The organism is Flagellimonas sp. ABD4_174 (assembly GCF_056160185.1).
This window is the reverse complement of the sequence record NZ_JBSWWP010000001.1, coordinates 1,539,044-2,000,416: the sequence shown is the minus strand read 5'-3', so window position 1 is coordinate 2,000,416 and position 461,373 is coordinate 1,539,044. Positions and strand designations below refer to the sequence as shown.

At 41.4% G+C, this 461,373-nt stretch carries 381 protein-coding genes, 1 tRNA gene, 1 other RNA gene and 2 pseudogenes (2 of these 385 only partly in view); 189 read left to right on the top strand and 196 right to left on the bottom strand.

Going from position 1 to position 461,373, the window contains the following annotated elements:
* Positions 1 to 196, top strand: partial view of a hypothetical protein gene (locus ACXAFK_RS08755; RefSeq protein WP_224836839.1) — the final stretch only. It extends 299 nt beyond the left edge of the window; the window shows 196 of its 495 coding nt (coding positions 300-495); its start codon lies off the left edge, out of view; its stop codon occupies positions 194 to 196.
* Positions 197 to 294: 98 nt separating this feature from the next.
* The gene (locus ACXAFK_RS08750) at positions 295 to 1,410 is read left to right on the top strand and encodes a TlpA disulfide reductase family protein (protein ID WP_224836838.1); all 1,116 of its coding nucleotides are present in this window, start codon (positions 295 to 297) and stop codon (positions 1,408 to 1,410) included.
* A gap of 63 nt (positions 1,411 to 1,473) precedes the next feature.
* Here the strand turns inward: ACXAFK_RS08750 and ACXAFK_RS08745 are convergent, their stop codons facing one another.
* Positions 1,474 to 2,124, bottom strand: coding sequence for a rhomboid family intramembrane serine protease (locus ACXAFK_RS08745; protein WP_224836837.1), 651 nt, complete (start codon positions 2,122 to 2,124; stop codon positions 1,474 to 1,476).
* 53 nt (positions 2,125 to 2,177) lie between these two features.
* Here ACXAFK_RS08745 and ACXAFK_RS08740 point away from each other — a divergent pair, with 53 nt between their 5' ends.
* Positions 2,178 to 3,068, top strand: a complete 891-nt coding sequence (locus ACXAFK_RS08740) for a lysophospholipid acyltransferase family protein (RefSeq protein WP_474957478.1) — start codon at positions 2,178 to 2,180, stop codon at positions 3,066 to 3,068.
* A gap of 23 nt (positions 3,069 to 3,091) precedes the next feature.
* Here ACXAFK_RS08740 and glmM read toward each other — a convergent pair whose 3' ends face one another.
* Positions 3,092 to 4,480 carry a phosphoglucosamine mutase gene (gene glmM / locus ACXAFK_RS08735; RefSeq protein WP_474957477.1) on the bottom strand — a complete coding sequence of 463 codons (1,389 nt, stop codon included), beginning with the start codon at positions 4,478 to 4,480 and terminating at the stop codon, positions 3,092 to 3,094.
* Positions 4,481 to 4,571: 91 nt separating this feature from the next.
* On the opposite strand from glmM, the gene ACXAFK_RS08730 reads away from it, so the two are divergent.
* The 3 genes from ACXAFK_RS08730 to ACXAFK_RS08720 are packed head-to-tail and all read left to right on the top strand — an operon-like array spanning position 4,572 to position 7,770.
* On the top strand, positions 4,572 to 5,165 hold the full coding sequence (locus ACXAFK_RS08730; protein ID WP_252079823.1) for an acyl carrier protein phosphodiesterase: 594 nt from the start codon (positions 4,572 to 4,574) through the stop codon (positions 5,163 to 5,165).
* On the top strand, positions 5,153 to 6,841 hold the full coding sequence (gene ggt / locus ACXAFK_RS08725) for a gamma-glutamyltransferase (protein WP_474957476.1): 1,689 nt from the start codon (positions 5,153 to 5,155) through the stop codon (positions 6,839 to 6,841). Before ACXAFK_RS08730 ends, ggt begins: the two co-directional genes overlap by 13 nt.
* A gap of 11 nt (positions 6,842 to 6,852) precedes the next feature.
* Positions 6,853 to 7,770 carry an ATP-grasp domain-containing protein gene (locus ACXAFK_RS08720; protein ID WP_474957475.1) on the top strand — a complete coding sequence of 306 codons (918 nt, stop codon included), beginning with the start codon at positions 6,853 to 6,855 and terminating at the stop codon, positions 7,768 to 7,770.
* Between the two features lie 2 nt (positions 7,771 to 7,772).
* On the opposite strand, the gene ACXAFK_RS08715 is transcribed toward ACXAFK_RS08720, so the two are convergent.
* Positions 7,773 to 8,525, bottom strand: a complete 753-nt coding sequence (locus ACXAFK_RS08715; protein WP_369884814.1) for an XRE family transcriptional regulator — start codon at positions 8,523 to 8,525, stop codon at positions 7,773 to 7,775.
* A 183-nt stretch (positions 8,526 to 8,708) separates the two neighbouring features.
* On the opposite strand from ACXAFK_RS08715, the gene ACXAFK_RS08710 reads away from it, so the two are divergent.
* Positions 8,709 to 9,971 carry a putative DNA modification/repair radical SAM protein gene (locus tag ACXAFK_RS08710; RefSeq protein ID WP_474957474.1) on the top strand — a complete coding sequence of 421 codons (1,263 nt, stop codon included), beginning with the start codon at positions 8,709 to 8,711 and terminating at the stop codon, positions 9,969 to 9,971.
* A gap of 112 nt (positions 9,972 to 10,083) precedes the next feature.
* A complete protein-coding gene (locus tag ACXAFK_RS08705; protein ID WP_474957473.1) occupies positions 10,084 to 10,860 on the top strand; it encodes a TIGR03915 family putative DNA repair protein in 777 nt (258 codons plus the stop codon).
* A gap of 1 nt (position 10,861) precedes the next feature.
* Here ACXAFK_RS08705 and ACXAFK_RS08700 read toward each other — a convergent pair whose 3' ends face one another.
* A complete protein-coding gene (locus tag ACXAFK_RS08700; RefSeq protein WP_474957472.1) occupies positions 10,862 to 11,389 on the bottom strand; it encodes a hypothetical protein in 528 nt (175 codons plus the stop codon).
* A 179-nt stretch (positions 11,390 to 11,568) separates the two neighbouring features.
* Here ACXAFK_RS08700 and uvrA point away from each other — a divergent pair, with 179 nt between their 5' ends.
* From uvrA to ACXAFK_RS08675, 5 genes are all read left to right on the top strand, one after another.
* On the top strand, positions 11,569 to 14,430 hold the full coding sequence (gene uvrA / locus ACXAFK_RS08695) for an excinuclease ABC subunit UvrA (RefSeq protein WP_474957471.1): 2,862 nt from the start codon (positions 11,569 to 11,571) through the stop codon (positions 14,428 to 14,430).
* 20 nt (positions 14,431 to 14,450) lie between these two features.
* Positions 14,451 to 15,137, top strand: a complete 687-nt coding sequence (locus ACXAFK_RS08690; protein WP_252079831.1) for an LOG family protein — start codon at positions 14,451 to 14,453, stop codon at positions 15,135 to 15,137.
* Between the two features lie 97 nt (positions 15,138 to 15,234).
* Entirely contained in the window at positions 15,235 to 17,982 is a 2,748-nt protein-coding gene (locus ACXAFK_RS08685; RefSeq protein WP_474957470.1) for a gluzincin family metallopeptidase, read from the top strand.
* Positions 17,983 to 18,139: 157 nt separating this feature from the next.
* Positions 18,140 to 20,551: an alpha-ketoacid dehydrogenase subunit alpha/beta gene (locus tag ACXAFK_RS08680; protein WP_474957469.1), complete on the top strand. Its 2,412-nt coding sequence runs from the start codon at positions 18,140 to 18,142 to the stop codon at positions 20,549 to 20,551.
* A gap of 98 nt (positions 20,552 to 20,649) precedes the next feature.
* Entirely contained in the window at positions 20,650 to 21,027 is a 378-nt protein-coding gene (locus ACXAFK_RS08675) for a DoxX family protein (protein ID WP_224836823.1), read from the top strand.
* 7 nt (positions 21,028 to 21,034) lie between these two features.
* Here the strand turns inward: ACXAFK_RS08675 and holA are convergent, their stop codons facing one another.
* Positions 21,035 to 22,036 carry a DNA polymerase III subunit delta gene (gene holA, locus ACXAFK_RS08670; protein WP_474957468.1) on the bottom strand — a complete coding sequence of 334 codons (1,002 nt, stop codon included), beginning with the start codon at positions 22,034 to 22,036 and terminating at the stop codon, positions 21,035 to 21,037.
* Positions 22,037 to 22,062: 26 nt separating this feature from the next.
* On the opposite strand from holA, the gene ACXAFK_RS08665 reads away from it, so the two are divergent.
* From ACXAFK_RS08665 to ACXAFK_RS08655, 3 genes are all read left to right on the top strand, one after another.
* Entirely contained in the window at positions 22,063 to 22,509 is a 447-nt protein-coding gene (locus ACXAFK_RS08665; protein ID WP_474957467.1) for a type I restriction enzyme HsdR N-terminal domain-containing protein, read from the top strand.
* A 12-nt stretch (positions 22,510 to 22,521) separates the two neighbouring features.
* Positions 22,522 to 23,523: a glycosyltransferase family 2 protein gene (locus tag ACXAFK_RS08660; protein ID WP_369884605.1), complete on the top strand. Its 1,002-nt coding sequence runs from the start codon at positions 22,522 to 22,524 to the stop codon at positions 23,521 to 23,523.
* 96 nt (positions 23,524 to 23,619) lie between these two features.
* On the top strand, positions 23,620 to 24,492 hold the full coding sequence (locus tag ACXAFK_RS08655; RefSeq protein WP_224836819.1) for an OmpA/MotB family protein: 873 nt from the start codon (positions 23,620 to 23,622) through the stop codon (positions 24,490 to 24,492).
* Positions 24,493 to 24,546: 54 nt separating this feature from the next.
* Here the strand turns inward: ACXAFK_RS08655 and ACXAFK_RS08650 are convergent, their stop codons facing one another.
* Positions 24,547 to 25,167, bottom strand: coding sequence for an L-threonylcarbamoyladenylate synthase (locus ACXAFK_RS08650; RefSeq protein WP_224836818.1), 621 nt, complete (start codon positions 25,165 to 25,167; stop codon positions 24,547 to 24,549).
* Between the two features lie 352 nt (positions 25,168 to 25,519).
* Here ACXAFK_RS08650 and ACXAFK_RS08645 point away from each other — a divergent pair, with 352 nt between their 5' ends.
* The gene (locus ACXAFK_RS08645) at positions 25,520 to 26,026 is read left to right on the top strand and encodes a hypothetical protein (RefSeq protein WP_474957466.1); all 507 of its coding nucleotides are present in this window, start codon (positions 25,520 to 25,522) and stop codon (positions 26,024 to 26,026) included.
* 8 nt (positions 26,027 to 26,034) lie between these two features.
* On the opposite strand, the gene ACXAFK_RS08640 is transcribed toward ACXAFK_RS08645, so the two are convergent.
* Entirely contained in the window at positions 26,035 to 28,257 is a 2,223-nt protein-coding gene (locus ACXAFK_RS08640; protein ID WP_474957465.1) for an alpha/beta hydrolase, read from the bottom strand.
* A 140-nt stretch (positions 28,258 to 28,397) separates the two neighbouring features.
* Complete coding sequence (locus ACXAFK_RS08635; RefSeq protein ID WP_474957464.1) at positions 28,398 to 30,767, bottom strand: ATP-dependent helicase; 2,370 nt, start codon at positions 30,765 to 30,767, stop codon at positions 28,398 to 28,400.
* A 101-nt stretch (positions 30,768 to 30,868) separates the two neighbouring features.
* On the opposite strand from ACXAFK_RS08635, the gene ACXAFK_RS08630 reads away from it, so the two are divergent.
* The 5 genes from ACXAFK_RS08630 to ACXAFK_RS08610 all read left to right on the top strand — a co-directional run bounded on the left by ACXAFK_RS08630 (position 30,869) and on the right by ACXAFK_RS08610 (position 35,789).
* A complete protein-coding gene (locus ACXAFK_RS08630) occupies positions 30,869 to 31,408 on the top strand; it encodes a DsrE family protein (protein ID WP_474957463.1) in 540 nt (179 codons plus the stop codon).
* Positions 31,409 to 31,419: 11 nt separating this feature from the next.
* Positions 31,420 to 32,709: an amidohydrolase gene (locus ACXAFK_RS08625; protein ID WP_474957462.1), complete on the top strand. Its 1,290-nt coding sequence runs from the start codon at positions 31,420 to 31,422 to the stop codon at positions 32,707 to 32,709.
* Positions 32,710 to 32,804: 95 nt separating this feature from the next.
* Positions 32,805 to 34,376: an FMN-binding glutamate synthase family protein gene (locus ACXAFK_RS08620; protein WP_474957461.1), complete on the top strand. Its 1,572-nt coding sequence runs from the start codon at positions 32,805 to 32,807 to the stop codon at positions 34,374 to 34,376.
* 43 nt (positions 34,377 to 34,419) lie between these two features.
* Positions 34,420 to 35,193 carry an OmpA family protein gene (locus tag ACXAFK_RS08615; RefSeq protein WP_474957460.1) on the top strand — a complete coding sequence of 258 codons (774 nt, stop codon included), beginning with the start codon at positions 34,420 to 34,422 and terminating at the stop codon, positions 35,191 to 35,193.
* A 74-nt stretch (positions 35,194 to 35,267) separates the two neighbouring features.
* On the top strand, positions 35,268 to 35,789 hold the full coding sequence (locus tag ACXAFK_RS08610; RefSeq protein ID WP_252079842.1) for a DUF7935 family protein: 522 nt from the start codon (positions 35,268 to 35,270) through the stop codon (positions 35,787 to 35,789).
* A gap of 1 nt (position 35,790) precedes the next feature.
* Here the strand turns inward: ACXAFK_RS08610 and ACXAFK_RS08605 are convergent, their stop codons facing one another.
* Entirely contained in the window at positions 35,791 to 36,705 is a 915-nt protein-coding gene (locus tag ACXAFK_RS08605) for a patatin-like phospholipase family protein (RefSeq protein WP_224836810.1), read from the bottom strand.
* Positions 36,702 to 38,792, bottom strand: coding sequence for a M1 family metallopeptidase (locus ACXAFK_RS08600; protein ID WP_474957459.1), 2,091 nt, complete (start codon positions 38,790 to 38,792; stop codon positions 36,702 to 36,704). The genes ACXAFK_RS08605 and ACXAFK_RS08600 overlap by 4 nt, the downstream gene beginning before the upstream one ends.
* A gap of 46 nt (positions 38,793 to 38,838) precedes the next feature.
* Here ACXAFK_RS08600 and recG point away from each other — a divergent pair, with 46 nt between their 5' ends.
* From recG to leuB (ACXAFK_RS08575), 5 genes are all read left to right on the top strand, one after another.
* Positions 38,839 to 40,944: an ATP-dependent DNA helicase RecG gene (gene recG, locus ACXAFK_RS08595; protein ID WP_474957458.1), complete on the top strand. Its 2,106-nt coding sequence runs from the start codon at positions 38,839 to 38,841 to the stop codon at positions 40,942 to 40,944.
* A gap of 202 nt (positions 40,945 to 41,146) precedes the next feature.
* The gene (gene leuC / locus ACXAFK_RS08590; RefSeq protein WP_474957457.1) at positions 41,147 to 42,559 is read left to right on the top strand and encodes a 3-isopropylmalate dehydratase large subunit; all 1,413 of its coding nucleotides are present in this window, start codon (positions 41,147 to 41,149) and stop codon (positions 42,557 to 42,559) included.
* Between the two features lie 66 nt (positions 42,560 to 42,625).
* Complete coding sequence (gene leuD / locus ACXAFK_RS08585; protein WP_474957456.1) at positions 42,626 to 43,222, top strand: 3-isopropylmalate dehydratase small subunit; 597 nt, start codon at positions 42,626 to 42,628, stop codon at positions 43,220 to 43,222.
* A gap of 30 nt (positions 43,223 to 43,252) precedes the next feature.
* Complete coding sequence (locus tag ACXAFK_RS08580) at positions 43,253 to 44,770, top strand: alpha-isopropylmalate synthase regulatory domain-containing protein (protein WP_474957455.1); 1,518 nt, start codon at positions 43,253 to 43,255, stop codon at positions 44,768 to 44,770.
* 52 nt (positions 44,771 to 44,822) lie between these two features.
* Positions 44,823 to 45,881 carry a 3-isopropylmalate dehydrogenase gene (gene leuB / locus ACXAFK_RS08575; protein ID WP_474957454.1) on the top strand — a complete coding sequence of 353 codons (1,059 nt, stop codon included), beginning with the start codon at positions 44,823 to 44,825 and terminating at the stop codon, positions 45,879 to 45,881.
* 214 nt (positions 45,882 to 46,095) lie between these two features.
* Here the strand turns inward: leuB (ACXAFK_RS08575) and ACXAFK_RS08570 are convergent, their stop codons facing one another.
* The 12 genes from ACXAFK_RS08570 to ACXAFK_RS08515 form a co-directional block, all read right to left on the bottom strand.
* Positions 46,096 to 47,682, bottom strand: coding sequence for an NADP-dependent glyceraldehyde-3-phosphate dehydrogenase (locus tag ACXAFK_RS08570; protein ID WP_474957453.1), 1,587 nt, complete (start codon positions 47,680 to 47,682; stop codon positions 46,096 to 46,098).
* Positions 47,683 to 47,843: 161 nt separating this feature from the next.
* Positions 47,844 to 49,109: a threonine ammonia-lyase gene (gene ilvA, locus ACXAFK_RS08565; RefSeq protein WP_474957452.1), complete on the bottom strand. Its 1,266-nt coding sequence runs from the start codon at positions 49,107 to 49,109 to the stop codon at positions 47,844 to 47,846.
* A gap of 14 nt (positions 49,110 to 49,123) precedes the next feature.
* On the bottom strand, positions 49,124 to 50,599 hold the full coding sequence (ilvC, locus tag ACXAFK_RS08560) for a ketol-acid reductoisomerase (RefSeq protein ID WP_474957451.1): 1,476 nt from the start codon (positions 50,597 to 50,599) through the stop codon (positions 49,124 to 49,126).
* Positions 50,600 to 50,622: 23 nt separating this feature from the next.
* The gene (ilvN, locus tag ACXAFK_RS08555) at positions 50,623 to 51,150 is read right to left on the bottom strand and encodes an acetolactate synthase small subunit (protein WP_224836800.1); all 528 of its coding nucleotides are present in this window, start codon (positions 51,148 to 51,150) and stop codon (positions 50,623 to 50,625) included.
* A gap of 64 nt (positions 51,151 to 51,214) precedes the next feature.
* Positions 51,215 to 52,948, bottom strand: a complete 1,734-nt coding sequence (gene ilvB / locus ACXAFK_RS08550) for a biosynthetic-type acetolactate synthase large subunit (RefSeq protein WP_474957450.1) — start codon at positions 52,946 to 52,948, stop codon at positions 51,215 to 51,217.
* 33 nt (positions 52,949 to 52,981) lie between these two features.
* Positions 52,982 to 54,658 carry a dihydroxy-acid dehydratase gene (ilvD, locus tag ACXAFK_RS08545; RefSeq protein ID WP_252079852.1) on the bottom strand — a complete coding sequence of 559 codons (1,677 nt, stop codon included), beginning with the start codon at positions 54,656 to 54,658 and terminating at the stop codon, positions 52,982 to 52,984.
* Between the two features lie 369 nt (positions 54,659 to 55,027).
* Positions 55,028 to 57,670: a carboxypeptidase-like regulatory domain-containing protein gene (locus tag ACXAFK_RS08540; RefSeq protein WP_474957449.1), complete on the bottom strand. Its 2,643-nt coding sequence runs from the start codon at positions 57,668 to 57,670 to the stop codon at positions 55,028 to 55,030.
* Between the two features lie 10 nt (positions 57,671 to 57,680).
* On the bottom strand, positions 57,681 to 58,472 hold the full coding sequence (locus tag ACXAFK_RS08535) for a GLPGLI family protein (protein WP_474957448.1): 792 nt from the start codon (positions 58,470 to 58,472) through the stop codon (positions 57,681 to 57,683).
* Between the two features lie 433 nt (positions 58,473 to 58,905).
* Entirely contained in the window at positions 58,906 to 59,745 is an 840-nt protein-coding gene (locus tag ACXAFK_RS08530; protein WP_474957447.1) for a 5-oxoprolinase subunit C family protein, read from the bottom strand.
* Complete coding sequence (gene pxpB, locus ACXAFK_RS08525; protein ID WP_474957446.1) at positions 59,738 to 60,472, bottom strand: 5-oxoprolinase subunit PxpB; 735 nt, start codon at positions 60,470 to 60,472, stop codon at positions 59,738 to 59,740. Before pxpB ends, ACXAFK_RS08530 begins: the two co-directional genes overlap by 8 nt.
* Positions 60,469 to 61,212 carry a 5-oxoprolinase subunit PxpA gene (gene pxpA, locus ACXAFK_RS08520; protein WP_474957445.1) on the bottom strand — a complete coding sequence of 248 codons (744 nt, stop codon included), beginning with the start codon at positions 61,210 to 61,212 and terminating at the stop codon, positions 60,469 to 60,471. Before pxpA ends, pxpB begins: the two co-directional genes overlap by 4 nt.
* A complete protein-coding gene (locus ACXAFK_RS08515) occupies positions 61,213 to 62,409 on the bottom strand; it encodes an Nramp family divalent metal transporter (protein WP_474957444.1) in 1,197 nt (398 codons plus the stop codon).
* Between the two features lie 180 nt (positions 62,410 to 62,589).
* Here ACXAFK_RS08515 and ACXAFK_RS08510 point away from each other — a divergent pair, with 180 nt between their 5' ends.
* Positions 62,590 to 63,033, top strand: a complete 444-nt coding sequence (locus ACXAFK_RS08510) for a hypothetical protein (protein WP_224836793.1) — start codon at positions 62,590 to 62,592, stop codon at positions 63,031 to 63,033.
* A 113-nt stretch (positions 63,034 to 63,146) separates the two neighbouring features.
* Here ACXAFK_RS08510 and ACXAFK_RS08505 read toward each other — a convergent pair whose 3' ends face one another.
* The 6 genes from ACXAFK_RS08505 to ACXAFK_RS08480 all read right to left on the bottom strand — a co-directional run bounded on the left by ACXAFK_RS08505 (position 63,147) and on the right by ACXAFK_RS08480 (position 72,382).
* Positions 63,147 to 64,682 (bottom strand): YifB family Mg chelatase-like AAA ATPase, encoded by a 1,536-nt coding sequence (locus tag ACXAFK_RS08505; protein ID WP_474957443.1) that lies wholly within the window; start codon positions 64,680 to 64,682, stop codon positions 63,147 to 63,149.
* Positions 64,683 to 64,786: 104 nt separating this feature from the next.
* Positions 64,787 to 67,174 (bottom strand): penicillin acylase family protein, encoded by a 2,388-nt coding sequence (locus ACXAFK_RS08500; protein ID WP_474957442.1) that lies wholly within the window; start codon positions 67,172 to 67,174, stop codon positions 64,787 to 64,789.
* 80 nt (positions 67,175 to 67,254) lie between these two features.
* Complete coding sequence (locus ACXAFK_RS08495) at positions 67,255 to 69,234, bottom strand: protein-disulfide reductase DsbD family protein (RefSeq protein WP_224836790.1); 1,980 nt, start codon at positions 69,232 to 69,234, stop codon at positions 67,255 to 67,257.
* Positions 69,231 to 70,538: a tRNA lysidine(34) synthetase TilS gene (gene tilS, locus ACXAFK_RS08490; RefSeq protein ID WP_474957441.1), complete on the bottom strand. Its 1,308-nt coding sequence runs from the start codon at positions 70,536 to 70,538 to the stop codon at positions 69,231 to 69,233. Before tilS ends, ACXAFK_RS08495 begins: the two co-directional genes overlap by 4 nt.
* A 22-nt stretch (positions 70,539 to 70,560) precedes the next feature.
* Entirely contained in the window at positions 70,561 to 71,796 is a 1,236-nt protein-coding gene (locus tag ACXAFK_RS08485; protein ID WP_474957440.1) for an anthranilate synthase component I family protein, read from the bottom strand.
* Between the two features lie 55 nt (positions 71,797 to 71,851).
* Positions 71,852 to 72,382, bottom strand: a complete 531-nt coding sequence (locus ACXAFK_RS08480; protein ID WP_474957439.1) for an NADPH-dependent FMN reductase — start codon at positions 72,380 to 72,382, stop codon at positions 71,852 to 71,854.
* A 130-nt stretch (positions 72,383 to 72,512) separates the two neighbouring features.
* On the opposite strand from ACXAFK_RS08480, the gene ACXAFK_RS08475 reads away from it, so the two are divergent.
* Complete coding sequence (locus ACXAFK_RS08475; protein WP_474957438.1) at positions 72,513 to 73,709, top strand: heparan-alpha-glucosaminide N-acetyltransferase domain-containing protein; 1,197 nt, start codon at positions 72,513 to 72,515, stop codon at positions 73,707 to 73,709.
* Between the two features lie 112 nt (positions 73,710 to 73,821).
* On the opposite strand, the gene lpdA is transcribed toward ACXAFK_RS08475, so the two are convergent.
* Both lpdA and ACXAFK_RS08465 read right to left on the bottom strand, forming a co-directional pair.
* Positions 73,822 to 75,225: a dihydrolipoyl dehydrogenase gene (gene lpdA / locus ACXAFK_RS08470; RefSeq protein ID WP_474957437.1), complete on the bottom strand. Its 1,404-nt coding sequence runs from the start codon at positions 75,223 to 75,225 to the stop codon at positions 73,822 to 73,824.
* A 391-nt stretch (positions 75,226 to 75,616) separates the two neighbouring features.
* A complete protein-coding gene (locus ACXAFK_RS08465; RefSeq protein WP_224836782.1) occupies positions 75,617 to 76,075 on the bottom strand; it encodes an Lrp/AsnC family transcriptional regulator in 459 nt (152 codons plus the stop codon).
* Between the two features lie 151 nt (positions 76,076 to 76,226).
* Between ACXAFK_RS08465 and ACXAFK_RS08460 the strand changes: the two genes are divergently transcribed.
* From ACXAFK_RS08460 to ribB, 11 genes are all read left to right on the top strand, one after another.
* Positions 76,227 to 77,447 carry an aminotransferase class I/II-fold pyridoxal phosphate-dependent enzyme gene (locus ACXAFK_RS08460; RefSeq protein ID WP_474957436.1) on the top strand — a complete coding sequence of 407 codons (1,221 nt, stop codon included), beginning with the start codon at positions 76,227 to 76,229 and terminating at the stop codon, positions 77,445 to 77,447.
* 71 nt (positions 77,448 to 77,518) lie between these two features.
* Entirely contained in the window at positions 77,519 to 79,009 is a 1,491-nt protein-coding gene (gene nhaC / locus ACXAFK_RS08455; protein ID WP_474957435.1) for a Na+/H+ antiporter NhaC, read from the top strand.
* Positions 79,010 to 79,216: 207 nt separating this feature from the next.
* A complete protein-coding gene (locus ACXAFK_RS08450) occupies positions 79,217 to 79,861 on the top strand; it encodes a peroxiredoxin (RefSeq protein WP_224836779.1) in 645 nt (214 codons plus the stop codon).
* 6 nt (positions 79,862 to 79,867) lie between these two features.
* Positions 79,868 to 80,182 (top strand): thioredoxin family protein, encoded by a 315-nt coding sequence (locus tag ACXAFK_RS08445; RefSeq protein ID WP_224836778.1) that lies wholly within the window; start codon positions 79,868 to 79,870, stop codon positions 80,180 to 80,182.
* Entirely contained in the window at positions 80,163 to 80,420 is a 258-nt protein-coding gene (locus tag ACXAFK_RS08440) for a DUF6952 family protein (RefSeq protein ID WP_224836777.1), read from the top strand. The genes ACXAFK_RS08445 and ACXAFK_RS08440 overlap by 20 nt, the downstream gene beginning before the upstream one ends.
* Before the next feature lie 95 nt (positions 80,421 to 80,515).
* Positions 80,516 to 81,022: a thiol peroxidase gene (gene tpx, locus ACXAFK_RS08435; protein ID WP_474957434.1), complete on the top strand. Its 507-nt coding sequence runs from the start codon at positions 80,516 to 80,518 to the stop codon at positions 81,020 to 81,022.
* Positions 81,015 to 81,380 carry a diacylglycerol kinase family protein gene (locus ACXAFK_RS08430; RefSeq protein WP_474957433.1) on the top strand — a complete coding sequence of 122 codons (366 nt, stop codon included), beginning with the start codon at positions 81,015 to 81,017 and terminating at the stop codon, positions 81,378 to 81,380. Before tpx ends, ACXAFK_RS08430 begins: the two co-directional genes overlap by 8 nt.
* Before the next feature lie 63 nt (positions 81,381 to 81,443).
* On the top strand, positions 81,444 to 83,828 hold the full coding sequence (locus tag ACXAFK_RS08425) for a DNA translocase FtsK (RefSeq protein ID WP_474957432.1): 2,385 nt from the start codon (positions 81,444 to 81,446) through the stop codon (positions 83,826 to 83,828).
* 7 nt (positions 83,829 to 83,835) lie between these two features.
* The gene (gene lolA1, locus ACXAFK_RS08420; protein ID WP_224837042.1) at positions 83,836 to 84,483 is read left to right on the top strand and encodes an outer membrane lipoprotein periplasmic chaperone LolA1; all 648 of its coding nucleotides are present in this window, start codon (positions 83,836 to 83,838) and stop codon (positions 84,481 to 84,483) included.
* Positions 84,484 to 84,486: 3 nt separating this feature from the next.
* Positions 84,487 to 85,989: an LptF/LptG family permease gene (locus ACXAFK_RS08415; RefSeq protein ID WP_474957431.1), complete on the top strand. Its 1,503-nt coding sequence runs from the start codon at positions 84,487 to 84,489 to the stop codon at positions 85,987 to 85,989.
* A 5-nt stretch (positions 85,990 to 85,994) separates the two neighbouring features.
* Entirely contained in the window at positions 85,995 to 87,125 is a 1,131-nt protein-coding gene (gene ribB / locus ACXAFK_RS08410) for a 3,4-dihydroxy-2-butanone-4-phosphate synthase (RefSeq protein WP_369884636.1), read from the top strand.
* A 48-nt stretch (positions 87,126 to 87,173) separates the two neighbouring features.
* Here ribB and ACXAFK_RS08405 read toward each other — a convergent pair whose 3' ends face one another.
* Together ACXAFK_RS08405 and ACXAFK_RS08400 are read right to left on the bottom strand one after the other, a co-directional pair.
* Positions 87,174 to 88,367 (bottom strand): DegT/DnrJ/EryC1/StrS family aminotransferase, encoded by a 1,194-nt coding sequence (locus ACXAFK_RS08405; protein ID WP_474957430.1) that lies wholly within the window; start codon positions 88,365 to 88,367, stop codon positions 87,174 to 87,176.
* Positions 88,368 to 88,379: 12 nt separating this feature from the next.
* Entirely contained in the window at positions 88,380 to 89,132 is a 753-nt protein-coding gene (locus ACXAFK_RS08400) for a sulfite exporter TauE/SafE family protein (protein ID WP_474957429.1), read from the bottom strand.
* Between the two features lie 157 nt (positions 89,133 to 89,289).
* Here ACXAFK_RS08400 and ACXAFK_RS08395 point away from each other — a divergent pair.
* Positions 89,290 to 89,374 (top strand) — tRNA-Ser (locus tag ACXAFK_RS08395).
* A 219-nt stretch (positions 89,375 to 89,593) separates the two neighbouring features.
* Here the strand turns inward: ACXAFK_RS08395 and ACXAFK_RS08390 are convergent.
* Positions 89,594 to 90,451, bottom strand: a complete 858-nt coding sequence (locus tag ACXAFK_RS08390; protein WP_474957428.1) for a PorP/SprF family type IX secretion system membrane protein — start codon at positions 90,449 to 90,451, stop codon at positions 89,594 to 89,596.
* Between the two features lie 55 nt (positions 90,452 to 90,506).
* Entirely contained in the window at positions 90,507 to 93,629 is a 3,123-nt protein-coding gene (locus ACXAFK_RS08385; protein ID WP_474957427.1) for a T9SS type B sorting domain-containing protein, read from the bottom strand.
* Positions 93,630 to 94,176: 547 nt separating this feature from the next.
* Here ACXAFK_RS08385 and ACXAFK_RS08380 point away from each other — a divergent pair.
* Positions 94,177 to 94,524, top strand: a complete 348-nt coding sequence (locus tag ACXAFK_RS08380; protein ID WP_252079875.1) for a winged helix-turn-helix domain-containing protein — start codon at positions 94,177 to 94,179, stop codon at positions 94,522 to 94,524.
* Here the strand turns inward: ACXAFK_RS08380 and ACXAFK_RS08375 are convergent.
* The 10 genes from ACXAFK_RS08375 to ACXAFK_RS08330 are packed head-to-tail and all read right to left on the bottom strand — an operon-like array spanning position 94,521 to position 102,911.
* Positions 94,521 to 95,276 carry a TSUP family transporter gene (locus tag ACXAFK_RS08375; protein ID WP_474957426.1) on the bottom strand — a complete coding sequence of 252 codons (756 nt, stop codon included), beginning with the start codon at positions 95,274 to 95,276 and terminating at the stop codon, positions 94,521 to 94,523. The two genes, ACXAFK_RS08380 and ACXAFK_RS08375, sit on opposite strands and share 4 nt — an antisense overlap.
* Positions 95,277 to 95,279: 3 nt before the next feature.
* Positions 95,280 to 96,446 carry a molybdopterin molybdotransferase MoeA gene (locus ACXAFK_RS08370; RefSeq protein ID WP_474957425.1) on the bottom strand — a complete coding sequence of 389 codons (1,167 nt, stop codon included), beginning with the start codon at positions 96,444 to 96,446 and terminating at the stop codon, positions 95,280 to 95,282.
* On the bottom strand, positions 96,446 to 97,438 hold the full coding sequence (gene moaA / locus ACXAFK_RS08365) for a GTP 3',8-cyclase MoaA (protein WP_474957424.1): 993 nt from the start codon (positions 97,436 to 97,438) through the stop codon (positions 96,446 to 96,448). Before moaA ends, ACXAFK_RS08370 begins: the two co-directional genes overlap by 1 nt.
* Positions 97,431 to 98,327, bottom strand: coding sequence for a bifunctional molybdenum cofactor biosynthesis protein MoaC/MoaB (gene moaCB / locus ACXAFK_RS08360; protein WP_474957423.1), 897 nt, complete (start codon positions 98,325 to 98,327; stop codon positions 97,431 to 97,433). Before moaCB ends, moaA begins: the two co-directional genes overlap by 8 nt.
* Entirely contained in the window at positions 98,328 to 98,771 is a 444-nt protein-coding gene (locus tag ACXAFK_RS08355; protein ID WP_224836762.1) for a molybdenum cofactor biosynthesis protein MoaE, read from the bottom strand.
* Positions 98,764 to 99,777 carry a ThiF family adenylyltransferase gene (locus tag ACXAFK_RS08350; protein ID WP_474957422.1) on the bottom strand — a complete coding sequence of 338 codons (1,014 nt, stop codon included), beginning with the start codon at positions 99,775 to 99,777 and terminating at the stop codon, positions 98,764 to 98,766. Before ACXAFK_RS08350 ends, ACXAFK_RS08355 begins: the two co-directional genes overlap by 8 nt.
* Complete coding sequence (locus tag ACXAFK_RS08345) at positions 99,774 to 100,010, bottom strand: MoaD/ThiS family protein (RefSeq protein WP_474957421.1); 237 nt, start codon at positions 100,008 to 100,010, stop codon at positions 99,774 to 99,776. The genes ACXAFK_RS08350 and ACXAFK_RS08345 overlap by 4 nt, the downstream gene beginning before the upstream one ends.
* The gene (locus ACXAFK_RS08340) at positions 100,007 to 100,609 is read right to left on the bottom strand and encodes a nucleotidyltransferase family protein (RefSeq protein WP_252079883.1); all 603 of its coding nucleotides are present in this window, start codon (positions 100,607 to 100,609) and stop codon (positions 100,007 to 100,009) included. Before ACXAFK_RS08340 ends, ACXAFK_RS08345 begins: the two co-directional genes overlap by 4 nt.
* Positions 100,606 to 101,760: an XdhC family protein gene (locus ACXAFK_RS08335; RefSeq protein WP_474957420.1), complete on the bottom strand. Its 1,155-nt coding sequence runs from the start codon at positions 101,758 to 101,760 to the stop codon at positions 100,606 to 100,608. The genes ACXAFK_RS08340 and ACXAFK_RS08335 overlap by 4 nt, the downstream gene beginning before the upstream one ends.
* A complete protein-coding gene (locus ACXAFK_RS08330) occupies positions 101,757 to 102,911 on the bottom strand; it encodes a cysteine desulfurase family protein (RefSeq protein WP_474957419.1) in 1,155 nt (384 codons plus the stop codon). The genes ACXAFK_RS08335 and ACXAFK_RS08330 overlap by 4 nt, the downstream gene beginning before the upstream one ends.
* Positions 102,912 to 103,062: 151 nt before the next feature.
* On the opposite strand from ACXAFK_RS08330, the gene ACXAFK_RS08325 reads away from it, so the two are divergent.
* The 6 genes from ACXAFK_RS08325 (at position 103,063) to ACXAFK_RS08300 (ending at position 107,107) form a co-directional block, all read left to right on the top strand.
* Positions 103,063 to 103,392, top strand: a complete 330-nt coding sequence (locus ACXAFK_RS08325; protein ID WP_224836756.1) for an ArsR/SmtB family transcription factor — start codon at positions 103,063 to 103,065, stop codon at positions 103,390 to 103,392.
* 46 nt (positions 103,393 to 103,438) lie between these two features.
* Positions 103,439 to 103,906 (top strand): DUF6428 family protein, encoded by a 468-nt coding sequence (locus tag ACXAFK_RS08320; RefSeq protein WP_474957418.1) that lies wholly within the window; start codon positions 103,439 to 103,441, stop codon positions 103,904 to 103,906.
* 10 nt (positions 103,907 to 103,916) lie between these two features.
* On the top strand, positions 103,917 to 104,534 hold the full coding sequence (locus tag ACXAFK_RS08315) for an arsenate-mycothiol transferase ArsC (RefSeq protein WP_474957417.1): 618 nt from the start codon (positions 103,917 to 103,919) through the stop codon (positions 104,532 to 104,534).
* A complete protein-coding gene (arsB, locus tag ACXAFK_RS08310) occupies positions 104,534 to 105,586 on the top strand; it encodes an ACR3 family arsenite efflux transporter (RefSeq protein WP_474957416.1) in 1,053 nt (350 codons plus the stop codon). The genes ACXAFK_RS08315 and arsB overlap by 1 nt, the downstream gene beginning before the upstream one ends.
* Before the next feature lie 72 nt (positions 105,587 to 105,658).
* Entirely contained in the window at positions 105,659 to 106,612 is a 954-nt protein-coding gene (locus ACXAFK_RS08305; protein WP_474957415.1) for a TolB family protein, read from the top strand.
* A 45-nt stretch (positions 106,613 to 106,657) separates the two neighbouring features.
* Positions 106,658 to 107,107, top strand: coding sequence for a hypothetical protein (locus ACXAFK_RS08300; protein WP_474957414.1), 450 nt, complete (start codon positions 106,658 to 106,660; stop codon positions 107,105 to 107,107).
* Positions 107,108 to 107,113: 6 nt separating this feature from the next.
* On the opposite strand, the gene ACXAFK_RS08295 is transcribed toward ACXAFK_RS08300, so the two are convergent.
* Entirely contained in the window at positions 107,114 to 108,388 is a 1,275-nt protein-coding gene (locus ACXAFK_RS08295; protein ID WP_474957413.1) for a TlpA family protein disulfide reductase, read from the bottom strand.
* A gap of 84 nt (positions 108,389 to 108,472) precedes the next feature.
* Between ACXAFK_RS08295 and ACXAFK_RS08290 the strand changes: the two genes are divergently transcribed.
* Positions 108,473 to 108,862 carry a DoxX family protein gene (locus ACXAFK_RS08290; RefSeq protein WP_474957412.1) on the top strand — a complete coding sequence of 130 codons (390 nt, stop codon included), beginning with the start codon at positions 108,473 to 108,475 and terminating at the stop codon, positions 108,860 to 108,862.
* Here ACXAFK_RS08290 and ACXAFK_RS08285 read toward each other — a convergent pair.
* On the bottom strand, positions 108,859 to 110,346 hold the full coding sequence (locus ACXAFK_RS08285; protein ID WP_474957411.1) for a potassium/proton antiporter: 1,488 nt from the start codon (positions 110,344 to 110,346) through the stop codon (positions 108,859 to 108,861). The genes ACXAFK_RS08290 and ACXAFK_RS08285 overlap by 4 nt on opposite strands.
* A 366-nt stretch (positions 110,347 to 110,712) precedes the next feature.
* Between ACXAFK_RS08285 and ACXAFK_RS08280 the strand changes: the two genes are divergently transcribed.
* Together ACXAFK_RS08280 and ACXAFK_RS08275 are read left to right on the top strand one after the other, a co-directional pair.
* Positions 110,713 to 111,561 (top strand): TolB-like translocation protein, encoded by an 849-nt coding sequence (locus ACXAFK_RS08280; RefSeq protein ID WP_474957410.1) that lies wholly within the window; start codon positions 110,713 to 110,715, stop codon positions 111,559 to 111,561.
* A 687-nt stretch (positions 111,562 to 112,248) separates the two neighbouring features.
* The gene (locus tag ACXAFK_RS08275; RefSeq protein WP_224836746.1) at positions 112,249 to 112,893 is read left to right on the top strand and encodes a response regulator transcription factor; all 645 of its coding nucleotides are present in this window, start codon (positions 112,249 to 112,251) and stop codon (positions 112,891 to 112,893) included.
* A gap of 75 nt (positions 112,894 to 112,968) precedes the next feature.
* Here the strand turns inward: ACXAFK_RS08275 and dnaK are convergent, their stop codons facing one another.
* Complete coding sequence (gene dnaK, locus ACXAFK_RS08270) at positions 112,969 to 114,888, bottom strand: molecular chaperone DnaK (RefSeq protein WP_224836745.1); 1,920 nt, start codon at positions 114,886 to 114,888, stop codon at positions 112,969 to 112,971.
* 229 nt (positions 114,889 to 115,117) lie between these two features.
* Here dnaK and ACXAFK_RS08265 point away from each other — a divergent pair, with 229 nt between their 5' ends.
* On the top strand, positions 115,118 to 116,542 hold the full coding sequence (locus ACXAFK_RS08265) for an L-serine ammonia-lyase (protein WP_474957409.1): 1,425 nt from the start codon (positions 115,118 to 115,120) through the stop codon (positions 116,540 to 116,542).
* Here the strand turns inward: ACXAFK_RS08265 and ACXAFK_RS08260 are convergent.
* A complete protein-coding gene (locus tag ACXAFK_RS08260) occupies positions 116,539 to 117,018 on the bottom strand; it encodes a nuclear transport factor 2 family protein (protein ID WP_474957408.1) in 480 nt (159 codons plus the stop codon). The two genes, ACXAFK_RS08265 and ACXAFK_RS08260, sit on opposite strands and share 4 nt — an antisense overlap.
* Positions 117,019 to 117,088: 70 nt before the next feature.
* Between ACXAFK_RS08260 and panB the strand changes: the two genes are divergently transcribed.
* Positions 117,089 to 117,907 (top strand): 3-methyl-2-oxobutanoate hydroxymethyltransferase, encoded by an 819-nt coding sequence (gene panB, locus ACXAFK_RS08255; protein ID WP_224836742.1) that lies wholly within the window; start codon positions 117,089 to 117,091, stop codon positions 117,905 to 117,907.
* 14 nt (positions 117,908 to 117,921) lie between these two features.
* Positions 117,922 to 118,632, top strand: coding sequence for an RluA family pseudouridine synthase (locus tag ACXAFK_RS08250; RefSeq protein ID WP_474957407.1), 711 nt, complete (start codon positions 117,922 to 117,924; stop codon positions 118,630 to 118,632).
* On the opposite strand, the gene ACXAFK_RS08245 is transcribed toward ACXAFK_RS08250, so the two are convergent.
* Positions 118,622 to 120,166: a hypothetical protein gene (locus ACXAFK_RS08245; protein ID WP_252079898.1), complete on the bottom strand. Its 1,545-nt coding sequence runs from the start codon at positions 120,164 to 120,166 to the stop codon at positions 118,622 to 118,624. The two genes, ACXAFK_RS08250 and ACXAFK_RS08245, sit on opposite strands and share 11 nt — an antisense overlap.
* Before the next feature lie 147 nt (positions 120,167 to 120,313).
* Between ACXAFK_RS08245 and ACXAFK_RS08240 the strand changes: the two genes are divergently transcribed.
* Both ACXAFK_RS08240 and leuB (ACXAFK_RS08235) read left to right on the top strand, forming a co-directional pair.
* A complete protein-coding gene (locus ACXAFK_RS08240) occupies positions 120,314 to 121,486 on the top strand; it encodes a 2-isopropylmalate synthase (protein ID WP_293295081.1) in 1,173 nt (390 codons plus the stop codon).
* Between the two features lie 12 nt (positions 121,487 to 121,498).
* Complete coding sequence (gene leuB, locus ACXAFK_RS08235) at positions 121,499 to 122,617, top strand: 3-isopropylmalate dehydrogenase (protein WP_224836738.1); 1,119 nt, start codon at positions 121,499 to 121,501, stop codon at positions 122,615 to 122,617.
* Position 122,618: 1 nt separating this feature from the next.
* Here leuB (ACXAFK_RS08235) and ACXAFK_RS08230 read toward each other — a convergent pair whose 3' ends face one another.
* The gene (locus ACXAFK_RS08230) at positions 122,619 to 123,866 is read right to left on the bottom strand and encodes a peroxiredoxin family protein (protein ID WP_474957406.1); all 1,248 of its coding nucleotides are present in this window, start codon (positions 123,864 to 123,866) and stop codon (positions 122,619 to 122,621) included.
* A gap of 129 nt (positions 123,867 to 123,995) precedes the next feature.
* Between ACXAFK_RS08230 and pheT the strand changes: the two genes are divergently transcribed.
* On the top strand, positions 123,996 to 126,407 hold the full coding sequence (gene pheT, locus ACXAFK_RS08225) for a phenylalanine--tRNA ligase subunit beta (RefSeq protein ID WP_474957405.1): 2,412 nt from the start codon (positions 123,996 to 123,998) through the stop codon (positions 126,405 to 126,407).
* On the opposite strand, the gene ACXAFK_RS08220 is transcribed toward pheT, so the two are convergent.
* A complete protein-coding gene (locus tag ACXAFK_RS08220; RefSeq protein ID WP_224836735.1) occupies positions 126,408 to 126,938 on the bottom strand; it encodes a fasciclin domain-containing protein in 531 nt (176 codons plus the stop codon). It lies immediately after the preceding gene.
* Between the two features lie 217 nt (positions 126,939 to 127,155).
* Here ACXAFK_RS08220 and ACXAFK_RS08215 point away from each other — a divergent pair, with 217 nt between their 5' ends.
* The gene (locus ACXAFK_RS08215; RefSeq protein WP_474957404.1) at positions 127,156 to 127,875 is read left to right on the top strand and encodes a hypothetical protein; all 720 of its coding nucleotides are present in this window, start codon (positions 127,156 to 127,158) and stop codon (positions 127,873 to 127,875) included.
* Here the strand turns inward: ACXAFK_RS08215 and ACXAFK_RS08210 are convergent.
* A complete protein-coding gene (locus tag ACXAFK_RS08210) occupies positions 127,872 to 129,500 on the bottom strand; it encodes an ABC-F family ATP-binding cassette domain-containing protein (protein ID WP_252079904.1) in 1,629 nt (542 codons plus the stop codon). The two genes, ACXAFK_RS08215 and ACXAFK_RS08210, sit on opposite strands and share 4 nt — an antisense overlap.
* A 169-nt stretch (positions 129,501 to 129,669) precedes the next feature.
* On the opposite strand from ACXAFK_RS08210, the gene ACXAFK_RS08205 reads away from it, so the two are divergent.
* Positions 129,670 to 131,061, top strand: a complete 1,392-nt coding sequence (locus ACXAFK_RS08205; protein ID WP_474957403.1) for a TlpA family protein disulfide reductase — start codon at positions 129,670 to 129,672, stop codon at positions 131,059 to 131,061.
* Positions 131,062 to 131,122: 61 nt separating this feature from the next.
* Here the strand turns inward: ACXAFK_RS08205 and fsa are convergent, their stop codons facing one another.
* From fsa to ffs, 3 genes are all read right to left on the bottom strand, one after another.
* Positions 131,123 to 131,779: a fructose-6-phosphate aldolase gene (gene fsa, locus ACXAFK_RS08200; RefSeq protein ID WP_224836732.1), complete on the bottom strand. Its 657-nt coding sequence runs from the start codon at positions 131,777 to 131,779 to the stop codon at positions 131,123 to 131,125.
* A gap of 37 nt (positions 131,780 to 131,816) precedes the next feature.
* A complete protein-coding gene (locus ACXAFK_RS08195; RefSeq protein ID WP_252079906.1) occupies positions 131,817 to 132,626 on the bottom strand; it encodes an SDR family oxidoreductase in 810 nt (269 codons plus the stop codon).
* A 24-nt stretch (positions 132,627 to 132,650) separates the two neighbouring features.
* An RNA gene (gene ffs / locus ACXAFK_RS08190) (signal recognition particle sRNA small type) lies at positions 132,651 to 132,749 on the bottom strand.
* A gap of 98 nt (positions 132,750 to 132,847) precedes the next feature.
* Between ffs and ACXAFK_RS08185 the strand changes: the two genes are divergently transcribed.
* The 7 genes from ACXAFK_RS08185 (at position 132,848) to ACXAFK_RS08155 (ending at position 139,738) form a co-directional block, all read left to right on the top strand.
* Complete coding sequence (locus ACXAFK_RS08185; RefSeq protein WP_474957402.1) at positions 132,848 to 133,891, top strand: glutaminyl-peptide cyclotransferase; 1,044 nt, start codon at positions 132,848 to 132,850, stop codon at positions 133,889 to 133,891.
* Positions 133,891 to 134,280, top strand: a complete 390-nt coding sequence (locus ACXAFK_RS08180) for an acyl-CoA thioesterase (RefSeq protein WP_474957401.1) — start codon at positions 133,891 to 133,893, stop codon at positions 134,278 to 134,280. The genes ACXAFK_RS08185 and ACXAFK_RS08180 overlap by 1 nt, the downstream gene beginning before the upstream one ends.
* 466 nt (positions 134,281 to 134,746) lie before the next feature.
* Positions 134,747 to 135,481, top strand: coding sequence for a LytR/AlgR family response regulator transcription factor (locus ACXAFK_RS08175; RefSeq protein WP_293295073.1), 735 nt, complete (start codon positions 134,747 to 134,749; stop codon positions 135,479 to 135,481).
* 139 nt (positions 135,482 to 135,620) lie between these two features.
* Positions 135,621 to 135,794 carry a hypothetical protein gene (locus ACXAFK_RS08170; protein WP_474957400.1) on the top strand — a complete coding sequence of 58 codons (174 nt, stop codon included), beginning with the start codon at positions 135,621 to 135,623 and terminating at the stop codon, positions 135,792 to 135,794.
* Positions 135,795 to 136,108: 314 nt separating this feature from the next.
* A complete protein-coding gene (locus tag ACXAFK_RS08165; protein ID WP_474957399.1) occupies positions 136,109 to 138,193 on the top strand; it encodes a tetratricopeptide repeat-containing sensor histidine kinase in 2,085 nt (694 codons plus the stop codon).
* A 27-nt stretch (positions 138,194 to 138,220) separates the two neighbouring features.
* Positions 138,221 to 138,889 carry a response regulator gene (locus tag ACXAFK_RS08160; protein WP_224836725.1) on the top strand — a complete coding sequence of 223 codons (669 nt, stop codon included), beginning with the start codon at positions 138,221 to 138,223 and terminating at the stop codon, positions 138,887 to 138,889.
* A gap of 180 nt (positions 138,890 to 139,069) precedes the next feature.
* Complete coding sequence (locus tag ACXAFK_RS08155; RefSeq protein ID WP_474957398.1) at positions 139,070 to 139,738, top strand: hypothetical protein; 669 nt, start codon at positions 139,070 to 139,072, stop codon at positions 139,736 to 139,738.
* A gap of 19 nt (positions 139,739 to 139,757) precedes the next feature.
* On the opposite strand, the gene glyA is transcribed toward ACXAFK_RS08155, so the two are convergent.
* On the bottom strand, positions 139,758 to 141,032 hold the full coding sequence (gene glyA, locus ACXAFK_RS08150) for a serine hydroxymethyltransferase (RefSeq protein WP_474957397.1): 1,275 nt from the start codon (positions 141,030 to 141,032) through the stop codon (positions 139,758 to 139,760).
* A 248-nt stretch (positions 141,033 to 141,280) separates the two neighbouring features.
* Here glyA and ACXAFK_RS08145 point away from each other — a divergent pair, with 248 nt between their 5' ends.
* Positions 141,281 to 142,465 (top strand): hypothetical protein, encoded by a 1,185-nt coding sequence (locus ACXAFK_RS08145; RefSeq protein WP_474957396.1) that lies wholly within the window; start codon positions 141,281 to 141,283, stop codon positions 142,463 to 142,465.
* A gap of 76 nt (positions 142,466 to 142,541) precedes the next feature.
* Here the strand turns inward: ACXAFK_RS08145 and ytxJ are convergent, their stop codons facing one another.
* Positions 142,542 to 142,931 carry a bacillithiol system redox-active protein YtxJ gene (gene ytxJ, locus ACXAFK_RS08140; RefSeq protein WP_338195496.1) on the bottom strand — a complete coding sequence of 130 codons (390 nt, stop codon included), beginning with the start codon at positions 142,929 to 142,931 and terminating at the stop codon, positions 142,542 to 142,544.
* Between the two features lie 143 nt (positions 142,932 to 143,074).
* Between ytxJ and clpB the strand changes: the two genes are divergently transcribed.
* Positions 143,075 to 145,675: an ATP-dependent chaperone ClpB gene (clpB, locus tag ACXAFK_RS08135; protein ID WP_252079916.1), complete on the top strand. Its 2,601-nt coding sequence runs from the start codon at positions 143,075 to 143,077 to the stop codon at positions 145,673 to 145,675.
* A 121-nt stretch (positions 145,676 to 145,796) separates the two neighbouring features.
* Entirely contained in the window at positions 145,797 to 146,393 is a 597-nt protein-coding gene (locus tag ACXAFK_RS08130; protein WP_474957395.1) for a TetR/AcrR family transcriptional regulator, read from the top strand.
* A gap of 126 nt (positions 146,394 to 146,519) precedes the next feature.
* Here the strand turns inward: ACXAFK_RS08130 and ACXAFK_RS08125 are convergent, their stop codons facing one another.
* Positions 146,520 to 147,938 carry a PorP/SprF family type IX secretion system membrane protein gene (locus ACXAFK_RS08125; RefSeq protein ID WP_474957394.1) on the bottom strand — a complete coding sequence of 473 codons (1,419 nt, stop codon included), beginning with the start codon at positions 147,936 to 147,938 and terminating at the stop codon, positions 146,520 to 146,522.
* Between the two features lie 69 nt (positions 147,939 to 148,007).
* Here ACXAFK_RS08125 and ACXAFK_RS08120 point away from each other — a divergent pair, with 69 nt between their 5' ends.
* Positions 148,008 to 148,532 (top strand): SixA phosphatase family protein, encoded by a 525-nt coding sequence (locus ACXAFK_RS08120; RefSeq protein WP_252079919.1) that lies wholly within the window; start codon positions 148,008 to 148,010, stop codon positions 148,530 to 148,532.
* 41 nt (positions 148,533 to 148,573) lie between these two features.
* Here ACXAFK_RS08120 and ACXAFK_RS08115 read toward each other — a convergent pair whose 3' ends face one another.
* Positions 148,574 to 149,323 (bottom strand): DUF6503 family protein, encoded by a 750-nt coding sequence (locus tag ACXAFK_RS08115; RefSeq protein WP_474957393.1) that lies wholly within the window; start codon positions 149,321 to 149,323, stop codon positions 148,574 to 148,576.
* Between the two features lie 80 nt (positions 149,324 to 149,403).
* Here ACXAFK_RS08115 and smpB point away from each other — a divergent pair, with 80 nt between their 5' ends.
* Positions 149,404 to 149,865, top strand: coding sequence for an SsrA-binding protein SmpB (gene smpB, locus ACXAFK_RS08110; RefSeq protein WP_224836716.1), 462 nt, complete (start codon positions 149,404 to 149,406; stop codon positions 149,863 to 149,865).
* Here the strand turns inward: smpB and ACXAFK_RS08105 are convergent.
* Positions 149,862 to 150,503, bottom strand: a complete 642-nt coding sequence (locus ACXAFK_RS08105) for a protein-L-isoaspartate(D-aspartate) O-methyltransferase (protein ID WP_224836715.1) — start codon at positions 150,501 to 150,503, stop codon at positions 149,862 to 149,864. The two genes, smpB and ACXAFK_RS08105, sit on opposite strands and share 4 nt — an antisense overlap.
* A gap of 115 nt (positions 150,504 to 150,618) precedes the next feature.
* Between ACXAFK_RS08105 and ACXAFK_RS08100 the strand changes: the two genes are divergently transcribed.
* The 9 genes from ACXAFK_RS08100 to ACXAFK_RS08060 all read left to right on the top strand — a co-directional run bounded on the left by ACXAFK_RS08100 (position 150,619) and on the right by ACXAFK_RS08060 (position 159,550).
* The gene (locus tag ACXAFK_RS08100) at positions 150,619 to 151,584 is read left to right on the top strand and encodes a Gfo/Idh/MocA family protein (protein ID WP_252081252.1); all 966 of its coding nucleotides are present in this window, start codon (positions 150,619 to 150,621) and stop codon (positions 151,582 to 151,584) included.
* Between the two features lie 50 nt (positions 151,585 to 151,634).
* Positions 151,635 to 152,522, top strand: coding sequence for a 3-hydroxyacyl-CoA dehydrogenase family protein (locus ACXAFK_RS08095; RefSeq protein ID WP_474957392.1), 888 nt, complete (start codon positions 151,635 to 151,637; stop codon positions 152,520 to 152,522).
* 181 nt (positions 152,523 to 152,703) lie between these two features.
* On the top strand, positions 152,704 to 153,939 hold the full coding sequence (locus ACXAFK_RS08090; RefSeq protein WP_474957391.1) for a DUF1015 domain-containing protein: 1,236 nt from the start codon (positions 152,704 to 152,706) through the stop codon (positions 153,937 to 153,939).
* 6 nt (positions 153,940 to 153,945) lie between these two features.
* A complete protein-coding gene (locus tag ACXAFK_RS08085; RefSeq protein WP_474957390.1) occupies positions 153,946 to 154,605 on the top strand; it encodes a YggS family pyridoxal phosphate-dependent enzyme in 660 nt (219 codons plus the stop codon).
* Between the two features lie 13 nt (positions 154,606 to 154,618).
* On the top strand, positions 154,619 to 155,950 hold the full coding sequence (locus ACXAFK_RS08080; protein ID WP_474957389.1) for an exonuclease domain-containing protein: 1,332 nt from the start codon (positions 154,619 to 154,621) through the stop codon (positions 155,948 to 155,950).
* Positions 155,951 to 155,957: 7 nt separating this feature from the next.
* Positions 155,958 to 156,806, top strand: coding sequence for an ion transporter (locus tag ACXAFK_RS08075; protein WP_224836710.1), 849 nt, complete (start codon positions 155,958 to 155,960; stop codon positions 156,804 to 156,806).
* Positions 156,803 to 157,729: a tRNA (adenosine(37)-N6)-dimethylallyltransferase MiaA gene (gene miaA, locus ACXAFK_RS08070; RefSeq protein ID WP_474957388.1), complete on the top strand. Its 927-nt coding sequence runs from the start codon at positions 156,803 to 156,805 to the stop codon at positions 157,727 to 157,729. The genes ACXAFK_RS08075 and miaA overlap by 4 nt, the downstream gene beginning before the upstream one ends.
* Entirely contained in the window at positions 157,719 to 158,213 is a 495-nt protein-coding gene (locus ACXAFK_RS08065; RefSeq protein WP_474957387.1) for a gluconokinase, read from the top strand. The genes miaA and ACXAFK_RS08065 overlap by 11 nt, the downstream gene beginning before the upstream one ends.
* Positions 158,214 to 158,215: 2 nt before the next feature.
* A complete protein-coding gene (locus ACXAFK_RS08060; protein WP_474957386.1) occupies positions 158,216 to 159,550 on the top strand; it encodes a GntP family permease in 1,335 nt (444 codons plus the stop codon).
* A gap of 46 nt (positions 159,551 to 159,596) precedes the next feature.
* On the opposite strand, the gene ACXAFK_RS08055 is transcribed toward ACXAFK_RS08060, so the two are convergent.
* The 13 genes from ACXAFK_RS08055 to ACXAFK_RS07995 form a co-directional block, all read right to left on the bottom strand.
* Entirely contained in the window at positions 159,597 to 160,313 is a 717-nt protein-coding gene (locus ACXAFK_RS08055; protein ID WP_224836706.1) for a response regulator transcription factor, read from the bottom strand.
* 10 nt (positions 160,314 to 160,323) lie between these two features.
* Positions 160,324 to 161,907 carry a sensor histidine kinase gene (locus ACXAFK_RS08050; RefSeq protein WP_224836705.1) on the bottom strand — a complete coding sequence of 528 codons (1,584 nt, stop codon included), beginning with the start codon at positions 161,905 to 161,907 and terminating at the stop codon, positions 160,324 to 160,326.
* Between the two features lie 64 nt (positions 161,908 to 161,971).
* A complete protein-coding gene (coaE, locus tag ACXAFK_RS08045; RefSeq protein WP_474957385.1) occupies positions 161,972 to 162,565 on the bottom strand; it encodes a dephospho-CoA kinase in 594 nt (197 codons plus the stop codon).
* Complete coding sequence (locus ACXAFK_RS08040; RefSeq protein WP_338195531.1) at positions 162,562 to 163,371, bottom strand: CdaR family protein; 810 nt, start codon at positions 163,369 to 163,371, stop codon at positions 162,562 to 162,564. Before ACXAFK_RS08040 ends, coaE begins: the two co-directional genes overlap by 4 nt.
* Before the next feature lie 149 nt (positions 163,372 to 163,520).
* Entirely contained in the window at positions 163,521 to 164,528 is a 1,008-nt protein-coding gene (locus ACXAFK_RS08035) for a glycosyltransferase family 2 protein (RefSeq protein WP_474957384.1), read from the bottom strand.
* Positions 164,529 to 164,645: 117 nt separating this feature from the next.
* Positions 164,646 to 165,458, bottom strand: coding sequence for an enoyl-ACP reductase FabI (locus ACXAFK_RS08030; protein ID WP_252079930.1), 813 nt, complete (start codon positions 165,456 to 165,458; stop codon positions 164,646 to 164,648).
* Positions 165,459 to 165,660: 202 nt separating this feature from the next.
* A complete protein-coding gene (gene recN, locus ACXAFK_RS08025; protein ID WP_474957383.1) occupies positions 165,661 to 167,313 on the bottom strand; it encodes a DNA repair protein RecN in 1,653 nt (550 codons plus the stop codon).
* A 46-nt stretch (positions 167,314 to 167,359) separates the two neighbouring features.
* Positions 167,360 to 168,250 carry a type IX secretion system protein PorD gene (porD, locus tag ACXAFK_RS08020; RefSeq protein WP_474957382.1) on the bottom strand — a complete coding sequence of 297 codons (891 nt, stop codon included), beginning with the start codon at positions 168,248 to 168,250 and terminating at the stop codon, positions 167,360 to 167,362.
* Positions 168,243 to 169,448, bottom strand: a complete 1,206-nt coding sequence (coaBC, locus tag ACXAFK_RS08015) for a bifunctional phosphopantothenoylcysteine decarboxylase/phosphopantothenate--cysteine ligase CoaBC (RefSeq protein WP_474957381.1) — start codon at positions 169,446 to 169,448, stop codon at positions 168,243 to 168,245. Before coaBC ends, porD begins: the two co-directional genes overlap by 8 nt.
* A gap of 3 nt (positions 169,449 to 169,451) precedes the next feature.
* Positions 169,452 to 169,778, bottom strand: a complete 327-nt coding sequence (locus ACXAFK_RS08010) for a DNA-directed RNA polymerase subunit omega (RefSeq protein WP_224836697.1) — start codon at positions 169,776 to 169,778, stop codon at positions 169,452 to 169,454.
* A 24-nt stretch (positions 169,779 to 169,802) separates the two neighbouring features.
* The gene (locus tag ACXAFK_RS08005) at positions 169,803 to 170,639 is read right to left on the bottom strand and encodes an outer membrane protein assembly factor BamD (RefSeq protein ID WP_420485535.1); all 837 of its coding nucleotides are present in this window, start codon (positions 170,637 to 170,639) and stop codon (positions 169,803 to 169,805) included.
* A gap of 107 nt (positions 170,640 to 170,746) precedes the next feature.
* Positions 170,747 to 171,637, bottom strand: coding sequence for a 4-hydroxy-tetrahydrodipicolinate synthase (gene dapA / locus ACXAFK_RS08000; protein ID WP_224836695.1), 891 nt, complete (start codon positions 171,635 to 171,637; stop codon positions 170,747 to 170,749).
* A gap of 4 nt (positions 171,638 to 171,641) precedes the next feature.
* Positions 171,642 to 172,175 carry a DUF6913 domain-containing protein gene (locus ACXAFK_RS07995; protein ID WP_252079935.1) on the bottom strand — a complete coding sequence of 178 codons (534 nt, stop codon included), beginning with the start codon at positions 172,173 to 172,175 and terminating at the stop codon, positions 171,642 to 171,644.
* 61 nt (positions 172,176 to 172,236) lie between these two features.
* Between ACXAFK_RS07995 and ACXAFK_RS07990 the strand changes: the two genes are divergently transcribed.
* Positions 172,237 to 173,004, top strand: a complete 768-nt coding sequence (locus ACXAFK_RS07990) for a 5'-nucleotidase C-terminal domain-containing protein (protein ID WP_474957380.1) — start codon at positions 172,237 to 172,239, stop codon at positions 173,002 to 173,004.
* Positions 173,005 to 173,916: a metallophosphatase gene (locus ACXAFK_RS07985; protein WP_474957379.1), complete on the top strand. Its 912-nt coding sequence runs from the start codon at positions 173,005 to 173,007 to the stop codon at positions 173,914 to 173,916.
* A gap of 252 nt (positions 173,917 to 174,168) precedes the next feature.
* Here ACXAFK_RS07985 and ACXAFK_RS07980 read toward each other — a convergent pair whose 3' ends face one another.
* The 6 genes from ACXAFK_RS07980 to ACXAFK_RS07955 all read right to left on the bottom strand — a co-directional run bounded on the left by ACXAFK_RS07980 (position 174,169) and on the right by ACXAFK_RS07955 (position 180,851).
* Complete coding sequence (locus tag ACXAFK_RS07980; RefSeq protein WP_474957378.1) at positions 174,169 to 175,590, bottom strand: BspA family leucine-rich repeat surface protein; 1,422 nt, start codon at positions 175,588 to 175,590, stop codon at positions 174,169 to 174,171.
* A 173-nt stretch (positions 175,591 to 175,763) separates the two neighbouring features.
* Positions 175,764 to 176,969: a BspA family leucine-rich repeat surface protein gene (locus tag ACXAFK_RS07975; protein ID WP_474957377.1), complete on the bottom strand. Its 1,206-nt coding sequence runs from the start codon at positions 176,967 to 176,969 to the stop codon at positions 175,764 to 175,766.
* 192 nt (positions 176,970 to 177,161) lie between these two features.
* On the bottom strand, positions 177,162 to 177,455 hold the full coding sequence (locus ACXAFK_RS07970) for a hypothetical protein (RefSeq protein WP_474957376.1): 294 nt from the start codon (positions 177,453 to 177,455) through the stop codon (positions 177,162 to 177,164).
* Positions 177,452 to 179,452 carry an NAD-dependent DNA ligase LigA gene (gene ligA, locus ACXAFK_RS07965; RefSeq protein ID WP_474957375.1) on the bottom strand — a complete coding sequence of 667 codons (2,001 nt, stop codon included), beginning with the start codon at positions 179,450 to 179,452 and terminating at the stop codon, positions 177,452 to 177,454. The genes ACXAFK_RS07970 and ligA overlap by 4 nt, the downstream gene beginning before the upstream one ends.
* Entirely contained in the window at positions 179,449 to 180,366 is a 918-nt protein-coding gene (prmC, locus tag ACXAFK_RS07960; protein ID WP_474957374.1) for a peptide chain release factor N(5)-glutamine methyltransferase, read from the bottom strand. The genes ligA and prmC overlap by 4 nt, the downstream gene beginning before the upstream one ends.
* Positions 180,366 to 180,851 carry a GNAT family N-acetyltransferase gene (locus ACXAFK_RS07955; RefSeq protein ID WP_224836688.1) on the bottom strand — a complete coding sequence of 162 codons (486 nt, stop codon included), beginning with the start codon at positions 180,849 to 180,851 and terminating at the stop codon, positions 180,366 to 180,368. The genes prmC and ACXAFK_RS07955 overlap by 1 nt, the downstream gene beginning before the upstream one ends.
* A 30-nt stretch (positions 180,852 to 180,881) precedes the next feature.
* Between ACXAFK_RS07955 and ribD the strand changes: the two genes are divergently transcribed.
* From ribD to ACXAFK_RS07935, 4 genes are read left to right on the top strand one after another with little or no spacing between them, the layout of a single operon-like run.
* Positions 180,882 to 181,934, top strand: a complete 1,053-nt coding sequence (gene ribD / locus ACXAFK_RS07950) for a bifunctional diaminohydroxyphosphoribosylaminopyrimidine deaminase/5-amino-6-(5-phosphoribosylamino)uracil reductase RibD (protein WP_474957373.1) — start codon at positions 180,882 to 180,884, stop codon at positions 181,932 to 181,934.
* The gene (locus ACXAFK_RS07945) at positions 181,927 to 182,529 is read left to right on the top strand and encodes an HAD family hydrolase (protein ID WP_474957372.1); all 603 of its coding nucleotides are present in this window, start codon (positions 181,927 to 181,929) and stop codon (positions 182,527 to 182,529) included. Before ribD ends, ACXAFK_RS07945 begins: the two co-directional genes overlap by 8 nt.
* On the top strand, positions 182,530 to 183,393 hold the full coding sequence (locus ACXAFK_RS07940) for a GRP family sugar transporter (protein WP_474957371.1): 864 nt from the start codon (positions 182,530 to 182,532) through the stop codon (positions 183,391 to 183,393).
* Positions 183,393 to 184,004, top strand: coding sequence for an IMPACT family protein (locus ACXAFK_RS07935; RefSeq protein ID WP_474957370.1), 612 nt, complete (start codon positions 183,393 to 183,395; stop codon positions 184,002 to 184,004). The genes ACXAFK_RS07940 and ACXAFK_RS07935 overlap by 1 nt, the downstream gene beginning before the upstream one ends.
* Before the next feature lie 57 nt (positions 184,005 to 184,061).
* On the opposite strand, the gene ACXAFK_RS07930 is transcribed toward ACXAFK_RS07935, so the two are convergent.
* On the bottom strand, positions 184,062 to 184,478 hold the full coding sequence (locus ACXAFK_RS07930) for an acyl-CoA thioesterase (RefSeq protein ID WP_474957369.1): 417 nt from the start codon (positions 184,476 to 184,478) through the stop codon (positions 184,062 to 184,064).
* Between the two features lie 200 nt (positions 184,479 to 184,678).
* On the opposite strand from ACXAFK_RS07930, the gene dnaA reads away from it, so the two are divergent.
* From dnaA to ACXAFK_RS07915, 3 genes are read left to right on the top strand one after another with little or no spacing between them, the layout of a single operon-like run.
* Positions 184,679 to 186,103: a chromosomal replication initiator protein DnaA gene (dnaA, locus tag ACXAFK_RS07925; protein WP_224836682.1), complete on the top strand. Its 1,425-nt coding sequence runs from the start codon at positions 184,679 to 184,681 to the stop codon at positions 186,101 to 186,103.
* Between the two features lie 21 nt (positions 186,104 to 186,124).
* A complete protein-coding gene (locus tag ACXAFK_RS07920) occupies positions 186,125 to 186,577 on the top strand; it encodes a low molecular weight protein-tyrosine-phosphatase (RefSeq protein ID WP_474957368.1) in 453 nt (150 codons plus the stop codon).
* Between the two features lie 4 nt (positions 186,578 to 186,581).
* Complete coding sequence (locus ACXAFK_RS07915) at positions 186,582 to 187,310, top strand: SAM-dependent methyltransferase (RefSeq protein WP_224836680.1); 729 nt, start codon at positions 186,582 to 186,584, stop codon at positions 187,308 to 187,310.
* Between the two features lie 52 nt (positions 187,311 to 187,362).
* Here the strand turns inward: ACXAFK_RS07915 and ACXAFK_RS07910 are convergent, their stop codons facing one another.
* From ACXAFK_RS07910 to dapF, 4 genes are all read right to left on the bottom strand, one after another.
* The gene (locus ACXAFK_RS07910) at positions 187,363 to 188,007 is read right to left on the bottom strand and encodes a hypothetical protein (RefSeq protein ID WP_252079947.1); all 645 of its coding nucleotides are present in this window, start codon (positions 188,005 to 188,007) and stop codon (positions 187,363 to 187,365) included.
* A 159-nt stretch (positions 188,008 to 188,166) separates the two neighbouring features.
* Positions 188,167 to 189,210, bottom strand: coding sequence for an endolytic transglycosylase MltG (mltG, locus tag ACXAFK_RS07905; protein WP_474957367.1), 1,044 nt, complete (start codon positions 189,208 to 189,210; stop codon positions 188,167 to 188,169).
* Positions 189,200 to 189,733, bottom strand: a complete 534-nt coding sequence (locus ACXAFK_RS07900; RefSeq protein ID WP_252079949.1) for a GNAT family N-acetyltransferase — start codon at positions 189,731 to 189,733, stop codon at positions 189,200 to 189,202. Before ACXAFK_RS07900 ends, mltG begins: the two co-directional genes overlap by 11 nt.
* Positions 189,721 to 190,503, bottom strand: a complete 783-nt coding sequence (gene dapF, locus ACXAFK_RS07895) for a diaminopimelate epimerase (protein ID WP_474957366.1) — start codon at positions 190,501 to 190,503, stop codon at positions 189,721 to 189,723. The genes ACXAFK_RS07900 and dapF overlap by 13 nt, the downstream gene beginning before the upstream one ends.
* A gap of 134 nt (positions 190,504 to 190,637) precedes the next feature.
* Between dapF and ACXAFK_RS07890 the strand changes: the two genes are divergently transcribed.
* The 9 genes from ACXAFK_RS07890 (at position 190,638) to ACXAFK_RS07850 (ending at position 202,189) form a co-directional block, all read left to right on the top strand.
* Complete coding sequence (locus tag ACXAFK_RS07890; protein WP_252079951.1) at positions 190,638 to 192,035, top strand: S1C family serine protease; 1,398 nt, start codon at positions 190,638 to 190,640, stop codon at positions 192,033 to 192,035.
* Between the two features lie 125 nt (positions 192,036 to 192,160).
* Complete coding sequence (locus tag ACXAFK_RS07885; RefSeq protein WP_224836674.1) at positions 192,161 to 193,609, top strand: glyceraldehyde-3-phosphate dehydrogenase; 1,449 nt, start codon at positions 192,161 to 192,163, stop codon at positions 193,607 to 193,609.
* Between the two features lie 108 nt (positions 193,610 to 193,717).
* Positions 193,718 to 194,326, top strand: coding sequence for a coiled-coil domain-containing protein (locus tag ACXAFK_RS07880; RefSeq protein ID WP_474957365.1), 609 nt, complete (start codon positions 193,718 to 193,720; stop codon positions 194,324 to 194,326).
* 96 nt (positions 194,327 to 194,422) lie between these two features.
* Positions 194,423 to 195,097: a tRNA (guanosine(37)-N1)-methyltransferase TrmD gene (trmD, locus tag ACXAFK_RS07875; protein WP_474957364.1), complete on the top strand. Its 675-nt coding sequence runs from the start codon at positions 194,423 to 194,425 to the stop codon at positions 195,095 to 195,097.
* Positions 195,098 to 195,103: 6 nt separating this feature from the next.
* Entirely contained in the window at positions 195,104 to 195,427 is a 324-nt protein-coding gene (locus ACXAFK_RS07870) for a hypothetical protein (RefSeq protein WP_474957363.1), read from the top strand.
* Between the two features lie 124 nt (positions 195,428 to 195,551).
* Positions 195,552 to 195,902 carry a 50S ribosomal protein L19 gene (rplS, locus tag ACXAFK_RS07865; protein ID WP_224836670.1) on the top strand — a complete coding sequence of 117 codons (351 nt, stop codon included), beginning with the start codon at positions 195,552 to 195,554 and terminating at the stop codon, positions 195,900 to 195,902.
* A 624-nt stretch (positions 195,903 to 196,526) separates the two neighbouring features.
* Positions 196,527 to 198,749 (top strand): NADP-dependent isocitrate dehydrogenase, encoded by a 2,223-nt coding sequence (locus ACXAFK_RS07860; RefSeq protein ID WP_474957362.1) that lies wholly within the window; start codon positions 196,527 to 196,529, stop codon positions 198,747 to 198,749.
* A 142-nt stretch (positions 198,750 to 198,891) separates the two neighbouring features.
* Entirely contained in the window at positions 198,892 to 201,291 is a 2,400-nt protein-coding gene (locus ACXAFK_RS07855; RefSeq protein WP_474957361.1) for a TonB-dependent receptor, read from the top strand.
* A gap of 4 nt (positions 201,292 to 201,295) precedes the next feature.
* Positions 201,296 to 202,189 (top strand): DUF4249 family protein, encoded by an 894-nt coding sequence (locus tag ACXAFK_RS07850; protein WP_252079957.1) that lies wholly within the window; start codon positions 201,296 to 201,298, stop codon positions 202,187 to 202,189.
* 4 nt (positions 202,190 to 202,193) lie between these two features.
* Here ACXAFK_RS07850 and ACXAFK_RS07845 read toward each other — a convergent pair whose 3' ends face one another.
* Positions 202,194 to 203,513, bottom strand: a complete 1,320-nt coding sequence (locus ACXAFK_RS07845) for a GntP family permease (RefSeq protein ID WP_474957360.1) — start codon at positions 203,511 to 203,513, stop codon at positions 202,194 to 202,196.
* A gap of 58 nt (positions 203,514 to 203,571) precedes the next feature.
* Here ACXAFK_RS07845 and ACXAFK_RS07840 point away from each other — a divergent pair, with 58 nt between their 5' ends.
* Complete coding sequence (locus ACXAFK_RS07840; protein WP_224836665.1) at positions 203,572 to 203,808, top strand: DUF6095 family protein; 237 nt, start codon at positions 203,572 to 203,574, stop codon at positions 203,806 to 203,808.
* On the opposite strand, the gene ACXAFK_RS07835 is transcribed toward ACXAFK_RS07840, so the two are convergent.
* Positions 203,805 to 204,494, bottom strand: a complete 690-nt coding sequence (locus ACXAFK_RS07835) for a DUF4294 domain-containing protein (protein WP_369884688.1) — start codon at positions 204,492 to 204,494, stop codon at positions 203,805 to 203,807. The two genes, ACXAFK_RS07840 and ACXAFK_RS07835, sit on opposite strands and share 4 nt — an antisense overlap.
* A gap of 132 nt (positions 204,495 to 204,626) precedes the next feature.
* On the opposite strand from ACXAFK_RS07835, the gene ACXAFK_RS07830 reads away from it, so the two are divergent.
* Positions 204,627 to 205,715 carry a M42 family metallopeptidase gene (locus ACXAFK_RS07830; RefSeq protein WP_224836663.1) on the top strand — a complete coding sequence of 363 codons (1,089 nt, stop codon included), beginning with the start codon at positions 204,627 to 204,629 and terminating at the stop codon, positions 205,713 to 205,715.
* Positions 205,716 to 205,799: 84 nt separating this feature from the next.
* Entirely contained in the window at positions 205,800 to 206,348 is a 549-nt protein-coding gene (locus tag ACXAFK_RS07825; RefSeq protein ID WP_474957359.1) for an NUDIX hydrolase, read from the top strand.
* Here the strand turns inward: ACXAFK_RS07825 and hisS are convergent.
* From hisS to rpsF, 6 genes are all read right to left on the bottom strand, one after another.
* Positions 206,345 to 207,727, bottom strand: a complete 1,383-nt coding sequence (hisS, locus tag ACXAFK_RS07820; RefSeq protein WP_474957358.1) for a histidine--tRNA ligase — start codon at positions 207,725 to 207,727, stop codon at positions 206,345 to 206,347. The two genes, ACXAFK_RS07825 and hisS, sit on opposite strands and share 4 nt — an antisense overlap.
* A gap of 140 nt (positions 207,728 to 207,867) precedes the next feature.
* Positions 207,868 to 208,341 (bottom strand): DUF6495 family protein, encoded by a 474-nt coding sequence (locus ACXAFK_RS07815; protein WP_224836660.1) that lies wholly within the window; start codon positions 208,339 to 208,341, stop codon positions 207,868 to 207,870.
* A 60-nt stretch (positions 208,342 to 208,401) separates the two neighbouring features.
* Positions 208,402 to 211,533, bottom strand: coding sequence for a TonB-dependent receptor (locus ACXAFK_RS07810; protein WP_474957357.1), 3,132 nt, complete (start codon positions 211,531 to 211,533; stop codon positions 208,402 to 208,404).
* 252 nt (positions 211,534 to 211,785) lie between these two features.
* Positions 211,786 to 212,238, bottom strand: coding sequence for a 50S ribosomal protein L9 (gene rplI / locus ACXAFK_RS07805; protein WP_252079964.1), 453 nt, complete (start codon positions 212,236 to 212,238; stop codon positions 211,786 to 211,788).
* A 13-nt stretch (positions 212,239 to 212,251) separates the two neighbouring features.
* A complete protein-coding gene (rpsR, locus tag ACXAFK_RS07800; RefSeq protein WP_014031368.1) occupies positions 212,252 to 212,548 on the bottom strand; it encodes a 30S ribosomal protein S18 in 297 nt (98 codons plus the stop codon).
* Positions 212,549 to 212,552: 4 nt separating this feature from the next.
* Positions 212,553 to 212,891 (bottom strand): 30S ribosomal protein S6, encoded by a 339-nt coding sequence (gene rpsF / locus ACXAFK_RS07795; protein WP_224836657.1) that lies wholly within the window; start codon positions 212,889 to 212,891, stop codon positions 212,553 to 212,555.
* A 235-nt stretch (positions 212,892 to 213,126) separates the two neighbouring features.
* Between rpsF and ACXAFK_RS07790 the strand changes: the two genes are divergently transcribed.
* Positions 213,127 to 213,819, top strand: a complete 693-nt coding sequence (locus tag ACXAFK_RS07790; protein WP_224836656.1) for a LytR/AlgR family response regulator transcription factor — start codon at positions 213,127 to 213,129, stop codon at positions 213,817 to 213,819.
* A gap of 2 nt (positions 213,820 to 213,821) precedes the next feature.
* Here ACXAFK_RS07790 and priA read toward each other — a convergent pair whose 3' ends face one another.
* The 4 genes from priA to nadC are packed head-to-tail and all read right to left on the bottom strand — an operon-like array spanning position 213,822 to position 218,544.
* Complete coding sequence (gene priA, locus ACXAFK_RS07785) at positions 213,822 to 216,278, bottom strand: replication restart helicase PriA (RefSeq protein ID WP_474957356.1); 2,457 nt, start codon at positions 216,276 to 216,278, stop codon at positions 213,822 to 213,824.
* 3 nt (positions 216,279 to 216,281) lie between these two features.
* On the bottom strand, positions 216,282 to 216,731 hold the full coding sequence (locus tag ACXAFK_RS07780; protein ID WP_252079966.1) for a DUF2147 domain-containing protein: 450 nt from the start codon (positions 216,729 to 216,731) through the stop codon (positions 216,282 to 216,284).
* Positions 216,706 to 217,686 carry a YihY/virulence factor BrkB family protein gene (locus tag ACXAFK_RS07775; protein ID WP_224836653.1) on the bottom strand — a complete coding sequence of 327 codons (981 nt, stop codon included), beginning with the start codon at positions 217,684 to 217,686 and terminating at the stop codon, positions 216,706 to 216,708. Before ACXAFK_RS07775 ends, ACXAFK_RS07780 begins: the two co-directional genes overlap by 26 nt.
* Entirely contained in the window at positions 217,687 to 218,544 is an 858-nt protein-coding gene (gene nadC, locus ACXAFK_RS07770; RefSeq protein ID WP_224836652.1) for a carboxylating nicotinate-nucleotide diphosphorylase, read from the bottom strand.
* Positions 218,545 to 218,637: 93 nt separating this feature from the next.
* Here nadC and rlmH point away from each other — a divergent pair, with 93 nt between their 5' ends.
* Positions 218,638 to 219,111 carry a 23S rRNA (pseudouridine(1915)-N(3))-methyltransferase RlmH gene (gene rlmH, locus ACXAFK_RS07765; RefSeq protein WP_474958158.1) on the top strand — a complete coding sequence of 158 codons (474 nt, stop codon included), beginning with the start codon at positions 218,638 to 218,640 and terminating at the stop codon, positions 219,109 to 219,111.
* Here rlmH and serA read toward each other — a convergent pair whose 3' ends face one another.
* Together serA and ACXAFK_RS07755 are read right to left on the bottom strand one after the other, a co-directional pair.
* Positions 219,112 to 221,004, bottom strand: coding sequence for a phosphoglycerate dehydrogenase (serA, locus tag ACXAFK_RS07760; protein ID WP_252079969.1), 1,893 nt, complete (start codon positions 221,002 to 221,004; stop codon positions 219,112 to 219,114). It lies immediately after the preceding gene.
* A gap of 210 nt (positions 221,005 to 221,214) precedes the next feature.
* Positions 221,215 to 221,667 carry a methyltransferase family protein gene (locus tag ACXAFK_RS07755; protein WP_474957355.1) on the bottom strand — a complete coding sequence of 151 codons (453 nt, stop codon included), beginning with the start codon at positions 221,665 to 221,667 and terminating at the stop codon, positions 221,215 to 221,217.
* 59 nt (positions 221,668 to 221,726) lie between these two features.
* Here ACXAFK_RS07755 and ACXAFK_RS07750 point away from each other — a divergent pair, with 59 nt between their 5' ends.
* The 4 genes from ACXAFK_RS07750 to ACXAFK_RS07735 all read left to right on the top strand — a co-directional run bounded on the left by ACXAFK_RS07750 (position 221,727) and on the right by ACXAFK_RS07735 (position 226,843).
* Positions 221,727 to 222,308, top strand: a complete 582-nt coding sequence (locus tag ACXAFK_RS07750) for a non-canonical purine NTP diphosphatase (RefSeq protein WP_474957354.1) — start codon at positions 221,727 to 221,729, stop codon at positions 222,306 to 222,308.
* Positions 222,309 to 222,452: 144 nt separating this feature from the next.
* On the top strand, positions 222,453 to 224,207 hold the full coding sequence (locus ACXAFK_RS07745; RefSeq protein ID WP_224836648.1) for a DEAD/DEAH box helicase: 1,755 nt from the start codon (positions 222,453 to 222,455) through the stop codon (positions 224,205 to 224,207).
* A gap of 75 nt (positions 224,208 to 224,282) precedes the next feature.
* Positions 224,283 to 225,062, top strand: coding sequence for a carboxypeptidase-like regulatory domain-containing protein (locus ACXAFK_RS07740; protein ID WP_474957353.1), 780 nt, complete (start codon positions 224,283 to 224,285; stop codon positions 225,060 to 225,062).
* Between the two features lie 98 nt (positions 225,063 to 225,160).
* Positions 225,161 to 226,843 carry an alpha-amylase family glycosyl hydrolase gene (locus ACXAFK_RS07735; protein WP_369884714.1) on the top strand — a complete coding sequence of 561 codons (1,683 nt, stop codon included), beginning with the start codon at positions 225,161 to 225,163 and terminating at the stop codon, positions 226,841 to 226,843.
* A gap of 3 nt (positions 226,844 to 226,846) precedes the next feature.
* Here the strand turns inward: ACXAFK_RS07735 and ACXAFK_RS07730 are convergent, their stop codons facing one another.
* The 3 genes from ACXAFK_RS07730 to ACXAFK_RS07720 are packed head-to-tail and all read right to left on the bottom strand — an operon-like array spanning position 226,847 to position 228,454.
* Complete coding sequence (locus ACXAFK_RS07730; RefSeq protein WP_474957352.1) at positions 226,847 to 227,227, bottom strand: VOC family protein; 381 nt, start codon at positions 227,225 to 227,227, stop codon at positions 226,847 to 226,849.
* Positions 227,228 to 227,230: 3 nt separating this feature from the next.
* Positions 227,231 to 227,758, bottom strand: coding sequence for an SRPBCC family protein (locus tag ACXAFK_RS07725; RefSeq protein WP_474957351.1), 528 nt, complete (start codon positions 227,756 to 227,758; stop codon positions 227,231 to 227,233).
* Between the two features lie 42 nt (positions 227,759 to 227,800).
* A complete protein-coding gene (locus tag ACXAFK_RS07720; RefSeq protein ID WP_474957350.1) occupies positions 227,801 to 228,454 on the bottom strand; it encodes a TrmH family RNA methyltransferase in 654 nt (217 codons plus the stop codon).
* A gap of 170 nt (positions 228,455 to 228,624) precedes the next feature.
* Between ACXAFK_RS07720 and ACXAFK_RS07715 the strand changes: the two genes are divergently transcribed.
* From ACXAFK_RS07715 to ACXAFK_RS07705, 3 genes are all read left to right on the top strand, one after another.
* Positions 228,625 to 229,209, top strand: a complete 585-nt coding sequence (locus tag ACXAFK_RS07715) for a hypothetical protein (RefSeq protein ID WP_474957349.1) — start codon at positions 228,625 to 228,627, stop codon at positions 229,207 to 229,209.
* A 117-nt stretch (positions 229,210 to 229,326) separates the two neighbouring features.
* Positions 229,327 to 230,094: a DUF7151 family protein gene (locus ACXAFK_RS07710; protein ID WP_293294948.1), complete on the top strand. Its 768-nt coding sequence runs from the start codon at positions 229,327 to 229,329 to the stop codon at positions 230,092 to 230,094.
* 45 nt (positions 230,095 to 230,139) lie between these two features.
* Positions 230,140 to 231,582: an autotransporter outer membrane beta-barrel domain-containing protein gene (locus ACXAFK_RS07705; protein ID WP_474957348.1), complete on the top strand. Its 1,443-nt coding sequence runs from the start codon at positions 230,140 to 230,142 to the stop codon at positions 231,580 to 231,582.
* 69 nt (positions 231,583 to 231,651) lie between these two features.
* Here the strand turns inward: ACXAFK_RS07705 and carB are convergent, their stop codons facing one another.
* A complete protein-coding gene (gene carB / locus ACXAFK_RS07700; protein WP_369884718.1) occupies positions 231,652 to 234,504 on the bottom strand; it encodes a carbamoyl-phosphate synthase large subunit in 2,853 nt (950 codons plus the stop codon).
* Positions 234,505 to 234,599: 95 nt separating this feature from the next.
* A complete protein-coding gene (gene rpmH / locus ACXAFK_RS07695) occupies positions 234,600 to 234,758 on the bottom strand; it encodes a 50S ribosomal protein L34 (protein ID WP_072882462.1) in 159 nt (52 codons plus the stop codon).
* 167 nt (positions 234,759 to 234,925) lie between these two features.
* Here rpmH and ACXAFK_RS07690 point away from each other — a divergent pair, with 167 nt between their 5' ends.
* The gene (locus ACXAFK_RS07690; protein WP_224836638.1) at positions 234,926 to 235,441 is read left to right on the top strand and encodes a DUF2892 domain-containing protein; all 516 of its coding nucleotides are present in this window, start codon (positions 234,926 to 234,928) and stop codon (positions 235,439 to 235,441) included.
* 280 nt (positions 235,442 to 235,721) lie between these two features.
* Positions 235,722 to 236,300 (top strand): sigma-70 family RNA polymerase sigma factor, encoded by a 579-nt coding sequence (locus ACXAFK_RS07685; protein WP_474957347.1) that lies wholly within the window; start codon positions 235,722 to 235,724, stop codon positions 236,298 to 236,300.
* Positions 236,301 to 236,417: 117 nt separating this feature from the next.
* On the opposite strand, the gene ACXAFK_RS07680 is transcribed toward ACXAFK_RS07685, so the two are convergent.
* Both ACXAFK_RS07680 and ACXAFK_RS07675 read right to left on the bottom strand, forming a co-directional pair.
* Positions 236,418 to 237,386: a lytic transglycosylase domain-containing protein gene (locus tag ACXAFK_RS07680; RefSeq protein ID WP_474957346.1), complete on the bottom strand. Its 969-nt coding sequence runs from the start codon at positions 237,384 to 237,386 to the stop codon at positions 236,418 to 236,420.
* A 49-nt stretch (positions 237,387 to 237,435) separates the two neighbouring features.
* Positions 237,436 to 238,098, bottom strand: coding sequence for an alpha/beta fold hydrolase (locus tag ACXAFK_RS07675; RefSeq protein ID WP_474957345.1), 663 nt, complete (start codon positions 238,096 to 238,098; stop codon positions 237,436 to 237,438).
* A gap of 162 nt (positions 238,099 to 238,260) precedes the next feature.
* Here ACXAFK_RS07675 and ACXAFK_RS07670 point away from each other — a divergent pair, with 162 nt between their 5' ends.
* Positions 238,261 to 238,554 carry a GNAT family N-acetyltransferase gene (locus tag ACXAFK_RS07670; RefSeq protein ID WP_224836634.1) on the top strand — a complete coding sequence of 98 codons (294 nt, stop codon included), beginning with the start codon at positions 238,261 to 238,263 and terminating at the stop codon, positions 238,552 to 238,554.
* A 49-nt stretch (positions 238,555 to 238,603) separates the two neighbouring features.
* Here the strand turns inward: ACXAFK_RS07670 and mtaB are convergent, their stop codons facing one another.
* The gene (gene mtaB, locus ACXAFK_RS07665) at positions 238,604 to 239,932 is read right to left on the bottom strand and encodes a tRNA (N(6)-L-threonylcarbamoyladenosine(37)-C(2))-methylthiotransferase MtaB (protein ID WP_252079982.1); all 1,329 of its coding nucleotides are present in this window, start codon (positions 239,930 to 239,932) and stop codon (positions 238,604 to 238,606) included.
* Between the two features lie 176 nt (positions 239,933 to 240,108).
* On the opposite strand from mtaB, the gene ACXAFK_RS07660 reads away from it, so the two are divergent.
* The 3 genes from ACXAFK_RS07660 (at position 240,109) to ACXAFK_RS07650 (ending at position 244,658) form a co-directional block, all read left to right on the top strand.
* Entirely contained in the window at positions 240,109 to 242,154 is a 2,046-nt protein-coding gene (locus ACXAFK_RS07660; protein WP_474957344.1) for an amidohydrolase family protein, read from the top strand.
* A 193-nt stretch (positions 242,155 to 242,347) separates the two neighbouring features.
* Complete coding sequence (locus tag ACXAFK_RS07655; RefSeq protein ID WP_474957343.1) at positions 242,348 to 243,223, top strand: amidohydrolase family protein; 876 nt, start codon at positions 242,348 to 242,350, stop codon at positions 243,221 to 243,223.
* A gap of 355 nt (positions 243,224 to 243,578) precedes the next feature.
* Positions 243,579 to 244,658, top strand: coding sequence for a 3-keto-alpha-glucoside-1,2-lyase-like domain-containing protein (locus ACXAFK_RS07650; RefSeq protein WP_474957342.1), 1,080 nt, complete (start codon positions 243,579 to 243,581; stop codon positions 244,656 to 244,658).
* A 3-nt stretch (positions 244,659 to 244,661) separates the two neighbouring features.
* On the opposite strand, the gene ACXAFK_RS07645 is transcribed toward ACXAFK_RS07650, so the two are convergent.
* The gene (locus ACXAFK_RS07645) at positions 244,662 to 245,837 is read right to left on the bottom strand and encodes a GlmU family protein (protein WP_474957341.1); all 1,176 of its coding nucleotides are present in this window, start codon (positions 245,835 to 245,837) and stop codon (positions 244,662 to 244,664) included.
* 83 nt (positions 245,838 to 245,920) lie between these two features.
* Positions 245,921 to 246,190 (bottom strand): type B 50S ribosomal protein L31, encoded by a 270-nt coding sequence (locus ACXAFK_RS07640; protein ID WP_224836628.1) that lies wholly within the window; start codon positions 246,188 to 246,190, stop codon positions 245,921 to 245,923.
* Between the two features lie 159 nt (positions 246,191 to 246,349).
* Between ACXAFK_RS07640 and ACXAFK_RS07635 the strand changes: the two genes are divergently transcribed.
* The 12 genes from ACXAFK_RS07635 (at position 246,350) to ACXAFK_RS07580 (ending at position 258,762) form a co-directional block, all read left to right on the top strand.
* Positions 246,350 to 246,871 carry a DUF4199 domain-containing protein gene (locus ACXAFK_RS07635; protein WP_474957340.1) on the top strand — a complete coding sequence of 174 codons (522 nt, stop codon included), beginning with the start codon at positions 246,350 to 246,352 and terminating at the stop codon, positions 246,869 to 246,871.
* Between the two features lie 42 nt (positions 246,872 to 246,913).
* Positions 246,914 to 247,861 carry a glycosyltransferase family 2 protein gene (locus ACXAFK_RS07630; RefSeq protein ID WP_474957339.1) on the top strand — a complete coding sequence of 316 codons (948 nt, stop codon included), beginning with the start codon at positions 246,914 to 246,916 and terminating at the stop codon, positions 247,859 to 247,861.
* Positions 247,862 to 247,919: 58 nt separating this feature from the next.
* Entirely contained in the window at positions 247,920 to 249,626 is a 1,707-nt protein-coding gene (locus tag ACXAFK_RS07625; protein ID WP_293294926.1) for a phospho-sugar mutase, read from the top strand.
* Between the two features lie 4 nt (positions 249,627 to 249,630).
* Entirely contained in the window at positions 249,631 to 251,454 is a 1,824-nt protein-coding gene (locus tag ACXAFK_RS07620; RefSeq protein ID WP_224836624.1) for an ABC transporter ATP-binding protein, read from the top strand.
* Between the two features lie 380 nt (positions 251,455 to 251,834).
* Positions 251,835 to 252,377, top strand: coding sequence for an RNA polymerase sigma factor (locus tag ACXAFK_RS07615; protein ID WP_252079988.1), 543 nt, complete (start codon positions 251,835 to 251,837; stop codon positions 252,375 to 252,377).
* 33 nt (positions 252,378 to 252,410) lie between these two features.
* Positions 252,411 to 252,944, top strand: coding sequence for a hypothetical protein (locus tag ACXAFK_RS07610; RefSeq protein WP_293294922.1), 534 nt, complete (start codon positions 252,411 to 252,413; stop codon positions 252,942 to 252,944).
* Positions 252,937 to 253,380, top strand: coding sequence for a hypothetical protein (locus tag ACXAFK_RS07605; RefSeq protein WP_252079989.1), 444 nt, complete (start codon positions 252,937 to 252,939; stop codon positions 253,378 to 253,380). The genes ACXAFK_RS07610 and ACXAFK_RS07605 overlap by 8 nt, the downstream gene beginning before the upstream one ends.
* A gap of 114 nt (positions 253,381 to 253,494) precedes the next feature.
* Complete coding sequence (locus ACXAFK_RS07600) at positions 253,495 to 253,845, top strand: DUF6515 family protein (RefSeq protein ID WP_474957338.1); 351 nt, start codon at positions 253,495 to 253,497, stop codon at positions 253,843 to 253,845.
* Between the two features lie 201 nt (positions 253,846 to 254,046).
* The gene (locus ACXAFK_RS07595; protein WP_474957337.1) at positions 254,047 to 255,126 is read left to right on the top strand and encodes a GNAT family N-acetyltransferase; all 1,080 of its coding nucleotides are present in this window, start codon (positions 254,047 to 254,049) and stop codon (positions 255,124 to 255,126) included.
* The gene (locus tag ACXAFK_RS07590; RefSeq protein WP_474957336.1) at positions 255,123 to 256,367 is read left to right on the top strand and encodes a GNAT family N-acetyltransferase; all 1,245 of its coding nucleotides are present in this window, start codon (positions 255,123 to 255,125) and stop codon (positions 256,365 to 256,367) included. Before ACXAFK_RS07595 ends, ACXAFK_RS07590 begins: the two co-directional genes overlap by 4 nt.
* Before the next feature lie 9 nt (positions 256,368 to 256,376).
* Positions 256,377 to 257,834, top strand: coding sequence for an MBOAT family O-acyltransferase (locus ACXAFK_RS07585; protein ID WP_474957335.1), 1,458 nt, complete (start codon positions 256,377 to 256,379; stop codon positions 257,832 to 257,834).
* Position 257,835: 1 nt separating this feature from the next.
* The gene (locus ACXAFK_RS07580) at positions 257,836 to 258,762 is read left to right on the top strand and encodes a hypothetical protein (protein ID WP_474957334.1); all 927 of its coding nucleotides are present in this window, start codon (positions 257,836 to 257,838) and stop codon (positions 258,760 to 258,762) included.
* Here the strand turns inward: ACXAFK_RS07580 and ACXAFK_RS07575 are convergent.
* Entirely contained in the window at positions 258,759 to 259,745 is a 987-nt protein-coding gene (locus tag ACXAFK_RS07575; protein ID WP_474957333.1) for a GNAT family N-acetyltransferase, read from the bottom strand. The genes ACXAFK_RS07580 and ACXAFK_RS07575 overlap by 4 nt on opposite strands.
* A gap of 162 nt (positions 259,746 to 259,907) precedes the next feature.
* Complete coding sequence (locus ACXAFK_RS07570; RefSeq protein ID WP_474957332.1) at positions 259,908 to 260,939, bottom strand: WD40/YVTN/BNR-like repeat-containing protein; 1,032 nt, start codon at positions 260,937 to 260,939, stop codon at positions 259,908 to 259,910.
* Positions 260,940 to 260,998: 59 nt separating this feature from the next.
* On the opposite strand from ACXAFK_RS07570, the gene ACXAFK_RS07565 reads away from it, so the two are divergent.
* The gene (locus ACXAFK_RS07565) at positions 260,999 to 262,213 is read left to right on the top strand and encodes an RsmB/NOP family class I SAM-dependent RNA methyltransferase (RefSeq protein ID WP_474957331.1); all 1,215 of its coding nucleotides are present in this window, start codon (positions 260,999 to 261,001) and stop codon (positions 262,211 to 262,213) included.
* A gap of 46 nt (positions 262,214 to 262,259) precedes the next feature.
* Here the strand turns inward: ACXAFK_RS07565 and ACXAFK_RS07560 are convergent, their stop codons facing one another.
* Both ACXAFK_RS07560 and ACXAFK_RS07555 read right to left on the bottom strand, forming a co-directional pair.
* Positions 262,260 to 263,849 carry a zinc-binding metallopeptidase family protein gene (locus ACXAFK_RS07560; protein ID WP_474957330.1) on the bottom strand — a complete coding sequence of 530 codons (1,590 nt, stop codon included), beginning with the start codon at positions 263,847 to 263,849 and terminating at the stop codon, positions 262,260 to 262,262.
* Between the two features lie 176 nt (positions 263,850 to 264,025).
* Positions 264,026 to 264,538, bottom strand: coding sequence for a hypothetical protein (locus ACXAFK_RS07555; protein WP_474957329.1), 513 nt, complete (start codon positions 264,536 to 264,538; stop codon positions 264,026 to 264,028).
* A gap of 247 nt (positions 264,539 to 264,785) precedes the next feature.
* Here ACXAFK_RS07555 and purL point away from each other — a divergent pair, with 247 nt between their 5' ends.
* From purL to ACXAFK_RS07520, 7 genes are all read left to right on the top strand, one after another.
* Positions 264,786 to 268,481 carry a phosphoribosylformylglycinamidine synthase gene (gene purL, locus ACXAFK_RS07550; RefSeq protein ID WP_474957328.1) on the top strand — a complete coding sequence of 1,232 codons (3,696 nt, stop codon included), beginning with the start codon at positions 264,786 to 264,788 and terminating at the stop codon, positions 268,479 to 268,481.
* A gap of 127 nt (positions 268,482 to 268,608) precedes the next feature.
* Positions 268,609 to 270,378 carry an AMP-dependent synthetase/ligase gene (locus tag ACXAFK_RS07545; protein ID WP_474957327.1) on the top strand — a complete coding sequence of 590 codons (1,770 nt, stop codon included), beginning with the start codon at positions 268,609 to 268,611 and terminating at the stop codon, positions 270,376 to 270,378.
* 415 nt (positions 270,379 to 270,793) lie between these two features.
* Complete coding sequence (locus ACXAFK_RS07540) at positions 270,794 to 271,243, top strand: MarR family winged helix-turn-helix transcriptional regulator (RefSeq protein ID WP_252079995.1); 450 nt, start codon at positions 270,794 to 270,796, stop codon at positions 271,241 to 271,243.
* Between the two features lie 15 nt (positions 271,244 to 271,258).
* Entirely contained in the window at positions 271,259 to 273,664 is a 2,406-nt protein-coding gene (locus tag ACXAFK_RS07535) for a 3-hydroxyacyl-CoA dehydrogenase/enoyl-CoA hydratase family protein (protein WP_474957326.1), read from the top strand.
* A 39-nt stretch (positions 273,665 to 273,703) separates the two neighbouring features.
* Positions 273,704 to 274,051, top strand: coding sequence for a four helix bundle protein (locus ACXAFK_RS07530; RefSeq protein ID WP_474957325.1), 348 nt, complete (start codon positions 273,704 to 273,706; stop codon positions 274,049 to 274,051).
* Between the two features lie 38 nt (positions 274,052 to 274,089).
* The gene (locus ACXAFK_RS07525; RefSeq protein WP_474957324.1) at positions 274,090 to 275,280 is read left to right on the top strand and encodes an acetyl-CoA C-acyltransferase; all 1,191 of its coding nucleotides are present in this window, start codon (positions 274,090 to 274,092) and stop codon (positions 275,278 to 275,280) included.
* 22 nt (positions 275,281 to 275,302) lie between these two features.
* Positions 275,303 to 277,111, top strand: a complete 1,809-nt coding sequence (locus tag ACXAFK_RS07520) for an acyl-CoA dehydrogenase family protein (protein ID WP_252079997.1) — start codon at positions 275,303 to 275,305, stop codon at positions 277,109 to 277,111.
* Between the two features lie 64 nt (positions 277,112 to 277,175).
* Here ACXAFK_RS07520 and ACXAFK_RS07515 read toward each other — a convergent pair whose 3' ends face one another.
* On the bottom strand, positions 277,176 to 278,975 hold the full coding sequence (locus ACXAFK_RS07515; protein ID WP_474957323.1) for a glycoside hydrolase family 15 protein: 1,800 nt from the start codon (positions 278,973 to 278,975) through the stop codon (positions 277,176 to 277,178).
* A gap of 103 nt (positions 278,976 to 279,078) precedes the next feature.
* Between ACXAFK_RS07515 and ACXAFK_RS07510 the strand changes: the two genes are divergently transcribed.
* The 6 genes from ACXAFK_RS07510 (at position 279,079) to ACXAFK_RS07485 (ending at position 287,017) form a co-directional block, all read left to right on the top strand.
* A complete protein-coding gene (locus ACXAFK_RS07510) occupies positions 279,079 to 281,289 on the top strand; it encodes a bifunctional alpha,alpha-trehalose-phosphate synthase (UDP-forming)/trehalose-phosphatase (RefSeq protein ID WP_338195690.1) in 2,211 nt (736 codons plus the stop codon).
* Positions 281,286 to 282,809 carry a nuclear transport factor 2 family protein gene (locus tag ACXAFK_RS07505; RefSeq protein WP_474957322.1) on the top strand — a complete coding sequence of 508 codons (1,524 nt, stop codon included), beginning with the start codon at positions 281,286 to 281,288 and terminating at the stop codon, positions 282,807 to 282,809. Before ACXAFK_RS07510 ends, ACXAFK_RS07505 begins: the two co-directional genes overlap by 4 nt.
* A 7-nt stretch (positions 282,810 to 282,816) precedes the next feature.
* A complete protein-coding gene (locus tag ACXAFK_RS07500; protein ID WP_474957321.1) occupies positions 282,817 to 283,434 on the top strand; it encodes a TMEM175 family protein in 618 nt (205 codons plus the stop codon).
* Position 283,435: 1 nt separating this feature from the next.
* Complete coding sequence (locus ACXAFK_RS07495; RefSeq protein WP_474957320.1) at positions 283,436 to 284,767, top strand: M28 family peptidase; 1,332 nt, start codon at positions 283,436 to 283,438, stop codon at positions 284,765 to 284,767.
* A gap of 68 nt (positions 284,768 to 284,835) precedes the next feature.
* Positions 284,836 to 286,446, top strand: a complete 1,611-nt coding sequence (locus tag ACXAFK_RS07490) for a M1 family metallopeptidase (RefSeq protein WP_474957319.1) — start codon at positions 284,836 to 284,838, stop codon at positions 286,444 to 286,446.
* Position 286,447: 1 nt separating this feature from the next.
* Complete coding sequence (locus tag ACXAFK_RS07485) at positions 286,448 to 287,017, top strand: YdeI/OmpD-associated family protein (protein WP_474957318.1); 570 nt, start codon at positions 286,448 to 286,450, stop codon at positions 287,015 to 287,017.
* A 5-nt stretch (positions 287,018 to 287,022) separates the two neighbouring features.
* On the opposite strand, the gene ACXAFK_RS07480 is transcribed toward ACXAFK_RS07485, so the two are convergent.
* A complete protein-coding gene (locus ACXAFK_RS07480; RefSeq protein ID WP_474957317.1) occupies positions 287,023 to 288,276 on the bottom strand; it encodes an MFS transporter in 1,254 nt (417 codons plus the stop codon).
* 224 nt (positions 288,277 to 288,500) lie between these two features.
* Between ACXAFK_RS07480 and ACXAFK_RS07475 the strand changes: the two genes are divergently transcribed.
* From ACXAFK_RS07475 to ACXAFK_RS07460, 4 genes are all read left to right on the top strand, one after another.
* Positions 288,501 to 291,710, top strand: a complete 3,210-nt coding sequence (locus ACXAFK_RS07475; protein ID WP_474957316.1) for a VPS10 domain-containing protein — start codon at positions 288,501 to 288,503, stop codon at positions 291,708 to 291,710.
* Positions 291,711 to 291,828: 118 nt separating this feature from the next.
* Positions 291,829 to 292,521 carry a DUF2490 domain-containing protein gene (locus ACXAFK_RS07470; protein ID WP_224836600.1) on the top strand — a complete coding sequence of 231 codons (693 nt, stop codon included), beginning with the start codon at positions 291,829 to 291,831 and terminating at the stop codon, positions 292,519 to 292,521.
* Between the two features lie 77 nt (positions 292,522 to 292,598).
* Positions 292,599 to 293,186, top strand: a complete 588-nt coding sequence (locus ACXAFK_RS07465; RefSeq protein ID WP_474957315.1) for a superoxide dismutase family protein — start codon at positions 292,599 to 292,601, stop codon at positions 293,184 to 293,186.
* A gap of 103 nt (positions 293,187 to 293,289) precedes the next feature.
* Positions 293,290 to 293,922 carry a hypothetical protein gene (locus ACXAFK_RS07460; protein WP_474957314.1) on the top strand — a complete coding sequence of 211 codons (633 nt, stop codon included), beginning with the start codon at positions 293,290 to 293,292 and terminating at the stop codon, positions 293,920 to 293,922.
* Positions 293,923 to 294,050: 128 nt separating this feature from the next.
* On the opposite strand, the gene ACXAFK_RS07455 is transcribed toward ACXAFK_RS07460, so the two are convergent.
* Positions 294,051 to 294,698 carry an OmpW/AlkL family protein gene (locus tag ACXAFK_RS07455; RefSeq protein WP_474957313.1) on the bottom strand — a complete coding sequence of 216 codons (648 nt, stop codon included), beginning with the start codon at positions 294,696 to 294,698 and terminating at the stop codon, positions 294,051 to 294,053.
* Positions 294,699 to 294,833: 135 nt separating this feature from the next.
* On the bottom strand, positions 294,834 to 295,814 hold the full coding sequence (locus ACXAFK_RS07450) for a CorA family divalent cation transporter (RefSeq protein WP_224836594.1): 981 nt from the start codon (positions 295,812 to 295,814) through the stop codon (positions 294,834 to 294,836).
* A gap of 70 nt (positions 295,815 to 295,884) precedes the next feature.
* On the opposite strand from ACXAFK_RS07450, the gene ACXAFK_RS07445 reads away from it, so the two are divergent.
* Together ACXAFK_RS07445 and ACXAFK_RS07440 are read left to right on the top strand one after the other, a co-directional pair.
* Positions 295,885 to 296,451 carry a mechanosensitive ion channel family protein gene (locus ACXAFK_RS07445; protein ID WP_474957312.1) on the top strand — a complete coding sequence of 189 codons (567 nt, stop codon included), beginning with the start codon at positions 295,885 to 295,887 and terminating at the stop codon, positions 296,449 to 296,451.
* Positions 296,452 to 296,558: 107 nt separating this feature from the next.
* Positions 296,559 to 297,749, top strand: coding sequence for an LETM1-related biofilm-associated protein (locus tag ACXAFK_RS07440; protein WP_252080013.1), 1,191 nt, complete (start codon positions 296,559 to 296,561; stop codon positions 297,747 to 297,749).
* A 90-nt stretch (positions 297,750 to 297,839) separates the two neighbouring features.
* On the opposite strand, the gene ACXAFK_RS07435 is transcribed toward ACXAFK_RS07440, so the two are convergent.
* The 7 genes from ACXAFK_RS07435 to ACXAFK_RS07405 form a co-directional block, all read right to left on the bottom strand.
* Entirely contained in the window at positions 297,840 to 298,595 is a 756-nt protein-coding gene (locus ACXAFK_RS07435; protein ID WP_224836588.1) for a LytR/AlgR family response regulator transcription factor, read from the bottom strand.
* A 57-nt stretch (positions 298,596 to 298,652) separates the two neighbouring features.
* A complete protein-coding gene (locus tag ACXAFK_RS07430) occupies positions 298,653 to 298,976 on the bottom strand; it encodes a 2TM domain-containing protein (protein ID WP_293299175.1) in 324 nt (107 codons plus the stop codon).
* Positions 298,977 to 298,981: 5 nt separating this feature from the next.
* Positions 298,982 to 299,299 (bottom strand): 2TM domain-containing protein, encoded by a 318-nt coding sequence (locus ACXAFK_RS07425; protein ID WP_224836586.1) that lies wholly within the window; start codon positions 299,297 to 299,299, stop codon positions 298,982 to 298,984.
* The gene (locus tag ACXAFK_RS07420) at positions 299,290 to 299,592 is read right to left on the bottom strand and encodes a 2TM domain-containing protein (RefSeq protein ID WP_224836585.1); all 303 of its coding nucleotides are present in this window, start codon (positions 299,590 to 299,592) and stop codon (positions 299,290 to 299,292) included. The genes ACXAFK_RS07425 and ACXAFK_RS07420 overlap by 10 nt, the downstream gene beginning before the upstream one ends.
* Positions 299,593 to 299,633: 41 nt before the next feature.
* Complete coding sequence (locus ACXAFK_RS07415; protein WP_224836584.1) at positions 299,634 to 299,912, bottom strand: 2TM domain-containing protein; 279 nt, start codon at positions 299,910 to 299,912, stop codon at positions 299,634 to 299,636.
* 172 nt (positions 299,913 to 300,084) lie between these two features.
* Positions 300,085 to 301,413: a 2TM domain-containing protein gene (locus ACXAFK_RS07410; protein ID WP_224836583.1), complete on the bottom strand. Its 1,329-nt coding sequence runs from the start codon at positions 301,411 to 301,413 to the stop codon at positions 300,085 to 300,087.
* A gap of 6 nt (positions 301,414 to 301,419) precedes the next feature.
* Positions 301,420 to 302,043 (bottom strand): tetratricopeptide repeat protein, encoded by a 624-nt coding sequence (locus tag ACXAFK_RS07405; protein WP_224836582.1) that lies wholly within the window; start codon positions 302,041 to 302,043, stop codon positions 301,420 to 301,422.
* A gap of 182 nt (positions 302,044 to 302,225) precedes the next feature.
* On the opposite strand from ACXAFK_RS07405, the gene ACXAFK_RS07400 reads away from it, so the two are divergent.
* Positions 302,226 to 302,831: an FMN-binding negative transcriptional regulator gene (locus ACXAFK_RS07400; protein ID WP_474957311.1), complete on the top strand. Its 606-nt coding sequence runs from the start codon at positions 302,226 to 302,228 to the stop codon at positions 302,829 to 302,831.
* A 13-nt stretch (positions 302,832 to 302,844) separates the two neighbouring features.
* On the opposite strand, the gene ACXAFK_RS07395 is transcribed toward ACXAFK_RS07400, so the two are convergent.
* On the bottom strand, positions 302,845 to 304,635 hold the full coding sequence (locus ACXAFK_RS07395) for a PorP/SprF family type IX secretion system membrane protein (protein ID WP_474957310.1): 1,791 nt from the start codon (positions 304,633 to 304,635) through the stop codon (positions 302,845 to 302,847).
* A gap of 269 nt (positions 304,636 to 304,904) precedes the next feature.
* Between ACXAFK_RS07395 and ACXAFK_RS07390 the strand changes: the two genes are divergently transcribed.
* Together ACXAFK_RS07390 and ACXAFK_RS07385 are read left to right on the top strand one after the other, a co-directional pair.
* On the top strand, positions 304,905 to 305,384 hold the full coding sequence (locus ACXAFK_RS07390) for a GNAT family N-acetyltransferase (protein ID WP_474957309.1): 480 nt from the start codon (positions 304,905 to 304,907) through the stop codon (positions 305,382 to 305,384).
* 112 nt (positions 305,385 to 305,496) lie between these two features.
* Positions 305,497 to 305,919, top strand: coding sequence for a DoxX family protein (locus ACXAFK_RS07385; protein ID WP_474957308.1), 423 nt, complete (start codon positions 305,497 to 305,499; stop codon positions 305,917 to 305,919).
* Between the two features lies 1 nt (position 305,920).
* On the opposite strand, the gene ACXAFK_RS07380 is transcribed toward ACXAFK_RS07385, so the two are convergent.
* The gene (locus ACXAFK_RS07380) at positions 305,921 to 308,083 is read right to left on the bottom strand and encodes a TonB-dependent receptor (RefSeq protein ID WP_474957307.1); all 2,163 of its coding nucleotides are present in this window, start codon (positions 308,081 to 308,083) and stop codon (positions 305,921 to 305,923) included.
* A 211-nt stretch (positions 308,084 to 308,294) separates the two neighbouring features.
* Between ACXAFK_RS07380 and ACXAFK_RS07375 the strand changes: the two genes are divergently transcribed.
* The gene (locus ACXAFK_RS07375) at positions 308,295 to 308,714 is read left to right on the top strand and encodes a DUF2141 domain-containing protein (RefSeq protein WP_224836576.1); all 420 of its coding nucleotides are present in this window, start codon (positions 308,295 to 308,297) and stop codon (positions 308,712 to 308,714) included.
* Positions 308,715 to 308,854: 140 nt separating this feature from the next.
* A complete protein-coding gene (locus ACXAFK_RS07370) occupies positions 308,855 to 309,796 on the top strand; it encodes a LysR substrate-binding domain-containing protein (RefSeq protein WP_474957306.1) in 942 nt (313 codons plus the stop codon).
* Between the two features lie 26 nt (positions 309,797 to 309,822).
* On the opposite strand, the gene ACXAFK_RS07365 is transcribed toward ACXAFK_RS07370, so the two are convergent.
* Positions 309,823 to 310,020: a hypothetical protein gene (locus ACXAFK_RS07365; RefSeq protein WP_224836574.1), complete on the bottom strand. Its 198-nt coding sequence runs from the start codon at positions 310,018 to 310,020 to the stop codon at positions 309,823 to 309,825.
* Positions 310,021 to 310,126: 106 nt separating this feature from the next.
* Between ACXAFK_RS07365 and ACXAFK_RS07360 the strand changes: the two genes are divergently transcribed.
* Complete coding sequence (locus ACXAFK_RS07360) at positions 310,127 to 311,407, top strand: D-alanyl-D-alanine carboxypeptidase (protein WP_474957305.1); 1,281 nt, start codon at positions 310,127 to 310,129, stop codon at positions 311,405 to 311,407.
* Here the strand turns inward: ACXAFK_RS07360 and ACXAFK_RS07355 are convergent.
* From ACXAFK_RS07355 to ACXAFK_RS07340, 4 genes are all read right to left on the bottom strand, one after another.
* Positions 311,401 to 311,988: an NUDIX domain-containing protein gene (locus ACXAFK_RS07355; protein WP_293294836.1), complete on the bottom strand. Its 588-nt coding sequence runs from the start codon at positions 311,986 to 311,988 to the stop codon at positions 311,401 to 311,403. The two genes, ACXAFK_RS07360 and ACXAFK_RS07355, sit on opposite strands and share 7 nt — an antisense overlap.
* An 8-nt stretch (positions 311,989 to 311,996) precedes the next feature.
* Positions 311,997 to 312,650 carry a DUF2461 domain-containing protein gene (locus ACXAFK_RS07350; RefSeq protein ID WP_474957304.1) on the bottom strand — a complete coding sequence of 218 codons (654 nt, stop codon included), beginning with the start codon at positions 312,648 to 312,650 and terminating at the stop codon, positions 311,997 to 311,999.
* A gap of 178 nt (positions 312,651 to 312,828) precedes the next feature.
* Positions 312,829 to 313,629: a TIGR00266 family protein gene (locus tag ACXAFK_RS07345; protein WP_474957303.1), complete on the bottom strand. Its 801-nt coding sequence runs from the start codon at positions 313,627 to 313,629 to the stop codon at positions 312,829 to 312,831.
* A 127-nt stretch (positions 313,630 to 313,756) separates the two neighbouring features.
* Positions 313,757 to 314,212, bottom strand: coding sequence for a DUF4442 domain-containing protein (locus ACXAFK_RS07340; protein ID WP_474957302.1), 456 nt, complete (start codon positions 314,210 to 314,212; stop codon positions 313,757 to 313,759).
* A 168-nt stretch (positions 314,213 to 314,380) separates the two neighbouring features.
* Between ACXAFK_RS07340 and ACXAFK_RS07335 the strand changes: the two genes are divergently transcribed.
* The 7 genes from ACXAFK_RS07335 (at position 314,381) to ACXAFK_RS07305 (ending at position 321,438) form a co-directional block, all read left to right on the top strand.
* Positions 314,381 to 314,863 carry a DUF4870 domain-containing protein gene (locus ACXAFK_RS07335; RefSeq protein WP_474957301.1) on the top strand — a complete coding sequence of 161 codons (483 nt, stop codon included), beginning with the start codon at positions 314,381 to 314,383 and terminating at the stop codon, positions 314,861 to 314,863.
* A 219-nt stretch (positions 314,864 to 315,082) separates the two neighbouring features.
* A complete protein-coding gene (locus ACXAFK_RS07330; RefSeq protein WP_014031488.1) occupies positions 315,083 to 315,412 on the top strand; it encodes a PadR family transcriptional regulator in 330 nt (109 codons plus the stop codon).
* A 9-nt stretch (positions 315,413 to 315,421) separates the two neighbouring features.
* Positions 315,422 to 317,149 carry a PspC domain-containing protein gene (locus ACXAFK_RS07325; RefSeq protein WP_375334337.1) on the top strand — a complete coding sequence of 576 codons (1,728 nt, stop codon included), beginning with the start codon at positions 315,422 to 315,424 and terminating at the stop codon, positions 317,147 to 317,149.
* 134 nt (positions 317,150 to 317,283) lie between these two features.
* Positions 317,284 to 318,006: a head GIN domain-containing protein gene (locus tag ACXAFK_RS07320; RefSeq protein WP_252080028.1), complete on the top strand. Its 723-nt coding sequence runs from the start codon at positions 317,284 to 317,286 to the stop codon at positions 318,004 to 318,006.
* 112 nt (positions 318,007 to 318,118) lie between these two features.
* Positions 318,119 to 319,129, top strand: a complete 1,011-nt coding sequence (locus ACXAFK_RS07315) for a dipeptide epimerase (protein WP_474957300.1) — start codon at positions 318,119 to 318,121, stop codon at positions 319,127 to 319,129.
* Positions 319,129 to 320,175: an aminotransferase class I/II-fold pyridoxal phosphate-dependent enzyme gene (locus ACXAFK_RS07310; protein ID WP_474957299.1), complete on the top strand. Its 1,047-nt coding sequence runs from the start codon at positions 319,129 to 319,131 to the stop codon at positions 320,173 to 320,175. Before ACXAFK_RS07315 ends, ACXAFK_RS07310 begins: the two co-directional genes overlap by 1 nt.
* Before the next feature lie 60 nt (positions 320,176 to 320,235).
* Positions 320,236 to 321,438, top strand: a complete 1,203-nt coding sequence (locus ACXAFK_RS07305; RefSeq protein ID WP_474957298.1) for an NlpC/P60 family protein — start codon at positions 320,236 to 320,238, stop codon at positions 321,436 to 321,438.
* Between the two features lie 75 nt (positions 321,439 to 321,513).
* Here ACXAFK_RS07305 and ACXAFK_RS07300 read toward each other — a convergent pair whose 3' ends face one another.
* Together ACXAFK_RS07300 and ACXAFK_RS07295 are read right to left on the bottom strand one after the other, a co-directional pair.
* Positions 321,514 to 322,995, bottom strand: a complete 1,482-nt coding sequence (locus ACXAFK_RS07300) for a SusD/RagB family nutrient-binding outer membrane lipoprotein (protein WP_252080032.1) — start codon at positions 322,993 to 322,995, stop codon at positions 321,514 to 321,516.
* Positions 322,996 to 323,005: 10 nt separating this feature from the next.
* A complete protein-coding gene (locus ACXAFK_RS07295; RefSeq protein WP_224836561.1) occupies positions 323,006 to 326,116 on the bottom strand; it encodes a SusC/RagA family TonB-linked outer membrane protein in 3,111 nt (1,036 codons plus the stop codon).
* A gap of 304 nt (positions 326,117 to 326,420) precedes the next feature.
* On the opposite strand from ACXAFK_RS07295, the gene ACXAFK_RS07290 reads away from it, so the two are divergent.
* The gene (locus ACXAFK_RS07290; RefSeq protein ID WP_293294816.1) at positions 326,421 to 326,864 is read left to right on the top strand and encodes a hypothetical protein; all 444 of its coding nucleotides are present in this window, start codon (positions 326,421 to 326,423) and stop codon (positions 326,862 to 326,864) included.
* Positions 326,865 to 326,930: 66 nt separating this feature from the next.
* Here the strand turns inward: ACXAFK_RS07290 and trxB are convergent, their stop codons facing one another.
* The 12 genes from trxB to ACXAFK_RS07230 all read right to left on the bottom strand — a co-directional run bounded on the left by trxB (position 326,931) and on the right by ACXAFK_RS07230 (position 340,169).
* Positions 326,931 to 327,899, bottom strand: a complete 969-nt coding sequence (gene trxB, locus ACXAFK_RS07285; protein WP_338195766.1) for a thioredoxin-disulfide reductase — start codon at positions 327,897 to 327,899, stop codon at positions 326,931 to 326,933.
* A gap of 542 nt (positions 327,900 to 328,441) precedes the next feature.
* Positions 328,442 to 329,812 (bottom strand): 30S ribosomal protein S6--L-glutamate ligase, encoded by a 1,371-nt coding sequence (gene rimK / locus ACXAFK_RS07280; RefSeq protein ID WP_224836558.1) that lies wholly within the window; start codon positions 329,810 to 329,812, stop codon positions 328,442 to 328,444.
* 13 nt (positions 329,813 to 329,825) lie between these two features.
* A complete protein-coding gene (locus ACXAFK_RS07275) occupies positions 329,826 to 330,614 on the bottom strand; it encodes an RMD1 family protein (protein WP_474957297.1) in 789 nt (262 codons plus the stop codon).
* 30 nt (positions 330,615 to 330,644) lie between these two features.
* Complete coding sequence (locus ACXAFK_RS07270; protein WP_338195767.1) at positions 330,645 to 330,953, bottom strand: hypothetical protein; 309 nt, start codon at positions 330,951 to 330,953, stop codon at positions 330,645 to 330,647.
* A 2-nt stretch (positions 330,954 to 330,955) separates the two neighbouring features.
* The gene (locus tag ACXAFK_RS07265) at positions 330,956 to 331,930 is read right to left on the bottom strand and encodes a deoxyhypusine synthase family protein (protein ID WP_474957296.1); all 975 of its coding nucleotides are present in this window, start codon (positions 331,928 to 331,930) and stop codon (positions 330,956 to 330,958) included.
* The gene (gene speB / locus ACXAFK_RS07260) at positions 331,923 to 332,858 is read right to left on the bottom strand and encodes an agmatinase (RefSeq protein WP_474957295.1); all 936 of its coding nucleotides are present in this window, start codon (positions 332,856 to 332,858) and stop codon (positions 331,923 to 331,925) included. The genes ACXAFK_RS07265 and speB overlap by 8 nt, the downstream gene beginning before the upstream one ends.
* Positions 332,859 to 332,877: 19 nt before the next feature.
* Positions 332,878 to 334,332 (bottom strand): arginine decarboxylase, encoded by a 1,455-nt coding sequence (locus tag ACXAFK_RS07255; RefSeq protein ID WP_338195771.1) that lies wholly within the window; start codon positions 334,330 to 334,332, stop codon positions 332,878 to 332,880.
* 467 nt (positions 334,333 to 334,799) lie between these two features.
* The gene (locus tag ACXAFK_RS07250) at positions 334,800 to 337,001 is read right to left on the bottom strand and encodes a xanthine dehydrogenase family protein molybdopterin-binding subunit (protein WP_474957294.1); all 2,202 of its coding nucleotides are present in this window, start codon (positions 336,999 to 337,001) and stop codon (positions 334,800 to 334,802) included.
* Positions 337,002 to 337,017: 16 nt separating this feature from the next.
* Positions 337,018 to 337,473: a (2Fe-2S)-binding protein gene (locus tag ACXAFK_RS07245; RefSeq protein ID WP_224836551.1), complete on the bottom strand. Its 456-nt coding sequence runs from the start codon at positions 337,471 to 337,473 to the stop codon at positions 337,018 to 337,020.
* Between the two features lie 178 nt (positions 337,474 to 337,651).
* Positions 337,652 to 338,488, bottom strand: a complete 837-nt coding sequence (locus ACXAFK_RS07240) for an endonuclease/exonuclease/phosphatase family protein (protein ID WP_474957293.1) — start codon at positions 338,486 to 338,488, stop codon at positions 337,652 to 337,654.
* A 95-nt stretch (positions 338,489 to 338,583) separates the two neighbouring features.
* A complete protein-coding gene (locus ACXAFK_RS07235) occupies positions 338,584 to 339,195 on the bottom strand; it encodes an alpha-ketoglutarate-dependent dioxygenase AlkB family protein (protein ID WP_474957292.1) in 612 nt (203 codons plus the stop codon).
* Between the two features lie 17 nt (positions 339,196 to 339,212).
* The gene (locus tag ACXAFK_RS07230; RefSeq protein WP_474958157.1) at positions 339,213 to 340,169 is read right to left on the bottom strand and encodes a helix-turn-helix transcriptional regulator; all 957 of its coding nucleotides are present in this window, start codon (positions 340,167 to 340,169) and stop codon (positions 339,213 to 339,215) included.
* Positions 340,170 to 340,407: 238 nt separating this feature from the next.
* Between ACXAFK_RS07230 and ACXAFK_RS07225 the strand changes: the two genes are divergently transcribed.
* Together ACXAFK_RS07225 and ACXAFK_RS07220 are read left to right on the top strand one after the other, a co-directional pair.
* Positions 340,408 to 340,905, top strand: coding sequence for a DinB family protein (locus ACXAFK_RS07225; RefSeq protein ID WP_474957291.1), 498 nt, complete (start codon positions 340,408 to 340,410; stop codon positions 340,903 to 340,905).
* Positions 340,906 to 340,911: 6 nt separating this feature from the next.
* The gene (locus ACXAFK_RS07220; RefSeq protein WP_262902845.1) at positions 340,912 to 341,127 is read left to right on the top strand and encodes a hypothetical protein; all 216 of its coding nucleotides are present in this window, start codon (positions 340,912 to 340,914) and stop codon (positions 341,125 to 341,127) included.
* Between the two features lie 45 nt (positions 341,128 to 341,172).
* Here the strand turns inward: ACXAFK_RS07220 and ACXAFK_RS07215 are convergent, their stop codons facing one another.
* Positions 341,173 to 344,184, bottom strand: a complete 3,012-nt coding sequence (locus ACXAFK_RS07215; RefSeq protein ID WP_474957290.1) for a WD40/YVTN/BNR-like repeat-containing protein — start codon at positions 344,182 to 344,184, stop codon at positions 341,173 to 341,175.
* Positions 344,185 to 344,461: 277 nt separating this feature from the next.
* Here ACXAFK_RS07215 and ACXAFK_RS07210 point away from each other — a divergent pair, with 277 nt between their 5' ends.
* Positions 344,462 to 345,232 carry an outer membrane lipoprotein-sorting protein gene (locus tag ACXAFK_RS07210; RefSeq protein WP_252080043.1) on the top strand — a complete coding sequence of 257 codons (771 nt, stop codon included), beginning with the start codon at positions 344,462 to 344,464 and terminating at the stop codon, positions 345,230 to 345,232.
* 57 nt (positions 345,233 to 345,289) lie between these two features.
* A complete protein-coding gene (locus tag ACXAFK_RS07205) occupies positions 345,290 to 348,322 on the top strand; it encodes a WD40/YVTN/BNR-like repeat-containing protein (RefSeq protein ID WP_474957289.1) in 3,033 nt (1,010 codons plus the stop codon).
* Positions 348,323 to 348,434: 112 nt separating this feature from the next.
* Here ACXAFK_RS07205 and ACXAFK_RS07200 read toward each other — a convergent pair whose 3' ends face one another.
* Complete coding sequence (locus ACXAFK_RS07200) at positions 348,435 to 349,568, bottom strand: response regulator (RefSeq protein WP_474957288.1); 1,134 nt, start codon at positions 349,566 to 349,568, stop codon at positions 348,435 to 348,437.
* Between the two features lie 186 nt (positions 349,569 to 349,754).
* Here ACXAFK_RS07200 and ACXAFK_RS07195 point away from each other — a divergent pair, with 186 nt between their 5' ends.
* From ACXAFK_RS07195 to ACXAFK_RS07185, 3 genes are read left to right on the top strand one after another with little or no spacing between them, the layout of a single operon-like run.
* Positions 349,755 to 352,844 carry a hypothetical protein gene (locus ACXAFK_RS07195; RefSeq protein ID WP_474957287.1) on the top strand — a complete coding sequence of 1,030 codons (3,090 nt, stop codon included), beginning with the start codon at positions 349,755 to 349,757 and terminating at the stop codon, positions 352,842 to 352,844.
* Positions 352,845 to 354,065, top strand: coding sequence for a hypothetical protein (locus ACXAFK_RS07190; RefSeq protein WP_474957286.1), 1,221 nt, complete (start codon positions 352,845 to 352,847; stop codon positions 354,063 to 354,065).
* On the top strand, positions 354,065 to 355,597 hold the full coding sequence (locus ACXAFK_RS07185) for a cellulase family glycosylhydrolase (protein WP_474957285.1): 1,533 nt from the start codon (positions 354,065 to 354,067) through the stop codon (positions 355,595 to 355,597). Before ACXAFK_RS07190 ends, ACXAFK_RS07185 begins: the two co-directional genes overlap by 1 nt.
* Before the next feature lie 32 nt (positions 355,598 to 355,629).
* Here the strand turns inward: ACXAFK_RS07185 and ACXAFK_RS07180 are convergent, their stop codons facing one another.
* The 3 genes from ACXAFK_RS07180 to ACXAFK_RS07170 form a co-directional block, all read right to left on the bottom strand.
* Positions 355,630 to 356,865 (bottom strand): glycosyltransferase, encoded by a 1,236-nt coding sequence (locus ACXAFK_RS07180; RefSeq protein ID WP_474957284.1) that lies wholly within the window; start codon positions 356,863 to 356,865, stop codon positions 355,630 to 355,632.
* 185 nt (positions 356,866 to 357,050) lie between these two features.
* Positions 357,051 to 358,280: an oligosaccharide flippase family protein gene (locus ACXAFK_RS07175; RefSeq protein WP_474957283.1), complete on the bottom strand. Its 1,230-nt coding sequence runs from the start codon at positions 358,278 to 358,280 to the stop codon at positions 357,051 to 357,053.
* 11 nt (positions 358,281 to 358,291) lie between these two features.
* Positions 358,292 to 358,570, bottom strand: a complete 279-nt coding sequence (locus tag ACXAFK_RS07170) for an STAS domain-containing protein (protein WP_224836536.1) — start codon at positions 358,568 to 358,570, stop codon at positions 358,292 to 358,294.
* Between the two features lie 187 nt (positions 358,571 to 358,757).
* Between ACXAFK_RS07170 and ACXAFK_RS07165 the strand changes: the two genes are divergently transcribed.
* Positions 358,758 to 360,821 carry a tetratricopeptide repeat protein gene (locus tag ACXAFK_RS07165; protein WP_474957282.1) on the top strand — a complete coding sequence of 688 codons (2,064 nt, stop codon included), beginning with the start codon at positions 358,758 to 358,760 and terminating at the stop codon, positions 360,819 to 360,821.
* A 61-nt stretch (positions 360,822 to 360,882) separates the two neighbouring features.
* Here the strand turns inward: ACXAFK_RS07165 and ACXAFK_RS07160 are convergent, their stop codons facing one another.
* The 9 genes from ACXAFK_RS07160 to ACXAFK_RS07120 form a co-directional block, all read right to left on the bottom strand.
* Complete coding sequence (locus tag ACXAFK_RS07160) at positions 360,883 to 361,026, bottom strand: hypothetical protein (RefSeq protein WP_474957281.1); 144 nt, start codon at positions 361,024 to 361,026, stop codon at positions 360,883 to 360,885.
* A 675-nt stretch (positions 361,027 to 361,701) separates the two neighbouring features.
* A complete protein-coding gene (locus ACXAFK_RS07155; protein WP_474957280.1) occupies positions 361,702 to 364,215 on the bottom strand; it encodes a DUF4114 domain-containing protein in 2,514 nt (837 codons plus the stop codon).
* Positions 364,216 to 364,612: 397 nt separating this feature from the next.
* Positions 364,613 to 365,326, bottom strand: a complete 714-nt coding sequence (locus tag ACXAFK_RS07150) for a LytR/AlgR family response regulator transcription factor (protein WP_474957279.1) — start codon at positions 365,324 to 365,326, stop codon at positions 364,613 to 364,615.
* 1 nt (position 365,327) lies between these two features.
* Positions 365,328 to 365,648, bottom strand: a complete 321-nt coding sequence (locus ACXAFK_RS07145; protein ID WP_224836531.1) for an Hpt domain-containing protein — start codon at positions 365,646 to 365,648, stop codon at positions 365,328 to 365,330.
* Positions 365,645 to 366,712: a sensor histidine kinase gene (locus ACXAFK_RS07140; protein WP_474957278.1), complete on the bottom strand. Its 1,068-nt coding sequence runs from the start codon at positions 366,710 to 366,712 to the stop codon at positions 365,645 to 365,647. The genes ACXAFK_RS07145 and ACXAFK_RS07140 overlap by 4 nt, the downstream gene beginning before the upstream one ends.
* Complete coding sequence (locus ACXAFK_RS07135) at positions 366,712 to 367,842, bottom strand: FIST signal transduction protein (RefSeq protein ID WP_474957277.1); 1,131 nt, start codon at positions 367,840 to 367,842, stop codon at positions 366,712 to 366,714. Before ACXAFK_RS07135 ends, ACXAFK_RS07140 begins: the two co-directional genes overlap by 1 nt.
* Positions 367,811 to 369,871, bottom strand: a complete 2,061-nt coding sequence (locus ACXAFK_RS07130; protein WP_474957276.1) for a PAS domain-containing sensor histidine kinase — start codon at positions 369,869 to 369,871, stop codon at positions 367,811 to 367,813. Before ACXAFK_RS07130 ends, ACXAFK_RS07135 begins: the two co-directional genes overlap by 32 nt.
* Positions 369,846 to 370,394 (bottom strand): heme NO-binding domain-containing protein, encoded by a 549-nt coding sequence (locus ACXAFK_RS07125; RefSeq protein WP_474957275.1) that lies wholly within the window; start codon positions 370,392 to 370,394, stop codon positions 369,846 to 369,848. The genes ACXAFK_RS07130 and ACXAFK_RS07125 overlap by 26 nt, the downstream gene beginning before the upstream one ends.
* Positions 370,395 to 370,470: 76 nt before the next feature.
* Positions 370,471 to 370,872, bottom strand: coding sequence for a response regulator (locus tag ACXAFK_RS07120; RefSeq protein WP_224836526.1), 402 nt, complete (start codon positions 370,870 to 370,872; stop codon positions 370,471 to 370,473).
* A gap of 325 nt (positions 370,873 to 371,197) precedes the next feature.
* Here ACXAFK_RS07120 and ACXAFK_RS07115 point away from each other — a divergent pair, with 325 nt between their 5' ends.
* From ACXAFK_RS07115 to ACXAFK_RS07100, 4 genes are all read left to right on the top strand, one after another.
* Positions 371,198 to 373,006 carry an ATP-binding protein gene (locus tag ACXAFK_RS07115; protein ID WP_474957274.1) on the top strand — a complete coding sequence of 603 codons (1,809 nt, stop codon included), beginning with the start codon at positions 371,198 to 371,200 and terminating at the stop codon, positions 373,004 to 373,006.
* Between the two features lies 1 nt (position 373,007).
* Positions 373,008 to 373,424, top strand: coding sequence for a response regulator (locus ACXAFK_RS07110; protein WP_474957273.1), 417 nt, complete (start codon positions 373,008 to 373,010; stop codon positions 373,422 to 373,424).
* A 106-nt stretch (positions 373,425 to 373,530) separates the two neighbouring features.
* Positions 373,531 to 374,136 carry a glutathione-regulated potassium-efflux system oxidoreductase KefF gene (gene kefF, locus ACXAFK_RS07105; RefSeq protein ID WP_474957272.1) on the top strand — a complete coding sequence of 202 codons (606 nt, stop codon included), beginning with the start codon at positions 373,531 to 373,533 and terminating at the stop codon, positions 374,134 to 374,136.
* Positions 374,133 to 376,022 carry a monovalent cation:proton antiporter-2 (CPA2) family protein gene (locus ACXAFK_RS07100; RefSeq protein ID WP_252080060.1) on the top strand — a complete coding sequence of 630 codons (1,890 nt, stop codon included), beginning with the start codon at positions 374,133 to 374,135 and terminating at the stop codon, positions 376,020 to 376,022. Before kefF ends, ACXAFK_RS07100 begins: the two co-directional genes overlap by 4 nt.
* Positions 376,023 to 376,088: 66 nt before the next feature.
* Here the strand turns inward: ACXAFK_RS07100 and ACXAFK_RS07095 are convergent, their stop codons facing one another.
* Entirely contained in the window at positions 376,089 to 377,750 is a 1,662-nt protein-coding gene (locus tag ACXAFK_RS07095; RefSeq protein WP_474957271.1) for a hypothetical protein, read from the bottom strand.
* A 207-nt stretch (positions 377,751 to 377,957) separates the two neighbouring features.
* Between ACXAFK_RS07095 and ACXAFK_RS07090 the strand changes: the two genes are divergently transcribed.
* Positions 377,958 to 379,136: a hypothetical protein gene (locus ACXAFK_RS07090; RefSeq protein WP_474957270.1), complete on the top strand. Its 1,179-nt coding sequence runs from the start codon at positions 377,958 to 377,960 to the stop codon at positions 379,134 to 379,136.
* A gap of 51 nt (positions 379,137 to 379,187) precedes the next feature.
* Here the strand turns inward: ACXAFK_RS07090 and ACXAFK_RS07085 are convergent, their stop codons facing one another.
* The 4 genes from ACXAFK_RS07085 to ACXAFK_RS07070 form a co-directional block, all read right to left on the bottom strand.
* Positions 379,188 to 379,940 (bottom strand): LytR/AlgR family response regulator transcription factor, encoded by a 753-nt coding sequence (locus tag ACXAFK_RS07085; RefSeq protein ID WP_293299172.1) that lies wholly within the window; start codon positions 379,938 to 379,940, stop codon positions 379,188 to 379,190.
* Positions 379,940 to 382,843, bottom strand: a complete 2,904-nt coding sequence (locus ACXAFK_RS07080; RefSeq protein ID WP_474957269.1) for a sensor histidine kinase — start codon at positions 382,841 to 382,843, stop codon at positions 379,940 to 379,942. The genes ACXAFK_RS07085 and ACXAFK_RS07080 overlap by 1 nt, the downstream gene beginning before the upstream one ends.
* Before the next feature lie 233 nt (positions 382,844 to 383,076).
* Complete coding sequence (locus tag ACXAFK_RS07075; protein ID WP_474957268.1) at positions 383,077 to 385,140, bottom strand: DUF11 domain-containing protein; 2,064 nt, start codon at positions 385,138 to 385,140, stop codon at positions 383,077 to 383,079.
* 127 nt (positions 385,141 to 385,267) lie between these two features.
* Positions 385,268 to 397,627, bottom strand: a complete 12,360-nt coding sequence (locus ACXAFK_RS07070; RefSeq protein WP_474957267.1) for a T9SS type B sorting domain-containing protein — start codon at positions 397,625 to 397,627, stop codon at positions 385,268 to 385,270.
* Between the two features lie 577 nt (positions 397,628 to 398,204).
* On the opposite strand from ACXAFK_RS07070, the gene ACXAFK_RS07065 reads away from it, so the two are divergent.
* The 9 genes from ACXAFK_RS07065 (at position 398,205) to ACXAFK_RS07025 (ending at position 407,410) form a co-directional block, all read left to right on the top strand.
* On the top strand, positions 398,205 to 400,046 hold the full coding sequence (locus ACXAFK_RS07065) for a helix-turn-helix domain-containing protein (protein WP_474958156.1): 1,842 nt from the start codon (positions 398,205 to 398,207) through the stop codon (positions 400,044 to 400,046).
* Between the two features lie 97 nt (positions 400,047 to 400,143).
* Entirely contained in the window at positions 400,144 to 401,223 is a 1,080-nt protein-coding gene (locus tag ACXAFK_RS07060; protein WP_474957266.1) for a serine hydrolase domain-containing protein, read from the top strand.
* A 24-nt stretch (positions 401,224 to 401,247) separates the two neighbouring features.
* Positions 401,248 to 402,114 (top strand): SDR family oxidoreductase, encoded by an 867-nt coding sequence (locus tag ACXAFK_RS07055; protein WP_474957265.1) that lies wholly within the window; start codon positions 401,248 to 401,250, stop codon positions 402,112 to 402,114.
* Positions 402,115 to 402,126: 12 nt separating this feature from the next.
* A complete protein-coding gene (locus ACXAFK_RS07050) occupies positions 402,127 to 402,510 on the top strand; it encodes a hypothetical protein (RefSeq protein ID WP_474957264.1) in 384 nt (127 codons plus the stop codon).
* Complete coding sequence (locus ACXAFK_RS07045) at positions 402,507 to 403,124, top strand: CatB-related O-acetyltransferase (protein ID WP_474957263.1); 618 nt, start codon at positions 402,507 to 402,509, stop codon at positions 403,122 to 403,124. The genes ACXAFK_RS07050 and ACXAFK_RS07045 overlap by 4 nt, the downstream gene beginning before the upstream one ends.
* A gap of 238 nt (positions 403,125 to 403,362) precedes the next feature.
* The gene (locus ACXAFK_RS07040; protein ID WP_474957262.1) at positions 403,363 to 404,007 is read left to right on the top strand and encodes a hypothetical protein; all 645 of its coding nucleotides are present in this window, start codon (positions 403,363 to 403,365) and stop codon (positions 404,005 to 404,007) included.
* A gap of 29 nt (positions 404,008 to 404,036) precedes the next feature.
* Positions 404,037 to 405,026, top strand: coding sequence for an alpha/beta fold hydrolase (locus ACXAFK_RS07035; protein WP_474957261.1), 990 nt, complete (start codon positions 404,037 to 404,039; stop codon positions 405,024 to 405,026).
* Positions 405,016 to 406,152 carry a serine hydrolase domain-containing protein gene (locus tag ACXAFK_RS07030; RefSeq protein WP_474957260.1) on the top strand — a complete coding sequence of 379 codons (1,137 nt, stop codon included), beginning with the start codon at positions 405,016 to 405,018 and terminating at the stop codon, positions 406,150 to 406,152. The genes ACXAFK_RS07035 and ACXAFK_RS07030 overlap by 11 nt, the downstream gene beginning before the upstream one ends.
* A gap of 4 nt (positions 406,153 to 406,156) precedes the next feature.
* Entirely contained in the window at positions 406,157 to 407,410 is a 1,254-nt protein-coding gene (locus ACXAFK_RS07025; protein ID WP_474957259.1) for a S41 family peptidase, read from the top strand.
* 134 nt (positions 407,411 to 407,544) lie between these two features.
* On the opposite strand, the gene ACXAFK_RS07020 is transcribed toward ACXAFK_RS07025, so the two are convergent.
* The 9 genes from ACXAFK_RS07020 to ACXAFK_RS06980 all read right to left on the bottom strand — a co-directional run bounded on the left by ACXAFK_RS07020 (position 407,545) and on the right by ACXAFK_RS06980 (position 416,677).
* Positions 407,545 to 408,261 carry a hypothetical protein gene (locus ACXAFK_RS07020; RefSeq protein ID WP_474957258.1) on the bottom strand — a complete coding sequence of 239 codons (717 nt, stop codon included), beginning with the start codon at positions 408,259 to 408,261 and terminating at the stop codon, positions 407,545 to 407,547.
* Positions 408,262 to 408,274: 13 nt separating this feature from the next.
* Positions 408,275 to 409,969: an amidohydrolase gene (locus ACXAFK_RS07015; protein ID WP_474957257.1), complete on the bottom strand. Its 1,695-nt coding sequence runs from the start codon at positions 409,967 to 409,969 to the stop codon at positions 408,275 to 408,277.
* 124 nt (positions 409,970 to 410,093) lie between these two features.
* A complete protein-coding gene (locus tag ACXAFK_RS07010) occupies positions 410,094 to 411,242 on the bottom strand; it encodes a helix-turn-helix domain-containing protein (protein ID WP_474957256.1) in 1,149 nt (382 codons plus the stop codon).
* Between the two features lie 1,175 nt (positions 411,243 to 412,417).
* The gene (locus ACXAFK_RS07005; RefSeq protein WP_474957255.1) at positions 412,418 to 412,669 is read right to left on the bottom strand and encodes a type II secretion system F family protein; all 252 of its coding nucleotides are present in this window, start codon (positions 412,667 to 412,669) and stop codon (positions 412,418 to 412,420) included.
* Entirely contained in the window at positions 412,670 to 412,948 is a 279-nt protein-coding gene (locus tag ACXAFK_RS07000) for a hypothetical protein (protein ID WP_474957254.1), read from the bottom strand. It abuts the gene before it with no gap.
* A 29-nt stretch (positions 412,949 to 412,977) separates the two neighbouring features.
* On the bottom strand, positions 412,978 to 413,247 hold the full coding sequence (locus tag ACXAFK_RS06995) for a hypothetical protein (RefSeq protein ID WP_474957253.1): 270 nt from the start codon (positions 413,245 to 413,247) through the stop codon (positions 412,978 to 412,980).
* 322 nt (positions 413,248 to 413,569) lie between these two features.
* Complete coding sequence (locus tag ACXAFK_RS06990) at positions 413,570 to 414,019, bottom strand: PEGA domain-containing protein (RefSeq protein ID WP_474957252.1); 450 nt, start codon at positions 414,017 to 414,019, stop codon at positions 413,570 to 413,572.
* 33 nt (positions 414,020 to 414,052) lie between these two features.
* A complete protein-coding gene (locus tag ACXAFK_RS06985; RefSeq protein WP_474957251.1) occupies positions 414,053 to 414,718 on the bottom strand; it encodes a DNA-binding response regulator in 666 nt (221 codons plus the stop codon).
* Between the two features lie 15 nt (positions 414,719 to 414,733).
* Positions 414,734 to 416,677, bottom strand: a complete 1,944-nt coding sequence (locus tag ACXAFK_RS06980) for a tetratricopeptide repeat-containing sensor histidine kinase (RefSeq protein ID WP_474957250.1) — start codon at positions 416,675 to 416,677, stop codon at positions 414,734 to 414,736.
* A gap of 288 nt (positions 416,678 to 416,965) precedes the next feature.
* Here ACXAFK_RS06980 and ACXAFK_RS06975 point away from each other — a divergent pair, with 288 nt between their 5' ends.
* The gene (locus tag ACXAFK_RS06975) at positions 416,966 to 417,331 is read left to right on the top strand and encodes a hypothetical protein (protein WP_474957249.1); all 366 of its coding nucleotides are present in this window, start codon (positions 416,966 to 416,968) and stop codon (positions 417,329 to 417,331) included.
* A 64-nt stretch (positions 417,332 to 417,395) separates the two neighbouring features.
* On the opposite strand, the gene ACXAFK_RS06970 is transcribed toward ACXAFK_RS06975, so the two are convergent.
* The 18 genes and pseudogenes from ACXAFK_RS06970 to ACXAFK_RS06885 all read right to left on the bottom strand — a co-directional run bounded on the left by ACXAFK_RS06970 (position 417,396) and on the right by ACXAFK_RS06885 (position 442,660).
* On the bottom strand, positions 417,396 to 417,515 hold the full coding sequence (locus ACXAFK_RS06970; RefSeq protein ID WP_474957248.1) for a hypothetical protein: 120 nt from the start codon (positions 417,513 to 417,515) through the stop codon (positions 417,396 to 417,398).
* Positions 417,516 to 418,145: 630 nt separating this feature from the next.
* Positions 418,146 to 420,692 (bottom strand): MGH1-like glycoside hydrolase domain-containing protein, encoded by a 2,547-nt coding sequence (locus ACXAFK_RS06965; protein ID WP_474957247.1) that lies wholly within the window; start codon positions 420,690 to 420,692, stop codon positions 418,146 to 418,148.
* A 180-nt stretch (positions 420,693 to 420,872) separates the two neighbouring features.
* Positions 420,873 to 422,084 carry a M24 family metallopeptidase gene (locus ACXAFK_RS06960; protein WP_474957246.1) on the bottom strand — a complete coding sequence of 404 codons (1,212 nt, stop codon included), beginning with the start codon at positions 422,082 to 422,084 and terminating at the stop codon, positions 420,873 to 420,875.
* A gap of 30 nt (positions 422,085 to 422,114) precedes the next feature.
* Positions 422,115 to 422,321 carry a peptidylprolyl isomerase gene (locus ACXAFK_RS06955; RefSeq protein ID WP_474958155.1) on the bottom strand — a complete coding sequence of 69 codons (207 nt, stop codon included), beginning with the start codon at positions 422,319 to 422,321 and terminating at the stop codon, positions 422,115 to 422,117.
* 261 nt (positions 422,322 to 422,582) lie between these two features.
* Positions 422,583 to 422,925, bottom strand: a pseudogene (locus ACXAFK_RS06950) (peptidylprolyl isomerase); the annotation flags it as partial.
* A gap of 52 nt (positions 422,926 to 422,977) precedes the next feature.
* Entirely contained in the window at positions 422,978 to 424,225 is a 1,248-nt protein-coding gene (locus ACXAFK_RS06945) for an NAD(P)/FAD-dependent oxidoreductase (protein ID WP_474957245.1), read from the bottom strand.
* On the bottom strand, positions 424,226 to 426,487 hold the full coding sequence (locus ACXAFK_RS06940) for a S9 family peptidase (RefSeq protein ID WP_474957244.1): 2,262 nt from the start codon (positions 426,485 to 426,487) through the stop codon (positions 424,226 to 424,228). It abuts the gene before it with no gap.
* Positions 426,488 to 426,530: 43 nt separating this feature from the next.
* A complete protein-coding gene (locus ACXAFK_RS06935; protein WP_474957243.1) occupies positions 426,531 to 427,541 on the bottom strand; it encodes a 4-hydroxyproline epimerase in 1,011 nt (336 codons plus the stop codon).
* Entirely contained in the window at positions 427,534 to 429,264 is a 1,731-nt protein-coding gene (locus ACXAFK_RS06930) for a DUF885 domain-containing protein (protein WP_474957242.1), read from the bottom strand. The genes ACXAFK_RS06935 and ACXAFK_RS06930 overlap by 8 nt, the downstream gene beginning before the upstream one ends.
* Positions 429,265 to 429,295: 31 nt before the next feature.
* Positions 429,296 to 430,822: an aldehyde dehydrogenase (NADP(+)) gene (locus ACXAFK_RS06925; RefSeq protein ID WP_474957241.1), complete on the bottom strand. Its 1,527-nt coding sequence runs from the start codon at positions 430,820 to 430,822 to the stop codon at positions 429,296 to 429,298.
* Positions 430,823 to 431,011: 189 nt separating this feature from the next.
* The gene (locus ACXAFK_RS06920) at positions 431,012 to 431,968 is read right to left on the bottom strand and encodes a dihydrodipicolinate synthase family protein (RefSeq protein ID WP_474957240.1); all 957 of its coding nucleotides are present in this window, start codon (positions 431,966 to 431,968) and stop codon (positions 431,012 to 431,014) included.
* Positions 431,969 to 432,330: 362 nt separating this feature from the next.
* Positions 432,331 to 433,950, bottom strand: coding sequence for a sodium:solute symporter (locus ACXAFK_RS06915; RefSeq protein ID WP_474957239.1), 1,620 nt, complete (start codon positions 433,948 to 433,950; stop codon positions 432,331 to 432,333).
* 9 nt (positions 433,951 to 433,959) lie between these two features.
* Positions 433,960 to 435,144 carry an aldose epimerase family protein gene (locus tag ACXAFK_RS06910; RefSeq protein WP_474957238.1) on the bottom strand — a complete coding sequence of 395 codons (1,185 nt, stop codon included), beginning with the start codon at positions 435,142 to 435,144 and terminating at the stop codon, positions 433,960 to 433,962.
* 23 nt (positions 435,145 to 435,167) lie between these two features.
* On the bottom strand, positions 435,168 to 436,673 hold the full coding sequence (gene araA / locus ACXAFK_RS06905) for an L-arabinose isomerase (RefSeq protein ID WP_474957237.1): 1,506 nt from the start codon (positions 436,671 to 436,673) through the stop codon (positions 435,168 to 435,170).
* A 15-nt stretch (positions 436,674 to 436,688) separates the two neighbouring features.
* Positions 436,689 to 437,390: an L-ribulose-5-phosphate 4-epimerase gene (locus ACXAFK_RS06900; RefSeq protein ID WP_474957236.1), complete on the bottom strand. Its 702-nt coding sequence runs from the start codon at positions 437,388 to 437,390 to the stop codon at positions 436,689 to 436,691.
* A gap of 3 nt (positions 437,391 to 437,393) precedes the next feature.
* Positions 437,394 to 439,070 (bottom strand): ribulokinase, encoded by a 1,677-nt coding sequence (locus tag ACXAFK_RS06895; RefSeq protein ID WP_474957235.1) that lies wholly within the window; start codon positions 439,068 to 439,070, stop codon positions 437,394 to 437,396.
* Between the two features lie 62 nt (positions 439,071 to 439,132).
* Positions 439,133 to 441,121, bottom strand: coding sequence for a glycoside hydrolase family 127 protein (locus tag ACXAFK_RS06890; protein ID WP_474957234.1), 1,989 nt, complete (start codon positions 441,119 to 441,121; stop codon positions 439,133 to 439,135).
* Between the two features lie 6 nt (positions 441,122 to 441,127).
* Positions 441,128 to 442,660 (bottom strand): alpha-N-arabinofuranosidase, encoded by a 1,533-nt coding sequence (locus tag ACXAFK_RS06885; RefSeq protein WP_474957233.1) that lies wholly within the window; start codon positions 442,658 to 442,660, stop codon positions 441,128 to 441,130.
* Positions 442,661 to 443,059: 399 nt separating this feature from the next.
* Between ACXAFK_RS06885 and ACXAFK_RS06880 the strand changes: the two genes are divergently transcribed.
* Positions 443,060 to 443,773 (top strand): NUDIX hydrolase, encoded by a 714-nt coding sequence (locus ACXAFK_RS06880; RefSeq protein WP_474957232.1) that lies wholly within the window; start codon positions 443,060 to 443,062, stop codon positions 443,771 to 443,773.
* A 23-nt stretch (positions 443,774 to 443,796) separates the two neighbouring features.
* Here ACXAFK_RS06880 and ACXAFK_RS06875 read toward each other — a convergent pair whose 3' ends face one another.
* The 4 genes from ACXAFK_RS06875 to ACXAFK_RS06860 all read right to left on the bottom strand — a co-directional run bounded on the left by ACXAFK_RS06875 (position 443,797) and on the right by ACXAFK_RS06860 (position 453,575).
* Positions 443,797 to 445,947 carry a family 43 glycosylhydrolase gene (locus ACXAFK_RS06875; protein ID WP_474957231.1) on the bottom strand — a complete coding sequence of 717 codons (2,151 nt, stop codon included), beginning with the start codon at positions 445,945 to 445,947 and terminating at the stop codon, positions 443,797 to 443,799.
* A gap of 26 nt (positions 445,948 to 445,973) precedes the next feature.
* Positions 445,974 to 448,676, bottom strand: a complete 2,703-nt coding sequence (locus ACXAFK_RS06870) for a DUF5695 domain-containing protein (RefSeq protein WP_474957230.1) — start codon at positions 448,674 to 448,676, stop codon at positions 445,974 to 445,976.
* Between the two features lie 72 nt (positions 448,677 to 448,748).
* Positions 448,749 to 450,500 carry a DUF885 family protein gene (locus tag ACXAFK_RS06865; protein ID WP_474957229.1) on the bottom strand — a complete coding sequence of 584 codons (1,752 nt, stop codon included), beginning with the start codon at positions 450,498 to 450,500 and terminating at the stop codon, positions 448,749 to 448,751.
* Between the two features lie 27 nt (positions 450,501 to 450,527).
* Positions 450,528 to 453,575, bottom strand: a complete 3,048-nt coding sequence (locus tag ACXAFK_RS06860) for a beta-L-arabinofuranosidase domain-containing protein (protein WP_474957228.1) — start codon at positions 453,573 to 453,575, stop codon at positions 450,528 to 450,530.
* 1,044 nt (positions 453,576 to 454,619) lie between these two features.
* Here ACXAFK_RS06860 and ACXAFK_RS06855 point away from each other — a divergent pair.
* A complete protein-coding gene (locus ACXAFK_RS06855) occupies positions 454,620 to 455,462 on the top strand; it encodes an AraC family transcriptional regulator (RefSeq protein ID WP_474957227.1) in 843 nt (280 codons plus the stop codon).
* Between the two features lie 93 nt (positions 455,463 to 455,555).
* Here ACXAFK_RS06855 and ACXAFK_RS06850 read toward each other — a convergent pair whose 3' ends face one another.
* Both ACXAFK_RS06850 and ACXAFK_RS06845 read right to left on the bottom strand, forming a co-directional pair.
* Positions 455,556 to 457,154, bottom strand: coding sequence for a RagB/SusD family nutrient uptake outer membrane protein (locus tag ACXAFK_RS06850; RefSeq protein WP_474957226.1), 1,599 nt, complete (start codon positions 457,152 to 457,154; stop codon positions 455,556 to 455,558).
* A 12-nt stretch (positions 457,155 to 457,166) separates the two neighbouring features.
* Positions 457,167 to 460,151, bottom strand: coding sequence for a SusC/RagA family TonB-linked outer membrane protein (locus tag ACXAFK_RS06845; protein ID WP_474957225.1), 2,985 nt, complete (start codon positions 460,149 to 460,151; stop codon positions 457,167 to 457,169).
* A gap of 871 nt (positions 460,152 to 461,022) precedes the next feature.
* Here ACXAFK_RS06845 and ACXAFK_RS06840 point away from each other — a divergent pair.
* Together ACXAFK_RS06840 and ACXAFK_RS06835 are read left to right on the top strand one after the other, a co-directional pair.
* On the top strand, positions 461,023 to 461,253 hold the full coding sequence (locus ACXAFK_RS06840) for a hypothetical protein (protein WP_474957224.1): 231 nt from the start codon (positions 461,023 to 461,025) through the stop codon (positions 461,251 to 461,253).
* Positions 461,250 to 461,373, top strand: a pseudogene (locus tag ACXAFK_RS06835) (single-stranded DNA-binding protein) (its annotated part continues 125 nt past the right edge of the window); the annotation flags it as partial. The gene ACXAFK_RS06840 and the pseudogene ACXAFK_RS06835, both read left to right, overlap by 4 nt.

Here is a 461,373-nt window from a genome sequence, read left to right as displayed (position 1 = left end):
TGATTATCCCGGATTTGACGAGGACAACGACGGCCTTTTTGTTTTTGCCGCAGGTGATATCGGGATTGAATACGACTTTGATATCCCCTTGTTGCTATCCTTGGATTTTAGACCGGAAATAGGCCTTATAGGGTACGATGGCTTTGATAACGATTTTGATTTTGATATTGCGCTTGGAATCCGTTATCAGTTCTAATTAAGAAAATTTTACCAAAAACCCTTGGCCCATCCAATAGCCAAGGGTTTTTTTTTGCCATAAGTATTGAATACCTTAGCGGACTTAAACAATTAAACATGAAAAAATTATTTGTTCTATCCTTAGTGGCCGTATTTATAGCTTCCTGTAAATCAGACCCAAAAGGATATACATTGAGTGGTACCATAACCGGGGAAACCGAAAACGGCACCCAAATATTTTTAAAGACCACGGATTCCCTAAATCAATTGGTGGACATTGACACCGTAAAAGTGGAGAATGGACTTTTTAGTTTTAGCGGAAATCAAGTGGAGCCAAAAATGCACTATATTTTTGTTGACCAACTTCGCGGCAATGTTCCCGTGATCGTAGAGAATGGATCTATTGAGGTAAAGTTCCAAAAGGACAGTATTGATCAAGCTCAGATCAAGGGCACAGAACAAAACGATATGTTCATGGACTTTCTAACGGAAACCCGCAAACTTTCGCAGCGAGCAAGATCCATGCAGGACGATATGCGCGTAGCTGCACAACAGAGGGATACTGCAACGGTAACCGCTTTGCGCGAGGAATTCATCGAATTCCAAGAGGACGCTAAAAATTTCAACACTACCTACGCCAAAGAGCATCCCAATGCCTACGTATCCGTATTGATCATTGGAAACTTATTGGCCACCAAAACATTGCCCGTTGAGGAAATCCGTTCCATGTTCGAAGCGCTCTCCCCAGAAATGAAGGCGACCGAGCCCGGAAAACAGATTGCAGAACAGTTGGAAAACTTAAAATCCACTCAAATAGGCTCGATAGCTCCAGATTTTTCTGCCCCAACGCCTTCCGGCGATGTATTGGCCCTCAGCGATGTAACAAGCAATGCCAAACTTACCTTGGTCGATTTTTGGGCAGCATGGTGCAGACCTTGTAGGGCAGAAAATCCAAATATTGTAGCGGTGTACAAAAAATACCGCGAAAAGGGTTTCGATGTTCTGGGTGTATCCTTGGACAACAATGCGGACCATTGGAACCAAGCCATCCAATCCGACGGATTGGAATGGAACCATATTTCCAACCTACAACGTTTCCAAGATCCTATTGCCCGATTGTACAATATCAACGCAATCCCTGCAGCATTTTTATTGGATGATAAAGGGGTTATAGTGGCAAGAGACCTTAGAGGTCCCGCACTGGAAGAAAAAGTATCGGAACTGCTCAATTGATAATTGAGTCGACAAAGCGCAAAAAAATAAAAGCCTGGATTGTTCCAGGCTTTTTTTATTGAATTATATTTTGCCCAATTTCTCCAGAACAAAAAGAATAACTATGGGAATGGCCAAAAGAACAACAATCAATGTATCCGTAACAAAAAGTTCGGGCCTAAAAAGCAAAGTGGTCGCATACCCTCCCACGGCACCACCAAAGTGCGCGGTATGCCCTATGTTGCCATGCCTGCTCTTCATCCCATATATGGAGTACAATAGATAAGCTATGCCCAGTACGTAGGCTGGCAATGGTATCGGGATAAACATTATTCCCAATTGCATATCCGGATTAAGAAGAATGGCAGCATACAAAACACCCATTACCGCTCCACTGGCACCAACGGCACTATAAAACGGTTCGTTTTTATGGAAAAACAGTGCCAAAAGACTCCCGGCAACCAAACTCACAAAATAAATGATCAAAAACTTTCCCGACCCCAACCAACTTATAACCACCGGGGCAAAAAAATACAAGGTGAACATATTCAGGAACAAATGGGATACATCCACATGTAAAAATCCCGACGAGACCATTCTTTCCTTTTGTCCAGCCTGAATTGCACTGATACTGAACTTATACCGATCAAAGAAAGCCATACTATTGAATCCTCGGATGGATACCAAAACATTGGCTGCCATTATAACAATGGTCGCAATATGTAAATTGAGCATGTAAACAAAGGTTTGGGTTCAAATATAGCTATATTTGCAGACAAGAATAGTCTATGCAGCTGGTAGTTTATATCCTTGTTTATCCTTTGCTCTGGTTGATTTCCAGACTTCCCTTTAAAATTATATATTTTATTTCCGATGGCGTATATGTGCTGCTCTATAAAGTAATCGGCTATCGTAAAAAAGTAGTCCGCGGTAACTTAAAATTAGTGTTTCCAGATAAATCGGACGCTGAACGGATCTTGATAGAGAAAAAGTTCTACCAGCATATGTGCGATATGTTCTTGGAAATGATCAAGACCATGGGCATTTCCAACAAACAACTTCAACAACGGTTTACTTTTTCCAATTTGGAAGTATTGCATCAGCTCGAAGCAAAGAACAAAAGCATAATGCTCATGTTCCCACATTATGCCAGTTGGGAATGGGTAATTGCGCTAGATGCCCACATTGCCTCAAAAGGATATGCCATCTATCAAAAAATAGGCAATAGGTATTTTGATAAATTGGTCAGGGACATCCGGGAGAAATTCGGCACTACATTGATCACCACCAAGGAAACCCGGGATATTGTGGCCCAAAATAAAAAGGAAGGTAATTTAAGCATGTACGGTATTTTGAGCGATCAATCCCCAATGGTAAAAAAGGCTTTGTTGTGGACCCCTTTTATGGGTATTACCGTTCCGGCGCATACAGGTGCCGAGATGCTGTGCAAAAAATTGGACCTACCGGCCGTATATTTAAAAGTGAGCAAGGAAAAACGTGGCCACTACAGGGGTACCTTTTCTTTGATTACCGAAAATCCAAAAGAAATGGAAGAGTTTGCGCTTACCAAAGCATTCTTGGCCCTTGTTGAAGAATCCATCAACGAAGCGCCCGAATATTACTTTTGGACCCACAAACGCTGGAAACACAAGGACAAGATGCCCCAAAAGTTCCAATAGGGATGCAATTGGGTGTCGGCGTTCTAAATTCCCGCCTCCACTTTTATTTCACCAATGATTCTATCTGCCAAGGCATTGGCTTCTTCCTGTGATTTAGCCTCCGTATAAATTCGTATTATCGGTTCCGTGTTGGACTTTCTCAGGTGCACCCAATTTTCTGGAAAATCAATCTTGACTCCATCGATCGTGGATACCTCTTCATCTTTATATTTATTGAACATGGCCTCCAAAAGGGCATCCACATCCAGATCGGGAGTCAATTGTATCTTCTTTTTACTCATAAAGTAGCTGGGGTAACTGGCCTTGAGTTCGGCAACGGTTCCTCCACGCTCAGACATCAACATCAAGAACAACGCTGTTCCCACCAATGCATCTCGCCCATAATGACTCTCTGGGTAAATAATTCCTCCATTGCCCTCTCCTCCTATAATGGCACTGTTTGCCTTCATCTTGGTCACCACGTTCACTTCTCCAACGGCTGCTGCTTCATATGTTCCTCCGTGTTTTTCGGTAATATCGCGCAGAGCTCTTGAAGACGACAAGTTGGAAACTGTATTCCCTTTGGTCTTGGATAGCACATAATCCGCGCAGGCGACCAAGGTATATTCTTCCCCGAACATTTCGCCATCATTACTTATAAAGGCCAAACGGTCCACATCTGGGTCCACCACAATGCCAAAATCGGCTTTTTCCTCCACTACTTTTTTACAAATGTCACCCAAATGCTCTTTTAGTGGTTCAGGGTTGTGCGGAAAGTGCCCCGTGGGATCGCAATAGAGTTTCACCACTTCTACACCCAATTCTTCCAATAGTTTGGGGATAGCAATGCCCCCTGTTGAATTTACACCGTCCACAACAACTTTAAAACCGGCTTTTTTAATGGTCTCCGCATTCACCAAAGGTAATTCCAAGACTTCATCAATATGGATATCGATATACGAATCATTCTTTGTGATCTCACCCAGATTGTCCACTTCAGCAAATTCAAAATCCTCTTTTTCCGCTAAAGCCAATATTTTGGCTCCTTGTTCTGCATCCAAAAACTCCCCTCTTTCGTTCAACAACTTAAGAGCGTTCCATTGTTTTGGGTTATGGCTTGCTGTTAAAATAATTCCCCCGTCAGCTTTTTCCAATGGAACTGCTATTTCTACAGTGGGCGTAGTAGAAAGACCCAAATCAATCACATCGATGCCCAGACCAACCAATGTGGAAACCACCAAATTCTGGATCATTTCCCCGGACAATCGGGCATCCCTGCCAATTACGACTTTCAAATGTTCCTTGTTGGCATACGATTTTAACCAAGTACCGTAAGCTGCAGCAAATTTAACCGCATCTACAGGAGTAAGGTTGTCGTTTGTGTTTCCTCCAATGGTTCCTCGTATTCCAGAAATTGATTTGATTAGTGTCATAATTGTTAAAAAAGTTTTTGCAAATATAGTGGGGCATATCCGATTCCATGTTTTGAATTTGTAAATTTCGACAGAAAAGGAATTTGTCCCGATGAACTTCTTAGCACATATCTACTTATCTTTTGATGACCCGGAAATTACCTTGGGCAATTTTTTTGCCGACCATATCCGTGGAAATAAATTCAAACACTTTCCCGATAGAATTCAAAAAGGGATTCTATTGCACAGGGAAATCGACACCTTTACGGATGCCCACCCCATTGCTAAACAAAGCAGCAAACGGCTTCATAAAAACTATCATCATTACAGCAGGGTCATCGTCGATATTTATTACGATCATTTCCTGGCCAAAAATTGGGACAATTATTCCAACGTACCCCTAGCTGAATATGTAGAAGGGTTTTATGACTTATTGGGCGATAATTACGATATCTTGCCCATTGCCACCAAACGAATGATGCCCTATATGATCGCGGACAACTGGTTGCTCAACTATGCCAACCTCGAAGGCATTGAACGCGTACTCAATGGTATGAACCGACGTACCAAGAACAAGTCCAGAATGAATTTTGCCATTTTAGATCTGGAGGAATACTATGCAGAGTTCGAAAATGAATTCTGCTCTTTTTTTGAAGAATTGATTACCTTTTCCAAACAAAAATTTAATGCGCTATGCGAAAACTGATTCTCCTTCTGCCCCTAATTCTCTTTGTACATTGTAAACAGCAGCCCCAACCAGCTAGTCCGACCGGATTGGTGGCAGACAAGGCCATGGCCGTCTCTGCACGGAAAGAAGCTTCTCAATTGGCCATTGATATTATGAAAAAAGGTGGAAACGCTTTTGATGCCATGGTAGCCACAGAGCTCACCTTGGTAGTCGCCTATCCCTTTGCAGGTAGTGTAGGTGGTGGTGGATTTATGGTTTACCGTAAAAGCAATGGAGAGGTCGGCGGAATCGATTATAGGGAAAAGGCTCCGCTCGCAGCGCACAAAGATATGTATTTGGATTCTTTGGGCAATGTAATTCCTGGTCTGAGCACCTTTGGCGGAACAGCAATTGGTGTGCCCGGAACCGTTGCCGGCGTCCTCGAGGTCCATAAAAAATTTGGAAAATTACCGCTAAAGGATATCATTCAACCAATTATAGAGCTTGCCAACCAAGGCGTGGTGGTTACCGATAAACAAGCTCGGCGATTGGAAGGTTACAGAGAACAATTTATTAAAGCCAATGGGGATAGCTCTAAATTTGCCTCTCCATTTGTAGCTGGCGACACCATAAAATATCCGGCCTACGCCAAAACCCTTCAAAAAATCATGGAAGAAGGGCGTGATGGTTTTTATAAAGGCGAAGTGGCGCAAAAATTGGCTGCTTTTGTGCAAGAAAACGGTGGTTTGATCACCGAGGAAGATCTGGCCAAATATGAAGCTGTATGGAGAGACCCCATTGTTTTTGATTATAAAGGAGTAAAAATCATCTCCATGAGCCCGCCCAGCAGCGGAGGGGTCACGATCAATCAAATGTTTAAAATGATGGAACCCTACGATATCTCAAAATTTGGTCACAACTCAACCAAGACCATTCAATTGTTTACCGAAGCCTCCCGAAGGGCCTATGCCGATAGAAACTATTTTTTGGGCGATCCAGATTTTGTGGACATCCCTTACGATATGCTGTTGAGCGATGAATATCTAGAGGGCAGAATGTCCAATTTTTCTTTTGATAAAGCCACACTTTCATCAGATGTTAGCCATGGTGAGGTTGAAATTATTGAAAGTGAGCAGACCACACATTTTTCTATTGTGGATAGTGAAGGTAACGCAGTTTCCGTCACTTCTACCCTCAATGGAGGATATGGGTCCAAACTCTTTTGTGAAGAAGTAGGAATTTTTCTCAATAACGAAATGGACGATTTTAGTTCCAAGCCTGGAGTTCCCAACATGTTCGGGCTAATCGGTGCCGAAGCCAACAGCATTGCTCCGGAAAAACGCATGTTAAGCAGTATGACGCCCACCATTGTTGAAAAGGATGGGGAACTGTATATGGTTGTGGGCACCCCAGGAGGTTCTACAATAATTACCGCTGTTGCTCAGACCATTTTAAATGTTTACGAATTTAACTTAAGTATGCAAGAAGCCGTAAACGCGCCACGCTTTCACCACCAGTGGTTGCCCGATATGGTGATTTTTGAACCTGAAGGCTTCTCCGAAGAACTTAAGGCAGAATTAAAATCCAAAGGATATATCATTAATGAAGAGCGAACCCCGATCATTGGCAAAGTGGATGCCATTCGTGTGCTTCCCAACGGAAAATTGGAAGGTGGCGCAGACAAACGTGGAGACGATACGGCAGTTGGTTATTAAACATCCTTTCAATGGATTTTGATGTTGTTATTTTGACGGATCATCGGTATGTGGCCCCCAAAAGAAGTAACCCTTATAATGAAAATGTATTGCTAGAGGACCGATTGGTTTTGGAAGCTTTGGAAAGTCAGGGTTTAAAAGTAGGTCGAAAATCGTGGGACGACCCCAGTTTTGATTGGTCGACTACCAAATTTGCCCTGTTTCGAACCACTTGGGATTATTTTGACCGCTATTCCGAATTTTCCAAGTGGTTGGAAACGACCTCGAAAAAAACGCGGTTCATTAATTCCCAGCAACTCATTCATTGGAACATAGATAAGCATTATTTGCAAGACCTATCAATCAACGGAGTAACAATTCCCAAAACAGTTTTTATCGAGAAAGGCACAACCACCACGCTGGCAGATGCAATTTTAAATTCCGAAGCGAACCATAGGTTCAATGCTGATACTTATATTTTAAAACCCTGTGTTTCCGGAGCGGCGAGGCACACTTATAAAATTGAAAAAAATAAGATTATAGAACATGAAAGTATTTTCCAGGAATTAATTGCCGAAGAAGCCATGATGCTCCAAGAGTTTCAAAAAAATATTGTTTCGGAGGGAGAAATATCCATGATGGTCTTTGATGGAGCGTTTACCCATGCAGTTTTAAAAATAGCCAAACCTGGGGATTTTAGGGTTCAGGATGATTTTGGCGGAACTGTTCACAAGTATACCCCCAATCAAGAACAAATCGTATTTGCCCAAAGTGTTGTTAAGGCAGTACCGGAATTGCCCATCTATGCCCGAGTGGATATTTTTCGGGATAATGAGGGCAACTGGGCCTTGGCCGAACTGGAAATTTTTGAACCGGAATTATGGTTTCGTCTAAACCCAACAGCTGCAAACACCCTTGCCAAGACCATTAAAGACAAGTTTTTCTCTTAAAACTATTTGGCAATCTGCTTTTTTAATTCCTCCATGGACTGTTGCAACTGTTTCAACAAGCCTGTTTCGGTAGTAGCATCCACGTTAAAGGTAAGTTTACTGCTCACTTCCCAGATTTCTTGGATCTGATAGGGCTTGATTTCGTAAGGTGGATAGGTTTCGTTTAATGAAACAAGGGTAATGTTGTTGGAATTGGGCTTTCGCTCTATTTTCTTCACCATTACCGAGTCCTGTAAAACCACCACATACATTTTATTGGAGCTTACATGATCTATATGCTCTATGGCCCGCGCCAAAACCCAATCGTTGGGCCTCAAATTGGGCAGCATACTGTCCCCCTCTACCTGAAAACCCCGATAGGTGGCATTTCTAAACTCGGGAATGGGCATATCAAAAGCGGGTAGTTGCCGGTACCAGCTCGTATCGGAAATATTTTGGGGATATCCAGCCGCAGCTTTGGCATTCACCATCACCATGTTATCGTTTTCACTATTGTCCACCGTAACCACTTTAGGAATAACGCTGGTCTTGGAAGTATCCAAATGTTTTTGGTCGCTCTCACCGAATAACCACAATGGGTTTATCTTAAATTGTTTCAAAAGTTCGGTAACCACCTTTCCGGAAAGCTTGGTTCTCCCCCGCTCAATATCCGCAGTGGTATTTTTAACGCCCAGCAAATTGGCAAAATCCGTTTGTGTATAACCTAGTTCCCTTCGGATATCGGTAAATCGTTTTAGGGTTATTTCATTTTCCATCATCAAGTCAATAATGTCGTGTCGAAAGCAGTCGAGACATTTAAAAATTAATTATTATCGAAAACAATCATACAGACAATCTATTCTCAAATATACCACTTTTGGATTATTTCCAAAATAATTTATGGATTATTTCCATTTATTGGATTATTTCCATATTTTTGATTGGAATATTTCCAAGTTATGAATTTTGACAGAATACGTGATAAACTGAACATTCTTGCCGATGCCGCCAAATATGATGTTTCGTGTGCAAGTAGTGGCAGCAATCGCACCAATTCCAATAAAGGATTGGGCAATGCGTCCAAAATGGGTATTTGCCATACCTACACCGCGGACGGCCGTTGTGTATCGCTACTAAAGATTTTGCTCACCAACCATTGTATTTTTGATTGCGCCTATTGCGTAACCCGTAAATCCAACGATGTACCAAGGGCCGCTTTTAAGGTGCAGGAAGTTGTTGATCTTACCATCAATTTTTATCGAAGAAACTATATCGAAGGTCTTTTTTTGAGTTCCGGTATTTTTAAAAGCCCCGACCACACCATGGAACGTTTGGTAGCTGTTGCCAAAAAACTGCGCGAAGAAGAAAATTTCAACGGTTATATTCATTTAAAATCCATTCCTGGAGCGAGTGATGAATTAATGTACGAAGCGGGGCTTTATGCAGATCGCCTTTCCGTAAATATTGAAGTGCCCACAATTTCTGGCCTAAAACTATTGGCTCCAGATAAAAAGCACGAGGATTTTACCAGACCGATGGAAAAGGTAAAAAATGAAATAGTACGGTATACATCGGAGCGAAAGATTATAAAAAACACCCCAAAATATGCTCCTGCCGGCCAAAGTACACAAATGATCGTGGGTGCATCAGGAGAATCGGATAAGGATATAATGTATTCAGCGACATACTATTACAAAAAATATCATATGAAGCGTGTATATTATTCCGGATATGTGCCCGTAACCCAGGACTCCAGATTGCCATCGATAGGTTCAGAGGTGCCCATGTTACGCGAGAACAGATTGTACCAAACGGATTGGCTATTGCGCTTTTATGGGTTTTCCATTGGTGAAATCTTGAACAAGCAACATCCAAATCTGGATATGGACGTAGATCCTAAACTCTCATGGGCACTGCGCAACCTACACTATTTTCCAGTGGATGTGAACACTGCGGACAAGCGACTATTGGCACGAATCCCTGGTATTGGAATGCAGTCCGTATCAAAAATTATAAAGGCCAGAAAATTTAGAAAACTGAACTGGGACCATCTCAAAAAAATTGGGGTGGCCCTCAACCGTGCCCAATATTTTATGGTGTGCGAATCGCGAGATTGGGAGCGCCGGGACTTGGATGCGGATAAGATAAAAGGGATGATTCTTAAGAATTCCAAAGGGAAATTCCGGAATCAATACAGTACGCAATTGTCCTTGTTCAATTAACAGATAAGTCATTTCGAACTTTCATGTCGAGCGTAGTCGAGATAGTATTGGGACACCTAGATTTCTCAGTCATAAATTCCTTCGAAAGGACATCTAAAAAAACGAAAGCACTATGAATACTTCAACAACCTTAGTTTATGACGGTAGCTTTAATGGCTTCCTCACCGCCGTATTTGTCGCTTTTGACGAAAAAATCAATGTGACCGACATCCAAAAGAACAATCAGACCCAAAGTGGGTTATTTTCGGATTCTGAAACCGTATTTACCCATGTGGAAAAGGCCAAAAGGGTTTGGAACGGTATCCGAAATAAGAGTAACAATGCCATTTCCAGTGTCTATTTTGCTTTTTTAAGTGAAACCGAAGGAGTGGAAATGATGCTTTACTCTTACATCCAAAAATTAATGCGCACCAAAAATGGCAAGTATTTGGACTATTCGGACCCGACAGTATTGCACATCGCGCAATTGGCCAAAAAAGTGGGACGCGAAAAACATCGAATGGAAGCCTTTGTCAGGTTTCAATTGACCAAGGACGACATTTACTTTGCCAACATTGAACCCGATTTTGATGTACTCCCCTTAATTTCCAAACATTTCCGTGATCGCTATGCGGACCAAAAATGGTTAATTTATGATGTAAAACGTAAATATGGCATCTATTATAATTTGGACCACGTAGAAATGGTATCCCTCAATTTGAAAGACATCCACCACAACAAAACTATAAAAAGTGATGCCTTTACCACCGAGGAATACGAATACCAGACCCTTTGGAACGATTATTTTAAAAGTACCAATATTGCCTCGCGCATCAACCCAAAATTACATACACAGCACGTACCTAAACGCTATTGGAAGTATTTGAGCGAGAAGAAGGAGGCGGTGTAATCTATCCTTTGCTTTTCTCCCCCACAAAATGGTCGCTTTTGGTCTTGAACAGTACGTTGAAACTGGTCAAACTGCCATATATTCGGGTAATATATTGTTGTAGGTCCACTTTTTCTTGATCGTCCAAGTTTTTGCTACTGTTGATTTTTTGTTCCATCACGCGGATGCGGTCGCGCACCATCACAATTTTATGGAAAAAAGTATCAATGGGCATTTCCTTATTGGCAGTTGAGTCACCGGGTTCCAAAACCAATTTTCCACCTTTCCATTTATCGGCTATGGCCACTTTTTCGTGGGTGTCGCTCCATTTTTCCAATATTTTCACCAAAGATCGCTCCACATCAAAAAAACTTACACTGTCCACTTCATCTTCCACGGCTTCAATAACTTCAAAATCTGAATCCAAATCAATGGTTTCCAATCCGTTTTCCAAAAATGTCACCCAATAATGTTTGGAAGATACATTGGTCACCACACCTTTTCCATATTCTGGGTGATCTATTCTTGAGCCTATGCCTAGTAATTTCATTTCTTATAATTAATGCCGTTTCGATATAACCTTGCCACTTAAGAAATTTAGATTTCTCAGATAGGTTCGAAATGACGGTTTCCAAACTCAAAAATAAACCATCAATAAACAAAAACGAAACCAAAAGGCCACTTCCTTTTTACATCTCAAATCGCTACTTTTGAAGTTTGCTATGATTTATGATCAATTACGAAGAACATATTGAGGTTAAGGGCGCAAGGGTCCATAATCTAAAGAATATTGATGTTACGATCCCACGTGAAAAATTGGTGGTCATCACCGGACTTTCGGGCAGTGGAAAGTCCTCTTTGGCCTTTGATACGATCTATGCCGAGGGGCAACGAAGATATATTGAAACTTTTTCGGCCTACGCCAGACAGTTTTTGGGCGGTTTGGAACGCCCGGATGTGGATAAGATCGATGGACTCTCTCCTGTGATTGCCATAGAGCAAAAGACCACTTCAAAATCTCCAAGATCCACTGTAGGTACCATTACCGAAGTGTACGATTTTTTGCGTCTGCTTTTTGCCCGTGCCGGAGATGCCTACAGTTACAACACAGGTGAAAAAATGGTGAGTTACAGCGATGAACAGATCAAGGATTTGATCATTGAGTCTTACCAGGACAAAAAAATAAATGTGTTGGCTCCCGTAATCAAATCCAGAAAAGGACACTACCGCGAACTTTTTGAGCAGATTGCAAAGCAAGGATTTGTAAAAGTGCGGGTCGATGGGGAAATTACCGACATTACCAAAGGAATGAAGGTTGACCGTTACAAAACCCACGATATTGAAATTGTGATAGATCGTTTAAAAGTGGGAAATAGCGAGGATTTCCATAAACGCTTGAGCGAGACCATAAATACGGCGATGTACAGTGGTGAAAATGTCCTTATGATCTTGGAAGAAGGGGAAACGGTGCCAAGATATTTCAGTCGGGACCTAATGTGCCCGACCACAGGTATCTCCTATCCAACACCGGAACCCAACACCTTTTCTTTTAACTCACCTAAAGGAATGTGTCCAGAGTGCAGTGGTTTGGGGCATGTATACCAGGTAAATATGGATAAAATCATTCCAAACAGAAAATTATCCATAAAATCCGGAGGCCTAGCTCCCTTGGGAGAGTACAAAAAGTCTTGGGCCTTTAAACAATTGGAAACTATTGCGCAGCGCTACAATTTTGAATTGACCGATCCCATTGAAAAAATTCCAGAAGAAGCCATGGACGTTATTTTGAACGGTGGTAAGGAAAGTTTTGAGGTGGATTCTAAGAGTCTAGGGGTTAAAAGACAATATAAAATCGATTACGAGGGCATCTCCAACTTTATCAAAACCCAATATAATGAAGCCAACTCAACATCTATAAAAAGATGGGCAAAAGATTATATGGACAAAGTGGAATGCCCAAGTTGCAATGGATCGCGGTTACGCCAAGAATCATTGTATTTTAAAATTGATGGCAAAAATATTGCGGAACTCGCGCAAATGGATATCGCAGAGTTGGCCGATTTCTTCAAACACTTGGATGATACCTTGGAGGGCAACCAAAAGATCATTGCGAACGAGATTATAAAGGAAATCAGTGCCCGTGTTGGATTTTTATTGGATGTAGGCCTGGATTATCTATCATTGAACCGAAGCTCCAAATCACTTTCTGGAGGTGAGGCACAACGTATCCGATTGGCCACCCAAATAGGTTCTCAATTGGTGGGTGTTCTCTATATCCTGGACGAACCCAGCATAGGGCTTCACCAAAGGGACAATGAGCGATTGATACATTCTCTCGAAGCGCTGCGTGATATCGGCAATTCCGTAATCGTAGTGGAACATGATCGCGACATGATCGAATGTGCCGACCATGTAATCGATATAGGGCCACGGGCAGGGAAACATGGAGGTGAAATTATTTCCGAAGGAAGCCCAAAAGAAATGTTGGGCCAAAACACGATTACAGCAAAGTATATTACCGGCGAAATGGAAATTCCCGTACCAGAAAAACGTCGGAAAGGAACCGGTAAAAAGATAACTCTATCTGGTTGTACGGGCAATAACCTAAAAAATGTAACTGTTGATTTCCCTTTGGGAAAATTGATCGGGGTAACCGGCGTATCGGGAAGTGGTAAATCCACCTTGGTGAACGAGACCCTCTACCCTATTATGAATGCCCATTATTTTAATGGTGTAAAAAAACCGATGCCCTACAAAAAAATTACAGGTTTGGAACATATAGACAAGGTCATCGATATCAACCAATCCCCGATAGGGCGCACACCACGGTCAAATCCGGCCACGTACACCGGGGTTTTTAGTGAAATTCGATCCCTGTTCGCCAAAACCACCGAAGCAACCATCCGTGGTTACAAACCAGGTAGATTTAGTTTTAACGTTGCCGGTGGACGATGTGAAACTTGTCAGGGAGGCGGGCTCAAAGTAATTGAAATGAATTTTTTGCCCGATGTGTACGTAGAATGCGAGACCTGTAACGGCAAACGCTTCAATAGGGAAACCTTGGAGATCCGGTACAAAGGCAAATCCATTGCCGATGTCCTGGAAATGACCATCAATGAAGCTGTGGATTTTTTTGAGAACATTCCAAAAATCCACCGAAAGCTAAAGACAATAAAAGATGTAGGTTTGGGTTATATATCATTGGGGCAACAGTCCACTACCCTATCCGGAGGTGAAGCACAACGGGTCAAACTGGCCACCGAACTGTCCAAACGGGACACAGGAAATACTTTTTACATCCTCGACGAACCTACCACCGGTCTTCATTTCGAAGATATCAGGGTACTTATGGAGGTACTGAACCAATTGGTGGACAAAGGCAATACCATCTTGGTCATCGAGCATAATATGGATGTGATAAAAATGATGGACCACATTATAGACATTGGGCATGAAGGTGGTAGAGGCGGCGGAACGGTAGTTGCCAAGGGTACCCCCGAAGAAGTGGCCAAGGACAAAAAGAGCTATACCGCCAAATTTTTAAAAAAGGAGTTGGAGAACACAAAACAAAAAATAAAACACGCAGTTTAAAACACTATACAACTATGCAAATGCGCAAAGAACAACATTCCAAAGGATGGAATGAAATTAAGACAAACGATTCGTGGGCCATATTTAAAATTATGGGCGAATTTGTTAATGGATTCGAAAAAATGAGCGTAATCGGGCCGTGTGTCTCCATTTTTGGATCGGCGCGGGTACGACCGGGACATCAATATTACGATTTAGCCGTACGGATCTCACAAAAAATCGCGGAAGCGGGTTATGGAGTCATTACAGGCGGTGGACCCGGAATTATGGAAGCGGGAAACAAAGGAGCTAACCTGGCCGGCGGTACTTCCGTGGGCTTAAATATAGACCTTCCCTTCGAACAGCACGATAACCCCTATATCGACGATGATAAAAGTCTGGATTTTGATTACTTTTTTGTTAGAAAGGTAATGTTCGTAAAATACTCACAAGGCTTTGTTGTGATGCCCGGAGGCTTTGGTACATTGGACGAGTTTTTTGAGGCTTTGACACTTATCCAGACACATAAAATCCATACATTCCCTATAATTCTTGTGGGCAGTGAATTTTGGAAAGGTCTGCTCGATTGGATCAAGAACACCTTGGTCGAGGAAGGGAACATAAGTCCAAAAGACCTAGATTTGATTAAATTGGCCGATACAGAGGATGAAGTTGTGGAAATAATAGATGCTTTCTACAAAGGCCGAACCTTAAGCCCAAACTTTTAACATTACCACATTGGCTTATCGTTTCGTATTTTTTGGCGTTCTGCTGCAATGCATTTTGTTGTGCCCGAATATATCGGCGCAACATACCAATGAAATTGTGGCTACCCTCGATGGACCTACCCATCAAATACGAATACGGCAACATTTTACCTATGTAAACCAATCGGACAAAGGACTTTCCACCCTTTATTTTAACGATTGGAACCATGCCTATTCCAATAAAAATACCGCATTGGCAAAAAGGTTCGCGGAAGAGTTTAACCGCAGTCTCCATTTGGCAAAAGATAGGGAAAGGGGAAAAACCACGATACGGACCATAGTTGATCAAAACTATGCCGGGCTCGACTGGAATCGAATAGGTAACATGGATTATATCGCTGTTTCCCTTAATGAGGTACTTAAACCGGGGGAATCGATCCAACTGTTTTTTACCTATACCATTAGATTGCCCGATGCCAAATTTACCGGCTATGGCCATTTAAACAACCAAGGTTTCAACCTTAAGGATTGGTATTTTACTCCTGCTGTTTTCGATGATGATTGGAAATTGTACAACAACATTAACTTGGATGATCTATATACCGATGTTACCGATACCAGAATCAATTTTACCTATCCCGAAGACTTGTTTTTGGCGTCCAACTATCGCACATCCAACATTTCCAATTTTCCTGGTGGGCATCATGTACAGCTTCTCGGAGACAATAGGAAAAATTGCGAGATTATCTTAACAGCTGATGATAGATTCACCAAACATGTTACCGAGCACGTTACCATAACCACAGATATAGAATCCAATAAATATGGCGAAATAGCCCAAGGTATTTCCATTAATAGGGTTTCCCAATTTTTAAACGAAAATTTGGGCCGTTACCCTCATGGCAACCTATTGGTCAGCGAGTTCGACTATAGCAAATCACCTTTATATGGCATAAGCCAACTCCCTTCATTTATTAGGCCGTACGAGGAGCAATTTCAGTTTGAAATGAAGTTCCTAAAAACGGCCATCCGCAATTATCTGAAAGAGTCTTTGTACCTCAACCCGCGCGAAGAACGCTGGGTGAACGATGCAATCGGGTACTACCTGATGATAAAATATGTGGAAGAGTACTATCCCGATCAAAAACTGGCAGGAAAGCTATCACGAATTTGGGGCATAAAGAACTTTCATTTTGCACAAATGGATTTTAATGAGCAATACGCACTATTTAGTATGCTCTCGGCAAGGAAAAACATCGATCAGGCCCTGACCACCCGAAACGATTCCCTAATCAAATTCAACCAAAAGATCGCGAATAGTTACAAGGCCGGGCTGGGCATGTCCTATTTATCGGCCTATTTGGGAGAGAAAAAAGTGGACAGTACCGTACTTGATTTTTATCAGAACTATAAACTGAAACAATACGTATCCGCTAAAGATTTTCATAACACAATCAAAAAATATGCGGATAAAGAAGTGGATTGGTTCTTTGATTCTTATGTGAACACGGACAAAAAAATCGATTTCAAAATCAAAAAAATCAAAAAAACAGAGGATTCCATCACTTTTGTACTAAAGAACAAACGAGGGACCAATGTGCCCATATCCGTTTTTGGGCTCGAAAAGGATTCTGTGGTTTCGCAATATTGGTTTTCCGGAATTGATACCACCAGGAGCGTTACCATACCAAGACAAGGTGAAGATCGTTTAGTACTGAACTATGATCAAAAAATACCTGAGTTCAACCAAAGGGACAATTGGAAAACATTGAACGGTTTTTTTTCCAGTAACAAAAAGCTCAAGTTTCAATTTTTCAAGGATACGGAAGACCCCTATTACAACCAGATATTTTATGTGCCCATAGTCAACTTTAATTTATACGACGGGATAACACCAGGATTACGCCTCTATAACAAAACCTTTTTGGAACGCCCTTTCCAATACGATATTTCCCCGACGTATTCCTTTTTGGAGCGCACCTTGGTGGGAAAGGCCAGTTTACGGTATAGAAAGTACCATAACAAAACTGGATTGTTTGTAACCAATTATTCGTTTTCCACATCTACATCGCACTTTCAGGAAAATTCCAGATTTACCACATTGACACCTGCCGTTAGTTTTGGGTGGCGTCCGGACGACCTTTTATCCAACCGAAGACAATACTTATTGTTCAGGTACAGGAACGTTTTTAGGAATATAGACGAGAATTTGGAAGGCCAATTGGACACCGAACCCGACTATGGTGTTATGAATGTTCGGTTTACCGATGTGGACAATAACATTTTGAATTATTCCTCTTGGTTTATTGATGCCCAACATTCCAGTGACTTCACCAAAGTTGCGTTTGAATGGGAATACAGAAAACTGTTCCAAAGCAATAGACAATTGAACCTTCGAGTGTATGCCGGAAAATTCTTGAGGAACACAACGGAATCCAATTTTTTCAGCTTTGCGCTGGACAGACCGACGGACTATATGTTCGACCTAAACTATCTGGGAAGGTCCGAAAGTTCTGGAATATATAGCCAACAGGTAATTATTGCCGAAGGAGGGTTTAAATCGAAGCTCGAAAATCCATATGCCAACGATTGGATAGCTACGACCAACGCGAGCACAAACATATGGCGTTGGGTGGAAGCCTATGGCGATTTGGGTTTCATTAAAAATAAAGGCCAAAACACCCGTTTTGTATACGACTCCGGTGTTCGCCTAAATTTGGTTACGGATTACTTTGAGCTTTACTTTCCCGTATATTCAAATAGAGGTTGGGAAATCGCCCAGGACAATTACGAAGAAAGAATCCGTTTTATTGTCACCATAAGCCCGAAAACCCTTATCGGGCTCTTCACAAGGAAGTGGTTTTGATTGTCATATTGATAATTGAACACTTCTTTTTGGTTATATAATTAACATATAATAGATTTTTTCGGTATATTTTTAACTTTTTTTCAATTTATTAGTGCGGATTGCTATTGCTATTTTGACTCGTTTTTAATACTTTTGCAGAAATCTTCAATACCTTATGAAACCCAACCCAAGTACTAGCAACGATATTTCTTTTGACGATTTCAAAACGCAGATCCTTCAAGATTATGAAATTGCCGTTACCAGCAGGGAATGTAGTTTAATGGGAAGACGGGAAGTACTGTCCGGAAAGGCCAAGTTCGGAATTTTTGGGGACGGAAAAGAGCTCCCACAGTTGGCAATGGCAAGGGCTTTTCAGAATGGGGATTTTAGGAGCGGATACTATCGCGACCAAACATTTATGATGGCATTGGGTTATTTGGACCCAAAATCTTTCTTTCATGGCCTATACGCCACTACAGATTTGGAAAAAGAACCTATGAGTGCAGGCCGTCAAATGGGAGGCCATTTTGGTACGCACAGCTTAAACGAGGATGGAACTTGGAAAAACCTGACCGAACAAAAAAACAGTAGTGCCGATATCTCGTGCACCGCAGGTCAAATGCCTCGTTTGCTAGGACTTGCACAAGCTTCCAAAATTTACCGAAACGTAGAAGGAATAGAACAATCGAATTTTTCCAACAATGGAAATGAAGTCGCTTGGGGCACTATAGGAAACGCAAGTACCAGCGAAGGACATTTTTTTGAAACACTCAATGCTGCCGGGGTAATGCAAGTTCCCATGGTTATCTGTATTTGGGACGATGAGTACGGCATTTCGGTCCCATCCGAATTCCATACCACCAAAGGAAGTATTTCCGAAGCGCTTAGCGGACTGCAAAGGGACGAAGAAAAGAATGGTTTTGAAATTTTAAAAGTACACGGTTGGGATTATACGGCACTTATCCACACCTTTGAGAATGCCTCCGACATTGCTCGGGAACAACATGTACCCGTAATTTTACATGTAACGGAACTTACGCAGCCACAGGGTCACTCTACCTCTGGGTCACACGAAAGATACAAATCTTCCGAGCGTTTGGAGTGGGAACGCGAAAACGATTGTAACAAGCGTTTTAGGGAGTGGATCATAGAAAACGGTATTAGCACCGAAGAAGAACTCAAAAAAACGGAGAGGGAGATCAAACAAAAGGTAAGGGCTGCCAAAAAAGAAGCTTGGACCGAATTCCTGAGCCCTCAAATACAAGCTAAAAAAGTATTGGTTCAGTTATTGGACCAAGCAGCAAGCAAAAGTCCGAACAGAGCTTTTATCACTAAGCTAAAAAATGACTTGATCGCAATTGAGGAACCCCTTAAAAAAGATTTGGCCACTAAATCCCGAAAGGCATTGCGTTATCTCTTGGGCGAAACAAGCCCGGAAAAGAAAGCGCTTCAGCAGTGGGTGGACAACTATATTAAAAATGGTGAATACGAGTATGGTTCGCATCTTTATAACGAAATTGGCAATAAAGCAACATCCATTGCACCGGTACCCCCCATCTATTCTGAAGATTCCGAAGAAGTTGACGGACGTGTAATCCTTAGGGACAATTTTGACAAACTGTTCACCAAATATCCAGAAGCTTTGGTATTTGGCGAGGATACGGGCAATATTGGCGATGTTAACCAAGGTCTGGAAGGACTTCAAAAAAAGTTTGGCAAACTTAGGGTCGCCGATACGGGTATCCGCGAGACCACTATAATTGGTCAGGGAATCGGTATGGCCCTTAGAGGACTCCGCCCAATTGCGGAAATACAATATTTGGATTATATCCTGTATGCGATCCAAACCTTGAGCGACGATTTGGCTACCTTAATGTACAGAACCGTAGGAAAACAAAAAGCACCGTTGATCGTTCGTACCAGAGGACACCGTTTAGAAGGAATATGGCACTCCGGTTCTCCCATGGGCGGCCTAGTGCACTTATTGCGGGGCATGTATATTCTGGCCCCAAGGAACATGACACAGGCTGCAGGCTTTTACAATACTTTGATGAAGAGTGATGAACCGGCCTTGATCATTGAAAGTTTGAACGGATATCGCCTAAAAGAAAGAAAACCGGATAACTTAGGTGAGTACTGTACACCAATCGGCAAGGTCGAAACATTAAAAGAGGGTAAGGACATTACCCTGCTATCTTACGGTTCCACCTTAAGGATTGTAGAAAAAGTAGCCCAAGATCTTTTGGAAGTTGGTATTGATGCCGAAGTTATAGACGCCCAATCCTTGTTGCCTTTTGATTTGGAGCACGATGTGGTAAAAAGTCTGCAAAAAACCAATAGGCTTTTGGTTATCGATGAGGATGTGCCAGGCGGATGTTCGGCATATCTGATGCAAGAAGTGGTAGAAAAACAAGGGGGCTACCGCTATTTGGATAGCAAACCACAAACGTTGACAGCCAAGGCACATCGACCGGCCTATGCATCGGACGGGGATTATTTTTCAAAACCAAATGCAGAGGATATTTTTGAAAAAGTGTACCATATAATGCACGAATCCGACCCACAAACTTATCCCGCCCTGCGGTAGTTTTACTTAAAGATCAACACAAAAGTACCTTTCGTCAATTAAAGTTGTGTTTTTAGAAACATAATTTATATTTTCACGGGGATTAATTTTTTCCCCACATGAAAAACAACACTTTGATCCACTTTGGGCTGGCACTTTTAAGGATTGTACCATCTGCATTTATGCTAACCCATGGTTACCCCAAATTAATGAATCTCATCAATGGCAACACAGAATTCGCCAACCCATTTGGTATTGGGCAGGCGCCTTCACTTTTTTTGGCCGTTGTGGCCGAATTTATATGCCCGCTATTGATCATTATTGGTTTTAAGACCCGATGGGCTGCCATACCCACCGCAATTACCATGTTCGTTGCCGGTTTTATGATTCACGGTGCTGATCCATTCGGCACAAAGGAAAAAGCTTTGCTTTACCTTACCGTATTTGTGGTTATAATGCTATTGGGGCCTGGCAAATACAGCGTGGATAAAAAGTAACAATCGTTTAGATTATTTCAGATAGGAGTTCTTTCAACAGATCGGTCTGTGCCATGTTACTGGCTCCTACTCCTTTACTTTTTAAATCCAATACCCTTAAATTGGAGATGATGCCGCTTACCCTTTTCATGGGATAGTTTCGAGCCGCCACAACATACTCATTTACAAAAAATGGGTTTACACCGAGTACTTTGGCCACATTCCCGGGCGAATGGTCGCTCAGTCCATGATATTGCAATAATTGCGTGAAAAATGTATTCAGAAGGGTTATGGTGACCACAAAAGGGTTGTCCTTGGGATTTTGGGCAAAATAATCAATGATCCTGGACGCTTTTTTTACGTTGCGCTCTCCGATCGCCTTCTTCAATTCAAAATTATTGAAATCCTTGCTAATGCCAATATGCTCTTCGATAAGGTCGGGCGTAATTTCCGTTGATGGAGGCACGATCAACGTGAGTTTGTCCAGCTCGTTGCTTATTTTGCTCAGATCCGTGCCCAAAAACTCCACTAGCATAACACAGGACTTGGGCGATATTTTATATTTTTTGCTGGCCAAGGTCCTTCTGATCCAATCCGCCACCTGATTTTCGTACAGTTTTTTGCTCTCAAAGAGCTCTCCCGTTTTTTTAATGGTCTTGTACAACTTTTTTCGCTTGTCCAACTTTTTGTATTTGTAGCAAAGCACAAGAATGGTGGTCGGTTGGGGGTTCTCTGCGTAAGAGGATAAATTTTCTATGGTTCTGGAAAGATGCTGAGCCTCTTTTACGATCACAACCTGGTATTCTGCCATCATCGGGAACCTCTTGGCATTGGCAACAACTTCGTCCACCGTGGTATCCTTCCCGTACAACACCATCTGATTAAACCCTTTTTCGTCGTCTGTCAGCACATTTTCTGCAATGTACTGGGAAATTCGGTCAATATAATATGGCTCCTCTCCCATCAAAAAATAAATGGGCTTTGGATTGCCCTTATTGATTTCCCCTACGATCTCTTTTACTTTGTCCATTCAAATTATATCACCAGTTTTGTAAAATGCAAGATTTGAACTTTCCACCTTATTCGTTCCGAATCAAAAATAACCAAAATAGGCAGTACATTTTCGATGGGATACGTAAAAAATTTGTGGTCCTCCAACCCGAAGAATGGGTCCGGCAACATGTGCTTCGGTATCTGGTGTTCACAAAAAACTACCCGAAGAGCCTGATCAATGTGGAAAAACAACTTACCATAAACAACTTAAAAAAACGTTACGATGTGGTCGTGTTCAATCCCGACGGTTCTATTTTTCTATTAATAGAATGTAAAGCTCCCGAGGTGAACATTACCCAAGCGGTTTTTGATCAGATAGCTCGGTACAACCTCCAATTAAAATCCAAATATCTAATGGTCACCAATGGGTTGGCGCATTATTATTGCGAAATGGATCATAAGAATGAAAAATACATGTTTTTAGAGGATATTCCTGAATTTAGCCGTTAATTTGCCTCCGTTTTGAAAATCGCCGTAGTCATACTCAATTGGAATGGAGAAGCTCTGCTGGAGAGATTTCTTCCCTCTGTGATGGAGTATTCCCAAGGTGCCGATATTTATGTAGTGGACAATGCGAGCACCGATGGTTCGGTAGATTTTATAAAACAACATTATCCCACGGTAGGCATTGTACAAAACAGCACCAACGGTGGTTTTGCCAAGGGCTATAACGACGGGTTGAAGAACATAAAGGCAGATATCTTCTGTTTGCTCAATTCCGATGTTGAAGTAGCCCCTGATTGGTTGGGGCCTATAAAAAATGCCTTTGAAACACTTCCGAATGCGGCCATAATCCAACCAAAAATATTGGATTTGAACAAAAGGGACCATTTTGAATATGCAGGGGCAGCGGGAGGTTTCATCGATATGTTCGGTTACCCCTTTTGTAGAGGAAGGGTCTTCCAGACCATAGAAAAGGACGAAGGCCAGTATAACGATATCCAAGAGGTATTCTGGGCGACAGGTGCCTGTATGTTTATAAGAAGTGAGGTTTTTAGATCGCTTAATGGGTTTGATGAAGACTATTTTGCCCACCAAGAAGAAATAGACCTATGTTGGAGAGCAAAAAATGCCGGACATAAAGTGTATTATGTAGGCCATAGCCACGTGTACCATTTAGGGGGCAGCACCTTATCCAATATGAATCCCAAAAAAACCTTCCTTAATTTTAGGAACTCCCTCTACTCCATAACCAAAAACCTTCCAAGAAAAAAGGCGCTTCCTTTGGTTTTTGCCCGCTTATTACTAGATGGTATCGCTGCTCTGCGTTTTATTTTTCAATTGAAGTTCGATCACTGTTCCGCTATCTTAAAAGCTCATTTAAGTTTTTACGCTAACTTTACAAAAATGTACAAAAAGCGCGAAAAAGCTAATTTTTTATTAAAGTACTACGCCGCGACATCCATAGTATGGTCTTATTTCGTACATCAGGTAGAGAATTTTAACAATTTAGTAAAAGATTAACGAAGCCGAAATATAGGGACCTTGCTTTTTATCTAATTTTGGTGTAGTTTTTTAACATTTGATAAATCTAACAATCCTTAAATTATATTCTGAACTATGAAAAAAGTTTTTCTAGGAGCATTGGCAATGACAGTTCTATTATCTTCTTGTGTATCGCAGAAGAAATATTCCGAACTAGAGGCCAAACACAAAGAAACCCAAGACCTATTGAATTCTGCAACCGTTAAACTAAACGATTGCTTGGAAGAAAAAGCAACTGCAGACTCTAGGCTAAAAACCCTCGAAGACCAAAACGCCTTCCTTAAAGCAAACAACCAAGAGCTCATCAACAACATGGGCAACTTGACCACCCTTACCACTAAAGGTGCCGAGAACCTTGAAAAATCTTTGGAAAGTCTTCGCGAAAAAGACCTTACCATCAGAAAATTACAAGATGCCGTTACCCGTAGGGATTCTGTAAACCTTGCCTTGGTTCAGAGTTTAAAAGGTGTATTGGGCAACTTGGATGATGAGGACATTGAGATCAGCGTAGAGAAAGGTGTTGTTTTCGTTTCCATCTCCGATAAATTGTTGTTCAGAAGCGGAAGCTACAACGTAACCAACGCTGCAAAAGAAGTACTTGGTAAAGTGGCGAAAGTCGTAAACAACAAGCCTGACTTTGAGTTTATGGTAGAAGGACACACGGATAACGTGCCAATTAAAACTTCCGAACTAGCAGATAACTGGGATTTGAGTGTAAAAAGAGCAACTTCCGTTGTTCGAATCCTTCAGAACGATTTTGGTGTAGAACCATCTAGAATGACTGCTGCTGGACGTAGCCACTATGTACCACTTGTGGACAACAACACTTCTGCCAACAGAGCTAAAAACAGAAGAACACGAATTGTTGTACTTCCAAAAATCGATCAGTTCTATAACATGATCGAAGAAGGAATGAAAGATCCTGCTATCGGTGGAACCGGTAAATAAGAAAATACAAGCTAAAGCTTAAAAAGAAAAGCGGCCAAATGGCCGCTTTTTTTATTAGTAGATATCCAAACTCCCTTTACCTTCACGTATTACCTCTGGTTCGTCTCCCGAAAGATCTATGACCGTAGAGGCTACATTGTCACCGTACCCTCCATCGATGACCACATCTACAAGATTTTGCCACTTCTCAAAAATAAGCTCCGGATCGGTAGTATATTCAAGTATATCATCATCATCACGAATAGATGTAGATACAATTGGATGCCCTAGCCCGGTAACCAATGCCCTTGCAATGGCATTGTCCGGAACACGGATACCAACCGTTTTCTTTTTTTTGAAATCTTTGGGAAGATTATTGTTTCCTGGTAGTATAAAAGTATAGGGTCCCGGAAGTGTTCTTTTTAGAATTTTAAAAGTAGGGCTATCTATTTGTCGAACGTAATCCGAAAGATTGCTCAAATCGGCACAGATAAAAGACCAATTGGCCTTTGCCAGCTTTACTCCTTTAATACGGGCTATCCGTTGTAAGGCTTTTGAGTTGGTTATGTCGCAGCCGAGACCGTAAACCGTATCGGTCGGGTAAATGACCAATCCACCCTTTTTTAGCACATCCACTACTTTTTGAACCTGCTTAGGATTTGGATTTTCTTCATATAGTCTAATCAGCTCCGCCATCTATTTACAAACTAGTTAATGTACAAGGCATTTACCACAAAGATAATACATATTGGTTCTTTACTGAACTTGGTGGAACAGCTGTTAATTTAATGATAATACACACAACCTATTCATAATTCAACATCCATATAAAGTGAAAACAGCCATCCATCAACCCAAAATAACGATTGGTTGATCGGGACCGGAATAATTCTTTTAGATCCTTCATCTTTACTATAAAACATAACTTATGAGAATGTTGCACTCCACCATCATAGTCTTGATAACATTTGTTCTTGCCAGTTGTCAAAACAGCAACTCCAGAACGAAAGGCAACAATTCTCTTGACGCAAATAAAACCTTGGCCAAAATGGACCAACTTTTATTTCAATTAGATGGATTGGATGCAAACGACTGTAACGCTATAGACCGTATTGTTGAGGTCAATGAAAGGTTAAGAAGAGAGGTAGAAAATCTAAGATCGGTCGAGGAACTGGATCATGTGGTCGATGCCCATGATCCAAATAGCCATGAAATTGGGTTGATAGTTTCGGACGATGGAAATTTTGCCTTATTTTCTTGGCAGACCAAAATGGAGTGTTTGGGGCAAAGTATAAAAAATATTGCCGTTTTTAAATCGAAAAACCAACTGAGAATCTCTTCGTTATATGGAAAACCAACGCTGTATAGCCGAATATCCCAAGAGAAAGAGACCACAGGCAGTACTATTTACCTTCTGCACAGCCAAAAAACAAAAGATAGCCAAAACATTATTATAGGATATACCATTTCGAACGGAAATCTGGAAGAAGCACAAATAAGCAACCCAATTCATCTACAACACGATTATGCCATTTCAGAAATGGAGGATCAGTAGTTCCAGTATCAATCAGTCCTTTTTTGATAAAACCCGATATCATCCAAAACAACAACTCCCATGGTATCTTTATCAAAAACCAGATGAATGCTTTTCAGATTGTTCATGTTTAGACTGTTATTTTGTTTTAAAAAAGAGGAGATCGGAACAAAACAGCTTTTTAATTGGGTCTCGGATTCATCACCTATCATATTCCTATCCAAAAAATCAAACTTGGTAAACTTGCTTTTGACCACACCCGGAAGTTTATTGTTCTCTGCCAAAGGAACCGAAGCAGAATTTCCTAAACTATCCTTAAGCATAATGCTAAAATTAAAACCACTTTTTGGAGTCAAATTCCTCTCTTCTCCTTCTTCATTTATCGCCAATTCAGATAAATCGCCCATGGCCAAGGAAAGTGCCAAAGTATCCATTTCCCCAAAATTCTTCAATGCTTCCGGCAGCTCAATGGAATAAACGGGAATTGAATCACTTTGAATATCCGAACTATGTCTCCACCCAAGTACCAAAGCATTGTTTTGCTGACTACCACCGTCTCTGGCTAATAATTCCATTTCCCGCCAAATGTTAAAATGTTCGGCATTGAGTTTTATACCATCCAATCCATTGGAAAGGTCCAAATCCCTTTCAAAATCCACCAGAACATTTTTAAAATTGTCCGCATACTGAATTCTATAGGTTTCTTTAGGCAACCAATTATGGATCAGTTCCATATTCCTGAACATTGGCAAATAACTTTTGTTCTTCTTAAGAACAACTTCGGCAAAAGCACCAATAAATACCTTGGCAACTTTTCGCTGTTCCTCTCCTGTTACCAATGGAGTAAGGTTGAGCAACCATTTCATAGGTGCTCCAAAGTCCGAGCGGCCCCAAGTGGAGTTAAACTGACCGTGATTTGCATGATTCATATACAGCCCAGCCTTAAATCCATCGAAACCTTCCGAAAACTGCAAACGATGGTATGGCCGCATACCCCAGAAACTGGTTTCATCCGAGTCGTATGCTCCTTGAATGGACAAATAATTAATGTCGGTCAAACTAATCTCTCGATCGTACCTGTAATCCGTAGGAGCAATGCTGATCACACCTTTTATCCCAAATCCAAAATCGAACTGTTCATTGCCATTATCCGGAAATCTGTCCAGTTGGTTAAAAGCAGCAGCAATGGATACCGCCTCCCCTCCCCTGGAATGTCCTACAAGAACGACGTTGTCCAAATCCACTTTACCAGCCAAACCCGATGTAGTGTTTTGGTTCCATTTGCTCCATTGTTCCAAATGTTTGAGCAATAACCAACCACGAACGGGCATTTCTTTTCCTCTAAAGTCCCCGGACCAATGTCCATTGATAAAATTTTGATCTACAGAAACACCTATAATTCCCCTACTTGCCAGCAATTCCCCAAGGTAGGCATAGCCTTCATCGGAATAGTCGAGCATGCTGTGGTTCCCATGCACCATCATAACCATAGGGAAAGGCCCAGTGCCTTTGGGCATATACACACGGGCATTCAACGGAAAACTGTCCACACCGAAACCCCAGTATTTTTCGCGCCACTTTTTCTTTTTGCCCTTCCATTCTGGTAGCAGTAAAGATGCATCTACGGTAGGGGTTTTTATTTTTGCCCCCTCCCCATATTCTAATCTTTTAGAATCCGTTCCACTGCCATATGTAAAGACTTCAACTTTATAATTCCCCTTGGTCGAAGGGTCATCGACTCCCATATCGCTGAGTGTAGTGATTCCTTCACCATCAATTAGCTGTGTGGATTCCGAGTAAGGGTCACCATCCAAAGAATTGAATCCATAAAATCCAAAAGCAACTAGGATAATGCTCGAAACGATAAGAATACCTCCTACTTTCACATTCTGTTTTTGAATGATTTGCCAAATACCCGTTGTGAATAAAATCAAACAGACAAGACCAAACAACACCAAACTATAAAACAGTAGGGATGGCCAACCAAAAGCGTACATCCTCATAATTACCAGTGCAATTAAACCTGCCAACACCGACGTAAAAAAAGGAAGCGGTATTTTTTTGAACAACGGTACCAGCCAACTGAGCAGTAGTTTTATAATGACCAGCAGAACAGCTCCAATGAGTATTCCCAAAACCATCGTGACCCAGGCAGGGTACCCGATGGCATAGTGATAACCGGCAACCCCAAATAAGATTACAACAAGTAGGGCAACAGCTAAAAAGACAGGTTTTAGAAAGAGGTTTTTCATCTGGTGAGTGGTTGGTTTGGTGGTTAAATTCAAAATATAAGCTCTGAATTTAATCAATTTTATCCACTCACAATTTTTATGTCATTCTTAAAAACCCACAAATCAATGGTGTTCTTTTTAAAGCGAAGTACAAAACTAGATCAAGCGTTGTCCAGCACCTCCAATTTGGCAAAACGTAGCAGCAGTTTTTTAATGCCACCTTGATCAAAACCGATTTCCGCTTTTCTATCGTTGCCAACACCTTCGATATTCAATATTTTGCCTCTCCCGAAACGGGTATGGTTCACTCTGGCCCCTACAACTATTCCGGGGTCTATATCGGCCGAACTGGTGGGTGAAGATATCTCTGGTTTCAGCTTTCTCAATTTTCTAAGTTGATCCTCATTGGGTTTTTGCACACTTGGCGGGGTACCGTTCTTCGGTTTCATTTGTCGAAGTTTACTTTTATCCACCTCTCCAAAAATATTTTTATCGATTATGGATTTATATCGGTACCCATCGTTTACAGGAGTCAGGTTTTCTACATATTTCTCCTCGATTTCCTCCAAAAATCTACTGGGTTCGGCATCTATTAATTTACCCCATCGGTATCGGTTTTGGGTATAGGTCAAGAAAGCCTGTTTTTCGGCCCGGGTGAGTGCCACATAGAACAATCTTCTCTCCTCTTCAAGCTCACTTCGTGTATTCATGCTCATCGCGGATGGAAACAGATCTTCCTCCATCCCCACAATATATACATACGGAAATTCCAGTCCTTTTGCCAAATGGATGGTCATTAAAGCCACCCTATCGTCATCCTCAACATCTTTGTCCATGTCTGTTGCCAGGGCCACATCTTCCAAAAACTCGGTCAAACTACCCGTAGCATCTGCAATCTCTTTTTGGCCTTCAACAAAATCCTTGATTCCGTTCAAGAGTTCCTCAATATTCTCCATTCGGGCAATCCCTTCTGGGGTACCGTCCTTTTTAAACTCCAATAGCAAGCCTGTTTTTTTGGACACATGTTCGGCGAGGGCAAACGCATCCGACCCCTCGTTCATGATCTGAAAACTTTTGATCATGGTAACAAAATCCGTCAGTTTACGCTTGGTTCCGGCATTGATGTTCAGGTTGAGCCGGTCCAGGTTGTCCATTACCTCATAAATAGATCGTCCGTAATGGTTGGCAGCGACCACAAGCTTATCGATAGTTGTCTGGCCAATCCCCCTTGTAGGAAAGTTGATCACACGTTTTAGGGCTTCCTCGTCTTTTGGATTGATGACAAGCCGTAAATAGGCCAAAACGTCCTTGATTTCTTTTCTTTGATAGAAAGACAAGCCCCCATAAATTCGATAGGGAATATCCCGTTTTCGTAGGGCATCCTCTATGGCCCTGGATTGTGAATTGGTCCGGTACAGCACGGCAAATTCTCCATTTTGCATTTGATGCTGCATCTTGTTCTCAAAAATGGATCCTGCCACATAACGTCCTTCTTCTGCATCGGTGGGGCTGCGATGTATTTTTATGAGACCACCATCGTCGTTGGAGGTCCATACATTTTTCTCCAACTGGTTCTTGTTGTTCGCAATTATGGAGTTGGCCGCATTTACAATGTTCTTGGTAGATCTATAATTTTGCTCCAAACGGTACACGGCTACATTGTCGTAATCGCGCTGAAAGTTAAGGATGTTGCTGATATTCGCTCCTCGGAAAGAATAGATACTCTGCGCATCGTCTCCTACCACGCAAATATTTTGATACCTATCCGAAAGTGCTTTTACGATCAAATACTGGGAGTGGTTGGTATCTTGGTACTCATCTACCAAAATATATCTAAAACGGTCCTGATATTTCATCAACACCTCGGGAAAGCGGGTCAATAACTCATTGGTGCGCAAGAGCAGGTCGTCAAAATCCATAGCACCGGCCTTAAAGCAGCGATCCACATAATTTTGATAAATTTCTCCCAGCCTTGGCCGTTTGGCCATGGCGTCGGCCTCCATCAGCTCAGGATTTTGAAAATAGGCCTTTACCGTAATGAGATTATTCTTATAGGACGAAATTCGGTTCTGGACTTGCTTATATTTGTAAATATCCTTATCCAGCCCCATTTCTTTAATAATCGATGCGATCAAACGTTGCGAATCTTGCGTGTCGTATATGGTAAAATTGCTCGGGAATCCAAGTTTATCGCCATCATATCGCAATAATTTGGCAAAAACGGAGTGGAACGTCCCCATCCATAAGTTTTTGGTCTCGGTGCTCCCAACTATGGTCGCAATCCGCTTTTTCATTTCGCGAGCGGCCTTATTGGTAAAGGTCAGTGCCAAAATATTAAAAGAGTCCACCCCCTGTTCCATTAGGTGGGCGATTCTGTAGGTAAGCACTCGGGTCTTTCCGGAACCGGCACCGGCAATTACCATTAATGGTCCATCTTTGTGCAGTACGGGGGCCCGCTGCGCATCGTTCAATTCATCTATAAAATTACTCAAGGGCCAGAAGCTTTTAAAAGTAGGTGTGAAATTAGCCATAAATCATCTTTTGCTAAAATCTAGCTTTCAATTTTTATAAACAGTGTTTGCGGAATTGGATGTAATTTTGAATATATTTAACAACTCAACTTATTTTGCTAATGAATTTTCAAAGATTACCTCTGTTCGCTTTAATTCTGTTTACATTTTATGGATATTCCCAATCTACCAAGACCGGCCCGATCATTGAAGATTATGGTGCGGTATGGGAAATAGACAATCCTGATTTTGTGACCGATACAACACAGGAGTTCAAAGTAGCTTTTGATGTAAAGGATGGGCCTGAGTCGGATACCGAATTAAATCGAAATATCAATACGGTGGCGCGCTTTTTAAACATGCATGCACAGAGCGGCGTACCGGTTTCTCAAATAAAAGCAGCACTAATAGTCCACGGAACTGCCGCAAGAAACTTATTAACGAACGAAGCCTACAAAAAAAGGTATGAAGCAACCAACCCGAACCTTGAACTTGTTAAAAGTTTATTGGATGCCGGTGTGGAAGTTATTATGTGTGGTCAATCCTCAAAAACCAGAGAACTACCTAAAGAAGAATTGATTCCTGGAGTGAAGATTGCCCTCTCTGCGATGACGGCCAATATCTTACTGCAGAACGAAGGGTACCGACCAATTAAACTATAACCAGCCCGATTATGAAAAAAATACTACTGCCACTTGCGCTATGTACCGCAAGTTTAACCATGTATGCCCAGGACCATGGGCTCGAAAAGGACATTGCCGCTATTGAATCCAAGGTAATTGAATGGCGCCGTGATTTTCACCAAAATCCGGAACTGAGCAACCGGGAGTTTAAAACCGCCGAAAAAATTGCCAAACATCTAAAATCCTTAGGAATCGATGTTCAGACCGGAATCGCACATACTGGTGTTGTAGGTCTTTTAAAAGGTGACCATCCGGGTAAAGTAGTGGCCCTTAGGGCTGATATCGATGCGCTGCCTGTTACCGAAAGAAACGATCTTCCCTACAAATCTGAAGTCACCTCGGAATTTTTGGGACAGGAAGTCGGGGTGATGCACGCTTGTGGGCACGACACCCATATCGCAATTATGATGGGGGTAGCTGAAGTCTTATCCAACAATAAGGACAAAATTCATGGAACCATCAAATTTATATTCCAACCGGCCGAAGAAGGTGCCCCTCCGGGAGAAGAAGGTGGCGCAGAACTTATGGTGAAAGAGGGAGTTCTCGAAAACCCCAATGTGGATGCCATTTATGGTTTGCACATTGGTTCCTACCTGCCTGTTGGCCATATTGCATATAAACCAGGAGGCGCTTTGGCAGCAGCACAGCGTTTTGTTGTAAAGATAAAAGGAAAACAATCGCACGGCTCACAACCCTGGGGCGGTGTAGATCCCATTTATGTGGCTTCCAAAATAGTAGATGGCTTTCAATCCATTATTAGCCGAGAATTGGAATTGACCAAGGAGGCGGCCGTAATCACTGTAGGAAAGATTTCCGGTGGTGTTCGTAACAATATCATTCCGGAAAGTGCCGAATTGGTTGGAACCATCCGAACGTTGGATTACGATATGCAAAAGCAGGTAAATACAAGGATGAAGGAAATGGCAGAGACCATCGCCAAGGCATACAGAGCCGAAGCTACGGTGGAAATAGCCAAAGGTGTGCCAATCACTTACAATGACCCAGACCTTACCGCAAGCTCACTCTCCAGCCTTCAAGAAGTAGCGGGTACAGAAAATGTACACTTGATCAAAGCAATTACAGGAGCTGAGGATTTTTCTTTTTATCAGGAAAAAATACCCGGCTTCTTTTATATTTTGGGTGGAAAAGACCCCAATGCCGGCCCAGACGAACACTTTCCCCATCATACCCCAGATTTTAAAATTGATGATAGCGGACTTCAATTGGGCGTTAAGGCCATGACTGAAATTGCACTGGATTACCTGGACAGAAGCAAATAAGATCCGATTATAATTAAACAAGTCCCAATATTCACCAACATTTGGAAATTGAATATTGGGGCTTCATATTTGTAACTATACTTTATACGACGTCAATGGAAGCATTTCTTGATTTTTTTGCCGGATTGCCCTGGTGGGCTTGGGTATTACTATTTCTGGTTTTGGTCGCTATTCGGGACATTTTTCTTCAGAAAGCCCATACGATCAGTCACAATTACCCTATAGTTGGACATTTACGGTATTGGCTCGAAAGTATAGGTCCGGAAATGCGACAGTATTTTGTAGCCAACAATAGGGAAGAACTGCCTTTTAACCGGATTGAACGCAGCTGGATCTATGCTTCGGCAAAAAAAGAAAATAATTATGAAGGCTTTGGCACCGATAGGGACATCTACAAACACCAACATATTTTTATAAAGAATGCGATGATCGGTTTCCAAATGCCGGAAAACCATCCAAACCACGCACATCCCTACTTTTTACCCTGTGCCAAAGTGATGGGTGCCCATAATAAACGAAGAAAACCCTATCGACCCGCGTCCATTATCAATGTTTCGGCAATGAGTTTTGGTTCTTTGTCCGCCGCAGCCATCGAATCTTTGAACCGCGGTGTGGAAAAGTGCGGAGCCTACCATAATACGGGAGAAGGTGGCCTATCCCCCTATCACAAACAAGGAGGGGACGTTATTTTTCATTTTGGGACAGGATATTTTGGTGTCCGCTCAAAAGATGGTGGGTTTTCCATGGAAAAACTTAAAATTTTGGTAGATGAAAACCCCTGTATCAAAGCTATAGAAATAAAACTTTCGCAAGGTGCCAAACCCGGAAAAGGGGGTGTTCTGCCAGGATCTAAGATTACCCCGGAACTAGCGGAAATCCGAGGTGTTGAGGTTGGCAAGGACGTAATCTCCCCTCCTACGCACAAAGCCTTTACCACAATACCAGAGCTTATGGACTTTATTGAATCCATTGCCGAGGAAACAGGATTGCCCGTAGGAATTAAGGGCGCCATCGGGAAAATAGACCAATGGCAAGAACTTGCCGATTTGATGAAGAAAACGGGCAAAGGCCCTGACTTTATTACCATTGATGGTGGCGAAGGGGGAACCGGAGCTGCCCCTCCGAGCTTTGCCGATCATGTATCGCTACCGTGGTCCTACGGATTTTCATCGGTGTACAAATTGTTCCTGGAACATGGATTAACAGATAGGATCGTGTTCATTGGAAGTGGAAAATTGGGCTTCCCTGGAAAGGCTGCCATGGCATTTGCCATGGGTGCGGATTGCATTAATGTTGCCCGAGAGGCCATGATGAGCATCGGATGTATTCAGGCACAGGTATGCCATACCAATAGGTGCCCTGCGGGTGTCGCCACACAGAGTAAATGGCGCCAGAGCGGGATCAACATCCCTTTAAAATCCGATAGGCTGGCACAATACTTTAACACTTTTAAAAAAGAATTTTTGGAAATCACCCATGCTGCCGGCTACGAGCATCCTTGTCAATTTAATATGGAAGATGTGCAGGTAAATGTGGATGATGATTATCTTAGCAGCGACATTAGAAGAGTGTACAAGTATCAAAAAGAGAAAGTACCTTTTAATTCCATGCAAGAATTTTACGAATGTGAGCACCTTGGTGGAAAAGCGGCAATGGAAAAAGATTAAAGATCAAAACCCAAATAATTTTAAATATACAATTACGCTACTTATGAAAAAAAGTTTACTCCCAATCCTATTTTTAGTTGTTTCGACAAGTACATTTTCTCAACGAAAAAGTGAACTATTTGCCGAAATCGATACCCTTAAAAGTAGAATCTCTCAATTAGAACAGGAATTGGCAAAGGCAAAACGAGAAATATCATCCAGCAGTGCCGAAGCCGAGGCCCTTAAAACAGAAAATGCAAGTTTACGAGATGCCAATGCCACCCTTTTGGGCAACTTGAGCAACTTTTCGGAACTATCCAAACAAAACTCAGAAAACGTTAACAAGGCCATGGCAGCCCTCGCTAGAAAAGAAAAGCAACTTAGTGGTATCAATGACATGATATCCGCCAACGACTCGACAGCCATTGTGTCTTTGACACGGATAAAACAAACCTTGGGAGAAAATGCCAAAGTAGCTGTAGAAGGAGGTATAATTAGCATTGGCAGCAGTTTAAACGTTCTTTTTGGCTCCGATACATCGTCCGAATTAACAGCGGAGGGAAAAACCTGGTTGGCAGGAATAGCCAGCATTATTAAAAGCAACCCCAACTTTAAGGCCGAAGTGGAGGGATTGAACATTACCGGTGAATTTGGATCAACGTACAATCAAGTGGCATCGGTAGCTACGGAACTGGTGACGAATTTGGAAATCCCAGCAGAGAACATTGCAATTTCTGCAAAAGATGGCAATTTCAAAGAAGGAATCAATATTAAGCTCCAGCCCAACTACAAAGCATTTTACGCACAGGCCAAAGAAAGCGCCAAGGCAGCGCAATAACCTATTAAAAAAATACTTTTTAGAATTTTGATGCGTTGTAGGTAGTGTAAAATCAACAAAAACCAAACTACCTTATGAGTGGAGATCAAATCCTTCAGTTATTTGCTTATTTGTTACCAGCGGTTGTTACCGGTGCCGTAGCCTTCTACTTTTTTAGATTGCACACCCGAAACGAAGACGGGCGCAGACGTTTTTTACTGCATAAAGATTCGCAAAAGGAAACATTGCCCATCCGGTTACAGGCGTACGAACGTATGGCGCTATTCTTGGAGCGGATCACCTTGAACAATCTTGTGGTACGGGTCGCTCCCAAGGGCAAGAACAAAAGTGATTACGAAAATCTATTGATCAAACAAATCGAGAATGAATTTGAGCATAATCTGTCCCAACAGATATACATGTCCGATTCTTGCTGGAACATTATCAAAACTGCAAAAAATACGACCATTCAAATTATTCGATCGGCCGGAATGAGCGAGACAGATTCTCCGGACAAGCTTAGGGAGGACATTCTTAACCAGACCATGGAGAAAGAATCCCCATCCAACGCTGCTTTAGCCTATGTTAAAAAAGAGGTGAGCGATCTTTGGAAATAAGCTATTCCTGCTTTTCTGGCTCAATTGGGCTTGTTTCATCGTTCTTGTTCTTGGCATATAAATACCCACGTTTCCACCACAAGGTCATTCGGTCCTTATTGAACACCAAGGAGTTTGTGGTGAGAACGGTAGGTGTATAGTAAAAATTGATAATGGCATTTTTTTGATTCGCCACCAATTTTCCTATTCTAATATTTTGATTTTCTATCCGATCCAGCATAAACCCAAAAATGGTAGTGATCAGATCAAAGGGATTTTTAGAGGACATGCGGTTCAAATGATTTACTTCGGTATGAAGCACAACAACATCAACCTCCGTGGCGCCACGATTTAAGGCCTCTTCAATGGGTACCAATGAGCCCAATCCACCATCTGCATACTCACATCCGTTCTTCTTCACTAAGCTCATAAACGGCGTATAATTGGAAGAGATCCAAATCCAGTCACAAAATTCCTCGTAAGTACAATCGTTAATCGACTTATATTCCACTTGGTTCAAGGATAGGTTGGACACCGTGACCACTACGTCCGTATTACCATGTTTTAACTCATTAAACTCGTCCTCGGTTATAGAGCGTCGTATCAATTTTCTAAGATTTTCGCTTTCTCCGAAGGTCTTTTTCCCCTTAATAAAATTTCGAATCACGTTCCAATGGTTTATGGCTATGATCTCTACACCGTGTTTTTTCTTGATAATAAACGGACAATTATTGAAGATGCTATCCTGGTTCACATTGGAATAAATATTCTTGATCTTATCCAGTTTGTTCAGCGCCAAATGGGAAATCAACAAACTGCCAGTGGAGGTGCCGACGAACAGATCGTACTCGTGCTTGGCCTCTTGGATCAAAAACTGGGCAACACCGCCCGCAAAGGCTCCTTTGCTACCTCCTCCCGAAATCACCAATGCCCTCATTCACCTATAGTTTTTTCCAAATATTGTTTTTCTTGCTGACTTAGCAAAGGGTATATGCGTTTAATCCTTGCCGTATTTTCGTCGGACTGCAGAAACTCCTTTAAGAGGCTTCTGGCCGATTTTTTAAAATGCCAAACATGATGCCCGCATGCTTCTATCAGGTTTTTCAGTACCATATCGTTAAATCCACCGATATTTTTTAAATACTGGAAAGCCATCATACGGGTCTCAAAATGATGTTCAGCTCCCGTTAATTCGCTTAACTCCTTAAAATAGTTTGCTTTGGTGTCCGGCCTGAATTCGGGAGTTACCAAGGCCAACGTTAACCATAGTAGTCGAATATTCTTGCTGGGAAAGCCCTTAATTCCATCCGTTTCATCAAGATATTTGGTTCTGTGCTCCGGGAAATCTGTCCATAAACGGTACAGGGCAGCTTCAATGGTCGTATAACTTTTATCCCGCAAAAGATTCTCAATACTCACCCTTAGCTCCGGTGGTATTTTATTTAAGGAAAGTGCCACGGCCTGTCTTGCCTTTATATCTTCGGAAGCTATAATTTCACTTAATAATTGAGTTGGCATTGCTTCTCCATAATCTAAAATAAGGTTTTCCTTTAAGTGGATTGAAGATAAAGTGCTCCAGTTTCTTACCAAAATTTCCTCGGTGCCCTCCGGTTCTTGGGCTATCTGTTTGTTAAGTTCAAAATACGTTCTGATTGAGCTGTTCCTATCTTTCAAAAACATAATGGCTTCTTCAAAGGGGAAATCCGGGTTTTCCAACCACAATGCTTCAAAATCCGAAAGATCAGTGCCCGATTCCTCTTCCATTTCTCTTATAAAATTGGGTATGGTCACATTTTTAAAGGCGAATTTGTTCAGATATTTGCGCACTCCTTTTTTAAAGGCCATCTTCCCTACCCGCTCTTGAAGCATGACCAATGCCCATGCTCCTTTTTCATAGAAAGTAAGACTCCCTGCATTCGGATTCCAAAGCGCCTCGCCCTGATCCTCTTCGGAAAAGCTTTTCAAGGCTTCTGCGGTCCCCAACAATTTCCAATAATAGTGATCATCGCCAAAAATGTGTTTTTCTGCTAAATAGGCATAAAATGTAGCAAACCCCTCGTGCAGCCAATGATGTTCGCTACTGGTCTCCGTTACCAAATTGCCAAACCATTGATGGGCGAGTTCGTGGGCATTAACGTTAACATAGTTTTTATCCACAAAAGCAGTTGAATCCACAACATATTGATTTGAAAAAATTGTGCACGTTGTGTTTTCCATCCCAGCGTACAGAAAATCGTGAACAGGCACCTGCTTGTAATTTTGCCAAGGATAGGCCACGCCAATTCGGTTTTCCAAAAAATCGAATATGCGCTTACTGTACCGATAAGTTGGTTCCGCATTAAGGCTATCCTTAGGCTCATAATAGAGTTCCATGGGGATTCCGGAGGATGATTCCATGGTTTCCATCTTATAGTTACCAATGGCAAAACCGATCAAATAACTGCTCATGGGCTTCTCCATATCAAACTGCCACATATATCCGTTGGAATTGGGCAATGTTTCCTTCTTGAGAAGATTACCGTTGGCGATTACGGTATAATCCTCTCTTAAAATGATTTTAAGATCAAACTCTACCTTTTCGGTCATATCATCAAAACTGGGCAACCAATGACTGGTGTACTTGCCCTGCCCTTGCGTCCATACCTGTTCATTGCCATCCACGGCATCGTCCCAACCTAGAAAATATACCGTTTGTTCAGGTTTTGCCACATAATCCATGGAAACGATATGGTTCTCCCCTTCTTTCATTTCGTTTTTGATTATAATTCTCTTGCCGTTGTTATCAAAATCGATTTTTACTCCATCAAAAGAAACATTAAAAAAATCCATGCTCACAGCATCAAAAAAAACGGAATCCACATCCTCGAGCACATTAAAATGATAAGAAATACTACCCTTTATCTGTTTATCGACAGGTGTGGGCTCAATTAAAATATCGGCTCGCAGAAAATCCACTTTATCCTGGATCTGAGCGGACAAAAACTGTGAAAACAAGAAAAAAACGATTACGGGGCTCAGCTTCATACCATCATCTTATCAAAAGTCTATCCAAAATACATATTTTAGTTCGATGAATCCCAATTTTCTACAAACTCCCATCGCCTATTTAAAAGGTGTCGGTCCCAATCGGGCCGATACCCTAAAGACCGAATTGGGCATTGAGACCTTTAGGGACCTGCTCCATCTGTTCCCCAATCGCTATTTGGACAAGACGAGCTACTACAAGATCAATCAATTGCAACCCAGCGGTGCCGATGTACAAGTAGTGGGTAAAATTGTGCATATAAAAACCGTAGAGCAAAAACGTGGAAAGCGTTTGGTAGCCACTTTTGTGGATGAAACCGGACAAATGGAACTAGTCTGGTTCCGGGGCCATAAATGGATCAGGGAAAATTTAAAATTGAACGAACCCTACGTGGTTTTTGGTAGAGTGAACAAATATGGAAGTACATTCTCCATGCCACACCCCGAAATGGAAACCTTGCAAAAGCATGAGCAGGGTGTAAAATTGACCATGCAGCCCATTTATCCTTCCACAGAAAAATTAAGCAATAAGGGTATTACCAACCGCGTACTGGGCAAAATGATCCAACAATTGTTTTTGGAATGCGGGGGCAAGTTTCAAGAATCTTTGTCGCCCGGTATTCTAGATGAACTGAAGTTGATATCGAAAAGTTCCGCTCTTTTTAATATACATTTTCCGAAAAACCAGGAGCTCCTGGCCAAAGCACAGTTTCGGTTAAAGTTTGAAGAGTTGTTTTTTGTGCAATTACAGCTCATTTCCAAAAAAATGCTCCGCAAGAAAAAAATCAAAGGAATGCCGTTTGATGCCGTAGGTGAAAGGTTTACCGAGTTTTTTGAGAACCATCTTCCTTTTGAATTGACCAACGCCCAGAAAAGGGTCATTAAGGAAATCCGGAACGATTTGGGCAGCAACGCCCAAATGAACCGACTTTTACAGGGCGATGTGGGTTCGGGAAAGACTATTGTGGCACTAATGTGCATGCTATTGGCAATAGACAATGGTTTCCAGACGTGTTTGATGGCGCCAACGGAGATTTTGGCCACACAACACTACAACGGCCTCAAAGAACTTTTGGAACAAATGGACGTCAAAATTGCCCTATTGACAGGTTCCACCAAGAAATCCGAACGCACCTTGCTCCACAATCAACTGGAAAATGGGAACTTGAACATTTTGGTAGGCACCCACGCGGTTTTGGAGGATAAAGTCCAGTTTAAAAACCTCGGCTTGGCCATCGTGGACGAACAACACCGTTTTGGCGTGGCGCAACGCTCCAAGCTTTGGCATAAAAATCAGACGCCCCCTCACATTTTGGTGATGACTGCGACTCCGATCCCGAGAACCTTGGCCATGAGTCTGTACGGGGATTTGGACATCTCGGTAATTGATGAACTCCCTCCTGGCCGAAAACCTATTAAAACAGTACATCGCTTTGACAGTAATCGGTTAAAAGTGTTCAGGTTCATCAAAGATGAGATTAAAAAAGGACGACAAATTTATGTAGTATACCCACTGATCCAAGAGTCCGAAGCCTTGGATTACAAGGATTTAATGGACGGCTATGAGAGCATCGTACGCGACTTTCCTCAGCCCGAGTATCAAATTTCAATTGTGCACGGTAAAATGAAGCCTGCCGACAAGGACTATGAAATGGAGCGTTTTGTTAAAGGAGAAACCCAGATCATGATTGCTACAACGGTAATCGAGGTAGGTGTAAACGTACCCAATGCCTCTGTAATGATCATTGAAAGTGCTGAACGTTTCGGCCTTTCCCAATTGCACCAGCTTCGAGGGCGTGTAGGCCGAGGTGCCGAACAAAGCTTTTGTATTTTAATGACGGGCAACAAACTTTCCGAAGATTCCAAGACCCGTTTACAGACCATGGTGCGCACAAATGATGGTTTTGAGATTGCTGAGGTCGACCTTAAACTTCGTGGACCCGGCGACTTAATGGGCACACAGCAGAGCGGTATGCTCAATCTTAAGATTGCTGATATTGTGAAAGACAATCAAATCCTGAAAACAGCCCGTTACCATGCCATTCAATTACTGAAAGACGACCCTAGACTGGAAAAAGTGGAAAATGCACCTATTTTAAATGCCTATTCCAAAATAATGGCCAATAAAACCATTTGGAATTATATAAGTTAACTGCGATTTAGGTTTGTAATCAACAAATTGCACAATCCTGCCAATATCTTCGTTACAAACTGAAAATCAAACTGTAAGATTTATTCAATTTAAAAAACAGCTCATTGAAATAGCGGTTGAACATCGTAATTTTAATACTGACCAAAATTCATTTCTATACACAATTTTTAACTTCGTAGGCTTACAAAATATCGATGACACAATGAGCAAGACATTATTTGATAAGGTTTGGGATTCGCATGTGGTAAAACATATCGAGAATGGCCCGGATGTACTTTTTATAGATAGGCACCTAGTTCACGAAGTAACGAGCCCCGTAGCCTTTTTAGGCTTAAAAAATAGAGGAATAAAAGTGTTATATCCGGAACGCACCTTTGCAACCGCTGATCACAACACCCCTACCCGAAACCAACACTTGCCCGTTATGGACCCCTTGTCCGCAAATCAGTTAAAGGCCTTGGAAGAGAATGCCAATGCACACGGTATCCCCTACTGGGGACTGGGTCATGAGAAAAACGGAATCGTACACGTAATTGGTCCGGAAAATGGAATAACACTGCCCGGGGCAACGATTGTTTGTGGGGATTCCCACACCTCTACCCACGGCGCATTTGGGGCCATTGCATTCGGAATCGGAACCAGCGAAGTGGAAATGGTACTGTCCACGCAGTGCATCATGCAACCAAAACCCAAAAGTTTGCGCATCAATATAAATGGAGAATTGAGCAAAGCCGTAACACCAAAAGATGTGGCGCTTTTCATCATTTCCAAATTATCCACATCCGGCGCCACCGGCTATTTTGCCGAATATGCTGGGGATGTTTTCAAAAATATGTCTATGGAAGGTCGTATGACGGTCTGCAACCTGAGTATTGAAATGGGCGCGCGCGGAGGTATGATCGCCCCTGACGAAACCACATTTGAGTACATTAAGGGAAGAGAGTACACCCCAAAAGGTAAGGATTGGGATACGGCCATGGACTACTGGAGTACTCTATATTCTGATGACGATGCAGAGTTCGATAAAGAAATTACTTTTGATGCCAGCGAGATAGAACCTATGATCACTTTTGGCACCAATCCGGGAATGGGCATCGGAATTAGCAAGGACATTCCTACCGCGGCAAGTATTGATGGCTCAGCTGCCACCTACAAAAAATCCTTGGAATATATGGACTATAATGAAGGTGAGGCCATGGTGGGCAAACCCATTGATTTTGTGTTCCTTGGAAGCTGTACCAACGGTAGAATTGAAGATTTTAGAGCTTTCGCTTCCATCATTAAAGGAAGGAAAAAAGCGGACAATGTGACCGCTTGGTTGGTTCCCGGTTCACACAAAGTGGAAGAAGCTATCAGAGAAGAAGGCATCTTGGCTATTTTGACCGAAGCCGGATTTGAATTGAGAGAGCCCGGCTGTTCTGCTTGCTTGGCCATGAACGATGATAAGATTCCCGCTGGCAAATATGCGGTAAGCACCTCCAACAGAAACTTTGAAGGTAGACAAGGCCCAGGAGCCCGTACCTTGTTGGCAAGTCCTTTGGTGGCCGCAGCAGCAGCTGTTACCGGAAAAGTAACCGACCCAAGGGAATTAATGCAAGAAGAAGTTTTAGCTTAACAATAAAAATTTACAATGAGCAATCCATTGGTAATTGAACATTGATAACTGATAATTGAAAGAAAAATGGCTTACGATAAATTCAACATACTAACAAGTTCCGCGGTACCATTACCTATTGAGAATGTGGATACGGACCAGATCATCCCCGCACGATTCCTAAAAGCTACCGAGCGTAAAGGTTTCGGGGACAATTTATTCCGTGATTGGAGATATAATTCTGATGACACACCCAAAGAACAATTTGTACTCAACAATCCTATCTATTCTGGCAAAATATTGGTAGGTGGAAAAAACTTTGGTTCCGGTTCCTCTAGGGAGCACGCGGCTTGGGCTGTATACGACTACGGATTCCGCTGTGTAGTTTCCAGCTTTTTTGCTGATATCTTTAGAAACAACTGCCTAAACATAGGAGTGCTTCCTGTTCAGGTAAGTCCTGAGTTCTTGGATAAAATATTCAAGGCCATTGAGGCAGACCCAAAAACTGAGTTGGAGGTCAATCTACCAGAACAAAAAATCACCATTTTGGCTTCTGGTGAAAGTGAAAGCTTTGACATCAATGATTACAAAAAAGGTAATATGCTCAATGGTTTTGATGATATCGACTACTTGTTGAACATTCAAAAAGACATTGAGGAATACGCTAAAAACACGCCTTTATAACCCACCGTTCGGAACACTACGGTAAATAAAATGAAAACACGCACCATAGAAATCATGGACACCACCCTACGGGATGGTGAACAAACCTCTGGGGTTTCCTTTTCGGCCTCGGAAAAACTTACCTTGGCCAAACTTCTGCTGGAAGAACTCAAGGTGGACCGTATTGAGGTGGCCTCTGCCCGTGTTTCAGAAGGAGAACTGCAAGCAGTTAAAAACATCACAGAATGGGCCTCATCCGAAGGTTATATTTCCAAAGTGGAGGTTTTGACCTTCGTGGATAAAGGGGTGTCCCTTAAATGGATGCAAGAAGCTGGTGCAAAAGTTCAGAACTTGCTAACAAAAGGTTCATTAAACCATTTAACCCATCAACTCAAAAAGACTCCAGAACAGCATTTTACAGAAATTAAAAATGTAGTTTCCGAAGCTCAAAAGCTCGACATTGAAACAAATGTTTACCTAGAGGATTGGAGCAATGGGATGCGCAATTCCAAAGACTATGTTTTTCAGTTTTTGGATTTTTTGACCCAACAACCCATTAAACGAATTCTGCTTCCGGATACCTTGGGGGTATTGACCCATACTGAAACAGGAGCATTTTTCAAGGAAATTATTGAAAGGTATCCAGACCATCATTTTGATTTTCATGGACATAACGATTACGATTTGAGTGTAGCGAACGTGATGGAAGCGTTGAAAGCTGGTGCCCACGGACTGCACCTAACTGTTAATGGAATGGGAGAACGTGCGGGCAATGCTCCTTTGGCTAGCGCCGTGGCGGTAATCAACGATTTTTTGCCGGAGATCAAGATTGGTGTAAAGGAATCATCTCTATATAAAGTAAGTAAATTGGTGTCTGCCTTTACCGGTTTCGGCATACCTGACAACAAACCTATTGTTGGAGACAACGTATTTACACAAACTGCTGGAATACATGCGGATGGCGACAGTAAAAAGAATCTTTACTTTAATGACTTATTACCCGAACGTTTTGGTAGAAAACGCAAATATGCCCTAGGCAAAACCTCAGGAAAAGCCAATATTCAAAAGAACCTTCAAGAGCTTGGACTGACCTTGAACGATGACGAACTGAAAAAAGTCACGGAGCGAATCATCGAGCTTGGCGACAAAAAAGAACGCGTCACCAAAGATGACCTCCCTTATATCATTTCAGATGTTCTCGATAGCGACCTCCACCAACAAAAGGTTTTTGTGAAATCGTACGTACTGACACATTCCAAAGGTTTAAAACCCTCTACTACCCTTTCCATAGAAATCGAAGGGAAGACCTATGAGGAAAATGCCCAGGGCGATGGACAATTTGATGCTTTTATCAATGCATTGAAAAAGGTGTATAAAAAAGAAGGAAGGGGATTGCCCAAATTAGTGGATTATGCTGTGCGTATACCTCCGGGCAGTAATTCCGATGCACTTTGTGAGACCATCATAACATGGCAGACCAAAGAAAAAGACTTTACTACCCGTGGGCTCGATTCAGACCAAACGGTATCTGCCATCAAGGCCACAGAAAAAATGCTCAATCTGGTTTGACACTAAAAAAGATAACTATCAACCAACAACGATAATCGAATAACAAGAAAAAATGAAACTAAACATAGCGCTCTTGGCCGGAGATGGAATTGGCCCCGAAGTAATTGATCAAGCCGTAAAAGTATCAGATGCCGTAGCCGCAAAATTCGGTCACGAAATAAGCTGGACCCCTGCCCTAACAGGTGCCGCAGCGATTGATGCCGTTGGCGAACCTTACCCGGACGAAACCCACGAAGCCTGTGTTGCTGCCGATGCCGTTCTTTTTGGCGCCATTGGCCATCCTCGTTTTGACAATGATCCTTCTGCCAAGGTACGGCCTGAGCAAGGCTTGTTGAAAATGCGTCAAAAATTGGGATTGTTCGCCAATGTACGCCCAACTTTTACTTTCCCATCACTGATAGACAAATCTCCGTTGAAACGTGAACGTATAGAAGGGACCGATTTGGTATTTCTTCGCGAATTGACTGGAGGAATTTATTTTGGAAAACGAGGTCGCGAAGACAACAACAATACTGCTTACGATACTTGCACCTATACACGTGCCGAAGTGGAGCGCCTGGCCAAAAAAGGCTTTGAAATGGCGATGCAACGTTCCAAAAAGCTTTGTTGCGTGGACAAGGCCAACGTTTTGGAAACTTCGCGTTTGTGGAGGGAAACAGTTCAGAAATTGGAAAAGGACTATCCAGAAGTGGAAGTATCCTATGAATTTGTGGATGCCGTGGCGATGCGTTTGGTGCAATGGCCAAGTGCTTATGACGTACTGATTACAGAAAACTTGTTTGGTGATATTTTAACGGATGAAGCTTCGGTGATTTCAGGATCTATGGGATTGATGCCTTCTGCATCATTGGGCGAAAAAACATCTTTGTTCGAACCCATCCACGGCTCTTACCCACAAGCTGCAGGGAAAGATATTGCCAATCCATTGGCAACGGTTCTGTCTGCCGCAATGATGTTCGAAACTGCATTTGGTCTCAAGGATGAAGCTGAAGCCATCCGCGAGGTAGTGAATAAATCATTGGCGGAAGGCGTGGTGACCGAAGATCTTGCCGATGGTGGAAAAGCATACAAGACCAGTGAAGTTGGGAACTGGTTAGCAGAACATATTTAATCAACCCACATAAAAACCAAAAAAAGCCCCGATGGTCGGGGCTTTTTTAATTCGTTAAAAATAAATCTTCAGCTAATTCTTTAGCTTGCTATGACATCGATGCGTCATTCTGAATTTATTTCAGAATCTCATCATTTTTGCATTTCAATTTTAGTGAGAACCTGAAACGAGTTCAGGTTGATGAGAATTCTATTTTTCTTAAAATCTTTTCAGCTTACAAAATATAGTCAGTACTCAAAAAGTTGCTCACTTTTGCCTCCATTAACTGTTCTACCGTTTGAACGTTCAAGTTGTTATCCTTGAACGCCACAAAGGTCCTGATGGAGAAGGAACGCAAGGCATCGTGCACACTTAAGGTAGACTGAGCTGAATCTTTTCTTCCTGTAAATGGATACACATCCGGGCCACGCTGGCACGAGCTGTTCAGGTTCACTCGGCACACCAAGTTTGCCAACGTATCGATAAGCGGTGAAAGGGTATACACATCCTTGCCGAACAAACTTACCTGTTGTCCGTAGTTGGATTCTGCCATATCATCCAAGGGCTCTTCAATATCTTGAAAAGAAAGCACTGGAATGATAGGTCCAAACTGTTCCTCTTGATATACTCGCATATCTTTGGTTACCGGGTACAATACGGCTGGCCAGATATAATTTTCAAAATGTTTTCCTCCTTTTTTGTTGATGATTTTAGCACCTTTAGCCAAAGCATCATCCAACAATTCCTGAATATATGCAGGCTTATCAGGTTCAGGAAGTGGCGTTAAGTCCACACCATCGTCCCAAGGATTACCGAATTTTAACCCATCCACTTTTTCTGCAAAGCGTTTCAGGAAATCATCTTTTACTTCGTCGTGCACATAAACCACCTTTAAGGCGGTACAGCGCTGCCCATTAAAGGACAACGTACCCGAAATACATTCGTTAATAGTCAAATCCAATTCGGCATCGGGAAGTACAATGGCCGGATTCTTGGCTTCCAAGCCCAAGACCAAACGCAACCTATTGCTTTTAGGGTGCTGCTCTTGTAAAGCATTGGCCGACTTGCTGTTCCCTATCAGTGCCAATACATCTACCTTGCCTGTTTGCATTATGGGCGCCGCAACAGCTCTGCCCCTACCAAAAAGTATATTTACCACTCCTTTGGGAAAACTACTCTGAAATGCCTCCAAAAGCGGTGTAATCAGTAAAACTCCGTGCTTTGCCGGCTTAAAAATGGTGGTGTTCCCCATAATTATGGCTGGAATCAATAAAGCAAAAGTTTCGTTCAAGGGATAATTATAGGGCCCAAGACATAAAACCACACCAAGAGGCCCTCTTCGGATATGCGCGTATACCCCATCATGTTTCTGGAATTTGGCACAATCCCTATCCAATTGTTTGTAATCCTCAATAGTATCGTAAATATACTCTACGGTGCGATCAAACTCCTTATAAGAATCGGGCTTGGATTTACCAATTTCCCACATCAAAAGCTTAACCACTTGCTCGCGCTTCTGCTCCATTTTCTTCACAAAGGTTTCCATGCATTCAATTCGATCTTTTACCTTCATGGTAGGCCAGAGACCTTGACCCCTATCATATGCCGCTAAAGCCGAATCCAAAGCCTCCAAAGCTTCTGTTTCCCCCATGTCGGGCACGCTGCCCAATGTAGTTGGGGCATATTCCTCCGTTGAGGATATCGTGGAAATCACGAGACTGGTTGCTCCGTCCCATTTGCGTAACTCCCCGTTGACCAAATATGTTTTTTGATGAATTTCTTCAGTAATCTGAAATGCTTCTGGTATTGCTTTTGTTGCCATTTAATGTTCTTTTTATTTGAATTCCGGTGTTATATCTGTCATCCCATCCACACAAATCTAGCATAAAAAAAAGCTAAGAACACTTAGTTTTACACCTAATGAACATCTATATCGATGGAGAAACAAAATTTTAATTATACTATTTAAAAATGTTGGCGGCATCACACCAAATATTGGAACAGATCAGGTTTATTGTTAAGATAATCCCCAAAAAAATTGTTGCTTTTCATCCGTTGAATCAAAGGCTCCAAATCATCTGGTGATTTTAGTTCCACCCCAACAATGGCTGGGGCATTTTCCCTGCTCGATTTTTTGGAGTATTCAAAATGCGTGATGTCGTCATCTGGACCTAAAATATTGACAACAAATTCCTTTAGCGCACCAGGTCGCTGAGGGAACCTCACAATAAAATAATGCTTTAGTTGGGCATAGAGTAAAGCCCTTTCTTTAATTTCGGCAGTACGGGTAATATCGTTATTGCTTCCGCTCACCACACAAACCACATTTTTGCCCCTTATTTCTTCCTTAAAAAAGTCCAATGCAGCAATGGTGAGTGCTCCAGCGGGTTCTACAACAATAGCATCCCTATTGTAAAGATCTAATATAGTCTGGCATACTTTCCCTTCGGGAACGGTTACCATTTTGTGCAGATATTCTTTGCAAATGGGATATGTCAGCGAACCGACTTTCTGGACCGCTGCCCCATCGATGAACTTATCGATGTTTTCAAGTTCCACCAATTCCCCTTTTTCAATGGATTGGAGCATGGACGGTGCCCCTTCGGGCTCCACTCCTATTATTTTGGTATTGGGCGACAATGCTTGGAACGTACCACAAAGTCCCGATGCCAATCCTCCGCCGCCAACGGCCACAAAAACATAATCGATCGGCTCGCTGGTTTGCTGTAAAATCTCCAGGCCCACAGTTGCCTGCCCCTCGATGGTTTTTTCATCATCAAACGGATGGACAAAGGTTTTGCCTTTTTGTTTGCAGAAAAATTCAGCTGCCTTTTTGGAATCGTCAAAGGTATCCCCTTCCAGGACCACATCTACCCACTCCCCTCCAAACATCTTGGTCTGGTCTATTTTTTGTTTTGGGGTCACCACCGGCATATAAATAGTCCCTTTTACTTTTAAATGACTACAGGCAAAGGCAACGCCCTGAGCGTGGTTCCCTGCACTGGCACAGACCACACCACTATCCAGTTGTTTTTTACTTAGGGAGCTAATTTTATTGTACGCACCACGGATTTTGTAACTGCGTACTCTGTGAAGGTCTTCGCGTTTAAGAAAAATATTGGCCCCATAAGCTTTGGAATAGCGGATACTTCGTTGCAATGGCGTTTCCTCCGCCACTTGGGCAATGGTCTTCGCTGCTTGGTAAATATCCGCTATTTGCGGAAAATATGTTTCCACAGTTTTGCTCATGGGACCAAAGGTTTTTATCCGATCGGCTTCATCGCCGTCATCGATGCACGCAATCTGGAGCCAACCACTTCCACATCGTGCTCACGGATAGCTTTGTTTACGGCTATCAATCTTACGTTGTCAACACCATTATCTTTGCCTTCACCAAAATGCTTACCAATGATATCAGTCTCCACTTTCTTCATAAAATCGGTCAAAAGCGGCTTACATGCATGATCGAACAAATAACAACCGTACTCCGCCGTATCAGAGATTACACGGTTCATTTCGAACAATTTCTTTCTTGCAATCGTGTTGGCAATCAATGGCGTCTCGTGCAAAGATTCGTAATAAGCAGACTCGCCAATAATTCCGGATTCGGTCATGGTCTCATAGGCCAATTCCACACCAGATTTTACAAAAGCCACCATCAAGACCCCATTATCGTAATATTCTTGCTCGGAGATGTCCATATCGCCTGCCGGTGTTTTTTCAAAAGCGGTCTCACCAGTGGCAGCCCTCCAATCCAATAGGTTTTTGTCTCCATTGGCCCAATCTTCCATCATGGTTTTGGAAAAATGTCCGCTCATAATGTCATCCATATGTTTTTGGAACAAGGGACGCATGATCTCTTTCAACTCTTCTGCCAAATCAAAAGCTTTGATTTTAGCTGGATTGGACAAACGGTCCATCATATTGGTAATTCCTCCTTGTTTCAATCCTTCTGTAATGGTTTCCCATCCGTATTGAATCAATTTGGATGCATAGGCTTCATCGATACCTTTTTCAACCATTTTATTGAAAGAAAGGATAGATCCTGTCTGTAACAAACCACAAAGAATGGTCTGCTCACCCATCAGATCCGACTTTACTTCCGCCACAAATGATGATTCAAGAACTCCCGCTTTATCTCCACCTGTTCCTGCAGCATAGGCTTTGGCTTGTTCCAAACCTTTTCCTTCCGGATCGTTTTCTGGATGAACGGCGATCAGGGTCGGTACACCAAAACCTCTTTTGTACTCTTCACGCACCTCGGAACCTGGACTTTTGGGCGCCACCATGATCACGGTAAGGTCCTCACGAATTTGCATTCCTTCTTCCACAATGTTAAAACCGTGGGAATAGGACAAGGTCGCTCCTTTCTTCATTAAGGGCATAACAGTGCTCACCACATTGGTGTGTTGCTTGTCCGGAGTAAGATTGATGACCAAATCGGCTGTTGGAATCAACTCTTCATAAGTTCCCACCACAAAATTGTTCTCAACGGCATTTTTATAGGATTGTCTTTGTTCTTTGATAGCCGCTGGACGTAGGGCATACGAAATATCCAATCCAGAGTCGCGCATGTTCAACCCCTGGTTCAGTCCCTGGGCGCCACATCCAACAATTACAATTTTCTTTCCTTTTAGTGCGGTAACACCATCAGCGAACTCGCTGGAGTCCATAAATCTACATTTTCCCAATTGGATCAATTGTTCGCGAAGTGATAGTGAATTAAAGTAATTTGCCATTTTTGATATTTGATTTTATCTATTTAGTTTTCTTGAAATTCCTGTAGCATTTCGGTTATCGGCATGGTTGCTTTGGTCACTGTTATCCTGCCCGATCTAACAAACTGCATTATACCGTATGGTTCAAGCGCATCGTACATTTCGTCGATTTCGTGTCTACGACCTGTTTTGGCCAAGGCAAAAAATTCACGATTAACCGTTACGATCTGCGCATTGCTCTCTTTGATAATATTCTGAATCTGACGCTCATCGAACAGCAAATGCGAAGCGATTTTAAACAAGGCGGATTCTTGATAAATAGTTTCATCATCGGTATGATAGTATGCCTTGATGACCTCAATCTGTTTCTCGATTTGACCAACAATCTTTCGTGTCCAATCCTCGGTGGTAAAAACTACAATCGTGAATTTGGAAACACCTTCAATTTCTGATTTTGAAACATTTAGGCTCTCTATATTAATATGTCGCTTTAAGAATATCCCGGATATCCTATTGAGCAATCCCACATGATTTTCGGAATACACCGAAATGGTATACCATTGTTTTTCCATAGTGTTTTGTATGCTAAAGCCCTTAAGACAACCCTTTAGGTTTTCAATCAAGGGCTATCTGTATTTATTTTAATCTGATGTCGGAAACGGACGCCCCTGATGGAATCATAGGAAATACGTTATCCTCTTTTTCCACTTTCACTTCCAAAAAGTATGGGTCCTTGGATGCCATCATTTCTTGTACTGCATCTTGAAGGTCGCCCCTTTCGGTCACTCTTCTTGATTTGATATGGTATCCTTCCGCAATTTTCACAAAATCCGGGTTGGTCATAACCGTGGAGGCGTACCTCTTATCAAAGAAAAGTTCTTGCCACTGACGTACCATCCCTAGGTGGTCGTTGTTCAATACCACAATTTTAACGGGTACATTATGTTGGAAAATAACACCAAGCTCTTGAATGGTCATCTGGTACCCTCCATCTCCGATAATAGCGACCACTTCGCGGTCCATGGCTCCCATTTTGGCGCCAATGGCCGCTGGAAGACCAAACCCCATGGTTCCCAGTCCTCCGGAAGTAATATTGCTTTTGGATTGTTTGAACTTGGCATAGCGACAAGCAATCATCTGGTGCTGCCCTACATCGGAAACAATCACCGCTTTTTGCGCGGAAGCCACATTTATCTGTTCAATAACCTCGCCCATGGTAAGACCTTCTTTGGTCGGATGAATATCCTTTTTGATCAAGGTATCGTATTCGATTTTATGAAGCTTATCAAATTCAGCTTTCCAGTCAGCATGCTCTTTATTTTCCAGTAAGGGCAAAATATTTTCCAATGTTTCTTTGGCATTGCCCAGAACTGCAACATCTACCTTTACATTTTTGTTCACTTCGGCCGGATCTATCTCAAAATGCACAATTTTGGCTTGCTTTGCGTAGGTATCCAGATTTCCGGTTACCCTATCATCAAAACGCATTCCTATGGCTACAAGCAAATCGCATTCGTTGGTAAGGATATTGGGCGCATAGTTACCGTGCATACCCACCATACCCACGTTTAAAGGGTGTTCGGTATCCATCGCGGATAGGCCCAATATGGTCCATGCAGTAGGAATCCCTGTTTTTTCCACAAAAGCCTTTAGTTGGGCTTCGGCCTCACCTAAAATAACACCTTGTCCAAATACAATAAACGGTTTTTTGGCATTGTTGATCAATTCCGCTGCTTTCTCCAGACTGTTTGGTTCTGGCTTGGGCACAGGTTTATAGCTTCTTACTTTGGTACATTTTTCGTAAACAAAATCCAGCTCATCGAACTGTGCGTTTTTAGTGATATCGACCAATACAGGTCCGGGCCTTCCGGATTTTGCTATGTAAAATGCCTTGGCTATAATTTCTGGGATTTCTTCCACTTTTGTAATCTGATAGTTCCATTTGGTCACAGGAGTTGATATCCCAACAATATCGGTTTCTTGAAAAGCATCGGAACCCAATAAGTGTCTCGGCACTTGTCCGGTGATGCAGACCATTGGTGTTGAATCTATCTGAGCATCTGCCAAACCCGTTACCAAATTGGTGGCACCAGGTCCCGACGTTGCCATGGCCACACCCACCTTACCGGTTACCCGGGCATAGCCTTGCGCCGCATGTGTAGCGCCTTGCTCGTGACGAGTGAGAATATGGGTGAGTTTGTCTTGGAACTTATATAATTCGTCGTAAACCGGCATAATGGCCCCTCCCGGGTATCCATAGATCAAATCCACACCTTCCGCCAGCAAACAATGGATAATGGCTTCTGCTCCCGTAATCCGCATTGTCTCCTTATTTTGATTCTTCTTTTTCTGTGCTTTTAATGTTTCCATAAGCATGTTATTGGGGATTTCTTCCCTATAGTATTAAAACATATCGGTAACACAGCCTTTAGCTGCAGACGATACCGTTTTTGCATATTTGTACAAACTGCCCGACTTTACTTTTAGTTCGGGTTGTTTCCATTCTTTTCTTCGCTGCTCCAGCTCTTCATCGGAGATGTTGATGTTGATGGTGTTCTTAACCGCATCAATGGTGATTTCGTCTCCGTCTTTTACCAAGGCAATTCCACCACCAACTTGAGCTTCTGGTGAAACATGCCCTACCACAAATCCGTGAGAGCCTCCGGAGAACCTGCCATCGGTGATCAAGGCCACATCCTTTCCAAGGCCGGCGCCCATAATGGCAGAAGTGGGTTTCAGCATCTCTGGCATTCCGGGAGCTCCTTTTGGGCCCTCGTAACGAATAACCACTACATCTCCTTTTTGAACTTTTCCATTGTGAATACCTTCATTTACATCAGCCTCACTATCAAAAACACGTGCGGTTCCAGTAAATTCCAGCCCCTCTTTGCCTGTGATTTTGGCTACCGCTCCTTCAGATGCCAGGTTTCCGTACAAAACTCGTATATGTCCCGTATCCTTAATGGGCTGTTCTTTTTTTCTAATAATATCCTGTCCTTCGGCCAAATCTGGAGCATCCAACAGATTTTCGGCCAAGGTTTTCCCTGTAACCGTAATACAATCACCATGAAGCATACCTTCTTTCAACATATACTTTAATACCGCTGGAACTCCTCCCACCTTATGCAAGTCTTCCATCAAGTATTTTCCACTAGGTTTTAGATCGGCCAGTAATGGGGTTGACTCACTTATTTTTGTAATGTCTTCCAAGGTAAAATCAACTTCTGCAGCGTGTGCAATGGCCATAAAATGAAGTACTGCATTGGTTGACCCGCCAAGTACCGTAACCAACCTAAAGGCGTTTTCCAAGGATTTTTTTGTCACAATATCCCTTGGTTTTATATCTTCCTTGAGCAAATGGTACAATGCAGCACCAGAGGCTTCACAATCTGCTTGTTTTTTATCGTTCACCGCTGGAATGGAAGAATTAAAAGGCATTGACATCCCCATAGCCTCAATAGCCGACGCCATGGTATTTGCGGTGTACATTCCTCCACAAGCTCCGGCACCCGGACATGCTTTATGGATGACCTCTTTGTATTCTTTTTCGTCTATAGCACCTGCGACCTTTTGTCCGTAAGCCTCGAATGCAGAAATAATATCTAGCTTTTTGTTATTGTGGCATCCTGGTGCAATGGTTCCCCCGTATACCAAAATGGATGGACGATTCAATCGTAATTGGGCCATTAGGGCGCCCGGCATATTTTTATCGCAACCAACCACAGTTACCAGGCCATCGTAGCTCATGGCATGGATCACGGTTTCAATGGAATCTGCAATAATATCTCTTGAGGGCAATGAGTAACGCATTCCGGGAGTGCCATTGGATATTCCATCACTCACCCCGATCGTATTGAAGACAAGTCCCACTAAATTGGAGGACTCGACACCCTTTTTTACATCGAGGGCCAAATCGTTAAGATGCATATTACAAGGGTTTCCCTCGTATCCTGTGCTGGCAATTCCGATTAAGGGTTTTTGAAGATCATTATCCGTTAGACCTATGGCATGTAACATGGCCTGTGCTGCTGGCAACGTTGGGTCTTGGGTTACTTTTTTGCTAAACTTGTTCAATTCCATTATCAAATATTCATTCAAACACGGTATTCTTCTTAATTTATACCGAATTTCAAAGATAAATGTTTAAAAAGCCCTAGATTTTTAACAGTTGTGCACTGTTCAAATCCACTGGAAACATAATAAACTTAATTATCTTATTATCAGATTTTTAGACTGATTAAAAATCCAACATTCAATTAATTTTATTGGAAATAAAAAAGGCCTGTATCGTGTGGGATACAGGCCTTTTTCAGTCAATAGCAAGTCTGTATCACCCCGTTCTTGGAACAATAATGACAGCTACGATGACTTGGTTATTTCTTTTCATACGCCAATGGTACAAAAAATTATGATGAATTTGATATCGATACAAGTTTATATTCGGAGAATTTAAAAACGATATTTAATTGATGCCAATATATACCTTGGCAAAAGTTTGATTTGTGTACTTGTGGTTGAGTATTCATCAATATTTAAAATTGTAAAATTCCTTTGATTGGCCAAGTTATTACCTGTTACTTGATATGAAAATTTCGAATTTTGAGGTGCGTAATGCAAATCGAAGTCCGTACTAAAATATGTAGCATTTGGCATTTTGTAATATTTATTGGAAAAAGATCCTGAAATTTCTTTGTTTAGTTTCAACAATAAATTTGTTGACAGATTAATCCAATTAGAATAAGACACTATACCCTTGTAATTGGACTCAGTCCAATTGACATTTAAATCCAAATCAAGGTTTAATGGGAATTCAAAATATGTTGTACCAGAAACATTGATACCTTTAGAAAACAACTCAAGGTTTGAAAAATTACTTGCATTCAGTTTATACGGAAGATTGGACCAATTGATATTCGCTCCTAAATTGGATGAAAAATTCATTTTTTTAAAATAGGAGGTGTAATCCAAGGTAGTAGTGAAATTAGCCCCCCCTTTTACCAATTCATATCTATTAAGAATAATAGATTCATCAATCTGAACATTTTGAGCATACTCTGCTTCATTTTTTTTGAATTTTGTTCTTACAGTTACTTGCTGCGTCTTGAGTTTATTACCTATTTGATAATGAAAGCCAAATAGGTTCTTTCTGGGCACAGCGATAAAATCACCGCCCTTTTTAAAGGATTGGTAACCCGTGAGTTGAAAATTCATCAGAAAATAGTCTGGCAATGGTTCGGTATAATCTCTTTGATAGTCCAGACCAAAACTTCCAATTGACATATTTCTGACACGGAATATGATTTTCGGAACCAACATCCATTTAGAGAAAAAAGATTGAGCGAAATTTATGTCCAAATGTTCAAGTGAGAAATCTGTTTTTATTCTAAGATGTTCAGATATATCAAAAGAAGAATTGAATGATGCTTGAAATTTATTGGAATCAAATGTGATATGATTTTCCAATGAATCAATATTTGTAGACAGATGATTTTGGTTGAAAATGAATTGATTCTCTCTAGCTACTTTTTTTCTCTGATACCCAAATTCCAATGATTGTTTATGTTTTTTTTGATTGAAAACCAATTTGGATATAACCCCATATATTTTAGAAAAGTCATCAGATACATGATGTACCTCCCCTACTTTGCCCTCCGCTATTAGATTATATAAAGTAGGTGAAATCAATCGTCCATTCTGCTCTATGGATTGAACACCAAAATATGCGTAGTTGTGCACTAGGTGTTTATTCCATAGAAGGTGACTCGAATCAAAATGGTTGTAAAAAGAAACATCATCGTTCGCCAAATCCTGTTGAATGTTGTTCCCATTGAACATATTCAGGGCTTCAGAATATTGCGGGCTGGAATTAAACTTTATAAGATTTTTGTAATAACCATTTTCTCTTGGATAATATTGTAGCTCTACCTCACCGGTTGCATTGGATTTTTCAAAGAGTGAATTTTGATTCTCAGTATATCGAACAAGTTCTTGTCCTGTACTGAATAGCGTCTCTTTGAAAATCATTTGGTCTTCAATGTCATTGGCCAAAATACCCGTACCTCTAATTTTCAATTTAGAATTGAGATTGGACACAAAACTTATTGAATTTAGAGATGCATCATTCAAAACAATGTCTTTTTCATCCATTTGATCAATTCGAACTGGTGCAACATCATAGATTGGCGACAAAGAAGATTCCACCCTCTTTTCTTGAACCAATGTGTTAATGTTTATTGTTTTGGTAGCATTCCCCGATTGACCAGTGGCAATCTGTCCAAGATTGTTGTAGTCTCCCAAATAGAAGAATTTTACCTTCTTTTTAATCAATCCAATATTTGCTGAAGATTTGATTCTATCTTTATTTCCTAAGCCAAGGCTCACATTACCAAACCAAACATTTTTGTACTCATCCCTTAAAATTAAATTTAAAGCTACATTTTCTGATTCTGTGACTTTTGATACAACTGGATTGGATTCAAATTGATCAATAATCTCCACCTCCCCCAAGATCTTGGCGTCTAAATTCTTTGAAAGCACCTTATATTTGTCATCAAATAAATCATCACCTTCCACGAGTAATTTGCTAATAAACCTACCATGTGCCTTTATAGAGCCATCTTGAAGTATTTCTATTCCAGGTAAGTCGCGCAGGACATCTTCTATTGTCTGTTCCGTGCCGTCTCTGAAGGAATCCACGTCAATCTTAGTGACATTACCTGTTCTGTATATTTTTTCATTTGGTTCCAATGTTACCTCATCTAAATGCTCCACTTTTTCGTTCAAAACAAAAGTGACTTGGTATTTGGATTTATTGGGCTCTATAGTAATCAGGTGGCGGCTTGTTTCTAACCCTAAACCTGAAGCGATGATCAATACTTTGGAAGGAATATCTTTTGGAAGGTCTATGCTAAAAAAACCATGATTGTTGGTAAAACCATACACCAAAATTTTTTCTTGTTCATTGGCAACAACAATATTTGCCCCTACTACAGGGTCCTTATTGAAATCGAGAACATGCCCCGAAATCCGTTCTTGCGAGTAAAGAGGTAAAGAAAATAAAAAAAGAGAAACTGCAAGTGTTAAGGTCCGCAACGAATGAAGCTTAATTTTCGAAAGATTCTATATAGACATCACTAAAGACAGGTCTTTTTGGAGTGCCTCCCCCATAACGCTCAGACATTATTACCGTTTTATTGTATGCTCTTTCCAAACTTTCAACCAGCATATCTTTGAATTCATGTATCGTCATCCAACCTTGGGAATCATTGGAAGTTCTTTGCACTTTCGAAATAGGGGTTTGGTTGTTTGTAGGAAACTCCAAGCTTTTTAAATAAATAAACATTTCTTTTCTATCATCATAAGCTTCTACGATTAAACCTGGAAGACCTTGCAATTTCCAAGGCCCATAAGGTAAAGGTATGTCACGGACGTACCACGCAGTATAGGTTCTTCCCCTAAACTTGCCTGTTGCTTTGAATGCTTTTATATTACCTATTTTCTTGGTTTCATCGATTAACTTCCATTCTATTCTGGGGCGGGATTCAGCAACATAAATGTTGCCTTTAAACCTTTGACTCCACCACAAAGAATCGGATTCCCTGTTAAAATAAACCTGTTTTCCGTATCGGAAAGTATTTGAGCCACCTGTATAAACAGTTGTTTGCCCATCGGAACCGGTTACCATAGTGGTTTCATTTACTGAGGATTCCAAAGAGTCCTTAGCTGTAACATAATAAGACTCATTTTCATCAAAAACCAAATATGCGTTTAAATCAGGACCTGCAGCACTCCTCATTCCTGGACTTTCAATATGACCATAATAAACCAAGCCTTTACTTTGTGACCACCCTTGGGCCGAAAAAAATAATATGACAAAAAATATAAAATACTTCATAAGAAAAATAACAAGCTTAAAAAAACAACGCGCTTTTTAAACCGGCGCGTTGTATCTATTGTTGCACCTTAAACTAATCACACATAGATGTTGCCATTTCCAGTACATCTCCCATGGTATAGTCAAGGTTATAAAAATAACCAGCATATACGCCGTCACAATAAACATGGATTTTCGGGTAAAAAAAGTTGTCTTCTGGTTTATCAGAATTTAGTGATGCGAAGCTATTCATAGATAAAAGTCCAATCACTCCAATTAACAGTAATTTTCTCATAATGTTTGTTAAAATATTCCTTACAAGCTTAATGAACTTGTGAGAATATTCAGGAGTAGAATTGATGGACACCTCATTTGGATTGACGAGTGCCAGAAACCAATTGACGGATGACCTGAAAAGGATGAGAAAAAAGTATAAAAAGGGTTGGTAATCAAATTAGCCAAGCTTAAACCTCAATTCATCACCGTATTTCTTTTGGGCCAAAATGGAGATGGACGTTTCTGAAAGTTGCAAAATACGCGGGTAGCCACCCGTGGTTTGACCATCCTTCATTAAAATGATCATACGCCCTGCAGGGGTCAACTGAATGGTTCCCGGTAAAGTTCCGGAAGTCAATATGGAATGTGAATGTCCAGCAATCAATTCGGCAAGCTGATAGGCCATTCGGTTGTTTTCCTTGGAAACCCTAAAGGTTCTTGTGAAAATATCGGCAAGTTGTGTATCGGACAACAAGGAAAACTCCGGTCCTTTAAACACCTTTAAGGTGCCTAGGCCAAATAGCTCTTCAATTTTGACCCCAGAAATTTTAGGGGTATAGTTTTGAGTGGCTTCGTAGGGTATTTCATCACCATCTTTTATTCTACCCATTTTTGTAACTGGATAAAAAAATGAGCGGCTATTTAGTACTTTTCCGGTCTTAAACCCTCCTTTGATGGCCAAATATCCCCTAAAACCTGTTTCGAGTCGCCCATAAGACAATATGTCTCCCTCTTTTACCTTGATTACGGTATAATTTTCCACGGGTTCATTGTTCAAAGTGGCCATTATTTGTGCGCCGGACAAACTTATATAGGTGTCGTAATTGAATTGAAGCGTGGGTCCTGTCATGGTAATTTCCATAACGGCATCGTTTTCTTCATTGTCCAACAAAAGATTGGCTTTTTTTACCGATTCGCTATCCATTGCTCCAGCTACCGGCACACCTATATCGCGATACCCAAACCTGCCAAGGTCTTGGATGCTCGAATAAAGTCCTGCTTTTAGCACCTTAAGCATTGAGAGCAATTTTTTCCGGTTTATAAATACCTACCTCCCCTTCTATTTTATGAAGTTTATGCTCTGCCTCGGAAATACTCGTAAATCGAATTTTATCCCCCACATTTATAAAACAAGGGGTTGACTTATCGGGGTCAAAAAGGTTCACCGGACAGTTTCCTAAAATGTTCCAACCGCCGGGAGACTCCTGAGGATAAATTCCCGTTTGTTTGCCCGCTAATCCAACAGCCCCTTTCTCGACCTTTAGTCTCGGTTCGGCGCGTCGTGGTATTTCCAAAGTTGATGGCAGTCCTCCCAAATACATGAATCCGGGCAAAAAACCAATGCCATACACCACATACTCATGCGAAGTGTGCTGCTTGATCAATTCGTCGGTGGATAGGTTCAAAGTTCTCGCGACTGTTTCCATATCCAGGCCAAACTCAAGATCGTAGCACACCGGCAGTGTCCATAAATGCTGAATGCGTTGGGTCTTGGACTTTGTTTGATTTTTACGGCACTCTTGGATTACGGCCTTGGTTTCATCAAAATCCACCGGACCAAAATTGTACACCATAGTAACGGAATTGTAGGCTACGGACATTTCCCAGCCAAGAATGCCCTTTTCCTTAAAGGCATCCATAAAATCCAGGATATCGGCCAGAATGGCTTCGTTTACCTCTTTGGGCCATTCCACTAAAATGGCTCGCTCTCCAAAGGGTTTGATGCTTATGGGGTAACTTTTCATGAGTTTAGGTGTACCTGGTTTTGGGGTAATTTTTCTGAAAGATACATCAATATTTTCAAGGCAGAAACCGTATCACCATGAACGCAAAATGTTTTGGCCTGAATATGATGCCTTTCTTCCTCTATGGTAAGAACCTCTTGTTTTTTGATCATGGGCAATATATGCGCCAATACCGCTTCGGGATTTTCGATGAGGGCATTGTTCTCTTTTCTGGAAACCAAGGATAGGTCGCGATTGTAATTCCTGTCGGCAAAAGCCTCAAACCAAATTTTAAAACCGCGTTCTTCTCCAATTTTTGCTATTACCGAATCAAAGGGAACATAGAGTATTGCGCTATCTTTATAACCATCAATGGCACTCAAAAATACATTTGCCAAATCCTCGTCCTTTGCAGTTTGATTATATAGTGCTCCATGGGCCTTAATATGATGTAAAGAAACGTTCTGCTGTTTTAAAACCTCATCAAAGTCCGCCAATTGTTTTTTAATACTTTTTGATAACTCATGGTTTGAAATATGCATCACTTCCCTTCCAAAATTTATTCTGTCCGGGTAAGATGGATGTGAACCTACCTTAACATGATGCCGTTTGGCCAAAGCAACCACATGCCCCATGGTTTCACTGTCCCCAGCATGTCCGCCGCAGGCAATATTGCAGGAACTTATAAAAGGAAGAATGTCCGCCTCATTGCCTACTCCTTCACCTACATCACAATTGATATCTATGGTAAAATGATCCATTTACAACAAACCTATTACTTTTAAAATACTTTTTGCACCGAGAAAAATGGCAAAAGCGACGATTGCGATACCAAACACATTTTGAATAACAGAATTTTGGTGTTCTCCCATCACCGATTTTTTGTTCACAATCCATAAAAGCAACAAGGCCATTACGGGCAATAAAATACCGTTGGCAATCTGTGCAAACTGAATAACTTCGATGGGTTTTATATCAAACGAAAGGAAGACTATTCCGCACAGCACAATACTTCCCCATACCATTTTAAACTTTTTGTTCTGCATTCCACCTTCCCAACCAAAACAACTACTGGCCACATAGGCTGCGGCCAAAGGTGCCGTTATGGCGGATGTTATACCAGCGGCCAAGAGCCCAGCTGCCATAAACAAAAATGCCATTTTACCAAACAAGGGCTCCAGTGCCAATGCCATGTCCAAGGCATTGTTTATATCGGAAATGGGTGCCGCAGAGGCGGTTATCAAAATGGCTATGGAAACCAACCCTCCTAATCCAATGGACACTATGGTATCCCAATTCACAGCTTTTAAATCGGATTTGTTTTTCCATTTCTCCTTTACCAAAGATGCGTGCAAGAATAGGTTGTAGGGAACCACCGTTGTGCCTACCAAAGCTATCACGGTCAATAGCCCATCTTCCGGTAATCTGGGCACGAACATGCCTTTTAATATTCCATAAATCGATGGTTTTGTTATAATGGCGCAAACCACAAAGCTCACACCCATGATCCCCACCAGGCCCACAAATATTCTTTCCAATGTTTTATAACCGCTAAACCACAATAGCAAAAAAATGATGCCTCCAATAAATGCGGGTAAAAATGGTTTTAATTGTGGCTGGGGCAATAGCTGCTCCAACCCAAGGGTAGCACCTCCAATATTTCCTGCTTCGTAGGCCGCATTTCCAATTAAAATGGCCCCCAAGACAATAATTATTACCATATTCTTGACCCACTGTGTTTTTAATTCGGACCTAACCACATCCACCAGTCCGTTCTGGGTAACAAGCCCTATTCTACCGGCCATTCCCTGTAAAACAATGGTTGCAATAATGGAGACCACCAAAGCCCAGATTAGTGCATAGCCAAAACGGGCTCCCGCCAAAGTACACATGGTAATGGTCCCAGGTCCGACAAAGGCGGCCGCGACCAAAACACCTGGCCCAATTTTTTTAAACATTATATTCTTTTTTTGAAGCCTTCAATTTAATAGGATAAATGGACAAATCGTGCATTTCATCCAAAAAAGCGTATTTCATCTAAAAGTGGGGTGCGGTACATCGATTTTTTATACTATTTCAACTTTCTGAAAGTTATAATAGTCCCAAATCATACTTAGACTTAAACCTGACAAAAACTTATGACATGTAAGGATTGCGGCAAAACTATTGGCCCCCAACAATATAAGGCATCCAAAGACTCTCTTGGCATTACACTTTGCGAAAGACACTCAAAGCTAATCAAGAGGGTAATACTGGATAACAACACCCCGCTTGAGGCTATACACCTATTTTATGCATTAAAGGAGGCCGGGGTCCATCCCATGTTGGAATGGTGGGACGGTAAAAAATCCGTGGACATTGCCATTTCGCGAGTTAAGCTCAATATAGAGATCGACAAAGATTACAACATGATAACCCATGAACAGGCCATAAATGATCTTGAAGATGCCATGCATTCCTTTAAAAATGGATTTACCACAGTCAGGATACCCCATTTGGCCATTAAATATTATTTGGACGAAACCGTAGAAAATATTTTGGGAATCATTTCTGGACTAAAAGCCAATATTAAAGCCATTTAGCCTATTGTAGATTTTACCTTTTCAATTTTTCCGATCTTGTGTGTTTGATACACAAGAATTCCAAATTGGACCTTGATATCACATCAATCTTATGGTCGGGTTCTTTGGGGGCTTTAACCCAACCATCCTTCGCGATCCAGACTTCGGTACTGTATGGCTTCGGAAATGTGATTTTCTTGAACCTGTTCGGATTGCTCCAAATCTGCAATGGTTCGGGACACCTTTAAAATACGATCATATGCTCTGGCCGATAGGTTTAGGCGTTGCATGGCTTCTTTTAATAAATTTTTAGAAGAAGGACCCAACTTACAATACGTACGGATTTGTGTGGTTCCCATTTGGGCGTTGTAATGGATACCTTCTATGTCCACAAACCTTTTGGTTTGGATTTCTCGAGCCGCCTCTACCCTTTTTCTTATTACAACGCTGCTTTCTCCCTTACGTTCATCGGACAATTTATCAAAAGGAACTGGAGTCACCTCAATGTGTATGTCTATCCTATCCAATAACGGGCCCGATATTTTGCTCAAATACCGTTGCATTTCAGCCGGCGATGAAGTAACCGGAGCGTCCGGGTCGTTAAAATATCCTCCTGGACTTGGATTCATACTCGCTACTAGCATAAAACTACTGGGATAGGTGACCGTAAATTGCGCTCTGGCAATGGTTACTTCTCTATCTTCCATAGGTTGTCGCATTACTTCCAGCACCCGACGCTCGAATTCTGGGAGTTCATCCAAAAAAAGAACACCATTGTGCGATAAAGAGATCTCTCCCGGCTGAGGATAACTTCCTCCCCCTACCAAAGCGGCAGAACTTATGGTGTGATGTGGGTTTCTAAAAGGCCGCTGACTCATCAGCCCCTTATTTTTCACCTTGCCGACAACGCTATGTATTTTAGTGGTTTCCAAAGCCTCATGCAAGGTCATGGGCGGTAAAATGGATGGCAACCTTTTGGCGAGCATGGTCTTACCGGCTCCAGGCGGACCGATTAAAATTATATTATGCCCACCGGCCGCTGCTATTTCCATGCAACGTTTAATGCTTTCCTGTCCTTTTACATCGGCAAAATCAAATTCTGGAAATTGAAGATTCTCATAAAACTCCTGGCGAGTATCCACATGGGTTTGCACCAAAAGAGCCTTGGTATCAAAAAAATTTATGACCTGTTCAATATTTTCAACGCCGTAAACTTTTAGACCGTCCACTATGGCGGCTTCGCTTGCGTTCTCGGAAGGGAGGATAAATCCTTCAAAGCCTTCCTCCCGTGCTTTTATAGCTATCGGCAGGGCTCCTTTTATGGGTTGCAGACTACCATCCAGCGAAAGCTCGCCCATAATTAAATAGTTTTCAATGTTGTCGGATTTTATCTGGTTGGATGCCGCCAAAATACCCAGGGCCAAAGTAAGGTCGTAGGCCGAGCCTTCTTTTCTTAAATCGGCCGGGGCCATGTTTATGGTAATCTTTTTTCCCGGTATTTTGTAACCGTTGTTTTGGAGTGCTGCAGCAATTCGGTAATTACTTTCTTTTATGGCATTGTCCGGCAATCCTACCAAATGATACCCGATTCCCTTATCGATATTGACCTCCACAGCAATGGTAGTTGCCTCGATACCGAACACGGCACTTCCGTAAACTTTTATGAGCATAAGCATTCTTGTTGAAAATGATTGAAAAAGTAATCAATCCTGTTTCAAAAAGAATCGCTTTTTGATGAATGCCCTGTTTTGAATTGATGGATGGCCCATCTGGATCAATAAAAGATCAATACCGATTCTGCGGTTTCCTCGATCTCTTGTTTGTTCATCATCATTTTACGGAATTCGCCGTTCACATACATTTCCGCTTGATCTTTGTAATGCTTGCTCAATGGGTTCCCGGATTGACCGGTAGGTAAAATACTGATGCTGTTCTCAATATCTGAAAAATCGATGATCCTTCTGGTAGATGGTCCCGAGTTTACTTTGTAAAAACCAGTTTCATCATAAGGAAAAGCTAGGTTGTTTATTACTTCCCTTGTTCCTACAATGGGGAAAGGACCTACATTAAAATACTTACGGAGCCATTCCACTTGCCCGAATGGATGCTGGTGCTCCAAAGTATGTACCTTGTCCCAGGTCCATTGGCTCGGGTCGTCTCCAAAATCCTTGACCAGCGATTCCCAAGTTTGTGCAAAGGATATCATTACAATATCTTCCCTGGTTTCGACCACATTGGGCGTGTTAATGTTATCCCACCATTCACCTTCCTTCATTTGGGCACCCCAGGCGATCTGTCTTTTGAATAAATGGGTGGACAAGAATTGTTTGAACATCTCTGGCCCCATCTCATCTTCCATTGTGTTTTTGACCATTTGGTACAATGTTCGGTGATAAATTACCGGGCTTGTTGAGTTAAGCGTATATTCTCCGTTCCAATTTTTTAAGGAGTCCAATAGGACCAATTGTTTACCGGACAAATGGGTAACATCGAACAACTTGATCAACTCATTGATAACTTCTTTGTTTACCGGGGAGGTTACATCCAGAATCATTTCCGACATGGCTTCCTTGTCCCAATCGTTCTTGGCATCGAGCAGCTGAACTATACGTTTGGCCCTGTTTTCGGGCAGATAATACCCAGGATACAACATGCCGGAGATGGAATCGGGTTGATTGTTCGCCGAATACACATAGTTCCAGGGTGGATTTTCGGCCATTGGATTCTCTGAAAAGTCCAAATAGCGCAAGGGTTCGTCTTTTCCCGAGGCTCCGTCCAAAATAAATTTTGTAGATAAACTATCCGGCATTTGGTACAGCTGAGCACTCGCCCACCAAGCAACATTCCCTTCTGCATCGCCGTACATAATATTAAGTCCGGGCGCATGTATATTGGGCAAAGCACTTTTAAACTCCTCCATGTTCTTTGCATGGCTGATCCCATGCAATGCATGCATTACCTTATTTTTTGGCTTGGTATAAATCCAGGACATGGCAACGGGTCGATCGCCCGTAATTTGATCCGCTATATTATTTAAAATAGGACCGTGATGTGTTTTCCGATAAGTAAAAGCAACGTCTTTCCCATCTTTTACTTTAATGGTCTTGTTAACGACCTCATAGTTTTTCCAGCCTTCAACTGTTTTATACTGCGTGCTATCGGTGGGATTGGTCTCCTCGTAGTAAAAGTCGATGTCGTCGTTTTCGAACATCGTCATACCGTAGGCCAAGTTTCTATCGTGACCCAATAAAGGAAAAGGAATCCCTGCCATATGATACCCGTATTTCTCGTAGGTAGGCGTGCTAATGTGCGCTTCGTACCAAACGGATGGCTGTGCAAATCCTATATGCGGGTCGTTCGCAAAAAGGACTTTACCGTTTTTGGTCTTATCGGGCGCCAATACCCAACTGTTGCTTCCTTCCAACATTGGAATCGGCAGGTTTTCTAGGGCAGCCGTGACACTTGCGGTAATTTGAGTGCCCAGTGTATCGGTTTTTACTCCTTTATAATTTTTTATCCAAACGGTAGAAGTATCGGACGTGATCGCCAGGTCCTTTATAACATCGTCTCCCAATTTATTGCGCATACTGGTCAACAAGGGGTCCGTTTTGTGAGCCATGGCAAAACTAAAGGCCATATATCCTACGGCATTGTAGACATCGTCAATGGTAAATGGCTCTTTTTCCAGACCCGTTAAATAAAATTCGATGGGGGTCGGACCGTTTTTTATAAATTCGTTAATACCATCCAAATAGGCTTGCGTAAGTACAATGGCCTCACTATCCTTATCCAGTTCACTAACTGTTTTTTTGGTATGGTCATCAATGCCAAGGGATAGAAAAAATTTATCCGTTTTAACCATATCTTCACCAAAAACCTCTGCCAGCCTTCCTTTTGCCACACGTCTCAACAACTCCATTTGCCACAATCTGTCCTGTGCGTGTACATATCCAAGCGCTTTTAGGGCATCTTTTTCATTTTTGGCATAAATATGAGGTATACCGTATGGATCAAAATAAGTGGTTACCTCGCTAGATATGCCAGGCAACGTTTTTTTTCCTCCATAATCGGGTTTAAGGCTGTTTAAAAATATGGCAACGCCAATAATTGTAAGTAGAAGTAATCCTAGAAGTACAAAGAGTACCTTTTTGAGTTTTTTCACGAAGATGGGTTAAGTCAATTTGTCCATCCTAAGTTATAATTATTTTCTTAATCCACTTAAAAAAATTTGACGAATGTCAACTAATTTCCCATGGAAAGGTTATGCTTTTCCAATCCCGATCTTAACCATGCCCCATAGGTTTCCACATCTACATATTGTACCGCTTGGTTCAAGATTTCCATATTTGGGGACAATAACACATAATAGGGTTGAGAGGCCGCATTAAAGTTAACAGTTTGGAAGGTACCCCATTTTTGACCGATGGTCTCGATAGCTTTAATTCTTCCGGAGTCGAATTTAAAATTGAACTGTTCCGATTTAGGCAGCTCCTTTCTATCGTCCACATAAAGTGAAATTAGCACGTATTCCTCTTTTAGAATTGGATAGATGCTTGGATCGCTCCATACATTTTCTTCCATTTTTCTGCAATTGACGCATGCCCATCCCGTAAAATCGAGCAGAATGGGTTTGTTTACTTCTTTGGCAAAGGCCACGCCCTCGTCAAAATCCTTAAAACAATCCAATCCCAAGGGACAATCACTTTCCGTTTCCACTACACTATAAAAGCTTGGTGGCGGGAAACCGCTCAACAATTGCAATTGGTTGACATTAAATAGCCCTAGAACCAAATACACCGTAAAAACCAAACTTACTATTCCCGTTAGCTTTCGTGCTGGTGAAAGATTTTTTCTTGGTCCGTCGTGAGGAAATCTAATCACACCGAACAAATACAGTGTGGTCAACACAAAAAGTACGACCCATATCCCAATGAATATTTCTCTTTTAAAAATACCCCAATTGCCTACCAAATCAGCATTCGACAAAAATTTGAATGCGAGGGCCAATTCCAAAAATCCGAGAACCACCTTAACTGTGGTCATCCAACCGCCGGACTTGGGCAAAGAATTTAACCAGGCCGGGAACATGGCGAACAAAGCAAAGGGGAGCGCCAAAGCCAGGCCAAACCCTACCATTCCCATGGTTAGATTTGTGGCCACATTGCCTTCTGCCAATGTTGTACTCCCCAAAAGTCCTCCCAAAATGGGCCCGGTACAGGAAAAGGATACGATGGCAAGGGTCAACGCCATAAAAAAGATGCCCAACCCACCTCCTACTTTGGACGAGGCGGCGTCCATTTTGTTGGCCCATGAACTTGGCAACGTCAATTCGTAATAACCAAAAAATGAAAAGGCAAAGAATACAAAAATGACAAAGAAGAACACATTGAGCCAAATATTGGTGGCAATGGTATTCAATATTTGAGAATCGACCGAATTGAACAGATGAAAGGGCAGGCTCAACAGAAAATAGATCAACACAATAAAGAAACCGTACAATATGGCATTGCCCACTCCTTTAGACCTATTCTGCGATTGTTTTGTGAAAAAGGAAACCGTTAATGGAATCATTGGAAAAACACATGGGGTCAACAAAGCGATCAGACCTCCCAAAAAACCAAGCCCAAAAATCACCCAAAGACTGGATTTTCCATCAGACCCCCCTACTCCATTTTGGTTCAATAACTGTTTGTTTTTAAAATCAACTTTAAGGGACTCCCCAAGAGCAGCACTCCGGTCGTCCAAAGCAGTTTCTTCGGCCACAAAACCGCTACCGTCCAACGATATCTGAAAATATTCATCCACTGGAAGGCAAACTTCTTTACAGATTTGATAAAAAAGGTTCACCGAAATTTGATTGACGGAGGTATCCAGTAGTTTTATTTTTTGGGTAAAAATGGCTTCCTCTTTAAAAAAGGTCTCCTCAACTTCGAAGATATCGCTGTACTCTTTGATAGTTTCACTTTCCTGGGTCTTTCCTAAAAGCTCGTAATCCTCTCCGGCCTTTTCAAAAGTAAACTCACTGGGCAGTGAACCTCCTTCTGCGGTATATTGGGAATACACATGCCACCCGTCCATGATCTTACCTTTGAACACCAATTCGTATTCGGTATCCGAAATTTTATGCACTTCGTGGCTCCAAACTGCAGGGTTTTCATCGGTTTGGGCAAAAATGGTAAAATTAATAAAGAGAAATCCTAGAAAGAGTACTGCTAATCTCATGTAATTTGGGTAATCTTAAGTATTTTCCGGGTTGAATCATCAACCTTAAATCGTTCGTCGGCCCGTTTGCCCACAACCCAAACAATTTTGTTGTCCGAGCAGAGCAGCCACTGTTTTTCTTTGGAAACAAGATCCATTTTTTCATCCTTGAAAAATTTGGACACTTTTTTCTTTCCTTTCATGCCGAATGGATAAAAATAGTCGCCATTTATCCAATTCCTTAACACTAACGGAAAGTTTAACTTTTCCTTGTCCAAAAATACGACATTTTTAGCCCTTTCATCAATGCATCGCACATCTTCCAACAGTAATTTAACAGGTCGATCAATGCGAGTGTCCGCTATATGGACATAGTAGGATTGACCCGCATTACTTTGCAGTTTTGACAGGATTAGACAATCCCTATCCTTTACCATCCGATGAGTTCTTGAAAACACTTGTTTTCCACTCTCCGCGGACAGTAGACCTTTTACATCATCCCACTCCGTAAACCCAAAATCATTAAATAGGCCATATAGATGGGCATCCAATGGGTCAAGTTGCCGTAAATCTTCAATTCTTATTTTGATGTCACCTTTCCAAGGCTGGAACACGCGATCCTTTAATTCTTTTATGGAGTTTTTAAGAATACCGTTGGATTGGCCCAGATTATTCTGCGTACGCAAAAAGTTTTGAAGAAAAGTAGGGTGCAGTTCCTTTAAGAGAGGAACTATTTGATGGCGGATTTTATTTCGAAGATATTTTGTGCTGGCATTGCTACTATCCTCTCGCCAATTTATATTTTCTGATTTTGCATATCCCAAAAGTTCTTTTTGAGAAAATGGCAAGAGAGGACGTATCACCTCTCCATTGATTTCAGGTATTCCAGATAGCCCATCGAGCCCTGTTCCACGGGATAGATTAATCAAAAAGGTTTCGAGACTATCATCTGCGTGATGCGCCGTAAGCACATACCCACAACTTGTGTTGTCCAATATCTCGGTAAACCATTGGTAGCGAAGGTCACGTGCGGCCATTTGAATGGAAATGCCATGATTCCTGGCATACTCTTCTGTTTCAAAATGTTTTACATGCACTTGAACCCCCCATTGCCTTCCCGAATTACGAACAAAATCTTCATCACCGTTACTCTCTGCTTCCCTGAGCTTAAAATTGCAATGGGCCAATTCTATATCCAATCCCAGTCCAAGACATAAATGTGCAAGCACCATGCTGTCCAATCCGCCACTACAAGCCAACAATAGCCTATTATCCTTTAAAAAAGGTAAATTTTTGGCAATATGCTCCTTGAATTTTAAAAACATAGCGCGAATTTACGAATAAACCTTAGCCTTCTTCCAAAACGGTTCGCATTGCTTTGGCCTTGAGCAGACATTCCTGATACTCCATCTCTGGTTTGGATTCTGCAGTTATGGCGCCGCCAACAGAATAAGAAATATATTTTTTTTCGGCGTTGTACAAAATACTTCGGATCACCACATTAAAATCAAAGTTACCTTGAGGATCAAAATATCCGACCGTTCCACTGTACAACCCTCTTCGGGTCTCTTCCAAGTCTTCAATGATCTTCATGGCGGAAATTTTTGGGGCCCCCGTCATACTGCCCATTGGAAAAGTTTCTTTTATGATTTCAACTGGGTTTTTATTTTCTTCCACTTTTGAAATTATTGTTGAAATCAATTGGTGTACTTGCTTAAACGTGTGCACCTTGCACAATTCCTCGACCTTAACGGTACCCTTTATGGCACTCTTGGAAAGATCATTGCGCACCAAATCGGCGATCATAATATTTTCTGCCCGTTCTTTCTTGTTCCTTGCCAATTCATCCTTAATTTTTTCATCCTCATTGGCATCTTTTCCCCTCGGAGCAGTTCCTTTGATCGGTTGAGAGATTACCTTTTGGCCTATCTTTTTTATATAGCGTTCCGGTGAGGCACACATTAAATATTGATCATGCATTTTTACATACGCCGCGAACGGAGGTTCGGATATACTGTTCAATCTAATGTAGGTTTCCAATGGTTCTATAACAACGTCTTCTGCATAAAATTCTTGACAAAAGTTGGCCTCGTAAATGTCGCCTCGATGAATATGTTCCAAAAAGCGATTGGCTTTTTCAAAATAGGCATCCTTGTGGATCCGCATTTTTATTTTGATGGGCTCGGCATCACTCTTGGGTAGATCCAGAGAGCCGTATTCCCGAATTTTGGCCAAGTCGCCATCAATTTCGCAGGCATAATCGTTTAAATAGTTGAACCTAAGTTGTCCGTCTGCTATAATGATGATCTTTTTGGGACAAAAAAAACGAAGTAAAGGGAATCCAAGTCCATCAAAATTGTTGGACGTTAAATCTTCAAGTTCATTTTTAAAATCATACGAAAAGTAGCCGAACAACCAATCCCTTCTTCGTTCTATAAATGTTTGAAGTTCGGCGTCGGTATTGACCCATTCTTGAGCGCCAACTGCCAAACATGCCTCGAAAGTGGAGTATGGGTCTTGGTGCCGGTTACTGTCCAGCCAAACCACTTCCCTGTTCGACCTGGACCACTGTAGCAGCGCCATTTTACTTTGTAAGTCAGGGCTTATCTTAAAAGAACGGTTCGTCCGCAATACCTATTTATTTTAACGAATCTAAAAATGTGTCGAGTGCCTTTTGGTGATCTTCCTTTAAAGCCTTGTCAACAATTGCACCATCAAAATTATCATAAAATGAAGGCAAGGAAAAGGTCGCTGTTATCTCTGCCCCAAATCTCGGCAACATATTCCCTACAACTTCAATAGAGCCCTTGGCTCCTCTTTTTCCCCCTGATGTTGACATTAAAAAAACCTTGGTTCCTTCCAAAAAACCCCTGTCCGATCTAGATAGCCAATCCAATACGTTCTTAAAAAAAGCCGAAGGATTTCCATTGTGTTCGTTTACGGATAAAATAAGCGCCTCGGAATTTTTGATCTTAGTTTGTAGTTCTTGTATTTGCTTTGGAAAACCATTTTCTTTTTCGTAATCTTCGCTGTACATCGGAAAAGGGTGTTCTGCCATGTTCAACACCTGAATATCACTGTCTTGCACCAATGAAACCGTATGCTTTACCAATTTAAAATTGATGGATGTTGAAGAATTGCTTCCGGCCAGTGCCAAAATTGCAGCCATAGTATAAAATTGTTGATTGTTTCGCTAAAATACCTCGATCAAAGCAGAGATGCGACTATTTTGTATATTTTTGACGCACAGAACATCCAAACATACTGCAAAACAAGTATATAGGTCGAAGTAAATTTAGATGACAGCCAAAAGTAATAGGTTATTTTTTATTGATGCCATGCGGGCCTGGGCCATATTAATGATGCTCCAAGGTCACTTTATCGACGGTTTGCTCGACCCTGTTTTTAGAGACCAGGACAATCCGGTTTACAGCATTTGGCTGTATTTTCGAGGAATTACCGCTCCGGTATTTTTTACGGTATCGGGTTTTATATTTACATACCTGCTCATTAGAGTGCCTCAATCGGGTATGGAAAATCCCAGGGTTGCTAAAGGAATTCGACGGGGATTACAACTTTTGGCCATTGGATATTTGCTAAGATTAAACCTCGGAGGACTATTTAAAGGACAGATTTACAACGCTTTCTATCTGGTCGACGTATTACATTGTATTGGAATGTCCATCTTGGGACTTATTGGAATCTATGTATTCACATCGAAAAGAAAAAAATGGATGTTCCCTTTGGTTTTGATCAGCTTCACCTTGATTCTATTCCTTTTTGAGAGGGTTTATAAGGATTGGTCTTTTGCATTTTTACCCGATTTCCTTGCCAACTATTTCACAAAGGCGAATGGCTCTGTGTTCACTATAATACCTTGGTTCGGTTATGCCACTTTAGGTGCTTTTATTTCGGTATTGTTTACCCGTTATAAGGATTTTAAATATTTATATCCCTCCGCCATTGCACTTTCACTGGGAATGGGATACCTGCTAATTTATCAATCCACCGACGTGTTTGCCCTACTATACGATTGGACCGGCTTTGAATTCCTCAAATTGATTTTGTCCAATAACTACCTATTTATTCGATTAGGCAATGTTTTTGTTGTTTTTGCCGTGTTTATGGTCCTAAGGCAGTTAATGACCAACAAAACGGTTTTAAAAATCGGGGCAAGCACCTTATCCATTTATGTAATACACTTCATCATTTTATACGGCAGTTTTACCGGGTTGGGGCTGTACCGATTTTTTAATCGTTCGCTATCCCCTGAAATAATTATACCCGGAGCAATCCTTTTTATGATAGCTTGTAGTTATTTTGCATTGCAATACAACAAGTACGAGACGCTTATTAAATCTCAGGTTGTTTTGGGCGCTAGGTTCGCCCGAATCCAGCTACTGGAATTAAGAGAGGCGTCAATCCCTGTTTTCCGTGAACTTTATGTACGGTTTAGGCTCTTTTTGCGACGATTATTACGAACTGTTCGGAGCTAAAAAAAGCATCCAATCCTAAGATTGAATGCTCTTTTTGTACTTAGCTTCTTCTATCTATTTGCGGGTATATTCTAAGTTGATACTAGAATCAAATTCAACCCCACTTTTTTGATTACACGTGCAGTGCCCTATCATCGGTCGCTGCCAATGCCGCTTCTTTAACTGCCTCTGCAAAAGTTGGGTGCGCATGGCTCATTCGAGAAATATCCTCCGCAGACGCCCTAAACTCCATAGCGGTAACACCTTCTGCGATCAAATCGGCACAACGTGCCCCGATCATGTGGATCCCCAATACTTCGTCGGTATTTTTATCTGCAAGGATTTTTACAAAACCATCGATGTCCATACTGGCTCTTGCTCTTCCCAAGGCGCGCATTGGGAACTGACCTGATTTGTATTCAATACCTTCTTCCTTCAATTGCTCTTCCGTTTTTCCAACAGCAGCAACCTCTGGCCATGTATAAACCACACCTGGAATTAAGTTGTAATCGATATGTGGTTTTTGTCCTGCCAATAGTTCAGCGACCATAGTTCCTTCTTCCTCGGCCTTGTGCGCCAACATAGCTCCTTTCACCACATCGCCGATGGCATAAATATTGGACACATTGGTTTGCAGGTGTTCGTTCACCTCTACTCTTCCCCTATCATCCAATTTCACTCCGGCGGCTTCGGCATTCAACCCATCAGTATAAGGTTTACGACCAACACTTACCAGGCAGTAGTCGCCAGTAATGGTAACCTCGTTTCCTTTTTTATCGTCGGCTTTTACAATTACTTCATCACCTTTGCGCTCAACAGATTTTACTTTGTGGGAAAGGTTGAACTTTACCTTTTGCTTTTTCATCACTTTGGTAAGTTCTTTGGAGAGTGCCCCGTCCATTCCAGGAATAATTCGATCCATATACTCCACCACGGTCACATCCGCCCCTAATCTTTTGTACACCTGACCGAGCTCCAATCCAATAACTCCACCACCGATTACGATCAAGTGCTTGGGAACCTCTTTCAGTTTTAAGGCTTCGGTAGAGGTAATCACTCGCTCCTTATCAATTTCGATAAAGGGTAAGGAAGAAGGTTTGGAACCTGTGGCGATAATTATATTTTTCGCCTCAATCGTTTCTTCACCATCTTCTTTTGCAATGATAACATGGGTGGCATCCTTAAAACTACCAATACCGTGATACACATCTATTTTGTTCTTGCCCATTAAAAACTCAATACCCTTTGTAGTCTGGTCCACAACACCTTGCTTACGGGCAATCATTTGCTCGAGGTTGACTTTTATCTCGCCGGGTATTTCGATTCCATGCTCTTCAAAATGTTTTATGGCATCTTCGTAATGGTGGGAAGAATCCAATAACGCCTTGGATGGGATACAACCTACATTTAAACAGGTTCCCCCAAGTGTGGCATATTTTTCTATTATTGCCGTTTTCATCCCCAATTGGGCACATCGAATGGCCGCTACATAGCCTCCTGGTCCAGAGCCGATGATAGCTACATCATATTGATTCATAGTATATTGTTTGTAAGAATAATTGCTTAAAAAATATTTTGCCAAAACAAGTGTAAAAGTACAAATGTTTTTCGGGACAGTACCAATCAATGCTGTGGGAAAAAGTTGAAACTTATGGGTGAAGAAGTTAAGAGTGAAGGGTGAAGGGTGAAGGGTGAAGGGTGAAGGTAAATGGAATTGACACGAATTTCACGAAGGGGAGCAGAATTGGTCCCTGAGCGGAGTCGAAGGGATTGTTCGATGGTTGTACTGTTGGATTGTTTGATTATTGATGATTGAAACTTGGACACAGAAATTCTTCAGTCGTTGGGCTTCTTCAGAATGGCAATTGGCAATCACAAACTGCTGCTTGATGATTATCCACTGACTTCCAACTTCTGACTAGTAACGTCTAAATATGTACCGAAGGACTATTCTTTACCTCGTTGATCACAAAAGAACTTTGGGTGTTGCCAATATTGGCAATGGCAGTAAGCTTTGTGAGCATAAAGTCTCGATAACTTTTCATATCGGCAACATAGATTTTCAGAATATAATCGTAATCCCCCCCGACATGGAAGCATTCGGAAACCTCTTTCAATTGTAAAATCTCCTGTTCAAATTTTAGTACATTTTCTTTGGTATGATGGATCAACCGTATTTGACAGAGCACCATAAAATCCCTGCCGACTTTGTGCTTGTTCACCAATGCTGTGTATTGGGTAACCACGCCATTGCGTTCCAATCGACGAATTCGTTCGTATACCGCAGTTTTGGACAAATGCAAAGCATCCGCGTATTGTTTTGTGGTTTTTTTACTATCATTTTGAAGCAATCTGATCAATTCAATATCCAATTTATCCAATTTCATAACGTCAATTTTTCTAACATGCTTGGCTAAATTGCGTCATTTAAGAACAATTTCCTAATATTTATCATTTTAAAGAACATAGTTCCTGATTTATCTCAAAGGATTGACAATATTCCTGTGATATCTTATTTTTATCAAAAAACAACTCATTATGGACTATAAAGCTTCAGAACACATACAGGACCTTCAATATTTTGGTGAATTTGGAGGTGTAAACCCCTCTATATCAGATTCATCAACCTACACCTTCCTATCTGCAAAAACCATGTTCGACACCTTCGAAGGCAATACCGAAGGCTGCTATTTGTATAGCCGTCACTCCTCCCCTTCTAACCTGTATTTGGGCGAGGCCATGGCGCAATTGGAAGGTACCGAATCGGCCAATGTTTATGCAAGTGGTATGGGAGCAATAACTGCGGTAATCCTTCAATTATGCAATGCTGGAGACCACATTGTCTGCAGTAGAACCATCTATGGGGGCACCTACGCGTTTTTGAAAAATTTCGTAAAAAAGTTCAATATCTCGGTATCCTTTATCGATATCACCGATTTAAATACGGTCGAAAAATCCATCACACCAAAAACCAAAATGATATATTGCGAAGCGATAAGCAATCCTCTTTTGGAAATAGCGGACATCCCTTCCCTCTCCAAAATCGCAAAGAAAAACAGTATGCCACTCGTAGTGGACAACACCTTTTCCCCGTTGAGCATAAGCGCTGCACAATTGGGGGCCGACATTGTTGTGCACAGTCTAACCAAATTTATAAACGGAAGCAGTGACTGTGTTGCAGGTGCCGTTTGTGCCTCTACCGATTTTTGCTTGAGCCTAAAGGATGTGAACAACGGAGCTGGTATGTTGTTGGGCAGCACTATGGACAGTTTGAGAGCCGCCTCCATTTTGAAAAATATGCGAACCCTGCACATTAGGATCAAAAAGCATAGCGAAAATGCCGATTATTTGGCAAAACAGTTCCAGAACGATGGTTTAACGGTTGTGTACCCCGGATTGGAAAACCATCCTGGCCATGATCTGATGAACGCCCAAATGAATCCCGAATACGGATATGGGGGAATGCTCACCCTAGATGTTGGGTCAGTGGAAAAAGCAAACGCCCTAATGGAATCTATGCAACGAAAAAAACTAGGGTATCTAGCTGTAAGCTTGGGCTTTTACAAAACCCTTTTCAGTGCTTCTGGCACATCGACCTCCTCCGAAATTCCGGAAGAGGAACAAAAAGAACTTGGCCTATCGCAAGGACTTATCCGCTTTTCCATTGGTTTGGACAACGATATAAAAAAAACATACAAAACCATGCGGGAGTGCATGGAAGAGCTGGGAATCTTGGCTCCAGATACGAGTTTGGCCTAGTTCTCGAGCGTAAGGGGCTTGCACAACATAGTGCAAAATCGTAATATTACCTTCTAACAAACTCAGACCAAATGCCGAAAAATACGGAAAAGCCTAAATTTAGGGAAGATGAAAACATAGTAGAAAATAAAAATTTGTCAATAGGGGAAGCACTGATTCCAGTTATTGCTCTTGTTGCCATGTTGGCATACAATGTCTATGTTTTTGGGGACGATGCCCTTAGTGGCTCCAACCAGTTTATCCTTTTAATGGGCGGTGCCGTTGCAGCGGTAGTTGGTATTTTTAATAAGGTATCGTACAAAAGTATGATTGCAGAAGTGGCCGAAAATGTTCGGTCCACCACAGGTGCCCTACTTATCCTTTTAATGGTAGGTGCTTTGTCCGGCACTTGGTTGATCAGCGGAATTATTCCGGCAATGATCTATTATGGCCTTCAAATATTGAATCCTACCATATTTTTGGCCGCCAGCGTTGTAATCTGTGCCATAATCTCCATTGCCACGGGAAGTAGTTGGACCACTGCAGCTACCGTTGGTATTGCCTTGATCGGTATCGGGGATGCTTTGGGCATTTCGTTGGGAATGACGGCCGGTGCCGTACTGTCTGGAGCGTATTTTGGAGATAAAATGTCTCCATTGAGCGATACGACCAATTTGGCACCCGCCATGGCCGGTGGGGATTTGTTCTCCCACATACGCTACATGACCTACACCACAGTTCCCACTATTATGGTAACCCTGATCGTTTTTATTATTCTTGGTTTCACCATTGATACATCTGGAGTGGCGGATACAAGTTATCTGCTCGAGAATATAGGTTCTACCTTTAACATAAACGGTTGGCTTTTTATCGTACCCTTGGCCGTAATCGCATTGATCGTTAAAAAAGCCCCGCCGTTAATGGCGCTTTTGATAGGAACCTTGCTGGGTGGCGTATTCGCACTAATTTTTCAGCCGGACATTGTTGCCAACATTGGTGGCGGGACCTCCCTAAATTTCGAATCAGGCTACAAAGGCATTTTAAATGCCATAACTGTTGATGCTGCAATTACGACCGAAGATCCCGTATTGAACGATTTGTTCTCCTCAGGCGGTATGTCGGGTATGCTCGGTACCATTTGGTTAATTGTATGTGCCATGGTATTTGGTGGTATTATGGATGGTATCGGAGCTCTGGAACGCATTACGGAATCGCTCTTAAAATTGGCCAAGACCACTTTTGGGCTGTTTGCCAGTACAGTAGGCAGTTGTCTGGCTTTGAATGTAACAGCGTCCGATCAGTATTTAGCAATTGTAGTACCCGGCAAAATGTTCTCCAAAGCTTACGAAGAAAGGGGACTGGCCCCCGAAAACCTGAGTAGGTCCCTTGAAGATTCGGGAACCGTAACTTCTGTTTTGGTCCCTTGGAATACATGCGGGGCATACCACAGCGGTGTTTTGGGTGTAGGGGTAGCCGAATATGCGATATATGCTATTTTTAACTGGTTAAGTCCGATTATGACATTACTTTTTGCCGCTTTTAGAATCAAGATAAAACAACTGGCCACTCCAAGCGGAGAATAAATTTTCGCCCTGGTTTTTAAACATCTTCATTTTATTGAGAACTCTTCAAAATATGTTGCTCATTTTTGAGACATGCTCAATTTAAACACCTCTTTTTTATGGCATAGTAACGGATTATCCAGCCATAAGAAATAGCAATTTACATTCTTGAAAAAGCCATAAAACCACTCTATTTTTGCTACTAGAAAATCAAAAAAAATCCAATAAATGACTTTAGTAGGAAGAAAATTTCCAAGTATTGAGGTAAACGCCATCGATGAAATGGGCGATACGTTCAAAATCAATATTTTAGAGAAAGCCAAGGCAGAGAACAAAAAAGTATTGTTGTTCTGGTACCCTAAAGATTTCACTTTTGTGTGCCCAACAGAACTCTTTGCCTTTCAGCAAAACTTAAGCGAGTTTGAAAAAAGAAATACCATAGTGATCGGTGCTTCTTGCGATACTGCCGAAGTTCATTTCGCATGGTTGAACACTGAAAAGGACAATGGTGGAATCGAAGGTGTTTCTTATCCCCTAGTTTCCGATAGCAACAGGAATTTGGCATCTGCCTTAGGGATATTGGACATTATGAAGGAAGACTATAACGAGGAAACCAATTCCGTTATGGTAGAGGGCGATAATGTAACCTACAGAGCCACTTACTTGATTGATGAAGAAGGGACCGTTTTTCATGAGAGCATCAACCACATGCCATTGGGAAGAAATGTTAGCGAATTCTTGCGCTTGGTGGACGCATATACCCACGTACAGGAAAAAGGCGAGGTTTGTCCAGCAAACTGGGAAGAAGGCAAAGAAGCCATGAACGCCGACAGAGCTGGTGTATCCAATTACTTGGCCAACCACGTAAACTAAGACGATATGGTTCTAGAATTGGACAAAGACAATTTGAGCGAGGTCATTGCCGGCAATGACAACGTTGTGGTGCAATACAGCGCATCGTGGTGCGGCAACTGCAGGATCATGAAGCCGAAGTTCAAAAAAGAAGCTTCGTTGAACGAGAATATTAAGTTTGTAATGGTCGATGCCGAAAAATTCCCAGAATCCAGAAAATTGGCCAATGTGGACAACCTGCCCACTTTTGCCACTTTCTCCAAGGGATCCTTGAAAAATCAGGTACAGACCAACAAGTACGATGTTTTAAAAGACTTGATCAATGAAATTGCCCATAATTAAACAAATGGTCAACTTTGCCGAAGAGCACGATGAGGATTATCTTCAAGAAACGGCGGACACTTTGGAAAGTGTTTGTGAGGTTTCCAGCTTGAAAGATGAGGAACTGGACATTATCGGCGAGCTGATCTCCAATCTTTATGGTGCCATAGAGGTATCCAACGAAATCAAAAAAGGGACTCCCAAGAAAGAAGCCCTGAATGGTTTTATGTCCAGGGTACTCGGCTCAATAGACAAGTAGCGGACATTGAATTGCAAGTAGAAATAAGAACCTTCCCGTAACAGACTTCGGGAAGGTTTTTTTAGTATTTTTGGGTTCGAATCAAAACTACGAATATGGCAACTGTAACATTAAAAGGAAACGAAATTCATACCCTCGGGAATCTACCCGAAATAGGTGCCCAGGCACCGAATTTTACTTTAGTAAAAAATGATCTTTCAACCGTAGACCTATCCAGCTACAAAGGCCAAAAGGTCGTTCTCAATATTTTTCCGAGCATCGATACGGGAACATGTGCACAATCCGTGCGCCAGTTCAACCAAGAAGCGGCCGAATTGGAAAACACCAAAATATTGTGCATATCCAAGGATCTTCCCTTTGCCCAGGCACGTTTTTGTGGTGCAGAAGGAATTGATAAAGTAGAGACCCTTTCCGATTTTAGAGATGGTAACTTTGGTAAATCCTACAATGTGGAATTTACCGATGGGCCATTGCAAGGCCTACATTCTCGATCGGTAGTAGTGGTCAACGAAAATGGGGAAGTAGTCTATTCCGAACAAGTGGCGGAAACTGTGGACGAACCCAATTACAAAGCCGCCCTTGAAGCATTGATGGATGCCTAAAGAATCTTTCTTAAAAAATAGGATCAAAAGCGTGGGTTACGCCCTCAAGGGCATGTTTTTGTTATTACGGACAGAACCCAGCATAAAAATCCAGTTTGTTATTGCTTTGATAGTTACGGCCCTTGGGTTTTACTTTCAAATAACGAAAACCGAATGGGCCTTACAACTTTTATCCATAGGTATGGTTATGGGTATTGAAGGCGCAAATACTGCAATTGAAAAAATCTGTGACTACATTCAACCGAATTTAGATCCTAAAATTGGTCTAATAAAAGATATTTCGGCAGGAGCCGTTATGATAGTGTCCATAATTGCGAGCATCATTGGATTGATCATCTATGTACCCAAGATATTTTAGAAAAAATCCAACAACCCAATAAGCAACGTAAATTTGTAACTTAGCCCCGCTTAAAACCGATTGATGGCCAAAAAAAGAACAAAATCCAAATCGAGCAAGACCACCAAAACTGCCAAAAAGAAAGTGTCCTTTACACTTTCCAAGCAGAACAAGATTATTTTTGGTAGCCTATTGATTGTTCTGAGCATTGCGCTTTTCTTTTCATTTATGTCGTTTTATTTTACTTGGCAAGAGGATCAAAGTATGCTGTCCCAATTTGCGGACCGCAATGCCGAGGCCAGTAATTTGCTCAACAAATTTGGGGCCAATGTGAGCCACTTTTTTATGTACAAAGGATTCGGGCTGGCCTCTTTTACATTTCCGTTTTTATTGGCCATAACAGGATTGTACCTATTTCTTGGCCTAAACACTAAACGATTGGTCTCTAAATGGGTATGGGGATTGGTCGGAGTAATCTGGGGAGCTGTGGCCCTTGGCTTCTTTGCTGCGGATTTTCCACTCTTGGGAGGTCTTATTGGTTACGAAATAAACGATTTTCTTCAGGACTATACCGGTAAGATCGGAGTCTTCTTAATTCTGGTTTTTGTTCTCATGGTAATATTGGTGCAATTGTTCAACTTTACTCCAGAAGGATTTGCCAATTTCTTTAAAAGGCAAAAGCGGAAAATACAATCGGACTTGAAGGACGAACCATCAACAAAAACCACGGAATCCCCTATTGAAGATGAAGAAGACGGCTTGGTATTGACCACAGAGGATACCGTGCCCGAAAAAGTAGACACCTATACCCATAAGAAAGATATTCCTCCATTGGATGTAGCTGGGCTCGACGTAAACATTCCCGAGGAGGAAGAATCCGATATATCCCTAAAAGTAGAGGAAACCCCTGTCGAAGAAGAAACCGATGCCAAGGCTGCCAAATTGGTAGAAGACTTTGGTGAGTTCGACCCAAAATTGGAATTGGGGAACTATAAATTTCCAACAATGGACCTTTTGGAGGCACACGGTGCTTCGGGAGGCATTACCATCAATCAAGAAGAACTGGAGGAGAACAAAAACCGAATTGTAAGCACCCTCAAAAATTATAAAATCGGGATTGCACAGATCAAGGCTACCATTGGACCAACTGTTACCCTCTACGAAATTGTTCCCGAAGCCGGAATCCGTATCTCCAAAATCAAAAACCTGGAAGACGACATCGCTCTCTCTTTGGCTGCACTGGGCATTCGGATCATTGCCCCGATTCCCGGCAAAGGAACGGTAGGTATCGAGGTACCCAACAAAAACGCAACCATTGTATCCATGAGGTCGGTTATTGCATCCAATAAGTTCCAAAAGGCCGAAATGGAACTACCTATTGCCTTTGGAAAAACAATCAGTAACGAAACATTTGTGGTCGACCTTGCCAAAATGCCCCACCTGCTCATGGCCGGTGCTACGGGACAAGGAAAGTCCGTAGGTTTAAATGCTGTAATTACATCTTTGCTCTATAAAAAACACCCGGCAGAGGTCAAGTTTATTTTCGTAGATCCCAAGAAGGTGGAATTGACCCTTTACAATAAAATCGAACGTCATTTTTTGGCCAAATTGCCCGATTCCGACGAGGCCATTATTACGGACAACACAAAAGTGATTAATACCTTGAACTCGCTTTGTATTGAAATGGACAATAGATATGAGCTGTTAAAAACTGCCATGGTCCGGAACATAAAAGAATACAATGCAAAATTCAAGTCAAGAAAATTAAACCCGAATGAGGGGCACAAGTTTTTACCCTACATTGTATTGGTCATTGATGAGTTCGCCGACCTGATCATGACGGCCGGCAAGGAAGTGGAAACCCCAATTGCCAGATTGGCACAATTGGCACGAGCCATCGGAATCCACTTGATCATTGCTACACAAAGACCATCGGTGAATGTGATCACCGGTATAATCAAGGCTAACTTCCCCGCAAGGATAGCTTTTAGGGTAACCTCTAAGATTGACTCTAGAACTATTTTGGATGCACAAGGTGCCGACCAGCTCATCGGTCGCGGAGATATGCTCTATACCCAAGGAAACGATGTTACAAGGCTGCAATGTGCTTTTGTGGACACGCCCGAGGTAGCTAAAATAACGGACTACATAGGCTCCCAACGGGCTTACCCCGAAGCGCACTTACTACCAGAGTATGTCGGTGAAGAAAGTGGCACAAGTCTTGATAATGATATCGCGGACAGGGATGCCATGTTCAGGGAGGCTGCCGAGGTTATCGTGACGGCCCAACAGGGTTCCGCATCTTTGATCCAACGTAAATTAAAATTGGGATACAATAGAGCTGGTCGAATCATAGATCAGTTGGAGGCAGCAGGAATTGTTGGACCATTCGAAGGAAGCAAGGCAAGACAAGTTCTGGTCCCCGATATGTACGCCCTAGATCAACTATTAGAAAATGAAGCAAAATAAGACCATGATGATCAAGAAAAGTATTCTTTTAATTGTATTGTTTGCCACAGGACTTTTTTCTTACGGCCAAAACTCGGAAAAAGCCAAGGCACTTTTGGATGAAGTTTACAACAAAGTTCAAAGTTACGACAACATACATATTGATTTCCAATCCACTTTGGAAAACACAGAAGCGAACCTAAAACAGGAAACCAACGGTAACGTAACCCTTGCCGGCGAAAAATATGTACTTAACTATTTCGGGGCCAATCAACTTTACGATGGAAAAAAAGTGTACACCGTGGTTCCAGAAAATGAAGAGGTGACCATAGAGAATGTCAACGAGGACAACGACAACGTGAGCCCTTCCAAAATGTTGACCTTCTACAAAACGGGACATAACTATAAGTGGGACATCCTACAAAATGTGGGAGGAAGAAAAATACAGTACGTTAAACTGATCCCCATCGACTCCAACACCGAGATCAAATCCGTTCTGCTGGGTATCGACACACAGACCAAGCACATTTATAAATTGATCCAAACGGGAAACAACGGTACAAAAACCACTATCACCGTTAATTCTTTCAAAACCAATCAGCCCATTTCAAGTACTCTGTTTACCTTTGACGAGAAAAAGTACGAGGACAAAGGGTACTATATTATAAGAAACTAGGCATTGAAAATACTTGATCAGTATATACTAAGAAGATTTTTATACAACTTCTTCAGTTCCTTCTTCATTCTGATCGTCATATTCATCTTTCAGGGAATATGGCTTTTCATAGATGATCTTGCGGGAAAAGGACTGGGCATGGTTATTATTGGCAAGTTTATTTTCTACTTTATCCCAACCTTGGTGGACAAGGTACTACCTTTAACGGTGCTCCTCTCCTCCATCCTTACCTTTGGTACTTTTGCCGAAAACTATGAGTTTGCGGCAATGAAAGCTTCGGGAATATCTTTGCAACGGGGAATGCGAAGCTTGATTGTTTTTGTACTGTTCCTTGGCCTGGTCACTTTCTTTTTTGCAAATGATGTAATCCCAAAATCGGAGCAAAAAATGTTCAACCTCAGAAAAAATATAGCCAAAGTAAAACCGGCAGCAGCTATTACAGAAGGTGTTTTTAGTGATTTTGAAGGAACAGGTGAGGGCATGAACATAAAAGTTGATAAAAAATATGGTGAACAGGACCGTTTTTTAGATAATGTGATCATCCATAAAAAAACAGACCAGAATATAAACAATGAGGTGATCAAGGCGAAATCCGGTGAATTGATCAGTAGTGAGCAATCCGATATCATTCAACTGGTGCTTAAGGATGGAAATTATTACCTCGAACATCTCCCAAAAGATTCCAAGGAGCGCCGAAAACAGCCCTTTGCCAGGGCAGATTTTGAAAAGTACACCATTAATATCGATATTTCCGAGCTCGATGAGCAGGACCTGGAAGAAGATCAAAATATTACGACCAACAAAATGAAAAATGTAGGTCGATTGATAAAGGATATCGACTCATTACGTGAAAACAATTTGGAAAAAGTGGAAGCCTTTTCCAAAAACGTGACCAATCGTATGGGAGCTTTTCCGGTTAAAAGACCACGGGACACTACCCAAAAAAAATTGGAACTCATCCAACCCGAAATCAAGAAAAATACAGAAAAAGAAGAGGACTCCATTACAACCATCGATGGGTTTATTGCAAGTTTGGAACAATGGGAACAGATCCAGGTAATGAAAAAGGCCCAAAATGAGATTTCAAGTATTTTAAATACAGTAAAATCAAAAAAGAACGAACTTCAAAGCAGGTATAAATTTTATAATAGCCATATTTTGTCCCTGCACCAAAAGTATGCCCTTGCCCTATCCTGTATCATTTTGTTTTTCGTTGGGGCGCCCTTAGGGGCCATTATTCGAAAAGGAGGACTGGGATTGCCCATGGTCGTTGCAATAATCTTATTTTTGACGTATTACTTTATCGGTGTATTTGCCGGAAATTACGCCAAAGAAGGAAACATTCACCCCGCAATTGGGGCTTGGCTGCCCACGTTGATCATGCTGCCCTTGGGCATTTCGCTTACCAGACGTGCAACTGCGGATAAAGGGTTGGTAGGATTCGGTCATTTTATAGACCGCATCAAATCATTATTTAAAAAGAAAGACACAGAAGAAGACCAATGATCGCCATGGACAAAAAAATAGAATTGGATGCCATAGAAGATGCTATAGCCGATATTAGGGAAGGGAAGGTAATAATTGTAGTGGATGATGAAAACAGAGAGAACGAAGGTGATTTTTTGGCGGCGGCAGAACTGATCACACCGGAGACCATCAATTTTATGGCCACACATGGCCGGGGCCTTATCTGTGCACCACTTACCGAGGGTCGTTGTAAAGAACTGGGGCTACATAAAATGGTAAATCACAACACCGACCCTTTGGAGACCGCTTTTACTGTTTCTGTGGATTTAAGAGGCCATGGGGTTACCACAGGGATTTCGGCTTCCGATAGGGCCAAAACGGTTCTGGCACTGACCAAAGAGGAAACCAAACCCCACGAACTGGCGCGTCCAGGACATATTTTTCCGTTGATTGCCAAAGAGGGAGGGGTACTGCGCCGTACAGGCCACACCGAAGCTGCCATTGACTTTGCCAGATTGGCCGGACTGCAACCGGCCGGGGTAATTGTGGAAATCATGAACGAAGATGGATCTATGGCCCGTTTGCCACAGTTAATGAAAGTTGCCAAAAAGTTTGACCTAAAAATTGTTTCGATAGAGGATCTGATCGCCTATCGTATGGAGCACGATAGCCTTATCGAGCTCAAAGAGTCGTTTACCATAAATACCAGGTTTGGTGCATTTCGTTTGCGCGCCTACAAGCAAACCACCAACAACCAGGTGCACGTTGCGTTGTTGAAAGGTAATTGGAAGAGCGGTGAACCAGTATTGACCCGTATCAACTCTACCTTGGTAAACAACGATATTCTGGGGACATTGACCAATAATCCCGATGAAACTTTACAGCGTATGTTCAATGCCTTGAACACAGAAGACAAAAGTGCGATGATCTTTATAAATCAAGGCAACCAATCCATGAATTTATTGAGCAGGTTGTCCGAATTTAAAAAACTACAAGGAGAAGGCATAAACAAGGCTCCAAAAATTGAAATGGACAACAAGGATTTTGGAATCGGCGCACAAATTTTGCACGACTTAAATATTTCCAAGATCCGTTTGCTTACCAATTCTGGGCAAACCAGGCGCGTTGGTATGGTAGGCTATGGCTTGGAAATCGTGGAGTATGTAAAATACTGATTCGAAAGTTCAACATCACCGAACTAGATGCAATCGATAACAGACCACTTATAACACTGCCTTTATGGCATCGACCATTTGCTTGGCCCGTGTTTTAACCTCCTCTTCCGACCATCCCAATTTGATCAAACAGGAAATGTTCCTGGACATCCATTTATCAGATTCAGAGAAATCAGCTTCGTTGTAATCTGGCAATACCTCCTTTACATCTTTTGAAAGATTTCCCAACGACTTCATATTGGTCAAATGCTCCCACTTTTTATAATAGTGCCAATTGTTGTTATACCAATAAAAACATCCATCTACTCCCTTATCACCTAACACTTGGTGCGCTTTTTGGGCTAGATTTTCCGAAGGAAGGAAAAAACTTAGGAATGAATAGTTCTCTTCTCCTCCGTTCGGTACGGTTCTAAAAACCACTTCGGGAATACTGAACAAGGCTTCTCGCAAAATGCTATAGTTCCGTTTTTGAATGTTTAAAAACTCATCCAGCCGAGAAAGTTGAGCCACCCCAACTGCTGAGTTCATTTCAGAAATACGGAAATTATATCCTAAAAATGGGTGCTCTTCTGCTCCCCTGTTGTTTCCTATATGGTCGTGGCCATGATCGGCATATTTATGGGCATTTTCATAATAGGTGCCATTATTGGTGATTATGGCTCCGCCTTCACCACAGGTAATGGTCTTAACATAATCAAACGAAAAACATCCCATATCACCAATACTACCCAAAGGTTTACCATTGTAGGTGCCCCCAATCGCTTGGCAAGCATCTTCCAATAACAACAATCCATGTTGATCACAAATGGCTTTCAGCGCATCCAAATTGGCCATAGATCCGCACATATGTACGGGCATAATCACCTTGGTTCTTGGAGAGATTGCTTTTTTAACGGCTTCGGGTTTTAATGTTAGCGTATCATCAATATCGGCCAAAATCGGTACAGCTCCAAGTGCCAATATGGATTCAAAACTTGCAACAAATGTAAACGTTGGCATTATTACTTCGTCACCCGCCCCTACTCCTGCACTGGCCAACGCCACTGTTAAAGCGGCTGTTCCACTACTTACGGCGTGGGCATATTTAACCTGCATTCTTTTCGCCAAAGCAGTCTCCAGCTCTTTGGTTTTCCAGTGTCCATTTCGCATGGCATCAAACCCGTAGCGCATTAACACTCCGGAGTCCATAACGTCCTGTACTTCTTTTCTTTCCTTGTCTCCAAAAAGTTCAAATCCTGGCATACTAATCTTATTTTAAAAGAACCATAGTTTAATGGCCATTAAAACTACGGCGATAACTAAAAATGTTTTAATAAATCCGTCTCCCTTATTTACCGAAAACCTACTGGCGAACCACGCGCCCGAGCCATTTCCAATGGCGAGTATAAGACCTAATTTCCAGTCTACTTTATCGTTATAAGCAAATACGGCCAGTGCCGATAACATATATATCAATACCACAACAACTTTGGTAGCATTGGACCGCACCAAACTCATTTGATTAAAATAATGCAAAAAAAGTATTGTTAAAAACCCGAGGCCCGCATTGATAAAGCCTCCATAAATTCCAAAAAAGAAGAATACGATAATGGCGATCCACAGATATTTTCCCGTAAGTCGCTCTTGAATGTCATCTATCCTCATTTTAGGTTTAAAAATAATGATGAGCACCACGGCCATCATCACTATGGCCAATATTCTATTGAAGGTTTCATCATCAATATCCACTGCAATATATGCACCGATTATAGCCCCCAAAAAAGCGGAAATCCCCAAATAAATATTAAATGGATAAGTACTGATCCCCTTGCTTTTAAACCCAGCGGTGGCCATAGCGTTCTGGATCACAATAGCCACACGATTGGTGCCATTGGCCATAGCGGGAGGCAATCCCAAAAATATAAGTGTAGGCAAGGAGAGCAAGGAACCTCCTCCTGCAACAGTGTTAATAAATCCAACTGCAAATCCGACTGCGACCAAGAGGCAATAATGATACCATTCTAGCATAACAGCAAAGGTATGACCATTGCCTTAAAATAGCTTTATGAATCTACCAAAGTTTGAAGGTGATTTGTAAAGATGGCAGGATGGGGAATTTATTTTCAGAATATTATAAAAAGGTCTTTTGGGATAACAAAAACCTTTATATATTTGCACCCGCTTAGGAGGAATGGCAGAGTGGTCGAATGCGGCAGTCTTGAAAACTGTTGAGGGTCACACCTCCGGGGGTTCGAATCCCTCTTCCTCCGCAATCAAGCGCAACTATGGTTCTGCTTGAAAAAATAAATCCCGTCAAGTTTTCTTGAACGGGATTTTGTTTTTTTAAGATGAGGATTCAAAAGCAATGCAAAGTTGCATTTGCAAAATGTATCAATAGGGAAAACCTAAGGTAATCCATATTTATCCGTTAATTAACATAAAAAAGCCCCATGAAGTTCATGGGGCCTAAACGTAGGTTTATCGACCTACTACAATTTTAACCTCATGAACATTTCATGGGTATTGTTGCTAAGATTATCAATGTTTTTACTGGTAGATGCTTCATAGGCATAACCAATATTAAAACCGTTGCTGATATTGAACAGCACCAGCCCTCCAAAACTCTCATCGAATCTGTACAAAGCTCCGAACTCAAACCGTTCCCCAAAATCGAGGATACCGGTCAATTCCAAAGAGATAGGCGATGCATCTACATAACGAAACATTCCAGAGGTTTTCAAATCCAAGGTCTTGCCCAATAAAAATGTATAGCCACCGCTCAAATAGGCATGCAATCGGTTTTCACTTAGATACGCATTGCCATCACGCTCCTCCAAACGGTCCGAGCTCAAAAGCTTGGGCGCGGACAAGGAAATAAAATAGCGCTCATGTTGGAGGTAGGTCCCTGCTCCAATGTTCGGCGTAAATCGGCTATCTACGTTAGTTAAAGCTGCATCTTGCCCTACTCCGTATGTTACCAATCCATCGGTATTGGCCTTATAGGAGTTTGCACTACCTTTTAGACCAAAATATAGTTTTATTTCTTCATTAAGTTGAATAAAGTACGAAACGTCCACAGCCAACCATGTTTGCTTCTCAATAAAGGTCTGGTCGTTTAGGATAGATACTCCCAATCCAAGTTTTTTGCCAACAGGCATGCCAAAAATAGCACTTTGGCTTTCTGGTGCGCCTTCCACACCTGCCCATTGACTCCTAAAACCCAACACCAGCTCAGAAGTCTCTGAACTACCTGCGAATGCAGGATTTATAATATTCATACTGTATCGATAAAAAGAATAATTGGGGTCTTGTTGACCTGCTGCCATAATGGTAAATAGCAGGGCCATGATTAAAACTTGTGGTTTATTTCTTAAAAATATCATTTTGGTTATTTGGTATGTATTAGTAATTGATGAAAATCCAGCCTTGAAGCGGTGCGCTGCCTTCACCTAAATCTATTATATAGAAGTATGAGCCAGCTGGTAGTTTTTTATTGTTATTCTTATAAAAGCCCCCCCAATTGTTCTGATAGGATTGCGTTTTGAAAACCTCATGGCCCGACCTGTTGAAAATAGTTACTCGATTGTTAGGGTAATTTGCCAAACCTGGTACGACCCAAAAATCATTATTTCCATCACCATTCGGAGTAAATGCCTGGGCGGGCACTATTTTTGATTCGGGAACAATTGGTTCTTCTTCAAGATCATCCTCTTGTGGAAAACTTGTAGCATCCAGAGGGTCTGTTCCCCTATCAATTTCTGCCTGATCCGAAAATCCGTCCCCATCATCATCAGTATCGGCATTGTTCCCTGTTCCATCCCCATCGGTGTCAATATCTTCCGAATCATCTAACGGAAAGGCATCATTGGCATCCGTAGTGCCATCCCCGTCATCATCGGGGTCGGTACTATTGGGGTCACCATCCATATCCGTGTCCAAGGGAACACTGTTTTCATCTTTTGGGTCTGTGCCCTCAGCCATCTCCACAATATCCGAATATCCATCTCCATCGTCATCAATATCGGCATTGTCCCCTGTTCCGTCGCCATCGGTGTCAGTATCTTCCGAATCATCTAACGGAAAGGCATCATTGGCATCCGTAGTGCCATCCCCGTCATCATCGGGGTCGGTACTATTGGGGTCACCATCCATATCCGTGTCCAAGGGAACACTGTTTTCATCTTTTGGGTCTGTGCCCTCAGCCATCTCCACAATATCCGAATATCCATCTCCATCGTCATCAATATCGGCATTGTCCCCTGTTCCGTCGCCATCGGTGTCAGTATCTTCCGAATCATCTAACGGAAAGGCATCATTGGCATCCGTAGTGCCATCCCCGTCATCATCGGGGTCGGTACTATTGGGGTCACCATCCATATCCGTGTCCAAGGGAACACTGTTTTCATCTTTTGGGTCTGTGCCCTCAGCCATCTCCACAATATCCGAATATCCATCTCCATCGTCATCAATATCGGCATTGTCCCCTGTTCCGTCGCCATCGGTGTCAGTATCTTCCGAATCATCTAACGGAAAGGCATCATTGGCATCCGTAGTGCCATCCCCGTCATCATCGGGGTCGGTACTATTGGGGTCACCATCCATATCCGTGTCCAAGGGAACACTGTTTTCATCTTTTGGGTCTGTGCCCTCAGCCATCTCCACAATATCCGAATATCCATCTCCATCGTCATCATCATCACATAAATCATTGATCAAATCACCATCGGTGTCCACGGCCCCACAAGGATTTGGGTACTCCAAGGTGATTGTACTTACCGATGTAATACAACTGGCAATGGTATAGTTAAACACATAAGTTCCAAAGGAAAGTCCGGAAGTATCCACCGTTCCCATAACTGCATCGAAACTTGATCCCGCATCGGTGGACGTGGCATCCATAGACCAAATACCTCCAACATCCGGAGCACCTCCCAAACTAGAAAATAGGTCGATAGTGCCAGATGCATTTGTTATAGAAAGTTGCTGATCCGTTCCCGTGTCCGATAATGATGATACAGTAACAGTTACCGATGTAATGGCATCGATGGTACACGGTGATACCGCTGTTACGTTATATTCGAAGGTATAGGCACCTGCTGTTGTAGGGTCATACGTACCGGCCGCTGCATCGAAATCCATACCTGGTGCATCGACAGAAGTTCCTGAAACCGACCAAACACCACCGGTGTCCTCTCCCGATAGCAAACCATTCAAGTCTATCGCAGTATCCCCAATACATGCCTGCGTATCGGTTCCCACTCCAGAATTTGGAGCATCGGTAACTGAGACTTGTATTACATCTTCGGAGCTACAACCCAGACCATTATCGATTTGCAATCGATACCAAGTTGTTTGATCGGGACTTATAACCGGCGATGCCGTTAAATTATTGAATGATGCGCCCCAAGGCCCGTTTGGCCCTACTGTACTCGAAGACCATTCAAAACCACCCGTACTATTAACACCTGTACCTGTGGCAATCGTCAAGGTTTCCGATGCTGGGGCAGCTGTAATATATGGGACTTCATAAATTGAGGCTGAACCGGAACTGCAAGAGTTGTCATTAATAGCTACATTAATTGCCCCACTGCTATATGTTCTGGTATTGCCCAAACCATCATTAAAAGTAATGGACGCGCTAGTAAGACTGCCTGTATCCATGTTTTCACAATCATATATCATTACTTTCCAGCCCCCTTGTCCGGCATCATATCCAATTAATGAAGACATATCTATAGCAGTTGCGCCCGATGCTGGCGAATAATCGGCATAATAGTGGTTATAGGTGCCCGTTAATGGAGCTCCCATTCCACATAGATCATAAATTTGTGTTCCTATGGAGGGGTCATTGGTAAAACTCAAATTGGAAACATCGTTTCCTGGATTACAGGGATTTCCTGGTTCGTTCACACCTAAAGTCACAATAGTTGCCTCATCCGGCGACATTAAATAGAAGGCCAAATCGGAGACATAGCTATGGACAGCATCAAATGTTACTGTAATTATGGTATTGTTATCTATTTTAAACGGTCTCGGGACAGGATCATAATACGTAAAACTTGGGTTAAGAACGGTTCCTGACCCATTGATGGTAGTGCTGGATCCATTGCAAATATCGATATCTGCTCCTGCATCCACCACTAAACTAGTGCTCCATACCCAAGCTCTACCTTCTGTAATGGTACCTCCACCATCTGTCCTTACCACTAGGTAGCCGCCGTCCGACAAGTTGGTTTGGGTCGGGGTTGAGTTCAATGCGTGTTCGTCATAGGAGTTTGTGGACGGGTTAAAGATATACCAGTCATAAGTGGCCCCAACCACCTCTTCGAACGAGAGCTCGCCCGAACTAGTGCCGCCCTCAAAAAGAAAAATCGGATCGTTGGTATTTCCCGAATGGGAACTATCCGTGTAATTTGTAGTTAACTCACCACAAGAGGTTGCGGATGTTACGGTCTGTCCATTTACCGACCCATATAATAGAATCAGGAAAAAGAAGGATAAAATAGGAGTTAAAAATTGCTTCATATTAAATAATGGTTGATTGCATTACTGTTGGTTAAATATTAAAATAAACTGCCTAGGTAAGGACATAAGAAATCCAGGTCACCTATCGGCAACTATGTTGGTTCCGCCACAATGGATAGATCAACTATGGGGAGTGGAATAAAACTTTCGGATTTTGTTGGTTTGGTTAGTAAGTTTCTATCATGTAAGGTAACTTTGGTTTATGTTTCTATAAAAAAATGAAATGATAACACTTATATAATTTGTAGTCTTTTTCTTGATTTAAAATAGATAAACGGATTACCCTTGCCTTTAGTATTGAATATTAGCTATAAATAAGAATGACTAATATCTGTAAAAACAGATATTAATTCTTAATTGACTACAAAACAATGATTTAGATAAATATTTTATCTCGACTTACTTCAAAATATTTTTTATTCTGGAAAAGCATGATGCTATCTTTTTTAGCTATACATTAAACACTTTCAGTTTCATATTCGCCCAGTGGTGGTTTTTATACCAAACTCTTCTTATTTTTTGTAATTGATTCTTAAATTGGACTACTATGACAGATAAAAAAGATCTCAAAGTACGATGCTGGATCGATATCGATGGAAAAAAGTTTTTTGGACCAGGGCGAGCACAACTATTGATTTTGATCGATAAAAACGGTTCCCTGTCCAAAGCGGCCAAGGAAATGGGCATGTCCTACCGAAAAGCATGGGCCATGGTGGAGGATATGAACCAAAGGGGACAACAGCCTTATGTGAAACTTCATAAAGGCGGTACCCAAGGTGGAGGCGCCGAATTGACACCAAGGGGCAAAAAGGTGCTATCTGCCTTTCAACAGATGAATACCCAGATTCAGGCAACTGTGGAGCAACACACTCAAGAAATGTTAGAGCTGATTTAAATATGGATACCAAATCCGTGAAGTAATATCAAACGAAAACCCACGTAGAGCACCAACATACTGGTGAGCATTCCCAAAAACTTAAGATTAAATTTTTTGTTGGACAGATAGGAACCAATACTTCCACCGATCACAACGGCAACTATGAGCTGCCATATCAATTCACTGTTCCATGTAAAGGTCCCCGACATATTCAGACCGATCAACCCAGAAATGGAATTGACCAAAATAAAAACAGATGCCAACGAAGCTACCGTTCTTGGATTCGCCCATTTTAATAGATTCAATACCGGAGAAAGGAAAATACCCCCACCAATCCCCGAAACTCCTGAAAGTAATCCTATACCCCCTCCCAATATCACTTTATTGGGATTTGAAAATGCTTTGGTGTCCATTTTTTTCTTCACAAAACGCAAGAGCATAAAAATACCTGCCAAGATCAATGCAGTTCCCAAAATTAAAAAGAAAGAAGCCTCTGAAAGTCGCAATTGCGCACCCAGATAGGCCAATGGAATGCTTGCCACCAAAAAAGGCCAAAACTTTTTAAGGTTGAACACCCGATTCTTAATATAAAATAGTGTTCCTATGCTGACCACGCAAATATTCAGAATTAGTGCAGTGGAGCGTATTTCGTAAAAGTCCGTCAAAAAAAGACTGAGGATAGCCAAATAACTGGACCCACCCCCAAAGCCGACCGAACTATAAAACAGCGCGATTAAAAAGAAGACAATGGGCAAATATTCAACGCTCATTGCTTAGGAAATTAATTTACACCTGATCAAATCACCTGCTGTTAACTTTTCTCCATCATCCACAAAAGCAAGTACATTTCCTTTGGCCATCGATTGTATCATTGAGGAACCTTGACCGTCCAAAACCTCAACTTTTCCATCCAAAATAGCAGCTTTTAGAAAAGATGGGCGCCCAAAACGGTTTTCATACCCATGTTTTATTGGGAATTGATAGGTTGGCAAACCGGTCCTCCGATATCCCGATAATTTTTGAAGCAACGGAAGCACGTACACATAAAAACAAGTCAGCGATGAGGCCGGGTTTCCTGGCAAAGCAAACACGAACTTATTGTCCTTTCTTCCAAAATACAGTGGTTTTCCAGGTTTTTGAAATACCTTATAGAACAACTCTTTAACTCCATTTTTTTCAAGGGACTGCTTTACAAAATCATAATCCCCTACCGAAATACCTCCAGAAATAATCAACACATCACAAGACTCCAATGCGGTTTGAATGCCCGCCTTTGTGGCCTCAAAATCATCTTGTATCTGTGTTTTTTGATGATGCTCAAACCCGAATTGCTGTAATGCTCCAGAAATTGCGTAGCTGTTGGATTCATAAATCTGTCCCACCAACTTTGGTTGACCGGGTTTTACCAGTTCATTTCCTGTTGTGATGATGTTGACTCGCGGCTTGGAAAAGACGTCCAGTTCAGACCTTCCCAAACTGCCCATTAACGCCAAAGAGCGTGGATTCAAAATATGACCTTTTTCAAAAACCTCTTGCCCTTCCGCCAACTGACCGCCCCTTTTTCGGATATTCTGACCCACTTTGGGCATTTCATCGAGAAATAGCGCGCTGTTTTTTACGGAGGTTTTTTCTTGCATCATCACAGACGTAGTATTTTCAGGTACCTTCGCACCAGTAAAAATCCGAACGGCTTCACCATCGTTTAAAGAAATAATCGTGGAATCGCCAGCAGCCACCTCACCTACCAATTTATATTCCTGATAAAGTCCACACAGGGCATATCCATCCATGGCGGAATTATCAAACTCGGGCACATCAAAAGGCGATATAATATTTTTTGAAAGTGCATACCCAAGTGATGCCTCAAGAGGTCTAACCTCAGTTTTCAGGTCAATTTTCTGGTCTTCTATAATACGAAGTGCTTCTTCTATCGTAACCATCAGCCTCCTATTGAAATCATGGAACGGTTCTGCTCATAATGGTCGGCATCCATTTTTACGTCCATACCGTCCCGGGAATGTTTTTTGGATTTGATGGACTCCAAAATGATGTTTTCTATGGGTTCTCCATTGCGAAACGCGGTCAATAAATCGGTTTCAGAGGTGGCAAAAAGGCAATTTTTCATTTTTCCATCGGCCGTCAATCGAATGCGGTTGCACTCATCACAAAACGGATTGGTAATTGTGCTCACAATCCCAAAACTGCCTTGGTGCCCTTTCACCTTAAAGTTGGTGGACGTACTGTGTTTTGGGTTTTGCAAAGTCTCTATTTCCCCGAATTTGTCTCCGACTGTCTGTAAAATTTCTTCTTTGGAAACTCCCTTGCTCCAGTCCCATTTATTCCCCTTAAAAGGCATAAACTCAATAAATTTGGGTGTAATCTTTTTATCCTTGGTCAATGCGATAAAATCATTGATTTCTTTGTCATTAACCCCCTTGATCAACACAATATTGAGCTTGATGTCCATATCCATATCCAAGGCCATATTCAAATTTCGCATAATGCGCTCGTAATAATCCCGCTTGGTGATGAAAATGGATTTGGCCTTATCCAAGGTATCCAAACTAAAATTGATTTTACGCAGGCCAATTTTATCAAACAAGTCCAAATATTTGTCCAGCACAATGCCGTTGGTAGTCAATTTTAGGGTGACACCCAACTTGGCCAACTCTTCGACCAAATAGCCGAAATTCTTCCGAACCAAAGGTTCGCCGCCCGTCAACCGTACCGTATCCACGCCCAAATCCCGAAATGTCCTTGTAATCTCAATGATTTCTTCCAAGGTCATGATGCTGGGTTTTTCCATTAACTCAATACCTTCTTCGGGCATACAGTAAAAGCACCGCAGGTTGCAACGGTCCGTCAATGAAATACGCAGATAGGTATGTGGCCTACCGAAATTGTCTATTATTTGTGGTTTTTTGTCAATCATGCCTTTTTCCTTCTATCACTTTAAATGCATGCAGCACGTGGGGGAAAATCGCATCCATGGACTCTGCCGCACCTTTGGTGGAGCCCGGCAGTGCCAATATCAATTTGCCGTCCTTGATGCCCGCAATGGAACGTGAAAACATCGCATACGGCATCCGGTTTTGCCCATAGCTTCGCATTTGTTCTTCTACTCCTTTTAGTTTGATGTCCAACAAGGGCTCCAAGGTCTGTGGGGTGACATCTCTCGGCCCTACACCTGTTCCTCCCGTAAAAATCAAGAGGTCGGCTTTGGTATTTTTCAATTTTTGGATGATTTCGTCAGCTTCATCGGGAATGATGCTTTTTTGGGATGCAACTCCCAAGGCCCGCAATCGCTCCACGATGGCTTCTCCGGCCCTATCCTCGCCTTTTCCTTTGAAAATGGTATCCGAGCAAACCACTACCTCCGCGGTAAGCCCTTCGGAATTGACTTTATAGGAAGATTTGCCCCCTTTCTTAGATTTAAGACGAATAGTGCCGATTTCCACGTTTTTGTCAATTGGTTTCAGCATATCGTACATGGTAAGAGCTACGACACTTGCTCCGTGCATCGCCTCCACCTCTACTCCAGTTTTGTAAATGGTCTTGACCGTCATGGAAATGATAATCTCCAAGCCATTGATTTCATAATCGATTCCCGTGTATTCAATGGGCAAGGGATGACAATCGGGCAACAAGTCAGGTGTTTTTTTGACCCCCAGCAAGCCGGCTGCCTTTGCCATTTCAAACACATTCCCTTTGGGAACGGCATTGTTTTCTATCGCATCAATCGTAGTTTGACTACTCGTTTTTACGATAGCTTCCGCGGTGGCTTCCCGGAGGGAAGTCTGTTTATGAGTTATATCAACCATTTACGTATTTACTTTCCATTGATGGGTTTCGTCTTCAAAAATCTCTTTCCCAAATACAGGCACTTTCGCTTTGATTTCCTCTACAAAAAAGTTGGTGGCCTCGATAGTGATTTTTCGATGTGCCGAAGAGGTGAACACGAACAAGCACAACTCGCCAACCTTTACCTTGCCCAAACTGTGATAAATATGGGCACAGGTTATATCGAACTTGGCAAAGGCCTCTTCCCGAATTTCATGGAAGACCTTTTCCGCCATTTCTTCATAAGCCGTATAATCGATTGCAGTGACGGTTTTACCATCCACTTTGTCCGCTCTTACTTGTCCCAAAAAAATGCTATGGGCACCGATATTGGTCTTGCTCTGGTGGTTGGCCACCGAAGTCGCTATTTTTTCGGGAGGAATCGCTCCTTGTACAAACACTTTTTTTGGTTTCTTCTTATCCATCAATAATTGTTTCTATCCCGCCTTCCACGTTTTTCAAATTGTGAAAGCCGAATTCGTTTTTAAGGATTTCTATGGCGTTTTTGCTTCGTTTGCCGGACTGGCAGAACACAAAAACTTCCTGATTGTTCGGTATTTCTTGATATCGTGCCGTTAAATCGCCCATTGGGATACTCAACACCTTTTTGCCTTTTGGCTTGGGCTGTTCGAACACTTCGCGCACATCGAGATACCACTGTTCTTTGTTTTTTAAATCGCAATCAATATAAACGGGCGCTATTCCGTTTTTGCGAATTTTTTCTACTTCTACGGGGCGTTTGTTTATTTTGATGGTCTGCTCGCTAGCTTGCATCATATTGATCAACTTTAGCTTACCAGAAAGCACCTCTCCCTCCCCAAGGATGATTTTAAGGACTTCGGCTGCCTGAAGCGTTCCCAAGATGCCCGGTAATACACCCAAAACCCCTGTAGCCTCACAACTGATGTTCTGTCGCGTACTTTTCGGAAACACACAACGATAGGTAGGGCCATTTTGGTAATTGAAGACCGACAATTGTCCTTCATTTTTGTAAATGGATGCAAAAACCCATGGTTTATCAGTCAATATGCATGCATCGTTGATGAGATATTTGGTCTCAAAATTGTCGGTGCCATCCAAAACCACATCATATTGCTGTATGATGTCTTCCGCATTTTCAATCGTCAACGGTTCTTCAAAAACCTGAAAACACACTTCCATGTTCTGTTTTTCCAAGCGTTCCTTGGCAGCAACCGCCTTGGGCCTGCCCACATCCGATTCTTGAAACAAAACTTGCCTATGCAGGTTGGACATATCAACCTTATCGTGGTCCATCAACCCAATGGTACCGACTCCTGCACCTGCCAAATACATCGCAGCAGGACAGCCCAATCCTCCAACACCAACAATCAACACTTTGGCATTGCCAAGTTTTTGCTGCCCTTCCAGGCCAACTTCCGTGAGTTTTATTTGTCTGTCGTATCTGCTCATCCTCCAGCGAACGGTGGCAACAGTGCCACTTCGTCTCCATCATTAATTGATATGGTATCATCCAAATTTTGATTTACCGCAATCTGCACGGAATCTTTATCTGTAATGGCAAGTCCGTTCAAACATTGTACTTTAAGCTCCGAAGCGGTAATCGCTCCGTGCAGTTCCAAAATCTCTTCGGACTTTTCAGCGGCTTCCGCCACCAAACCAAAATATTTTATCGTCACATTCATGCTTCCATTTTCTTTAATTGTCGAACATCCTCTTCCGTATCCACATCAAACCCGCCTTTGTTAAAGGTTTCAGTACCATAGTCGAATTCTTTTGCGTAAATCAACTTTTTCGCTCCTTCGTCTCCTTCCAATTCCATCAACAACGGAAATGCCTCCTTGTTAAAAATAGCGGGAACTCCAATACTATCGTCGTATTTGGAATAGGTCGCTTTTGGTTTCTTGGTGAGTTGAGCTTGCACCAGTTTGGTTAAGTTGATGTGTTCCAAAAAGGGTTGGTCGGATACCAGAAAGAGTGCATGGTCCAATTCTTTCACTGTCAAGGCGGTTTTTAAGCCCAGCTTTATGCTTAATGCCATTCCTTGTTCCCAATCGGGGTTAACCACCACTGTAAACCCATCTGTATCGGTTTGCTCCTGTATCTCTTGATGTTTTGCGCCCAGTACCAAAATCTTGTGTTCAAAGCCAAGCATAATCACTTGTTTCAGGGTATGCTCCAAAAGTGTTTTTCCTTTGAACTCAACCAGCTGCTTTGGTCGACCTAAACGGGTAGAGCCACCTGCTGCCAAAACCACCACCGCTATGTTTTCTTCTGAACTCATAGGGTTATTTTTTGAAATTGATTTTCAGTGACATCATGAATCGGCTCGGTTTTCTGTTTTAGGGGTCGCGCTCCCTTGTTGGTCAATACACTCTGAATCTCAGCTAAAATGGACAATCCAATTTCAGCAGGGGTCTCAGCCCCTATTTCCAATCCAACAGGTGCGTGTATTTTGGATAAATCCTTTTTTGACACTTCTATGCCTTCGTCCGCCAACTCATTGAGCACGCGATCGTATTTTTTCAATGGCCCCAAAATCCCGATGTAGGGTATTACTGGATTTCCCAACAACAATTTGAGCACCGATAGGTCGTAATTATAGTTGTGGCTCATCAGCACAAAACAAGTGCGTTCGTCAATGTCAATATTTTGTAGTGTTTGTTCGGGTTTGGCCACGATCACTTGGCACGTGCCCATAAAACGTTCTTTATTCGCGTGCGTGGGACGTCCGTCCGTAACAATTACGTTCCAACCCAATAAATCGGCTTGTTGCGCCAGGATTTGGGCATCGTTCCCTGCTCCTACCAAAATCAATTTTACTGGGGGTTGATGTATTTGGATGAACACAAAATGTGTTTTCTCTTCCGTTGTGAGCTCTGCAAAACAAGATGCATTTTCATTGATGACCTCTCTACTTTTAACAAGCAAAGCTTGTTGTAAATCATCGGGAAGCTGCTGCCCTGAAACTGCCTGATTTTCATCCGCAACCAAACTGGTTCCCAGTTGTTGTTGGGATTTATCCAAATTAAAAACAACAGACACCGCCATTGGAACTTCCTGTTCGGCAACAGTTCTCAATAGCTCACAGGGATTATGCCTATCGGTATAATTAATGGGCTCGAACAAGACTTGAATAATACCGTTACAGCCCAATTGTGCCCCAATAACCGCATCATCCTCGTCACTGGTATCATAAGTGACCAGTTTATTTTCTTGGCTATCCAGAGCATAAAGGGCCTTTCTAAGCGCATCACCTTCCAAACAGCCTCCACTTATAGCTCCTGTGATATTTCCATATTCGTCCACCAACATTCGTGCACCGGCTCTCCGATATGATGAGCCTTCAACATGGACCACGGTGGCCAAAATGCAACGGATTTCTTGCAACCTGAGCTCTTGATACTTTGCTAGGATCACGTCCAACTCTCTCATACAGCAATTGTTTTTAGTTGGTTGACGGCTTTTTTGATTTCAGACAAGGCTTTTTCAATGTCTTCCGAAGAGGTGCTTCGCCCTGTACTGATACGAAGACTGGCCAAGGCTGTATCATCTTCAATTCCCATCGCTTTTAGCACGTGGGACGGATTTACTTGATTTGAAGTGCACGCAGAACCCCGAGAAACGGCCAAGGTGTTCACATAACGAAGTAGCTTGGTGCCATCAATTACTTTAAACGACACATTTGTGGTATTGGATAACCGTTCTTCATCCAGGCAATTAATGGTTGCTCCTTCTATGGTCAACAACCCCTCCTCCAATTGGTTTTGAAGACTTTTGAATTTTTGCTGATTTTCTACCAAGCTTTGCTTTGCAATTTCACAAGCTGCACCAAAACCAACAATGCCAGGAACATTCAAAGTTCCTGGTCTGACTCCTTTTTCGTGACTGCCTCCATAAAGGTGTTTATCAATGGAAATATTTTTTCTTTTATTCAAGTAAAGTGCGCCAACACCTTTAGGTCCATAGAGTTTGTGTGATGAAAAAATAGCGATATCGATTCCCAATTCTTGTAAATCAACAGGAATTTTACCAACAGCTTGGGTAATGTCCGACATTACGGCCACTTGCTTTGCATGTACTATTTTGCAAATGGTTTTTATGGGGTGGACCAATCCTGTTTCGTTGTTGGCCAACATTATGCAGACTAAGATAGTGGACTGTTTAATCTCATCTTCCAATTGGTTCAAATCAATGTTACCGTTCTTGTCCACCTCCAAATAAGTGACATCAAATCCTTCGGACGCCAGAAAATCCATAGTTTCAAGTACAGCCTTATGCTCCGTTTTAACCGTGATGACATGGTTTCCCCGATTTTTGTTTTTCCTGCAATAGCCCATCAAACCAAGGTTAACTGCTTCCGTAGCTCCAGATGTAAATGTTATTTCAGTTGCCCTACAATTTACCAGTTTGGCAACTTGATTTCTAGCAGTTTCGACTGCGTCCTCAGCATACCAACCAAAAGAATGGTCGCTGTTCGCATTGCCAAAATTTTGGGTAAAATACGGCAGCATGGCCTCCACTACCTTTGTGTCGGTGGGTGTGGTTGCATTATAATCCAAATATATTTTACGTGTTACTTTCAAGAATTTAGCGTTATGCATAGATGTACATAACGCAATGTACTAAGAATAATAAGAGTTTGCACAGAGTTTTAAATTTCGTTTTAAAATTATTTAGCTATTTTCTTTGGTATGCACTTCTTTAATCGTAATATTGCAATATACAAATAAGATAATGGGCTTAGCCAAAACAGAAATATTTACCGAGAAAGAAAATCGGATTGCGCAGTACGCCAAGGCTTTTGGACATCCAGCCCGCGTGGCTATCTTGCAATACCTGTTTAAGCTCAATACCTGTGTGTGCGGTGATTTGGTAGATGAAATTGGTTTGGCACAACCCACTATTTCCCAACATTTGAAGGAACTGAAAAAAATTGGCCTAATCAAAGGAAATGTCGAGGGCACAAGTGTCTGTTATTGTATTGATGAGGACGAATGGAAACAAATGAAATCCGTAATGTCCGATTTTCTGAATCAAGATACCAAAACCAAAGAGTGTTGCTAAAAAAATTTAAATCAATTAATCGCAATATTACAATAAATATATAGATATGAAATTAGAAGAAGTTAAATCCGCCTTGAGCAAATTGAACACCATCGCCTTTAAATTACCCAACGGGAATTTGGTTCCCAACCATTTTCATGTTACCGAAGTGGGTAAAATCACAAAGCACTTCATTGACTGTGGTGGAACAGTTCGCAACGAGGAGGTGGTCAACTTTCAACTTTGGAACGCCGATGATTACGACCATAGACTTCATCCAGAGAAATTAGTCCATATTATAGAATTGTCCCAAAAAACATTGGGCATCGGTAATCTAGAAGTAGAAGTGGAATACCAAGGGCAGACCATTGAAAAATTCGCTCTTGATTTTGACGGAACCAACTTTCTATTGACCACCAAGCAAACCGACTGTTTGGCCAAAGACAATTGTGGTATTCCAACCGAAAAGCCCAAAGTAAAGTTATCCAAATTACAAAACACACAAACTTGCACTCCTGGAAGTGGATGCTGCTAAAACCCAACTTATGGCACTTTTTGAAAAATTAAACCAATTTGTTTCTGATTTGGATACAACATCCATTACTGAGGAAAGAAAACAAACCTTATCACCTCTTGTGGAGTACATTCAGGGAAAATTGGATAACCACCAACCCATCCGACTGAATTTAATCTGCACCCACAACTCACGTAGAAGTCATTTATCTCAAGTTTGGGCACAGACCATGGCCCATTATTTTGGGATTGATAATGTGAGCTGTTTTTCTGGGGGAACAGAAGCCACAGCCCTATTTCCGATGGTTGCCTCAACTTTGGCAAGCTCCGGGTTTGAAATAAACATGCTTTCCGAAGGAAAAAACCCTGTGTATGGTATCAAGTTTTCCGAAAACGAACACCCTGTCATCTGTTTTTCCAAAAAAATGGACGATGATTTCAACCCAAAATCAGATTTCGCGGCCATCATGACCTGTTCCCAGGCTGATGAGGGGTGTCCGTTTGTTCCGGGTGCAGAAAAGCGGATTCCAATTACATACGAGGATCCCAAAGCTTTTGATGGCACACCCGAACAGGCCGAAAAATATAAGGAACGAAGCGTGCAAATCGCAACTGAAATGTTTTATGTTTTTTCTCAAATACAAAAATAATGGCAACCAAAAATTTAAGCTTTTTAGATAGAAATCTAACTCTTTGGATATTTGTGGCGATGGCCATTGGGGTCGGAATAGGTTACTTTTTTCCGACATTTCCGGATTTCGTAAATTCTTTCAGCAGCGGGTCTACCAATATTCCCATAGCCATTGGATTGATTTTAATGATGTATCCGCCATTGGCCAAGGTAAAATACTCCTTGCTCCCAAAGGTTTTTAAAAACACCAAAATTCTTTCCATATCACTTTTTCTGAATTGGATCGTGGGGCCTGTTCTGATGTTTGCACTGGCCATAATCTTTCTGCGGGATTACCCTGAATATATGGTCGGGCTTATTTTAATTGGTTTGGCTCGTTGTATTGCCATGGTTTTGGTTTGGAACGATTTGGCCGAAGGCAGCAGCGAATATGGTGCCGGATTGGTAGCTCTGAACAGTATTTTTCAAGTATTTGCCTATAGTTTTTACGCATGGATTTTCATTACCGTCCTCCCACCCTATTTTGGATTTGAAGGAGCCATTGTGGATATTTCCATTGGCACCATTGCAGAAAGTGTGGCCATTTACCTAGGGATACCCTTTTTATTGGGGATTTTAAGCCGCCAAATTTTGGTGAAACTTAAAGGGGAAGATTGGTATACGGAAACCTTTATTCCTGCCATTTCACCGATTACCTTGATTGCACTATTGTTCACCATTGTTGTGATGTTCTCGTTAAAAGGAGAGCTTATTGTTGAAATACCAATGGATGTATTGATCATTGCCGTACCCTTGTTGATTTATTTTGCGCTTATGTTCATTATTGGATTTTTCACCACAAAAGCAATGGGAGCCGAGTACGACAAAACTGCTGCAGTTGCCTTCACAGCTGCGGGAAACAATTTTGAGCTGGCCATTGCCGTGGCTATTGCCGTTTTTGGCCTTAACTCCGGACAGGCATTTACGGGAGTTATTGGACCATTGGTAGAGGTGCCAGCACTAATTTTATTGGTGAAAGTTTCATTTTGGCTCAAGAAAAAATATTTTACGCATAAAACAGTGAAGGCTTAATAGAGTACCTGCATTTTAATATTTCGGGGAGTTTAGTAACTTCAGCCTGATATTCTTAAAAATAGAAGAATCATGGTCAAAGTTATCACCTCCCTTGGAATTGTTTTGCTTTTGATGTCTTGCAATACGGACAAACAAAAGAATCAACCCGAATTAGGGTTGGTATATAATGTTTTGTTGGATGCTGATATTGATAATTATGAGGTGTTCTCCATGGAACTCGATGGTTCCAACAAAACGAACATTACCGATCGGCCCGATCTGGAATGGACCTACTTTTCTCAAGAGGACACCTTATATTTTATTTCGGATAGAAATGCCTGTAAACGCTGCTACTTTCTCTACAAAAGCAGCTTTGATGGCGAAAATATCCAAAAAGTATCCGATTTGGAGTTGGCCGATAGTTGGATGAGTACCAGATATAATGGCTCAGAACTCATCGTTAAACCCAAACTTATTGATGAATCTACTTTTTATGTGCTCAACAAAAACGGAAAAATCATAAAAAGACTGGAAACGGGACTACCTTTTGCAGCCGACCCGTTGTTTGTCAATAATGGAGAACAGATTGTTTTTAGGGGCGGTCGCACCAACAGCAAAAGAGTACAAGGATTCAATGAAGAACTTTACATAATTGATGAGGACGGAAAAAACCTAAAACAACTCACCCATTATCCTGAACAAGACACCACTGCCGCCCAATACGGATACAGGGCGGGAGCTCCTAAATTGCACCCTACCGAAAATTTCGTGACCTATCAAAGCAAACAAAATGGGAAATATAGTCTGTATGCGGTGAGTCTTGATGGAAACAAAAGTTGGAAACTGACTGAAAACAAGCAAAATGAAGGCTGGCACGATTGGAGTCCGGACGGTAATTGGTTGGCCATAGAGCTCTTCGACAACGAGCAATCCCAATTTCATATAGGATTGATGAATTGGGAAACCAAAGAATTGAAAATTTTGACCGATGACACCTATACCTATCAACAGGCTCCAAACTTTATTTGGAAATCTGGTGAGTAATGGATTAAACTGTTCCGACGATTGCGGAAACACCTTAACCAAATTATGATGAAAAGAAAGTTAAACGCTATACTATTTATGGCAATTGCCCTTGCTTTGGGTGCTCTGTTTTACGCAAACAGTATTTTTCCGAAAAATTTTGAGGCCTACTTTAAACCGCAATTTTACAATCAGTTTGGGCCTATTGCAATTTGTATTGAATTGTTCATTGCCGGCATTTATCTGTTCAAAGGGCACAAAAAAAGTAATTTTACGCTTGCCCTGTTCGCTTTTACCGCAGTATTGGACCCCATTTTTGATTTAGCAGGTCTTTTTACTTCCAACGTACCTGTTTATGCCACAATTATCCTGTTGGGCTGTTCTTTTTGGGCATTATACTTGGCTTTTTCCAATACGTATAACCTTGGAAAAATTTCCGTGCCCGAGCTTATTATCAGTTTTGTTTTAGGAATCATAATCGAGCTTTCCTTCAATTATTACTATCAATTTTTGTAACATACATTACTTCTTAACCATATATTCATCAACAAACCGAACTAAATCCTGACCATGTAAATTTTTGGCCAAGACTTTTCCCTCTGGGTCCAACAAGAAATTGGCCGGAATTGTCTTTAACCTTAACTCCTCCATTACAGGGCCCTGGTCGCCTTGCACATGTGAAGAATGTAACCACCTATATGCTCCGTCTTTTTCAATAGCTTTGACCCATGCTTTCTTGCTACTCTCCAAACCATAGGCCACGATCATAAAATCTTTGGAACCATACCTTTCCCACAAAGGCACCAGTACATTTCGATTTTCCACTCTACAGGGTGCGCACCAAGATGCCCAAACATCCAACAATATCAGCTTTTTGTTTTTGGACAATTGCCGCAAAGAAGTTTCCGTTCCATCCATCATGGGTAAATGTATCTCTGGAATCGAATCCCCGATAAGAACTGGTAAGTTTTTTTTATCGACTGTTACTGTAAATTGTTGTACCCATTTATGACCAGGATATAAGTTGTTCCATTTTAGGGATTGTGCATAGACCATTTCCGCAATACGCTCAAAATTACCTTCCGGACTCGCCCAACGAATGGCCATTAAGGCTGGCAATAGGTGCGCTGTGGTATCCGCAAAATCAATTAACTTGCCTTGATATGCTTTTAGATTTTTCTCGCGCTCCAATAATCCCTCATCGGTTAAGTTCGAGCTGTTTTCCTTTTCAAAGTGATATTTATAAGCATCCCTGCGCAAATCCCTCAATTCCAACATCGCTGCATTGGCAGGTGATGGATTCGCAATGGAGAAGCTCGATTGAAAATTTGCCATTTCGGCATCAACCCTTAAAGAAGTGCCTGGCTCATACACCAAAGGAAAATAATTGTCCGTACTCGGGTTTTCGTTCAGTAATTTATTGGGGTACTTCTCCCCTCTTTTCTGCACCACAAGCATCAAGACCGTTTTATCTTTAAAGTCTGGCAATTTTCCCAATTGAAAGCTCCCATCGCTGTTTACTTCGGCCGAATCCAATACCTTTCCCACAAAACTTTGGGCGATATCGTTAAATTTTTCTGGATGGACCACATAAATCATGGGCTTCCAATCTTCTGCATTTTCCAAATGAAGAGACCCTGAAAGCCATGGAGTATCCGAACAGGAATGCAATGCGAACAGAACTAAAATAAGAAGTTTCAGTGAATTTTTCATGGTCATAAAAGTAACCAATTCTGCTTTGGATTCTACTCTTTCCGTAACTCTAAAAATAGCTTGACCAGAGAATGAAAAATTCACAGATCGAACACTTATTTACTGATTTACGGTTATTTACCCCTTGTTGTAACGACCAATCTATCATTCAACACAAACAGTAACATTATGAAAACAAAAAACATTGTCCATTTAATTTTAAGATTGGTTCCAGCAGCTATTCTTTTACAAACGCTTTACTTTAAATTTTCGGCAGCCCCGGAATCCGTCCATATTTTTACAACACTCGGTTTGGAGCCTTATGGCAGAATTGGTCTTGGTATAATCGAATTGATCGTAGCCATTCTTATTTTGGTTCCTAAAACTACTTGGATAGGTGCCATTTTGGGCATTGGCATTATGCTGGGCGCCATATTTTCCCATATTACAGAATTGGGAATAGTAGTACAAAATGATGGAGGTGTACTTTTTACCCTGGCTTTGGTAACGCTAGTTTTTTGTATCGCTCTGGCATGGTTGCACAGGTCCCAAATCCCTGCGGTCAGCAAAATTTTCTAATCTCCAGTTTCTTCTTCTTTCTTTTTTAAAGAGAGGGATTCGTATACCTTATCGAGGATTTCGGGCTTATCGGTCAACACTACCAATTTATCGTTTGCCGCTATTTCGGTAAGTCCGTTCGGGGTAATATAGTTTCCATCTCGTTCGATCATGGCGATAATGGCATTTTTTGGAAATCCAAGATCAACGATCTTAACTCCATTGGAAGGACAGGTTTTCGTTATTTTTATTTCCTTCATTATCGCCTTTGGGTGCTCGGACAACAACTCATCGGTAGCGGACAAGGGTTTTACACGCTCCGGTAATCCCACATGGAGCCACTTGGCCACAATGGACAGCGTACTCCCCTGAATTAAAACGGATGTGATCGATACAAAGAAGACAATATTAAAAATAACGTTTGCCTTATCTATTCCTGCCAAAAGCGGATAGGTAGCAAATACAATGGGCACTGCTCCCCGCAACCCGACCCAAGAAATGTAGAATCGTCGTCTCATCTTCATACGAAAAGGCAAAAGGGAAATCAGTACGGCCAATGGCCGGGCCACAAAAATCAGAAATAAAGAGATTATTATTCCTATTTCAATAAAAGGCACTATTTCTGTTGGAAATACCAGCAGGCCCAAGGTAAGGAACAAAACAATCTGCATAAGCCATGCGAGTCCATCGAACATTCGCATGATGGTTTTTTTATGGATTATATTCTGATTGCCAAGGTATACGGAACAAATATAAATTGCCAAAAAACCGTTGCCCCCAATAAAATCGGTAGCCGAAAAAGTAATGAACATTAAAGCAATGGTAAGCACGGGGTACAACCCCTCAAAATCCAACCGAATCTTATTTATAATGATCTTACTTAGTTTTCCGAACAAAAAGCCAGCTGCTCCACCGAGCACCATTTGTAGTAAAAACATGGGCAAAACCGATACTATGTTTTTTTCGGGATACTGCACCAAGGTTAAAAAAGCAATGGTAAGCACATAGGCCATGGGGTCGTTACTCCCGCTTTCCAGCTCTAGTGTGGGCCTTAGGTTTTTCTTTAGCGCCAAATTCTTGCCTCGTAATATCGAAAATACCGCAGCTGCATCCGTAGAAGACACAATTGCCCCCAACAAAAGACTTTCGTATAAAGTAAAATCGGTTATCAAATACACAAAATAACCTAACCCTACAGCCGTTAACAACACCCCCAAGGTGGACAGTGCAATTCCTTCCTTCAATACCGGTTTTACAGACTGCCAATTGGTATCCAGTCCGCCCGAGAACAATATAAAGTTCAAGGATACAACACCCACGAACTGCGCTATTTTGGGATTATCGAAATAAATCCCCCCTATTCCATCCGATCCGGCCAACATACCAATGGTCAAAAACAACAATAAAGTGGGAATACCGAACCGATAAGTGGTCTTACCAGCCAAAATACTGATCAGCAATAATACCGAACCTATTAATATGATGTTTTCTATGGTGATGTTCATATGGTAGCAAGGATTTAAAGTAGGACAACAGACAACATCAATTATTTGCTGAATTTTCAGAATCACGAAGTTAATTCAATTAGTTTGATTTTAGCTCCATAATAAGCAATCCGACCACCGAACGAATCACCTGAATCAAGTTTTGGTTTTTAAAGGCTGATTTTTAAATTATCGCGACAGTCGTCAAAAAACACAAAAACCACGTTTAAATACATTTTTAAGTGGACACCTGTGTTAATTAGCTAAAAAATAATCGGTGAAATGCACTTTTTAGTCGTTAAAAGTAAAAACCTATGAAAAATTGATAAGTATTCCCTGCAATTGTTTTTGATCTTTGCTGTGTATTAACCCCCAAATCTATACATCATGACACGATCTACTATTTACAGCCTACTTGTTTCAGGATTAATGCTAACCAGCCAGACTACTTTTGCACAGGCAGACGAAAAAATAATAAACGATACAATGAACGGGAGCGTTTCCACTATTGATGGTTATGTGCCTTCCATGTCGATAACGGAAGATGGAAAAACTGCTTATTTTAGCAAGGGCACTTACCAAAAGCCCCTTTATGGTGTTTTTTCCAAAAAAGAATTGGTATACCACGTGTACCGTGCCGAAAAAGTGAACGGTGAGTGGACCAATATTACCCAATTGGAGGTATGCCCAAAACACTACTCTGCCAAACATCCTACTGTTACCGCAGATGGCAAGCGTTTGTTCTTTGCCTCGAACATGAAGGGATCATTTGGCAAGTACGATATTTACGTTACGGAGATTGCAGCCGATGGCTCCGTGGGCGTTTCCAAAAACTTGGGGCCCAAAGTCAATACCAAAGAAGATGAACTTTACCCGAGCATCTATAATGAAACTCTACTGTTTTTTGCTTCCGAAGGAAGAGATGGATATGGAGGATTAGACCTATATGCCTCACAAGTGGTAAAAAACACACTCACCACATCCGTAAACCTTGGCGCCCATATAAATAGTGATAGCGACGAATACGCGATACAGCTAAGTCCAGAGAAAAAAATGGGGTTTGTGGTGTCCAATAGAGGTTTCAACAACACGGTATCACAATATACAGTAGCCTACGGACGTTCAAGTAAGCAGAAACAGTATATCGATGTTGCCAGCAATAACGCCGGATTCGAAACTGTGCTGAACGATGATACCCGTGAATACGCGGATACGTCTTTCCAAGATCAACAATAATAATAGGTTACAATTTACATACTGAATCGGTCAATAAACCTGATACGTGTCTTGTGAAACTGTTTCATAGCCGAGATTAGAAACACTCATGACAATGATAAGAAAGACAGGGGGAAACTGACAGACTATCATAATAGCGGGTTGTATTATTTCAATCTGACCGATTTACTTCAAGAATAGGATGCTGATGGGACGGCATCCTATTTTTTTTTACAACTACTTGATTATATATTATTTACACTAATTTATAGTGTGTTAGATCATATAAAAACCACTTTGGAGCAAATGTAAAAAAGTGCATTTGAACGAAAATGACTACAAATATTACTTGCGATAGTTAAAATTTTCTAAATTCGTTAGTGAAATAATACAATCCCAAATCTATTATGTCATGAAAAAAAATTACCACACTCTAAAAAAAGGCGTCCCAAAACCTCTTTTTACTTTACTTTTTTGACGAGTAAAATCCTCAACTACACAATGTATAGCTCTTGATCCCTTTAGGGATCAGACCCAATTTTGGAGAACCCAATATGGTGTTCATACTGTTGTTGCCCTTGTATTGGGCAATGCAGTAAAGCATTTTATTGGTTCGTCCCAACTTCAAAATTGTGGATGCGGACGATATTGTCCTAAACTTAACCTACAAAAATTTATGTAACAATTTACCCCCAAATCTTTCTTATCATGAAAAAGAATGCATTAAAAATTGCTGTCATCGACAATGACGACACGCTTGCTGGCATTTACACCCAGTACTTCCAAGAAACTGAAGACTACGAACTTCTCGGGGTCTACACCTCGGTTCATGGTCTATTATCTAGTTTTGTTCGTTCCCATCCGGACATTATAATCTGCGAAACCATGCTCAACGGTATTTCTGGAATAGAGGGCCTAGATTATTTTTATCGTAAAAACAAGGACCTTAAGGTTTTGATGATGAGTCGAAAAAACGATTTTCAACTCATAAAGGAAGCCTTTAAGAAGGGTGCCAATGGCTACTTGATCAAACCGATTACCAAAGATAGGTTGTTAAATGCCCTCGATGCGCTGGACCGGCACGGGATTGCCCTGGAACTGGATGTGGCAAAAAAAATCATCGATTCGTTCCAAACAAAATCGTTCGATGTCTTCTCTAAAAAGGAGAACGAGATCATAGAGTTGCTCACCCAGGGCTTTACCTATAAAATGATTGCGGACAAGCTATTTGTTACACCCAGCGCCGTGAATTTTCATATACAGAACATTTATGTAAAGTTAAATGTGAACTCGAAATCGGAAGCGTTGAGAAAAATCAAGGAAATGGAGACACAACAATTGAACGCCGCGTAAACCGGAAACTTTCATTAAACAAAAAACCCTGACATAATCGTCAGGGTTTTTTCTATATAGTAAAACGTATTTGATTTACTTCACTTCTTCAAAGTCCACATCTTCCACGTTGTCGCCTTCGGCGGCTCCACCATTATTGGCAGCACCTTCAGCTCCACCGGCAGATGCTCCTGCGGCACCACCTTGCGCTTCGGCCTGTGCTTTGTACATTTCTTCGGAAGCAACTTTCCATGCCTCGTTGATTTTTTCCAAAGCTGGTGTGATCACCGCAAGGTCCTTGCCTTCATAAGCTTTCTTCAACTCTTCCAAAGCTTCTTCGATTGGCTTTTTCTTGTCATCGGACAATTTATCACCAAACTCGCTCAGTTGCTTTTCTGTTTGGAAGATCATCGCATCGGCCTCGTTCAATTTATCGGCAGTTTCCTTCGCTTTTTTATCTGCTTCGGCATTTGCCTCGGCTTCCGCCTTCATCTTTTTGATCTCCTCCTCGGTCAAACCAGAAGAAGCCTCGATACGGATATCTTGGGATTTTCCAGTAGCCTTGTCGGTAGCAGAAACCTTGATGATACCATTGGCATCAATATCAAAGGTCACTTCAATCTGAGGCGTACCTCTTGGCGCAGGTGGAATTCCATCCAAATGGAACCTACCTATTGTCTTGTTATCGGCTGCCATTGGGCGCTCTCCTTGCAACACGTGGATTTCAACCGAAGGTTGATTGTCCGCTGCCGTGGAGAACACTTGTGACTTCTTGGTCGGGATGGTCGTATTCGCCTCGATCAATTTGGTAAATACACTTCCCATGGTCTCGATACCCAAAGATAGCGGGGTAACATCCAAAAGAAGAACGTCTTTTACATCTCCTGTCAGCACACCACCTTGTATTGCAGCACCAACGGCCACAACCTCATCCGGGTTTACACCTTTGGACGGTTTTTTGCCGAAGAACTTCTCAACGGCTTCCTGTACCGCAGGAATACGGGTAGAACCTCCCACTAATATGATCTCGTCGATATCGCTTTTGGAAAGTCCAGCGGATTTCAATGCTTTCTCACATGGATCGATCGTTCTTTTTACCAGATCCGCGATCAATTGCTCGAACTTGGAACGAGACAATGTTCTCACCAAGTGCTTTGGACCTGATGCCGTGGCGGTTACATAAGGTAAATTGATTTCTGTTTGTGCAGAAGAAGACAATTCAATTTTGGCCTTTTCGGCAGCCTCCCTCAAACGCTGAAGGGCCATCGGGTCTTTACGAAGGTCCATGTCCTCATCCTTAATGAACTCTTCTGCCAACCAATCGATTATTTTTTGGTCCACATCGTCACCACCCAAATGGGTATCGCCATCTGTAGCCAATACTTCAAAAACACCATCGCCCAATTCCAAAATGGAAACGTCGTGCGTACCACCACCAAAGTCAAATACCACTATTTTTTGGTCCGTGTCTTTTTTGTCCAAACCGTACGCCAAAGATGCTGCGGTTGGCTCGTTGATTATACGTTCTACGGTTAGACCCGCTATTTCTCCAGCTTCTTTGGTAGCTTGCCTTTGCGAATCGTTAAAATATGCAGGAACGGTGATTACCGCTCTGCTAACATCTTGACCCAAGTAATCCTCTGCCGTCTTCTTCATTTTTTGAAGAATCATTGCGGATAATTCTTGAGGTGTGTACAAACGACCATCGATATCCACCCGTGGCGTATCGTTGTCCCCTTTTACCACATTATAAGGAACCCTATTGGCTTCCTTGCTGGATTCTGAGTATTTGTTGCCCATAAACCGCTTAATGGAGTAAATCGTTTTGTGAGGGTTGGTCACCGCTTGTCTTTTTGCCGGATCACCTACCTTGATTTCCCCTCCTTCAACAAATGCAATCATCGATGGAGTGGTTCGCTTACCTTCGGCGTTTGGAATTACCACAGGCTCGTTACCTTCCATTACAGAGACGCAGGAGTTGGTCGTACCTAAGTCTATACCTATAATTTTGCTCATCGTATCTAAAGTTATGTCTGTTTAAAAATATTTTCGTTTGCTCTTTAAATGTCAATGTTCATGCCACGGGCCATAATATGACAAGCTGTCATATTTTTGAGGATTATTTGATTTTAACCCTGTTACAGCAAGGTTTGTTCGGATTGTCACAAAATGTGACCCTCAATATTTAAAAATTCTCATTTTTGTATTTCTTAGCTTCCTATATTTGAAACTATAAATTGAGTTTATGGAGTGTATTAGTGTGTTCGATATGCTAAAAATAGGCGTGGGACCTTCCAGCTCCCACACACTTGGCCCATGGCGTGCAGCCGAAAGGTGGATCGCCGAACTTGAAGAACAAAATGTCTTTGACAACGTCCAACATATAAAAGTGCATCTTTATGGCTCACTATGCCTAACAGGAAAGGGACATGCCACCGACATTGCCGTGGTCATGGGACTATTGGGAACCGACCCAGAAACTGTGGATATTGACAGTATTGCAGGAAGTATTGACAGAATAAAAGCAGAAAACCAATTAAATTTTGGCGGAAAAAGAATAATTCCCTTTAGCTTTCAGAACGATATTCTCTTTAAAAAAGAGTTTTTGCCATTCCATGCCAACGGAATGTTGTTCGAAGCAACATTGAACACCGGAGATGTAATTTCCGAAACCTATTATTCCATTGGTGGCGGTTTTGTGGTAAAGGAAGAGCGAACCCATGCCAAGGAAAACAAAGAGACGTTTAAAACATTCCCCCACCCGGTAAAAACCGGCAACGAACTTCTTGAACACTGTAGTTCACAAAACAAATCCATTTCAATGATCGTGATGGAAAACGAACTTTCATTGCGAACGGCACCCGAAATTGACGAAGGTATTGCGCGAATCTGGGACACCATGCTGGAATGTATGTATGTGGGTTGCCATACCGAAGGAAAGCTTCCGGGCGGATTGAACGTTAAGCGGCGTGCTTTCGAGATTCATCAAAAGTTAAAGGGCGATGTACCCTACTCCAACCCGCAGGAGTGGTTGGAGAGCATACGGGATACCGAAGTGAAGTTCCGACAGATCATAAAATGGGTAAGCTGCTTTGCTCTGAGCGTAAACGAAGTGAATGCTTCGCTCGGACGAGTGGTCACTGCCCCAACCAATGGCAGTGCAGGTGTTATTCCTGCCGTTTTAATGTACTACATGGTTATCGAGAACCACGACGCCGACTTTGACGATGTTAAGCAATTTTTGTTGGTAGCGAGCGAAGTGGGCAGTATTTTTAAAAAAGGTGCCACAATTTCCGCAGCTATGGGTGGTTGCCAAGCCGAGATCGGAGTTTCTTCCGCTATGGCCGCAGCTGGTTTAACCGAATTGATGGGCGGTTCCCCGGAACAAGTATTGATCGCTGCCGAAATCGCCATGGAGCATCATTTAGGGCTTACCTGTGATCCCATTGGCGGCTTGGTCCAAGTTCCTTGTATAGAACGCAATGCAATGGGGGCCATTAAAGCCATTAATGCGGCGGAGTTGGCTTTGGACACCGACCCAAAAGATTGTAAAGTACCTTTGGACAAAGTAGTGAATACCATGTGGGAAACCGCAAAAGATATGAGTTCCAAGTACAAGGAAACCTCGGAAGGTGGTCTCGCTGTGGGTGTGTTTTTGAGCGACTGCTAGTCCATACAGCCTTCCTTGCCCCTGGTATCAATAAGGTAAATAATCTTCCATTCGCCATCAAAATTGATCAATTGGAAAGAATTAATGCCGCAATGACTAAACTCCCCGTTCAACCAAAACTCATAGCCCACCCAGGCGTTGGCCATGGTCCTGTCCACCTGAATGGAGAAAGAAGTAAGTTTCTCCTCAAACTTCATCGTGTCCGGAATACCCACTATCGATTTTAGAAAATTTGAAAATTCCTCCGTTCTGAACTGAGTCTTCCCTTCTGGATTCCTACCCGTGGTCTGCAAAACAACATTGTTCGCCACGGTACTTTTTATAATCGTAGAATCTTGTTTGTGGAATCCATCAAAAAAAGTTTCGATAACTTGTTTTACCTCGGCTTTGGTTTCTTCGCTAGATGGGTTTGGACCTTGGGCGTTTCCAAATAACACTACCGCAAAAAAAATCACGGTACTAATCAGTTTTCTCATTTTATTAGTTTTTTGATTACCTCCTAAATTAAACAAATCTGCTTACTTTTAACCATCAAAAATAATTTCGATGTCTACAGCTAAAAAAGAATACAAGAGGGTAACGGTAAAATCGTTGGTGGAAATGAAAAAGCATGGAGAAAAAATAAGCATGCTTACCTCCTACGACTATTCCATGGCCAAAATCGTGGATGGTGCCAATGTGGATGCTATTTTGGTAGGCGATTCCGCCAGTAATGTTATGGCGGGACACGAGACTACCTTGCCCATAACCTTGGATCAAATGATTTATCATGCCACCTCTGTTGTAAGAGCGGCAAAAAGGGCATTGGTCGTGGTGGACATCCCTTTTGGCAGTTACCAAGGTGACTCCAAAGAGGCATTGCGTTCCGCTATCCGAATTATGAAGGAAAGTGGGGCCCACGCCGTAAAGGTGGAAGGTGGTGAAGAAATAAAGATATCCATTAGCCGAATTCTTGAGGCGGGCATCCCTGTAATGGGGCACTTGGGACTTACCCCACAATCCATCTATAAGTTTGGAACCTACACGGTACGCGCCAAAGAAGAAGAAGAGGCCGAAAAATTAAAGTCCGATGCCAAATTATTGGAAGAACTGGGCTGTTTTGCCATTGTTTTGGAAAAAATACCTGCAAAATTGGCGAAAGAGGTGGCAGAAAGCGTCTCCATTCCCATAATCGGAATAGGTGCAGGGGGCGATGTAGATGGGCAGGTTCTGGTAGTGCACGATATGTTGGGAATGACACATGAATTCAACCCAAGATTTTTACGAAGGTATTTAAACCTCTACGATGAAATGAGCAATGCCATTTCCCAATATGTGGATGATGTTAAAAGTCAGGATTTCCCGAACGAAGAAGAATCGTATTAAATTACAATTTACAATTGTCAGTTAGCAATAAAGAGTATTCCGTCCCCTCGAACCTTCAAGTGCTTTTTGAAGACAATCATCTCATCGTTGTAAATAAACGTGTCGGGGATATCGTCCAGGGCGACAAAACCGGGGACGACCCTTTGAGCGAAGTCGTAAAAAAATACATAAAAGCAAAATATAACAAACCTGGCAATGTGTACTTGGGTGTTGTGCACCGATTGGACAGGCCTACTTCTGGAATAGTTCTCTTTGCAAAAACGTCGAAGGCTTTGCCCCGTTTAAATAAGATGTTTGCAGAGGGTGATACCAAAAAAATATATTGGGCGGTCGTCAAGGATGCACCTCCAAAAGAAAAAGACACGCTGACCCATTGGTTAGTCAGGAATCCAAAACAGAACAAATCCTACGCCCATAACAAGGAGGTGCCCAATAGCAAAAAAGCAATTTTAGAATATAAGGTTATTAAAAAATTGAATAGTTATTATTTATTGGAAATTGACCTTAAAACTGGCCGACATCACCAAATAAGGGCGCAATTGGCAGCTATCGGCTGCACTATTAAGGGCGATTTAAAATATGGTGCTGACCGTAGCAACAAAGATGGTGGAATCCATTTACATGCCAGAAGTTTGGCCATGTTGCACCCGGTAAAAAAAGAACCGATTACATTTTTGGCCCCACCACCGATCGATCCTGTTTGGAGCGCTTGCCTTAACGAGTAAGAGCCAAGGCTTTTTCCCTGATGACTTCGGAAACGGGTTTGTTGTGCAAATGACTTTCCAGCCAAGATAAAATGTCCAAATAGAGAAATGCCCTTTTCTCGTAAGGATGGTTCTCATATTTTTTAAGCTCGTTGTACAATTTCTGAAACTCGCCTTTTAAATCGGTCGGATAGATGTCCCCAAGGTTTCGAAGAAACTTTATCATCTCCTTTTGCACTTCATGTAAATCGTTCATTTTCAACAAAAACTTGTACGTGCTTTTAAGTTGTACTTCCAAATGATAATCCATACCGGCCTCATAATGCGCAACAAGGCTCAAGACCCTTGCAAAACACATCAAATCCTCGCGCATTTTAAGTTGCTTGTTGGATATTATCTTTTTTAGATAGGCAATACAGTTCTTGTTATCCCCATTTCCAAAATACAAACACGCGATTTTATAATAGAGCAACATAATATGGTGCTCATCTATCTGTTGCCGATGTTTTTTGATACCATATTCTATAATATTGACCAAATAAATGCCTTTATCGAACGTGCCTTCCAAAAAATGAAGGTTCAATTTATTGGTATTGATGTACAAAAACGCAAGCGAGGCAATGTTGTCGTTCTTGGGGAACCTGTCATCACCTACCTGTTGTTCCAAACGCTCCAGCGTCTCCCTAAACTGTGATGCATATTTTACGAAGAAAAGAGACTCCAACAGATAATGGTTCCCTTTTAAAAAGAATACTGGGTTCAAGGATATCATATGATCGTTCTCATAGAAAAGGTCCACCCATTTGCTGGAATATTTATAGGCTGACAAAAAGTCCTGAATTAACAAACTGTACCATAAATGAGCTTTGTACAGCCATAATTTTTCCCGAAAACCCATTTTCTCAATTGTATAGTCCGGCATATGTGCATCAAAATACGTCTTGACCTTATTAAGATCCTCGTCACTTCTTGCATAGCCAACTTTCAACATCATTCCGTACAATTGTAAAGATAGGTTGGAAAGCTTACTGGTCAACACATTGAGCTCCGATAATTCCTTGGCTTCCACAGCAAGTTCGTCCGCTCTATCCGGAATACTTCGGGTAATGTATTGGGTCTCTATTACTTTTTCCAGCTCTACAATTTCGTATGCCACATTTTTTTCCTCGTTTTCGATAGCAAAGCTTTTGGCTTTCTCTAAAATCTTCAAGCTTTGCTTGTACAGTCCCTTCTGGTATAGAATTGTAGCAAAATCCAATTGTTCCCGAATTTGGATACGGACGTTCTGGTTTACCGGATTCAATCGCAGGCTCACCAATATTTGCTTGTACAAATGTGCCTTGAGGTTGGAGAGTTGCGATTTTTTGACAATGCCACTATCCAAAATCTGCTTTTCATCATACTTACGGAGTTTGTCCAAAAGATTGAACAATGCCAAAAATTTAGCATCGGCGTTTACACCCAATCTCCCAACATACAGCTTAAATTGGCGTTTTTCGGATTTTGATAGCGACTTTACCAAAACGAACAAAGCATCCTTATGGGCATTTGTCATCGTAAAAAATATTATTTACACAATTGATTATCAGCATATTGAACCGACCTAAAAGCAGTTTAACGTTGTAACGGTTACGCAATTGCTTTTCGTCTTCAGCCCTCCTTCTCTATTTTCGTAAGTCATAGAAAAAAACAGGTTGATATAATGGGTAAAGATAAGGTAGAAATTTTTGATACAACGCTACGGGATGGGGAACAGGTACCAGGCTGTAAACTGGATACCGAACAAAAATTAATCATTGCCGAAAGACTGGATGAGCTTGGTGTTGATGTAATCGAAGCAGGGTTCCCCATATCTAGCCCAGGTGATTTTACATCTGTCAACGAAATTGCCAAATTGGTCAAAAATGCAACGGTCTGTGGATTGACCCGCGCGGTGAAAAAAGATATTGAAGTTGCCGCCGAAGCTATAAAAGATGCCAAAAGACCTAGAATTCATACTGGAATCGGAACTTCCGAATCCCATATTAAATATAAATTCAATTCCACACAAGATAAAATTATTGAACGTGCTGTTGAGGCCGTTTCCTATGCAAAGTCTTTTGTGGAGGACGTTGAGTTTTATGCAGAAGATGCAGGTAGAACCGACAATGAGTTTTTGGCCCGAGTCTGCGAAGCGGTGATCAAAGCAGGGGCCACAGTGCTCAATATTCCAGACACCACGGGTTATTGCCTGCCCGAAGAGTACGGTGCAAAAATGAAGTATTTGAAGGAGAACGTAACCGGAATCGACAAAGCTATTCTTTCTTGTCACTGCCACAACGACCTGGGATTGGCCACGGCCAACTCCATTGCGGGAGTTATCAATGGTGCCAGGCAAATCGAGTGTACCATAAACGGTATTGGGGAAAGAGCCGGGAACACTTCTTTGGAGGAAGTGGTAATGATCATGAGACAACATCCTTACCTAAATTTGGACACGGATATCAATAGCAAATTGCTTTGGGACACCAGTACCATGGTTTCACAAAAAATGGGTATGCCGGTTCAACCGAACAAAGCCATTGTAGGGTCCAATGCATTTGCGCATAGTTCTGGAATCCACCAAGACGGGGTGATCAAACAAAGAGAGACCTACGAGATCATAGATCCAAAAGATGTAGGAGTGAGCGAATCATCCATTGTGCTTACGGCACGTAGCGGGCGTGCTGCTCTCGCCTATCGAGCAAAAAATATTGGTTACGAACTCACCAAGCTTCAATTGGATACGGTATATCAGAACTTTTTGCAGTATGCCGATAGAAAAAAGGAAATTATGGACGAGGACATTCACGAGATTGTGGAAACCAGCAATATTGGAATGAAGAGTTTAGCTTAACAACAATTGTATATGGCATTAAAAATAGCATTGCTCCCCGGAGATGGTATTGGACCGGAAGTTTTGGCCCAAACGGTGAAATGTTTGGAGGCGGTCGAAGAAAGATTCAATCAACATTTTCTTTTTAAGGAGGCACCGGTAGGCGCTATCGCCATAGACAAAAAAGGAGTTCCCCTACCCAATAACACATTAAAATTGTGCAAAGAGGCAGATGCTGTACTTTTTGGCGCCATTGGCGACCCAAAGTACGATAATGACCCTGAGGCCAAGGTTCGTCCGGAACAAGGTTTATTGCAATTACGAAAGGAACTTGAATTGTTTGCGAACATTAGGCCGGTTAAAGCCTACCCAACTCTTTTGGATAGGTCGCCTTTAAAAAAAGAAGTAATCCAGGGAACGGATTTTGTAATCTACAGAGAGCTTACCGGAGGTATATATTTTGGCGAGAAAAAACTGAACGAGGAAGGCACTAAAGCATCCGACCTTTGCGAATATACCGAAGAAGAAATAAGCCGAATTGCACATTTGGCCTTTAAAGCTGCGAAAGGCCGAAATAAGAAACTTACCTTGGTTGACAAGGCCAACGTACTGGAGTCCTCGCGTTTATGGCGCAAAGTGGTGACCAAAATCGGCGAAAGTTATCCGGAGGTTACATTGGACTATTTATTTGTGGACAATGCGGCAATGCAGATTATATTGAATCCCAAACAGTTTGATGTTATCCTGACAGAAAATATGTTCGGGGATATTATTTCCGACGAAGGCAGTGTAATTGGTGGTTCTATTGGGTTATTGGCATCCGCCTCCATAGGAGAGGAAAATGCATTGTTCGAACCCATACATGGCTCCTACCCACAAGCCAAGGGCAAGGATATTGCCAACCCGATCGCATCTATACTCTCCGCAGCCATGCTTTTGGAGCATTTTGGCCTTAACGAAGAGGCTTTGGCCGTTAAAAAAGCAGTGGACAAATCACTGAAAAAAGGAATAGTCACCCCAGACTTAAAGAAGGATAGCCCATACGGCACCAATCACGTAGGGGACTTTATAGCGCATAGCATAGTCGACTTTGAGGACGACACCCTTATGAACGATGAAAATATAGATTTAGGCAAGTCGACCATTATATAGATCAATTACCTAAATTGTCATCTTCGGTATTGACCAGTTCCTGTATGGTCTTGTTGAACTCCTTTTTAAATTCAACAAACTTATCTCCAGTTGCCGGGCCGTTAAAACCTGTATGGATTTTCCTTACATCCCCATTTTTATCTATATAAATGGTTGTTGGGTAGGACAAAATGTGGTTTAACATAGGTAATTTTTCGTTCGCCTTTTGCTTATTGGATGTTCCGTATTGCGCCAATAAAATTGGATAAGGGACCTCTTCCCTTTCTTTTAAGCGTTGAATCCCTTCAAATGCTTTTTCCTCGGTTTTAGCATACTCAAAAGCCAACCCTACAAATTGTACGTCCAGTTCTGGATTGTTTTTTATATAATCCACATAAAAACGCGTCTCATCCAAACAATTGGGGCACCAAGTACCCATAATTTGCACCAAAACCGTCTTGTTTTTGAACATGGGGTCGTCCAAGGACACTTCTACCCCTTCTATATTGGGAAAAGAAAAATTGAATCTATCGTAGCCTTCCCTCAAATAAGTTAAACTATTCGAGTCGGGCAGTTCAAAAGCTTCGTTTCTTGCTCCCATAAACTCCTGAACGGTATGCTCTCCAGAGTAAAATGTACCGTTTAGGGTGCTATCGGTCACTTGGGCCAAAAACAAAAATACATGTGAACCATCAAAAGCGGATAGTTTTAGACTATCTCCCGTAACCACCCCATCCAAGTAACGGTAATCTCCCGTATTGGTCCTAAAGGTGCCCTTTACTTTGTTTCCATTTTGCATAAAAATACCCTTGGCAGGGTATTCCCCTTCGGTATTTACATTAAAATAGGTTTCCCAGATGCCGGAAATGTTCACTTGAGCGTCTTTTGCAGTTTTAAAGCGTTCGGAAAAACCATAAGTAGCTTTAAACGGCACACTCCTGCCTTTACTTTCTTCCAAAAATTGTCCCGTGATCTGCTCATCAGTAAATGTACCGGATATGTGACCCTCAAAAATGGGCATACGGATATCAATGGAATCACCATTAAATTCAAATTCATCAATGGTAATTACTTCTTCAGCATTAAAAACTTTCATAACGTAACCACTGTCCATGTTTTTGGACAAAGTAAACTCAAAAGGCAAGCGTTGCCCATTCGAAACTTCGATTTCGGCAAGCCATTGCCCCTCCTTAAGCTCTGGTGTTTTATTATTCTTGCAAGAGGCCAATAACAAAAAAAGTCCAGCCATTACCAAGGCTATCCTATTCATATAGTGAGAGATTTTTCTTAAATGTAGCAATTACATTTTAATTTGAAGAATCAGTTACGGTCTAAGGTCATTATAATCGTTGAATCTGTTGCTCTATTGTTATATATTTGTGCCCTCTAAAAATGGGGTATGAAGATTTCTTACAACTGGTTGAAGCAATTTGTGCAAATTGATTGGGATGCTCATAAAACAGGTGAGCTATTAACGGATTTAGGCCTGGAGGTTGAGGGTATTGCCCAATTTGAATCAGTTAAAGGTGGTTTAAAGGGCATAGTGGTCGGACAAGTTCTGACCTGCGAAAAGCACCCAAATGCAGATAAACTTAAACTGACCACCGTAGATGTTGGACAAGAAGCCCCATTGCAGATTGTATGTGGCGCTCCAAACGTAGCTGCCGGCCAAAAGGTACCGGTTGCCACCGTTGGGACCACATTGTACACTAAAGAAGGTGAGGCTTGGACGATTAAAAAAGGAAAAATCCGAGGCGAAGTAAGCCAAGGTATGATCTGTGCAGAAGATGAAATAGGTCTTGGTGACGGTCATGATGGTATTATGGTCCTAAATGATGACTTGGTTCCCGGAACTCCATGCGCCCAAGTTTTTGATATTGAGAACGATGAGGTTTTTGAAATAGGACTGACCCCTAACCGGGCCGACGCCATGAGCCATTTTGGTGTGGCTCGCGATCTTAAGGCCGGGCTCGAACAAAAGGAGATACAGAAAGAACTGGTTACACCATCTACCAGTAACTTCTCCGTTGACAATAGATCTTTAAAAATTGATGTTGAGGTCAAGGATAGTGATCTAGCACCAAGATACTGCGGGGTCACTATTAGCAACTTGATTGTTCAGGAGTCGCCAGATTGGCTAAAAAATCGCTTGAAATCCATTGGACTTACCCCCATTAACAATGTAGTGGATGTAACCAATTATGTATTGCACGAATTAGGACAGCCTTTGCACGCTTTTGATGCTTCGAAAATAAAGGGCAACAAAGTTGAGGTCAAAACACTACCAGCAGGCTCAAAGTTTACTACTCTGGACGAGGTGGAACGGGAATTGCACGAGGACGACCTCATGATCTGTGATGGTGAAAAGCCCATGTGTATTGCCGGTGTATTTGGAGGTATTCACTCCGGGGTCACCGAGCACACTACATCCATCTTCCTGGAGAGCGCTTATTTTGACCCTGTATCCATCCGGAAAACAGCCAAAAGACATGGTCTGAGCACGGATGCTTCCTTCAGGTTTGAAAGAGGTATCGATATCAACCTTTCCAAATATGCACTAAAAAGAGCCGCCTTGCTCATTAGGGAGATAGCTGGGGGATATATCACTTCGGATATTATTGATCTTTTCCCTAAAAAACCACAGGACAGACAGGTTTTCTTGACTTTTAATAAAATAAACTCACTAATTGGACAAGAGATACCCCAAGATACCATAAAATCGATATTATCCTCGCTAGAAATACGCATCAACAATGTAACAGAGTCCGGATTGGGTCTTACCATCCCTACCTACAGAGTCGATGTAACAAGAGAGGTGGATGTTATTGAGGAGATCTTAAGGGTGTTCGGATACAATAATGTTGATTTTAAGGAAAAACTAAACGCATCCATTGCCAAATCTTCCCGCTTTGAAAACCACAGATTACAGGATATCATCGGGAATACCTTGGCTGCAAAGGGATTCTATGAGATCATGACCAATAGCTTGGTTTCTTCGGATTTTGTTGAGGAAAATACATCTGCCGTGGAAATGTTGAACCCATTAAGTTCGGACCTATCCATCTTAAGAACCTCCATGCTGCACTCTGGTCTACAAACTGTGAGCTACAATCATAATAGGCAAAAAAACGACCTAAAATTGTTCGAATTTGGGAAAACCTACCACAAAATGGATGAAGGTTTCCAAGAAAATCAGCATTTATCCATTTTTATCTCGGGAGAACGCACGGAAAATAGTTGGGCAACAAGTTCACGAAAATCCGATTTTTTCTATTTAAAAGGAATTGTTGAAATTCTTTTTGAACGCCTTGGTCTAGGAAACTTGGACGTTGAGCCAGCTACTGACGATAATCTTGCCGAGGGCATTACCTTTGTGAAGGGCAGCAATCAAATAGCTTCCCTTGGTTTGGTGGCTAAATCAGTATTGAAACGTTTTGATATTAAGCAAGAGGTATTCTATGCCAATTTGGATTGGGATTCCATTCTCAATGCCGTTAACAGGAACTATATTACTTTTAAAGAAATTCCAAAATTCCCAGAGGTAACAAGGGATTTCGCCCTGTTATTGGACGACTCCATTACTTTTCAAAAGGTGTACGATATTGCTTGGAGCACGGAGAAAAAGTTACTTAAAAAGGTAAACCTATTCGATGTTTATACAGGTAAAAATCTTCCTGAAGGTAAAAAATCCTATGCGGTAAGCTTCACCCTTATGGACGAAAACAAAACTCTTACCGATAAGCAAATCGACAAAATAATGGGGAAATTATTGACCCAATACCAGAAGCAACTGGGAGCTGAACTTCGATAATTACATTTGTGCAGGCAAAATAACACTGTCAATCTCGTGGATAACCCCTTTGTTCTCGAGATTTAAGTCTGCCGTAGTAATTCTGGCCGTGTTTCCGACCGGATCGGTCAGTACAATGTCGTAACCATCCAAATGAGCCGTGAGCTTTTTGCCCTGAACTGTGGTAAAAGCCGCTGTGCCATTTCCTCTACCGATAGCTCTCAACATTCTTGATGCCGTTAATTGGCCAGCTACAATATGGTAGGCCAACAATGATTTTAACGCACTCTTATCCTCTGCATTGATCAATTCCGTTATCTTATTATTGGAAAACTTAGCGAACGCTGCATCGGAAGGTGCAAATATGGTAAATGGGCCCGATTTAGCAAGAAGAGACCCCAATTCGGTTGCATTTACAGCATTGAACAAGATTTTGTGATTATCGAGTTTATCTGACCCATAGGCCAATGCGTTCGATGTATTTTGTGCAGAGGCAAAAAGGCTAAAAGCCAAACCAAGGCCAAGTAGGAATTTAGAGATGGGGGTCTTCATTATACTGCGATCAAAAGCCGAAACTTTATATTTTAAGGTACTGTTATACGATTAAATGCCAAAAACTTCGATAAGATACATCTTTTTACGAGAGAACGAAGTACTTTTTTACAACCAAGATTTCATTTAACACAAACTTAACATTCATGGTTTATGATGGATGTCATGATCAAAAAATCAAATGCTTAAATTTGAGAAGATTACCAAAAAAAATAGCATGATTTTGAAAGGAACAAACATCGAACAAAAACTTAAGGACAGAAAACGTAGTGCCAAAAACGACAATAACATTCTAGCTGAAGTGCAACGTATTTTAAATGAAGACGCACTTAACGAAGAGCAAATTGCCAAGCGTATTGATGCACCAACCAACACTTTGGCCAATACCTTTGATTTTGAGCTCTTGGAAACAGAAAAAATCTATCACATTGATCAAATTAAGGATATCTGTATCGACTACAGATTACGCTTTTTGGACAGTTCTCTATTTAAAGGTGACATTCCACAGGAAGCCATTTCAAAAATAAAGCACTTGGAAGCTATGCATCAAACCCAACTCAAAGGATTTAAGATCATAGCTCCTTCCAAGTTGTTCAAATTAGAGGACAAGGACGACCCTCTTTTGTTCGCACCAATAGGTAACAATTATTATTATTTGATCCACAAATGGGGCAACGACCTTCACCCCTTGCGCAAATGGTTTGCCTGGCCGTTCAAAAATATGGTGAATCTGATCGTTCTGGTATTGTTGATCAGTTATTTGACAACCTTATTGGTCCCTGAAGGACTTTTTTCCAAAAAAAGTTCCACAGCGGAGTTTTTCCTTATCTTCTTTTTTATGTTCAAATGTATCACATCCATAGTTATTTTTTATGGATTTGCCCTTGGAAAAAACTTTAACCCTGCTATCTGGAAAAGCAAATATTTTAACGCCTAGGCGGTTACTGCATACATTTTTTCACGCTGGGCCTTAATGGATTTATCGGACATATATTCATCAAAACTCAGATAGCGGTCGATTACACCGTTTGGTGTAAGCTCAATAATTCTGTTCGCTACCGTGTTAACGAACTCATGATCGTGCGTGGTGAGCAGTATGGTGCCTTTAAAGTTTTTTAAGGAATTGTTGAACGCCGTTATGCTCTCTAGATCTAAGTGGTTCGTTGGTTCGTCCAGCATAAGTACGTTGGCACGGAGCATCATCATACGGCTTAGCATACAACGCACTTTTTCACCACCTGAAAGTACCGTACACTTTTTTAGGGCTTCTTCTCCACTGAACAACATCTTGCCCAGGAACCCCCTAATGTACACCTCTTCCCTTTCTTCTTCGGTTTTGGCCCATTGACGCAGCCAGTCCACAAGGTTGACGTCCTCTTGGAAAAAATCCGAATTATCGGCCGGCAAATACGATTGTGTGGTGGTTACGCCCCATTGAAATTTACCACTCTCGGGCTTTATCTTATTGGCTACAATGTCGTAAAATGCCGTAGTGGCACGGGAGTCTTTGGACAAAATGGCCACCTTATCCCCTTTCGCCAAATTGATGTTGACATCTTTGAACAGCAGGTCTCCATCATCAGAGATCGCAGAGAGCTTTTCTACGTTCAGAATCTGGTCCCCAGCCTCGCGTTCGCGATCAAAGATGATGGCCGGATACCTTCGACTGGACGGTTTAATGTCCTCGACCTTTAGTTTCTCCAACATTTTTTTACGGGAAGTAGCCTGTTTGCTCTTAGCTACGTTCGCACTGAAACGTTGTATGAACTCGTTGAGCTCCTTTGCTTTTTCTTCCGCTTTTTTGTTCTGCTGTGCTCTTTGTCGGGCTGCCAATTGGCTGCTCTCGTACCAGAACGTATAGTTTCCGGAAAACAGGTTGATCTTTCCAAAATCGATATCGGCAATAGTGGTACAAACGGCATCCAAAAAGTGCCTATCATGGGAAACCACGATCACCGTATTGTCGTAATTGGCCAAAAAGTTTTCCAACCAATTTATGGTATCGTAATCCAAATCGTTGGTCGGCTCATCCATGATCAATACATCCGGGCTTCCAAAAAGGGCCTGTGCCAAAAGTACCCTTACTTTTAACTTGGGATCCAGATCGCCCATGTTGGTGTAATGCAAATCTTCGGTAATTCCTAGATTGGAAAGCATGGCGGCAGCATCACTATCGGCGTTCCAGCCGTTCATTTCCTCGAACTTGACCTGGAGCTCCCCGATTTTTTCAGCATTTTCATCTGTATAGTCTGCGTACAGTGCATCGATCTCTTTTTTAATTTTGGCCAAAGGCTTGTTGCCCATTACCACGGTCTCCAACACAGGAAACTCATCGTAGGCATTGTGGTTTTGCTCCAAAATGGACATACGCTTGCCGGGCTCCAAGTGCACATGTCCCGAGGTGGGATCTATCTGTCCCGATAAAATCTTTAAAAAAGTGGATTTTCCAGCGCCGTTGGCGCCAATAATACCGTAACAATTTCCCTGGGCAAAGGTTACATTGACCTCATCGAACAAAACTCTTTTGCCAAACTGTACGGATAAATTCGATACTGATAACATGCAACTATCTTTATTTTTTGCAAAAATAGTTAAATAGGATTCGTAATTCTAATTTAAATGCCCATATTTAAGCGATCAAAAATAACCGTTTAACAACATTTAACTACACGTTAACAAGTTAGGCTAATCGGGTTGTTTATTTTTGATTCAATTGTATCCTTAGCTATATATGGTAAGATTATTACTCGGCCTCACTGTACTTTCTTCACTTGTATCTTGTTCTGGTACGTCAGAAAACAAATCCTCCATCTATTTTGGGGGTGAAATTGTGAACCCCACCAGTGATTATGTGGTGCTGTATCACAACGATGCCTATGTTGATTCCGTAAAGTTGGACAACAACAACCATTTTGCTTTCAGGTTTGATAACATAGAAGAAGGGTTATATCATTTTGATCATGCCCCAGAACTACAGTATGTCTATTTAAGCAAAGGGGATAGTCTTTTGGCCAGACTGAACACGGTTGAGTTCGACGAATCTTTGGTCTACTCCGGAAAAGGAAGCGAAATCAATAATTTCTTGATCGAGGTTTTCCTCAAGAACGAAAAAGAGGAGGATATCGTTAAAGATTTTTACGTAATGGATCCAGAAACTTTTAGCAAAAAAATAGATTCATTGCATACCGCTAAAGTGAATAACTTAAAAGATTTGGCCCTGGAGAGCGAATTCTCCAATCGTGCTTATGCAATGGCGGAGGCTTCCATAGATTACAACACCTACATTACCAAAGAGAAATATCCTTTTTATCATAAAAAACGAACCGGGGAGGAAACCATCCACGAGTTGGACGACAGCTTTTACGAGTACCGAAAAAAGATAGATCTAAACAATAAGGACCTGACTTATTTTAGACCCTATTTTGATTTTATGAAATGGCATTTTGGCAATATGTCCTATACTGCTTGTTTGGAAGATTGCACTTCCGACAATAAAGAGCCTGTTGTAGATAGATTGCACTTTAACAAACATAAATTGGCCCTTGTTGACAGTTTGGTGCATCAGATAGAGCTAAGAGACATTTTATTTAGAAATGTTGCCATGGATTACTTATTGAGGGAACACAAAACCAGCGAGGAGGCATCAGCTTTTATCGAGAAGTTCAAAAAGCTATCATCCAACGATCAACACAAGGAAGAGATCGATCTACTTTACAAAGGCATCAAAAATTTGCAGCCGAACACGGCTCTGCCCAATTTGTTGGTCAAAAACATGAACAACGAGGAAGTCTCCATAAAGGAACTGGCCAACAACAAAAAGAATACGGTATTTTACTTCTGGACCGCTGAGCAAAAAAGACATTTTAGAAATGTAAACCAGCATATTACATCTCTCGAAGAAAAATACCCGCATTACAATTTTATAGGGATTAACCTAAGAACCAATTACAACCAATGGCAACAGCTAATGGAAGAGTATCAGTTGGACACCAACAAACAGTATTTTGGAGAAAACTTTAAGGAGCTCCAGATGGCCATGATCATTGACGGGCTCAACAAATGCGTTATTGCCAAGGATACGGTAATAGTAGATGGGTTTGCCAATCTTTACACTTCCTTATAGCGAATAAAAAAGCCCCGAACGATTTTCATTCAGGGCCTTTTTAATTGTTTATTCTTTTCTATTAGGAATTTCCCTTTCTATAATCCGCCAAGAATTTTTCCAATCCAATATCGGTCAAGGGGTGTTTCAACAATCCATCGATCGAGGACAATGGGCCGGTCATTACATCGGCACCCAACTTTGCACAATCGATTACGTGCATCGTGTGACGGATTGATGCTGCCAATATCTGGGTATCAAAATTGTAGTTATCATAAATCAAACGGATTTCCGCAATCAGGTTAAGTCCATCGGTGGAAATATCGTCCAATCTACCCAAGAAAGGGGAAACATAAGTTGCTCCGGCTTTAGCGGCCAACAGCGCTTGCCCTGGTGAAAAAACCAAAGTACAATTGGTACGGATACCGTTATCGGAAAAGTATTTCAATGCCTTTACCCCATCTTTTATCATAGGGACTTTTACCACGATCTGATCGTGCAATTTGGCGAGCTCCTCACCTTCCTTCACCATTTCGTTGAACTCCGTGGCCACCACTTCGGCGGAAACGTCACCATCCACAATATTGCAAATGTCCACATAATGTTTAAGGATATTATCTTTTCCAGTAATACCTTCTTTGGCCATTAGGGAGGGATTGGTGGTTACACCGTCCAGTACGCCCAACTCCTGGGCTTCCTTAATCTGGTCCAAATTGGCAGTATCGATAAAAAACTTCATTTCTAAGTATTTATATAAGTTCGTAAGAGGTATAAAATTACAATTTATAATGGTTGAGGAGTAATTTTTCGTAGACTTTATCGGGTAATATCTTCTTTAACCTAAGTGAAAATTTTTGTAAAAATGCCCCTACCGGATTATGGACCTTGGGTTTCTTTTGGTTTATGATCTTATATACAGCCTCAGCTACTTGAACGGGGTCCCCCCCACTATCCACATCTTCATCGATCCCTTTAAGGGTTTGACCATATTTTTCTGCATAAGCCGAACCTTTGATCACCGGGGAATGGTACCTGCCAGAGGCTATGTTGGTCGCAAAATCCCCTGGTGCGACATTGGTAATGGTAACGCCAAAATCTTTGGTTTCCATACGCAATGCCTCTGTGATTAGCCCCAAAGCACCTTTGGTGGCAGAATAGAATCCTCGGAAAGGCAATCCCATATATCCTGCAATAGAGGTTATATTGATGATGGTACCCCCACCCTGTTGGCGCATTTGTGGCAATACCGCCTTCATTACATGTACGGGACCATGAAAGTTTGTATCGAAAACATGTAGAATTTCCTCATGCGGTGTCTCTTCAATAGGCCCTGTAATGCCGACACCGGCATTGTTGATCAAAACATCCAATCGGTTTTCCTTGGAAATAACGTAGGAAACTGCTTTTTGTATACTTTCCACGTCCTTCACGTCCAATTGGACCAGTTCAAAATGATCAAAGTCGGGATAATTTTTAGGATTTCGCGTAGTACCATAAACCGTAAGCCCTTTTTGGGTCAAAAATGAGCCAATGGACTTACCAATTCCTGAAGAACCGCCTGTGATCAGTACAACTTTTTTATCCATGATCATCTGATTTTTGGGTACAAAAAAAGGCAAGCTACCTACATCGCACCGCTACGACCACATACCCTTGCTGCGTTCCCGCCCTGGGGGATTCTGCAGGAGCTGGTCGTGTAGGACTTGCCGAGTGCAAATATACGACCTTTTAAAATTTGTGGCAATCCCATTTCATTCTTAATTTCGAAGATTCTTGATAACTTGCTATGACACAAACACTCAAAACCATGGGCAAACTTTTTTTCGCAACAACTACATTGCTTTTCTTTTTGGCCTGTGGCGGTAATCCCGACCCGGCCAAGCACTTCTCCATTCAGCTGGAAAACAAATCAATACAGCTAAACCAGCAGGTGGGTGTTGCTTTAAAGAACAAAAAGGACATCGAAATTTCGAATCTGCAGTACCTAATCGATGGCAAGGAAATGCCCCTTACCAATGGAAAATTGACCATGGCCCTGCCCACTTTGGGCACCAAAACACTTATTGCCAAGTTCAATATTGAAGATCAAACCGTAGAAGTTGAAAAAGAGATCAGGGTATTGGCGGAGTCGGCACCAGAAATTTACACCTACAAAATTTTGAACACCTACCCCCACGATACCGGGGCCTATACACAGGGCTTAGAGTTTCATGAAGGAGTTTTATATGAGAGTACGGGCAAAAAAGGAGCTTCCACTGTGCGAAAGGTCAATTTTGAGACGGGAGAAGTTATGCAACAGATCGATATGGATGCCTCTATATTCGGAGAGGGCATTACTATACTGAACGATAAATTGTATCAACTTACCTGGCAGAGCGGTATCGGCTTTGTGTACAACATTGGCGATTTGGAAAAAATCAAAAACTTTACCTATGGTAAAAGTCGCGAAGGATGGGGCCTGTGCAACGATGGCGGTAAAATATTCAAAAGCGACGGTACCGAAAAAATATGGTTCTTGGACCCAGATACCCTTGAAGAAACCGGATACATTGAGATAGCGACCAACAAATCAATTTTTAATAAGGCCAACGAACTGGAATATGTGAACGGAAAAATTTATGCCAACGTGTACCAAAAGGAGAGCATGATGATCATAGATGCAACATCCGGTGCTATAGAGGGTGTAATTAATTTTGGAGGTCTAAAAAATAAAGTGAAGAAAGGTGCTGAATGGGACGATAGCAATTCGGTGCTCAATGGGGTTGCCTATCATCCAGAAAAGAAAACTTTTTTTGTGACCGGTAAAAACTGGGACAAACTTTTTGAGGTAAAAATCCTTAAGAAGCAGTAATGCGGAGTTATACCAAAACCGTAATGGTTGTCCAAAATGATCTGGACGACCTGAACCACGTAAACAATATCCGGTATATTGAATGGATCCAGGATATTTCCAAAAAACATTGGACCTCTGCTACGTCGCAAGAAACTCAAAAGAGTATGGTCTGGGTGGTCCGCAACCACAATATCACATACCATAAATCCGCCTTATTGGGCAATACCCTACACCTGAAAACGTACATAAAAAGCAGCAAAGGGCCCATATCGACCCGTGTGGTGGAAATTACAGACCGCAAAACGGGAAATCTTTTGGTAAAAAGTGTAACGGAATGGTGCCTGTTGGACGCAAGGACTTTCCGTCCCAAACGAATTCCTGAAGAAATCAAAGTACTTTTTGAATAACAGCACCTCTCCCTTGTACGACTAAGACTCTGTAAAACAAAGTTTTGACCATGTTTTTGTGCTTTGATCTCATTAAAAAAACAGCAGTTCATCGAATTTATAGGGCAAAACCGAAATTCTTCCGATTAAAATTTTGAGCCTTATAGTACAAATTGTAATATAGTAGTAGACCAAACATAAACCAAAGCTATTTATTGAACCTACTAAGCACACATCTTTCCAAACCCTATTTTGATTTTTTCTTAAAAAACTTGTAATAAAAAAGGGTGTGGACCACCATTAATTCTGACCTAAAATTTGGGTTAAAAATTCTCCAAGAAAAATTACAGTTATTTCCTGTTTAACGTTTTTTTATGGAAAACTGTAGGAAAATAACCCGTTTTAGGAAGAAATCCCTAGTTTTTTTAAGGGAAAACTGCAATGAGTTTTTTTCGTGCGTTAGTAACTTGCAATCAGCAATTTGTAAATGGAATACACCTATAACATAATAGACTCGGATGCATCTTCTAAGCTACAGTTACAGCTTTACTTGGAGGAATACGATGATTTTATGTGCACAAGTGTCGATACCAATGCCTCGGCAGGTCTAAATTCCATTTTAAAGTTCAACCCCGATGTGGTGCTCATCAATCTAGGTAAAGATGGTGTGGATTACTTCCAAATGGTCGCGGAGCTCAACCAATATATGCAGACACTTCCCTTAATAATAGGGTACGCCAAAACCAAGGCATATGCATACAATGCCATTAAGAGCGGATTTTTTGATTATTGGATCCTACCCCATAACGAGTTTGATATAAGAAAAACGGTTTTGCGTTTGCGCAAGATGCATCCAAAGCAAGATACCCCCTCCACTATCTGTTTAAAATCATATAAAGATTACAGATACTTGGACATGAACAACATCCTATATCTAAAATCCGATAACAACTCTACCGATTTTTTTATGAAGGACGGGAGCGTTGTCAGCGCTTTTAAAACCCTGAAATCTTTCGAAAAACAATTGCCAGGGCAATTTATACGGGTACACCAGAGTTATATCATCAACAGCCGATATGTTTCTCGGATAAACTATGGCAAATCCATTTGCAGCCTTAATTATGGTAAAGTAGAAGAACTTCCTTTTTCCAAGACCTACAAGGACAAGGTGGATCTTTTAAAGCAAACACTCTCCAAAACAGCAACAAAGGCCCTTAATTAAGAGAATTCTAACAGATCATAGTCAAATTCTAGCAGAAACCTTGGCTTTACTACTCCCAGGCTAAAACTACTTCGCTTACTTTAAATGCCTCATAATTTAGCCGGTATAAACCTAATATTTATACCAAAAACCTAATATTATGAAAAAAGTATTTAGCATTTTAGCATTGGCCTTGTTAACAGTAGGATTCTACTCTTGCGAAAGCGAAACGGATGTACAGGAAACCGAGGCCCTGTTCGAACAACTTACCATTGACGAGAGCGCTACAGATGATGATGTTATTCCCCCGGATGGACGTGGTGACAACGAATAATTGATCTTGCTAATTATGCCAAAACCTCACATAAATAAACTTTTTGCCTTAGTTCTGATTGTATTGACCATACTTTTATATAAAAAAGATGAGAAATTGGAGCAGAGCCTAGCGCTTACCACTGAGTTAAGTCAACAAGAAATATCGTTACAACAAAGAATTGAAATGGGCCTGAGAAAGAATAGCCTTATAAGGTTACAACAAAGCCCCACGGATATTCGCTAAAACCAATGTAACAATACTATAAAACCACGCCCCAAACTATACTGCTTTGGGGCTTTTTTTGTTACCTTGGTTAAATAAACCGCATTAGTTTGAAGAACGTAAGCTTTGCAATACTGGCAGTATTGATCTGGGGGTGCACCAAGCAATCCCCAAAAACCGAGGCAACTACCAGTCCTGAACTAGATACCATAAAGGAGCTGGTAAACATTGCCGAAACCGCAAAAGAGCTGCCCTTGGAGGACAAAAAGGCCTATTTAAAACAAGCGGAAGAAAAAACTATGACCTTTTCGAACGACTCCATAAAGCTTGAACAATTCTCTAGAATATCTTTGGCCTATTTAAGAATTAGGGACTCTTTAAATTTTAGGAGAACCAATCAAGAATTGATCAAGCTATCGCAGAACGCCAAATCAAACAAGGTGTTGGGCTATTCCAATTGGGATTTGGCTCTTTTTTTACAATCCAAAGGTGTAATGGACAGTGCTATGTTTTATTACCGCAACGCATTAAAAAGTTTCGAAAAAATGCCTGTGGATTCCACTTCAAAATCACTCCAAGCAAGAATGTATTATGGAATGGCTCGGGTACAAGACTCTTACAAGGATTATCTGGGCGGTGAGATCAGCGCCACTGCCGCCATAAAAATATTCGATGATCTGGAAGATAATTATAGACTTCATAGTAGTTACAATTTACTAGGTGTACTAGCCAATGGAATGGGAAATACCGAAAAATCGATTGAATCCTATAACAAAGCTTTGGAATACTTGGACAAATCCAATAGACCCGATAAAGACAAATCGAAATGGGTTATCCAAAACAATATCGCCAGTGTGCATTTAAATTCAGGGGACTATGAAAAAGCTAAGCAAGAATACAAACAGCTTTTCTCGGATAAAGCTTTTAAACAAAACTTACCGGGCACATACCAAAAAGCCTTGGGCAGTTTAGCCTATACTCTTTTAAAACTAGACAACGATGCCGAGCAAGCAGAACAGCTCCTAAACGAAGCTTTTGTGGTAAACGCAGAATATGGCGATTTATACGATCGTGCCCGCCTTAATTATTACTATGCAGAGGTCTTGGCCGCTAAAAAAGATACCCTACAAGCTATTGCCCAAGCCAAGGAATCGTTCGAGGTTGCCAAAGAAACCTACAACAACGACCGTATGTTGGACGCACTGCGGTTGTTGAACGGCCTAGATCCGGCCAATTCTAAATCGTATTTTGAGGAATATGCCCAATTAAGCGATATTATAAAAGTAGAGGAACGAACCAAACGAGATAAATTTGCCAGAATACGATTGGAAACCGATCAAGTTATCGAAGCCAACCAAATTTTGATCAAGGAAAAACAAGTTTGGATATACTTTACCGCCCTTTTTATAACTTTTGGTATCGGATTTTTGATTATTATTTCCCTTTATGTGAGCAACAGTCAATTAAAATCGAAACAGCGTTTACAGGAGAGCAATCAAGAAATTTACAATTTAATGCTATCCCAACAAGGTAAGTTTAAAGAAGGTAAACAATTGGAACAAAAACGAATATCCGAAGAGCTGCACGATGGTATTTTGGGAGAAATGCTGGGCATACGGCTTATTTTAGGTGGATTGAACGAAAGAAACGACCAAGCCTCAATTGACCAAAGAACCAATTTAATAGAAAAACTACGTCTTGTCGAAGAGGAAATTCGCACAATTTCCCATGAACTGAACCATGCATCCTATGAAAAATTTCATAATTTTATCGTGTCCATGGAAGACATGATCAACGAAATTGAGAAATCGTCCGGCATGAATTGTTCCTTTGCTTACGACAAAAAATTAAATTGGGACAATTTGCTGGGAGACATTAAGATCAATGCCTATAGAATAGTTCAAGAATCATTAAAAAACTGTGTAAAACACGCAAAAAGTCAAAATGTATCCATTTCCTTTCAATCAACCAACGGCAGATTAAAACTAACCATAACCGACGACGGTGTTGGTTTTGATCCCAGTAGAAAAAAGAAAGGAATCGGGTTAAGGAACATTGTTTCCAGAGTTAAAAAAGTTAAAGGAGTTTTGGACATTGACAGTCGGCCCGGGAAAGGTACCTCTATAGTGGTTACCATGCCGGCCAAATATGTTGAGTTCGAAACAACGGACCAAAACCATGTTGTAAACGCATAGTCCCCCAAATTAATAAGAATACCTACGATGAAAACACTACGAATACTTGCAATAGACGACCATGAAATGACCATGCTCGGGTACAAGTTCATACTCGAAGGCATAGAATTCGATGGCCACAATATTATAGTCGATACAGCTACCTCTTACCACACAGGTAAAAAACTGATAGAGGATTCCGTTAATACCTTTAAATACGATATCCTTTTTTTGGATGTCCAACTTTTTGCCCCAAATGAAGACCAGCCCTATACCGGTGAGGATCTTGGTATTTTGGCCCGTAAAATTGTTCCCGAGAGTAAAATTGTTTTTATGTCTTCCTTTAGCGACAACTTTAGGATCAACAGTATATTAAAATCCGTGGATCCAGATGGTTACCTGGTTAAAACGGATATTGACCCCAAAACGCTGGAAGAAGCCGTTAGAACCATAATGACAGAGCCTCCTTATTATTCGTCCAAGGCATTGGGGGCCATAAGAAAAAAGATGGCCAATGACATAGAAATAGACGAGAAGGACAAACAAATACTATATCACCTTTCCAAAGGAACAAAGAACAAGGATCTGGAAAAATTTATCAGGCTCTCCCCTTCTTCCATTGAAAATAGAAAAAGGCACCTAAAGACATTGTTCGGAACCGAAAACGAAAACGATCTTGCCCTGATCTTAGCCGCAAAAAACCGAGGTTTTATTTAGGCTCGAATACCGTAAAATAAGGCGTTGTGACGATTTTGTGGTTGGTTTAGGCCCAAAAAATCAAAAAAAACTTACAAACAAGGGAAAACCCCCAGAATTTTTAAGGATAATCTGTAATCCCATGCAAAAGATTCATCCTAATTTTATGTTGAAGGAATCACGAAATTCAATCAACTCCACATGTCATCATCAAATAAACCAAATAACAATCATAAAAAATCTGGTCCAAAAACCTATTTGGCCACCGATGGATTGGATGATTTTTTACGCGTACTCGAAAAGTATTTTTTCGCTACTGCCAAAGTAATTTGCAGGCACGATTCAAAAAACCATTCCACTAATCTGGTCATCGACCTTCATCATAATTTTGGTATAGGGGAATGCCTACGTCATTTTAACAATGGCGATTGGGGCAATTATAATTTTGTAGAAGAGACCCACTCGGACATATCCAAATCGTTGGACAAAGCACTGGAGGTCCTGAACAATAAAAGTCCCTATCCCATGGACATTTTAGAGCTATCTCTCCATTTTAAGGATACCTCTATAGTTATAACCCGTTTGCACAAGAACAGCATCCTTGAAGAGGCCAGCAATATTTTAACGGCCTTAGGCAAACACTTTGTTTATTTTACCAAAGGATTGACCGAAATGCCGTATGAGATTTTTGTTCCTGTTTTTGAAGACAATAACACCGCTATCCAAAAGAAAACCTCTACACTACGAACAAAATGCGGTTATTACGATTATTGGGGCCTTTACTTTGATAAAGGACAAAAGCACAAGGCCCTAATATATTCCCTACGAAAGAAAAAACTGTTCGACGAAAGTATTTTCTTGTACGAATAACGCTTTACGCTAGCGATTACTAAACACTGAACAAGGGTCTCGATTTCATTAAATCGTTGACCTTTTGTTTTATCTGGGCAATTTTGGCCGCGTTCTCAGCATCCATTAAAATTTCATCGATGAACCCAACAATGGTCTCCATATCTTCTTCTTTAAGGCCTCTTGTGGTTATTGCCGACGTTCCAAAACGTATACCTGAGGTTATAAATGGTGATTTATCATCAAAAGGTACCATATTCTTATTGGCAGTAATGTCCGCTTTTACCAAAACTTGTTCGGCTTCCTTGCCGGATATGTTTTTATTCCTCAAATCTATCAACATCATGTGGTTGTCCGTACCGCCCGATATTACTTTGTAGTCCTTATCCATAAAGGCTTTGGCCATGGCAGCGGCATTTTTCTTCACCTGTACCATATAGTGTAAGAACTCGTCGGAAAGTGCTTCACCAAAAGCAACCGCTTTGGCAGCGATCACATGCTCCAGTGGGCCTCCTTGGTTTCCTGGGAAAACCGCTAGGTCCAAAAGTGCCGACATTTTTCTAAGGTTACCGTTCTTTAATCGTATGCCAAATGGGTTATCAAAATTTTCACCCATTAAAATAAGGCCACCACGCGGACCACGCAATGTTTTGTGGGTAGTGGTAGTCACAATATGGCAATGCGGAATAGGATCGTTCAAAATTCCTTTTGCGATCAATCCTGCTGGGTGCGATATATCGGCCAACAAAATAGCGCCTACACTATCGGCAATTTCCCTAAATCGTTTAAAATCCATATCGCGCGAATAGGCAGATGCCCCGGCAATGATCAATTTGGGTTTTTCCTTATCGGCGATCTCCTGAATTCTGTCGTAGTTCAGCATGCCTGTTTCCTCGTCCACACCATAAAAGACCGGGTTGTACAATTTTCCGGAGAAGTTTACGGGCGAACCATGAGTTAAATGCCCGCCGTGGGAGAGGTCAAAACCTAAAATAGTGTCACCCGGCTTTAAACATGCATGGTAAACCGATGCATTGGCCTGCGAACCCGAATGTGGTTGTACATTGGCGTATGCCGCTCCAAAAAGTTCCTTGGCCCTGTCAATGGCCAATTGCTCTACTTGGTCCACCACTTCGCAACCACCATAATAGCGCTTTCCAGGATATCCCTCTGCATATTTATTGGTAAGTACGGAACCTGCAGCTTCCATTACCTGTGGACTTACAAAGTTTTCTGAAGCTATCAATTCAATACCTTCCAATTGTCTATCCTTTTCTTGTGCTATTAGTTCAAAAATTTTGTGGTCTCGTTGCATTTGCCTTTGTTTTTAATAAGCGGTAAAATTACGAATTGCCAGTATATTTTTATCTATAAAAAACCGTTAGCTGTGTATTTTTATCAAACAACAGTTAACAATGTGCCTAATCCCAAAAAGTAATAAAAACCCTGTTTTAAAGCCTTTTGGTCCACGATATACTACCCTTCGACCTTTTTCGTTTATAAATTGGGGAATTTTGGCACAGCTATTGAATTCCCCCTAATCAAACCAATAAAGTTGAACCTATGAAAAAAATTTTACTCTTAACCGCAATAATTGTTTTTAGCGCTTGCAGCGGCGTAAAGAAAACACAGGAGGCCCTCAATACGGGCAACTACATTACAGCAATGAACAAGGCCATAAAGAACCTGGCCGAGAACAAGACCAAAAAAGGACATCAACAGTACATTGTTTTATTGGAAGAGGCCTTTGCCAAAAATGCCGCGAGGGAGCAACAAGAAATTTCATTTCTTCAGAATGATGGCAATCCCGCGAATTTGGAAAACATCTACAATAAATATTTACAGTTAAAACAAATCCAACAGCGTATAAGACCTTTACTACCTTTGTATATTTCAGATGAAGGAAGAAACGCCGAGTTCAATTTTGTAAACTACGATAACAATATCTTAAATACCAAGGATGAACTTTCCGAGCATTTATACCAAAATGCCCTGAACCTACTATCCACGGCCAAGTATAAATCGGATTACAGAAATGCCTATGATGATTTAAAATATTTGCAGGAAATTAACCCGGGCTACCGGGAAACGGCAGCAAAAATGGATGAAGCCTACAATAAAGGTTTGGAATTCGTAAGGGTGGACATTGCAAATCAGACACAACAGATCATCCCGGAGCGATTGGAGTCGGAGCTTTTGGATTTTAATGCCTTTGGCATTGATAACTTCTGGTTGCAATACCACACCAACCCTTTGGAAAATGTAAAATATGATTATGCCATGAACTTGGATTTTATGGAGATCAACGTGTCTCCGGAGCGTATCAACGAAACCCAAGTGATAAAAGAGAGACAAATCAAAGACGGTTGGCAATACCTCTTGGACAACGATGGCAATGTGGTAAAGGATAGTTTGGGAAACAAAATAAAAGTAGATAAAATGCGAACGGTTACTTGTAAATTGTTCCAGTTTACCCAGACCAAAAGTGCTCAAATTGGCGCTAAAGTGAGTTTTACAGATTTACGGAGCGGACAGGAAATCAACTCCTACCCCCTATCGAGCGAATTTATTTTTGAACATATCTTCGCCAATTATCAAGGAGACAAAAGAGCCTTGGAAGACGACCTTTTGTTGTACTTGAACGCTAGGGAAGTTCCTTTTCCGTCGAACGAACAAATGGTCTACGATGCAGGCGAAGATCTAAAAGCACGCCTAAAGAGCATTGTTTCCAAGTACCAGTTCAATTAAAAAATGGTGCCGTATCGAGCGTGGTCGAGATGTATTAACGTTCTTGGCCACGCTCGAGTCGAAACCTATCCAAAACCTACAGGTACTTTTTCAAATCTACATCCGAAATAGCTCCGTGGGATGTATGGAAAACCACTTCGCCATTCTTGATTACTAGCAATTGTGGCGACTCATGCCGTACTTTGAACTGGTCCTCTATCGCGTTGGATACATCCCGATTGCGCTGAATCGTTAAAAAATGAATATCGACCTCCAAATCCATATCATATCCTTCGGTAAACATGCCCAATACCATTCTGCTGATACCGCATGTACTGGAATGCTTATAAACAATTTGGGGTCTCGCTTTTGATTTCTCCTTAATCGTCTCCAATTGCTCCAATGATTCCAATGGAACCCAGGGCAATTCCTTCTTTTCCGTATTGGTTTTCTCTTTTTTTCCGAAAACACTGTCAAATAATCCCATATCACAAATTTACAGGATAAGTCGTAGGGGAACAAAAAGCTTACAACTGACTAAATGTCTTATTTTTATTGAGTTTTACAGACATTTTGACGGTATCTTCTTCATGGTAAGGTTGTTGACTTAATTCAAAAAAAACAACAACTATGAACTTTAATAATTTTACCATAAAATCACAAGAAGCCATTCAAAGGGCTCAACAGTTGGCCCAAGAATTTGGGCATCAACAAATCGAAAACGAGCATTTGTTCAAGGCTATTGCCGAAGTCGATGAAAACGTATTGCCTTTCATACTAAAAAAATTGAACGTCAATACCAACCTCATCAACCAAATATTGGACAAGGAACTGCAGAGTTTTGCCAAGGTCTCGGGAGGGGAAACAATGCTATCCAGAGAAGCAGGTAAAACGGTGAACGAGGCCAGCATCATTGCAAAGAACATGGGCGATGAATATGTTTCGGTCGAGCATTTGCTATTGGCCATTTTTAAATCCAAAAGTAAAATTGCCCAGATCTTAAAAGATCAGGGTGCTACGGAGAAAGATTTTAAAACTGCCATTCAAGAACTGCGAAAAGGTGGAAAGGTTACCTCGCAAAGTGCCGAGGACACCTATAATTCCTTGGATAAATATGCAAACAACCTTAACCAAATGGCCGATAGCGGCAAATTGGACCCCGTAATCGGGAGGGACGAAGAAATTCGAAGGGTACTGCAAATTTTGTCCCGTAGAACAAAAAACAATCCCATGCTCGTTGGTGAGCCCGGGGTAGGTAAAACCGCGATCGCGGAGGGTCTGGCGCACCGAATTATTCAAGGAGACGTACCGGAAAACCTAAAGGACAAAGTAATCTATTCGCTCGATATGGGCGCACTTATCGCAGGAGCAAAATACAAGGGCGAGTTCGAGGAGCGCCTTAAGGCCGTAATCAAGGAAGTTACCTCCTCCGATGGCAATATTGTACTATTTATTGATGAAATTCACACACTGGTAGGCGCAGGTGGCGGACAGGGTGCAATGGACGCTGCAAATATTCTAAAACCTGCGTTGGCACGTGGTGAACTCAGGGCCATAGGAGCCACAACTTTGGATGAATATCAAAAATATTTTGAAAAGGACAAAGCCCTGGAGCGCAGGTTCCAAAAGGTAATCGTGGACGAACCCGATACCGAAAGTGCCATTTCCATACTTAGAGGTATAAAGGAAAAGTACGAAGCCCACCACAAGGTCCGAATTAAGGATGATGCCGTAATCGGTGCCGTGGAACTATCTCAACGCTACATTACCAATCGCTTTTTGCCGGACAAGGCAATCGACCTTATGGACGAGGCCGCTTCCAAACTTCGAATGGAAATTAATTCCAAACCCGAAGAACTGGACGTTTTGGACAGAAAGATCATGCAACTGGAAATTGAGGTCGAAGCCATTAAACGAGAAAACGATACGACCAAACTAAAGTCGTTGAATTTGGAACTGGCCAACCTTAAGGAAGACCGTAACGAAATTTTCGCCAAATGGGAGAGTGAAAAAACCGTGGTGGACAATATCCAAAAAACCAAAGAGGATATCGAACACTATAAAGTAGAGGCCGAACGTGCCGAACGCAATGGCGATTACGGTAAGGTAGCAGAATTGCGATATGGCAAGATCAAAGAAGCCCAGGAAAAATTGGACAAGTTACAAGAAGAGCTTGCAACGCAGCAAACCGCAGGTACTCTGATCAAAGAAGAAGTAACCTATGAGGATATTGCGGAAGTAGTTGCCAAATGGACAGGTATCCCGGTCAACAAGATGATGCAGAGCGAAAGAGAGAAACTTTTAAAATTGGAAGATGTACTCCACAAGCGCGTAGTGGGCCAAGATGAGGCAATAATTGCCGTCTCCGATGCCATCCGAAGAAGTAGGGCCGGATTGCAAGATGCCAAAAAACCTATAGGCTCTTTTCTATTTCTAGGTACAACAGGGGTAGGTAAAACCGAGTTGGCAAAAACCCTGGCCTCATACTTGTTCGATGACGAAAATGCAATTACACGGATCGATATGAGCGAGTACCAAGAACGCCATTCCGTTAGCAGGTTGGTCGGGGCCCCTCCGGGGTATGTAGGATATGATGAAGGTGGACAATTAACGGAAGCCGTACGGCGGAAGCCTTATTCGGTAATCCTGTTGGACGAGATAGAAAAAGCACACCCAGATACGTTCAACATCCTTTTGCAAGTGCTGGACGAGGGAAGACTGACCGACAACAAAGGTCGAGTGGCAGATTTTAAAAACTCCATTATTATAATGACCAGTAACATGGGCAGCCACATTATCCAAGAGAAGTTCGAAGATGCCGTGGATGTGGAAAGTGCTTCCGATGCAGCTCGAGTAGAGGTGCTGGGATTACTAAGGAAAACCATTAGGCCAGAGTTTTTGAACCGAATAGACGACATTATCATGTTTACCCCGTTGAGCAAATCGGATATCAAGGACATTGTAGGGCTTCAATTGGAAAACTTAAAGAAAATGTTGTCCAAGCAAAATATTACGTTGGATGCCACACAAGAAGCCATCGCTTATTTGGCAGAGAAAGGTTACGACCCCCAATACGGTGCCAGACCGGTCAAAAGATTGATTCAAAAAGAAGTATTGAACAGCTTGTCCAAAGAACTGCTTTCGGGCAAAATTAGCTCGGACAGTATTGTTCTACTGGATTCTTTTGACGACCAATTGGTGTTCAGAAATCAGAACGAATTGGTGGAATAACATTAAATCGCCCTTAAAACGAGCCCTTACTTTGTTAAAGTAGGGGCTTTTGTTTTGGAAAATACCAGACAGTATCTGATTTTTTATATCTTAGTTTCCACCAATACCAACCTTTACTAAAATGACCAAGAAAGCCGAAAGGACCACAGCGTACATTATTGAAACCGTGGCCCCCATTTTCAACAAACATGGCTACGTGGGCACCAGTATGAGTGATCTTACAGAGGCCACCGGCCTGACCAAAGGTGCTATTTATGGTAATTTTGAAAACAAAGAGGCGCTGGCCCTTTCTTCTTTCGAGTACAATAGAAATTTATTGTTGTCCGCCATAGACCATAAACTGGAGTTTGGAACGGCTGCTTTGGATAAACTGTACTCCTTACTGGGTTTTTACAAACAATATGACGTATTTACACTGCCCATGGGTGGATGCCCACTGCTAAATGTTGGTGTTGATGCACAAGGAAACAACAAGCTCTTGGCCGCTGCCGTAAAAGAAACCATAAAGGAGGTCGAGGGCAAAATCGCACTCGTACTAGAAAACGGTGCCAAACAAAACCAAATCAGACTTGCGGTCCCGCCTCTGCAGTTTGCCAAGCAATTATTCACCATGATCCAAGGTGCCATTGCAATGAGTACGATGACACAGGATCGCAAATATTTGATGAACACCATCACCTATTTGGAATATTTGATAAAACAAGAGCTTAGAAAATAAGACGAATCCTTTGGTTGCTTTCAAAATGGTTCGGACAGGAAAGAATGCATTGCGACCAGATCTCCCCCCTTTTTCGCCACTATCGATGACTTACAACTTGAGGCAAACATGGAAAGTTGAATAGAATTAATTCCCTCTCACCCTAAAAATCCATGTTTTGTACACGTATTTACCATAAAATTTACTGTCCCTTGCTTTTCTGGCCTCTTCCATGGTGTTATACCTTTCCAAGTATACATAATTATATCTATTGGATTTTCTGTAGAAAGATTTGGGCTCTAGTCCCATCTCACGGACCGTTTCCATAAAACTCTCGAAATATTTCTTTGTGCCGTACACATTGGCGATCAGATAAAAACCGGCCTGCAGACCGTCCTCGCTTTCAACTTCCTCATATCGTTCATTGGGTTTTACTTCCACTGTTTGATTCTGTAAACGTGCAATACTATCTTTTTTACGTTGAAGCTCCAATTGCACGTTCTTTCGTTGGATTTCGGACAACGAATCTTTCTCTCGCTCCATCTCTCTTCTAGCTTGGAGTTCCCTTTGTTCCTTTTCTTTGCGTTGTCGCTCGATTTCTTCTTCGAGCTGCCTTGATTTTTCTTTGTCATCCTCAGGGTCTTGATGCTTTTCCCTGGATTTTGTTTTTCCAAAGTGATAAGACGCTACAATTTCTATGGTAGGATCTTCATCGGTCAATAGATCGTCTGTTCCAAATTCCATAAGCCCGCCTAAGGAAAAAGTATTGGCTATAGTAACACCCAGCCCTCCGGATGCACCATAAAAACTATTATACCCGCCCTGCACCCAAAACTTGGATGTGGACAAAAGTCCATTAATGCCATATTGGGTATCGCCCTCTGGTACAGATTTTACATATACCACAGGCCGAACAAAACTGTCCCCAAAAGCATCCGATATCGTTACTGGAAAGTCGTTGGCCAATGTTCCGGTAACCACCTGAAAACTATCCATATTCTCGACATTCCCGGATACACTAAAACCCACAGCATTTTCAAATGCTACACCAACACTAAAACGATTGACCATTAGTCGAAGAGCTGGTGAAAATTGGACCCTAAATCCCTCAAGATCTTCCAGTTCCTCAGGGGTCAGTTCGTCTTCCAGCCCAAACCGCTCATCTGCCACGGTTTGCCTAAAAGCAAATGTATTTAGTCCGGCCATTAGGTCGACCCCATCATCGAGCTGAAAAGTTTGCGCAAAATTCAAGTTGCCTCCCGTGTATAAAAATAAGCCCGTATTATGTTGTAAAAAACCACCTGCGACAACAGCCATCGGATTTAATTGATGGGTATAATTTACAAAGATAGATGTTGGGTCTCCGTCGATACTCTGCCATTGCCAACGCGTCCAAATGGATAGTGAGTTCGGCCTGTTCCAATCCAGGGAATAGGTAGGGTTCCACAAACTGGCATTGAACTGGGTGAGCGTATGTTGCCTAAAATCCGATGGCAAAACAAGTTCTTGCCCCCTACTAAACCAGAAATTTACCAGTACCAAAATACAAACCACTAATCTTCGCATACAAGAAAATAAAAATTAAACGTTACTTTTAAACGGACAAATAAAAACTAGGGAACTCTGAATAGAACTATGCGAACCATCAAACCGCTAATTGCTCTTGCAATTATACTCGTTGGAAGTATCGGATGCAAAAAAGATACAAAAATTGTGGAAGACCCTGTTATCTCCACCTTTTATTTTATTCGTCATGCAGAAAAGGACAGGACCGATCCGGACAACCCGGACCCGGAGCTAAATCAAGATGGTCTCGACAGAGCTATTCGCTGGGCAGAAGTTTTCGACCCTATTTCTTTGGACAAAGTGTATTCCACCAATTACGAGCGCACATCCATGACCGCTGCGCCGACCTCTATCAAAAAAGATATCGATATTGAGTACTACGATCCACAAACTTTGGATATTGAGGAGTTTAAGCTTCTTAATGAAGGTAAGAACATATTAGTGGTAGGCCACAGCAATACCACCCCCATGCTGGTAAATAAAATTTTAGGCTTGGAAAAATACGATCAAATGGACGACTCGGACAACAGCAGTCTTTTTATTGTTCGTTTTATCGATGGTGTCCCAACCGACATTCGACTAAAAATGGATTAACCAATTCTATTCCAAAAAAATTGTATTGACCAAAGATAGCTTTATTCCGATTCGTCCGTAACGGTAATATTTTTAGTTTCTATTTTGGATAATAGTTCCAGCCCGTCCGTATGGAACAACTGGCCAATTTCCAATATATCGCTTCCTTCTTGTTTGGGTTTATAATTTTCATAATCCACAAAACGGATACCGCCAATATAACGCTCGTTATATGCCTTTCTAAATCGCTGTCCACCACCGTTTACATGGAAGCTATAAGCCAAGTAATCAGGTTTAAATGATTCTGTGTTAAACCAATATACATAAGTGTCTTCGAAATCGACTCCTCCACCTTGCTGGTCGAATGTTACCTTGATCTTGTAGTATTCTTTATTTTTAATGGTCTCCTTGCCCAATAGCTCTTTGTTTACTGCGGCATCGTTCAACCCCAATGGCAACCGCACAAAATAGTGGACAGAGTTAATGGAGTTGGTATAAAGTTGAGCCATGGAATCCTTGACTTTTACCAAGGAGTCATTCATGTATCGCTCAAAATTATCCATGTTCATAATATCTTTTACGACTACCGAGTCCAAATCCCTTGTACGCGTATAAACCCGATTACCGTCAATATTTTCCGATCTATATTTTAAATCCCTAAAATCGAAGGTCACTTCATGGGTTTCGAACAGTTTACCCCCGCTATCTTCAATGGATTTATTTACAATATCTTGGGCGGTCAGTTCTTTTTTAGGTTCTTGTTTGCAACTAATAACAATAACTAAAAGGATCAGGGATAAAATTCTTTTCATAGATGAGTTTTGATACTTATTCGTAAAATCTAACGTAACATTACAAAAATCTTGCTAAAGAGTTTATATTTTTGTCCCCAATGCAGAAAAATATCAACATAAAAAACAGAAGAGCCCGGTTCGATTACGAAATCCTGGACACCTACACAGCAGGTATAGTTTTGGGCGGTACCGAAATTAAATCCCTTCGATTGGGCAAAGCCTCTATTTCGCAAAGTTTTTGTGAGTTTAATCCAAAGGGCGAGCTGTTTGTGATCAATATGCAGATCGATGAGTATAGCCATGGTGGGCATTACAACCATAGGCCAAAAGCAGAACGTAAATTATTGCTCAACAAAAGGGAGTTGAAAAAACTTCAAAAAGAGGTCGCCACAACTGGATTGACCATTGTTCCCTTAAATGTTTTTATAAATGATCGAGGTCTCGCCAAAATGAATATTGGACTTGCCAAGGGGAAAAAACTGTACGATAAGCGGGAAACCATAAAGGATCGTGACAATAAGCGCAATCTCTCCCGGATCAAAAAGAGTTTCAATAATTAATTTTTGTCTTCCAACAGCGGAACAAACCGAAACGACCCAAATTCCTTTTTCTCGAATTCCTTTTCAGACTTACGCACAAATAGTGTCATGATCTGCTCGTCAACACCCACCGGGATTACCAGCCTACCACCTATTTTTAGTTGGGACAATAACGGTTTGGGCACTTCTGGGGCGCCAGCAGTAACAATAATACCATCAAAAGGAGCTTCTTGCGGCAATCCCTTATATCCATCCCCAAAAATCATCTTCTTGGGGCGATAGTGCATTTTATTAAAAAACAATCGGGTGGATTTAAACAGTTCCGATTGTCTTTCAATGGTGTACACTTTAGCCCTTAAATACAATAAAACAGCAGTTTGATACCCGCTCCCGGTACCTATCTCCAAAATCTTGGCATTGGGTTCAACCTGCAACAATTCCGTCTGGAAAGCTACGGTATACGGTTGGGAAATCGTTTGATCCGCACCAATGGGAAATGCCTTGTCCTGATACGCATGATCTTCAAAACTGCTATCTAAAAACAAGTGCCTTGGAATAGTCTTTATGGCCTCTAAAACTTTTTGATCGGTAATTCCCTTGGCCGCTACAACTTCTGCCAAGTTCTTGCGCATTCCCCTATGTTTGAGCGTATCCTTCATGGTCTGTGGTCTGGAGGCACGAATTTAAAAAGTTCCCTAAAAATATCGCTCTACTTCCGATCAAAAATTTATGGAAACTGACATCATATCCTTATTTTTGACGAAAACAGGAAATATGCTAAAAGTTGGTGTCCTTGGAGCAGGACATTTAGGGAAAATACACCTGAGGCTCCTAAACCAATCGGACAAATACGAACTGGTCGGGTTTTATGACCCCGATGAGATCAACGCCAAGAAAGTCGCAGCGGAATTTGGATATAATTATTTTGAGAACATCAATAAATTGATCGATGCCGTTGATGTTGTAGATATTGTAACCCCTACCCTTTCACATTTTGATTGTGCCAAAAAGGCCATTGAAAAAGGCAAGCACATATTTATTGAAAAACCTATCACCAACACACTTGAAGAAGCCGAAGAATTGCTCGAACTTACCAAACAGCATGGCGTAAAAGGGCAAGTGGGACATGTGGAGCGATTTAACCCTGCTTTTTTGGCCGTAAAGGACAAGATCGACAATCCCATGTTCATAGAAACGCACCGTTTGGCAGAATTTAACCCCAGGGGAACCGATGTTCCCGTGGTCTTGGATTTAATGATCCATGATATTGACGCTATTTTAAGCGTTGTTCCATCCGAAGTCGAAAAAATAAACGCAAGTGGCGTTTCGGTGATCAGTCAATCCCCAGACATAGCAAACGCCCGAATCCAATTTAAGAACGGCTGTGTCGCCAATCTAACATCGAGTCGGATTTCCTTAAAAAATATGCGTAAATCCAGGTTCTTTCAGCGCGATGCCTACATATCCGTCGACTTTTTAGAGAAAAAGGTAGAGGTTGTAAAAATGAAGGACGCACCAGAAAACCCTGGTGATTTTGATATGATTCTCCAGAATGCCGAGGGCGATAAAAAGCAGATTTATTTTGAAAACCCCGAAATAGACGCCAACAATGCCATTTTGGACGAATTGGAAACCTTTGCCAATGCCATCAACAACGATACTACACCGATCGTGAGCTTGGAGCAAGGTGCCAATGCCCTTAGAGTGGCCCTTCAAATAATCGAATCCTTTAAAAATTAACTCAGTTGTTGTTCTCCGTTCCGAGAACAAAGCCATACAAACTAAATACAATGAAAAAAATAGCTGTAATCGGTGCCGGAACCATGGGTAATGGAATTGCCCATGTATTCGCACAAAACGGATATCATGTAAATCTTGTGGACATTTCCCAAGTATCTTTGGACAAAGGAATGGCCACAATAACCAAAAATTTGGACCGTATGATTGCCAAGGAAGTGATAGACAAAGCCAAAAAAGAGGGTACATTGGCCAATATAACCACTTACACCAATGTAAAGGACGGTGTAAACGATACCGATCTTGTGGTAGAGGCAGCTACGGAAAATTTGGACATCAAACTAAAGATCTTCAAGGATTTGGACGAAATATGCAAGCCCGAAACCATTTTGGCAACCAACACCTCTTCCATTTCCATAACACAAATAGGAGCGGCCACCAAACGCCCGGAAAAAGTAATCGGAATGCATTTTATGAATCCTGTGCCAATTATGAAATTGGTAGAGATCATAAGGGGCTACAGTACCTCAAACGACGTTACCCAAACCATTATGGAGCTATCCAAGAAATTGGGCAAAATCCCGACCGAGGTAAACGATTATCCTGGATTTGTGGCCAACAGGATCTTAATGCCTATGATCAACGAATCCATCGAAACTTTGTACAACGGTGTCGCCGGCGTTAGAGAAATAGATACGGTAATGAAATTGGGAATGGCTCACCCCATGGGTCCATTGCAACTTGCCGACTTTATTGGATTGGATGTATGTCTTTCCATCCTAAATGTGATGTACGATGGTTTCAAAAACCCAAAATATGCCCCATGCCCTCTACTTGTGAATATGGTGATGGCCGGTAAATTAGGGGTAAAATCAGGTGAAGGCTTTTACGATTATTCCGAGTCCAGAAAAGCCGAAAACGTTTCCGCACAATTTAAATAGGATTAAAAAGAATTTGATCGTTATTCCAACAGAACAAAGCGACGAGGAATCTCATAACTTTAAATACTACTGAGATTTCTCACTACATTCGAAATGACAAAGAAGACCAAGTATTTCGAAATTAAGTAGCGATAATTAATAATTAGAGGGAAGCACCTCTTTTAACTATATAAGGAATTTCATGGCCATAGTTAAGCCTTTTAAGGCCATTCGCCCCACAAAGGACAAAGCTTTTTTTGTTGCATCGCGCTCCTACGAGGAATATTCAAAAGAAGAGCTCAAGGCTGTACTGCAGTACAACCCGTTCTCGTTTTTACATATCATAAATCCAGGATTCAAGTTCGATAAAAACATTAAGGGAAAGGAGCGTTTTGGACTTGTACATAATCGGTATTTGGAGTTTTTGGAAGAAAACATCTTTCAAAAGGACAAAGAGCCCAGTTTTTATCTCTATCAAATAGAAAAGGATGATTTTAAGAGTTTAGGCTTCTTTTGTGCATGTAGCGTGGATGATTACAGGAGCAACGTCATCAAAAAACATGAGGACACCATACAAGACCGGGAAGAACTTTTTGCAGATTACCTGCACACCGTAGGTTTTAATGCAGAACCGGTTTTAATGACTTACGAGGACAGTGATTTGGTAGATGAAATATTCCAACGAAAAATACAGCGCGAGCCCGAATATGATTTTACCACTACGGACAAAGTAAACCACAAGCTTTGGAAAATATCGTACCCCGAGGGCATAAAAAAACTGGAAAGTGCTTTTGGAGACCTAAACTCGCTATACATAGCGGACGGACACCACCGTTGTGCCTCTTCCAGTTTGTTGGCAGATATTAAAAAGACCGAAAACCCCAACCATACCGGAGAGGAAGCCTACAATTATTTTATGGCTTATCTGATTCCTGAGTCCCAGATGAAAATTTTTGAGTTCAATCGAATGGTGAAGGATTTGAACGGATTTTCCAAGAAAGAATTCCTTATCCAGTTGGACGAACATTTCCGTATCGAGAAAAGAATGGACGGACTGAGAAAACCCTCCAAAAAACATGAGTTCAGCATGTATTTGGCCGGAGAGTTTTATACCCTTCATTTTAGAAAAACCAATCACGTTTTTCCCGATGCTTTGAGTAAATTGGACACTCAAATTTTGTACAAAACTGTTTTGGAACCCATTTTGGGGATTACAGACCTACGAAACGATGACCGGATTTGTTACGGTTATGGCAAAAACAACCTGATCCAAATGAAAGATATGGTGGATTCGGGAGCTTTTGCCGTTGGTTTTAGCCTTGTTCCCACAACCATAGAAGAAATTAAGGCCATTGCCGATGCGGGTTTGGTAATGCCCCCAAAAAGCACGTATATTGAGCCTAAGCTCCGCAGCGGGCTGGCGATTTATGAATTATAGAAAACTATGTCCATAAAAGATAATCTCGATAAAATAAAATCCGAACTCCCTTTAGGGGTTACCTTAGTTGCCGTTTCCAAAACCAAGCCGAATAAAGATATTATGCAAGCCTATGATGCCGGGCAACGGGTGTTTGGAGAAAATAAAGTACAGGAAATGGTCCAAAAATGGCAAGATTTGCCCAAGGACATCGAATGGCACATGATAGGCCACCTACAACGCAATAAGGTAAAATACATGGCCGAGTTTGTCTCCTTGATCCATGGGGTGGACAGCCCTCGGTTACTCAAGGAAATCAACAAACAGGCAAAAAAGCATGACCGTGTAATACCTTGCTTACTACAAATACATATTGCCGAAGAAGACACTAAATTTGGTCTTGATAAGAACGAACTCGATCAGCTCATCAATTCCGAGGAATTTAAGACCATGGAAAACATCAAAATTGTTGGTTTGATGGGCATGGCAACTTTTACGGATGACAAAAAACAAGTTAGTAAGGAGTTTGCCCTACTTAAATCTTTGTATGATGATCTTAAAACAGAATTGCCCGACATCGGCATTCTTTCCATGGGAATGAGCGGTGATTACCAATTAGCCATAAAGGAAGGCAGTAACATGGTGCGGATCGGAAGCAGTATATTTGGGGCTAGAAACTATTCATAACCAGTAATTTTCCATGTACGCGATACTCGACATTGAAAGCACCGGAGGAAAATATAACGAGGAGGGCATTACAGAGATTGCCATCCATAGGTTCAATGGGCACGAGGTAGTCGATAAATTTATCTGCTTGATCAACCCAGAGAGGGAAATACAGCCATTTGTGGCCAAACTTACCGGTATCAACAATAAAATGTTGCGGTCGGCGCCGAAATTTCATGAAGTGGCCAAGCGTATCGTTGAAATTACCGAAGGAGCTGTTCTAGTGGCACATAATGCCCAGTTCGACTATCGCATCCTTAGAACGGAATTTAGGCGATTGGGCTATGATTTTCAACGCAAGACACTTTGTACCGTGGACCTTTCCAAACAACTCATACCCGAAGCGGAATCGCACAGTCTGGGTAAATTGGCACGATCACTGGGTATTCCCATGAGCGATAGGCACCGTGCCAATGGCGACGCCCTTGCTACTTTGAAACTTTTTAAATTGTTGCTGAACAAAGACTCGGAAAAGAAGATCATTACCGAAGTCATACGCGAAGAAACCCACGGAGAACTATCCCCCAATCAATTGGACATGGTTTTTAACCTCCCATCCGATACCGGTGTGTACTATATGCACAACAAGGATGGCGAAATCATCTATTTAGGTAAAACAAAAAACATTAAAAAGCGTGTGAACCAGCATTTTACCAATGTTGGAAAATTAGCTCGCAAACTGCAAAAAGAAACCAAAAAGGTTACCTACGAAACTACGGGCAGTGAACTTATTGCCATTCTAAAAGCATATTTAGAGCAAACGAGAACCAAACCACGGTACAATCATGTTTCCAGAAAGAAATTGTTTACCCACACCATAGACTTTAATCGGAACGGAACGGACCACATAATTCTGGACGTGGAAAAAAGCAGGGCTTTGGAATACAAAAAAATGGCATTCAACGGAACGCAAGCTGCAAAAAGCTTTCTAAAAAAAGTTGCTGAAGAGTTTGACCTATGCCCCGTGTCTCTCGGATGGGAAACTAATAATCAAGAAAAGGAAAATCGATCCAACCCAGATTGTTGCAACAAAAAAGTATTGTCCGTTTTTGAAAAGTACAGTATTCAAGATAAAAACATTGCATTAACAGATCGCGGGCGCGAGACCGGGGAACGAAGCTTTGTTTTGGTTAAAAATGGTAAGCTTCAAGGATTTGGGTACGTTGAACTCAATCATCAGATCAATAATATTCATATCTTAGAATCGATTATGACTCCGTTGCGTAGCGATGAAAACACTACTTTTATAGTGGAAACCTACTTAAGAAAAAACCATCGACTAAAAACCATACCGTTAACCACTTGACCTTCTTATGGACAATAAACCACTTCCCAAATGGCAAAATACCCTTCATGAAATAATTTATGAAGCGGATACCCCTGCGGGCAAGTTTTTTGACCTGATGCTCTTTGTATTGATCATTATCAGTGTAATTCTGGTAATGCTGGAAAGTGTTCAGGAAATCGATCAGAAGTACCACAAGAGCCTTCTTGCAATGGAATGGATTGTGACCATCTTTTTTTCCATCGAATATATTGCAAGGATCATCAGTATAAAAAAACCATGGAAATACATCTTTAGTTTTTATGGCATCATAGATTTTTTATCGACCATTCCCTTGTACCTTTCCTATATTTTGGCCGGCTCACAAGTACTTTTGGCGGTAAGGGCTTTTCGCTTGCTAAGGATTTTCAGGATATTAAAGCTCGTCAAGTTCATTGGGGAAGCCTCACAGCTAAAAAAAGCACTAAAAGCCAGTAGAACTAAAATCGCAGTATTTATTTATGTGGTCTTGATCCTTTCGGTGATCCTGGGTACTATGATGTACATTGTTGAAGGAAACGAAGCTGGTTTTACAAGTATCCCAAGGAGTATCTATTGGACCGTTGTTACCCTGACCACCGTAGGCTATGGTGACATTACGCCTGTAACCAGTTTAGGACAGTTTTTGGCCACGGTTATCATGATCTTAGGGTATGGTATTATTGCGGTGCCCACTGGAATTGTGACCGCAGAAATTGCCAAGAGCGGTAAAGATGACAAAAAAGATATTGATAAAGAACCCATGGTCCACGTAAATACACAAGCTTGTCCATGCTGTGGTATTGGGGGGCACAGAGACGATGCATCGCATTGTTATAACTGCGGACATGGTTTATGAGCACTAAGATCCTACTTGCTATAGTTGGCCCAACTGCAATCGGCAAAACTGCGTTGGGCATTACACTGGCCAAATATTTCGATACGGAGATCATATCGGCAGATTCCCGTCAGTTTTTTAAGGAAATGAATATCGGAACTGCAGTGCCCTCCCTGGAGGAGCTACAAGAAGCCAACCATCATTATATTCAGCATAAAAGCATTTTTGAACCCTATTCCGTAGGCGATTTTGAAAAAGATGCCATTGCATTGCTCACACACCTATTTAAGGAAAACAATATTGCCGTAATGGTTGGTGGCAGCGGACTGTATGTGGATGCCGTGGTCAACGGACTGGATGAATTTCCCCATGTTGACCCGGAAATTAGACTGGCACTGAACCAAACTTTGGAAAAGGAAGGCTTAAAAAGCCTTCAGACCGAACTTAAAAAGAGAGACCCGGAATACGCCCAAAAAGTGGATATGGAAAATCCGCATAGATTGATCCGTGCCCTTGAGGTTTGCAGAACTTCCAATAAACCATATTCCTCTTTTCTAAACCGACCCAAAGCCAAAAGACCCTTTAAAACACTCTATATTGGAATTGATGCCCCCAGGGAAATCATTTACCAAAGAATAAATAAGCGCGTAGATCTAATGATGGAGGCCGGATTATTGGACGAAGCCAGAAAACTACACGAGCATAAAAGACTTAATGCACTGCAAACTGTTGGTTACAAGGAACTTTTTGAATATCTTGACGGCAATTGCACTTTGGAATTTGCCATATCTGAAATCAAGAAAAATACCCGAAGATTTGCAAAACGGCAGCTAACATGGCTGCGAAAAAATAATTCTATTTTGTGGGTCCCTTTTGATGGTAAGCCGGAAAAAGTGATACAAATGGTTACAGACCAATTAAAAACCGACCTTTATGCCTCATAATAAAACCGTGCTCGTAGTTATGGGAGTCAGTGGCTCCGGTAAATCCAAAATCGGCAAACTGCTTTCAAAAAAACTCAACTTGCCTTTTTATGATGGCGATGACTTTCACCCCGAAGCCAATATCGAAAAAATGAGCTCCGGCACCCCATTGAACGATAACGATCGAAAAGAATGGCTTATCAAACTCAATAAATTGGCGTTGAAAAACAAAAAAGTCGGTGCAATAATAGCATGTTCGGCACTTAAAAAAAACTACAGGAGCATCTTACGAGCAGGAATGGGAAATTGTATGGCGTTTGTTTATTTGAACGGCACTTTTGAATTAATTCGGTCCAGATTGGAAACCAGAAAAGACCATTTTATGCCCATGGACCTGCTAAAATCACAGTTCGATACATTGGAACCTCCTTCCAACGAAATTTCGGTTTCCATTGACAAGTCTCCCGACAGTATTGTCAAGGACATACTCAAACAACTCAACTAACCATGGAAATTAATCTACTGTTGGCCGTTCTTATTGGAATAGCCATTCTATTATTCCTGATTTTAAAGCTCCGCATTCACGCGTTCGTTGCTTTATTGATCGGTAGTATTACCATTGGCCTTATTACCGGGCTGGATGCCGGCCAGATCATCGGAACGGTACAGAAAGGGATGGGCGGGACCTTGGGTTTTGTGGCAACGGTGGTAGGTTTGGGCGCTATTTTTGGTGGAATTTTGGAAGCATCGGGCGGTGCAAAGGCCATTGCCGATTTTATGGTTGCCAAGTTTGGATTAAAAAAAGCTCCTTCAGCTATGGTAATTTCAGGTTTTCTGATTGCTATTCCCGTTTTTTTCGATGTAGCTTTTATCATATTGGTCCCCATGATCTATGCCCTACAGCGTAGGACCGGTAAATCACTTCTCCTATATGCCATACCCCTGTTGGCAGGTTTGGCTATTACTCACGCTTTTATACCCCCAACACCAGGACCAATAGCAGTGGCCGACATTATTGGAGTAGATCTGGGCTGGGTAATATTGATGGGCTTTGCCGCAGGAATTCCAACAGCATTGATCGCCGGGCTATGGTTCGGAAAACACATTTCGAAAAAGATATTTGTTGCGGCACCGGAAGAAATTGAAGAAGAAAACCACCCTAAACTCCCCCCAATTACTCAAGTATTACTAATTATAGGGCTGCCCATTGTTCTGATTTTGTTGAATACAATGGCTTCTGCCGGAACTTTTGGAGCTTTAAACACCAATTTATTGAATATTATCGCATTGGTCGGCCATCCATTTTCTGCATTGATCATTGCGAACTTATTGGCCTGGTACTTTTTTGGGCTAAAAAAAGGATTTACCAAAGACCAACTATTAAAGATATCCACCAAATCCCTGGCCCCAGCAGGAACCATAATCCTTTTGACGGGTGCAGGAGGCGTTTTTAAACAAGTGTTGACAGATACAGGGGCAGGCGAACTTTTAGCCTCCTCTTTGAGTAATGCAGGAATTCCTGTTTTGGCCTTTGCCTTTATTAGTGCTGCTATAGTTCGTATTGTTCAGGGTTCGTCCACAGTTGCCATGATTACCGCGGCGGGCTTGGTTTCCCCCTTATTGGTCAATAGCAGTTTAAACTCTATTGAACTGGCCTGTTTGGTTATTGCAATTGCATCCGGCGCCAGTATATTTTCGCATGTCAACGATAGTGGTTTCTGGCTGGTCGGTCAGTATTTGGGCATAACGGAAAAGCAGACCTTCCGTTCTTGGACCATAATGACCACTATATTGGCTTTTGTTGGGGTACTGACCGTTACTATAATTTATGCCTTAGCATAAAAAAGCCACCATAAAAGGTGGCTTTTTTTTAGTATGAAAACCTTTTTTATTGCTCGTTTTCGGCTTTTACCACAAGTCTAAAACCTTCGCCGTGAATATTCAAGATCTCGACCAAATCGTCTTTCTTAAGGTATTTTCTCAACTTGGCGATATAAACATCCATACTCCTGGATGTAAAGTAGTTGTCATCTCTCCAAATCTTTGTTAGCGCCAATTCTCGTGGCATTAGATCATTCTCATGAAGCGCCAACAAACGTAAAAGTTCATTTTCTTTTGGTGATAGTTTAATGGGCTCCTCTTCTTTATATTTTAGAAAACGTAGTTTGGAGTTTAAATGAAAGTTTCCGATTTCGAACTCGAACTGTTTACTGTCCGCCAAGGAACTAGAAGCTTTTCTTTGCAGAATCGCCTTCAACTTCATAAGCAGTACTTCAGAATCGAAAGGCTTGTTCAAATAATCGTCCGCACCTGCTTTATATCCTTTCAATACATCTTCTTTCATGGTCTTTGCCGTTAAAAAGATAATCGGAACATTTTCGTTCTTTTCACGGATTTCCCGTGCTAGGGTAAATCCGTCTTTATAAGGCATCATTACGTCCAAAATACAAACATCAAAATTGTCCTTTTTGAATTTTTCAAAACCTTCCATTCCGTTTTTGGCCAGAACAACATCAAAGTCGTTCATGTTCAAATAATCTTTTAGCACAATTCCAAAATTTGGATCGTCCTCCACTAATAGTATCTTCTTTTTCTCTGTATCCATAGTTCGCTTTTTAAATTAAAGGGAGTTTTATAAAGAAAGTGCTTCCTTTTCCTTTTTCACTTTCGGCATAAACCTCGCCTTGATGATCGTCTATTATTCGTTTTACGTAGGCCAATCCCAATCCGTGACCTTTAACGTTGTGTATATCGCCGGTATGTTCCCGGTAAAATTTTTCAAATACTTTTTTGAGTACTGCCTTGCTCATTCCCGAGCCTTGATCTTGTACTTTTATTATTATGCTGTTCTTTGCCACTTCGGTAAACACATCAATCTTTGGTGTTTCCGGTGAATATTTTACGGCATTGTCCAAAATATTGACCACCACATTGGTCAAGTGCATATCGTTGGCCAAAACCTCCGATCTTTCTGCATCGAGATGGGCATTTACATACCCCCCTCTATCCTGCACAATCAACTCGATATGGGCGATGGCATCGGTTATAATATCGTGCATGTTTACCCTATCTTTACTTATGTCCAATTGGTTTTTCTCCAACTTGGATATTCTCAGCACATTTTCTACTTGCGCATGCATGCGCTTGTTCTCATCACGAATCATGCCCAAATATCGTAACACCTTTTCCTTATCCTCAATGGATTTTGGGTTCCTAATGGCCTCTACCGCTAAATTTATGGTGGCAATGGGCGTTTTAAACTCGTGAGTCATGTTGTTGATAAAATCGGATTTGATCTCCGAAATCCGTTTTTGTTTGATCAACTGGTAAATGGCACTGGAATACGCCAATAAAATTACCAACGTGAACACAAAGGACAATACGGCCATTCCCATCACCGAACTGAATATGTATTTCTTCATACTCGGGAAGGTTAACAGCAATGAGAAATTGGAAACTCCCTCACTATCCTTGAAAATTGGGGCTTTGTACATTTTAGAGCCAGAGAACTTAAACTTTCTAGATCTTATTTTAGTAGGATAGCCTTGACTGTAAACACCATATTCGTAATCGATATCAATATTCCTATTGCTCAATTCTTGACCAAGGAGAAGTTCCAGTTCTTGATTGGAAACCCGTTTGTGTATGGGTTGTGTTTTGGAATACTCCATAAACACATCTTCCCATGCAGCTAACTCAATTTTGTCGAGTTTACCGATATTGGTTACTTTCTCAATTGGAGTTAAACTATAGCTTTTACCATCAATACCAAATTCTTCCTTAAAAACACTTTTGGTTCTTCGGCTGGTAAAGTTTTTAAATGTAGTGGAATCGTTTCCACCCAATCCATTATCAAAGAACGCCGAGGTTATTGTGTAATCTTCTTCCAGGATACCATGTGAGTAGAAAAGGATTTCATCCGAATTAAGGTCCCTTTCTACAAACATAAAATTTTTGTAGTGGGCACTTTTTGGCTCACCAACACTATCTGCAAGAGAAGCCAAACGGTCCGAGTATTCCTTCATCTCCCGCTTCTCCACCCTACTCGCTACTTTATCCAGTATGTCCGTAACTGTTCTTGAGAATTGTTCTTCCTTGTCGTTTATGGATGTTCGAATCCAATATACCTGCACAAAAATTATCCCTAAAAGGGATAAGCTCATAAGAACAACCAGAAGAACGAATAGCTTCTTGTTCATTGGGGTAAAATTAAAAATTTAACATTTAGTAATTTGAGCGTTTAACCAAAACTTAACATAAATGTTAAAATTTAATGGCCATTGCTAAAAGTTTGAGGTGTAGTTCTTTAACCTTTTCCTTGGTTTTCTCCAAGTCCAGGTTCTCTATTGAATAATGGGCCATTCTTTGCTTTTTTTCATCGTTCAGCTGATTTTCCATTCGGTCCAAAACCGCTTGCTTGTCCCCATTGTCCCTATCGATGACCCTTTGAATTCGATTTTCGACCGGAGCGGTCACCAAAATGGTACGGTCATATTTTTCTTGTGCCCCGTTCTCAAAAATCAATGCGGTTTCTTGGATTACATAGGGACTTTCTTGCGTTTTGGCCCATTCCAAAAAGTGGGTTCTAACTGCCGGATGCACAATATTGTTCAATTTTTGAAGTAGTTCCGGACTTTTAAACACCTTACCGGCAATATATTGTCTGTTTAAACCGCCATTAGCATAGGCATTGTTACCCAACAACTGCTCAATTTTGAATCTTACTTCTTTGGAGTCCACCATCAACTTTTTGGCTTCTTTATCCGAATCGTACACGGGCACTCCAAGCTCCTTGAACATTTTGGCCACTGTGCTCTTACCGCTGCCTATACCCCCTGTAAGTCCAACTATCATCATTGTTGTTCCAAAACAAAGTTTACACTGTTATCTTCCAATTTAATGTCATATACTTTTAGAGGGCTCTGTACCACATCCAGAAACAAGGTGCTACTGCCGGAACCTGCCAGTTGTTCGTAATCGGCCACAACTTCGAAGTCAGATGCGGCGATTTCCTTCAATCTATCTATAGTGGCCTTACAAAGTATGGTGACGGTATTCGGGAAGGTTTTAATCTGATAGCCTTCCGGCACGTTAACGACATTGATCGGAACCTCGAATATTTTTTCAGAAAACTTGGACACCTTGCCACTCATTGTAGCGGTGGAGATCGAAAAAATACTATTGTCAAGACCTTTTGGAAAAGTCAGGGATACAGTTCTCGAAAAATCCGCGCTTACATCACTAAGCTGAACAATAGCTGTTTTTATGGTTTGAATGGTATCGATTTCATTTTTAGGCCCCTTGACCACCACAGAATCGGGAGACATTGAGATTTTACCGTCCAAAATATAATTCTGTTTAAGCTTAAGGTCCAATTTAGGCTGTATTGGTATTTTTCTGGAATTCACTTGGTACAGATCTACTTCCAACGGGTCCCTGTCCAATTCCAACAGAGAAATATTTTGGGACAATTGCTGATCCATTTGCTTTTTGAGGGCATCTTCGCCTATAACATAACCGCCATTGCTATAAATTACTTGGGACAGGTCCACATCTATTCGTCGTTTAAAAATTTTATAGTATAAAAACTGGAATCCACTGGTCCGTAGTTTTGCTTCTATTTGATTTTCGGCATTCTTACCCAACAATAATGAATCTGGCAAATTGCGATAATTTAATGTAAAAATTGTCCGGGACTCATAGGTTTCGGAAAGATTACTGATAAACCATGCCAAAAATGAGCATAACAAGAAAAGCGAAAACACCTTCACTTTCTTTTTATTGAGGCCATGCAATACCCTTTTGAACACTTTTACTTTTTCTTGAAAAACAATTTTGGAAACAGTTCCTCTGGTTCCTTACTACTAAAGTTAAGCAACATTGTGGACTTGAAAAAACCAATTCCATATCCGGTAAACTGAATTAAAGCAGCAAATATGGCCAAAAATGACACAATTAGGTTTTTACTTTTGATCACTGCATCCAAAAACATGATCGAAAAATAGAATACATAGAGCAATAATGGCAACCAAAGTCCATAGATTGAAAGAATGATCGCAACACTCAGTCCCAATATGAACAAAGTAGGGAACCAATAGGTCGGTTTCGCCGTTCCGGGGTGCCATTTATTCAAAATGGGGCGTACACTGCCAAATTTATTCACCTGAATATAAAATTTGTTCCAATCGATACGCCTCTTGTGGTAGACGTAGGCATCTGGAAACAACCTTGTATCGAAACCTGCTTTCCAGATTCGAAAAGTAAGGTCAGGGTCTTCTCCGGGATGAATCCTGCCAAACCCTCCGGCCTTTTCGAAAGCCTCTCGGGAAATGCCCATGTTAAAGCTACGGGGCTGAAATTTGCCTACTGCTTTTTTCCCCCCGCGAATACCTCCTGTGGTCAAAAAAGAGGTCATTACATAATTGATGGCCTTCTGAATTGTAGTAAAAGAAGTGTCGGCGGCATCAGGACCGCCAAAACAATGGACAAACTCTTTTTTAAGTTCTTTATCGACCTCGGACAAATATTGTTTTGGGAGAATACAATCCGAATCCAAAACTATAAAGTAATTCCCTTTTGCCCGTTCCATTCCGTAGTTTCTGGAGTCGCCAGGCCCGGAATTTTCTTTGAAATAGTAGGAAATCTGAAGGTTTTCCCGAAAAGAGTTTACAATTTGCTCAGAACTATCGGCAGATCCGTCCTCCACAATAACCACTTCAAAATCCTCGGCATATTTCTGCGATTGCAAGCTTTCCAATAGCTCACGAACCTCTTCGGGCCTATTGTAAACCGGAACTATTATGGAAAAAAATGTGTTCATCAAAAAGCGAGGTTCTGTGGCGAAACATCAGTACGAGCGTAATCCAAAATTTCATTGCCTGGTTTGACAAATATTTGGGCTACGCTCGAATTGATCTTGATTTATTGGAATGTATTCTTACTTTGAAAATTCATCGATCACCTCTTGGCTTACACCTGTATTGGAGAATCCACCATCATGGAATAGGTTCTGCATGGTAACCTTTTTGGTAAGATCAGAGAAAAGAGATACCGTATAATTTGCACAATCGTCTGCTGATGCGTTGCCCAAGGGTGACATTTTCTCCGCATAGTTGATAAATCCATCAAAGCCTTTAACCCCTTGTCCTGCCGTAGTGGGTGTCGGTGATTGCGAAATGGTATTCACCCTTACTTTATGTTCTTTTCCAAAAAAGTATCCAAAACTTCTTGCAACCGACTCCAAGTACGCCTTGTTATCGGCCATATCGTTATAGTCCGGAAATGTTCTTTGAGCCGCCATATAGGTCAAGGCAACAATACTTCCCCACTCGTTCATGGCCTCAGCTTTGTATAGCGATTGCATTACTTTGTGAAAAGACAATGCGGACACATCCCAACCCTTTTCGGTAAAGCTATAGTTCTCGTCCGTGTAATGTCTTCCTTTTCGAACGTTTACGGACATTCCGATGGAATGTAGCACAAAATCCAGTTTTCCGCCCAAAATTTCCATGGACTGCTCAACGAGATTTTTCAAATCTTCCTCGTTGGTGGCATCTGCAGGAACAATCTGAGAGTTGGTCTTTTCTGCCAATTCGTTTATTTGCCCCATTCGCATGGCAATGGGTGCATTGGTCAAAACAAACTCACCTCCTTCTTCATGAACGCGTTCTGCGGTTTTCCAAGCAATGGAATTCGAATCCAAAGCCCCAAAAATGATTCCTTTTTTACCTTTTAAAAGATTGTATGCCATAATTTTTTGCGATTGTTAATTGTTCGACAAAGATATTTAAACTAATTGAATGTTAATCCTGCACAAGTATTTAGATTCCTGTCCTACTCAACTTGTTTGTGCATATAACATCTTCAGATGCTTTTTTTTAATAAGGCACTGAGCTAAATACAAGGTAGTGATCAACAATTTTGATAGTGAAATTTCTATAAATCCCATGGTTTTACTGCAGCAGCTCCCTGGCGTGTGCCAAGGCGGATTCGGATAAGGACTTGCCACCCAACATCTCTGCCAATTCCTGGATACGCTCATCCTTGCTCAATTGTTTAATGTGCGTACTTGTACCTTCCGAGCTTTCTTGTTTGTAAACTTTAAATTGATAGCTTCCTTTAGATGCTACCTGCGGCAAGTGCGTAATAGAGAACACCTGCATGGTACTACTCATTTGTTGCATAATTTCCCCCATACGGTTGGATATTTCACCTGAGACGCCCGTATCTATTTCATCGAACATCATGGTCGGCAAACTCTCATATTCCGCCAAAATGGATTTTATCGTCAACATAATACGGGACATTTCCCCTCCCGAAGCTACCTTTTTCAACTCTCCATAATTGGAACCCTTATTAGCTGAAAACAAAAATACCAAATCATCTTTTCCATTGGTTTTAAATGATTTAGAAGAGTTTACCTCAATTTTAAATGTAGCGGACGGCATGCCGAGCGATGCCAGGTTTTTTTGCAGCCTTTCGTTCAATTTTGGAATAACCGCTTTTCTGCCTTCACTTATTTTTTTTGCCCAAGCATCAGTTTTTTGCGTGAGCATATCTACCTCTTCTCGTTTTTGTCCTATACTATCCTCGATATTGGCCACGGTTTCGACCTTTTTGGCCAGTTCCTCGCGAATTTCGATTAAATCCGTTACCGAATCGGTATGGTGTTTTTTCTGAAGATCGTATAATTGTTGCAATTGACCGTTAACCACTTCCAACCGTTCCGGATCGGCCTCCACTCCATCTTTTAATCGTTCCAGTTCCGAAGCAATATCATCGGTCTCGATCAGAACGGATTGAATTCTATCATACAATGTTTTATAGTCAGTTCCAAAATCCACTAAGCCTTGGAATGCCCGTTTTAGGTCAGTTAGGCGCCCCACGACCCCTAATTGCTCATCATTCAACAACTGATGCCCTGCGGACAATTGCTCCATAATCTGTTCCACATTGTTCAGTTGCTCATATTCCTTCTCCAGTTCTTCCTGCATACCTTCCTTTAACTTGGCATCCTCAAGCTCTTTCAACAAAAAGGTATTGTAATCCTGCTCTTTATACGCCTCGGACTGGAAATCCACTAATTTTTGGAGTTCTTTCGACACCTTTTTCAGCTCATCCAATGCCTTTGCATAATTAGAAAGATATTCTGCATTGTTTGCAAGGGCATCGAGCACCTTCATCTGAAAATCGTTATCGGTAAGCCGCATGGTCTGGTGCTGGGAATGTACATCTACCAATTGATCGCCCAACGATCGCATTACATCAAGGGTAACAGGGGAATCGTTTACAAACGCCCTGGATTTGCCACTGGGCAATATTTCCCTGCGCAGGATGGTGGTTTCCTCATAATCAAGGTCATTTTCCTCAAAAAATGGTTTAAGCTGGTATTTGGATATATCGAATTCAGCTTCGATCACACATTTTTGCTCCTTGTTTTTTAGAGAGGATAAGTCGGCTCGTTTTCCCAAGACTAGGGACAAACCTCCCAACAGTATGGATTTTCCTGCTCCGGTCTCCCCGGTAATTGTTGTAAAACCGTCGAAAAATGACACACTTACATCATCGATGAGCGCATAATTTTGAATGGAAAGATTTGCTAACAATATTGAAGAATTTATCCGTAAAGATAATCCTCTTTATAGAACTGCCCTAGTATTTTATCTCATTCCAAGTGCTAGAGTAAAATGGGGCCACCTTGTTCAAGGTTTCTTTAAGTTTTACAACATCCACCTTGGGGCCATCGGAAAAGATGTTTTGGATTTCCTCGGATTTGGCATCGAAAAAAGTTTGAATCAAAAATGCGTTCGGTCTTCTACTGATCAATGTTTCGAACAGGCGAAGGCTCCCCATAATGATTTGTTTTCCCGTACTGTTATTGTCCGCCAAAATATCGAGTCCTTTTCTGTGGTAATTGTACATGGCAATTCGGTATTCCCTGAAAGAATTGCTCAAAAGATTGTCCACAAGTTCAAAACGGCTCCTATCCCCGGTTTCTTGACTCCATCCACTATAACTGGAACTTTGTGCCTGAGTTACGATATTCTGCGCCCTACGATAAAAATCGTTGCCCCCTTCCAAAGAAAAGGTATCGGCATCCAAACCCAACATAACATAAACATAATACGAGATTACCGCAACCAAATTGGAATCGAATGAGTTTGGGTTGTATACCAAAGGCTGAAATTCCTGATATTGAAAATTAAAGGCATTGTCCTTGTAATTAAAAACAGGGCTTTCGTAAGATGTATTGAACACCGGTCTGGTGGACTGTATTTGGATATTGGCCTCGAAACGGTCCGATTCGTATTGGGTAACCGTGATGAACATACGGGCATTGACCCGTTCGTTTTCCCTGTACACCCTATTCGTCCATTTGGTCTTATTCACAAAATCGTTGAGCGAACGCTCCAGTGTCCTGAATATCTGCTGATTGGTCTGCCCTACTTGGTCCGAGTTTACAGTGACCTGACAATTGAGTTCCTGTGTATAGGCCCTTAAGACAGCAAACAAAAGAAAAATGACAAAAAGTATGTTACGCATGGATTCTGGAGATGATTTCTTCCCAAATATCGGAAGCCACTTCGGGCTTCGTTTTCAAATCAAACGTTTTTATCCCCGAATTCTTATCTATAAAGGTAATTTTATTCGTGTGCCCCCCAAATCCCGCGCCATCGTCTTTTAATGAATTTAGCACAATGCCGTCCAAATTCTTTCTTTTGAGTTTGTTTTTGGCATTTTCAAGCTCATTTTGGGTCTCCAAGGCAAAACCTACCAAGAACTGGGTGGTCTTGGCCTCTCCAAGCGACATTAGAATATCCGGTGTACGTTCCAATTCAATATTTAAATCGTCGTCCTTCTTCTTCAATTTTTCCGAAGCAATGGACTTAGGACGATAATCAGCAACTGCTGCGGCACAAATTGCTATGTTCGTACCAGCATAATATTTATGACAGGCTTCGTACATATTCTGTGCAGAGGCCACCCGAATCAATTGGATATTATTATGATTTACGTTCAAATGCGTTGGACCTGACACTAAAATTACATTTGCCCCCAGGTCGGCCGCTTTCTTGGCCAATTCAAAACCCATGGTGCCAGTAGAACGATTGCCCAAAAAGCGAACAGGGTCGATTGCCTCGTGTGTTGGTCCTGCGGTAATCAATACTTGCTTGCCAGACAAAGGAAGTCCTTTGCTTAAATCATTTTGAACAAAAGAAATTATATTTTCAGGTTCTGCCATTCGGCCTTCGCCATGCAAACCACTGGCAAGTTCGCCAGACTCGGCAGGAATCAAACTGTTTCCATAGGATTCCAGTTTTTTTATAGAAGCCTCGGTGGAAGGGTGCTTGTACATATCCAAATCCATCGCCGGTGCAAAATACACCGGACATTTAGCTGACAAATATGTGGCCAACAACAGGTTGTCGCAGGTTCCATTGGCCATTTTGGAAAGGGTATTGGCCGTGGCCGGGGCTATGATCATGATATCCGCCCAAAGGCCAAGTTCCACGTGGTTGTTCCATGACAGACTCCCGTCTTCCTCATTTATAAAATCGAGCAAGACCGGATTTTTGGAAAGAGTGGAAAGCGTAAGTGGAGAAACAAAAGAGCTGGCGCTCTGGGTCATAACAACTTTGACCTGTGCACCAGCTTTGATCAGTAACCTTACCAGAAATGTGGTTTTGTACGCGGCAATTCCCCCGGAAATTCCCAAAAGGATATTTTTACCGCCCAGCATTACTTAAGAGTCTTTCTCTGTGTTTCTATGGTAGATTTTATCTTCCAACCACTCTTGTACGGCAAGCGCATGTGGTTTTGGCAGTTTCTCGTAAAACTTGGAAACCTCTATTTGCTCCTTGTTTTCGAATACCTCTTCCAAGCTATCGCTGTACGTGGCAAATTCCTCTAGCTTTTCCAACAACTCTTTTTTAATATCGGAGTTGATCTGAACCGCTCTTTTTGCCACAATCGAAATGGCTTCATAAACATTTTCGGTCTTTGCGTCGAACTCGTTTTTGTTAAGAGTAACAGTGGAAACCGGTGCCTTGGTGTTTTTCAAATCTTGCATGTGCAGTGGTTTAAAAACTAATTTTTATTTGGACAATGTGGTATTTTGATAAGCGCTCAATTCTTCTCGAACTGTTTCCGCGAGCTTATCAGCTTCTTTCTTAAACTGCGTTTCTGGAAAATAACGCATTAAATTTTTATAGGAACTGAGCGCGTCTTCCAAGCGCTCCTTTTTCTTATCCTCCGTACTGTTCAATGCCAACAGGGTGGAAGCTTCTATCCTGTAGTATAGCGCTTCTTCCCTGTAAATGGAACCTGGATTATCTGTGATAAAATTGTCGAATGCCGTGATGGCGGAAACCAAAACCGGCAAGTTAAATTCTCCCAGTTTATTGAACTGCTTGGCAATCTCAATTTGTTTCTTTTCTTTTTTCGCCGTTAACTCCTTGGCCATTGTATTGGCTTCCTCAAAATACTCCGATTCCGAATAATTATTGATGAATGTCTGGAGTTTTGCCAATGCCTTATCTGTTTCCGACTGATCCAGCGAATACCTCGGGGAAAGCATATAATAGCTTTTTGCGCCCAAGAAACTGGCTTCTTGGATTTTATCGCTACGTGGATACGACTTTACAAAACGTTCGAACTGGTATCCGGCCAAATAATAATCCTTGTTCTTGAAATAAGAATCCGCAAAGAAAAACATAACCCTCTCCCCCTGTGGTTTGCCCACATACTTTGGCGCTATCTGTTCGAACAGACGCACCGCTCTTTTATAATCACCTTCGTTATAAAGTTTTTCGGCCATATCGTACTTGGCCTTTACATCGGTTTCCTTAAGTACCTTTTGGTACTCGCTGCAGGATACGAGAAAAACTGCTACTAAACAGAAGAGAAGTATTGACCTCATTTTCAAAAACATTTTGCAAAATTAGTGATATTGAATGGATATAAAAAATGAATTTTACCTCTCAAATGTAAAGGGTACATTGGCCAACACACAACAATTTGTGCAACATTTAACTATTTTTAAACAGCGGCCTTGTCCAGTTTTTTCAATGAATTGTTGATTTTCTCCTTAAGGTTTTGGGAGGCTTCGACCAATGGCAACCTAACAGCGGCTGTGCAGATTCCCTTATGCTCAAAGATACTTTTGATTCCTGCCGGGTTTCCTTCTTCAAAAATCTGACCCATCAACGGAGATAATGTATGATGGATTTGGAATGCTTTCTTGGCACTACCATCCAAACCCAATTGTATCATTTCAGAAAAAAGGGAGGGCAAACCTTGGCCCAAAACGGAAATCACACCGGACCCACCTGCCAGAACGGTAGGTAAAGCCGTGGAATCGTCTCCGGAAATCACCAAAAATCCCTCTGGTTTTTGTTGAATGATCTTATCTATCTGAGCCATTTCCCCGCATGCTTCTTTTATGGCCACAATGTTGGGAAAATCCTGTGCCAATCTCAACGTTGTCTCGGGCAACATGTTGCTTCCTGTCCTCGAGGGTACATTATAGAGGATTATTGGAACGGGCGATGTGCTGGCAATCTTTTTAAAGTGTTGATAAATCCCTTCCTGTGTTGGTTTGTTGTAATAGGGCGAAACAGATAAGATCGCATCAAAATCGGAAAGATCTAACATTTGCAGATCTTTGACCACGGCCATCGTATTGTTCCCGCCAACACCCAAAACCAAAGGCAGTCTACCCGCGTTGGTACGTACTACAACATCGACCACCAATTGTTTATCGGCCGGGGAAAGTGTGGCCGTTTCGGCCGTTGTGCCCAATACCACCAAATAATCCGTGCCGCCCTGAATATTGTATTCAACAATTTTTGCCAGTGCATTTGCATCCACCGAAAAATCATCTTTGAAAGGAGTGACCAAGGCCACACCTGTTCCAACAAACTGCTCCATTTTATTAAATTTCTTTTAAGACCTTTAAATACTTTTTTAATTCGCTCTTGAACAATTCAAAATCGTTCAAGGGTGTATTTAAAATCAAATCGTTGACCTTGGGGTCTTGGGCAGCGAGACCGACCTTTAGCCGGGCAGGTGTTTTAACGGACAACAGCTTCATCATTAAACTATCTCTTTCGTAATAATTGATAAGGATATCGTACTCCCGTCCCAAAAACTCAAGAACATAGCCATTTTCTATTTGCCCTTTCCAGCCAAGATCTTTGTCCGAAAACATTTGAATGGCGTAGGGCGAGTTTTTATCGTACTCACTTTTATAGCCGATGATCTTAATGGCATTGGGCCTTAACGAAAACTCTTCGATCAGTTCATAAAAGACCTCCGCTTTGGAGAAACTGTCCACATCCACTATACAGCCAATGCTGGCAACTCCCTTCTCCCTGGTCACGGACTTAGGAGGTTTTTCCATTTCCTCCTTTAAATATTTTAGCCCGGATTTAACTTTAAATTTGTCTTGGAGTCCTTTCAAAAACATATTTTTGATGATTTTTACAAAGGTAAATATTATACCAAGACGACTTAACAAAGATACGCTTGTGAAGATTTTAAAAATTAAACACTTTGTTACATTTATAACATTAATTGTTGTGGTTTCATGCAAAAATGATGCTGTCCAACTAACAGAAATCAAGGGAAAGCAGATTCCTGTGGACACCACCTTTACCGGAAACGACTCCATTGAAAAGTATATTGCTCCTTTCCGAAGTAGAATAAATGAAGTCCTGGACAGTACATTGGCCTACGCCCCCCAACCTCTTTTATTGAACGATGGGAAACGCAACACATCCATGGGCAACCTAATGGCGGATATCGTTTTTGAAGAAACTGCGCCCATATTTAATTCCAGAACCGGAAAAGAACTGGATTTTGTTGTACTGAACGCCGGTGGTGTTCGCTCCATAATCTCGCAGGGCAGCGTAAGTGCAAGAAACGCATATGAAGTAATGCCTTTTGAAAACTATATCGTGGTGGTAGAACTAAGCGGTTCGGCCGCTAGGAAACTTATTGATTTTGTAGCCAAATCTTCGAGACCCCACCCCGTTTCCCGATTACAGATTTTAACGGACAAAAACCGTTCCTTGGAGTCCGTAAATATTAAAGGGCAACCTTTTGATGAAAGTCGAAATTACTACGTGGCCACCTCCGATTACTTGGTAAATGGAGGTCCGAGCGTTGGCTTTTTCGACGAAATCGTTTCCACAACAGAAATCGATTATCTTCTACGCAATGCCATCATCGACCACCTAAAAAAAGTGGATACCCTAAATTCTGAAGTAGACGACCGCATAAAACAATTGGATTAAATGAAAAGAAGAGATTTTATAACCAATACCACCGCTGCCTCCACATTGGTGGGGCTTGGCGGCCTTAGCTTGGCCTCATGCACCAACCTAGGCAAAAAGCATATCACGATTTTGCACACCAACGATGTGCACAGCCATATCGACTCTTTTCCCAATTCCCATTCCAAATATCCTAATTTGGGCGGAGTGGCCCGCAGGGCCACTTTAGTGGAACAAATTCGCAACGAAAATCCGAACACGCTGTTGTTTGATGCCGGGGATATTTTTCAAGGTACTCCTTATTTTAACTTTTATGGTGGTGAATTGGAGTTTAAACTAATGAGCGCCCTTAACTATGATGCCGCCACGGTGGGGAATCATGATTTTGATAATGGAATTGATGGCTTATTGGCCCAAATGCCCAATGCCACTTTTGAAATGATTTCGGCCAATTACGACTTTTCCAATACCGTAATGGATGGTTACGTGAAGCCTTACAAAATTTATACTGTGGATGGCATAAAAATAGGTGTTTACGGACTCGGGATAGAGTTAGATGGTCTGGTAACCAAAAAACTGTACAAGGAAACCCAATATCTGGATCCTTTTGATATCGCCTTGGACATGGAAAAAAAACTCAAAGAGGAGGAACAATGTGATTTGATCGTTTGCCTCTCTCATTTGGGTTATGACTACAAAGAACCGGATAGACCGTGCGATACTCGATTGGCACAGCAAACGTACCACACCGACCTTATCATTGGTGGACATACCCACACCTTTTTGGACCAGCCCGATGTGCGTATCAACCAAAACGGCAATTCAGTACTGGTGAACCAAGTGGGCTGCTACGGTATCAATGTAGGGCGAATCGATTTTTATTTTGATGCCGATAGTAAAGCCTCTGCCAAGGGAGTGAGTATTAGGGTTTAATTTTAGTGCTTCTTGTTTGGGTCAACATGCAATACTTTCCTGGGATTATTTTGTTGATTGAAGTTTATATGATTTTAAATCCTGAAAGCAATCGATATTTTGGATTGTTGGATGTATGGACCATTTGATTGATTAAGTAAATTTGAAAATGCTTTCCGTTTCAACAGCTTAAAAAGAAAACCACCAAAAAGCCTTTTACAACTTTTTGGTGGCGAATTAAAAAACTAAACTAATTATTGTTACTATAAAAAATTAATTACACTGTTCAAGGTCACCAATAAATTCCCAGCCGTGATCAACCATTAAGTTATTGCGTGCCAAAACAGCTTCTTCACTACAATATTCCAAGTTGTTCACTCCAAACGTAAATCCATCCAAAGCGTCCAAATCATCTGCCAATTGCGACCACCCCAACAAAGTATTCTCATAGTTAGCTCTGGACATACCAGAGTTAGCAAGCATTGCTTTCAAATTTGTAATACTTTTTATGCTCCAACCCCCAAGATTTTGATCAAAAGATTCTGCGTCAGTAAACATCCCAAACATAGACTCTACATTGCTTACATTCCATCCGCTAATATTGGCATTGAAATTATCCGCATTGGAAAACATGGCTGTCATATTAGTTACATTGCCCACTTCCCATTCTTCCAAATTTGCATTGAATGAGGTTGCTGAATTAAACATAAATTCCATATTTTCTACATTTTCTACATTCCACTCACTTAAATCTCCATTGAAAGACTTAGCATTGTTAAATAAATATGACATATCAACGACTTTTCCCACATCCCATTGGTCAATTTCACCGTTAAAGTTTTCGCTGTTTGCGAACATGCCTGAAACAGAGCTAATGTTGTTCATTTCCCAATTATTGAGATCTGCATTAAAAGACTTTGTCTCCGCGAACATATAATCAAGGCTTGTAATAGATGAAAGATCAGGAGCATCTTGTGCTCGATAAATTAAATTAGAACAACCTTTAAAAGCTTTTTTTAGATGTTGCCACTTTGTGGTTCCCCATTTGTCCAGTGCCACTAATGCATTTTGGGAAAAAAGATTGGAGTTTTCCATTTGAATTGATGGGAAACCACCTTGTATTATTACCGTATAGCTACCCGCTTCTTCATATTCATGGATTGGATTTTGGGTTGTGATTTGCTCCTCTGTTGTTCCATCCCCCCAATCAATCGAATAACTGTAATTATATGCAGGGTGAGTCCCAATCGTAATAGATTGATTTGGCTCCGTTGTCTTCCATGTGGTTACAAATGAGGACAACTCTTCAATCTTAGTATCTATTACATTCTCCACATGGATAGTTACTTTTGCATCAGTTTGTCTATACCCGTCGCTGACCGTTACGATAATCTGATGTGACTCCAAGGTTTCAAAATCAAGACTTTTCCCTTCTGCCAATACTAACTCTCCTGTAGGTTCTACCTCAAACAGGTTATTATCGTTCTTGAAAATGCTATACGTCAGTGGGTCATTTTCAACATCCGAAGCCTCAAGTTCACCTATAATTTGCCCTGAAGGATGATTTTCTTTTACCGTGAGCTCTTGATCTATAAACTTGGGCACGCTATTGATTTCCTTATTGGCATCATCTTCACTACATGATATTATTGCTAAAAAAGCAAATACTGCTATCCCTATTTGTTTAATTTTCATTTTATTATTGTTATAATTTCTAAAATTTTGTATCATTTAATCACAATGCTCTGATAAGTTTGAAGCTCATAAAAATGTATTGAAAGTAAACTGCAAAAAATGAGTGAGTTATATGAGAAATGTTTAGGTATTCAGCTAGTTAGAATGAACTAAATACTTGCATTGGATTTTAACTAATTACAGCTCTCTTTAAAATTAGCATCCTCAATAGTCCAATTATAATTTTCTTCCAGAGAGATGGCAGCCATATATGCCTCGATTCCACAAGAAACCATATTTTTAGCCCCTAGATGAATTGAGTTTGGACCATTACCATCTTTTACATAATTATACCATCCCGACAAGGTATTACTAAAATTGTCTATTGACATGCCACAGTTATTTAACATATTGGTCATGCTGACGACCGAAGTCAATTTCCAATTGCCTAAGTTTTTATCAAATGCTTCCGCTTCATCAAAAACACCGGTCATATCCGTTACATTGCTCACATCCCATGCGGTCAAATCTCCATTAAAATCAGTTGTATTGGCAAACATATAGGCCATATCTGTTATTTGGGACACATCCCAACTTGATAGATCCGCATTGACAGATTCCGCATGTGCAAACATGTACGCTAAAGACTTGACCATTGATAAATCTGGTGCATCTTCAGCAGTTATCATCATTATCGCACATTCCATAAATGCCCTTTCCATGGTTCTCCATTGTATCTTTCCCCATTGATTGATATTTGCCAAACTAGCCCTTGAAGTCTCGTCTGAATTGTGCATATTTATTGAAGGAAACTGCCCTTGAATAGCTACTTGATACTCTCCAGCGCTGGCATATTCATGTGTGGGGTTTTGTTCAACTAACTCTTCTATAGTTCCATCTCCCCAATCTACAACGTAACTATATTCAAAATTTTGGTCCGTACCAATACTAATGGACTTGGCTTCCTCTGTTACAGTCCATGTAGTAATAAAAGACTCCGGTAACTCGAACATACTTTCTATTACATTCTCAACCTTAATTTTAACCAAAGAATTTCGACCAACAGTCTTATCCCTAACATTTACTGTAATCAAATGTTCTGAGGATGATTCATAGTCCAGTTCCGCTCCGGCCTTTAATCTAATTTCTCCTTTTGCGTTGATATCGAACAAAGAACTTTCATCTGCAGTTATGGAAAAAGACAGTTTTTCCCCATCTGGATCGGTTGCCGTCACTGTTCCAATAAGTTCACCACTACTAATACTTTCCAAGACACTAAATTCTTCATCACTCACTACAGGGGCGCCGTTAATATAGACAGAATCGGGTTGGTTTTTCTCACACGATAAGATTATACAAATACATAAGAGCAATAGGAGGTTTAGATTTCTTAAATTCATGATATATGTTTTTATTCTGGGACAATATCATAAATTGAATTAAATCGTTTGGGGGTGAGTTTACCAATGCCCCATATGAATTGATGGATTATGGTTTTCAATTGTTGGAGGTAAATGTTCGCTTAATGGATATTTGTATTTAAGTCAAAATAACATTAGTAACGAACAAAATAATCGGAAGATAATTTACTATTATAAATTAGCCTCGACCAAAACGACCAGTTCCTCCTCCAAACTATAATTTGGAAAAGAACGGCCCGCCCTATCGTACCAATATCCGGCATTCCACTTATCCCCTTCCTTACGGTGCAAGTAGGCATGGATCCAACTACCCATGGTCGTAGGGAGGTCTTGGGCTATATTATGGGACGATTCCCAATCTCCCTTGGCGTCGAACCATAAAGATTGTAAAGCTTCGGGCCAATCGTTTGGCGGCACATCCAAATCTAAGCTAGATGCAAATTGCTTAAAAGTCTTTGGCCTCATACTTCCAATTTTTGCAAAAATTCCTGTTCCGATATAATGGGCACACCTAAGGTTTCCGCTTTGGTCCGTTTACTGGGACCCATTTTATCGCCTGCGACCAAAAAACTGGTTTTTGAAGAAATGGAAGAAGAAACTTTTCCTCCGTTATCCTCTATCATCTTCTTTAAATCGTTTCGGCTAATCGTCTCGAATACTCCAGAAACAACGAATGTCTGCCCCTTTAGCAGCTCTGTTTGATTTTCCAATTGCTCCTCGGACAACGAAAACTGAAGACCGTAAGATTTTAATCGATCTACCACCTCAACATTTGCAGGTTCTGAGAAAAAATCGAGTACACTTTCCGCTATCCTATCACCAATTTCATCCACAGCCACAAGCTCTTCGTGCGAAGCAGCCATCAAAGCATCAATATCCTTGAATGCCTTTGCCAATTTTTTGGCCACGGTTTCTCCAACATATCTAATTCCTAAAGCAAAAAGGACACGTTCAAACGGAATGGTTTTTGAAGCTTGCACTCCATTCACCAAATTTTCAGCAGATTTATCCGCCATTCGTTCCAATGGTAGAATTTGTTCTTTGGTCAACGTGTAAAGGTCTGCATAGTTCTGAATCAAACCCTCTTTAAACAATAATTCCACGGTTTCTCCCCCCAAACCTTCGATATCCATGGCTTTTCGCGAAATAAAATGTTGGATCCTGCCGGTTATCTGCGGCGGGCAACCTACATCATTGGGGCAAAAATGTTGGGCTTCGCCCTCTTTTCGGATCAGTTCCGTTCCGCATTCAGGGCAATGGGCAATATACTGGGTGGGTTTTGAGTCTGGACTGCGTTGGGTAAAATCAACCCCCACAATTTTTGGAATAATCTCTCCTCCCTTTTCCACAAAAACGGTATCCCCTTCGCGAACGTCCAACTTGGCTATTTGGTCCGCATTGTGCAAGGATGCGCGCTTTACCGTAGTCCCTGCCAGCAAAACCGGTTCAAGATTGGCAACAGGGGTGATCGCGCCGGTACGCCCCACTTGATAGGTTATCTTATTGAGAATGGTTACGGCCTGCTCAGCCTTAAATTTATAGGCCATGGCCCAACGGGGCGACTTCGCCGTATAACCCAATTCCTCTTGTTGTTGCAAACTGTTCACCTTGACCACTACACCATCCGTTTCGTAGGGCAGATGATGACGGTTTGTGTCCCAATGATTTACAAATTGAAGCACCTCATCGGTAGATTTACACAATTTGGCCACGGTTGGGACCTTAAATCCCCAAGAACGCGCTTTCTCCAACATCTCGAACTGCGAATTGATTCCCAAATTGTCGCCAACCACACTATACAACAGACATTCCAACGGACGCTGTGCCACCAAAGCACTATCTTGTAATTTTAAACTGCCGGAAGCCGTGTTCCTTGGATTCATGTAAGGGTCCTCGCCCGCTTCCACCCGCTCGGCGTTCATTTTAGCAAAACCTTCGAGTGTCAAAATAATCTCTCCCCTAATGTCAAATTTTGATGGATAATCCCCTTTTAATTGTAAGGGAACAGATTTTATGGTCTTGATGTTGTTAGTTACATCATCCCCCTGAAAACCATCGCCACGGGTAACGGCTTTGACCAATTTTCCATTTTCATAGGTTAGACTGATAGAGGCCCCGTCATACTTGAGTTCACATGTGAATTCTACTTCAACATCGCCCAAAATCCGCTGGATACGTTTTTCCCAATCTTCCAAATCCTCCTTGGAATACGAATTGTCCAAAGAATACATACGATGTTCATGGGCAACGGTTTCAAAATTTTTGGTGACCATACCACCTACTCGCAGACTTGGTGATGCGGCATCATAATATTCCGGATGTTCTTCTTCCAATTTTTGGAGTTCCTTGAGCTTCATATCGAACTCATAATCGGAAATGGAAGGCTCGTCGAGCACATAATATTTATAATTGTGTTCGCGAAGTTCGTTACGAAGCGATGCTATTTGTTCTTGGATGTTCATTTTCTATCAGCTTTTAGCATTCTCGGGTTACCAAAAATATCATTGCGCATTTCAATTTCCGAAAAGTGCTGGGTGTGGAAAAGCGCTTTGGTCTCGTCTCCCAAATATTGATTGATCTCAAAATACAACTTTCCTTTTTTTGATAAATATTTTTCAGCAAAATCTATAATTGCCCTGTAAAACACCAATGGATCGTTATCTGGGACAAATAGCGCCGTATGGGGTTCAAAATCTTTCACGTTTTTATGGATTTGACTTTTTTCCAACTCCCTGACATAGGGCGGGTTGGATACAATTACATCAAACACAAGTTCAGACTCAAGTTCAAGTCCAGGATTCAGAATGTTATGGTGCAAAAATGTAATATCCACTTCGTTCATTTCCGCATTTTTTCGAGCAACGCTCAACGCTCCCTCGGAAACATCCAGTGCATATACTTTAGCACCCGGTAGATGTTTGGCCAATGCTATTGCAATGCACCCGCTTCCTGTTCCAATGTCAAGAATTTTAAACGAACGGTCATTGAGCGTGGTCGAAATTACGCTTCGACTTCGCTCAGCGTCCTTTTTAGACGGTTTTTTCACTGGAAAATCATCCAGAATCCACCGAACCAATTCCTCAGTTTCGGGCCGTGGAATCAGTACATTTTCATTTACTTGTAATTCCAGGTCCATAAAATGGGCAGTTCCCAATATATACTGTATGGGTTTCTCCATTTTTAGTTCGGACAAAGCTTCAAAAAGCGGCTGCTCCTCTTCTTTTAATAAGGTTAAACCGGGCTGTATGGCCAAAACAAAACGTTGTAGATTTAGATAATGCCCTATGCAAGAGTAAAAAAAAGAATCGATCTCTTCTTTTGGGTAAATCTCGCCCAATTCCTTATGGAAAATGTTTTTGACTTCTTTTAGTTGCATTATAATTTTTTAAGCATCCAGACCGGACAGGAATAATGTCCCGTACTGCCCATTGGGGCGTCGATATAATCAAATCCGTTCTTTTTGTATAGTTTTTGCGCTGCTTCCATATATGGCATGGTTTCCAGATAACATGCCTCAAAACCGAACTCCTTTGCTTTTTGCAAGCATACATGGATCATTTGCGCGCCCAACCCTTTCCCCCTGGCCTCTTCCAAAAAGTACATTTTTTGTAACTCGCATACGTTGCCATCGTAGTTGTCTAGTTGTGCTACACCGGCGCATCCAACAATCCTTCCTTGGTGCTCCACCACAAAATAAGCTGCTTTGGGCACATTGTAAGCTGAAAACATATCATCCAAGGATTTGTCGGCATAGGCAGTGCCCACTTTGGGAATTCCCATATCTTCAAAAACTTTGCGTATTACCTGGGCCACCTGAGGGTTGTCATCGGGGGTTATTTCACGAATCGCCGTATCTCCCATTTTGTGCTATTATTGTTCTATTTTTGCCGGGTGAAGATACATCAAAAATACATCCTTCGCTGCATTGAACTGGCCAAAAAAGGCCTGGGAACTACAGCTCCAAACCCTATGGTGGGCTGTGTTATCGTGCACAACAACAAAATTATTGGAGAGGGTTATACCGATCCTTATGGTGGTCCGCATGCAGAGGTAAACGCCATACGTTCGGTAAAGGACAAAACTTTGCTGAAAGAAGCCTCGTTATATGTTACTTTAGAACCCTGTTCCCACTATGGAAAAACACCTCCCTGTGCTGATTTAATTGCTAAACATAAACTCAAAGAGGTTTTTATTGGATTACAGGATCCACATGATAAAGTAGCCGGAAAAGGCATCAAAAAATTACAAGCTGCCGGATGTGAGGTTACGGTCGGCATTCTTGAAAACGAATGTAGGGCACACCACAAGCGGTTTCTGACCTATATGGAGAAAAAACGGCCTTACATAATTCTAAAATGGGCCGCTTCCGATGATGGCTTTTTAGCTCCCGATGCCGCTAAGCGAAGTGACAACCCTGAGCCTTTTTGGATCACCAATGCCCATTCCAAACAGTTGGTTCATCAATGGCGAAGCCAAGAACAAGCAATTTTGGTCGGTACCAACACGGTTTTGGAAGACAACCCAAGTTTGACCACTCGTAATTGGGTAGGCAAAAGCCCGGTTCGTGTGATATTGGACCGTGATTTAAAATTAGACCAACGTTTTCACGTATTGGATGCCTCCGTAAAAACAATCGTGTTGACCGAGGTTACCGATGGAAAAATCTATATTAAAGGAGTGGATTACACCTTGGTTGATTTTTCAAAACCTTTGGCTCAACAAATTTGCGATGCTCTATACAGGCACAACATCATCAGTGTAATTGTTGAAGGAGGCTCACGAACACTTCAAACCTTTATCAATGAAAATTTATGGGACGAAGCACGGGTCTTTAAAGGTTCCGTTCGCTTTAAAAATGGATTGCCCGCACCAAAACATCAAGGAATATTGCAAAAAAGAACACAAATTTTAACCGACACCCTATCCATATATATAAATGATTAAAAATATAATTCTCGATTTTGGCGATGTACTTATTAATTTGGATAAACCTGCCACCGCAAAAGCCATGGTCCAACATGGTTTTAGTGGCATAACGCCAGATTTGGAACAGCTGTTTCAGAATTATGAGAAAGGACTATTGGGTTCTTCGGAGTTTTTGGACACTGTTTCCTCTTATTTCCCAAATGCCAGCAGGGAATACTTAGTAGATGCCTGGAACTCCATATTACTGGATTTTCCCGAAAGGCGACTGAACTTTATTGAGCAGTTGGCCGCAGAAAACGAATACAAACTGTTATTGCTGAGCAATACCAACGACCTACATATAGAATGTGTAAAGCAACAAATGGGGATGGAACGCTATAATAGGTTCAAAAATGCATTTGATGTGTTCTACCTAAGCTACGAAATCGGTATGCGAAAGCCGGACAGCGAAATATTCGAATTTGTATTACAGGAAAACAACCTAGTGCCCCAAGAAACTTATTTTGTGGACGATGTGAGTGAGAATACCGATGCCGCCGCCGCATTGGGCATAAATACTTGGAACTTAGCTGTAGGGAAAGAGGACATAACCCAATTAAAATCGAAATTATAAATGCTCTACCTAGCCCTTAGTGTACTGAGTTCCACTTGGATTTTTGTGGTATTTAAACTGTACGATGTGTACAAAGTACAGACCCTGATCGCCATTATAGTGAATTACTTTACGGCTTGCTCGGTTGGATTGCTCCTGTACGACCAACCATTGAAAATACAACAAATTTTGGGCGCATCTTGGATATGGGGCCCCATATTTATGGGGGTGCTTTTCATCACTATTTTTAATTTAATGGCAAAAACATCGCAGGTCGCCGGTGTATCGGTAGCGTCTGTGGCCACCAAAATGTCGCTTGTAATACCGGTATTGCTAGGCGTTCTATTATATAGGGAGCAGTTAAGTGCATTCGAGACCATAGGTATCCTGTTGGCATTGGCCGCAGTGTATTTAGTGTCCGGTAAGGGAAAGGGAATCCATGTGGACCGTAAACATTTAATACTGCCCATATTGGTATTTTTAGGCTCCGGGGTTATTGATTCCTGCATTAAGTATTTTGAAGAAGAACATTTATCGGACCCTGAAATTCCAATTTTTTCGTCCATGATCTTTGGGTTCGCTGCTTTATCCGGATTGGTATTTATCGCTATTAGACCCAACAAAAAGGAAATGAAATTGAACATGAAAAATGTACTGGGCGGAGTTGCCTTGGGCATACCCAACTACTTTTCCATCTATTTTCTTATCCGTGCGCTACGGTCGGACCTATTGGGCAGTGCCGCTATATTTACCATAAACAATGTGGCGATCGTTATGCTATCCACCTTGATCGGTATTCTACTGTTCAAGGAAAAACTGACACCTAAAAATTGGGCAGGTGTAGCACTCTCCGTTTTGAGTATAATATTGGTAGCTTTGTTTTAATGGAGCGACCGGATACCTACAAAACTTTACATCGACCTTCCGAGGAAATACTATATAAGGATAGAAAGAGTAAATTCTATGCACAGGTTTTCCCCATTAGGTCCGAAGATGATGTAAAACCCATCGTAGAGGAGCTGAGAAAAAAACACCATACGGCCAACCATGTTTGCTTTGCATGGCAATTGGGAACGGAAAATCCAATCTATAGGGCCAATGATGATGGTGAACCCAACAACTCGGCCGGCATGCCCATTTATGGCCAAATACAATCTTTTGATGTTACCAATGTACTCATCACCGTGACCCGGATATTTGGTGGTACCAAACTTGGGGTCGGAGGATTGATACAGGCTTACAAAACTGCAGCACAAATGGCCCTGGAAAATTCCAAGATCGTAAAAAAAATCATTAGGTCGCAATACCGGTTGCAATTTGGTTATGCAGACATGGATAAGGTAATGCGTATCATCAAACAGAAAAATCTGGACCTTGTTTCACAAAAAATGGAGCTGGATTGTGATTTTGTTATTTCTGTCCGGTTAAGTGAGTCCGAAGACGTGTTTCAAATTTTCGATGAAATGCAAGCTGTGGCCATAACGCCCATTACATAATTGATAAAATCTCCAGTAACTCAAAGCCTCTACCCATTACTGACATCTGAATTCCTCCTACGGTTCACCTAAGAATCCATTATTCAGTTTTTCCAAGATATATTCCGGACACTTAATGGGTCTTCCCGTTTTCTTGTCCATAAAGGCCAAAACTGTATTTGCAACGGCCAATGGCTCACCAGATTCATTTATTAGCTCGTAATCGAACTCTATCTTGACCATGGGTTTGGACTTCAGCTTTGTTTTAACCGTAATAAGGTCATCGTAAAGCGCAGACTTTTTGTAATCAATACGTAAGGAAATTACGGGCAACATAACCCCATTCTCCTCCATACTTTTGTAGGTAATTCCCAAGGCCCTTAACCACTCCACCCGGCCCATCTCAAAATACTGTGCATAATTGCCGTGATAAACGACTCCCATTTGGTCGGTTTCTGCATATCGGACCCGAAAAGAATGTGAATTTAAACCCATTTTTAACTTAAAAATTATATATTTAGAGGCTCGTTGATTTTGAGGGTAACATGCGAAAAAAAAACAGAACTTTCAATGACTATTTGATTTTTTTTTAAAAGAATTGTTCACATATTTGTCGCATCCAATAAGCATTTAATAACCCTATAAATGCTTACTCTTAAATTATAAGCTAACCATTAAAACAAGGAAAAACTTCTATGAGTGCTACTGCTAATTCCGTATGGAACAACTGTTTGGCTTTTATCCAAGATAACATCCAACCGCAGGCATTCAAAACTTGGTTTGAGCCTATAAAGCCTATTAAATTAACAGATAAGGCTTTGAGCATTCAGGTTCCCAGTAAGTTTTTCTACGAATGGCTCGAAGAACACTATGTTAAGCTTTTAAAAGTTGCCATGACCAGAGAGTTGGGCAACAATGCAAAGCTGATCTATGTGATAAAAATGGAAAACAAATACGGTAACAAGGAACCTTTTACGGAGCAAATCCCAAGTTCCAACCGTACCGCTGTTGGACCTCAAGAATTGGATGTGCCGATTACCTCCAAAAGTCCCGAGTTAAAAAATCCATTTGTGATTCCCGGTATTCGAAACATTAAGATTGAATCCCAATTAAACCCCAACTACAATTTCGATAATTTCCTCGAAGGAGATTCCAACCGTTTGGCCCGCTCTGCGGGTATGGCCGTGGCCAACAAACCCGGGGGAACTTCCTTTAACCCATTGTTGGTTTTTGGGGGAGTGGGATTAGGGAAAACACATTTGGCCCACGCCATTGGTGTAGAAATAAAGGATAAGTACCCGGAAAAGACCGTTCTTTATATTTCTGCGGAAAAATTCACGCAACAATATATCGAATCGGTAAAAAAGAACACTCGAAACGACTTTATCCATTTTTACCAATTAATAGATGTACTTATTATAGATGATGTACAATTTCTATCCGGTAAATCTGGAACCCAGGATGTATTTTTCCACATTTTCAACCATTTGCACCAAAATGGCAAGCAGGTGATATTGACTTCGGACAAAGCTCCTGTGGATATGCAGGACATTGAACAACGCTTGCTCTCCCGTTTTAAATGGGGATTGTCTGCAGAATTGCAAAGTCCAGATTACGAAACACGGGTTTCCATCTTAAAAAATAAACTCTACCGCGATGGCGTTGAAATGCCGGAAGAGATTATAGACCACGTGGCCAAAAACATTAAGACCAACATTCGCGAACTGGAAGGGGCCATTATTTCGTTGATAGCCCAATCTTCTTTCAATAAGCGGGAGGTAACTCTGGAATTGGCCCAACAGGTAGTGGACAAATTTGTAAAGAACACAAAGCGCGAAGTATCCATCGATTACATTCAAAAAGTGGTTTCGGATTATTTCGAAATGGATGTGGCCACCCTACAGTCCAAAACAAGAAAGCGACATATTGTACAGGCGAGACAGTTGGCCATGTTCTTTGCGAAAAAGTTTACTAAGGCATCCTTGGCAAGTATTGGGTCACAAATCGGAAAACGTGACCATGCAACGGTACTCCACGCCTGTAAAACAGTGGATAACTTAGCGGAAACGGACAAGCAATTCAGAAAATATATTGAGGATCTGAACAAAAAGTTCACCTAAACCCAACTTCACTTTTTCCTTATGAAAACCAAAGTATTGATGGTCTGCCTTGGCAATATTTGCAGATCACCATTGGCCGAAGGCATACTGCAATCCAAAGTTGATCCCGATAAGGTACTGGTCGATTCTGCAGGAACAGCCGGTTACCACGTGGGCAATCCGCCCGATCAGCGTTCTATTGCCGTTGCCCAAAAATATGGCCTAAACATACAAGACCAAAAATGCAGAAAGTTCTCCAAAAAGGATTTTTTGGAGTTCGACCACATTTACGTAATGGACCGCAGCAATTTTTCCGATGTGGCCAGTTTGGCAAGCGACCAAAAAGAAGCTGCTAAGGTAAAACTACTTTTGACCGAAGTGGAATTGGGACTTATCGAAGTACCCGACCCCTACTACGGCGGGGACGATGGTTTTGAAAATGTGTACCAAATGATCGATACCGCTTGTGAGGCAATTGCGAAAAAGCTAAATTAAACCCATGGAAGATGAAAAACCCGGTTTGGTCGTTGGCAAAATCTATTTGATCCCAACCACACTTGGAGACAATGCACCCTTGGAAGTTTTGCCTATTTCGGTAAAAGGCACCATAGAAAGGATAGACCACTACATTGTTGAAAATGAAAAAACTGCCCGTAGGTTCATTAAACGAGTCAGTCCCAACAAGCCACAACCCGAACTTAAGTTGCAGTTACTCAACAAGTACACCAACCCTGAAGAAATACCATCCTTTTTAGACCCCTGTATACATGGGTTCGATATTGGTGTTCTTTCCGAAGCTGGTTGTCCGGGTATTGCCGACCCAGGTGCAGATGTAGTGCGTGTGGCACACGAAAAAAGAATACAAGTAGTTCCATTGGTAGGCCCCTCCTCCATTCTAATGGCCATGATGAGCAGTGGCATGAACGGGCAAAATTTTGCCTTTAACGGCTATTTGCCCATAGACAATGCAGAACGAAAGAAAATTTTGAAAAGTTTGGAGCGACTTTCCAGGGACAAAGGCCAATCCCAAATTTTTATGGAGACTCCCTACCGCAACAATAAAATGCTCAAGGAGCTGATAAAAACACTTCAAAAATCAACGCGGCTGTGTATTGCCTGCGATATTACGTTGCCTACGGAGTTTATCGCCACCAAAACCGTACACGAATGGGGGGAAATCGATTTAGATCTAGACAAAAGACCTACCATTTATATTTTACAAGCATAAAAAAAGCCCAGAACCAAAGTTCCGGGCTTTTTGTTTCAATACGCAGTTTCAATTAAACCTTTGCATTTTTTTGTTGCTTGATATTGGAAATATCATAGCCTGCAAATTTTTTCATATAGTAGGATATGCTACTTCCGTACGCATCGGTTACATCGTTTTGCCCATAAGATCGCAGATATTTTTTTACGTTCCCGGCTCCGGCCAAATGTGCCGCAGCCAATATTCCGGATTCGGTAACTTGAATGCCACCGATCGTTTTGCCTTTGAAACGTTTGATATCTCTTCGCAAAATCCATTTGTTACGGGCAATGTTGGCCTCAAAAGCCTTTTCTTGAAGTTCTGGGTTCGACAGAAAATCATCCATATCGTAAACGCCCATCAAATTTAAGGTACTACTACCAAATTGGTACTTACCTAAATAACCCAATGTGTTTACTCTATGATATTTACCCTGGGATTCTTTGAAAGCGAGCGCTTCCTTAAAGCCATTAAAGGCTTTGCCCAAAAAAGGAGGTGTTACCTCGTCCTCTTCTAAAAGTGCAATGGAGCTTTGTGGCGCAAAAATCTCCGAATTGGCCATAACCTTAAGTGAATCAGGAATTTCAACAGTTTCCTTTTTCATTACGGTATAGGTACCAAAACTTGTCAAAACTACGATCATGGCAAGATGCAGTATAAAACCAATCCATCTTTTCATAATGTTCTCTTTTGTGATCTCGATACATATACGTATCAAAAATCAATTTGGCCGGCAAATATAGGGGGAGATATTTTAACGGGTACCCTAAAGCTCATAAAGATTTCTTAAATGAGGCTTAAAATCCGTTAAAGTGATGAATATCAACGGTAAAGCGCCCTATCTAAGTACCTTTTGTTGATTTAACCAACGGGTGTACTGCACTTTATTTCGGTTGTGCTGCGCCAAAGTTTTGGCAAACATGTGGTACCCAAAGTTGGAAACGTCTGCCACAAAATAGAGATAATCGTGCTTTTCTGGATTCAAAACGGCATCTATCGAGGTAATGTCCGGCATGGTGATAGGTCCTGGTGGAACACCTGCATATTTATAGGTGTTGTATGGAGAATCCATTTCCAGATCACGAAAGAGCACTCTTTTTATTATTGTATCATAGTTACCGGTCTCTTTTTTAATGGCATAGATTACGGTAGGATCGGCCTGGAGCAACATCCCTCTTTTGATTCTGTTGAGGTAAACCCCGGCAACACGAGGTCGCTCATCCACCTTTGCTGTTTCTTTTTGCACAATGGCGGCCAAAGAAGTAACCTCGTTTGGCGTAAGACCCAAACTTTTGGCCTTTTGTAGTCGGGTATCTGTCCAAAAGCGGTCATATTCTTTTTTCATCCTATCCCTAAAGCCCTCTGCATTTGTATTCCAGAAAAATTCGTAGGTATTGGGAATATACATGGCCAACTTGGTATCTTCATCAAACCCATGCTCTTGCAGAAAACCGGAATCATTGAATGTTTGCAATAACGATAAGCTATCTGCCTCTATTTGCTCAGAGACCCGTCCCGCCAACAAAGCCAACGATTCTTGATTATTAAAGGAAACCTGCACAGGAATATTGGCACTGCGCAAGGTATTGATGATGTCGTTATTGTTCATCCCTTTTTTGAGTGCATATTTTCCTGCTTTTATGTTATTGATATATCCCTTGCGTTTGGCAACAGCCTCAAAAGAAGACATATCTTTCAATAAAGGCTCAACGGAGGTGGCAACATCGGAAAACGAAGCATCCGAAGCAATGTAAACATATGCTTCACTATTATTGAACTGTGTATTGGGGCTAAAAATGGCGCTATAAATCCGATATGCGATAAAACCACAAATTATCAGTCCAAGTATGGCCGTGGCCCAAAGTACTTTTTTAAGATTCATTGGTGTTGATCTTTTGAAACATTATTTCGTTTTTGAACCCTTTATGGGTCCGTATCCATTCTTTTTTGATGCCTATTTCCTTAAATCCCAACTTTTTGAACAAGTGGATACTAGCGAGATTATCTTCTAAAATATTGGCATATAATTGATGCATATCCAAAACGGAAAATGCATAATCACACAATAGTGATAATGCCTCCGCTCCTACACCCCTGTTTCTATAACTAGGTTCGGCAATAACGATTCCGATTCCCGCCCTCCGATTTTTGGGGTCAAAGTCAAAAAGATCTATCAATCCGATACATGGATCATTTTGATCGCCAATGCAAAGCCGCAGCTGTTTAACATCGTAAATATCCCTGTGGGCATTGTCCAGATAGGATTGAAGCACTTTCTTGGAATACGGTTTTAAGGTACCGCTCACCTCCCAGACCGATGTATCGTTTTCCAATTTGTACAGAAAATCCAAATCGGTAGGCTCTAGTGCGCGCAAATAAATATGTTCTCCTTTTATATTGAGCATGCAATGGTTCCTTTAAATACCTGTTCGGCAGGTCCTTCTAAAAAAATGTTGGTGTATTTACCGTTATGCTTTTCAAAATAAATGGTAAGATCACCTCCAATGGTCTCAATATGTATTTGTTTAGCGGCAGTCTTACCTAGCTCGAACATGGTTAGAGCCGCTGCGGTGACCCCGGTTCCACAGGAATATGTTTCGTCTTCTACGCCACGTTCATAGGTTCTTACCCGAAAAGCATCTTCCGCTTTTTGTTCCACAAAATTGATATTGCTCCCCGACTCGCCATAAATACCATATCGAAGTTTCTTTCCCTCTTTGGGCACATCAAATTTTTCCAGTTCGTCAACAAGCTGCACATGGTGCGGGGAACCCGTATCCAAAAAGCTGTGGTTGGGCTTTTGATGGATTTTGTCCACATCGATCATTTTTAGCTTCACCTGGTTTCCACTTATAGTTGCGTAATGTAGTCCATCCACTGCGTTGAACGTGGTCTCTTTTTTAAATATGCCCAGATAATGTGCAAAAGCTACCAAACATCGCCCTCCATTGCCACACATACTGCCCTCTTTGCCGTCGGCATTAAAATAAACCATTTTAAAATCCGACATATTGTCATTCTCAAGCAGCATCAAGCCATCTCCACCTATGCCAAATCTTCTATCACAAAGTTTTGAAATCAGCTTGGTATCGTTTTTGGGGAAAATATGTTGACGATTATCGATAATTACAAAATCGTTTCCCGTTCCTTGGTATTTAAAAAAGTGCAGTTCCATGATTATCTACAAAGGAACAAATATAGGGGATTCTTTAAGGTTTTTTTTGTAGTTAAAACAGCGTTAAACCAACTTGATCAAAAATTGAATTATTTTAATTTTGACAAAGCTAAATGTTAAATAATTATTGAATTATGAAGAAAATAGCGAGTTTACTCTTGGTTTCCGTATTTGCAGGAGCAATTACCCTGGGAGCCTACAAATTATTTTTTGAGAAGGAAAGCTATAAATGGGTCACTTCTGAACAAGAGACTCCATTTTTGTCCACTAGCAATCTAGATACTTCGGCAAGAGGTGCCGGAATCAATGAGGTCGACTTTACCTTGGCTGCCGAAAAAACAGTGCATTCTGTGGTACACGTTAAAAACATGACCATTAGTAGAGGCCCTTCCAGTATTGCGGAATTCTTTTATGGCTACGAACGTCAGCAAACCCCACAGGTGGGAACAGGATCGGGGGTTATTATTTCCCCGGACGGTTATATAGTGACCAACAATCACGTAATTGCCAATTCCAGTCAATTGGAAGTTACCTTGAACAATAACAAAACCTATGAAGCTGAAGTAATCGGGACCGATGCAGATTCGGATATCGCCCTTATAAAAATTGATACGGACGATGCGCTTCCTTATTTGGCCTTTGGTGATTCCGACCATACCAAAATCGGGGAATGGGTGCTGGCAGTAGGCAACCCGTTTAATCTTACCTCTACCGTAACAGCGGGTATTGTTAGTGCAAAAGCCCGGTCTTTATCACCTACCAGAACACAATCCTTTATCCAGACCGATGCTGCCGTAAATCCTGGAAACAGTGGTGGTGCGTTGGTAAACACCAACGGGGACCTGATCGGAATCAATACTGCTATTACCTCTCAAACAGGTTCTTATGTTGGATATGCCTTTGCAGTACCGAGCAATATCGCCAAAAAAGTAGTGGAAGATATAATGGAGTTTGGCAATGTGCAGAAAGGACTTTTGGGCATATCGGCGGCAAATACCAAGTCCAAGGCCGCAATCGAAATGGGACTGGATCAATTGGAAGGAGTATATGTTGCCGGGGTCGAAGAAGAATCCGGTGCTGACGATGCAGGTTTGCAGGAAGGCGACATTATTAAAAAAGTGGACAATATAGATATTCAAAAATTCTCGGAACTTACGGGGTACCTCTCCGCAAAAAGACCCGGTGATGTAGTTAGGGTAACGTTAGAGCGCGACGGCGAAAGTCTTGTAAAAAATGTTACCTTAAAAAAACAGAACAGTGTTATCCTTCCCGCCACTTCGTTCAAGGTGATGAACTTGACAAAAGAGGATAAAAAGAAATTTGGCGTATCCAAAGGCGTAAAAATAATCGATGTCCCACAAGGTTATGCCCGATACGACCTTACCAATAAAATAATCATTGAACTGGATGGTGAGCCTATCAGCAACATAGAAGATGCCAAAGAAAAATTTGGTCAGATATCCAGATACGGTAGAACCAGTTTTACCATGATCAATGCAAATGGAGAAAAAGAACACATGATACTTCAGTAAACTGAGGGTCACACTTTTAAAGCGTCTTTAAAAAGACGCTTTTTTTATGTCCAATAAGTTTTACGAAAACGTTTGAAATATCTAATTTTGCCGAAAATTAAACTACACAACTGTAACCATCATCCATGAGCAACAACAATTCGTACGAAAAAGAGCTTGCGTTCCAAGCGGATAGAAGAAAGGCAACCACGGAATTTATTAAAATCATTAGCGATTTATGGTACGACAAGGCCATAGAAGTCGTACTCTTTAAAAATCAGATAATCGATAAAAATGTGAGCGACATCATCAACCTGCACGAGTATGCCGGTGAATTTGTCCAAAAGCCGATGTCGATCTTTGATTCAGTAGAAATTCTTAGGGCAATCAACGACCTCAATCTGCCTCCAGCCAAATTGGATATTGGAAAACTAACGTACGAATACAACAATAACCAAAACGCCCATTTGAACGTAAAGGCCTTTGTGATAGATAAACTAAAGGATGCGGAATCTTCCAAGGCCATAAAACCAAAAGATGTTGTACTCTATGGATTCGGCCGCATTGGACGCCTAGTGGCCAGGGAACTTATGGCCAAAACAGGACGTGGCAGTCAGCTGCGCTTGCGTGCCATTGTGGTTCGTGGAGAATTGAACAAGGAAATCTTGGAAAAAAGAGCTGCACTTTTAAAAACGGATTCTGTTCACGGGCCATTTACCGGAACGGTAGACATTGACGAGGAAAAGCAAGCCTTGGTGATCAATGGCACAACAGTAAGGATCATCAGTGCCAATCAGCCGGAAGATATAGATTATACCAAATATGGCATTACCAACGCCCTGATCATCGACAACACAGGGGCCTTTAGGGACAATGTTGCCCTTTCCAGGCATTTAAAATCCAAAGGGGCGAGCAAAGTATTGCTGACCGCTCCTGGTAAGGAAGTACCCAATATTGTTCATGGCGTAAACCATAAGGATTTTAATCCGGACAAAACCAAGATTTATTCCGCAGCGTCTTGCACGACCAACGCCATTACACCAATTTTAAAAGTGGTGGAGGACTCTTTGGGCATTAAGAAGGGACATCTGGAGACCATACATGCCTATACCAACGACCAAAATCTGGTGGACAATATGCACAAAAAATACCGTCGTGGCCGTGCCGCCGCCCTAAACATGGTGATCACGGAAACCGGTGCCGGCTCAGCAGTGGCCAAGGCATTGCCCTCCTTGCAAGGCAAGCTAACGTCCAACGCCATTAGAGTTCCCGTACCCAATGGATCATTGGCCATTCTAAACTTGGAAGTAAAAAACAAGACTTCCAAAGAGGGTATAGACACCATCATAAAAAAATATGCTTTGGAAGGAGACTTGGTAGAGCAAATAAAATACGCCCTGAGCAACGAACTCGTATCTTCGGATATAATTGGCACCACTGCTCCATCCATTTATGACAGTAATGCCACAATTGTTTCGGCAGATGGTAAAAATGTGGTTCTATATATTTGGTATGACAATGAGTACGGGTATTCCCATCAAGTAATACGATTGGCAAAATATATCGCAAAAGTTAGGCGTTATACCTACTATTAGTGGATGACGAATTGTTCAAAGAACCGGTTTTCTTTTTCATAATTAGGTATATTGGCGTAATTTCGTCCCGCCCTTAATCTAAAATTTAATACGAGAACATTATTGAACATGAAGCAATTACGCATTTTATTCAGCCTATTTTTACTTATTCCATCATTTTTGGTCCATGCGCAGGAAGAAGAACCTCATGCCCAAGAAACCGACAATACCCTGAGAGGACAGTTTGAAGAACTGGAAAGAAAGTCTGGAAATTATCGGGCGAATGGCATCCGCTATGAGGTAATCAAGCTATCCGAGCTGTACGAAACCAAAAACAATATTTTTGACTCCATTGATACGGCCAATAAAACCATAAAGGACCTGTCCGCCACTATAGATGCGAACAAGTCCGAAATCGAAGATCTAAACGAGAAATTACAGGATACCACAAACAAGCTGAACAACGTTACCGAAGAAAAGGACAGTATCTCCTTTTTTGGGGCACTGATCAGCAAAGGCACCTATAATTTTATATTATGGGCCATTATTTTTGGTCTTTTACTGCTATTGCTCTTTTTCATTTATCGATTCAGAAATAGTAATTTCCTTACGCAGCAAGCCAAATCCGCACTGGCCGATTTGGAAGAAGAGTACCAAAACCATAGGCGTCGCGCACTGGAACGTGAACAGAAAATTAGCCGGCAACTACAGGATGAGCTCAATAAGCAAAAAAAGTAAACCATAAGGCTCCCTAAAATAGGAGCCTTTCTTTTTTATGCCCGTTAGGATAGCTTTCATTACTTTTGGCAGGAATAAACATTCATACAAAAGTCCATGCGGATAGACATTATCACAGTTCTTCCAGAGCTTTTAAAAAGTCCTTTCGAAGCATCTATTTTAAAAAGGGCCATCGAAAAAGGACTGGTAGAAGTACACATGCATAATTTAAGGGATTATACCACGGGCAAATATAAGCAAGTGGACGATTACCAATTTGGCGGTGGTGCAGGCATGGTGATGATGATCGAGCCTATCGACAAATGCATCTCAAAACTAAAATCCGAAAGAGAGTACGACGAGATTATTTATATGACACCGGATGGACAAACCTTGAACCAGGGAATGGCCAACCAGATATCCCTTAATAAAAACTTGATCATACTCTGCGGACATTATAAAGGAGTGGACCAACGGGTAAGGGATTTGTTTGTAACAAAGGAAATCTCGGTGGGCGACTACGTGCTCTCCGGAGGTGAATTGGGCGCTGCCATTTTGTGCGATGCGGTGATTAGACTGCTGCCCGGTGTACTTAACGATGAAACTTCGGCGTTAACCGATACTTTTCAGGATAACTTATTGGCTCCCCCGGTCTATACCAGACCTTCAGAATACAAGGGCATGGAGGTTCCAAAGATATTGCTGAGCGGTAACTTTCCAAAGATTGAAAAATGGCGGGAAGAAGAAGCGTTGCAGCGCACCCGCGAAAGAAGACCCGACCTTTTGGAATAAGATACTATGGAAAATTACGATGCATATTTTATGGCCGGAGGTGCTCTCCAAATATTGGGAAAACTAATTCTTGTGTTGGCGAGCGGCATTCTTTTCACCAAGCAAAGAAACCTGGGCACTACACTTATGCTTCTGGGCAGCCTGCTTTCCATTGTATTTTCCCTCGGCACTCTTCTCCTTACCACATTCTCGGCCCAAGCAGGACCCGAATCGGTTATCAAAGCCAATGCGCTGAGTAGTTTGTTGACACCCCTCCCCTACATTCTCTTTGCGATTGGTTTGTTCTGGTTCTCCCTAAAGCAGGTGAAGAAACATCCCAAAAATCAATAACAGGTTCAAAAAACAAAAAACCACTTGCTATTTCTAAATATTGCATTACTTTTGCAATCTCAAAATCAACCTCTGACGAAATCCGTGAAAGTTGGTCTTGTCCAAAACAATTAAAAAGACAAAAATGGAATCCTTAGTAAAATTTGTTGAAGACGAATTTGTTCCAAAAAAAGAATTTCCAAAATTTTCAGCTGGTGATACCATCACTGTTTATTACGAAATCAAGGAAGGTGAAAAAACACGTACCCAGTTCTTTAAAGGTGTTGTGATCCAACGAAGAGGAAGTGGCGCAACAGAAACTTTTACCATTCGTAAAATGTCCGGTACTGTTGGTGTGGAAAGAATTTTCCCAGTGAACATGCCTGCTTTGCAAAGAATTGAAGTAAACAAAAAAGGTAAAGTACGTAGATCAAGAATCTTCTACTTTAGAGGTCTTACCGGTAAAAAGGCCCGTATTAAAGAGATCAAGGGATAATCCATATTCCGTACAACATGAAAAAGCACCTGTAACAGGTGCTTTTTTTATGAACAATTGTTAATAACCACGGTTCATATCGTGTTGATTTTTAATCGTTTAAAAAGTTGCGCGATACAAATTTTCCCTCTACTTTAGACAAAGATATGATTGGGATACCATCACAATGATATCTATTTAAAGTTGACGTTCTTTAAAACTATGTATTCCCTTTTAATTGGTAACACTACTGATCACAAAAGGATTTTCGATTGGAGGAAAGCTTAGGCAATTCTTCAACGGAAAAAGTAAATTTTATGTGCGAATGAAAGAGCAATTTTTCATTTTGATAAAATTTAAGAATGCCATAGTATCACTTTGCAGCATGTAGTTAATTGAAAAATTAGAAGCATGGCAGAGTAAACGTCGAAGGGACTTAAAAAATGTAATCTAACAGATTACCACAGTTTTGGCAACAGAACAAATTTTTGGTCCTATCTGAAAGCCATATCCCTCTTAAAAAAGAGGATATGGCTTTTGTTTTTAATAAATTCACAACAAAAGAACCTACTTTTTACTCTTTTCCATTCGTACTTCAACGTCCATAAATCGTATATTTGCAACCGCTCAAACAAATTCAGATAAATGGCAAAACTATATTACACAAAAACAGATGAGGCTCCCGCCTTAGCAACATTATCATTCTTGCCCATTGTTAAATCATTTACCGAGACCGCCAATATCGCAGTAGAGACCAAGGACATCTCCTTGGCCGGTAGAATTGCCGCTGTGTTCCCCGAACTATTGACCGACGACCAAAAAGTTACGGACGACCTGGCAATCCTTGGCGAACTCGCAAAAACACCAGAAGCCAATATCATTAAGCTTCCGAATATCAGCGCCTCCATCCCTCAGTTAAAAGAGGCTATTGAAGAACTACAAGCAAAGGGATACAAACTTCCCGATTACCCGGACGAACCAAAGACCGACGAAGAAAAGGTAATCAAAGCAAAATACGATAAAGTAAAAGGTAGCGCAGTAAACCCGGTACTCCGTGAAGGGAACTCGGACAGACGTGCTCCAAAAGCCGTTAAAAACTACGCAAAAGCACATCCACATAGCATGGGCGAATGGACTTCCGACTCCAAGACCCATGTGGCCACTATGTCCCATGGTGATTTTAAATCCAATGAAAAATCATTGACCCTATCCCATGCGGACAATATTCGAATTGAGTTGGTAGGCAACGACGGAGAAACCACTGTTCTAAAAAATAACCTATCACTGTTACAGGGCGAGGTGATCGATGCCACGGTAATGAGCAAAAAAGCATTGGTAGAATTCTTGACAAAGGAAATCGCCGATGCCAGAGCGAACAATATATTACTATCCTTGCACTTTAAGGCAACAATGATGAAGGTTTCCGACCCGATTATATTTGGCCATGCCTTGGAAGTATATTTCGCGGAACTGTTCAAAAACTATGGGGAGACCTTCGATAAATTAGGGATAAACCCGAACAACGGTCTAGAATCCCTGTTGGATAAAATCGGAGAGTTGCCCGAAGCGAAGCATAAAGAAATTGAAAAAGCAATCAAGGACAGTATCGATAACGGTCCTGACCTGGCCATGGTAAATTCCGATAAGGGAATCACCAATCTACATGTACCGAGCGATGTAATCATTGATGCATCCATGCCTGCAATGATCAGAAACTCCGGTAAAATGTGGGACAAAAATGGAGAACTTCAGGATACAAAAGCTATAATTCCAGATAGCAGCTATTCCGGTATTTACCAAGCAACCATCGACTTTTGTAAAGAGCACGGTGCATTCGACCCGACCACTATGGGTACGGTGCCCAATGTTGGGTTAATGGCACAAAAGGCCGAAGAGTACGGATCACACGATAAAACTTTCGAAATAGAGAAAGCAGGTACGGTAAAAGTGATCAATGCGGCTGGCGATACATTAATAGAACATGCCGTAGAAAAAGGTGATATCTGGAGAATGTGCCAAGTTAAAGATGCACCCGTTCAGGATTGGGTCAAATTGGCCGTTTCTCGTGCAAGGGCCACCGACACCCCTGCGGTATTCTGGCTGGATGAAAACAGAGCACACGATGCCGAACTCATTAAAAAAGTAAATCTATATCTAAAGGATCACAATACCGATGGTCTGGATATCCGCATCCTTTCCCCTATCGAGGCTACTAAGTTTACCTTAAAACGCATGAAGGATGGAAAAGACACCATTTCCGTATCAGGTAACGTATTGAGGGATTACTTGACTGACCTGTTTCCAATTTTAGAGGTAGGAACCAGCGCCAAAATGCTCTCCATTGTTCCATTGATGAATGGTGGAGGACTGTTCGAAACAGGAGCAGGAGGCTCAGCCCCTAAACACGTAGAACAGTTCTTGGAAGAAGGACACTTAAGATGGGACTCCCTCGGCGAATTTTTGGCCTTGGCCGTTTCCTTGGAATTTTTTGGGGAAAAGAACAACAACAAAAAAGCCCAAGTTCTTGCCGACGCTCTCGACAAGGCAACGGAAGAGTTCTTGAACCAGGACAAATCACCATCCAGAAAAGTTAACGAACTGGACACGCGCGGCAGCCATTTTTACCTATCGCTATATTGGGCCGGGCAATTGTCCCAACAAAACGATGATACAGAGCTTAAAGAAATTTTCTCGAAAGCGTACAAGGACCTATCTTCCAATGAAAGTACCATTGCAAAAGAATTGATAGATGCTCAAGGATCACCCGTGGATATTGGAGGGTATTACCTGCCAAATCCGGAATTGGCATCCAAAGCAATGCGACCTAGCGATACATTCAACAGGATTTTGAACTCCATTGGGCAATAAAAACAACATATAAACATACAAAAGGGTGATCTGATCAAGGTCACCCTTTTATTTTTGTGGTGGGATATGTTAAAAAACCCGAGTTCACCATTTTCATTTTTCTTCTTTTGTGGAAATGTGTACTTTTAAAAAAACCAATCGAATGCCCAGACATTTACTTGCACTATTGCTCGCCCTGTTTGGGCATTTTTTTGTGCTCCAGGCCCAACAGCGCTATACCCTGAGCGGTACAATTTCCGAAGCTACCAGTAACGAGACCCTGATCGGAGTAACCGTGGCCATTTCCGAGCTCAAAACCGGTACGACCACAAACGAATACGGTTTTTATTCCATCACCCTGCCCAAAGGGCAGTACCAGGTAATCGTTAGTTATCTCGGTTTTCAAGAAGTAATAGCGACCATAAATCTCGACCAAAATCGGAAGCAGGACTTTAACCTTTTTGAAAAAGCTGAAGAATTAGAGGAAGTTGTGGTTACGGAAGATGTAGAACGACTGGATATCCGTAAACCACAAATGAGCGTGACCACTTTGGCCGCAAAGACCATAAAGCAAGTGCCCGTGGTACTTGGCGAGGCAGATGTTATAAAATCCTTGGTGTTGTTGCCCGGGGTCACAAATGCCGGTGAAGCCTCTTCCGGATTTAATGTACGCGGTGGGGCCGCCGACCAAAATCTGATTTTATTGGATGAGGCGACCGTTTTTAACTCTTCCCACCTTTTCGGGTTCTTCTCCGTTTTTAATCCGGATGCCATTAAGGATGTCAAGCTTTTTAAAGGAGGAATTCCCGCTAGGTATGGTGGTAGGGTCTCATCCGTACTCGATATTTTTCAGAAAGAAGGCAATAGTAAAGATTTAAAAGTAAACGGAGGTATCGGTGCGGTAGCCAGTCGATTGCTCGTGGAAGGACCCATCCAAAAAGATAGAGCAGCCTTTTTAATTGGCGGTAGAGCTTCGTACGCCCATTTGTTCTTGCCCTTGTTCGACATCAACAGCAAGGCATACTTTTATGATCTGAACGCAAAAATCAATCACAGAATAAACGAAAACAACAACATATTCCTATCCGGGTACTTTGGCCGCGACCTTTTTAATGTAAACGAGCGATTTGTTAATGTCTATGGGAATGCCGTCGGAAATTTACGCTGGAACCATTTGTTCTCCGACAAACTGTTCTCCAATCTTTCTTTGATCTATTCCGATTATTATTATGGTTTAGAGCTTGATTTTGTAGGGTTTGAATGGGATTCGGGCATTCGTAACTTTAACATTAAATATGACCTAAAACACTACTTGAACGACAAGTTTCAATTAAATTATGGTGTAAACGGTATTTACTATGTGTTCAATCCCGGAAAAATTGTACCCAACAGTCCCGACTCGGGCATTCTGGAAGAACAGTTGACCAAAAAATATGCAAATGAAAATGCTGCATATATCGACGTAGAACAAAAAATAACAAACAACCTAAGTATCCAATATGGGCTAAGGGCCAGCCAATTCAATCGTTTTGGACAAGATGAATTTTACGTATACGAGAACAACAACCCAGTTGAATTTGATCCTTTTACCCTTACTTACCGTGAAGGGGAGGCAATAGATACGATTAGTCCCGGGCGAGGAGAAACCCTCAAGACCTTTTTTAATCTGGAACCCAGAATTTCCATGTCCTATTCGTTCAAGGAAAAAAACTCCATTAAAGCAAGTTACACCCGATTGGCCCAGTATCTGCACTTATTATCCAATACCAACTCCCCTACGCCCTTGGATGTTTGGACACCAAGTGGCCCTTTTGTAAAGCCGCAATTGCTGGATCAATACGCCGTGGGATATTTTAGAAATATAAAAAATGGTGAATACAGTTTGGAGACCGAAGCCTTTTATAAGGACATCCAAAACAGGATAGATTATATAGATGGAGCCAACCTTATTGCGAACAAGGCTATAGAAAGGGTAATACTGAACGGAGAGGCAAGGGCATACGGATTGGAGGTCCTGTTCCGAAAAAATGAAGGACGGTTCAAGGGTTGGCTGGCCTATACACTCTCCAAATCGGAACAAAGAACCCCTGGCAGGGTATTAGGTTTCGATTCTGGACGTTCCAATCTGGAGACCGGAATCAATTTTGGGGATTGGTACAATACTCCGTATGACAAAACCCACGACCTTTCCCTTTACGGAAGCTTTGACCTAAACGAAAAATGGAATATCAATGCCAATTTTGTTTATCAAACAGGGCAACCTACCAACTATCCCATTGGTCAGTTTGAGTTTGAAGGTGTAAATGTCCCCTATTACGGTTTGCGCAATAAAGAACGGTTACCGGATTATCATCGATTGGATATTTCCGCCACCCTAACACCCAAACGAAACAGCCGCAAGAAAATACAATCCGAATGGGTATTTAGTATTTATAATGCCTACAGCCGTAAAAATGCGGCATCCATCAATTTTAGGGAAAATGAGGATACTGGACGTAACGAAGCCGTTCGTACCGCTATTTTTGGCATAGTTCCGTCCGTAACCTATAATTTTAAATTCTAGTGATATGAAAAGGATTATAACATACATTTTTATCACTTTAATTATTGGCGCTTGCGAAGACCCCATCGATGTGGATCTACCCGAAGTGGAAGCACGACTGGTAGTTGATGGACTTTTACGTGTTGACAAAAGTGAAGAATTTGTGGACGTAAGGATCACCATGCGCGAAACCAGTCAGTTTTTTGATGAGAACCAACCCACACAGGTAGAAAATGCGGTGATAAGCTATGGGGTTCTAACAGACGAAGGATTATTTGAAACGCTATCTTTTTGCAACCTGACCGAGGAAGCCCCGGGTACAGGAGTATATGTTCCAGACCCAAATTTTACAACAGATCAGCGAATTAGGACTGCCTCGGCAGAGCCAGGTGTTGTGTTTATCCTACAGCTTACACACAAGGACAGGAAGTACTTTGCGCAGACGGAATATGCACATACGGTGCCCATAGATAATTTGGAACAGGGTATGGACACATTTATAGATGAAGATGAAACCGAAATAAAGGTAACATTCACCGATGATGGTACTAAGGACAATTACTATGTGTTCGATTTTATGTACAATGAGTTTTTGGTGATCGAAGATGAATTCTTCCAAGGTCAACAATTTGAATTCTCCTATTTCTACGATGATGAAATTTCTGCCGGCGACGAGGTAACCGTTAGTATTCTAGGCTCTACAGAGGAATTCTACAACTACATGGATTTGGTTCTTGAGCAGACCCAGAACGATGGTGGGGTTTTTCAAACTCCGGTGGCAACCGTTCGCGGCAATGTTTTCGATATTACCGGACTGGACAATATCACTATTTTGGATAATGTGGAACGGCCCAACGACTATGCGCTGGGTTTCTTTGCTGTGGCACAGGAATATACTTCGAGCCTCATTGTCCAATAGCATTTTAGAGCAGCACATAGAGGATCAAAATCATTAAAATACCGATTACACCTTGAATGAGTGTGCCCAAAGTATGTCCTCTCAGGGCTGTTTTTACGTTCATATTGGAAAATTGAGATACCACCCAAAAATAGCTGTCGTTTATGTGCGAAACTGTCATGGCCCCTGCGCCTATGGCCAAAACTGCGAGTGCTTTTTCCGTTATGGAAATCAAACCAAAGGTCTCCAATAAAGGTGCTATAATTGCGGATGTGGTAATTATGGCAACAGTGGACGAGCCCTGGGCTGTTTTGAGAACCGCTGCAATCACAAAAGCTATCAGCAGACCACCAATACCGCTACTGGAATCCAAATTTATGATAGAAGCAATGTCCATAGTCCTTAAAATGGCTCCAAATGCACCGCCGGCCCCGGTAATCAGCACTATGGACCCTGCTTGCCTAAACGCTTCGGGAACCCAATCTTTTTTTTGTTCTGACGAAAATTTACTGCCCAGCGTAAAGGCAAAAATTACCCCGACCAACAATGCAATTACGGGACTCCCTATAAAATCAAAAGTAAAAAACACCCACCCTTCCCCCAACGGTCTTGTTGGGTAGTTCACAATTGAATTCATAGCGATCAAAACAATAGGCACCAATAAAGGCAGGAAAGCTCTATATGGTTTTATAGTATTGCCAAGCTCGCTTTTTTCCATCACTTGCTCCTTATGCTCCTCCTCGATCAACGTTTTTCCTATAAACCGAGCCCAAACGTAACCAGAGATAGAAACAGGGACCGCAACCAAAAGCCCTAGAATTAAAACTGTACCTAAATCAGCATCTAAAATGGCGGCAGCGGCCAACGGTCCCGGTGTTGGCGGCACAAATACGTGCGCCGAATACAATCCGGTCGCCAACGCAATCGCAAATACCAAAGCAGGGATACCGGTTTTTTTACTTATGGCCCTGTTCAAAGATGAAAGTATTATGTATCCCGAATCACAATAAACAGGAATGGATATTACGAATCCCGCCAAATTAATGGCCAAAGGAGACCTTTTAAGCCCGATTACTTTTAAAATACTATTGGCCAAAATCTGGGTACTTCCGGTTTTTTCCAAATAAATCCCTATTACGGTTCCAAAAGCGATCACCAAACCTATGCCCGAAAGTGTTTTCCCGAAACCTTCCGCCATGGTCGACATTATTTCTTGAGGTGCGATCCCCAACAAAAAACCAGAGGCCACCGCAGCAATGGTCAAAGAGAAAATTGGGTGCATTTTAAATTTTACGGTGGCAATAATGATAAAAAGGACGACAACTCCGAGAATTAGTAGCTCCATGCTTAATTTATTGGTTCGATATCCTTTAAATATAAGCTAATATTCCTACTTTGGTCCCATGAGGCATACGAACAAGGAACTTCTGGTAAAAGGAATAAAATCGTTTGGTTACACAGTGCTGGCCATGTTCATGGGACCTGTTTTAATTTATCAGGCCTTTAAGAATGAAGGACATCCATTCTACTGGCCCGTTTTAATTTTAGGTGCCCTCTTTGCCATTTTGGCCATTTATTTGGGATTTAGATCGGTAGGCATTGTAATGGAAGCCATATTTGGAAAAAAGCCCAAAGATTAATTCTCTGCACTTGGTGGTGTGTTTTTCCATTTATTGGTCAATTGGGCATAATCGTAATCCAAAACTGATTTTTGTCGCTCCAATCGACTGGCAGCAAAAGCCCTTTGCAAAATATCCTCGATTAAATAATCCTCGTGGACAATTTCTGGCCTAAACTCTTCCTTTAAACTGATTTTGAACAAACTTGCTGTGGTATTGTACCAAAAGGCCCGCCAACCGTTACGCAGTTCTTTAACCAAATCAAAGGCTGTTGTCCCGGTTTGACGGTGTATCAACTTTACTAGAATTTGACCTTCGGTCCGGGTCAACTTTTTTAATTCTTCGGAAAATTCCCCTTCTATATATTTTTGGACCTTTCGGGTGTAACGTCTTTGGTGTTTCCGTTTTTTGATGTGTTGTAGGCTATCGTTCAACTCCACCAATCGTTCAGCGGCCAATTTAGCGTATGGATACACTTTTAAGGTTTTTCTTCGAAGAATGTAATATCTGAGTTTATCCTTTTGGTCGGCGAATTCCAGTTTACCAAAAATATAAACTTCGTCCAAGGCAATAGAACTCATTAAAATAGAGTCCCCCTCAAATCGGACATAGTAGTCATCAAAAGCATCATTTACCGTGGAATCCAACGGTACCATAAGGGAATCCTTTGCAGGCTCCTGAGCAAACCCAAGAGCCGTAATTGCCATAAAAACAAAAAGTAAGCAGTTACGCAGCATAAGATTTTTTACTCAATAGTCTTGCCAAAAGTAAGGATAAAGGTATGATATGGTTATTAAATAAAAGTGAATATTCTTATTTTTGTAGACTAAATCATATTCATGGCAAAGAAGAATATCATCAACGAAAAATCCCTCGAATTTCTAGAAAAATATTTAAACAACGCCTCTCCCACCGGATACGAATGGGAAGGTCAAAAAATCTGGATGGATTACTTAAAACCTTATGTGGACGAGTTTATTACGGACACTTACGGCACTGCCGTTGGGGTAATCAATCCAGATGCCAAATATAGAGTGGTTATAGAAGGACACTCTGATGAAATTTCTTGGTACGTTAATTATATTACTGAGGAAGGTTTGCTCTACGTTATCCGAAATGGAGGAAGCGACCACCAAATAGCACCATCGAAATGGGTGAACATCCACACTAAAAATGGTATTGTAAAAGGTGTTTTTGGATGGCCTGCCATCCACACTAGGAACAAAGCCAAGGAGGAGCCTCCAAAATTGGACAACATTTTTATCGATATAGGTGCCAAGAACAAGGAGGAAGTGGAAAAAATGGGCGTTCATGTCGGTTGCGTGATCACTTACCCGGACCAATTCCATATATTGAACAAGGACAAGTTTGTTTGTAGGGCCTTGGACAACCGTATGGGCGGATTTATGATTGCCGAAGTGGCCCGTTTGCTCAAAGAGAACAAAAAAGAACTTCCTTTTGGATTGTACATTACCAATTCGGTACAAGAGGAAATTGGACTACGTGGTGCAGAAATGATTACACAGACCATAAAACCCAATGTTGCGATCGTTACAGATGTTTGCCACGACACCACTACCCCAATGATCAATAAAAAGACGGAAGGAGAAACAAAGATCGGTGACGGTCCGGTGGTTTCGTATGCTCCAGCGGTACAGAACAAACTTCGTGAGCGTATTTTGGAAACTGCAGAAGCCCATAAAATACCCTTCCAACGAAATGCCTCTTCCCGCTTTACGGGTACGGATACCGATGCCTTTGCCTACAGCAATGGCGGTGTTGCCTCTGCCTTGATCTCACTTCCGTTGCGCTATATGCACACTACAGTGGAAACGGTACATAAGGACGATGTGGAAAACGTAATCCGCTTGATCTACGAAACATTGTTGAATATAAAAGACGGGGAAACTTTTAGTTATTTTGATTAACTGAACCCCATCCATATTTTCAGCTAATAAAATTCTGTCACCCTGAAACATTTTCGGGGTGACTTTTTTTTATCTTTAGGTAATATGGATGAGCGCATCGACATTTTGGACGAACATGGAAAACCGACGGGGAAATCCTGTTTAAAATCGGAAGCCCATCAAAAAGGGCTTTTGCATCCTACCGTCCATGTTTGGTTATACACTATAGATGGTCGTATTTTGATACAGCAACGGGGGAAAAACAAGGCCACCCATCCTTTACTTTGGGATGTTTCGGTCGCAGGACATGTTTCCGCTGGCGAGAATGTTGTTGCTGCGGCCATAAGGGAAGTTAGGGAAGAAATAGGCCTGACCATAAACGAAACTGACCTGAAATCCCTGGGAACTTTTAAAGCTGTACATAAAATTTCCGAGGATTTTATCGATGCCGAGCTGCATTACATTTACTTGTGCCAACTCAAATCACCACTGGACCAACTTGTTAAACAAAAAAACGAAGTAGAAAATTTGGCCCTGATACCCCTGTTCAAGTTTGCCGAAGAAACTTGGGGACTGGCCTCCGTGGGTAAATATGTCCCACACGGACCTACCTATTACAAAACCATTGTACAAGAAATAAAAAAAAGAGTCTAGTTTAAAGTATCCTTGGCAAACTTCGCCACAGCATCAATAGCATAAGCTTTATGCCCGCCGCTCTTCATTTCTTTAACCACAAAAGCATTTGTGTTCAATTCTTCTTCACCCAAAAGAATTACATATGGCACACCTCTTTTATCTGCGTATTTAAATTGTTTCTGTACTTTGGTATCCGTAGGGTACAAATCCGCTCGTACACCATTTCTACGTAGATCCGCCACCAATTTTAGAGCAGCTTGCGCTTCTTTTTTGCCAAAGTTGAGGCACAGTACATCCAAAGATGTGTCCAAACTGTCCGGAAACAAGCCCAACTCCTCCATAACCAAATAAATACGGTCCAATCCGAAAGAAATACCAACGCCGCTCACATCTTTTAGTCCAAAAATACCGGTAAGGTCATCGTAACGGCCGCCACCGCCAATGGAACCCATTTTTACCCCTTCCGGCGCTGCAACTTCGAAAATGGCCCCTGTATAATAATTGAGACCACGGGCAAGGGTTACGTCCAACTTAAGCTTGGCCGATTGCAATCCCAGCTGGTCCACCGTTGCAATAATTTCTTCCAGTTCTGACACACCGAGCATGCCAATTTCGGAATCAACAAGAATGGCTTTTAGCTTTTCCAGTTGCTCGGCAGCGGTCCCCGACATATCGAACAAGGGCTGTGCTTTGGCAATAGCAGCTTCGGAAATGCCTTTCTGCAACATCTCTGCCTTTACCTTCTCCTCGCCTATTTTGTCCAATTTATCCAATGCCACCGTAAAGTCGACCAACAAATGTTTGGCCCCAATGACCTCTGCGATTCCGGATAAAATTTTTCTGTTGTTTATTTTGATGGTAGCTCCTTCTAATCCCAAATCCGTAAAAACGGCATCGTAAAGTTGAACAAACTCTACTTCCTGAAGCAGGGAATTGGCCCCAACCACATCGGCATCGCACTGGTAAAACTCACGAAAACGCCCTTTTTGTGGACGGTCGGCACGCCACACAGGCTGGATTTGATAACGCTTGAAAGGGAAATCTATCTCGTTCTGGTGCATTACCACATACCGGGCAAATGGCACCGTAAGATCGTAACGGAGTGCTTTTTCCGAGATTTTCGGCGTCAAGGTTGCTGAATTCTTGGAGCTGTAGGTAACATCATCCACTTTGGAGATAAAATCGCCAGAATTCAAGATTTTAAATATCAAACGGTCCCCTTCATCCCCATATTTGCCCAAGAGCGTATCCGAATTCTCAAAAGACGGTGTCTCGATAGGTTGAAAACCATAGGTTTCGAAATGCTTTTTAATGGTATGGATAATATAGTTGCGCTTGGCCACTTCTGCCGGTGAAAAATCTCTGGTTCCCTTTGGGATGGATGGTTTTTTTGCCATGTGGTATTAAATTCTCGTGCAAATATACGTTTGATGATAGAATGGTGGAAAGCCAAAAGGACAAAAGATTCTCCGATTGCCTAACTCTTTCAGGGCAACCACTGGTTCAATTCCTTGATTTCTTGGTTCTAAATTTCCATTCAGTGTTCCATGATCTGCTCGAACCATTGGTACAGTTCTCCTTTAGTGATTACCGCACCTTGCTTGATCAATTCGAACTTATCGACATTCTTATCCTCGCCATAGGCTTTGGAAGCTGACAGGTATTCCACAAAGTCGGATTGGTAATTTCTTTTGAACCAACCAAAACCTACCTCGGTCCGAAGGTCGATTTCGGGATTAAGAATCTTCACAGAAAATAACTTCATTTCCTTATCCGTCAAGTGAAATAAATGCATGTGACGTTCAGAAATATTTTCCAAATACTCCACCTTGTTCAGAACACCTTCCCATATTAAATCGCTGAAAACATCAATCTCTTCTTCGGCCACATCGGGTTTCTCCTCTTTAATGGTCTTCCATTCGTCTGCGGTTATGGATTGTGTTGCCAAAAAGTTGATAAATTCCGGGTGCAATTCTTCCAGTTGTTCCTTAGAAAGTCTTTTATATTTCATGCTGCAAAAATAAAAAAGGCTACGCAATAGCGCAGCCTTTACACTGTATTTCTGCAATAGTTAGTTAAATATATAGCGAACTCCAAATTGAGCCTGCCATCTGGACAACAAGCTTGTATCCGAGCTAAAGGTATCAGTAAAGTTCGTATCAAAAGTATATGTCGGAACATTGTTCTCGTCAACAGTAACTCCCAAAACCTGTTGATTTTGCGGAATTTCAACAATTCCCCAGTCAGAACTGATCAAGTTTCCAATATTAAGAACATCAACACTTAATTGAATGGTATTTTTGTCGGTAATCTTAATATCTTGGAGAATTTTCATGTCCCATCTACCTCTCCAAGGAGCCAACGCTCCATATCTTTCGGCATATTCCCCTCGATTATCGCTTAAATAATCATCTTGTTGAATAAATTGTTCAAAGGCTTGGGCCTGATCGGCACTGGCAAAGTTCATTTGGCCAATTTCCGATGCAGTGGGTATATATAGAAGATCGTTTATGGCCGAACCATCGTTGTTGATATCTCCTCCATAAATATAGTTGAACCTTCCTCCTTGCGCGTACTCATAAAACGCGGAAATGGTGGTCCCTGTTTTAAAAGCCTTAGAAATAACACCAACAAATCTATGGGTATCGCCATACCTCGAGTAGGACAATACATCATCATTGGCATTACCGGAAATTGCATTGGCCACAAAAGCATCTCCTGTTATTTCCGCTTCAATGGAATTAACATCCTTTGAATTTAGGTAACTATAGGCCAAACTGGTGTACAAGCCATTATCAAAAGTTTTCTGTGCCTTGAGGACTGCATTCCAAATTCTACCTTTATCGGAATTGGAGAAGACATAAGCATTGTTGATCAAATCACTGTCGGCGTAAACTGGCCTTGTATCCACTCCTTGCAATGTTTCAGATGGTTCGGTCAAGCCCCAGTTTTGTACGTGCGGGCCGTTTACATCCTTGGAATATGAAAGGTCGGCAGTAAGAATCAATCCATTGTCGAATCTATAATCTGCACCCAAGCTAGTTCTCCATACTTGCGGCCATTTAAAATCCGGGTCTACTACTTGATAAAAGAAAACATTTGGATTTGCTATTTGATTGCCCAACCAAACAAAAGGGAAACGTCCTGTAAACACACCAGTTCCTCCTCTTAACTGAAGGGTATTGTCCCCATTTACATCCCAATTAAATCCTAGGCGAGGCGATACCAACCACTGATCAGTGGGCATTTTAGTGGAGTCAAAAAATACGGTCTCCCCATTATTAGGGTTAACATAGGGAATATCGGGAACATAGGCAGGGGCAACATTGATCACATCCTGAGCTTTTCTAGAAGAATCGAAATAAAGAGGACGATCAAAACGCACTCCATAAGTCAATTTAAAATTCTCCGTGGCATTCCATTCATCCTGCAAATAAAAAGCCAATTGCCCCACATTGGTTTCGGCCAGAGCCCATCCATTAAGGTTTCCCTCTCCATTTGCTTCCAAAGAATTGTTCGCTGCTATGGCTGCATTAAATGCACCTTGATAGAAAGCTACGAGATCGGCTTCGTTGGACGGATCTCTAAAATCTGCTATGGAGCCCGTTGGAAAAAAGACACCTTGAGCACCGTAGGCGCCTAAATTAAATGAGTTATCGAACTCGAACCTTTCAAAGGAAAATCCGATTGTAAAGGTATGATCCCCTTCAAAAAAGTTGAGGTTATTGGTAAGCTGAAACACCTTTTGATCCAAACGGTTATTAATGGAAAAAGGTTCATGACCTGCAATGATATAGTTAGAACTCCCATTTTCATCCAAAAGTGTAATGGTTGGTGCCGGTGTGGATTTTGGATTTCGGAAATCATCAAAATGGGTGTATCCCACCTGTAATTTATTGATTGCTTGATCGGATAATGTAGAATTTAACTCCAATTGAACCGAACGAATTTTATTATTGATTTCATAACCAGCATTTTCAAATTGCAGTGTGGTTAGATTTGGCCCTCTGAACCCCAAAGCGGTCGGGTGTGCGGGCTTTTCTTTGGAGGCGTTCAAGAAGTTGTAGATAATTGCCAATCTATTGTTTTCGTTTATGTTCCAATCCAACTTGAATATGCCTTTGGTCGATTCTTGATCAAAATTAAACCCTTCAAAACTTCCTGGATCGTAGAACTGCCCGTCTCCAATGGTTACCTGGCTTAAAATATTGGAAACCAATTCAAAATCCGAGGCCAACACTCGAGATTCATTTATTCCTCCTGTACCTCTATTTGGTACAAAACCTGCACTTCCCAAATCCGTCCTATCGTCTTTTTCAAAGTTGGCAAAGAAGAATAACTTGTTTTTTACAATGGGGCCACCTATGCTGATTCCGTATTGAGACTGGCTTAGGTCTGCCTTGAACACATCATCGCCCTTTACTTTACCTCCGGTAAGGTCCTCGTTACGGTAGAAACCATAAACGGTTCCATAGAACTCATTTGTACCACTTTTGGTGACGGCATTTACGGAAGCTCCCGTAAATCCGGATTGGGTAACATCATACGGAGCAATGCTTACTTGGATTTGGTCTATGGCATCGATGGAAATCGGATTGGCGTCCGTTTGCCCTCCCGGTTGCGCAGCATCCAGTCCAAAGGGGTTATTAAATATGGCCCCATCCAGTGAAAAGTTATTGAATTGATCATTTCTTCCTCCAAACGAACCGGCACTGGCAGTGGGCTCCAATCGGGTAAAATCGTTTGTCGACCTTGAAATTGTAGGCAAACGGGTCAGCTCCCTTCGTCCTACACTGGTTTCTGCACCTGTCCGGTCACTACCAAAGGTACCTCCCCTATCCGATACCACCACCACTTCTTCCAATTGTTGACTATCAGATACCAAATTAACATTAAGGTTAAATGTTTTACCAAGCGATAAAAAAACGTCGTTTTGCGTCTCTGCTTTAAAACCAACATAAGAAATGGAAACCTCATAGGGTCCTCCAACCCTTAGGTTAAGAAGGTTAAAACGTCCTTCCTCGTTGGTTATAGCACCATAACGCGTGCCAGTCGGTGTGTGCACGGCAACCACATTTGCACCCAATAAGGGCACACCCTGATCATCCGAAACTGTTCCTCGAATGTTGGATGTGGTAACCTGTGAAAAAACAGAAGAGGACACCAATAAAAAAAGCAGTCCAAAGAGTTGAATTTTATTCATAACGAGTTAGTTATTAGTTTGTTCGATTACAAACATAGATAAAAAAAGTGCTGGCTGACCATAACTCTTTATGATTTATTAACGAAAATTTAAACATTAAAATCCTACTTTTTAACAATTCAATGTTCGACAATGCTGCTCTATCCGCTATGTTGACCTTAAAATATCAAACAGGCCATTATTGGTATACATTAATCAAAATAAAAAAGCCCTCCAAAATAGGAGGGCTTTAATAGTATTATAATCTGAAGTTTATTTTGCTTCCGCAACCACTTCAAAAGGGAATTCTACGATAACTTCCCTGTGCAATCTAATAATGGCTTCATAAGGACCAACTCTTTTGACAGCTCCACCTTTAATATTGATGAATTTTTTGTCAATTTGGTGCCCTTCTTTGTCCAAGGCAGCGGCAAGGTCTATGTTGGTTACAGATCCGAACAATTTGTCGCCTGCACCAACTTTTGCAGCAATTTTGATTTCCAATTGCTTCAACGCATTGGCAACCTTGGTTGCTTCATCTATTACCTTTTTCTCCTTGTGAGCTCTTTGTTTTAGGTTTTCTGCCAAAACTTTTTTGGCAGAAGGTGTAGCCAAATCGGCCAAACCTTGAGGGATAAGGTAGTTTCTGCCGTAACCGTTCTTTACGGTAACGATATCATCCTTAAATCCCAAATCCTGTACATCTTCTTTTAGAATAAGTTCCATTCTCTGGTGTTTTTTATTTCAACATATCGCCAACATACGGCATTAACGCTAGGTGACGGGCACGTTTTACGGCCTGTGCCACTTTTCTTTGGTATTTTAATGAAGTACCTGTAAGTCTTCTTGGAAGCAATTTACCTTGCTCGTTTACCAATTTCATCAAAAAATCCGGGTCTTTATAGTCTATGTACTTAATACCCGATTTTTTGAACCTACAATACTTTTTTTGCTTGCTGGTCTCAATATTAAGCGGGGTCAAATATCTGATTTCCCCGTCTTTTTTTGATTTTGCTTGTTGCTCTATAGATGCCATACCCTTATGCCTTTGCTTTTAATTTAGTTCTTCTTTTTTCCGCCCAAGCAATAGCGTGCTTGTCCAATTTAACGGTCAAAAAACGCATAACGCGCTCATCTCTTCTAAATTCCAATTCGTAAGGTCCAATGGCTTCGCCAGGTGCTTGGAATTCGAACAAGTGGTAAAATCCACTTTTTTTGTGCTGAATGGGATAGGCCAATTTTTTAAGTCCCCAATCTTCTTTGGAGACCATTTTGGCACCATTCTTAATCAAGAAATCCTCGAATTTCTTGACTGTTTCCTCTATCTGCGTTTCAGACAGAACGGGATTCAAAATGAAAACAGTTTCGTAATGGTTCATTATACTATATTTTTAAAGGAGCGCAAAATTAAGAATAATTCTTTCCTCTTGCAAGAAAACCAAAAAAACTTCGTTTAAGTACAAGAGTTATCAACACTGTTAAACCTAGTAAACCTAAATAACACATATGGTAATTTACACAACAAAATAGACCATGTTTACATCTTTTGTTGCTCCTAAACGTCTTTTTTGTGTACTTTGCCGATGATTTAAAACCCTACAAATCACCCCATTCATGAAATTAAAAAGTATAATTGTAGACGATTCCTCCATGCAGCGCATGGCCGTGGCAAAATTGGTCAACAATCATCCACATTTGGCCTTGGTTGCCGAGTACAGCAACGCCATTGAAGCCAAAAATGGTTTAAAAAACCATGATATCGATCTTATCTTCTTAGATGTTGAGATGCCGATTATAAGTGGTTTTGACCTTTTAGAGGCCCTTGAGAACCCTCCACAGGTAATTCTGATCACTGGAAAACCTGATTATGCACTGAAAGCGTTTGACTACGACGTAACTGATTACCTTCACAAACCCATAACTTTGGCCCGTTTTGAAGCTTCCGTAAAAAGAGCCGTTGCCAAATACGAGCAAATGAACCGGGTGGAAGAAGATGAAGAACACATTTTTGTAAAGAGCAACCTTAAAAAACGTAAGGTTATCTTAAACGACATTAAATGGATAGAGGCACTGGGAGATTACATTAAATTGGTGACAGATGAAGCCAATATCGTAATTCTATCCACCATGAAATCTTTTGAAAAGCAATTGCCGGCCGAAAAATTTCTACGTATCCATAAATCTTATATTGTGAATCTCGAGAAGATAGAAAAATTCAACAGTAAGAACGTTGAAGTAGGGGGCAGACAGATTCCTTTGAGCAGAAATAAGAAAACAGAGCTCGCCGAAGCACTGGCAAACGTATAATCTTATATGTGGTCCACATTGTAGACCAATCTGATACTTTTATACTTAGAAATAGCATTAAAGGATTTTTCAATTCTTTTAATGCTATTTTTTGTTTGGGCCAATGGTTGTTTTCTTGGTATTTTTATCAATATATTTTTAAGATAGTCCCTTCGTATACGAGCTACAGGTGGGTATTCCGGCCCTAAAATCTGAGTTCCGAGCACATTGCGCAAAGAGCCTGCCATCCAATCCGCGGCCTCGTTCAGTTTATTAAAGTCCTTATCCTTCAAGGTTATTTTTATGAGCCTCACCAAGGGCGGATACTTAAACTGTTCCCTCTCGTAAAACTGTTCTTGGAACATTTTATCATAATTATTCGTAGTAACCTGCTGCAATATTTGATGATAAGGGTTGTACGTCTGAATCAGTACTTTACCGCGCTTTTTGGTACGCCCTGCCCTACCCGCCACTTGGGTCAACATTTGAAAACTACGCTCGTGGGCCCTATAGTCGGGAAAATTGAGCATGGAATCCGCATTCATTATACCTACAAGGCTTACATTTCTAAAATCCAAACCCTTGGTCACCATTTGTGTTCCCACCAAAATATCCATCTCCTGATTCTCAAAAGATGAGATTATTTTCTCGTATGCGTATTTTCCACGCGTTGTATCCAGATCCATGCGGCCAACGGAAACATCTGGAAACAACTGACCTAATTCTTGCTGAATCTGTTCCGTACCAAAGCCCTTTTTATCCAAAGTTGGGCTCCCACAAGCCAAGCACGCTTGCTGCAAGGCCATGTGATAACCACAATAGTGACAGCGAAGTTGGTTTCTGTGCTGATGATAGGTCAGGCTAACGTCACAATTGGGGCATTGGGCCACATGCCCGCAAGTGGTACACTCCACTACCGGAGCGAATCCCCTTCGGTTTTGAAAAAGAATAATCTGCTCCCCCTCTTCCAGCGCTTCCTCGATGGCCTTTATGAGCGTTTCCGAAAAATGACCTTTCATTCGGCGTTTTCTGGTAGCCTCCTTAATATCCACCAAATTGATATCGGGCATTAAAACATCGCCAAATCTATGTGCCATGGATGCATACCCATATTTTGCTGTCTTAGCATTGTACATACTCTCTATACTCGGAGTGGCAGAACCTAGAACAATATTTGCACTATGCAATGCCGCGAGCACAACGGCCGCATCCCTGGCTTGATATCTTGGTGCCGGGTCGAATTGCTTAAAAGAATTCTCGTGTTCCTCGTCCACGACCACCAATCCCAAATTGGTAAAGGGCAAAAAAAGTGAAGAACGTGCTCCGATTACGATTCGAGCTTTTTCTGCATCATTCAATACATTGTTCCATACCTCAACCCTTTCGTGAATGCTATATTTTGAATGATATACGGATACTTGATGGCCAAAATATTGCTGTAATCGGTTGATCAATTGGGAGGTCAGAGCAATTTCAGGAAGCAAATACAGCGCTTGCTTTCCTTCATCCAGACATTTTTGGATGAGTTTTACATACACCTCTGTTTTTCCTGAAGAAGTTACCCCGTGCAACAATACGGGTTTTTCTTCGTCGAACCCATGCTGTATATCGTCTAGGGCCCGATGTTGATGCTCGTTCAATTCAATAGCTCCAACATCACCCGATCGCCCATCGAACTCCACCCGATCTTTTCGGATATGGTATTCTTCCAGAATATTTTTATCGATCAAGGCTTTGATTACCGAACGGGAACCCCCGCTCTCCTTTTCCAGTTCCGAAATAGGTATGGGTTTGGCACTTTTGGCCCTTAATTGAAATAAAGAAAGTACCACTTGACTCTGCTTGGGAGCCCTGGTTAAATCGTTCAGCAGTTCGGACAGTTGTTCTTCGCCTTCAAATTGCTCGGCGAGCTTAACATAGCGTACCAATTTAGGTCTGTATTGTTCGTACAGTTCTTCTTTTTGAAGCACAATACCTTTGTGCACCATGGCATTGACTATTTTCAACACATTTTTTTTATCCAGGATATCGCTGACCTCGGAGATTTTCAATGCGGTTTGATGTTGAAGTGCTTCGTAGATCAAAAACTCGTCAACGGTGAGTTGCAATTCGTCTACCTTTGCATTTTTGTTGGGCAAAATTAGGGTTTCGCTTTCCAACAAAAAGGCACTGGGCAGGGCGCTCCGAACAACTTCGCCCAACGTGCACATATAATAATTGGCCACCCATTCCCAATGCCTCAACTGCACTTGGTCCACTACGGGCCGTTCGTCCAGAATTTGATAAATTTCTTTAGATTCGTAGGCTTCTGGGGCATGAGTATGCGCTTTGTAGGCCAATGCGGTGTATATCTTGGTCTTGCCAAAAGGTACGGCAACTCGCATTCCCACTTGAATAAAATCGGCTTCTGCTTCCGATATTTTATAGGTGAAAAGCTTTTCCAAAGGAATTGGCAAAACTACCTCTAAAAAATACTCCATAAATTATTCCTCGATTACCCTGTGCCATGTTTGTGTACGGTACAAAAAGGCTAAATATCCACGTACTTTTAGCCTATTTTTGTTCTCCTCGTCCAACCAGACCTTAGCTTTAAAAGTCATAGCTTTTTCAGGGTCGAAAAGGGTATCCCCTTTATATATGCCCTTGCTGTTCTTTTCAAAATCTTCCATGATCTTCATTCCAAGAACGGGCTTGTCCTTTCTTTCTCCTTCACATTTTGTGCACCTTGCATCTTTTTTGCCCTCTTCCAATATTTTTACCACTTTGGCGTGCATCAATCCATCTTCCTCGTAAATTTCGATGATTGCCTTGTTTACCCCATTTCGATCATCGATAGTTTTCCATTTACCAAAAACTGTTTGCGATAGGGTTATCTGGCAGCAGAGAAAACACACCAAACCGATCCATTTATTGTATGTCCTTCTGTTTTTCATGTCTTTTTTTTAATGAGTTGAGGGTTGCGTTCAATTCAAAGCCCAATAATAAGATATTGGAATTTAACCAAATAAACACCATTAATATCAATAATCCACCCAAAGCACCATAGAGTTCGTTGTAACGAGCAAATTTTTCAACATAAATTCCGAACAGATAGGACGTCAATAAAAATAAAAGGGTGGTCATTAACGCACCTGCGGAAAAAAATCGGGCTTGCCTGCCTTCTGCAGTCCCAAAATAGTACAGTATGGCCGTTGTAAAATAGGAAAGGCTTAGAAAAAACAACACTTTGGCTACCTGTATTCCGATGGTATCTCCTTTTTCCACATCGTAACCCAACGTTTTGCCTAAATATTCACTGGTGTACTCTACAATATAAAATTCAAAATACACAAATGCCACCGCTCCCACGATCAATAAAATGGACAGAATTAAACCTACCATAAGTGCATAGGCATACTGACGGAAAAAATTCCGTGTCAATTCCACATGGTAAGAGTTTTCGAAACCTCCAAATATCGCATTTACGCCATTGGCCATTAAAAAAATAGACAAAATAAATGCCGAGGAAAGTAATCCGCCCTGCTTTTGATCCTTTATCTGCTGATAAATATCACCAAAATAATCACTTGTCGCCGAGGGAAGGAAAGATTCCAAAAAATCCAAAAACTGGGCATCAAAATTCTCGTTGCCCACGCTCACATATGGAATAATAAAAGGAATCATGGTCACCAAAAATATCAGTAGGGGGAACAATGCTAGAAAAATACTGAAAGCGATAGAACTGGCCCTTGAAGAAAGTGCTCCTTTGACAATTCCCATCAAATACATTTCGATCAAATCATAGAAGGAGAGGCCCTCAAAAGCTTTGAGCTTAATCTTTTTCAAAACCTGTACAATCCAATTGACCACGGGTATCTTCTCCAACTGCTCTTCTATGGCTGCAGACATTTAAACGGCTTTTAAACTTAGGTCCATGTTGTGTACGGAATGGGTCAAGGCTCCCGAAGAAATATAATTTACGCCGCATTCGGCATATTTTCTCAGGGTTTCCATTGTTATACCTCCGGAAGATTCCGTAAGGCATTTATTTCCTATTCTTTTGACCGCTTCGCGGGTTTGATCGTAATCAAAATTATCCAAGAGTATTCTGTAGACCCCTTCGGATTTTAATATCTCGTCCACCTCCTCTAAATTTCTGGCCTCCACGATAATTTTAAGGTCCTTTCCTGTTTCTTTAAGGTAATCCCTTGTTTTTTGAATGGCATTGGTAATACCTCCAGAAAAATCGATGTGGTTGTCCTTGAGCATGATCATATCGTAGAGGGCAAACCGATGGTTTTCTCCCCCTCCTATCTTTACCGCCCATTTTTCTAGGGCCCTAATCCCCGGGGTAGTTTTTCGTGTGTCCAGAATTTTGGTGCCCGTACTTTCCAAAATACTTACATATCCTTTTGTTTTTGTGGCAATGGCGCTCATACGCTGCATGGCATTGAGCACCAAGCGTTCGGCCTTTAGAATGCTTTGCGAGCTGCCCTCCACATAAAAAACTATATCACCGTATTTAACGGGGGTGCCGTCCTCCAACAAAATTTCCGTTTTCAGTTGTGGGTCTACATAGGTAAAGACTTTTTTTGCAAATTCCACACCTGCAATAATACCTTGGTCTTTTACAAGGAGTTTGGCCTTTCCTTTTGCAGTTGAGGGAATACAGGCCAAGGAACTGTGGTCTCCGTCGCCAACGTCTTCCCTAACGGCATTGGCAATGATCAGATCTAGTTCTTTTTGAAATTGTGCTTCGGAAATCATTCAATTGGGATTTTAACGAAAATAATAAAAACATTGTTCCTTGTCCATGTACAAACCATGCTTAATTTTATGAGGAATGGATTATTTTTGGGCATGCAGATTACTTTGATCGCCATAGGAAAAACCGATAAGTCTGAACTTGAAGCACTTATAGCCATATACGAAAAACGGTTGAAGCATTATATCAAGTTTCAATTGAATATTATTCCTGATATAAAAAACAGAAAAAATCTTTCGGAGCCCCAGCAAAAAGAAAAAGAGGGCGAACTTATCCTTGGTCAATTGCAACCTACGGACACCTTGATCCTTCTTGATGAAAAAGGAAAACAATACACCTCTGTTGATTTTGCCCAGTTCTTGCAGAAAAAGATGAACAGTGGCATTAAAAATCTTGTGTTGGCCATTGGTGGACCTTATGGTTTCAGCGATGCCGTTTATTCCAAAAGCGCCGGAAAAATCAGTTTATCCAAAATGACGTTTTCCCATCAAATGGTGCGATTGTTCGTAGTTGAACAAATTTATCGGGGGTTCACCATTCTCAGGAACGAACCCTATCACCACCAATAATTAATATAAAACCCTAAACTTAATGGTGTTCTCGATTTTCTTGAGCGCCTTGATCACTTCCTTATTATATTCTTTGTCCAAATCGGTGATCACGTAACCAACTTCGCTATCTGTAGACAGATATTGTCCAGAAATATTGAGTCCATATTGTGCCAACACTTCGTTTATCTTGGCCATTATTCCGGGAACATTCCGGTGTATATGTAAAAATCGATGGACTCCATTTTGTTTAGGCAACCTAATATTCGGGAAGTTAACCGCATCTACGGTATTTCCAGAATTTATGTAATCCATTATTTTGTTGGGCACAAAATCGGCAATATCTCGTTGTGCTTCTTCGGTGCTACCACCAATATGAGGGGTTAGGATTACGTTGGACAATCCTTGCAATGGTGTTTTAAAGCTTCCATTACTACGTGGCTCGGATGGGTAAACATCTATCGCCGCACCGCCCAATTTTCCACTTTCCAGTGCATCGGCCAAAGCTTCTATATCCACTACGAACCCTCTGGAAAGATTGATAAGTTTGGCTCCATCTTTCATTTGGTCGATTTCACGCTTACCTATAAAATTTTTATTGGCCTTGTTATCATCTACATGCAGAGTAACAACATCCGAAACATTGAGCAAACTCTCCAAGGTGTCACATTTTACTGCGTTACCCAATGCCAGCTGATCGTTAACATCATAGTAATACACCTTCATCCCCATGGCTTCTGCCAAAACGGACATTTGTTTTCCTATATTCCCGTAACCAACTATACCTAAATTTTTTCCACGTACTTCTTGCGAACCGGCTGCGGTTTTGTTCCACTCGCCATTATGGATTTCCGTACTTCTGGGAAAAATGCTCCGCATGAGCATAATGGTCTGTCCAATAGCCAGTTCCACTACGGAACGGGTATTGCTGTACGGTGCATTGAAGACCACTACGCCTTTCTTTTTGCTGTATTCCAAATCGATTTGGGTGGTTCCGATACAAAAAGCTCCGACCACCAATAACTTATCGGCGGCATCCAACACTTTTTGGGTAACCTGTGTCTTGGACCTAATTCCTAGTACATGCACCCCTTTGATACGCTCGATGAGGTCTTCTTCGGATAAACTGGTCTTGATCAGTTCCACTGAAAACCCTTCTTCCGATAGGTTTTCGAAGGCTGCAGGGTGGACATTTTCCAATAAAAGGATCTTGATTCTGTTCTTGGGGTATGATAAGTTTCTTGGCAAATCGTTCACAAATAAAAATTCATCTAGGTTAGGTGCTACGTGGTCGGCATTATTGGCAGCCTTTTCTCGATGCACATTTTCGGTATAGGCGAAAAATTTATGGGCTATCCCGGCCTCGCGCATTACATAATCGCTATAGCCGTCGCCGATCACCTGGACCTCGCCATCTAAATCCAAGTTTTTTAAACATTCTATTTTTCCGTTATGGGTGGCAAGCACGTTGGTTTCGTCGAAACCTGTTATATTGCCAGCTTCATCAAAAGTAAAGGTGTTTGCAAACACTCTTTCGGATGGAATGTTGTATTCTTTAACAATTGGGTCTATAAATTCCTTGAACCCGCAGGAGATTACATAAATATCTTCGGAATATTCATAAAAAAACTGCTTGTTGGCTTCTATGGATTTGGAAATTTTCTGACGCAGTTCGGTCACCAAATCTTCCAGATCTTTTTTGTTCGCATCCAGCAATCGGATTCTGCGTTCCAACGATTCCGTAAAAGATATGTCGCCATCGATTCCCAAATTGGTGATTTTTTGGATTTCCGACACTATTTCATCTCTCTTTGGATTTCCTTGCAGTGTCATTTCCGCCAAAACATCCAACGCCTCAACCCTTGTGAGGGTACTATCAAAATCGAACACATATTTGCGCCCTGTCTCTACCATGATTCGCTTCAAAAAAATTAAGGCATAAAATTAAACATTAATTCCATCCTTGTAATTGGAAGTTATCAAAAACCTTACACTTTTACGGATAAATCAAAAATCCATTACGATTTGTTTTAAATGCTACCCAAAAACCATCATTTTGCAGTTATGTGCAAATCAAAGTCCAGCTCTCAGTACCCTAAAGGTCAAAAAGTGGCTGTATCCTAATCAGAACCATCGCCGGGTTAATTTACAGTAGAAACGGTACTCCTTACCAAACTTTTGTTGGAGCATATCTTCTTCCGGTTGTATTTGAAAATGGTTCATATAGGACACAAAACCAGCCGCCACAAGGGTATTAAAAGCATTACCCAGCCAAAGGCCTAAAGCCAATAGTAGTAGTAAAAGCCCCAAATACATAGGGTTCCTGCTAAAATTGTAAACCCCTTTGGTCATCAACCTGCTGGTTTTTTGAGGGTGCATGGGATCCAAACTTGTTTTTCCCGTCCAAAATTGCAACACGGCCAATAATCCTACTATTACTCCTAAGATAAAAAGTATCCAAGCCAGTTGGTTCCTGCCAAAAAAATCAAACTCACCTACTGGCAAAAACCTATCCAGAAGGAACATTGTCGCTCCAAAAATCAACATCACCAAAGCTGGCGGTACTTTTAATTTCATACAAATAACTTAAAATCCGAAATTACTACTTTTGAAACTCAAAATAGAGACCTTTTGATTTGAAACTAGTTTTTGCCACACATAACGACCATAAGCTGAAAGAAGTTCAGCAATTGCTTCCGAAAAATATCCAACTACTGTCATTAAAAGATATTGATTGTTTTGACAAGATTCCCGAGACGGGGGATACATTGGAAGAAAACGCCAAAATTAAGGCAGATCACATTACCCGAACCTATGGTTTGAACTGTTTCTCGGATGATACCGGCCTACTTGTGGATGCATTAAATGGAGCTCCTGGAGTATACTCGGCCAGATATGCGGGGGAACAAAAAGATGCCTCGGACAATATGCAGAAATTGTTAAACGAGTTGAACGGAAAAAATAATCGGAAAGCACATTTTAAGACCGTAGTACATCTTAATCTAAATGGAGAAGTCCACGCTTTTGAAGGAACCGTCGAAGGGGTCATAACGGATAAAGAACAAGGAAAAGGAGGGTTTGGCTACGACCCCATCTTTAAACCAAATGGATTCGATAAAACCTTTGGCGAACTGCCTTCCGATGTAAAAAACTCCATTAGTCACCGTGGTAGGGCCATTCGAAAATTGGTGGAATTCTTAAAAAAGAACGCCACTTAGGTTGTAGCGATCAAAATAAGTGTACCTTTGCCGCTTTATTAACGCCGCCGGTATGGGCAAGGTGTTGTGATGGGCTTGAACGGGAAATACTATAATCGCTCTATACAACACAAACATATTTGCGATTAAAGGTATTACACCGCTATGACAAAATTTGAAGCCTTGGGGTTGGACAAACCCCTATTGGATGCTATTTCCGATCTTGGATTTGAATCCCCCTCCGAAGTACAAGAAAAATCAATCCCAATTTTATTGGAGCAGGAAACCGATTTGGTTGCCCTGGCCCAAACGGGAACTGGAAAAACTGCTGCATTTGGATTTCCTATGATCCAGAAGATCCAATCGGACAGCAGGACCACACAAGGATTGATCCTCTCGCCTACACGTGAGCTCTGCTTGCAGATAACGAACGAATTAAAACTATACTCCAAATACATAAAAGGACTCAATGTGGTGGCCATTTACGGTGGCGCAAGCATTACCGAACAGGCCCGACAGATAAAAAGAGGTGCACAGATCGTTGTAGCTACCCCTGGCCGTATGAAGGACATGATTGGCCGAAATATGGTGGACATTTCCAAAATTGATTATTGTGTTCTGGATGAAGCCGATGAAATGCTGAATATGGGCTTCTATGAAGATATTAAGGACATTTTATCCAACACCCCGCAAGAAAAGCTAACATGGCTCTTTTCGGCAACCATGCCAAAAGAAGTGGCAACCATTGCCAAAAAGTTCATGTACAAACCTGTGGAAATTACAGTTGGTTCCAAAAATGCCGGAGCTTCCACAGTACAGCACGAATATTATGTTGTTGGAGGCCGTGATCGTTATGCAGCCCTAAAACGTTTGGCCGATGCCAACCCAGGTATCTTCTCCGTAGTTTTCTGTAGAACCAAAAGGGATACACAACGTGTTGCGGAAAAATTGATTGAAGACGGGTACAATGCCGGAGCACTACATGGTGATTTGAGCCAGAACCAACGGGATCTGGTCATGAACTCGTTCCGAAAAAAACAAGTACAGATGTTGGTAGCCACCGATGTTGCCGCGCGTGGAATTGATGTTGACGATGTAACCCACGTTATCAACTACCAGTTACCCGATGAAATAGAGACCTATACCCACCGTAGTGGTCGAACGGGACGGGCCGGCAAATCCGGAATCTCCATGGTAATTGTGACCCGCTCGGAGTTGAGAAAGATCAAGGCGATAGAGAAAAAAATACAACAGGATTTTATCTCCAAAAAAATTCCCGATGGTATTGAAATCTGTGAGATACAATTATACCATTTGGCCAATAAGATCAAAGAAACCAAGGTCAATCAAGAAATTGACAGTTATTTGCCCGCCATCAACGATGTTTTGGAAGGGATAGATCGCGAAGAACTCATCAAAAAAATATTCTCGGTAGAGTTTACCCAATTCTACAACTATTACAGTAAGACCAAAGATCTAAACACCCAGGATTCCGGAAGGGAGAAAGGTGGGGCGTCCGGGGATATTCCATCCGAAGGATCCGTACGATACTTTATCAATGTTGGTGAACGCGATGGTTATGATTGGATGAGCTTGAAAGACTTCCTAAGAGATACCTTGAACTTGGAAAAAGAAGACGTCTATAATGTGGATACCAAGGATTCTTTCTCCTTTTTCAACACCGATGCGCAACTTACCGAGTTTATTCTTCAAACCTTTACAGACTTTAAACTGGAAGGACGTTTTATAAATGTTGAAGTGTCCAAAAACCCAGGCGGTGGCGGCGGAAAAGGAGGTAAAAAACGTCGCAATCGAAAAGGCGGCGGCAGTGGCCGAAGAGGAGGCAACAAGTCCTACAAAGGAGGAAAAAAAGGAGGGTACGGCAAAAAAGGAGGCAAGAAAAAACAGGGCTTTTATTAGTTAATTCTATATTAAATGGCACGTCTCTGCTATTTATTTTTCTTTGTTTAGTACTTTTATAGCTACAAAGATTGCATGAGAAGATTACTACTTATACTATTGTCCCTAATCCCACTACTTGGTTTTTCTCAAATTGAAGATGATGAAAACCAAGTAGTAAAGGAGTTTTCCGCAACGGTGATCAATGCCCAGACCGAGTTTCCTTTAGAAAGTGTGCACGTGGTCAACCTTAATCAGGTCAAGGGTACCATTACCAATCCTGAAGGTAAGTTTACCATTCCTGCTGCAGTGAACGATACTTTGTATTTTTCCTACTTGGGCTTTAAGACCCAAAAAGTAAGGGTGACCAACGATATGATCCGTTTTGGGAATACCGAGATTGCGTTGACAGAGCTTGCCTACGCCCTTGAAGAGGTTATTGTAACCCCATACCAACTAACAGGCTATTTGGAAATTGACGTAAAAAATCTGCCGATCAACAATGCATACCAATACAGTATTTCTGGACTAAACACCAGTTACGAGGCAGGAAGCAAAAGCCCTAGTGCAGTTACCAAGGTGTTGGGTGCTATTTTAAATCCTGCAGACCTGCTCAGAAATCTGTTTGGTAAAAAACCGCGGCAAATGCGAAAGCTCCGCCAAATTAAAGAAGATGACAACATTCGGGACCTGCTGGCTTCCAAATTCGATAGAGAAACACTAACCGAACTTCTTCAATTGGAAAAAGTCGATATCGAGGACATACTCAACAATTGCAATTATTCAAAATCCTTTATAAAAACAGCAAACGACCTTCAAATTTTGGACGCAATTTCCAGCTGCTACGAGGAATACAAAGTCCTAAACAGGAACTAATCAAGCGCTTAAACCAATAATCTGGAAACAACTATACCACGATAAATAATTTTTATCTTTACGTATAGAATTTCTAGCTTTAAACAAAATTCCGGTTCATGAAAAAATTGCTTGTTGTTTTGTCTATACTATCCCTATTTACTGGCTGCAAAAAGACTCAAAAAAAGCAGCAAGCCCCGCCAACAATTGTAAAGGAAACAACCAAGAAAGAAGCTCCTTTTGTATGGGAAGGTGCCAACGTGTACTTTTTGCTCACCGACCGTTTCAACAACGGAAATCCCAATAACGATGTAAATTTTGATAGAACCGAAGAGACTGGAGTGCTACGAGGCTTTGAGGGAGGTGATATCGTAGGAATTACCCAAAAAATAGAAGAAGGTTACTTTACCGATTTGGGCATAAATGCCATCTGGTTTACCCCGGTTGTGGAACAAATTCATGGAGCGACCGACGAGGGAACGGGAAATACGTATGGTTATCACGGCTATTGGGCCAAGGACTGGACTTCAGTAGACCCGAATTTTGGCACTAAAAAAGATCTGGAAAATTTAGTAAAGACCGCCCACAAACATGGAATCCGCATTCTTTTGGATGTAGTTCTGAACCATACCGGACCTGTAACCGAAAAGGATCCAGTATGGCCGGATGATTGGGTGAGAACCGGACCCAACTGTGAGTTTACAACATACGAGAACACCACCGCATGCACCTTGGTGGAAAACTTACCGGATATATTAACAGAGTCCGATACCGCTGTGGAATTGCCCGACGCCCTTTTGGCCAAATGGAAAAAAGAAGGCAGGCTGAGCAAAGAGCTTGATGAACTTCAATTATTTTTTGAGCGAACCGGATATCCCCGTGCACCCCGTTATTATATTATCAAATGGCTTACGGACTACATCAACGACCTAGGAATTGATGGTTTTAGAGTGGACACGGTAAAACACGTAAACGAAAATGCTTGGACCGATCTGTATACCGAGGCTTCCTACGCTTTTGAAACATGGAAGAAAAAACACCAAGATCAAATCTTGGACGACAATCCATTTTACATGGTCGGGGAAGTGTACAACTACGGAGTCTCCGGAGGTCGCGAGTTCGATTTTGGAAATAAAAAGGTAGACTTTTTTGATCACGGGTTTAAAAGCCTCATCAATTTTGAGCTAAAAAATGATGCGGACAACAACTACGAGACCATTTTTAAAAAGTATAACAAATTGCTCAACACCAAACTTAAGGGCAAAAGTGTACTTAATTATTTAACATCGCATGACGATGGCGCCCCTTACGACAAGGACCGAACCAAGCCGTATCGATCCGCCAATGTACTTTTATTGACCCCAGGGGCATCCCAGGTGTATTATGGGGACGAAACAGCAAGAAGCCTTACCATTGAAGGCACACAAGGAGACGCCACCCTTCGCTCGTTTATGAATTGGGAGGATTTGGACAGTATTCCCGAGACACAGAAAATACATGAACACTGGCAAAAACTGGGCAGGTTCAGAAATAATCACCCTGCTGTAGGTGCCGGCAAACACAACCGATTGTCAAAATCCCCTTATGTATTTTCCAGAACCTACATAAATGGGGATTACAAGGATAAAGTGGCAGTAGGATTGGATTTGCCCAAAGGAAAAAAGTCACTTTCCGTAAAAGGTTTCTTTGGCGATGGCACCAAATTGTTCGACACATACTCCGAAACCGAAGTAATCGTAACCAATGGAAAAGTAGTTTTGGACAACGATTTTGACATTGCCCTGCTCGAACTTGTAGAATAAAATCTATTGTCTGGAGTGAAGGGCCAACCGGTTGCCCTCGGTATCGCTAAACAAGGCCATATAACCAATGTCCGGGCTTATCTGTGTTTTGTTCTGTAATATTTTGCCCCCGGCATCCTCGATACGGTCCAGTTCGTTGTTTACATCCGCACTGGAAAAGTAAATAAGCACACCATGGGTTTCGCTAGGTGTGTACCAATCTTTATTTTGAATGAGCGAACCGGAAGATCCCTGTTTACCCTCAGTCCACGGAAACCAACCCATTTTGGTTCCGCCAAGGTCCTGTAATTGTATCTCGATCTGAAAGACAGTATCATAAAATTTTTTCGCCCGATCCATATCCGTTACCGGTATTTCGAACCAGCCCACCAAATTATTTTCCATATGCTATTGATTTTCCAAAATCTCTTTAAGGCTTGCCAATCCTTCTTCAAAATCCTTTCCCACAGCTTTGTCCATATTCATGAACAACATCATAATGCTCATCGGGAATTTGTTCTTTCCTGAGAATCCCCAGACCACCTTGGTGATATCAGCCTCTATTTCTTTGGTGGTAATGTATGCATCCGAAGTGGATTTAAATGGCTTTAGGAACCTGAGTTCACTTTCTATACGTTCCCCATCGACTATTTTGATAATCTCCTGCTCGCCTTCCCCTACTTCTTTGTTTCCTTTCCAATAACTGGTTGCCCCTACTTCACCATCCGTTCCGGTAAACTCTTTTTGCATGTTGGGGTCTCTTTTGCCCCATGGAGACCATTCATCTTGATTTTTCAAGAATTTTAAATACTCAAAAACAACAGCCTTGGGCCTGTGAATTTCTATGGATCGGGAAACATCGTAATTTTTTGGTGCGATTATGGCAAGAATACCGATCAAAAGCACCAAAGCGAGGAGGATATATAATAGCAACATAACTGTAATTGATTGATTTACAATTAAAAGTACAAAATTATTTTACGTGTTCCGGTATCTTTTAATGATTCCCTCAACATCTTTGATGGATTTTTTGGTCCAGTCCAATCGCTTATCGAGAACTTCCATTCGGGTCAATTGCCAATCAAGATTGGAACTGCGTACTTTTTGCGCCAGTTCTTGAATTATTATAGCGGCGGAAACGGAAACATTTAGGCTTTCTGAAAATCCGACCATGGGTATTTTTAAAAACCCATCCGCCCGTTGCATAACCTCTTTGGACAACCCCTCTCTTTCTGTTCCAAAAAAAATGGCCGCTTTTTTTTGCGGAAAAAAATCATGAAGCAGTGATGAATCGTCATGTGGAGTGGTTGCTATTATCTGATACCCTTGATCCTTAAGTTTTGAGATACAATCCGTTGTGGTTTGATACCGGTACACATCCACCCATTGTTCGGCGCCCATGGCAATATTTTTGTCCATCCGTTTTCCAAAACGATCTTCCACCACATGTAGATCCTGGATCCCAAAAACATCGCAACTTCGTAAAATAGCACTAGTATTGTGCAACTGATAAACATCTTCAACCGCTACGGTAATGTGTCGGGTCCTTTTTTGCAATACATCACAAAAACGCTGTTTACGTTCTTCGGTAAGGTACCCTTCCAGATAGGTTAGCAATTCATGGTCAAACATAAAAACAAGATAGCAAAAAATGGAAATTTGGGCTTTTAATGCCTTACAAACGCTTCAATTCTATGAATATTGAGGGCACTGTATAATTCGTCAAAATTGATAGTTCAAGGTTCGCTTCTGATATTTTATTTATATTTTCATTTCCATTGAATATAAACAACGCGCTCTATATGAAAAATGCACCTATTGTTTTAATTCCGATTGTACTTGCACTAGCATCTTGTTTGGACTCTAAACAAAAGAAAAGAGATTCATCTTTAGACATGGATGCCTTCCATACCGTGACCGTTAAAGGGAATTACAGTGTTGACATACCTAGGTTTATGACAACCACTACAGGTCTGAACGAAGAAGCTTCATTGCAATACCAAAGTCTACTCAACGAAGCTTACCTTTTGATCATTGATGAACCCAAATCTGGATTTAAGCAAGTTTATGAAGATTTAGGACAATACGATAAAAACCTATCCCTTTTGGGAAACTACAGACAGGCCAGGCTACAAATCCTTTCCAGAACCACAAAAGTGAACAGTAAGACCAACCCAAAACCATTTAAAATCAACAACTTGAATTCAATATACCAAGAAGTTGACGCTACATTGAGAAATGTGGACAACGAAATCTCATATTTTATAACATTTGTAGAAGGAAACGATCATGTTTACATGATAATGGCATGGACTTTAAATAGCAAAAAACAAGAGCACAAAAAGACCTTTAAAACGATTGCCGAATCGTTTAAACTTATTCCCTGATTATCTAATTGCACTATATGCATTTCATCTGATTTTTCATACTTTCTATCCGTTCTCAGGAATATCCGACCACCTTTTTTTTACTTTTGACATCCTTATATAATACATTTCAACCCCATGAAAAAAAACCTGCTACTAAAGCTTACATCTTATTTCATCATTTTTATAACCATTATTGCCTGTAGTTCGGAAGACGGCACCAATGGCTTGGACGGTAGAGACGGAATTGATGGCCTGGACGGAGAAAATGGATTAAATAGCTTGGTCAATACAGCAACTGAAGACCCCGGTACTAATTGTGCAAATGGAGGCATTCGACTGGATTTTGGTTTGGACATCAATAGTAATGGAACACTGGAGGCGAGCGAGGTTACCTCTTCCCAATATGTATGTAACACTGAATCATCAACAGGACTCAACAGTCTTATTAATACCGAAATCGAACTACCCGGAGAAAATTGCTCCAATGGAGGATATAGATTGGATGTTGGTTTGGATAGTAATTCAAATGGCACTTTGGACAATGATGAGGTGACCACCTCCGAATACCTTTGCAATGGCGACGCCAGTGATTTTTCTTATCAAAGTTATGCTTCTCTAATAAGCCAATCGGGCACCAATGACCCTACCGAACAAGTCCTAGAAAACAACATCAACATCACCATTACTTGGACACGGGAGGCTCAGGGCATTTATACAGGAACGCTCGATAGTCCTATCGACATTAGTAAAACCGTTATCTTTTTCAGCACCCCAACCACCCATACAAGTGTTAGGGGAACTTTGGAAAGTACTACGGAAATAAGATTGGAGCTCCAAAACGGAATAAACGTTTTTGCGGACAATTTTGATAACCTCTCCTTTGAACTAAGGGAATACGAATAAAATACATTACAACGTCAATACCACTTTGTACTAACACAATAAAACATGAAAAAGTTAACCCCACTTTACACCGTATTCGCTCTATTGCTTGGTGCAATTGCATACGGGCAAAACTCTTTCCCTGCGTCCGGCACTGTTGGAATTGGGACATTAACCCCCGACACGAATTATGCCATGGATATTAACGGCTCTTTAAATGCCACGGAAATTAACGTAACCAACCTATTGGTTGGCGGAAGCCCTATGCAAAGCTCTCCATGGAACCTGAACGGAAATAATATATTTTATTCAAGTGGAAATGTAGGTATAGGCACCAATACCCCTAATTATGAATTGGATATTGCAGGTACACTTAACGCGACCAATATTTTGGTCAACGGTACTCCTTTGGAAAATTCCAGTTCACCTTGGACAACCACTGGCAGTGATATTTCATTTACCACGGGAGATGTGGACGTTGCTACCTTGAACGCCACGGAAATCCTATTGAACGGAACCCCGCTTGAAAACAACGAATCACCTTGGACAACCACTGGCAGTGATATTTCATTTACCACGGGAGATGTGGACGTTGCTACCTTGAACGCCACGGAAATCCTATTGAACGGAACCCCGCTTGAAAACAACGAATCACCTTGGACAACCACCGGCGGTGATATTTCATTTACCACGGGAGATGTGGATGTTGCTACCTTGAACGCCACAGAAATCGTATTGAACGGAACCACATTGGTTTCTTCTCCATGGACTGTTTCTGGCAACGACCTCTCATATACATCTGGAAATATTGGCATTGGAACTGCTGCTTCAGGATATGCTTTGGATGTGGCAGGTACGATCAATGCCACCAACTTTTTGGTAAATGGGTCACCTTTGTCTTCTGGCTCTTCACCATGGACCACATCCGGCAATGACATTTCCTATGCAACTGGAAATGTGGGAATCGGAACTGCTGCTTCAGGATATGCTTTGGAGGTGGCAGGTACGATCAATGCTACCAACTTTTTGGTAAATGGGGCACCTTTGTCATCTGGCTCTTCACCATGGACCACATCCGGCAATGACATTTCCTATGCAACTGGAAATGTGGGAATCGGAACTTCCAACACACAAGGATATATGTTTGCCGTAGCTGGAAGCATGGTCGCCGAATCTGTTAAAGTAGAACTTGAGGGAAATTGGCCGGATTTTGTATTTGAAAAAAATTACACGCTTTTAAGTTTAAAAGAAGTTGAAGCATTTATCAATAAGAATGGACATCTACCCAATGTTCCAAGTGCCGAAGAGATAAAAAACAATGGTATAGATCTTGGGGAAATGGACGCAACTTTGTTGCAAAAAATCGAAGAGCTCACCCTACATTCCATTCAGCAGCAAAAAGAAATAGAAAGCTTAAAAGAATTGAACCAAAAGCTATCCGATCAGAATAAAATACTCTTATTGCTACAGGAAAGATTGGCAAAGTTGGAGTCAGCAAAACAGGAGTAAAATAACACATCGTTAAACATAAAAAGGGCCGCAGATAGCGGCCCTTTTTTATTCTCGATCAGTAATGAATTACTTGCTCAAATACATTTTCCTTCTGGAATATAGGTTATAGAACTCATCATCTTTTAAACTATCGATGAACAAAATACTCTCTCCTGTACTTTTCATCTCGGGACCCAGATTTTTATTTACGTTAGGGAACTTATTAAAAGAGAAAACGGGCTGCTTAATGGCATAGCCTTCCAATTGTGGATTAAAGTTGAAGTCCTTCACCTTTTTATCTCCCAACATTACTTTTGTGGCATAATTTACATAAGGCTCTTTGTATGCCTTGGCAATAAATGGTACTGTACGCGACGCCCTAGGGTTCGCTTCAATAATATAAACCGTATCATCCTTTACAGCAAACTGAATATTGATCAAACCAACGGTATTAAGTGCCAACGCAATTTTTTTGGTATGATCTTTTATTTGTTGCATCACAAACTCGCCTAAATTAAAGGGTGGCAATGTTGCATTGGAATCACCTGAATGGATTCCACAAGGTTCAATATGCTCCATAATCCCAATAATGTACACATCCTCACCGTCGCAAATGGCATCTGCCTCTGCCTCGATAGCGCCATCCAAGTAATGATCCAACAGCAGCTTGTTGTTCGGTATCTTGCGCAACAAGTCCACCACATGGGCTTCCAGTTCCTCTTTATTGATCACAATTTTCATTCCTTGGCCACCCAATACATAAGAAGGCCTTACCAATAATGGGAATTTCAATTCCTCGGCCAAATCCAAAGCTTCGTCCGCTGTTTCGGCCACGCCAAATTTCGGGTAAGGAATATCGTTGTTCTTCAGCAGGGTGGAAAAACTACCTCTATCCTCGGCCAAGTCGAGGGACTGGAAGCTGGTTCCGATGATATTGATACCATACTTGTCCAGTTTCTCGGCAAGTTTGAGGGCGGTCTGTCCGCCCAACTGCACAATTACGCCTTCTGGCTTTTCGTGAAGGATAATATCGTAAATATGCTCCCAGAACACGGGTTCAAAGTAGAGTTTATCCGCTGTATCAAAATCGGTGGAAACGGTTTCCGGGTTGCAATTTATCATAATGGTCTCGTAACCGCATTCGGCAGCCGCCAAAACTCCGTGTACACAGCAGTAGTCGAACTCGATTCCTTGTCCTATTCGATTGGGACCAGACCCTAAAACAACAATCTTTTTCTTGTCGGTCACCACACTATCATTGGCCACGTAGCGTTCTCCGGTCGGTGTTTCGATTTCTTCTTCGAAAGTAGAGTAATAATAAGGTGTTACCGCTTTAAACTCCGCAGCACAGGTATCCACCAGTTTGTATACTCGGTTGATGTTCAAGTCCATACGTTTGCTGTGCACTTCGCTTTCCCAGCAATCCAGCATGTGGGCAATCTGTCTGTCCGCAAAACCTTTTTGTTTTGCTTCCAACAACAGTGCTTTTGGCAAGCTTTCTATGGTGTATTTTGATATTTCCATCTCCAAGAAGTGCAATTCCTCGTATTGTTTAAGGAACCACATATCTATCTTGGTGATCTCGTGGATACGTTTTAATGGTATTCCCAGTTGAATGGCGTCATAGATTACAAAAACCCTATCCCAGCTGGGTACACGTAATTTCTCGATGATGGTTTCGTAATCTTTGTATCCTTTACCATCGGCTCCCAGACCATTACGCTTAATCTCCAAGGATTGTGTAGCCTTGTGCAGGGCTTCTTGGAAGGAACGCCCAATTCCCATTACCTCTCCTACCGACTTCATCTGGAGTCCCAAGGTTCTGTCAGAACCTTCGAATTTATCAAAGTTCCAGCGTGGTATTTTTACGATTACGTAGTCCAATGTTGGTTCGAACAAAGCTGAAGTCGACTTGGTAATCTGGTTGTCCAACTCATCCAACGTATAACCAATGGCCAATTTAGCAGCGATTTTTGCAATCGGATACCCCGTGGCCTTGGATGCCAACGCAGAGGAACGGGAAACCCTCGGGTTAATTTCAATGGCTATAATGTCTTCTTTTTCGTCCGGGCTAACGGCAAACTGTACGTTACATCCACCGGCAAAATCCCCAATGCTGCGCATCATATGGATGGCCATATCACGCATTCGTTGAAACGTCCTGTCCGATAGGGTCATAGCGGGAGCCACCGTAATGGAATCCCCTGTGTGGATACCCATCGGATCCATATTCTCGATAGTACAGATGATGACTACGTTGTCGTTTTTGTCACGTAGCAGTTCCAATTCATATTCCTTCCACCCCATTAGGGCCTTATCGATCATCACTTCGTGAATTGGGGACACTTCCAACCCATGGCTCAGCTGACCATCAAAATCCTCCGGGTCGTGAACTATGGCCGCACCTGCTCCACCAAGGGTAAAAGAAGCCCTGATTACCAATGGAAATCCAAATTCTTGGGCAATTTCCTTTCCTTTTAGGAACGAGGTCGCCGAGGCCTGGGGAGGCATGCCTATTCCAATTTTCAGCATTAATTCCCTAAACTTTTCCCGGTCTTCGGTTATGTTGATGGCATCAATGTCAACCCCGATGATCTCCACTCCAAAATCTTCCCATATCCCTTTATCATCTGCTTCGATACAAAGATTCAGCGCTGTTTGCCCGCCCATGGTCGGTAAAACCGCATCAATATTGGGATGCTTTTTAAGTATTTCGATTATCGACTTGGTGGTCAACGGTTTAAGGTAAACATGATCTGCCATAGCTGGGTCCGTCATAATGGTGGCGGGGTTGCTATTTATCAAAATGGTTTCGATACCATCTTCCCGTAGGGAGCGAAGTGCTTGGGAACCGGAATAATCGAACTCACATGCCTGACCGATGATGATCGGACCAGAACCAATAATCAAAATGGAATTTAAATCTTTTCTTTTGGGCATTTTCTTAAGGGGTTTCTCGGTTATCTGCTTATATGTCAAAAAAAAGGTGTTACCTGGAAAAGTAACACCTTTAATTTAAATAATAAATACTATCATTATTTTTTATGTCTTGGCTCAGAGGAAACAGTTAATCTTTTTCTTCCTTTGGCTCTTCTTCTCGCAAGAACTTTTCTACCATTGGCAGTCGCCATGCGCTCCCTAAAACCATGCTTGTTTCTTCTCTTCCTTTTGGATGGTTGATACGTTCTTTTCATTTCCGAACTGTTTTATGGATTTGTTGATGGGAAGTTACTCTTCCCTAAAAAATTCTGGGCGCAAATATACAAAGACTTTTTACTTTGGCAAGCCCAAACTTAAAATATTTAATTAAGTTTTTAGTACTTTTGCCTGCGCTTAACTAAAGGTAAAAACTCTAGACCACATGTTCAATAAAAATATCAAGCTCGTTATTGCCGTTCTTATTATAGCCTATGCCGTATTTCAGTTTATTGAGGGCAATATTGGCAATGGAATTGCACTGATCTTGCTCTCCCTTGTTTTCATTTTTCTTTATTTCCGGAACGAGTTCATTCTTTTGGCGTTTCTTAAAATGAGAAAACAGGATTTGGACGGTGTACAGGGCTGGTTGGATAAAATTAAGAACCCGGAATCTGCTTTGATCAAAAAGCAAGTGGGATATTACAATTATTTGCACGGTATCATCTACTCCCAGAAAAATCTGACCCAGGCCGAAAAATACTTTAAAAAGGCCCTAAAATTTGGTTTGACCATGGATTACGATGTGGCCATGACCAAATTGAGCTTGGCCGGTATTGCCATGCAAAAGCGCAGAAAGCGTGAAGCGACACAATTGTTGCAAGAGGCCAAAAAATTGGATAAAAACAATATGCTTACCGATCAAATCAAAATGATGCAGCAGCAGATGAAGAAGATTTAATTTTTACTTTATCTTTTTATTTTGGTGGTATTGCACACTTGATTTGGGATGCCTCCGCTCCATAATTTGTTATTAAGAGGCCCCTTAAAAATTTCTGTATTTCGAATGCATCTTTTTTAAAGTTCTATCGTCTATTAAGTGAACCATAAAATTCATTCACTTATGAAAACAGATAAATCTTGTAATTGCAATTGCGAACCTTGTAACAACGGAAGATGTTCAGATTGTACATGCAACAACTGTACGTGCACCAATTGTAATTGTTAAACCAAGAATCAGCTTGAACATCATAATTCAAGCTGATTTTTTATCTTTAAGTATGACCACAACACAGATTTGGGAGACGTATTCGGAAGACATCAAACGTTTTATTCTCAGTAAAACCAAAGATGAAACTGTTGCAAATGATATTTTACAAGACACCTTTATAAAGGTACACACCAAGCTGCACACCCTAAAAGATGGCAACAAGCTAAAATCTTGGTTGTTTTCCGTAGCGCGATATACTTTGATGGATTATTTAAAAACCAGTAAAGTAAAAATTGAATTTAATGATTTTGATACAGAGGATGTTCCTGAAACCCATGAACATACCGAAAAAGATTGTTTAAGAGGTATTTTAGTTAATCTACCTAAAAAGTACAGAGAACCTATCTTTTTGGCCGATATAATGGGATTAAAACAAAAAGAGGTTGCAAAAAAATTAAGTTTACCGTTACCCACCGTAAAATCGCAAATACAACGTGGACGACAAAAAATTGCCGAAGGCTTTATGGATTGTTGTGGTTACGAAATGAGTGAACAAGGCTATCTAGTAGGCCAATTACAGGACAAAGAGGATTGCAAAATTTGCAAGTAGACCCGACCGAATAAAACTATTCTTTTGTTTTGCTTTGGAGTGTTAGGTATTGAGATAGATAACCCCAAACAAAAACCAATTTACCACTACCACCAAGAATATTAGCGCCAATACCAATTACTTCCCTACATTCCCCACTCGGTAATATCCTTTGTTCGGTATTTCTATGGTGTACTTTTTGCGGGAAGCATTGTTTAAATGAGGTTCGCGCAACCAAGGGTTGTGTCGTTTTAATATCTTATAGTTTATTTCGTACTGTTCTGCGAAATCCGCCCAATTGGATACCGCAGTATCAATTTCAACGGTAAAAGTGGGCACCTTTTCGTACATATCGTCCTGATCTAACTGAAAACCATATTTTTCTGGATGGGATAGAATTTCTTTAATGGCCAAAATGCGGAACACATAGCGGCCTGTCTCCTGCCCCAACAATAGATCGTAATAATCGTCCACTTGTTGAATATCCATATATTTTTGAACCCCGGCAGGTCCGGCATTGTACGCGGCTGCGGTAAGGGTCCAGCTACCAAAACGATCTTTCCATTTGTTTAAATAGTCGCAAGCGACCTGAGTCGCTTTTTCCACATGATAGCGTTCATCCACATTGGAATTGACCTCCAGACCGTACTCCTTGCCCGTGGCGCGCATTATCTGCCAAAAACCGGTAGCTCCTGCTGGGGAAACTACATTTTGCAAACCACTTTCGGCCACGGCCAAATATTTAAAATCATCCGGGATTCCGTTCTTTTTAAGAATGGGTTCAATGATTGGAAAGTATTTGTTGGCCCTTTTCATCAATAAAAGGGCATTGGATTGCCAATAGGTGTTCACCAAAAACTCCCGGTCCACGCGCTCCATGATCTCTGGATCTTCCTGTGGAACCGCTTCTCCGGCAAAATTCAGGTCCTCAGGGATTTCAATGGCGCTTATTTGATATGTATCCGCAACATTTTTGTCCGATACCGTTGTTTCAACTTCTTGCAATTCTGGTTTTTCATCCACTTCATTCGACTGCACGGCAAAAATCAACGTGCTCACTACGGCCATTAATCCAATAAAGGCCAATATGTTTTTTACTTGTTTCATGTCTTCCCTAATTTATTATCAATGTAAAGATACTATTATATAGACGAAATTATTCCAAAATAATTGTGGAGAGGTGCTCATTGAACCAACGAGCACGGTGAATGATCATGGTATGTGTGCCATTTTTTACCAAAATGCAGTCCTTTATATGGGATGGTGGAAAAACTGCATCTTTCTCCCCTTGAATATGAACGGTATGCTCCGGAGGAACCTCTTGATCCCAGTTCACAATCTGATCTATGGACCAATCAATATAATATTTGTCGCGAACGGACAGATATTTTTCGTACAAGTGCAAACGCTTGGTCACGGTTTCGCCAAAGGCATATTTGGCCAACAATTCCACATTGTTCACCAAACCCGTTGGTAGCAGTTTGTGGACTTTGGTGTACTTGGCAAAAATCATTCTTTTAGGTAGCTCGTGCTTACTTTTTACCGACGATACCACGATCAGCTTTCGTACGGGCATGATCTTGGCCATCTCTTGTACCAACATACCACCAAATGAAACCCCCAACAAAACTGGGTTGGGTTCGTTTATTTTTTTGCACATTTTTTTGGCATATGCTTCCAAATCCATTCCTTTTTCGGGCACGAACCACTCCAAGGTATGGCAAGTAAATTGGTCTTCCGGAAGCTTGATCCCCTCAAAAATCGAAGAATTGGCAGCCATTCCTGGCATTAGGTAGACATGGGTTTTGTTATCGGTCATAGTACACCAAATATCGATAAGGACTAGGAAATTAGCAATATTTTCACTACTTTTGTAGCCCTTTTGCAGCCAACCCCACCTAACCGATACATTATTTATATGATGGGGGAATTAGAGATACCTTAAGGTATTTCTGCGAGTCATTAAAAAAACAAGTTCTATATGACAACATTGGAAATCACTGACAATAGTTTCCTACGCCAATTTGAAACTACCGTCAATGGGCATTTAGCCAAAATTGAGTACTCTTCACAAGAGCGTAAAGTATTTTTGACCAAACTGGTTATTCCGGAAGAAATTACAAAAGAAGGCTTTAAAGAGGATTTTATTAAAGCTGTATTGAACGAAATCCAAGAGAAAAATCTAAGAGTTGTGCCTACAAGTCCGCAAATTGCAGGTTTCTTAAGAAAAAACAGGCAGTACAAGGAAATGTTGCCCGTAGGTATCCGAATCTGATTTGATCAATGATCAAAAACATCCAAGCCTCCTTTTTCAGGAGGTTTTTTTATGCCACAATCTCACTGGAAACAAACTTGAAGCGAACCAGTCCATCCGCGTCGATATCTTCTAACTCTACTTGGTGCAAGGTGTTCACCAAAGCAGGGTCCCAAGGAGCCTTTACCTTGATGTAGTTTTCGGTAAAGCCATGAATATAGCCTTTCTTGTTCTCCCCTTCGAACAGTACGGTCCGTACAGTACCCAATTGGCTCTCGTAAAAAGCCCTTCTTTTTTTGGCAGACAGTCCCCTTAACATTTTACTCCGTTTGTTGCGTACCTTTTTGGGCACCACATCTTCCATTTCGGCCGCTACTGTATTGTCCCTTTCAGAATAGGTAAATACATGCAGGTAAGAAATATCCAAATCGTTCAAAAAGTGATAGGTTTCCAAGAAGTGTTCGTCCGTTTCCCCAGGGAACCCAACGATCACATCCACACCAATACAGGCGTGGGGCATAGCAGATTTGATGCGTTTCACCCTATCCACATACAAATTGGACAAATATCGACGTCGCATCTTCTTTAAAATATCGTCGCTCCCACTCTGCAAAGGCACATGAAAATGGGGAACGAAGGAGTTGCTCTGTGCAACAAAATCGATAGTCTCGTTCTTTAACAAGTTTGGTTCTATGGAAGATATGCGCAATCTATGGATGCCATTGATGGTATCCAACGCTTTTACCAAATCCAAAAAGGTATGCTCATGCTTTTTATTGCCAAACTCACCTTTCCCGTAGTCGCCAATATTTACCCCGGTAAGTACGATCTCCTTAATATCCTGCGAGGCTATTTTTTTGGCGTTGTTCAATACATTGCTCAATGTATCGCTGCGCGAAATACCGCGTGCCAAGGGAATAGTACAATAGGTACATTTGTAATCGCAGCCGTCCTGCACCTTTAAAAAGGCACGTGTGCGGTCGCCAATGGCGTAACTCCCCACATAAAAATCGGCATCTTCGATTTCACAAGAGTGCACTTCGCCCTTATCGTTCTTGGTAAGGTCGTTCAAATAGTCCGTGATCTTGAACTTTTCCGTTGCACCCAGTACCAAATCAACACCATCCACCTCGGCCAATTCTTCTGGTTTCAACTGGGCGTAACAGCCCACAGCCGCTACAAAAGCATCGGGATTCGACTTTTGGGCCTGTTTTACAATAGTTTTAAAGCGTTTATCCGCATTTTCCGTTACCGAACAGGTATTGATTACGTATACATCTGCTTCATCCGAAAAGTCCACACGCTGAAAATCCTCCTTTTCAAAACCTCTGGCAATTGTAGAAGTTTCGGAGAAATTGAGTTTACAACCCAATGTGTAAAATGCGACCTTTTTGCTCATTTGCCTGCCTTACTTTTAGGGGGCGCAAAGATAACGATTTGTTGTGAGTTATCGAAAATGATCGCATTGTTGATAACCCAACTGTAAAATGCCCGCTGTCAACTGTTTACTGCCTACCAAAAAATAGAAAAAAGCATAAAATTAGTTAACTTGAACCATAAACTAAAATCAACTCAATGAAAATCAGATTACTTCTAATAGGATTGATCGTATTGACCTCCTATTCTTGTAAAACCGAAACCAACTCGTCCTTGGCAGATCATCAAGGAGAAGAAAATTATTCCGTGATCATAAGCGATACCAAAGTAGGGTACCTAAAAGTGAATACCATTGGAGATACCATTAATATAGATTACGACTATAAGAACAATGGCCGTGGACCAACAATAAAAGAGACCCTTGTCCTCGACTCCAAAGGCTTCCCGGTTAGCTGGGAAGTAACAGGTAACACCACATTTGGAAATGCAGTGAACGAAAAATTCTCCATGGAGGGCGATGGTGCTTCATGGACCGACGCCACCGGTTCGGGCAATACCGTTTTAGATACCCCAAAGCTTTATGTAAACCAATTTGGCAGCCCGTACACCGCAGTCTTGGCAGCTCGATTATTGATGGATGCACCCAATAACACCTTACCCGTGCTTCCTGCCGGTAATCTTACTTTGACCAAAATGGAAGAGGTAAATGTACCGAATGCATCAGGTGACGGTGAATTGGCCTTGACCACCTATGCCCTATCCGGTGCCGAAATGAATCCATCTTACTTTATTGTGGATGAAAACAACAAATTCTTCGCCGCTATCTCACCACGATATATTGTAATCAGGGATGGATACGAAGCCGAAGAAAAAAGTTTAAGGGAACTTGCCGAAAACTATTCTGCAGAACGCTACGAAAAGCTACAAAAAGAATTTGCCCACAACTACACTAAAAAGGTACGCATTGCCAATGTTAAGGTTTTTGATCCTAAAACATTGTCTTTGACCGACCCTGTATCCGTTGTAGTGGAAGATGAAAACATCACGGCCATAGAATCTGCAGATACCACTGGCGACAACGAAGTTCTTATCCAAGGAAACGGGGGAACCTTAGTTCCTGGATTATATGAAATGCACGCCCACACGGGGGACAATGGAGCCTTATTGAATGTTTTGGCCGGAGTTACCTCTTTCAGAGATATGGGCAACAACACCGAAGTACTTAGCAACCTTATCGATAAAATCAATTCTGGTGAATTGGCAGGTCCACGGATAACCCGACTCGGATTCATCGAAGGAAAAAGTCCATACAGTAGCAATAACGGTATTTTGGTGGAAACAAAAGAGGAAGCCTTGGCCGCAGTGGACAGTTACGACAGCCTTGGCTTTTATGGTATAAAACTGTACAATAGTATGAACGGCGAATGGGCGCCCGCCATTGTAAAAAAAGCACACGATCAAGGCTTGTTCGTTACAGGACATGTTCCTGCATTTTCCAATGCCAACGATATGCTAAGAGCAGGCTACGACGAGATGACGCACATTAACCAAACCATGCTTGGATGGGTACTGGAACCCGAAGAAGACACCCGGACCCTATTGCGACTCACCGCCATGAAACGCTTTCCCCAATTGGATTTGAACAGCGATAAAGTACAGGAAACCTTGGACCTGTTCGTGGCCAACCAAACAGCAATGGACCCCACATTGTCCATTCATGAACGCTTAATGCTCTCACGCAACGGAGAAGTTACGCCTGGCGCCTTGGATTATGTGGACCACATGCCGCCCAATGAACAGCGAAGCCTAAAAGTAGCCCTGGCTCAAATTGCCGACGATGAAGAGGATAAGGCCTACCGGGATGCCTACGATAAAATTGTGGAAACACTAAAATTAATGAAAGATAAAGGAATACTCATTGTTCCTGGAACCGATTTGGGCGGTGCATTTAACTTACATCGCGAACTAGAGCTCTATACTGAGCAATTGGGCTATACTCCCGCCGAAGTACTTAAACTTGCCAGCTATGATATGGCACAATACCTAGGGCATGAAAGTTTGGGAAGCATAGAAGTTGGTAAATTGGCCGATTTCTTCCTAGTGCCCGGAAACCCTGTGGAAAATATCAAGGCCATAAAAAGTATCGCCATGGTATCTCGCGGAGGAACAATTTACTACCCCTCCGAGGTATATCCCGCCTTTGGAATAACCCCGTTTACCGAAAAGCCCCAGATTTCGGAATAAACTAATTATTTATAAGTTTCAAGGCCAGTGGGACAATCTCACTGGCTTTTTTCTGCAGCAGGTCCCAAAATTTTAAACTAACCACCGGAATAGATACAAATTCCATTATTTTTTTGTTACTTGTAAATACTTCCCCCGCATACATGGGCATTGAAACACATTGCCTCATAGCTATGCCTAAATTATGCACAAAATGAGAAAAATGGTAATGGCACTACTGCTGCCACTCTTTGCTTTCGCTCAAAACTATGGGCCGCCTATTATTGATATGCACCTACACGATTATACCCCACAGACATATTTCGTGGCCCCGGCCCGTGATGGTGTTTTCTCGCCCAAAGATTATGAAACCTTCAAAACTGAGCTAATTAAGGCCTTAAAAGAAAACAACATTACAAAAGCTGTTGTAAGCACTATTGGGGGAGCCAACACCTTGGATGATGAAGGCATTTTGATTCCTGGCTACTACACCAACTCTCCGCCAAAAGACACTGTGGCCTTCAAAGCATTGATAACCTCTGGCAAACTCAAAGTCTTTGGGGAAATAGGCGCTGTTTATGATGGTTACACCCTATCCGACCCCGAGTTTGAACCCTATTTGGACATTTGTGAGCGCTACGATATTCCCGTTGCAGTGCATACGGGTGGCGGTCCTTCCGATATTACGACCCGATGCTGTCCCAACTTTAGAATAAAATTGGGAGACCCTCTTACCTTGGAAGATGTTCTGGCCAAACACCCAAATCTACGTATCTATTTGATGCATGCCGGAGAGGTGTTTTATGAAAACGCTCTTCGTCTAATGTTACAATATTCTCAACTATATTCGGATTTGGGAGTGATATTATGGGTGGACGAACAACCAAAGGACTATGCAGAACAATTTTTACGTAAAGCGAAAAAATATGGCCTTATCGATAGGGTTATGTACGGCTCGGACCAAATGGTGTGGCCACATGCCATTAAAAAAAGTATCGACCAATTGAACAGTTACGATTTCTTGACCGAAAACGATAAAAGAAAAATTTTCTACGAAAACGCAGTACGTTTTTTACAATTGGAGGAGTAGGTATTTGATACCTACATTTTAAACCATCCTATCTTATTAAAGCTATCTTGAACAGCATGGCTAGGTCCGCCGGCAGAAAGAAACAATAATCATGACCTTAACATTTTAATTTGAACCCTCACCAACAGGTATATATCCCTTAACACCATCCTATTCACCAAGCTAAATTCAATGTTAGACTATTTAGAACATCCATGTAACTTGTGGTCAATCTATAAGCCTGTTAAAAATAACGGTGCTGTTGTTTAAAGAGCCCTATACCAACCCTGCTTTTTTTTAATTTTAAAGCGTTAGGAACACCGGTTACCTCCGACAACATAGGTGTTTGATCATCAATCAAAAAAACAGATATACAATGAAACTTTCACGTATCCCATTGATAATTGGCGCGTTACTCTTTATGCGACCGATAAATGCCCAAACTACACAAAATATCCCTTTACATCCCGATTATTGGACTCCGGCCCAAGGCAGCTCGGTAAATTTTGAAAATTTTGATGGTAAAGAGACTATTATAGTCAATGGCACTGCTTTTGCCAAAGGATTCGAATTTTCCAACGGCGCTATGGAAATGGAAGTGTACGCCAACCAAAAACGTAGCTTTGCGGGCGTAGTCTTCCGTAAATCAGAAGGAAATTTTGAAGAGGTGTACATGCGCATGCACAAGTCGAGGCAAGTGGATGCGGTACAATACACCCCTACCTACAACAACGAGAGCAACTGGCAGTTGTATCCTGAATTTCAAGCGAATGTCGCCTTTAAGACCGAAGGTTGGAATCTGTTCCGGATAGAGGTCGAAGATTTAGGCGCCACCTTGTTTATCAATGGTGAAGAGGTGATGCGGATAGATCGATTAAGATCGGGCAATTTAATAGGGGAAATTGGTCTTTTTGCCCTGTTCGGAAATAGGTTCGCCAACTTAAAAATTACCAAAACCGGTGAGGCCGTGGTTAAAGAGCCATATCCTATACTAACTCCCGAGAAAGGTATTATAGGCGAATGGGACATAACTGAGGCCCAACCTTACATAGATGGCGAAATACGCTTCGAAGATTTTGAAAATGCGAAGACCACCACTGTTTACACTGAGCAATCTGGCATATTGCCCATTTCCAGATATTTGGCAAAGCCTACATCGGGCAACTTTGAACGCAACCAAGAAGCTTATACAGTAGCATCCGCAACCATAGCGGTGGATAACGCCCAGACCCGCTTATTCTCTTTTGATTTTAGCGATAAAATCATTGTGTATTTAAATAGGGAAGCCATTTTTTATGGCAATAATGCCTTCAGGTCAAAAAACAATCAGTTTCAAGGGCATTTAGGCCTAACTGCCAACAAAATTCCGCTTAAACTTAAAAAGGGGTTTAATACCCTGCACTGTGTGGTTATCGATAGAGCCAATGGTTGGGGACTAATGGGAAAGTTGGAATAAGGATTAAAAATTCCGCCATTTTTGGGTCAACTCAAAGACATGTTCCAAAATTTTGGCCTCGGTCCCGTTGAACTCCATATTACGACGTTTCATCATGGCCTCGGCTACCTCAAATGCCTTATTGGTCCTAAAAGTGGTGTAGCCCGATGCACCTCCCCAACTAAAACTTGGGATAAAGTTTCTAGGAAAACCACTCCCGAAAATATTGGCGCTTACGCCTACCACAGTTCCGGTATTGAACATTACATTGATACCACATTTGGAATGGTCGCCCATCATTAAGCCACAAAACTGAAGCCCTGTTTTTTCAAAGCCTTCTATTTTGTAGTTCCACAGGCGTACAGGTGCGTAGTTGTTCTTTAGATTGGAGGTGTTGGTATCCGCCCCAATATTGCACCACTCCCCCAATACCGAATTGCCCAAAAAGCCATCGTGTCCTTTGTTGGAGTTGGCGAACAACACGGCATTGTTCACTTCCCCACCTAATTTACTTCCTGGCCCCGCGGTTACGGCACCATAAATTTTTGCTCCCATTTTTAAGATGGCATTATCGCAGAGTGCCAATCCTCCACGAACGGTGCAACCTTCCATCATTAAAGCGTTTTTGCCAATATATATTGGCCCGGTGGAAGCGTTCAAAATACAGAAATCCACTACAGCGCCTTCCTCTATAAATATATTTTCAGGGTTTTTAACTTGGTTGGTATCGGGTATGGGCTCACTTTTTCTGCCTTTGGTAACCAAATCGAAATCAGATTGGAGGACAACCGCATTATTGGAAAAGATATCCCATGTTTTTCGAATGGTCAATACATCGCCCGTAAACGGTAAAGCGATGTAATTGGAAGCCTCAAATTGCATTTCGGGCCTATCGGTTACATAGGCAATATACCCATCGTTATCCATAAGCGCCTCCCCCATTTTAAGTTTTTGAACAGCCTGCACCAAGGCATTGTTCGGAAGATAACTCCCATTGATCACTATATTTTGATCATTGGTCCTTAAAGGAAACTTTTCGGACAGGTAATCTTCGGTTCGAAAACTAACTGGGGCCTTCAACCATTTTTCCCATTTTTCGGCTATGGTCAAAATACCTATACGGATTCCTGCTACGGGACGCGTTAAGGTAAAGGGGAACAGGTCTTCGCGGTGGTTACCGTCAGAAAGGATATAGTTCATTGCTCAGCTTTGAATACTGTAAAAATAAAAAACGCCCTCGAAAACCATCGAGAGCGTCCATATATTTCGTTGAAAAGTTCGACCTACTCGGCCTTCTTCTCTTCTTTCTTGAATTTTTTGTACTTGTTCTTGAACTTATCGATTCTACCAGCGGTATCTACCAATTTAGTCTTACCAGTGTAGTACGGGTGCGAAGTTCTTGAAATTTCCAATTTCACCAAAGGATATTCAACACCATCCACAGTGATGGTTTCTTTCGCTTCAGCAGTGGACTTTGTAATAAAAACATCCTCGTTGGACATGTCTTTAAAAGCAACCAATCTATAGTTTTCTGGGTGTATATCTTTTCTCATCGTCTTAAATGCTTAATCTCAGAATTTTCAGGGTGCAAATTTAATGATTTCTTTGATATTGCCAACTTAAAATCACTAAAAAAATAAAAGTAAATTTATATGTAACAAATTTAGGCAATATTGCACTAACCAACTATAATCAAAACAAATTTTAAAAAAATGGAAGAACAACAAGTTAAAACGGGAAAATTTGCACTTAACTATGGGCTTTTGTTAGGTGCTGTTTTTGTGGTGTTCGGCATAATGCTCTACACCCAAAAAATGCATTATGAGATGAGCACCTCGGTAATGGTAATCTCCATTGTACTCATGGCAGCTGCTATATTTATTGCCGTAAACTCCTTTAAAAAGGCCAACGGCGGATACCTGGCCATTTCAGAAGCTTTAAAAGTTGCTGTTGGAGTGGCCCTGGTAGGCACCATATTGTCCCTTGCATATCAATATGTTCTAACAAATTTTATTGAACCCGACTTTATGGACAAGGCCATGGAAATTGCAAAGCCCAAGGCCATGGCCCAAAACCCGAACATGACCGAGGAACAATGGGAGCAAGGTGTGGAAATGCAAAAAAGCTTTGCTTGGATACAATATCCCGTTGGGTTGATCATCAACTGTGTGATCGGATTGATTATCGGTCTCATTACCGGATTGATCTTGAAAAAGTCCAAAGCGGAATACTAAAACAAAAAATGCTACTTTTGGAGGGAATTCCAGAATCGAACAATGCAGATTTCCATTGTAATTCCTTTACTTAACGAGCAAGAATCGCTAATAGAACTTCATGATTGGATTGTGCAAGTGATGCAATCCAATCATTTTTCTTATGAAATCATCTTTATTGATGATGGCAGTACCGATGGTTCTTGGAAAACTATTTCCGAACTGTCCGAGCAAAACAAAAATGTAAAAGGGATACGTTTCCTTAAGAATTTTGGCAAATCGCAGGCACTGCACGCCGGGTTCAAAGCCACCGCAGGCAATGTAGTGATAACTATGGACGCCGACCTTCAGGACAACCCAGAAGAAATTCCGGATATGTACCGAATGATCACCCAAGAAGGTCGCCATGTGGTATCGGGCTGGAAAAAGAAACGGTACGATTCGGTTATCACCAAAAACATACCCTCCAAACTCTTTAATTGGGCCGCCCGGAAAACCTCCGGTGTAAAACTGCACGATTTTAACTGTGGCCTCAAGGCCTTTAACCAAAATGTTGTAAAGACCATCGAAGTCTCTGGAGAAATGCACCGCTACATTCCTGTATTGGCCAAAAATGCGGGCTTCTCGGACATTACCGAAAAAGTGGTACAGCATCAAGCCCGAAAATATGGTTCCACCAAATTTGGGGCAGAACGCTTTATTAATGGTTTTTTGGATTTGATCACCATTTGGTTCGTATCAAAGTTTGGTCGAAGGCCCATGCATCTTTTTGGAGCCTTGGGGGTGCTCATGTTCTTTGTCGGGTTTGGTTTTTCCCTGTATTTGGGGATCGATAAACTATTCTTGAACCCGACCGGACGTTTAATTACCCAAAGACCGCAGTTTTACATTGCTTTAACAGCAATGATCATTGGAACACAACTTTTTTTGGCCGGTTTTATCGGAGAAATTATGGTGAGGTCACGAAAAAATGACACCCGTTACAATATCTCCGATAAAATTAACCTTTAAGCCATTTTCAAACCTTATAAACTTTGTATTTTTAAAGAAGCAAACAATTCTAAACACTATGGATTCCATTACAAAGACAGCACAGACTTGGTTGACCGATTTTTTTGACAACGACACAAAAAAAGAGATCAAACACCTTATGGAAAAAAATCCAGAGGAGCTCAAAGAGCGCTTTTATAAGGATTTAGAGTTCGGAACCGGTGGAATGCGCGGTGTAATGGGCGTTGGAACCAATCGAATAAACAAATACACCTTGGGCAAAAACACCCAGGGACTCAGCAATTATTTAAAAAAGTGCTATACCGATAACGATATTCAAGTAGTGATCGCATACGATTGCAGGCATAATTCCAAATCCTTGGCAAAGACCGTGGCAGAGGTATTTTCGGCCAACGGTATTCGAGTTCACCTATTTTCAGATCTGCGAACAACTCCAGAATTATCCTTTGCGGTCAAATATTTGGGGTGTCACGCCGGAATTGTACTAACGGCCTCCCACAACCCACCGGAATACAATGGTTACAAAGTTTATTGGGCAGATGGTGGGCAGATCGTACCACCACAGGATGGGGAGATCATAGCCGAGATCAATGCACTTTCTTTTGAGGATATCAAATTTGTAAAAGACGACAGTTTGATAAGCATGATAGATGAAGATGTGGACGAAGCCTTTTTTGAAGCATCCGTTAAAAACGGAAATTTTGGAGCAAAAGGAAAAGATGACTTTAACATCGTCTTTACTTCCTTGCACGGAACATCGATCACGGCCATTCCGGAAGTATTGAAGCGTGCCGGATACAACAATGTCACCATTATAGAAGAACAAGCAAAACCTGACGGGGATTTCCCTACCGTTGAGTCGCCCAACCCGGAAGAGCCGGAAGCTTTGTCCATCGCCATTGCCAAAGCTGAGGAAATCGGTGCGGATATGGTGGTCGGAACCGACCCGGATAGCGACCGTTTAGGTATCGCTGTAAGAAACTTGGATGGGAAAATGGAATTATTGAACGGGAATCAAACTATGGTGCTGATGACCAAATTCCTATTGGACCAATACAAGAAAAAAGGATTTAAAGGCAACGAATTTATTGCTTCCACGATAGTTTCCACCCCAATGATGCAGCAAATGGCCAAAGCTTATGGCGTTGAGTACAAAACTGCGCTCACAGGGTTTAAATGGATCGGTAAAATGATCAAGGATTTTCCTAACTCTACATTTATTGGAGGAGGTGAGGAAAGCTTTGGGTTTATGGTTGGTGATTTTGTACGCGATAAAGATGCCGTCACCTCTACCCTTTTGGCCTGTGAAATTGCCGCCGATGCCAAAGCCAACGGTAGCTCTTTCTTTAAAGAATTGATCGATGCCTACGTTCAGTTTGGCTTCTACAAGGAAAAATTAATATCCATTACCAAAAAAGGAATGAGCGGAGCAGAGGAAATTAAACAAATGCTGAAAGATTTCAAGGAAAACCCCGTGGATACGGTGCAAGGCTCAAAATTACTGTACATTGAGGATTATAATACATCGGTCGTTAAAAATGTGCAGACCGGGGACGAGTTCACCCTACATTTGCCAAAGTCCAACGTATTGATCTATGAAACCGAGGATGGCACCCGGATTGCAGCAAGGCCAAGTGGCACGGAACCAAAAGTAAAGTTCTACATCAGTACAAATTCAAAATTAGAGAATGCAGCCGATTATAAATCCGTAAATTCGCAGTTGGAAACCAAATTGGAAGGTATCCTATCCGAGCTGAATTTATAAGTGAATGAACTACTTTAAAAAGATTCTCCGATTTGCGAAGCCATATCGCAAATACGGTTTTCTAAATATATTTTTCAATATCCTTTATGCATTGTTCAGTGCGTTGTCCTACGCCGCGCTGATACCAATGCTCAATGTCCTTTTCGACAAGACCAAACGTGTAAGCGAGCCACCGACCTTTCAAGGTATCGGTAAATTAAAGGAGTATTTTGAAGGTTATATGAACTATCAGGTAACCCTTCACTCGGGGGACGACCCCATGAAAGGACTGTTCTTGGCAATTGGCTTGATCCTCTTTTTGTTCTTTTTTAAGAACATCTTCAATTATCTGGCCATGTATTTTATCACATTTTTGAGAAATGGGGTACTTAAGGACATACGAAACAAAATGTACCAAAAGATAGTAGATCTGCCCATCTCCTATTTTTCAGAAAAGAAGAAAGGGGATGTTATCGCAAGGATCACATCGGATGTATTGGAGATCCAACACTCCTTTCTATCTATTTTGGAATTGATCGTAAGGGAGCCGCTTACCATACTTTTTACCATCATTGTAATGTTCTTGATAAGTGCCAAGCTTACCATTTTTGTTTTCATATTTATTCCCATAGCCGGAATGATCATATCCCGGATAGGTAAATCCTTGAAGAAGAAATCGGACAAGGTACAAAAAGAGCAAGGTGAATTTCTTTCCATTGTCGAGGAAACTTTGGGAGGGCTTCGGGTAATTAAAGCGTTCAATGCCGAATCCAGATTCTTCAAAATATTTCAGAATTCTACCTCGCGTTTTTTCAAATTCTCCAATTCACTGTTAAATCGGCAAAACCTATCATCACCCACTAGCGAATTTCTTGGGATCGTTGTTTTTGGTGTATTGCTATGGTACGGAGGGCGAATGGTTCTTTTGGAAGGCTCTCTGGACGCCGCATCGTTTATATCCTATATGGGACTGGCATTTAATATTTTAACACCGGCCAAAGCCATCAGTAAAGCATCTTACGGTGTTAAAAAAGGAAATTCCGCAGCAGAACGTGTTCTGGAAATATTGGAATCGGAAAACCCCATCAAAAATATAGAGGGTGCCGAAAATAAATCCGATTTTAATACGGGAATTGAACTAAGGAATGTTGCCTTTAAATATGAAGATGATTATGTGCTTTCAGCATTTAACCTAAAGGTGGACAAGGGCAAAACCGTGGCCTTGGTGGGTCAATCTGGAAGTGGAAAAAGCACAGTGGCCAATTTGGTGACCCGCTTTTATGACGTAAACCAAGGTGAGATTTTGATAGATGGCACCAATATAAAGAACATAACAAAAAAATCGCTCCGTGGACTTATGGGCTTGGTTACACAAGATTCCATATTGTTTAATGATTCGGTAAAGAACAATATAGCACTTGGTAAAGAAAATGCCAACATGGATGAAATTATGGAAGCGGCCAAAGTTGCGAACGCACACGATTTCATAATGGAGCTGCCCCAAGGTTACGAGACCAATATCGGTGATAGCGGTAACAAATTGAGCGGTGGCCAAAAACAACGGCTATCCATTGCGAGAGCCGTCCTAAAAAATCCACCTATAATGATCTTGGACGAGGCCACTTCGGCATTGGATACCGAAAGTGAACGTTTGGTGCAGGATGCATTGGAAAAAATGATGCAGAACCGCACCTCGGTAGTAATTGCACATCGACTCTCTACAATACAAAATGCGGATATGATCGTAGTGATGAGCAAAGGTGAAATTGTAGAACAAGGAACACACGAGGAATTGATGAAATCTGCCAAAAACTACAAGAAACTGGTAGAGATGCAATCGTTTTCCTAGTAGGAAGGCGAACACGGGAGTGGATCATCTAAATTTTTAAATTACCCAGACCTTTAGTGACTATATACCAAATTCTGAGGCAAAAGGATTGTTCACATTCGCTCGTTAACTACGGCTACATTGAAACAAGGGCTGGATTCTGGACCGCAGGCAGTCAACTGCTAACTGCCAACTGCCAACTGCCAACTGCCAACTGCCAACTGCTAAACAAAAGATTTATCACCTTCGTTCAAAATGACACTGGCTTCCACACATTTCCTCTTTTAACCGACTCTGCACCTTCAGCCAAATTCCAAGTTACTAATTGGTTCTTAAAATTATTTATTGAACAATTAAACCTTTTCCCCTTACCTTAGTCCTAGCATCAAACAACAAGAACATTGATCGCTGAGGAAACCCTAGTACAAGAGCTTAAGCAGGAAGAAAGTCGAGCGCAGGCCTTTGAGGTATTAGTAAACACCTACAAAGAACGTCTGTATTGGCATATTCGGAGAATTGTGCTTAATCACGACGACGCAGATGACGTACTCCAGAACACTTTTATAAAAGTCTATAAAAACATTGATAACTTTAAAGGTGAAAGTAAATTATACTCTTGGATGTACAGAATAGCTACCAACGAATCGCTGACCTTTTTAAAACAGAAGTCCAAAAAAATAGGGATAAGCGATCAAGAGTTAAAGGACCGAATGGTAGATAATCTTCAGGCAGACGTTTATTTTGAGGGCAGTGAGATCCAGTTAAAGCTGCAAAAAGCATTGGCTACCCTTCCAGACAAGCAAAAATTGGTGTTTACCATGAAGTATTATCAGGAAATGAAATACAGTGAGATTTCCGAGGTGCTGGAAACTTCGGAAGGCGCTTTAAAAGCAAGCTATCACTTGGCCGTTAAAAAAATTGAAACATATCTTAGAGACAATTAAACCTTTGACCATTTTGAAAGTCAAACAAGAGCAATGAAAAAAGACAAAAAAAATAGTTTCAATACACCCAAAGGGTATTTTGAGGACTTTAATAGTCGTTTGATGGATAAAATCAAAAAGGAAGAAGCGGGCCACACCGAATCCTTGATTCCCAAACATGATGGCTTTAGCGTTCCAGAAGGCTATTTTGATGAAATAAGTTCCTCGGTAGCATCAGAACTCAATACAAAAGAAACCAAGGTAATCCCATTAATAGCAAACAAAAAACTCTACTATACCGTAGCCGCGGTTGCTGCCATTTTTGTACTGATTTTTAGTCTAAACCAGAGTTCCTCGGCAGAACCGATCTCTTTTGATGATCTGGCAAGCTCGGATATTGAAGCTTATCTGGAGAATACCGATCTTGAGATGACCACCTACGAAATTGCGGAAATTATCCCTTTAAAGGATATTGAACTGAACAATATTTTTAACGAAGTTCTGGAAGATGATGCCATTTTGGATTATTTGGACGAAAACGTAGACGAAATTGAACATTTATATTTAGATGACCTTGACTATGAATAAAAGAACACTCATATTTAGCACCTTACTTTTGGTTACCATGGCCATGCATGCCCAAGGACCAATTTGGGAACGTGTAAAGACCTTGAAAGTTGCCTTTATTACCGAACGTATTGATCTAACAAGTGAAGAGGCACAACAATTTTGGCCGGTGTACAATGAGCACGAGGAGACATTGGAACGCATTCGTAAAAAAGAACGGTTTGAACTGTTCTCGAATATTTCCAATGCACAAAATCTCACAAACAGTGAGTCCGAAACATTGTTGGACAATATCATGGCGCTGCAACAAGAAAAACTAAAGGCCGAAGAAAGTTTTTTGTTAAAAATGCGAAAAATAATTCCTGCCCAAAAGGTTCTTCTTTTGCTTAAGGCAGAAGAGGACTTTAAAAAGCAAATGATACACCAATTCCGTAAACGTAAGGGAGGTGGAGGATAACTTCATTTAAGAACAAGAAAGTAAAGAGGGGTCCCGATAAGGCTCCTCTTTTTTGATTAAACCTTTTTGTAAATCTCCTGTCTTATTTACAGTAAACCATTAAAATCCGATAATATGAAAAGTTTGAAGACATTTTTAATGATAGCAGTAATAGCAGGCGCACTCACCTCCTGTAAAGCGCAAACAACAGTCGTAAAGGTCTACCCAAAACATGGCACAGTGGTCTCCCACATATCCAACCCAAGGACAATTGTGCACAAAAAGACCAATTATTACTACGCTGATGGAGTTTGGTACAGAGCTCAAGGAAAAAAGTATATCGTTACGGCCGTACCCGCCGGAGTCAAAGTAAGGACATTGCCCCGGGGCAGTAAAGTAGTATATAGAAATGGGCGTCGATTTTACCAATACCGGGGCGTTTGGTATAAAAAAAGAGGGCGCAATTACGTTGTGGTAAACGTTTAACCGTATTTGGTTTTTGTTTGTTTTTTGGTTGATGAGCGGCGATTGATTCGCCGCTTTTTTTATTGAATAAAGATATTATATGGATTTCATCGATTTTTACATACCATACGTCCAAGTGAACAGATAACCTGATTTTTATCATAAATAGGCAGCTACAACCCACAGTAAATTTATAAGGTATTATATACAAACACCATAAATATGCTTGCTATTGAGAATCGAAATAAATGGACAGAGATAATTGATCAATGTCAACAATCCGATTTTTATCATACGTTTGATTACCATCAAATCACGAAAAAGGACGGTGAAAGACCTGTACTGCTAAAATATTCAAAAGGCAACTCACATATCTTACTTCCATTACTCATTAGGGACATTGAGGGAACCCAACTTAAAGATGCTACATCGGTTTATGGTTACGTAGGACCTTTGGGGAAACATATTGACCCGGATTTTGACAATTGCGATTTTAAATCTGAATTGGACACCTTCTTAAAGGACAATCAGATCATATCCGTATTTTCCAGATTGCACCCATACATCGAAAATCAACACCTTATCCTCAAGAATATTGGTGAAATTGTTTCGCATGGGAAGGTTGTAAATATTGATCTGACCAGAAGCTCTGATGATCAAAAACACGATTACAAGCGCAGATTAAGAACTTACATAAACAAAGAACATAAGGAGTATGAAGTAATAGATGGCGCATGTGAAAAATATTTGGACCCATTTATCGCAACTTACTGCGAAAATATGAAGCGGGTAAATGCCAAACCCAGCTACTTTTTTGGCAAAAAATACTTCTACGAACTTTTGGCCAGTGGACAGATCAATGCAGAACTTATCGCTGCAGTACATAAAGAAACAGGGGAATTCGCCGGCGGTGCAATTTTTACAAAAAAAGGCAAGACCATCCAATATCACCTATCTGGAGTAAAGGCCAAATTCTTTCATCTAAATCCAATAAAACTTTTAATAGACCATGCACGGGAAAAAGGAACTGAAGAGGGCTACGAAAACCTCAACCTAGGAGGGGGACTGGGCGGCCAGGTCAAAGATTCGCTCTTCTATTTCAAGTCGGGATTCTCCAAAGATCATCGGGAGTTTACATCGTGGCAATATATTGTAGATCAACCCAAATACGACAAATTGCTAAAAGAAAAAGAAGGATTGGAAAAGCCAATCGATAAAAGTTCATGCTTCTTTCCATTATATAGGCAACATATGGGTTCTGAAGACATTGAAATATCCGAAATAAACTGTCTTTCAAGATGATCGATAATCCTTTTACCACAAATACTTTTAGGGATATATGGTTCAAAAGTTTTGGAAAATCAGAATCGAGACTTCAGATTGAGAACCTTGCAGGTGCAGAATTTTACAAAAATGGTTTTGGTATTTATGTCAATTCCGGAAAAACCCATACAAAAGGTATGCTCTATTCCCTTACAGATGACATTAATATCAAAAATAATACCTTGTTGATCTACGATGTGCCCACATTTTTTAAATGTCCGGAACATATCCCCCATAAAACACTTCAAGTAAAAAAAATAAAGCAGTACCCTGGTTTTTTAATTGAATTAGAAGCGTTTGATGACCTTGGGGACTATCTGCGCAAAAGGTTCAAAAAATCCAGTAGGTACAAACTAAACAAATTTAAAAGGAGGTTAGACCAATGTTTTGATATTCAATACAAAATGTACAAGGGCGATGTTTCTGAGAAACGATATCTCGAAATTTTCGGGCAATTTAAGCAACTACTGGAAAAAAGATTTGCCGATAAAGGGGAACACAACAACAACTTGGATAAACAAGAATGGGAATTTTATAAAAATGTTGCCCGTCCCTTGATCAAAGAAAACAGAGCAGGTCTTTTTGTTATTGAAGCCCAAGGGACCCCCATAGCCATTACGTTGGTCTATTTTTCCAAACACATTATTTTCGACGCGATAACTGTTTTTGATATCGATTATTCCAAATTTCATCTGGGATCCATTAATATCATGTATTTAATTGAGTGGGGGATTGCGAACAATTACAGAACCTTGGATTTTTCGAAAGGCTATTTCGATTACAAGGCGAGATGGTCCACAAAAAAATATGATTTTGAATACCATGTCCTTTACAATCCTCGGTCGATTGTTTCTCGAACAAAAGCCTTCTTTTTAACTGCCTTCTTTAAGCTCAAACAATATTTAAGGAATCAGGGTATGGATAAGGTTGCCAATAAAGTTCTCTTTACAGTAAAAAAAAGAGATCGAATAGCGCACAATACAGGTATAAAACCGAACAATCCACCTTTCGAAGATTACAAACTTGAAGACAGCATGGACCTTATTGAGATTGATGGTCATGATTCGGAAATAAAAAAAGTCCTTTTCGATTTTTTATATCTATATAATGAAAATTTTAGCGACGTAAACTGCTTTAAACATACAAAAAAACAAAATCAATATATTTTTAAAGGAAAAAATACTGCCAAGACCATACTTTTTCCCAGTTACCAAAATTAGATAAAGAATATGCTTTTTAACTCGGTGGAATATCTAATTTTTTTACCCCTAGTATTCATTCTATACTGGGTAGTTGCCAAGTTCAATATCCTAAAGATTCAGAACGGGTTGATCCTTGCGGCCAGCTATCTATTTTATGGACTTTGGGATTGGCGTTTCCTTTTTTTGATACTGGCAAGTACAATAGTGGATTATTTTGTTGGGTTGGTCATTTACAAAAAACAGACACTGGGCAAAAAGGGGAAACTATTCCTTTGGACAAGTATTTTATTCAATATTTCCTTACTGGGTTTTTTTAAATATTATAACTTCTTTGTGGATGCTTTTGTAGATATGGTCCAACTTTTTGGTTACCCGATACAAAGTACTTGGACGTTGAACATTATATTGCCGGTAGGTATTTCTTTCTACACCTTCCAAACCATGTCCTATTCGTTGGACATTTACTTTAAACGAATAAAACCGACCCGTAACTTTATCGATTTTGCTACCTTCGTTGCGTTTTTCCCTCAACTGGTGGCAGGTCCTATTGAACGGGCCTCAAATTTACTGGGGCAAATTACCAACAAGCGTTCATTTAACTATGAACAGGCTGTGGATGGACTCAAACTCATACTTTGGGGTCTATTTAAAAAGATGGTCATTGCTGATGGTATTGCGCCAATCGTGGACGATATTTTTGCCAACTACGGTACAATGCCCGCGTCTACCCTAGTACTCGGGGTTTCGCTTTTCAGCTTTCAAGTATATGGCGATTTCTCGGGGTATTCCGATATTGCCATAGGTACCGCAAAACTTTTTGGCATCGAGCTGATGTCCAACTTTAAGTTTCCCAACTTTTCAAGAAATGTAGCAGAATATTGGCAACGTTGGCATATTTCACTTTCCACTTGGTTCCGACATTATCTGTACATACCCTTGGGCGGTTCGCGGGTAAGCAAGTTTAAATCCGTACGTAACATTTGTATCATATTCTTGGTGAGCGGTTTTTGGCACGGGGCCAATTGGACATTCATTTTTTGGGGGGGATTCCACGCGTTGGCCTATATTCCGGTATTTTTAATGGGAAAAAATACCATTTATAAGAACAATGTAGTGGCCGAGAACTCATTCTTTCCATCAATTAAAGAAATAGCCCAGCTTTTTACAACGTTCGCAATTGTAACGTTTTCCCGTATTTTCTTTAGATCGGAATCTTTGACCGACTCATTTATATTTATTAAAAGACTGTTTACCGAATTTAATTGGGAGCCCTATCATCATCCCATGGGGTACCGAATGATAGATTATTTTCTGCTACTCGGCATATTTGTTCTTTATGAGTTTAGGATGCGGAGGAACGAAAGAAATCCTTTTAAGTTTAAATCGCCCATAGTAAGGTTTATTGCCTATACCTTGGTAATCTTCTGTATATTATTGTTCTATGACGATGGTGTGGATCGTTCATTTATATATTTTCAGTTCTGATATGATAAAATTCTTTTTAAAAATAGCGCTATATCTCATCCTGATCCTTGTATCATTGGAGCTGTTGGTCAGGGCTTTTCACCTGTATCCAGAGGATTCACCGAGATATATAGACAAAATGGGTGTCGAGAAAAGAATTCCCAACCATAAAGGGTTTAGTGTGACCGGAAATAGGAGGCAAAACTTCTCGGAATACCACATCAACAATCAAGGATTCAACTCTTACCGTGAGTTTACACCAAGCTACTCAAAAAAAGAATTGGCCATAATAGGAGATTCCTACATCCAAGGTTTTCACCAAAACTATTACAACTCCATTGGCAAAAAAATTGAAAACAGGACCAAGGATCTAGAGGTTTATGAATATGGATATGCCGGATGGGATCTGGCCGACCAACTACATCTTTTACAAGCCTACGAAGAAGACTTTGACAAAATAGACCATATTGTGATCTATATGAAATACCCAATGGATCTTGCAAGGGCTACCTATCGACCCAACACTGCTCGGATAAAACAATTGAACTCTATCCCATTTAAAATACGGGACAATATAAAATTGCTCTATTATGCCTCCCAAATCGGGTTTTTGGACCCTGTAAAAAATCTTTTTTTAGAAAAACAAGATGCCAAAAAAGCATCAACCAACGATCAAAAAACTACCCAGGACAGCCTATATCTTGCCAATTTTGAAGAATTATTGAACGCATACCCCTTCAATAAAGAAAAAACCAGCATACTTCTCGACAAAAGACAGACTTCACAAATATTTCTGGAATACTGTACCAAAGCTGACATTGATATAATCGATTTTGGGAGTGAGTTTGAACGGACAAAAATGCCAACTACCCTGATTTACGATATGCACTGGAACAATAATGGCAGAAGTTTGGTCGCCAAGAGCATTATAAGTCATTTAGGGCTTTAAGTGTTCAATGGATACTCGAGATTGGTGCTTTTCCAGTTATGGTTCCTGAGTTTTTTGGCCCTTTTCTTATATAAGAATTTATCCATGTTGAACCATTTCCCAAGAATACCCTTTTCCCGTAACCACTGTTTTAATCGGAGCTTAAATTTTAGATAGTTTAATTTTACCCGAGCAGAGACCGAATTTTTCTTATAGAAAACATCGTAATGATAATTATAGATATGGTTCGACCATTTGGCCTTGAACGTGGTTTCTCCCATCAAAGTATCGAACCAATTGAAATTATGGTCAAGCATCCATTCTATTAATTTTACCATCCGAATATCTCCCAATTGATATCGATGATAGTCTGGATCATAACCATGGATATAACCAAAACATATATCACTTAAACAAAATTCCAATGAAATTGAAATGGGCTCATTATTCACGTAAATTACAAAAAGCAAAGCTTCCCTGTTCAAGATCATTGGATAAATAAGGTGATGATAGTACTTCCATTCCAATAAATACCGATTAAAAGTTTTCTTTTCTTCAAACCTGGCCTTGAGCATTTGATAAAACTTATCAAATAGAAAATCATAGTGGTCTTGATCTATCTCACCGATAAAAAATCTATATGTTGTATTGAACCTATTTTCAAGCTGTCGTTTTCTCGCTTTAATATTTTTGATTGTGGACTTGCCCAAATTCTGTTTCAAATAATCGGCAACGTCAGTACAGCCCATTAAATTACAAGCAAAACCTTTATACTGCCTAATTCGCTTCACATTAAAACCCTTGAGTGAATTAACGCCTTTGGCAACTAGATAATCGGGGATATCCTTTTCAATTAAAAATTTGCTCTGATCAATTGACAATGATCTAGATATAGGCAAATCGTAATTGGTTCCAGTTATTTTGTTATAAAGGGGAACAGTATAATATGGGGAAACACTTCTCCTTAAAAAAAGATTAAAAATAAAACCTGAATCATGAACCATAAAAAAAGATATTTACTTCTTGACTTTTTGATTTGGCCCTGAATTACATTCAGATTAAATGTAGCAAGAACAACACAACTTCAAGCACAATTACGTCGAAAACCATCTCTTTTCGACCATTAGAAATTAAGGATACAACAAATGCTCAAAAATATTGCACCTCTAACGGAACAACAACTTGGCAATTCTCTTGTTCCCAGCTGCAAAAGCTGTGGAATCATTTAAAAACCGAAGAGTAAAGAAAGGCTCTTCACTCAATTCCTTCCAGCTCTTGCCCCCATCGGAGGAATAGGAAATTCCCGTAAATCCGGCTACTACCATGGCTTCCCCATTGGAATTGGGCACAAACTGCACACAACTCTTATAGCCGGGCTCGTGACCATCAGCAACCAATTGCCATGTCTTGCCACCATCAATGGTTTTGACCTTATTGGCCTTATTGGATTTGGGTTGGGTATAGTCCCCCCCTATGGCAAACCCAATATTTTCATTAAAAAAATCCATGGAATAGATACCCTGGGTCGGTTCGTCCGCTATTATTGGGGTTTCCTGTACTTCCCAGGTCATGCCCTTGTCATCGGAAAAGTAGACCCGTCCTTCGGTGGTACCGACCCAAGCTTTATCTCCTTTTACGGCAATGTTACTATTGCTCGCCGCAAATGCCCCCTCGCCTTCTACTCCTTCGGGCAGATCCGAACAAGGTACTTTGGTCCAACTGTTCCCCCCGTCCCTTGTAATGATTACAGAAAGGCAACCGTCCACAGTATCCCCAACCGCAATCCCTTCCAGATTGTTCCAAAAAGTAAGGCTATCATAAAAAACGCCTTCGCCCTCCTCTTTGTACACCACTTCCATTTTTCCTTTATCCCCGGTTTTGTACAACAAAGCGGGACTTTCAATAGAAAGCATAAAAAAATCCTCGGAGGTACTGCCTACCGCCCTAAAACTAGGGGTCAGCGAATCGTAGGTCTGCACATTACTGCGAACTTGCAACGAATTTACGTCCACCGTACCATAAACACCATTGCTTCCCGCAAAGGCCAGTGTTCTGCCATCCAAAAATGTAATAGCACGAATGCTAACGGAATCATTAAAAACTGGAGTTATTTCAACGGAGGTAAAGGGTAGCTTTTTATGTTCTTCTGCACAAGAAAATAAAACTAGAGCCATTATCAGGGAGCATATGTATCTCATTGTATTTATTTTCTTCAAAAGTAAGGAGAAATCATACCTTTGCAACCTTATTCTACAAGATGCGTTTACACAGAAACTTGGTATTTGCCGTAATTGATGCCCTACACATGATTTTTAACGAAGGGGAATATGCCGATAAGGTAATCGAAAAAGTATTGCGTTACGACAAACGTTGGGGTGCCCGCGATCGCGGTTTTATTGCCGAGACTACGTATGATATAGTTCGATGGAAACGCCTATACTCGGAAATTGCAGAGGTACACGAACCGTACAGCAAACCACATTTATTTCGTTTGTTCGGGGTTTGGTGCGTGCTGAGAGGTATCCGGATCCCTGATTGGAAACAATTGGAAGGTACTCCGGAACGTCGCATTAAGGGCAGGTTCGATGAATTGTCCAAAATTCGCAAATTCAGGGAATCAATTCCTGATTGGATGGACGAACTGGGTGAAAAATCGTTGGGTTCCGAACTTTGGACCAAAGAGATAGCCGCTCAGAACCAACAAGCAGAGGTGATTCTAAGAACAAATACCCTTAAAATACCAAAACCTCAACTGAAGGCTTTTTTGACTAAAGAAGATATAGCTACCGAGTTTATAGATGGCTATCCAGATGCATTGAAACTTGTGGAACGCAAAAATGTTTTTGTTACCGAAGCATTTAAAGATGGATTGTTCGAGGTACAGGACGCCTCTTCCCAATTGGTTGCCCCATTTTTGGAGGTAGAGCCCGGTCAGCGTGTAATCGATGCTTGTGCGGGTGCCGGAGGAAAAACGCTTCACTTGGCTTCGCAAATGCAGAACAAAGGGCAATTGATCGCCTTGGACATTTATGAAAGTAAATTGAAAAAGCTGAAGAAGAGAGCCCGTCGCAACGGTGTACACAATGTGGAAACCAGGGCTATAGACTCCACTAAAGTCATAAAAAAATTGCACAACAGTGCCGACCGAGTGTTGCTTGATGCACCTTGCTCTGGATTGGGAGTAATCAAACGTAATCCTGATTCAAAATGGAAATTGGAACCCGAATTCGTGGACCGCATTATGGGGGTTCAGCAAGATATTCTGCAGAACTATAGCAAAATGGTAAAAAAGGGAGGTCAAATGGTCTATGCCACCTGTTCCATTCTGCCCCAAGAAAACTCGGATCAGGTTAAGAACTTTGTAGATTCGGAGAACGGGAAAGATTTTGAATTTGTTCGGGAACGAAATGTTTTTGCCTCGGAAACAGGGTTCGATGGTTTTTATATGGCCTTGTTAAAAAAGAAATCCTGAAAATCCAAATGATTCTCAGGATCCCGATTTATCTTGAAGCAACAACTTATTGCTTGACTGTGGGGTAATCAACACCCAATTGCTCCAAATAGGTATCGTATTTGGTCTCATCATAGTAAAATTCCTTCAATGCAGATCGGAACATATCCTGCTTATCCTTGTTCAAATACGTGGGCGGCATATCATCCGCAGCAATCATAGGCCGATATTTGGTTTCCTTGGTCTGTTCGTTGTTAAAATAATCCCAAGCCTGCTCCAAAAGTTCCGGCTTCAATAAAAAATCCATGACCGTCAGGGCCTCGGCCTTGGCTCCGGCCGTTACACCCTTATGGGCAATCGGTGTCGCCATAGTTATGGCATTTGCCCAGTGATGCCCCGGCAAACCAGGAATATTTGAAGGAAAACGCATGGTTACCGTGGGTATTTTCCATGAAATATCCCCGATATCGTCAGAACCTCCACTTACCGGTTCCAATACCGGAAGTCCTATTTTTGACAATTCGGTAGGTAATCCGGTCGTGGTCTTGGATTGTATTTCAGCTTGCACCGCTTTTGCCAGTTTTTGGTCGGCCTCTGACCATGTTGGGAGACCAACTTGCTTTATATTTTCGTACATCGTCTCCGCAATGATCTTATTAAAGTGTCTTGGCCAGGCAGTTCCCAATACACGTGAGGTCATTTTAGTACCCGTCATCAAAGCCGCACCTTTCGCAATATCGTTGGCTTCGGCATACATTTCCATAATCCCTTCGTAGGTAACATCCCTAAAATAAAACCAAATAGCGGCTTTGGAAGGCACTACGTTGGGTTGGTCCCCGGAATCGGTAAAAATGGAATGTGAACGTTTTAATGGATGCAGGTGCTCTCTTTTGTAATTCCACCCTACGTTCATAAGTTCTGCAGCGTCGAGAGCACTTCTTCCTCGCCAAGGCGCCCCGGCCGAATGAGCTGCTTCGCCTTCAAACATATATTCCACGGAAATGAGCCCTGTTCCCCTTGTTGGTCCCCAAGAAACACTCAGATTACTGCTTACATGGGTAAAGATGCACATATCAATATCATCAAAAAGACCATCGCGGACGTACCATGCTTTTGCTGCGACCAATTCTTCTGCAATACCCGGCCAAAGAATCAAGGTACCGCCAATGCCCTCTTTCTCCATTACTTCCTTAACGGCCAATGCCGAGGTAATGTTCAAAGGAATGCCCGCATTATGTCCTTCTCCATGCCCAGGAGCGCCTTCCACTATAGGTTTGTGGTACGCGACACCAGGGTATTGTGAGGCTTTGGGAATACAATCAACATCGCTCCCCAAGGCAATAACCGGACCATCGCCATTGCTCCATGTGGCAAACCAAGCCGTTGGAATATTGGAAATGGAATGCTCTATGGTAAATCCATTTTCCTCTAAAATACCGGTAAGATATTTAGAACTCTCCTCTTCTTGAAAGCCCAATTCTGCAAAACTGAAAATTTTATCCACCATAACCTGTGTCTGCTTTCTATTGGCCTCCACAAGAGTTTCTACTTCTTCTTTTAACTTTTTAATCTGGCTTTTGGAATATTTTTTTTGTGCTGTTGCAGTAATTATGCCTGCGAAAAGAAGTATCCCGCACAAGAGGTTGGTCGTTTTCATAAGGTTGGTTTTGAGTTAGCTATATTCTTCTAAGATAGGAAAAACAACTTTAACTCTTTCTGATTAAAGGTTTTTCTGAAGGTCTTCTGGAGCTGTTTACTTTGTAATTTTAATATAGACTGATGAGGAAAATCTGCGCTGTTATTTTTCAATGAAAAATTTATAATAAAATATTTTTATATTTTTTGAATTAAACAGGTTGCTCCTTTTTTAATCGCTTTTATCTTTTTTCGTGTTCGACCTTTAGCTTTTAAATCAATATATTTCTCTTCATCCGTGTCTGGGATTCTAATGATCTCTATTTTGGATTCAGCTAGCTTTTTTAATTCGGGTTCTGTGAGTTTGAAAACAAATGAATAAGCGGTAGAATTTTGAGAGCTTGTTGAGGTCATTCCACTACCTAAACCCATGTAAAAACCACTGGTAGAAATCGAACTTTCAATTTTTGGCTTAGACTCTATAATTGTTTTTAAATCTATTTTAGTCCCAGTTTCAAGTTTAATTGACAATCCTGTTCCTTCTTTAAATATATGTTCTCTTTCTCCCCAATAGTTGAATACAACATCAAATAAAATTGTATCATTTTTTACTTCAAAATAGACAGTCCTATAGCTATAGTCAAAGTATGTAATTTCATCATTTGTAAATGGGTCTATATCCGTTTTACATTTCTGGGAATAAATTTTCACGGACATTAATATTAGGCTAATTAGAATTGCGCTTTTAATCATCAATTTATTCATAGTTACATTTCACATCAAAAACAAATATATACGAATGCTTTGCGTAAAATGGGTTGAATTGATGGATGGCCTTTTTCAATTGACGAAAATACTATCAACAATACATCGTTAACAAAACACTTATACCGTAGGACGAATTCTGGCACAAAATCGTATTTTTGCACTTTCTTAAACCGTTCAACGCATAGACTGTATGATCCATTTTTTTGGGGACAAGGCGACCAAGGTTTTTGCCGTCCAAACCGCTCAGGAAATCGCTCAGGAAGATATTGACAAATTAACTTGGTTGTTTGGCGACCAACCTAAGATTGAAGCGGCGTCTCTCGACGCCTTTTTTGTTGGGCCACGTGCCGCCATGGTTACACCTTGGAGTACCAATGCGACCGAAATCACCCAAAACATGGGCATCCCAGGAATCATCAGAATAGAGGAATTCCATGCCATTGCCGAGGATTTTACCGATTTTGACCCCATGCTTTCCCAAAAATATACCACCTTGGGACAAGATATTTTCACTATCGATATTGTTCCAGAACCCATTATGGAAATCGATGATATTGCAACGTACAACGAAAAAGAAGGATTGGCCCTAAGTGATGAAGAGGTGGCCTATTTGGAAGGTCTGGCCAAGAAATTGAGTCGCAAGTTGACGGATTCCGAAGTCTTTGGGTTCAGCCAAGTGAATTCCGAGCATTGCAGACACAAAATTTTTAACGGCACCTTTGTGATTGACGGAGAAGAAAAGCCTTCTTCCCTATTTAAACTGATCAAAAAGACTTCGGAAGCACATCCAAACGATATTGTTTCCGCATACAAAGACAATGTTGCGTTCATAAAAGGACCTAAAGCAGTTCAGTTTGCACCAAAAAGTGCCGACAAACCCGATTTTTACGAAGAAAAAGAATTCGATTCCGTATTATCGCTTAAAGCGGAGACCCACAATTTCCCGACCACCGTGGAGCCTTTTAATGGTGCCGCTACAGGGTCCGGCGGTGAGATTCGTGATCGTTTAGCTGGTGGAAAAGGATCGTTGCCCTTGGCTGGAACCGCTGTTTATATGACATCCTATTCCCGATTGGAAGAAAATCGTCCTTGGGAAAAAGGTATGCAAGAAAGGGACTGGCTGTACCAAACTCCAATGGATATCTTGATCAAGGCATCCAACGGTGCATCCGACTTTGGAAATAAATTCGGTCAACCTTTGATCGCCGGTTCCGTTTTAACATTCGAACACCAAGAAGAGGCCCGTAAATTGGGCTTCGACAAAGTGATAATGATGGCAGGGGGTATTGGTTACGGAAAAACAGACCAAGCCTTAAAAGACACACCCAAGAAGGGAGACAGAATAGTTGTTCTAGGTGGTGACAACTACCGCATCGGGATGGGTGGAGCTGCCGTATCCAGTGCGGACACGGGCGAGTTCAGTTCGGCTATTGAATTGAACGCCGTACAACGTTCCAACCCTGAAATGCAAAAAAGAGCTTCGAATGCCGTTCGCGGATTGTTCGAAAGTCACGATAACCCCATTGTTTCCATTCACGACCACGGAGCTGGTGGACACCTCAACTGTTTATCAGAATTGGTGGAAGAAACAGGAGGAACAATTGATACCGACAAATTACCCGTTGGCGACCCTACACTTTCCAAAAAAGAATTGATCGGAAACGAATCCCAAGAACGCATGGGCTTGGTGATCGGGGAAAAAGATTTGGACCTATTGGACCGGGTTTCTGCACGTGAACGTTCACCTATGTACAACGTTGGTGAGGTAACGGGCGACCACACCTTTAAATTTACATCCGGACAAACAGGAGAGACACCAATGAATTTGGAATTGTCCGATATGTTCGGGAGCTCTCCAAAAACCATAATGGCCGATAAATCGGTACAACAAAAATATTCTGCACTATCCTATTCGCTGGAGCATTTCCACGATTATTTGGAACAAGTACTCCAATTGGAGGCGGTAGCCAGCAAGGACTGGTTAACAAACAAGGTTGATCGTTGTGTGGGAGGTCGTGTTGCAAAGCAACAATGCGCCGGACCATTGCAATTGCCACTGAACAACTGTGGGGTTATGGCCCTAGACTTTAAAGGAAAGGAAGGGATTGCCACCAGTATAGGCCATTCCCCCATATCGGCATTGATAGACCCCGTTGCAGGAAGCAGAAACAGTGTAGCGGAATCGTTGACAAATATTGTCTGGGCACCGTTAAAGAATGGATTGAAATCCGTATCGCTCTCCGCCAACTGGATGTGGCCCTGTAGAAATGAAGGTGAAGATGCCCGTTTATACAGTGCAGTGGAATCTTTGTCGGAATTCGCGATCGATTTAGGAATAAATGTGCCCACCGGAAAGGATTCACTTTCCATGAAACAAAAATATAAGGATGGTGAAGTACTTTCCCCAGGAACGGTAATCATCTCTGCTGCTGCCAATTGCAACAACATTGACCAAGTTGTGGAGCCTGTTTTGCAGAAAAACGGTGGCGATATTTACTACATCAATTTATCCAAGGACAGCCATAAATTAGGTGGTTCTTCCTTTGCGCAGATTTTAAACGGCATTGGTGACCAAGCTCCATCTGTTATGGATGCTGAATATTTTAAGACCACTTTCAACACTTTGCAAAAGCTCATCAAAAAGGGCCAGATTTTAGCCGGTCACGATGTGGCTTCAGGAGGATTGATAACTACCTTGCTGGAACTTTGCTTTGCCGACAATAACCTAGGGGCCAAATTAGATCTTTCCGGTATTGGGGAGGAAGACAGCATCAAACTGTTGTTCTCAGAAAATATCGGGGTGGTATTCCAAGCCAAAGATGAAACAGTGGAGAAAGTTTTATCCGATTCCGGTGTAAATTTCACTAAAATTGGTACCCCTGTTCCAGAAAGTACCTTGGAAATCAAAAACAATGGTATCGAAATAGGTTTGAACATTGCTTCGCTGCGTGACACTTGGTTCAAGACATCCTATTTGTTGGACAATAAGCAAACTGCGAACGGTTTGGCCAAAGACCGTTTTGATAATTACAAAAAACAACCGTTGCAATATGTTTTTCCTGAAAATTTTGATGGAAAACTTCCAACGGCTGCGACTTCCTTCGACTCCGCTCAGGAACCAAAGTTCAGCAACAGACCCAAAGCCGCCATTCTTCGGGAGAAAGGAAGCAATTCCGAACGTGAAATGGCAAATGCGATGTACTTGGCCGGGTTCGATGTAAAGGATGTGCATATGACAGACTTGATCTCGGGCAGGGAAACACTGGAGGACATTCAATTTATTGGTGCCGTTGGCGGATTCTCCAACTCCGATGTGTTGGGAAGTGCCAAAGGTTGGGCAGGTGCTTTCAAATACAACGAAAAAGCCAATAAAGTCTTAAAAGATTTCTTTGCCAGGCCAGATACCCTCTCTGTTGGTATTTGTAATGGTTGCCAGTTGTTCATGGAGCTAGATCTTATTAACCCAGAACACGAAACGCACGGTAGAATGACCTACAATGACTCCCATAAACACGAGAGCAATTTTACTTCGGTGAAAATCGAAAAAAACAACTCGGTTATGCTGTCCAATATGGCCGGCACAACTCTTGGTGTATGGATCAGCCATGGAGAAGGTAAATTTAGCCTTCCACATACCGAAGATCAATACCATATTGTGGCCAAATACGGATATGAGACTTATCCTGCCAATCCAAACGGAAGTGATTACAATACGGCAATGCTTTGTGACAAAACAGGTAGGCACTTGGTGACCATGCCCCATATTGAACGTTCAACGTTCCCATGGAACTGGGCCTACTATCCAAAAGATAGAAACGACAAGGTGTCCCCGTGGCTTCAGGCTTTTGTGAACGCAAAAGAATGGTTGGACAACTTGAGGAAGTAATATTTTTTATTGCTGATATAGGTTGATAATTGGGGATTTTTCAAAAAACACATTAGGTAATTGTTAAATCTGTTTCATTGTTAAGGTCTGATTTGCTAATTTGCAATCGCTTTACATAAAACTTACTATGCAAACTGTTACCCGATTATTTGATTTCCCATACTATCAACTTGAAAAATACCCCTTAGAAAAATCATTGGTCACCAAAAGTGACGGTAAATGGATAGCTACGTCCACCAAGGAATACATCGACAAGGCCAATGAGGTGAGCAGGGCTTTGTTACGGATGGGCGTAAAGCCGAATGATAAAATTGCCATTATATCCACGACCAACCGAACAGAGTGGAACATAATGGATATTGGCGTACTTCAAATCGGGGCGCAAACCGTTCCGATCTACCCCACCATTTCCGAAGACGACTACGAATACATCCTTAACCATTCAGAAGCCAAGTATTGCTTTGTTTCGTGTGAAGATGTGTTGGAAAAAGTGCTTGCTATAAGTTCAAAAATCAAAAAGATCGAAGAAGTCTATTCGTTTGACGAGCTTAAAAATTGCAAAAACTGGAAGGAAGTCCTGGAAAAGGGCGCCGATCCTTCCAATCAAGAAAACGTAGAAGAATTAAAAGCCACGGTAAAACCCAAAGACCTGGCGTCCCTTATATATACCTCGGGCACAACAGGAAGACCAAAGGGCGTAATGCTTTCTCACGATAATATTGTGTCCAACGTTATTTCCAGTGAGGCCAGAGTGCCTTTTGAGACTGGTGGTGTTGCTCTCAGTTTTTTACCGGTTTGTCACATTTTTGAAAGGATGATTCTTTATCTGTACCAATATTGTGGTATAGAAATTCATTTTGCAGAAGGACTGGATAAGATCAGTGACAACATAAAGGAGGTAAAACCCGATGTAATGACAGTGGTGCCACGTCTGCTTGAGAAGGTTTACGATGCGATAATAGCAAAAGGAGCCAATCTAACAGGCATAAAAAAGAAACTGTTTTTTTGGGCGGTGGAAATTGGACTCAAGTTTGAGCCCTATGGTGCCAACGGTTGGTGGTACGAGAAAAGACTTGGGCTCGCCCGTAAATTGATTTTTAGTAAGTGGAAAGAAGGTCTTGGTGGAAATTTATCCGTAATGGTATCGGGCAGTGCCGCTTTACAACCTAGATTGGCACGCGTTTTTGGAGCAGCTCAAATGCCCGTAATGGAAGGGTACGGACTTACGGAAACTTCTCCTGTGATTGCCGTGAACGATCAACGTAACAAAGGCTGGAAGATTGGCACCGTTGGAAAAATTATAAGTGGTGTGGAAGTGAAAATAGCCGAAGATGGTGAAATCCTTTGCAAAGGTCCCAATGTAATGTTGGGCTACTACAAAGATCCTGAAAAAACCGCACAGGTTATGACCGACGATTATTTCCATACAGGCGATATCGGTGAAGTGGATGCCGATGGCTTTTTGCGCATTACCGATCGTAAGAAAGAAATGTTCAAAACGTCAGGCGGCAAATATGTGGCTCCACAAATCCTGGAAAATCGATTTAAGCAATCCCGCTTTATTGAACAGATAATGGTAGTTGGAGAAGGCGAAAAAATGCCGGCGGCCATAATTCAACCTAATTTTGAGTTTATGCACGAATGGGCCAAAAGGCACGATATAGTGCTAAACTCAAATGAAGAATTGGTGAAAAACGAAAAGGTCATAGCAAGAATGCAGGAAGAAGTGGATTTGGCCAATGAGGAGTTTGCCAAATGGGAAAAAGTAAAACAGTTTAGGCTTACTTCTGATGTTTGGAGCATCGATGAAGGACACTTGACCCCTACCCTAAAATTGAAGCGCAAAATTGTTAAAGAAAAATATCTAGCGCTTTATAATGATATTTATGGGCATTAAAACAATGGTCGATTAGTAATAATCGGTCTGGCGTTCTGAGTATATCGGAGAACCGTCACCCTGAACTAGGTTCAGAATCTAATTTTTTCAATGAGTTGGACAATCAACACCCAAATATTGTATGAAGATTGGATTTTAGATGGCAGACCGTACTTCATATCATAATAATATAAAAACCTAATTCACGGTTTATACTTCGGCAAAAGCTGAGATTGTTTGGTTTTAAAAGTATTCCATATAGTTGGTAATAGGAATATAAAGTCAAAAAAAACACTAGTTCCAAGCAAAAAAATTGCAACTAGCTTACAATTACCCTCTATTTAATTCAACTCTAATTTATTAAGGTACACTTAACCTAAATTTATTATGCATGCATAATAAATTTTTATATATTTGAGAACACCAAACCAGTTCTATGAAAGATTTGACCATTGATCACGCCCTTAGGGCTACCTGGCAGGCGGTAAGCAAAATGTACAATGAGGAAGCAAAAAACTATGATCTTACCATGGCCATCGGGTTTACCCTTTTGAGCATGGATCCAAAAGGGGGTACTCCAAGTACCACATTAGGCCCTAAAATGGGAATGGAAGCTACAAGTTTGTCAAGAATCTTAAAGAATATTGAGCAAAAAGGATACATTTTAAGAAAACGAAACCCAAAGGATGGGCGCGGAGTCCTAATTTTTCTAACCCCTTTGGGCCTTGAAAAACGGGAGGAATCCAAAGAGGTAGTTCTCAGGTTCAACGAGGTTGTCAAAGAGCATGTACCAGAAGAAGATCTAAATGTTTTTTTTAAGACCATGAGCACAATAAACAAGCTTATTACCGACAAAAAAATATATTCAAAAACAACTAATAATTAAATTTCAAACTCGCACATGAAAAGGCATATAAACAAAATTGCCGTAATCGGTTCCGGTATAATGGGCAGTGGCATTGCATGTCACTTTGCTAACATTGGAGTCGAGGTACTATTGTTGGACATAGTTCCTCGCGAACTGAACGACAAGGAAAAAGCCAAGGGACTTACATTGGAAGACAAGGTGGTTCGTAATCGTTTGGTAAACGATTCTTTGACCGCTGCCTTAAAATCCAAACCCTCTCCTATTTACCATCAAAAATTCGCTGACCGCATTACCACAGGAAACTTGGACGATGATATTTCCAAAGTGGCGGATGTGGATTGGATCATTGAAGTGGTCGTGGAACGATTGGACATTAAAAAACAAGTGTTCGAGAATCTGGACAAACACCGCACACCGGGAACCTTGATTACCTCAAACACTTCCGGTATCCCTATTAAATTTATGAGCGAAGGAAGAAGCGAGGATTTCCAGAAACACTTCTGCGGAACACATTTCTTTAACCCTGCTCGATATCTAAAACTTTTCGAAATCATTCCTGGACCTAAAACTTCAAAAGAGGTTTTGGATTTCTTGAACGCATACGGTGAACAATTCTTGGGCAAAACCTCCGTGGTGGCCAAAGATACTCCTGCATTTATCGGGAACCGAATCGGAATCTTCAGCATTCAAAGTCTGTTTCATGCTGTAAAAGAAATGGGCATGACAGTGGAAGAAGTGGATAAATTGACAGGCCCCGTAATCGGTCGTCCAAAATCCGCCACTTTCCGCACGGTGGATGTGGTTGGTTTGGATACTTTGGTACATGTGGCCAACGGAATCAGTGAGAACTGTAAGGACGATGAACGTCACGAACTGTTCCAACTGCCCGGTTTCATCAAAACCATGATGGACAACAAATGGTTGGGAAGCAAAACAGGTCAAGGATTCTATAAAAAAGTAAAAGGCGACAATGGTAAAAGCGAAATCCTCACGTTGGATTTGGACACCATGGATTATCGTTCTAAAAAAAGTGCAAAGTTTGCAACTTTAGAGCTAACCAAGACCATCGATAAAGTCATAGAGCGTTTTCCCGTATTGGTAGGCGGTAAAGATAAGGCCGGAGAGTTTTACAGAAAGAGTTTTGGAGCCCTTTTTGCTTATGTAACCCATCGTATTCCTGAAATTTCGGATGAGCTATACAAAATAGATGATGCCATGAAGGCCGGTTTCGGCTGGGAACATGGTCCGTTTCAAATTTGGGATGCCGTTGGCCTTGAAAAGGGATTGGAATTCATCAAAGCCGAAGGTTTGGAGCCCGCTTCATGGGTTGCCGACATGAAATCTGCAGGTGTGGATTCATTCTACACCGTAAAAGATGGGGCAACCTACTATTATGATATCAGCAAAAAGACAATGGAAAAAGTTCCAGGTCAAGATGCGTTCATTATTCTGGACAACATCCGAAAAACCAAGGAGGTTTTTAAAAACAGTGGAGTTGTCATCGAAGATTTAGGAGACGGAATCCTGAACTGCGAGTTCCAATCCAAAATGAACACCATTGGAGGTGATGTGCTCTCTGGCTTGAACAAAGCCGTTGACCTTGCCGAAAAGGATTTTGCAGGGTTGGTCATAGGGAACCAAGCTGCCAATTTCTCCGTAGGGGCCAATATCGGTATGATCTTTATGATGGCAGTGGAACAAGAATACGATGAGTTGAACATGGCCATAAAATACTTCCAAGATACCATGATGCGCATGCGATACTCATCCATTCCAACCGTAGCCGCACCGCACGGAATGGCTTTGGGTGGTGGCTGTGAGCTTTCAATGCATGCAGATAAAGTTGTGGCCGCTGCCGAAACCTACATTGGTTTGGTCGAATTTGGCGTAGGTGTGATCCCTGGCGGTGGTGGATCTAAAGAAATGGCACTCCGCGCTTCCGATACTTTCAGGAAAAATGACGTAGAACTCAACGTGCTACAAGAGTATTTCTTGACCATTGGTATGGCCAAAGTATCCACTTCGGCTTACGAAGCCTTTGATTTGGGCATCCTACAAAAAGGAAAGGACGTAGTCGTCGTAAACAAAGACCGACAAATAGCAACTGCCAAAGCACACGCCAAAATTATGGCAGATGCAGGCTACACCAAACCTGTAAAACGTAAAGATGTAAAAGTTCTGGGCAAACAAGCTTTGGGTATGTTCTTGGTAGGAACCGATTCCATGGAAGCCGGACATTACATTTCCGAGCACGACAAAAAGATTGCCGATAAATTGGCCTACGTTATGGCCGGTGGCGACCTTTCTGAAGCGACAATGGTGACCGAACAATATCTTTTGGATTTGGAACGAGAAGCATTTCTATCGCTTTGTACTGAAAGAAAAACGCTGGAACGTATCCAACACATGTTGAAAACCGGAAAACCACTTCGCAACTAGATGCGATAGTAATGAGATGCTAGAATTGAGTAATCAGAAATGCACAAAGTAGAAGATTTAAAAATTTGGAGAAAATCGATTCAGCTTTCCAAAGCTATCTATCTACTTATGCCTGAGTTACCAAAAGATGAAAAATTTGGTTTGATAAATCAAATTAAAAGAAGTGCCGTTTCAGTCCCTTCTAATATTGCCGAGGGAGCTGGAAGAAATTCAAACAAAGAGTTCAAGCACTTTTTAAGCATTGCGAACGGTTCTCTATACGAATTACAGACGCAATTGATTTTAATTATTGAATTAAACTTAACAAAAAACCAGAAAGCACAAATACTGATAGATGAATGTATTGAAATACAAAAAATGATTTATTCATTAAGGCAAAAGCTGTAATCTCAATACTAACATCTCAATTCTCAATACTTTTTAAAATGAAAACAGCATATATAGTAAAAGGATATAGAACAGCCGTGGGCAAAGCACCAAAAGGACTGTTCAGGTTTAAGCGTCCGGACGAACTGGCCGCCGAAACCATTGAACACATGATGAAAGAGCTTCCACAATTGGACAAAAAACGTATTGACGACGTTATCGTTGGAAATGCAATGCCCGAAGCAGAACAAGGTCTAAACATGGCCCGTCTAATTTCCCTTATGGGACTTAATGTGGATGATGTACCTGGGGTGACTGTCAACCGCTACTGTGCATCAGGATTGGAAACTATCGGAATTGCTACCGCAAAAATTCAATCGGGAATGGCTGACTGTATCATTGCAGGGGGAGCCGAAAGCATGAGCTACATCCCTATGGGAGGTTACAAACCAACACCCGATTACGCCACGGCGAAAGAAGGCCACGAAGACTATTATTGGGGAATGGGACTTACGGCAGAAGCCGTTGCCCAACAATTCAAGGTTTCCAGAGAGGATCAAGATGAATTTGCATACAACTCCCATATGAAAGCATTGAAGGCGCAAGCAGAAAATCGTTTTCAAGATCAAATCGTGCCCATTGAAGTGGAACATACCTTTGTGAACGAAGCTGGAAAAAAGGAAACCAAAACATATACGGTAAACAAGGATGAAGGACCAAGAAAAGGTACCAACATTCCTACTTTGAACAAATTAAGACCTGTTTTTGCCGCAAATGGAAGCGTTACTGCCGGGAATTCGTCGCAGATGAGCGATGGTGCCGCCTTTGTAATGGTAATGAGCGAGGATATGGTCAAAGAGCTTAATTTGGAACCCATAGCCAGATTGGTAAACTATGCTGCAGCAGGTGTAGAACCAAGAATTATGGGTATTGGTCCGGTAAAAGCCATTCCAAAAGCTTTGAAGCAGGCAGGCTTAAAACAAAATGACATTGAACTTATCGAACTGAACGAGGCCTTTGCTTCACAATCTTTGGCCGTAATCCGTGAGTTGGGACTCAACCAAGATATCGTTAATGTTAATGGAGGGGCCATTGCACTCGGTCACCCACTTGGATGTACAGGTGCCAAACTATCGGTACAGCTTTTTGATGAAATGAGAAAGCGGGACATGAAAGGTAAATATGGTATGGTAACCATGTGTGTAGGTACCGGACAAGGTGCTGCAGGTATATTCGAATTTCTTAATTAAAAATACTAAACAACAAAAGATCATGAGCGATACTAAAGAAAAAGACATACTGAGAGGAGGTCAATTCTTGGTCAAGGAGACCAAATGTGAGGACGTGTTCACCCTTGAGGACCTGAACGAAGAACAAAAAATGATGCGCGAAAGCTCCAAGGAGTTTGTAGATCGCGAACTTTGGGCACATTGGGAGCGGTTCGAGCAAAAAGACTACGCCTATACCGAGGAGTGTATGAAAAAAGCAGGCGAACTTGGACTTTTGAGCATCGCGGTTCCTGAAGCCTATGGTGGTATGGGAATGGGTTTTGTATCCACTATGTTGGTCTGCGACTACATTTCCGGTGCAACAGGATCCTTTAGTACAGCTTTTGGCGCACATACTGGTATCGGGACCATGCCCATCACCTTGTACGGGACCGAAGAGCAAAAACAAAAATACGTTCCCAAATTGGCCACGGGAGAATGGTTTGGGGCCTATTGCTTAACAGAACCTGGAGCAGGTTCCGACGCCAATTCCGGCAAAACCAAGGCCGTGTTATCCGAAGACGGTAAATATTACAGCATTTCAGGACAGAAAATGTGGATTTCCAATGCAGGGTTCTGTAATCTGTTCATTGTATTCGCTCGTATCGAGGATGACAAGAACATTACCGGGTTCATTGTTGAGAACGACCCTGAAAACGGTATCAGTTTAGGTGATGAAGAAAAGAAGTTGGGTATCCACTCCTCCTCTACCCGCCAAGTATTTTTCAACGAGACCAAGGTTCCGGTCGAAAATATGTTGTCCGAAAGAGGCAATGGATTCAAGATTGCCATGAATGCTTTGAACGTAGGTAGAATTAAATTGGCCGCGGCATGTTTGGAAGCACAACGAAGAGTAATCGGAGAAGCAACCAAATACGCCAATGAGCGCATTCAATTCAAAACACCCATCATCAATTTTGGAGCTATCAAAGCTAAAATTGCTGACATGGCTACCAATGCCTACGTGGACGAGGCCGCTTGCTACCGGGCTGCAAAAAATATTGAAGACAGAATTGCCATTCGCGAAGCCAGTGGCAACTCACACCAAGAAGCAGAACTTAAAGGTGTTGAAGAATATGCCATCGAGTGCTCTATTCTGAAAGTAGCTGTATCTGAGCATGTTCAGCACACCACGGATGAGGGTATCCAAATATTCGGGGGAATGGGCTTTAGCGCCGATACCCCAATGGAATCCGCGTGGAGAGACGCGCGTATTGCCAGAATTTATGAAGGTACCAACGAAATCAACCGAATGCTCTCCGTTGGAATGTTGGTTAAAAAGGCCATGAAAGGCCATGTGGACCTGTTGGGCCCAGCAACTGCTGTTGGTGAAGAGCTTATGGGTATTCCATCTTTCGATACACCTGATTTTTCAGAACTTTTTTCAGAAGAAAAAGACCTAGTGGCTCGATTAAAAAAAGTGTTCTTGATGATTGCCGGTAGCGCCGTTCAAAAATTTGGACCGGATTTGGAAAAACATCAAATGTTGTTGATGGCAGCTTCCGATATTTTGATTCAGGTATATATGGCCGAATCCGCAATTTTAAGAACAGAGAAAAACGCAAAACGCTTTGGTGAAGATTCCCAAAAAGCACAAATAGCAATGTCCAAACTCTATTTGTACAGAGCGGTGGACATTATTCAACAAAAAGGCAAAGAGGCTATAGTTTCTTTTGCCGAAGGAGATGAGCAACGTATGATGCTTATGGGGCTAAAACGCTTTACCAAGTACACGAACCAACCCAACGTGGTCAATTTAAGGACTCAGATTGCCGACAAAGTTGCCGCGGACAATGGGTATACCTTTGACTAATTCAAATAATTGCCGGGATCTATGAACCCACAATTGGAAAACGCCCCGATCGGGGCGTTTTTTATTACCCTATGGATTCCAATATCCGCTCATCTTTTTGCTTATTGGAAAAATTGATGGCACATTCAATAAGTGCCAAGTGCGAGTAGGCCTGTGGAAAATTGCCCAACAACCGCTTGGTCTTAAAATCGATATCCTCACTAAACAATCCTAGATGGTTGCTATAGCCCAAAAGTCGTTCAAAATACTCGAGAGCCTTTTCTTCCTCGCCTATCTTGAACAATGCATTGATAAACCAAAAGGTGCAAATGGTAAAGGATGATGAAGGAAGTCCAAAATCATCTTCGTTCTTATAACGATACAACAGACCATCATTACTAAGACCATCTTCTATGGCCTTAACCGTGCTCACATATTTTGGGTCCCTTGCATGGATAAACCCATAAGGTTCCATCAACAGAACGGAGGCATCCAAATGCCTTGAACCATAAGATTGTACAAAAGCATTAATGTCATTGTTCCAGGCATTTTTATGGATATCTTCCTTAATTTCTTGTTCAAGGGCGGTCCAACGTTCCAATTTTCGGGTTTTACCAAACATTTTGGCAACCTTTATAGCCCTATCTATAGCTACCCAGCAGAGCACCTTGGAAAAGGTAAAATGTCTATCCTCTCCCCTAAACTCCCAAATGCCCTTGTCCGGCTCCTGCCAGTGTTTGCCAACAATCCAAACAATACCTTTGGTAATGTTCCATAACTCCTCGCCATTTTCCAAATCATTGCTAAAATTTCGAAGCTGCTCGTAAATCACATCCATCAGAATCCCATAGATATCGTTCTGTTTTTGCATATAAGCTGCATTACCCACCCTTACCGGTTTGGATCCTTTATAACCATCCAAATGGTCCAAGGATATTTCGGTCAGCTTTTTTTCTTTGTTGATGCCATACATGATCTGGAGCTTCTCATCCTTATCCGGCATTAGATCGATTATGAATTGTAAAAATCTTTTGGCGGAATTTTTATGTCCCAATTCGGATACAACCTTGATCGCCATTGAAGCATCGCGAATCCAACAAAATCGGTAATCCCAATTACGAACCTCCCCTATGGTCTCGGGAAGCGACGTAGTGGCTGCCGCCAACACTGCTCCTGTTTTGTCGTAGGTCAACATTTTTAAAGTGATGGCACTTCGAATTATCTGATCCTTAAATTTCTTGTAAGTAGGGGTCTTATCCACCCAATCCAACCAGTAAACTTTGGTCCGTTCCAGTTCCAAAGCAATCTTTTGGGTGGTAGGTTTTAATATTTTTTCATGGTAACAAATCAAAAAATACCCATCTTCCTTAAGCGTGGTTTCTTTTTGTTCCAATATATGTTTCTTATTAAAAGAAGTATAGAGGAACAATGTGTCGTATTTACTCTCATGGGTTAGACTGGCTATAAAATCTTCTTTAATATAAAGCTCGGTCTCGCCTACAGCATATTCCAATTTTGGATTGTACTTAAATAGAACCTTGGGACTTCCGGACACATACTTTATGTACCGGACTATTTCCGGAGGGGCCATGTATTTCCCGTTCATCTTATGGTGACGGGGCATAAAATCGTGTACCTCAAATACATTTTCGCCATCGGCATACCGCGTTACCAATATTGCGGTGTTCTTGTGGTACTGTTGATCAATTGTATAATTATCGCCGGTTAATATCTCAAAACTCCCACCCTTTTTTTCATCCAGTAGCTTCGCAAACACCGAAGCTGAATCAAATTGCGGCAAACAGCACCAGTCAATGGAGCCTTCTTTGGAAATCAATGCCGCACTCCTACAATTTCCAATAATTCCGTAATTCAAGTTGTCCATAGGTCAAAAAGTCTCAAAAGGGTTCTTATGAATTGGTTTTGCGATCTAATTTCCCGATTTTTAAAGAAACAAAAAATTAAAACACCTCAAAAATCATCCTTTTATGGGCAAAACTATCATAATCTCAAATCGGCTACCCGTTCAATTACAAATTAGCAATGGATCGCTCAATGCAGTACCAAGTGTTGGAGGTTTGGCCACTGGAATGAAATCTGTGCACAGTGGTGGCGAAAGTCTGTGGATCGGTTGGTCCGGGCTCACGGACGAGGATATTCCCGATGGGCTCGAGGATGAAATAGACAAAGCATTGCAGGATAATGGGTGTGCCAAGGTAAAACTAAATGCAAAGGAAGTGGATGGTTTCTACTATGGATTCAGTAACCGTACCATTTGGCCCTTGTTCCACTATTTTTTGGAATATTCCGAGTTTGAATTAACCTATTGGGAAACCTACAAGGCCGTAAACCAAAAGTTTGCCGATGCCATTATAGAAAACTCAAGTGAAGACGATACTATTTGGGTCCACGATTACCAATTGATGTTGGTTCCCCAAATGGTCCGCGAAAAAAGACCGGATACGACCATTGGTTTCTTTCTGCACATTCCTTTTCCTTCTTTCGAAATTTTCAGGACCCTGCCTTGGCGTGAAGAAATCCTGGAAGGATTGTTGGGCTCGGACCTTATCGGTTTCCACACGTACGATTACGAAAGGCATTTTTTGAGCTCCGTCCGCAGATTGATCGGTCTGGATGTAAGCTTCAACGAGATCTATCTGGACAATAGGGTCATAAAAGTGGATTCTTTCCCCATGGGAATCGACTACAAAAAGTTTAGGGATGCCGCTGTTAACCATGATTCAAAAAGTAAAGAAAACCGAAGTGATCTACAAGTTCGTTTGGACAACCACAAAGCATCGGCCCCGGATACCAAATTGATCCTATCCATAGATCGACTCGATTATAGTAAAGGAATAGCAAAGCGAATCAACGCATTCGAGTACTTTCTTCAAAAGTATCCAGAATACAAGGAAAAAGTCCGATTGATCATACTTGCCGTTCCCTCCCGCTCCAACGTTCCACAATATCAATTATTAAAAAAAGAGGTGGACGAATTGGTAGGAAGAATAAATGGTGAGCTTTCCACGGTGAACTGGACACCTATTTGGTACTTCTATCGTTCCCTTCCCTTTGAAAGCCTGATCGACCTATATACATCCAGCGACATTGCATGGCTGACACCCCTTAGGGATGGAATGAATTTGGTGGCCAAAGAATATATTGCTACCCGAACAGATAAGTCTGGGGTACTGATTCTAAGCGAGATGGCCGGTTCGGCCTACGAAATGAACGAAGCTCTGTTGATAAATCCGAATAACTTTGAACAACAAGCAGATACACTTAAGCAAGCCTTTAACATGCCTTTGGAAGAGCAAATATCCCGTAACACTTTTCTTCAGAAAAGATTGGAACGCTACAATGTAGAGGTTTGGGCCAATGAATTTATGAGTGCTTTGCAAGAGAACAGAGATCTGGGCAAAGCTTTTATTTCCGAAAAGATGTCGTCCGGCATATTGTCCTCCATTCAAAATGAATATGAAAAATCCAAGAAACGATTATTGTTCTTGGATTATGACGGGACCTTGGCAGGTTTCCACAAAGACCCACAAAAGGCATCTCCAGATGAAGAATTGTACCAACTTTTAGATGCCTTGCACAACCAAGAAAACACTACTGTTTTTTTAATAAGCGGGAGGGACAAACAGACCTTTGGCCGATGGTTCTTGCCCAAAAAATATAATATGATAGTAGAGCATGGTGTATGGATTTCCAAAAACGGGGACGAGTTTAAGATGTTGGAACAGGTTAAAGGAGAATGGATGGGCAAAATAAGACCTGTGCTCGAATCTTTTGTAGATCGGACACCTGGCTCGTTTATTGAGGAAAAAAACTATTCCTTAGCTTGGCATTACCGCAATACCGACCCGGATTTCGGGGATAAGAGGGCCACGGAACTCAATACCGTTCTTCGAAGTTTGATCGGCAACGACGATATTAGCGTGCTCAACGGGAACAAGGTAATGGAAATAAAAAACAGTAATGTGAACAAAGGAAGGGCCGCCACTCGTATGTTAACCGAAGACGATTATGACTTTGTTTTTGCCATTGGTGATGATTGGACCGACGAATTTATGTTCCAAGAACTACCGGAGACCGCAATTACGGTCAAAGTCGGTCTTAAAAAAACACATGCCAAATACCATGTGGAAAATACCACAAGGGTAAGGCAATTATTGAAACGTTTTACAAAGCCATGACACGAGTTTTATTGAGCATTTTCTTGTTGTTCTCCGTTACCGTAGGATGGTCCCAAGTGGAGACAGAGGTATATCTTTTTGATCTAGAAATAAAAGAGGGCAAACCCCTGTTGACCAACCCAAAAAACATTTCGAACAACAATGGTTACGACAATCAACCTTCGTTTTGGAACGACGATTCCATCCTTTTTGCATCAACCCGGGAGGACCAGACCGATGTTCTTCAATTCAATGTTAAAGAAGGAAGCACATCAAAGTGGTTGACCTATACAAAGGCCGGCAGTGAATTTTCTCCGCTACGTATTCCCGGAAAGAATGCATTTTCCGCCATACGACTGGATGTGGATGGCTTACAACGCCTGTATGCTTATAATTTACAGACACAGGAATCCACACCAATAACAGACTTAAAAATTGGTTATCATGTATGGTACGACCCATCTACCCTGATCGCTACGGTTTTAACAGATAATCGTATGGATCTTGTGATCGTGGATGTTGAAACAGGCACACACCGAATCGTCCATAAAAATGTTGGGCGCTCTTTGCACAACATCCCCGAATCAGATCTGGTCAGTTTTGTTGGAAAAAAGGGCGAGAAGTGGGAAATTTTATCCTTAAATCCTACTACTGGTGAAATAAAAAAGATAATCGACACTTACCAAAATCAGGAGGATATAGCTTGGCTGGGCACCAATACCATAATTACGGGATTCAACAAAGAATTGCTACGTCTCGAATTGGACGAAGGCGCGGAATGGGAAACGATCATGGAATTCAATCAAGAAGAAATCAACAATATTAGTAGAATCGCCATAAGCCCTAAAGCTAAAAGATTGGCCTTTGTTGCCGAAGGGTCGCCTGCCAAAATAATCCAAAAACAGGTAGAAGCTTTTAACAATAGGAACTTAGATGATTTTGTCTCTTGCTTTTCCGAAAATGTGCGTGTTCGGCAATTTCCGGATGAGCCTATGTACCAAGGAAAATCAAAAATGCGCGAGAACTACCAAAGGTTTTTCGAGAACGTAAAAACATCTAACGTTAAAGTTGTAAATCGCATAGTGTTGGGCAACACCATTATAGATGAGGAAATTACCAAAGTGGACGGCAGGGACGGGCACCAAGTCGCTATCTACCAAGTGGAGAATGGTAAAATCCAATCCATGACCTTTATATTCCCCGATGGTCCTCTTACCGATGCCGAAAGTATCGTACAAGAACAACTGGACGCCTACAATAAAAGGGATATCGAGGCATTTTCCACCACCTATGCACCCCAGATAGAGATATACAGCTACCCCAATACATTAAACTTAAAAGGCAGGGCGAATCTGGAACAACAATACAGTGCTCTCTTTGAAAACACCCCCGACCTACATGCCAGTATAAAAAACAGGATCGTGATCGGAAACAAGGTGATAGACGAAGAAATGGCAACCATAAATGGAAGGATACTAAGAGCCATTGCTATTTATGAAGTAGAAAATGGCGAAATTAGCAAAGTAACCTTTATCCAATAATAAATACATGAAACTACCGCACAACATTAGTAGAATTGAAGCCTTTAGCGATGCGGTATTTGCTTTTGCCGCGACCCTTTTGGTAGTTTCTGTGGGAACGCAAGCGGAAAATTCCATTTTACAGGTAGATTGGATAGTCTTTTTGAGCTTTTCGGTAAGCTTTTTTGCACTGGTAGGGCTCTGGTCCGTTCATTATAATTTTTTCCGAAGATCAGATTACATGGACAATATGATCATTGGCCTAAATACGGTTCTCCTATTTTTGATTCTTTACTTTATATTTCCGCTCAAATCATTGATCAATTCATGGACGGGGACGCTACAAATCAACAAAGACGATTTTTCTTCGCTATTTCAATTGTACAGCCTTGGGTTTTTGTTGATTTTTACGTGTTTTTCCCTAATGTACCTAAGAGTATACAAGAAGAATGGGACAGGCAATAAATTACATTTGTTTTATGCACGGCATTTTGGAATTTTTGTTTTTGTCGCCTTCGTTTCCATTATCATTGCCAAGTTTCATATTGGATTATATTACGGTCTCCCCGGAATACTATATACGCTTTTAGGACCTATTTGTTATTTTCACGCCATGTACTTTCAAAAGAAAAACAACTCCCTGTAATATGAAAACTAAACTACTTGCAACGCTGCTCCTTTTTGCATGCATAAGTTATGCACAAACCGACACTAGACTTTATGACATTATAAATTCCGTTTCCGCAGATCGCATAAAGAGCGATGTTACCACTTTGGTTAACTTTGGAACAAGGCATACCTTGAGCGATACCGTTTCCCGGACCACAGGAATTGGTGCTGCCAGGAGATGGATAAAATCAGAGTTCGATAAAATTTCTTCGAACTGCGGTAATTGCTTAGAGGTATTTTATCAAAAAAACTTTGTAAAGAAAGGCGATAATGCACGAATCGTAAAAGATGTTGAAATTGTTAACGTTGTAGCCATCCAAAGAGGCACTAAATATCCCAACCGGTTCATTATCATGAGCGGTGATATCGATTCACGAGTGAGCGACCCTAACAATTACACATCCACCTCTCCTGGGGCAAACGACAATGCCAGTGGAATGGCGGGCACCATCGAAGCCTCAAGGGTACTGTCCAAGTACACGTTCGAAAGCAGTATAATTTATGTGGGCCTTTCTGGAGAGGAGCAGGGACTATATGGAGGAAAAGGTCTTGCAGCCCAAGCCAAAGAAAGCGGATGGGATATTGTAGGAATTTTGAACAATGATATGATCGGTAACATTACCGGAGTAGATGGAGTGGTGAGCAATAGGGACTTTAGGATATTCTCGGAACCCGTGCCCCCTACCGAAACTGAACAAGAACGAAGGGCTCGCCGATTCTATGGCGGGGAGGTAGATGGAATCTCGCGCCAACTGGCCAGGTATGTGTACAAAACCACTAAAACCTATATGCCAGAAATGAATCCTATGTTGATCTATCGTTTAGATCGCTTTGGTCGTGGAGGGCACCACAGACCTTTCAACGACGCAGGTTTTGCCGGAATTCGCATAATGGAGGCCCATGAAAATTATACACAACAGCACCAAGATATCAGAACGGAAAATGGCATCGCCTACGGTGACGTATTGGAGCATGTAGATTTTGAATATGCCAAAAAACTCACAGCCGTAAATGCCATAAACCTAGCCTCCATTGCTTGGGCTCCGCCATCGCCCAAAACTGTTGAAATCGGTGGCATTGTAGAACCCAGTGCCAAACTTAGATGGAGTAAGGTCGATGGAGCCAAAGGCTATAAAATCTATTGGAGGGATACAACATCCTCCACCTGGGACAATTACAGGTATGTTGGCGATGTAGACGAGCATACCTTGGAAGGTATAGTAATAGACAATTATTTTTTTGGTGTGGCCGCTATTGGTGCAGATGGACACGAAAGTCCTGTGGTTTTTCCCAATAAAGTTTTTAGGTAAGCCTTATTTTTGAATCACTTGGTCTTTTACAACCAAAGACTAGCCATTAATATCATTCAGTAATGATCATGAAACAAATCTATTTAATCGTTTTCCTTTTAGTGTCGGGCATTTTATCGGCACAGGAATTTACTAGGCAAGATACACTAAGAGGAAGCATCACCCCGGAAAGGGAGTGGTGGGATTTGAACTACTATGATCTCAACATCAAGGTAGAACCATCCAAAAAATATATTTCGGGGTACAATATTGTGCGGTACAAAGTTTTAAAGCCTGCCAAAACCCTTCAAATCGACCTTCAAGAACCATTGCAAATCGAATCGGTCTTGCAAGATGGCAAAAACCTGAAATATACCACCGAGGGCAATGCCCACTTCATCAAACTAAAGAAAAAACAGGTGCCGGGAGAGTTCAACGAGATTAAGATCAAATATTCAGGGCGACCACGAGAAGCAGTCCGGGCACCTTGGGATGGTGGTTTTTCTTGGAAACAAGATGAAAATGGCAATCCGTTCGTAGCAACATCCTGCCAAGGTCTGGGTGCAAGCGTTTGGTGGCCCAATAAAGATCATATGTACGATGAGGTGGACAGCATGCGCATTAGTGTTACCGTACCCAAACATCTTGTGGATGTGTCCAATGGTCAATTGGAAGATGTATCGGAAGATGGCGATTTTAAAACATACCATTGGGCGGTTAAAAATCCCATCAACAATTATGGGGTCAACGTAAACATCGGCAACTATACCCATTTTGATGAAACCTACGAAGGAGAAAATGGTACGCTGCAATTGGATTATTATGTATTGCCCGAAAATTTGGAAAAAGCAAAAAAACAGTTTGTTCAAACTCCGATGATGCTCCGAGCCTTTGAACACTGGTTTGGCCCCTACCCTTTTTACGAGGATGGATTTAAGTTGGTGGAAGTCCCCTATCTGGGCATGGAGCACCAAAGCTCGGTGACCTACGGCAACAAATATCAAAATGGGTATTTGGGGCGAGACTTGTCCGGCACTGGTTGGGGCCTGCATTTCGATTTTATAATTATACACGAGGCAGGACATGAGTGGTTTGCCAACAACATTACCTACAAGGATATTGCAGATATGTGGATTCACGAAGGGTTTACAGCGTACTCGGAAAATCTTTACCTCGACTATCATTTTGGCAAAAAGGCTTCTGCAGAATATGTGATCGGAACACGGGCCAATATCCAAAACGATCGCCCCATTATTGGACCATACGATGTGAACAAGGAAGGTTCGGGTGATATGTACTATAAAGGGGCCAATATTTTGCACACCCTGCGCCAATTGGTAGAGGATGATGCAAAATGGCGCCAAATATTACGCGGAATCAATAAAGAATTTTATCATAAGACGGTTACAACGGCCCAAATAGAGAATTATCTGAGTAAAAAAACCGAGAAAGACTTATCCGCTTTTTTTAATCAATACCTGAGAACAACCATGATTCCCGAGTTGGAATATAAAATTGAAAACGGCTCCATTACCTACCGATATGTGGATATCGTGGATGATTTTGATATGCCTGTAAAAGCTTTTGTGAACGGGTCGGAAACATGGCTGTTCCCTTCTAAAGAATGGAAATCCGAGCAACTGGATGGCAACGAAGTGATCATTGACAAAAACTTTTATATAAAGACCAATAAAATTTGATTTGAGCAAGTATCCCGAATTCTATTTTAAAAACGATGTTGAGTGGCGGGAATGGCTGCACGAGAACCATAAAGAATACACCGGTATTCACTTGATATTCTATTCTGTTGACCACAGTAAAGAAAGTATGCGATGGGAAGAAGCCGTTAAAGTGGCCCTCTGTTTTGGTTGGATCGACAGTACCGTAAAAAGTCTGGGGAACGGTAAGCGCAAACAATACTTTAGCCCCAGAAAACCTAATAGCACTTGGAGTACATTGAACAAGGCTTATATTGAGGAGTTAAAGTCCGATGGGTTAATGCACCAAAGTGGATTGGCCACCATCGATATTGCCAAAGCGAACGGCTCATGGACAGCGCTGGACGATGTGGAAAATGGCGTAATTCCAGACATACTGCAAAAGGCTTTTGATAAGAACCAAACTGCTTTTGAGAATTTTAAAAATTTCACCAAAAGTCAAAAAAAAGGATATCTGTATTGGCTAAAACAAGCCAAACGTGATGAAACCCGCCAAAAAAGAGTAAAGGAGATCATATCGCTATCGGAACAAAACATAAAGTATAGAAACTGACGAGATTACCTTCCATATTTTTTTCGGTAGATAAAGGCGGCCACTCCTCCGACAAAAGCAAATGCACTTAGCATCCAAAAAACATTTTGATGCCCCAGTTCCTCTCCGGGGTGGGCATCCAATAGTATCCCATAGGCCGGACCTGCAAATACATCCGGGGTATAACCTACCAAAGAAATGAGCCCTACTGCCGTGCCCGTCAAGGTCAAGGGAATTTTACCAACATGCATTACACCAAAATATAATGCACGAGTGGCATAAACTCCAGCTGCAATTACCACTACGGACATAAAGAACAAAACTGTTGTGGTCGGTGCAATAATGCCACTTGCGAAAATCAATCCCCCGATCAGCGTTAGACCAAAACTTGTAACCAAAAGCCATGTGATCTTTAGCCTATCTGCGATCAAGCCAAAAATAATACCTGTTGTTGGCCTTAAAAATTGTAACAAAGTTCCCACTTTTGCGGCATCGACTTGATTGTACAACATGACTTCCTCGGCATATTGTGAGATAATATCCGTGATTTTATACGCTACATATCCACACAGGATAATGACCATCAACAGCCAAACCGAATGAAGTTTTAAAACTTGTTTCATATGATTCCAAGAAATACGATCCAAAACCGCCTTTTCATCGATCGCATCGGATTTCATAAAAAACCAGACAAGGACACCAACTAAAATTATAATTACCGAAGAGGTATAAATTACATAGGTAAATGCCTCTCTTCTATCCTGAAGACCTGCCGTATCCGGTGATTCTGTCAAAAAAAACGAAAAAATGAGCACCCCCAATAAACTGAAGAAAGCTCCCGTGAGACCCCGTCCCCCGTCCAAGAACCCAAATGCCTTACCTTGAGCGTTACGCCCGCCCCAAATTCTAGCAGCCTTGATCATAGGCGCCCAAAACAAAAAAATTGTAGTGAATCCCCACCAACCATATAGCATCTGCAATAACCAAAAAGATGGGTATTGGGCATATAGGAATCCTCCGGCCGCTGTCATCCATAAAGCAATGGCTATTAACTTTCGAGGTTGATACTTATCGGCCAATGGACCTCCAAAAATATACGAAACCATGGCGACCAAGCCATATACCGAAAAACAAAGGCCCAGTTGCACATTGTCCAACCCCAAAACATCCAATACCGTAGGCCTAAATACCCGCGGCAAAACAAAGGGAAGGATAAAAATGGCTTCCCCCGAAAGTATCAACAATATCAAATAGAACCAACTTGGTTTTGCTTCTTTCAAAAAAATTGATTTTGTTAAAAGTCAGCAAAAAACAGGAGAAACCCAAAAATCATTTCAAGCAACGGGCACCTTTTAAAAGTAGGTGGAACAAAAATTCTGTTAACATCCCTTTAAGAAATCCGGGGAGGGTTTTTGGTATCTTTAGGCGACCAAAAAATAACCTTCCAAGTATAGGAGCGGTTGCAATATGGTCTTAACTAAACTCAAAACATCAGACAACACCAATGAAAAAGTTTATTGCATTTTTTGCATTTCTACTTACCGTAGGTCTTACGGCACAAGAATTTAACATGGACCTAGTTCAGGACATGAAACCAAGAAATATTGGTCCAGCAGGAATGAGCGGACGTGTAACAGCGATTGATGTGGTCCACGACGATCCAGAAGTGATGTACGTAGGAACCGCCTCCGGGGGATTGTGGAAATCCACTTCTGGGGGAATCAAATGGGAACCCATTTTTGATGACCAGGTAACCGCCTCCATAGGTGCAGTTGCCATACAACAATCCAATCCATCCGTAATCTGGGTGGGTACCGGAGAAGGTAACCCACGTAACAGCTTAAATGGCGGATATGGCATTTATAAATCCCTTGATGGTGGAAAATCGTGGAAATCGATGGGATTGGAAAAAACAAGACATATACATCGAGTAATTATAGATCCCACCGATCCCAATGTGGTTTATGTGGGCGCCATTGGCTCACCTTGGGGCGAACATCCGGAACGCGGCGTTTTTAAAACAACGGATGGCGGAAAAACTTGGAACAAGATTTTGTTTGTTAACAACAAGACCGGGGTAGCAGATATGGTAATGGACCCCACCAATCCAAATAAGATTATAGCAGCCATGTGGGAGCACAAAAGAGAACCTTGGTTCTTTAACTCCGGTGGCGAAGGAAGTGGGCTCCATATTACACACGATGGTGGTGAAACTTGGAAAAAAATAACTTCGGAAGATGGATTGCCCAAAGGAAATTTGGGAAGAATAGGGGTAGCTATCGCCAGAAACAAGCCCAATATTGTCTATGCTTTGGTAGAGGCCAAAAAAAATGCATTGTACAAATCTACGGATGGAGGTTTTACATGGGCCAAGATCAACGATAAGAGCGATATCGGTAACCGTCCTTTCTATTATTCAGAAATTTATGTAGACCCTCAAAACGAAAACAGGGTATATTCTGTTTTTACTTATGTTAACGTTTCGGAAGATGGAGGCAAAAATTTTAAACAGTTAATGCCCGCCTATGGAGCAAACAATGGAATACATCCCGATCACCATGCCTGGTGGATCCACCCAGAAAATGGCCAATTTATGTTGGATGGCAACGATGGCGGATTGAATATCACAAAAAATGGAGGCGAATCTTGGCGATTTATTGGTAATTTACCCGTTGCACAATTCTATCATATTAGTACGGACAACGAATACCCCTACAATGTATACGGAGGAATGCAGGACAACGGTTCTTGGAGAGGACCTGCCTATGTTTGGAAATCCCAGGGCATAAGAAACAGCTACTGGCAAGAAATTGCTTTTGGCGATGGATTTGATGTAGTTCCGGACAAGGACAACAGCCAGTTCGGTTATGCCATGAGCCAACAAGGCAATGTAAGGCGTTATGACTGGAAAACGGGCAACAGCTACATTGTCCGCCCTACCCCACCGGATGCCGATACCATGCTCCGATTTAATTGGAACGCAGCCATTGGTCAAGACCCTTTTGATAACGGTACCGTTTACTTTGGAAGTCAGTTTGTTCACAAATCCACGGATAAGGGGTTGACCTGGGAAGTAATTTCGCCCGATCTAACCACTAATGACAAAGAAAAACAAAAACAAAGTGAAAGTGGTGGTCTGACCATGGATGCTACCGGTGCGGAAAATCATTGTACCATTCTTGTGATAGAACCATCTCCAGTGGAACGTAACATGTTATGGGTGGGTACGGACGATGGACGTGTACATTACACACTAAACGGAGGCGAAACTTGGACAGAGGTAACCAAAAATATCAAGGGGCTGCCCACAGGGAGTTGGATTCCGCAGATAAAGGCATCGCACAACAATAAAGGAGAGGCACTATTAGTGGCCAACGATTATAGAAGATTCAACTATACACCTTATGCCTATAGAACCACGGATTATGGTAAGACATGGACGCGCATAGTCGACGAAAATGATGTGGAAAGCTATGCTTTATCCATAATCGAAGACCCAAAAAATCCAAACCTGATGTTTCTTGGCACAGATGACGGGCTTTACATCTCATTGAATGCTGGAAACAGCTGGAAAAAATGGAACAAAGGTTTCCCAACCGTTTCCACCAAAGATTTGGCCATACACCCAAGAGAACAAGATTTGGTCATCGGAACCTTTGGTAGGGCCGCATGGGTCTTGGACGATATTCGGCCTTTAAGGGAAATTGCAGGAAATACCACAATTCTTCAAAAAGAAATAGAACTGTTCGAAAGCCCCGATGCCTATTTGGCCGCTTACCAACAGCCAACAGGGAGCCGTTTTGGAGCCGATGCCCTCTATAATGCAGAAAACCGAAGGTCGGGAGCCATGATCACCTATTATTTGAAAGAGGGAAGTAAAATGGCCAAGCAGAAGGACAAAAAAGACGAGGACACCGATGAGGAAGATAAAAAAGAGGAGGGCAAAGGTCAAAAGACTAAAGACTCCATTTTCTTCGAATTTTATGACGGAGACCGACTTATCCGCACCCTTAAATACAAAACACCGGAAAAAGCTGGTTTCCACAGGGTTTACTGGAATTTGGACGAAAAGGGACCGGACAGACCCTCTAGAACCATCAGAAAAAATACCCGAGAGCGTGGAGGGGTCGATGTAAAGCCCGGCACATACAAAGTAAAAGTTATCTATGGCGATGCCACCGATTCGACCTCGATAACCGTTAAGACCGATCCTAGATTGGACGTTAATATGGCTTCCGTAAACGAAGTTTATGAAACAGGAAAAAAACTTGAAGGTTTTTCCCAAACCGCAGCGGACGCAGTAAAACAGTTGGTAGAAAGCAAAGATTTGGCCAATTCGTTCAAAAAAGAGCTAAAGGAATTGGACAAGGATAAGTTCAAAGAACAGATCAAAGCTTCCGAAGAAATAGTTAAGCAAATAGATTCCATCGTCGCCCTGTATTTAGGAAAGGACGACAAACGCCAAGGTATTGTTCGGAATCCCGAGCCAACCGTAATGTCGAGAATTGGAAATGCCTCCTATTATGTGGGCACAAGAAAAACCGGAATTACTTCGACCGAAAAAAGGTTGATAGAGTTCGCAGAACAAGAACTAAAAACAGCATTGGACAAGACCAATACGTTCTTTAATGACCCATGGAAATCTTATAGATCATCAATTGAATCATTGGACCTTTCCCCTTTTAAAGAAACCAAAAACTTTAACCTTAATTAAAAATTGATCTTTTCAAAATACCGTTGTCAGGCTTAGACAAAATCTGGGTTCGCTATTGAACTCATTTAAAAAGCATTCGACAATGGTATTTTGAATAAAGTAACTAAACAAAGAATAAATGATCAGAAAATTAGCAGCCCTATTTTTTATACTTATATCGGGATATGTAAACGCGCAACAACCTGGCGAGGACGAAACCGGTTCTTGGTTCATGTACTTTGGCACCAATAAAATCTCTGAACGCTTTAGCATCCATTCCGAGGCACAATTCAGGTTTTATGAAACCACCAGTAACTTTAATCAAATGTTGCTTAGAACAGGACTTAATTATCACATTGATCCCAATGCCATTGCAACCGCAGGTTATGCTTTTATAGATACGGACAACTCCTTTTTCGAATTTGAAGGGGAGATCAACTCCAAGGAACATCGAATCTTTGAGCAATTTATTCTTAAAAACAAAGTTTGGGAGTTCTTGTTCGAACACCGGTACAGATTGGAGCAGCGCTTTTTGGATTTTGGCGACTATACCGAAACCCAACATCGGGCGCGATATCGCATTCAGATGACATTGCCACTGACCAATACCTTCTTTCTGAATTTTTATGATGAACTATTTATCAATCTGCAGGACGATCTCTTTGGGCAAAATCGATTATATGGAGCGCTAGGGGTAAATGTTACGGAAAACAGTAGCATCCAAATCGGGTATTTAAGAAACCAGTTCCAAAATGCCGTTTATGATCGCTTACAATTTGCCGTTTTTTATAATCCAGATCTTAGAGGTCTGTTCAAAAAAAAGAAGCCATAAAAATTCGATTGCTAAATGTTTGACAACAGTACTTTTAATGCCTAAATTAAAGGCTAACCTAAAAAACGATTGTTTTAATGAAAAAAGTACAAATAACTGTCTTAACATTAGTATTTATAGCTGCTTTTAGCTGTAAACAAGCAAAAAAAGAGGCCACAGAAACATCAGTGGAGGTAAAAGAGACCATTGATCAGGTAGTTGAAACCCTAGATCCCGAAGTAATCACCTTTACCATGGAACCCAAGAGTGATAGCAATGTAAATGGCGAAGTTGTTTTTACAGAAAACAGTAATAAGGTAATTATGAGGGCCACCTTTACTGGATTAAATGAAGGTGAACATGCCATACACTTGCACGAAAAGGCAGATTGCTCCTCGCCTGACGGCAAATCCACCGGAGGACACTGGAACCCAACTTTTCAACCACATGGAGAATGGGGTTCCGACGAGGGGTACCACAAAGGAGATATCGGTAATTTTACAGCCAACGCCGACGGTACAGCCACAATGGAGTTTTCTACAGATGAATGGTGTATTGGCTGTGATGACGATACTAAAAATATTTTGGGAAAGGCTGTTATAGTGCACCAAGGTGCTGATGACCTTACCTCTCAACCATCAGGTGCCGCAGGTGCCAGAATTGCTTGTACAGGCATCATCCAGTAAGTTCTATAAAATGTCAAAAAACAAAAAGCTGTCCAATGGGCAGCTTTTTTATTGACAGCCCTTTTAATAATCCATAACTTAGTAGAAAATTAAAACTTCCAAAATGAAAAAAATACAGATTGCAGCATTGAGCATTCTTTTTATTACCGCATTTAGCTGTAAGCAAAACAAAAAAGAGGGAAAAACCGAAGAGCAAACTGAAGAAATGGCATCGGCCTACAGTATTGTGCAGGATTCAACCAGTGTAAATTTCACCGCTTACAAAACTACCGACAAAGTTCCTGTTGGAGGAACATTCAAAGAGGTAGAATTAAAGTATTCAGCTGGCGAAACACCAATGGAAACCTTGAACGGACTTGAGTTTTCCATCCCGGTAAGCAGTCTTTTCACCAATGACCCAACGGAAGTTCGAGACCCAAAAATCATCGAATTCTTTTTTGAAAAAATGGCAGAGACCCAAACTATTACCGGAACCTTTATGTTTTCCGAAGATAAAAGTTGCTCGGTTAAACTTAGCATGAACGGAGTTACTACCGATTTGCCTATGGAATACGAAATTATGGACGATAACCAGGTGAATTTTTCCGGAGTAATGGACCTAAAGCAATGGGATGCCCTTAATGCCCTGGCCTCTTTGCACGAAGCATGCGAAATTTTGCACACTGGCCCGGATGGTGTTAGTAAAACTTGGGAGGAGGTTGCCATCAATGCATCGGTATTGTTGGAGCAAAAATAGAAGTCTTCCGAGGCTAAAAAATAATAAAAGAGCTGCATGTTGCAGCTCTTTTTTCTCCCAAAAAGAAAGCAGCCCGGACTGTCCAAACTGCTTTCAAAACTTAGATTACCTAAAAAAACAATCGAATATTAAAGTTTTATACCTACGCCCACTCCAAAAATCCATGGGTTTATATCCACATCGGCCTCTACCGTGGCACCCAAAGCAGTGGTCGCATTTACGGTTGCCGTAGTGTTCAAGAACAGTTTTTTAACATCGAAGTTCAAGAACCATTTATCGTTGAGCATAAAATCGAAACCTCCTTGTAGGGCAAAGCCAACTGCTGTATCGTAATCCACATCATCTGCAACGGGTCCTTCATCAACACCATAGAACAAGGTCAAATTTGGACCAGCACCCAAATACGGAACAAAATTGCCTCCTGTAAAATGGTATTGAGCGGTCAATGTTGGAGGCAACAACCAAACATGCCCCAGATCAATATCTCCCGCGGCAGTCCCAATGGCTTCCACATCGTGCTTGGCCGTGGCCAAAATCAATTCCAAGGACCAATTATCATCAAAAAAGTAACTTATGTCAAATTCTGGTACAACAGCGGTCGAAATATCCACATCTCCGCCTATGGCCTCTATATCCGCGCTCTCATCGGGAGTTACCACAATACCTCTTAATCTAAACTGCCATTTACTGCTATCATCCATAGGGGCGTCCTGTGCAATTGCCAAATTGCCAAATCCCATTAAAGCGATCACAGCTGCTAGTATTCTTTTTTTCATCGTGTGTTAATTTAAATTGATGAAGCAAAACTAGTTTGACACTCCCTGCGGGAATATGATGTTTATCATTGAATAAAAAATCCATATACCCTATCAAAAAAGAAAAATATGTAACAGAACATCGGCTTTTGAGGGCTAAAACCATTTTTTACGTTTAAAAATTATGATGGTGACCAATACAACGATCAGCATAACCCCCAACAAAATAAAGTACCCATTGGCAAGCCGAAGTTCTGGCATGTTATCAAAATTCATCCCATAAATCCCCGCCAAAAAAGTGAGTGGAATAAAAACCACAGAGAAAATGGTCAAGGTTTTCATTACTTCGTTCAAACGGTGGCCCTGCATACTAAAAAAAAGATTTATCTGGCTCTCCAGTTCCATTATATCCGAATCGATGTCCATGATCAGCCCACTGATCTGCTCTCGAAGTTCACTAAAATATTTGGTCTGAAATCCTTTTACCTCTACCCTCTCCAGTTTAATAATTATGTCCCTAAGGCCGTGAGACGCTTTTTTAAAATCTTGAATAATAGCTTTTTTTTGCTCTACCTCAAACATAAATTCCGGTGTTGGTTCCTGTTTTACGATGGCTTCCAACGCATTTTCCATCAGTACGGTCTCTTCATACTTTTCCTTATAGTTCGCTATCAAGGTTTCCAGTATAAAAAACAAAAGATAATCTGCTCGTTTTTTACGGATAATGCCCTTGTTTTCGAATATACGTTGCCTGATCCAATCAAAATGATCTCCCCATTTTTCCTGTATGCACCACACAAAATCCTTGGATACCACAAAGTACATTTGTTCGGATTCCATACTATCGTGTTCGGTTTTTAGGATTCTGGCCGCAATGAACAATTGGTCTTCCAGCTCAATGACCTTGTTCCCCATTTTCTGGTTCAACAGAAGGCGCAACAAAAAATCATCGAGATTGTTCCCGTTTACCATCTGGCGGAATTCATCCATATACTGCAAACCGTAAGTATTTATCCAAGTTATAGACTTATCTCCCTTGGATAGCACTGAATCATCGGTGATCGTAAATTTTCTGTTGTAGTAATTGTCCGGTGAGTAATTTATTACCCATGAATTTTCTTCAAAATCTGTTTTCATGGCATATAAAGTGAAAAGGTTTATTCGTAGTTTAGATCCTTAAGTTAATTCAAATTTGCAAAGTACCACCATGATTGATACAATGACTTTTAAAACCGAGTTTCTATACACCATAATTCTGCTCGTTATTGTGTTCTCGCTCCATTATTTGAACAAAAATGCCATTAGGCGGTTTGGACGTTCGAGTTCGATAGACATGAACAGTAGGAAAGTAATTTTTTACCTTAACAATATTCTCTTTTTTATATTAGCCTTTCTCGGACTATCGTTTATCTGGGGGGTCAATCTGGAAGACATCTCATTGTTTCTGTCGTCCGTGTTGGCAATTTTAGGTGTGGGATTTGTGGCCCAATGGTCCATACTCTCCAATTTAACGGCCAGCGTGATCCTGTTTTTTAGCCATCCTCTGCGTTTAGGCGATAGAATCCGTGTAATGGACAAGGACTTTGATTGGACCGGAAAGGTAGAGGACATTAGTGGGTTTTATCTTTTTATGCGGACCGATGATGGTAAACGAATAACCATACCCACTAATTTGGTGATACAAAAAGGGATAGAAATTCTTAAAGATGAGATTGTTCCCCCTCGGAATGAAGATGGAACAATAACTGAAAACGACTCCACCAATTCCTTGTAACCATAACAATACACCGCTTTACTTTTCTCATTAAGGCGTATATTCTGCGAACGCACCGCGATCGGATTAACAAATATTTGTTTTACTTTGTCGAATAATACGAAAAGATGAACCCTTCTGCATCCGGATGGATCAATAAGTTCGGCCACCTTGTTAATCAAGAGTCTTCTCTCTTTGAAGACTTTGACAGTATGTACCAAGAACTAAAGACAAATGGGTTCGTTTATGGCGTTCACTTGGACATACCCTCCTTTATTGAAGTGGAACACACGTTAACAGAAGACGAAATTGCCAAGATCAATCTCCTTTCGGCGCTATATTTTACCTATACTTTTGAGGTGGGAAAGAACGATTTTGAAGCCTTCGTGGAAAAAGTATTCGAGTATTATCAATCCCTTAATGTTAGCCGCGTATCTTACCTCAACAAAATATTTAGTGGTTCCAAAACAGAATCCCAACTGGAAAAATTGATCGATTCCAGAATTTATTTGAGCGATAATACCTTTAGCCGGGCATTTGGCAATAGCCTGACCAATTCTTTGCTCTATGTGGATATACTAATTTTTATGGTATACCTACGCGGGAACAATAATGTTATGGAGCATGCCCAACTTTTGGAGTACGTTACCATCAACATTGTGTACCATGCACTAAACGCCAAAGAGACCCACGAGTCCGATGCAAAACTGATACAATTATTAGGTTCTTCCTTAACCTATGTTGATCTGGACGAGGCAAAATATGATGGTGATTACACCGATTTACTGTCCCGAAATTTTACTGAGAACGAGAGAGATTATTTCTTGGATATGGCTTGCTTGACCATCTGGGAAGACAAGACTTTGGACTATACTGAAACCGACTATATTTTTGGGTTGGGGAAGGACTTGAAAAAGACTAAAAAAGAGATAGAATCCGAGCTGAAATTTGTGAAGAATTTCTTTGAGGAAAACAAGGAAAAAATAGCCTACTTGAACAACAAAAATTTAGCTGTTCAATTCTATGATGGGATGTCCAAAAATGTCACCAAACTAATCCTGAGAAATAGCAAAAGATTAAAAAAAGAACTTACCGAAAGTCGGGAATTGGTCTCCCTTTTATCCAAGTCGACCATTAAAGATCTAAGCCCGGAAGAAAAGAAAAAAGTGCAGAACCAATTGTTGGATATTTTTAAGAGCATACCCTCATTGGCCATTTTTATGTTGCCCGGTGGGGCGGTACTTTTACCAATTTTCATTAAATTGATTCCCAAACTGCTGCCTTCGGCCTTCGACGATAATCGGATTGAGGAAAAATAGACCGTATGGGTCAAAAAAGGCACTATAAGAAAAATTTATAATTTATTTTTATTCATATTAAAAATATGAAATCCAGATTATTAAGACCTCTTACTCTAACCATAGCTTGAAGTCTCTTACTCTTTCCCTACTTACAATGATCTCGTGCTCATTAAAATGGTTGAGCTTAATTTGAAGCCTTGAATTGGTGTATGAAATAATGTCTGCTATGTGGTTGATGTTCACGTAGAACTTTCGGCTCACCCTAAAAAAAGTATGTGGTTCCAACTCCTCCTCCAATTGCTCCAGGGTAGTATCCAGCAAATAATTTCTACCGTCCGAAGTCGCCGCATAGGTACCTTTGTTCTCACTATAAAAACATTCTACTTCGTCCGCATTTATAATTTTTAAGTGCTGCCCCACCTTGGCCGTAAAACGTTTTTTGTACTCACGTTCCAAAGGGTTTATCAAGAGCTTTTTTATGTCGTTAAAATCGACCGGGATTTTTCGGTTTTCCGGCTTAAAATCCCTGTACTTTTTAACCGCACTTTCCAACTCTTCCTCATCAATAGGTTTTAGTAAATAATCAATGCTGTTCAGCTTAAAAGCCTGTAGTGCATATTCATCATAAGCAGTGGTGAAAATTATGGCACTTTTTACCTCGACCACATCAAAAATTTCAAAGGAAAGTCCATCTGATAATTGGATATCCAAAAAGATCAGATCGGGATGCGGATTATCTTGAAACCAAACAATGGAATCTTCCACCGAATGCAACATGGTGGAAACATCAATTTCCAATTCTGAAAGCAATCTGGATAATCGTCTTGCCGCTGGTTTTTCGTCTTCAATTATTAGGACATTCATGTAATTTTGGTTGTATTTGGTTATGCTGGTCTTCTCTTATTTAAGAATTTTGATCTATCAATAATCATTGGTTTCATCCTCTTCCATATATTTTTGGATCTGGCGTTCTTCCCATTTTTTAAAGAAAGTGATTTTATGCCTAAAAATAATCAAAGTATGTACAAGCAATATCACTCCCCAAATCAAAATATTGGCATTTACCCATTCGTAATAATACGATTCTTTTGGAAATGCCACTGGTAAAAGTGAATTGAGCACCCCTGTTCTTAAAAGTACCAGAATACCGTTTACGATCACAAAGATCATAATATGCCTGTAATATCCTTTGAGTTCTTTAACCCGTTTTTTGGCCGCCTCCAAAGAAATGTTTTTGTTATCCATCACGCTTACTTATATTTTTTCATTTCCTCTTTGTCCTCGTCCATGTACTTTTGTATTTGGCGCTGTTCCCAATCCCTGCCCAAAAATGGGTTTACACCAAATGTCTTGGATGCGTGGAACATTAACCCTATGCCCCAGGCCACTAAAGTGATGAAATGTTCCCACTGCCAAAAATTGTCTGTTCTCACGTAAATATTGATCAAAATAAAAGTATTGATCACTATATATATTGCAGAATGGATATAGAAGCCTTTGATCTCCTCTACCCGTTTTTTTGCTCTATTATATTTTTCTTTATTAAAGTTTTCCACGATTATTTCCATTTATTGTTCTTTTCATCCTCCCGCATAAATTCCTCTATCTTACGCTTTTCCCATTGTTTGCCAAAAAATGGGTTTAGATCAAAGGTCTTCAAGGCATGGAAAAGCAATCCGATTCCCCATCCAAATGCTGCCCATAGAAACCACATATACCCAAATCCGTTGGAAAAGTAATTGATCAAGGCCAATCCGGAAATTACCAGCACATAGGAAGTAAGGTTACCGTAGAACTTTTTAAGCTCGTCCACTCGTTCCCTTGCCCTAATGTATTTGTTTTCGTTATCCATATTTTCCATAGTTTTATAGTTTGATGTGTTATAGTTAAAATTACGCATTCTTAAAATTCTTTGTTGTTCATAAACTCCTGAATCTTACGCTCTTCCCATTCCTTTCCCAAGATAGGGTTTCGTCCGTAAGCCGTAAGTCCTTGGAACAACAGTCCCAAGCCCCATCCTGCTGCGGGGAACAATGCCCACGGAATATCGGTGGTCCTATAGTTAATGTACACCAATAAAGGTATAATTACACAATAAGAGATTAGGCTATAAAAGAATCCTTTGAGGTTCTCCACTCTTTCCTTTGCCCTGGAGTATCGGTCTTCTGTAAAATTTTTCATGACTGTTGTTTTTTGATTACAGTTCAAACTTCGCAATAACCCATATCAAAAAGAAAAGTGAATTCCCGAATTGTAATTTTATTGGGATGAATTGTGGTTCTGGCGCACAACTACCGTTTGGAACGAAGCTACGATGCATTAGAGCAACGGTATTGCATTGATTCTAAATTGATCAAAAATCATCTTTCTCCATAAGCTCCTTGATCTTGCGCTCTTCCCAACGTTTGCCCCATAAGGGGTTATAGCCATAGGCTTCCATACCATGCACCAGTACACCAAAGCCCCAACCAATACTAGGGAAAATGGCCCACAGAAAGTCCGTTGTACGGAAATTGAGCCACCATAAAAAAGGAATTACGATACAATAGGCCAATACATTGCCATAAAAGTCCTTTATGGCCCTTACCCGTTCTTTTGCCTTTGTATAGCGTTTTTCTTCAATATAATGCTCCTGTGTTTCCATTATGGTGTATTTCTGAGTAAGCATTGGCAGGAACACACTAAACTCGTTCTCGGTCTTTTTAATGACCATCTCGCGATCGGTTAGTATGCGATAGCGCTGTTTTATATTTTGAAGTCCTACCCCACTACTCTTCTTTACTACCTGCTTTTCTTGAAGATTGTTGCTTACCACCAACATACCCTGCTGTTCAAAAACCTTGATATGCAAGGGTCGGGAAGACGTCACCACATTATGTTTTACGGCATTTTCCAATAAAAGTTGTAACGAAAGGGGAACTATTTTGGCTTCGGGTCGGGAACAGCTATCTGGAATGTCGAATACAATACTGTCCTCAAACCGCATTTTTAGCAAGCGTACATAGGTCCGGGCGAACTTTAATTCCTCGTCCACAGTAACCAAATCTTTATTCTTCTGTTCCAATACGTAACGGTACACTTTGGACAACGAAGTGGTAAAGTTCTGCGCCTGGTGCGGGTCTTCTTCGATTAAACTTGTGAGTACATTCAAACTATTGAACAAAAAGTGAGGATCCAATTGGTTTTTAAGGGCGTCGAAACGGGCAGAAGCCGAACCTGCTATAATTTTTTGCTCCTTTACCTGTCTTTCCTTGTAGTATTTGTAGTAATATGCCGCATAGAATAAAAGCGCAACGATCATGGAAATCACAAAGGAACTAATGTAAAAGGAGGATTGTTCCTCCTCCAAAAACTGTCCAATGGTTTTTTGATAAAACCCGACCATTAAAACAAGACGGGCGAGAACAATACCAATGATGGAGGCAACAATGTTGCCCAATATTCCATAACCAATATATTTCTTGGTAAAAAGTTCCTTATTGTATTTGCGCATTAAAATTATAAAGGAGGCCGCATTAAGCATGTAAATGATCACGGAGAAAATCATGCTCTCCCAAAACTCCACCCAGATTTCTTGATAAGTGAGCTGCCATCCTTTGACATAGAAAAAAATGAGGAGAACTATAAAAATAGCTATCCCCACTAATATTGCTTTAAAAAATTCCTTGATAAAAAGTTTCATGGTATTTTATTTGCCACAATTTGCCAAAACTTCTTCTGCTCTCTCTTTCCCCCAGGTTGGATAAAATGGCGTTTCGGATTTAAAGGTAGCAAAAAGTTCCAAGGCCCTTTCCACATCTTTGCAATAAGGCGTAATGTCCTTTCCAAAATAGCGCGCGGAACCCATATCCCATTCTGCTTTGGAAAGTATGACCCTAGGATTTTGAGGATCGATTTCCATAGCTTGCTGGTACAGCTGCACATTTTTAGGGGAGAGCGTCATTCCATAGGTTGCTCCATCAAAAGCGATCCAAGCAGTATTGATTAGTGCTTCTTGAATCAAAAGTTCGGGATTATTGGGCGATATGGCCTTGGCCACATCCAAAAACTCTTTTGCTTTTTCCAATTGTTTGCTGAGTTTGTCCTCGTCCTTTTCTCCGAAAGAAATTACCGTGTTTATCTGCGAAACGTAATAATAAGGCAACCACTTATCCGGTTCGGCAGTGGCAATACGTTCGAACATGTTGGATGCATCGACCACTTTTTGATTTTGCCACAACTCAAAGGCTTTTTCCATTCCTTTGGAATAGCGATCTTGAGCATTCACCATTACTGTTCCCAGTAATACGATTGATAAAATTAGTTTTTTCATGACTGTCGTTTTTTAAAGATTGTACGGTAGTTTCAAATAAATTATTGATGGGACAAAATTGGGCCAGAAAGAAGGTTTGTAAAAAAATGGATTACCGAACTGTAAACATTCGGGGATGAATTGTTATCCAAGCAGACTTTAATTTATAATTTAGCACCTAGTTCCAACAAACAAAGCGTTCCATGTACATTCCTTCCCATTATCAAAATCAAAACATTGATGAGATCAAAGATTTTTTAATGGCAAACAGTTTTGGCATTTTAATCAATATTGTAAACCATAAGCCATGGGGCACCCACATTCCCTTGGAATTGGAAACCGATGTGGACGGGAGCGATATTTTGGTCGGCCATATTGCCAAGGCCAATCCACAATGGAAAAATTTTACTGCCAATACGGAAGTACTGTGCATTTTTAATGGGCCACATGCCTACGTTTCCTCATCATGGTACAAGGAAGAGGAAGTCCCAACCTGGAATTATATTGCGGTACATGTGTATGGCAATTTGCAGATCTTGACCGAAGAAGCAACCATGAAATCCATGCACAGACTGGTGGACAAGTACGAGAAGAATTCCAAAAACCCCGTATCCTTAAAAGAAATGTCGCCCAAAACATTGCGACAAGTCAAAGGTGTGGTGGGATTTAAAATTAGAATATCCGATTTTCAAGCCACCTACAAACTGTCCCAAACGCGAATGGAAGACCATCACAAGATAGTTTCGGAGTTAGAAGAACGTTCCGACCCGGGCAGCAAAGGGATTGCCGACCATATGAAAGGTGGATAATGGCGACAACCTCTTATTCAATGTCTTGAAAAATGGTGTCGGCCCAATTGGCATATCTTGAGTTTTCCACGTGCATAATCCAAATTTCATCCTTGTACTTGCCTTTCAATTTAGATCTATAAGCGGCATACGCATCCTCATTTTCTTCGTATTTGGCCAAATACACATAGTTTAGACCATTATCCGGGTTTTTAAAGTATTGCGCATCCAATCCTTCATTTTTGAGCTTTTGCATAAAGTTTTTTAAATAAACTTCGCTTTTAAAAACATTGGCGACGATATAGTGCCCTTGTCCAACTCCATCCAAATCAATGAATTTTTCGATGGGCTTAAAGGCTCCTCCATGAAAAGTTCCTTCTTTTTTTGTTTTGACATCTTTTGATGCCTTCGCAGTGTTCGCCGCCAAAGCGTTTGTAGTAGAGGCCTCGATTTCCTTATAAATGGCATCCAAGTCTTTCCTGTCCGCCAAGTACAATTTTTGGGCATGCTTTTCAATATCGGGGATTTTGTTTCCGTTGTGTCTTTTTACAATCCTCATCATCATTTCAAAACGTTCCTCCATATCCTGCTCCCTACTTTGTTTCATGGAATCTATTTGATACAGCAGATCATCGATTACGGCATAGCTATCTTCTTGTTGTTCTTGCAATTTGGCTATGCGCTCCTCCCAATAGGCCCTATCCTCTTTGTTATATGGGCGTAAAGTGGTTTCTACATCCAGTTTACTTTTTTGTTTTGTTTTTTCCGTGTTGTTTTCCGCTTCTGCCACAGCCGTGTTCTCAATCTTCTTTTTCTCCTCATCCTCATCGTTGGCAACAAATGTATTTTTGGAAAGGTTGGGCACAAAGGAGTAAGCAATGGATATTTCGTGGGTAACTCCAAGGTTGGCGATACTATTGCTAAGGCTTTTCTCAAAGTTATAACCGAAGGACAATCGTTGGTTCAAATTAAATCCCGTACCGGCCGATGCGCCATAGAATTGATCGTAACCTCCCTGAATCCAGCCTAATTTGGGAAGGTCTAAAATTATACCCCCACCGAAGATGATGTCCTCATTGCCCTCAAAACGAACTCGAGCCAAGGGCATTAAACGACCATCTTCCAAAATGCCCCTTGCATTTTCAAATTGATGGGCATATTGAACGTGACCCGAAAAAATCTTCTCGTTAAAACTGGTAAGGGACTCTCCTGTTTTTAAATTATAGTCCACCAAGTTTTGGGCGAACACGCCAAAATCGAACTTTCCCAAACTTAAATTCAGTCCGGGCTGAAACGAAATTATGGAGCTTTCACTGGCTTCCCTTAAAACTGGGTCGTCTTCTAGTGCAACCGCTCTACTTGGGTCGAAGCTGCTCACATAATATGGAATGTTCACACCAAATGTCAGACTACTTTCACTCCCCAACCGGACACCGTGGGAATAATTGGCCATTACACCTAAATTGGAAATTACACCCTCCTGTTGGTTGTAAAGACTAAAGCCAAGGCCAACTCGATCGTTCAATCTGCCGCTGTAACTTAAAAAATAATTTTGACGGTTATTGTCGAAATCAGCACTTTGGCTTCTGTGAAAAAAGTTTATATAAGACTTGTCTTCCCTAATGGAAGAAAAGGTAGGGTTGATCAAAAACCTATTGAATTTCAACAAGTTCTGAAATGGGACATCGTAGCGCACGTAAGGATTGCTTTCTTCTTGGGCCTGCGTGGGAAGACCAAGAAAAACAACCGTCAAAAGCACAAAAACAGTGCGCCTACTTTGGAACGGGAATGTAGTTCGAAAAAACGGGGGTAGTTTTATCACCATAGCCGATTGGGATTTGTAGGTTAATATTCCTGATTGGGACAGGTTGATATTTGTCTAAACTTTTCATTTGCAAGATTTGGGACTTGTAAGAATTTTATGACTAAATATAATGTAAAGCTACATATTTTATCGTCCAACAGGTAATTTTTTCGTTGAACGGTAAGGTCGATTGATGGATAGGTCTTTTAAATTCATAAAAAATAGGTTTCAATTTATAGAGGGTTAGAAAGATTCAATCTATTTTTGACAAAATATTCCCAACCTGCACAATGCAAGAACACATTACCATTGTCCCGTTTTCGGAAGCCTATAAAGAAGCTTTTAGGTATCTTAACGAAGAGTGGATCACCAAATATTTCGTGATGGAAGAAACGGACCGCCTAACCCTTTATTATCCACAGGAGTATATTTTGGATAAGGGCGGTTACATTGCTGTGGCGTTAATGGATGGAACTCCTGTTGGTGTATGTGCACTAGTTCCCAGCAAATACGAAGGTTTTGACCTAGAGCTTTCCAAAATGGGCGTTTCCCCTAAAGCACAAGGCAAAGGCATAGGCAAATTACTAGGACAGCACATAATAGATAAGGCCATTTCCATTGGTGCCAAAAAACTATTTTTGGAGAGCAATCGTAAATTGGCCCCTGCACTGTCACTTTACCGAAAATTGGGTTTTGTTGAAATAACCGGAATTACCTCACCGTATGTTCGGAGCGACATTCAAATGGAATTGACCCTTCCAAACGCCTAAGTCTTGAATCTGAATCGGCTTTTTTGTCCCACCTATTAAAACTTACCTAGTATTTCTTTTATAATTACTTAAAAATGAGTATCTTATAGATGTAATCTTAAACTTCATCGCCATGGGTCTCATCAAAGATTGCAATAAGTGGGCTAATGCGCACACCTACCTTGTGTTGGATATGGTACGAATCCTACTTGGTGTTATACTTTTCGTCAAGGGCATCGAGTTTATGACCAACCATGTAAAAATGGAAGAAATGGGACGCCCTTTTCAAGACGTCCCTGGTGGCATGATCATTCTACATTATATTGTACCTGCCCATTTTGTTGGTGGTATTTTAATTGTGGTCGGTTTACTTACCCGATGGGCCGCCATTGCCCAACTCCCGATTATCTTCGGGGCCATACTCACCAATTTTTTGGGCACAATGGATATGAACAATCTTATCCTTTCCATTGTTGTTTTGGTTTTGTGCCTCTTTTTTATTGTGTATGGATCGGGCAGGCACTCGGTAGACTATTACCTTAAAATGCAGCAATAGGTTATAGGTTGTCCAACTGATTACTTTTACGATCCTTACTGATGGTCCAGAAAAAGCCAACAAAGAAAAAACTGTCTGCCGGCGGCGTAATCGCCCTTCGATTGTACACCCCATCCATATTTGGGGTATCCGCATATTGATAATTACTAATATTATTGATACCCAATAAATTGCTTACAGAAAAATACAAGATCTTCTGTTGGTCGATAAGGTAGGCCCAGTTAAAGCTCAAATTATTATAAGATCTTGTCTTTTCTTGTAAAAAGCCTGGTGTATTAGGGTTGTTATATGGCCTCCCGGAACCATAGGAATAAGAAAGACCGACCTGGGACCTTAATTTATCCACCCAGTACTTGGTAACCAAGGAAAAATTATGCTTTGGTGCGAAGTTGGGCGTTGCCCTTTCAGGAAAATTTCTATAATCGCGTTCTGTATCCAAGTAAGAGTAAGAAGCCCAGTAATCCAAATTTTCTATGCTCTTGCTATCCCTCCAAAAAACATCGACTCCCTGGGCATAACCATTTCCTGTATTGGAGTAATTGGAATTGAACTGTGGGAGTTTGGTATCAAACTTCACCAATTGATCATAGTCCTTGTAATAAAGCTCGGTCCTAAAGGTTTTTCCGTTTTTAATATATTGATAATTAAGTATATAATGTGTAGCCTTCTCCATTTGAACATTTTGGTCGAATTTGACCACTTCTGTGAGCGGTCGTTGATAAAAATCGCCATATGCCAAAGAAAACTGCCCATCCTTGCCCGGTTTATAGGCCAAGGAAATTCTAGGAGAAAGATTAAACTCGTCCAAAAGAGAACTTTGCGTGGCCCGCAATCCCAATTTCATGGCAAATTTGTTGCTCAAAAAAATATCGGATTCGGCAAAGGCGGCCCAGAGTCCATCATTATAACCACTAAAAAATGAATCGTTGTTTAGATCCGTGTACGTTTCATTATAATTGGTATTGAAATATTCCGCACCAAAACTCAAATCATATCGATTACTAAAATTTTTACGCGCCTTAAATTTTATGTGGGAAGAGGTTTCCTTGCTATCTACCCTATCGGCTTCAATTCCGATGTCGTTCATATCCCATGCGATCGAGGCACCAGAAGTCAGGCTCCAATCGTTCTTAAAATAATACTTGTAAGATGCGTTAAAATATAAGTTGTTGTTTTTTAAACGAAATCGTACAAAATCTTCAAAATTGATATCCTCTTGTTCAATATCCAAATTGGCATGGTTAAAGCCAGTGTAAAGTTTAAACATGCTCTTCTCCCCTTTGCTCCTAAACACTCCTTCGCCGGCTATGGATTCGTAGGGACTTTTCCAGTTTACACCCTGTGTGGAGGGAATCAATGCTTCGTACGGGGCAAGGTTTACGTAAGAGGTGTTTATGCTCAACGATTGATCGCCCCAAATCTCGGTATGGCCCAGTCCGCCCCCCACGGACATAATGGAAATATCCGTTTTCTCTTGCAATGGAACATCAGTAGTGTTCAACAAAAGTACACTGGAAAGTGCTTGTCCATATTCAGCTGAATACCCTCCTGTACTAAACGATATGCCCTTAAAGAGGAATGGTGAAAACCTGCCTCGGGTGGGTGTATTGTTGGCTGTGGCGTTGAAAGGTTGAAATACGCGAAGTCCATCAATAAATACTTGTGTTTCGTTCGCGGTACCACCTCTCACGAACAAACGCCCATCTTCATTTACTGTTGTAGTTCCCGGCAAGGTTTGCAATGCCGCCACAAAATCACCTGCCGCGCCAGCAGTGGTTACAATATCCAACGGTTTAAGCACCGATACCTTGGAATTGTCGCCCGCTTCAAAAGTCCCTGCTGTTAAGGTTACACCGGACAAGGAGTTGACGGATTCCACCAATGTAATGTTGATCTCTTTAAAAAATGAAACATCTCCCGCCTCGTAATGGGGCTCGTAGGACAACATGGATATCACCAAGGTCTGCAGCCCTTCCTCTGTTGTTTCAAAACTGAAATTGCCGTTTGCATCGGAGGAAGCCCCATCGTAGGTACCTTCCAAATAAATGTTGGCTCCTTCAATCGGATTTTTTTTGGCATCGGTCACCTTTCCGCTGATGGTCTGTTGGGCAAAAACTGCTCCCGTGCAAAATAAAATGGTAAATAGATTGATGATAAATTTCATGTCTGTTCGTTTTGATTGATGCCACAAAATTGCGCATCGACCCTCGACCACCACAAAACAAAATACCCAACTGTGGATTTTTACAACTGAATTGACATAACATACACCACCGTTCAATTCACTCCCCTTATTCAACATTTCGGTATGTTCAATTTTAATTATGCCGGCCTCTTTATCAATTTTGGACACACAAACAACAAAAACAAACATTATGAAAACTGTAACACTCGCTCTAAGTTTCTTTTTTGTAAGTCTATTGGCCATGGCACAAGAAAATAACGGAATCGATATAACCGTAACCATCGACAATGTGACCAGCAATGAGGGAAAGGTTCTTATTGGGCTTCATACTGCCGACACTTTTATGAAAGGGCCCGGGGTACAAAACCTTCAAAGCACTATAGAAAATGGCAAGGTAACCTTAACGTTTACCAATGTGCAGCCAGGTAACTACGCGATAATGGCCATGCACGATATAAACGGGAACAACCGAATGGATTTTGAGGCCAACGGAATGCCCAAAGAAAGTTATGGGATGTCCGGCAACGATATGGCCATGGGACCTCCGACTTTTGATGGTGCCAAATTTGAAGTAGACAAAGAAGACATGGAGTTTACCATTAGGTTTTAATCCAAAAACACATAATTTCTAAGATAAAGCTCGCCATTGTGCGAGCTTTTATATTTGCAATACGGTCCATCAAAATCTGCCATTTTCCATAGATTTGCCTGATAGTTTTTCATACATTTATGCCCTAAACTTATCCCTTAATGACGATTACCCAGCTACAATATGTATTGGCCGTTGCAGAGTACAAGAACTTTACCCTTGCTGCAGAAAAAAGTTTTGTTACCCAACCTACTTTAAGCATGCAGGTTCAAAAATTGGAGGACGAGCTCGACATCTTAATTTTTGATCGGGGAAAAAAACCGATTACCATTACCGAAGTCGGTAAAAAAATTGTAGCACAGGCAAAAAATATTGTTGCAGAAGCGGAACGCATCAAAGATATTGTAGATCAAGACAAAGGTTTTATTGGAGGGGACTATACCCTGGGCATTATCCCAACGGTGATGCCTACCTTACTTCCCATGTTTTTGAACGCTTTTATAAAAAAGTATCCCAAAGTAAACCTTATCATTAGGGAGCAATCGACCCAGACCATGATCAAGAATATTTTGGATGGCCATTTGGATGCGGGCATAGCTGCCACTCCTTTGGAAATAGAGTTTATTAAGGAATGGCCACTATATTATGAACCATTTATGGGGTATGTGCCCAAAAACCATCGATTGGCCTCCGAAGAACTATTGCGAACGGACCAACTGGATGTGAGCGATATTCTTTTATTACAAGATGGACATTGCTTTAGGGAGGGTGTGATCAACCTATGCAATGCGCCCCAAAGCCTAGGAGCGGAGCAATTTAAAATAGAAAGCGGGAGCTTTGAAACTTTGGTAAGTTTAGCGGATGAAGGAATGGGCATGACCTTGTTGCCCTACTTGAACACCTTAAACCTGGAAGAGGACAAAAGGGTCAACCTAAAGTCCTTTGAAAAACCATCCCCTGCCAGGGAAATCAGTTTGATCTACCACAAAAGCGAGCTTAAAATTCAGATTACAGAGGCTTTGCGCGAAGTTATTTCCAGTATCGTTCGAGGAGCCATTGCTTTTCAGGATGTAAAAATCATCAGCCCATTGGGCAAAAAATAAAAAGCCGCTGAAAAGCGGCTTTAGTTTTATGTTTTTAATAAAATTAATGTTGAATGTAGTTCTGGTTTGTCCACAATATACAATTGCAACCAGATTCTAAGTTCCTCTAATTCACTGGGCAACAATCTCGAAACTGCTTTTTGAAGTTCCCTAGTGAAAAGTTTAACATCAAAACTAACCTTTTGAAGAATAGTTTTGGTGTAATCAAACATAGCTCTAGGCATATTAAATTGATTAAATTGCATTGTTAGGTTGTACCTAAATTAATAAAAAAGCACCGCTTAAAGTTGAAAATTCAGTTAAAAAATAAAAACCTTCTTGTTAAAATCGATGAACCGTACCAACCTTAACTTTAAACTATTTTTCTCCAAGTTTATTTTGTTCGCCTTGCTTTTTGCCGGCTGTGCATCCGTAAAAACAACCATTACCTCTGAATTGGCAAGGCCTACTTTGGAAAACTCATTTCATGGGCTTTTGGTGGTGGATGCCAAAACAGGTAAAGAAATTTACAATCGAAATGGCGAAAAATATTTTACGCCTGCCAGCAATACCAAAATTGTCACTTTTTACACCGGGGTAAAATTACTTCCCAAAAATATACCTACTTTAAAATATTTAATTTCTCAAGACACTCTTTTTATTGAAGGTACGGGCGACCCATCTTGGTTACATCCGCATTTAAAGGATAGCAGTGCCATAAATTGGCTTAAGCAGCAAAATACCATTGCCCTTTATACAAAAAACCACGACGAAGACCGGTACGGGCCAGGTTGGGCATGGGAAGATTACGAAACCTATTTTTCTCCCGAAAAAACAACCATGCCCCTGTACGGCAATGTTATTTTTGCCTCACACACCGATGGGTTGAGCGTTAGCCCGAGTGAACTCACCCAAGCCGTTCTGGTAAAGGACACTACCCTAAGTCGAGATGAATTTGTAAATCGGTTTTATATTTCGCCAACGGAAACAGACACTTTGGAAGTTCCTTTTATAGCCAGTGATAGTTTAACGAAGCATTTATTGGAATCGGCCATTGGAAAAGAAATCACATTGTCCGAACATTTTCCCGAAGGGGAGAAACAGACTCTTTATGGCGTAGAAACAGATTCCATCTATAAGCGCATGCTATTTAGGAGCGATAACTTTTTGGCCGAACAATTACTCCTGGCATCCTCTGGCATGCTTTCCGACACCTTGAGCACCCAAAAGGCCATTGATCATATGTTGAACACCCATTTAAAGGACCTCGACCAACAACCCCGTTGGGTAGATGGCTCCGGTTTGTCCCGTTACAATTTGTTCAGCCCTAGGTCCTTTGTACAGATTCTTGAAAAATTGCACAAAGAAGTTCCCGAAGAACGTTTGTTTGGCATAATGCCCATGTGGGGGCCGAACAGTACCGTAAAGCAATGGAAAGATCCAACAACGGAACCTTTTTTATTTGCTAAATCGGGTTCTGTGGGGAATAATTATAATTTAAGCGGATATGTAAAAACAAAATCGGGCAAGCTGCTCATCTTTAGTTTTATGAACAATCATTATCGCATACCGACCTCGGAAATACTGGATACTGTGTACAGCACCCTTAAAAACTTGCATGAAAATTACTGATCAAAAATTCCGTGAATTTGGGCATATTGTAACAGCATAATGGTTTTTGCATCTTTGATTTCACCTGATTGCATCATGCTTATCGCTGCTTTAAAATCCAGTTCCAAAACCTCGATGTTCTCTGTCTCGTCTTCCGCTCCACCTCCCTCGCCCACTTTCATGGCATCTTCATACCGGCCAATAAAAAAATAAAGGATTTCAGTGACAGAACCAGGCGACATGTAGGCTTCAAACACCTTTTCCACCTTATCAATTTTATACCCGGTCTCTTCCTCCACTTCCATTTTAATGGTCTCTTCGGCATTGCCTTTTTCCAAAAGCCCTGCACATACTTCAACCATCATTCCGTCCTTGTTGCCATTTAAATACGTGGGCATTCGAAACTGTTTGGTCAAAATAATCGTGCCCTTTTCAATATTGTACAAAAGAATGGCCGCCCCGTTACCCCGATCATAGGCTTCCCTAATTTGGGTCTCCCATTCCCCGTCTTCCCGCTGATACTCAAAAGTAACCTTGTTCAAAGTGTACCAATTATCGGACAAAAGTTCTTTTCTAATATTTCTGATATTCCCGTATTTCATGCTTAAATTTAAACGGTTACAGCTTGGTTAAGATATTGTCGAAAAGGAAGCATTTCTTTATAGACTTCCACAATTTTTTCTTTAAAATCATCCCGAAGCACTTCTTCTTTGGACAATTCGAGTTCTACGGCAAAAGTTTTGTTGCGCAAGAGTTCGATATGTGGATGGTCGTTGGAAAATCCTTTGGGTGACGATACCAGTTTTTCGTCTTCGTACAAGCCTCCGAACATTTTCTTGAATGATGGTTTATCGAGAATCGCCTGCAATTCCTCTCCGTTGTAATCGATGGCATCTCGGATACTCCGTAGTGTTTTGGAATCGGGCCGCCAGCGACCACCTGCCAATAAACATTGTTTAAGGCCTATCTCGATATAAAAATCGGCAGAATTGGGCGCTTTGTCCAACCCTGCGCCAAAATGATCTTTATAAATGGGCTTATTCGGATGGAACATCAAGTTATTATTGATGCGATTGATGCCCTTTTTGCCCGGAGTTGGGTAATAATCATCATGGAGTTGGGCCATGGTCATGTCCAAATCATCCAGCCAAGCGATAAAGTCATTACGGAGCGATTTGTACCATTTACGGTTTGCATCCATCCATTCCTTATGGTTGTTTTTTTGAAGTTCTTCCAGAAAATGGAACAGGTCGTTGAAATTCATACCCACAAAAGAAGTGCTTTTTTTCAGAAATCAGATATCCGATTTTTGGATGGTTGGATTTTTGGAATTTGTTACTTGTCATTCCACACGGATGCTGAGCGAAGTCGAAGCAGACCAATAGAGATTCTTCACTCCGTTCAGAACGACATTGAGTCTTGGCTCTCCTAACTCCTAACTCCTAGAACCTATTATCCCCATCCAACAAATCACCGAGACCGCCCAAGATGCTGCCTTCGCCCTTATCTTTGCCACCACCTCTTGGGGCAGCGGCCCAAACCCGACTGGCCAACCTGCTGAACGGCAAGGATTGGACATACACGGTTCCAGGACCTCGCAGCGTAGCAAAGAAAAGTCCTTCCCCGCCAAATACTTTGTTGCGGATGCCCCCTATAAATTCGATATCATAATCCACGGTTTGAGAGAAGCCAACAATACAGCCCGTATCCACTCTAAGCGTTTCGCCAGCTGCCAATGTTTTCTTGGCCATGGTCCCACCTGCGTGCACAAAGGCCATACCTTCCCCTTCCAACTTTTGCATGATGAAGCCCTCGCCACCAAAAAATCCACGCCCTAGTTTTTTGGAGAACTCAATGCCCACAGAAACGCCTTTGGCGGCACATAGGAATGCATCTTTTTGACAGATGAACTTTCCTCCTTTTTCTGAAAGATCTATGGGAACAATTTTACCCGGATAGGGAGAAGCAAAGCTTACCTGTTTTTTTCCTTGGCCAATATTGAGAAACGCGGTCATAAACAGACTCTCGCCCGTTAGCAAACGTTTACCTGCGGAGAATATCTTGCCCAGTACGCCGGTATCTTGATTAGATCCGTCGCCGAAGATGGTGTCCATCTTGATATCTTGGTCCATCATCATAAAAGTGCCGGCTTCGGCAACCACGGCTTCCTGTGGGTCCAGTTCTATTTCCACATATTGCATTTCTTCGCCGTATATGTGGTAATCAATTTCGTGTGCGTTCATTTTTTGATTGTTTTTAAGTTTTTTGATTTCTGTTTATATGTTGAAATGATAGTTGTTTTGTTACATTTTAGATGTAATCAATTCATCTTTCACCTTTATACCTTCAACCTTTTAACATTAACCCCAATCACCTCTTCACCTTCACGGTCCACTCAAAATGAAAGGTGGAAACTTCTACCCCATCCTTGTTTACCCCTACGGATTTCATCCAACAAGTTTGTCCCTCCCCGGTTTCCACGGTTTTTTGAATGGCGGCAGCAATTTGTTCGCCATCCTCACAGGTAAAAGTGATGCGCCCCGTAGCTTTTTTGGTAAAGGTAGCTTTGTTGTTGGCCACAAGCATGGACACTCTTTTACCACTCTTTTGGATTTCGTTCATCACCAAAGCGCCGGTACTCAGTTCGGCGGCCATTCCTTGAACGGCCCAAAACATGGATTTGAACGGATTCTGATTTCTCCATTTGTGTTTTACCGTAGTTACTGCTTGTTTATCATCAATATACTTGAGCCTAACCCCGCACCACCATGCCGAAGGAAGTTTCATAAAAGTGAACATATTGATTTTACTGGGTGTCAATGCCATATTGTTTGTTTAACTGGCTTAAAAATAGGCAAATTGAAGCAAAATATAATTGTTAATATTATGTTAATTTATAGTACTTTGTTTTGCATAGTACTGTCTTTTGGATATATATTTGCATGGTAAGCTAATAGGTTAACCCTTTTACAATCAAAAAACATCAATCAGAAAATGGCAACTACAATCACCAAACACGAACGAAATTTATCCGCGATCATACACGCGTCCATGTTCTCGAAGTATTTTATTCCTTTTGGGAATTTCATTCTTCCTCTGATTCTATGGACCGCCAACAAAAAGCAACACGATTTTGTGGACTACCATGGAAAGCAAGCGCTCAACTTTCAAATAAGCATTTTGTTGTACTCCATTATAGCCGGCTTGATCACCATTCCTTTTTTCATAGGATTTTGGCCGGACTTGTTCGATTGGAACTTTTTAGGGTTCCATCGTTTGAGCGACCTTAACAATTTGAACATTCATATAGATAGTGACAATTTTAACTTTGGACGGTTGATTTGGCCTGTGGGCATATCAGGATTCTTGCAATTGGCCTTGGCCATAGTAAATATAGTCTTCTCCATTTTGGCCACTATCCGAACCAATGAGGGGGAATATTTCAAGTACCCGTTCACCATTAAATTCATTAAATAACAGTAAAGGAGCTTAATCACCTCCAAAACATCAATCATCAATCAAGTAAAAGGAGTTTAAACATCAATCAAAAAACGAAAAAACATCATCAATCAACAATCATCAATCAAAGAACCGTTCCCACTCCCCTGCCCAATTCAGGGGAATGGAGTGGAAACGCAGCCAAACAAAGTTTGGCAGAACAAAAACGAACAGTTAATTTAATAGAACCATGAAATTATGAATATAGAAAACACAAAAGCACAGATGCGCAAGGGGGTTCTAGAGTACTGCATTCTGTCCATCTTAAAGGATGACGACAAGTATGCCTCGGAAATACTGGGAGCCTTAAAAGACGCAAAGATGTTAGTAGTGGAAGGCACCATATACCCTTTGCTCACAAGGCTCAAGAACGCCGGTCTGCTCAACTACCGTTGGGAAGAATCCACATCGGGGCCACCACGCAAATACTACGCACTAACAGAAACAGGGCAATTGTTCCTAAACGAGCTCAACGGCACCTGGGATGAACTAAGAAATGCAGTCAATCTGGTAACCAACACAAAATAGAATCAAAAAATGAACAAGACAGTAAATATAAATCTAGCAAATACGCTCTTCCACATAGATGACGATGCGTATAACAAGCTGAGACGGTATCTGGAGTCCATAAGGAGGTCTTTCTCAGGTACCAAGGGAAGCGACGAGATCATTGCCGATATCGAGGCAAGGATTGCCGAACTCTTCTTGGAGAAAATGGAGAACGAGCGGCAGGTGATCACCCATAAAGAAGTAGACCAGGTAATCGAAGTAATGGGGCAGCCCGAAGATTATATGGTGGACGAGGATATTTTTGAGGACGAACCCAAAAAATCCTATGCTCAGCCAACGGCCCGAGCCAAAAAATTGTACCGCGACATCGACCACAAGTATATTGGTGGTGTATGCGCCGGTCTGGAACATTATCTGGGCATCGACTCCTTGTGGGTACGGTTAATTTTTATCCTTTTGGCCATTTTCACCAGCGGATTCGGTTTGATCGCCTATATCCTACTATGGATTTTAGTGCCCGAAGCAGCTACCACCTCCCAAAAATTGGATATGCGGGGAGAGCCCATCAACATCAGCAATATAGAACGCAAAGTAAAAGAGGGGTTTGATGATGTTGCAGAAAAAGTAAAAAACGTTGACTACGATAAAGTAGGAAACAAGGTCAAGAGCAGCTCCAAGACCTTTTTTGATACCATCGGGGACATTATCCTATTCCTATTTAAAATATTCGGCAAATTTATTGGCATCCTATTGATCATTATTGGCGCATCTACGCTGGTCGGCCTCTTCTTTGGCCTGTTCACCGTAGGCATGTTCGATGCGATACATGTACCGGGGATAGATTTTTATGAAATAGTGAACACCTCCGGAGCCCCTGTTTGGTTGGTATCCATCCTGTTGTTCTTTGCCGTGGGCATACCCTTCTTCTTCCTACTATATCTAGGCCTGAAGATTTTGGTGAACAACCTTAAATCCATCGGGAATATCGCCAAGTTCGCTCTATTGGGACTGTGGCTGATATCGGTGGGCACATTGATCGTATTTGGCATTCGCCAAGCCGCCGAGTTCTCCTATACAGGGAGTGTAAACGACAAAAAGGAGTTGGCCATGCAGGTTCCCACGGACACTCTGATCATTAAAATGAAGGATAGCGACACGGATTACAGTCGCGATGAAATTCATTTTGGAAGAATGACTTTTGGATATGATGAAAACGACAACCGAATCCTTATGTCCGATGAAATAGATATCAAGATCAAGAAATCCGATACGGATTCCATCAGCATCAATGTGAGAAAAGATGCCGATGGGAGTTCCACCTTGGCGGCCAGGGACCGCGCCAAAAATATTGCTTTTGGCTACACGTTGAAGGGCAATACCATAATCCTGGACAAATACTTGACCACCGATACATCCAACAAGGCCCGAAATCAAGAAGTGACCATAACCATTTATGTGCCGGAGACCAAAACCGTGTATTTTGATGAAACCACAAATCGATATATTGGTCGAGGTATTAAAAATGACCAAGGTTACTACCGAACCGGCTTGGTGGAGCATTATTGGACCATGGACGAAGATGGAGAATTAAAATGCCTGGATTGTCCAGAATTGGATGACGATGAGGAGGATGGCAATGGAAAGATCATTATTAATGAAGATGGCATCGATATCGACATTAAGGATAACCAAGATTCCTTTGAAATGAAAATCAACGAGGACGGAATAAAAGTTAAAGCGAAAGAAAAAAAGTAACAATTGGGTACCTTAAATCGTCAATTGGGTAACTCAAAGTTTAAAATACATACAATAAAAGGGACATTTACACTGAATTTATTCAGATTGAAGAAACGTATAATCAAAATCAATCAATACTAAAAACAACAATCATGACAACATTAGCAAGATTAGCAATCGCCGTTCTCCTATCCCTCTTTGCATCCTCATGCATGATGGATATGAACTTTGGCAACGGAAAAACCGGTAATGGAGAAATCGTTGAGGAAACCCGCGATGTTACCGAAAATTTTGACGTAGTTTCAGCATCGGAAGGCATCGATGTATTTGTAACACAAGGTTCGGATTTTAAAATTAACGTAGAAGCCGATGAAAACATTATTGACCTTATCGGAACCGACATCAAAGAGGGAAGGTTAAAAATCCATGCCATTGAAAACATTGGTAGGGCCACCAAAAAAGTTTATGTGACCTTGCCGGAAATCACTGCCCTTGAGAGCTCCAGTGGTGCCGATCTTATCGGCCAAAATGTGATCAAGGCCGAAAACATTGAGCTGGATTCGAGCAGTGGTGCCGATCTGCATGTAGAAGTAGTGGCAGGTGAAGTATCCGCCGATGCCAGTAGTGGCGCCGATATTAAAGTATCTGGACAAGCAGATGCCTTGTTCGCAGATGCCAGTAGCGGTTCGGACATCAAAGCTCAGGATTTAATGGTAAAAAGGTGCAACGCAGACGCCAGTAGCGGTGCTGATATCTCTGTGAACGTTTCAGAGTCCCTTGTGGCCGATGCCAGCAGTGGTGCGGACATTAAATATACTGGAGATGCAAGTGTGCAGACCAAAAAATCCGTTTCAGGGAGCGTAAGAAAATATTGATCCATTTTCCCTTTTAATTTGTTGAAGGCCCGCTGATTTTTCAGTGGGCTTTTGTCTTTAATATCTCTGCTCGAAAACCTATCTTAGCAAATCGCTAAAATATGATATTCCCATGCAGATAACCCTAAAAAAATACATTCTTCCTCTGGCCCATACTTTTACCATTTCCAGAGAATCGAGGGATGAACAGGACACCTTGATCGTTGGACTGACCCTAAATGGAAAAACTGGCTACGGTGAGGCCACTTCCAATCCATACTATAAAATAACCATAGAAGGGATGATGGAAGAAATAGAGGCCGTAAGAGACCAAATCGAAGCATACGATTTTGATACGCCCGAGAATTTCTATGAGCATTTGGAATCTTTAAACCTTCATAAATTCACGCTTTGCGCTTTGGATTTGGCCGCAAACGATCTGTACGGTAAATTAAAGGACAAGCCTCTATATCAAATCTGGGGCACCACCACCGATCAATATCCCATTACCAATTATACCATCGGAATAGATACCATCGAAAAAATGGTGGCCAAACTCCAAGAAAAACCATGGCCGCTTTATAAAATAAAGTTGGGCACCAACGAAGATGTGGAAATTATTCGCGAGCTGCGCAAACATACGGACAGTGTATTCAGAATTGATGCCAATACCGCATGGACCGCAGAAGAGACCATTAAAAATGCCCCTTTGTTAAAGGAACTTGGCGTGGAGTTTTTGGAACAGCCCTTAAAAGCCGATGATTGGGAAGGAATGGCATTGGTAAAGAAAAAATCGGTTTTACCTGTTATCGCAGATGAAAGCTGTATTGTGGAAACAGATGTGGAAGCATGTGGACCTTATTTTCATGGAATCAATATTAAACTGACCAAATGTGGTGGACTTACCCCTGCTAGAAGAATGATCAAAAAAGGTAGGGAACTTGGACTCCAACTAATGGTGGGCTGTATGACGGAATCTACAGTAGGTATTTCCGCCATTGCCCAATTATTGCCGCAACTGGATTATGTGGATATGGATGGCGCCATGTTGTTACGGGAAGATATAGCAACTGGAGTAACCATATTAAACGACGGAAAAGTAATTTTCCCAGAGTTGCCAGGAAGTGGGATACAACTTTTATAATGGCTCATTCGATACCAAGCATACCGGACAGGCAAATTTCCATTAACGGTTTGCCCTATATATATTTTGGGGGCACCTCTTATCTGGGAGTACAAAACCACCTTCCTTTTAAAGAGGTTTATCTACAGAACATCGTTAAATATGGAATGCACTACGGGGCCTCGAGAAAATCGAATGTCTCCCTCGATGTATACCGAAAAATCGAAGACCATTTGGCCAATTGGGTCGGCAGCGATAACTGTTTGACCATGTCCTCAGGGTATTTGGCGGCCCAATTGGTAGTACAGACCCATTTGGAAAAAGGTCACACGGTTATTGCCGCCCCTAATGCCCATGCCGCACTTTGTACCCATGGCGTACTGAAAACCGAAAATTTTAGCCAATTGGAGCAACTGGCAGGAAAAACGGTCATAGAAAGTCCCTTGCCCCCGGTAGTTCTTTTTGATACTATTGATTTTATGGGTTACCAATATCCCGGGTTTGGTCGTTTATCCAACCTTCCTTTGGACAAGCTTATTTTGGTTGGCGACGATTCGCACGGAATCGGTGTGGTCGGCCATCAAGGAAATGGATGTTACCATACACTCAAAACTTTTAATCCCTTTAATTTGATGGTTTGTTCTTCCTTGGGCAAGGCCCTGGGCATACAAGCGGGCGCCGTTTTTGGGAACAAGGACGATATCAAAACCCTACAATCTACGGCATTTTATGGTGGGGCAAGTCCGGCATCGCCCGCATTTATGGGCACCTTGCTAGATGCACAAGACATTTATGCCGAACGTATGGATAAACTCAATAAAAACTACGATCATTTTAAATCCCTGGTTCGCGATATCTCTTTTTTTATGCACATGGACGGTCATCCTACTTTTGAGTTTCAAGATGAAAAATTAGCTGCGGCATTGACACAAGATCGATTTGTTTTTACCAACTTCCGTTATCCGGATGATAATGGCCCTCTGATCAGCCGTATTGTATTAAGTGCCTACCATACCGCTGAAGATGTGGAAACCTTGGCAAAAAGCCTTAATTCATATATCGGTTGATATCTATTTCTATTTAATTGATTATTTTACCAATACCAATAAACCTTATAAAATTGTAATATGAAGCTGACGTCCCCATTAAAAAATGGTCTATTCCTCTTTGCGCTGATCACCTTAATTTTTGTTGCATGCAAAACGGAAAATAGCACGGAACCGAGCAAAACCGACGAAATAATTTTATCTGTTCGAGAAATGTACGCTCCCGATAAACGTGTAGCCTTGTTCGATATTGAGTCCAAGGAAAATGCCAGCGGTTATACCCTGGTCGGAAAAACCAATATGCCAGATGCGCTAAATGCTCTTCGGCAAAAGTTGGATTCGCTACAGATTTCTTATACCGATAGTATCCGAACACTTCCTGCCGAGGATTTGGAAGGTAAAATATATGGTACCATTTCACTTTCCGTAGCGAATATCCGTTCCAAACCATCGCATTCTGCAGAAATGGTCACACAGGCCACTTTGGGAATGCCATTAAAAGTTTATCAAAAAGATAGAAATTGGTACTTGATCCAAACTCCCGATAAATATTTGGGATGGGTAGATAGTGGTGGCGTAGAATTAATGGACAAAACCCTATTTGAAGCATGGCAGAGCTCAGAAAAAATAATCTACACCAAAATATATGGGCATGCTTATTCCAATGCCAATGAATCCTCGGAGGTTGTATCGGATTTGGTTGCAGGAAATATTTTGAGCTTGGTTGCCGACACTGGCACTTTTTATGAAATAAAATACCCCGACGGCCGAATGGCTTTTGTGAAAAAATCCGACGCCTCTCCCTACCAAGATTGGAAATCCTCCTTGGAGCCAACACAGGAATCCTTGGTGGCAACTTCCAAAACCATGCTCGGCGTGCCCTATTTATGGGGCGGTACCTCAATAAAAGGGGTAGACTGTAGTGGCTTTACAAAGACAATTTATTTTATGAACGGTATGATCATCCCTCGCGATGCTTCTCAACAAATCCATGAAGGGATGTTGGTTGATGACACTAAGGATTTTGATCAACTATTACCGGGCGATCTGCTATTTTTTGGCAAGAAAGCTACAGAAACAAGCCCAGAACGTGTTATCCACGTAGGTATGTGGCTTGGCAACAATGAATTTATTCATTCGGCGGGGAATGTACATATTAGCAGTGTGGATAAAAATTCCGAGAATTTTGATGAGTACAATTACAACCGTTATTTAAGGTCCAAACGAATCCTTAACCAAAAGGATGATGGTCTTTTGTATTTATCGGAAGAAGACGTTTTTTGATTAAAAAAACTCACTCGAATCAAAAAGGCCATCCGATCGGATGGCCTTTTTAGTTCATAGGGTTATGCTACTACTTTATTCGTCCCACCAAACTGGAACAACAGGATCAACCTGATTTGCCAAAACATTGGCCTCGTTTCTGTTCAACTCGGTCGCAGGGTAGTTGGCACGTCTGAACCATTGTCCACTAAATTCTGCATCGGAAGTTTCTTCTTCACTTCTGATCTCCAATCCAGTAAACACATCATCGGAAAAATCATATCTCCTGTAATCCACAAAAGTTTCTGGGTTTAGGAAATTATGTATGTATTTTTCTTTCATAATATGGTGCAAGCTCAACGCTGTTTCTCCAACATCAATTGCGCCGTCCGCCATATAATCCGTACCATCCACACCATACATATCCATACTGGCGGCAATACCGTTCATATATGCAGTATACGCTGTTGCATTGGACCCAACACTGGTTGTTGTACCACCATTGGCCAAAAATGCAGCCTCGGCCTTAATAAATTCAACTTCTGCGTAGGTAATCAGCATTAAAGGTGAATCGATACTGGTATAGAAACCATCTGTTCTAAATCTAGCGTTGGCATCCGTACCATCTGGAGCTACACCTGCACCTCCACTTACAAAACCTTTGTACTCCGCTTCATCCCCATTTTCGGCGAACAAAGGAAGTCTTGGGTCAATTTCAACAACTCCGCCCTCAAAAGGATAGTAATCCCCGTTCATGGAGCTCACTATCTGACTGGCAATATCGTTGCTCAAGTTTCCTGTACTCCGTGCCAAAATTTCGGCAGAATACCATGGGTTGATTCGCTGATCGTCATAATACATGGCAAAGTTATCCTCGTTGGAAGTGAATCCATTCTGCGCGGTTGCCAATACATCTGCAGCGGAAACAACTCCTTTGTTCACCAAATGTAATTGATAGCGCGCTTTTAGAGAATAGGCAGCTCTCAACCATTTATCAATATCGCCTCCATAGATCAGATCAGAAGATCCCAATACAAATCCAGAATCGTCTGCCCCATTTAATTTGGCAATGGCGCCATCCAATAGAGTAAATATCTCCGTGTAGATCGATTCTTGTGTATCAAAAGTAGGGAAGTTGTTATCTGGTCCTCCACTGGCATCGGAGTAAGGGATATTGTCCCATGTATCCGTGGCTATCCCAATATTGGCTGCGATCAAAATATCGGCCACAGCATCAATATGATTGGCTCCTGTTTCGGCGGCTTTAGCTTTAACCACTTGTAAATTTGGCAATACATAAAGGTAGACCTGGCTCCAAAGTCCGCTTGCCGATGTTTGTCCGGCAGCACCTCCTCCAGTTGAAACAAAGTTTTGAACGTAGTTCCCAAACGAAAGCTCGGCAGAACGCTGTCCTTCCATGGTACTGTGTATTACGGGCGCAATAAGATCCTGCATCCTCAATTGCTCCACAGTGGCCGTATTGGAGGGAGTGTTTACGTCGAAATAATCCTCACTACATGCTACAAAGGTTGTTGCGGCACATAGCAGAAAAGTTTTAATTATATTTATTTTTTTCATAGTTCCTTTTTTAAAATGCAATGTTCAATCCGAGTGAATAACTTTCGGCCAATGGTATGTTCAATCCTGTAAATCCATAAACATTGCTTCCCGCACTGTACTGGTTTCCTTCTGGATCGTAACCATCAAATGGTGTCCATAGCAAGATATTGTTCGCACTTGCGGACAAACTTACTTTATCCAAACTCAAACTTCTGGTCAGTTTGGAAGGAAAGTCGTAGGACAGGGCAATGTTCCTGATCTTTAACCATGATGCATCTTGTATCAGCACTTCCGAGGCACGGTTGTAAACACTGGAGTTACGGTAGTAATTCTGATCGATTAGGACTTCTGTAGTGTTTGGGCTTCCATTGGCAAGAACTCCGTCCAATACTACATTTACATCTCTTTGCAAGGTACTTTCCAAAAGACCGTTCCTAATGGAGTTTCTTCGTCCCGAATCGTAAAGATCTCCACCTTCTTTCCATTCCAATAGGAAATTAAGGCCGATTCCTTTATACTTTAAGTTACTTCCGATAGAGGCTATAAAATCTGGGAATGCATTACCTACAATAACTCTTTCATCGAGATTTATGGTCGGTAAACCATTTTCCCCGATCAATCTTTCACCGTTTACATATTCCCATTTGTAACCATATAGATTACCCATTTTATCACCAGCTCTTACCTCCGAGGTTACTCCGGCAAATCCAGAGTCCGCAAAAATAATGGCTTCAATATCTTCAGGTATTTCCAAAACCTCCCCCTCGCTGGTAGACCAGTTCAAGATCAATTCCCATCTTAAATCCTGATTTCTTATAACATCGGCACTCAACAAAAATTCGTGTCCAAAAACTTTATAATCACCGGCATTTCTGGTAATTCCGGACAATCCAGAAGAATAGGCCGTTCCAACTGTAAAAATCTGATCTTTAACACGCGTGTTGTAATAGGCATAATCCAATCGAATGCGATTATCCAAGAATCTAAGATCGGCACCAAACTCTGTTGATTGGTTTTTTTCGGGCTGTATATTGGTATCTCCCAATAGTGTGCTTCTGCGATACCCCCCTACTCCACCGAACGGGAAATCACCATCGACAACGAAATATTGTCCAACATCGCCAAAGCCAGGTCCTTTACCTACCTCGGCCCAAGATGCTCTTAGTTTACCAAAGGTAAAGATATCGTTCTCACCAAAGAGGTCGGTAACATCGTACGCCAAACTCACGGATGGATAAAAGAACGATCTATTTTCTTTAGGTAAAGTAGAAATCCAGTCGTTTCTTCCTGTTAGCGTCAAGAACAATTTATCCTTGTAACCGAATTTTGCTTCACCAAAAACCCCTACTGTACGATTTTGCACTATGGTTTTGTTGATAAAGAAATTGGTCGTGTTTCCAATTTCGTTGACTCCGGGTACATTTAAGCCTTCCCCTCGAGCCTCCAGGTAAGTTCTTTTGGCATCTGAAATTTGATGACCAACAGTAAAGTCCGTTGTAAAGTCATCGGACCATTGCTTGTTCATTGCCACCAAAAAGTTGGATTCCAACCCTGTAAAGTTGATGTTTTGTTCTAAAATAAATCCCCCTACTTGTGAACCACCGTCCAAATCCGGACCAACGTAACGGTTTCTTGCATCGGAGTAGTTGTCTATCTGGGCGGCATACGTAATTCTCAACCAATCTTTTGGTGTCCAATTAAAGGTTGCGTTCCCTATCCAACGGTTTACATCATCTTCCAAATTACTGGTTTCCATCAAGTACCTTGGGTTATCAATGATACCAAAGGAGTAATCTCTTTCGCTCCCGTCGGGATTTACATAGTCGTTGATCGGGAATGTTCCTGAGTAATAGGAGAGTGCGCTCATTACGGATTTATCTCCTCCATTGGCCCTTCGTCCTCCTGAGTTGGTAAAAGCAACGGAACCATCCATAGTAAAGTTGTCCGTTATTTTATATCCTGCTTTTAACCTTAAGTTGGTCTTGTTATAGTCCGTATTGGGCAGAACACCCTTCTCGCTATTGTTCCCCATGGAGAAGTAGTAGTCCAAACGATCGTTGGCACCGCTCAAACTCAAATTCACCTGTGAGTTGAACCCTGTTTTAAAAATATCGTAAGGGCTATAAAATCTATCATTTGAAAGATCTACAATATTACCTTCTCCTAAATCAAAGGAGTCCAAAGAATATTCTGGTCCCCAGGAGTAAAAAGATGTGGCTTGTTGTACTCTATTGAATCCTGTATCGGAATCTGGATCGTACAATGTACGCGGAGCTCCATTAAAACCTTCGCGATACTTGGTCTGTAAGGTTGGCGTTGTTTTGATTTCCCTAAAGGTAGTAGATGCCGTTAAAGTAATCTTTGCCTTTCCTTGTTTTCCTTTTTTTGTTGTGATCACAATGGCACCGTTGGATGCCCTTACGCCATAAAGTGCCGTTGCTGCAGCTCCTTTAAGAATGTTGAAGCTTTCGATGTCCTCAGGGTTAAGGTCCATGGCACGGTTGGAAAATGCAAACTGCTCAGAACTGTTCGGTGAGTTGGATCCAGAACTAGGCCTTACCTCTCCAGAGAAGGTGTCGTTGTTCAATGCAAGACCATCCACAATAATCAGTGGCTGGTTACTTCTGTTTGGATTAATGGAGGTAACCCCACGTATCAAAATATCCACACCGCCCCCGGATGTACCAGAAGAACGGTTGATCTGGACACCGGCCACACGCCCCTGCAAACTTTCAATTGGGTTGGCTTGTCCTGCAAGGTTCAGATCTTCTGTGTCTACCTTGGAAACAGAGTACCCCAACGACTTCTGTTTCTGCTCTACACCAAATGCGGTTACAACGACCTCATCCAATTGTGTCGAATCTTCTTCCAAAACAACGTTGATCGTTGATTCAGAACCTACGGTAACTTCTTTTGACTTCATTCCTAAGTAGGAAAAACTTAGAACTTGTCCTCTCGTAGCATTAATGGTATAATTACCATCAAAATCTGTGGTGGCTCCAATACTTGTGCCGCTTACGACTATGGTAACCCCAGGCAACGGAGTACCCGACACGTCGGATACGGTACCTGATATGGTTTGACCAAAGGCCGCAACACAAGAAAACACCGCAATAAATGTTAAATAAATGTTCCTCATTACTTTTTTTTGTGTTAATTTTCCTGAAAATTGTTCAAAATTTTTTACATATCAAACATTTTAACTGAAAAATGTTGGATTTTTTAATATTTAGCCATTTCAATTCCTTTTTTATTGACCAAACCCCGTCTTTTCTAAGAAGAATTCATCTTCTTTAGAGTTCTTTAAGAACTTTTTTTGAATCCTTGGTAGTCCGTACTCACCTGAAAGTGTTCCTTTTTTATGAAATAAACCCCAGTTTTCTCATTATTTATCGCTATCTTTTAAAGACTAGATATCAGCAACTTAAAAAAGGAAGGGCTTTATGAGAAAATCAGTTTTATTATTTACACTGATCGTAGTTTTCCTTGTTGTGGGAAGCTTTACGGATCGTTATTCCAATGCTCTAAGCATTGAAGGAACTTGGGAATTGGAGAGTTTTTATAATTATGATGGAGAAAATGTTTTGGATACCATTGAGAAATCGGATGGTTATAGACAGGTTAAAATGTACTCCAAAGAAAAAATTATGTGGACCAGATATGTACCAGAAGACCCGAACGGCAGGTTCGGTTATGGCTCGTACAAAGTTTCGGACGGCTCCTTAATTGAGGTAATCGAATACGGGGACGATGAAATGATGAAAGCATTGGATACCATGCGCAACTTCACCTTTGAACTTATCCTAAAGGAGGATTCGTTTAGTCAGATAACGGTGGATGAGGAAGGTAACCGAACTTTTTCCGAAAATTACAAGCGGATTGATTGAGTTGCAATCAACAAAAAAGGCACCGAAGTTTCGGTGCCTTTTTCTTTTTTCCAATTTGAGTAGTTTTTATGATACAATCATTTCTTTGCTCTCAACGGCAGCCAAATAACGTTCTGCGTCCAAGGCGGCCATGCATCCTGTACCTGCGGCAGTAACCGCCTGTCTGTATATTTTATCTTGAGCATCCCCACTGGCAAAAACACCGGGCTTGTTTGTTTTTGTGGATTTGGGTTGCGTAATAATATAGCCCGTCTCATCCATGTCCAACTGCCCTTTGAACACATCGGTATTTGGTTTATGTCCAATAGCTATGAACAGACCCGTTACAGGGATTTCTTCTTTTTCTCCGGTTTGGTTGTTCACTACCCTTACCCCTTCTACGACTTGATCGCCCAATACCTCATCTATTTCGGTATTGTACCTTATTTCAATATTATCAATACTATTGACCCTATGCTGCATCGCTTTTGATGCCCTCATGTGGTCTTTTCGGACCAGCATGGTTACTTTTGTACATATATTGGCCAAATAAGAAGCCTCTTCTGCGGCGGTATCCCCTGCTCCAACAATGGCCACATCTTGTCCTTTATAAAAAAAGCCGTCGCAGACAGCACATGCGGAGACTCCTCCTCCTCTTAATCGCTGCTCGCTGGGCAAATTCAAATATTTGGCAGATGCACCTGTGGAAATAATCACGGTTTCTGCTTCCAATTGGGTGGAATCATCGACGGTAATTTTATGAATACCCCCTATCTCGTCACTAAATTCTACGGCAGTAACCATTCCTATTCTTACTTCTGTACCAAATCTTTCAGCTTGTTGCTGTAATTGCATCATCATTGCTGGTCCATCGATTCCTTCCGGATATCCTGGAAAATTGTCAACTTCGGTAGTCGTGGTCAATTGTCCACCAGGCTCCATACCTGTATATAAAACTGGTTTTAAATCTGCCCTTGAGGCATATATGGCCGCGGTATAACCAGCCGGTCCTGATCCAATAATCAATGTTTTGATTCTTTCTACTTGTTCTGACATAAAAAACTTCCTCTAATGTTATGATACAAAAGTAGGTTTTTTGTTCAAAACCTTACTTTATCGTAATATTACGTTTAAGTAAAAGTTGTTAACAATTGTGAATGAACATTTTTCCAAAGAGATTATAGGAAAAGAAAAAAAGGAGCCTTTTTCAAGACTCCTTAACACAAAAAAAAGTAGGTCAAATTTATGGGAACATAATATTTGATCTAAAACCGTTACAACCAAGGGGCTCAACCTCAAAAACCCCTTGGAGCAACGTAAACCTTATAAGAAATAAGACATTAGGTAAAGAACACTAAGTACCCTATAATCACCCCAATCCTATTAAAGGTTTAATCTTAAAGCATATTGCTTTTTGATTGCTGAGACAAACATAGTACAGTCCTTTAAATGTTGAGCGGTATAATTAACCAATGGGTCGTTTGCGTTAACGGATGCCCATTTTCAATTTATATTTGGGTTTTGAGAGCTTAGCGTAGGAAAATATGTGTAAAAAACACAAAATATTGGTTTTCAATACTTTAATTGTGAAATGAATTTCAACCGTTGTATTTTAACTTTTTCTCTATGGTTTCGATCATTACATTGGCTATGTCCTTGCCGGTTGTATTCTCTATTCCCTGAAGTCCCGGTGATGAGTTCACTTCTAAAAGCAAAGGACCTTTATTTGATCGGATTAAATCTACCCCTGCCACATCCAAATTAAATACTTTGGCAGATTTTATGGCCAACTTTCTTTCTTCTGGTGTGATCTTCACTTTTGCGGCGGCGCCTCCTTGGTGAATATTGGCCCTAAACTCGCCTTTTTGAGCTGTTCTCTGCATGGATGCCACTACTTTGCCATTGACTACAAAGCAACGAATGTCGTGACCGTTCGCTTCCTTTATAAATTCCTGGACCAAAATATTGGTCTGAACGCTTTTAAAGGCATTGATCACACTTTCTGCCGCTTTGTTGGTCTCGGCCAGTACTACGCCCTTTCCTTGGGTACTTTCCAAAAGCTTAATGATCAAAGGGGCTCCGTTTACCATTCGGATCAAATCTTTGGTATCCATCGGGGACTTGGCAAAGCCTGTTGTAGGAATATGGATGTCGTTTTTCGAAAACAATTGTGAGGCGAAAAGCTTGTCCCGGGACCGTCCAATGGAATCGGCGGAATTTAAGCAATAAACTCCCAAGGTATCGAACTGCCTTAACAGCGCACAACCATAAAAGGTTACTGCGGGTTTTATTCTGGGAATCACGGCATCGAACTTATCCAATATGTTCCCGCCCCGATATCGAATTTCCGGCGTTGCCGCATCCAATTTCATATAAACGTGCTCCACATTCAGAAAAACCACTTTGTGGCCTCGCATTTCTCCTGCCTCAATAATTCTTTTATTACTGTACAGGTTCGGATTACTGGCCAAAAGGCCTAAACGCAGTCCCTTTTTCTCCGTAATAAAGGGTTGGTATTTTTTTTCGATTTCTTCATCTGTATAATCGCCCTGGATAAAACTTTTGGACGGATCTACCAGGTATCTCTCGTTGATAGCTTCCCTACCAAGGAGCATGCGGTACTCCATTGTATCCCGATTGGCCAAGGTAAGTTCTATATCGAACACATTGCCGGCAATGTTCACTGCTGTTTTAATTACCGGCCTTTCCTCTGCAATTCCCTGTGAACTCTTTACCGTGCGCACATCGACCAATTTGGCCTGACACAAGATGGCTATGCTCCTATTATCCTGAACGGGGTTCACCTCAAAGCGGACCCATTCCTCAAATCCTTTGTTGAATATTTTAATTTTACTGGCCTGAATGGATGATGTCTTTGCTCCGGAATCTACTCTGGCTTTTACGGCCGGAATTCTTAAATCGTCAAACTGGCACCATTCCTCGGTTCCCAATATTTTAAAATCGCTCAAAACAACTATGTATTTAACTAATTAATCGCATTATAAAAAGGTCCACTACTTCGACCAAAATCAGAATAATTATGATCCACTCGAGCCTACTGCTTTCTCTATGGTCCATAATATTCATGAACAAACTGAGGTTTTCCTTGATCACATTGCCTTGTTCCTTTATATTTCGATACCGTTCCTTAAGGTCAAAAATCTGCTTTAATCCTTTGTCCAATCGATCGAGTTCCAAATCTTCCCAAACTACTTCGTGAGAATCAAATATATATAGGTTCTCGGAGATCTGGTTGTTTATGTTCAAGACTTTTGCAATGTGCCTCTTTAATTTTCTTCCCCCAATGTCCAATTTTCCTTTTTGTTCCAGATATGTGGTGTGTTGACGGGTCTCTTTCATGGCCTGTTCCGATAGCCCCGCATAAAAGTCCAATGCAACGGACTGGGACAAGTGCAACAATGCCAAACGAATACCTTCCTGATTGGTGCTGGGCAATATTACTTTATCCTGATGGATCGTGGCTTTTTCCTTATCGGCTAAAAGCTCCAAATCCATGGTCTCGGTAATATCGGACTGTCTCCATTCTTCACAGAAAGGTTTTATTTCCATTAACAATTGTGATATTTCTGCTTCGGAATAACCGAAAAAGGAAACTACACCATACCTGAAAATATAAAGGTAACGTGATGCATCGGAATAAAAAAGTTCATCCCGGTCGCCATAGACCAATTCTTTTCCCAAAGCCTGGTTCCTACAAGCTGGAATATGGATGCTTGTGGCCAGATGCAAAGCGATTGCTTTTGATTCCATCTTTATATAGAATTATAAAACATCTGGCAATTATTCTTCTTCGGTGCTTTCGAGCTCATCGGCACCAAGATTTGTATCCTCCGCGTCGTCGTTGTCCGAATCATCGAACTCTTCCATTGCCATTACCAATCGCTTGCTCACCTTGATCAGGTAGGCCGTGTCCTCGGTCCTAACCTCAACACATTCCACCACTTCGTTATTAGCGTTGCGGTAGGTTACAATATCGTCATCGTCATAACCATCGGGGAACTTTTCCACTAGGAGGTTGAGCATATTGTTGTCCAACTTTTTAAAATCGACGATCACTCTTTTTAAGACGGTTGTTTGTCCTTTTTTCATGATTACATATCTAACAGGTAGGCGAAAATCAGCGGTGCCACAATGGTCGCATCGGATTCCACGATAAACTTGGGCGTGTTTATATCCAACTTGCCCCAGGTAATCTTCTCGTTGGGCACGGCCCCTGAATATGAGCCATAGCTGGTGGTGGAATCACTGATCTGACAGAAATAGCTCCAAAACGGGGTATCCGTTTGTTCCAGATCTTGATACAGCATTGGCACTACACATATTGGAAAATCTCCGGCGATTCCTCCCCCAATCTGAAAAAAGCCAATTCCCTTTTCAGAATTTTTGGAATACCAATCCGCTAAAAATGTCATGTACTCAATACCGGATTTTACCGTGCTGGCCTTGAGCTCGCCTTTGATTACGTAGCTGGCAAATATGTTTCCCATGGTACTGTCTTCCCAACCTGGAACCACTATTGGCAAGTTTTTTTGGGCAGCTGCGTACATCCACGAGTCCTTAATGTCTATTTCGTAGTACTGTTCCAACACTCCCGAAAGCAAAAGTTTGTACATGTACTCATGTGGAAAATAGCGCTCTCCTTTTTCGTCGGCCTCTTTCCAAATGTCATAAATATGTTTTTGCAACCTTCTAAACGCTTCTTCTTCCGGGATGCAGGTATCGGTAACCCTGTTCAATCCGTTCTCCAAAAGGTCCCATTCTTCCTGTGGGGTCAAATCCCTATAATTGGGTACTCTCTTGTAGTGGGAATGTGCCACCAGGTTCATTATATCTTCCTCGAGATTGGCCCCGGTACAGGATATAATATGAACCTTATCGGTACGGATCATTTCTGCAAATATCTTTCCTAGTTCTGCAGTGCTCATTGCTCCGGCCAAGGACACCAACATTTTGGAACCTTGGTTCAGTTGGTCCTCGTAGCCTTTTGCAGCATCTACAAGTGCGGCAGAGTTAAAATGCAAAAAATATTTTTGAATGAATTGTGATATTTCTCCTTTGTTATTCATCGTAATCTAAATTGTTTTTGGACATTTTGAAGTCTTCATCACTATCTTCAAAGTCTTCGTCCATGTATTCGTTGTTGTTTACAAATTTGTAGCTCAACATTTTATAGTAAAGCTTGGCGGCCAAGAAATCGGATGATCTATCCACCTCGTTTGGGCATAGTTCCACGATATCGAAACCTACCACATTCTTATCCTTAAACACCCTACGTAAAAAATCGAGGGTTTCGTACCAAAACAGTCCACCTGGTTCCGGTGTTCCGGTAGATGGCAATATGGATGGGTCGAAGGCATCTAGATCAAAAGTGATATACACATTGTCCGTCATCAGATCAAGGGCAGAATCCATCCAAAAGTCATCGGAGATCATTTCATGGGCAAAGAATACTTTGTCCCTATCCATTACCAGGGTTTCTGCATGGTCCATACTACGGATTCCCACTTGCAACAGATTGGTTGTTTCGTTGGCTTCATAAAGTGCACAAGCGTGGTTGTACTTAGTTCCTTCGTACTCTTTTCGTAAATCGGCGTGCGCATCGATTTGCAATACGGTAAGGTCTTCAAAACACTCGTTAAATGCACGAATGGCCCCTATGGAAATGGAATGTTCCCCACCTACCATGGTCACGAACTTATTACGGTTGATGTATTCCTTCACGGTCTTGTGAACTGCTTCGACCATGACATCAGGTGAATCAAATTCTCCCATGGGCTCTGCCAGATAGATCCCTTGTTTGTAAACCTCGCTATCAGTTTCAATATCGTAGATCTCCATATTTTCCGAGGCTTCCAAGAAGGCATCGGGACCTTTGTCCGCGCCTTTGCCCCAAGTACTGGTACCATCATACGGAACTGGTAACAATACTACTCTTGCCTTGTCCGGCGAGCCGTATTCCTTTGGAATACCAGCATATGTTTTTTCTGTTTTCATTTTATTAATTACTTCCTTTTCAGTTTTTTATGGATTCTTGCAATTCCTTGTCCTCCACATGTTCAGTGTCGGTTTTTTTGTCCCCATATCCAAGTATGGACAGAAACTCTCCTGCAGTCTGTTGTTCGGCAAATACACGTGTGTTTATGTTTCCATGTTCATCTTTATCTATAAGGATGTGTTTGGGAGTGGGAATCAAACAGTGTTGCAATCCGCCAAATCCACCTATGGTCTCTTGGTACGCTCCAGTATTAAAGAAACCAATGTACAAGGGTTTGTCCTTTTTGTATTTGGGCAAATAAATGGCGTTCATGTGCTGCTCCGAATTATAGTAATCATCACTATCACAAGTCAATCCCCCTAACAGCACGCGCTCATATTCCTCATTCCAACGATTAATCGATAGCAAAATAAACTTCTTGCTAATCGCCCAAGAATCCGGCATTGTGGTAATAAAAGATGAATTGATCATGTTCCATTTTTCACGATCGTTCTGTTGTTTTTGATACAGCACTTCGTAAATGTTACCTCCACTTTCGCCCACGGTAAAGCTTCCAAACTCGGTAAAGATATTAGGCACATCGACCCCGGCTTCCTCGCATGCTTGACCTATTTGATGAATGATCTCGTCCACCATATATTCATAATCATATTCGAACGCCAAAGAGTTTTTTATGGGGAAGCCCCCTCCAATATTTAAGCTATCCAACGTAGGACACACTTTTTTTAGGTTGATATATACCTTTAAACACTTTAAAAGCTCGTTCCAATAATAGGCGGTGTCCCGTATTCCCGTATTTATAAAGAAGTGCAGCATTTTAAGCTCTACCTGATCATTGGGTTTTATGGATTGATTGTAAAACGGAACTATGTTCTTATACCCAATTCCCAATCGAGATGTATAAAACTCAAATTTTGGCTCTTCTTCGGAGGCAATACGGATACCGATTTTGAACTTTCCATCAATAACCTCGCCCAACAGATTGATTTCCTCATAATTGTCAATAATCGGGATACAGTTCCTATGGCCATGGTTTATTAATCGGGCTATATTTTGTACATATTGGTCTCTTTTAAAACCATTACAGATCACATAGGTGTCTTTGGTGATTTTCCCTGTACTCTTCAAGTGCTCCACAATGTTGATATCAAAAGCGGAAGAGGTCTCGATATGGATATCGTTCTTTAGTGCTTCGTTCAGTACATGTTCGAAGTGCGAACTCTTGGTGCAATAACAATAGTGGTATTTTCCAGCATATTTATGTTTCTCAATAGCTGAATTGAACCATCCCTTTGCCCTTTGAATGTTATGTGAAATTTTGGGCAAGTAGGTAAACTTTAAAGGTGTACCGTAGCGTTGCGCCAAATCGTTCAGATCTATGCCATGGAATTGAAGTTTATTGTCTTTTAATTTAAATTCCTCTTGTGGGAAATCATAAGTCTGCTCGATCAGGTCGATGTATTTTGTTTTCATTTTGAATTTCGTAATAAAATGTAATTATTGATAGATAGAAAAGGTTCTGAAGTACAGGAGGTACTCAGATACGAAATTCAAAAACGGTATACGGTACAAAGTAGGGAGTCCGTGAAAAATCACGGTTAAAAAGATGTCGTTCTTCGAAAGTCAGCCCGTATATTCGGTGTCTTGATCTCAAGACGGCTTTTTGGGTAGACTTTCTTATCCCCAAAAGCCCGAACATGAAAAAAGTCTTCAAAGCTTATAGGCAATGCGTCCACATTGGGTGAACTCATTTTATGGGGCAAACATAATTAAAAATCCGATACGGCAAGGTTTTTTGAAAAAAAATTACACACCCTTAACATATTGAAAACAAACATGTTGGATTTTAATTTTAAAATTCTAAAAAGAAATAAATAAAAACTGACCAGTAAAAAACTTCTACTGGTCAGCTACTGAACATTTATTTTGAATCTATATCATCAGCCGACCAATGGCGGTTTATCATTAATAAAAGGTTGACTATAGAAACGTCTACCTGTTGCTTTGTACAATGCATTGGATAACGCAGCTATTACGGGAGGCAAGGATGGTTCTCCCAAGCCTGTTGGATCTATGCCGTTGTCCACAAAGTGTACCTCAATATTTTTTGGGGCTTCGGAATGGCGCATTAATCGGTAGGTATCAAAATTGGATTGCTCAGGTCTGCCGTTTTCAAATGTCAATGCACTATAGGTCGAATGTCCTATTCCATCGATCATACCGCCTTCGATTTGGTTTTTTGCTGCAATGGGATTTATCACAATTCCGCAATCAACGGCGCACCAAATATTCTCCACTCTTGGCATCTCACCACCTTCTTCCAATTCCAATACTTGTGCCACATAAGAGTTGTGACAGTAGTAAGCGGAGACTCCTCGGGCCTTTCCTGTATCGGTTCCCCAATTGGCTTTCTCTTTCACCAATTTTAGAACCCCTGCGTAACGCACTGGATCATAATCATTCTTCTCCGGATCACCTACTGGATTGTTTATTGCCCTATCAAATAGTTCCAATCGGAAATCCAATGGGTCTTTTCCTGCGGCTTCGGCCACCTCATCCATAAAAGCTTGTTCGGCTCCTGCAATAAAATTGGATCGTGGTGCTCTCCACGCCCCTGTGGTAACATTGGTCTGTAAGCTATGCTTTTCCGCCAAATAATTGTCCACGGCTCCTGCGGGGAAACGATTTTCAAAAATAAGATCATCGTTGGTACCTGCGCCACGTACATGCCAAGCTATCAGGTTTCCGTTTTCGTCCAATCCGGCTTTAAACCTTACTTTGTAAGATGGTCGGTACGTTCCTTGGGTCATATCGTCTTCCCGGGTATAGACCAATTTCACCGGTGCATTTAACCTTTGGGATATGGATGCTGCTTCTACAGCAAACGTACCGTACAACCGACGGCCGAATCCTCCGCCCATTCTGGTCATCATTACATCTATCTTTTCTACAGGCATACCCAATCGAGAAACCAATGTTTTCTCCAAGAACTCCGGGGTTTGTATTGGCCCGAGAAGTTCGGCTTTTTCTGGTGTTACGTGCGCAAAAAAGTTCATGGGCTCCATGGTATTATGCGCCAAGTAGGGTGCAGAATAGGTACTTTCCACAATTTTTGCCGCTTTTTTAAAGGCTGCTTCCACATCACCATCCTTTCTTGCAGGTACTTCTTGGGCCTTATTCAGCAATTTTGCGAGTTCGTCATTATGGTAAGCAGTGCTTTCCATGGGAGACACCTCTTCCCATTCTACTTTAAGTGCTTTTTTTGCCTGCATGCATTCCCAAGTGCTATTGCCAACTATGGCCACCAATTCGGGTATTGCACCGCCATCCGACCATTGTCTTTCAACATCTTCGGGGTAGGCTTCAAAATGAAACACTTCTTTGATCCCTGGCATGGACATTACCGATTCGGCATTCATACTTTTAAATTTCATGCCAAAGGCGGGCGGATGCACGATCATGGCCGTAAGCATACCTTCCCTATATGTATCCAGGCCGAAAAGAGGTTGGCCTGTAACTATTTTTTTGCCATCTACATTTTTCTTGTCCGTGCCGATAATGCTAAAGTCACCTGCATCTTTCAATGTAACTTCCTCCGGCACTTCTATACTTGTGGCCGCAGAGGCCATTTCTCCATATCCTGCTGAATTTCCGCTTCCCTCGTGGGTCAATACACCGTCTTTTGTGGTAATTTCATCTGCTGAAACGCCCCAAGCTTGCGCGGCAGCTTCTTTCAACATATGGCGAGCCGTAGCTCCGGCCATTCGCAAACTTTCCCATCCTTGTCGAATGGATTGACTGCCCCCGGCCAATTGTCTGGTAAAAATATCGGTATTTAAAGGTGCTTGTTCAACAATCACATCTTTCCATGCAACATCCAGCTCTTCGGCAATGATCATGGGCATGGATGTTTTTACGTTCTGACCTATTTCTGGGTTGGGCGACATTATGGTCACCATTCCATTGTCCCCTACTTTTAGGAAACCATTAAGATCGAACCACTCTTCTGGCAGGCTATTTACCTGCTCTGGAGTCATTTTACACGAAGCCAACCAGCTAAACCCTATCACAAGTCCGCCACCGGCCAATCCCGTATTTCGAATAAAGGCGCGTCGTCCTATTTTGGTCTTTACAAGTGTCATGATACTAGTTTAAGGGTTATGATTTAGCAGCCAACTTTACGGCTTTTTTGATTCTGGTATAGGTTCCACAACGACAAATATTTCCGTTCATGGCCATTTCTATTTCTTCATCCGTTGGGTTTGGATTCTTTTCCAAAAGTGCGGAAGCAGTCATTATTTGTCCTGCTTGACAGTACCCACATTGAGGCACATCCACCTCCAGCCAAGCTTTTTGCACTGGATGGTCACCTTCTTCCGATAAACCTTCGATGGTGGTGATTTCCGAATTGCCGACCATGGATACGGTTAGCATACAAGATCTGGTCGCAGTGCCGTCCATATGAACCGTACATGCGCCACATTGGGCTATACCACAGCCAAATTTAGTGCCGACCAAATTAAGGTGGTCCCTTAAAACCCAGAGAACGGGAGTGGACGGATCCACATCGACCTCTTGTTTTTTTCCGTTGATGTTTAGTGTAAATGATGCCATAATTGTGATTAATTCCTTTTGAAGGTAACTAATTTTAGGCACACAATGGGCGGCTCTAAGCTACATCCCCCTAAAAATTAACATTGTTTTTAGTTTTTTGGGGCTTACTTAAAATCAATACAAATAACAAAGGGGAACAACATAAGAAATGGAGGCAAAGGTTACCTTCCAGATGCGTTTAGTGTTCCAATTTTAGTCGAGTAAAAACGGGAAGGTGATCGGAAGGATACCGGGCATCGTCAGAATCACTTAAAATTGCGCTTTTAATGATCTTAAACTCGTCCGAGACAAAAATGTAATCGATCCTGCGTTCCACGGCTTTATCAATTCGAAATCCGTTAAAGGTGCCCTTGGGGCCGAAAGCATTTTTGCCGGCCTCCTCGAAACTGTCCTTCATTTCGGATAAAATTATCTGCACTCCCTTGCTGTTGCTTTCCAAGTTAAAGTCTCCGGTAACCACTACGGGGTAATTTTCCGGGTTCAGTTCTTTTATTTTTTTAAGGATAAGTTTGGAACTTTTTTCTCGTGCCTGATCGCCTTTATGGTCAAAATGTGTATTGAACACCATAAATCTGGCACTACTGTTCTTAATTTTAAAAGCGCCGTACGTGCATGTTCTGGGCAAAGCGGCATCCCAACCTTTGGAAGGGGTTTGGGGCGATGTGGAAAGCCAAAAGGTAGATTCATCTATCAATGTCACTGTTTTTGTATTGTAAAAAATGGCCGTGTGTTCACCACGTTCATCGCCAAAATCACGCCCTACACCAAAATAAGCATAGTCTTCCAATCCGCTATCGATTTCTTTTACCTGATGGATCAACCCTTCTTGTATACCAAACACATCGGGGCGGTAAAAGTTAAGCTGTGCGATGAGAAACTCTTTACGGTTATCCCAGTTGTTCGGGGCATCATCGGGGTTGTCGTAGCGAATGTTATACGAAATCACATCGATGGTCTGACTCGATACCATCAAACAAGAGAACAAGAAGGAAAATATAAAAAAGAAATTTTTCATTGGATGTAGTTCAATCGGTTTATCGCAATATACTTTCCTTTCCTGAATTAATATGGTATATCCCTATTACCAAATGATTAATACTATTTAGGGCCTTACATTACCTCGATGCTCCTAAATGTTAGATTGATTCGAGGCTTATGCACCTTTTTGGTGGGAGGCAAGCGATGTTGCCAGTATTTTTGTGTTGATCCTTTCATGACCAATAAGCTGCCATGATCCAACACAAGATCTACTTTTATTTTTGTGGACTTATGTTTAAAAACAAACTTTCTTTTGGCTCCAAAACTTAAAGAGGCTATTGCTCCATCGGGTTTAAGTTCTTTTTCGTCGTCGCTGTGCCAACCCATGCCCTCTTCCCCATTATGGTACAAGTTAAGCAAACAGGTATTATAGGTTTCTTTGGTATGCTTTTCGACAAGTTCCTTTAGTTCCAAAAGCCCCTTGGTCCATTGCAAGGCTTTTTTAGTGTTGTTGGAGTATGTATATTCAAATGGGCGACTACCATACCAAGCCACTTTCCGTTTGGTAACGATACGCTTTCCAAACAAGTGCACAATATCTGGTTCCCATGCTATGGATTCCCAAAGTTTTTGAAAATAATGGTCAGCTCGGTCAATTTCCATTACCGGGCCAAAATAATGTACAGTGCCATCATACGGCAGTAGATTAAAGTCGGGCGCTATTTGGTCTGTGAACAAATCCATAGTAATTAAACTCTGATCTATGTGGAGAGTCTTTTTTTACTTTTCTCCAATATTTCCAAAACGCGGTCCTTTAATGCCTCGGGCTCAATAATTTTTGCATAATCCCCGAACATTAGATACCAACGGGCAAATCCGTTGGCCATATCGCTCGTCATAAACGTCATTTCCACTCCGTTTATCTTTGTCTCTTCGGAAATTAGGCCGTAATGTTTGGTCTGTCCCTGAATGTATTTTGCCACGGTTTTGTCCACCAATATCTTTACTTTGGTTTTGGAAACTTCCTTCTTTTTGTCCTGATGTTCTGCAATGGTACCATGCTCCAACAAAAAATCCAACGTAGTTCTCGCTATTTTATGGATTCTATCTGTTCTAAAGTGCCGATAATCGGTTCGTAGATGGCAATAGCCCAAAATGTACCAAAATCCATTTTCGTTAAAAAGCCCAACAGGTTCTATTCTCCGTTCCGATGGCGTTTCCTCGCGCAACGATTCATACCTTAAGAACACTTGCTTGCGTTCTGCAATACTCTCGAACAATATTTCCAGGGCATTGGGTACTTGATCATTGAACAAAACTTGACCAGGGATAATGGAAACTTGGGATTCCAATGCCTCCACCCACTCTTTTTCCCTACCCCGTAGAATGGATTTTAACTTGAACATTGCGGATTCGTAATAGGCGCCCAAGGATTTATCCATGAATTGCTTCATTAATTTTTCTGCGGCCACAAAGCTTCCAGCTTCTTCACGGGTAAACATTATTGGTGGCAATCGATACCCTTCCATAATCGAATACCCCACTCCTGCCTCGCTGATAATGGGAACCCCGGAAGCTTCCAATGTTCTTATATCCCTATATATGGTCCTTAAGCTCACATCAAATCGTTCGGCAAGATCCTGCGCCTTTACAATTCGTTTGCTCTGCAGCTGTATCAATATGGCTACTATCCTATCAAAACGTTTTACGGTATCCATTCCCAAAATTGTGTGAGCTATCTCCCAAAGATAGGATTTCAATCCAAGGATGGATGGTCTCCTCCAGCTCATATTTATTCATTTGTTCTTTAATAATAAGTTTCAAAACTATCCAAAGGGACTGACAACAGTTTGTCAGCACACTTTTTTTATTTTGATTTTTACTACTGACATAAGGCTGTCACCTACCGCTCATAATTTTGTTCCAAGAAACAATAATCCTTTAAATCACAATTACATGGAAAACACCATTAATGAACAAACAACAGCCCAAGTTATAACTCCAGAACAGTTCTTGGGACATTATCAGGGTCACCGAAACCTGACTCGAAAAGTTATTGAAGCTTTCCCGGAAAAAGAGTTTTTTAATTACAGTATTGGCGGAATGCGACCTTTTGCCGCAATGGTGAAAGAACTCTTGGCCATAGCCGTTCCCGGCCTCACTGAAATTGTATCTGGCCATACCAGTGAATTGGACGAAAATAGAGATTATGGGTCCACAAAGGCCGATTTTTTGAAAAAATGGGACCAGGACACAGAAGAAATCAATACGTTGTGGAAACAACTGAACGCAGCGCGTTTTCAGGAAAACATGAAGCTGTTTGGACAATTTGAAGGTTCAGTACTATCCCATTTGCAATACTTTGTGGACAATGAGATTCATCACCGCGGACAAGGGTATGTGTATTTGCGAGCCCTGGATGTTGAGCCCCCTTTTTTTTACGACCGTAGTTAAGTAAGAATGGCGGTCCTTGTGTTTAAAACATCTGTGAAGAAAAAGGACGAAATACAACTGCTTCGCCCATCTTTGAACAGATTGATAGAGAAAAAAGGTTGCTGGAACTTTGACCTTGAAGATTGCGACAATATTCTTCGCGTTGAATCCCAAAGGCTAAAGGCATCAGTAGTTTCCTTGCTATTGCAGAGCAACGGTTTTGATTGTGAAGAACTGCAATAAGGAGCAACAATTAAAAATCCCCCTAGATTAGGGGGATTTTATATTTTATTGCCCGGCTTTTTGTTTAAGGGCATTAAATTGGGCCAACAGTTCCTGATAACTATCTTTTTCTTCTTGGCCTGGCTTCTTATCGGCACCGCTCAAAATATAATAGAGATAGGTAATTTGAGACACCAAGACCACTTCGGGGTAGGCTCCTTCGGCATTTTTGAGTTCGCTCAAGACCTGTTTGTACTTTTTTAGTTCATCTTCGCTTGCTTTGGCCATTTTCAGTTCCTCGATTTTGTTCTCGACCTTATCCTGTAACATTCTTGCCTCGGACAGCAATTCGATAACTTTAAATTGTAGTTCCTGTTGTTCTTTCATGTTCGCCAAAGACACTCCATCGCCTTCCAATTTTGGATCCATCAATACCTCGAACTGCTTTTCGAAGGATTGTTCCCCGACGGTTAAGCGAGCTGTATATTTTCCTGGCAAGACCATGGGGCCATTTTTAAACCTTCTCTTCTCATTTTTGGCCCATGGCCCTTTTTGTTCGAGATTCCATTCAAATCTATTCAACCCTTTTTTTGTCTCCAACTTTTCGTCCATATAAACAAAAGTCATGCTCAAGTTCATGTTTTCTACTTTTTCGGTGGTCGACTTTAATTTGTTGGAATCACTAACAATAGTAGCTACCTCATTTCCCTGTGCATCCAAAATTTGAAGACTTACTCCATCTTTGATATCCGATGGCAAATAGTAATCTATGGTTACACTGGTCGAAGGGTACTCCGGAAATTCCCCTCCCCAGGGTGTTTGGTATCTATATGTGTCGTGCGGCTTGAACAACACCGGGGTATCGTCAAGTCGTGTAATGTTTTCATCTCGAAGTGCTGTAACCTGATCCAATATCCAAAAGCCGCGCCCCATTGTGCTCAAAATAAGGTCTCCGCGGAACAAAGTAATATCGGTAATTGGTGTTACCGGTAGGTTTTGCTGAAATTTCTTCCATGTTTCCCCATCATCAAACGATATGAACATACCGTACTCGGTACCTGCATATAGAAGACCTTCACGGATAGGGTCTTCTCGGACAACCCTAGCCGTATAATCCGATGGGATTCCATTGCTGCCTGTGGTCATCAACTCCCAGCTTTCCCCATAATTTTCAGTTTTATAAATATAAGGGGTCTCATCGCCCAACAAATGTCGGTCCACAGCTATGTAGGCCTTGGCCGGGTTATAAATTGATGGCTCAATGGACTCTACCCTGCCCCCTTTGGGCATCTTTTTCGGGCTTATGTTCTTCCATGTTTTTCCACCATCTTTAGTAATTGAAATCACCCCATCGTTGGAGCCCGTCCAAATTAATCCTTGGCTTATTTTGGATTCCCTAATGGAGTAAAGTGTACTGTAATACTCTTCTCCGGTGATATCGCGTGTGATAGGATTTCCAGAAATCACCTGTTTGTCCGGCTCATTGGCGGTAAGGTCCGGAGAAATAATTTCCCAGTTTTTACCTCCATTGTTGGTTTTGTGCAAGAACTGCGACCCCATATAAACCACCTCTGGGTCGTAAGGGGATACATGAATCGGAGCCACCCTCTGAAACCTGTATTTAAGGTCTTTAGGGTTGTGCCCATATATATTTGATGCGCCAATGGAATATTCGCGACTCTGACCCGTTTTTTTACTGTAAACACTAAAACGGCCCTTACAATTGTTGTAGACGATATAGTGGTTGCCCGGCATTGGGATTACGGGACCTGTTTCGCAGCCACCAACATTCATCATAATGGTTTCGTTGGGAGTTGTGGTTGCCAAGGGCGCCACACTCGGAATGGCAATGGTCGTATTGTCTTGCTGCGCCCCGTAAACCCAATAAGGATATTGATCGTCCACGGCTACTTGATAGATTTCCGCGGTTGGCTGATTGTATTGTGTGGACCACGTTTTTCCTCCGTTGTGGGAAACATTGGCGCCGCCATCGTTACATTGGATCAAAAGATCTGGGTTATTTGGGTTTAGCCAAATATCATGGTTATCCCCATGCGGAACACTCATACGTTTCCAGGTCTTTCCTCCATCAACCGATTTAATCAAAGGATTGGCATTGGAAAAAACAACATCTGGATTGGTAGGGTCCAATTCTATATTCGTGTAGTAAAAAGGTCGGTTCACCAATCTAATATCATCGGAAACATGGGTAAAGGATTTTCCTTGGTCCACGGATTTGTACAAGCCTCTGTCCTTATCTGGTGCCTCGATCACGGCATACAATATTCTGGAATCGACTGCTGACACTGCCAAATCAATTTTTCCGATCAATCCTTTTGGCAGACCATTTTCCAGTTTTTCCCAGTCTTTGCCGCCGTTTATGGATTTATATATGCCGCCTTCGCTATTTTTACCGCCAGAATCTATGGTCCAAGGGGTACGGCGAGCTTTCCAAGCGGCCGCGTACACTACATTGGGGTTACCGGGCAGCAGTTCCAAATCGGCAAATCCTGTTTCATCCGAAACATAAAGCATCTTTTGCCAGGTTTTTCCACCATCGATGGTTTTGTAAATACCTCGCTCCTCGTTGGAACGGAATGCATTGCCAATAGCGGCCACCCAAACAATATTACTATTGGTCGGATCAATTTCAACTGCCCCGATCTGCCCGGCATTTTCCAATCCGATATGCTCCCAGGTCTTACCGGCATCTATGGATTTGTACATCCCCTTACCGGATATAATGTTGCTTCGGATACCATCCGAACCTGTGCCTACATAGATAATATTCGGATCATTGGCCGCAACCTCGATGGCTCCTATCGAAGGAGTTTTAAAAAATCCATCGGAAATATTGTACCAGCTGGTCCCATAATCTTCCGTTTTCCAGACTCCGGCACCAGTTGCACCAAAATAAAAAGTTCCCGGCTGCATAGGAGTTCCGGTAACGGTTGTTACCCTTCCACCCCGTGCAGGGCCAATGGTTCTGTATTGCAACGCTTCAAAGTCCTGGGCAAAGGTTGCGCAAGTCAATAAAAAGGCAAACAGAAAATAATAAGGTCGTTGTTTTAGAATCATGAGTGAGTCAGATAGTTTGGTTTCTTCCCAAATCTACTAAATACCTAGTCAATCTGAAATGGTCATTGGCAGAATTCCTATCAATTTCCGTTGAACAGTAAATACCCAACCCTTTGATAGATAGAAAGAACACCTAACAACCCATCTATAAAAAATCGTTGCGAACATTATTGACAAATTGTACGATCTGTTAATTTTTTTATAAAAAGTCCTCCCAAATGATGTAACAATTTACCTACCTTTAATACTTATGGTTATCAAACATTAAAACTTAAAGATGAAAACACTAAAAATCACCATTGCACTGATTGCTTTTGCCCTGACTATGCCACTACAGGCGCAAACTGCCGATGAAATATTGGAAAACTATTTTGAGAATACCGGTGGACTTGATGCGTGGAAAAGCATTGAAGGAATGAAAATGACCGCTAAAGTAAACCAGGGCGGAATGGAAATACCCTTGGAAATCTATAATTTGAAAGATGGTCGTCAAATGACAAAGATTACATTCCAAGGCAACACGATCAAACAAGGAGTTTTTGATGGAGAGACCCTTTGGAGCCACAATTTCATGACCATGAAGGCAGAAAAATCCGATGCGGAATCTACTTCCAATTTTAAATTGAACACCAATGACTTTCCCGATTCCTTTATCGATTACAAGGAAAAAGGGTATACAGTGGAGCTCCTTGGAAAAGAAACCATTGATGGTGCCGAAACCTTTAAAATAAAATTGGTAAAAGAACCTGTTACGATCGATGGCAACCAAGAAGAAGACATTTCTTATTATTTCTTTGATGTGGACAACTTTGTGCCCATTGCCATACATTCCGAAATTAAATCGGGACCCGCCAAAGGTCAAATTAGCGAAATTACCATGAGCGACTATCAAGAAGTGGATGGAATGTACTTTGCCTTTTCCATGACGCAAGGAGTAAAAGATGGTCAATCACAACCCATTACCATTGACGCTATCGAACTCAATCCTACCATCGATGATGCTGAGTTTGCTTTCCCGGAAGAAGTAGGTGAGACCGAGAAAAAATAAAAATCAAAACTTAAGGCCCTATTTTGTTCAGGGCCTTTTTTTTTAACCTTATACAACATGAAAAAACTACGTTTTGCATTGACCGTCTTCGCGGTCGGCTTTATTTCTTTGGGGTACGCTCAAACCTTGGATGATATTGATGGAAAGGCCCTTTTCGGAGACTTGTCCGCAAGGCATATTGGACCCGCCTTAATGAGCGGCCGTATCAACGACATGGAAGCACACCCTACCAACAGCAGGATCGTCTATGCAGGTACCGCCGGTGGAGGAGTATGGAAATCGAATGACGCAGGCACTACGTTCAATCCAATATTCGACGATTATTGCCAATCCATAGGTGCTGTGGCATTGGATCCAAACGATCCGGATAAGACCATTTATGTTGGAACCGGCGAAACTTGGACCAGAAACAGCGTTTCTGTTGGCGATGGACTCTATAAAACCACAGATGGGGGTGCCAACTGGAACAAAATAGGGTTCGAAAAATCCGAACGTATTGCCAACATTATCGTTAATCCGAACAACTCGCAAGAAATATATGTTGGAGTACTTGGCGCTCTTTGGGGCGATAGTGAGGAGCGGGGTGTTTTTAAATCCTCCGATGGGGGTGCCACTTGGGAGAAGCTTTTATATGTAGACCCAAAAACCGGTTGCGCCGACCTAGCAATGGACCCAACCGACCCAAATGTACTTTATGCGTCCATGTGGGAATTTCGTAGAACTGGTTGGTCCTTTGAGTCCGGCGGTGATAAAAGTGCTCTTTATAAATCTACCGATGGCGGAAAAACTTGGAATAAAATCCACAATGGTTTTCCAAAGGGAAAATTGGGCAGATTGGCCATTGCAGTCGCACCTTCAAATCCCAAAGTGCTCTATACCGTGATCGAAGCGGAAAAAGACGAACGCAAAGGCTTGTACCTCAGTAACGATGCCGGTGCCTCTTGGGAGCAATTGAACAACGACTTTGGAATTACGGTCAGACCATTCTATTTTTCGAGAATTGTTGTGGACCCACAAAACGAAGATGTTGTTGTCAAGGGCGGTCTTAGTGGTTCCATCTCACGAGATGGCGGAAAAACCTTTAAGAATCTCGGAAACATGCACTCCGATATCCATGATATTGTATTTAGCATCAAAGATTCCGATATTATGTATGTAGGTACGGATGGTGGAGTTTATCGCACCTGGGACGGTGGCACAACTATGGAAATAGTCGAAAATTTGCCACTTTCCCAATTTTATCACATAAGTGTGGACGATGCCGAACCCTACAATATATACGGAGGATTGCAGGACAATGGTAGCTGGTGGGGACCTTCCTCTTCCCCTGGTGGAGTTGAGGCACGTGACTGGAACTCTGTTGGAGCCGGAGATGGTTTCCGTGTGTTGAAGCACCCGACCAAACCCATTATTTATTCGGAAATGCAGGGAGCGGAAAATGTTTGGCGAATCGATACCGAACGACAATTGACCAAGACCATTCAACCCCTTCCCGCAAGCGAAGACCAAAAACTAAGATGGAACTGGAACGCGCCAATGGCAATCAGTACCCATCAACCTGACCGATTTTATATGGGCAGCCAATACCTTCATAAATCGGAAGACATGGGAGATACCTGGCAAATTATTTCTCCGGACCTTACCACAAATGATCCTGCAAAACAAAATCAAGAAGATTCGGGTGGACTTTCCATGGATAATTCTGGAGCCGAAAACCATACTACCATTTTTACCATTGCCGAATCCGCTGTAGATGAAAATGTAATCTGGGTGGGCACGGATGATGGTAATGTTCAAGTAACCCAAGATGGTGGCAAAACATGGACGAACACCGTGGCCAACATTCCAGGGTTGCCCAAAAATACATGGTGCTATCACATTGAGGCCAGTGTTTTTGATAAAGGTACCGCTTACGCCGTATTTGATGGGCATACCATGAACGATATGACACCGTATGCCTACAAAACCACTGACTTTGGCAAAACATGGACAAGCGTAATCTCCGATGATGTGGTCGGCTTTGCTCGAAATATCCAAGAAGATTATGAAAATCCAGATCTTTTGTTCTTAGGCACTGAATTTGGATTGTACATAACCATGGACGGCGGAAAAAATTGGAAAAAATTTACAAACAATATGCCCTCGGTCGCAGTCCACTATATTGAACTGCACAAAAAGACCAACGATTTAGTAATGGGAACACATGGAAGAGGTGTGATAATTATAGATGATATTTCTCCACTAAGGAGCATAAACAACGATGTACTGACCAAAAACCTACATTTTTTCGATACTCCCGATACCCAAATAAGCGAAACCAGCTCATTTGGTGGAAATTTTGGGACAGAAACACAATTCGTTGGCAATAGCAAAACAAAAGATGTTCAGATTAAGTATTACTTAAAAAAGAGACACACTTTTGGAAAAATGACAATGGTCATCGAAGATATGGAAGGGAACCAAATTGCAGAGCTAGGCCCAGGTAAGTCCAAAGGAATAAATGTGGTAAATTGGAACTACACTCGAAAAACACCGAAAGTAGCAAAAGGGAAAACCTTTAGCTTCGGAGGTTTCACGGCACCACAGGTCCCAGCGGGTACTTACAAGGCCGTTATCACAAAAGGTAAAGAAACTTTTGAGCATACGTTCAACTTAGTGAACGACAAGAATTCGCCTTTATCGGCCAAAGATCGCGAACTTAAAGAGGCCACCACCATGAAGTTGTACAACATGACCCAAGAGCTCGCCTATTTGGTCTACGAGTTGGACCAAATTGTAGAAAACGCTGCCACAACGGGCGATAAAAAAACCAAGGAAAAGTTAAACAACCTCAAGGAAACCTTGGTGATTACTACCGGCGACAACTATGTTGGTGCCGCCGAGCCACAATTGCGCGAGCGTATGGCCGACCTTTACAGTAAGGTGGCCTCGAGTTACGATAAACCTTCTGCTGCAGAACTTAAAAACTTTGAGGTGATAACCGAAAGGTTCAATAATGCAAAAAAAGAATTTGCCAAATTGAAGGACAAGTATCTAAAAAAACAAGAACTAGCACTTATGTCCTTTGAAGATTTCCTGGAAAGCAAATAAAATGCTTTTCAATACAGAAAAGAGCCGCATAGTTATGCGGCTCTTTTTTTTATGGCCAAATCAACATCATATATATCTTAAACAAGATTCTTTACAACGTAATCGGTGTGAATTATTTGTATTTTATGGACAGCTGACCCAATTGCCATAGAATCTTGATGGAATCCTTCATGGACAATTTAGAACCATCTGCATGTATCCATCTTTTTAAAGGTTGCTCACAAATTAAAGATGTTGCTTTTTCCCTTCCATACGTTTTCCCCATTCTTTTAAAAATTTCCACATCGAACAACCATCTTGTTTTAAATGGTTTGTTGAAGACCGATTTTACTGTATTCGGACGCATTACCTTGGCACCACATTGAGTATCCTTAAAAGGCATACCCAAGATTTTTTGAATAATCAGGTTAATCGTCTTGCTAATGATTTTTCTGGCAGATTCCTTGGTAATATCAGCCCCCATTCTACTAATTCGGGAACCACTTACAATATCAAAATTAGAACCTTCGATGGTACGAACCAATTCATCAAAATCAGCGAAATCTGTAGAGAGATCTGCATCCAAGTAACCTAAGTAATCGAATTGGTCGTCTTTGGCCAAGTGCAACATTCCTTGGCGAACTGCTTCCGCCTTTCCCCCATTCACTTTACAATCGAAAATACTGATGGCTTCTTCGTTACCTCTTCTTATTCCTTCCAAAACCTCAAGAGTGTTGTCCGTACTTCCATCATTAACAAAACAAAGGTGATAACCTGGATGTTTCTTTGCAAAATCCTGAAATTCCTTTCCAGAAAGTCTTTCCGCTTCGTTGTAACATGGAATTACTACACCTACGCAGTTTTTTTGGATTTTCTGTGTTGTATTTCCTTTTTGATTGAACACGATCAATGGAGCTCCAATAGTACGTTTTACGCGAGCTACCATTTCGTCCAAACTGATAGGCTTTTTCATATAATCGTAAATCCCAAGTTCGAAACCTTTCAGGATTACTTCCTCATCATCATTTCCCGACATTACCAATATCGGCGTATTCATATTGATCTCTTTTATTTTGGCGATTACATCCAAACCCGACATTTCCGGCATGTTCATATCCAAGATCACTAAATCAGGGTTGAACGCTTCAAAAATTTGGATTCCTTCTTTTCCAGAAGTAGCCGTTTTTACGTTGTATCCATACTCGATTAATTTTCTTTGAACCGAAAGTAGTATTAGTTGCTGATCGTCTATTGCTAAAATTTTCATAGGTTAAGTTTTAGGTTTTTGAACAATTTCTGAAGCAAATCTATTACTAACCGTTGTTTTACATTTCCGAAAAAAGTTGGAAATCAATTAAGTGTAGACGAATGGTAAAGCTGAGCCGATGGATAGTTCATCGTATTTCCAACAATATTTAGACCTTTATACTGTTATATTTTCTGACAGATATCAATGCAAAAGCAAACCAACATAACACTGGCCATTGCGCTGGTTTTTGGGCTTATTTTTCACGGGGCGACCATCTTTTTTACGTTGGAATCCACCTATGATGCCCTTATACACCTATTTTTTGCCGACCACTACGCAAACAGCTGGTTCGAACCATGGGATTATCGCTGGTACACCGGGTTTACGGTACAAGGGTATCCTCCATTGGTTCACCAGTGTATGGCTTTGCTTTCCTATGTAGGAGGGTTAAAGTTCGGATTGTTTACCATGGCCCTGTTTATCATTGCTTTGTTCATCACCGGAGCATACCGCTTTGCGTTGGTCATTACGGCCAATCGTAAAATCGCAGGATACACTGCCTTGCTTGCGGCCTTCTCGTCCATGTTTTTGGAAACCTTGCACATTTTTGGTCAATTGCCCAGTTTAATGGGTATTTCCATTTTAATGCATGCCCTGCCCGAAATCTACATGTGGATAAAGACCGGTAGAAAGTTCAAGTTAATTTCCTCGCTTTCCATGATTGCGGTTACTGTAACCTCCCATCATGTGACCCCAATTTTTGGTATGGTATTTTTTATTTTTCCATTGATAGGGTTAGTAATTATGGACGCCTGTAAGGAGGCTGTGGGCATCAACACCAAAATTACCTTCAAGGTTTTTTTGCAACAGTTCAAGAGATTGTTTTGGCGCATTGTTGTATTTGGTGGCGGTTCTTTAGTCGCCATTGTAGGTTGTATATTGCCCTATTGGGTCAATTCCAAGAAAAATCCGATCACACAGGTTCCTATTCCGCATGGATCTCGCGATAATTTTCTGGAGGTAACCTCTTCGGGCTTGGTCTTTTTTCTCATCCCTTGGGGAGTACTCCTTTTTATATTGCCTTATCTTTTTTATCGATTCTACAGTAAACGATTATTGTTTTTTGGATTGTCCTTTTCCATGCTGACCCTATTGGGTACCGGAGGCACTACGCCCTTGCCCAAAATGTTATTGGGAGATACCGCGTTCAATATTCTTACGTTGGATAGATTTACGCTTTGGGCCACTATAATGGCACTGCCCATTTTTGGCGAATTTGTATTTAGATTGGTAGAAGGTGACTTTAGACAACAATTGATAAAAGCCTTTAAAAAACCACTACATTATGTTTTGGCCGGTGGATTGGGCATCAGCTTTATCGCCATGGCCATTTTTACCATGAGCTTAAATTATTTTAGGCCCTCTCAGCCACAGAAAATAAACATGCTGCCCATTGTTAATTTTCTAAATCAAGATGAACACGATAAATGGCGCTATTTGCCGCTAGGGTTTGGGGATCAAATGGCCTGGCTGTCCGCACAGACCAATGCCATGACGGTGGATGGCAACTATCATTCCGCACGTAGGTTGCCCGAACTGACCACTAGGGCCATTGAACGCTTGGAAAATTCAAAGTTCAGGGGTGTGGAGGGCATTGGTTCCCTTCAGCAATTTTTGACCGTACCTGAAAAATACAATCTGAAATACATTTTTTCCAACGATAAGTTTTACGACCCCATTCTCTATTTCTGCGGATGGCAGCGCCTACAACAATTGGAGAACGGCATTATGGTGTGGGAGCGGCTCAACATCTCCCCTTTGCCCAAGGTAATCCCCAAAGATGACGTACCCAATTTCTTGAAACTGATGTGGGGACTGATTCCTGTAGGGACTTTGATTCTGGCGTTTATCATAAATATTCAAATTCCATGGTACTGGAAGCTTAAGGGAAAAGCTGCCCCGGTGGACGATTATTTTCATCACGCACCTAAATACAATGGGATTTCCACAGGACTTTCCTTTGTAAATGGAGTTTGGGCCATTGGTATTATCGGTATCTTCCTTTTTGGCATCTATCATTTTTATTTGGACAATGCTACCCAAATAAGCGCTAAAAATGTAGTAAAAGCCTATTACGATGCCTTGGATTTTAAGGAATTTGAAAGAGCACATTCCTATTTAGACCCAGAAGAGGAAGTAAGTCTTTCTCAATATATGTTGGAAGTTTCGGTTACCGACGGCCTATTGAGTTCCTACGCCAAATTGGACGCAATCGGCATCACTGAAACCAAAACATCTGAAAATTATGTGGAAATGGAAGTGGCCACCAAATGGATCACGCCGTTGGAGAAAGTGGCCCGCAATTATCAACACACGGTCGTAAAAAAGAACGGACAGTGGTACATCAAACCCAAAAAAGTGGACAACGATATTCCGCCCAACCAATTGATCACGTCCAACCAAACCCAATATTACAACCATGGTCGTAGACGGATAACCACACAGCAAACCTACCATGAGGATATCCTTCGACAACCTATTTTAGAGGTATTGTCGGCAAAATTGGTAAAATATAAGGGCAGTTATAGTATTGTTGGAGAGCTTCAGAATATCGACAATGTACCTGCGGATGTCTCCATAAAAGGCACGCTGTACAATAAAAACAACAAGGAATTGGCACAGCACGATGTAAAATTCCATGCCAAACACAAGCTAATGCCAAAGGAAACCACATCTTTCCGAATAGATTTTGAAGGTATTGCGTGGTCGTCCACAAAGGATACTCTGCCCCCCACTTTTGATCCCGACCAATTTACCCCGATCAGCCTGGAAGAGCAACCTGTTACGTTTGACCTGCAATGTGCCGGCAACGTGGCCACTTCTGATCTATACAAATCGGTGGCCTTGCAAAACTGGCATTTGGACCAAAACCGATTAACCGGGACCTTATTTAATTACGGTACCCAAGAGGTGACCATACCTCAAATTTTGACCTCCTACTATTCGGGCCAAGGGGATATTTTGTGGGTGGATCATCATTTTACATTGGATGGCATCCGTATCCAACGGAAACAGAGCTTCGAAATTCCTATGTTGGACTTGAAAGAAATCGAGGTGATTGCAGAGGGTTTGGAAAATTGTTACGTGAATGGAACTCCCAATGCTGAAATCACGAACAATTATTTTTCAGATAGAAACGAAGCTATTAAATGGGAAATGATGCGTCCATACAACGGAGAAGGTTACCATTATTTTAAAGTGGAGTTGAACAATTATATCGGTAATCCCAAATAGATGAAATTTTGGCAATACATAGGGCTAGTATGTTTAGGAGCAATCAGTTGCTCCAAACCTGTTGATGCCAATTTGGAAAAAACGGTGGAGGCCATTCAAATTATATCCACTCAAAAGGAGTTTATAGCCGGCGAGGCCATTACCCTTCAGTTTGATGGAGAAAAAGAGAACCAAATCCTATTGATTCAAAATGGTTGGGGCACTATAGCCATCCCTGCGGATAGCACTCAAACCTCATTAGCATTTTCACTTCCAGCAACTGTTGCCCAAAAAAGCGGATGGGTGCAATGGAAATTAATTGGCAATGAAACGATAACCGCTACAGGTGACTTTTTTATAAGACCTAGTACTACCTTGGCCCTGTCCATGGAAACCTATTTGGGACCAACCAGCATTTTTGCGGATAAAAAAGACCAAGCCATGATCGTATCCTTGCCGCAGGACAAGTTTGGAAACCCCATGCCAGATAGTACTCAAATCACGTTAACAGAAAAGTTTAAGTCCGATCAAAAAAGTAACACCACATTGGTACAGGATATGATTTCTTTTGCCTATGTGGGGAATAAAGCATCCGTTGGCGAACTTTTTATAGGGCCTCGTCTTGAGAATCAAATAACCAAAGAATTTACCGTGAGCGTTCTGCCTACTAAAGCTGCTGATTTCGCTATCAATTTTGAAAGACAGCATAGCTATGCGGATGGTAATCAGATAGTTTCCTTTACCACCTCAACCATTAGGGATCAAAACAATAATATTGTTGCCGATGGAACCTTGGTCAATTTTGTGGTCGAGGATGCCTCTGGCAATAGTTTACAGACGTACGGCACTACCTTGAACGGTGTTGCAACAGGCAAAATGCTCCATCCCGAGGTGGCAACGGAGTGGAAGGTAAAAGCACACATCAATGGACTATCACAAAGCAATAGCCTAAAATTGAATTTTGATGCAGCCGTAATGGATTATATGGTGGATAGCTCGGAAGATGGCCGAATCATCAGCGTTGGACCTATTCTTAGTTATATGGGCCAATGGGTTCCCGATGGTATGGGCATCCAATTGGAAATGCAAGATTCAGATGGGAAGTCAGTACTGACTTTAAGTAGTACCACAAGAAAAGGAATAGGAGTATTTGAACTTCCCGAAGGGATAAATGCGAATACCCACAAGGGATTTGTAATTGTAGCAGGAATTAAAAAATCGGTTAACCATAAAACTGAATGATGGCTCGGAAAAACCTATATAGATCCTTGCTCTTATTGAGCTTTTTGGCCTTAAATGCAGGTATCATTTATGGTTTGGCGGCCGCTTGGAGTTTTCTGAACACTGGGGCGGACAAGTCTTCCATTCTTCATATTGGCGGTGCTATTGAAAAAGCCTATCAACCTAAAATCGTATGGACAACTAATGGGCAACGTGGCAGAAAAATATCCCAACAGGCCCTTACCGAACTCGAAAAAGACTATATCAATGCTTGGTATGTAAAAAATATTGCCTTATCAACTTTTGACGTACTTGGAATTGAAGATTACTACACCGAAGACGCCAGAGAACATCTTAAGCAATTGATCAAGAACAATCTGGACAATCAAGTTCGGATAGAAGCCACTACCCTAGCTCATCATCCTCGATTGGAGTTTTATAGTTTGGATGGGAAATTGGCCGTGCTTACCGATAACCATGTGGTTCAGGTTGAAAAAATATACGCTAACGGGCAATTCCTGCAGCAACAAAAATCCACACATAGTTATCAAGTAATTTTAATGTTGGAAGATGGTTTTTGGCGGGTTCGGCAAATGGTTAAAATTCAAAATCCACCTGAAGTCCAAGCACAAAGGGAAGAGGTTTCATTCAATGTGAACTCATTAAAGGGACTCAACTATTATCCAAAGGATAACCCATGGGATATGTTCGGGAAGAATTTTGACAGCGAGGCCATTACTGCTGATTTTGAAACCATATCATCCCTAGGTTTAAATTCCGTTCGGGTATTTGTTCCCTACGAAACATTCGGGGCTGCTTCGGTAAAAACTGAATATCTTGACCAGCTTGAAGAATTGCTAAACTTGGCACAGCAAAACAACCTGAAAGTTTTGGTCACCCTATTCGATTTTTATGGGAATTATGAGCTAATGGACTGGACCTTGACGCACCGACACGCCGAAACCGTAGTTTCCCGATTACAAAATCATGAAGCTTTGTTGGGATGGGACCTAAAAAACGAACCTGACCTCGATTTTGACAGTCGTGGTAAGGAAAATGTGCTGGGTTGGCTTTCGGAAATGGCACAACTCATAAATAAGAAGGATAGCATCCACCCTATTACCATTGGATGGTTTGCCCCCGAAGCGGCCATGAACTTGGTCAATCAAGTGGATTTTGTTTCTTTCCATTATTACGAGGAACCAAAAAATCTAAAAGAGCGAGTCGCTGCCTTGAAAGAAGCGATCGGGGAAAAGCCGATGGTGTTGGAAGAATACGGAAAATCGAGTTACAGCGGTATTTGGAATTTGTTTTCCAACTCAAAAGAGGCTCAAGCCAATTATTTGTCTGAAATACAAATTGTTTTGGAAGAGGAGCAGCTTCCTTCCTTTATTTGGACCCTGCACGATTTTGAAACCGTGCCAACACAAGTGGTGGGTAGAAAACCCTGGCGAAAAGCACCACAAAAGCATTTTGGCCTCATAGATACAGATGGTGAGAAGAAACCCGCCTATCATACGATCATAAAAAAAGAAAAAGGGACAACTAACTAAAGTTATCCCCCTTTCACACTTAACCTAAAAACCTATGCTATACTTGTCTCGTTAATTTCCTGTAATTCTTGCGCAGGAGTTGGCAACAATCCTTTTTTTGCCTGTATTACTTTAAAATGATCCAGGTACATTTCGGTGATTTTGGACATGGGCAGCGAACATGCTGCTTTATAATTTGCTTTCCCCAAGTGAGTTCTGTACGTCTCATTGGTCAAAATACTTTCCAATGCTTTGGATAAAGATTCCACATTCTCCGGCTCAAAGAATTCGCCTCGGTAGCCTTCTTCCCTGACCAAGATGCCCAAGTCTCCCAAATCTGGCAACACTACTGCCTTTCCGTAACTTCCTGCTTGGTGCAATACCCCGGAACTTCCTGTTGTAGATGTGTAAGGAAAAACCACTACGGCACTGTCCCCGAAAATATGTGGAACATCTTCCTCGGCCACATATCCGGTAAATCTTAGATTCTTTACATGGCTGTATGTCTGTTGCACATTCTTCAAGTACCCTGGTGTGTTTGGACTATCCGTCCCAGCGATTACAATTTCAATATCCAGATCGGATTTTGTACGCAATAGTTCAACGGCTTCGATCATTGGCTCCACTTTTTTGTAGGTCCCAAACTTTCCGAAAGCCATTACCTGCATAGGGCCTTTTGGTAAATCGTAGTTGGGAGCTGGTGGGGTTTCGAAGGCACCATGTGGCACAAGGGCTACATTATTCACCTTGTATTTGTTTTCCAAAATAGTTTTGTACTTGCTGATGGTAACGGCCAATACATCCGACGCCAATACAAAGCGTGTTAGTGTGGTGCCAATAAAGTTGTATATTTTTTGAAGGAATCCGTTCTGAGTGATTCCGGCATTTTCCAAATCCACTTGCTCCAAAATATTGTGCAACAAAGAGATGGTTGGGATGCGCATCATTTTACAAACAAAAGGCAATAAAAGTCCAAGAGCGGCAGGAACCTTTTTGTCACCAAACTTCAAAAACTGAAGATTGAACAAAACAGCATCCGGTTTTTCTATTCTGATGGCCTTGGCCACTCTGTAAATATTCTTAAGGTCGTTGAAGTTCCAACACTCCTTAACAGTTATAGGACATCCTTCCTCTTCAAAGGAAAGATCTTTTGGTGCTTCGGTATGGTCCGTAAGCAATACAATCTCGCTTACTTCTTCTTGAAGTCTAAAATGTTTTACCAGATGGTATCCATATTCGGTAAGGGTTACTTTACTTGGCGGATACGCTGTTACAATTGCTAGTTTCATAAGGTTAAGTTTTTGTTCTATAAGATTTTAGTGATACAAATATCCGCACAAAACCCTGTAAAAAAGGCGATTAAAAGACGGTTGAACAGAAAGTGTAGACGAATGGCAGAAGGCACCGGATAATCAAAAAAGCCAGGACACTTTAACATGTTCCTGGCCTTTAATCAACCTAAAACCTAAACTGCTTATTTTTCTTTGGTAAAAAAGTATAGAAATTGCATTACCAACAAAGCGGCCATTACCAAGATTTGAGCTTGCACCACTATAGCCAAACAACTGTGCATAAAAACAATCAGCGTAATCTGAGCCACGCCGGCAATTGCCGAAAACCATATGGGTTTGTAATGATCTAAGGATAAAAAGTAATAAGTGAAAATATTTGCCACGGCAAACAAAGATGTGGCCAAGGCATATTGCCACAACAATGAAGCCATGGACAAATAGGCATCTCCAAATAGTAGTGTAATGATCAATTTAGGAAACACCATACAGGCTCCAACGATAAACAAGGACAAAGCACCGATATATCTTACATATTTAAAAAGTACTTGTTTTGTAGGCTTGCCTTCTTTTTTAAGACGGACCACAGTGGGCAATAGCAGCATTACGAACATCCAGGCCACAAAATACACCACGCGGCCTATCAATGCCAAGGAAGCATAAAGACCTGCTTCTTGTGCTTCAAAAAAGTGTTTCACCAATATAATATCGCTATTGTTGATGATGATCTGGGTCAATTCGTAGCCGGCCGTGATCAACATAAAAGTCCGCACCTTTGACCATTCCAAACCAATAGGAGCTTTTGCTGTTTTAGCAAGGCTCAACTTTTTGTAAGGGAACAATCCAAACACCAGGGAAACCAAAATTCCAAAAGAGACCAATGCACCAAAATGGTCACGAATTACCAAAAAGGCCAATAGGGTAATTCCCAATCTGCCCCACATTTCCAATTGATAGGAGATGGCCAATTTGGCAAAGGATTCTTCCCCTTGATATTGACCTCGGTTTACGCTCATTACAAAGTAGATAGGAACGCCCATTGCAAAAATTCGGAACATTACCGTGTTTTCCGTGTGCAATATATTTTGGAGCATTGGTGCAGAGAAAAATACCATTGCCCCCAACAAACATCCAATCAAAAGTGCAAAAGCACCTATTCGATTTCTAAAAACATCCCATTGATCGGATGGTAATGTGGCAACAAATTTTGCTGTTACCAATTGAAAGGTCATTCCCAAAAATGAGAGGATCAACAACAAGGTGACCAACAAAGCTGCATCCGCAAAGGCTTCTGGACCCAAGATGCGCCCCAACAATAAATTATAAATGTAGTTTCCTCCGTTAACCAATAAGGCACTCAGCATAAAAAGCTGTTGAGGGGAAATTCGGTTTTTTACAAGGTTAAGAACGGTCATAGCATAAAAAATTAAAAGGTGGCTTTTAAACACAGTTGCTTTAAATCCTTTTTGGGCAACCATCCATTTATGGTGAAATGGCAATCCAAAAGCACTGCATTGGCAAACATTTGAATCAATACCTTACTTGCCAAATCATCGATTACCGATACTCGTTGTAAATCAAGTTTAACGGTAGTACCTCGTTTAATGAAGTTTTTCATATGTCTTTCAAAAATCTTGATAGTGGTACTGTCCAATCGCCCATTTACTGAGAAGACTCTTCTACATTCGGTGATTTGTAAAGCCATGATTTTTAGTTGTTAAGGTTAAGATTTATTCGACTTGTTACAGCAAATATCCACTGATTTGACGTTTTAAATTGGACGGTGTAGACGGATGACGGATAGCTGTAGACGAATGGTAAGGTTCGCCCTTCGGCCGCGGAAAGACTCGTTTTAACTTTACCATATCAAAAAAACCTCAAAAGCTTAACCTATGAAACGCTTTATTCACATCATCATTTTTGTGGTCGCCATACAAGGAGTTTTGGCCCAGTCCGAAATGGACACCGGATTTCAACTTTTGGAAAAAGGGAACTTCTCCCAAGCTGAAAACTTTTTTGGTGATTTCCTTAAAGATAATCCGGATAACAAAACAGCTCAGATCTGCTACGGGCGTGCTGTGGGTCTCAACGGAAACCCGAACAAGGCCAATACCTTATTTAATGGTATGTTGGAAAAGCACCCGGATGATTACGAGGTTCGCATCAACTATTATGAATCCTTTTTATGGGGCAAGCAATTTAAAGCTGCGGAAAAATTGTACGCGGGGCTAGTTGAAGATTATCCCAATAAATTTGGTGCTGTTTTAGGTTATGCCAATACGTTGAGCAATCTTCAAAAATATGAGGAAGCCTTGGACTGGATAGAAAAAGCTTTGCAATTGCAACCTGGTAATCCAAGTGCGCTCACTTCGAAAAAATACATGAACCTTGGGTTGGCCAACACTTTGGCACAGGCACAGAATTACGATGAGGCAAAAATCAAACTAAAATCCATTTTCAACGATTTTCCAAATGATCGGGAAACCTTGCTGAACTTGGCCAATGTATTCTTGATTACCAAAGAGGTCGATAGTGCAAAAACGTCCTATCGCAGACTTGCCATTTCTGCAAAAGACTCTATTGTGGCTTTAAATGGAATTGCCTTGGCCGAGCATATTGGGGAAAATGATAAAGTGGCCCTGAAGGTTGCCATCCAATCAAAAAATAAAGTAGACAAGATCAACGATAACGAACTTAAGGAAAAGACGTTTGAACGCTACGCTCAAGCCCTGATCTGGAACCGAAAGTTTGTTTCTGCCAAAAAATACATCGATAGTCTTTCCAACCAATTTGGTGATAAAAATTGGGTGTTGGCCCTTAAAGCCACCCATGGGATGTACACCGGGAATATTAAGAGCAGTCTACAACATTATGATGCTATTCTGGCTGCGGACAGTACATCTTTTGATGGAAATTTAGGAAAGGCCAATGCACTTTTTGCCCTCGGAAGGATAGAAGAGGCATACGCCGCCACCAACAAAACCTTGTCGATTTTTGAAAACCAAAAAGATGCGCAAGGGCTAATTGAAAAAATAAACGGACAATATACCCCTTATGTGCAAGAAACGGCTTCTTACAGTTTTGATAATGGGAATAACGTAGCATATGCCACCAATACAACGGTAAACCTGCCATTGTCCACCAAGTTTCAAACCGTTGTAAATTATCAGTACCGATTAACAGAAAATTCAGAAACCTCAGCAAAAGCGCATACGCATACCGCAACCGCTGGAGTTACCTACGCTATGCTGCCGAAGTTGAAAGTAGTGGGCCTAGCAGGAATCAACAATGCCCAGTTCAATGGTAATAGCTACTCGCAACCCATTATAAGTGCAAAAGTGGTTACAGAACCGTATCGTTTGCAAAACTTGGAGGTTGGATACCAACGAGAGGTTCAAAATTTTAATACGGATTTGATAGAGCGTGAAATTGTAATGCAGCATTATGGTTTAAACTACAACCTTGGTTCCAATTTTGGATTGGGATGGTACACACAGCTTATGCACACAGAGCAAAGCGATGACAACCAACGCGACCTTTTGTTTACTTCTTTGTACTACACTGCATTGCGAAAGCCCAACTTAAAGTTTGGACTCAACTACCAGTACTTGGCCTTTGCGGAGCAAGTGCCTACCATCTATTTTAGTCCTGAAAAATACCAGGCCGGGGAATTCTTTGCTGAAGTGAGCGGAAAATTTAGCGGTAACTCCACCTATAGAATCAATGCGGCAACGGGTTTACAGCAGGTGGAAGATGATGATATGACTTCTATTTTTAGGGTAGAAATGAATCTAAAACACCAATTTACCAAGCGATTGAGTGGCGGGTTGTACGGAAAATATAGCAACATTGCTTCGGCGACTGCAGCAGGCTTCCAATTTACTGAAGTGGGCATACAACTGAAGTGGCTTTTTAAAAAGCAGCCTTTTTTTAATGGGAGCATTGCTTCAAGGTAGAATTTCTATTCTCTAAAAAGTAAAGCCCGGTCATAATTGATCGGGTTTTTTTGTTAGTCTTCTATTCCAAAAACATGTTATTGATTATTCGCTTGGCAGCCTTTCTTGACCTAGGCACATTGTCCGTCTTTAAAAATTCATCTAATTGCATGGCAATACTGTTCAATTCAACATCCTCTTTCAATTTGAGTTGGTTCTCCCTCATCCGTCAGTATTAATTTAATACATCCCCTTCAGTTGTACAATAAATCAAGGCACCCAAAGAAATAAGACTCAATGGTCAACCTATTTCCAATCAAAATTTGAGCTAGCTGCAAGATGTCCCCAATTTTGGCTTACATTTTTTACCCGGCAGGCATTGTTTTCAATCCATTCCAATACCTTATGATACTGAAGTTGGTTGAGGACAAGAATGTATTTATTTAAATACATCACACCTATCAATTTCAGAAGTAAGTCTTTCAAAGACCTCCTCTTTCTGGAATTATGCTATAATCTGTTCAGATCCATAAAAGAAATCATCCATTTCTTCTTGGTTCCGCATAATTGTTAGAGTTGTATCTAAGTTTATTAAAAATAGTTTCTGAATGAATTATCAGTTTTTAAAGCTCTATTTTTTAATTACGCTTCGTACTGGGAAAAACATTCTCCTTTATCAGTATTGCTTCTACATTCAATTTACCATTTACCATTTTCCGTCATAACAATCAGTTTCAAAACCAAAACAAACCAAAATCATATCACTTCAGAAGGAAAATCGGTGTTGTTTAAAACAAGCCTTAGAGATGATTTTTTAATCAATTTGAAGAATTAATCAATAAAAAACTCCCCTTAAAAAGGGGAGCCTTCATCAAAAAAACAACAACCTATTTAACCGCATTTATTGTCGTATAATTTTTCCGCTGTACCGCTTGCTATTGGTAACATCTCCAACTTGATACAAGTATATTCCCTTTGGCAGATGACCCAGCTCCAAGCGTATGGTATTCTCGTTTCCTGTTGGAGCGTGGGTATCTGCATAAAGTACCTGTCCACTTAAATTCACGACATGTACATTTACTTTACTGGTTTTTTCCGGTAACGATATATCCGTGTATTCCACAAAAGGGTTCGGGTAATTTTTAAGCTCCAGCTCAGTATTTGGATCCAAAATGCTGATTAGATCGTCGCCAAGATCCAAACTATTGGTTTCGTCACTGGTAGGGTCTTCTTGTTCATTTTCAGATTCTTGCTGAATTTCTCCATCAACCGTTAAGGCCATTTGATCCACTTCCAGTTCAAACGATGTATAATTTTGATAGTCTCCCTGCACAGAAATTACAATGGTTCGCAGTTGTCCAAAGTCCATATTTTTTCCTTCGTGGTTTACAAAGTCTGAAAACGATAGACTGTATTGCGTTTTTTCGGCATTTGCATCTAAGCTAAAGCGAAGACGTTCGCTCCACTCGCTCGTGGCATCGGTAACCAAACTTATCTCTACGGGAGTCTGGTTTTTGATGTTGAAGTGCAGATACTGGTAATCATCAATCGGTAATTGTAGGTCACCGGCCAAAATATTACGGAATACGTTAATGGTCTCCTTAACTTCTCCCTTGGCCACTACTCCCCTTTCCACAATATGTCCATCTAAATCCAATTCTTGGTGTTCAACCACTTCAAACACTTCAACACTATCGGCTTGTGTATTGTAATCCACACCCCATGGGCCATCAGCCAAGTAAATTGCATCATGTTGATAAGAGTTTTCGGCAATAATGGACAGTCCCATATCAAACAAGTGTCCAGACTCTACTGTAATCTCCTGCTCCCATTCACCGTTTAAGTCGATGATGGTATTTAAATTTTGAAGGTTTTCTTGTTCGGTGGTCTTATAATTTCCATCCAACAATAACCAAGTTGCCTTGCTTTTGTTGATGATATTCAGGTGCAATTTTCCGTTTTTGTAATATCCATTCTGGATAAACACTGTTGGCAATACATTTTCCCCTTCATTGGATTTCAATGTAGATTCCTGGCCCAAATTGGTAAGAATCTCGTTTACGACGGTGCTCACCTGCCCCATACTATTTCCCCAGACTTGAAAGTTCATATAATCCCCGGCAGGGTATTCGGCCAAATTCCAACGGCTGTAAACTGTGCGATCCGCTCCGTCCTCTTTCACTGAAAATACCACAGCATACTCCACATTGCCATTCGCTCGTTCCAATTCGGAATAGATCAATTTATGTCCTTGTAGCTCGATGGTCCTTAAATCCTTCAGTTTGGAATTGTTAAGACGATCACAGATTGTTTTTGTATGGTTGTACACCTCTCCTTTGGTGTTCAGTGCTAGAGCGGCAGAAACCCTATCCGTTCCTTGGTAATAATCGATTCCGAATACTTCATCTGCATTGGTAATGGCCAAAAGGTCCTCAGGGCTTGAAACATAAGAAGTTTCTGTGCCAAACATTCCAGTGCTGGGAAAATAACCATCCAGATTACCTGATTTGGCCATTAAGGACTTGTAGGTCTTCTTGTCGTACTTGTTTTGCAAGGCACGCTTGTTCTTAAAAGTATTGGCCTTGTTTCGGTCAAAATTTCTTTTTGCGATCAAGCTGGCCAAGTCTCCATTACTTTCCAATCCGCCATCATTTCCGGAGGTAACAGGTGCGTGGTCCGTAATTTTATTATAATTGGTGGTTTTTATGGCCTCATACGGATTGGCTGTGATGTAAAAAAGAGCATCGTTAAAATCGTTGTCGCAACTTGCATAATCCCGTCTAATGTCCTCAAAACCCAAAATAATTCGCTCGTTATCTGGATCGTTCAACAATACATTGTGATGTCTGAGAAATTCAAGAGCTTCTGGATTATAGTCGGGATTAGAGAACAACTGCCATAGTCCTGGAGTTACCTGCCTTTTCCAACCATTGGCCAACAATACCCAACCAATGCCCGTACCGGCACTAAATCTTCCAATTTTTACCTTATGTCCAGTTTCCAAGCTTCCACCACTATATTTTGCGGAGACATTTGGAAAAATAATTGTAATATCTTCTTCTTTGGGAGCAGTCAATTGAGGTTGACCTACATCATAAGTATAAAAGCCAAGAACGTTTTTATATCCTGCACCCTCTCCCACAAAGGTTACCCATACATCGGCATCTTTATCCAAAATAATATCGGTATCGTACCCGGAAGTTATATACTGCGGATTATAGTTGGGTACTGGAAATCCTTCGGGAAGGGCATTGCTGATCATATCCAAGGTTTCTTGGGAAACATTATCCTTTCCATCAAAATAAAGGGGGGTTCCATCTGATGTATAATCTCCCAAATACTTATAACCATATTGTTGGGCAGTTGCCCATCCAAAGGTTAACAATGTTGCCAAAAGAAGTATAAATTGCTTCATGATCGTAGGTTTAAGAATATGATACAAAATTGATGATTTCCAAGCCTTTAGACATGGCTCCCTCGGTGAATGAAAACTTTCTGTAGACGGATGGTTACCAGTAAGGGACAAGCAAAAAAAAAACACCCAAATGGGCGTTTTATAGTTTATCCGATCGATTGCTCTTACTAAATCAATCCAAAATAATGGACTGTACCAGCTACGACAGCATACAATACTCCAAACTGTAATGATAGTAATGCTTTACGAATATGTGTAAATACTAATCGATTTTTCATAATTATGAAGATTTGGTTTGTACTCCTACAAAGCTATATTACATTAAGTCGGTAATTACTTGTGGAGCGCTGAAAACCAAAAAACTGTAGGTAGGTTTAAAAAAAGTGTGGATAATTGCCTACAACAGGTTCAACCTACGCATTAATTCCGGTCGGTTAGACCTACTAATGGGAATCACACTTTTTTCAATAAGTACGCTATTGTCCTCAATATCCACAATCTTATTAAAGTTGATCACATAGGATCTATGGATTTGCAAGAACTTGTCCTCTGGCAGTTTTTCCAGTATTTTTTTTAAGGTGGTGTGCACCAAATAATCCTTTGACTCTGTTTTAATATTGATGTAGTCCCCTTTGGCCTCGATCAACAGGATCTCAGCGAATTTCAGTTTTATGAGTCTCCGGTCTATATTAATATATAGATCTTCGCCCAAGCCATTTTCTTGCTCGTTCACAGTCGATGCAGTTGAAGATGGGGCGCTTGAACTATTTTTTACTTTTTGAATACATTTTTGAAAACGTTCTTGGGTTATGGGTTTTACCAAGTAATCCACAATGGCCTCGTACTCGTAAGATGCAATGGCAAATTCGGTATCCGAGGTGGTCATCACAATTTTTGGAGGGTTTTTTAGGGTCTGGATAAAATCAATTCCCGTGAAGCCCGGCATGTGGATGTCCAAAAAAACCAGGTCCACTTTAAATTGGTTCAAGAATTTGATGGCCTCGATGGCATTATCAAACTCTTCCATAACATTTATTTCAGGAACCTTTGAGCATAATTGTGACACAATTGCCCTTGCTGCTGCTTCGTCATCAATTATTATACAATTCATTTTAAATGGTTTTTAGGTAGTGCTCCACATCTTTTAAAATCGACAAGAATTCATCTTTAAACGATTGTTCGCCATCTCGCAGTTCCTTCTCGTGCTTTACGGCCAAAGTGTAAGCATTGTGTAAACCTAGAACGTTTAATTTATGCTTTATCTTGTGCACATGCTCGGAAGCTTCGCGAAAAAGTGCATTTTTTATGGTATCCAGGTATTCCTCTTGTTCCGTAGGAAATTCCTCCTTTAATATACCAATAAATTTTTGACGAAAGACCATATCTCCTTCAGCAAGGTTGTCCACGTACTCTAGATTTGGGATTTCTCTCATAGGTTTTGTTTTTTTAGGGTAAAATGAAATGTAGTTCCCATATTCTCAATACTGTCCACCCAAATATTCCCTTCATAAAGGGATACTATCTTTTTTACCAGAGCCAAACCAATGCCCGTTGCCATGGCATCGTCCTCCAATTTATGGAACATATCAAAAATATCCGATTGATGCTTTTCCGGTATTCCCTTTCCATTGTCCGCAATGGCAAAATACCAATGGTCGCCTTCGTCCTTAAAATCGACCCGGATAGTTCCTTGTTTCTTGCCTTCGGTAGCCTTAACGGCGTTGGTCATTAAATTCATGAAAAGCTGTTCGATCTTGTAGCGATCGTAATACAGCTGGGGCAGCTGCCCAGGAACCTTAAACTGTACATTTTTGGGCACAAAAATACTTTGTTGAATACCGGCAAGCAATTCGCCCAATTCAAAAACATCGTTGGAAGCGTTCTTGTCCTGTAATGTGGCATGTTTTAGTATACCGGTGATGAGCTTGTCCATTTTCTCCAAGTTCCCAAGTGCCAAGGATAGATTTTGTTTGCTCTGATCGGACAGGGTATCTTTTTCGTCTTCCTCTATCCAGGTTATCAGCGCGCTAATGTTTCTAATTGGTGATTTTAGATCATGGGATACCACATGGGCATAACTGTTTAATGATTCATTCTGACTTGCCAAATTCTTGAGCAGTCTATCTTTCTCGGTAGTCATTTCTGATGCTCGCTGAGCCAATTCCCCGATTTGTCGGGCCAATTTTTCTGCATCAAAATCACTGTCCACAATGTTTTTTGGAACTTCTTGTTGTTTAAAGTTTGCCTGCAGGGAGGAAAGTGCGCTTTCAAGCGAGTTCAATACCTGTTTCTGTCGGGCAGCTTCCTTTTCCAGTTCTCTATTGGCATCGTACAACTCATCCGAACTTAGTGCTGTGGCCCTTTGTAGCATCCTCAGCTTTTCGTCGTAATTTTCGTAAGAGTTGGCAATGGCGTCCAAAAGCTGATCCAAATCACGATTGTCCGAGTAAGTTTCGGGCAGGTACTTTTTAAGCTGTCTTTTTAAAAGGCTGTGCATTACTCGCTGAATAAGGTCAAAGTCATGGTTTGGTTATGTAATTTACAGGTATTCTGACCTGCAAATGGTGCCATTTCCCCATAAGAATAAAAGCCGGATACCGCCACATTCTCGCCAATAACCTGGGTTACTTCCTCGATTTCTTCCTCGGTTCGTTGATCCATTACCAGTTTTCGTCCCACACAGCTGATCAATATGGCCAGTTGGGATTCGTTTTCACGTTCTTCCACAGCGAGTTTGGCCGCGGACCTTGCCCCATTGGCGATATCGTCCACCGTGGCCATCATTAATTGTACTTTGGAACCTTCGGGTACGTCGCCGGCCAATATCATGGCATTATGTTCTTCATCTATATTCAAAATGGTACGTACAATAGGTTCTTCATCATTGGTCTGTACACTAAGTGGGTACAGAAGTGCCGATTTGGGAAGTTCGCCCGCCTTATCGCCCAAATATTTTTTATACAAATCCAAAGCTGGCTTGCCATCGAGCTCGAACAAAATGTTCTTTCGCGATTTTGTAATCAATCGTTCTGGTCCAAAGGGGGTCCATCCGCCAAAGTTGGCACAACTGATTTCCAAAGTATCACCATAGAACCCAATAGCCACAACCTCTCCTTGTTTAGGGTGCTCATTATAGGATGACAGGGTGACCTCAAAGCGGTCATCATCCCCACAGAGTCCTCCGGAAAGACCAAAATTACCCTTACCTACATGTTCCAGTCCTGCGATAAGTTCGCTACCGTTTACAGTGCTTCCTTCCGAAACCACAAACACATGTTTTAAGTTTTCGGTAGGGAATTCTGATGCCAGAACTTTGCCCAGATCGGCATCATCCTGATCAAATTCGGCCACATTCTTGCTTTTTACCAAAAAATGGCTTTTTTCGAACTCAACTGCGGTCAATGTTACTGTTCCGTCCAATACTTTCTCCCCCAAAATCTCTCCCGAGGTTGACCCAAACACCAAATGTCCATCGGGAAACAAGTTTCTTACTTCTTGGTACAGTTTTTCCTCTTGCAATAAGTACCTATTACCAAAAATTAGAACCAAAGGTTCTTTCAGCTCGGTTTTTTCCGAGATAAACTCAAAATTGGTATCAGATTGTTTTTTCGCTTGTAAGATCTTCATGGCGTTCGGTTTTAAGGGGTTGCTTTTCTATGGTAAAATGGAAATCGGTACCGATTCCTTCTTCGCTTTCTACCCAAACGGAACCGTTATATCTGTCGATGATTTTTTTAACTATGGATAGACCTATTCCTGTTGATTTTTTATCGGTTGAGGCGGACTGAAAAATATCGAATATTTTCTTGTGATATTTTTTCGGGATACCCACTCCGTTATCCTTGATGCGGAATTTCCAATGATCGGATTCTTCTTGAAACAGTACTTCTACCTTTCCTACTTTTTTATCGATATGGACGACCGCATTTGAAATAATGTTTTGGAACAATTGATGCATTTTGGTCCTATCTGCGATGATATTTGGTAAGGGTGCAGGGGCGACTACCTTAACATTTTCTGGAATGTAAATGCTGTCCACAATACCAGAGATTACCTCGTTTAGGTCTATTTGTGTATTGTTCAATTCCGAAGTATTTGCGGTGGAATAGGCCAATATGCCACTGATCAGGTTTTCCATGGATTCTATCTTGTCCTGGATCATGCCCAAATATTCCCTGCCGGTTTCGCCCAAGGCTTCACTATAATCATTTTTCAACCAACTGGCCAAGGCTTCGATACTTCTTAGCGGCGATTTTAGGTCGTGGGAAACTACATAGGCATATTCTTTTAGGCTTTCATTGCTCTGCTCCAGTTTATCCAACAACTTTTCTTTTTCCAGTTGTAGATTTTTTTGTTCGGTTATATCCAAATGGATCCCAATGGAACCTATTACCTTGCCTTTTTCGTCATATCTTGGTGCGCCACTGATCAACCAATGGCGAAACTCATTATATTTATTGATAACTTCTACTTCATAAGAATCGGATTGGTTTTGAATCCGTTTGGCGTTCTTTTCTGCAATTATGGATTCATCTTGTACCGAAAGTACGTCGCTGGCATGCTTGCCCGTAAGTTCCTCTTCGGTAAATCCGCTCATTTCGCAAAAGCTCTGGTTTACCATTTGAATGCGATCTTCGGTATCCACTTCGACCAGGCCTAGGTTCATATTTGCAATTATTCCACTGTACTTGTCCTTTTCGGCTTGGAGGTTCCGCTTAAAGGTCCTGTTCAACGTTACATCCCTGTAACTCCATAGGTGGCCTTTGTATACACCATCGCTAATTACGGGAATGTAATCGCGTTCCAAAATACGGCCATCCACCATTTCCAGTTCATCGGCAAGTACCGGCTCCCGATTTTCGAGGATCTCCGTTACCCTGGCCATAAATTGATCTGGGTTTTTAAATAGATCTTTAGTTTTTTCTGCAGCACAACCACAATCCATTCCTGTCATATCTTCAGGGTTTGCAGGAACACTGAACATTTCGCAGAATTTTTTATTGGTGAGGGCTATATTTCGGTTTTCGTCCTCCAAGAGTACCGCCATTTCCAAATTCTTGATCAATGTGGACAGCCTGTTCTCGGATTCCTTTAATTGTTTCCGTTGGTTTGCCAGTAGATTTTCAATATCTTTTTCTTGGGTGATATCACGCAAAATTCCTTGGGCGGCAATGGGATTTCGATTACGGTCGTAGATTATACTTGCATTTATCTGTACAAATTTCTCTTCGCCATTGGGGAGTATGATCTTGGATCTATAATTTTTTAGCACACCCGTATCCAAAAGAGTTTGAACGGATTCGGCAGTATATTGCGCAAAATCTGGGTGTATATAGCTGGATAGATTGATTTTAGGGCTGTCTTTGTCGAACTGAAGAAAATCCTTTGCAGATTCGTTGCTTCGGACCACATTGAATCCAAGGTCCATAACCACGTAAGAATCAATGATACTCAAAAATCCGGCATCTACCTCGTCGGTTTTTTCGTCCAATAGATTCTCCAGCCGCGCATTGGCTCTTTTAAGATGCTCTGCGGTATCGTAAAGTTCCTTGGATTTTTCCTCGAGTATCCTCTCGGCCTGTGCCCTTGCTTTTTTTTGGCGCTCCAACGCCCTTTTTAAAATTGCTATCTCATCCTTGGCCATCCTGTACAACATCAAATTTGACTTCGGTTCCGTCCTCTTTTAAAAGTTCGTAGGTAACTTTGGAGGTGGTATTAAAATGTTCAAAACATTTTTCTATTAATCCGTGAGCCAATCGATATAGTCCCCTAGAGGAAACATATACCATGGAAATTGATGTATCCGTTTTATCCAAGATGTTAAAAGTGGGCAGTTCGGCGTCGGAATAGAGTTTTTGGACATGCACATGAATATGATCTTCAATGGAATAAAGCAATCCGATGGGAGAGGTATAACTTTTTATTACTTCGGGATGCGCCTTTCCCAAACTTCCGAACAAATAATGGCCAAAGGCATATAATAGGTCGTCTATGGACATATTGGTCTTTTGGCTCAAACTTTGTAGAAGGGCCACCATTTCGTTAAAATCGTAGGTTCCAACAGAGGTATAAATGCCGTCCGAGGGCAAGTCGGCCGCTTCGATAATGTCATCCACGGTCTCCAACCCAAACTGGTCTTCCACCATTTCCAAAAATTCGGTAAATACTATTCCTTTCATAATCTGGCTTATTCGTTTCAAAAGTAGGAAAACATTTACCCAGTGAGTAAGTTTTGTTGTGAAATGCCGTTTTTAACTAGGCTTTGACCAGTTCGTTGATGTTCCAGTACTCCAGAACGTTTCGTATTTTGGTTTCATAATCCTCGTATTTGAGGGGTTTTATAATATAACCTGCAATACCTATTTTGTAACATTCCAATAGATCGTCCCGGTTTTCGGATGTGGTAAGCACTATTGTGGGCAAGTATTTTATTTTTTTATGTTCTTTTAATATGCCCAAGAATTCGATTCCGTTCATTCGGGGCATGTTCAGATCCAGTAAAATAATATCCGGCAAGGATTTGCCAGACTCCAAATATTCCAACGCTTCTTCACCGTTTTTAGCTTCGATCAAGGTATGCTTGGTTTCCAATTTGGAAAGGGTTCGCTGAAACTTCATGGTTTCGATAGCGTCGTCCTCAATGAATAAGATGTGCATTGTTATGGAATTTAAGTGATGGTCAAAATAAGTCAATCATCCTGAGATTTGATCTTCAACAACGATTAAACACTCATTTACTGTAGACGAATGGTAAATATGTGTCGACGAATGTAATTGGAATTCCCACCAATTTTGGTGTTCCATCAAATTTGAATAGGTCGGTAATCCCTGTACACATTGGGATGAAAGTCCTTGATCGATTAATTTTTGTTATCAAATGCATTACAACGATCAATATATGTAATACAGAATAATTTTGTAGATTTATATATGTATCCCCCTACAAGTAGTGTTTTAATTTATCAAATCGGATCATTTACCTATGTGGTACAGAATTTTGAAGGTTATTGCGGCACTGTACATCCCCTTATTGATTTTCTCGCTTGTTTGGTCCTATTTTCAAAAACAAAGCTTGATAGATAATCTGGCGATAATACAGCAAAGAGATATTATAAAAAAAAGCTATCATCTTACCGATCAGGTAAATTATCTCATCGAGTCCACTAAATTTTGGTCCGATTATGCTTTCCCCGTTTCATTTTCCAAGAACCATCAGCTGGATACCGCATTTATCAACAATTACATCAAAACTGTACAACTCCAAAAAAACTTTGATCAATTTCGAGTATTGGATCTACACGGAAACGAGGTTTTACGTTATGAGAAAGTTGCTCCCCGGACCATGCTAAAACAAACGGATCTCCAGAACAAGGTGGATCGGTCATACTTTCAAAAAGGTTTATCGTTAAAAAAGGGACAGGTTTACGTTTCTCCCATAGAACTTAACAAAGAGTACGGGATTATTGAGATTCCCCATAAACCGGTTTTGCGTGGGGTAACACCTGTATTTAATGTTAATAAGGAACAAATTGGACTGGCCGTGATCAACTTTGATCTTAGCGAAAGGTTACAAATGATGAAGACCGGGCTGGTGAACGAAAACTTTTATTTGATCGACAAAAATCAAAACATCGTTACCACCAATCTATCGGTGGACACCATGCCGCATTTAGTTGAGAAGGGTATTCCCGATTCCGCGGAGTATAAAAAGCTTCAACTAACGAACCTTATTTTTAGGGAGGACACTGCCTTTCTCGAAAAAGGTAGTTTATGGGTTTTTAGAAATGTGAATATCGGTTTTGAAAAAGATATTGGCATGAACCGTTACATAAATACAATCGATGTTATTACCGACAACGATTGGGCCATAATCCAAGAGATTCCAAAAGCCTATATAGATTCCAGGTTGGAAATAATTAATAAAAATTTGATCCTTTTTAATTTTTTGACCCTTGTGGTCGTTTTTTTAGTAGGGATATACTATGCCCGTTTACAAGAAGAACGAAGCATGTTTGTTTCCGAACTGAAAACAAAGAACAATGCATTGGCCAAGGGCAAGGTGCAACTTGAGGCAACCAACTTATTGCTCAAAAAAGTAAACAACAAATTGTGGTTGCGCAACCAGCAATTGGAAGAGTTCAACTACGTGGTGGCACATAATCTTAAATCACCGGTGAGCAGTATGTCCATTGTGGTGGATTTATTAAGTAAATCCAAAGATCAAAAATCTTTTGACGAATTTTTTCCAAAACTTAGATCCATTTCCGAGAGCATTAAAACCCTTACCGAAGATGTCCACACCTACGTTTCCATATTGAACAATAAAAATTTAAAGATTGAGAACGTAAACTTGTTGTTGTTGCTCAAGGATGTTGAAAACGATTTTGTTGAAACCCTTTTGGACCGTGAGGCCAGCAACTTTAAGACCATATACAAACTGGACGCCTGGCACTCTCTTAAATGCTCCAAGTTTTACATGAAGAGTATTTTTCAGAACTTGTTGTCCAATGCCATTAAATACAGAAAACCTAATACCGAATCCCATTTTATTGTAGAAACAGCATGGGAGAACAACCAAAAGGTTATGTATGTTAGGGATAACGGGCTCGGTATAAATATGGACCGTCATCGAGATAGCATATTTAAACTCTATAAAAAGTTCCACCGCAATATTTCTGGCAAAGGTATGGGCCTATTTATAGTAAAATCGCAATTGGAGGCCATGAACGCCACAATAGAAATAGAGAGTGAAGAAGGTGTTGGCACAACGTTTAAAATAAAATTTAGCTAATATGAAAAAGTCGAATATTTTATTGGTAGATGATGACGAGATTTATTTGTTCGTCACAAAAAAACTATTGAACAGCTTGTCTGATAATCTGATCGTAAACAGCTTTACGGATGGTGAACAGGCACTGGAATATGTGCATTTATGTTTAAGTGAAAACGTCAACTTGCCAGAAATTATTCTTTTGGATATCAATATGCCCTATTTGGATGGTTGGGGTTTTCTATCGGAATTCAAGAAAATAAAGCCAAAACTGGAAGACCAAAAAGTAAAGATATTCATGGTTACTTCCTCCAACAGTGAAGACGATATTAAAAAAGCCAAAGAGTTTGAAGAGATTACTGGCTATGTTGTAAAGCCCATTTACGAGGACAAATTAAAAGATATATTGACCGAGGTGTTCAATACCTCTTTGGAGTAACATAAACAATACCGCCCTTTTTATTTTATAATATTTAAATATTAAAAATACCCGACCATTAACCGGAATATAGTCATCTTTGGTTAGTTAGGCTTATTTTTGCGTTATGTCCAAAGTATTGATATTATTCGCACACCCAAAGTTCGAGGCTTCCAAGGCCAACAAGGCCCTTGTAGATCAAGTCAAGGATATTCCGGGAGTAACCTTCAACGATCTGTACGAAAACTATCCAGATTTTCTGATCGATGTGGAAAAGGAAAAAGAAATTTTGAACAACCACGACATCATTATTTGGCACCATCCGTTTTATTGGTACAGTTGCCCACCCTTGCTCAAGCAATGGATAGACCTCGTACTGGAGTTCAATTGGGCCTATGGTCCAAAAGGAAACGCCCTGCAGGGCAAAAAATGTCTGAATGCCATTACCACAGGAGGCACTCAGGAAGTCTATTGCGCTCAAGGATCCAACATGTACACGGTCCATGAGTTTTTACGCCCTTTTGAACAGACCGCCAGACTTTGTAGCATGGAATACTTGCCCCCGTTCGCGGTTATGGGAACCCATTACCTATCGAAAAGCGATTTAAACACATATGCCAGCCAATATGCCGACCTGGTAAGGTCTTTATTGAACGATTCACTTTTGGAGACTACAAAGGACAGTTCCTTACTAAACAACATCCCTAAACCAAAAAATCTGAATTCCTTATGACCGGAAGTATACTTTTTCAAGCCATTGTGTTTCTTGCCGGAGCGGTTATTTGCGTGCCTATCGCCAAGCGACTTGGCTTAAGTTCGGTTTTGGGATATTTATTGGCCGGGGTTCTTATTGGCCCATTTCTTTTGGGATTTGTTGGTGAAGAAGGTGACGACATCCTTCATTTTGCCGAGTTCGGTGTGGTAATGATGCTTTTTTTGATCGGCCTGGAAATAGAACCCAAAAACTTTTGGAAGATGCGAAAGACCATTTTGGGCTTGGGCGGATTACAAGTTTTGGCTACCACTGCGCTATCATATCTGTTTTTTACCTGGGTAGGATACGAATGGAAAGTGGCCCTGACCGTTTCCATGGCCGTTGCACTATCATCCACGGCCATTACTTTGCAGACCCTAAAAGAAAAGGGACTGTTCCAAACCACTTACGGAACATCCTCCTTTTCCATCCTTCTCTTTCAGGATATCATCGTCATCTTTATGTTGGGTGCCCTTCCATTATTGTCCAACAATGCCAGCGGAGCTGCCACGGACACTCATTCCGGCAGTGCCAATTTATTGGAGAATTTGCCATTGGGACTACAGACCCTCGCCATTATCCTTTCGGTGGCAATGATCGTTGTTGCCGGCAGGTATTTGATAGTTCCCCTTTTGCGTAAAGTGGCCACTGCAAGGGTAAGGGAGTTATTGACCGCCTCTGCCCTTTTGATCGTAACGGGCATATCCTTTTTAATGGAATTTGTAGGTCTTAGCCCGGCACTAGGCGCTTTTTTGGGCGGAGTGGTCTTGGCGACCAGTGAGTTTAAACACGAACTCGAAAGCACTCTGGAACCCTTTAAGGATTTGTTATTGGGATTATTTTTTATGGCCGTAGGTGCTTCCATAAACTTTATGGTAATCCAAGAAAACCCAGGAACCGTCGGCGGGTTTTTATTGGCCATTATAGTTTTAAAGGCCTTGGTCCTTTTTATAGTAGGTGCAGTATTTAAGTTAAAATTGGATCAACGATTGTTATTGACCGTTGGGCTTGCACAAATTGGTGAATTTGCCTTTGTTTTGCTCTCGTTTGCGTTCCAATTGGATATTTTAAGTAAAGAAATGATGGATATAATGCTGGTTATTACAGCATTGACCATGACCCTTACCCCTATTTTGAGCATGGTAAACGAACGTTTGGTCCTTCCAAAAGTAGGCACCAAGGAATCCGAGAAACGACCAATTGACCATATCGCCAAAAACAGTAAGATCATTTTGGTCGGTTTTGGACATTTTGGCAGTACCATTGGAAGGTTTTTAAGAGCACATGGCGTTGAGGCCACTATTTTGGATTCCGATTCGAACAGGGTGGATTTTTTAAGAAGAATGGGGTTTGAGGTCTATTATGGAGACGCAACACGCATCGACCTATTGGAATCTGCCGGAATAGGACAAGCCGATATGTTGATAAGTGCCATAGACAACCCGGATACCACGTTAAAACTGGTAGAACTTGTAAAGCACAAACACCCAAATGTACAATTGATCGTTAGGGCCAAAAACCGTTACGATGCCTTTAAATTATTGAACCTCGGAGTAGAAAATATATATCGTGAATCCTTGGATACCTCGGTAAAGATGGCCAGCGATGTTCTAAGTCAATTAGGTTTTAGAAAACATACTTTGCACAGGCAGGCCCAGAATTTCATCAAAATGGATGTAGAACTGCTAAAGCGCCAGTCACAATTGCCCAAAATCGATAAAGATTATATTTTCCAAGCCAGAGAATCCATGGCGCAACAGGAAAAAGTCTTGGAGGACGACCTCAAAAGAGGGATTATGGGCAACGACGGACATTGGGACACCGAACAAATGCGGATATCCTACAGCACCAATAAAGAGCAATAACAAGTAAAAGCCCAAACTTTTATTTAAAAAGTTTGGGCTTTTGTATTGTTTGTGCAATGGAAAAACTTAAAAACGAACCAATACATTGGCAGAAACGGTAATGTTTTGGTCCTGTGCATTGGTAACGGTCATAATTGCCGTAAAATTATCTTGGGATCCCAAAATATTCAACAACGTAACTTGCCCGGAATTATTAAGTTCCAAAATAGAACTTGCCGTATTTTGCCCGTTTATCTTATAATCACTAAAAGTCACAACATAATCGCTTGCTAAATCAGTATTGGCGATTCTAACCCCATCCAAAAACACGGACGGCGTAAACGCAACATCACCTGGACTACTGCTGGATGAAACAAATACGGATATATCATTTAAGGTAAGTTCTCCCAAATCGTTTAAAGTAATGGTAACGGGAACACTATTGGTGGTACCCCTTTGGTCCGTAGCTTTTAAGGTAGCAGTGATTGTTGGATTGGTTTCATAATCAAATGCCGATGCATCATTAACCTGTAAAAATCCCTGCCCTGTAACACCTAATGCCCCGGGCACGGATTCATTGGCAAGCGAATAGCTTAAGGTGCCATGTACACCCTCCCTGTAGTCAACGACGTATTGCGAAAAAATACCTAAAGTATTTCCATTGGGCAGGTTTTCGTTCACGGTAATGTTCCCTTGAGAAGTAACATTAAAGCCCCATTGCGGCTCTTGTATATTGTTTAGGTGAACAACAATGAAAATGTCTTGTGAGTTGCCCTGATTATCCGTAATAGTAACCGTAGCTGCCTTGTCACCTGTTTCATAATCCATTAAATAACCATGGTTTACAATTACATCTCCGTTAGTATCTATCACCAATAAATCTGGTGTAATTTGTGAAATGGAATAGGTCAGTACAATGTTGGAGTCGGTCAATGCGGGAGCAATATTGCCAATCACTGTACCACTATTGGGGTGTTCGTCTATAGTAAAGGCTGTGTTTTCTGCCGTCCAACTGGTCTCTGCCACATCTATCAAAGAAATGGTGATCACATTTTCTTGAGTTCTCCCATTGGCATCTGTAACCGTAAACTTGGCCGTAATGGTAGGGTTAGTCTCAAAATCAAAAAGACTGGCATCGTTTACCAGTAAAGCCTTTCCATCCATGCGCAAAGCATTGGCCGGACTTTGTTCGCTTAAAGTTACCGTTACTTCCCCATCCAACTCAGGATTATAGTTTGATATGGCCACGATCAATAATTGCTCGTTGTTTTCCGGGTTTTCGTACATACCGACCTCAATTGGCCCAATGCTCCATGTCGCCTCATGGACATCGTTTAAGGTAAGGGTTACGTTCAAATCCTTGGATTCATCCCCGACCGTCACCGTTACAACTGCGGTAAATTCTGGGTTGGTTTCAAAATCCAAGATAGTTTTATTGTTTAGGATCAGGTTGTTCCCTTCAATGGCAAAGGCCCCATCAACAGATTGCGATTTGATCGAGAATACCGGTTCAACGCCTTCCGCGCCCTCCACAGTAATGTAGTCGGCCAACGATGCCAACGAAAGTTCCAAAGATTCACCGTCTTCAATTTGGGTTACTTCATCCATGGTTATGGTAACATCTTGTGCAGTAATTTCAACAGTCGCCTCGGGTATCGGGTTATCGGTATCCTCGGCATCATCGGAACAAGAAAAAAATAATGATCCTACTGCCAACGCGTAGATAAATGTAAGATTGGTGTGCTTCATTTTTAATTTGATTTAATTAAGGTTTAAAGCCCAAAACTAGAATGGCCCCATCGGCGATCAGTGTTATTTTTTTTGAATGGATGGATTTTTTTTCTGAATGATATCGTCAATTATTGCTTAGAAGAAAAAATGGTGGTTTAAGAAAGTTTCGTAGAAATAAGTACTGTTTTGAACCCTACTTTGTAGTGAAAATAAACCTACAACAAAATGAAAAGAATTTATGTGCTGTTGCTTACAGGGATGGTATTCGGAGTTCAATCCACTGAGGCCCAGTTTATGAAAAAGCTGAAGAAAGCTGCCAAAAAGGAACTCAACAAGACTTTGGACGGAAAGGAAGAGGAGGAAGCCAAAACAGCTGCGCCCACAAAACCAGTGAGCGGTATGTCCAACCAAAACACACCGGAAACAACCAATGCCGATGAACCTGCTTCCCAAACCGAAGAACAGGAAGAAATGGTCAACCTCTATGAGATTACGGAGCCATATGTGTTTATGCACAACAGAAACAAGGTAAAGGCCTGGCCACTTTATAAAAAAGATTATACCGATGAGAAAGGCTTATCCGGTACCTACTATTTATCTAGTGTAATGCTAGACCAAGTGGGTAGTCATTTTGCTGAATTCCCCCTGTTTGCCTATGGTGGTTTTTCCTTGGAATATGATCCAAAGGCCTACAATGGTACCATGCACTTGTCCGATGAGGCCAAGAACCATTTTGTAATCTTGGAAGAATATAAGGAGCTGGTTGATCGAGGTACCTTTATCATCGAATTTGCAAATTTTGCAGGACCCGAAGCCATGAAAATGAAGCGTGCCTACGCTATTGAAAAAGACGTACTTATAGTTGCGCCCCCCGTTGTACCTATCAAAGGGCAAAAATATGGCAACGAATGGATCGGCAACGACCAGTACTTGTTAATAGGAAGGGACTTAGCGCATCTTCAGGATTTGCTACAAACCCCAGAATACGTAAAAAAGCGTAGTGTTGAGGTTTTTGATATGCTGCAGATGCACTTGGAAGAGCAAAGTTTGGCCAATGCTCCCGCCCTACCGGCCAGAGGTATGAAAAATGCCAGCTTGGAGGCAGATGGCCTTCGTTTTATAAAGGAAAGAGCCGCTTACTACAAGTGGAAAGAACAGCCCGTTTATGCCTATATACAATCCAATGACTGGAACATAATTACACATGCCCTTACCGGTGTTCCATTGCGAAGAGAACTTAAATTGATCACCGTAATGAAAACACCCGAAGGAAATTACAAGCGAGAAGGCTTTTTTATAGGTCAAAAATACAATGGCAGCAGCTATGGAAAAAGTTATATGCTTATGAACGATCAGCGTATTTACTATGTAAAAAAAGAAGAAGCCTTAAAATACAAGAGCTAGGACCCACAATTATTGATCACAAAAAAGCGACCTTAGAGGTCGCTTTTTTTATTACCAAAATGTTTCTTTCACCACACTTATGAACTCATCTTTTTTACTTTTGGATATAGGGATTCTTTTCTTGTTCTCCATAAGTAAAAAGTCACCGTCCTCACGGATTAGTTCCTCTACATATTTTAAGTTGATCAAATACGATCTGTGGCATTTAAAAAATAAGTTGTTGTCCGCCAATTGCTCCACAAAAAATTTAAGCGGCTTGCAAATGGTCTTATTGTTCTCCTTGTTCATATACACAGTGGTGTACATTCCATCCGCTTCAAAATAAAGAATATCGTTGTACGAAACAAAGAGGATGCCCTTGGGCACTTCCAGGGCTATTTTGTTAAGACTGATCATCTTTAAGGATGTCCTTAAATGTTCGATCTTTGAGTGTATTGCTTCACTATTGGCCAAAGCTTCCGCTTTTTCAACCGCAATTTTAAGTTCATCGGTATCGATCGGTTTTAAAAGATAGTCTATGGCGTTCAGCTTAAAGGCATCCACGGCATAAGAACTGTAGGCCGTGGTGAATATTATCTGAAAATCCACAGGTTCCGTAAAGTGCTCCAATAGTTCCAATCCCGAAGCTTTTGGCATCTCAATATCCAAAAACACCAGTTGCGGCCGTTCTTTTTTTATTAGTGCCACACCCTCTTCCAAATCCTTTGCCAAATCCAATTTTTGAATCTGTGGACAATTCTCCCGAATTAAATGGGACAGGAGGTTTCTTGCCTTTTCTTCGTCATCAATTACTATAGCGTTCATCATCCATTTTTTTGTAGCGGAATGTTAATGGTCACCAAAGTACCTTGCTGGCCCAATACTTTTAAATCCATAACTTCCAGTTGTATTTTTTTTGATCTTTTTAAATTGTACAGTTCTACCCTTTCCATGTTGGCCCTGTTCGCAAATGGTTTGTGTTCGCGGCTTTTCTTTTGCTCTTCGGATGCCCTTATTCCTATTCCATTGTCCTTTATGGTACAAACCAGATCGGTATGGGCATCATTTAGATCAAAGGTGATACTTAGCTTGTTTTGTTCGGCAGCCCTGCGCAATCCGTGTTTAATGGCGTTCTCCACATAGGGTTGAATAAATATTGACGGAATTTTTGTCCCGTTCACATCTACTTCGGGTGCAATCTGTATGGAATAATCCAATTTTTCCTCAAATCGGATTTTTTCCAATTGCAAATAAAGTTTTAATGCTTCTAGTTCTTCGGCAAGCGTTACCTCATTTTTTTGCCCATGCTCCAAATAGATCCGTATCAATCTCGAAAACTTGACCAAATATGTTCGGGCCAAGTCTTTTTCGTTATTGATGATGTACAGCTGTATGGAATTTAAGGCATTGAACATAAAATGCGGATTCATCTGCGATCTTAGGTTTTCCAACTTTAGGTTGGTCAATCGTTTATCTTTGATCAAGCTTGCCAGCTCCTTTTGTTTTTCCTCTTCCTTAGTTCGTATTTTATGTTTAAAATATAGACCGACGGAAATAACGATCACTAAAAAACTAATTGCGAAAAACCACCAAGTCGACCAAAACGGACGGGCTATGGATACATCTACAGAAAGTGTTTTTCCTTTTAACCTTGAGGAAACCGGTCTAATATTAAATGTAAAATTACCAGGCGGAAGACTTTCGTAGGTAACAGGTGATGTATTTGTGGTAAGCCAAGTGGTATCCAGACCCTGCAATTGATATTCGTACAAAACAAACTCAGGACTTCTAAAGGTGTTGGTATGGAACCCAAAGCTGATCGCATTAAGATGGTGCGGCAATCTGTATGTACTCTGCACCGTTGTATCCCTATTATTTATTTTGATTTGGGTAAAGTACATGTCCGGCACCCGAGCTTGCTTAAAGCTGGTGTGTACATTTTTATCGAATATGAACAAGTCTTTTTGAGAAGCAGCGAAAACACGATCTTTGGTAATCTCTACATCCACCAGACTATTGGGCATACCATCGCGCCCTGTTATGCTTTTTATATCTCCCGTTTGGGTATCCACTACTTGAATTCCATGTTGGGTGTTGATCCATAACTTATATCCATCGCTCTCCAAATTCTGAATATTGGTGCCCAACAAGCCATCTTTTATGTTAAATGTCTTGATCACCTTTTTGTTCTTGATTCCGAGCAGCCCATGTTTTGGATTGGAACCCCAAACGGTACCATCCGCTGTTCGCGCTAAATTGGAAACGTATATGGGTTGATCTCTATAATAAATAGAAGTAGGGTTCCAGAGACCATCGTAGTGCACGAGCTCATCTATATACGCAATGTAAGTTTCCTTGGTCAAAGTATCTGTAACTGCGGCATAGGGCCGTTTTTGCATAATCACGGTAGAGTCGATTTCTTTACTCTTCGCGTTATTGTACAGAACCGATTTATTGTAGGTCAAGTATATGGACTCCCGTTTGTTGAGAAACACAAGGTCCTTGCTCACATCGTACTTTCTATTTTGGGGAATCAAACGTTTTGTTGCCAGATCTAAGCTATATGAGCCATCCCCGTTGGTACTCACTATTACCCTATTGGTAAAAGGATTAAAAAAGATTTTGTTGATGACACTTTTGCCCGGCAAACGTATTGAACCTACCACCTTCATGGTATTTAGGTCCATTAAAACAATTTCACCTTTGGTCGTGGACAGAATCAATTGGTCATTGGTGTTTACCACGGACGAAATACTGCCATCCAACCAATCCAAACTCAACTTCTCCAAAGCTATGTTCGGAACAAGAAAAACTCCATTCCTTAATGTGGTCAACCAATAATTGCTATCATTGTCCTTAGCAACGCTGGTTACAAAAAACTCCTCCAAAATGTGATTTTTAAGATGATAATCACCATTTTGGTAGGTATAGATCAGTACTCCATGATCGGTAGCAAACCATATTTCATTTTCCAAATAGGTAACCTGGGCGATTCGTACCTTGCCAAGCTCTGTAAACCCGGAAAATTTATGCAACTGGTCCCTTTGTCCGAATATTTGAATCTGCAATTGTTGGTTTTCGATGGAACTGATAGCCAATTCTCCATGTATCTTTAAAAAGTATGGGTACCTAATACTTTTTTCAGATTTGGTTTTATGCAATAGTACTAATTCATTATCGGCCAATTGATATACTTCGCCTGTTCGTGCAATAAAGTATAGCTCCCCCTCCACTACTTGAGAGTGAATTACTTCCAAACTATATTTAAAAATGGTTTTTCCGGTCGATTTATCAAGTACCAAAAGTCCTTGGGAAGAACTAACCACGAGATTTTTGTCCACATGGTGCAATTGGGCCAAGTTTCCTTTTAATTGGCTATTGAGGTCTTTAAAAAGAGATAGTTGTTCTCCTTTGGGCGCCCTTAAAATTTGCCCATGCAGGTTATTGCACCATATGGTGCCCTGTTGATCTTCCGAAAGATTAAAAACCGATCGCCCTTTTTGGTCAGGAATGGAGTGTTCCGTAAAAGTTTCTCCGTTGTAACTGAACAAACCTGTGTTTCCGGCAAGCCAAATCAGGTTGCTCCCATCTTTGATTATTGTATAACACTCCAAACATGGAACACCGTCTTTTTCCGTTAAATGTAGGGTAACGGGTTCTTGCGCAAAGCTGCAGTTTCCTTGGACAAAAAACAGAAATAACACAATACGTTTGAGGAGATATCTCATTACCGCAAACATATTATGTTTTATGGAATATATTTTATGATTTTTGCTAAATACCCAATGTTTGTTGCTGAGCAACTTTGGTAATCATTTAAGGGCACCTATACCTATTCGAATCATCTACCAGGACAAAATTTATACTTGAATTGATTAGTTGAATTGACCTTTCAAAATTGGTGTTGGAAAAAAATCTAAATTAAAAAGTGTTTTACATTTTTTAACCATGACCTACTAAGTCAATTTCGGTTTACGCGAACGGTAATTCTCCGGTTGGTAATTACCGATGTTGGAGCAATCCGATTGACCTGAACATCCACTGATGGATTATCTGTCGTGATGTTGCCATCTGTTTGATCTTGTGAATTGGTAATGGTATTGGTGTAGGTTACGGATGCATTGTAAATATTATCCAATCGGGTCTTCGCTACCAACGTCATGGTCACCAGTTCACCTCTACTCATGGTGCCTACATTCCAATTGGGGTAACTGAACGATCCTTTGGATACACTCGCGGACACAAAATCCAGACCTGTGGGCAATAAGTCTGTTATTTGTAGATTGGTAACAGGATCGTGCCCTAGACTTTCCACCGAAATATCGAATGTGACCAGATCCCCTTCATTTACGGAAACATCGACCGTAGATTTATCGAGAACAATATCGGCATCGCAATAGTATACTTCGATCGTATTGGAATCGTAGGTACATGGTCCCCTGGTCACCCGCAAATAATAATCTCCCGCCATACTGGCATTATATGTTGCCGAGGTTGCACCGGGAATCAGAGCTCCGTCCCCGTACCATTGGTAGGCATCAAAGGTTTCCCCACTGGCAATCCCCAATGAGGCTCCGGGCAAGCAATAATTACCTGTAATCTGTAAATTTACATCCGGTGCTGTATCAAAACCTGAATAATAACCTGCAATACCTCTTGCTCCATTAAACCCAAAAAATCCAACGGCAATAGGCCCGGTTGACTGAACACTCACATCTCCATTGAGGTTGGGTATGTAAAAGGTTTTCCAATCAGAGCTTCCGGACACCGTGTTGGCCGATGGTAATCCTACGGTTCCACTTGCATCGGAAACTACAATATTACTATCTGGTGTAGCGGTAGATGCGATGACCGTAATACCACCTGATACGTTAATACCTGCCGCATCTCGGATATCCGGAATATTGTCCATGGTATCGGTCATAAGGCAGTTAACGGGCGCCACAAAGTTCAATCCTTGTGTATATACTGCACTTGAGCCTGCCATACATTGGTAAGCGTAAACATCTTTGGAGGTTCTAACAAACATATTGGCGCCGACCGTATTTGAGGAATAATTGCCACTGGGTATTTCAAAATAATCCCCATTGTTAATGGTTGCAATCGGTGTTACCGAACCATTCACATAAATTTCCGTATTGTTTTGGGTACCGATGATCAATGGGAACTCTGTTGCTCCATTGGTGCTTCCATTTCCTCTTACAAAAACATATTCTTTACCAAGTCTGTTTTCGGGCACGGGCTGATCTATTCCTGCATCTCGGTTGCTGCTATTGGCTTGCCGTCCATAGTTCAAAGATCCGTTACTTATCACAATATCCTTGTCGGATACAATAGATGCTCCTATCCATCCATCTTCATGGGCCTGGGTCGCATTGTTTCCGATATAGGTCTCAAAAACAAAAGATTCGTTGGCATCCAACACAATTTGGTAGCTGTCAGCGGTAATTCCTGCTCGATTGGAACCCACTCTAAATTCGCAATTAGGATCGTAACCAAAAATATCTATGGTCGTATTATCTTCCGTGGCCATAATGCCCAAAGTGTTGGATTTGGACACATGGGTTCCCAAGTTGGGCACCCCGCCCCACTTAAAGCTAGTTCCCAAAGCTGCTCGCCCTTTCGATGTTAAAGAAGCGGCTTGCGAACCGGACCTTCCGCGATAGTTTACATAGAATTTGTTCCCGCCCGGTGCAATAAATCGTAATCCTCCATTGGTGAGTACCACTCCTGTATTGCCATCATCCACTAAAGTGATATTGTTGTTTCCATTGGGCAAATTGTACAGCCCAGAACTTGCATTCGAAATCGTGAAAGAAGTTATCGGCGTTCCACTGGTTCCCCGATATACATTTACCGTGAATGGAGTTGTTTCGGGTGTTGACAGGTACACCGATTGCTGTTGTATGGCACCATTATTTTGTCCTTGTCGCAAAGGCGGCAAATAATGGAGGTCGCTCAATTGTGCGAACGACCAGTTTGCCATCATAAAACACAGTATCGCAATCGTTGTTCTAAACCTCATTTTTCTATATTCTTGACACAAAATAAATACTAGCCTTAAAAAAGCGCAACCTTTGGTTGTAAAAGCCCTAATTCATGTTGCGAATGTCGTTTTTAGGTTAAACTACACTGTTTATTATCCTCTTCATTTAACGATATAGGGTAAAATGTCCAACAAATTCCCTTTGGTCTTCTATTCCGTTCAATCGGATAATGTACCAATAATCACCTGTTGGCAATCCTTTTAGCTGGTACTCTCCGTTCCACTCATCCTGATTGCCTTTGAATTGGAACAGATTTCTACCGTACCTATCAAATATTTTGATGAATATATTCGGGTACTGCTGAATATTCTTAGGGGCCCAAGTATCGTTCTGCCCATCACCGTCCGGAGTAAAGAAATTTGGGATCTCTATATCTATAAACTCAACAAATATATCCTGCGACACACTACAACCGTTGCCATCTGTAACTGTAATGGTATAGGTATCGGTCGCTGTAATATGGAATTCAGAATCCGAGGTTTCCGGACCTCCATTTATACTATAGGAATAATTACCATCACCTCCTTCTGCAAATGCTTTTATACGGTTGATGTCTTGATCGCTCAACTCCAATGTCAATGGTTCAAAAATGGTTATGTTAAATTCGAACGTATTGATGCATCCATTGCTGTGCAGTGCCGTAATGTAATGTTGCCCTGCCGTCAAATTTTCAAAGTAAGGATCTAATTGCATCTGGTTGGGATCATCGGTATCCAATCCGAAAATCACATCACTGTAAACATCGGAATCTTCGAGTAGAATCCGAACTGCATTGGACGCAGCTCCCATAGTGTCACATTCGTACAAAACTTCGGCCTCTCCATTTAAGTTGGCTCCGGCCTGCACTTCGAACACCTCGGCCATTTCACAACCATTGGCATCCCTAACAAACACTACGTGTGTGCCACTGCTCAAATCTTGATAAGTAAATCGGTCTTGAACAAAATCCGTATCGTTATTGGTATTTAAGCTCGTATAGTATGGAGCTGTACCTCCCGAAATTTGTAATGAAACGGTTCCATCGCTACTTCCAAAGCAAATCTCGTTGGTAACGGTTGAGCTTGTTTGTAACTCATCGGGTTCGGTCAATGTGAACTCGATCAATTCAAAACATCCATTGCTGTCCTGTGCGATTACACGATAATCGCCTGGTGATAAATCATCAAAACTATTCTCGTCCACAAATTGGTTGAGGTTGGGCGATATTGCAAACTGATAATCACCGGATCCGCCCTGTACATCCAGAACCACACTACCATCGTTGGCACCATTACAGCTAATATTGTTAATGGTAGGGGTTACCACCAAAGGTGTAGGCTCTTCTACAACGATCTCTTCCGAGATGACGATACAATCTTCACTTTGCACCCGTACATAATAGCTTCCTGCAGGTAAATCACTGAACCTGCCATTGGTTTGATCGGGCCTAACCTGGTTGGTCAAAGCCAAATCAGCAAATAACGCATACTGGTAATTTCCAAGTCCCCCGTTGGCAAATGCCTCAACAAAAGCCGTACTTTCACCATTACAATTTACTTGTGCCGCCGAGATGTCCAAATCCACGGTAAGGGTTTCTATCGGCGCAATGGTTATTTCGTTCGAAATTGCGGATACACAATTAAAACTATCCCTTATATAATATCTGTAGCTTCCTGCCGTGATATTTTGCAATAGATGTGTGTCGGAAGCAACGGTCCCGTTCATTGCGGTAAAGTTAACGCCATCTGTACTCCAAGTATAAGGTGCTGTTCCTCCAGATGCTACCAACAGTAATTCAGCATCCGACTGACAACTTAATGGTTGATGTGTAACCAACATAGCATCCACATCGGTAGGCTGCACTATTTCCACAATGCTGGATTCGAAGTCGCAAGCCATATCGTCCGTTACCAAAATACTATAGAACCCTGCTCCCAAATTATCGAAAGTTGGAGATGTTGAGGTTGTGGACGAACTTAACAGTGTTGTTCCCAAAGCATCGGAATATGTATTCAACACATATCGGTAGTTCGTGGTCACATTTCTAGCGTTTAAACTTATGGTCACGGAGGCATCGGTATCTCCCTCGCAAACTAAACCAGTATTGGTAATGGACCCGGATATGGGGTCGGGCAGCAACAATTCAAAAGCGTTGTTGAAGACCTGGGTGCATCCCAATGCATCGGTCACGGTTACATTGTACCGGCCGGCAACCAAGGATTGGAACAGGTGGCTGTTCACTCCGGTAACACTTGTGGTTGTTCCACTACCCACATGGGTCAAATCCATGGAAAATGGCCCTTGTCCGCCCGCAGGAGAAATTAAAGCACTTCCTTGATCATTGGTACAACCTACATCGGTTAAGTCTATTGGATTCAATGTAACAGGGGCCGAAGGTGTAACAATACTGAACGATCGCACTTGGCTGCACTCTGGGAATGCGTCCTGCACTACTTCAACTACATAATCTCCGGCAGGAACAAATATCGGAGCTGTTGGTCCAAGGTTGATAGATGAACCGTTCAATATTGAGGCTCCATCATCGGAACGATCGGCCGGTGTACCATTGGTGTCAAAAATATACCAATGAAAACCTGATGCATAGGAAGCATCCACCAAAGTCAATTGAATACTACCATCGTCCCCAAAACAAACGGCATCGGTCAATTTGTCCACAATTACATCGAACGTGTTGGGTTCTTCCACCAAATGGTTGATTGTAATTTCACAACCCGTAGCAACGTTCAATACGCCAAAGGTGTGGTTTCCTGCTGGAAGATCTACAAATTGATTGGATGCTTGATATACTGCCGATGGCAACAATCTAAATTGATAGTTGGTCGGATCTGTGGCGTAACTTGTTAGGCTACTTGTAACATTAATGGTAACATCCTCGCCCAAATTGGCACAGCTGATCGGATCATCAACGTGAATTGTCGGCGTATTCATTTCATCGAACTCTGGAATATTGACCATAATTTCGGCAGAGCATCCTTTGTTGTCCACCACTCTTGCAATGATATTGCCTCCTGCAAAATCTGCATGGATATAACTGGGGTTCGCTCCAGATTGAAGCATTGTTGAAGTTGCGTCATCGATAAATTCGTAGCGCACGTATGTGCCACTTCCACCGGAAATGCTAGCAACGTTGATAGTAATTGTGGCATTGTCGGCAGCATTACCTGCAGTACAACCAAATGGATCTACGGTTGGCACATCAAAAGTGATAGGATTGGGTTCTGGAACTACGATGTTCGAAACAACTGTATCACATCCATTTTGACCCATAGCGGTTACCTCATAAATACCTCCAGGTAAATTATTGAAACTATTGGTCGTAGGGTCGAAGGCCGCCACATTTGGACTCAATGTATAAGTCAACGGATTGATGCCATTATTGGTTTCAGTGATGGCAATGGTACCGTCCGATGCACCTGCACATGATACCGCAGTCGGAGTGGCCGTAAAACTTGGCTGAATTGCGGCAGGAACCTCAACTGTGAATGTTCTGGAACATTCTGGTCCTTCCACTCCGGTATCGTAAATGTTCACGGTATAGGTATCGGCAACCATCACCAATTCGGTAACTGTGCTACCGCCCATTGCCTGTCTTCCAACCAAAGTACTGGAAGTACCCAATATTTCATATTCATAAGTGGTCGAACCATTGGTGACATTAATTAAAATTTCAGCTTCGTTACCGGCTCCACAACCTAAAGTTTCTGCCAAGCTAACATTTGCCTGCATGGTCGGGTGTACGGTAACGGTATCTGTAGCGGTACAGCCGTTACTATCCAAAACACTTACTGTGTATGTTCCGGGAACCACATTGGTGAAAGTTCCTCCATTGTTTACATAATTAGCACCTCCGTCCAAAGAGTAATAGAATGGCATGGCGCCTGTGGCCATAACAATATTTACATCGGCCTGGGTATCACAATTATCCACAACAATACTATCTATTGTTGGGTTTGGGGCAAGGTCCAAATGTACGCTTCCCAAACTTTGTGAACATCCATATTGGTCGGCAACAGATACATTATAAGTTCCTGCCGGTGAATTGGCCGGGATTTCGATAGGGTTGTCCAACGTGCCAGAGACTCCAGCAAACCCGGCCGGTCCGGTAACATCATAATAATAGGTTCCTCCACCTCCAGAAATATCCGGGATTTGGATTAGGCCTGGGTTGCTACACGTAATATCCTGCAGTACCGCAGGGCTTCCGGACAAGGCATCCAGTTCCTCCAACGCTTCGTTTTCAGAAGCACTGACACATCCGGAACTTGCGCCATCCTTTTTAGTTACCTCAAGGAAATATTCCCCTTCACCCAAAGTATTGAACGTTAGCGATTGAGGAGAAGAAAATGGAACATTTACGCCGCTTGTAGTTACCACCACAGGCGTACCGGAAGAAATATCGTAGAAGGTCCACTCAATTTCGGAGCCAGGAGACACGGTGTTTTCCACTATGGTGTATTCAATACTTCCATTGTTCAATCCATTACAAGCTGGGGTAATATTGGATGTTATATCAAATGGGTGAACAAAGAGATCATTTACGTTTACATTACTCTGCCTTACACAACCATTGTTGTCCTTAACATAGAACACATAGGTTCTTCCGGGCACCAAACCTGTCCATACATGATTACCATGACCAGCTGGAACTACTACCGGAGTCCCTGATGAATCATCGATGTTGCCACCTACAATCCATGTTGCCGTAGCGGGATCAAAACTGGAAGGATCGTCCGAATAAGCATATTCGTAGGGTGCCACACCTTCCGATCCCTGGACTTTTACTTGCAACTCATTACAGTTCACGACCACGGCAGAAATGGTAATATCCAGATCATCCAATGGATATGGAATAATAAATTCAGGGAAATCGGTCTGGCAAATTGGATTGCCCGTTCCGTCTACAGTTCTTATGGAAGGATATACAGAATCTCCTGAATTATATCCCCTGAGTTGATCTGTGGCTTGCCAAGTAGCACCACCATCATCACTAAATTCCAGGGTGCCCAAGGTCAATGGATAGTTAACAAAATCAAATCCGAAGTCCATTGGTCCACCTCCACAGTTTGATGGATATCTTCCAATAATATCGGCAGTTAGCTCATCTGGATTAGTTATGGTAACCGGGGTTTCCGACAAAGGACAGCCGTACGTATCGGAAATATTGATGGTATAATTTCCTGGTGACAGGTTGTAGAATGTATGTGTATTGGACAGTACGTTGTTAAGGATCTGGTTCGATGCCCCTCCATTGTCCAAATCTACAATCTCGATGGTAAATGGTGCATCCCCAGATGTGATATTCACCGCAATACTACCCATACCATCGTGACATTCTGGTGCTGTTGGCGTTGTTGTGAAGGCCAAAATTGGTGCTGCCGACACGGTAACCGTTTCTTTATATTCACAATAGGGAGCAGTCCCATTGTTATCTCTTACGAATACATCAAATGTACCTTCGTTTCCGGCGGTAATTGTTTCCGTATTCAACCCTCCAAAATCACCTGCCACAGGAGTTGATCCTGTGGGCACAAAGGCATACACATAATTTCCATCACCGCCAGTTGGAGTAACGGTAATATTGCCATCTCCACAGCTGGTTACATCCAGCTTATCTACTTGAGCGGTAATCGTGGGCAGAATTACAACGGTCTGCAATACAGGTCCACAGCCATATCCGTCCGCCACTTCTATATCGTAACTACCCTCTGCCAATCCTGTAAACGTATACTCGGTATCGGTAGACGGTGTCGGGGTTATCCATGCCCCTCCATTTATTCTAAAGGTATAATCTCCATTTCCATCGGTAACCGTTGCCGTAATGGTAGCATTGTTCAAACCATCGTAACATGCCGTGGATGAAGTAGTGAAAGCAATGGTCTCAGGAGGCGATACCGCGACCGGCGCTGCAGAAAGCACATCACATCCATTGGCATCCCTTACCCGCACTAAATAATCGCCATCCGCTACATTTAAGAAAATAGGATTAGATTGGTAAGCGACTTCCAAATTCCCCAAGGTATCCTCCAATTGATAGGTATAACCCGGTGTTCCTCCCGTAACTGAAGCTTCTAATGTTGCTCCTGTATTGAAACAGGTATATTCGGCCGTTAAGTTCAGTGAAGGTACTATGGCGGCAGGTTCCGTTAAAGTAGCTGCAAAACTTACCGAACAGGTGGTTTCATCTGCTTTTCTGACCATAACGGTATAGCTTCCATCGGCCAAATTGGATGCCGTTGTCACAGGAGATGACATTGAAGCAATCCAGGTGGCACCTCCATCCAAGGAGTATTCGAATCCTGCCACAGCATCAAAGTTGCCCACTTCAAAAGTAATGGAGCCATCGGCTGCACCATTACAACTTGGGTCGTCAACGGTCAACAATTGAGCTTCAAATGCTTTATTAGGTTCCACAACCACAATAATATCCTGAGTTTTTTCACAGATTTCCGGCGATTGTACTGCCTGGATATCATCCAAAATTAGGTCGTTGCCAAAGTCACTGTTCAAATTGGTTCTTAATACGATGCCAACGGTAGTATTTACTCCTGGATTAAAGGTTACTTCTCTAAAATGCCAATCGTCCGCATTTGTGTTTTTAGGGATTTCGTTGGTAGGGATACTAGAAATTACGGTACCCGAGCCATCCACCAACTCTACTAAAACTTCCGGATTGTTTCCATTACCAGAGGTTACCATAAGGTTATAGGCCCAAAATGAGAAGGTGATATCTTGATTAGGAAGCACCTCTATTCCATTCCTTTCCCAAAGAACACCGAAGTCTCCTGCCAAGGTACTCACATCGATGGCCAAAAAGCGACCATCTGTCAAACCAGTATGATCGTTTGGACTTCTCCAAGCGGGAATTGGATTGGTCACGAAGTTGGTTACAGTATATTCGCCGTTTACCAAAATACCGGCAGGCCCCAAATTACATGCTGTTTCTGTTCCATCTTGTGGTTCATAACAATAACCAGATCCAATCTCTTCAATTTGGGTAGTAATCCCTGTTCCAAAGTTTTCTTGAAAAAGTGTGCTTTGATCCGGAGCGATACTACTGGAGTATCCTACGGTAACTGTATGTGTTCCGTCTCCAATGTTGTTGAATATATTATTATCGACCGGAGTATTGGGCGAACCGTTCAAACTATAGGTATAATCAAAATCCGTTGCGTTGGATGTTCCAATGGAAATGGTAGCCAATCCATCACAAGCATAATCGATTGTGGTTGTAAAGTCTGGGTCTGTTGCCATAGCAGGAACCTCTAATTCCATAGGGTACGTACAACCTAAATTATCCCTAACGACAAGATTGTAATTGCCGGGCATTAAATAACGGTCGTTGGTGGGAACAAAATTACTACCGCCATCAAAACTATAGGTGTACGGGGCTTGTCCTCCACTGGCATTCAATATCTTCACCAACGCACCATTCGGGTCACATGAGGCGTCCTGAACAATGGCCGGCGAGGCCGTCAACCTAAAAGGTTGGTCTATTTCGTAATCATAATTTTCGACACATCCAGTACCTGCATTACCGCTGGAATCCATTACGGTAATGGTATAAAGTCCGGCAGGCAAGTTGCCAAAATCGTTATTGGTTTGATAAGTAGCTCCACCATCCAAGCTATATTGGTAAGGTGCTGTCCCTCCCGTTACGGATACACTCAAGGTTGCCGTAGATGAATCAGCACATACGATTCCCGAGTGGGTCGCAGATACGGTAAGGCCACCAAGTTCTTCCATTCTCACACTATTGGAGATAGCATAGCAACCATTGTCGTCAAAAACGATGAATTGATAATCACCGTCCTCATTTGGGAAATAGGTGGTCGGTGTACCTCTATATCCGAACAAAAAGTTGGTATTGGTCTGCATTTCGGAAGTAGGAACGTCTGACGGGTCGGCATACAAATCCACCCCATCTTTGCTCCAAATGGCCATTTGATAATCCGGGTTCGGAGTACCACCCGAGGGGGTCAGGGTAATTACTCCCGCGGTACAGGTTATATTATCGGTGGTCAATGCGGTAAGCGTCAATTCAGGAATTTCATTTACCGTAATTTGTTGGGTATCGGTACAGCCATCATCGGTTGTGGTGATTACATTGTAGTTTCCTGGGTTTACATTGTTAAACGTATGGGTGTTGTCCGTGGTTGGATTTTGTTGTGCGATCAAGGTTCCGAGACCACTATTGGAGCCATCGTCCAGCCTAAGTTCGTATTTGTAATTGGGCAGTACGTTCAATGCCTGGATACTTACGGTTCCCAATTGATTGCAATCGGCAGGTGTTGTATCGACATCTACCTGAAAATTTCTTTCCAAGATACCAATATCCTCTGTTTCAAAAATACAGCTTCCTTCTATAGGATCTCCTGTTGATGGGTTCAATTGAGTAACCTGAACTGTATAAGTACCACTTGTGGTAATATCAAAACTAGGTCCATTGTTGGCAGAAAATGGCACCACAATGTTTCCGTTGGATGCATCTATCAATTGGAACCCGTAATTGGCCCCTACTCCGTTGACTCTAATGTTTCCAGGAGTGCTGCACAAAATATCCGTCGGCGTATAGTCAATATCCAATGTGTTTTTGAACACGTTGAAATAGAAACGACTAAAACATCCGTTCTTATAATTGATGACCACTCGATATTTACCACTTTCGGTAACTGTAAAATTGTCTTGCACCACTACATCGCTCCATGTGCACATATTGCTTTTGTTGGCACAATCATCACCTGCATCCGAACAACTGCCTTCGTCCAGTTTTTGCCAAACGATGTCCAGAGCATCGGTTATACCGAGCTGAAGGGTAACTTCATCATTCTCACCACACAAAAATATTTTAGGCAATAAATCACCATCAACGGAACATGTTACGATCTCTCCCTGTATGTTGTTATCTGGATTACTATCGGCATTTACCTGGTTAAAATAGCTTATTATGGGATTGGTCTGTGTGTCGCCAAAACGTTCTACAGTGATAAGCTCTGTCAAATCAGGACAACTTCCTCCTCCTGATTTCTCCACAATGTAGTTTCCAATATTCGTTACCAATAGTGTACTTGGGTCGGCATCACCATCATCCAAGATGGTATCGGCACCATCTATTTGACCATTCCCATTGTTATCTAATGCCCAAGTATAGGTTGCAAATCCGGAACCTGCCGTTAATAGAGCATCATCTCCACATAATTGAACTGTTCTGGCTTGACCGCAATTGGCCAAGTCGTCCAAAATATTGTTAGTGGCCACTTGTGGGGTTACATCGCACGGGAAATTGGAAGAACCGGGCTCATCGGTATAAGTGGTTGAATTAACGACCCCTTGGAATGATGCGTAAGCCAAGTTCTGCAACTCGGATGAACAGGCATCGACAAAATCGGAGCAGTTTCCTGAAACGGTTACTGTGATTTTTATGCTATACTCCGGGTCACCGATTTCTACAAGTGCATCTGGGACCTGGAATTGCAGTGTATTTGTATTGATGTCAAAACTATGTGTCGTACCCAAGGCATTGGAAACATCCACATTGTCCAATGTAACATTGTTGGGCAGGATATCGGTTATTTCGAAGTTTGTAGCATCATCGTCCCCGGTATTTTGAAAACGGAGCACATACTGAAAGGTTTGCCCTAAACTGATTCCTTGGCCATTGATATCCACCGCGCTTAAATTTTCGGATGTATTGCCAAGCAATATTTCAGGGGCGTATACTTGGGTGTAAGAGGCAGCATTTACAGTTCCATCGGTTGGGTCCACCACTGGAACTCCAGAACCGTATTCCCCGCCATCTCCACCGTCGGCATTCTCATCTTTATAAAATTCTACGGCATCGGTACAACCGTCGCCATCACTATCCAAATCGAGTGAATCGGGAATACCATCGGAATCGGTATCGCAGCCTGCTGTTAACAATACGCCCCGCATGTTGGTGGGCCCTACAACATCTTGTCCTATGGACACCGTGTTGTTTCCGGTCGGATCCCAATTTACCACATTTGCTGGCGTGGTCAGGTTCATTGGCTCCAGAGGACCACCCGAGGATCTTGCACCGTATATTTGGAACTCCCCGGCCTGATCTACCACTACACGCAGCAAGGGACTGCCATGTGTTCCTGTAATTGTCCATATATCGGGGTTTCCTCCTTCTCCGTAGGTAGTTCCATCGTTAAAACGGGCAAAATTTCCACTTGCGCCAAGCTGGAACTGTATTTCACCTGCCACATCTACTCCATTGATATTGAAGTTGAACGAGTTGTCCAAACTGAAAACGTCGAACACCAAATAGTTGTCAACACTAATCAAACTGCCACTATGCGGGTCACCATTGGATATGTTGAACAAAAGGGTATCGCACTCGTCCTCATCGTAAATACCATCATTGTCATCATCCAGATCGGTGATGTCATTTACCCCATCGTTATCCGAATCGTTGTGAACCACTATACGGGCGGATGGGACATCTTCTGTAATATTGGTATCGGTTTGATCTTGTGTATTTACTGCTGTATTGATCAAACTCAACAAAGGAAGTGTGTCAATTTCATCTGCCTGTACTTCTAGCTCTAAAAAGGCGGTTTCGCCACCATTCAATGTTCCGATGTTCCAAGTGTTTCCACTCCAACTTCCTGTAATTGTGAATGCCGAGACCAAAGTAAGTCCGGCAGGGATATTATCTGTTATTTGAAGGTTGGTCAATGGTCCATCTCCAAAGTTTCTTACCTTAATTGTAAACGTTGCCGTTTCCCCTTCCATGATTTCAGGTTTATCGACCGTTTTTTCCAATGCTACGTCGGGATCACAGTACAGGGCCGTTAAGGGTTGTGAGTCGTAGGTACATGGCCCTTTGGTTCCTCTAACAAAATAGTCCCCGGCGCGTGTTGCAGCAAAGCTAGGTCCATTAGCCCCAGGTATGGCCACACCATCTTCGTACCATTGGTATGCATCAAAGTTTCCTGTTGCCTCATATATTTCGGACCCCACAAAGCATCCGGTACCCCCTCGAACCTCCAGAGTTACTTCGGGCACTGTGTCGAATCCTGAAAAATATCCGGCTACCCCTCTAGCCCCATTGTATCCAAAAAATCCGACGGCTATTGGTCCAGTGGACTGAACGCTGACATCTCCTGTTAGATTTGGAATAAAAAACGTTTTCCAGTCAGTGGTACCCGGCACTGGGTTAGAAGCGGGTAGTGCTATTGTACCCCCTCCATCCGTTACCGAAATATTAGCGTCTGGCGTATTTACAGCGGCAATAATGGTAACACCCCCGGTTACATTGGTACCCGCAATATTTCTGATATCAGGAATATTGTCCATAACATCGGGCAGCAAGCAGTTTACTGGTGCCACAAAGTTCAATCCTTGGGTATAAGCTTTACTATCCCCCCCTATACACTGATAAGCATAAGCGTCTTTTGAGGTTTGTACAAACATATTGGCCCCAGCTGTATTGGATGTATAATAACTACTGGGAACTTCAAAAAATTCGCCATTGTCCAATGTAGCAATAGGTGTTCCCGACCCATTAACGTATACTTGCGTGTTATCGGCGGTGGCAATGATCAAAGGGAATTCTGTCCATCCATTGGAAGCTCCATTGCCCCTAATAAACACATAGTCTTTTCCCAATTTATTTTCGGGCACGGGTTGATCGATTCCCGCGTCGCGATTACTATTGTTCGCTTGTCGTCCATAGTTCATGGAACCATTACTGATCACAATATTTTTATCAGAAACAATGGAAGCCCCTATCCAACCATCGCGATGTGCGTTGGAAGGAGAATTCCCTACATAATTTTCAAACACAAAGGACTCATTGGCGTCCAACGTTACGGTATAAGTGTCGTCGGTAATACCATAGGCATTGTTACCCAATCTAAAACTACAGTTGGGATCGTACCCAAAAACGGTAACCGTGGTATTGTCCTCGGTTGCCATTATTCCCAATGTATTGGATTTTGATACGTGTGAACCCAAATTGGGCACCCCTCCCCATTTAAAACGTGTACCCATCGCCACTCTTCCCTTGGATGTCAGCGATGCTGCTTGGGACCCAGAATATCCGCGATAATTGACGTAAAATTTATTTCCGCTCGGAGATTCGAACCTTAGGCCTGAATTGTTCAGCACAACCCCAGTATTGGAATTGGTAACCAAAGTGATATTGTTATCCCCATTGGGCAAGGTGTATACCGCTGGATTGGTATTTGAAATATTGAATGTGGCAACCGGTGTTGCACTGGTCCCACGATAGGCATTTACCACAAAAGTTACCGGCTCGGGTGTTGATAGGTAGACTGCTTGTTGCTGGACAGCTTGGTTATTACGCCCTTGCTTTAAAGGTGGAAGATAATGAAGATCACTTAACTGGGCTTGTACTTGGTTAAACGCAAAAAACATTAACAAAATGCAAATGCTTTTCAATAAACGATCTGCGTACAAAGAGGTAAAATTGGCCATTTTGAGGTTGGTCTAATGTATTACTTGAAACAAAAAAAGCTCTTAAAGCCCTCGTATACATATTTTTGTTGTCATCTTCGAACTTTGTTGTGTCTAACTGGTCGTTCCTGTTGTTATTCAATTCAAAAAATCTGCATAAAACCTCTTGGTTTTTATATTGTTAAAGATTTTTCCTACAATTATTTATCGTATTAGAAAGACTTGTTTTTTTTACTTTAAAAGAATGGACTTTTGAAGATTCTTTGATTGCTAGATTATGTTTCCCTACAGTTTAAAATGGAAAAGCCGAACAATAGTTCAGCTTTATTTAGTCGATGACAGGTTCCACCAAAGAATATTAATCGATATCATTTTCGTTTTACGCGTTTAATCGTTTTGAACCTCCATGGCAAACGATTCGCAATCCAATTTATTCCAAACAGCTTAACAAGCGTTTTCGGAAAAGAAGGCAGCAACCATTAACCTTCTATACCAATTATGTACATGGCTCCAACAACGCAACAAAAGGTGTATAAATTAGGGGAAAAGTAAAAAATATAAACTATGTTTAAACTCTGAACAGGAAGAAAATAGGTTACTGATTTTCACCACTTATTTTCACCCAGTTCGCTTAGTTAAATCTATCCAGTTTATCCAACCCATGACCAATACAAAATCCATAGCAGTTTTACCCTTTGTGAATATGAGCAATGATCATGACAATGAGTATTTCTGTGATGGAATCACCGAAGAAATTATAAATGCACTGACAAAGGTAGGCCAGCTCAAGGTAATTGCCCGAACTTCTTCTTTCGCATTCAAGGGAAAAGATGTGGATGTTCGCGATATCGGGAGTCAATTGGGCGTGAATACAATTCTGGAGGGCAGCATTAAAAAATCACAAGACAGGGTCAGGATTACCGCGCAATTGATCGATGTTGAAGATGGGACCCACTATTGGTCCAAAAGGTTTGACAGGGAGCTGATCGATATTTTTGACCTGGAAGATGAAATAAGTTTGGCCATTGCCGAAGAAGTCCGAAACAATTCCGGACATTTTGAAATCCAAGAGCATTTAGTCGAGAAGCCTACTACCGATGTAAATGCTTACCAATTGTTTTTAAAAGGACGATCCCTACAGTTGCAATGGACTCCACAGAGCATTAAAGAAGCTATATCCTATTACGATCAGGCAATTGCTGTGGATAAAAATTATGCCAAGGCGTACTACGCAAATTTGCAATGCTATGGCCTAATGGCAATGTGGGGCTACATACCTTATGAAAAAGGAATTGAATTGGCCATAAACAACTTATTAATAGCCAAGGAGCTAGACCCCTCGCTGCCCGAATACCCATTATCTTATGTTGGTAAATTTTTTTGGGAAGAATGGGATTTTAAAAATGCCTATGTCCACATCAACAAGGTTTTGGAAATTAATCCCAATCACATAGATGGTTTGGAAGCCATGGCAGAGTTGTTCATAGCGCTCGGCTTTTTTGAGGAGGCCCTAAACTATGCGAACAAACTTTTAGAGGTAGATCCACTTTCAGCGAACAATCATTATACCATAGCTCATATTTATTATTACCAACGCCAATGGGAAAAGGCATTGGAAGCCGTCAGTTATGCACTGACACTTAATCCTGAACTGGAGTTGGCGCACCATTTAAAATGTTTCTGTTTGATATGGCTCAATAAAAGAGAGTACTTTCAAGAGTTTATACATAACACATCTTTGTTAGCGGAAAAAAAACTATTGTTCGACCTTATCAATGGAGAACAAATTGAAGTTCCCGCTGAAATAATTGAAAAATGGTCACAACGAGACGACAAAGAAACCATGCTGGTCCCGTACGATGTGTTTATTTTAAGTAATTCGTGTCACAAAGAACTTGCTTTTTCTCGATTAGCAGAAATGATCGATCAGAGGCGTGGTCAAATAATAAACTACAGACAGGAACCTTTTTTGCAGCCATTGCACAAAACAAAGGGATTTGACGAACTGCACCGTTCCAACCTATCCATTTCAGATATCAAACCCCAAACGGAGGAAGAAGAAGAAAAATCGACCACAACAATTTTGAGTGATGCTCAAATAAAAAGTTTAAAAGAAAAGCTGCTTACCTATTTTAAGGAAGAGGAACCATACTTAAATCAACAATTAAGTTTAAAGTTTGTTGCCGAGTTTTTAGGATTGAACACCAATAAAATGTCATTCCTGATCAACCAGGCGTTTCATACTAATTATAACGATTTTGTTAACTCCTACCGCTTAAACCATTTTAAAACCATAGCGCAAGACCCTAAAAATTCGCATCTTACCATACTTGGATTGGCCTACGACAGTGGTTTTAATTCCAAAAGTGTTTTCAATACCTACTTTAAAAAAATGGAGGGCATGACCCCTAGGGCTTGGATGAAAGCCAGCCTGTCCTAAACTTCCCCTACTTCGTTTCAGATTATAATTTAGAACGATTGGCATATCGATCCGGTGAATCTTTGCCCCAAAATCAATAATCTAAAAACGAACAGTTATGACAACATTACACAAATTCTTAGTCCCATTGGCAATTAGCACGGTCATGCTTTTTACATCTTGCTCAAAAGATGACGACAATAGCACACCTACAGTTGATTACACTACTGTTGAAAATTTATTAACCGAGATCGACTTTAAAGGCTATGCCATTATCACAAAAAATGGAAACGATTTGGTACGGCAGGGTTTTGGGTTGGCCAATGAAAATACTGTATTACAACAAGATTACAATCTGGCTTATCGAATTGGTTCTGTAAGCAAAACATTGACGGCCGCTGCGGTTGTACAGTTAAAACGTGATGGTCTCATCTCTGGTTTTGATCAAACCCTGGATGAGTTCGATACTGAATTTCCATACGGCGACCAAATTACCCTTGCCCATTTATTATCGCACCAGTCGGGTATTCCTGATTATCAATTAATAATTGAAGATGCCTACGAACAAGGCGAAACTTTGGATGAAGAAGATATTTACGGAGTCATTATCGAAATGATCGATGAAAACGGACTCAATTTTGTACCGGGCGAGGGAAAGGAGTATTCAAACTCGAACTTTTTGATTGCCGCCATGTTGATTCAAGAATTATCACAGATATCTTACCACGAGTATATTCAACAAAACATTTTGCTTCCTTTGGAAATGGAAGACACCTACAAAGGGTCTGACGAAATTGATACCGACATCCATGCCCAAGGGTACAATAACGGCAACATCAATAGCACATATCCTATGACCATTGCATTTGGTGCAGGTGATTTTAGCAGTACACCAAGAAATATGGAAACTTGGACCAATGCCGTAGGAACGAATTGGTTTACCGAAACTGAAAAAGCCGAAATATTTGCCCATGATGTACCGAGTGGTTATGTGGATTTTGGCCTTGGTTGGTTTACGACCCAAGAGGGCAATACCAGCATGTATTGGCACGGCGGGGATATCAATGGGTATTGGAGCATGATTGGTTTTATACCAAAATATGATGCTACCATTGTGCTATTAAGCAACCAGCAAGATGATACGGGAGCGCAACGCAATACCATTATCCAACAATTATTGACAAACGAGTTCGATTAATATAACCCTCTACATATATTGACAATGAAACATACCAACGTATTATTGGCAGGCGCCACAGGGTATTTAGGGGCTTACTTATTAAAAGAATTGATTGCAAAAGAAAATCAGGTCGTAGCCATTGTCCGTAACCCGGAGAAACTAAAAATCACCGATGAAAATTATTTAGAGCTTAAACAAGCCGAGGTTACCAAACCGGAATCCTTGCGGGACATCTGTAAAGGTATTGACACGGTAATATCAACCGTTGGCATTACCCGGCAAAAAGACGGCCTTACCTATATGGATGTAGATTATAAGGCCAATATGAATTTGTTGGAAGAAGCCAAAAAGGCCCGTGTAAACCACTTTGTTTATGTTTCTGCAATCGATGGGGACAAATATAGAGACCTAAAAATTTTCGAGGCCAAGGAAAAGTTTGTCGATGCCCTAAAATCTTCCGGACTGGACTATACGATAGTGAGGCCAAATGGATTTTTCTCGGATATGGAAGATTTTTTACACATGGCCAAATCCGGTCGGGTGTACGTGTTCGGGTCTGGCAATCAAAAATTCAACCCAATACATGGTGAAGATCTGGCGAGGACCATTGTAAATTCATTGGAGGAACAACCTAAAGAATTGACCCTTGGAGGACCCGATGTGCTTAGCCTGAATGCAATAGGAGAACTGGCCTTGACCGCATTGGACAAACCCGTAAAAATCGTTCATTTACCCGATTGGTCGAGAAAACTTACCATATGGTTCCTCAGAACCTTTACCAGTGTAAAAACCTATGGTCCGATAGAGTTCTTTTTGACCTTGATGGCAGAGGACCATATTGCACCAACTTATGGAGAACATCGCTTAAAGGAGCATTACATTGAAGTGGCCAAAACCCTGAAAGATTAAACTGGGCCTGCCATGAAAACTTGGGAAAAAGGGATATTAATTATTGTATTGGGATACTGCATAATGCATTTATCCATTCTTCTGCAAATACTACCACATCATATTGTATGGGGCGGTAAAATCGATTCCGTTAAAAAACTATACGTATTGGAAGGATTTGCATTGGCAACAATGTTATTTCTAGGGACGATCCTAGCTATGAAAAACAAGATTATAAAACCTATTTTTACGGATAAGGTAATAAAAAGGATACTATTGGTATTTTCGGTGTTTTTTATATTGAATACCCTTGGTAACCTTATGGCAGAAACCAATATTGAAAAAGTCCAGGCCGTTATCACCCTGTACTTGGCATTTGCGTTGTTCAAATCATCAAAACAAATTGAAACTTTATGAAAATTCCAGATCCAAATACGGTTTACCCATTGGCGAATTATAAAAATCTATGTTTTTTAAAAAACTACATCAACAACCCTAACATAGTAGTTGGTGATTATACCTATTACGATGATTTTGAAGATGTAGGCAACTTTGAAAAAAATGTAAAGTATCATTTTGATTTTGTTGGGGACAAGCTCATTATCGGTAAGTTTTGTATGATCGCATCGGACGCCACTTTTATAATGAACGGGGGCAATCATTTGACAGAGGCTACATCGGCGTATCCATTTGCGATATTCGGCGGTGCTTGGCAAGATGCCATGAAAGACAAAAGTTACCCGACCAAAGGGGACACGATTATCGGAAATGATGTATGGATCGGGCACGGTGCGACCCTTATGCCGGGAGTGAAAATTGGTGATGGAGCCATTATTGCCACGAAGGCTGTAGTCACAAAAGATGTGGAACCCTACACTATTGTTGGCGGAAATCCAGCGAAAGAAATAAAAAAGCGTTTTTCCGAGGATATCATCTCAAAACTATTGGAACTGCAATGGTGGGATTGGGATATTGAAAAAATCACCCAAAATGTACATAAACTCACGGGGGATCCAGAGACCTTGTTCTAAACCATAAAGCTTTCGTTTGCAAAAAGGCCCAACATGTCGAACGTTAGGCCTTTTTTTTATGTTTTTTCCATGCTAGATCTCTTGGAGTTAACAAAAAACGTAGACACTCCAAGACCCAAACAAAAAAAGGTTTGAAATCATAATTCAGTACGATTGGCCTTCATTTTCGGGATTTCTTTGCATCATCAAATTAAGTAATTCATACATCAAAAAACGGACAGTCAAACAATTATCAAAAATGAAAAAACTAGTTATCATCTGCCTAACACTTTGTACTTTCAATGTTTTTGCACAGGACAACACGGAATCATTCAGCAATAATGATCCGGGGTTCAAATACAGGGCCAGCTTTCCAGCAATTATCTTGGCCAACATTGGTGAAGGAGGACAAAGAACCAACACCCAGCACATTGAGCTTCACGTAAAGCGTGAATTGGATTCAAAGAACATCATTGGGATCAAATTCGCTACTTGGAGGTTGTTTCAACCCATGGGCATTCAATGGTGGGATGGCCTTTTGGACAAAATAGATACTGAAACCGAGTTCTATCCCGGTTATCTGAGGGAAACAGGTATAGGAATATCGTACCAACGCATGCTCTGGAAAGGATTGTTTGCCTCGGTGGAAGTGTTGCCCCAATACAAAACGTATTTGGATTTGAACGACAAAAAAATAGCGAACGGCTTTAAACTCTATACCTCGTATCACCTTGGTTATCACATTGCCTTCGGCAAAAAGAAACGTATTTTCATAGAACCTCAGATCCATTGCCAAAATTGGATGTTCGACACCAACACCCCGGAAGCCTTTAAACAATTGGACAATAAATGGAAATCCTATTTTCTATTTGAACCCAACCTTTATGTGGGGATAAAATTTTAAAGAAACCATTATAGCTACTTAGGTCAAAAATGATGAAACATTTAATTACGATTATTTTTATTGCCCTTTCCTATCATTCATTTGGACAAAGTTCAATAGATACCACAATTAGTATTGATACAACGCAATTTGTACAAATAGGAGGTATAGAACAATTTATAAGTGTAAAAGGAAACAAGGACAACCCGCTCATGTTGTATTTACACGGTGGTCCTGGAGCGGGGACCTCATCCCATCGACAACAAATCACCAATATATTGGAAGAACATTTTTTGGTGGTACATTGGGATCAAAGAGGGGCAGGAAAATCATTGAACGGCAACACAGAACCGCCCACCTTGGCAGTGATGAAACAAGATGCCGAAGAAATCATGTCATTTCTATTGAAAGCGTTTGATAAAGACAATATGGTATTGGTCGCCAATTCCTGGGGAACGGTCTTAGGGTTTCATCTAGCACTGAAATATCCGAACAACGTTGCATCCCTTGTGGCAATCAGCCCTTTGGTAAACAATCAAAAAAGTCAAAAATTAACCAATAGCAAGTTAATAAGCCACTATAACAAACAAAATAACATTGAAGCCGTTAAGCAACTTAAGTCCATTCACATACCGTATGAAGATGTGGAGGACATGGCCATTCAATTTAAATGGATCAGCGATTTTAAGGGAGCCCGCATTTCAGATGATGCATTTAAGCAGTATATGGAATTTTTTAGTGAATGGGAAAAGCAGTGGATGCCCCTTTACAAAGAACTTTATGCAATCAACTTGTTAAAACATAATCCCATTATTAAGACCCCAACCTATGTTTTAATAGGAGAACAAGATTTGACCACCAGTTTTGAACTTACCGAAAAGTTTTTTAGAAAACTACAAGCACCAAAAAAAGATTTATTTTGGTTGCAGGATGTAGGGCACCAAATTCCTATGTACAAATCCATGGAAATGCAACAGTTAATATGCCATTTTTTATTGAATGGTGATGAAGAACCAAAATACGAACATCATGAGAAATAGTTTACCATTCGTCCTTCTCATTATTCTTTCGTTGCCCTGCCTTGGCCAACAAACTACAAACAAGGACATCGAAAAATTGTTTTATGCCCAATTGGAAAGAGAGAATGTACACAATGCCTTTTTGCAGGTGTACTCCAAATCCAAAGGCATCGACATTCAATTGGCCGATAACGATAACGGTTCAGAAGACACTTTGTCCATAGACAACCCCATTTATACGGCCAGCATCACTAAAATGCTAACGGCCACCGCCATTGGTATTTTAAAGGATGGCAAGAAGTTGGATTTTGAAGACAAGATATACCGGTACCTTCCGGAGCAATTGATGAAGAACCTGCATGTGTTTGAGGGTAAAGCGTATTCCAAGGACATTACAATTGCCCAGTTATTACAACACACTTCAGGTTTACCGGATTACTTTACGGGTACCACAGTTGATGGAAGTCCGAATGTTATCAATCAATTATTGGTCGATACGAATAAATCTTGGTCCCCCCAAGATATGATCGAGTTTACCAAAGAAAAGATGAAGCCCCATTTTGTTCCTGGGCAAGGATACCATTATACCGATACGGAGTATGTGCTTTTGGCCTTGATCATTGAAAACGTAAGCGGCACCACTTTAGATCGGTTCTTTCAACAGTTCATTTTTGAACCTTTGGAAATGGATGCCTCTTATATCAATTTAAAATCAGCTCCCATAAAAAACCCATTGCCCATGGCCAAATTTTATGCTGGTGATATTGCTTTATCGTCCATTCAAAGTTTGAGTGCCGACTGGGGCGGTGGCGGTCTGGTGTCCACGACCCAAGATCTTATCCAATTTCTAAGAGCCTTTCAAGACGATAAAATCGTAAAAAAAGAAACCCGTTTGGCCATGCAACATTGGGTGCGCGAAACCAAGGGAATGGAATATGGTTTTGGGATACGAAAAGTATCTTTCAAAAACCTTTTTGATACCGATACAAAATTGGAAATTATAGGTCATACTGGCAGTACCGCCTCTTTTTTATGGTACTGTCCTCAACTGGATACGTATATTGCAGGTACCTTGAACCAATTGGAAGCTTCAAGGAGCACACCGAAATTGGTGTACGAAATACTTACCTTAATTGAAAATAAATAGTCGTATGGGGACCCTACACAAAGTATTGATTCATTTTTTGATTCTTATCATCTCTACCGTATTGAATATACTGTTTGCCCAAACAGCTGACAAAACAAATTGGCAAGAGGACCTTGATATTTATAGGTCATCTTTGAAAGAAAAACACATTCACCTCTATCATTCGGTGACCGAAGAGGAGTTTACCAACGAGTGGAACGCTATTTACGACCGTGTCGATAATTTGGGCGATTTTCAAATCATTCTGGAACTAATGCGGTTAACAAGACTCGTGAATGATGGCCATACGGCTGTATCGTTAAGAAATGTGCCCATACATCGGTTTCCTTTTGAGGTCAAATTTATAGATCAGGGATGGTATGTGATAAAGGCGGGCAAAACAAATGAAAACTTGTTGAAACTAAGATTGTCCGCCATTGATGGCGTTCCGATCGAAGAAGTTATGGCCAAGGTTTCCGAAGTGGCCCAGTTTGTGGAAAACGAATACTCACAAATCATAAGGACTGGAAGTTATATGAATGTCAGCGAATTGCTCTTTGCTCTTCACATTACCAGAAATGAGCAAGAAGCTGTCTTCACTTTCCTTGATCCAAATAATAAGAAAGTAACGATAACATTGGAGGCCATAGATGAAGCTTCATACCATAAAACAACGGATTTTGTTCATGTAAGCAGTGGAGTGCCCGAAATAACCAAACCAAACAACCCCAAATTTCCCTATCTGTGGTATTCGCCTATCAAAAATACCAATGCCATCTATATTAATTTTGAAAGTTATCCGTCATTTGAGGATATGCAGGTCTTTGGGGAAGAACTGGTTGGCTATATTTCTGCGAATCAGATAAAACAGGTGGTGATAGATATGCGCAACAATGGTGGCGGCGATCTATATGTCGGCGTGGTTTTAGCCTATGCCCTGAACCTTGCCGATTCCATAGACTGGGAAAACGGGGTGTATGTATTGACAAGCAACAGAACTTTTTCCGCAGGAACCAGTAATGCAGCGCTATTTAAACAACTGTTGAACGCAAAAGTTGTAGGTCAGCCCACCGGTTCCAATCCGAACGGATACCAAGATATGGACAGTTTTACATTGCCCAATTCAAAATTAACGATAACCTATTCCAAAAGACTGTTTCGTTTATCCAATCAAGAAAACACGGCCCTGCAACCGGATAGTTTGATAACCGAAACACGCAGCGATTTGCTTAAAGGGACCGATACGGTTTTAAAGGAACTAATAACAGGTTTGCCATAAAAATTTTATACCCACTAGTTAGGCATCTCTAAAAATACCTCCAGTGTCATGAACACTTCCATAATTATCATTGTAAAGAGCCACAGGGTAAAATCCATCTAGTAATTTATTCGTTTTTCGGCCATTCAAACAATCTAGAAATAAAAAGTGCAACCCACCCTAAAAGTATCTGATTTTGAAGTAAAATTGGGATACCATCCGGCATTGACCTTGAACTTGTTGGGCGTGACTATATGGTTAAAATTGAATTCCCCTTGCCAAACGGTGTCAAAATCAAAAAAAGTGACAATGGGATTCACAAAGACAAAAGACCGTTGATTAAACTTATAACTTAGGTTGGTCTGCAGACCAAATCCACTTGATCCAGATTCGGTCAAATACACATAGCTAAGACCAGGGAACAATGAGACTTTTTGGTTCAATGCCAGGCCCACAACCCCACCTACACCAATGGACCACGTATCCCCTCCCAATCCATTTTCGGCTGAACCTGTCGGAATAGTTATGTCCGCAAAGGGGACAACGGCAATGACGGTCGGTGACAAATTTCGTTTAGCAGCGTAAAAATAGCGTACCCGAACATCCGATAACCCAAATTTATCGGTGTCATCATTGTAAAGTAAAGGAACCTCGGCCAATATCAAATTATCAGGGTTGATGGCATATTGATAATTGATACGGGTTCCATACATATTGTATCCCTCACCGGAGGTAAACTCAGCTAATGTGTTTAACTGGGTATAAAGATTGGTCGGTTTTGAAGGATCAATGTCTTGATCGTTATTTTCTTGTGAAAACAGTGCCGTGGAAAAAAGTACAAAACAACATGTAATGACTTTAACATATCTCATGATGAAATTGGATTTATTGGTTTTTCGTATAAACAAGTTCTCCGTTTTTATAGGTTTTCAAAACAACGATATCCTTGATTTTCATAGGATCTATCTTTAGTGGATTTTCGGACAGAACGACCAAATCTGCCAACTTCCCTTTTTTTAATGTGCCCTTGGTGTCCTCTTCAAAATGTTGGTACGCTCCCCATATAGTAATGGATTTCAATGCTTCATAAGGTGTCAATGCCTCCTCCGGTGCGATTATATCACCACTACGTGTCACACGGTTTACTGTGGTCCACATGATCATCATCAAATTTGGAAGAGCAATCGGCGCATCGGTATGACTGGTCACGATCCCACACTTTTCAAGTGCGGTCTTAATCGGGCTAATATGACTGCCTTTTTCCTCTCCTATCAACTCTCGGTGCCAATCTCCCCAATAAAAAGTATGCATTGGGAACAATGACGGAATGATATCATATTTGGCCAAGCTATCAATTTGATCATAGCGTAAGTACTGTCCATGAATCAAGGTAGTGCGACGGTCACCACTTCCATACTTATCTACCGTATTAGCAACCGTTTTGATAAATTGGTCGATGGCGGCATCACCATTGGCATGGCAAAGCAATTGCCAATCATTTTCATAGGCTTTATCTACAATCTCTTGGACCTTGTTGTCATCTGGAATTGCAGGATAACCTTTGTAATCTTTACCGGCTCCTGGAGGTGGCACCAAATACGGTTCTGTTCGCCAAGCCGTTCTTCCTTGAGGGGAACCGTCCAAGGTGAGCTTGAACCCTGCTATACGATAATGGTCCTTATAGTTTTTATCGTACCATGAAGTTTCCATTTTTTCAGGAAGACTATAATCTATGTATGCCGGTACATCTACGATCAAATCCCCACTTTCCGCAAAAATGGCAAGGGACTCATGGGAGGCTTGCGCCCTACCCTCTTGAACCGTGGTGTACCCAAAACTTAGGGCTATATCCTGGGCCGCATTGAAGAAAAGTTTGATTTTTTCCGGTGTTGTTGGCGTAGTGAGCTTAAACGACATAGGAATACTCGCTAGTTCCTCCAAAACACCGTTGGGTTCATTGGTTCCTTCTATTCGCCTTATTTTTCCACCTTCTGGGTCTTGGGTTTCGGCGGTATAACCCATTTTTTCCAATCCCAGACTGTTCATAACTGAAATATGTCCCGAAATATGGATGGCCAATACAGGGTATTCAGTGGAAACTATATCCAAATCTTCCTTGGTGGGATGCTCCCCAAAGATGGCATCATCATACCCAACACCAACAATCCAACCATCAAATATTTCAGGGTCGTTGTTCTCAGCCCATGTTTTAAGGGTCGATACCAAATCATCAATGGTGTTTACCTTCCCATCAGGATCTGCCAATAAATTTGCTCCCAAGGCCTGTGCACCCAAACTGGAAAAATGAATGTGACCATCCACAAAACCAGGTACCAAGGTTTTGCCTTGTAGATCCACCTCCTTGGCATTCTTAAACTGTTCTTTCGCATCTTGCAGAGGTCCAACATAAACGATGGTATCCTCTTTTGTCACCAAGGCTTCCACATATTCGGGCTCATCACCTTCCATGGTTATAATGTCCCCATTAAAATAAATAGTGGTGTTTTCTTGAACGACAGGGGATTCTTTACATGCATAAAAAATCAACAATATCAGTGACAGTACACTAAGTTTGCGCATAGTTTGTATGGGATTAATGTTTTGCCCAAAACTATAAAAGCACATATCACGGCAGGGACTGAAGGGCTCCAATTTTGTCCAATATTATAAATTTGAACAGATTTCCCTGCTTAAAAAGGGCCCTTTACTTTGTCTGTGTGGGTTCTTTATATTCAGAAGGACAGACCCCTGTTTGGTTCCGGAATGCTTTGATGAAGGTAGTTCGGGACCCAAACCCAACTTCCCTTGCTATCCCATCCATGGAGAGATTTTTCCATTGTGGATTGTCCCATTCTTCCAAGGCTATCTTAATTCTTCTTTCATTGACCAATTGGTTAAAATTCATTCCATAAATATGGTTTATCAAATGGGAAACAACGTGCTTCTTAAGTTTAAGGGCATCTGCCAAGTCCTGTTGCCTAAACGCTATCTTTAAAAATTCTTTGTTTGTGGTGAAATAATCTTCTATACTCTTATGGTATCCTTCAATTTCTTTGGGAGAATATGATAACGACCTATTTTTTTTCGATTTCTTTGGCTTGACTTCTTGAAGCCCTTCGCCATAAATGATTTCCGGTTTCAGAAAAAAATACAGTACAATTCCCAAAAGGGTTATACCATACATGCCGGATGCCACACCATGTAAGATTCCTTCATAGGACTTGGTGACAATGCCAATCAACGCAAATATGGAACAGGTGGAAAGTAACAGGCCTGGTAAAAACCACCATGTGCAGTCCCAACGTTCTTGTTTGCCCTTATGATTTTTGTCCCTCATACATACAATGGCCTTTCGCATGATAAACACATAGAGAATGGTTCCAAGGACCAACTGTCCCACGTAATTGTAATAGACAGGAACGAAGCTTTCATGGGCATAATATATATTTTCCCTACCTCCTTGGTATAACGGTTTCAAATATTCCTGTTTCACTGTGCTATCGAGCATATAAAATGGGATATGTTCCAACGTGTTGAAAATTGGAAGAATAAACAAGGACCACTCCCACCACTTTATCGGGCTTTCTGGTTCCAATTTTAACCTTCCAAGCAAATAGAAACAAATAGGAATTACATAGGGCAGGGCAATCCCAGTTCTATAAAAATGGGGATATGTCATCATTTGTTCACTGACGACCATATAAATCAAGAAACTATAGTAGGTCAGGGATAGAACAAAAATGAGCAATATGGATTTGTTCAAGATTCTCTCCTTGGATTTGACCCATACAATGATCAGGGCAAAAACACCCACAACGGTACTGCATATTGTAAGGAGGTCTACAAATTTCATGACTTAACTTGTGGGGGAAAAATTTGAGATAGGTGTTAAATTATCCTTAAACAAAGGAAGTAAAGAAATGCACAACTAACAAGTATATAATGACCTAACTATATCAGTTTCTGTAGTTACAGTTAAATTACGCATATAAGAATTTATGCGATAGCTCCTTCTTAATAAAACGATGCTTAGGAATTCCACAGTTATACATTCCAACCAATCAAGGTTTGAAAAATGTAGTTTGTTTTTAGTGGAACCGTCGGTGGTATGGTTGTAAAAATTGAACGTAACTCCCAGGTTCACTTATAAATTGAGCGGAAGATCACACACAAATCAAAATTGTAACCAAAGCGCCATCTACCTTTATCTGTAACGCTCGCATACAAAACAGCCCATTGACCTTCCCCAAAATCTCAATAAGAAGGGCTGTAGAAGGCCACGTAAACCGGATAAAGAGCATTAAAAGTCAAACGTATGGTAGTCTATAGTGTAAAAAAGTGAACTATTTCAAACCGGTTAATAATTTCCAAATATTACGAAGAACACATCACTCCGAAATAACCACCTTGTGCCTTCCAGTAAAGAAATTGATTGTTAAATGATTGTTTTTCAGCATGTTGTAATCTTTTAGAATGTGAATACTGTGAAAGTCAAAACATAAGAAAAATGGTTCTAAAAGTCATTTAAAGTTACAACAAGAACTACTGGTGAGTACTCCCGATGGGTACACGCTTGATATGATTGTATATGGCTTGAAATGAACTCATTTGAATGCAATAAAAACAAAAAGCACTGATAATCAAAAAATTAACAGTGCTTTGTTTTAACCTAAACGGTGGTTGGTCGGGATGACCGAATCATCCATTTGACTGTATATTGTTGTAAATCAACAACTAACACTGATATTTTAAATCCTGCACACCTTATTGGACATTTTAGTAAGGATTGAGCATAAGTACATATCCTTCAGAGAATAAAAATAGTCAAAACTGTACAAAAATTGCTGATTATTTTTAAAAATGGCATCCACTTCTAGTAAAAACTGGATAATCGTTCCAAATCAAATAGTGAATCCTGTGTGCTTTAGATATTTGTAAAAGCAGAGTATTGAATTTTTAATATTTGTTGTTGAAATATTTAAATACGTCAATATTCATCGCAACTATGGTTTTAGGATGTATTCAATCTCATCCACCAAGCACACTACTCAACTTAAACATCGGCAAATACATGGATACCAAGATGACACCTACAAAAATACCGATGACAATGATAATGAAAGGTTCCATAACGGTAGAGAGCATTTTAGATTTCTGTTGTACTTCCTTAGCATATTGTTGGTTCAGCTTTTTGAAGATATATTCGGTCTGATTGGTCTCCTCGGCCACTTTGACCAATGAAACAATTTTATGGTATAGTCTAAAATCTTGATGGTACACTCATTTTACCTTTAAGCTCTTGAAAAAGTAAGCCACCACTGTATTGTTCCAGCAATTTCCTTCTTTACTGATTGATTGTAACTCTGGACCATTATGCTCTTTAAAGATATCGGTAAATTGGTAACTGGCATATTGTAAGCCCCTATCGGAATTGAAAATAAGCTTTTTAGTGATATTGTTAGACCTTACCGCCATCTTCCAAGCGGGTATTATGGTGTCGGCAGTGGCCAAGGTCTTGCCCATAGACCACCCAACGTTCTTTCGATGGAACAGGTCCATTCTTTAGTTGGTTTTGGAGTTCCATACTATCATAAATTTTGAGTTAACCATTCCATACACTCATTACCGATATTGCTTGTCGCCCAATGGCCCCTTAGGCCAAGGACCAAAAGTTCGTCCACGCTGTTCAAATGTTTGGCCAAGCGCTCCCGAATGAGTTCACAAGTATCACTGGAACGAACAATCCATATAGATTCCATACTTTGACAACACCTGCCCGTGCGTTTGATCTCATCGATCAAACGGTCGTTCACACGTTCAGGGCCATTTAATTTATACGCGATCAAAAATGTTGCCATTGCTAATAGAATTATTGAGTTAGTCTTTCGTATTGTTGGCCTTTTAAATAGATATAGGGCAAACGGACAGGAATTCAACACGTTTTAACCCTACAACCTGTTGTCCCGACCCGTAAGCCCGTATCCCTTGTTCCGATTAGGGGATGTGTTCTACAAATGGAAAGTCCTTCTTTCGGATACCAAACCTAATTCCAATAGGGAACAATCCCTTACAGAATTCTGTAAGGGATGGAATTACCGTCCATGAAAAGATTGAATACAAATTAAATTCTCACTTTTACATGGAACAAAAATGGTCAGTGTAAAATCCATTTATAACGAACTACTGTTGTTCTTCCAACACGGCATTTACCGCATCCTGATCCAACTTATTCCAGTTCCCGGTGGCCGCATCAACGATTACAGGGATCAGTCCACCAAGTACATCCAGGACGATCCAGCCGGCCCCCACTTTTGTATTGACAACACGCGTAATACTTTGATATCCTTCCTTCCGATATTCAATGGTATAGGATTTATCTGCCTTCAAGTTCAATTCTACCGGAGTGGTGCCCATCTTAAATCCATTAACATACACATCGGCACCGCTAGGGTCGGAACCTACTGCCAATGCATGTGTTTTTTTTCCAAATAAGGTGGCACAACTGCTGAAACCAATGGATGTAACAACAATCAATGAAAGGGATAGAATGGTCGCTTTTCTCATACTTTTAATATTTAGTTTGCCCAAACCTAATCCCATCAAACCAAAATCCCTTACAGATTTCTGCAAGGGATTTTTATTTATAAGATATAATCCTGAAAGTCAAATCTTTTCCTCTCGAATCATTTTTGCAATTAAATGGTTTGTATTTTTTGCCCCGAACTCATCGAACAGTTTACTGACCCTTTTATCTATAGTGCTCTCGCTGTTGGGCACAATACCTTCCTTTTTGAACTTGGCCGAGATTTCCTTTTTTGTGAGCCCTTCGGCCAAACTTTGCAAGATCTTCAAATCGAATTCCTCCAGCTCAAAAACATTATTGGATACATTGAGATCGATATTTGGTGACACATAGGTCCGGTTGCAATATACCTCTTGGATGGCTTTTGTCAATTCCAACAGACCATTCCTTCCCTTACAGACATAGGCATTAATATTTTCTTCCTTAAAAAGTGCATTGACCTTGGCCGGATTATCCTCCATGGAATTGATGATGACCTTAAGCCCGGGATGGATATTCCTTGCCACTCGAATTAGTTCCCGTCCCGAGGTAATTTTGCGATCCACATGGTCTCCCTTAAAATGGAGGTCGGTAATCAACAAATCAAAAGGCGCTTTTTCTGACTGGGCCACCTTTAAGCGGTTATAGGCCCTATCACAGTATAGCTCATCCTGAACAACAGGTATATGGAGTTTTTCACGAAGGGTATCCACGATACCTTGATTGGTATCTTGAAAATCCTCCGCGATCAGTACTTTCTTGAACATGGTAGATATTTATTTTTAGATAGGAATCGTTATCTGAACTTTAAACCCATCATCCTTTCTTGAATCAAAAATAATGGTTCCACCTATTGCCTGAATACGCTTTTCCGTATTCCGTAGCCCATTTCTAGCATTAAGATCTTGTCGAGTAGCCCCGACGCCATTATCCACATAGTTCACCTGCAGCATTTTACCTTTCCTCTTAAATCCAATTGTCACCAAGCTGGCCTCACTGTGCTTGCCCATATTGATCATAAGCTCCTGTATGACCTTATAAAGTACTTCTTTGGTAAGTGCGGCAATCTTGTCCCAGTCAATTTCCTTCTTACCGGTAATAAAAAGATTGGCCGTGCTCGGAGTACGGTATTGGAGCATGCCCAATAGCTCTTCCTGAAAATTGACCCCTGTATTGACCTCGTTGATTTCCCGAGAAAAATTTCGGCTCTGGTCATAGAGTCGTTCCACTGTATCCAAGACCGCATTTTTTCCGACTTCTTGTTCAACCATCAACATTACCTGATTGAGCCCTGCACCAAAATCATCGTGAAGTCGCCGTGACATCTCGGCCTCTGTTTCTAGAGTGGCCTCCAGCTTTGCAGTCTTATTTCTCTGGGCCAGCCGTCGTGTGCGTTGTTGAAGAAAATACAGTAAAAAGCCGGATGACAACAATAGCAAAGCCAATCCAAATAGGGAAATTGTTTTCTGGGTTCGTTGTCGGGTCAGTTCCAATTCCTTTTCTGCATTTTCTTTTTCCAATCGCAAACTTGTCTCTTGGGAAATCTGGTTATCATACTTATACTTGGCAAACTGGGTCTTTACCTTTAGTTCCTGCACGTATAGGCTATCCCGTAAAAAAATGTACCTGTCTCGAGTTTCTACATTCATGGGTTCCAATCGCATCAATAACTTCAAGGCGTCCAATTCAGCCCGTGGTACCTTAATCGTTTTGGAAAGTCTCACCACCTCGTGCAAAGAAGCAACAGCATCCTTTGGTCTTTGATCGGCATAAAACTCGCCCAAATGCGTATAACTGGCGATTTGTCCTCTTTTATCCTTGTTCTTGATTCGTATTTGTAATGGTATCAAAAAATCCTCATCCTTTATGAGGTCTTTGGAGCGCCATCTGGTATATGCCAAATTATCCAATATTCTGGCGTATTGGGAAGATGATTGTACCAAAAAAGTATCCAGACGTATTGTTTGTAGTATCTGAATAGCTTCCCTGTACTTGCCCATATCGGTAAGAACTGTTGCTAAATTATTCCTATATGCCAGTTCATCGCCCCGCGAATTCGTTTTTTCTATAGCTATATGGAAGTGTTTTATGGCGTTATCATAGTCGAGCAATTTTCGGTAATTACTGGCCAAAACATTATGGCATTTGGCTAAAATTTCCTTGTTTTCAAGATGGACCAGATATGGCCATGCTTCCGTTAAGGTTTCCTTACTTCCGAAAAAATCGTTCTGATCCTTTTGAATGACACCCATATTGAACAAAGCCGTCCCCATCCATAAACTATCTTTCAATTTTGAGAAGTAGTTTTTTGAATGGCTATAATGGATAAAAGCACTGTCAGGCTGTAAAACAACCTTATCAAAATAATATCCCATGAAATAATGTTGACGGGCCAGCATGGGGATATCGTTCATTTGAACAACATGCCTGAGCAACGTCTCATTAATGGTAGCAACACTATCGTATTCTCCCGACATCAAGCTCAGTCTACCTTTTTGATACAGAACCCTACTGTAAAGGCTGTCTTCTTGAAACCTGCTTACGGAAACCAAGGCTTTGTTTATGGCATCTTTTCTATCGGTCAATGAAAGTGTACCTTCCAAAGAACGCTTATAATAAAACAAGGCACTGTCCTGGACCACCCCAATAGCTGATGCGGGATTTCCATCCCTCGAATTACAAGAACTCAAAAAAACAAATACGCTTAATAATAGTAAATTTCTCAATAGTACTACGATTGATTTTACAAAAAGAGCCACACCTAAATCAGATGCAGCTCAATATTAGTAAAATTATTCCTACTTCTATTCACCAGGCGAAGGTGGGCTTGCAACAAAAAAATGGACAATCAGTTAAGAGTCCCGCCTCTGATTTGTGGTTATACATTTCGTTTTCAAATTCCCTGTAAGCTATTTAGTATTCCCCAGAGTTTATGAGCAAGATCATCTCCAAGGGCTCAAAAAGATTGATTTTCAACATCCAATACATATCTTTAGAAAGATTAAAGTTAAAAAATGAGATCAAACAAAGAAGTATTAGATAACTTTGGAAAGTTAATCATTGAAAACATCTATGATGATGGACTGTCCAGTTTAAATCAAATTATTACAGGCACTACTGCATGGGGCAGAAACCAAGACTTAGTAGACTTTTTTATGACCCTTTCGGATTCGGACAAACAATTAATGGAAAATTATGCCCGGACACTTCTAAGGGTCTCATTATTTGCTTTCTTAGGTATTTTTGAAGAGCGGGAAGACTATAAATTAATTTATCAAGAAAATGATAAACAACTCAATTTAGTTGAAATTAGTGAAATGTTAAAATCTGAACTTCATGGAAGTGATGGTTGGATAGAACGTTTTAGCAAGTTTAGCTAATCTGTATTCAACATGTCCAAGCAAACGCAAAAATCACCGAGACCCGATTTATTGTCAAGGTACTTCACAACTCCCTATGAACATTGAGGATTTCACTATAAACAGTGTCAAGGTAAGCGTTCAAATCTTCCAAGGTTTTGTTCCTTGGAAAGGCTTTTCCGCGTTTTTTGTCCCAATTGCACACCTTTATGCACCTTTTTAAACTGACCTCTGCCCGCACTTTTTTTTACAGTTACGCGCAGGTAGATGTCGTACATGTTCAGGTCGTTGCGTTTTTTTTCTTACGAAGAAATTGATTCCTAAAGCACTGTCTGTCCGCATGTTGTAATAGTTTAAATTGAACAAATGTTAGTGGTCGGACTGCCCTTAAACCTCAATTGCCCATACTTAAAACTACAACAATCCGTGCATTGGTGTGCACACCTTATTGCACACCGAAAATTTGGATTTAAATGATATCAGATGAATACATAAAAAACAAAAAGCACTGTCAATCAGTCAGTTGACAGTGCTTTGATACCACCTATTTAGCGGTTGGTCGGGATGACTGAACCATCCATTTGAATGTATATTGTTGTAAATCAACAACTAACACTGATATTTTAAATCCTGCACACCTTATTGCACATTTTTGTATGGATTGAGCATAGTACATATCCTCCAGAGAATAAAAATAGTCAAAACGGTACAAAAAGTACCAAATATTTTAAAAACGAATTCCACATTACGTTTAAGTTGGAAATTACTGGACAAAAAACTATAACCTCCTTAGACTTTAAACTAACCTAAGGTACCATCAACGGAGAGAAAAAACTCAATACAGAAACTCAAGTTCGTATATACCCGAATATTTTTGAGGAACATGCTCCATTACCACCCTCATTTTGTTAGTACGAACACTCTTGAACTTAAAGATATTTAAAGCATTCGGTAAAATTCTTTTTGACACAAGTTTAAGTTGATTAACGTTTTTCCAAGACGTTCCAGACCAATATTGCACCGTAACCTTTTTAGGAGGGACAATATTATATTTGTCGGTTTCCAAATACCTATTTTCCTTTTCATCTGAAAAGTAGATATGGGCAGTACTGAATTGCCGTTCTTGAGAAAATTCCAATTGCACCCAATCGACTGGGTTCGGTGATTTATAGGCCGTCCACTTTTCATTTGGGTTGGTCTTACCATCCACAATGTTACTTACCATATCAAATTCTGACGTAAAAGAAGCAGTAGCAGTATAGCCTTCCAAATCAGTAGTTTTTGGATCCTTGGGTGCTGTAATCGGAAAAATAGCCTCGCCCCATGCCTCTATTTCGCTTATTCCAACACTGCACTTTTTTTGAGGGTTCAACAAAACCCTTATTTTTTCTGTCTCTATGCGATCAAAAGTGATTGAATTGCCTTTTCTGGCAATTGGTCGGTCATATTGCCACCGCTGTTCTGGAATGTCTTTCCATGCATTATCATCAGTCCAATATTGCAAGCTATAACTTTCGGGAGCTTTTATACTTTGCTCCTCTGAAACAAAATAAACGACCACTTTTTCCAACCATCGCTTAGCACCAAAATCGATTCCGGCCCAATCTTGTTTATTATCGGAATACAAGTTGCTCCATTGGTTCGGATATTGCTTAAAATACCAATATTGTCCATCGTTGATTTTTTCCAGAGGATGGTTCAAGCCCGGAAACGAAGCAATGGCTCGAGGATAGTACATTTTTGAATTATTTACAGCATAGTTAACCATCTTTGGCCTTAACAACGTTTCTTTATATGGAATGTGGGCCTTAAGTTGGGTAAGTGTTTTTGATGAGGCTATGGTCTCTCCATCAGAAATTAGACTAAAACCTTGACCTACACCATATTTTTTTCCGGTTTCGTCCCAGACTACAGAAATATTATGCCCGTGATAGGAAACATTTTCCAGTATAAAGTATGCCCAATCCTCAGGCACCAATGGTTGAATGACAATGGAATCATTCTGTTGGGGCTTTATACCTATCAAGTCAGAGATGATCAAATCTACATAGGAGGAATGATAGTAGTGCTCGCTATGGCCTTTCTTGTCATGCCCCTCCCATGATCCGTTGTCAGGGTTTAATGCCTCTGCAATATATGGTTTGCCTTCTTTTTGATGGGTACGGGCAAATATCTTCAAAAGCTTAAAGAAATCTTTTTGGGAGACACCTTCTATATACTTGTAATTGTTCAGTACGTTAGACAATGCCTTTAGGGTCTGTGACGTGGCAAATGGCCAAGAGTTTCCACTCCAAACACAGCATCTCTTAGAAATTTTAAACAGTGGGTCGTTGCGTTCTACAGTGGTAGGTCCGAAATCTGCGAAGAAATATTGCGGGTCCATCAGAAATTTCCATGCCTTTGCAAATTCCTCATTGTCGTCCAGCATATTAAAATACCATGGGACATACCCCATCAATTCTCTGCCGTGTTGGCTTCCTGCAAAAGGACCGTCCTCATAGGTAAGGGTATTTGCCTTAATCGTGTCCTTTTTATCAGCGGTCAACTCATCATTTTGAAAGCGATGAAAAAAGAATTCACGCTTTGGATCCCAATTTTTAGATTCCAAGTTGGTTTTAATAGTAAAAGCTTTCTCCTTAAACTCGTTTTCGGTCTCTTTATCCTTAATCATCTTGGCTATTTCGACAATCGCATTTGCTCCAGCCCACATATAGGCATTAAAGGTAGGGCGATAACCAGGTGCTCCGTTGAACCATTGGGGGGTTTGTCTACTATTGATATTGGTCTCCATTCCATCATGCATGCCATCCCAAGCAAACATACCTTCTTCGTTAACCCAGAATTTTTTCTCCCACTCATAGTAATCGTACTTCAAGTCGTTCAGCAAGTTGGTAACAAAACCGTAATCATGGTTAACTTTATAGGTTTGCCAAACCGCATCCGTTATCCAATTAGTATAGTTTTGGGGCTGTGCTCCTGGGGTTTTGAACCAAAATCGGGCAAAGTCTTTTGCAAACTCTGAATTACGCAACCAACGCCAATCGTACAGTTGATGTCCCGCTGGACAACTAATTGTCCCGAAAGCCCCTGACCACCAAGGCCTATCGATGAATTCAGTACTAGTATAGCCACTTTCGGGAGACCCATACACTAAGTGCATGGTTACTAGCTCCCATCGATAGTAGTAGGTTTTATCGATTTCAGTATCAGGTGTTTCCAAAAAAGGAATATTCTCCTTATACCATTCCCAATCCTGATTTTGCCAAAACGAAAATTTATTTAGGGTTTCTTGTTTTTCCAATATTCCTTGCGCATTCATTTTCCCTATAAATGCAGTTACCAGCATTAGAAAAATTATAATCATGATTTTAGTTAGTTTCATAGAATGGTCATATTATATTGAATTAATTTTGATAAAGTTTCAATTCTCATTTACGTATTTAGGAATTAAAAGTGCATTCTAAAAATATTATTTTTGTGATTAAAGTAATTTATCCCCCGCTAAACATATAGATTAATCTATCTTATCTAGAATATTCCTCGGCGGTTGTTTCTATTTGTATTAACCAAAAGGATTTTCCAATGATAGCATTGGCTTAGTGAACCATTTTGGACCTTCTTCCGTCATATATATATGGTCTTCATGGCGAATTCCAAAAGTATTGGGCACACAAATCATGGGCTCGTTACTAAAGCACATCCCCGGCTCCAATACAGTTTGATCGTTTTTAACAATATAGGGCCATTCATGAATATCCAACCCGATGCCATGCCCCGTACGATGGGGCAATCCCGGCAGATTATAATCGGGGCCCAATCCATGAGTTTCCAAAACTTTTCTGGCAGCATCATCGATTGAGTCACATGTATTTCCCAGCTTTGCTGCATTAAATGCCGCTTCTTGGGTTTCCTTTTCAATGCTCCAAATTCGTTTTTGTAGTTCGGTGGCCTCTCCAAATACATAAGTTCTTGTGATATCTGAGATATAATTGTGTAACATGCAACCTGTATCTATAAGAACTATATCACCCTCCTCTAAATTTTTGGGAGATCTTACACCATGGGGAAATGAAGTATCCGTACCAAAAAGCACAATACAGAAAAAGGAACCTGAAGGAACCCCATATTGTTTATGCGCCTCATCGATAAAATCAGTCACTTCCCTAGCAGAAATACCAACTCTTAAAATTCTAGCTGCCGCTTTTTGAACTTCTAACGTAATGTTCATCGCTTGCTGAATAATGGCAATTTCTGCCTTGGACTTTATCATTCTGCACCCTGCTGTAACCTCCTTGGCATCTTCCAATATGAACTTTGGGTTTGCTTTTAGAATGCCGTTGGTCACAAAAAAAGGTGTTGCTTCATCCATTAAAATTTCACCCTCAGTTACGTGGTGTTCAGAACATATTTGACCTAACATCTCATAGGGACTTTCATGTTCTTGCCAGCAATTGATATTGCCTTCTATCAACATAAAATCAAGTACGGTTCCCTTTTCAAACTCAGGGACAATATAATGTAAAGTCCCGTTCGGAAATAACAAGGCTCCTACCATGCGTTCGCTGGAATTCCATCTTGTACCAGTAAAATAATACAGGTTGGTACCCGCGTGCAAATACATCACTTGGGCCTTTTTTAATTGCATTAAATTGCAAGCTTTCAATATACGATTCTGAAACTCCTCTTTTTGAATCGGGTCAACTAAATGGGCTATAGGTTTTATAGCTTTTAATTCTTCTGCAATGGTAGAACCCCCTATACCGACTGTACTCATTCCTTTTATATGTTTATAGTTTACATTCCGTTATTGCAATACGTTTGCCTTGACGACCCTAACATCCTTAACAGGGCGAGAACTGTTTACTTTTGTTTTAACCATCGCTATACGATCTACCACATGCATTCCCTTAATAACTTCCCCAAAAACCGTATAGTTTTGATCTAAGTGAGCAGCACCTCCAATCGTTTTATACACTTGACGATGATGGTCAGGGTATGTATATAAGCACATGGTATCCAAAATGTTTTCTGCATCTCTCCTTATTTTTTTGCGAATCAGCTCAACACTATCTTGATGAAGACTATTCAAAATACTGGATTTCAAAAACTGTAGATATTCAGCATTTTTCGGTAAATACAATGCTTTGTTGTATGCCGTCATTTCATTAATTCGCTGTTGGGCGATATCCAGTTCTTCGTCGGTATAAACTCGCCCCTGGATAATGGTAAATTGAGAACCACTGGATTTTCTTTCGGGGGTTACGTCATCACTTTCGCGCGCAGCATTTATTGCACCTCTTTTATGGAAAAGATGTGGCTGGATCTCTGCAGTTAAATCGTATCCCACATCTTTAGCCCCGATTTCGGTAGTACCCAATGCATATTTGCTGATTGGATCTCCTGTCTGTATAAGGAAACTATCTATGACTCTATGCCAGGACTCCATCGAAAAAACCTTCTTTGGTAAGTTTGATGAAATTATCCCTGTGAAGGGGTGTTTCATCCGATAATTGAATTACAATTGTACCAAAATCTGTAATCAATTCTACCTTCTGTTTCAATTCCTTAGGCTCCCTATTTTGTATGCAAGCGTAGTTCAAAATACATAAGATCATTCCAAAAACGGCAAGTTTACCATTAACGTGTGTTTTCATCTTCTTTACATTTTTAAAATCTTCTATCAGGATGAAAAAAAGATAAATCCAAGGATGGTTTTGTATTGGATATGACTTCAGCAACCAACTTTCCTGTGGCCGGACCTAAACTCCACCCCATCATGGCATGACCTGTGGCAATAGTCAAGTTTTTGCATTTCGAGGACCTACCGATATAGGGCAGGCCATCAGGAGAACACGGTCGCAAACCACTTTGGGCCCCTTGCCTCTCTTCTTGGGTAATCTGAAGCGACCCGTAATACGAATTAGCGGCATTTGCAATGGCATTTACACGAACTGGATTGACCTTATGATCAATACCTACTATTTCCATGGTGCCAGCAAAACGCGTAAAACCAGCCATTGGGGTAACCGCAACCTTGGCTTCACACAAAATAGCAGGTATGCTAATATGAGTCTCCCTTGCCACATCGATATGGTATCCCTTTCCTGCCTGAACAGGGATTTTTACACCTATTTTTTTACTTAGTAATGGACTCCAACTTCCTGTTGCCAAAACGGCTTCATCACAATGTAATTGTTGCTTATCGGTTCGAATGCTTGAAATCGCACCGTTGGATAGTTCCATATCTTCCACGCATTCGTTTTGAAAAAAAACAACTCCTTTTCTTTTTAAATAAGCCATCATTTCTGACATAAAGGCCTTGGGAGTCATGTGCGCATCGGAATGGTAATATACGGCCCCCTTAACATCTAAGTTAGCTTTGGACTCTAAAGTTTCCACTTCTCTGGCTGATAAATGATCAACTTGTAAACCCTCAACCAAACCACGTTGCCCCACTGCCCATTCTTCTTCTCCCATCTTATCGGTTTTATAGCACATCAATAAGCCTTTTTTTTCATAGTGAAAATTGAAGTCACCGGAGTCCCTGAGCTCTTCGTACAAATCACGACTAAAAAGATTGATTTCTTTAATGGGCTTGATCGCTTTTTCTACTTTCGAGGGTGTTGCCGATTTTTTAAACGCCCATGTCCATTTTAAGAAATCCAAGTCAAAGCGTGGTTTGACATAAAATGGACTTGACGGATCAAACATCCATTTAATGCCTTTGGAAATCATACCTGGAGATGCCAATGAAATAAAATGACTGGGGGTAATATAGCCTGCATTGACAAAAGATGCGCCGGATGTAAAATTGGACTTATCAACAACAGTAACTTGATGGCCTTCTTTTTCCAAGTAGTATGCAGTACATAATCCTATGATACCTCCACCGATAACGACAACGTTTTTACTCATTTATTGTTCCATACTAAAATCCCAAATAGGAGTTCCGCCCATGAGGTGTTCCACAAAATAATTCCACCGTTTTTTTATAAAATAGCTTCTGTGTCTGCCTATATACCCATGACGCTGACTAGGCAATATGAGCAAATCGAATTCTTTATCTGCCTTTATCAGCGCCTCCGCAAACTTAAAGGTGGCCGAAGGGTTTACATTATCATCCAAGCCACCATGAACCAATAGCAGCTTCCCTTTAAGATTTTTGGCGTTTGTAATGTTTGAAACTTCTTGATAGGTTTCATCTACCGGCCACCCTTGGTACATTTCCGGCCACCACGCTTTTTCCATTCTAAAATCATGGTCGCCCGAACTGGCAACCCCAACTTTATAAAAATCCGGGAAGGCGACCATGGCACGTCCTGTATCAAAACCTCCAGCTGAATGTCCAAAAATGCCGACCTTATCTATATTTATCCAAGCATATTTTTTAGCTAAATGTTTAATGGCCAATACATGGTCCTCTAAATTGTTCCCCATGTTTTTGTAGGAATGGCTCAAGAATTTTTTGGAGCGTCCGGAAGTACCCAGACCATCTACTCGAACCACAATAAAACCCAATTCTGCCATAGCTTGATTGCTAAAGGCCACATCAAATGATTTGGGAAACACCTGCGTATGGGGACCCGTATAGGTTGCATCGATTATAGGATATGTTTTTGAAGGGTCAAAATGTGTGGGCTTCCATATCGCACCATAAATGGTTGTTTTTTTATCTTTGGCAAGTAGACTGAAGGTCTCTGGAGCCTGCCAACCTTTTGCTACTACCTCTGAAGCGTCAGCATGGGTGATTTCAGCTAATATCTTACCCGTTTTTGAAGCCCTCAAGACTGTTTTTGTTGGTATGTTTACTGTAGAATAGTTATCGACAAAATACTTTCCATTTTTTGAAAACGATATTTGATGATGCATATTTTCAGGGGTTAACAAAGTGGTTTTCCCTTTTAATGAAACTCTATATACTTGTTGGTGGTAAGGGTTATTCGTTGGCTCTTTTCCTGATGCCAAAAAATAGATATCCCCATGGGACTCATCGATATGGCTTACCTCATTAATATAATATTCCCCATTTGTAAGTGGCGCTATCTTATTCGTTTTTAAGTCGAGACTATATAATTGACGCCAACCGCTTCTTTGGGACAAAAAGACAATTTTGTTTTGCCTTTCTAAATAAAAATGCCTGAATCCATCAAGGTTCGTAGTACTGGTTTCGGTAAGTATTGTTTGGGTATCACCCGTATTTAAATCTACTTGTTTTACATAAGCCTTTTGGAACCCTCGCTCTAAATAATTGGCAAATACAACCCCCGGTGTACCTGACCATTGAGTGGAAATCTGGTTGATATGGGTTACCCTGGGTAAATTTGTTTTAACCTCTTTTTTAGTTTCGATATTATAAAAGATTGGTTTTTGGTGGATTACTGTGGTATCGCCCGGGGAACCGCGGTAGTAAGACAGTAATTTGGGTTTATACAATGAATCCTTGCTCCAATCCAACAAGTACATTTTCTCGGCATTACGAAAATCAATAACATTGGTTGCCAAGTATTTGGAGTCTGGCGACCAACTAACCGAAAAACGTTTGGGCCGTTCACCGTTTTCACCCTCTATTAAATCGAACCAACCATAATAACTGGCATATTCGTAGTTCTTTTTTCCGTCAAAACTCAATTGATGGACTTGGTTGGCTTCCGTTGATTTTATATAGAGGTTATAGTCTTTTGTATAGGCCACCCATTTTCCATCTGGTGAGGTACTTTCCAATGGATTCTTTTCATTTTCTTCTTGGGTTGCTTCCAATTGCAATTGGTAAGACGTTAAATTTAAAAGATAATGCTTACCTAGTGTTGTAAAAAACAAGGTTTCCTTATCCCTATATTCAATATTCGAAATGGAGAATTCCGATGGCTTTATATTTTCATTAAAGGTATCTCGAAACGCTTTTGACAATTTTTTATGATCGAACAATGGTTTCACTTGATAGTCTTTAAAACGAACTGTCTTATATACTTTACCTTCCTTGGAATATTCAACAAACCATAATCCAGAGTCATTTTTAAACCAATGTACATTAGGATAGAGATTGAAAACCGTTTTGTTATTGTAATTGTCATATAAATAACTTACCGCTCTATTGTAGTCCTCTTGGGTAGGTTGTTGCGATTGAAGTTTTACAGTACTCATACAAAGTATGAGCGCTATGTAATAAAAGTATTTCATCTTTTTATTTATTATTAGACCTCACGGGCCTAGGTGTCTAAAACTAAATTACCTGAAAACCATGCGCGTATGGGTCATCCTCATCATCAATACTAATGGTATTGTAGCCAAATATTTTTGCCCACCCTTGAATACTGGGTACAATGGCCGGTTTACCAGCTAAAGTAGTCTCCTCCACTACGCGTCCAATAAACTTACTCCCTATAAAGCTTTCATGAATAAACTCGTCTCCTTTTTGCAATAGACCTTTGGCATAACGTTGTGCCATAACGGCCGATGTACCCGTACCACACGGACTTCTATCAATGGCTTTATCACCATAAAACACGGCATTTCTTCTAGAAGAGGTTGGGTCCAAAGGTTCGCCCGTCCATAAAATATGTGACACATCCCTTATCGTTTCATTTTCCGGATGTATGAATGCATTCGGGTATTTTTGGTTGATTTTATCCCGTAAGACCTGTGAATATTGTATCAGTTTAGCAGCCGTAAAATCCTGTACCCCGGAAAAGTTAGGTTGTGGGTCTATGATGGCATAAAAGTTTCCGCCATAGGACACATCAAAGTGAAGCTTGCCCAATTCGGGACAATCAATCGTTAGGTTTTCGGAAGCTAAGTAACTTTTTACATTGGTCAACCTTACCCAATCCACTTTTTTTCCGGTTTGTTGGTATTCAATTTCCACCAAGCCTGCAGGAGCTTCCATCCTAATTTTCCCCGGTGATTTTGGTGTTATCAAACCTTCTTCAACCGCAATGGTTATGGTACCAATGGTGCCATGCCCACACATAGGTAGGCATCCTGAGGTTTCAATAAATAAAATAGCAAAATCATTTTCCGTTTGATGTGGTGGATACAGCATGCTGCCACTCATCATATCATGCCCACGGGGTTCAAACATTAAACCTTTACGGATCCAGTCGTATTCTTTTAAAAAATGTTGACGCTTTTCACTCATAGTGGCCCCAACCAAATTGGGTTTCCCTTCAACAATCACTCGAACCGGATTACCACAGGTGTGCGCATCTATACAAACAAAGGTATTCCTACTCATTCTTTACATTCTCGATATATGCATTTATTCTTTTTTCCAGAATGGATAAGGTTACAGTACCTTGTTCAAGAATAATTTCATGGAATTCACGAATATCAAATTTAGGCCCTAGGGCATTTTTTGCTTTTGTCCTTAATTCCCGTATTTTAAGTTCACCCATTTTATAGGATAAGGCTTGTCCCGGCCATGAGATGTATCGATCGGTTTCTGTATTGATTTCAAGCATGGACAAAGCGGTATTGGATGCCAAAAAATCAACTACCTGTTGACGTGTCCATCCTTTGGCATGTATCCCCGTATCGACCACCAAACGACACGCACGCCACATTTCATATGTCAGTTTACCAAATTGTTCGTACGGGGTGGTGTATAAATCCATTTCGTCTCCAAGAAACTCGCAATATAATGCCCAACCTTCGCCATAGGCAGATAGGTATAGATCTTTTCTGAATTGCGGAATACTGTCTCCCAGTTCGTTGTTTAAACTCATTTGTAAATGATGCCCAGGCACTGCTTCGTGGGCTGTCAATGCAGGTAAAGTATATAAAGGTCTGCTTGGCAGATTATAGGTGTTTACCCAATAGTACCCAGGCTCCGTACTGTTTTTTGAAGTGCCCACATAGCGTCCACCTGTGTATTTGGGGGCAATGGCATCGGGTACGGGCGCAACACCATAAGGCTTTCTAGGTAAGGTTTTAAAAAACTTAGGGAGTTTTGCGTCTATTCTTTTGGCCATATCCCTGGCATTCATTAGTAGTTCATCTGGTGTTTTGGCATAAAATTGCCCATCCGTCCTTAGAAATTCCAGAAAGTCCGCAAAGCTGCCCTTAAAATTCAGTTCGTCAATAATGGTCTGCATTTCCGCTTTTATCCGGGCCACTTCTTCTAACCCTATTTGATGGATATCATCTGCTGTATAAGATGTACTTGTGGTATAAAAATTGATTCTATTTTGGTAAAACTCTTTGCCGTTGGGTAAATTTAGCGCCCCTATGGAGGTTCTTGTTTTTGGCAGGTATTCTGTTTCAAAAAAGGCTTTTATACGTTTGAACTGCGGTATAACTACTGACTCAATCGCGGTTTTAGCCTCCGCCAACACCGAATCTTTTTGTTCTTTGGTTAAACTTTCGGGCAGCTTTTTGAATGGGGAATAGTAAAAACTTTTTTCAAAATCATCTACAATGTGATCGTCATAGGAAGATTCATAGCCATTGAAGATTACCCGCGATTGCGACACTCCTTTTTCCAATCCTTCTTGTAAATTCGCTATATGTTGGTCTACAAATTCCGGGATGGCATTTAGTTTATTTAAGTAAGTTTTAACCTGTTCGTAATTGGTCAAGGGTATAACATTATAGGTCAAATCGGTATGAAAGCCGGCGTCGGAAAGCAACGGATTCAAATAACCTTTAAAGGTGTAATAGTCAATTTTATCTTGAAGAATAAATTGTAATAGATCGAATGAAATTTGTTCTGTTTCCGTAAGACCTGAAGGATCTATCTTAGCTAGTTCATCCAGTTGTGATTGGGCATATTCCGCTTCTGATTTGTAATATGATTTTGTATAAAGACCCAAAGGGTATGTCTTTTCATCGTACCCCTGATGGTCTTGATAACTATTGACCAAGGCCTTAAGGTCTTCTGAATCAGTATCTGCAGTTGTTTTACCACAGCTATATACAACACATAATGCCACTAAAAGACAACATTTCAATAAATCCATAGTACCTGCTGATTTTTGAGTTAATCGATATTTAACTTTTTAAAGCTTCCGGCAATAATTCATTAGGGAAGGATTGGTAACTTACCGGACGTACCCATCGCTTTATGGAATTGGTTCCAACAGCCGTAAACCTGGAATCTGTCGATGCCGGATATGGACCTCCATGTTGCATGGATGGACATACCTCAACACCCGTTGGCACTCCATTGAAAATAATTCTACCTACACGGTTTTCCAAAGCATTCACTACGTCATGCAGGTTGGCATAATCTTCTTTTTCGGCGATTATGGTACCCGTTAATTGCCCCTCCAATCCGTTAATGATTTGGATTAACTCAGCTTCATCTTTAGCACGTACCACCAATGAAAACGGCCCAAAAACTTCTTGGTGTAATTTAGGATTTACCAAAAAATCCTTCCCTGTAACGCTCGTAATTTGCGATGCTGCATAATTAGCTTCCAAAGGACCTTCTATTTTTCCAATAACTTCGGCTCCAGCTTGACCGGACACATTTTCTGCATTCGCCACGAAACCACTTTTTATATGGGGATGCAACATACATTGCGGATCAATAGCTATTGTTTTTTCTGCTAGATCTGTAATGAATTGCCGTGTTTTATCCCCATCAACAGTCAAAATCAGACCTGGCTTTGTGCAGAATTGACCCGCTCCCAATGTAATGGAACCTGCATAGGTCGCTGCAATGGCTTCTGACCTGTTTTCCAAAGCCTTTGAAGTGATCACTACAGGATTGATACTTCCCATTTCCGCAAAAACGGGAATAGGCTCTTCACGTTTGGACGCCATGTCAAAAAGAGCTCTTCCCCCACCAATACTACCGGTAAAACCAACACCTTTTACTTTGGGGTGTTTTACCAATACTGTACCTACTTCAATACTTTTACCATTTAAGTATGAAAACACACCATTAGGCATACCTGTTTTTTGCATTGCTTTTATGACAGCACTCGCGACCAACTCGCCTGTTCCTGGATGCATGGGGTGCGCCTTTACAATTACAGGACAACCTGATGCCAGCGCACTTGCTGTATCGCCACCTGCTGTAGAGAATGCCAATGGAAAGTTACTAGCCCCTAAAACAACGATAGGTCCTAATGGAATGGAGGTTTTTCTTAAATCTGCTTTTGGAAGCGGCTCTCTGTTGGGCTCTGCTTCATCAAAAACATTATCGCGCCAATCTTCATTCTGAATTAAATCTGCAAATGAACGTAACTGAAAAATAGTTCTACCTCGTTCACCAATAGCACGTCCTTCAGGTAGACCAGATTCAGATATATACATATCAATAAGCCTCTGATCCAAAGCTAAAATTTCATCTGCTATGGCATTTAAAAAGGCTGAACGTTTTGCTCCCGATACTTTTCGGTAAACTTTAAAAGCGTCCCAAGCTAAGTTTACAGCTTCTACTATTTCATCTTCAGTCGCATCAATAAACGCCGTATCGTTTTCAATGTTCAATTTTGGATTAACGGTTTTATATGTGTTATGCCCTGAAGCTTTAAGCGTTTGCCCAATATAGTTTTTTCCTGTAATCATCTTGACTTATTTATAAACATTCTTTTTTAAAATTAGTAGTTTGCAAACTACTTTTTAGACAACGGGTATTTTTATGATAATACCTTGAAATGCAACATATTTTCCCATAACCATCTCTATAATTATTATAAAGTCTACACTGAAACTTATGTAAAAACGAAGCTTACAATTTTTGAATATTTGAATGAATCAACTTATTAAGTCCAGGGCTTCGAGTCTCTCTTTTGTAAGAATATATCTTGCACGGACATTATCAATTTGCTGTTTTGTTAATTTCTTGCCATAGGTGCGCAGTCCCCCAGCAACATCATTGTGATGAATCCCCATGGCCAACTTAAGATATTCCATCAGTAACGGTTGAGCATCCAAATACGAAATAGAGTTTAAAGCCTGAGAAATTTTGTTTGCCTCTGCCCATTCTCCGTTTAAAACATATTCCTGCATGGTAATACTTGCTTTTGGGAATATACAACCAACACCCGTAATCCCACCAGATGCTCCTGCAAGTCCCGCATGTACAGTGACTGTATCTACTCCCGCCAAAACTTTTAAATCTTTGTTCTCTAACATCAACGTTTCAATTATTGAAACATCTATAGTCGATATTTTAAGGGCAGTTACTTTAGGAAGAGCTGAAAGCCTCAAAAGAAGGTCTGTTGATAGCGCATGATAACCGGCTGCATCAGGGTTGTTATAAGGCATAATTGTTACACCTACATCCGTTGCAGTAGCTTCAGAAAGAACATAGTACTCGTACATTTCTTTTTCACTAGGAACCGCCTTAGTTTTTGGCGGCATAATCATGACTGTATCAACTCCAACTGTTGCAAGCCCTTCAATGATTTTGGCAAGTTCCTCCTTAGTTTCCGCTGAAGCTCCGCTGATAAGAGGAACATCATGTTCTTTAGCAACTTCAGATAGGGATTTCAACAAAGAAAGACGCTGTTTATTGCTCAAATAGCTATTCTCACCCAGTGTTCCGGAACCAACAAGTCCACACATTCCGCCTCCTCCTTTTCCTCGAGCTTTTAAAATACCTGCGGCGTATTTTTGTGTTGCTTCAAAGTCAATTTCGAGAGCGCTAGATTTTGACTCTTTCAACCATGTAAATACCGCTGGCATTACGCCATCCCAATTGAATTTCATTTTATATGATTTTTTTATTGAAACAAAATTATATGGAAAACAAATTTTTAGAATAGTATAAACTATCCATAATTGATATTATATTATCCAGATAGCTTAATAATTCGTACTCCAACGTGAATATTCCACATAAAAACATACCGATTTTGCCCTTTAACAAAATCAACAGTCAATAGCGCCCAAATCAAAAAAATTAATCGTCAAAGTTTTTGACTCCATTGGGGGTTCTATCATTTCCCATGGGGACGCCTTAAGCTAGACAACTTGATTCTTTATTGGTGAACTATACCCGGGTATGAAGATGCAGGATCAATGATTCAATTTTACCAATCCAATAGTTTGTCCCTCTATCTACACATGATTTAATTACCGTTAAACCATATCATTACATATATCACAATGGCAATGATCACGAGTGAAATAGCAATATCTTTCCAATTGTAGCTGCTCTTATTTTTCTTCTTTTCTTCTGCATCAATGGTCGCATACGTCAAGTTTTTCAATTTCTCGTCGGATGGCGCTTTGGTGGCATAACTCACTACTAAAATCAAAATCACACAGAACAAGAAGAACCATGAGGCAAAGGACAAGAAATTCATATCACCCAGCAAATACCAGAAACTATCCGGATTCAGTGAATCCTTTACCAATTCCAGTATAATTCGTAACGCACCTACTACAAAACCGGTCACCATGGTCACAAATGCTCCTTGTGCATTAATTCGTTTGTGGAAAATACCCAGTAAGAACACTGCCGTTATCGGAGGGGCAATATAAGATTGGACACTTTGTAAGTATTCGTAAAGAACTCCAGAGATATTGGCCATGATTGGAATCCAAATAATACCAATGATCACAACGATCACGGTCGCGATCTGACCTGTTCTCACCAATTTTTTCTCAGGAGTATTAGGTCTTAATTTCTTATAGATATCCACCGTAAACAAAGTGGAACAAGAATTAAACACAGAGGCCAAGGAGCTCATTAAAGCGGCCAAGAGTCCTGCTGCCACCAATCCCCTTAATCCAGATGGCAATAGATTACTCATCAAAACGGGAAAGGCCTGGTCCGGTGAATCCCATTCCAATTCTCCTCGCATTTTTAAGGTCAATGCGATAACCCCGGGAATCAAGAACAAAAATACCGGCAACAGTTTTAACAAAGCACCGAAAATTGTACCCCTCCTACCCTCTTTTATATTCTTTGCCGTTAAAGCTCTTTGCACGATATACTGATCTGTACACCAATACCAAATACCTGTTATGGTACTGGCGATCAAAAGTGATGGCCATGGAAAATCCGGATCAGAGGCCGACCTCCACATATTTAGATATTCTGGGGTTACGGTTTGTTTCATACTCTCCCAACCACCTACATGATCGAGTCCGATTATGGTCAATGCCGCAGCACCTATTACCAAAATGATAGCTTGGAGTGTTTCGGTATATACAACTGCACGCATTCCCCCAAGTACCGTATAAATACCTGTTAATACGACTGTCGCTATAGCGCCTGTCCAAAAATCAATACCCAATAAGGCAGAAACCACTACCCCACCTGCATAAATGGTTACCGATATTTTGGTAAGCACGTAGGCTACAATGGAGAATACGGATAAAATCCATCTGGCTCTGGCATCGAAACGTTTTTCCAAAAATTCAGGCATAGTAAACACTCCGGCCCTTGCATAAAATGGCAGGAATACCCAACCTAAAATCAGAACGACCCATGCCTGGATCTCGTAAATCAGCATGGGCAATCGGTTACCCGCTCCAGCTCCTGCAAGTCCAACAACATGTTCCGATCCAATATTGGAAGCAAATATGGAAGCACCTACCACAAACCAACCTACATTTCTACCTGCCAAAAAATAATCCTCGGTATTGTTCTCCTTTTTTCGGATAACCCAAAGGGCTATGCCCAAAAGGACCAAAAAGTAGATGGATATGGTTATCCAATCAAAAGTATCCAATGTCTTCATAGTCGTTTTTTATTTGGTTGATAGTTTGTATAAAGTCCGTGAAGTATATGTTTCTCCCGGATTTAACCGTACCGAAGGAAAATCATTTTGATTTGGACTATCGGGGAAATGTTGGGTTTCCAAACAGAAACCGGATCTTTGAACATAGGTACCTCCATTTTTAGCAGGTAAGGTCCCGTCCAAAAAGTTCCCGCTATAAAACTGCATGCCGGGTTCATTGGTGTATACCTCCATAAAACGGCCAGATTGTGGATGGTGGACTGTCGCTGCCAAACCATAATCATCTTCACCTTGGTTGAGCACCCAACAATGATCATAGCCCAAACCAAGTTTCAATTGAGCGTTATCCGCTTCTATTTCCTCCCCGATCAATTTGGGCTCCTTAAAATCAAATGGACTTCCTGCCACCTGTCTCATTTCACCGGTCGGAATCAAACCTGCATCAACGGGAAGAAAAGTATCGGCATTCAAGTATAATTCATGATCCAGCACCTTTTCGGTCAACCTTCCGGACAAATTAAAATAACTATGTTGAGTAAGGTTTACTATGGTTGGTTTGTCAGTTACCGCTTCATACTGTATATCCAATTCATTATCATCGGTAAGTGTATAGGTTACTTTAACGTCCAATTTCCCAGGATAACCTTCTTCGCCATCTTGACTGGTGTAGGTAAGTTCTACACTGGCCCCGTCTTCATTATTTTTGGCCACACCGTTCCAAAGTACTTTATCAAAGCCTTTTTCACCGCCATGGAGATGGTTTTCACCGTCATTGGTCGCCAAATTATAGGTATTCCCATCCAAAGTGAACTTACCATTGGCGATTCGGTTTCCGTATCTTCCGATAAGTGCGCCGAAGTATGGGTTGCCATCCAGATATTGCTCAAGGTTATTGTACCCCAGAACGATATCTTCGTAAAGACCATTTTTATCGGGGGCTGTCCAGCGTGTTATGATTCCGCCATAGGTAATGACGTCAACTTCCATCCCCAATTCATTTTTAAGTGTGAATTTCTTCACCTGGGTCCCATCGGGCATTTCCCCAAAAATTGTTTCCTCGATAGGATTTTGTTTACTCTCGGTTTTCACGGTTTCCATTTCTGACTGGCTTTCTTTTTTGTTTTGCTTGCAGCCAACATGTAAGAGGGCCAGAAGTAAAACGGAATAAAATATAGTAGGATTGGTAATTCTCATTTTCTTAAGTTTAAGTTAGTTGTCTACATACCATGTTGAAACAAATGGTAATAGGCCTCATTGGCGTGTAATTGATCTTTGAACGCCCTTAATTTTGTATCCGCATCTATCACTAAAAGTTCTATTCCGAAAATATCGGCAAAATCTTCCATATATTCCGTAGTCAATGCTTGTGTGTAAACGGTATGATGCGCACCTCCAGCATGAATCCATGCTGTTACGGCAACATCCAAACTTGGTTTGGCATCCCACAGTACACGTGCCACAGGCAATTTTGGCAAATCAGCCATTGGTTCCACGGCTTCGACTTCGTTAACAATCAATCGGAACCTGTTGCCCATGTCAATCAATGAAGCGTTCAATGCATCACCCGCTGGCGAATCAAAAACCAATCTCACAGGGTCTTCTTTACCTCCGATTCCCAATGGATGTACTTCACAGGATGGTTTTGCTTTTGCAATCGAAGGACAAATCTCCAACATATGTGACCCCAATACATAATCTTTTTGTGGGGTAAAATGGTAGGTATAGTCCTCCATGAAAGAGGTTCCACCTTCCAAACCTTCCGCCATCACCTTCATGGTTCTGGTAAGGGCCGCTGTTTTCCAATCTCCTTCACCTCCAAAACCGTAACCATCTGCCATTAAACGTTGAACCGCGAGACCCGGCAATTGTTTCAGAGATCCAAGATTCTCGAAAGTATCGGTAAAGGCTTTAAACCCACCTTCATCCAAAAAGGTTCTAAGACCCAATTCTATTTTAGCTGAATCAATCAATGATTGTCTTTGCGCTCCATTTTTTTGAAGAGATTCTGACAAATTGTAACTGGCTTCATATTCTTCCACCAATTGATCAACTGCCTTTTGACCCAATCCATCGATTATCTTGGTAATATCGGAGGAATCGTAACCGTTTACCGCTACACCAAAACGCATTTGAGCGGCAACCTTATCACCTTCGGTAACGGCAACCTCACGCATATTATCCCCAATACGAGCAACTTTCATATGTTTCAGTTCATCAACTCCAAGGGCTACTCGTGCCCAAATGGACAGTTTGTTCTGTATGCGTTCATCTTTCCAATGGCCTACCACAACTTTACGGTTTTTACGCATCCTGGACATCATAAAACCAAATTCCCTATCACCATGTGCAGATTGGTTCAGATTCATAAAATCCATATCAATACTGTCCCATGGGATTTCAGCATTAAATTGTGTGTGTAAATGGCATAATGGTTTACTTAATATACTTAGACCTGCAATCCACATTTTTGCCGGGGAAAAAGTATGCATCCATGCCACTATTCCGATACATGAGGGATTATTGCTGGCTTCACGACAAAGTGAAGTAATTTCTTGAGGGGTGGTAACTATGGGTTTAAAAACCAATGTAACCGGCAACTTACCCGCTGCATTCAATCCATCAACAATAGCTTTTGAATTGCTGGCCACTTGTTTTAAAGTCTCTGGCCCGTATAGATGTTGGCTTCCCGTGACAAACCAGATTTCTTTGTTGGATATTTTCATTGTATTGTCGTTTATTTATTGACCGTAATAGGCATTCTTGCCATGTTTACGTTCATAATGTTTTTTTATTAGTGAATCTTTTAGTCTCGGAGCTTGCGGATTGATCTGCAATGTCAGATAGGCCATTTGGGCCACTGTTTCCAATACTTTGGTATTATATACCGCCTTAGCTGCATTTTTGCCCCATGCAAATGGGCCATGGTTACCGATCAGCACCATTTCGACCTCGTTGTAATCCAAATTTCTTTCCTTGAAACAATCCAAGATTTGAATTCCGGTATTGTGCTCGTAGTTTCCTTCAATCAGTTCATCCGCCATCGGTGGCGCACATGGAATATCTTGCGTTAAGTGATCGGCATGTGTGGTTCCAAAAATTGGAATATCCCTTTGGGCCTGTGCCCACGAAACGGAATACATCGCGTGTGTATGGGCCACTCCTCCAATATTTTCCCAGTTCTTGTAGAGATAACTGTGTGTTTTGGTGTCGGATGAAGGCTTAAGTCCACCTTCGACCACATTGTTATTGTAATCCATGATCACAATATCCTCTGGTTTTAGGGTTTCATAGGGTACTCCGCTAGGTTTTATACCAAAAACCGCATTGTTCCTATCCACGGCACTCACATTACCAAAGGTGTAAATAACCAGACCCAAGGCGTTGAGCTCCATATTGGCCTCATAGCATTCTTCTTTGAGCGATTTGTATTTTGATCTCATGGCTTATTTATTTTTATTGGTTTGTTCTTCCACAAAGCTTCCAAGCTGTTTATATTCTTCCAATAACTTGGCATACACTTCCACTTGGGAGGACTGCGGGAAGTATTCTGCTTCAAAGTCGCTACCCATCACTTTACTGGCCTCGATGACATTCTCGTAGATTCCGGCGGCCACTGCTGCATAAATCGCTGCACCCAAAGCAGGTGCTTGGTCAGATTCGGCGACTTTTATGGGCATGTTCAATACATTGGCCAAGGTTTGCATGATGAAAGGGGATTTCCGGGCGACACCTCCGATACCGATAACGGTCTCGATCTTTACGCCCTCTTCCTCAAAACGGTCCACGATCATTTTGGCACCAAAACAAATGGCATTCACCAAGGATTTAAAAATATGCGGTGCTTTGGTTCCCAAGGAAATTCCGGAAATGGCACTTTTCAATTCTTGATTGGCATCTGGCGTTCTTCTACCATTTACCCAATCCAAGGCAACAGGTACCGCCTCGGACAAGGGAATTCCTTCAGCTTGTTCCGCCAAGGAACGAATAAACTTGGATTCTATCTCAGCTTTAAGCTCGGCCTTTTGTTCCTCTGATAGTATTTTGGAGTTTAAAACCAGATTATCAATTGGCCATTGCAAAATATCTTTGAACCATGCGAGTACATCTCCGAAAGCGGATTGACCTGCTTCCAAACCAACCATGCCAGGGATTACGGAACCATCAACCTGCCCGCAGATACCTTTAACGGTTTTATCGCCTACGGCCTCGTTGGATGACACCATAATATCACAAGTGGAGGTTCCCATTACCCTGACCAGGGCATGGTGATCCACTTTGGCGCCAACAGCTCCTGCATGGGCATCAAAAGTCCCCACAGCAATTACTGTATTCGTGGTAAGGCCTAATTTGTCTGCCCACTCTTTATTTAAATGACCGGCAATCTCGTTAGATGTAAATGTCTCTTCGTACAAATTATCACGAAGCGATGCCAAGTACGGGTCCAGCTTGGATAAAAATGCTACATCCGGTAATCCACCCCAGCTTTCGTGCCACATGGCTTTGTGACCTGCGGCACATCGACTTCTTTTGAATGCTTTTAAGTCTTTTTCATCTCCCAAAATATAAGTGATGAAATCGCAGTGTTCCATCCAAGTATGGGTAGCATCGATTACAGCCTTATCTTCTCTGACCACATGAAGAATTTTGGCCCAGAACCATTCGGAAGAATAAATCCCTCCTTCGTATTTGGTATAATCCTCACCTCCCCAGCTTCTGGCCAACTCATTAATCTCGTTGGCCTCCTTTATCGCGGTATGGTCTTTCCATAGCACCATCATGGCATTGGGATTTTCCTCAAATCCCGGCAACATGGCCAAAGATTTTCCTTCTTTTGTGATTGGCATTGGTGAAGAGCCAGTTGTATCAATACAAATACCTTTTACGGTTTCTGGAGGCACCCCGCTTTGTTTCATTAAAGAAGCGATGGTGTGTTCCAGTCCTTCAATATGATCCAAAGGATGTTGTCGAAACTGATTGATTTCTGGTCTACAATATTTTTGAGCCTTCCATCGGGGGTACCAAAATACTTCCGAGCCCAATTCAGCCCCATTTTGTGTGTCGATCATCACCGCCCGTACAGAGTCAGAGCCGTAGTCTAGTCCTATTACGTATGTTTTCATTATCTTGGTCAGTCTTCATAGGACACTTTTCAATGTCCAGTGTTGTATTTAGTTCTAAATATTTAATTTATATTCCCTTCTACTATTTTTGTTGGCAACCAAACCTTCATTTTACCCACTCCTCTATTGGACCATGCATAATAGGGTATGGCGGTCAAATTTTCATTGGAAATAGTATTGACCCCTCCCAATAGATCAGGCTGCATATTGACCTGAAATTCTTCATCGGTGGACAAAGCTATTTTTTCAAAGTCGCCCTTGTTGTCCATTTCCTCAACAGCATAAACCATTGGGCCATATTCCAAGGACATTTTATCCCTGTTTTCCGCTACCAGTTGATTGGCCTTCACCTTCCTTACCTCCATTGGGAATTCCAGCTCGACCATATCTCCTTTTGTCCACTCCCTTGAAATGGTGAAATAGCCATCCTCGGCCTGAACATCGAGTTCTTCACCATTCAGGCTTATCTTGTTTTTTTCATGGATCACCGTAGCATATTGGTAAAGGTCACCGGGCAGTACCTCGTTCCTAGCCCATCCAGGAACCCTGAACTTCATGGTAAACTTGCCTGCTTCCGCAGGATTAACAATGAACTTTACTTTGCCATTCCAAGGATATTTGGTTTCCTGTGATAGTTTTACGGTTTGAGCTTTAAGATCGACCGTGGCATCGTTTGCTGCATACAGGTTTACAAAAACCGTATCGTCCATTTTGGAATAGATCAGACCGGGCATGGCTGGAAGGAATCGAATGACGTTGGTGGGGCAACAGGAGCAATCGAACCAGTCTTTTCTTGTACAGGCCCCTTGATTGAATTTATACACCCCATCCGACTCTAGGGCGTTGGGGTAAAAGAATTGTTGACCATCAAGGGACAATCCTGAAATCAACCCGTTGTAAAGTGTTCTTTCGATCACATCAAAATACCTTACATTCCCTGTCAGGTTGTGCAATCTGTGGTTCCAATAGACATCGCCAATGGCTGCACAAGTTTCATTGTATGCCGTCAGGTTGGGCAATTCGTAGTTCTCACCAAAAGCCTCGCCTTCGTGTTTGGCCCCGATTCCTCCGGTGATGTACATTTTCTTGTTCACCATATTGTCCCAAAGGGCATTTACTGCCTTCAGGTAAGATGTGTCTTTTTCAATAGCAGCTATGTCCGTCATTCCCGCATACATATATACTGCCCTTACGGCATGGCCCACAACATCGTCTTGGTCAATCACAGGCACATGATCTTGTGAATAATCACCAAAGAGATTGTGGTGTTCCGGTTTTCCCCTATGGTCCAAAAAGTATTTAGCCAGATCAAAATATTCCTTCTTCCCCGTGGCTTGATAGAGTTTTATCAAGCCCGTTTCAATGATCTGGTGCCCAGGCACAGCGGCAATTTTCCCTTCCCCCTCACCGAAAGTCTGAACCATAAGATCCGCGTTTTTTATGGCAATGTCCAGAAAGGTCTTCTTTCCTGTGGCTTTGTAATGTACCACCGCAGCCTCAAATAAATGGCCCGCATTATAGAGTTCGTGGCTTCTATCAAGCGATTCCCAACGCTCTCCCTTGTCCACCGTCACCCAACTTGCCGGAGGTTTTTCAGGGTCTATGGTCCGCCAAGTGGTCAGGTAACCATCCGTTTCCTGTCCCACTTTTATGATGGACACCAAGGAATCCAGTAATTTTTCCAGTTTGGGATTGGGTGCACTGATCAGCGAGTTGGAAGCTCCCTCTATGATTTTGTACACGTCCGTATCGTCAAAGGGCATTACGCCTTTCACCGAGCCTTCCATATGGCCCCCAGCAATCAAAAAGTTATCGAACCTACCCTCTTCCCTGCATTTTTCTATGGCATATTCGATGGTTTTTTCCTGTACTCTTTGAATGATCGGCAGCCAAAAATCGTCGTGCACCTTTACATTTCTTATGTTTATGGGCTCGATGGGATAACCATGCCCCGCATGGGTTTTATTTTCAGCAACCTGTTGTTCCTCTTGTTTCTTACATGATATACCCAATATCAAGAGACAGGCCATTGCCAATAGTGCTTTTTTCATTTGTTCTTATTTTCCTTGTAAAACAATGAGTGAATGTGCAGGAATGGTAAGGGAGATTTTTCCCTTTCTCAATTTGACGTCCTTGAATTCCTTTGGCGTCACTTTTTCGGGATCATCAAAGGAATTATGGTCCTGCAGTTTTTCCGATGTCAAAATTTGTCCGTCGATATTTTTGATGTCCAGACCGGGAATATCCAACTCCACAGGCATATCCTTTTGGAGATCTATGTTCACCAGAGAGATATGTATCTTTCCTGTCCCGTCCTTTGATGCGGATACGGATAAGGCAGGAAGCCCCCTGAACGTTGTGTTTTTCTCAATTTTGGATGGCAACAACTGTGCATCTTGGTGCACTTTGTACATGTGCATGACGTGATAAGTGGAGGTTTTGATCATTTTTCCCTTATCGGTGAGAATCACGGCTTGCAACACATTGACCATTTGGGCCAAGTTTGCCATCTTCACCCTTTTTGCATGGTTGGTGAAGGTATTGAGTACCGTGCCCGCAATCATCACATCACGGATGGTGTTCTGTTGGTACAGCACCCCCTTTTTCACTTCGGGTTCGGCATCGCACCAACCTCCCCACTCGTCCACAAACAGGGCCACTTTGCCTTCGGGATCGTACTTGTCCATGATCTCGATGTGCTTGGTGACATACTCTTCCATTTTCAGCGCCTGCTCCATCGACCTGAAGTAGATCTCGTCATCAAAATTGACGGATGGCCCTTTGTCGGACCAATCAATGACTGCGTAATCGTGAAGGGCCACGGCTTCCATCAAATGGTGCGGTACATTTTTCATCAGGGTTTCCGTCCAGTGATAATCATCTTCCGATGCACCGGATGCTATCCTGTACACCTCATTGTCACCGGACCAACCTGGCATAAAGGTGGCATATTGTCGATAGATATCGGCATAATATTCTGCTGTCATGTTTCCACCACAACCCCAAGTTTCGTTGCCAACCCCCCAATATTTTACTTTCCACGGCTCTTCCCTGCCATTCTCTCGGCGCCAATCGGCCATAGGACTGACCCCGTCATGGTTAGTGTACTGCACCCAATCGATCAATTCCTGCACAGTGCTGCTGCCCACATTGGCAGAGAGGTAAGGTTCTGCACCCAATTCTTCACAAAGGTTCAAAAAGTTATGGGTCCCAAAACTATTGTCCTCGGTAGTGCCACCCCACCAACGGTTCACTATGGTAGGCCGATTTTCCTTGGGACCCACCCCATCTTTCCAGTGGTAGGTATCGGCAAAACATCCTCCGGGCCATCTTAGATTGGGAATATTGAGCTCCTTAAGGGCCTCTATAATATCGTTTCGGACGCCATCGGTATTGGGAATAATCTTGTTTTCCTCCCCAACATAAAGCCCTTCATAAATGCACCGCCCCAGATGTTCGGAAAAATGGCCATAGATATGTTTGTTGATCTGTGGCGAATCGAGATCTTTCGATACATGGAAAACAATCGGTTGTTGTGCCAACAATTTTGATGAGATAGTCAAGCATAGAAGTAAAATGAAATAGCTCATAATAAACTGAATTACGGTTGCGTACAAAGGAAAAATGAGGCCACGGACCCGCCATGGCCTTGAACTAATTACTAAACTTAAACTAACCCAAACAAGTCAACTCAACTTATATTTTAAGATCACTTTTTAAAGTGTTGTTTTTACATTTATAAATATAATAAATGTTTTCCCGCTAAAACAAATAAAATTGAAATTTTTATGTGTTAACTTTACACAGTAGATAATAAAATATTATCGTCTGGTTATATGGACTTTATACTCATAAAGGAATTGATAATAAATTCCACAGAGTAGTACCAAAATGACGAAAGAACATTTTGGGACCCATGCAATACCGGGTATTTGGAAAAAAATTAGCTTTAAAAATTAGAAACCACGAAAAATAACCAAGAAGCAACATTGACCAAAGACATCAACACTCAGCTCAATTTTTATCAGAAAGAAGATCAGGTCCTATTGGCCGTGGATTGTATCATTTTTGGTTTCGACAAAACCAATCTGAAAATTTTGTTGATTAAGCGGAATTTTGAACCTGAAAAGGGGAAATGGTCCCTGATCGGGGGATTCTTGAAAAAAAATGAAAATCTCGACCAAGCTGCAATACGGGTTCTGAACACCCTTACCGGATTGAGCGATATTTACATGGAACAGCTCTACACCTATAGCAAAGTGGACCGAGATCCTGGGCAGCGCACCATATCGGTGGCCTATTTTGCCTTGATCGATGTGGATTCCCATCAGTTTGACGGTATCCAGATCGAGTCGGCTCGCTGGTTCGATATGGATGAGGCCCCAGAACTGATCTTTGACCATAATGAAATGATCCGTAAGGCCATTTCAAGATTGCAGCGCAGGGCCATGACCATGCCCATTGGTTTTGAACTGCTCCCCGAAAAGTTCACCATGCGGCAGCTTCAAAACCTGTACGAGTCTATTTTGGACAAAAAACTAGATAAACGTAACTTTATCAACAAAATCAATTCTTTGGATGTGCTGGTAAAATTGGACGAAAAGGATATGACCGTTTCGCGCAAGGGTGCCTATCTGTATGTTTTTGATAAAGAGAAATACGAGAAAAAGGTGGAGGAAGATGGCTTCAGTTTTAAGCTATGATCTACGATCAAAGCTTGTGCCGATTAATCTTTTACCTTTGAAGGTCTTGTTTCCCCCATCAACTTTTTGATTTCATCTTCCGTCAAGGCATAGTCGTACATCTGCATGGATGCCATATAGCCCGAATAGTTCTCGCCCACATCCGAGGCCCCGATTCGTATTTTGGCAGCATCGACCTGTGAGGCAAGGGTCATAATTTGGGAATTGTCCAATTTTCCGTCCACATATATTTTCTCGACCACCCCGTCAAAGGTCAACACAATATGGTGCCATTCATTGAGCGAGGGAAGATTGTGGTATTTCATATCAAAATGGCCGTCCAAATGTGCTGCTGCCCCATAATGACCACTATTAAAATGCAAAGCATTGTACGAATTGGCCAGATTGAACCTGAACCTATCGCACCAGGACACCAAACACTCGTCTTCTTTAGCTATTTCAGGGTTTTTGACCCATGTGGCCACGGTAAAAGCACCGTTCCACTCGAGGCTTTTGGGAACAGGCACGTCCAAAACAAGTGCCCCTTTGGTGAAATGAAATGCCTTTACTCCTTCCCCATCTTCACTTACACTAATCTGTCCTTCTTTTTCAAAATTTCCGCCAATGTTCCCTTTGTTGGGCAAACTTTCAAAGTCTTCATCCAAGGAAACATCCTCTGCATCAATGGCCACCAATTTACCATTTGAACTTTTTGCCGCAGGACCTTCTTTTGATGGTTTGCTTTGCAATGACAAAGGAACTTCAAACTGTGAACCAAACACCTTGATGTTCCAAACCGCTGCATACAGACCCGTCTTTTCAACATCCAACACAGTAAGTTTTAAATAGCGGGCCTTGACATCATTGTCATCGATCATGGGGCTTCCCGGCATTTTGTTATCGGAACGGTCCGCATATAGTTTCCAGTTCTTTCCGTCTGTGGAATATTCCAGTTTGTATTGATAGTAGTACCCGGCAAACTCAAATTGCGTCATCACCCTTTTTATCCGGGTCGCTTTTCCCAAGTCAAGGGTCAAATGTTGCGGAAATGAATTGTTCCCAGCTTTCCACATGGTTGCATTGTGGTCGTCCGTGACAAAAGAAGGCTTGTAGGCAAAGTCGTATTGAAGCGATTGCAAATGGTAAAAGGAAGAGGCCGTGGCAGTGGCTTCCAGTGCCAAGTTCTTCGGAGCATTGGATTTTACCAAATGTTGAAGGTCCTTGCTCCCCGGAACCACCTTCCGTATGGTGGAATCGTTTTCAAAGACCATTTCATCCACAGTAACTTGCCGCGACAGACCTCCCCGTGTCATGGGATAATCATGCTTGTGGTACACGATGTAATCACGTCCGTTTTCCTCCAGCACCGAATGATGCCCAGGTCCATGAACGGTTCCTTCTTTATTGGTGCCAAGAATTGGATTGTTGGCGCCTGGAGTGAAGGGTCCGTAGGGGCTGTCGGAATAGGAATATCTCACATTGTAGGTTTCATCATGGCAGGAACCCCCGGAATACATCAAAATGTATTTGTCCCCTTTCTTCATCATATAGGCTGCTTCAAAAGGTTGTGGGGTCTCTTCCAAAGGAATGTTCTTTGCGTTGATCATCCTTGACATATTTCCGCTATCCAATTCGCCTACGGCATATCCACCATTATAGTGCACCCAAGTTCCCCAATAGGCATATATTTTACCATCGTCATCCTTAAAAAACTGTGCATCGAGAGATGGAAAACCTTTTCTGGGGTAGTTATGGGCAATCACCGGGGTATCATCCTTGTTCAATTTTTCCCACGGTCCCACAGGGGTATCGGACACATATCCATAGATATTGCACCCCGCCTGACAATTACCGAAATAGAGGTAGTATTTGCCATCAACCCCTTCAATGATGTCGGGAGCCCAAAAATTCCTAAGATTGACGGATTCCAAGGAGGGGACTTCCATCGTATAATTGTACCAATGCTCAAAATCCTTGCTATACCAAACGGTAGGAACCCCGGATGCCAACATTTCATTATCGGTGGTGGCGTAGATGTAATAGGTGTCCCCAAACTTCTTGATGGTGGGATCAGCAAAATATCCGGGAAGAATGGGGTTCACATCCGCGATAGGCAACCGACCCTTCTTTTCTTGACCAAAAACATGGCCAAAAGCCAAAATCAGTATAAGTATGTTCAGTACCCTATGTCCCATTTAATTCCCAAGCTTAATCCCTCTATTTACAGTTTGATTATAGTTTCTTTCTTATTCAACTCAATCTGGTATGCCCCCCTCACCTTTTTGAAAGGAAGTTCAGTATCGGTTCCGTCCACACGTAAATAAGCGTAAGGAGTATGCTCTGTCTTGCCATTCAAGGTCAAGGTCACCTCACCAGTACTGTCATTATAGGTCACTTTTTTAAACGACCCTGCATCCAAATTGACCCAAAGTTTTTTGGGCGCAATGAAAACCTTGGACTTTGCGGCCGTGGTCAATTCCATTTCCACCTCATCCCCTTTTTGGGACAAATTGCCTCCAAAGGCCAACCACCCCAAATCCTCATCTTTGACAAGGTAGGAAGAGGTGTTCACCGCATATCCGTAGAAACCGGAGCCATAATCCCCGGAAATGCCATCAATTTTAAGGGTTGATGGGTATGAATGGAACGCTGCCGGGCCAAACCCGTCTTGAGTGATATTGGAAATTCCGCCCAAAAGACCTCCGTAACCTACTTTCAACAAATACAGATCATCAGGTTTCTTTCTGAAGTGGCTCAGTACGGGAATTGCATTCAACGATGACCCATAATGGTGTATCTGCCGTTCCACACGGGAAGTTTTGCCCGCCTTTCCTCCATACAAAAAGTCCCAGTACCTCCTGGCATTACCGTTATAGCCCCAGTGTGGCATAGTGGGCATATAGGCCAAAATGGCATTCAGGGTAACCATCGCCTTTCGGTCATATCCGAAGTAATCGGACCACATATACACTTCCTCCTGTCCCGTGGAATCCCAAGGCATTTCACTGCCAAAAGGATAGTCCAAGGCCTTCCAGTGGTCTGCTCTTTCTTTCATCCGTTCTTCCAAATCGGTGGCCATCTCCGTAAGCCCTTCATTTTTCAAATCCTCCAAAATAAAGAGGAACACGGATCCTTCCATCTGCCCGAACTGGGCATAGTAGGGGGCTTTCTCCACCATGGCAATACTGGTGTGGTAGGCATTTTCCAAATACCAGTCCCAACCACGGTTGTCCACCAGTCCCTCATGATAACGGGACAAACGGTACATGACCCAATAGGCTGCCGCCACGTGCGGATAATTGTACGATCTTCCCGGATCGTTGGCATGCTTGTGGTCCCAGGCGGCCCAAGTATTGTAATTAATCTTGTCGCTGTACGTTCCCTTCGGCAAAGAGTCGGGTTCGTAGTAGAACACACTTTTCTTCACTCCATACTTTAGAGGGCCTTCATTATATTGAATGCCTCCCCAAAGGGTTTCATCGACAAAGGCTTGTAATTTTTGAATCTCTTCTTTGTCGGGCTGCACCAACTGCTTCATAACGGCTGCCAACCAACTGCCGGCCCCACCTTCATCGCTCAATCCACTGATCCAGACCCTTCCGTCCTGCACCACCTTTTCTTTTTTCTCATAATCATAACTAATGGCCGAAGGATTGCGTCCAAAAGGGTCGTTGGGGTCATCGAACCATTGTTCCGTGGTCAAAAAATGTCCAAAATCCTTGATAACCTCTGTCTCCGGTTTGATAATCTTATAGTTGATGGTCTGCACCACTCCATCATCATAATTTATGGTGAGTCTTGCCCTTCCCCATTTTTTTCCGTGGACACTATATTTTTTCTTGCCGGATGGCGTAGTGCCCTCTTCTTTGATATCCAAAGCACCTTTTGGCTCTACATCCATGGAAGCAATGCCACTTTTGTAATGTATGAACAATTGGGCATTGACGTCTTGGGGCAATACATAACCAGGCACTCCGACTGCCACGGGACGTTCTTCTTCCACCAAAGTCTCCTGAATATTTTTAATCCCTTCAGAAAGGACAAATTTCAAGGAAAAGCTTTTCGTTTCCTTGGGCTGTAGAATGAGCGAGGTAGGCTCGTTCCACTGCTCCACACCTTTCCATTCTTTCTCTGCGTAGGCCTTGCTGTGGACCATCCACTCGTGAAAACCTTCAAAAACGATACTCTTCGGGGTGGGATCGTCCAGTAAAGGTCTGTACGCCTCAAAGGCCATGTTCTCTTTGGGCAACACCATTAGTGCCGGGCCGCTGCCACTCAATCTTTTTACTTCCAAGTAACCTGCATCTTTTCCAATGTAGGGATCAAAAAATACATTTTGCGCATGGGTCTCCGTCAATGATTTCCCTTCAAGGATGTTGTTGAAGATCATCGGGATGCCCAATGCCCCAATTTCCAAGGGCGTATTTTGTTTGTTGGTGATCTCAAAACGCATCACCAATTGCTCATTGTCCAATTCATAATACCGCTTCACCGAAACCGGAATGTCACCAGGCAAGGTGTTGGCCAAATCGGCACTAGCAAGCACATTTCCACTGACCTCCAAAGGTTTTACGGCTGCACGGCTGGTAGCGGTGGAATAATTTTTCCATATACCGTGGGCATTCTTTATCCTTAGGTTGATGTCGCCAAGGTGATAAAGACTGTCCTTGTCCCTGACCTCAAGACGTTCCCCGGGGGTGAAGTCAAAATAAGGCTGGCTGTTGGGCCTTAGTGCGGCAACGGTTTGGGATGCCTTCACCAATTTTAACTGAAATTCTGGGGTGTTGAATTTTTGATAGACATCGGCAATGCCCAAGGTCGATTCCCTGTTTTCCACCCTGCTCCAATAGTTGCGTTGTGCTTCCACTTTTGATAGGGTCACAAAACAAAATGCCGATACCATCCAATACTTTACATGCTTCATTTTCGTCTAGTTTGATTTTTGGGGGAAGTGTCCGTTGAAACCTCCCCAATCTTTAAAATAATCTGTAGGTTCCTAATTGAACGCTGCGGAAAACTTCCACTTGGTTTTATAGTTTTTGTTCAGCGGCAGGTCCTGCAAAACACTGCGAAGGAGCTCCACTGGCATTCTTCCTTCTTGCATTACCCGATCGTGAAATTGTTTTTCTGTCCATCCCTTTTCCAACATTTCGTTCCGGAGCGCGTAAAATTGGAGGCCGCCCGTCATATAGGCCAATTGGTATAGTGGTGGGTAGTTAGTGGTGAAGGAACGCCTCACCTCCGCTTCCGCATTGGCATTTTCATGTCCCACTTCATCCACCAAAAGGGCAATACATTCCTGTGGGGTCATTTCACCTAAGTGGAATTTGAGAGAGAAAATAATCCGTGCACACCTATGGATCCTCCAGAACAGCATTCCGAGTTTCTGCTCAGGGGTCTGTGGAAAATCCTTGTTCCACAAGACAATTTCCCAGTATAGAGCCCATCCTTCTGTCCAAAAAGGAGAGGAAAAAGCCCTTCGGTAGCTTTTATGGCGACTGGTCATAAAATATTGCAGGTTGTGTCCAGGCAACAATTCGTGCTGAACGGTAGGGAAAGAGAAATTGGGGTTGTTTCCACGCATGCTCATCAACTTGTCGTCGTGGTCCATTTCCATAGTCGGGTAGGAAATGATAATGTCCCTTCCCCCTAAAAAGAATGGATTGACCTTCTGTCTTTCGGGGCTCATCATTTTCATGCCCCAGGTTTCCTTGGCCAAATCCGGCAAGGTGATCAACCCCTTCTCTTCTATAAAATCCACGGAATGGGAATAAAGGTCCATGATGGCCTGTGGTTGCTCCCCGGCCGGAACGTAGGTGTTCTTCACGTGTTCCAGGGCCTTTTTCCAGTCATCGCCATACCCCAATTCACGGGATGCCTTTATCATTTCATTTTTGCACCACTCAAATTGCTCCTCGGCAGTTTTTATGAGTTCGGTGGGCGTGTAGGGAATAAATTCCATGGCAAGGCTTTCATTCAGTGCGTCTTCCCCAATGGGCTTGCCAATGATACCACTGCCATCGTCCTTGACACTGTTCTGTGAATAATTATTTTTAAGGAATTCGGCATAAGCGGTCAACTTTTCGTTGAGTTTTTTATAGGGTTTTTCCACCCACCATGTAAAGTCGGGGTCGTAGCCATAATAAAAGTTATATGCTTCCTCCAATCCCCTTTGCAATGAAAGTACAACGGTCGAGGCTTTGTCCGCAGTTTGCCAATCTTTAAAGGGTTTTGATTTCCACGATTCCATTTCCGAATCAATGGTTTTGGTGGCATTCTGAAATAGCTGTGCCAAATTTTTGGCGTCCGGCTTTTTGCCCCTGCGACGTTCTTGGATAAACGGAAAGATGTCCTTGACAAAATGGCCTACTTCATCAACTTCCTTGAAGGCATTGTAATCTTGGTTCAAAAAATATTCCCCTTTGGTCACCAAGTTCTTTAGAAGAACATAATCCACCTTCCCCTGTTGGGATAAGGAACCAAAGTCGATACCTGCCATTTTCTTTTGCCAGTCGGAATAGAATTTGGAGAAGCGCTGATAGTACTCTTCGGATTCGTCAACGATGTAGGTTCGGTCCAAGGCCCAGTTGTCAGCTTCGAACTCTGTGACAAGATCGGCCAATTTACTGTTCTGCGCAGTTGCAAAGACACCTATCAAGGTCATGGCCACCACTCCTATTTTTTTAAAATCCATATTGCTCATGTTTCGTTTTTCCGTTTCTACCTGAAGGTAGTGATTGGTTTTCATTGTGTCGGTTTCATTAATGGAACGGACCTATTTCAGCGTCACATCCAAATAGACCGAATGACGCCCGTAGGTCTCATAAAACGGTTTATAGACCACTCCGTCAATGATAAACTCCAGAGCCTTTGGGTCACCTTTGATAGTTCTTCCTAAATCCTTGGCATCCAGGGTCACCTTGCGCCATTCATTTCGTGGTTCAGTTTCTTGGGCCACCAACAAAATGGGACCATAAAAAAGGCTTGCGATGTTTTGTTGATCCATTACTGGATCCAAATGGAATTGGAACGGCATTTTTATATCGATCGTATCACCATCCTTCCACTTGCGGCTCAGGGTAAGGTAGGTTCCTGGCTTCGCCTCGACTTTTTCTTCCTTACCGTTCACTTTCACATAAAAACCTTTGGTCGCCCACTGTGGCACTCGGATATTGAGATCAAATTTTCCTTTCCCCTTTATGGTCAATTGGGTATTGTCTTCTTTTGGGAAAGCGGTTTTTTGTTCAATAGTGATGTCCTTTTCGCCCCATTCCAAAGTGGAAGGAACGAAGAGATTGACAAAAAGTGCACTGTTGTCCCTGCTTTTGAAATAAATGGAATTCTGGAGCTTGGTGCTGCTCTCCAAAGCGGTGCCATTGCAGCAGGTAAACCCGGTCATTTCAGGGTTCCCAAATCTTTTCACGGATCCAGGCCTCAATGGCACGTGATAGGTATTGGCCGGACTGTCCTCGGCCACAGAGGCAAGGATATGATTATAAAGCCCGCGTTCGTAATAGTCCATCAATTCGGTACGCTGGTCAAAAAGAAACAGGTTTTTAGTCAATTTCAGCATATTGTATGTTGCGCAGGTCTCATTTTGTCCTCCGGATGAAAACCCGTTTTCGTACAATGAGGCCGGTTGGGCGATAAAGCATTCTGCATTCGTAGGATTCCTTGCTCCGGCCACCCCGCCTATGCTGTACATATAATCGTTCTTGGCCTTGAACCAAAAATTGTCGGCCACATGATAATATTCAGGGGATTCCGAATCGCGGTAGATTTCCAACGCTCCCACAATTTGGGGAATGTGCTGATTGGCGTGCAATCCACGGAAAGAGTCCACGTTTTTGGCCAATCCGTGTGAATGTTCCGCATCACCAAAAAACATTTTGATATTGTCAAACAATTGGGCCACTTTGAGGTAGCGGGGTTCATCGGTGATCCTGTCCAAACGGGCCATGGCTTCGTTCATCCCTCCAAACTCCCCTGCAATGTACCTGTTCCACATACTGATCAAGGTTTCTGTGGGCAACTGGTTCAATCGGGCATACACCCAATCGCCCATTCCCTTGGCGACTTGCAAAGCTTTCTTATTTCCACTGACCTCATAGACATCCATTAAACCTGCCAATATTTTATGTAAAGTGTAATATGGGGCCCAAACTTGGGTTGATTGCGTACCATAAGTTGCCCCTTTTTCCAGCATGATGAACTGATCAGGTGGATAGGCACTTATAAAACCTTCACCCCAGTTCCAGTAATCGGTACGGATACCATTTTCGCTCAAATCGGAATCATAGGTCGATTTACCCGGACCTGGAGGGACCGCCGTTGGGTCGGACACATATTCTCCTTCGGATTTTTGGGGCCTACCTGACAACTGCGAAAGCTCATACAGCACTTTCACCATGTAGTCCATCTTGTTCGCAAAGTTGGCCTGCAATTCCTTGTCATAACCTGTACTGGCATAAGCCTGCGCAATGGCAGTAAGGTAGTGTCCCGTAGCATGGCCCCGTAATTTGGTTTCCTGACTGTCCCAGACACCCAATGGTTTTGCTCCTTCGGGCTGTTGTTGTCCAAAGGCATTTCGGAACATATAGAGGAAGGAATCCGGATTGGTCTGTGCCAATGTGTTGATAAACTTGTCACGATTTTCAATAAATTTTGTTTGTTGACCGTGGGCATCAGTGTTGAGTGTGACTTGGTCCAACCCAAAAACATCCAATTTGAGCCTTGGTGTACCCGATTCCTTGCTTGCTTTTACCGTAATCCGGGCCTTGGGTTGAAAATCCGTTCCGGAAACCCTACCGGTAACCACATAGCTTCCCGTTTTGGTCACCTGGGCATTATCAGTTGGAGATGGCCATAGGACCCTAACCATCGGACCTTTGATTCCATCGCGATATGTTCCTTTTACATAACGTGGTAACCGTGGCAAGAAGCCCAGTTCCGTTTCCTCATCAACATCGGACACTCCTGTCAAATATTCATTGTACAATTGAGAATCATCAGACGAAAATTTTGGTAGGTCGTCCTCAGGCTTTTCCCTGCCAACCGCTGTATCCCCACCTTTGAGAGCCGTATGTTGAATTCTCGACACCTGCTTTTCACTCAGTGGAATCCTATACAGCCTAAAATCGTGAATCTTTGCATTGAGATATGGATTTCCGGATACAATAGATTTTCCTATGTAGAGTAAATTCTCATGAGTAAATATATTCTCCAATTCTATACCCACATTTTCAACCTTGCCAGTCTCTTTTCCATTTACCAGAAGACGTATGGTTTTTGATGAAACATCAAAGACCAAGGCAAGATGAATCCATTGGTCCGTTTCAATTTTCAGATTCGGGGATAACACCTCATATTCAGGTTCGTCATCCAAAATAACTTGCGTTTGGAATCCAGCTTGTTCTTTGGTGCCAAACGGGGCAACAAAAAAATGAGTCCTATCATCCTTTCCAAAATCAAAGAGTAATTGACCGGGCTCCATGGAATGAAAATTGACCCAAGTTACAATACTTAAGGATTCTTCATTTTGCACAGATTCACCTGGTATGGAGACATAGGATTTCCCATCACCTGGAATTGAAAGCACTTTTTTAAATTGTTTATCATCCTTGAATTCTATCCCTCCGTAAACCCTTGCATGTAAATTATTTCTAGACCAATCTTTGGCATCACCATCAAAAATATATCTTGCAATCATTCCGGTTTCGCCAATTCCATCCAAAATTTGGTTACCTTCCTGAGCATGAACCAAACACATTTGCATGGTCAACAGAAACAATACTGCTCCGACATAAAACTTTTTTAATTTCATAATAACTTCTTTTTCTCCTATAATTTAACTTCCTATGAAGGCAAATCCATATCCCTCAAAGGTTCGACAAATTGTTCTTACTTTTCCTTTCATCAAAGAAACCTTCCAGAATTGACCCCATTGAGGTAAATGACTAGCCCAGTATCCTTACAGGCCTCATCGGTGCATCAGAAAAACAAATGGCATCAATATGACCTAGGCTATGAAGGGTTTTTCCAAAATCAACATTATATTTAAAGTCACTCATGTCCAACAATCTAAATTCAATTTTTTTTCCTATTCAAATAACCATTTGGCCACTCCGTTATGCCGAATCAGTTCATATGTTTTCTATCCGCGTGATTCTCTCCTATACATTTTTTACCTTCAACAATTAAATTGATATACTATAGAAAACTGAAATGTTTTACCCAAGATTAATTCTATATGAAATCATGACCTCACCCAGAAACAATAACCCCAGAGAAATTCCTTTTGATACTCCGATAAATTCCCTTAATAAAGGATGAACCAAATTTTACAAGTATAAAAAATACACTTATTTTTTTGACAATAGTTCCCATAGTATAATTACGTATAAAACTATAGATAATGCCTGGATGAGTACATATCCAAATTATCAAAAATTGATACTATATTACCCAAACCACCTATTATATTGAATTTATCATAAAAATATAATAACAAACAACAGTGTAAAACTTCTAACGAACTCTATCCAATAGGGTCTCAAGAGGCTTACGAAACATCTAGGGCATTCATACCTTTATATTACTTTACGAAAGCTACTTCCCAGTAAGGAATGTTAAACGGAGTTATGGTGTTATCCCACCTTATTCTTCAACTTACATAGGAAATCACCTCTCGATAGTGAATTTTGAGACTCAAGGAGCGAGTACATTGACAACCCACCAAAACAAACCGTGTTTAGAATTCAAGAACTTCTTCTAAAATTTTATGAATACAACTTAATTTTAACTAATATTATACTATATTATCCTAAATTTTAATTAAAACACTTATCACGGTGAAATTAGATGAATAATGAAAGTACTTCCATTTAAAATACCAAAACCTAAAGATGAGGCCTTGGTTTATCAAGTGGATCATGAGCCTGTTTTTTATGATCAGCTGCATCAGCATGCTGAAATCCAAATCAGCTACATTGCAAAGGGCACTGGCTCTCTAGTCGTTGGTGACTCTATTAGTGATTTCAAAGAGGGAGATATTTTGGTTATTGGAGGATATGTTCCTCATGCTTTTAAGAGTGATTTATCTAATGAGTCTAAATCCTTGATGCATACCCTTTTTTTTGACATCAACTCCTTCGGCAAGGAATTCTTCAGTATTTCCGATTTGTCCAAAACAAAAGAATTCTTTAAAAAATCTGAACTTGGTATGCGGGTCATTTCCAATTCCACATCCATTATACGCGAGTTCAATAAATTAAAGAATCAGAACAATATTGAACAAATTGCTACCCTTTTACTCATTATGAGTCACATTACAGAATCTAAAACCGTACCTCTATCTTCATTTGTTTACCGTAGGTCATTATCCGACAACGAAGGCAAAAGAATGAACGATGTTTTTAAATATGCCATGGATCGATACCATGACTCCATAAGGTTGGAAGAGATAGCCAATGTTGCCAATATGAGTAAAAATGCTTTTTGCCGTTATTTTAAAAAGCGTACAAATAAAACATTTTTCCAGTTTCTAATTGAAATACGGATTGAGAAAGCGTGCAAGCTTATTTTGAACAATCCAGAATTGTCCATTTCTATGATATCTAATCAGTGTGGCTTTAACAATATTGCCAACTTCAATAGGAAATTCAAGGCTTTAAAGGGGTGCTCCCCAACCCAGTTCAAATTACAGTTCTAAATCATATAAAAAAGCGGATAGGAAGAACCCCCATCCGCTTATACACTAGCCACAAACTCAAACAATGATACTAAAATATTTTAATCTATTAAATCAATAACCAGGATTCTGTTTAAGATTGGTATTGGTATTGAGCTCTTCCAATCCAATCGGAAATAGTGTTGTATATTCTCCTTTGGGAATATGATTATACCAGTTTTTGGTCTGATACACTCCGAATCGAATCATATCGCTCCTTCTTCTGGCTTCTGCCGCAAACTCCCATCCTAGTTCGTCTAAAAAACGCCCATAAGGCACAGCAGATTGATCACCTAGTTCATCAATCGTTCCATCTTCAGCCAAGGTACCGTATTGCACCGTGGTATCTCCTTCAAGCTCGGCACCCGTAACAGTAGCTTCTGCAGGGCTTTCAAAGGAACGCATACGGACCTGGGTCACAATTGCAGCTGCTTCATCACTATTATTGGTTCTTAGCAATGCTTCTGCTTTCATCATTAGCACATCAGTATACCTCAAAAATGGAAAATCCACGCTAAGGCCTCCCGTTGCACCTGATTCTATCTCATATTTACCACAACGGAAACCATCAGTAAAATCACAATCATATATACTTGGCATTTCTTTTCTCAAAGTCATTACAACACTGCCATCGGAGGCATTCAATTGATCTCCCATCAACCACGTATCTTCTAAGCGTTTATCATTAGGGTTATAACTATCAATAAACTGAGGGTTACAACTTGATCCTCCCCATGGTTGCGCCTGCATATCAAAAACCAATCTATGATCTGGTAATAACATTTTCATGTGGGCATTCCATTGGCCCGCAAAGATTTGATCATAAGGTATGGCAAAGACCATTTCAGGGTTTCCTTGATTCTCTGTACTGAAAATATCTGAATAGTTTGATGACAATTCAAATGCTCCACTGTCAATAATCGTATTACATGCTTCTACCACCTTGTCCCACTGGGCAGTCCCCGTATAAACCTCTGCATTGAGATAAACCTTGGCCAACACATGATATGCAGCCCATTTGGTCATACGTCCGTAAGTAGATTGATCCACCGTTTCGGTTAGATTTGGGATTACCTCCAACAACTCGGTTACTATAAAATCATATACCTCAGTACGTTGACTCTGCACAGGTAATTCATCGCTGTAACTGGCTATTATCGGAACATTTCCATGAGTATCCACTAGCATTGAATAATATAGGGCTCTTAGTGCTCTCATTTCTGCAACAATGGAAGCCGCTTGCTCTTCACTTACAGGAAGTTCTTCCGATTCTATCTGCAAAATTACCCTGTTGGCACTATTTATCCCATTAAAACAGTTAATCCATGTGTTTCGTGGCTGCCATTGAGTCTCCGTCCATTCATGAAAGTGCATTCTTTTGTACGTTCCGCCATCGTCCCACCCATTGGGTCTGGTCGGGGTAACAAACATATCACCTGGTTCTTCTTGTAAATCAAAATATCCTTGCCATCCCATAACATATCGCATTGGTGTATAGGCAGAAGCCATTACCGAAATAATATCGGACTCAGATGGTGTAAACGACGACTCGGTCACTTCAGAGTACACCTCTTCTTCCAAATCAGTGCACGCCACAGGTAAGAATAGTAAACCTGTAAAAAGGGTCAAAAGTTTTATTTTAAGTGAAATCACTTTATCCGTTAAATTTTTCATAATCTTATTTTTTTAGAATGTGAAATTGATGCCTAAGGTGAATGTTCGAATTGATGGGTATTTGTCCCTCTCGTCATTACCAGGAGACAGCCCGTTTCTATTCACTTCAGGGTCAATCCCTTTGTAACCGGTTATAGTAGCTAAATTGAGGCCTGATGCATAAATTCGGAATGTCTGCGCAAATTTAATGGCATCCTTTGGCAAGGTATACCCCAAAGTCACGTTATCTAATTTTAAGAAGTCTCCATCTTCCACATAGTAACTTACAAATCGCTGAACATCTTGTAGTACGGCTTTACCATATACCAAATCGTAGGCAGAGTCCAAAGTATTGTAACTTATTGTTGGGTTTTCATAGAACATTCGCGAAAAGTTCAATATCTGATAATCCAAAGCTCCTCTCAAATTTACCATAAGGTCCCAATTCTTATACTTAACCGTGTTGTTCCAGCTATAGTAAGCTTTTGGAAGTCCATTACCTAAGATTTGTCTATCATCATTAGTAGCTTCAGTTGCTGGAACAAGGGAACCATCTGGTCTTTCAATAATCCAAATCCCATCATCTGTAATATCCACACTCTTTAAGCCATAAAAGTTACCAATGGGTTGACCTTCCTGTACCCGGTGGGTACTGATTTGAATTGGTTCACCGGTATATCCCTGGTCAAAAAAATCATTGGTCAATTGGAACTCATCGTTGGAAAGTGACACAATTTCGTTGGTATTGGTCGAATAAGTTAAATTCGCCGTCCAATCAAAATCATTTGTTTGGACCGGAGTAACGTTCAACAAAAACTCTACTCCTGTATTTTTGATTTCTGCTACGTTGGCCGCTATAGTTCCAAAAAAGTATGGAGGTGTTGGTACACTATAGTTGAATAATGCATCTTTGGTAGTCCTATTATAGTAATCAACAGAACCATTGATACGTCCATCGAAGACACCAAAATCCAATCCTAAATTGAACTCTTCTTTTTTCTCCCAACGTAAGTTCGGATTGGCATTTCGTGAAGGTATTAACTGTCTTACCCATTGACCATTGTTTAAAAAGTAATCCCCATAAGTAAGCCCACTCAAAGATTGATAGTTAGAACCAGCATTGATCCCTGTTACCCCGAAACCAGTCCTTAGTTTTAAGTTTGACAGCCATTCCCAGTTTTCAGCAAAAGATTCTTGATTTACTCTCCAACCTAAAGAAATTCCAGGGAAATTACCCCATTTGTAGTCCTCGCCGAAACGTGATGAACCTTCTCGACGCAAACTGGCCATAAGCAAATACCGGTCATCATAGTTATAAGTAACCCTGGAGAAAAATGCAATTAACTTATCAGAGTCCTTATAACTACCCATTCCAGCTTCTCCCAATTGAAGACCTTGACCACTACCTAAATTATTATAGGTAAAACCATCCGTTGGAAAACGACGGTTGGTAGCCCAAAATCCTTCATTTGTGTTATCTTCATAATTATAGCCGACCAATCCCGTGACCTTGTGCTTACCAAAGCTATTGTCATAGTCTACCGTAAACTGACCATAGTTCCCAACATAATCATCCGTTCCCCTTGAAGCGAAGCCATCCTGACCATTTTTAGTGGTGGAAACGTGATTCTTTGTTTGATAAAAACCTCTGATATTTGAATTTCCCTTACGGGTAAATAGACCTTTTACCGTAACATGGTCCCCAAAATCATAGCTCAAAGAAAAATCAAAACGCGTATTTCTATACCTATTCTGACCTATGGTTTCCTGTATATAGGCCAATGGATTGTCATAGAAATAAACATCTCTTTCATACCAGCTTCCATCATCATTATAAATGGGCTCAGTAGGATTCCTAATTATTGCCTGCCTATATATATAAGGATTAAAACTAGTACCATCACCTAGGGCATTAAAGGTCTGTTCACTCAAGATTACGCCGATATTGGCCTTTAAACGGTTATCGAACATAGCATGATTCACATTAACTCTAGCCGTGTGCTTTTTATTATCCGATTTAAGAAATATCCCCTCGATATCGCGGTAATTTAAAGAGGCTGTCATATTGGAAGTTGAATTTCCTCCCCTGAAAATAAGGTTATGTACCTGGCTGAAGGCATCTCGGGTAATGGCATCCACCCAATCCGTATTTGCACCAAAATCCTGAACATTGGCCCCATTATAAGTATATCCTTCATCAAGCTTTTGTCTTAGTTCATTGCCATTTAAGAAATTCATTCTATTTGCAATGGTCGACATCGATGCATATCCATTATACTCGATGGTTGATTTCATATCGTTGGTACCTTTTTTTGTAGTTATAATGATCACACCATTTGTACCTCGAGTACCATAAATAGCGGTTGCCGATCCATCCTTAAGAACATCAATGGATTCAATATCTTCTGGTGCTACAGTATTTAAACTTCCAGGGACACCATCAACCAATACCAAGGGGTTGGTACCACCCAAGATGGAAGAGGACCCCCTTAAATTAATCTGAGTTCCCTCTGTAGGGTCTCCCGAAGGCGCAGAAACAGATAGACCGGCAACCTTACCTTGAATAAGTTGTGCCGCATCCTTAACGTTTCCTTGAACAAAATCTTCAGATTTTACAGTCGCCACAGAGCTTGTTACGTCTGCCCTTTTTTGAGTACCATAACCTATAACCACAACTTCGGACAACTGCTGCAAATCTTCTTTTAATACAACATCAACCACTGTATTACCCAGTACCGATACTTCTTGGTTCAAAAATCCCAAATATGAAAATACCAGTATTACTCCTGATTGCGAGGCACTTATTTCGTAATTACCATCAAAGTCGGTTGTAGTACCGTTAGTAGTACTCTTTTCTACTACAGCTACACCGGCAATAGGAATTCCCTGATCATCCGTTACCTTGCCAGTAATGGTTTGTTGGGAGAATGCAACTTGTCCGACCAGAAGGCAAAACACGGAATACAAGAGCTGTTTTTCTTTCAATAATCTATTGAATAATGAGCTTACCAATTTCATAATACATCTTTAGTTTTTTGAGTTAATTGCATGTAAAAACATATACTTCCAACATTCCTATTATAAATGTTAAATTTTATAAGTGTTTTTTTTGCACTTGTAAATTTATAATTTTTCACAAGAATATTTAATAACATATTACCCTAAGCTAGTACTTTATTGACCTATAAGCTTTAAATAATACTCTATATGAGCTATATATACCATCTAGCGACATTAAAAAATGTATACAGGGGAAATCAACTAAATAAATTTTACCTACTTATTCATCAATTTATTAATGTTTCTAATATTTGATTTTGATGACAATACTGTTTGCTTAATGTACTTTACTACCATATCTATTAAAAGTCTTCAAGCAATAAACTGTACAAATGAGAACGGCACCCCTATCTAATCATTTGAAAAGTATATCCAAATTAAGATCTTAGGATTCTATTAGTTATATAACTATATCTTTAGATTTAAAACTGAATTCATAGTGTTTTTGTTTGAGTATTCTTGTTCTTTTAATACTGACATAAACTACAGCCTCTCCTCTATTCCCTTCCTTTCCAATTCTTTGAATTGCCCAAGTCTCCTATCGACTCTAACAAATCATTACTTTCAAGTTTTAAGCAGATTGTATAGTTTCAACCCTCCCTAATCTTCATTTGGGCCGCTTCCATGACATATAAACTTCTCCTGTTTCGTCATTGATGTTCCTAACTAAGTCAGCCGCCCTCCTTTTTTGGGTGGCAAAACAACAGCATCCCTTCCTGTAGCCGGCATAAAGCCAGACCCCTCCCCTTCGGAGGGGTTTCTTTTTTATACGGCTCCCACAGAAAGGGATGCTGTACCCCATTTAGCATCAAAAAAAAAGGTGACAGCGATGGCGCTACTGGAAGTAAATCAAATACCACAAACCATGAAATCGTACACATCCCATGTATCGGAAGCAGCACAAAACCTTCTAAAAAAGGAAGACGCTCCAGATACCATAAGTAAATCAGTTTCCTGTGGCTCTTCTATTTATGCTGCTGGGAATGTGGCTCAGCTTTTAAATCAAGAGTTCAATTATTTTTTAACAGCCCTATTTGGGCATAAATCCTTTCAATCATGAGTAATTTCAGAAATCATGTTCAGTTAATCGGAAATGTGGGGGAAGACCCCAAGATCACCCTCCTCGATGGAGGACGTAAAGTGGCCCGTTTTCCCATGGCCACCAATGAGTACTACACCA

Coding starts and splice junctions, on each gene's coding strand:
- ACXAFK_RS08750 (WP_224836838.1), top strand. CDS start 295: ATGAAAAAATTATTTGTTCTATCCTTAGTGGCCGTATTTATAGCTTCC.
- ACXAFK_RS08745 (WP_224836837.1), bottom strand. CDS start 2,124: ATGCTCAATTTACATATTGCGACCATTGTTATAATGGCAGCCAATGTT.
- ACXAFK_RS08740 (WP_474957478.1), top strand. CDS start 2,178: ATGCAGCTGGTAGTTTATATCCTTGTTTATCCTTTGCTCTGGTTGATT.
- glmM (WP_474957477.1), bottom strand. CDS start 4,480: ATGACACTAATCAAATCAATTTCTGGAATACGAGGAACCATTGGAGGA.
- ACXAFK_RS08730 (WP_252079823.1), top strand. CDS start 4,572: ATGAACTTCTTAGCACATATCTACTTATCTTTTGATGACCCGGAAATT.
- ggt (WP_474957476.1), top strand. CDS start 5,153: ATGCGAAAACTGATTCTCCTTCTGCCCCTAATTCTCTTTGTACATTGT.
- ACXAFK_RS08720 (WP_474957475.1), top strand. CDS start 6,853: ATGGATTTTGATGTTGTTATTTTGACGGATCATCGGTATGTGGCCCCC.
- ACXAFK_RS08715 (WP_369884814.1), bottom strand. CDS start 8,525: ATGGAAAATGAAATAACCCTAAAACGATTTACCGATATCCGAAGGGAA.
- ACXAFK_RS08710 (WP_474957474.1), top strand. CDS start 8,709: ATGAATTTTGACAGAATACGTGATAAACTGAACATTCTTGCCGATGCC.
- ACXAFK_RS08705 (WP_474957473.1), top strand. CDS start 10,084: ATGAATACTTCAACAACCTTAGTTTATGACGGTAGCTTTAATGGCTTC.
- ACXAFK_RS08700 (WP_474957472.1), bottom strand. CDS start 11,389: ATGAAATTACTAGGCATAGGCTCAAGAATAGATCACCCAGAATATGGA.
- uvrA (WP_474957471.1), top strand. CDS start 11,569: ATGATCAATTACGAAGAACATATTGAGGTTAAGGGCGCAAGGGTCCAT.
- ACXAFK_RS08690 (WP_252079831.1), top strand. CDS start 14,451: ATGCGCAAAGAACAACATTCCAAAGGATGGAATGAAATTAAGACAAAC.
- ACXAFK_RS08680 (WP_474957469.1), top strand. CDS start 18,140: ATGAAACCCAACCCAAGTACTAGCAACGATATTTCTTTTGACGATTTC.
- ACXAFK_RS08675 (WP_224836823.1), top strand. CDS start 20,650: ATGAAAAACAACACTTTGATCCACTTTGGGCTGGCACTTTTAAGGATT.
- holA (WP_474957468.1), bottom strand. CDS start 22,036: ATGGACAAAGTAAAAGAGATCGTAGGGGAAATCAATAAGGGCAATCCA.
- ACXAFK_RS08665 (WP_474957467.1), top strand. CDS start 22,063: ATGCAAGATTTGAACTTTCCACCTTATTCGTTCCGAATCAAAAATAAC.
- ACXAFK_RS08655 (WP_224836819.1), top strand. CDS start 23,620: ATGAAAAAAGTTTTTCTAGGAGCATTGGCAATGACAGTTCTATTATCT.
- ACXAFK_RS08650 (WP_224836818.1), bottom strand. CDS start 25,167: ATGGCGGAGCTGATTAGACTATATGAAGAAAATCCAAATCCTAAGCAG.
- ACXAFK_RS08645 (WP_474957466.1), top strand. CDS start 25,520: ATGGACCAACTTTTATTTCAATTAGATGGATTGGATGCAAACGACTGT.
- ACXAFK_RS08640 (WP_474957465.1), bottom strand. CDS start 28,257: ATGAAAAACCTCTTTCTAAAACCTGTCTTTTTAGCTGTTGCCCTACTT.
- ACXAFK_RS08635 (WP_474957464.1), bottom strand. CDS start 30,767: ATGGCTAATTTCACACCTACTTTTAAAAGCTTCTGGCCCTTGAGTAAT.
- ACXAFK_RS08630 (WP_474957463.1), top strand. CDS start 30,869: ATGAATTTTCAAAGATTACCTCTGTTCGCTTTAATTCTGTTTACATTT.
- ACXAFK_RS08625 (WP_474957462.1), top strand. CDS start 31,420: ATGAAAAAAATACTACTGCCACTTGCGCTATGTACCGCAAGTTTAACC.
- ACXAFK_RS08620 (WP_474957461.1), top strand. CDS start 32,805: ATGGAAGCATTTCTTGATTTTTTTGCCGGATTGCCCTGGTGGGCTTGG.
- ACXAFK_RS08615 (WP_474957460.1), top strand. CDS start 34,420: ATGAAAAAAAGTTTACTCCCAATCCTATTTTTAGTTGTTTCGACAAGT.
- ACXAFK_RS08610 (WP_252079842.1), top strand. CDS start 35,268: ATGAGTGGAGATCAAATCCTTCAGTTATTTGCTTATTTGTTACCAGCG.
- ACXAFK_RS08605 (WP_224836810.1), bottom strand. CDS start 36,705: ATGAGGGCATTGGTGATTTCGGGAGGAGGTAGCAAAGGAGCCTTTGCG.
- ACXAFK_RS08600 (WP_474957459.1), bottom strand. CDS start 38,792: ATGAAGCTGAGCCCCGTAATCGTTTTTTTCTTGTTTTCACAGTTTTTG.
- recG (WP_474957458.1), top strand. CDS start 38,839: ATGAATCCCAATTTTCTACAAACTCCCATCGCCTATTTAAAAGGTGTC.
- leuC (WP_474957457.1), top strand. CDS start 41,147: ATGAGCAAGACATTATTTGATAAGGTTTGGGATTCGCATGTGGTAAAA.
- leuD (WP_474957456.1), top strand. CDS start 42,626: ATGGCTTACGATAAATTCAACATACTAACAAGTTCCGCGGTACCATTA.
- ACXAFK_RS08580 (WP_474957455.1), top strand. CDS start 43,253: ATGAAAACACGCACCATAGAAATCATGGACACCACCCTACGGGATGGT.
- leuB (WP_474957454.1), top strand. CDS start 44,823: ATGAAACTAAACATAGCGCTCTTGGCCGGAGATGGAATTGGCCCCGAA.
- ACXAFK_RS08570 (WP_474957453.1), bottom strand. CDS start 47,682: ATGGCAACAAAAGCAATACCAGAAGCATTTCAGATTACTGAAGAAATT.
- ilvA (WP_474957452.1), bottom strand. CDS start 49,109: ATGAGCAAAACTGTGGAAACATATTTTCCGCAAATAGCGGATATTTAC.
- ilvC (WP_474957451.1), bottom strand. CDS start 50,599: ATGGCAAATTACTTTAATTCACTATCACTTCGCGAACAATTGATCCAA.
- ilvN (WP_224836800.1), bottom strand. CDS start 51,150: ATGGAAAAACAATGGTATACCATTTCGGTGTATTCCGAAAATCATGTG.
- ilvB (WP_474957450.1), bottom strand. CDS start 52,948: ATGGAAACATTAAAAGCACAGAAAAAGAAGAATCAAAATAAGGAGACA.
- ilvD (WP_252079852.1), bottom strand. CDS start 54,658: ATGGAATTGAACAAGTTTAGCAAAAAAGTAACCCAAGACCCAACGTTG.
- ACXAFK_RS08535 (WP_474957448.1), bottom strand. CDS start 58,472: ATGAAGTATTTTATATTTTTTGTCATATTATTTTTTTCGGCCCAAGGG.
- ACXAFK_RS08530 (WP_474957447.1), bottom strand. CDS start 59,745: ATGCTTAAGGTGCTAAAAGCAGGACTTTATTCGAGCATCCAAGACCTT.
- pxpB (WP_474957446.1), bottom strand. CDS start 60,472: ATGAAAAGTTACCCCATAAGCATCAAACCCTTTGGAGAGCGAGCCATT.
- pxpA (WP_474957445.1), bottom strand. CDS start 61,212: ATGGATCATTTTACCATAGATATCAATTGTGATGTAGGTGAAGGAGTA.
- ACXAFK_RS08515 (WP_474957444.1), bottom strand. CDS start 62,409: ATGTTTAAAAAAATTGGGCCAGGTGTTTTGGTCGCGGCCGCCTTTGTC.
- ACXAFK_RS08510 (WP_224836793.1), top strand. CDS start 62,590: ATGACATGTAAGGATTGCGGCAAAACTATTGGCCCCCAACAATATAAG.
- ACXAFK_RS08505 (WP_474957443.1), bottom strand. CDS start 64,682: ATGCTCATAAAAGTTTACGGAAGTGCCGTGTTCGGTATCGAGGCAACT.
- ACXAFK_RS08495 (WP_224836790.1), bottom strand. CDS start 69,234: ATGAGATTAGCAGTACTCTTTCTAGGATTTCTCTTTATTAATTTTACC.
- tilS (WP_474957441.1), bottom strand. CDS start 70,538: ATGTTTTTAAAATTCAAGGAGCATATTGCCAAAAATTTACCTTTTTTA.
- ACXAFK_RS08485 (WP_474957440.1), bottom strand. CDS start 71,796: ATGGCGCTGCTACAGTGGTCCAGGTCGAACAGGGAAGTGGTTTGGCTG.
- ACXAFK_RS08480 (WP_474957439.1), bottom strand. CDS start 72,382: ATGGCTGCAATTTTGGCACTGGCCGGAAGCAATTCTTCAACATCCATC.
- ACXAFK_RS08475 (WP_474957438.1), top strand. CDS start 72,513: ATGACAGCCAAAAGTAATAGGTTATTTTTTATTGATGCCATGCGGGCC.
- lpdA (WP_474957437.1), bottom strand. CDS start 75,225: ATGAATCAATATGATGTAGCTATCATCGGCTCTGGACCAGGAGGCTAT.
- ACXAFK_RS08465 (WP_224836782.1), bottom strand. CDS start 76,075: ATGAAATTGGATAAATTGGATATTGAATTGATCAGATTGCTTCAAAAT.
- ACXAFK_RS08460 (WP_474957436.1), top strand. CDS start 76,227: ATGGACTATAAAGCTTCAGAACACATACAGGACCTTCAATATTTTGGT.
- nhaC (WP_474957435.1), top strand. CDS start 77,519: ATGCCGAAAAATACGGAAAAGCCTAAATTTAGGGAAGATGAAAACATA.
- ACXAFK_RS08450 (WP_224836779.1), top strand. CDS start 79,217: ATGACTTTAGTAGGAAGAAAATTTCCAAGTATTGAGGTAAACGCCATC.
- ACXAFK_RS08445 (WP_224836778.1), top strand. CDS start 79,868: ATGGTTCTAGAATTGGACAAAGACAATTTGAGCGAGGTCATTGCCGGC.
- ACXAFK_RS08440 (WP_224836777.1), top strand. CDS start 80,163: ATGAAATTGCCCATAATTAAACAAATGGTCAACTTTGCCGAAGAGCAC.
- tpx (WP_474957434.1), top strand. CDS start 80,516: ATGGCAACTGTAACATTAAAAGGAAACGAAATTCATACCCTCGGGAAT.
- ACXAFK_RS08430 (WP_474957433.1), top strand. CDS start 81,015: ATGCCTAAAGAATCTTTCTTAAAAAATAGGATCAAAAGCGTGGGTTAC.
- ACXAFK_RS08425 (WP_474957432.1), top strand. CDS start 81,444: ATGGCCAAAAAAAGAACAAAATCCAAATCGAGCAAGACCACCAAAACT.
- lolA1 (WP_224837042.1), top strand. CDS start 83,836: ATGATCAAGAAAAGTATTCTTTTAATTGTATTGTTTGCCACAGGACTT.
- ribB (WP_369884636.1), top strand. CDS start 85,995: ATGGACAAAAAAATAGAATTGGATGCCATAGAAGATGCTATAGCCGAT.
- ACXAFK_RS08405 (WP_474957430.1), bottom strand. CDS start 88,367: ATGCCAGGATTTGAACTTTTTGGAGACAAGGAAAGAAAAGAAGTACAG.
- ACXAFK_RS08400 (WP_474957429.1), bottom strand. CDS start 89,132: ATGCTAGAATGGTATCATTATTGCCTCTTGGTCGCAGTCGGATTTGCA.
- ACXAFK_RS08390 (WP_474957428.1), bottom strand. CDS start 90,451: ATGGCCCTGCTATTTACCATTATGGCAGCAGGTCAACAAGACCCCAAT.
- ACXAFK_RS08385 (WP_474957427.1), bottom strand. CDS start 93,629: ATGAAGCAATTTTTAACTCCTATTTTATCCTTCTTTTTCCTGATTCTA.
- ACXAFK_RS08380 (WP_252079875.1), top strand. CDS start 94,177: ATGACAGATAAAAAAGATCTCAAAGTACGATGCTGGATCGATATCGAT.
- ACXAFK_RS08375 (WP_474957426.1), bottom strand. CDS start 95,276: ATGAGCGTTGAATATTTGCCCATTGTCTTCTTTTTAATCGCGCTGTTT.
- ACXAFK_RS08370 (WP_474957425.1), bottom strand. CDS start 96,446: ATGGTTACGATAGAAGAAGCACTTCGTATTATAGAAGACCAGAAAATT.
- moaA (WP_474957424.1), bottom strand. CDS start 97,438: ATGATTGACAAAAAACCACAAATAATAGACAATTTCGGTAGGCCACAT.
- moaCB (WP_474957423.1), bottom strand. CDS start 98,327: ATGGTTGATATAACTCATAAACAGACTTCCCTCCGGGAAGCCACCGCG.
- ACXAFK_RS08355 (WP_224836762.1), bottom strand. CDS start 98,771: ATGGATAAGAAGAAACCAAAAAAAGTGTTTGTACAAGGAGCGATTCCT.
- ACXAFK_RS08350 (WP_474957422.1), bottom strand. CDS start 99,777: ATGAGCAGATACGACAGACAAATAAAACTCACGGAAGTTGGCCTGGAA.
- ACXAFK_RS08345 (WP_474957421.1), bottom strand. CDS start 100,010: ATGAATGTGACGATAAAATATTTTGGTTTGGTGGCGGAAGCCGCTGAA.
- ACXAFK_RS08340 (WP_252079883.1), bottom strand. CDS start 100,609: ATGAGTTCAGAAGAAAACATAGCGGTGGTGGTTTTGGCAGCAGGTGGC.
- ACXAFK_RS08335 (WP_474957420.1), bottom strand. CDS start 101,760: ATGAGAGAGTTGGACGTGATCCTAGCAAAGTATCAAGAGCTCAGGTTG.
- ACXAFK_RS08325 (WP_224836756.1), top strand. CDS start 103,063: ATGGGCTTAGCCAAAACAGAAATATTTACCGAGAAAGAAAATCGGATT.
- ACXAFK_RS08320 (WP_474957418.1), top strand. CDS start 103,439: ATGAAATTAGAAGAAGTTAAATCCGCCTTGAGCAAATTGAACACCATC.
- ACXAFK_RS08315 (WP_474957417.1), top strand. CDS start 103,917: ATGGCACTTTTTGAAAAATTAAACCAATTTGTTTCTGATTTGGATACA.
- arsB (WP_474957416.1), top strand. CDS start 104,534: ATGGCAACCAAAAATTTAAGCTTTTTAGATAGAAATCTAACTCTTTGG.
- ACXAFK_RS08305 (WP_474957415.1), top strand. CDS start 105,659: ATGGTCAAAGTTATCACCTCCCTTGGAATTGTTTTGCTTTTGATGTCT.
- ACXAFK_RS08300 (WP_474957414.1), top strand. CDS start 106,658: ATGATGAAAAGAAAGTTAAACGCTATACTATTTATGGCAATTGCCCTT.
- ACXAFK_RS08290 (WP_474957412.1), top strand. CDS start 108,473: ATGAAAACAAAAAACATTGTCCATTTAATTTTAAGATTGGTTCCAGCA.
- ACXAFK_RS08285 (WP_474957411.1), bottom strand. CDS start 110,346: ATGAACATCACCATAGAAAACATCATATTAATAGGTTCGGTATTATTG.
- ACXAFK_RS08280 (WP_474957410.1), top strand. CDS start 110,713: ATGACACGATCTACTATTTACAGCCTACTTGTTTCAGGATTAATGCTA.
- ACXAFK_RS08275 (WP_224836746.1), top strand. CDS start 112,249: ATGAAAAAGAATGCATTAAAAATTGCTGTCATCGACAATGACGACACG.
- dnaK (WP_224836745.1), bottom strand. CDS start 114,888: ATGAGCAAAATTATAGGTATAGACTTAGGTACGACCAACTCCTGCGTC.
- ACXAFK_RS08265 (WP_474957409.1), top strand. CDS start 115,118: ATGGAGTGTATTAGTGTGTTCGATATGCTAAAAATAGGCGTGGGACCT.
- ACXAFK_RS08260 (WP_474957408.1), bottom strand. CDS start 117,018: ATGAGAAAACTGATTAGTACCGTGATTTTTTTTGCGGTAGTGTTATTT.
- panB (WP_224836742.1), top strand. CDS start 117,089: ATGTCTACAGCTAAAAAAGAATACAAGAGGGTAACGGTAAAATCGTTG.
- ACXAFK_RS08245 (WP_252079898.1), bottom strand. CDS start 120,166: ATGACAAATGCCCATAAGGATGCTTTGTTCGTTTTGGTAAAGTCGCTA.
- ACXAFK_RS08240 (WP_293295081.1), top strand. CDS start 120,314: ATGGGTAAAGATAAGGTAGAAATTTTTGATACAACGCTACGGGATGGG.
- leuB (WP_224836738.1), top strand. CDS start 121,499: ATGGCATTAAAAATAGCATTGCTCCCCGGAGATGGTATTGGACCGGAA.
- ACXAFK_RS08230 (WP_474957406.1), bottom strand. CDS start 123,866: ATGAATAGGATAGCCTTGGTAATGGCTGGACTTTTTTTGTTATTGGCC.
- pheT (WP_474957405.1), top strand. CDS start 123,996: ATGAAGATTTCTTACAACTGGTTGAAGCAATTTGTGCAAATTGATTGG.
- ACXAFK_RS08220 (WP_224836735.1), bottom strand. CDS start 126,938: ATGAAGACCCCCATCTCTAAATTCCTACTTGGCCTTGGTTTGGCTTTT.
- ACXAFK_RS08215 (WP_474957404.1), top strand. CDS start 127,156: ATGATTTTGAAAGGAACAAACATCGAACAAAAACTTAAGGACAGAAAA.
- ACXAFK_RS08210 (WP_252079904.1), bottom strand. CDS start 129,500: ATGTTATCAGTATCGAATTTATCCGTACAGTTTGGCAAAAGAGTTTTG.
- ACXAFK_RS08205 (WP_474957403.1), top strand. CDS start 129,670: ATGGTAAGATTATTACTCGGCCTCACTGTACTTTCTTCACTTGTATCT.
- fsa (WP_224836732.1), bottom strand. CDS start 131,779: ATGAAGTTTTTTATCGATACTGCCAATTTGGACCAGATTAAGGAAGCC.
- ACXAFK_RS08195 (WP_252079906.1), bottom strand. CDS start 132,626: ATGGATAAAAAAGTTGTACTGATCACAGGCGGTTCTTCAGGAATTGGT.
- ACXAFK_RS08185 (WP_474957402.1), top strand. CDS start 132,848: ATGGGCAAACTTTTTTTCGCAACAACTACATTGCTTTTCTTTTTGGCC.
- ACXAFK_RS08180 (WP_474957401.1), top strand. CDS start 133,891: ATGCGGAGTTATACCAAAACCGTAATGGTTGTCCAAAATGATCTGGAC.
- ACXAFK_RS08175 (WP_293295073.1), top strand. CDS start 134,747: ATGGAATACACCTATAACATAATAGACTCGGATGCATCTTCTAAGCTA.
- ACXAFK_RS08170 (WP_474957400.1), top strand. CDS start 135,621: ATGAAAAAAGTATTTAGCATTTTAGCATTGGCCTTGTTAACAGTAGGA.
- ACXAFK_RS08160 (WP_224836725.1), top strand. CDS start 138,221: ATGAAAACACTACGAATACTTGCAATAGACGACCATGAAATGACCATG.
- ACXAFK_RS08155 (WP_474957398.1), top strand. CDS start 139,070: ATGTCATCATCAAATAAACCAAATAACAATCATAAAAAATCTGGTCCA.
- glyA (WP_474957397.1), bottom strand. CDS start 141,032: ATGCAACGAGACCACAAAATTTTTGAACTAATAGCACAAGAAAAGGAT.
- ACXAFK_RS08145 (WP_474957396.1), top strand. CDS start 141,281: ATGAAAAAAATTTTACTCTTAACCGCAATAATTGTTTTTAGCGCTTGC.
- ytxJ (WP_338195496.1), bottom strand. CDS start 142,931: ATGGGATTATTTGACAGTGTTTTCGGAAAAAAAGAGAAAACCAATACG.
- clpB (WP_252079916.1), top strand. CDS start 143,075: ATGAACTTTAATAATTTTACCATAAAATCACAAGAAGCCATTCAAAGG.
- ACXAFK_RS08130 (WP_474957395.1), top strand. CDS start 145,797: ATGACCAAGAAAGCCGAAAGGACCACAGCGTACATTATTGAAACCGTG.
- ACXAFK_RS08125 (WP_474957394.1), bottom strand. CDS start 147,938: ATGCGAAGATTAGTGGTTTGTATTTTGGTACTGGTAAATTTCTGGTTT.
- ACXAFK_RS08120 (WP_252079919.1), top strand. CDS start 148,008: ATGCGAACCATCAAACCGCTAATTGCTCTTGCAATTATACTCGTTGGA.
- ACXAFK_RS08115 (WP_474957393.1), bottom strand. CDS start 149,323: ATGAAAAGAATTTTATCCCTGATCCTTTTAGTTATTGTTATTAGTTGC.
- smpB (WP_224836716.1), top strand. CDS start 149,404: ATGCAGAAAAATATCAACATAAAAAACAGAAGAGCCCGGTTCGATTAC.
- ACXAFK_RS08105 (WP_224836715.1), bottom strand. CDS start 150,503: ATGAAGGATACGCTCAAACATAGGGGAATGCGCAAGAACTTGGCAGAA.
- ACXAFK_RS08100 (WP_252081252.1), top strand. CDS start 150,619: ATGCTAAAAGTTGGTGTCCTTGGAGCAGGACATTTAGGGAAAATACAC.
- ACXAFK_RS08095 (WP_474957392.1), top strand. CDS start 151,635: ATGAAAAAAATAGCTGTAATCGGTGCCGGAACCATGGGTAATGGAATT.
- ACXAFK_RS08090 (WP_474957391.1), top strand. CDS start 152,704: ATGGCCATAGTTAAGCCTTTTAAGGCCATTCGCCCCACAAAGGACAAA.
- ACXAFK_RS08085 (WP_474957390.1), top strand. CDS start 153,946: ATGTCCATAAAAGATAATCTCGATAAAATAAAATCCGAACTCCCTTTA.
- ACXAFK_RS08080 (WP_474957389.1), top strand. CDS start 154,619: ATGTACGCGATACTCGACATTGAAAGCACCGGAGGAAAATATAACGAG.
- ACXAFK_RS08075 (WP_224836710.1), top strand. CDS start 155,958: ATGGACAATAAACCACTTCCCAAATGGCAAAATACCCTTCATGAAATA.
- miaA (WP_474957388.1), top strand. CDS start 156,803: ATGAGCACTAAGATCCTACTTGCTATAGTTGGCCCAACTGCAATCGGC.
- ACXAFK_RS08065 (WP_474957387.1), top strand. CDS start 157,719: ATGCCTCATAATAAAACCGTGCTCGTAGTTATGGGAGTCAGTGGCTCC.
- ACXAFK_RS08060 (WP_474957386.1), top strand. CDS start 158,216: ATGGAAATTAATCTACTGTTGGCCGTTCTTATTGGAATAGCCATTCTA.
- ACXAFK_RS08055 (WP_224836706.1), bottom strand. CDS start 160,313: ATGGATACAGAGAAAAAGAAGATACTATTAGTGGAGGACGATCCAAAT.
- ACXAFK_RS08050 (WP_224836705.1), bottom strand. CDS start 161,907: ATGAACAAGAAGCTATTCGTTCTTCTGGTTGTTCTTATGAGCTTATCC.
- coaE (WP_474957385.1), bottom strand. CDS start 162,565: ATGATGATAGTTGGACTTACAGGGGGTATAGGCAGCGGTAAGAGCACA.
- ACXAFK_RS08035 (WP_474957384.1), bottom strand. CDS start 164,528: ATGAACACATTTTTTTCCATAATAGTTCCGGTTTACAATAGGCCCGAA.
- ACXAFK_RS08030 (WP_252079930.1), bottom strand. CDS start 165,458: ATGGCATACAATCTTTTAAAAGGTAAAAAAGGAATCATTTTTGGGGCT.
- porD (WP_474957382.1), bottom strand. CDS start 168,250: ATGCGTAACATACTTTTTGTCATTTTTCTTTTGTTTGCTGTCTTAAGG.
- coaBC (WP_474957381.1), bottom strand. CDS start 169,448: ATGCTGGGCGGTAAAAATATCCTTTTGGGAATTTCCGGGGGAATTGCC.
- ACXAFK_RS08010 (WP_224836697.1), bottom strand. CDS start 169,778: ATGCAAGATTTGAAAAACACCAAGGCACCGGTTTCCACTGTTACTCTT.
- ACXAFK_RS08005 (WP_420485535.1), bottom strand. CDS start 170,639: ATGTTTTTGAAAATGAGGTCAATACTTCTCTTCTGTTTAGTAGCAGTT.
- dapA (WP_224836695.1), bottom strand. CDS start 171,637: ATGGAGCAGTTTGTTGGAACAGGTGTGGCCTTGGTCACTCCTTTCAAA.
- ACXAFK_RS07995 (WP_252079935.1), bottom strand. CDS start 172,175: ATGTTTTTGAAAGGACTCCAAGACAAATTTAAAGTTAAATCCGGGCTA.
- ACXAFK_RS07985 (WP_474957379.1), top strand. CDS start 173,005: ATGAAAAGAAGAGATTTTATAACCAATACCACCGCTGCCTCCACATTG.
- ACXAFK_RS07980 (WP_474957378.1), bottom strand. CDS start 175,590: ATGAAAATTAAACAAATAGGGATAGCAGTATTTGCTTTTTTAGCAATA.
- ACXAFK_RS07975 (WP_474957377.1), bottom strand. CDS start 176,969: ATGAATTTAAGAAATCTAAACCTCCTATTGCTCTTATGTATTTGTATA.
- ACXAFK_RS07970 (WP_474957376.1), bottom strand. CDS start 177,455: ATGAGGCCAAAGACTTTTAAGCAATTTGCATCTAGCTTAGATTTGGAT.
- ligA (WP_474957375.1), bottom strand. CDS start 179,452: ATGAACATCCAAGAACAAATAGCATCGCTTCGTAACGAACTTCGCGAA.
- prmC (WP_474957374.1), bottom strand. CDS start 180,366: ATGCAACTAAAAGAAGTCAAAAACATTTTCCATAAGGAATTGGGCGAG.
- ACXAFK_RS07955 (WP_224836688.1), bottom strand. CDS start 180,851: ATGGGAGATACGGCGATTCGTGAAATAACCCCCGATGACAACCCTCAG.
- ACXAFK_RS07945 (WP_474957372.1), top strand. CDS start 181,927: ATGATTAAAAATATAATTCTCGATTTTGGCGATGTACTTATTAATTTG.
- ACXAFK_RS07940 (WP_474957371.1), top strand. CDS start 182,530: ATGCTCTACCTAGCCCTTAGTGTACTGAGTTCCACTTGGATTTTTGTG.
- ACXAFK_RS07935 (WP_474957370.1), top strand. CDS start 183,393: ATGGAGCGACCGGATACCTACAAAACTTTACATCGACCTTCCGAGGAA.
- ACXAFK_RS07930 (WP_474957369.1), bottom strand. CDS start 184,478: ATGGGTTTAAATTCACATTCTTTTCGGGTCCGATATGCAGAAACCGAC.
- dnaA (WP_224836682.1), top strand. CDS start 184,679: ATGAGTGCTACTGCTAATTCCGTATGGAACAACTGTTTGGCTTTTATC.
- ACXAFK_RS07920 (WP_474957368.1), top strand. CDS start 186,125: ATGAAAACCAAAGTATTGATGGTCTGCCTTGGCAATATTTGCAGATCA.
- ACXAFK_RS07915 (WP_224836680.1), top strand. CDS start 186,582: ATGGAAGATGAAAAACCCGGTTTGGTCGTTGGCAAAATCTATTTGATC.
- ACXAFK_RS07910 (WP_252079947.1), bottom strand. CDS start 188,007: ATGAAAAGATGGATTGGTTTTATACTGCATCTTGCCATGATCGTAGTT.
- mltG (WP_474957367.1), bottom strand. CDS start 189,210: ATGAATCTTAAAAAAGTACTTTGGGCCACGGCCATACTTGGACTGATA.
- ACXAFK_RS07900 (WP_252079949.1), bottom strand. CDS start 189,733: ATGCTCAATATAAAAGGAGAACATATTTATTTGCGCGCACTAGAGCCT.
- dapF (WP_474957366.1), bottom strand. CDS start 190,503: ATGGAACTGCACTTTTTTAAATACCAAGGAACGGGAAACGATTTTGTA.
- ACXAFK_RS07890 (WP_252079951.1), top strand. CDS start 190,638: ATGAAGAAAATAGCGAGTTTACTCTTGGTTTCCGTATTTGCAGGAGCA.
- ACXAFK_RS07885 (WP_224836674.1), top strand. CDS start 192,161: ATGAGCAACAACAATTCGTACGAAAAAGAGCTTGCGTTCCAAGCGGAT.
- ACXAFK_RS07880 (WP_474957365.1), top strand. CDS start 193,718: ATGAAGCAATTACGCATTTTATTCAGCCTATTTTTACTTATTCCATCA.
- trmD (WP_474957364.1), top strand. CDS start 194,423: ATGCGGATAGACATTATCACAGTTCTTCCAGAGCTTTTAAAAAGTCCT.
- ACXAFK_RS07870 (WP_474957363.1), top strand. CDS start 195,104: ATGGAAAATTACGATGCATATTTTATGGCCGGAGGTGCTCTCCAAATA.
- rplS (WP_224836670.1), top strand. CDS start 195,552: ATGGAATCCTTAGTAAAATTTGTTGAAGACGAATTTGTTCCAAAAAAA.
- ACXAFK_RS07860 (WP_474957362.1), top strand. CDS start 196,527: ATGGCAAAACTATATTACACAAAAACAGATGAGGCTCCCGCCTTAGCA.
- ACXAFK_RS07855 (WP_474957361.1), top strand. CDS start 198,892: ATGCCCAGACATTTACTTGCACTATTGCTCGCCCTGTTTGGGCATTTT.
- ACXAFK_RS07850 (WP_252079957.1), top strand. CDS start 201,296: ATGAAAAGGATTATAACATACATTTTTATCACTTTAATTATTGGCGCT.
- ACXAFK_RS07845 (WP_474957360.1), bottom strand. CDS start 203,513: ATGGAGCTACTAATTCTCGGAGTTGTCGTCCTTTTTATCATTATTGCC.
- ACXAFK_RS07840 (WP_224836665.1), top strand. CDS start 203,572: ATGAGGCATACGAACAAGGAACTTCTGGTAAAAGGAATAAAATCGTTT.
- ACXAFK_RS07835 (WP_369884688.1), bottom strand. CDS start 204,494: ATGGCAATTACGGCTCTTGGGTTTGCTCAGGAGCCTGCAAAGGATTCC.
- ACXAFK_RS07830 (WP_224836663.1), top strand. CDS start 204,627: ATGGCAAAGAAGAATATCATCAACGAAAAATCCCTCGAATTTCTAGAA.
- ACXAFK_RS07825 (WP_474957359.1), top strand. CDS start 205,800: ATGGATGAGCGCATCGACATTTTGGACGAACATGGAAAACCGACGGGG.
- hisS (WP_474957358.1), bottom strand. CDS start 207,727: ATGGCAAAAAAACCATCCATCCCAAAGGGAACCAGAGATTTTTCACCG.
- ACXAFK_RS07815 (WP_224836660.1), bottom strand. CDS start 208,341: ATGAAATATAAAAGACTTTCTAAGGAACAACTGGAAGAATTGCACCCG.
- ACXAFK_RS07810 (WP_474957357.1), bottom strand. CDS start 211,533: ATGAATAAAATTCAACTCTTTGGACTGCTTTTTTTATTGGTGTCCTCT.
- rplI (WP_252079964.1), bottom strand. CDS start 212,238: ATGGAACTTATTCTAAAAGAAGATGTACAGGATTTGGGATTTAAGGAT.
- rpsR (WP_014031368.1), bottom strand. CDS start 212,548: ATGGCATCTATAGAGCAACAAGCAAAATCAAAAAAAGACGGGGAAATC.
- rpsF (WP_224836657.1), bottom strand. CDS start 212,891: ATGAACCATTACGAAACTGTTTTCATTTTGAATCCCGTTCTGTCTGAA.
- ACXAFK_RS07790 (WP_224836656.1), top strand. CDS start 213,127: ATGAAATTAAAAAGTATAATTGTAGACGATTCCTCCATGCAGCGCATG.
- priA (WP_474957356.1), bottom strand. CDS start 216,278: ATGGAGTATTTTTTAGAGGTAGTTTTGCCAATTCCTTTGGAAAAGCTT.
- ACXAFK_RS07780 (WP_252079966.1), bottom strand. CDS start 216,731: ATGAAAAACAGAAGGACATACAATAAATGGATCGGTTTGGTGTGTTTT.
- ACXAFK_RS07775 (WP_224836653.1), bottom strand. CDS start 217,686: ATGTCTGCAGCCATAGAAGAGCAGTTGGAGAAGATACCCGTGGTCAAT.
- nadC (WP_224836652.1), bottom strand. CDS start 218,544: ATGATTTCCGAAGCACAATTTCAAAAAGAACTAGATCTGATCATTGCC.
- rlmH (WP_474958158.1), top strand. CDS start 218,638: ATGCAGATTACTTTGATCGCCATAGGAAAAACCGATAAGTCTGAACTT.
- serA (WP_252079969.1), bottom strand. CDS start 221,004: ATGGTAGAGACAGGGCGCAAATATGTGTTCGATTTTGATAGTACCCTC.
- ACXAFK_RS07755 (WP_474957355.1), bottom strand. CDS start 221,667: ATGAAATTAAAAGTACCGCCAGCTTTGGTGATGTTGATTTTTGGAGCG.
- ACXAFK_RS07745 (WP_224836648.1), top strand. CDS start 222,453: ATGACAAAATTTGAAGCCTTGGGGTTGGACAAACCCCTATTGGATGCT.
- ACXAFK_RS07740 (WP_474957353.1), top strand. CDS start 224,283: ATGAGAAGATTACTACTTATACTATTGTCCCTAATCCCACTACTTGGT.
- ACXAFK_RS07735 (WP_369884714.1), top strand. CDS start 225,161: ATGAAAAAATTGCTTGTTGTTTTGTCTATACTATCCCTATTTACTGGC.
- ACXAFK_RS07730 (WP_474957352.1), bottom strand. CDS start 227,227: ATGGAAAATAATTTGGTGGGCTGGTTCGAAATACCGGTAACGGATATG.
- ACXAFK_RS07725 (WP_474957351.1), bottom strand. CDS start 227,758: ATGTTGCTATTATATATCCTCCTCGCTTTGGTGCTTTTGATCGGTATT.
- ACXAFK_RS07720 (WP_474957350.1), bottom strand. CDS start 228,454: ATGTTTGACCATGAATTGCTAACCTATCTGGAAGGGTACCTTACCGAA.
- ACXAFK_RS07715 (WP_474957349.1), top strand. CDS start 228,625: ATGAAAAATGCACCTATTGTTTTAATTCCGATTGTACTTGCACTAGCA.
- ACXAFK_RS07710 (WP_293294948.1), top strand. CDS start 229,327: ATGAAAAAAAACCTGCTACTAAAGCTTACATCTTATTTCATCATTTTT.
- ACXAFK_RS07705 (WP_474957348.1), top strand. CDS start 230,140: ATGAAAAAGTTAACCCCACTTTACACCGTATTCGCTCTATTGCTTGGT.
- carB (WP_369884718.1), bottom strand. CDS start 234,504: ATGCCCAAAAGAAAAGATTTAAATTCCATTTTGATTATTGGTTCTGGT.
- rpmH (WP_072882462.1), bottom strand. CDS start 234,758: ATGAAAAGAACGTATCAACCATCCAAAAGGAAGAGAAGAAACAAGCAT.
- ACXAFK_RS07690 (WP_224836638.1), top strand. CDS start 234,926: ATGTTCAATAAAAATATCAAGCTCGTTATTGCCGTTCTTATTATAGCC.
- ACXAFK_RS07680 (WP_474957346.1), bottom strand. CDS start 237,386: ATGAAACAAGTAAAAAACATATTGGCCTTTATTGGATTAATGGCCGTA.
- ACXAFK_RS07675 (WP_474957345.1), bottom strand. CDS start 238,098: ATGACCGATAACAAAACCCATGTCTACCTAATGCCAGGAATGGCTGCC.
- ACXAFK_RS07670 (WP_224836634.1), top strand. CDS start 238,261: ATGACAACATTGGAAATCACTGACAATAGTTTCCTACGCCAATTTGAA.
- mtaB (WP_252079982.1), bottom strand. CDS start 239,932: ATGAGCAAAAAGGTCGCATTTTACACATTGGGTTGTAAACTCAATTTC.
- ACXAFK_RS07660 (WP_474957344.1), top strand. CDS start 240,109: ATGAAAATCAGATTACTTCTAATAGGATTGATCGTATTGACCTCCTAT.
- ACXAFK_RS07655 (WP_474957343.1), top strand. CDS start 242,348: ATGAGAAAAATGGTAATGGCACTACTGCTGCCACTCTTTGCTTTCGCT.
- ACXAFK_RS07650 (WP_474957342.1), top strand. CDS start 243,579: ATGAAACTTTCACGTATCCCATTGATAATTGGCGCGTTACTCTTTATG.
- ACXAFK_RS07645 (WP_474957341.1), bottom strand. CDS start 245,837: ATGAACTATATCCTTTCTGACGGTAACCACCGCGAAGACCTGTTCCCC.
- ACXAFK_RS07640 (WP_224836628.1), bottom strand. CDS start 246,190: ATGAGAAAAGATATACACCCAGAAAACTATAGATTGGTTGCTTTTAAA.
- ACXAFK_RS07635 (WP_474957340.1), top strand. CDS start 246,350: ATGGAAGAACAACAAGTTAAAACGGGAAAATTTGCACTTAACTATGGG.
- ACXAFK_RS07630 (WP_474957339.1), top strand. CDS start 246,914: ATGCAGATTTCCATTGTAATTCCTTTACTTAACGAGCAAGAATCGCTA.
- ACXAFK_RS07625 (WP_293294926.1), top strand. CDS start 247,920: ATGGATTCCATTACAAAGACAGCACAGACTTGGTTGACCGATTTTTTT.
- ACXAFK_RS07620 (WP_224836624.1), top strand. CDS start 249,631: ATGAACTACTTTAAAAAGATTCTCCGATTTGCGAAGCCATATCGCAAA.
- ACXAFK_RS07610 (WP_293294922.1), top strand. CDS start 252,411: ATGAAAAAAGACAAAAAAAATAGTTTCAATACACCCAAAGGGTATTTT.
- ACXAFK_RS07605 (WP_252079989.1), top strand. CDS start 252,937: ATGAATAAAAGAACACTCATATTTAGCACCTTACTTTTGGTTACCATG.
- ACXAFK_RS07600 (WP_474957338.1), top strand. CDS start 253,495: ATGAAAAGTTTGAAGACATTTTTAATGATAGCAGTAATAGCAGGCGCA.
- ACXAFK_RS07595 (WP_474957337.1), top strand. CDS start 254,047: ATGCTTGCTATTGAGAATCGAAATAAATGGACAGAGATAATTGATCAA.
- ACXAFK_RS07590 (WP_474957336.1), top strand. CDS start 255,123: ATGATCGATAATCCTTTTACCACAAATACTTTTAGGGATATATGGTTC.
- ACXAFK_RS07585 (WP_474957335.1), top strand. CDS start 256,377: ATGCTTTTTAACTCGGTGGAATATCTAATTTTTTTACCCCTAGTATTC.
- ACXAFK_RS07580 (WP_474957334.1), top strand. CDS start 257,836: ATGATAAAATTCTTTTTAAAAATAGCGCTATATCTCATCCTGATCCTT.
- ACXAFK_RS07575 (WP_474957333.1), bottom strand. CDS start 259,745: ATGGTTCATGATTCAGGTTTTATTTTTAATCTTTTTTTAAGGAGAAGT.
- ACXAFK_RS07570 (WP_474957332.1), bottom strand. CDS start 260,939: ATGAGATACATATGCTCCCTGATAATGGCTCTAGTTTTATTTTCTTGT.
- ACXAFK_RS07565 (WP_474957331.1), top strand. CDS start 260,999: ATGCGTTTACACAGAAACTTGGTATTTGCCGTAATTGATGCCCTACAC.
- ACXAFK_RS07560 (WP_474957330.1), bottom strand. CDS start 263,849: ATGAAAACGACCAACCTCTTGTGCGGGATACTTCTTTTCGCAGGCATA.
- purL (WP_474957328.1), top strand. CDS start 264,786: ATGATCCATTTTTTTGGGGACAAGGCGACCAAGGTTTTTGCCGTCCAA.
- ACXAFK_RS07545 (WP_474957327.1), top strand. CDS start 268,609: ATGCAAACTGTTACCCGATTATTTGATTTCCCATACTATCAACTTGAA.
- ACXAFK_RS07540 (WP_252079995.1), top strand. CDS start 270,794: ATGAAAGATTTGACCATTGATCACGCCCTTAGGGCTACCTGGCAGGCG.
- ACXAFK_RS07535 (WP_474957326.1), top strand. CDS start 271,259: ATGAAAAGGCATATAAACAAAATTGCCGTAATCGGTTCCGGTATAATG.
- ACXAFK_RS07530 (WP_474957325.1), top strand. CDS start 273,704: ATGCACAAAGTAGAAGATTTAAAAATTTGGAGAAAATCGATTCAGCTT.
- ACXAFK_RS07525 (WP_474957324.1), top strand. CDS start 274,090: ATGAAAACAGCATATATAGTAAAAGGATATAGAACAGCCGTGGGCAAA.
- ACXAFK_RS07520 (WP_252079997.1), top strand. CDS start 275,303: ATGAGCGATACTAAAGAAAAAGACATACTGAGAGGAGGTCAATTCTTG.
- ACXAFK_RS07515 (WP_474957323.1), bottom strand. CDS start 278,975: ATGGACAACTTGAATTACGGAATTATTGGAAATTGTAGGAGTGCGGCA.
- ACXAFK_RS07510 (WP_338195690.1), top strand. CDS start 279,079: ATGGGCAAAACTATCATAATCTCAAATCGGCTACCCGTTCAATTACAA.
- ACXAFK_RS07505 (WP_474957322.1), top strand. CDS start 281,286: ATGACACGAGTTTTATTGAGCATTTTCTTGTTGTTCTCCGTTACCGTA.
- ACXAFK_RS07500 (WP_474957321.1), top strand. CDS start 282,817: ATGAAACTACCGCACAACATTAGTAGAATTGAAGCCTTTAGCGATGCG.
- ACXAFK_RS07495 (WP_474957320.1), top strand. CDS start 283,436: ATGAAAACTAAACTACTTGCAACGCTGCTCCTTTTTGCATGCATAAGT.
- ACXAFK_RS07490 (WP_474957319.1), top strand. CDS start 284,836: ATGAAACAAATCTATTTAATCGTTTTCCTTTTAGTGTCGGGCATTTTA.
- ACXAFK_RS07475 (WP_474957316.1), top strand. CDS start 288,501: ATGAAAAAGTTTATTGCATTTTTTGCATTTCTACTTACCGTAGGTCTT.
- ACXAFK_RS07470 (WP_224836600.1), top strand. CDS start 291,829: ATGATCAGAAAATTAGCAGCCCTATTTTTTATACTTATATCGGGATAT.
- ACXAFK_RS07465 (WP_474957315.1), top strand. CDS start 292,599: ATGAAAAAAGTACAAATAACTGTCTTAACATTAGTATTTATAGCTGCT.
- ACXAFK_RS07460 (WP_474957314.1), top strand. CDS start 293,290: ATGAAAAAAATACAGATTGCAGCATTGAGCATTCTTTTTATTACCGCA.
- ACXAFK_RS07455 (WP_474957313.1), bottom strand. CDS start 294,698: ATGAAAAAAAGAATACTAGCAGCTGTGATCGCTTTAATGGGATTTGGC.
- ACXAFK_RS07450 (WP_224836594.1), bottom strand. CDS start 295,814: ATGAAAACAGATTTTGAAGAAAATTCATGGGTAATAAATTACTCACCG.
- ACXAFK_RS07445 (WP_474957312.1), top strand. CDS start 295,885: ATGATTGATACAATGACTTTTAAAACCGAGTTTCTATACACCATAATT.
- ACXAFK_RS07440 (WP_252080013.1), top strand. CDS start 296,559: ATGAACCCTTCTGCATCCGGATGGATCAATAAGTTCGGCCACCTTGTT.
- ACXAFK_RS07435 (WP_224836588.1), bottom strand. CDS start 298,595: ATGAATGTCCTAATAATTGAAGACGAAAAACCAGCGGCAAGACGATTA.
- ACXAFK_RS07430 (WP_293299175.1), bottom strand. CDS start 298,976: ATGGATAACAAAAACATTTCTTTGGAGGCGGCCAAAAAACGGGTTAAA.
- ACXAFK_RS07425 (WP_224836586.1), bottom strand. CDS start 299,299: ATGGAAATAATCGTGGAAAACTTTAATAAAGAAAAATATAATAGAGCA.
- ACXAFK_RS07420 (WP_224836585.1), bottom strand. CDS start 299,592: ATGGAAAATATGGATAACGAAAACAAATACATTAGGGCAAGGGAACGA.
- ACXAFK_RS07415 (WP_224836584.1), bottom strand. CDS start 299,912: ATGAAAAATTTTACAGAAGACCGATACTCCAGGGCAAAGGAAAGAGTG.
- ACXAFK_RS07410 (WP_224836583.1), bottom strand. CDS start 301,413: ATGAAACTTTTTATCAAGGAATTTTTTAAAGCAATATTAGTGGGGATA.
- ACXAFK_RS07405 (WP_224836582.1), bottom strand. CDS start 302,043: ATGAAAAAACTAATTTTATCAATCGTATTACTGGGAACAGTAATGGTG.
- ACXAFK_RS07400 (WP_474957311.1), top strand. CDS start 302,226: ATGTACATTCCTTCCCATTATCAAAATCAAAACATTGATGAGATCAAA.
- ACXAFK_RS07395 (WP_474957310.1), bottom strand. CDS start 304,635: ATGGTGATAAAACTACCCCCGTTTTTTCGAACTACATTCCCGTTCCAA.
- ACXAFK_RS07390 (WP_474957309.1), top strand. CDS start 304,905: ATGCAAGAACACATTACCATTGTCCCGTTTTCGGAAGCCTATAAAGAA.
- ACXAFK_RS07385 (WP_474957308.1), top strand. CDS start 305,497: ATGGGTCTCATCAAAGATTGCAATAAGTGGGCTAATGCGCACACCTAC.
- ACXAFK_RS07380 (WP_474957307.1), bottom strand. CDS start 308,083: ATGAAATTTATCATCAATCTATTTACCATTTTATTTTGCACGGGAGCA.
- ACXAFK_RS07375 (WP_224836576.1), top strand. CDS start 308,295: ATGAAAACTGTAACACTCGCTCTAAGTTTCTTTTTTGTAAGTCTATTG.
- ACXAFK_RS07370 (WP_474957306.1), top strand. CDS start 308,855: ATGACGATTACCCAGCTACAATATGTATTGGCCGTTGCAGAGTACAAG.
- ACXAFK_RS07365 (WP_224836574.1), bottom strand. CDS start 310,020: ATGCCTAGAGCTATGTTTGATTACACCAAAACTATTCTTCAAAAGGTT.
- ACXAFK_RS07360 (WP_474957305.1), top strand. CDS start 310,127: ATGAACCGTACCAACCTTAACTTTAAACTATTTTTCTCCAAGTTTATT.
- ACXAFK_RS07355 (WP_293294836.1), bottom strand. CDS start 311,988: ATGAAATACGGGAATATCAGAAATATTAGAAAAGAACTTTTGTCCGAT.
- ACXAFK_RS07350 (WP_474957304.1), bottom strand. CDS start 312,650: ATGAATTTCAACGACCTGTTCCATTTTCTGGAAGAACTTCAAAAAAAC.
- ACXAFK_RS07345 (WP_474957303.1), bottom strand. CDS start 313,629: ATGAACGCACACGAAATTGATTACCACATATACGGCGAAGAAATGCAA.
- ACXAFK_RS07340 (WP_474957302.1), bottom strand. CDS start 314,212: ATGGCATTGACACCCAGTAAAATCAATATGTTCACTTTTATGAAACTT.
- ACXAFK_RS07335 (WP_474957301.1), top strand. CDS start 314,381: ATGGCAACTACAATCACCAAACACGAACGAAATTTATCCGCGATCATA.
- ACXAFK_RS07330 (WP_014031488.1), top strand. CDS start 315,083: ATGAATATAGAAAACACAAAAGCACAGATGCGCAAGGGGGTTCTAGAG.
- ACXAFK_RS07325 (WP_375334337.1), top strand. CDS start 315,422: ATGAACAAGACAGTAAATATAAATCTAGCAAATACGCTCTTCCACATA.
- ACXAFK_RS07320 (WP_252080028.1), top strand. CDS start 317,284: ATGACAACATTAGCAAGATTAGCAATCGCCGTTCTCCTATCCCTCTTT.
- ACXAFK_RS07315 (WP_474957300.1), top strand. CDS start 318,119: ATGCAGATAACCCTAAAAAAATACATTCTTCCTCTGGCCCATACTTTT.
- ACXAFK_RS07310 (WP_474957299.1), top strand. CDS start 319,129: ATGGCTCATTCGATACCAAGCATACCGGACAGGCAAATTTCCATTAAC.
- ACXAFK_RS07305 (WP_474957298.1), top strand. CDS start 320,236: ATGAAGCTGACGTCCCCATTAAAAAATGGTCTATTCCTCTTTGCGCTG.
- ACXAFK_RS07300 (WP_252080032.1), bottom strand. CDS start 322,995: ATGAAAAAAATAAATATAATTAAAACTTTTCTGCTATGTGCCGCAACA.
- ACXAFK_RS07295 (WP_224836561.1), bottom strand. CDS start 326,116: ATGAGGAACATTTATTTAACATTTATTGCGGTGTTTTCTTGTGTTGCG.
- ACXAFK_RS07290 (WP_293294816.1), top strand. CDS start 326,421: ATGAGAAAATCAGTTTTATTATTTACACTGATCGTAGTTTTCCTTGTT.
- trxB (WP_338195766.1), bottom strand. CDS start 327,899: ATGTCAGAACAAGTAGAAAGAATCAAAACATTGATTATTGGATCAGGA.
- ACXAFK_RS07275 (WP_474957297.1), bottom strand. CDS start 330,614: ATGGAATCAAAAGCAATCGCTTTGCATCTGGCCACAAGCATCCATATT.
- ACXAFK_RS07270 (WP_338195767.1), bottom strand. CDS start 330,953: ATGAAAAAAGGACAAACAACCGTCTTAAAAAGAGTGATCGTCGATTTT.
- ACXAFK_RS07265 (WP_474957296.1), bottom strand. CDS start 331,930: ATGAATAACAAAGGAGAAATATCACAATTCATTCAAAAATATTTTTTG.
- speB (WP_474957295.1), bottom strand. CDS start 332,858: ATGAAAACAGAAAAAACATATGCTGGTATTCCAAAGGAATACGGCTCG.
- ACXAFK_RS07255 (WP_338195771.1), bottom strand. CDS start 334,332: ATGAAAACAAAATACATCGACCTGATCGAGCAGACTTATGATTTCCCA.
- ACXAFK_RS07250 (WP_474957294.1), bottom strand. CDS start 337,001: ATGACACTTGTAAAGACCAAAATAGGACGACGCGCCTTTATTCGAAAT.
- ACXAFK_RS07245 (WP_224836551.1), bottom strand. CDS start 337,473: ATGGCATCATTTACACTAAACATCAACGGAAAAAAACAAGAGGTCGAT.
- ACXAFK_RS07240 (WP_474957293.1), bottom strand. CDS start 338,488: ATGAAAAATTTCTTTTTTATATTTTCCTTCTTGTTCTCTTGTTTGATG.
- ACXAFK_RS07235 (WP_474957292.1), bottom strand. CDS start 339,195: ATGGATTTGTTCACAGACCAAATAGCGCCCGACTTTAATCTACTGCCG.
- ACXAFK_RS07230 (WP_474958157.1), bottom strand. CDS start 340,169: ATGGATACCGTAAAACGTTTTGATAGGATAGTAGCCATATTGATACAG.
- ACXAFK_RS07225 (WP_474957291.1), top strand. CDS start 340,408: ATGGAAAACACCATTAATGAACAAACAACAGCCCAAGTTATAACTCCA.
- ACXAFK_RS07220 (WP_262902845.1), top strand. CDS start 340,912: ATGGCGGTCCTTGTGTTTAAAACATCTGTGAAGAAAAAGGACGAAATA.
- ACXAFK_RS07215 (WP_474957290.1), bottom strand. CDS start 344,184: ATGATTCTAAAACAACGACCTTATTATTTTCTGTTTGCCTTTTTATTG.
- ACXAFK_RS07210 (WP_252080043.1), top strand. CDS start 344,462: ATGAAAACACTAAAAATCACCATTGCACTGATTGCTTTTGCCCTGACT.
- ACXAFK_RS07205 (WP_474957289.1), top strand. CDS start 345,290: ATGAAAAAACTACGTTTTGCATTGACCGTCTTCGCGGTCGGCTTTATT.
- ACXAFK_RS07200 (WP_474957288.1), bottom strand. CDS start 349,568: ATGAAAATTTTAGCAATAGACGATCAGCAACTAATACTACTTTCGGTT.
- ACXAFK_RS07195 (WP_474957287.1), top strand. CDS start 349,755: ATGCAAAAGCAAACCAACATAACACTGGCCATTGCGCTGGTTTTTGGG.
- ACXAFK_RS07190 (WP_474957286.1), top strand. CDS start 352,845: ATGAAATTTTGGCAATACATAGGGCTAGTATGTTTAGGAGCAATCAGT.
- ACXAFK_RS07185 (WP_474957285.1), top strand. CDS start 354,065: ATGGCTCGGAAAAACCTATATAGATCCTTGCTCTTATTGAGCTTTTTG.
- ACXAFK_RS07180 (WP_474957284.1), bottom strand. CDS start 356,865: ATGAAACTAGCAATTGTAACAGCGTATCCGCCAAGTAAAGTAACCCTT.
- ACXAFK_RS07175 (WP_474957283.1), bottom strand. CDS start 358,280: ATGACCGTTCTTAACCTTGTAAAAAACCGAATTTCCCCTCAACAGCTT.
- ACXAFK_RS07170 (WP_224836536.1), bottom strand. CDS start 358,570: ATGGCTTTACAAATCACCGAATGTAGAAGAGTCTTCTCAGTAAATGGG.
- ACXAFK_RS07165 (WP_474957282.1), top strand. CDS start 358,758: ATGAAACGCTTTATTCACATCATCATTTTTGTGGTCGCCATACAAGGA.
- ACXAFK_RS07160 (WP_474957281.1), bottom strand. CDS start 361,026: ATGAGGGAGAACCAACTCAAATTGAAAGAGGATGTTGAATTGAACAGT.
- ACXAFK_RS07155 (WP_474957280.1), bottom strand. CDS start 364,215: ATGAAGCAATTTATACTTCTTTTGGCAACATTGTTAACCTTTGGATGG.
- ACXAFK_RS07150 (WP_474957279.1), bottom strand. CDS start 365,326: ATGAATTGTATAATAATTGATGACGAAGCAGCAGCAAGGGCAATTGTG.
- ACXAFK_RS07145 (WP_224836531.1), bottom strand. CDS start 365,648: ATGAGAGAAATCCCAAATCTAGAGTACGTGGACAACCTTGCTGAAGGA.
- ACXAFK_RS07140 (WP_474957278.1), bottom strand. CDS start 366,712: ATGCACAGCCTTTTAAAAAGACAGCTTAAAAAGTACCTGCCCGAAACT.
- ACXAFK_RS07135 (WP_474957277.1), bottom strand. CDS start 367,842: ATGAAGATCTTACAAGCGAAAAAACAATCTGATACCAATTTTGAGTTT.
- ACXAFK_RS07130 (WP_474957276.1), bottom strand. CDS start 369,871: ATGTTGTACAGGATGGCCAAGGATGAGATAGCAATTTTAAAAAGGGCG.
- ACXAFK_RS07125 (WP_474957275.1), bottom strand. CDS start 370,394: ATGAAAGGAATAGTATTTACCGAATTTTTGGAAATGGTGGAAGACCAG.
- ACXAFK_RS07120 (WP_224836526.1), bottom strand. CDS start 370,872: ATGCACATCTTATTCATTGAGGACGACGCTATCGAAACCATGAAGTTT.
- ACXAFK_RS07115 (WP_474957274.1), top strand. CDS start 371,198: ATGTGGTACAGAATTTTGAAGGTTATTGCGGCACTGTACATCCCCTTA.
- ACXAFK_RS07110 (WP_474957273.1), top strand. CDS start 373,008: ATGAAAAAGTCGAATATTTTATTGGTAGATGATGACGAGATTTATTTG.
- kefF (WP_474957272.1), top strand. CDS start 373,531: ATGTCCAAAGTATTGATATTATTCGCACACCCAAAGTTCGAGGCTTCC.
- ACXAFK_RS07100 (WP_252080060.1), top strand. CDS start 374,133: ATGACCGGAAGTATACTTTTTCAAGCCATTGTGTTTCTTGCCGGAGCG.
- ACXAFK_RS07095 (WP_474957271.1), bottom strand. CDS start 377,750: ATGAAGCACACCAATCTTACATTTATCTACGCGTTGGCAGTAGGATCA.
- ACXAFK_RS07090 (WP_474957270.1), top strand. CDS start 377,958: ATGAAAAGAATTTATGTGCTGTTGCTTACAGGGATGGTATTCGGAGTT.
- ACXAFK_RS07085 (WP_293299172.1), bottom strand. CDS start 379,940: ATGAACGCTATAGTAATTGATGACGAAGAAAAGGCAAGAAACCTCCTG.
- ACXAFK_RS07080 (WP_474957269.1), bottom strand. CDS start 382,843: ATGAGATATCTCCTCAAACGTATTGTGTTATTTCTGTTTTTTGTCCAA.
- ACXAFK_RS07075 (WP_474957268.1), bottom strand. CDS start 385,140: ATGAGGTTTAGAACAACGATTGCGATACTGTGTTTTATGATGGCAAAC.
- ACXAFK_RS07070 (WP_474957267.1), bottom strand. CDS start 397,627: ATGGCCAATTTTACCTCTTTGTACGCAGATCGTTTATTGAAAAGCATT.
- ACXAFK_RS07060 (WP_474957266.1), top strand. CDS start 400,144: ATGACAACATTACACAAATTCTTAGTCCCATTGGCAATTAGCACGGTC.
- ACXAFK_RS07055 (WP_474957265.1), top strand. CDS start 401,248: ATGAAACATACCAACGTATTATTGGCAGGCGCCACAGGGTATTTAGGG.
- ACXAFK_RS07050 (WP_474957264.1), top strand. CDS start 402,127: ATGAAAACTTGGGAAAAAGGGATATTAATTATTGTATTGGGATACTGC.
- ACXAFK_RS07045 (WP_474957263.1), top strand. CDS start 402,507: ATGAAAATTCCAGATCCAAATACGGTTTACCCATTGGCGAATTATAAA.
- ACXAFK_RS07040 (WP_474957262.1), top strand. CDS start 403,363: ATGAAAAAACTAGTTATCATCTGCCTAACACTTTGTACTTTCAATGTT.
- ACXAFK_RS07035 (WP_474957261.1), top strand. CDS start 404,037: ATGATGAAACATTTAATTACGATTATTTTTATTGCCCTTTCCTATCAT.
- ACXAFK_RS07030 (WP_474957260.1), top strand. CDS start 405,016: ATGAGAAATAGTTTACCATTCGTCCTTCTCATTATTCTTTCGTTGCCC.
- ACXAFK_RS07025 (WP_474957259.1), top strand. CDS start 406,157: ATGGGGACCCTACACAAAGTATTGATTCATTTTTTGATTCTTATCATC.
- ACXAFK_RS07020 (WP_474957258.1), bottom strand. CDS start 408,261: ATGAGATATGTTAAAGTCATTACATGTTGTTTTGTACTTTTTTCCACG.
- ACXAFK_RS07015 (WP_474957257.1), bottom strand. CDS start 409,969: ATGCGCAAACTTAGTGTACTGTCACTGATATTGTTGATTTTTTATGCA.
- ACXAFK_RS07010 (WP_474957256.1), bottom strand. CDS start 411,242: ATGAAATTTGTAGACCTCCTTACAATATGCAGTACCGTTGTGGGTGTT.
- ACXAFK_RS07000 (WP_474957254.1), bottom strand. CDS start 412,948: ATGGACCTGTTCCATCGAAAGAACGTTGGGTGGTCTATGGGCAAGACC.
- ACXAFK_RS06995 (WP_474957253.1), bottom strand. CDS start 413,247: ATGGCAACATTTTTGATCGCGTATAAATTAAATGGCCCTGAACGTGTG.
- ACXAFK_RS06985 (WP_474957251.1), bottom strand. CDS start 414,718: ATGTTCAAGAAAGTACTGATCGCGGAGGATTTTCAAGATACCAATCAA.
- ACXAFK_RS06975 (WP_474957249.1), top strand. CDS start 416,966: ATGAGATCAAACAAAGAAGTATTAGATAACTTTGGAAAGTTAATCATT.
- ACXAFK_RS06965 (WP_474957247.1), bottom strand. CDS start 420,692: ATGAAACTAACTAAAATCATGATTATAATTTTTCTAATGCTGGTAACT.
- ACXAFK_RS06960 (WP_474957246.1), bottom strand. CDS start 422,084: ATGAGTACAGTCGGTATAGGGGGTTCTACCATTGCAGAAGAATTAAAA.
- ACXAFK_RS06955 (WP_474958155.1), bottom strand. CDS start 422,321: ATGTGCTTATATACATACCCTGACCATCATCGTCAAGTGTATAAAACG.
- ACXAFK_RS06945 (WP_474957245.1), bottom strand. CDS start 424,225: ATGAGTAAAAACGTTGTCGTTATCGGTGGAGGTATCATAGGATTATGT.
- ACXAFK_RS06940 (WP_474957244.1), bottom strand. CDS start 426,487: ATGAAATACTTTTATTACATAGCGCTCATACTTTGTATGAGTACTGTA.
- ACXAFK_RS06935 (WP_474957243.1), bottom strand. CDS start 427,541: ATGAGTAGGAATACCTTTGTTTGTATAGATGCGCACACCTGTGGTAAT.
- ACXAFK_RS06930 (WP_474957242.1), bottom strand. CDS start 429,264: ATGGATTTATTGAAATGTTGTCTTTTAGTGGCATTATGTGTTGTATAT.
- ACXAFK_RS06925 (WP_474957241.1), bottom strand. CDS start 430,822: ATGATTACAGGAAAAAACTATATTGGGCAAACGCTTAAAGCTTCAGGG.
- ACXAFK_RS06920 (WP_474957240.1), bottom strand. CDS start 431,968: ATGAAATTCAATTGGGATGGCGTAATGCCAGCGGTATTTACATGGTTG.
- ACXAFK_RS06915 (WP_474957239.1), bottom strand. CDS start 433,950: ATGAAGACATTGGATACTTTTGATTGGATAACCATATCCATCTACTTT.
- ACXAFK_RS06910 (WP_474957238.1), bottom strand. CDS start 435,144: ATGAGAATTACCAATCCTACTATATTTTATTCCGTTTTACTTCTGGCC.
- araA (WP_474957237.1), bottom strand. CDS start 436,673: ATGAAAATATCCAACAAAGAAATCTGGTTTGTCACGGGAAGCCAACAT.
- ACXAFK_RS06900 (WP_474957236.1), bottom strand. CDS start 437,390: ATGAGATCAAAATACAAATCGCTCAAAGAAGAATGCTATGAGGCCAAT.
- ACXAFK_RS06895 (WP_474957235.1), bottom strand. CDS start 439,070: ATGAAAACATACGTAATAGGACTAGACTACGGCTCTGACTCTGTACGG.
- ACXAFK_RS06890 (WP_474957234.1), bottom strand. CDS start 441,121: ATGAAAAAAGCACTATTGGCAATGGCCTGTCTCTTGATATTGGGTATA.
- ACXAFK_RS06885 (WP_474957233.1), bottom strand. CDS start 442,660: ATGAGCTATTTCATTTTACTTCTATGCTTGACTATCTCATCAAAATTG.
- ACXAFK_RS06875 (WP_474957231.1), bottom strand. CDS start 445,947: ATGGGACATAGGGTACTGAACATACTTATACTGATTTTGGCTTTTGGC.
- ACXAFK_RS06870 (WP_474957230.1), bottom strand. CDS start 448,676: ATGAAGCATGTAAAGTATTGGATGGTATCGGCATTTTGTTTTGTGACC.
- ACXAFK_RS06865 (WP_474957229.1), bottom strand. CDS start 450,500: ATGAAAACCAATCACTACCTTCAGGTAGAAACGGAAAAACGAAACATG.
- ACXAFK_RS06860 (WP_474957228.1), bottom strand. CDS start 453,575: ATGAAATTAAAAAAGTTTTATGTCGGAGCAGTATTGTTTCTGTTGACC.
- ACXAFK_RS06855 (WP_474957227.1), top strand. CDS start 454,620: ATGAAAGTACTTCCATTTAAAATACCAAAACCTAAAGATGAGGCCTTG.
- ACXAFK_RS06850 (WP_474957226.1), bottom strand. CDS start 457,154: ATGAAAAATTTAACGGATAAAGTGATTTCACTTAAAATAAAACTTTTG.
- ACXAFK_RS06845 (WP_474957225.1), bottom strand. CDS start 460,151: ATGAAATTGGTAAGCTCATTATTCAATAGATTATTGAAAGAAAAACAG.
- ACXAFK_RS06840 (WP_474957224.1), top strand. CDS start 461,023: ATGGCGCTACTGGAAGTAAATCAAATACCACAAACCATGAAATCGTAC.